Origin of the sequence: Nocardia asteroides (assembly GCA_019930625.1) — a bacterium.
Taxonomy (GTDB): domain Bacteria; phylum Actinomycetota; class Actinomycetes; order Mycobacteriales; family Mycobacteriaceae; genus Nocardia; species Nocardia sputi.
The window spans coordinates 805609-1266981 of record CP082844.1; the positions used below are offsets into that span (position 1 = coordinate 805609).

A 461373-nucleotide genomic window follows, 5' to 3' on the forward strand; every position below is an offset into this window, starting at 1 on the left:
TCATCAGCCACGGGCACCGCAGCCGTTCGGGCACGCCCGCGGGCAAGATCTACGAATCGCTGCTGGGCCCGCTGCCCGCCACCGCGCACCGCACGGTGTGGTTGGCGATCAGCTTCGACGCGGTGGCCTGCCCGGAGGCGACGGCCCGGCGCGGCGGCGGAGCCGAAGGCGCATCGCGGGCGGTCACCATCGCGACCCAGCGGATCATGCGCACACTCGAGGACGCCGGCTGCAACGCCCGCATCTTGACGGCGCCCGAGATCCGCAAGGCGGTCTTGCAGATCACCAGCGGCTACGACCCGCGCACGCTCGAACACCGCTGGCGCTACGCCGAAATCGGCAACAGTGTGAACGTCGGCAGCGCGGTGGATCCCAAGCGCCTGGACTCCGATCTGCTCGCGCAGCTGTGGGTCGCGCCGTCGCGCGGCACCACCGTGGCCGTGCGGCTGCGCCCCGGCAGTTCGGCCGAGTCGGTGAGCATCGGCGCCGCGTGGCGGCTGACCGCACGCGAGCTGCCCGAAGGGTCCGAACTGCCGGGCATGATCTCGATGAACGGACGCCACCGCGACGGACTGCTCGCCCACCTGCCGATCGCGGTTCCCGGCGTGGACGACACCGTCCCGATGATCGAGCACTTCATCGACGTGATCGATGACCTGCACCTGCCCTCGTCCGGCTGCGGCCAGCTGATCGGCTCGGACGACGAAGGCAACGGTGTCGCGGTCCGCATCGTCGGCGCCGGCATCTCGACGGTGTACGTCGCGGGTGAGCTGTACCTGGCGCAGCAGTTGGTGTTCCGCGCGCTCGCGGTCGGCGAACGGATCCTCATCCGCACCGACCGGGCGCGGGCATGGGAAAACCTGGTCACCACGATCGGGAACCCGGAGCGGCTGACCATCGCCGTCGAAATCCACCAATCCGACGCGGGATTCACCGCCACGGTGGTGGACGGCGTGCTCGCGCCCGCCCCGCACGCGGGCGTCACCACCATCTACGTCACAGGGGACCCGATGGGCTGGCCCGCCAGCCGTCCCGACCTGGCCATCCAGCAGCCCGGCGCGATCGGCAACCACGTCGTGCTGCGCACCGGCACCGCGCAGGTCGATCTGACGCTGGTGTCGATTCCCAGCGAGGCCACCTACATCGGCCACCCACGCGGCCGCCGCGCCGTTGCGGCCCAGTAGCGGCTGACCCGATGCCGACGCAGTTCGGCGGGTGGGTCCGATGTCGAGTCGGCGCAGCATGATTCAGAACCGTTGGACGAACCGGTACCAGCTGCCTTCGAGGGGCGTGTAGCCGACGTCGCCGTCGGAGCGGGGTGGGCCCTGTCTGGGTGCGCCGTGTGGGAAATAGGCGAATCCGACGGGATCGATGAGGCCTCCGTCGGTATAGAGCAGGCAGCCGTCGTCGCGTTCTACCACCGAGGTGATGGTGTAGACAGCGTCGCTACGCAACACAGGCTCACCAACAGTGTGATCACCGCGATCGACACGCGCCACCACCGGGATGCGGTCCGAGCGGGTTCACCCTGACGGCGCAGCTCGTCGTTGTGTTCGGGGGTGGTCATCGAGTCGTGCCTCCTGTGGCAGAGCGCGCGGTTCGGGTCGAGAGGCCGCGGGTGTCACCATCGACCGAACTTACCGATTCGACGTCAGGCCCACCCGCCGAACCGGGCGTCATCGCGGCTAGCCTGGGTACGGGTCGGCGCTTCTGGCGGCTCGCAACGTGCGGGCCCACCAGGCCAATTGGCGCAACATGCGGTCCGCCGCATCGATCGCGGCGCCGTCGCGAGTGTCCCCCGCCTCGTCGAACCGCTTCTTGGCCTGGTGAAAGCTGACCGTCTCGCGGACCGACACCATGTGGATCTCGGCGACGACCTGACGCAGCTGCTCCACCGCCCGCAAGCCACCGGACAGGCCCCCGTAGGAGACGAAAGCGATGGGTTTTGCGCGCCACTCGTGTTTCGCGGTGTCGAACGCCGTCTTCAGCGATGCCGGATAGCCGTGGTTGTACTCGGAGGTGACGACGACGAACGCGTCGGCGTCGCGCAGTCGCGCGCGATAGGCCGTGGTGTGCTCGTTCTCGGTGAGCTCGACCGGCAACGGTGTGTGTGCGAGATCGATGACGCCCGTGTCTAATTCGGGGCGAGCGCGCACCGTACGCAGGAACCAATCCGCGACCACCGGCGCGAACCGCTCCGGACGCACACTGGCCACGATGACCTCGAGCCGCAACGGGGTATCCACCGCGCGAGCCTAACTCGCGACCCGACCGCCCCAGCCCCCGGCGCGCTCGGATACTCCCCGTGAACTCTGCTCCCGTCGGCAACGGGCACCCACCCGAAGCCACCGACTCCGTCGGGTCGACCGAACGCCGAGCACGAGCTGTCTTCCCGCCATTGACGAGCGAGTGCGGACCGACGAGCCTGCCGAATATCCTATGGTCGACAGGCCCATCTCCTCGCGGCGCCGCGAGCGCCACGGGACGAAACCAGTGCCTATGAGCGCAATGGAGCGCAACTGAGACGGACGGGCAGTCGATCGAACACGGAGACAGGATGATTCTGGTAACCGGCGCCACCGGGAATGTCGGTGCGGAACTGGTGCGGACTCTGAGCGAAGCGGGTGAGCAGGTGCGAGCGCTGGTGCGCGATCCCGCCAAGGCCGCGCTCGTGCCGGGCGCCGAGGCCGTGACCGGCGATCTCAACCGACCGGAGACGTTGGCCGACGCCCTCGACGGCGTGGACGGCATGTTCCTGCTCCCCGGCTACGACGACCTGCCGGATCTGCTGGATCGCGCGCACAAGGCCGGAGTACGCCGGGTCGTGCTGCTGTCCGGGGGTTCGGCCGCGCTGCGGGACATGGACAATGCCGTGTCCCGCTACATGGCGCTGTCCGAGGACGCGGTGCGAGCATCCGAACTGACGTGGACTCTGCTGCGACCGCGGCAGTTCATGTCGAACGCGCTGCGCTGGCTGCCGCAATTGGCCTCGGGCGACGTTGTCCGCGTCCAGTTCCCGGGTATCCGGGCAGGAGTGATCGACCCCGCCGATATCGCGGCGGCCGCGGCCGCGGCGCTCACCAGGGACGGGTTGGAAGGACAGGCGCTCGAGCTCACCGGCCCGCAGGCGCTGCGACCGGCCGAGCAGGTCGCGGTGCTCGGCGCGGTGCTCAACCGGCCGCTGGTGGCGCGCGAACTCGACGACGAGGAGACCGAAGCCGAGTTGGCCGCCACCATGCCGAGGGAGTACGTCGACGCGTTTCTCAGCTTCTTCGTCGGGGGGACGCTGGACGAGGAGACGCTCTGTCCGACCGTCGAGCAGGTGACCGGCCGGTCGCCGCGCACTTTCGAGCAGTGGGCGACTGCTCACGCAGAAGAATTCGCGACGGCGCCGAGCTGACCGACCACGCGCGGCCGTCCGGGTGACGTATCACTCGGCGGCCGCGAACTCGGCCAGGCCCTCTGCGGCCGCCACCCGCCTCGGTCACTCGATGTCGCGCGGCGAGCAGCGCCCGGCGCAGGTGCCCGCCGGGCGTCCCGGCCGCCTCGTGACCAGCACCCGCGCGCTCAGGGCAGTTCGAACGGCAATGACACTCCCGCGTGGACGCGGCACCGGTCACAAGTGCCCGTGCCGTCCACCGCGGCCACCGCGCGGCGGATGAGTTCCTTGAACGGTGCGAGGTTGCGTTTGAACTCGGCGAAGACGTCGACCGCGTGCACTCCATCGCCCTCCTCCAGGCCGGCGTCCAGATCGGTCACGAGAGCGACTGCGGCATAGCACATTTCGAGTTCCCGGGCGAGCACCGCCTCCGGGTGACCGGTCATGTTCACCAGTTCCCAGCCCTGCGCGGCGAACCACCGGCTCTCGGCGCGGGTGGAGAAGCGCGGTCCCTCGACCACGACCATGGTCGCCTCGTGCATCATGCGCAGCGCGTCGGACTGGGCCTTGATGGCGGCGGCGCGCAGTTCCTCGCAGTAGGGGTCGGCGAAGGACACGTGGATGCCGCCGCCGCCGAAGTACGTCTGCGGGCGGCCGGAAGTCCGGTCGACCAGTTGGTCCGGGACCGCGACCGTGCCGGGGCCCCAGTCCGCCCGCAGGCTGCCGACCGCGCAAGGCGCGAAGATCCGGCGCACGCCCAGCGAGCGCAGTGCCCACAGGTTCGCCCGGTAGGGCAGGGTGTGCGGTGCGAATTCGTGGTTCTTGCCGTGCCGCGGCAGGAATGCCACCGGCCTGCCCTCGACTTCTCCGACCGCGATACCCGCGCTCGGGGCGCCATAAGGTGTCTCGACCTCGACGGTGGTCGCCTCGTTGTCGAAGAAATCGTAGAAGCCGCTGCCGCCGATGACGGCGAGCGCGGGCCGGGGGTGCGAACTCATACCCCGATTGTCTCGTCCCGTGGTGTCCGTCGCGCGCCGGGATCGGCGTTACGCTGCTCGCGTGGCGGTACCGGACCGGTCCTCCGACTGGTCCAGCCGGTCGCGAGCCTGCCGCGCCGTGCGGTCGGCGCGGCGCCGGACCTGACAATCCCGGCAGGAAACTGTACCCTAGGGGGGTATTGATCCCGCTTCGCGGGACCGACAGGCAGCGAGGAGACATCGGTGGCGGATTCCCCGCACGACCACACGGCGACCGACCACTCGGCGCACGGCTACATCACCGCGAAGGACGACTACCTGAAGCGGCTGCGCCGGATCGAGGGCCAAGCGCGCGGTCTGCAGCGGATGGTCGAGGAGGAGAAGTACTGCATCGACATCCTCACCCAGGTGTCCGCCATGACCAAAGCCTTGCAAGCCGTGGCGATGGGCCTGCTCGAGGACCACATCAGCCACTGCGTGGTGGACGCGGCCGTCGCGGGCGGGCCGGAGGCCGAAGCCAAGATCAAGGAAGCCACCGACGCCATCGCGCGCCTGGTCCGATCCTGAGCGGGCTATCCGTGCCAGCGGCGGTAGACCGCGGCCGCGCCGGGGTGCAGCGGGATCGGCCCGGTGCTGATCAGCGACCGGCCGTCGAGGAACTGGGTGCCCGCCGCCTCGGTGGGGACCAGCGCGTCGGCGTGCCACACCAGCAGTTCGACGATCGCGGCGGCCACGTCTTCGGGCATGGTGTCGGCGGCGAGCAATAGGTTCGCCACCCCGATGGTGTGCACCGAGACCCCGCCGGGGTAGGCGTCCGCGGGGATCGCGACCCGGTCGTACACCGGGCCGAACCACTCCCGCATCGGCGCGGCCAGCTCGCCCATGTCCACCAGCCGCATCCGGCTGGGCACCGCCAGCAGTGCGGTCGGCACGCCACCCGCCCACAACAGCGCGTCCGCCTCGCCCGCGGTCAGGGCGGCCACCGCCTCCGGCAGCGGGCGATGCGAAATCGCCACGTCGGCGGCCGGGTCCAGTCCCGCGACGCGCAGGATCCGTGCACCGGTCAGCGCCGCGCCCGACCCCGCCGCGCCCAGGCTCACCCGGGCGCCGCGCAGGTCCGCGACCGAGCCGATCGAGCTGTCCGAGCGCACGACCAACTGCAGATAGTTCTCGTAGACCCGCCCCAGCGCCGACACTCGATCGGCGCTGTCGGGCACCGAGTCCACGAGCGCGAGCGCGGCGTCGACCTCGCCGCGGGCGAGCAACGCCAGGTTGGCTTGCGATCCCGAGGTGGTGACCCGCTCGATCCGCACGTCCGCGGCCGCCGCGGCGGCCAGGCCGAGCAACCCGGCGAAGGCGTGATAGAAGCCGCCCACCTCGCCGGAAGCCAGCCGCACCGTCGCGCCGGCGCCGCGCGGTGCGCAACCCGCGACACCCGCCGCGACGGCAAGCGCGAGGAACCCGCGACGACCGAAGCCGCGACGGACGATCGTTTCCCGGCTCATCGGGCCTCCCCCGCGGGCAAACGCACCCGCACCGCGAGACCGTGCGGACGCACCGCCGCCACGGTCAGGACGCCACCGCGGGCCTGCGCCAACGCCGCGGCGATCGGCAGGCCGAGCCCCGAGCCGCCTGCTCGTGCCGCGGAACCGCGGAAGAAACGCGTGGTGAGCTTGTCGATCTCGTCGGGGCGAACACCGGCTCCGTCGTCGCGGACGCTCACCGTGACCCAGCCCGGCTCGGTCTCGACCACCAGATCGGTGTGCGCGCCCGCCTCCGCGTAGCGGGTGGCGTTGCTCAGCGGTACGTCGAGTATCTGAGCGAGCACGTCGGCCGGGACCGCGACGTCGGCGCGCTCTACCGTCGGCGCGACGCGCAGGTGCTGCCCGGCCGCGTCGAACGCCGAGCACCAGGCATCGAATCGGTCGGCGACCACCTGCACGGCGTCACACCGGTCCTCGTCCTCGGCGGTGCGAGCGAGGTCGAACGCCGCGGGCGTCTCGGCGACGGCCAGACTGAGCAGGCCGTCGAGCAGCGCGGTCAGGCGGTCGACCTCGGCGCCGGCGCCGCGAAAGGTGCTCGTCGCGCTCGCCGGGATCGCGGGCTCCAGGGAATCGAGCCGGATGGTCAGGGCGGCCAGTGGGTTGCGCATCGCATGGGCGGTGTCGGCGACCAGTTGGCGCTGGGCGTCCACCGAATCGGCGACGGCCGCGGCCATGGCGTCGAAGGACTCCGCCAGCGCCCGCATCTCCGGCGGCCCGCCATACCGGCCCGCGATCGACACCGGCGCGACGGTGCCTGCGCGTGGCTTGGGCAGCGTCGCGGTCAACTCCGCCACACCGTGCGAGAGCGCCGCGAGCGGCCGCAGCACCCAGCGGCCGATGGTCACCGCCAGCAGCACGAACAGCGCCATCGCGACGACGCCGCCGAGCACGATCACCGCCCAGGCCCGCGCGATGTCGCCACGGGCGCGCGCGGTCGACGCCTCGATCACCACGGCTCCGTTCACCTGCACGCCGGTGCCGACCGGCCGCGCCACCAGCATGGTCGGCGCGCCCCACGGTGTCAGCTTGTCCACCGAGTGCGGGCGCTGATTGCGGCGCGCGGCCGCCACCGCCGCGAGGATGCCGGGGGCGTTCACGTCGGCGCCCGCGTTCACCGTCGTCGCGCCCCTGGCGTCGACCACCAGCACGTTCTCGCCGTAGAGCTCGTGATAGCGCAGCACCTCGTCGGCCAGCGCGCGGCTGTCCCCGGCGGTGACGGCGTTGTCGGCGAGGGTGGCGAACCGGTCGGCGTCGCCCGACCGTGCCAGCACCAAGGCCTGGGTGCGGCTGGTCGCGATGGTCAGCGACAGCGGCACCGCGAACGCCAGCACCGCGATGGCGGCGAACACCGTCAGCGCGACGAGCAGGCGACGCCGCATGACCTACCTCCGCACCGCCGGACCACGCTCACTCCCCCCACCGGTACCCGTATCCGCGGATGGTGGTGATGAGGCCGGGCCGATTCAGCTTCGCCCGCAAACCGGTCATGTGCACGTCCAGCGAGCGCGAGACCGCGACGAACGCGTCGCCCCAGATGCGATCCATCAACTGCTGCCTGCTCACCGCCGCGCCCGGTCGTTCCACCAGCGCCTCGACCAGTTCGAACTCCTTCTGCGTCAGCGGCACCGGTGCACCCGCGACCTCGACCACGCGTGCGCCGAGGTCGACCCGCACATCACCGGTGACGACCACCGTCTGCGCCTGCTGCGCCGCGGCGGCCGCCCGCCTGGTCACCGTCTCCAACCGCGCGACCAACTCGGCGATCCGCGGCGGCTTCACCAGATAGTCGTCGGCGCCGCCACGCAGGCCGCGCACGATCGACCGTTCGTCGCTGCGCGCGGTCAGGATGACCACCGGCACCGAGCTCACCTCGCGCAGTCGGCGCAGCACCTGCAAACCGTCGCCGTCGGGCAGGCCCAGATCGAGGATGACCGCGTCGTAGTCGCGATGCGCGATCAGCAGGTCCGCGCCGCGTCGCTTGCGTTCGGCGCGGTAACCGCGGGCGTTGAGCGCCTCGACCAGCGCGTCTCCCACGCCGTCGTCGTCCTCGACCACCGCAAGCCGCACGCGCCGATCCTTCCACAGAGGATGGACCGGCGCGTGTGCCGGGCGGTCAGTCACGCACGGTGACCAACGGAGGTCCCGGCTCGGCCGCCGCGGCGCCGGACCCGGTGTCGGCGGTCGCGGTGGGCTCGGGCGCGTCGATCGTCGACGAGGTCGAGGTCTCCCGCATGAAGTAGTAGGTGACCAGCGAGATGGCGATGCAGCCCGCGACGTACCAGAAGTACAGCGACTCGTGACCGCCCTTCTTCAATGCCAGCGCGATCGTCTCCGCGGTGCCGCCGAAGATGGCGACGGTCAGGGCATAGGGCAGCCCGACGCCGAGCGCGCGGATCTTCGTCGGGAACAGCTCGGCCTTCACGATCGCGTTGATCGAGGTGTATCCGGTGATGATCAGCAGGGCCACCATCATCAGGCCCCACGCGGCGACCGGATCGGTGGTGCGCGCGAGCACGGTCATGATCGGCACGGTCAGCAGGCTGCCCGCCACACCGAAGAAGATCAGCAGTTTGCGGCGGCCCACCCGGTCCGACAGCGCGCCCGCCAGCGGCTGCAGCACCACGAAGACCAGCAGCGCGACGAAATTGATCCACGCGACGGTCGACTTGGAGATGCCGGAGGTGTTGATCATGAACTTCTGCATGTAGGTCGTGTAGGTGTAGAACGCGACGGTTCCGCCCAGGGTCAACCCGACGACCAGCAGGCACTCGCGCGGGTACTGCAACAGGATGCGCAGCGAACCACGCGACTGTCCTCCACCCGCCGCGCCCTGCTCCGCTGCCCGCCCGGATTCCGCGCGGAACTGCTCGGACTCGTCCATGCCGCGCCGCAGCCACATCACGATCAGCGCCCCGGCGGCGCCGATCACGAACGGAATCCGCCAGCCCCAGTCGTTCATCTGGTCGGCGTCGAGGAACTGCTGCAGCACGATCTGCACTCCCAGCGCGACGAGCTGGCCGGCCACCAGGGTCACGTATTGGAAGCTCGAGTAGAACCCGCGCCTGCCCGCCGAAGCCACCTCGGACAGATACGTCGCACTGGTGGCGTACTCGCCGCCGACCGAAAGGCCTTGCAGCAGCCGGGCCACCAGCAGCAGGGCTGGAGCGGCGAGACCGATGGTCTGGTAACCGGGGGTCAGGGCGATCATCAGCGAACCGGCCGCCATCACGGTCACCGACAGGGTCAGCGCCGAGCGCCTGCCGAACCGGTCGGCGTACCGGCCCAGTGCCCAGCCGCCGATCGGGCGCATCAGGAAGCCGACCGCGAACACGGCGGCGGTGGACAACAGCTGCGCCGTCGGGTCGTCCTTGGGAAAGAACGTCTTCGCGAAGTACACGCTGAACGCGGCGTAGACATACCAGTCGTACCACTCGACGAGGTTGCCGATGGATCCGCGCAAAACGTTCGCGACCACCCGGCGCTCGCCCACGGGCTGTGTCTGTGTCTGTGGCTGTGGCGTAGTCACAAGATCTCCTTCTTCGACGCCTCATCGCGTCGTCGCAGATCAGTGTGTCGGCAGTCACAAGCTCTCGGAACGGCTCTCGACGCTTCCTAACAGTCCCTTAGGACGATCGCCGCGGCGGCGAAACATCGCCGGCCCCCGGCGGGAAGCCGGGGGCCGGGTTGGCTCGAATCGGAATGCTCAGGAACGCGCGGTGAGCAGCGGAGCGAGAGTACGCAGCGCGGGTAGGTAGTTGTCGCCGAGGATCTGCACCGCGACATGGTCGGCGCCGGCCCGCAGGTGCCCCGACAGCCGGTCGGCGATCTGCTCGGGCGTGCCGTGCGCGACGACGGCGTCGAACACCCGGTCGCCGGGCGGGACGGCGAGGTCGGCGTCGGTGAAACCGAACCGGCGCAGGTTGGACACATAGTTGGTCAGGCCCAGGTAGAACCCGACGGTCTCGTCGGCGACGGCATGCGCCGCCCGGACGTCATCGGTCAGCACCACCTTGTGCTCGGTCGCCAGCACCGCGTCCGGGCCGATGATCTCGCGAGCCTTCGCGGTGTGCGCCGTCGGCACGAAGTAGGGCAGCGGGCCCACCGACCGCTCGGCGGCCAGCTTCAACACCCGCGGGCCCAGCGCTGCCACCGCGCGACGTTCGGCGGGCACGCCCGCCGCGTCGAGTTCGTCGAGATACTCGACCAGCGCGTCGTACGGCTTGCGGTATTCGCCGGTGTGCTCCGGATGTCCCGCGCCGACGCCGAGCAGGAAGCGGCCGGGGAAGCGCGCCTCGATCCGGTGATAGGAGTCGGCAACCTCCTTCGCCGGGGCCGCCCAGATGTTCACGATGCTGGTGGCCACGGTGATCGTTTCGGTCGCCTCCAGCAGTGGTTCGACCACTGGCAGATCCGCCGGGGGCGAGGCCCCCAACCACAGCGCGCCGTATCCCAGCTGCTCCAATTCCCGCGCGTCCTCCGGGCTGAACCCGTTGTACGCCCGCCACACTCCGAACCGCCCGAGACTGTCGAATGCCATGTCCGGACCCAACATGTGCTCGCGGGCGGCTATTCCGCGCGGACGGATCCCGGGCTTCTCACCCCCGTCGGATCTGTGCCGCGCCGCTCCAAGAGGGCTACTGTGGCAATTGCACAGCTATCGGCGCCCGCCGCCGTGGCAGGCGTCACCACTACGAAATGGAGGTGATCGCTGTGCTCAGATTCGATCCATTCCATGACATCGACACCGTCACCCGCCAACTGCTCGGTGAGAGCGCCGGAACCGCTCGAGCACCCCGATTCATGCCGATGGATCTGTTCAAGGCGGGAGATCACTACGTCTTGAACGCGGACCTGCCCGGCGTCGATCCCGGTTCGATCGATGTCAGCGTCGACAACGGCACGCTCACCTTGCGGGCGCAACGCACCGTGCCGAGCGAGGAAGGCGTCCAGTGGATCGCCTCGGAACGCTTCGCGGGCGCCTTCATGCGCCAGCTGTCCCTCGGCGAGAACGTCGACGTCGACAACATCGGCGCGACCTATAACAACGGCGTGCTGTCGGTGACGATCCCGATCGCGGAGCGCGCGAAGCCGCGTCGCATCCAGATCTCCGGGGCATCCCAAGAGCCGAGGACGATCGAAGCGCAGACGAGGCAGACCGAACAACTGTCGCCGACGCAGCGCGAACAATCCCAGCAGTCCGAACAGTCCCAGCAGCAATACCCCGGGTCATCCAAGTGACCGGGTCGCTACCCGCACCCGCGCACGGGTGCGGGTGCGGGTAGCCCCCATTCTCAATCGCCGCAACAACCCGCGTCCGGGACCGGGACCGGGACCGACCGCATCTCGCGGGTCTGCGCGTTGCGGGCGGCGAGTTCCCCGTCGGCCGGATAGTCGACGCCGATCAGGCTCAGACCGTGGGCGGGAGCGACGGTCACCGAGCTGGAACGCTCCCGCTCACGCAAGAGCTCGGCGACCCATTCCGGAGTGCGGCGACCTTCGCCGACCGCGAGGACCGCGCCGACCAGGCTGCGGACCATCGACCAGCAGAACGCGTCCGCGCTGACATAGGCGACCAGCAGATCGCCGTCGCGCACCCAATCGAAGCGCTGCAACTCGCGGACGGTCGTCGCGCCCTCCCTACGCCGGCAGAACGCGGCGAAATCGTGCAGCCCCAGCAGCTTCCGCGATGCCACGCGCATGGCTGGGACGTCGACGCCGGATCGGCAGGCGACCACGCCGCGGGCGTGCAGCGGTTCCGCGCCGTACGGTGCGGTGGTCAATCGATAGGCGTAGTGGCGGCGGACGGCGGAGAACCGGGCGTCGAACTCGGGCGCGGCCAGGCGCGCGTCCTTGATCCGCACGTCCTTCGGCAGGAATCGCGCCATCCGGTGCACCAGCTTGCCCGCATCCAGTTCGCCGGAGGTGTCGAAGTGCGCGACCTGTCCCTCCGCATGCACGCCCGCGTCGGTGCGGCCCGCCACCGTCAGCTGGATCGGCTCGCGGAACACCTTGCTCAGCGAGTCCTCCAGCACGCCCTGCACGGTGCGCAGACCCGGCTGACGCGCCCAGCCGACGAAATCCGTGCCGTCGTAGGCGATGTCCAGCCGGACCCGGGACAGGCCGGTCACGGGCTCGCCGGGCGTGTCCTCGCGCGGCCGGTCCGACATCGATCCCACCGATTCCTCCACGGTCACATGATCCTCCGGTCGAAACGAACGAGCCCGCCGACCCAGTGCGGGTGGCGGGCTCGTACGTGAACTCCGACGCTCAGCGTCAGGCGTCCTTCTTCTCCTCGGCGGCCTGCTCCTCGGCGGCCTCCTCGGCAGCCGGAGCCTCGGCCTCGGCGGTCTCGGTGGCGGCCTCGTCGGCCTGCGCCTCGACGACCTCGGCGGCCGGAGCCTCCTCCGCCTGCTTCGACGCCGCGACGCGACGGGCGCGATCGGCCTCGTTGGTCACGGTCTTCTCCCGGACCAGCTCGATGATCGCCATCGGCGCGTTGTCACCCTTGCGCGGCAGCGTCTTGGTGATGCGGGTGTAGCCACCCTCGCGCCCCTCGAACGACGGGCCGATCTCGGCGAAGAGTTCGTGCACGACGGTCTTGTTGCGGATCACCTTCAGCACCTCGCGACGGTCGGCAAGGGTGCCGGCCTTCGCCTTGGTGATCAGCTTCTCCGCGTAGGGGCGCACGGCCTTGGCTTTGGCCTCGGTGGTGGTGATCCGGCCGTGCTCGAAGAGCGCCGTCGCCAGATTGGCGAAGATCGCCTTCTGGTGCGACGCCGACCCGCCGAAGCGGGCACCCTTCTTGGGCTTGGGCATTGTGATGTTCTCCTGTGTCTTTTCTCGGCGCTCCCGGGCGCGTCGCTTACGCCGCGGGCGCGAGGCCGGGCCGGGGCGCCTCCCCCGGCGGCCTAGAGCTGTTCGGTCTCGGCGTAGTCCTGCTCGCCGCCATCGGTGTCACTGAACGTGCCGCTGTCGCTCCACGTGCCGGTGCTCGCGTCGTAGCCGACCACGCTGGACGGATCGAACGACGCCGGGCTGTCCTTGAGCGAGAGGCCCAGCGCGTGCAGCTTGACCTTGACCTCGTCGATGGACTTCTGGCCGAAGTTGCGAATGTCCAGCAGATCCGACTCGGTGCGGGCGACCAGCTCGCCCACGGTGTGCACACCCTCGCGCTTGAGGCAGTTGTAGGACCGGACGGTGAGGTCCAGGTCCTCGATCGGCAGTCCGAACGAGGCGATGTGGTCCGCCTCGGCCGGCGAGGGGCCGATCTCGATGCCCTCGGCTTCGACGTTCAGCTCACGAGCCAGGCCGAAGAGTTCGACCAGGGTCTTGCCCGCCGAAGCGAGCGCGTCCCGTGCGCTGATGGAGTTCTTGGTCTCCACGTCGAGGATGAGACGGTCGAAGTCGGTGCGCTGCTCGACGCGGGTGGCCTCGACCTTGTAGGTCACCTTGAGCACAGGCGAGTAGATCGAATCCACCGGGATCCGGCCGATTTCCGCACCGGAGGCCTTGTTCTGCACGGCGGGGACGTAGCCGCGACCGCGCTCGACGACGAGCTCGATCTCCAGCTTGCCCTTGTCGTTCAGGGTCGCGATGTGCATGTCCGGGTTGTGCACCACGACACCGCTCGGCGGGACGATGTCACCGGCGGTGACGGTGCCCGGGCCCTGCTTGCGCACGTACATCGTGACCGGCTCGTCCTCCTCCGAGGACACGACCAGGCCCTTGAGGTTCAGGATGATGTCGGTGACATCCTCCTTCACGCCGGGAACGGTGGTGAACTCGTGCAGGACGCCGTCGATGCGGATGCTCGTGACCGCGGCCCCCGGAATCGAGGACAGCAGGGTACGCCGCAGCGAGTTGCCGAGGGTGTAACCGAAGCCCGGCTCGAGCGGTTCGATGGTGAACTTCGACCGGTTCTCGGCGACGACCTCTTCGGTCAGCGTCGGACGCTGTGAGATCAGCATGGGGATCATCCTCCTTTTTGGGCGCCCGCTATTTGACGCCTCGTCTCAGGGGTTGTGCGTGGCCGCCCATGTCGGGCGACCACGCACCAGCAGCACAGTGCTGTACTCGTCGAAGTATTACTTCGAGTAGTACTCGACGATCAGCTGTTCCTGCAGCGGCACATCGATCTGGGCGCGCTCGGGCAACTGGTGGACCAGAATCCGCAGTCGGCCCGGGATCACCTGCAGCCAGCCCGGAACCGGGCGGTCGCCGACGGTCTCACGCGCCACCTGGAACGGCAGGGTGCCCAGCGACTTCTCCTTGACATCGATGATGTCGTACTGGGTGACCTGGAAGCTGGGAACGTCGACCTTCTTGTTGTTCACCAGGAAGTGGCCGTGAGAGACCAGCTGGCGAGCCTGACGGCGGGTACGGGCCAGACCGGCGCGGTACACCACGTTGTCCAGCCGGGTCTCGAGCAGACGCAGCAGGTTGTCACCGGTCTTGCCCTTGAGGCGGTTGGCCTCCTTGTAGTACCGGCTGAACTGCTTCTCCATGATGCCGTAGGTGAAGCGGGCCTTCTGCTTCTCCTGCAGCTGGAGCAGGTACTCGCTCTCCTTGATCCGCGCGCGGCCGTGCTGGCCGGGCGGGTAGGGGCGACGCTCGAACGCCTGGTCGCCTCCGACGAGGTCGACGCGCAGACGACGCGACTTGCGGGTGATGGGGCCTGTGTAACGAGCCATTGTTCGCTGTTCCTTTCCCGCTAGACGCGACGCCGCTTGGGCGGACGGCAGCCGTTGTGCGGCTGCGGGGTGACATCGGAGATCGTGCCCACCTCGAGGCCCGCGGCCTGCAGCGAGCGGATCGCGGTCTCACGGCCCGAACCGGGGCCCTTCACGAACACGTCGACCTTCTTGACGCCGTGTTCCTGCGCCTTGCGGGCGGCGTTCTCGGCGGCGAGCTGCGCGGCGAACGGGGTCGACTTGCGCGAGCCCTTGAAGCCGACGTGACCCGACGACGCCCAGGAGATGACGTTGCCGTTCGGGTCGGTGATCGACACGATCGTGTTGTTGAACGTGCTCTTGATGTGTGCGTTGCCGTGCGGGACGTTCTTCTTGTCCCTGCGACGCGACTTCTGGGTCTTCTTCGGGCCCGCGGCCCGACTCTTCGGAGGCATCGGTTATCCCTACTTCTTCTTGCCGGCGACGGTGCGCTTCGGGCCCTTGCGGGTGCGCGCGTTGGTCTTGGTGCGCTGGCCACGGACGGGCAGGCCACGACGGTGGCGCAGACCCTGGTAGCAGCCGATCTCGATCTTGCGGCGAATATCGGCCTGCACCTCGCGGCGCAGGTCACCCTCGACCTTGAACTCGGAAGCCTCGATGTAGTCACGCAGCTTCGTCAGATCGTCGTCGCTGAGATCCTTCGAACGCAGGTCCGGGCTGACGCCGGTGGCCTCGAGGATCTCCTTGGAGCGGGTACGGCCAATGCCGAAAATGTAGGTCAGTGCGATCTCCATGCGCTTCTCGCGCGGGAGGTCGACGCCCATGAGACGTGCCATCTGGCAGCTTCCTTAATCGTTGCGGAGGTCTGCTCCCTGTCCGTCCCCTCGTCTTGTGGGGCACCGGCCTCCGAACCGGTGGTAGGCGCGCACGCCCCAGGGCGAACCCTGATATCCGCAGCGTGCGGCTGGTGCTGGGAGTTCTTCTTGCCAATCCGAACTGCGGTTCGGTGCTTGGCTGGTGTTGCGTCGAGCGGCGCCGTCGGCATGCCTCCGGCGGATGAAGCGAGGTCTCCCTCGCCTCCGCTCAGCCCTGGCGCTGCTTGTGGCGCAGGTTGTCGCAGATCACCATGACCCGGCCGTGACGGCGGATCACCTTGCACTTCTCGCAGATCTTCTTGACGCTCGGCTGAACCTTCACGTCCGTCCAATCTGTTGTGGTTCACACGGGTGTGAACACAGTTTTTCCCCAGTCGGCGACTGGGGAAGCTCTGTGGTGAGTCGTTCGACTCGGTCCCGGCGTACGCCGGGACAACCGGCCGCGCCGGGCGCGATCACTTGTAGCGGTAAACGATCCGGCCACGCGACAGGTCGTAGGGCGAGAGCTCGACGACCACACGGTCCTCGGGGAGGATGCGAATGTAGTGCTGCCGCATCTTCCCGCTGATGTGCGCGAGAACCTTGTGCCCGTTCTCGAGCTCGATCCGGAACATCGCATTGGGCAGCGGCTCGACAACCCGACCCTCGACCTCGATGGCCCCGTCTTTCTTCGCCATGTCCTCCGCGATCCCGGTTACACTCAACCTGGTTTGTTTGCCTGGTCCTGCTCGGATGGACCGGTCGCCTGAGCGGACCGCTCGCACACAAACAGGCGGCGCATAGGTGCACCGCCGCTCCAGCTTACCGACCCGTTCCCGTTCGGGCAAAAATGCCTCCCTGTATACCCGTGTCGCCTGCCGTTTCGCAGCCGCCTTCCCACCGGTGGCGGGCGTCTGGTCCTGCGCCGCGACGGGACCGGGTTGTCGCGTAAACTGGCCGCTGTCCAGGTATTTGGGTCGAGCAGATCGAGGGGGATGCGTGAGCCGGCGCAGCGAGCGAGGCACCGGCGGAGGCGCCCTCGGTCTGGGCCGAGCGAGCGGCAGGGAGGCGAGGCCGTGTGAGTAAGCGTAGCGAGCGAGTCACCGGCAGTGCGCCCCTGGCCACGACCGAGCCGAGCAGCAGCGAGGGAAGTCGTGAGTGAACGCAGCGAGCGAGTCATCGGCACACCGAGCCGCAGCGAGGCGCAGCCGTGAGCCGTAGCAATGACGGCCTTCCCATGCTGCCGCCGTGGCTGTCGGAAAGCGACGTCACACAGAGCGGCTACGAAGCGCCGGTGCAGAACCTCCCGCACGAGGAACTCATCGAGGAATCCCTCGGCCGCAGACGCGGACGTTTCAAGAATCGCGCACCCGAGGCGGAACGCCCGGAGGCCGCGCGGCCGGAGAAGCGCCGCAAGGGCTGGCGCCGCGACAAGCACGACGGACCCTCCGACGAGCAACCGCGGCAGAGCGAGCCGGACCGCGCGCCGATGCCTGCGCCGGTCGAGCCCGTACCGGGTCAGATGCCATCCACCGGCTACGACCGGATACCGCCGGAGCAGGAGAACACGTGGCAGGCGCCACCCCCGCGCGACAATTCGCCGCAGCGCGGCCTGCCCACCCGTAACCCCTCGCAGCCCTCTCCCGGATTCCAGCCGCTGGGCAGCAGGCCCGCGGACGCGTCCGTGCGGAACGATCAGCCCGCGCCTCCGCAGGCCCGCAGGCCGGATCTCCCGCCCCCGCCGCCACTGCCCGACCCGCCGCGGCAGCCGGACGGTGAGAGGTCCGCTCCGATGCCGACCGACGAGCAGGCCCAGCCGCCCCGCGGCGAGAGCGCGCCCGGCCAGGACGCGGGCACCACCCGCCCTCCGCTCGCGCCGCAGAACGGCGGATGGCCATCCACCGGCAACCCTCGGCTCGATGCCGCGCTGTCGGCCGTGCTGCCGAACCATTGGCCTGCGGCCGCGCCGCCAAACAACCAGTCCGCGCCCAGCAGCCAATCCGCGTCGCCCAGCAGCCAACCCGCGTCGCCCAGCAGCCAATCCGCGTCGCCCAGCAGCCAATCCGCGTCGCCGAGCAACCACCCCTTCGCACCACCGGTGGGCACGGACACGACCAGGAACACCGCGGCAGCGCCGGTTGCCGAGCAGCGGGAGATCCCGCCGAGCGGTCCGAATCAGACGTGGCCGACCGGCAACCAGCCGCCGACTCCGTCCAGCGGCCACACGCCCACTGCGCCGGTAGACGGCGGACACCCCGCAGTGCCATCGTCCGCAGCCGACCACCCGAGGTCGGCGGCTGCGGAATCCGGAGAGCGCCCCGCAGCCGATACGATCGGCGCCACATCCACGATGGATGCCGGACGGACGCCCGTGGCAGAGCGCCCCGCAGATCCCGGCCCGGTAACGTCGTCCGCCGAAGACGATCCCGCAGTGGCGCAGCATGTGCCATCCGCACGGCCGTCCGCAGGTGGCATTCCCGCGCCCGCAACGCAGGCCGGCCCATCCGGTCCCACCGTCGCGGATTCCGGCGGTCCGCCGCCCTGGCTCGCGGCGCCGCGGCCCGAGCAGAACGAGGCACCCGCGACGGACCCGCCTCGGCGTCTCCCGCCGCTACCCGATCCGCCCGCGCCGCACGAGCGGGCACATGTCGCGCCGACCGACGACGAGCACCGCCCGCCGCCGCGCAGCGCGGACGGTCCGCCGCCCTGGCTCGGTCACACCGCACCGGAGCAAACCGGTCAGCCGGGCCGACCCGGACTTCCGCCTGTGCCGAACGAAGTCGCCGCACAGAGCGGCCGAGTGCCCGTCGAGCATTCGGGGCAGGCACCGCGGCTGCCCGCCGACCGCGGACCGGCGTCGGACCCGCAGCCCGCGGATCTCGGTGCCGCGCAACCGGCCGCGTCCGTGCCCCCTCCGCACACCGAACAGGGTGCGGTCGGTCCGGTGCTGCCCGCCCCCGATAGCGCCTCCGCGACCGGCGCTCCGGTTACACCGGATATCGCCGCGCAGCCGACCACGTTCACCGCTCGACCGGAGACGGCCGGGTCGGCGGATCCGGTTCCCGTGCAACCTGGCCCGGTTCCCCCACCACCTGGCCCGGTCCCCGCGCAACCTGGTCCTGTGAACCTGGTCGGCCCTGTCGGCCCTCCGCCCGCGCAACCTGGTCCGGTTACCGCGCAACCTGCTCCGGTTCTCCCGCAGCCTGATCCGGGTTTCGCGGCGCCGAGTTGGACGAGCACGGCCGGAGCCGATTCCGCGTCGGCGCGCCCAGTGGGCGGCGGACGACACCGGCTGCCTGCCGAGACGAGCGCCTCCTCTGCTGCGCAGGCGCCGATCGCACCGGCGCCTGACTTCGACCAGCAGCCGGTACCTCAGCACCGGCCGGGCCCCGCCTACGCGGGCGATCCGCAGCCGGCACCACACGCGCCGATCGGTGAACACGCCAGTCACCCGCCACAGTTCGCGGGTGGGCAGCTGCCGGGTACCGCCCCGCAGGCCCCCGCCGATCAGTGGCGCAACGCCGCCGAACCGGTCGCCGCGCCCGAATCCGCTCCGGTGGCGCCGTATTCCGCGCCTCCGCAGTACCAGCCCGATCAGCAGCCCCACGCCCAGCCCGCCCCGCACGCAAGCCCGCAGTGGGGCACGCCGCAGGGCTACGCGCAACCGCAGGCCCAGCAGCCGGGCGTGCCGTTCCAGCCTTCGCTGGACAACGTGCCGCTGCGGCGGGCCAAGAAGGCGCCGGGTTCCGGGTGGCGCAAGGCGGTGCATCACGTGTCCGGCGGCGCGATCAACCCCGGCATGTCCGCCGAGGAACGCAGGCTGCAAGAACTGGTCGCGCGGATCAGGCAGCCGGTCCGCGGCGATTACCGGATCGCGGTGCTCTCGCTCAAGGGTGGTGTCGGAAAGACCACCACCACAATGGGTATCGGCTCCATCTTCGCCTCCATCCGGGGCGACCGGGTGATCGCGGTGGACGCCAATCCCGATTTCGGCACGCTGTCGCAGCGGGTGCCGCTACAGACCAGGTCCACCGTGCGCGACCTGCTCCTCGACTCGTCCATCCAGCGCTATTCGGATGTGCGCAGGCACACCTCACAGGCGACGAGCCGCCTGGAAGTGCTGGCCAGCGAACGCGATCCGGCCGCGTCGGAGGCGTTCAGCGAGGAGGAGTACCGCGCTGTCGCCCGAATTCTGCAGCGGTTCTACAACATCATCCTCACCGACTGCGGTACCGGACTCATGCACTCGGCCATGTCCGGGGTATTGGACCTGGCGCACTCGCTGGTGCTGATCTCCTCCCCCGCGATCGACGGAGCCCGCAGCGCCGCCGCGACGTTGGACTGGTTGTCGCTGCACGGTCACGACCACTTGGTGCGCAATGCGGTGGTGGTGATCAACTCTCCGCGCGCCGGATCGCCGAATGTCGGTATCCAGCAACTACGGGAGTACTTCCTGTCCCGGTGCCGCGCCGTGCACATCATCCCGTTCGACCCGCACATGTCCGAGGGCGCCGAAATCGATCTGCACCGGCTGCACAAGCAGACCAAGCGCGCCTACGTCGAGCTGGCGGCGACCGTCGCGGACGACTTCGCCACCGATCACCGCCGTTATCACCCGTGATACCCGCCGGGGCCGTGGCCCGGCGGGCAAGAAGGGCGAGCGGATCAGCCGCTCACCACTCGGGCAGACGCCGCCTGCCCGCCATGACGTCGCGCACCAGATCGTCGTAGGCGTCGGCGAGTTCGGCGAGATGATGCCACGCGTTGTGCAGCAGCTCGTCGTGCGCGTTCAGCGTCATCAACGCGTGGTGCGCGCGCACCGAGGACTCGGCCAGGCGATCGATCACCGCGCCCACCGTTTCGGTGTGCAGAGTGGCGCCGAGCCGATGCTGCGGCACACTGCGCATCACCCAGTCGTCGATGGCCATCACCAATTCGACTCTGCGACGCTCGATTTCGCGAACCACCGCCACGGCGGTATCCACCGAACCACCACGGCCGACCAGGCGACGCTCGTGTAGCACTGCCAGATCGCGAGCGAACCACAGGAGCGGACCACCGACCACACGGTGCCCGCGACACGCCCGGACCAATAGGTCGGACGTGGGAAGCAATCCCGGCGCCGAAGAGCGCACCGAGGGATCGACACACCTCGGTGTGCCGGGAAGGGCCATTACGACCGTTGTATCCGAACCTGCCACGTTGCCTCGCCGTCATCGCCGCACAACACCGGATCAGGACGTTCATTACAATAAACCTCTGAAGGCCCCTGTCAAGCGTTACCCGGCCGTAGGGAGTCACGAAGAGTACACTTCGTTACCTGCACGACCAACCGAGGAGCAAGATGGCGGACGGTCCGACGTATCACCGGATCGCAGACCTCCTCCGCGAGGAGATCCGCGCAGCCAAGTGGAAGCCGGGCGATCGACTGCCCAGTCACTCCGAGCTTGCCGATCAGATGCAGGTCTCGATAACCACCGCCCGCAACGCGATCCAGGTGCTGGTGACCGAGAATTTGGTCTACACAGCAACTTCCCGCGGGACGATCGTTCGAAACCAAGAGGTTCTCGAATCCGTTGTCACCGATTCCATTCGCCCCGACCGGCCGCAGACCCCGCACGACATCTTCGAGGAGATCGCGCGGGCCGCGAGCCGGGAGCCGTCGAAGGAGTTCAGCGCGAGAATGGAGCCGGCCAGTCCCGAGGTCGCGTCGTGGCTGGGCATACCGCCGGATTCCTGGGTACTGGCCAGGACCGTGGTCCAGTATCTCGATCACGAACCGTGGTCATGGGAGGTCAGCTTCTATCCCCGAGACCTGGCCGAGGCCACGGGAATCGACTCCCCGCACGACATTCCGGAGGGAACCACTCGCCGCCTCGCCGACCGCGGCCATGCCGAGACCGCGCACCGCGACACTCTGGTCGCTCGTCCGGCCAGTGCGGAGGAGGCCTCGGTGCTCGGCGTCGCCACCGGCACCATCCTGCTCGACCATCTGCGCATCGGAGCCACGCACGAGCGCGTCACCCGTGCCACCCGGCATCGTTCGCTGGCCACCGGCAATCGGCTCGCCTACGAACTCGGCGATGCCCAAGGCACCGCGATAATTCGGGCGACGCTTGCCAACTCCCACGGGTCCGGTCCGGCCTAGCCCATGACGATCGCGCTGCGCCAGGCTACGGGGGGCGATCTCGGCCTGATCTGCCGCCTGCGTGTGCAGCGCACGGCGTGGCTGACCGCGCGCGGCTCCGATCAGTGGACGGTCGCCGGGCGCGGCCTGCCCATCGAGATCTTCGCCCGTGCCGTCGGACGTTCGCTGGACGCGGGCGAGACCTGGATCGCGGAGGTCTCGGGCGAGCCCGCGGGCACCATCACGGTCAACGACCGCGCCGATGCGGGTCTGTGGTCGCAATGGGAACTCGATGACTCGGTGATCGTCCATTTCATGATCGTCGATCTGCGTTTCGCGGGGCGGCGCGTCGGTCACCGGATGCTCGCCCACGCGGGGATGCTCGCCCGCCGACAGCAACGCGGATGGGTCCGGCTGGATGCTTGGACCACCAATTCCGACCTGCACGACTACTACCGGTCCGCCGGTTTCCGTTTGGTTCGCATCGCAGGGCCGCTCGCGGTGGGACCGTCGCGCGCGCTGTTCGAGCGACGAGCCGACAGCTGGGATTACGCACTGCCCGTGCCGGTCACGGCGGTCACACGATCGGCTACGTCGGCGATTCTGCGATCCCCCCGGTCGAACAACTGACCGGTACGCCACAGCGCGGGCAGGTGACCCTTGCGGATCGCGTCCGCCCGAGCGGCCACACGGGCCGGGCGAGTTGGACCATGCTTCGCCGCCCGCCTCGTCGTGGCTACCCGACCACAGTTGGTCAGACCGGTGGCAGGTGCGCGATGTGCACCATCTCGATGCCTCTGCTGCGCGAGACCAGGGTTCCGCGTCCGGGAGGCAATTTGCTCGGTCGCACGTCGCCGATCAGCTTGCCCTCGTCGCGCGATCCGCTCATGATCAAAGTCTCGACCGACAGGTTCTTCATGGTGCCCAATATCGGGTCGTACAGCGCGCGGGACACGCCGCCGCTGCGGCGAGTGACCACGAGGTGCATGCCGATGTCGCGGGCTTGGGGCAGGTACTCCAGTAGCGGCGCGAACGGATTGATACTGCCCGTGGCCACCATGTCGTAGTCGTCGACGACGATGTAGATCTCCGGGCCGCTCCACCAGCTGCGTTCCCGCAGTTGCTGCGGGGTGATGTCCGAACCGGGGATTCGTTTGGCCAGATATCCGGCCACCTCCTGGATCATCGGACCGCAGGTCTGCGACGAGGTGGAGTACCCGGCCAGGTGGTCACCCTCGACCACGCCCAGCATTGTGCGGCGGTAGTCGACCATGATGATCCTGGCCTGCTCGGTGGTCGACTGCTCGACCACACCCATCACGATATTGCGCAGCAGGGTGGTCTTGCCGCATTCCACGTCAGCGAAAGCCATGAAATGCGGTTCGACACCGAAATCCAGGACCAATGGCTGCAATTCGGACTCGCCGAGACCCACGACCACCCGAGTGGGGCTCAGCTCGATCCCCTGGGCCCTCGCCGAGGCCAGCAGCTCGTCCCGGCCGAACCGCAGGGGCAGCATGCGCACTTCGGGCGCGCGGCGGCTCGGGTAGAGCTGCTCGAGTTCGGTCCGCGCTCGCGCGACGCCCTCGGCGACACTGCCCGGACCGGAGTCGGAATCCAGGCGTGGCAGCGCGATCAACATGTGCAGCTGGTCGGGGGTGAGGCCGCGGCCGGGGCGGCCGACCGGAACCTGGTGCGCGGTGCGCCTGCTCATCTCCGAGTCCGAGGGATCGCCGAGCCGCAACTCGAGACGGGTGCCGATCTGGTCCTTGACCACCGGACGGATCTCGGCCCACCGCGAGGCGGCGATGATCAGGTGGATGCCGAACGACAAGCCCTGCGCGGCAATGGCGTTGATCTGCGGTTCCAGCACGTCGAACTCTTCACGGACCGCGGCCCAGCCGTCGATCACCAGGAACACGTCACCGAACTTGTCCTCGGCCAACGGGCCGGCGGGCCCAGCCGTGCCGTCCGGGACGCGCTGCCCGTCGGCGAACTTGCGGCGGCGGAACTCGGCCATCGATTCGATGCCCAGCGCGGCGAACCGCTCCTCGCGCTGACGCATCAGCGTGGTGAGTTCGGCGACGGTGCGACGCACGCGGTCACCGTCGAGGCGACCTGCCACCGAACCCACGTGCGGCACGCCGGACAGGCCCGCCATGCTGCCGCCGCCGAAGTCCAGGCAGTAGAACTGCGCCTGTTCGGGGGTGTGCGTGGCGGCGGTCGCCATGACGATGGTGCGCAGGGTGGTCGACTTGCCCGACTGCGGGCCGCCGACGACCGCGACATTGCCCTGCGCGCCGGACAGATTGATGGTGAGCACATCGCGCCGCTGCTCGTACGGCTTGTCGATGACGCCGATCGGCATCCACAACTGACCGTGCCGGTTGACCGGCGAACGCCAGTCCGGGTCCGGCAGCAGCATGTCCACGGTCGGAGATTCCTCCAGCGGCGGCAACCACACCTCGTGCGCCGGGCGGCCGTGCCCGGTGAGCCGCTTGACGACGATGTCGAGCAACGTGTCCGGGATGCCGTCGTCGGCGCCGGGCACGGCCGCGACGGCCGAAGGCGGCGGCGGCAGCTCCAGCAGTGGATTCGACGGCGCCGCCGACTCCGCGTCGGCCTCGATCGTCTCGGGCAGTTCCACCGGCGCGGCGGTGAACAACGCGGGCCGCACTCCGGCGACCGGGCTGCCGTCCGCACCGGTCACCGCTCCTTGCGGCGCGACGTACGGTCCGGACACGTAACTCGCGTTGAACCGCAACGGATCCGACGCGTCGCTCTTCAAATACCCCGAACCGGGCACGCTCGGCAGGTGGTAGGCGTCGGTGATGCCGAGCACCGCGCGCGATTCGTTCGCCGAGAACGTACGCAGGCCGATGCGATAGGACAGATGCGATTCCAGGCCGCGCAGTTTGTTCTCCTCCAGGCGCTGCGAGGCCAGCAGCAGATGCACGTGCAGCGATCGGCCGAGGCGTCCGATCATTACGAACAGTTCCGCGAAATCCGGCTTCTGCGACAGCAATTCGGAAAACTCGTCGACCACGATGAACAGCGCGGGCAGCGGATCGAGCGGCACGCCCGCGGCACGCGCCTTCTCGTAGTCGGTGACGTTGGCGTAGTTGCCCGCCGAGCGCAGCAGTTCCTGGCGGCGGTTCATCTCACCGGCGAGCGCGTCTTTCATGCGGTCGACCAGCGCGAGTTCCTCTTCCAGATTGGTGATCACCGCGGCGACGTGCGGCAGCGAGTCGAGGCCGAGGAAGGTCGCGCCGCCCTTGAAGTCGACCAGCACCAGGTTGAGCGCGTCCGGTGAATGCGTGGTGACCAGCGAAAGCACCAGTGTGCGCAGGAATTCCGACTTTCCGGATCCGGTGGCGCCGATGCACAGCCCGTGTGGACCCATGCCGTTCTCCGCCGACTCCTTGATGTCGATCTCCACCGGAGTGCCGTCGGGTGTGATGCCGATCGGCACCCGCAGGCGCTCGCGGCCGGTGCGCGGACGCCACACCCTCGCCGGATCGATCTGGGCCGCGTCCGGGATCTTCAGCAGTGCCATCAGTCCCGGATCGGTCGCGGTTCCCTCACCGAGACTGACGATCTGCGCCGCCGTGGCGAGCCGGTATCTGCCCAGCGAACGAGCGAAGGACTCGGCCTCGGCCGTGCTCACCCGGTCGGCGGTGGCGAACTTCTCCACTCCGGCGGCACTGCGTGCCGCCACCTCGCCGTCGGTGGCGACCAGTTGCAGTCCGCGCCGCGCCGCGAGCCCGCCCTCCGGTGCGGTGAGGTCGAGCACCGTCACCGAATCCAAGCCCGACTCGCTGACCAGCCGTTCGCTGCCGCTGACGTAGCCGTCGTCGATGACGACCACCAGGTGCAGCCGTCCCTGGGTCGGCTGCGGGTTGCGCATGAACCGGCCGCGCTCGAGCAGCTCCGCCGCCAGCGTCGTCTCCAGCTCGCCGAGCGAGTGGTACATCATCCGCGCCGACCCCATGCCGTCGCGCAGCGTCGGATGTTGCAACTGCGGCAGCCATTTCGCCCAGGACCAGGCGGGACCATCCGGGTCGGCGCAGACGATCGCGATCGCGAGATGGTCGGGACCGTGGAAGGAGGCCAGCTCCATCAGCATCGCCCGCACCAGCATGTGCGCGTCCTCGCTCGAACCGCTGATGTTGATCGCGGGAAAAGCGCGCAGCGACACCGCCGTCGGCAAACGGTGCACCACCGAGTGGGTGCGCACGAAGCGGCGCAGCGCCACGGTGGACACCGGTTCCAGGTCCTCCAGCGGCCCCGTCTCCGGGCGCGCCAGTTTGGTTGCCAACCGGTGGCTACCGACGCCCACGCGCACGTGCCCGAAGTCCGGGTCGTTCGGCCTGCGCTCCCACATCCGCCTTGTCCCGATCAGGGAGGGCAGGTCGGCCGGCTTGGGATGACTCCACCGCAGAGTCTCCAATTGCCTGCCGCCGGTGCGGCGCACGTCCTTACGGACCTGGTCGAGGTAGCGGAAGTAGTCCTTGCGTTCCTCGTTGAGCTCGACCGCGCGTTTGGGACCGCCGCCACGGTAGCCCGCCATCATGCCGACCATCGACATGAGCATCATCATCGGGAACATCATCATGAACGGATTGGCCAGCAGGTTGCGGCCCATCATCGCCATCATCGCGATCATGCCGACCACCGCGAACACCATGACGACGGGCATCAGCTTCATCATCAGCGGCGCGGGCAGTGCGCGCGGAATCTCCGGCGGAGCCGTCAGCGCCACCTCGCCGCCGGGTGCCCGGGGCGGTGCAATGCGGGGGCGGCGCACAAAGCCTTCGGTAACCATGGTTCCTTCGTTCGGTCGGCGACGAGCGGTCGAGACGTCGCCCGCGCTACGGATCGAATTCCGCGTTCAGGTCCTGCCCGGAGCGGCGGAAGGGGATCGCCAGCGCCGCGCCGATCGCGAGGCAGGCCAGGCAGACGATGGCGCCGATGACAGCGATCCGGCGCGGCCGCGGGTCCGGGCCGGGGGGAATCACCGGCGCGGCGACGACTCGCGAAGTGTCGGCCCCGGCGCTCACCGGCTTCTCCGGCAGTTGCGCGGTGAGCGCGGCGAGCGGGTCGATCAGGCCGTGGCCGATCCGGTCGTCGCGTCCGGTGCCCGGTCCGTGGGCGGTGCGGACGATACGGTCCATCACCTGCTGCGCGGTGAGTTCCGGAAAACGCGCCCGCACCAGCGCCGCCAGCCCGGTCACGTAGGGCGCTGCGAAGCTGGTGCCCTCGACGGACCTGATTCCCTCGGTGGTCTGCACGCCGTCGACCAGCCCCGTGCCACCCGGCTTGCTGTCCAGCGACACGATATTGCGGCCGATCGCCGAGACGGCCACCCATGGGCCGTGCAGCGACAGTTCGGACACCTGGCCGGTCGAGTCCACCGAGCCCACCGAGAGCACGTAGGGCGTGAACCAGGCCGGACTCGCCACCGTGACCACCGAGCCCCACCCCGAGCCCTCGTTCTGCTTCGAGCACGCGCCGTCGGGCTGGAGGTTGCCCGCGGCCGCGACCACGACGACATTGCGGTCGTAGGCATACTTCACCGCCGCACCGAGCGAGGCGTCGGCCGTGTCGGAACCTGCTGCGGTGCAGGCGACTTCGGAGATATTGATGACGGTGGCGCCGAGATCGACGGCCCGGACGACAGCCGCCGCCAGCGTGAGCACACTGCCGTAACCGTCGCTGCTGATCTTGCCCGGCGGGTCGCCTTGCCCGCCCCGGTCCTTCGGCTCGTAGGCCAGGCTCAGCTGCCGGATGGTGAGCAGATCCGCATCGGGCGCGACGCCGGCGAAGGCGTCGCGCGGACTCGGTTGCGCCGCGATGATTCCGGCGACCAGCGTGCCGTGTCCGTCGCAGTCGACCGTTCCGTCGCTGTCGGAGACGAAGTCACCGCCCGGTTGCAGCGAGCGCAGTCGCGGATGCGGATTCACCCCCGTATCGATGACGGCCACCTTCTGTCCGGCGCCGCGGCTGAACTGCCACGCGGACGGGAGATCGAGTACCCGTTGCGCCATCGGGGGCTCGCTGGGTGGCGCGCCGGTGAGCACGGGTTCGGCGCAGACGGCGCGCTGTTCGGTCGGTTCCAGCGGCGCCGGGCGCACGCTCAGACCCTGCGCGGCGCCGAGCGCGCCGGGATCGATCGCCGGCGGCGCGATCGCCTGGGCACTCGGCCAGGGCACGCCGATCCCGGCGCCGATGACCGTTGCGGCGCAGACCATCCGCAAGAGTCTCCGGCGCAAGGCGCTGCCGGTCATATGTTCCGGGCCATCGAGTAGACGTTCATGACCCACAGCACCAGCGGGATCACCGACACGATCAGCAGATACTCGAAGATCTCGATCATCCGCCTGGTCACCGGCGTGACCTCGATGTGCGGACCGATCACCCCGAAGCCGACCACACCGGTCGCGAACGCGAGCAGCACGCCCGCCGCGAACAGGGTGTATTCGGAGTCGCCCACGGCGAAACCGACGGTCATGGCGAGGGCGGCCAGGCACCCGCCTCCGATCATCGTCGCGGCCTGGGTGAGGTCGGCGAACGAGCGACCGCGCAACGCGAGGATGATCGCGGTCACGATCGCCAGCGTGACCCCTTGCCAGCGTGCCGAACCCAGCGGATCGGCTACGCCGAACGCGCCGACGACCGCGCTCGCGGCGCATGCCGCGATCAGACCGGATTGGAACTGGTTGGCCGCACGGGCGCGTACCCCGAGCCCCGCCGCCGAGGGCAGCGCGCTGGCGCCGATGGCGCCGATGCCCTCGATGGTCGGTCGCGGTTCGTGGTCGGCCGGGTCGATCGCGCCGCCCGCGGTCGGGACCGGCGGGATCGGCAGCCGCGCGAGCACGGCCGCCAGTCGCGGCACCGCCGAGATGATCGCGATTCCGGCCACCAGCAGACCGGCCGACAGTTTCGGCAGGCCCGGGTGCCAGATCAAGTAGACGGCCGCGGCGACGCCCGCTATCACGGCGAGCGTTGCGGCGCAGCAGAACAGCGTGGCGCCGGTGCCGGTCGTCCGGTATCCCACCACCGCCGCGACCAGCAGCACCGAGCAACCCAGCAGCAGATGAGGACTGCCGAGGGGCCCCGGGACGAGCAGCGCGGCGCCGCCGAACAGCAGCAGCAGTCCGTCCAGCGACAACCACGTGGCGGTCACCAAGTCGGTGTATCGGCGCGCCGCGATACCCGCCGCGACGAATGCCGCGATGCCGCCGCCGATCAGGGCGAAGGCGGGCGCGAGCGGATCGCCGTGCCCGCGAGAGACCACCAGCACGGCCAGCGTGGTCAGCACGCTCAGTACCGAGACGATCAGACCCATCCAGCGGGCGGCCACACCGGACCAGCTCTGGAATTCCTCTGCGGTCAGCCGGGATACGGCGTCGATGACGTCGTCGAACAGCGCGGGCGCTTCCTTCGCGGTCACCGACCGCAGGACCAGCAGCTCACCGTCGTAGACCTCGGCCTCGGTGAGCGTACGGCTCGGCGCGATCGCCTCCCGGCCGAGCCGAGCCAAGGTCCAGTGCCGCGCCTCCAGCGGCGCCGCCTCCTCCTCCGCGTCCGGCCGCTCGGGGTTGCGCGATTCGATCAGCGCCACCAGTTCGCCGATGAACGTGGCGATCGGCACGGTGGCGGGCAACCCGACATCGACTTGAGTATTGCCACCGATCACCGAAACACGACTCAAAACGGGCTCGGTGGTACGTGTACCGCTCGCCGACTCGATCAACGGCAATCTTCCCCCGCCCTCATCCGGAACAACGATTCACGACCCGCCGACGACATTTGCCCGACACGTCCAGAGTGAACGATTTCAACACTCGTCAAGCACTTTCACACATAGACGACTCTTGCGTTGCGACCTCCCGGCAGCTGAACCTAATGTAACGGACGCACCGGGCCACGCGCGATCGGTAGTCTGGTATCCAGATGAACGTCTCTACTACGAGAAACGAAGATTTCGGGGTTCGACAGCAATGACCGGCAACCGCCAAGCACAACGCGCATTCGATGCCGGAATCCTGTCGCTCGGATTGTCCATCGAGGGGCAAGAATCCGCACGTGATCTCGACTATGCGAAACTGGCTTTTCAACGCGCCACGGAGTGGGATCCCACGATGTGCGACGCGTGGCTCGGCCGCGCCGCCGCGGGCGAACTGACCAAGGACGTTCTGTTCAATCTGCACAAGACCAGTGCGAGCACGCTCTATCGCGAGCAGCGCAGGCTCGGTCTGCGCCCGCGTGAGCTCGCGGGCCGGTTCCTGCCCGGCCTGTACATCGACTACCCGCTGGCCAACCACACCGAGATCACGCTGGCCTGGGCGGCGCACCTGATCGCCGACAAGGAGTACGACGAAGCCGAGCGGGTGCTCGACGACCTCGACGAATTCCGCCGGGGCCAGCTGAGCAATCCCGACGCCGAGATCGACAACCGCATCTGCGCGTATGTCCGTGGCGTACTGCACTACAACACCCAGCGCTGGCCCGACGTGATGACGGTGCTCGCCGGTTCGGCCGACTGGGAGGATCCGTATCTGGCGGCAGGCGCGCACGTGATGGTGGGCACCGCGTGTGCCCAGCTCGGCTTGTTCGGCGAGGCGATCCGGCGGATGCAGCAGGCGGAGACGGGCCCGATCCCGGCGGCTCGTTCCACCGCGATGTTCTGCCGCGGCCTGTGCCTGCGGGAATCGGGCAATGAAGAGGAAGCCCAAGCGCTGTTCGAGAAGGTGTACTCGCAGGCACCGGATTTCGAGGCCAACGCGGCCGCGATGCGCGACCGCACCTACCGCATCACCGTCACCAGCCGCGAGGTGATCGATGCGCGGACCGACAAGTGGGATCCGGCCTCTTCGCCGTCCATGGAGCAGATGGAGCAGGCCGAGAGCCAGGACCGGGCGAAGAAGATCCTCACCGAGGCCCGGGCCGAACTGGACTCGCAAATCGGCCTCGCCTCGGTGAAAACCCAGGTGGCCAAGCTCCAGTCGTCCGCGCAGCTGGCGAAGATCCGGTCCGAGAAGGGTTTGTCGAGCCAACCGCGCGGCCAGCACCTGGCCTTCACCGGGCCGCCCGGCACCGGTAAGACCACCATCGCCAGGGTGGTCGCGAAGATCTACTGCGGCGTCGGGCTGTTGAAGACCGACAAGGTGGTCGAGGCCAAACGCGTCGACTTCGTCAGCCAGAACCTCGGCGGCACCGCGATCAAGACCGAGAAGCTGATCGACACCGCCATGGACGGCGTGCTGTTCATCGACGAGGCGTACACGCTGATCCAGACCGGTCTGCAAGGTGGCGACGCGTTCGGCCGCGAGGCAGTGGACACGCTTCTGGCGCGGATGGAGAACGACCGTGATCGCCTCGTCGTGATCATCGCGGGCTACGACGGCGAGATCGACCGGCTGCTGGCCGCCAACGACGGTTTGGCGTCGCGCTTTTCCAAGCGGCTTCAGTTCCCGTCCTACACCGCCGAGGAATTGGGGCAGATCGGCCAGGTCATCGCGAAGAAGCGGGACTCGGACCTGTCCGAAGGGGCGCTCGAGCAGCTGGTACAGGCCTGCGAGCGCCTGTACGCGATGCAGAGCACCGACCAGAGCGGTCAGCCGCGCCGCGGCGTGGACCTCGCGGGCAACGGGCGATTCGTCCGCAACGTGATCGAGGCGGCCGAGGAAGAGCGCGAATTCCGGTTGGCCAACGACGAATCGCTGGACCTGACCGACATCGATGAGGCGGTGCTGCGCCGCATCGAGGCGTCGGATATGAAGTTGGCCCTGTCCGGCCTGCTCAGCTCGCTGAACGTCGGTTGGACCGACTGAGGCCGACCAAACCCGCTACACCGTCGGTGGACCGGATCACCGGTCCACCGAACGTCATTGCGTGGGCAGCGAATCGTGGGCGACCAGCGCTTCTCGCGCCGACAGCGTGGGCCCGGGGACCATCTGGCCGATGATCGCCCATGGCGCGAGGCGCGGACTGCTCCCGAGCCCGAGTACGTTCGCGGTGGCCGCGTCCGGGATGCCATAGCGGACACCGGTGTCGGCGACGTAGAACAGGCTGCCCCGGCGCGGACTGCCCGGCTCCATGCCGGTCACCTGGACGAACTCACCCGAGCCTGGCGACAAGTAGACCGCGTCGACCCGGTCGCCCGCGCCGTCGGAGGTGGACAGATCGACGGGTTTCGCGGATGGGGCGATCGGCAGGCGGGTGCCGACGAGCAGACTGACCATGGCGCGTTCGCCGGGTCCGTCGCCGGCCTCGGCCTCGCGCTGCGCCGGAGCGGTGCCCGGCGACTTCGCCCAGGCTACACAGGTGACGGGCGCGTCCTCGGCGGGCAGGATCCTCGGGGTGCGCACCGGAAAGTCGTCGATGGGCAACTGGTGGACCACCGCCACCCGCTCGAGTACGTCGGGTGGCATGGTCGCGATCTCCCGCATGCCGTGCGAATCGGCGTACCTGATCACCTGCGCGGCGAACGGCGACACCGGCTGCACACCGTCGGCGAGCACGACATACAGCGAGGAGTCGCCCTCCGGCCCCACGCCGGACACCGAGATGACGCCGCCGATCGGGAGATCCGACAGCGGGCCGGGCCCCCGCTCACCCGCCCGCGGGATCTGCGGCGGGGCAATCGCGGGCACCTGCGTCGTCGCGCCGAGGAATCCGGTACCGACCGGCCGGGGCCTATGTGCGGTCAGGTTCAACGCCCTGGTCAACACCGAATCGGCCAGGTCGAGTTCAGCGCGCTTACCGTCGTAGACCAAGTAGGTCTTGTTGTCGCGGCGGACCAGCAGCGCCTCGTCCTGACCGGAGGTCCTGATCCGGTCGGTGAGCGCGGGGCGGCCCGCGATCACCGTCGTCGTCGCACCCGAGGAGGAGGCGGCGCTACCGCCCTCCGACAGCGTAATCGTCTCGCACAGCGACCACTCCGAGCTGCCGCCCTGCTCGGATCCGGGCAACGCACCCGGCGCGCCCGGAATGCCGAGCAGCGGTCCGCGCGGCAGATCGTTCAGCTTGTCGTCCTTCACCGCGTGCGGCTCGGCGTCGGCCCCGGTGATCAACCGCGCGGACGCCAGATTCAGCACCGGGTGCAGGGTCTTGCCGCCGTCCTGGCGCTGCACCACCACGTACAACGCGCCGCTCTGCTTGCCCGACACGATCAGGGCGTCGCCGATCGCACCCTGCGGACGCAGGAAGGCCAGGATCGCCGCGCCCGCCACCACGAGAACGCCGAGCACCGCGCCGACGAGCAGTGAGCGAATCTGGGAACGCATCGGATCGTGCAACATGCGGACGTCGCGGCGAACCAGTGCGTGATCGAGCCTGCGCAACAGGAATCGGTATCCGTTGACCTGGGCGCGGGTTGTCAGCTGTGCCGGCACATGGTCTCCATCGAGCAATCGATCGCCATCTCTTTCGACACGGTACCGTAATTCTCCGACGGCTCTGAACCGATGGAAATCCGAAGCCGATCAACGGCGGTCGCACGCAGGCGAGGCAGGAATAAACAACTGTGGACGAGACGATGAACGGCGGGCCAACCGACAGCGAAATATCGGAGGCGTCGCGGGCGGTAAATCGACGCCGGTCGGCCTATGACACATTGCGTGATCCGGAATTCTGGTTGTTTCGCATTTTTCCGCTTCGCGTGATCGTGCCCGTCATGTTGCTGGCCGCGACCGTCGCGTGGATTGTTCTCGCGGTCTGCGATTCGATCTGGGGGGCTTGCGCCGCGGGCGTGGTGATCGCGCTGGCCGGTCTCACGCCGATCCGTGGTCACACTCCCGCCGCGCGCATCGGTAGCGCGATCAGCCGCAAGCGTCCCGGCCTGCGTCCCGCCGAACGCCTCGCGCAGGCGCCCGCCCTCGACGTGCCGCTCACCGAGGGGGGTGGTTACGGCGTGCGCTGGGACGGCGATCTGCTGCTCACCATGCTCCGGATCGATCCACCGCCGGACACGCTGACCCTGCTCGATCGCGGTTCACTCAGCACCGACCAGCTGCTCCCGCTCCCCGAAATCGCCCGCTGCCTCGATCAATTCGATCTGACCCTGGCCGGCATCGACGTGGTGAGCACCGGCGCGCGCACCGCGGGCATCGGTGTCGCGGCACAGCTGTACGACCGCATCCTCGGCCCACTGCCCGCCATAGCCCATCGCACCTGCTGGCTGGTGCTGCGGATGGATCCGCTGGCCAACGCCGAGGCGGTGGACAACCGGGGCGGTGGTGGCGCGGGTGCGCTGCGCACCGCGATCATCGCCACCCGCCGGGTCGCCAACCGGCTCGCCGCCCACGACATCGCCGCCTCCGTGCTGACCGCCACCGAGATGAACACCGCGGTGCGCCAGCTCACCCACGGCTTCGATGTCGACCAGCTCGTCGAGTCGCCGAAATCGCTGGAGTACCAGGGCCGCTTCCTCACGCAGTACCAGATCGCGGCCGACATGATCGGACCGCGCGGACTGGCCGGCATCTGGGCGGTGCCCAGCTTGTCCACCACGGTGACGTTGCGTCTACGGCCGGGAGCCGGCCGCCACGATCGACACACCGATCTCGCCGACACGGTGGTGCTCAATGCTGTGGTCCGCTTCGACACCGTCACCGCGCCCGAGGAGCCGCCGCTGCCCGGGCTGCGTGAACTGGTGGGCAACCAGCTGCGAATCCTGCTGGACACCCTGCCCATCGGCTACGCGGGCCGGTGGGGCAGCGACATCGCCTACCGCGGCACCTTGGCCGCCCTCACCGGATTCGCGGTGCCCACAGCGGGCTGCGGCCAGCTCATCGGCGCGGACGAGCGCGGCCAGGGCATCGCGGTGCCGTTGATCGGCGAGGGCACCCGCCACCTCGAAGTCATCGGCAACCTGGACCTGGCCCAGCAGGTGATCCTGCGCGCCACCGCGCTCGGCGCACATGTCATCGTGCACACCGCCCGGCCCGAGGCATGGCACACCATGGTGGCGAAGCTCGCTGCGCCGCAGGTGCTTTCCATCGCTCCGCGCGCCGCGGGCGCCAGCTGTCATCCGCCCGCTCCCCCGCCACCGCCCGCCGCTCCGTATCCGAGCACGACCGTGCTGGTCTTCGACGGCATCCCGCCGACCGCACACGCGGGCGGCGCGACGATCGTGCACGTGCGGCGGCCGGAGGACCCCGTCGGGTCGGTGGACGCGGACGTGACGCTGGTCCAGGATCCCCAGGCCCCCAACCGGATCACGGTGCGCACGGCCGCGCGCAGCGCGACCGTGCTGATGGTGACCACGCCGGACGAGATGCACTACATCGGTGAGTCGCTCGCGGCGCGATAACTCGCGCACACGAAAACGGCCGGCTGGAACCCTTACCGTTCCAGCCGGCCGTTGGTCGTCGCTCCGCGCGATCAGAAGGCGGCGAAGCCGTCGCCCACCTTGCCGTCGGCCTCGATGGCGCGATTGAGCGCGTTCTCGACCTTGACGCCGAGGTTGTCGAGCTTCTGGAGGGTGTCCTCCAGCTCGGAAGTCAGGTTCCGGTGTGCGGTGTCGAAGTTCGAGACCGCCTGCTCACCCTGCAGGTTGTCGCGGAACGCGGCGGCGGCGCTGTTGAGCTCGTCGATCTGCGCCTTCATGGTGGAACCGTACTGGCTGAGGTCACTGACCATCTCGGTGATGGCCGGCGAGTTGTACATGATCGTCATTGCTGTTTCCTTCTGGTGAGAGATTGGCGATCCGACTGGACGGCGACGCCGTCGAGGGTTACGCCAGGCCTGCCTGGTCGGAGCCGACGATGGTGTTCTTACCCGAGGTCACGGCCTGCGAGAGTCGGTCCAGCTTGCCGTTGAGCGCAGTGACCTCGTCGTGCCACTCGGCGGCCGCGGTGTTGAATTCGCGGTGGGCGTCACCCTGCCAGCCGCGCGCGACGGCCTGCACCGACTCGTCGATCTGGTTGATCGAGGTGCGCAGCGTCGAGATCGAGTCCTCCATGCGGCTGACGACGCTGTCGATGCCGCCCTCCTCGACACCGTAGGTCTGCCCCGAGCCACCGCCGAGAGTTGTGTAAGACATTTCGTTTCCTTCCGTCAGAATTCGTGTTGATAGGGAGATCCGGGCGATCTCACCGAGCAGGGGGTTACCGGGCCTGGCGACCCGAGAGCTACGGTGGCAGCCACCTCCCCCCGGGTAGCCCTTCCAGCAACGTGGCGACCGCCTGGGTCACCCGGTGGTCGGTGCCCGTCGTGACCGTCGACCAGATCTGTTGATCCGGCGAGACCATGGGAGCGACGACGATGCGCCCGCGGCCGGTGTCGTACACCGCCACCGCGCCGGGCGCCCGGCTGGTCAGCCCGTCCTGGTGGCTGTAGGCGACGATCTCGGCGTAGGCGCGGCAGGAGCCGAACGCCAGCCCGAGCACGGCGGCGTCGCGTTCGCCGACGCCCAGCGCGTACATCGCGTCGGCGTAGCCGCTGGAGTCCTCCGCCGCGTCCAGCCGGTCGGCCAGATCAGCGGCGAGCGCGCTGAATCCGGCGATCTCGGCGGGTTCGCACGAGCCGAGCGCGGCCAGCAGCGGACCGGCCAGCGTCACGTCCGAGCCGTCGGCCCAGATCGAGCGCACTTCGAAACACTCGCCCGAGCGCACGGCGAGCGCGTGCTGTTCGCCGCGGCGCGCCAGACAGAAGCGGCGAGGACCGTCCTCGGTGTAGATGCGCGCGACCAGCTCACGGTCCGGCTGCGCCAGGACGAACAGCGCTGCGGCCAGTTCTGATTCGACTTCGCCCTCGGCGTCGAGCAGGCCGTCACCGATCAATCCGGCGAGCGCGTGTTCCTGGGCGGCCAGGTACTCGTCGATCGAATCCTGTTGTGGCGCAACCGAGAGCGCCAAGGGGAGAGTTTGCACTCCCAGCCGTTCGGTTACGACGAGCAACGCGTCGTTCGTCAGTGACGTCACGCCGCACCCCCCGTCTCGGGCCTGGTCTCCGTCGGCGCGACGGCGTGCGGTGCGGGCTCCGCGCCACCGAGTACCGCGGGCGCCGCTTGGATGCCACCCTCGAACCCGATCTGCTCACCTGCTTCCGTGGGAAGGGCGGCGCGCGGGAACCTAGCCGTATCCTGTGCCGGACCGGCCTGGCCGACCGCACCGGGCACGAGCGGTGCGGGCTGTCCGCTCGCGCTCACCGTAGCGGCGGGCGTAGCACGCGGAACGACTTCGGCTGTGGCGGCAGACTGCGCGTACACCGGTGCGCGGTAGGCGGTGGGCACCCGGGGCATCGCCGGGACGGGCACCGTCCCGATCCGCACCGCACCGTACGGTGCTGCGGTCGTTTTCGGGACCTCGGCCCGCGCGGCGGTCTGTTCGGCGGTCAGCGCCTGCTCCGGCGCCACCACGGGCGGCTCCTGCTGCTGCCACGGCGCGGCCAGGGGTTCGGTGGCCATTTCGTAGTTCTGCATGACCCGCGAGGCCACCGCCTTCGCCACGTCCTGCTCGGCGTCGGTCTCGGCCGCGACCGCACGGATCGGCGCACCGACCATCCCGCCCATCGACTCCAACATCCGCTGTACCTGCTGGATGGCCTCGAGGTCGGCGGTGTTGGGCATCGCGAGCCGGGCGATCTCGTACGCGGTCACCTGGGCCTGGAACCGGGCGGCGTTGGCCGCCGCCGCGCCGGCCGCGTCAACCAGCCAGTCCCGCAAGGTCGTGACGCGTTGCACGACTTCGTCGCTGCGCCCCGACTGCCAGGCGCCGCGCATGTCCACGAGCACCTTCTCGTACTCGACCACAGCGGCGCCGAACGACGCGGCCAGGCGCGACCACGCGGCGACGGCCTCGGCCATCGGCACGGCGCCCGGCCCCGCGGTGAGGTCACGCGCGAGCCGCTCGGGCGGTCGCGCGGTCCACACCACGCCGGTGAAACCTGGCTGCGGTGGTTCGATCATTGCAGGGGAGGACCTTTCGGTTGCTCGAGGACGCGAAGACCGGTCAGGCGGGCCTGTCGCCCGTGCTGTCGAAGTCCGCCGTGTTGGCCGATTCCATGCCGTCGAACTGGTTGGAGTGCAGCCGCAACGCGGCCGCCAGCTTGCGCATCTCGTGCACGCCGGCCTGCGCGCTCGCCAGATACGACGACGCCACGTCGTTCGCGGTCTGCGCGGCCCGGCCGGAAACCTCGTCGGCGCCCGCGGGGACGATGGTCAGCGCTTCCTCGGCGGAGCGCAGGTCCGAGGTCAACCGATCGGCCAGCGCGTCCAGTCCGGATGACGCCTTGCCCGCGGTGACCGAGTCGAATCGCACGCTGTCGTACACCTCACCCCTCCCGTCACTCATGAGACCCTCCTGTGTGCTGTTCGGCACTCGCGTCAGAGCGTGAGTTCCTTATCGGGCGGTGGTTCCGATGTCGTGTCGGCCGCGCCGACCACCGGCAGCGAGACCCCTTCGATCCGGCCGACCACTTCGTCGCCGTGCCGGCCGGTGATCATCTGGCCGCGCAGCGCGTCGGTGGTCGATTCGCCCTCGCGGGCCAGTCCCGCGCCACCCATGGCCCCGCCGCCCATCGGCATGTATCCGCCACCGGTTCCGGTCCCCGTCGCAGCGGTGCCTGCCGCTGTAGTGGACATCGCCGACGACGTTCCCGGGCCGGTACCGGGCGCTCCCACGCCGATGCCGCCCAACGAGCCGCCGGCCACTCGGGTTCCCGGCCAAGGGTTCAGCGGTGCGGCGGCGGCGATCGCGCTGCCGATACCACCGCCGATGCCACCCACGCCGCCCGGGCCGCCGACGGCCGAGTTCTTCTTGCCGTCCTCGCCTTCCGCGGGCTCGCCTGTGCCCTCGTGCCCGCCAGGGGCGCTGATGGGTTTCGGCGCGAGCAGTGACGGATTCGCCGCCGCCAGCTGCCCCAGCGATTGAACGACCTGTCCGGCCGTACCGATCAGCGGCGTGATCATGCTCATGAGCTGGGTCAGCTGTTCAGCCGACTGCACGCCCGTCGGCGCGTTGGTGATCGGAACCTTCTGCCCGGCTTGCGTCATGCTCGCGCTGTGCCCGACCATCTCCGCCTTCGTCTTGGCGGTGATCGCCAGCGCCTCGGTCATCGCCTCGATCGCGGAGGCGACCAGGAAACCCTGTCCGCCAGGAGAAGCTGCCAGCAGCGGCGCGAAGGCCATGGTGGTGGAGAACTTCGCCATCACCGCCGTCATCAGGCCCGCGCCCGTGAAGACGCTGCCTGCGGCGTCGACGAGCACCGACTTCTCCTGCGCGCTCTGCGCCGCCAGCTTGTCGGCGTCGGTGCGCGCCTCACCGGCCTTCTTCGCGGCCTCCATCGCCGCCATGCCCTGCCAGACCGTCATCAAGGTCTGCACCAGGGACGAGCCGACCTGCATCACGGTCTGCATCACGGTGGACACGTTCTGCAGCAACTGAGTCGGGTCGACCGGCGGCGGGGGTGGCGCCGCGGCGGTGTCACCGGCCTGCGCGGGCGGAGGTGGCGCGCCGAGCTGACCGGTGCCGAACGCGGAGGCGAGATCGGCGAGCGGACGCATGAGCGCGTCGAGATCGATCGTCGGCAGCGGCGGCATGTCCGGCAACTGCACGAAGGCCGGAATGTCCGGCAGCTGCGGTAAACCCATGCTGTGCAGGACATCGTTCACCGGCATGTCCAGCATGGGCGCAAGAGCGCTGCCCCGCAGCAATTCCAGGATCGTCGGATCCAGCGGATCGGCGCCGGGCGGCGGAGTGGCTCCTGGCGTGGTCATGACTGCGTGCGGACCGCTCCGATGGCCGCCCCCGAACCGCTGTCGGCGCCCTCGTAGGTGGCGGCGGCCTGGTGCGCCGTCAGCGCCGTACCCGCGTGCACCGCCGCCAGTTGCGCCACCGACGACAAGTGGTTGGCCTGCGCGAAAGCATACGAGACGAGGAACTCTTGGCCGATCAACCCGAACACCGGCACCACCGCGGCGACGGTCGCGGCTTGGTCGGCCGCCGCGATCGCTCCCACGCCGGCAGCCATGGCCGCCGATTCACTTCCGTAGACACGCAGCGCATCCGGGACTACTGCAATGTGGCTCATGATCATCTTCCGATCCCGAAACATCCCCCGACGTTTCGTATTCAACTTTACCTAGCGAAGACCGCATATCACGATCCCGACGTGGTTAACATCCGGTGACTACCCGGTGGCCTCCTCATTGAATGTGGTGATGAGTTCACCACGCTCCGAGAAAGCCCTGTGCGCGGCCGCCCGCGCGGTGTCCACAACCGTTTTCTCGAACTCGTCCGGCGAAAGTTTTGATATCGCGGCGGAAAAGCTCAGTCCCACCAACGCGGCGTTACCGTCCACTTCCGCGGTCACCGCGCCGTCGGGCGATGTCTCACTCACCCGGATACCCTTCATGGCATCGTTGAGATCGGTGAGCCGGTAGAGCTGATTGCGCACCCGAGCGATGAGCTCGTCCATTGTTTCGACCATGACAACCTCGCGAATTCTGCTGTTGCTCAGACGGATCGGAGCCAGCTCTGTGGTTCGGTGTCGTACTCCTGTTCCTCGATGATCTCCTGCCTCGCCACCTGCTGTTCGGTGGGCAATCCGGTCAGCGCGAGCATCTCCGAGGTCCATCCCCACTGCTGCAACTGCGCTCGCCGAGCTAGAGCGGCACGGTTCGCCGCCTGTTTGCACAACCGCAGGATCTCGCCGGCCAGCGCGTCCGGATCGCGGCGCAATTGATCGGCGTCGATTTCGATGCCCAACGGCAGGCCCATTTCGTTGGTGCGCACCGAAATCGAGCCGGTGAGCGAATTCGCCGTGAATTCCGCCGGGAAATCACCCGGCTGTCCGGGCTGCGATGCGGTCATCGGAATTCCACCCCCTCTATCCTCGTTCGTCTTTGATCGCGCGGACGACTTCGGCAATGCGCGCGTTGATCACCGAGACAACACGGCGTTTATCGGCCGCCATCGCGACCGGAGGATGCCCGTCATCGATCACATAACGGCCGTCGTCCACGAGATCCCGCCATTTCAGGCGATGCCGGGTCATGCCGCGCGGGCCGAAGATCGAGTGCGCTTGGAGGACGTCGATGAATCCGAAACGCTCGGCCGGAGCCGACCGGAACTCGGCCGAGCGATCGTGCACGGACGCCTCGAACGAATCCCGCACCGACGAGGAGCCGTAGTCGTAATCCAGATCCAAGCCCTCGTTCTCGTCGGCGAGCACGATATCGGCCCGCTTGCCCGGGTCGGCTTCCGGCAGCGCACGCACGACCACGTCGGCCAACTCCACCGCCGCGCACTCGGTGACAGTGAATCCGCCGCTGTGGCCGACGGTTTCACCCGGCAACTGGGTGACCAGATACCCGCGATCGGCACGACGTGCCGCCATCAGCCGCACGTTGTTCGCCACGTTGGTGTAATCCCTTCCGTCGAAACCCAGTACCCGGACGCGAATGTCCGGGCGATACAGGTCCGCCAGCATCTCCCGCATCGCCGGAGTCGAGGAGGCGCGCAGAGCGGCACGCACCTCCGCTTTTTCGTTGCGGTAGTCGTCCAACAAGGGTGTGCGGCTGGTGAAGGAAAACGGCCTGGGCGGGCCGGGCTCGCCGAAATCCTCCCAGAGCACGACGAACTCCAGGTCGGTGAACCGCCATGTGTGCGTCATGAGCCCGGCCGTCATTTCTCGACCACCGGTTTCGCCACGACCGGAGCCTCACCGATCGCCTCCTCGAGATGCTCGGTGGAGTCGAGGTAGTCGGCGCGCTTGTGCTCCTTCTGCTGTCCGCCCGCGGCGGCGCCGGGGCCACCCATCGGCATGCCGCCCATCGGCGCGCCGGGCATTCCCGCTCCCTGCGCGAGACCCGCGCGCACACCAGCCGCCGTGGCGGCGATGTCCGCCGTCGCTCGGGGAAAGAGTTTGGAAGCTCGCTCGAGGTTCTGCCCGGCCGGTGGGTTGGCACTGCCGATGCCCGGCCCGGGGCCGCCCGTCGCCCCCTTCCCCGCCGCACCCATCTTCTTGGCGGCGTCCTGAATGTCTTTCAAACCTGGTGGCAGACCGGGCAACCCGGCGAGCGCGCTCTGCTGCGCGATTTGCTGGGCGGCTTGTTGCGCCGCCTGCTGCGCGGCCCCTGCCAATTGCTGCCCGAGCTGCTGCGCCTGCTGTGCGGCTTGCTGTGCGGCCTGCTGAACCGCCTGTTGGGCGGCTTGCTGGGCCTGCTGCTGCTGTTGCGCGGCGGCGCGCTGCTGGTCCTGCTGCTCGGCCGTGCGGCGCGCCTGCTCCAGCGCTCTCTGTTGCTGCTCCAGTGCCTGCCGCTGCTGATCGGACTGCTGTTGCGCGGACCGCAGAGCCGCCAACTGTTGCTGCGACGCTCCCGGGGCGGCCGTGCCGGGTGAAGCCGTGCCCGGCGGGCCGGGCGGGCCGGGCGGCGCTGGAGCCTGCGCGGGCCGCACCGTTGGGGCCGGAAGGACCGGAATCGCCGAGTTCGTGTGCTTGATCCCCTCCGCGTACCAGTTCTCGAAGCCCCTCCGGTGCCACAGCGTGAGGCAGCTGTCTTCCTGGATTTCGCGGTCGACGTATCCGCCCCGGTCCCGCGTCTCACCGGGCATGAACCTCTTGGTCTCGGCCAGCCAGCCCGCGGTGTAAGTCAGATTCTGACTCATCACCCGCATGCTGTTGGTCAGCGCGGTGGCCTGGGACCGATACGTGTTCGCGGCCGCGATCGCCGCGTTGATACCGCCCTGGCCCTGCGGGGATTCCCACGAACCGTCGAGCGGGAACCGAGCCAGGCGGTTGTTCAGATCATCGAACGTTCCGTCGAGCTCGACGGCCATCCATTCCCAGACTCGAGCGTCCTGGATGACCGCCATGGAATCGATGCCGGTTTCGAAGGATTCGAAGAACGGGTGGTCCTTCTCGTGCGGGTTCTCGACTTCGATCGGAGTCGAATCGCGCCCTTCCCGCGCGCCGGAGAATTCCTCCATCGCCCGGAACTCGTCGCCGCGGCCGTTGTTGTCGGCATCCTTCGGGGCCGGCGCCTTGGTGTTGTAATACTGCCGATCGGTCATGAAGCCCGGGATGTCGTTCTCTATGGCCGTGGGAGGCGTCGCGGGATTGCCCCCTTGGTTCACATCCCCTCGCCGAGGCGTGTTGTCCCGGATTCTGCGGAACTCGGCGCCCGAATCGGTCTCGGTCTCGTTGTACTTCTTGCCCGCCGCCAGGAAGGTCTCGCCCATGGCGTTCAAGATCTCCAGGAACCGCCGGAGGATGTCGTCCAGATCTCCGGCCGCCTTCGCGAACTTCGCCTGCAGGAGGTAACTCGACTGAGCGGCGCCGAAACCCCTGGGATTCTGGACATCTGCCACATGGCGCTTGACCAGCTCCACGGCGTTCGCCGCCGCGGCGGCGAGTGCGGCCGCTTCCCCGGCCGCGCTGTCGCTGAGCTTCAGTGTTCCATTGTGGGCCTGCTCCTTCAGGCGGGTCCACGGGTTGTCGGTCTCAGGCCTCGGGGGCGGCATGGGTCACGCTCCTGACCAGGTACTCGAAGATCCCGAAACAGCGAAGGCAGACCACCACTGCTGGGAATAGCTCCTGGACAGCGGCACAGCGAACGGCGATATGATGCCGAGGTCCGACCCTGGAGACACAGACTCCGACCCGCACAACTGAATCCACCCCCCACGTGGGCGTCGGCTATGCGCGCGCCACGGCACGCGGTCCCGTCCGCCTCCGCGCACGGGATCACCCTTCTGCGCCCGGCAACTCATACGCTGATGACCCTCCTCATCGCTGCGCGCCGCGACCGGCGGTGCGCCACACGTCAATATGGCAGCCGGTTCTTACGGCAGACCGAATATTGTCTTAAGACGCACCAACGATTCTATGGGTACTCGGGGCGACCCCGCATGTACAGACCCGAATCTCGGTAGCCGCATGCGCGACTCACCACGCCGGATCAGCGGGTTCGTACTTCGCTCCGCAAGAAACGCGGGATCCGCCGGCACAGGGCGCGCCTCCGGATGACCGGCGGTGAGCAAAACGGTGAGGTTATGGGTTCGACCGATTGCGGCTCAACGCTTTTCGCTGTTCGACCACGACGCTCCCACCGGACCGTGCCGGTCCCGGAACCGGCGCTCGAACTCGGCGATGTATACCGATGGCGCCACCGAGGACGAAGACCGTTCCAGCACACCGTCGTCCGCGACGTAGTAGATCGCCCGGCCGATCGCGATCTCGCCCGGTTGGACCGGGACGTACACCATCCAGCCGACGCTGATCCGATCGGCGCGCAAGTCCTCCAGCGCATAGTTCGCGGTGTCGGCGCCGCTGCTCCGGATGAATCGCTCGACCCGGGCCATCGCATCCTCCCGCGCCATCGGCCCCGGTGCTGTCATGGTCACCCCGGCCATGGTGAGCTGGAAGAAAGCGGCGTCGACGTCGAACTCGCCGTCGTCACCGAACACCTCCGCGAGGATGTCCCGTGTGACGACACCCGCCTCGGCCGCGGACACGAGGCCGGCGACGGCGACGCGCTGCTCGGCGGTCGAGTCGTCGCCGAGCAGGCCGCTCACGATGTCCACAACCGTGTCCGAGGTCCACACGCCCGGTACCGCTTCCACGAACCGGTCCGGCCCCGGTGACTCGCCGCGGTGCCAGCGGCCCTTCTCCCACCAGTAGCAGAACGACAGCAAGCCGCCGGCGGCGCGGTGGTTCACCACCTGACTCGCCACCCACTCCGGCGCGCCCGCGTACAGGTCGGGCAACCGGACACCGCCGTTGTACGCCGCCGCCAGTTCCGGCGCGTTCCACACTCCGCCCGAGAGGACGGCCCGCCCACCGGGCAGCGCGTACAGCGAACAGCCGCTGCGCTTGCTGCCCTCGAACCAGCTCAGAGACGGCAGCAGACGTGGGCCCCACTGCGACCCGGCCGCCACGAACGCCGCGGCGAGCACCGCCCACCGGGCGGCCATCAACGGGAACGCGGGCAGGTCGTCCTCGCACGGCACGGCGCGCACACCCGCCTCCCGGTCCGCCCGCGCCTGCGCCGCGGCGATCTGCGGAGGCCGCAACTGACGGTCGTCGTGACCTAGGTAGGCACCGAGCCACACGGGCAGCGAATTCCGGGGATACGCCACCAGATCCGCGAGGTAGACCTCGGGCGGGAACAGCTGATCATCCGGGAACGGCTCGTCGCCGTAGTCGTAGTCGACTTCCATCCGGCCCGTACCGGTCAGCGTGAACAGCAAACGCCACCAAGGCCCGTCGCCCATCCCGGCCGACAACTGCCGGTGCTCCCGGACCAGCGCCATGATCTCCGGCTCGGGGGTCACCCGTACGACGCGTTCCTGATCGGCGGAGTAGACGGCCAACGCCACCTCGGCGGCCACCGTCAGCGCGAACACCGCATCCACCCGCTGCCAGCCCGGCGGACCGCCCGCCCCCAGCTCGCGAGCGAGTTGATGCATGAGCGCCTCGGCTCGCTCGGCGGCATCCGCCACGGGCGGGGCTTCGGAGAGAGTGAAGCCCACATCGGGCTCTTCCCCCGACTCGGCGTCTTCCCCCGACTCGGCGTCTTCCGCCGACGGGTCGGCCGGACCGGTGGCTACCACTTCGGCCGACCGCTTCTCGCCTGCGGGCGGTGTCGCGGAAGTTGTCGCGGAAGTATCGGCGGGATCGTCGTGGTCCGGAGCCGACGCGGCGCGGGGCTCGTCACCGGATGCCTCGCCGCCTGATCTGGTCACGTCGCGGAAATCCCCTCATCTACCGCATCGGAGCAGGCGCGCACGCCACGATGCCTGAGCTGTGTTCGTCGTTCATCCTGGTTCGTCGTTCATCCTGGCACAGCGCCGGTTCGCGCGCGGCGCGCGTCAGGGCTCCTGCCGCAGGCCCAACAGCGGCAGGTCCAGCTTGCGATTTTCCAAGCGTTCATTCCATGCGGTGTAGGCCAGGGCGCTGGGCGCTCGGATACCGAACCCGTCGCGCAACCCGGTGACGACCATCTCGGCCAGCCGCCGGTAATCGGCCGAGGAACTCGGCCAGGGCAGCTCGGCCCACCAGTTGCTGTGGCCGGCATCGCGTGCCCGCCAACCCGAATCGGCGATCAGCGCGCGTCCCGTGGCACCGGCGCGCAAGGCGGGGTCGAGCCATTCGTCATCGACCAACTCGGCCGAGAGCGCGTCGTCGAGCTGTAGGAATTGGGCGTATCGCCGCCGCGCCCCAGTCTCTGTTTCAACCAGCTTGACGATGGAACCCGCGCGCAGGGAGGCGAGTTCCGCGGCCAGGCCTGCGGCAAGGTCTCCCCACCCGCTCAACTCTGTTCCTGCCCCTCCAACTCGACTGCCTGATCGTGCAGCTTCAGCCAATAGTTGGCCACCAGGGACAGCTGGACCGATCGTCCCAGATCCTCCAGCACCAAAGTCGCTTCCGGACCCGCCCACCGGACCTCGGCGGTGGGGCCGGGGATCCGAGCGGTCGGTTCACCGAGAGCGCCGGTCAAGGCCGCGACCATCGCCACGAATGCGTCCCTCGAACGGGCCTGCCCCTCCGCGTCGTTCGGGGCGAAATCGGTGACGCGCAACTTGATGTCGGCGATCGAGCCCGAACGCCCATGAATCTTGCCGCTGGCCATCCCGAATCCGGCGTCCAGCATCGCCCGGTCCGGATGGACGGTCAGCACTTTCCAGCCGAAAGACCCCGCCAGGCGCGGTATCGCGTCCATCGGCTGGGAGGCGTCCAGCGCCCGCAGGCCGACGGCCAGGTCGACGATTTCACTGTCTGTCAACGCGCGCCATTCGGTCATGGGCCCACCTTAGGTCGTGACATCGGTGACCACCGGCCGATCACCGCGCCTGCCGACGCCGGTTGAGCTCCTCGATCTTGCGGGCCAGCGCCTCCTTGCGCTCGCGGGCATTCGAGCCGTCGAGCTGGCCGGCGAAGGCCGCGCGCGCCGTGTCGACCAGCGCGTCCGGCACGTCGGGATACGCGCGGGCGATCGCCCACAGCGCGTCCTCGGTCTTCATGTCGAGACCGGTCTCCGTGCGGATGCCACCGCCGGTCAGTACGGAGCGGAGCATTTCGTCGAAATTCTCCCGCAGTTCGTCATCGGTCGGATGGTCGATACGCATCATTCCTCCTCACGTCGATGGTTACGTTTCCGCATCGTCGGCTTCCGGTCATCCGGCGAAGAGCTCGGTGCGTCGCAAGGGGTCGGCCACCACGGCTCGGACCAGCGCGCCGATGTCCATCTCTTCCGGCACCGAGCGATAGGTCAGCTCGCAGAAGACGACACCACCGACGACCACCGCGAAGCGGGTGGTCCGCCACCCGACGGTGCCCCATTCGACCTCGACGGGCCCGTCGAGGTCGACAGTGCGATCACCGACGCGCAGCGCGAGCTTGCCGCCGTGCCGATAGAACACCACCGAGACCCCGCCGAGTTCACCGTAGACGCCGCTGTGCCCGCTCGCCTCGGACGGGTTGGCACGCAACGCGCCGGTCGTCGGGTCGAACTCGGCGAGCACACCGAAGCCCGCGAACGGGCGGACGAAGAGAGCCCGTGCCGAATCCTGGCTGTGCCCGTTTCCGTGCGGCCCGCGGCCGTTGGTCCGTCGGCTACCGCCCGCTGGTGTCGGCGGCATGCCGGGCGGGATCGGGGGCACCGGCATATCCGGTGGCATCGGCGGGACCGTGCCGTCGGGATGATACGGGCCGTTCGAGTGACCGGGCCAACCCGGGAGCGACGGCGGATACGGCGGTGCGGATGGTCCTGGATAGGGCGGAACGGATGGCTCCGGAGCCGGCATCGACGGGTACGAGGGCGGTGCCGACGGGTACGAGGGCGGTGACTCTGGCGGCACCGACGGGTACGGCGGTAGAGGTCCTGGCGGCACCGGTGGGTACGGCGAGGTCGGCTGGCCAGGTGTAGGCGGGCCGGGAGGTGCCGGTGGGACCGGAGGCGTCGGTGGGACCGGAGGCGTCGGCGGCTCCGGCGGTGTCGGCGGCTCCGGTGGCGTCGGCGGCTCCGGCGGAACCGGCGGAACCGGCGGGACGGGAGGTGTCGGCGGGACCGGCGGTACCGGCGACGTCGGCGAAACCGGCGGCTGCGGCGGGACCGGCGACGTCGGCGAAACCGGCGGCTGCGGTGGCGGAACCGGCGGCTGCGGTGGCGGAACCGGCGGGGTCGGCGGAACCGGCGGCTGAGAAGGCACCTGTGGTGTCGGCGGCTGCGGTGGCACTGGCGGCGTCGGCGGCTGGGGCGGCCTCGGAGGTTGCGGCGGCTGCGGCATCGGGACAGGCCACGGCTCCACCTCGTTGTGGAAGGGGCCCGGCATCTCGAACTCGTAGTCCTTCGGCGGATGCGGAATGTGTGAGCGCAGTGCCCAATTCGGCGGCATCCAGTGGGGGCGCGCCGTAGCCGGACCCGATGAATCCTCGGGCGGCTCCGAATCACCGTCTCGGCTCGACCGAGCCCTACCCTCCGGCGAGTGCTGGTCACCGTCACGGCTCGCGCGAACCCCACCCTCGGGCGGGTCCTGGTCGCCCTCGCTCTCCGGACGCGGCATCTCTACATCCGGTTCCCCGCCATCTCGGCGCGCCCGCGAGCCCGCCTGCCCTTCCTGTGCCGAACGTTGCACAGACCTTGTCCGATCAGCCTCGCGCACCGCGTCTTCAGCCCGCGCGAGCTCGTCCTCGGCATCGAAAACCTGACGCGCGGCACGCTCCAACTCCGCAATCCGCCGCTGCCACGGCCGCTGCTCATCCACCCGCATCGTGCGCCCACGCAAACCGGCCAGCGCGTCATCCAACGCATCCCGCGCCAAATCCTCGTCATTCACCGGCACACCGCGCCGAGCCGCAGCCAAGTCAGCTTGCGCTTCGGTCAACGCTCGCGCCGCCGCGTCCCGTTGGGCGATCGAGCGTCCCAGCTCGGCATCGGCTTCGGCATACGCCGACTCCCCGACCTCACCACCCGCTCCACGCGAAACCGCTGTGCCGCTCCGATCGTTCGAAAGTAGCCCCGTTGCGTGATCAGCCCGACGCACCGCGTCTTCAGCCCGGGCGAGTTCGTCCTCGGCATCGAAGACCCGCCGTGCCGCACGCTCCAGCTCCGCAACCCGCTGCTGCCACGGCCCTTGTTCATCGACCCGCATCGTGCGCCCACGCAAACCGGCCAGCGCGTCATCCAACGCATCCCGCGCCAAATCCTCGTCGTCGACCGGCAAACCCCGCCGAGCCGCAACCAAGTCAGTTTGGGCATCGGTCAACGCTCGCGCCGCGGCATCCCGCTGGGCGGACAGGCGCTCCTGTTCGGCATCGGCGCGGGGCGACTCCTCGGCATCCGCCGGGCTCGAAATAGGTTCTCCGCCTGTGGCGTCCGAGGCGTGCCGGGCCGACTCGGCGGATCGAGCGTGGCGCACGGCGTCTTCGGCCCGGACGAGTTCGTCCTCGGCATCGAAGACCCGCCGCGCGGCACGCTCCAGCTCCGCAACCCGCTCCTGCCATTGCTGCTGCTCGTCGACCCGCATCGTGCGCCCGCGTAAATCGTCGAGCGCGTCATCAAACGCATCCCGCGTCAAATCCGCATCGTTCACCACCAGACCACGCCGAGCCTCCGCGAGATTCGCCTGCGCATCAGCCAACTCCCGCGCTGCCGAACCCCGTTGCCTGGACAGGCGATCGACGTCTCTTCCTGCACGCGCCGATTCCTCGGTACCGCGAACCGCTGTCGGCGACGCCGGGTCCCCGACGCGCGTACCCGCGCCGGGGTGCCCGGCCGTAAGTGGCCGCGACGGCGCGGGTGGTGCGTCGAGATCGACCGGGTCGGGAGTGGATGATCCGGCGAGTTCGCGTTCGAGTCCGGCGAGCCGGTCCATGGCGCGGCGGTGGATCTCGTCCAGCTCGGCTATCAGGCGCTCGTGCAAATCGTCCAGCGCCTGCGCCTCGGAAGAGGGGTGGGCCGCATCGTCCGTTCCGGCGGCGAGCTGGTCGAGCCGGGAGACGGCGGCGTCGAAGCGCTGATCGAGATCCGCCGCGACCCCGTCGAGCTGGGCGAGCGTGTCGCGGAGCAGCTCGTCGAACTGTCGGTCGGTGCGGCGGGCCGCTTCATCGAACTGCGTGCGGATGCGCTCGAGCGCCGCCTCGGCCCGGTCATCCGGCTCCGCGCCGAGGCGAGCCGCGGGTGATCCGAGCGGCGGCGCTGAGCCTTCGGACGCGGCCTGGTCCGGGCGCAGCCGCGCGGACAGCTCGTCGAACCGTTCGGTGACCTCGGCTTCGATGTCGGCGAGACGGTCCAGAGCGCGCTGCTGCATCCGGTCCAGGTCGGAACTCGCCCGGCGCAGCAGATCATCGAGCTGCTGGTCGATGCGACGGTGTAGCGCGTCGAGCTCGGCGAGTACCCGGTGGGCATCGTCTCGCGCGGAAGACGACGGCGGGAACCCGGGCTCGTCCGGACGCGCGATGCCAGGCGGCAGCTCCGGCAGACGCTCGCGGCCCCCGGACTCCTCCGGCACGGCCTGCTCGCCGTCGCCGGAGTCGTCGGGCTCGTCCTGACGCCGCGCGGCTGGCGGGTCCTCCGGTGGTTTCCGCGCGCCGCCGTCTGCACTCGGCTGCGGCGCCGAGGACTCGGCCTCCTCCCGCGGACGCGACGGCTCCTCCCGCGGGCGGCCGCCGCCACCTCCGGGACCTTCCACGGGGCCACCGGTCGGCCCCTGCGGCCGCGGCGCGCCCAGCGCACCCGGCGCGGGCGGCAGGTAACCCGGGTTCGGCTGAAGAGGAGCCGGAGCGTACGGGATGCCCGCGCGCCATCCGGTCAGCGGCGGGCGGTCGGCGTCCCAGTGGAACCCGAGCGCGATCGCGTGGGCATTGGCTTGCTGCCAGGTCGCCCCGGGATTGTCGGCGAGGAAACGCGCCTCGGCCAGCATGTCGTTGAGCAGCACGAAGTCCTGGGGCAGCGGAGCCCCGTCGATCAGGCGGTTCCACGCCTCGGCGACATCGGCGAGGCGATCCATCCTCGTGCGCACATACCGGCCGTGCGGGTCGGCGTGGTCGCGAACCCGGTGCTCGTCGGCCATCAGGTGGTTCTTGATCCGCGCCAGTTCCTCGCGCGTGAACGTCGGCACGTCGTCGCGCATGTGCTCGGCGAGCGCGGCCGCGAGCTGTTGGGGATCGCTACCGCCGGCGAGCAGTTCGCGGATGTCCTCGATCGTGTCGCGGACGGCCTCGGGATCCTCGGCGGCGAACCGGTCCGCGACTTCGCCCGCCACTCGGTCGATCTCGTCTTGGATGCGCGACAGCTGGGCGTTCACGTCGCCGAGCGGGTCGATGCCCGGCTGCCGCAGGACCAGCTGCCGCGCGACGATGTCGACCACCTCGCGTGCCCGCGTTTCCTGCTCGGCGCGCCGATGTCTGTCGATGCCATCTGCGATCCCGTCGAGGTCGCTGTCGTCGGCGAGGAACCGCTGGTATTCCGCGTCCGCCCAGTCCTGTACCCGCTGCCAGGCCGCGATGTCGCGGTCCCACTCGCGCTGCAAGCCCGCCGGGATGTCGACCCGGTCACCCGGCGGCACATGGTCGGCCGCGATCCACGGCCGGTGCATCGGCTGAATGTTGCGCCGCGGCGGGGCGAACCACGCGTAGTCGCGGAACACCGTGCCGAACGGCGGCAGGTGCTGTAGCCACGGCCGCGCCCGCACCCACTCGCCGATCTCCGGATGACGCTGGATCCACGCCTTCACCGCCGGATGCTTCGGCACCTGGGCCGCCATCAACAGCAGGCGCACCACGTTGTACGAATCCGCGCCCCAGTGCTGGCCGAACAGGTCGTTCGGGTCGACGCCCGAGGTGTCGTACTGTGACGGCGCCTGCGGCATGTGCACCGGCAGAGTGCTTTCCGGGACTTTGCCCGCCGGGACGTCGTCGGTCGGCAGCGTGATGTCGTTGACGACATCTTCCATCGCCCACCCGCTGACACCGTCCGGCGGATCCTTCGGCGTGAACTTCTTGGGCAGCTCGGACCGCTCGCGCCCGAACTCCCAGTCCGGACGGGTCGGATCGACGTGGTGCCACACGCCGTCGGCGTCGCGCCAGGAGGTGATGTCCAGGCGGCGGCCACCGACCCAACCGGTGCTCAACCGTTCGATCTCGGGCGGGTCCATCTCCTCCGCCCGCACGTTGTCCTCGCGGTCGGCGAGCACCCGCCGGTATTCGACCGTGGTCTCCGGCCGCACGATCGCCTGCGCCACATCAGAGCTGCGGCGCAGGGCGGCGGCCAGGGCGGCGTCGTGGTCGGCGCGCGGCGCGTCCGGGTCGGGCCGGGGACCGAACACGATGACGCGAGGTCGCTCACCGTCGACGATGCCGACTCGATCCGTCACCATCCGGCCGCCGCTGCGCTCGACGAGGTCGCGGTACGCGCCCGCCACCCTGGCCATGTCGTCCTGGATGCGGCCGATCGCGTTGTGCGCGGTGTTCACCTCCCGCGCGACGGCGTCGAGTGCGGCGATGTCCCGGCGGCGGGCGGCGGCATCCTCGCCGGACAGCGTTCCGTCGGCGACCCCGTCCCGCACCGCCGCGCGCAGGTCGGCCACGGTCCGGTCCAGCCGGTCCGGCTCACCGGCCGTTTGGTCGACCCGTCCCTGCTCGTCCAGCAGGCCGAGACGGGCGGCGAGGTCGTCGCGCTCGTGCCTGCGCGGCTTGATCTCGCGCAGCGCGTCGGCCCTGGCCTGCGCCAGTTCTTCCAGCGCGTCGATCACGTCCTGCGGGCGAGACCGTTCCGTTCCGACGCCGGCCTGGCGCAGATCGGCGATCTGCTGGTCTACCTGCTCGATCTGCTCGTCGAGCTGGTTGACCCGCTCGGCGGCGGCCGCGAGCTTCCCGATCACCTGCCTGCGGTGCTCGGCCTCCAGCGGCGGCGCCGCGACCCGGTCGGTGTGCGGCGCGTCGTCGAGGCCGCCCAGGTCGTCGATGGTCCGGACGTTGGCCGCCTCGTACAGCTGGAGGATCGTGGTTTCCAGTTGATCACCGCGCAGCGCCGAGTCCTCCAAGCGGACGTTTTCGCCCCAGCGGTCGCAGCGCGCGGCCCTGTCGTCGCGCTTGGCGCGCCAGAATTCGCGTTCGCGAGTCAGTGTCTGGCGCTGCTGGACGAGCTGGTCGTATCGGGCCAGCGGCGTGGTGGACAGCTCCAGGTTCGCCAGTTCCATCTCCAGGCGGGCGGCTTCGGCGTCGGCCTCGGCGAAGTCCCGCGCGGCCTGTTCCAGCTCGTCGATCCGGGCGAGCCGCTCCGGCATCTCGGTGACCGGCATGGTCCGGCCGCGCAGGTCCTCCAGCGTCCGGTCCAGTCCGTCGGGTGCGGGTCGTAGGGCCGCCCAGTCGTCGGCGTCATCGATCGGGAACCGGGACGCGAGGTCGTCGCGACGCTGCCGCAGTTCGGCTCGCCGCGCTTGTGCCTGCTCGAGTTCGGCCGCGAGCCGGTCGTATTCCGCACGGATCTCGGGCGACATCCGGTCGCGCGGGTCCTCGGCCGCATCGACGTCGCCGGTGCGCGACTCGTCCGCCGCGCGCGGCGTTGCGCCCGCTTCCGGTGCGACGGCGGGTGCGTCGGCCGAGGACACGGAACCGGGACGCGCCGGCGAACCGGAGTCCGGTGTGCCCACCCCCGAATCGTCTTGTGACGCGGTCCCGATAGGCGTGTAGAGCCTGCGCAGCCACTGTGCCCGGTCCTCCGCCATCCGGGCGTTCCACTCCGCCTGTTGCGCGCGGAGTTCGGCCCACGGATCGTCACGGTCGGCGTCGGCGGCGCGCCGCAACCGATCCGCCTCGACGGCGGCGGACCATGTGTCGTTCTCGGCCTCCTCCAGCCGCAGCCAGGCCGCGCGATCGGCGGCCATGCGGGCATTCCATTCCGCCTGTTCGGCGCGCAATCGCGACCACGGGTCGTCTGGGCGGGCGTCGGCCAGCTCGCGCAGCCAGGCGGCATGGTCGGCCGCCATGTCCGCCTCCCAGTCGGCCTGTTCGATCCGCATCCGGAAGTACCAGTCCGACCGCGGGCCCGGCTCGTCACCGGGCTCGTCTGCCGAAGGCGGTGTGGCGGGGGGCTTCCCGGCGCCGCCGTCACCGGAGACGGGTTGCGCGGTGTCAGCGTCGCCCGGCTCGTCCGTGCCCTCGGGCCGATGCCCAGCCGTAGCGTGCTCCGGAGCGATCGGGGTGGTGTCGTTCGCCGCCGCCTCCTCGTCGCGGTCGTCACCGCCGTCATTCGGTTCGTCCGGGGTACGGGCGGGCGGATCGGCGGGTGGCTTGTTCGCCCCGCCATCGGCCGTCCCGGTTTCCGGAGGCTCGGGGCTGTCGTCCGGGCCGTCGCGGTCCAGCGACGCCACTTTTCGATCACCCGGCTCCGGCACACCGTCCGAACCGTCCGGTGGTCTCTTCGCCCCACCGCGCGCCGGGGATTCATCCCCCGGCGGACCCAGGTGGTCGGGTTCCAGCGATAGGGGCGTCTCGGCGGTGTCCGGCGGGTTGGCGGCCAGCTGGGTCAGCAGGTCGTTGAGCGCACGCGCCGGGGCGCTGAGCGGGTCGGCATCGTCGTCGTCACGACGCAGCACCTCGTGGGCGAACGCCTCTGGCAGCGCCTCTTCCGGCCGCAGGTTGCCGTCGCGGTCGAAGCTGTGACCGCTGAGCTGGTCGAGCCAGTCCTCGAAACCGAGACCGGGGATGCGGGTGTCGTCGTCCAGATAGCGCTCGTACAGGAATTCCTCGGCTCGATGCCGCGCACTCTGCTGACTCGCGTAGTCCAGGGCGTGACCGTACTCGTGCGCTACGACGGCCCGCACCGGACGGCGCAACACTTCCGAGGAGAACCGGCCGTTGTCGACACCGGCCTGCATCCGATCCCGGAAGGTCTGCGCGCTGGTCGCGTGGTCGTAACTGAGAACGATCGAGTCGGTGACCATGCGCCCCGAGGCATCCAGCCGCGGTTGCGCCATGCCGATCACCTTGGGCGGCAGCCCGCCGATGCCGACACTGCGCAGGTCCACGGTGGGGTACCGGTCGAACAGATCGACCATCGCCCTGGCGTACTCCCGCACCACCTCGGGATCGAGACCGGGCAGGTCGAACCCGAAGACCTCGAATCTGGGATCGTCCATCGCGTCGCGCAGGTGCTCCCGCAGCCGCTCGCCGACCTCCTCCGGACTCAGGGGCGACCATTCGTCCTCGCCCGGCACGCCGAGCAGCTGCCGAGCGGACGCGGCATCACCGTTGTCGCTTTGCGGCGGAAGCGCCGAGTCGTCGGCAGCGCGTGCCGGTGCGTCGGCGGGTGTCGCCTGATCCGGTGTTCGCACCAGCGCGGGCGATTCGATCCCGCCGATGACGTCGATGCGCACCAGCACACCGTCACGTTCGAGATTGAACTGGCTGGCGGTGACGTGCCCGTTCTTGGAGACGTGCACGAGGTGGTATTCCACCTCGAGCGCCCCGTCCCGGTGCGCCTGGAGCAGTTGCTCACGTGCCCGCAGCAGGGCGCGGCCCGCCGCACTGTCCGGATCGACACCGCGCGCGGCCATCTCCTCGGGCGTCTCGGTCAGGATCCGCCGCAGATTCTTATCGATCGCGGCCGTGCGGCGCAGATACTCCGGCGAACCCTGCTGCGCTTCGGCCGTTTTGGAGCCACCGAGCTGCGAACCGACGCCCTTGGCCTCGATCACCACCAGCCTCGGCGGCCCGCCGTCCGCACCAGGGACCAGCACCGCGATGTCGACGGTGTCCGCACCATCGATCGCGCCCTCGAAGGGGGCCAGCAGCACCGCACCCGGCCGCTGATCCGCATCGAGCGCGAATGCCCTGCCGCCCAGTTCGCCGAGTGTCTTCGACGCCTTCACCAGCGGCGGACCCAGCCGGTTGAACTCCGCGGCGTTGCGCTCCATCGCGCCGAGACGATCCAGTTTCGCTTGCTTCTCGTCGTCGGAGAGTTCCGACTCCAGGATCTCGATCTCGAGACTCTCCACCCGCTTGGCGAGTTGGTTCTCGGCGAGGTCGCTGATCTCTTCGATCCCGAACTCCGCCATATGACGCTTGACCGCGGCATTGGCCGCGTCGCGTTGCGCCTGCAACGTCTTGCGCTCGGTGACCGCCTTCGCGATCTGCTCGGCGATCACCTCGTCGACCACCGGGTACGCACGCTCGGGGCCGGGATCGGCCAGGAACCGGTACGGCCGCTTCGTCAGATGATCGGAGATGTACTCATTGTTCTGCGCGTTGCGCAACCGGAAGCTGTCGTCGCGGTAGGTGCCCGGACCGTCGTCCTCGTGGTGCCACGTGCCGTCCGGATCACGGTAGGAGTCGGGACGATCGCCGAACTTGTGCAGCAGCCCGTCGGCGTCGCGGAACATGCCGGCCGGAACATCGTCGTCCGCTCCGCGCTCCAATCGCTCCTCGACGTCGTCGGATTCACCGAGGAAATCCGGCGTCTCGTCGGGTGTGCGGTCGTGCGAGGGCTGTGCCGCGTCATCGTGCTGCGCACCGTCGCGGGCCGGTGGCGCCACCCTCCGATCCTCCGGCGCCGGCGCTGCGTCGTCCGCGTCGCGCGGCGGGGTCGTCGGATCGGATGGCCGCCGAGCCTCGTCCTCGGCGTCCGGACCGCGATCGCCCCGCGGAATCCGTGCCGGGTCCGATGGGTTCGAACCGACGCGAGAAGGTTCCGAAGCCGGCGCAGGGTCCGCAGGCGAACGCGGCGGTATCGGGGCATCGTCCGGGGGTCTGCCGCCCGCGACCCGCCACCACGTGTCGGCGTTCTTGCGGAACTCGCGGGCACGCCATTCCGCCTGCGCGGCCCTGACCCGCAGCGACCGCCTCGACACTCCTTCCGGTAGATCCGCGTCGTCGATGCGGTCCAGCAGGTCGCGCAGGCGCCGCGCGCGCTCGGCCTCTCCTCGGGCGCGCATGTCGGCCATCTCGGCCCGCATCCGCGCCTGGAACCGCTTCGGCGATTCGTCGCCGCGCCGACCGGCGATTTCGCCCTCGGGGTTGTAGATCGGGCGGTCGTCGGTCGGACGCACTCGCGGGTCGGATCCGCTGGGCCGCACCGCGTTTCCCGCACCGTCGAACAGGATCGCCGACACCGTGCGGACGTCCATCGGCAGGTCGGGCGGGAACCCTCTGCGGCTTCCCGCCGCCGGATCGGACACCTCGATGTGGAATTCGCCGGTGTCCGGATCCATGCGCACGGTCAGGGTATAGGCATGGGCGCCGACCCCGTGCTCGTCCACCGGGCCGACGTATTCGTCCACCACCAGGGCGCGCGGCCCACGGCCTTCGGCGACATCGCGCGGATCCATCCCAGCGGCCATTCGCAGCAGTTCGTCGGCGATGCCTTGGTGGCGAGGCTGGTCGGGCCCGCCGTCCGGGTAGTCCCACAGGCGGCCGCCCGCAGCCTGCTGGATGTCACGCAGCGACATGCCGCGCTCGCCGACCGGCTCGTCCGGTGGCCGGATGGTATTGCTTCCGGTGGCCTGCTGGATCTCCTCGAGTGAGAGCCGGGCGCACTCCCCGCGGTTCCTCGAATCTTGTCGCGGAGCATCGGATTCCAGATCGTTCCGGGAGGTGTCGTCCGAGTTCCTGCGAGCCGGACCATCGGTGTCGGGACCCGGTCGGCGCGCGGTTCTGGACTCGCCGGTATCACCGGCGAGCGGCAGCACGAGTGGTTCGGCGCTGTCGCGTCGGCCGGCGTCGGATTCCGGAGTGGCGCGGGATCGCGAAGTCTCGTCCTCGGGTCGGTCCGCACCCGCCTGGCGCGTCCCACCGTCGCTGCGCGTATCCCCTTCCCGACGCGTCTGCCCGTCCTGGCGGGACTCACCCTCGGCGCGCGGCGCCTCGGAGTCGGCCTTGCCCGCCCGCACGGCGGGCTCGTCGCCGCCCGAACGTGAGCCGCGATCCGCGACCCCGGCCCGGACCCTGTCGGAGGGCGCCTTGCGACCCGCGTCGCTGTCCGGCGTGGCGGCCTGGCCGCGCGGATCCGCGGCCGGCGCGGGCCGCGCGTCGCTCGATCCGGGCGAAGCGGGTGACGCCGCCGTTCCCGGCGCCACATTGCTGGACGGTGGCACGCTCGCAGTGGTCGGCCCGGCGGGCGGTGTGGCCGCCGGGCCGGTCAGCGGGGCGCCCGCGACCGGCGTCGCGCTCGGCGTCGGCGCGTCCGACAGCGACCGTGTCTCCGGGCTCTGCACGCCATCGACGGTGCCGCGCTGCGTACCCGCCGGATCCCCCGACACGGCGCTGTTCTGTTGTCCCGCAGCAATATTGGATTCCTCAGAACGATCGGCGCCTGCCCCGCGGTCTTGCTTTCCTTCGTCGGCGAGTCCCGCCCCGGTGTCGGACGTGGACCGCTCCCCGGACGAGGACTGCTCCCCCGATGTGGACCGCTCCCCCGAGGAGGACTGCTCACTCGACGAGGACTGCTCGCCTGACGATGTTCGCTCCCCCGACGACGCACGCTCGCCGGAGGAACCCTGATCACCGGATGTCGATGTCGCCGTGGTGGACCCACCGTCGCGCCCGGCCTGATTGCCGTCCTGCCGCGCCCCATTGGAGTCGGCGCTCGACACCTGGTCTCCACCAGTGGCAGCGGTATCGTCGGCTGCGCCGGAGCGTGACGTATCCGAGTTCGCGGGGCTCGTCGCTGTGTTGCTGCTGTTCCCGGCGGCGGGCATCCCGGCGCGCGGCGCACCCGCACCGTTCGATCCCCCCGGATTGTTCGACCCACCCGCGAGGTCGGGTGTCCCAGCACCGGGAGCCAGGCCGCTGCCGTCACCCGCTCCGGGCGTTCCCGCGCCATCGGGCCGGTAACCCACGCGTGGCCCCACGTCGGCGAAGAGACTGTCCAGCCGGGTTCCCAGGTCGGGACGACTCATCGTGGTCGGCATCAGCTTGTTCCACATCTGAGCGGAACCGACCTTGGTCACGCTGGTCATGGCGCCGTTGGAGGCGCCGGCGGTGAACATCCGCCAGTCGACCGGCGTGTTCCCCAGGTTCTGCAGCGCCTTGTCCAACCCGTCCGTGGCCACGTCGAACCCGAACTGAGTCGCGGTCGCGGCCACGAAACCCGCTCCGGCCCCCGCCAATCCCGCCGTCGTCCCGGTGATCGCGCCGTGCAGATACGGATTGAATTCCGGGCCGAACTTCCGGGTCAGCGCGTTGCCGACCCGTTCGGCCAGCGGTCCGGCCGCCGCACCGCCCGCCGCGGAGCTGACGGCGGTCACGATGACCTGTTCGACGTTGATGTTCTTGCGGTGCCCCTGCTCCACCTGGTAGGCCTGCACCCCCAGTTCCTGCATGGTGCCGAGGATCGTGTCGATCGCGACATGCCGGAGCAGGAAGTTCACGAACCGGTTCGCGACGATCCGCCCGACCCGCTGGATCACCGCCTGCACCAACCGCTGACCGATGATGCGGACCGCGATCCTGGTGAGCGCGATCGCCGCCGCGTCCACCGCGGGCTTGAACGGGCCGGAGAAGAACGAGGCCGCCAGCTCGGCCGCGAGCAACGCCAGCGAGGACCAGTACATCAACTTGCCGTACTCGATCTCGGTGCCGACGTCGTAGGCCGAGTCACCGATCTCCTTGAAGTAGTCGGCCAGCCTCGCCAGCGTCTGGTCGTCTTGCGGGTTGCTTCCGCTGAATTGCAGGAAGCTGTCGAAGGCCTTGACCATTTCCTCGTAACCGTCACCTGACGGATACGCGGTCGTCGAGGCGCTCTTGGCCGCCTCGATGTCGGGGATCACCGAGCGCAACTCGCTCGCGGCGGTACGCCAGTCACCGCCCAAGGCCCACATCTGGTCCTCGTTGCCCTCGGGCCACTCCATGCCGACGATCGGCTCGAGGTACTTCAGTGCCGCGGGCAGCTCGATAGCCATGGCCGGTTACCTCGATCGCCCGGTGCGGCTACCGAGTTCACCAGCTCGAATCGGTGACCGATCCACCACGATCGCGTTCTACGGTCTCGGTGTCGGTGAAACGCATGCCGCTGCCGTCCGAGAAATCCCTGCGTTCACGGGCGTTCGGCGGCGCCGTCGGGGCGGGGACCGGTTCCGGTGCCCGCAGGTCGGGCATGCCCTCGACCAGATCGGACAACTTCGGCATTCGTGCGCGGTGAGTATCGAGGGGCGCCATGAGGTCTCGTGTCTTGCGGGCCACATCGGCGCTGGCTTGCTGCGCGGCCTCGGTGATCGCCTTGGCGATCTCGGCATAGCTCAGGTCCTCGATGTTCGCGCCGAACTGCGTATCGATGACCGTGTTGTCGGCGTTCACGACCACCGTCACCCGCTTGCCGCGCACCGTCGCGCGGCCGGTGAGTTCGGCGCGCTCCTGCTGCAACCGGGCGATGATCCGCATCTGTTCCTGGACACCGTCGAGGATCTCGGCCAAGTCCGACTTGGCTTGCTCGTTCGTCATCGGGGGCCCCGCATCACCGCACGCCGTCGCGGTTGCCCTGCTCCATGTCCCGCAGCAGGTCGGCCGTCTTCGTCTGCCCTTCGCTGAAGTTGCCGAATGTCCCAGCCACGTTGCGCCCGCCCTTGATCAGGTTGTCGCGGGCGGTGGTGTAGCCGCCTTGGCCGTCAGGACCGTTGGCGAAGTTGCGGCCGATGGTGTCGTTGCCCCAGCAGTTTCCGCGCGAGGCGATCGACGTGCTCAACCTGTCGATGATGCCGGTCACCCGGTCCTGGACATGCCCCGTCTTCTGGGCCGCCTTGCGGAACAGATGCTCATCGAATTCGACATTGTCCGCCATCGCGTCCGCTCCTCCACCCTCGATTCCTTCCCACCCACGGTAACACCGGATGACTAATCACCGGTGACGTCAACGTGAACGGGATCTTCCTCGGCGTTTGCGGACAGACTGCGTTCCCGGTCGACCGCGGCGCAGGTCATCGGATCCAGCCGCTGCCAACGATTTCCGGTAGCGACCGCTCACATCTCCAGCATGAGGGTGACCGGGCCATCGTTCACCAAGTCGATGTGCATGTGCGCACCGAACCGTCCGGTGGCGACCGTCGCTCCGAGTTCGCGCAACGTGTGTGCGAAGAGGTCGACCAGGGGTTCGGCGATCACCGCGGGGGCGGCCGCCGACCAGGACGGGCGCCTCCCCTTGCTGGTGTCTGCGTACAGCGTGAACTGGCTGACCACCAGAATCGGCGCGCGCAGATCCGCCGCCGATCGCTCGCCGTCGAGGATGCGCAGCCGCCACACTTTGTCGGCCAACGCCTTCGCGGTCTCCTCGGTGTCGGAGTGCGTCACGCCGACCAGGGCGGCCAAGCCGTGCGGGACCCCGTCGGCCGCCGGGTCGATACGGCCGACGACCTGGCCGCCGACGGTTACCCGCGCCGAACTGACGCGCTGTAATAGGGCTCGCACAACCCTCGATCATGCCTTCTCGTCCGGCACGGGCCGACCCGTGGGTGGCCGCCCGCCGCACGGCCCTGTCTGCCTGGCCGGATACAGGTGCGCGCGGGCGGCAACCATGACAAACTCGGTGCGCAGACGGTTGCGTTGCGCGGTTGCCGCGCGTTGGCGGAGGATCATGCTGGAAACGAGGAGCGCGATGGATCTGGACGCGATGGAGCGTCAGATCGCTGCGGATCGGTATGCGGCGCTCGACCGTACGGTCGAGTCCGAATTGCGCTTGGCCACCTCCCTCGGCGAACTCGCCAAGGGATTGATCGCCACCAAGACCAACGGCTCCACGCGCGACCGCACGAGGGAGGCGCTGGCGCCCGCCGAAGAAGCGGTGGCGATCCGCCTGCGCCTGCTGTCCCGGGGCCAAGTGCTGACCGCCCGTCTCGCCGGCGAGTTGAACGACGCGCTGCGCTCGTTCGAGCAGGCGGCACGGCACAGCGGCCGCAGAGAGCTGGCGACCACGACGATCCGGCGCGCCTGTGACGTCTACCGTCAAGTGGCGCGAGCGCATCCCGAGGTCGCGGGCCCGTGCGCCGACGGATTGTCCAAATGCGGGGTTTGGCTGGGCAGGCTGGATCAGGACGCCGCGGTCGCCGCGACCGAGGAGGCGGCCCGCATCCGCGCTTCCCTGGCCGCGGCGAACCCGGAGCTGTCCGGCAAATACCTGGCCAGCCTGAGCACGCTGCTGCGGACGCTCATGGTCGGCCGTTCGCGCAAGCAGGCCATCGCCATGTACCGGGAGCGGTACGCCGCGTTGACCTCGACCACCATGTCGATCCGGTTGCGCGCGTGCGGCATCCAGGACCTGGACCTCACCCCGAAGTCGCACCGAGCGTTGCTCGAACTGGGCTGCCGCACGCTGGAACAGGCGGGTCGCCTCACCCAGCAGCAGGTCATGTTCAAGTCCTCCGGCGACCTGTCGACCGTCGAGGAGATCAACTGGAAGCTGGCCCTGGTCGGCCTGCGGCCGCTCGCGCCGGGCGCCGAGCAGGATCAGCCCGCGATGCCCGTGCAGATCGGCTCCACCTTCGGCGCGCTGAGCGTGTATCTACCGGAACGCGACGCCATCGCCCAGGTGCGCGCCGCGATCATCGCCGCCTATGCCGTCGATGACGCCTACCCGCTCGATCGCGAGAGCTACTTCGGCACCCACGAGTCGAACTGGAAGACCCGCGAACCCGAACTGAACACCTCGACCACCCTGGGCGACGACATCGTGCTGATCGACCAGCCCTACGGCGGCTGGGTGACGGTCCTGAGCCTGAACTGGGAGCTGACGCCGGTTGCGAAGAATCCCCTGGCGCTGCGACTCTCCCAGGACTGGCCGGTCGCGGCTATCACGGTCACGGAGAACGTCGCCTACGAACTGTGCTGGTACGAGCACGGCGCGGCCACCCAGTACGCCGCGCTCGGACGTCCGGCCGGGCAGGCTCCCCTCGACAAACCGCTCGCACCACTGAACTTCGAGATGCTGGCCCTCTACAACCCCGACCGGGCGACCGAATCCAAACTGCGCGCGGCCTTCGGCAACACGAAGGTGTTCGCCAACCTCACCTATCTGCCGGACAGCGGGCTGCGCCAGATCAGTGTGCACACGCCACTGTCCGAGCACGGCGACCGAGTGCTGTTCTTCCGCACCACGCCCTGAGCCGCGGTAGGGATGTCCCTGGCGCGGGATCGATTTGCGGCAAGGTAGCGCCCATGGTCGCGGTGGCGGTGAACAAAATGCCCGAGGTTTCCGCTCTCGCATCCGCATAGGTCATTTGACCAGGAAATATGTACGCCGAAGTGAACGCGTGGCCGCGCACCGGACCACGCTGGTTACCGCACCCACCGGTAACCAGCGGGCGAACGAATTTCTCGAGAACTAATTGAACGGAATGTTTGATTTGTTCCATGGAGTGCTCTACTGAGACAACGCCCGCACGGTGCTCCGGATCACAGCATCACTGCCGCAGCGCCGACCGGGCGGCTTGTAAACAATCACACGAAGCTACCCGAGGGCCTCATGGACCAACTGGCGTTGGCGGACACCCCGACCGCCCGATGCGCCTACTATCGACACACCTGCGACCTGCCCGCCGGAGTTAATCCGGATATCGGCCGTATCGTCCTGCGCGCCGGCTTCGTCGGCGCGATCACGATGCCCGCCGCGCTGGGGCAGCAAGTTCGCGACGACCTCACCCATCGCCGAATCGATATGGGTCCGATCATCTCTCACGTGCGTTCCAAACGGTGGACCTTCTTGACCCGCCCGGATCTACCCGACGACGTGCGGCTGTTCGCGGAGCTGTTCCGCTTGAACGTCTCGATCGTGCCCAGCGGCGGCGAGATCGCCTTGCCCTCACCCGCCGATGCCGATGCGGGCTATCGACACTGGATCATCGCTCCGCGCAGCCGTTTCCGTCCTTCCGGCTCGTCCATCATCGACACCGTCCGGTCCTGCACGAGAACGGTTCGGCGATGACGACCAGCGCCGCCCTGCCCGCGAAACATCAAGTATTGCAAGCCTGCCGAGGCGAATTGCACGAAAGCAACCCACTGCTGCGCAGTGCGCACGAACTGACCACGCTGCACGAGCGCAGACTCAGCGCGGGTTGCGAATCGCTCGACGAGATAGATGCGTTGCGAGCGAGCCTGATTCGCGACATCGACCGCTGGATCACTGTGCAACTGCCGCCCGCGCACGGCGCCGCGCACGTGCACACCGAGACCGTCGGCGCCGTGATCGACCGCCTCGCCCAGTTCACCGCGAACGCCTACGCGGCTCTGGCCAGCGCCTCGGAGTGGGATCTGTGGGATGCCTGGCAGCGCTTGGCGGAACTGGCCGTCGGCTACGACGACCTTGCCGCCGAGGTCTGCGCGGGCGTGCGGAGACTTCCCGGCGCGTCGTAAGTTTCGCCCCGGCTCCCCATCCGCATGGTGGGTGGCTGGGGAGTCCGGACGGTCCCCAGCCACCCAGCGGACGAGTAGCTCTCCCCCAGCCATCCGCTGTTCCGGGAGCATGAGTTCGAACGCTGCTGTTCCCGCATCTGCATCGGCGCACCGCCGAGCCTTCGACGGCCACACCCCGATCGCACACACCGGTGATATTGCCCGAGGAACGGGTCGTTTAAGCCGTATCAAGGGTTGTCCGCGCTATCGCCCGGAGACAGCCGAAGGCGGATTTTATCTGTCGATCGTCACTTCGACGCCGCGCGCCGCGGACCGAGCGGACTACCTACGCACACGAAACACCCAGGTCACAGGTGTCGCCGTCACCGTCGCAGAGTCAGCCGGCCGACCCGATCACATCGAACTGCGGCGCGTGCCAAGCGAATTCGAGTAGCGGCCTACTCACGTCGCCGCCACTTGCCCGGCCATACGCTGACGGCATCGTTCAGAACAGTATCGAACCAAGGAGGAGTAACCCTTCCACCCCGCACGGGCACCGCCCCGAGCGCACCGCTTCGGCTCGACACGCAGGACGCGGGTGCAAGGAACGACGTCACCGATCCGGTGAAAGCCGGGTATCGACCGGTGGCCGTGTCGGCGAATGGTGCCGGCACGCGGCCACGTGGCGAGATCGACCAGGAATCCTGGCGTCGGTGCGGCTCGTTTCCTCGCCGCGCAGTGTCGCCGAGTCGGGCCGCCCGACGGCCGTGCTACTCCGGACGCAGCGTGAGGATCCGGGGTCCGTCCTCGGTAACGGCGACTGTGTGCTCCCAATGTGCCGCACGGCTGCCGTCCACGGTGACCACGGTCCAGTCGTCGCCGAGCACCTTGGTCTGGGTGGTGCCGAGGGTGAGCATCGGCTCTATCGCGAGCACCGACCCCACCACGAGTTTCGGCCCCTTCCCCGGTTCTCCCTCGTTGGCGAGGAAGGGATCGAGGTGCATCTCTCGTCCGATGGCATGACCACCGTAGCCGTCGACGATGCCGTAGGCGCGCCCGTGTTCCTTCTCGGCGGCCCGGGTGCCCTGCTCGATGGCGTGCGAGACGTCGGTCAGCCGGTTGCCGGGCACCATCGCCGCGATGCCCGCTTCCATCGAAGACTTGGTCGCCTCGCTGAGCAGCCGGTCGGCCTCGATGATCGTGCCGACGCCGAAGGTCCAAGCCGAATCACCGTGCCAGCCGTCGAGGATCGCCCCGCAGTCGATGGACACCAGATCGCCCTCGACCAGGATCTCCTCGGCGGTCGGGATCCCGTGCACCACGCGATCGTTCACCGACGCGCAGATGGACGCGGGGAAGCCGTGGTAGCCCTTGAAGGACGGCACCGCGCCCGCCTCCCGGATCACCTGCTCGGCGACCTCGTCCAGCTCCAGGGTGGACACCCCGGGTTTGGCTGCCGCGCGCACGGCCACCAGAGCGTGGCCGACGATCGCGCCGGCAGCCGCCATGGCATCCAGCTCACCTGCCGTGCGGAACGGCACGACCTTCTTCTTGCGATTGAAGACCATCCGGCCTCAGTGCTCCATCACGAGCCGGCTCAGTGGCCCAGCGCGCGAAGTGCCCGCGCGTTGACGTCGTCGACCTCGCCGACACCGTCGACCGAGACGACCAAGCCGTCGTAGTGATCCAGCAGCGGCTCGGTCTCCTCGCGGTACACCCGGAGCCGGTTGCGGATGACGTTCTCGTTGTCGTCGGCGCGACCGCGCGAGAGCATCCGCGCCACGACGGTGTCCTCCGGCACGACGAAGCGCAGGACCGCGTCGAGCTTGGTGTTCATGTCCTCGAGGATCTTCTCCAGCGCGTCGGCCTGGTCCACCGTGCGCGGGTATCCGTCCAGTACGAACCCGTTGGCGGCGTCGGGCTCGTTGACCCGCGCCTCCACCATCCGGTTGGTCACGTCGCTGGGCACCAGGTCGCCCGCGTCCATGTACTTCTGCGCTTCACGACCGAGCGGGGTCTGCTGGCTGATGTTCGCACGGAACAGGTCCCCGGTGGAGATGTGCGGAACGCCCAGCTTCTCCGACAGCAGGACGGCCTGGGTGCCTTTACCGGCGCCCGGCGGACCGAGCAGTACAACTCTCACTTGAGGAACCCTTCGTAATTTCGATTCATCAGCTGGCTCTCGATCTGCTTCACCGTGTCCAAACCGACGCTCACCATGATCAGCACCGCGGTACCGCCGAACGGAAGGTTCTGGACACCACCGGAGGAACCGATGTCGAGGAACAGGTTCGGCAGCACGGCGACCAGACCGAGATAGATCGAGCCGGGGAGGGTGATACGGCTCAGGACGTAGTTGAGGTAGTCGGCGGTCGGCTTGCCGGGCCGGTAGCCCGGGATGAAGCCACCGAACTTCTTCATCTCGTCGGCGCGCTCCTCCGGGTTGAAGGTGATCGCGACGTAGAAGTAGGTGAAGAACACGATCAGACCGAAGTAGATCGCGATGTAGACCGGGTTGCTCGGATTCACCAGGTATTTCTGGATGACTTCCTGCCACCAGCTCGGATCCTGGTTGTTCTGCGATCCCGTCAGCTGCGCGACCAGGTTCGGCAGGTACAGCAGCGACGAGGCGAAGATGACGGGGATGACACCCGCCTGGTTCACCTTCAGCGGCAGATAGGTCGAGGAGCCGCCGTACATCTTCCGGCCGACCACGCGCTTGGCGTACTGCACCGGGATCCGGCGCTGCGCCTGCTCGACGTAGACCACGACGGCGATGACGGCCAGCGCGGCGACGCACACCAGGGTGAATACCAAGCCGCCCCGGCTGTCGAGGATCGCCTTGCCCTCGGTCGGGATGCGAGCGGCGATGCCCGCGAAGATCAGCAGCGACATGCCGTTACCGATGCCGCGCTCGGTGATCTGCTCGCCGAACCACATCACCAGCGCCGCGCCCGCGGTCATCACGAGCACGATGATGATCATGCCGAAGATGCTGGTGTCGGCCAGGATGTCCTGCTGGCAGCCCTGCAGCAGCTGGCCGCGGGCCGCCAGGGCGACCAAGCCCGTTGCCTGCAGGATGGCCAGCGCGATCGACAGGTATCTGGTGTACTGCGTCATCTTGGTCTGGCCGGCTTGGCCTTCCTTGCGCAGTTCCTCGAACCGCGGGATGACGACCGTGAGCAGCTGGATGATGATGCTCGCGGTGATGTAGGGCATGATGCCGATCGCGAAGACCGACAGCTGCAGCAGCGCACCACCGGAGAACAGGTTGATCAGCTGGTAGATTCCGGCGGACTCACCGCCGGAGACCAAGTCGATGCACTCCTGGACCGCCTTGTAGTCGACGCCGGGGGACGGCAGCGCGGCACCGACGCGGTACAACGCGACCAACCCCAGCGTGAAGAGAATCTTCCGCCGTAAGTCCGGAGTCCGGAAGGCCGATACGAAGGCGGAAAGCACTGATCCTCCTGGCGAACGACATGGTCATGACATGGATGTTCAGCGATGTCCCTGCTCGACACAGAAGGGACGCCGAAAACCACGACGAGGCTGGCAGACAACTTACTGAACTCTAACAGTGGCACCGGACGAGCCTTCACTCGTCCGATGCCGCTGTCATGCAGAGTACCGTCAGCCCAGCTCGGTGACGGTGCCACCGGCGGCGGTGATCTTCTCCTTCGCCGAACCGGTGACCTTGTCCACGGTCACCTGGACCGCGACGCCGATCTCGCCATCGCCGAGGACCTTGACCAGCTGGTTCTTGCGAACCGCGCCGACCGCCACGAGCTCGGCCTTGCCGACCTCGCCACCCTCGGGGAACAGCTTCGCGATCGCGCCGACGTTCACGACCTGGTATTCCGTGCGGAACGGGTTCGTGAAGCCCTTGAGCTTGGGCAGCCGCATGTGCAGCGGCATCTGCCCACCCTCGAAGGCGGCAGGCACGTTCTTGCGCGCCTTGGTGCCCTTGGTACCACGGCCCGCGGTCTTGCCCTTGGAGCCCTCACCGCGACCCACGCGGGTCTTCGCGGTCTTGGATCCGGGAGCCGGACGCAGGTGATGCAACTTGATGGTCATGTCAGACCTCCTCAACGGTCACGAGGTGGCGCACGACGTTGATCAGCCCGCGGTTCTGGGCGTTGTCCTCGCGGACCACGGTCTTGCGGATACCGCGCAGACCGAGGGTCCTGAGGCTGTCCCGCTGATTCTTCTTGGCGCCGATCGAACTCTTGATCTGGGTCACCTTGAGATCTGCCATTACTTGACACCTCCGGCAGCCTGAGCGCGCGCACGCAGCATGCCCGCAGGAGCGACGTCCTCGAGCGGCAGGCCACGGCGAGCCGCGACCTCTTCGGGACGCTGCAGCTGCTTGAGGGCAGTGACAGTCGCGTGCACGACGTTGATGGCGTTGTCGCTGCCGAGCGACTTCGCCAGAATGTCGTGGATACCGGCGCATTCCAGCACGGCACGAGCCGCGCCGCCGGCGATCACACCGGTACCCGGCGAGGCCGGACGCAGCATGACCACACCGGCGGCCGCCTCACCCTGAACCGGGTGCGTGATGGTGGAGCCGATCATCGGGACGCGGAAGAAGTTCTTGCGAGCCTCCTCGACGCCCTTCTGGATGGCCGCGGGAACTTCCTTGGCCTTGCCGTAGCCGACGCCGACCAGACCGTTGCCGTCACCGACGATCACGAGGGCGGTGAAGCTGAAACGCCGACCACCCTTCACGACCTTGGAGACGCGGTTGATCGCGACGACCCGCTCGAGCTGGTTCTTCTCGGCGGCGCTGTCGCGGCGGTCACCGCCACCCCGGCGGTCGCCGCCACCGCGACGGTCGCCGCGGCCGCCCTCGGGGGCGCTGCCATTCTGTCCGGCGGGTCCGCTTCCGCCGTCACGCCTCTGACGTCCCGGCATCAGACGTTCCTTCCGTTCATGATCAGCTGAACGCTCAGCTGTGTTTCCTGGATGCTCCGCAGGTTACGCATCAGAATTTCAACCCACCTTCGCGAGCGGCATCGGCCAGTGCGGCGATCCGGCCGTGGTAGTCGTGCCCACCACGGTCGAACACGACGGCCTCGACACCGGCGGCCTTGGCACGCTCGGCCAGCAGGGCGCCGACCTTCTTGCTCTTGGCCGACTTGTCGCCGTCCAGCGCGCGCACGTCGGCCTCGATGGTCGAGGCGGCGGCGATGGTCTTGCCGACCGAGTCGTCGACCAGCTGCGCGTGCAGATGACGCGAGGAGCGGTTGACCACCAGGCGCGGACGCTCGGTGGTCCCTTCCACCTTCTTGCGCAGGCGGAAGTGACGGCGCGTCTTCGACAGGCGACGCTGCGTCGACACGTCCTTGCCCAGGGGGATGCGCTTGGCCTTCTGGTTTGCGGTTTGCGCCATGATCACTTACCCGTCTTTCCGACCTTGCGGCGAACGACCTCGCCGGCGTAGCGGATGCCCTTGCCCTTGTACGGGTCGGGCTTGCGCAGGCCGTGGATGACCGCCGAAATCTGGCCGACCTTCTGCTTGTCGATTCCGGACACGGAGAACTTGGTGGGCGATTCCACCGCGAAAGTGATGCCCTCGGGCGCCTCGATCGGCACCGGGTGGCTGTAGCCGAGGGCGAACTCGAGGTTCTGGCCCTTCAGCGCGACGCGGTAACCGACGCCGAAGATTTCCATCTTCTTCTCGTAGCCCTGGGTCACACCGACGATCATGTTCGACACGAGGGTGCGGGTCAGTCCGTGCAGCGCGCGGCTGCGGCGCTCGTCGTCCGGACGGACGACCTCGAGCTGGCCGTCCTCGCCCTTGGCGACGGTGATCGGCTCGGCGACGGTGAGCGAGAGGGAGCCCTTGGGCCCCTTCACCGAGATGTCCTGGCCGTCGATGGCGACATCGACGCCGGCCGGAATGGCGATGGGCTTCTTACCAATACGCGACATTGTCCTGACCTCCCTTACCAGACGTAGGCGAGGACTTCGCCGCCCACGCCCTGCTTGGCCGCCTGCTTATCGGTCAGCAGGCCGGAGGACGTGGAGATGATCGCCACGCCGAGGCCGCCGAGCACCTTGGGCAGGTTGGTGGATTTCGCGTACACGCGCAGACCGGGCTTGGAGACACGGCGCACGCCGGCGAGGCTGCGCTCGCGGCTCGGGCCGTACTTGAGGTCGACGATGAGCGTCTTGCCCACCTGAGCGTCCTCGGTCCGGTAATCGGCGATGTAGCCCTCGCGCTTGAGGATCTCGGCGATATTCGCCTTGAGCTTCGAGTGCGGAGCCTTCACCTGATCGTGGTACGCCGAGTTGGCGTTGCGCAGACGTGTCAGGAAGTCTGCGATCGGATCAGTCATGGTCATGGTTCGACCTAGACACCTTTCTCGCCGCGGTTCCCATACAACGCCGCCGTGCGCATCGGCACGTCCGGCGGTGGGCCTACGACAATTCGGATGGTCCGGCCGACACTTGCCGACCGGAGGAGGTTCGATCGCCCGAGCGCACGCATGCGGGCATGGAGGTGCCCAGGCAACCGCTCTAGTGTAGGCAAGGGGTTCAGCGGGACAAAATCGGGGTCGGTGAGGGGGCCGAGTCGCTGGACTCATGACCAGCGGAAACAGCCCGTGACCGGGCTAACATGAAGCCATGGCAAGTCCGCGCGGCGAACGTCCCGACCTCCCGGAGTACATGACCTGGGAGGAACTCGAACAACTGCCCGAAGACATCGCCGGGCAGATCGAACTGTGGGACGGGCGTGTCGTATGGCTACGCCGGGGACCTGCCGAGCATCAAGAATTCACCAATCTGTTGTGGAGTGGATTGCGTCGGTGTGCCCGCGAAAACATGACGGTGGACCCGCGGCACTGTTGGCGGGTTCACACGGAAACCAACATCTTCTTCGGCGAATCAGGAAAGTCGGACTTCGTCACGCCGGACTTTCTGATACAGCGCTGCCTCCCGAACCCCTATCAGGATGTTCGCGCTGCCGATGTTCTCTTGGTCGGCGAGGTCCTCTCTCCGTCGAACACTCAGACCGACATGTACGCCAAGCAAGCGCGCTATGCCAGGGCAGGCATCCCCATGTACTGGGAGGTGACGCTGGAACGCGAGAGGAGCGCCATCGAGATGGTCCGCGCCTTCGCACTGGAGACGACCCACGGCAAGCTGCTTCCACCAGGCGTACACCCCCTTCGCCCAGCCAACTACCTCGTCACCGGCGAGTGGTCGCCGAAGAATTCCGACGCCATCACCATCGACTTCCCCTTCCCGATCCACATCCCGTGGTCGGACCTCGAGTTCTGAGTCGGCGAAGGCAACTGACAACATTCCGCAAGACCGAGGACCCCCAGTCCCCACTGGAACTCGACACGCGGGCCTTACCCGTTCGACACCCGTCGAGCATGAGACCGCAACGCGCGGCCTGAAACATCACGACCCCGCGGGTCAACCGAACTCGGGGGAGCCCCGTGGCACGGAAGTGTTGGCACGAAATATTGCTGGACAGTACGCTTCTCGAAGTAGCAGTAGCTGTTCGGTGGCCGAAGCACAGTTGCGCGGATGACCGCGTCCCAGCACACACGACTATCTGGAGTTCCATTTTTGAGTACGACGCAGTCCCGACCGGACACTCCGACCTGTCCGGTCGTCCACGGCTCGCCGATGGCTTCCGAAGGTCCGAGGGTGCCGCTGTACTCATCGGAATTCTCCTCGGATCCGCACCGTGCCTACGACGAAATGCGGAGACAGTACGGCTCTTTGGCTCCGGTCGAGCTGGCGCCGGGCGTGCCGGCCACGTTGGTGGTCGGGTATGACACCGCGCTGCGGATCCTCAACGATCCCGAGCACTTCCCCGCCGATCCACGCACCTGGCAGCAGAGCATCCCGGCCGACTGCCCGGTCCGGCCGCTTATGGAGTGGCGTCCCAACGGGACTCGAAACGACGGAGCGGTCCTCCATCGCTACCGGCAGGCAATCACCACGAGTATCAACGAGGTGGATCTATACGGTCTCGATGCGACCGTGGAGGAGATCGCCATCCCGCTGGTCAACGCCTTTTGCCAGGCCGGTGCAGCCGATCTGATCAGTCAATACGCGCTCCCGCTTGCATTCGCGATCATCGACTCCCTGCTCGGCTGCCCGCCGGAGATCGGACAGCGGGTCGCCGCAGGCATGGCCGCGATGCTCGAGGGGATCGATGCCGAGAACGGCAACAAGATGATCGCCGAGGCGCTGCTGGAACTGGTAGCCCTCAAACGGACCCACCCTGGCAACGACATCACCTCGCGACTGCTGCGGCATCCGGCCGAACTCGATGACCTGGAGATGATCCACCAGCTGACGAGCTTTTACGGCGCCGGGATCGAACTGGAACAGAACCTGATCGGCAATACCCTGCTGCTGATCCTCTCCGACCAGCGCTTCGGCGGAAGTGTCGTCGGCGGGACCCTGTCCACTCGCGACGCACTGGACAAGGTCTTGTTCGACAACCCGCCGCTGGCAAATCTCCTCACCACCTATCCCCGTCAGCCGATCCTCATCGACGACGTCTGGCTGCCCGCGCATCAGCCGGTCCTCATCAGCATGGCCGGCTGCAACAACGACCCCGCGATCCGGACCGAGAATCACACAGGCAATCGCTCGCATCTGGCGTGGGGCATCGGACCACACGCCTGCCCCGCGCAGTCGCTCGCCTACCTGATCGCTCAGGGCGCGATCGATCAGCTTCTCGATGCGCTGCCCGAGATTCAGCTGGCAATACCGGTCGACGCACCGACCTGGCGGCCTGGTCCCTTCCATCGGGCATTGACGGCTCTGCCGGTCACTTTTCCCCCCACTGCTCCGTTGAACGAGTAGTGATGATCTCGCAATCTCCCACACGCGCGACTGTAGAACACCATCTCCAGCCCGGCGGTCAGAGTCGCGTAGGTGTGTGCCGTGAACTGAGCCATCCGGTCGACGATGTGACCCACGGTCTCGGATGAGTCGTCGACGACCCACTGACATCGCCTACTACCTGTGCTTCCACCCCGCCACCGTGACCCGCGAGCAGATCGTGCCCGTCGCCGGAGCGGATGGGCAATCAGGAATCACAGTCGCCGAAATCCGCGGTCTCCTGGCGATGGCGCCCCACCAGCCCGCACCCTCACCCACGCACTCGCCACCGCGCAATGGCGACGACACCACCAACCCGCGTCCGACAGATCCGAAACCAATGACCGGCTCGCAGTCTCGCTGACTATTATGGGAACTTCCGCTGACGCTGCACAATTGAAGGAAACCGCACGATGAGCGCAATCCGGAGCACCCTCGACATGCCGACTACGGCAATGGATCGGACGCTACGCGGTTTGGACTCTCCGGAAAATCAGCTGAATATCGGCGCAGTTCTACATTTCGACGGACAACCGCCCCACCTCGGTGACATCCAGGACTACGTCGCTTCCCGGCTGGCTGCTCTGCCAGCATTGGCTGTATGGATGCCCCAGGGAGCCCGGCATTGGACGGTGACCGACGAGGTGGACCTGACCAGCCATGTTGTCGAGCATGTTGTGCCCGCCCAGGGAAATCTGGAGCAGGTCGTTGTCGAGCTGGCGAAAACTACGCTGCCGGAAAGCGCCCCACACTGGCGGATGTGGTTGCTGCGCGGTTACGCACCGGATCGATACGCCCTGTTGTATCTGGTGCACCACTGCGTGCAAGACGGCGCGGGAATGCTTCGAACACTGGAGTCGCTGTTCGCACCTGGTGTCCCCGAGAGTGAATCGTCGGCGGCATATCACGGTTTCGCCCAATACCCCCGCGCGTCTGCCCGCACGCGAGTGCATTGCGCCTCGAACGATCTTCGGAGCCTTCGGAGCCTGGGTGCCTGGGACCTGCCCGGGTGTCGGCCCACAGATGAGATCGGATTCGCGTGGGGCCGCGTGCCCGCCAGCACCCTCACCTCCGTCGCCCGCGCTTTCGGCTGCACCCGCAATGACGTGTACATCGCGGCGCTCGCCCACGCGCTCACCCGCTGGCAGAGCGAGATCCGCGGGAGTGCCGACTTGCCCGACATACCGTTACTGGTGGCGGCCAATGTCCGCCGCCCGGACGAGGTCGCCCTGGCGGGCAACAGAACGGCCATACCCTACCTCAGACTGCCGGGAGCGCCGCTCCCCTTCGACCAACGGCTGACCAGCACCATCCGCGCCACCGTGCCATTGAAGTCAGCAACTATCCGGGCAGCGTTGCGCAGCAACTTCGACAGCGCGCCCGCATGGCTCATGCGCACCACATTTTCCGCTATCTCGACGCCACGACGCGCTCCGTCCGCAGTGTCGAATGTCGTTTTGCGTCATCCCCTCGCGCTGCACGGCGATCCCGTCACCGCGATCGATCCGATCACAACCACCCTCGGAGGCATTCCGCTGAGCGTGCTTCTCCTCGTCAATGGAGACAGCGCCAGCGCATGCTTCAGAACGAACGCCGGATTCTCCGGCCTCGACCAAATACACCGCAATTGGGAACAGACCCTGCTCTCATGGCAGAGCAACGCGGCCACTCCGAGTCGATCCATGTCCTGAGCCCATACATCGACACACCCACGCGACGTCCGCTGATGGCACACCACTGCGCCATCGACCGAGTAACCCTCTCGATGGTGTGCCACTGGCGGCCCCATCACCCGGGGTTTCGCACTCGAGGATTCGACAGCATCTAGTGATGCGTGTCCTCACGGTTGCAAGTAGAGGCGCTCGCACGGTAAACGCGGCAGCCCGGTGGTATCGCCCGGGGCAACGATGAGGTCGGCAGCGGCGCGCACAGCGCGCCATTCCTGAATGAACCGCATGGCTGCGGTGTGGCAGGCGGCGAAGTCCAGACTCATGCCGTCGAGCAGAACGCGCAGGTGGACATCGGGCTCCTCCGGACGCGGAGTGGTCACGCCCTCTCCTGCGGCTCGGCAGCCGAAGACGCGTGCCGCGCACTGTGCGGAATCTTCGGTCGCACTCTCCCGGCGGCCACCGCGTCCACCATGGCGTTTGAACCCATCCCAATGCCGCACGTGGTGAAGAAGTTGATCCTCGGTGATTCCGCCGGGTTGCCGTTCCTCTCGACGGCAGCACACGAAATCCGCGGTGAGCAGGCTGACCATCTCGCCGTATGAGTAATGCATCTCCCGGGCGTCCGAAGCAGGCCGATAACCCTCTCGGCCAGCCGTTTCGAGCATCTCTTCCACATATCGGTCGATCGCCCAAATATGCAGGTCCATCAGATAGGCAAGCCGTTGGCCCATCGGACGTCCAGGCTTGCGGCTCTCGTAATGCCGGACCCATACGCCGAGCAGCCCTACGGCCGACATCATCAGCGCGTCCGTCGGCTCGGTGCGGGCGTTGAAGATGTCGAAGAATGCACGGGTGCCGGGCAGGCACAGCGGAGGCAAACGGTTTCCGCACGGTTGCATACGCGGGTCGGCTGTCACTGAATTCCCCTCGCGGGCGCGGAGAGTCCGGCGTTACCGAGCGCGGACAGGTCGATCGCTCGCGGCGGAAGACGCCGGCTGATCGCAGTGACAACCACCATTGCCGAGGGCCGGAACCCGTCCCGAGGCGGCTCGACCCAATGCCGCACCGCCGGAGGACGGTCGGCCGGAGACGGCAATGCGATCACCCTGCCGTGACCGTAAACCGCGATACCCGCCCGATACAGCTGGGCGGACATCGTGGTCGAGTCCGGTAGATCAGGACGGACCAGGAAGACCCAGCTTCGCGACCTCGGGTACGACACGATCGGCCCGGTAGCGCTTCCTCGCCGCCGAAGTTCCTCGCGGACCTCGTAACCGAGATACGCCGCCATCCCCAATCCCCAAACGCCGCCAGCCGGGACCGTGATGCGTCCGGTGTGCGGGTCCACGCCCGCGGCAAGCCCGCCGATACGTCGGTAGAACACGCATCTGGTGGTGGGAGTGTCTCGAAAAGAACCTTCCTGCATGGTGATCCCCCTGCCATCGAGTCAGTCGGAAGTGCGCCCTATCGCGGAATGCTGGCCGCTTCGAAAGCAACAAAGCCCTGTTCGGCGGCCCGGCGCACGCACAGCACACCAGCCGGACACCGCCCACTCCGCCCTGATTCGCGTCTTCCCGACAACTTCTCCGAAAGTCCTGGAGAGCATCGAATTCTGGGGTATCAATGGATGCAATTCAGTCCGTGTGCTGGATTCATTCACCTGGGGGAAAGCCGATGACCGACATCGAGTCGCCGACGCTGCTGCGCCGCCAGCTCGGTCGATTTCTGCGCGAGGCGCGCGAGGGCTGCGGATTGACGATCGCCGTCGCCGCGAAGGAAGTTCAACTCAGCTTCAACGGGTTACAACGGCTGGAAACCGGACGGGCGGTGAAGCCCCGCCGCCAGGACGTGCGCGAGCTGTGCATGCTGTACGAGGTGCAGGCCGAGCAGACCGAGCAAGCGGTGGGGCTCGCGTCGCGTGCGGCGACAGCGCGAGATGAGGACGGTGTCACTCCGCTCGGCGGACTGTTCTCGGATGCGTTCAACATGTATGTCGGTATGGAGCGGTCCGCTCAGCGGCTGACGTCCTACGCGGTGCAGGTGCCTGGATTGCTGCAAACCGCCGACTACGCCCGCGCGCTGATCGGCGCTTTCCTGCACGACGGCCCCAACGAAGAGATCGAGCAACGAGTACGTCTTCGCCTCAACCGGCAGGTGGCCGTCACCCGCAAGACCCGCCCGGTGGACCTCCAGGTCCTTCTCGACGAATCAGCGCTCTACCGAGTCGTTGGTAGCCCGAAGGTGATGTCCACGCAACACCGGTACCTGGCCGATGTCAGCACACGGCCGAACGTCACTCTTCGCATCCACCCGTACTCGGCCGGTCACGCGCCCGAACTTGCCTTTATCCTCGACGACTCGACCTCCGCGCCGTTCGAGACCGTCCTCCGAACTACCGAATCGCCCTGGGAGCGCAGTTCCCAACATTGTTCATGCCTACGACAGCCCTCCGGATCCTCTCATCGCCCCATGACTTCGTGCAGATCTTTCAGACCGCGTCGCGCATTGGGTGATATATCCGATTCAGCAATGAATGATGCGGTCTCCAGAACCGGAAACTCCCCCAAATTGTCCAGATCACTGAGTCTGTATGCTATGTAATCGACATCACCGTCGTCTCGCCGACCCAGTTCTTCTAGAACCGACAGCAGGCCCTCCTGTCCGCCATAGCGCACCAGAGCCTCGGCGGCTTCAATTTGCATCGTGACCACGTCATCGTCCAGCATCTCCACAAGGCGGCTGCGCGCCTGAGCATCGAACATCAGGGCGCTCAACTCGGAGATGGCGCGAAGTCTCACCAGTCCCTCGTCGCTTCGGGAATGCTCCAGAGCTGCCCGCAGACCGACTTGCTCATCTGCCGTGTTCACTATGGGATCTCCTCAGGTAGAGCGGGCCTGACACTGTCATTGATGGTACGCGCGAAAATCCGACCTGTGGCGGGGTCGATATTTTTCTGAATTTCTACAACGTGCGGTGTCGGAAGATATTGCCCTGTCGTTTTGTCCATGTGCGGTTTTCCGACAACATCTACTCGACTGGTCGCCACCCCATCAGCATCGAAATACGAGTAATGCGTGATGTTTCCCTGAGCATCCCGTTTGACCAGGTATCCGTTCGGGGGACCGCCCTGAGTTGGCAAGTTTCTCCCGGTCCATGTCTGGGCATTGTCCAACTCTTCCTTGAGAGATCTTTTCGGTGGCTTAGGGGAGTCGCCGACTTTCTTGCGCAGTCGATCACGTAGATCGGTGACGACTTTCCTGGCCTTGACAGCGGCATCCTTCGTCTCCTGTCGGATGCCTGCGATCTGAAGCGCCTTGCGCGCTCGCCAAGCGATGATGCCGTCTTTGATCTTCCCGGCCCATCTTCGCACCGTGTCCAGGGCCTTGGCGGCGGTGACCGCCCCTGCGCCGAAGCTGATCAGCGAAAGGCCGACCGTGATCGCGGCGTCGATGGCGAGATCCTGCGCTAGGGACTTCAGGAAGCCCTTGATCTCGTCGCGGAGTTCCGTCAGCGCGTCCTTATACGCGATGCAGGACTGGCTGATCTGCGTGCAGGCGGTCAGCAGTTGATCAATCGAGTTCGCGAGAGATTTGAGATCGTCTCGGATGTAGCCCGCATCGTCGGCAGTGACGCTGTCGAACAAACTCGCCGCGATCGTGATCTTGTCGCGGGCATTCGTGTTCTGGTAGATCGTGCCGAGACGGTCCCACGCGTCGGCCGCCTTGGCGAGTTTCCCGGTATCGCCGTCGGGCACAGGTATGCCGATGTGGCTGATGATATTGATGCCTTTGTCCACGATGCCCTGGCCAGGTCCGCCCGCGGAGGCGGGGACCGAAAAGGGTCCGAAAACCGGCATGCCCGGGTCTGTGGGCCGGTCTGGTTGCGGCGTGCCCTTCACGGTGGCGTCGGCTCGAGCATGAGTGAAGCCGATGTCGTTGAGGGCGCTGCCATATGCGTACAGGGTGGAGTGGACATCCTGGAAGAAACCCACGGCCTCGTAGGCCGAGGTGTTGTACGAACGCGCCCACTCCTGGCCGTTCTCGTCCACGCCCGCCATCGATCCACATGCGGACAGCTCCGCGAAGATGTACAGAAAACTGTCGCGAAGCGCTGACGCGGCGTCGAAGCAGTTGGTGGCCGCTTGATAGTAGGCCCTCGGATCGACAGCCAGAGCCGTCATACGCCGAGAATCCGCAGGCCCTCGGCTACAGCGCCGGTGTAGCCCTCATGGGCGAGCTTCACGGCCTCTTCCAACGCGGTGAGCCCTTCTCGAATATCCGTAGCACCCGCTAGCCATTCGTCGTGCGCCTCGCGGTAGGCCCCCATCACGGCCCCGGCCGACGCGGCGTCGACCTCCTTGGCTTTCTGATCGATTGCCGCCAACTGATCGGACAGCAGCCCGGCGAAGCCGCGGATGCGGGCAGCCAAGTTGTCGAGTTTGGTGAGATCCACCGAGAAGGCCTGTGCGTCGGACATGCGGTGCCCCACCTTTCAGGGAAGGTCCAACGAGCTGACGCCGGTGGCGAAAGCCTGGTCGGTCTCACGAACGGTGTCGGCAGTGACACCGAGCTTCTCCGCCAGCTCGAACAGCGCATCCCACACCTGCACCGCCCCCTGGTGGAACTCCTCCCACCCGACCGTGAAAGCGCCGGAATTGTTCCCCGTCCAACTCTCCAACATGTCTCGCACGTCGGTCTCCAGCGCGGAGTACCCGTCCCGGCATTGAGTGGCAACATCGAATGCCAAGCGTCCCAATGCTTTGACCTCAGCGGTGTCGATCGACAGTGATGGCTGTTCCCCCGCCACGCCTCTGTCCCCCTCTACCAGCGGATGATTCAGACGAATGTACCCCAGTCGCACATCCGCCGTCACTCATCGGATCTGGCTTCCGTCCGCACGAGGCGATTGTCGCGCGCCTCTGCAATGTGCCGTCGCCGCAACGTGCGAAACCGACGCAGGCCTTGCTGTGGCAGTGTCCGCCGTCATGCCCCCCAACTCCGCTGTGGCCCTCGGTCAGCGGCCGGGCGGCATATTCTTCGACGGCACCGGACGTGCTGGGTCGGATGTTTGCGTGTCTCCACCCGGGCTGGCGAGACGCCGTTCCAGGGCGGTGAAAGCACTGATCGCCTCGGGTGACTCGAAGGCCCTGTTGCGGCGACCCACGCTGAGCTGGCGGAGAATTCCGGCTTCGGCCAAACGCTGCACGGCGGCGTTTGTAGCGGGAAAACTGCGTCCGATGAGTGCCGCCGCAGTACCGACGGTGAGGACCGGAGCTCCGACCAGTTTGCCGAGCAGCAGGTCCAGCGCGGAGTTCGCTCGCACCGGCGCCACTCGATCCCGCCACGACCTTTGCAACTCCGCAGCCTTCATCTCGAAAGCGGTAGCATCCTGCGCCGCACGAGTGCATGCGGCGGCGAAACGCGCCACCCAAATGTTCAGATCGTCGGTAGCTTGATCGGAATCGGGCACACCCACGTGCCGAAAGCGAGTCAGACCGTCGATGTAGCTGTCGCTCCAGGTGGCGAGAATCAGCGACACAGGTGCGACGACGCGTTCCGCCACGCCGCGGCGGCGCAGTATCAGGTGGATCAACGCGCGACCGGTTCGGCCATTGCCGTCGATGAACGGGTGGATCGTCTCGAACTGTGCGTGCGCGATGGCGGCCTGCGCGACAGCGGGCAGATCGTCGCTATTGCAGAACGAGATCAAGTCCTCCATCAACTCGGGTACGAGTTCCGGCGGTGGCGGAACGAAGGCGGCCGAGCAGGGATTGAAGGAGCTGCCACCGATCCAGTTCTGTACGTCTCGTAAACATCCGCCATGCTGTGCGAGCTTGGTACCCGCGAGCAACCGTCGATGAATCTCGAGCAGAACATCCTCGGTGATCGACTCGCCGGGGCCAACCGCATCGGCGGCCACAGCCATGGCATCGATATTCGCCAGCACCTCGGCGGCCGTCACATCCGATGATTCTCCTTCGAGCTGACGCGCCGCCTCCGCGCGTAGCAGTCGACGCGCGCCGACTACCAACCCCTCGATCCGTGACGATGCGATGGCCTCGGCGCGCAGCAGCAACCCAGACAACGCTTCTGTCTCGACGAGCGCCACCGCCTCCGTATCGAGACGGGTGATCGCCACCTCCGCATCGACGACGTCGGCGGCGGTTTCGCTGGTCAAAACGATGCGGCGACCAGCCAACGAATCGGGCAGATACACGTGGTAAGTGCCGGAGCCACGATCTCGTCGAGACAGGCCACCGCCATCCGAGTTGCCAGCCCACCGCCGCTGCGCAAACTTAGCCATGCCACCTCCTTATTAAAGGTTAACAGATAACCTTTAATAAGTACGTCGGAGTTCTATTCAGGCCACACGCGGGCGCTGACCGCGGGGGACCGACTCCCGACGCCCCCGACAAAGAGGGGGCATCGAGCCGCCGCTCGCCCCCGCGGTCACCGGCCGACTTGTCGACTTCGCGCCGCCCACCTCCGCACCGCGCCGTGCCGGCGACGTTCCGCCATATCCACTGATCAGTGGTCCGGTCGGATATCGAATTGCCGCACCACGCCGAAACGCACGGGTAGACCGGGACGCACTGAACGATGTCGACCTGCTCGTCCGTTGCAGCGCGTCTGAACAGCGCCGAACAAGAGCTTTGCGGCAATCGCCCGATGCGGCGGCGGGGCCGGCGACCGTTCGCTTTTGGTTTGCCGAACCTCATAATGAAGGATGCCGTCTCCAAAACCGGAAACTTCCCCAAATTGTCCAGATCGCTGAGTCGATATGCGATGTAATCGACATCACCGTCATCTCGCCGACCCAGTTCTTCAAGAGCCGATAGCAGGCCCTCCTGTCCGCCATATCGCACCAGAGCCTCGGCGGCTTCGATTTGCATCGTGACCACGTCATCGTCCAACATCTCCACAAGACGTCTGCGCGCCTGAGCATCGAAGATCAGCGCACTCAACTCGGAGATGGCGCGAAGCCTTATCAATCCTTCGCCGCTGCGGGAATGCTCCAGAGCTTCCCGCAGACCAACTTGCCCATCTGCTGTGTTCACTATGGGCTCTACTCCTATAGATCGGGTCTGGCACTGCAGGCATTAGGGACGTAACTGCTCGTAAACGTGCTGGATGCAGCACAAATCGCATCGTATTCACTCTCTGGGACCAAGTAACCGAAAAGCTGCTCGATTTGATATATTCCTTCGCTCACCTCATGCGAGGGCGACCGAATCGATATTTCACGAGCATTCTGCAGGATCGGTACGCGATCGTTGATTTGCAACTCTTGCAGGCGGTAGGCGATATAGTCGGAATCGGGATCGTCAAGACGTTTTCCCAACTCTCCCAGGATGGCCACGAGTCCGGCTCGGCCACCGAAACGAGCCAAAACCTCGGTCGCCTCCAGTTCTACCGCCATATCATCGTCACCGAGAAGTTCGGCCAGTCGTTCGATCACTTGCTCCGACGGCAGCATTCTGCCCAGTTCGGTAGCCGCACACGCACGAACCTTCCAGTCCGCCGAGTACGAATCAGCCTGCACACACGCTAATTCCATGCTGCCCCTATCACAGAATCTCGGCCGGTGTCGCAGGGCCCGGGCCAGCTTCATTAATTTCTCGCACGTACACTGCGCCATCCCGCGCAAAATGACGGACTATCTCGACTAACCACGCATGAATCCCTCTTGTCAATTATTCAATAGCTTGCGCAGGTTACTCAGGCCCGTTTTAGCGTCGAGCGACAATCTGGACTGATCGATAGCCAGAGCATTGCGAAGGACCGGAAACTCCCCGAAGTTTTCTAGCTCGCTCAGCATATACGCGGTGTAGTCGATATCAGGATCGTTTCGGCGCCGACCGAGTTCAGTCAAAACCGCCAGCAATCCTTCTTCCCCGCCGGTGCGTACGAGTTGCTCAGCCGCATCGACTCGCATGGTCACGATCTCGTCATTGATCATCATCTCTTGCAGTCGTTCCCGCGCACTACTGAAGTGTATTTTTCGCCCGAGGTCGGGAATCGCTTCGATCCTTATAGCGTTAATACTACTCCGGGAGCGCGCCAGTATCGACGACAGCTCCGCATCGGCTTCACCGGTGTCCACTATGGAATCTCCTCAGGTAGCGCAGCCCGGACATTATTTCGATCAGTGCGAGCGAAGATCTCGCCGGTCTCCGGTTTCACATATTTTTGAATTTCTACGACATGGGGCGTTGGAATCGTTTGCCCCGTCGCCTTATTGTAATGTGAATCGCCAGTCAAATCGACCCGCTTCGTAGCGACCCCGTCACTATCATAGTACGAATAGTTCGTTATATTACCTTGGGGGTCGCGCTTTACCAGGTATCCATTCGGCGGCCCATTCTGGGTGGGTAGATTTCCACCAGTCCATGTCTGCGCATTGTCCAGTTCGTTCTTGAGCGACTTCACCGGAGGCTTCTTTACGTCGTCACTCTTCCCCCGCAATCGATCGCGCAGGTCGGTAACCACTTTTCGAGCCTTGACAGCGGCGTCTTTCGCCTCTTGGCGGATACCCGCGATCTGCAGCGCCTTGCGGGCTCGCCAAGCGATGATGCCATCTTTGATCTTTCCGGCCCATTTCTGCACCGTGATCAGCGCCTTGCCTGCGGTGACCGCGCCTGCGCCGAAGCTGATCAGCGCGAGGCCGATGGTGATGGCGGCGTCGATCGCGAGATCGGCGGCGAGAGACTTCAAGAAGCCCTCGATCTCGCCACGGAGTTCCGTCAACGCGTCTCTGTAGGCCAGGCATGACTGGCTGATCTGGGTGCAGGCGGTCAGCAGGTGGTCGATGGCGTTCGCGAGGGATTTGAGGTCGTCTCGGATGTAGCCCGCGTCGTCGGCGGTGATGTTGTCGAACAATCCCGCCGCGATCGTGATCTTGTCGCGGGCGTTCGTGTTCTGGTAGATCGTGCCGAGTCGGTCCCAGGCGTCGGCTGCCTTGGCGAGTTTGCCGGTGTCGCCGTCGGGGACCGGTATGCCGATATGACTGACGATATTGATGCCCTTGTCGACGATGCCCTGCCCGGGACCGCCCGCCGAGGCCGGGACCGAGAAGGGTCCGAACACGGGCATGTCCGGATTCGTCGGCCGCTCCGGCTGCGGCGCGCCCTTCATGGTGGCGTTGGCTTGGGCATGCAAGAAGCCGATGTCGTTGAGTGCGCTGCCATATGCGTGCAACGTGGAGTGGACGTCCTGGAAAAAGCCCACCGCCTCGTACGCGGACGCGTTGTAGGAGCGTGCCCACTCCTGGCCGTTCTCGTCCACACCGGCCATCGATCCGCATCCGGACAGTTCCGCGAAGATGTACAGAAAGCTGTCACGCAGCGCGGAGGCGGCGTCGAAACAGTTGGTGGCCGCTTGGTAGTAAGCCCTCGGCTCGACAGCCAGGGCCGTCATATACCCAGAATCCGCAGGCCCTCGGCGACAGCGCCAGTGTAACCCGTATGGGCCAGCCGCACCGCCTCTTCCAAAGCCGTGAGTCCTTCCCGGACATCTGTGACGCCGGACATCCACTCGTCGTGCGCTTCGCGATAGGCCGCCATCACCGCCCCGGCCGACGCGGCATCGACTTCTTTCGCTTTCTGATCGATGGCAGCCAACTGATCGGAGAGCAATCCAGCGAATCCCCGGATCCGGGCAGCCAGATTATCGAGTTTGTCGAGATCGACCGAGAAGGCTTCGGCGTCTGCTGACATGATGTGGCCATCCTTTCTCAGGGCAGATCGAGCGAGCTGACCTCGACGGCGAAATTTTGATCGGTGCCACGAACGGTGTCGGCAGTGATCCCCAGCTTCTCCGCCAACTCGAACAGGGCATCCCACACCTGCACCGCCCCTTGGTGGAACTCCTCCCAGCCGACCGAGAACGCTCCGGAGTTGCTGCCGGTCCAGCTCTCCAACATGTCTCGCACATCGGTTTCCAGCGCCGAGTACCCTTCCCGGCACTGAGTGGCGACATCGAACGCCAAACGCCCCAACGCTTCGACTTCGTCGGTGTCGACCGACAGTGATGGCCCTTCCCCCGCCAAGTCTCTGCCCCCTATCAGCGAACGTCCAAGCGCCAAGGTACCCCAGGCGCGGTGACGGCGGAAGTCACAGCCGCACACTCGGACCCGGACGCGACCCGCTTCCAGATCGACGGTAGTGAAATGGCGGCTCATGCGGTCGGGGCAACCACCAATCGACTACCGCCGATCATGGATGCGCGAAATACCTTGCTGCTCAATCGGTTCCCCATTGTGGACAATGTCACAAGGTTTGCCTCGACGGGCGTGCAGTCGCTACCAATAGTGCGTTCAATACACACGATGCGACGTTCGATTCGTCCACATCGGGGGGGTATCGGGGGTCGGGAGGGAGAATGAATTCAATGTTCTATCGCGCTGCAATGCAGATCGGTCGTAAGGCGCTTATCGGTGCGCTGCCGCTGGCCGTGGCGACTACGTTCGCCGGTGCCGGAGCCGCATCGGCCACCAACTACGCCGAACAGCAGGCGCAGTTGGCCCAGGCGATTTCGGCGACGGGCACGTCCGCGGACATCGGCTACCACGCCACGGTCGCGCCGGACCTGAGCACCGTCTCCACAACGCTGGATGCCGGCACGTTCCAGCTCGGCGAGACCTCGATCAAGGTCGTCAACAAGGCGGGCGCGGCGGTCACCGAGCTTCCGCGCACGTTGGCCACGCCGTCGGGAACCACCATCGCCCTGGATGCCAAGGTGTCCGAGGACGGCCGGACGCTGTCGGTGACGACACCCGAGGTCTCGGCAGCGACGGGCGCGGAACTGAAGGACATCGCGACGAATCCGGGGGCGCAGTACCCGGATCCGGTCATGAACGGTGCGGCCGCGGGTGCGGGCGTCGGTGCGGTCGCCGCCCTCATCACCTGCATTCCGACCCTGGCGATCTTCGTCGTCGGTTACGCGCTGTGCGCCGTGGTCGGCGTGGTGACCACCGCCATCCTGGGTGCCGTGATCGGCGCGGTCGTGGGTACGGTCGCGCCCGATGTCATTCCGCAGGTGCTGCCCTGACAATCAGCGATTGATTCGCTGAGCTGAAGTCGCGAAAGGCGCTGCGGCGGAGCTGATCCGCCGCAGCGCCTTTCTTCGGGGCGTCTGCGATTCGCTACTCGGCGCAGGCTCGGTGGTCACACCGTCGCCGCGCGAGAGGCGGCGGGAAGATCACATCGGGTACACCGGGTGCTTGCGCGGATTGAACTCCGGCTTGACCGGCGGCTTGTCCCGCAACAGGCGCAGCGCGCTCCGGATCTCCAGACGGGTCCGCGCCGGTTCGATGACCGCGTCGATGTAGCCGCGTTCGGCGGCGATCCACGGGGTGGCGATCGTCTCGTTGTACTGGTTGATCATGAACTCGCGCGCCGCTGCCCGATGCTCCTCCGGCACCGCCGCCAATTGCCGCTTGCCGATGAGGTCGACCGCGCTGTCGGCGCCGATCACCGCGATCCGGGCCGTCGGCCAGGCGAAACTGATATCGGCACCTACCTGTCGGGCCGCCATCATGCCGTAGGCGCCACCGTAAGACTTGCGCACGACCAGGTTGATGATCGGGACCGTCGCCTCGATGATCGCACGCGGGACCCGCCCGCCGCGGATGATCACGCCGTTGGCTTCCTGCTCGAGGCCCGGCAGCACGCCCGGGGTGTCCGCGACGAACACCAGCGGGATATTGAACGCGTCGCAGAGCCGGATGAAGTAGGTCGACTTGTCCGAGCAGGCGGCGTCGATGGAACCACCCAGCACCAGCGGCTGGTTGGCGATCACACCGACCGGAGAGCCGTCGACCCTGGCGAACCCGGTGATCAGATTCGGGGCGAACGCGGCGCGGATTTCGTGGAATTCACCATCGTCGAAGATCCGCAGCAGGATTTCGTGCATGTCGTAACCGGCGCGATCGGAATCCGGGATGATCGTGTCGAGCTCCCGATCGGTAGCAGTGATCTCCGGCTCCAGGCCGGGGTTCACGATCGGCGGCTGCTCGAGACAGCTCGTCGGCATGTAGCTCAGGTAATTGCGCGCCCACTCGTAGGCTTCCTGCTCGGTGTCGGCCACGTGATGCAGGGTGCCGCGTCTGGCCTGTACCTCGGCGCCACCGAGCTCCTCGGCGGTGACGTCCTCACCGTTGACGGCTTTGATCACCTCCGGCCCGGTGACGAACATGTAGGAATCCCTGGTGCCGATGAGCACGTCGGTGTTGATCGGCCCGTACACCGAACCCGCCGCACACTTGCCGAGAATGATCGACACCTGTGGCACATATCCGGACAGTTTCTCCAACACCCGGGAAATATCACCGAACGAAGCGATCGAACCCACCGCGTCCTGGATACGCGCGCCGCCGGAATCATTGATCGTCACCACCGGGCATGCGTTGTCGAACGCGAGTTGCAGGGCCCGCATGAATTTGCGGGCGGACGTGATACCGACCGACCCGCCGTACACGGTCTGATCGTGGGCGATCACCACCACCGGACGCCCCCCGATCAGGCCGCGACCGGTGACCAGCCCGTCACCGTAGAGAGCATCCGGTCGGTCGGGCTGACGAGCCAACGCACCGGTCTCGATGAACGTCCCGCGGTCGAGCAGCATGTCCACACGCTGGCGAACGCTCGGAACGCCTTTCTTCTCCCGCTTGGCGGCACCGGCCTCACCCGCCGGTTCCGCAGCGATCGTCAGGATCTCGAGCAGTTCATCGAGCTTCGCCTCGGTACCTGTCACGCTCGCCGCCACCTTTCGAACCAACTGTTGCGCCTCCGCGACGTTAAGCGCTATCGACACAGAACGGTTCATCGAACCAGATATCCTGGACAAATCACAGCCGAGGCCGGCCGCACATCAGATGCTCGAGAGTCCGAGCACAGTCAGAGGACGGAAAAGCGCCTCTAATGAAGGCGAGGACACCGACGGGATTGCTGCACGAGTTGGTGACATCTGATCTGCGGTGCCGTAGGGCACTGCTGGAAGGATGGACACCGCGCCCAAGCCCTATCCCAAGGAGTTCCGCGACGACGTCGTGCGGGTCGCTCGCAATCGAGAGCCGGGCCAGAAGCTCGAGCAGATCACGGCCGACTTCAGCATCAGCGAGTCCTGCCTGGCCAACTGGATGAAGACCGCTGATATCGAGGACGGCATTTCCGCCGGAACGACCGCGGCGGATAACGCTGAGCTGCGGCAAGCGCGGAAGGGGAGAATGCATTCAATGTTTATCGCGCTGCAACACAAATCGGTCGTAAGGCGCTCATCGGTGCGCTGCCGGTGGTCGTGGCGACTACCTTCGCCGGTGCCGGAGCCGCATCGGCCACCAACTACGCCGACCGGCAAGCGCAATTGGCCCAGGTGATTTCTGCGGCGCGCACGTCCGGGGACATCGGTTACCACACCACGGTGGCGCCCGACCTGAGCACGGTCTCCGCCACGCTGGACGCGGGCACGTTCCAACTCGGCGAGACTTCGATCAGAATCGTGAACCAGGCGGGCGCGGCGGTCACCGAGCTTCCGCGCACGCTGGCGACGCCGTCCGGTACCACCATTGCCCTGGATGCCGAGGTATCCGAGGACGGCCGCACGCTGTCGGTGACTACACCTGAGGTTTCGGCCGAGACCGGCGCGGAGCTGAAGGACATCGCGACCAACCCGGGGGCGCAGTACCCGGATCCGGTCATGAACGGTGCAGCCGCGGGCGCGGGCGTCGGCGCGATCGCCGCCCTCATCACCTGCATTCCGACCCTGGCGGCCTTCGTCGTCGGTTACGCGCTGTGCGCCGTGGTCGGCGTGGTGACCACCGCCATCCTGGGTGCCGTGATCGGCGCGATCGTGGGTACGGTCGCGCCGGATGTCATTCCGCAGGTGCTGCCCTGACAATCAGCGATTGACCTGCTGAGCTGAAACGCGAAGACGCTGCGGCGGAGACGATCCGCCGCAGCGCCCTCCGGGTATCAACGTCGTGGCACATCTCGCTCCAATATTCGTTCTTCTGCGTCGCACTTTCGTTGAGAGGCAGCAATTCTCGGATCCGGTGGTTCGGTGCGTCGCTGCGGCCGACACTGGGCGGCACACGTCCGCCGTATCCGTGTGACCGAACGCACCATGGGAGACATCATGACCGAGCCCGTCGCTCAGCTGCCTACCGCTGGCGAGTTGGTTTTCGATACCTTCGATAGGATCCGGCGGAGTGGACCGATCGTTCCGATCGAGCTGCCCGGCAATGTCGTGGCCTGGTTCGCCGTCAGCCACGAAGCGGTGAGCGAAGTCCTCGCCGGAGATGGCACCGTCTTGAGCAAGAATCCGCGCAACTGTCCTGCGCTGCAGGACGGCACGATTCCAGCCGACTGGCCCTTGCGCGCGCTCACCGATATCGACCACATGATCAACATGGACGGTGCGGATCATCGACGGCTGCGGAGAACGGTCAGCCAGGCGTTCACCCCACGCAGGGTCGCCGCGCTCGAGCCCCGAATCCAGCAGATCGCCGCCGAGCTCCTCGACAAGATTCCCGACCACAAGACCGAAATCGATCTCGCCTCCAGCTACACCACCCCCCTGCCGGTGCGAGTGATCGGCGAACTGTTCGGCGTACCGGCGTCCGAACAACAAGAATTCCGCATTTGGGCGTCCACGGTCATGTCGTATCTGAGCACCGGCGACGAGATTCAGGCCGCGATGGCGGATATGCTCGGCTACCTCGCCGAACTCCTGCACCGCAAACGGCGCGCACCCGGCGACGACCTCACCTCCGCTCTGCTGGAGGCCAATGAATCGAACGGTTTGACCGACGACGAACTGGTCAACATGTTGTGGTTGGTGCTCATGGCCGGACACGAAACCACCGTGCATCTGCTCGGCAACGCGGTGGTCACGCTGTGCACCCATCCCGAGCAGCTCGCCAAAGCCCAGGCCGAAGACCGGTGGAGGGACGTCGTGGAGGAGATGCTGCGCTTCCGCTCTTCGGTGGCCGCTATTCTCCCCACTCGGTATGCGATGCAGGACATCACCATCGCCGGCGTGGACATTCCCGCCGGAGCCATGGTGGGGTGGTATGGCGGCGTCGGGCGGGACCCGGAGCGCTATCCGGACGCCGGTACTTTCGACATCGACCGCGATCACCGAGACCAGCTGGCCTTCGGCCGGGGACCGCATGTCTGCCTCGGCGCTCATCTGGCCCGGCTGGAAAGCCACATCGCGTTGTCCACGCTGTTCAACCGGTTCCCGCGATTGAACCTGGCTGGTGACGCCACCCAGATCTACGGCCCGAATTTCATCACCTGCGGCCCCCTCACACTTCCCGTGCTGCTCGAGCCCAGCGCGTAGTGCGGAGTGAATTCGGCACCGCCGGGAACATTATCGAAACTCGATGCGTCCGTAGCCGACGCAGTGACGCCCGTGACCGACGCTGAGATCGAGCGTCGGTCACGCCGATCGTTCGCAGCGTTTCCCGCTGATCCCTTCCCACAGCGGGATATGCCGGACAGCTACAGACTTTCTCAGTGATGTTGAATTGTAAGTCCCGCATAACACATCGGCCAAGGCGTCATCATGATGTACACCGAGCTTGTTACGAAAGACATCGACGAGTGGGAAGCACTCAGCGACAGCTTTCTGCCGTCCGAGTCCCGGTATCGTGATCCGCGCAACTGGTGGATCCGTGCCACCGTTCAGGACACTGTTGCTCACACTCTCCTGTGCTTCGACCAACGTAGCGAGCGTCTGGCCTGGCGGACCCCGTCACACACCCGGCAGGGCGGCAAAGACTATTGGTTGGTCGTACCGCAGCGGGCTGTGGGGGGAGCCAACATCTTTGAAATGAATGACACGGTAATGCGCGTAACTCCCGGTAGCGCAATGCTATTGAGCCCAGATCAGCCGTTTCGGTACTACATGCCACGCATGGTGACGAACGCGGTTCGCATACCGCGTGCTGATATCGACAATCGACTGTCGTCCGCCAGACCACCGCAAATGACGCTCGACATGGAATCGGGCCTGGGCCGGATCGTGCAGAGCATGATCCGCGCAACGCATGCCGGGCGATCCGACCTCGCAGACTGGGAATTCAACGCCGTCTGCGATCGAATCACTGAGCTGATCTGCTTGATGCTGCTCGGCGATATGGGCCCGCAACAACCCCATCTGGCTGAAACGGCCGCAGCCGTTCGACAGTACGTGCGGGAGCACGTCGGTGTCGGGGACTTGCGTCTGCCTGCGGTGGCATCGGCGCTGGGCTGGTCGCCCCGGCAGTTGCGGCTCGCCCTCCAGCAGAGCGGAACTACCTATCGGGACCTGCGGCAGGACGAGGCGTTGCGCGCCGCGCGCGACCTGCTCTCCCAACCGGGAAAGAACACGAGTGTCAGTGAAGTGGCTGCACGTTGCGGTTTTACGCAAACGTGGTTCTCCCAGGCGTTCAAGGCACGCTACGGCGAAACACCCCGAGATTTCCAGAGGCGCCGATGGAGGGAACTGATGTCGGGCCTCGACGGACCTCATCCAGCTGCGCACGAAACGCACCACGCAGCCGGGGTTCCACCGGCGACCGGGCGCCGTTATGCCACGATGCCGCCGCCCGCGTGCTCTCCGACATGGTCGGATCGGGTGGGCACCGCATTGACGGCCGCGCTCACCGATGGTACGCTCTCGCTGGCGGAGGCCGCCCGACTCCTCGAAGTCGGGCCACGGACGCTCCAACGCCGGTTGGCCGACGAAGGAACAACGTGGAGCCGCGAACTGCACCAGGCACGCCGGCGGTACCTCGACAACACCAAGGCATAGGTCTCCCTGGGGACGCGCGCCCCTCAGCTGTGCGGGGACGAGCGGGCGCGCCGCGAGCGCGGCCGCGATGAGAGAGCAGAGAAACTCTCAGAGACAGCGAGGGCACGGACTCGGTGGAGTCCGTGCCCTCGCTATTCGGTTATCCGGGTGCGCTCACCAGGAGCGTCAGCTCACCAGGAGCTCTTGTGCACGCCCGGCAGCTCGCCCCGGTGCGCCATCTCGCGCAGGCAGACGCGGCAGAGGCCGAACTTGCGGTAGACCGCGTGCGGGCGACCGCACCGCTGGCAGCGGGTGTAGGCGCGGACCGCAAACTTGGGCTTGGCGTTGGCCTTGTTGACCAGTGCTTTCTTTGCCATGTGCTCAGTTCTCCTTGAACGGGAAGCCGAGGTGCTTGAGCAGGGCACGGCCTTCTTCGTTGTTGGTCGCGGTGGTCACCACGGTGATGTCCATACCACGCGGACGGTCGATGCGGTCCACGTCGATCTCGTGGAACATCGACTGCTCGCTCAGGCCGAACGTGTAGTTGCCGTTACCGTCGAACTGCTTCGGCGACAGGCCGCGGAAGTCGCGGATACGGGGCAGCGCGATGGAGACCAGGCGGTCGAGGAACTCCCACATCCGGTCGCCGCGCAGGGTGACCTTGGCGCCGATCGGCATGCCCTCACGCAGCTTGAACTGCGCGATGGACTTGGTCGCCTTGCGGATCTGCGGCTTCTGGCCGGTGATCAGGGCCAGGTCCTCGACGGCGCCGTTGATCAGCTTCGCGTCGCGGGCGGCGTCGCCGACACCCATGTTGACGACGACCTTCACCACGCCCGGGATCTGCATCACGTTGGCGTAGCCGAATTCCTTGTTCAGCGCGTCCTTGATCTCTTCGCGGTAGCGCTGCTTCAGCCGGGGCTGCACTTTTTCCGTCGTGGTCATATCAGATGTCCTTCCCGTTCTTACGGGAGATCCGGACCCGCTTGCCGCTCTCCTCGTCGGTCCGGTAGCCGATACGGGCCGGCTTGCCGTCGGAGTCGACGACCATCACGTTCGAGACGTGGATGGGGGCTTCCTGGGTCACGATGCCGCCCGAGGAGGCGCCGCGCTGGTTGGCGGAGTTCGCGACGTGCTTCTTGATCCGGTTCACGCCCTCGACGAGGACCCGGTTCTCCTTGGGGTAGGCCTGGATGACCTTGCCCTTGGCGCCCTTGTCCTTGCCCGAGATGACGAGCACGGTGTCACCCTTGTGCACCTTCATGTCAGAGCACCTCCGGAGCCAGCGACACGATCTTCATGAACTTCTTGTCGCGCAGTTCGCGGCCGACCGGGCCGAAGATGCGAGTGCCGCGCGGGTCGTTGTCCGCCTTGATGAGCACGGCCGCGTTCTCGTCGAACTTGATGTAGGAACCATCCGGACGACGGCGCTCCTTGGTGGTGCGCACGACGACGGCCTTGACGACGTCACCCCGCTTCACGTTGCCGCCGGGGATGGCGTCCTTCACGGTAGCGACGATGATGTCGCCGATACCGGCATAGCGACGCGACGAACCGCCGAGAACGCGGATGCAGAGAATCTCCTTCGCACCCGTGTTGTCGGCGACGCGCAGTCGCGACTCCTGCTGAATCACTTCAGCGTCCTCCTTGACCTGGACGTATGTGCACGCCGGATTGCCGACCCGACGGGCATGGTCGGTTGCCCTCCGGACGCGCGCCTGCCAGCGGTTTTCTCGGTTCGAGCAAGAAACGCGGAACCAACCACTGGGGGTTCACTGCCGGATTGCGGGCACAGCTCCCGCAGGCAACCGGTCTAGTGTATGGGAATCCGCAGGTCGTTCCCAAATCGGGGGCGCGACCGGGCAGCCCGCGGGCCACACACACACACAACGGCGCCCGTGCCCGAATCCGGGCTGGACCGGCGCCGCGCCGGTAGCCTCGTGTCCTGCAAGGCTGCCTTCGTACATCTGCGGCAACGCCGCGTCGGGGAGAGGATTCTCGTGACATCTACCGGTCGTCCAGGGAAGCTGGATCGTCGTGCCTTCCTGATCGCACTCGGAGCGGTGCCCGCCGCCGCCGCGCTGGTCGCGTGCTCGAACGAGGCCGAGCCCGCGAGCCGGACGCTCACCGGCGTCGATCTCGCCGGAGCGGACGAGACGATCCGGCCGCAGGACGACCTGTACCGGCACGTCAACGGGAAGTGGCTGCGGGAATACCAGCTGCCGCCGGACAAGGTCGCCTTCGGCTCCACGAGCGAGGCGGCCGAGCGCACACAGCAGCAGCTGCGGGAGATCATCGACGGTATCCGGGATCCGGAGCCCGGCTCGGAAGCGCAGCAGATCAAGGACCTCTACGACGCGCGCCTGGACTGGGACGAGATCGAACGGCTCGGCGTCACCCCGCTGGCGGCGTTGTTCGCCAAGATCGACGGAGCCGCCACCAAGCCGGACCTGGCGAAGGTGATGGCCGAATTGCCGATCGGCGGTCTGATCGGGCTCGGCATCGGCGTCGACCGGAAGAATTCCGACGCCTACATCCCCTCCGTCGGCCAATCCGGCCTCGGACTCGGCGAGCAGTACTACCGGAAGCCGGAGTACGGCGAGGTGCTCGCGCAGTACCGAACCTTCCTCGAGCGCATCGCGGCGGGCGCGGGGTGGGCCGATCCGGCCGGAATCGCCCAGCGGGTGTTCGACCTGGAGAAGCGGATCGCATCCGCGCACTGGGACAACGTGCGCAACCGCGACACCGACGCGACCTACAACTTGTACAGCTGGGCCGATATGACCGCGCTCGCCCCGGGCTTCGACTGGGATCCGTGGCTGGCCGGGAACACCGACCGCCCGCGCGAGCTGTTCGCGACGATGGTGGTCAACCAGCCGTCCTTCATCACGGCGGCGGGCCAGTTGTGGACCGAGGTAGATATCGCGACGTGGCGGGACTACCTCCGGCTGTACGTGCTGCGGGAGTTTGCCCCCTACCTTCCCAAGGCCATCAACGACGCCAACTTCGATTTCAAAGGAAAGGTGCTCAACGGGCAGGACGAGCGCCCGGAACGCTGGAAGTACGGCGTCGGGATCGTCGACGACAAGCTCGGCGAGCAGCTCGGGAAACTGTACGTGGCCGAGCACTTCCCGCCCGACGCCAAGGAACGGGCCAAGGAGATGCTGGCCGACGTGATCGCCGCCTATCGGGAGAACTTCACCAATTCGACCTGGATGTCGCCCGCGACCAGGACGGCGTCGCTGGAGAAGCTGGACAAGATCGATCCCAAGATCGGCTACCCGGACAAGTGGGTCGACTACTCCAAGCTGAAGATCACCAAGGGCAAGCTGATCGAGTCCTTGCTCGCCATCAACGATTTCGAGGTCAAGCGAGCGTTCGCGCGCCTTGGCACCCCGGTCGACAAGACCGAATGGGGCATGTCGCCGCAAACGGTGAACGCGTACTACTCGGCGACCTCCAATCAGATCGTCTTCCCGGCCGCCTATCTCCAGCCGCCCTTCTTCGACAAAGACGCCCTGCCCGCGGTCAATTTCGGCGCTGTCGGGTCGACCATCGGACACGAGATCGGTCACGGCTTCGACGACCAGGGTTCCAAGTACGACGGGGACGGCAATCGCCGCGACTGGTGGACACCCGAGGACCGCGCCGCGTTCGACGCCAAGGCCAAGCAACTGGTCGAGCAGTACAACGTGCTGGTGCCGGAGGGCCTCGAGCCGAGTCAGCACGTCAACGGCGAGCTCACCGTCGGGGAGAACCTCGCCGATGTCCGTGGGCTGCAGATCACGCTGGCCGCCTTCCGCATCGCGGAGAAACGCCGCGGTATCGACAACCCCGACTACCGCACCATGTTCCTGTCCTGGGCCCGCAGCTGGCGGGAGAAGCAGACCAAGGAACTGACGGTCCGCTACCTCGCCGCCGACACCCACTCCCCCGCGGAATTCCGCTGCAACCAGGTCGTCCGGAACCTCGCGGAGTTCTACGAGACTTTTGAGGTGAAGGAAGGCGACAAGCTGTTCCTGCCGGCCGATCAGCGCGTCACCTTCTGATTCAAAGGCGTGGCAGCCGCGGGCGCGGGGCGAACCCGCGCCCAGCGGGATGCCGGCCGGCGGCCCGGACGAATTCGCGGCGCCCACGGCTCTGGACCGACGTCCGGAACCCGGGCCGTCGGAACCGGTTCTCGGTCCCCGGCGCGCATGAGCTCGAGCGTCGGTCCAGCGGACCACCCGACGTCGGCCGACATGCCGCGTGCGGCGGTCGCGATCAATTCGGCTGCCTGCCGTCGACCACGCCGACCCACGTGCTTGTCGAGTTCGACGGCTAGCGCGGCGGGTGGGATTCCCCTGCGCAGCGCCGCGTGCAGCGTTGCCAGCGCGTCCATCCGGGGCAGTGTGCGAGCGAGGTCGACGGCGGTACGGACGGCGTTGGTGGCGACGGTCCCGCGCACCAGTTCCAATTCCGCCGGATCGACTCGCTCGCGATGCACGACGAGCCGACGCGAGCGCGAGGCCCGTATGCCCAGCACGTCGGTCGGCCGATCGTCCAAGACGGCGAACCCGTGCAGCTCGGCGGCGGTGTGGTAGGCGGCAACCAGGGATTCCAGCCCCAAGGACAACCGCGCGGCCTCGACCCGCAGGCCGGGTGACGCCGGGGTAGCCGCCTCGCGGTACACCCCACGGAATACCCGCACCCACTCACCACTATCGATCCGGGCGCGCAGTTCGGCGCGGCTGTACTCGAGCTGTATCTGCATCGCGGTGAACACCCCGAACTGCTTGTCCCGCAATTGCTCCAAGCCTGGTCGCATACGCCGAGCATGCCTCGCGGCTCAACCACGAGATCGTGGCCCACCAGCTGATTTCCCAACCCTGTGCACAACCGTCACAGGTGTGGACAACTCGGTGAACGCAGCGGAACGGTGGACCCATAGGGAACTCGGATGAGCCGTCCGAGGTCATGTCCATCGGCCTGCGCCACGACACCCGCCAGGAGCCCGTCGCGGCGGGCGATCCTGCCGCCGCGGTTCCCGCCAGGCGAGGCGTGGCGGGACGGGTCCGCCGCGGGCCGATCAGCGCGACGTCCGATTACCGCCGGTCATGCTCGCGCCGAACCACCAGACTGACCGCATGACCACGACCGACCCGATGACCGTGCTGACGGGGATGTACGCGGCCGAAGCGGAGTACCTGGCGGCAGGAGGACCGGGCAGCGCCTCATTCGCGCTGCTCGTTCCCTTCTTCCACCCTTCGGTGGTGCTGCATCAGGCCGAGAGCCTGCCGTATGGCGGAACCTGGCGCGGCCACGACGGCATGGAGCGGTTCTTCCGCGCGATGAGTGCGACCTGGGAGGTTTTCGACCTGCTCGCGCAACGATTCCTGGCGACCGGCGAAACCGCCGTGGTACACACCGAGATACGCGCACGGGCACGCGCGACGGGCCGAGAGATCAACTTCCCGATCCTGCAGACGATCGGGTTCACGGACGGCCGCATCGCCGAGGTGCGTCCCTTCTATTGGGATACCACCGCCGTCGCAGCCGCTTGTGACGAATCCGCACCATAGCCGACCACCGCTACAGGCTTCGGCCATTGGCGAGCGCCTATCACGCTGTTCGGTGCGGAAGCGTTCGGTGGAGAAACGTTCGGACCTTTCGGTGACCGCGCCATCCGCCGAACAGTCGCCCGTGCTGCCCGTCGCCATCCGATGGGTGAACCGAACCGTCCCGCTCACCCGCCGGATCGACGCCGCGCGGCCAGCGGCGCGCAAGGTCCAGCAGGTAACGGAGCTGGTCCGCGTGATCGCCGGGGGCCGCGGGCGCGATCGCGCCGCACTGTTGCAGACGCGCCGCGGAGGCGACGCGAATGGCTTGCCGACGGTCGGCCGCCACCTGCTGGTTGACCGATGTCGGCGCATACTGCCGGAGCAGAATCAGCGCGTCCTGGATCTCGACGGTCATCCGGTACAAGCGTGATGCCGACTCGAAATGGCGCTGCGGCAGAACGACTTCGGGAACCGCCGTAGTGAGATCACGCCACAGGGGCTGCAATCGGCGGCAATAGCGAGCGTCCCGATCCAAGCCGGCGCGCATCATCAGCGCCTCCAGCAGTGGAATCGATACGAGGGCCGCGAGGAAGCCGAACGCGACGATCGAGGCAACAGCCCATCCGAGGCCGGGAGAGCCCGGTACAGCACCCCCCGCGACCTGGACGATCCCACCCGTCGTGGACAGCAGGCAGTAGAGCCCGAATACGAGCAGCGCCGAGTACGTCAGTCGCTCCCGCAGGACCGGCGTCCCCAGCCGGAGTTCCCGGACGCATACGCGAGCCAGCAGCACACCGATACAGCCGGTGAACAAACACGACACCGACCACAGCAACCCTTCCCAGTCGAGGATCGAGCGCAGGTCGGCGCCGAGCCGCTCCGACACCGCGCATACCCAAGTGACCAGTGCGAATATCGCCGCGATCGCGTTGTATCGGCGTTGCCGCGCGCCGACGCCCTCTGGGCTGGCACCGTCCAGCAGCCTGGCGAAGCCATAGGAATAGGCCAACGCGAAAACGCCGAGACTCATGAACAGCTGCTGCCCCAGCGCCGCCTCACCCCCGACCGTAGCCACCAGGTAGCCGATCAGCACGGCTGCGACGTCCCATCTCAGTGCGCGATTGATCAGCTGGTCCGCTACGGCGTCGTTGACCAGCAACCAGCGTCCGATGGACACGAGGACCACGAGGACCATCGTCGCGGCGAACACAGCGGGCGGTGTTGATGTCATCGTGGTGCACAGTAGAACCCCACACCCAAGGCGGCCAATCGAGCCGCGCTTCGCGCGCATGGATCAATCCGAGTCACTCGGTCAACCGATGCTCGAGCGCATGCCTCCGGTGTCTGTCGAGCCTGGTGCAGGCGAACAGGTGGATGAGGTCAGCCGCTCGGACCGCCTTCTCAGGCACCCGGAAGATAGGTTAGCCTTGGCTGAATTCGGCTCTGTACGCCGAGTTGGGGAGGTTCCCCGATGAAGGAGGTTCAACGATGAAGCGTGTTCGAGCACCCCGCGTTTGGGCGAGGGCGGCGGTAGCCGTGCTGGCCGGCGCACTCACACTCGGCGTCACCGCGTGCGGCTCGTCGGACGACGAATCCGCTTCCGGTGATCGGATCACCATTACCCACGCGCGTGGAGAAACCACCATCGAGGGAACCCCGAAGAAGATCGTTGCCCTCGGCAACCAGTGGCTGGATGCCACGCTGGCGCTGGGCGTGAACCCGGTCGGCTACGTCGACACCATCGCCATGGTCTCCCAGAGCGCACCCCCGTGGGAGCCGAAGTCACTGGAATCCGCGAAGGTTCTCAACCCGATGGGCAATATCGCAGAGCAGGTCGCCGCGCTGGAGCCTGATCTCATTCTCGCCGACACGTTTCTCGCCGATCAGAAGAACTATGACGAGCTCACCAAGGTCGCGCCCACTCTGCCCGGCCTTACCAAAGACACCGTCACCCCGTGGCAGGACCAGGTGACCACGCTGGGCAAGGTGCTGCGCAAGCAGGATGAGGCGAGTGCGGTGATCTCGAACGTGGACAAGAAGATCGAGGGGATCATCGCGACCAACCCAGGACTGAAAGGCAAGACCTTCGCCAGCACCTGGCTTAGCGGGCCTACCCAGCTGATGGTGCTCACCGACCAGAACGACGGCTCTGCCAAGGTCTTCGCCCAGCTCGGTCTCACCATCCCGAAGAATCTCACCGAGCAGCCCTCCAGCCAGGGTCGTCTGGCACTGTCGCCGGAGCGCGCCGACGAACTCACCGCTGATCTGTTGTTGGCCGGCTACTCCCCCGGCATGGATGAGGCCTATCGCAACCTGCCGGGATACGCCGAGCTGCCCGCCGTGAAAAAGGGCTCGGTCGTGTTCCTGACCACCCAGGAGATCAGCGCCGTGAACCAGCCGACCGCGCTCTCGGTGCCCTACATCCTGGACAAGATCTCGCCCGCGTTCGCCGCGGCCTCGAAATAGGCAGCGCACCGATCGAATTGGTTCGACAAGCGGAGGTTAGCGGTTTGCCCGCCGTCAGATATCCCGACCAGACCAGGTTCGCCTTGCGGGAGGACGCCACCTGCCTGACGATGCCCACGGGCGCGATTCTGCTGAATCCGCCGCGCAACGAGAAGCTGACCGGCCTCCCCGCCGGCCAGCTCCAAGCGCTGAAGGCGCTCAACCGCGGCCCCGCGACAGTGTCGGAGATGTCCACGGCAGCGGGCGGAGCTGAGGTCACGGACCTGATGGACCGGCTCGCCAGCGGTGGCTGGTTGACTGTCACGGTGCGCGACAGCGGGCGCGACCTCTACACCATCCGTCCGTTCGCACTGCCCGGCCCACGACCGGCAGCGCCGGTCTGTGAACGGGTGACGCTGTCGAAGTTCGCCGTGCTGCACCGGGACTCGAACGGCTTCGTACTGGAACACCCGCTGGCGTGGTGCGACCTGCGCATCCACGATCTACGCCTGCTTACACTGCTCGATCACCCTGCCGCGGCCGATATCGATCTGCCGATCGCGCTCATCTCGCGGTTCACCGAAGATCTGCACTGGTGCGGCTTCCTGGTCACGGATTCGGACGCTGAGGACCAGGAGTTCACCACACGCAGCTGGAACCCGCCGGATCTGTGGTTCCATCGCCGCAGCACCCTGGGTGACCGCACCATCACCTGGGAGAACTTCGGCCCCACCAAGTGGGCGAAGGGCAGGTTCGCGCAGCCACCGGCACGCAAGGCGAACTATCCCGGCGAGCCGGTCGCGTTGACCGTCCCCGATCTGGCGGCCGCAAGGGTCGATGACCCGACCTTGACGACGGTGCTCGAGGACCGAGTTTCGACCAGAGCTTTCGATGACGCGCGGCCGATCACCAGCGATCAGCTGGCCGAATTGCTTTACCGAACGGCCCGGACCCGCAGTACGCGCCCGGCAGGCGAGGGGGAGGAACTGGTATCACGCCCCTACCCCTCGGGCGGCAGCGTCTACGAACTGGAGATCTATCCGATCGTGCGCAATGTCGCCGGTCTTGCACCCGGGATGTACCACTACGACTCGTTCGACCATGTGCTGCGGCCGGTCGCGGCGGCGGATTCGCCCGCGGTAGTCCGGCTTTTGAAGTCCACGTCCGCGACGTTGACCAACGGCGCCGAACCTCAGGTTCTCCTCGTCATGGCGGCACGGTCCGGCCGGGTGATGTGGACCTACGAGCAGGTCGCCTACGCCGTTATTCTCAAACATGTCGGCGTCCTGATGCAGACGCTCTATCTGGCGGCGACCGCCATGGGCCTCGGCGCATGCGCCCAAGGGTTCGGCGACACCGCCGCTTTCGTCGCGGCGGCGGGGGTCGATGAATTGGAGGAGTGCAGCGTCGGCAGCATGATCGTCGGTTCGGCGCCACCGCGCTGACTCGCTCGCTCGCGAACGATCCCTGTCCAGGCACAACATAATACGAGGTCCCAGCGCCGAAAAGCGCTGGGACCTCGTCTTTCGGTAACGCGGGCGGTCAGCCTCGCGCCGACCAGGATTCGCGCAATGCCCGCAGCGCGTCGTCATCGAGGCCGGAAACCGACATCGGGGCGTGATGGCGATCCTCCTTTTCCGGCTCGGAGGACTCGGCGGTGGGCGGATTCGCGATGGCGTCGTCCACCGCGGCGGCCAGCTCCGCGATGGTGAAATACTCGAACACCATCTGTGGCGCCAGCGGTAGCCCTGCCTCGCCGGCCCTGGCGGCCCATTGGATCGCGATGACACTGTCGCCGCCGAGTGCGAAGAAGCCGTCTTCACGACCGATATCGGTGATGTCGAGAAGCTGTTCGAGAATCGAAGCCAGGGTGCGCTCGGTATCGGTTTCCAGCGATGCGGCCGCGGTTTCGACCCGATGATCGGACGCCACCGCGGTCGATGCCTGATGTACGACAGATCTGGTGGCATCCCAGCCATCCGGCAGGATATCCAGTTCACCGAGCGCTCGATCGGGCTGCTCGGTGAAGGCTTCGATCACCTTCACCAGCACATCAGCGAAGATCTCGCCGGTCGTCGCGTCATAGAGATCCGAATTGACCACGACCCGCGCCGTCAGGTCACCGTTGGCCTCCGCGGTGTAGTCGAGGTGGAAGTCCATGAACGAGACTTCGTAGTACTTGGCGATACTGGTCACGACCGTCGCGCCGTCCTCGGTGAGGTCGGTCGGCTGCACGCGGCTGCGGAAGTGCATCACCACCTGGAACAGCGGATTGCGAGACAGCGACCGGGGCGGGTTGAGCGTTTCGACCAACCGCTCGAAGGGCACGCCCTGCCTGGTGATGGCGTCCAGCGCCGAGTCACGCACCCTGCCGAGCACCACGCGCGGCGTCGGGTCACCGGATAGGTCGTTGCGCAGTACCACCATATTGGCGAACAGCCCGATCATGTCCTCGGTCACCGCGTCGAGACGATTCGCTACGGCGACGCCGATCGGCAGGTCCTCGCCCCCACCGAGCGCGTGCACGGTCGCGGCACTCACCGCCTGGCACAGCATGAAGTCGGTCGCGCCGGCCGCCTCGGCATGCGCCTTGGCGATCTGCCAGGTGGCCGCGGGGACGACTCTGGTGGTACTCAGGCCGTTGTGTCCGAGCACCGGTGGACGCGGCCGGTCGTGGGCGACGGCGATCTCGTCCGGCATTCCGGCCAGCGCCTCGCGCCAATCATCGAGCAACGCCTGCCCGTACGCGCTGACCTCGCCGCGCCCCGGCCCTCGGTCGAAGACCTCGCGCTCCCACATCGCGAAATCGGCGAACTGGATGCCGAGTTCCGGCCAGTCCGGCGATTCGCCGCGCAACCGGGCGCGATAAGCCCGCGTGAGATCGGCGACGAAGATCTGGCATGAGCGCCGGTCGGCGATGATGTGGTGCATCAGGATCGATAGCACATGCGTCTGCGGATCGAGGATGAACAGGCGAAGTCGCAACAGCGGTTCGCCTTGCAGATCGAAGACGTAAGCCGCGTCCTGTGCCAGCTCCCCCTCGAGTTCGGCGGCGGCATCGAGCGCCCCACCGCCGAGTTCGATGGTGGGCACCGGCACCGGGCCGGCCGGGTGCACCTGCTGGTACGGCGTTCCTTCGTGCTCCGGGAACGTGGTGCGCAGCGACTCGTGGCGGGCCACGACGTCATCGATGGCGCTACGGAGGGCTTCGAGGTCGAGCGGACCGTCGAAACGGAGCGGATAAGCGACGTTCTCGCCGTCGATCGCGCCCTCGAGCCGCCGCTGCAACCAGTACACCCGTTGCGAGTAGGACAGCGGGATATGTTCCGGCCGCGGCCGTCGCACCAGATCCGGCCGGGCGGATATCCGAGCCTCGGCAACGGTCTCGGTCTCCCCGGCCGGTTCACCGCCCGGCTCGTCGAATGCGGCGACCTCATCGATGTCGACGCCGAACTCGTCGAGGAACTGGGCGACAAGATGCGCGCTCAGCCCGGTGACGGTCGGGGTGTCGAACGGAACCCGCATGTCGATCTCGATACCGAACTCCGCACGGATCATCGAGATCAGCCGCGCCGCCAGCAGCGAGTGGCCACCGAGTTCGAAGAAGGAGTCGTCGGCACCGATCCGGTCGCGGTCGAACAGCTTGCGGTAGAGGTCGGCCACCCGGATCTCGGTCGGCGTCCGTGGCTCCCGGTAGGTGCGCGCCAGCGTCGGTGCGGGTGTCGGCAGCGCGCGCTTGTCGAGTTTCCCGTGCGCGGTGAGCGGGATTTCGTCGATCACCGTGAATGCCATCGGGACCATGTACTCGGGCAATGTTGCCGCGATATGCGCGCGGACCGCGTCGATGTCGAGGTCGGCGGCCGGCACGGGCACGAGGTAGGCCGCGAGAATGGGACCGAGCGACTCGTGCTCGGTGACCACCACGACGGCGTGTGCGACATCGTTGTGGTCGGTGAGCGCGGCTTCCACCTCGCCTAGCTCGATCCGATATCCGCGCACCTTGACCTGTTCGTCCGCGCGGCCGACGAATTCGAGCTCGCCGGCGGCGTTGCGGCGGGCGAGGTCTCCGGTGCGGTACAGCCGTCCGCCCGGCAGGAACGGATCGGCGACGAAGCGTTCCGCGGTCAGGCCGGGGCGATGCAGATAGCCGCGGGCCAGCTGGCGACCGCCGAGGTAGATCTCGCCGACCACGCCGTTGGGCACCAATTGCAAGGCATCATCGAGAAGGTAGACGTAGACGTTGCGATTCGGAACGCCGATCGGCACGATCCCGGTACCCTGCGGTCCCTCGACCGCCATGTGCGTGGAGCACACAACCGCTTCGGTGGGCCCGTAATGGTTGCGCAACTCGGCGTCGAAGAGCGAGGTGAACCGGTCGGCAACTTCGCCAGGCAACGCCTCGCCGCCCACCGGGACGTGCCGGAGTGTCCGCCAGTCATTGACGTCGGGGAGCATCAGAAAGGTCGCCAGCATCGAGGGCACCATGTGCAGCACTGATATCTCGTGGCGGGTTACCAGGTCCGCGACGTAGGGAATATCGCGGTAGGCGTGCGGTTTCGGGATGACCACCCGTGCGCCCGCCACCAAGGTGAGGAAGATGTCCGCCACCGATGCGTCGAAACTCACCGAGGTCGATTGCAATACCCGGTCCTGCGCGGTGAGGTCCCACTGCGCGACGAAGCTCGTCAGATGCTCGGCGATCGCCTCGTGTGGAACGCAGACACCTTTCGGCCTGCCGGTGGAACCAGAGGTGTAGATCACGTACGCGGTGTTCGACGGTCGCAACGGAGCAACCCGTTGCGAATCGAGCGGATTCGTGTCGGGCAGCGCCGCCGCGGCCCCTTCCGCCGCAGCGAATGCCTCGGCATCGAGGGTGAGTCTCGGCCTGGCGTCGCCGAGCAGATAGTCGATCCGCTCCTCCGGGTAGGCGGGATCGATCGGCAGATAGGCCGCGCCTGCCTTGAGCGTGGCCACGGTCCCGACGACGAATTCGACGGAGGTCGCCATTCTCAGCGCGACGATATCCTCGGCGCCGATACCGTGGCTGATCAGCCAGTGCGCCAGCCGATTCGCACGCTGGTTCAGCGTGTGGAAGCTGAGTTCGACCTCGTCCGAAGCCACCGCGACACGTTCGGGCATCGCGGCGACCTGGTCCTCCAGCAGGGCGACCACCGTGGTCGGGCGCTCGGGGACGAGCGTGCCATGCGAGGCTTCGAGGACGTCGGCACGATCGGCGCCGAGCATGTCGATGTCGTGCAGGCGCCGGTTCGGCTCGCGCAGTGCGCTGTCGAGCAGCTGGATGTAGTGGTCGAGGAACTGCTCGATGAGGCGCTCGTCCAGTTCGTCGATCAGATAGGTGGCCTCGACGCGAGGCTCCGCGTCATCGAGAATCACCATCAGGCCCAGTTCCTCTTGGGCGACCGCGCTGCCCAGCGCCAATTCGGTGCACTCGATTCCGGGGAGTCGGAACCCATTGGCGGCGCTGCGCGTGGTGAAACTCAGCTGGACGAGCTGTGCCAAGCCGTCTCGTCCGGCCACTCGTTCGGGGCTCACCGCGTGGATCACCTGATCTACGCCGGCACGCTGGTGTGCGAATGCGTCGAGGGAGGTGGCTTTGGTCGCATCGAGAAGGGTGGCGAAGGTCTCGTCACCATCGGGGGTAGCGCGGATCAGCACCGTGTTACCGAAGTAGCCGATGAGGGCCTCGGCGCCGCGGCCGGTGCGGTTGGTCACCGGTACCGATACGAGGAAATCCGTCGCCGCCGTGTAGCGATGCACCACTGCCTCGAAAGCCGTCAGCAGGACGGTGAACGGGCTCGCCGAGTGCTCCCGCCCGATGGCGGCGACCCTGCTCAGAAGCTCCGGCGCCAGTCGTCGCACACAACGGCCCGCGTTCTTCGACCGCGCGCTTCCCGCGTGTTTGCCTGGCAGCTCTAGTCGCTCGGGCAGAGGAATCAACTCGGCGCGCCAATAATCCAGATCGGCGGCGACGATTTCCCCGTCCTGCCCGGCAGCGTCGACATCCACGTATTGCGCGCGGATCTCCGGCAGCACGGCATCGCGATAGCCCGCGTTCATCTCGGCGAAGAACACCGGCCAGGAATCGTCGTCCCAGCTGATGTGATGGACGACCAAGATGAGGACGTGCTCGGCCGCGCCGGTACGCACCAGCGTCGCACGCAGTGGCGAATCGGAGGACAGGTCGAAGGGACGAGCGAACTCCCGGCGCGCGAGTACTTCGATCCGCCGGCTCCGGCCGCTTTCCGGCAGTTCGGTGAGGTCATGCTCCTGCCAGGAGAACTCGGCCTCGGCGCGAGAGACCTGATACGGCTCGCCGGACTTGTCGACGTGGTAGGTGGTACGCAGGATCTCGTGCCGGGCCACCACGGTGGCGCACGCCGCACGGAGCCGTTCGGGCTCCAGCTCACCGTCCAAGCGGTAAGCGACGCACACGTTCAGCGTGGTGTCGCCGGGATCGAGCTGCTGCACGAACCACATGCGGCGCTGCGCGGCCGAAAGCGGGCTCGGCTCGCCACCGCTTCGGGCAGGCACGGTTGTCGGTGTAGGCGCCTGCAGGTTCTGCGCACGCAGTCGCTGCTGCAGTAGTTGCTTCCGACGCTCGAGAATATCTTCTGACATGGTCGTCCTTCAATCGACGGGGGAGCTTGCGGGCCGGCGGATCACAGGTCGGAAACCGCTGTGCGGTCGACCGAGATCGGCGACAACGCGCGTTCGAGCGATGCGACGGCGGCGCGCCATATTCCGGCGAACCGATGCACGTCGGCTTCGGTGAACACGGCGTCGCTCCAGCGCAGCAGAGTGACCAACTGCGGGCCCGCCGGGGTCGCGTGCACGGCCGCGATCACGTCGATCGCGTGCCGAAGCGGGAATGCGGGTTCGGGTGACATCGGAAGTCGCTCGAGCAGGTCGGTATCGGTCACCGGCGTCCACGGCTTGTTCGCACCGACGAGATCGAGGCGCCCGAGATAGTCGAACAGCACCTGCGGCTCCGGTGCACCGACGAGTTCGGGTACTTCCTCGAGATAGCGAAGCACGCCGTAATCCAGACCCCGATTCGGGATCTCGGCCAGCTGTGCGGCGATGGCATCGATCAGTGCCCTCGCGCTGGCCGGTTCGTCCTGTGCCGCGACAATATCCACGTAATCCGTACCCGCCCCGAAGCGCGCCGGGAATATGCTGGTGAACCAACCGACCGTGCGCGACGTATCGATATCTTCGCCGAGCAACGCGTCTTCTCGACCGTGGCCTTCCATCGCGACATATGCCCCGCCGGTCGGATCCTGGCCACGCGAGACGCGCCAAGTCGCCAAAGTCATGGTGAGCGCGGCGAGAAGGAACTCGCGGACGCCGAGCTCGCCGACGAGGCCATCGAGAATCGCGGCCGTAGTCTCGACCGGGACCAGCACGGGGTGGACGTGACACGAGGACAGCGTGTCGGTCTTCGGATCGGGACGCCTAGCACCGAGCACCGGATCCGGTCCGGCGGACTGGCGCAGCCAGTATTCGCGCTGGGCGGCAACGTCCGGCGCGCCGGCGCGCGCCCGGATCCGCTCCGCCCACAAGCGGTATCCGGTGTACTCGCCCGGTGTATCCAAGGCCGGGATCCGCGCGGCGGCGGTATGGTCCTGCGGGGTGAACCGGGCCCAGCTCTCAGCTAGATCGGCGCAGATGATGTACCAGGAAACCGGGTCGACCGCGACGTGATGAATCGAAAGCAGGAGCAGGTCGGGAGCCTCGGATCGGGTGAACCAGACCGCGCGCACCAGGTCACCGGCGAGCGGGTCGATCTGCGCCGCGGCGCTGCGCGCGTGGGTCGCGAGGGTCTCCCGGAAGTCCGCGCCCTCCTCCACCCGAGTCAGGATCTCGGCCGCGCGGACACAACCCGGCTCGCGGGTGTGCAGGTCGTATCCGGTGGCGGTCTCGCTGAAGCGGGACCGCAACAGGTCGTGACCGTCCAGGACGGACTGCAGGGCGGCCGCCAGTGTCGGCTGGTCGACTTCCTGGGGAAGCTCCAGCAGGGTGCACAGCGACAATCTGCGATATCCGCCGTGCTCGTGCATCCACGACAGGATGGGGACTCGGCCGACGGCGCCGTAGTCCTCCGCCGTGGCCGCGCGGCTCGGTGTCGCTCCGGAATCGATCCGCGCGGCCAGTTCCCGGATCGTGCCCGCGGTGAGCACCATCCGCGGGCTGGTCGATATTCCCCTCCCGCGCAGGGCGTTCACCAATGAGATGGCGACGATACTGTCGAGGCCGAACTCGACCAGATCGTCCTCGACACCGGGCTTCGCGCCCCCGGTCAGTTCGGCGACCACAGTGCAGAGGCTCCGTTCGGTCTCGGTCTTCGGGGCTTCTGCCCCTGCGCCGGACAGCGCTTCCCGCGCTATCGCCTCCAGTTGCCGGGCGTCGAGCTTGCCGTTGGCGGTCACCGGGAGGGCGTCGAGGGCCAGAATGCGCTGCGGAATCATGTATGCGGGCAAGCGCTCGGCGAGGTCCGCGCGCACCTGCGTGGTCGTGCAGTCCGCGCCGACCACGAACCCAACCAGGGTCGGCCCGCTCGGGCGACGTACCGCGATCACCGCGGCCGCACGCACCCGCGGAGACGACAGCAGCGCGGTTTCGATGTCACCGATCTCGATGCGGTAGCCGCGAATCTTCACTTGGCCGTCCGCGCGTCCGAGATACGCCAGAGCACCGGAGGACAACCGCCGGACCAGATCTCCGGTGCGATACATCCGCTCACCGGGGCGGAAAGGGTCCGCGACGAATCGTTCCGCGGTGACACCCGACTTCCCCACGTAGCCGCGGGCCAGCTGCGCGCCGGACAGGTAGAGCTCACCGACGACACCGTCCGGGACCGCCCGAAGCCCCGAATCGAGGACGTATCCGGTCATGCCCGCGGTCGGAGCGCCGATCGCCGGCGTCGCGGCGGCGTCGGCCACGGAGGCGACCACGGCCTCGACCGTCGTCTCGGTAGGCCCGTAGCAGTTGTACACCGCGGTGTTCGGCAGCGCACACAGCTGTTTCCACAACGGCACCCCGATGGCCTCGCCACCCAACGCCAGGACCGCAGGTCCGGTGGTGCCACGATCATCGATCAACCCGGCTGCCGCCAACTGAGCGAACATCGAAGGGGTCGTGTCGATCATGTCCACTCGGTGCAGGTTCATGCCGTCGACGAGCCGTTGCGCGTCCCGCATGTCCTCGGCATCGAACAGGTGGATCGTATGGCCGTCGAGCAACCCGATCAGCGGCTGCCAGGAGGCGTCGAAACTCAACGACCAGGCGTGCGCGATCCGCAACGGCCGACCCAATCGGGCCACCGCAGGCCGGTAGACCCGGTCGCGGTGGTCGGCGAAGTAGCTCACCAGCGCCGCGTGGGTACCCATCACGCCCTTGGGCTCTCCTGTCGAACCGGACGTGAAGATCAAGTAGGCACACTGCGCGGGCTCGAACGCTGGTGAGGCCGTCGCCGGACCTGGCGTGTCGAGCGCGTCGCTCACTGCGAGCACTGGGGGAAGGCCGGCGACTTCCGCCAGTGCGGCGGCGCCCCCGCCGTTTACCAGCGCCAGGCACGGCTTGGATTGGCGCACAATGGATTCGATGCGCGAAGAAGGGAGGTCGATGTCGACCGGAACGTACGCGGCCCCGGTGGCGAGCACCCCCAGGATCGCTACGATCGACCGCGCGGATCGCGGCAAGGCAAGTGCGACGACGTCTTCGGCGCCGATCCCGCGCTGTGTCAACGCAGTCGCCAAGCGGGACGCGGACTCGGACAACTCGCGGTAGGTGTACCGCTCGTTTTCGGTGGTCAGCGCGAGAGCGTCCGGCGTCGCCGCGACCTGACGGGCGAACAGCTCCGGCACCGTCGCGCCGAGTACGTCCTGCGCCGTTCGCTCCGGAGGACTTGGACGTTCGTGCGGCAACAGCACATCCAACGCACCCCGATCCGCCTCGCCGAGGGTTGGCAGCCGACGCAGGACGGAGACGAGCCGGGCGACCAGATCCGAGACCGACAGCTGGCCGAGCAACGCGGGGACGGCCTCGACTCCCACCGACAACTCGCCGTTCAGCAGATACGACACCACCGCCAGCGGGTAGTGAGTGAGGCCTTGCGATACCGACATTTGAAATCGGGCGCCATCGGTCGTGGTGATCGTCCCGAACACGTCGGCGACCGGGGCGTTCTCGAAGACGAAAAGGGTGTCGAAGAGCGCGCCTCGGCCTACCGCGCGCTGGATGGTCGACAAGCTCAAGTAACCGATGTCCCGCATCGCCGCCGCCTCGCGCTGCAGCTGCGCGCAGGTTCCGGCGACCCGGTCGGCATCGAATTCTCCCGTGCCCAGCTGGATTCGCACGGGGATGGTGTTGATGAACAGCCCGATCATCGTCTCTACGCCGGACAGTTCATCGGGTCGTCCCGAGACGGTGGTGCCGAACACCACTTCGCGACGGTCGGTGAGCCTGCCCAGCACGAGAGCCCAGGCGAACTGCACCACGGTGTTCATGGTCAGTCCGTGCGCGCCCGCCCAGCGCCGTACCCGGTCGGTGTCGACCGCGTCGAGCGTCAGCTTGTGAACTTCCGGCACGATCGTGTTGACGATCGATGATGAGCGGTCACCGAGGATGAGCGGCTCGACATCGCCGAGGTACTCGGCCCACAGGCGCAGGTCGGCGTCGCTGTCGCGGGCCGAAAGCCAGCCGATGTAGTCGCGGTAGGGCCGGGGCGCGGGCAGCGCGGCGGCTGACCCACCCGCCTGATACACCGCGAAGACCTCGCGGAAGAACACGCCGAGTGACCATCCGTCCATCAGGATGTGATGCGCGGTCAGAATCATCCTGCGCGACCCGTCGGGCAGCGTCGCGAGCACGACCCGCAAGGCCGGGCCGCGCTCCAAGTCGAAACCGCGACGCGCTTCCGATTCCGCGATGGCGGCGAATCCCCGTGCGTCAGCCGCACGTTCGAACCACGGCAGCTCGATGGAGCGCGGCACGATCTGCACCGGCCTGGGCAGATCCCGGTCCCAGAACACCGCACGCAGGTTGGCGTGCCGCCGCACGATCGCCTCGACGCTGCGGCGCAACAGCGCCACATCGACCGGACCGGTGATCTCGATCTCGATCTGCATGATGTAGAGATCGTCCGCGCCGGCCAATTCGGCCAGGGAGAACAGGCCCTCCTGCAACGGGCTCAACGCGAGCACGTCCTCGATTTCCGGCAGCGCCGCCGAATCACGCGCGGCCACGGGCGCTTGTGTCTTCTCCGACATGAAGCCGACTCCTCAGCGGTTGTTCTCGGACATCAGCAACACAACGACAGTGCGGATCGAACTCACCTACCTGTTGCCTTGCACCTGATATCCCTCAGGCCCGCTCAACCTAGCGACTTAGGTTAGCCTACACAATATTGCCCCGCCAGGCGGTCCGCGTCCGACCAGGTCCGGCGGCGACCCGATGCCCGCCGGAACGCGGAGATCCATGGCCCGCAACGCAATACCCGCGCAGACACGTACAGTCGTCCAAGTTATGATAGCCTTACCTATCATTCGGCTCGAGGCTCGCCACAGCGGACCGTATGCAGGAGGGCACGGGATTTCGATTCCGGCGCTCGATGTGCGGCCATCCTGGTGCGGATCGTCGAGCGAGAGCGATCGAGATGTGGAGTAGTACATGCAGCGCAGACCGAGTTGGATCAGGCAGTTCCACAAGCCGAATTCAGCTGAACTCCTCCCACTCTTGATCTTTCCGCATGCGGGCGCCGGCGCATCCTCCTACCGCGTCTTCTCTCAGGCATTGAGCAGGAATTTCGACGTCATCGTCTTCCAATACCCGGGGCGCCAGGATCGAGCGACAGAGCAAGCGTTGGCCACCCTCCCGGAAATCGCCGCAGGGGCCTTCGCCGAATTCCGGCAATCGGAATACAACCGCGGTGTGCCGATCATCACATTCGGCCACAGCATGGGAGCGCTGATCTCGTTCGAGTTCGTCCGGCTTGCCGAAGCCGCCGGTGTCGACGTGCGACAACTCACGATCTCGGCGGCGGTCGCGCCCTGCCACGCCGCGGACAAACCACCGCATCCGACCGATGACCAGGAAATACTCGATCACCTCGGCATGTTGGAAGGCACCAGCGCCGATGTCTTCGCCAACCGGGAGGTCATGAAGATGGCGCTGCCGGTCATCAAACGCGACTACCAGGCATTCGATGCCTATTCCTGCGCCGAAACCGTCAAGGTGACAACGCGCATCCACGCGATCTGCGGTGACCAGGATCCGGTCGTCACGATGCGAGATCTCTACGGCTGGGCCAAACACGCCGAGGAAATAGAGGTCACGATGTTCGACGGGGGACACTTCTATCTGAACGACCACGCCGGCGCTATCGCGGATTTGTTGGCGCCGTGCGCGCAACCCGAGCGGACAGCGTGAGTAACGGGGATCTGTCATGACAACAGCGACGGCCGAGAGCCGTGAAGGAATAGTCATTTCCGGAATGGCCGTCGAGGCGCCGGGCGGAATCGACAGCCCTCGTTCGTTCTGGTCCGCGCTTGCCGAATCGAGGGAACTGGTCGGCCCGTTCCCGCGCGACCGGGGTTGGCCGCTCGATGATCTGCTGTCCGTTTCCCGCATCGACGGATGGGGACAGGTCCGCGACGCGGGCGGATTCCTCGACGGCGCAGCGGCCTTCGATCCCTCCTTCTTCGGCATCACGCAACGGGAAGCCATTGCGATGGACCCACAGCAGCGGGTCGGCATGCGGGTTGCGTGGAAGGCACTGGAAAACGCCGGAATCAATCCCGGCGCGCTCGACGGCGAGGACGGCGGCTGCTTCATCGGCGCATCTCCGATGGAATACGGCCCGCGAGCCGCGGAGGTCAACGCCTACAGCGGACATCGGATCGTCGGCTTCGGACAACTGGGCGTCGCGGGCCGGATCTCACACTGCCTGGGTCTGGGCGGACCGTCGATGTGTATCGACTCCGCCTGCGCGTCGTCATTGACCGCATTGCATCTTGCGGCCGCGGCAGTACGAGCGGGAGAATGCGAATGGGCGCTCGCCGGCGCCGTCTGCGTGATGGGATCGCCGGTGGCGTTCTACGAATTCGCGAAGAACAACGCCCTTTCGGCTGATGGGCATTGCCGGTCGTACGCTGACGACGCCACCGGCACTCTGTGGAGTGAAGGCGCGGGTGTGGTGCTCGTCGAGCCCGAGGCGCGCGCCCGTCGGCTGGGACACCGTATCTACGGTCGCATCCTGGCCACCGCTACCAACCACAATGGCAAAGGGAAGCCCATCCTGGTTCCTCGCGCGCATGCCCAGGAACGGCTGATCCGTAAAACTATCGATATCGCGGGGATCGACCCCGCCGAAGTCGGAATGATCGAGGGGCACGGCACCGCTACTCGCGCCGGCGACCCGGTCGAGTTGACCGCACTGCAGAATACCTACGGCTGCGCGGGAGCCGATGTGCTGTTGGGTTCGGTGAAATCGAACGCCGGACACGCGCAGGCCGCAGCGGGAATGCTCGGATTGATCAAGCTGCTGCTGGCCGGCGAGCACGGTCATATCCCGCCGAGCCTGTTCTCGGAGAACCCGACTACGAAAGTGGATTGGGATCGGTCGAGCCTGCGGCTGGCCACGAAACTGCTGCCGTGGGAGCCGACGAACGGCGCGCGCTACGGCGCCGTGTCCTCGTTCGGCGCAGGCGGAGCCAATGCGCACGCAATCATTGCGATGCCCGTTCGTGAGGAGCGCGACGATTTCTGACTATCGACTGCCCGACGGCACCATTCCGGTTCTCCTGTCGGCGGATACGCCTGACCTGCTACGAGACGAGGCCGCGGCCATCCTCTCCTACGTCACGGATCGTCCCGAGGCATCACCACGCCGCGTCGCGGAGATGCTGTTCCGCACCCGGGTCGCGCGCCGACACAGAGCCGTGGCTATGGTCACCGGCCGAGACGACCTCGCCACCACGCTGCGGGCCGTCGCGGAGGGCACTGCGCACCCTGCGGTAGTCCGTAACGACGGTCCCGCCACGCCCCGCCGGCGCGCGTTCGTATTCCCGGGGCAAGGCGGTCAGCGCCCCGGAATGGGCAGGCTCTACTACGAAGGCTCCCCCGCGTTCCGTGCCGAAGCCGACCGCTGTGACGAGATCTTCCACGAACTCTTCGGCGCGTCGCCGCTGACCTACGTTCTCGATGAGGATTTCCCGGCCGACGACAGCGCGGGAATCGTGCAACCTGCGCTGTTCCTGCAGATGGCCGCGCTCGCCGCGATGTGGCGGGCCGTGGGCATCGAACCCGACGTCACGATCGGGCACAGCCAGGGCGAGATCGCGGCGGCGTATGTGTCGGGCAAGATGACGCTGGCCGATGCGATCCTCATCGTCGGCACGCGGGCACACGCCGTGGACGGGATCGCCTCCGATGACTACGCGATGGCGGTCGTCGCCGCCGACCGCGACGAATGCGAGGACTTGCTCGCGCGCCGCTCGGGATGGGCGCAGTTGTCGGTGATCAATTCTCCGCACATGGTCGGCATATCGGGTGACCGCGGCACAGTGCAGGACGTCGTGGATACGCTCACCGAGCGTGGCACCTTCGCCCGGGTGATCCGCGTCCGGTACCCCGCGCATACCAGTTCGATCAACCAGCTCGGCGACGACGTCCGGGATGCGGTGAAGAGCAGGCTGAGCAGCCATTACTTCAGCGAGACGAAGATCGAGTGCATCGGGGCCACGCTCGGCGGCCCGATCACCTCCGACCTGCCCGTCGACGAGTACTGGTTCTGGAATCTGCGCAACATCGTCCGATTCGACAAGGCGGTCGCCGCGGCGGTCGCACGACAGGTGGACACCTTCGTCGAACTCGCCGAACATCCGACGTTGCAGCTGTCGATCCAGGAGAATCTGAGCGTTGTCGCGGCCGAGCACAGCGCCACGGTGACCGGTACGTCCAGTCGTACCGCCACCGATCTGAGCGAATTCGCGCGAAATCTGGCGGTTCTGGCGATCAGCGACGTGGACTACTCGTGGGACCGGCTGCGCACCGAATCCGAGAAAACGATTCCGCTGCCGTTGCCCGACTTCCCGAATGTGCGGATGAACGAGCTGCGGTTGTGGTTGCCATACAACTCCCCCTCGGCCGCATCGGCCGGGCCGGTTACCCCACCGGCCGAGCACGCCGCCGCGTCATCGGTCACCGAGCAGGTCACCGGCAACCCGGAGAATGCCGCCGCGACACCCGCACAACTGCTGGTCGAGGATTGGGTGCGGTTGGTGCAACGCTCACTGGTCCCGCCACGCAAACTCGGCCTCATCGATCACACCGGCGCCTGTGCGGAACTCGCTTCGGCGCTGTGCGCCGAAGCGGAGAACTACGGCGCCACGGCGCGCATGATCGACATCGAGAACGACGGCGACAGCGGTGATGTCGACACAGTCGTGGTGTTGCTCGCCAACCCCGGGCCGCTGGACGACCACAGCGCCGTGGCGCGAACCGCCGAATTCTTCGGACTGCGATCGTGGTGGCCAGGATTGGGTGGCGAAGTGACCGATTGCTGGCTGCTGACGGCCGGCGGAGAAACTGTGGTGGCCGAGGACGCGCCGCCGCACCCGGTGCACGCCGCGGCCAGTGCGGGATTCCGGTGCATCGGCGCCGAATACCCCGGCGTCGCCTTCCGCCATCTGGATCTGTTGCCCGAACAGACGCGACCGGATTCCGCCGGCGCGATCATCGCGGCGATACACACCGCAGGTGAACCGGAACTGGCGGTGCGTGGCGACAGCTTGTACGCCAAGCGACTCGTCGATGCGGAACGGATGACTCCGGATGCGCTCGGCGCGCGGCCGGAGAACGTCGTCATCATCGGTGGCACAGGCAACCTCGGACTGGAGTTCTGCGCTCACTTCGCCCGCAACGGCGCGCGCCGCGTCACGCTGGTGGGCAGATCAGGTGAGACCCCGGCGATCGCCGACCAGTTGGCCCGCATTCGCCGGACGGGTACGGCCGAAATCCGCACCATACGCTGCGATGTACGCGACAAGTCCGCTGTCTCGCGATTGGCGGAAGAACATTGCGATACGCCCGCGGACCTGATCATTCATGCCGCGGTCGACTATGCGGATGTCGAGCTGGCGCAGATCACCAGCGAGAAGGTCGACCAGGCGTTGCGGACGAAGGTCATCGGCATCTCGCAGGTGCTGGAGGTACTCCCCCGCGCACAGAACTGCCGCGTGCTGCTGTGCTCGTCGATGGCGGCGACGATCGGTGGACGCGGACAAGTCGTCTACGCGGCCGCCAACCGGATGCTCGATGCGATGGCGCACCGGCTGCGGGCCGAGGGACTCGATTGCGTTTCGGTGCAGTGGGGGCAATGGACGGTACATCTCGATCTCGGCGCCGCGGGCGCGGCGAAGCTCGCTGGAGCGGGCGTCGTTCCGATGAATCCCGCTGACGCGATCGCACTCGGATCGAATGGACTCCACACGAATGCAATCGTCGCGGCGTTCGATTGGAGCCGCGCGCATTCCGCTCTCGAGGCATACGGATACGGGCCCCTGCTGTCGCAGCTGGCTGCACCGGCCGCCGCGGACCATGCACCCGGTGCCGGGGAGGACTTGCCGCGACGCATGGTGAAGCTGCTGGCAGAGGTCATCGGTGTGGATCGCGTCGCTACCATCGACACCTCCGTTCCGATGGTCGCGATCGGTCTGGATTCTCTGCAGGCGTTGGAATTCCGTCGACGAGTCAACGGGGAGTTCGGTCACGACCTGCCCGTCGCGCAGCTTCTCGGCGGAGCGTCCGTCGATGACGTCGTGGGGCTGGTCCGTTCGCACGCGCCGATTCCGGCGAGGACGGGCACACCGGCACGCCCTGTATCCTCCGAACAGCCCGACGTTCCCGCGGAATCGGTGCGCCCGGCGCGAGCAGTGCACGCCACGAAGCCCGTGGACATCGCCGAGCGTGCGCGGCTGGCAGCGGCGCACGCAGTGCCAGCCGATCTGGATCCCGACCGAATGCGCTCCGCACGCGCGGATCTGGACACCTTCGGGCTGCGAGCGATGATGGAGACCCTGGATCCGGTACTGCGGGATGGCGCCGTCCACACCGTGGACGAGATCGCCACGCGTCTGGAATTCGCACCGCGACATCGGTGGTTGCTACAGCGCTGGCTCGACGAGCTCACGACACACGGTTGTCTCGAGCACGTCCCGGCGCACGGCTATCGCGCCGTGGGTCCGGTACCGGCGCCGGCTCGTCCCGACTTGTTCGCAGTGTGTGCCGACCTGGGCTACTCGCCCGAGTTCGCGACCTTCCTGCAGCGGTCCGATGAGCACCTGACCGAACTCGCGCAGGACCGCGTTCGCGTCCAGGAGTTGTTGTTCCCCGACGGCGACATGCTCACCGCCGAAGCCGCATATCGGGACAACATCATCAGTAGCTATCTCAATACCGCCGCCCGCGAGATCGTCGCGGGCATAGCCGAGCGACTGGAACGCGACCGATCACCGATCCGGATACTCGAATTGGGGGCCGGTATCGGAGGAACAACCAATGATGTCCTGGCCGGACTGTCGGGACTGTCCGTGGACTACCACTTCACCGACCTGTCGACCTTCTTCCTCGCCGCGGCGCAGAAGCGGTTCTCCGAATATCCGTGGATGCGATACGGAATCATGGACCTCAATACCGACCTCGGGGAGCAGCCGCCCTACGACATCGTGCTCGCGGCCAATGTCGTGCACAATGCCCACCACATCGGCGAAACTCTCCGCCAGCTACACGACCTGCTCAACCCCGGTGGCGCGGTTGTCTTCATCGAGGCGTGCCGGGCGAACTTCCAGCTGCTGACATCCATGAAATTCCTGATGTCGGCAGGCCCCGGTCAACCGCACCCCGGCAGTTCCGACATCCGAGCCGGGGCGCGGATTTTCCTCACCGAAGACGAGTGGCGTGATCAGCTCACCAGTTCAGGGTTCACTCCCATGCTGGTGCTGCCCGACGCCGATCATCCGATGCACATGCTCGACCAGCGGATCTTCGCCGCGATCCGCGACTGAGAGCAAGGAGCCCGAGCGGGCTGTACTCGGCTGCAACGCGGCGGTGGCCCAGCCGATCATGATCGGCTGGGCCACCGCGATCACGCCGCCTCATCAGAAACGGCAAGCGCGGCAAGCGCATTCCAGTGAGCCGTCCGTGGTCCAGCCTGCACGATCGCCGGTTCGAAACAATCGGCCTTCCGGCAGGAACGGATCGTCCACGAAACGGTTGCGGGCGTACGGATTCCCACCCTCGGCGCCGAGCGCGGCGCCACCCACGTAGACCTCGCCGATCACTCCGGGCGGGACCGGTTGCCGAAACTCGTCCAAGACCAGCACTCTGGCGCCTGGGATCGGCCTCGTGTGTCCGGTTCCGTCCAGCGAGCCGCGCGTCACCGCACCGGCGTAGGCGGGCACCGTATAACCGAACGTGGCGATCGATTCCGTCGACCGTGTGACGAGTCGGCCGGAAAGCAGTGGCGCAGGGCAGACCCCGGTAACATCCCAGCGCCGTACCGTCGGAAGCTCGGCGCCCGTGGCAGCGATACGTTCGACCGTAGCCACGTCGGCGGTAACGTGGGTTACCGCGGATGTCGCAATGAGTTCGACCACCGCGTTCGGGTCGCTCCACTGCGGCTGCGTGGCGACGACCGACGTCGCACCGTCCGCGAGGGCGGCCAGCAGCTCGACGGCGACCTGAGCGTCGCTCCACCCTGCGGAGAGCAGCCGCACGTCGGCGGAACCCCACACGCAATCTGGTTTTCGATACCGACGTTCGGCGGCGATCGTACGGCGGTCCTCGACAGCCACTTCCAGTGCCGAACCGGGCAGCACAGCGATCTCCGGCGCCCCGCCGGCGACGGCCATGGCTCCATCGCCGAGCATGGCCACCAGGTCGAACCAAGCGGTCGACCGACGCGTTCACCGACACTCTGTCCACCGCGGGCATATCCAGCCATGCGAAGAAATCGCTATAGGTGAGAGTCACTGTTTCGCAGCGGATAGCGGTACGAATGCCGGGGATGATCCGTGCCCGGCGAACCAGGTCGGCGATGCCGGGCGCCTCAGGCAATTCCACACCGGTGGCCCACTCGTCGAGCACCCGCCGTCGCTCGTCAGCGGTCAGCCCATCCGACCCGCCGAGATCGGCGTCGGCCGAACCGGCGAGATCTCGAACCGCGAGAGTGTTCACGCGAACTCCCGCGTCGATACCGGCACGGGGCTCGGCTCGCACCGGGCGCACCGGCGAGTTGTCAGATGGCGCGCGGCCAGCGCCCGGCTTCGAAAGCATGCGGCTTCCTCACAAGCATCTCGGCGTAGCGCCGGCTCCCGCAGCACGGGTATCGGCTGGAACAGTCGTTGCGGTCCGGACCGACGTATGCGCTTCGATTCCCGGTCGATCCGAGCAACCACCCGAAGCGTCCTTAGCATAGGGTAACCTTACCAACAACCCGAGACCCAGTGCTGCGGCCGAACGTGACCGCGACGACCGAGGAGCCGCCGAACGATGAATCCGACTGGAACGCCGTACGTTCTCAAGCGAGAACTGACCGATATCCCCGACGATGTCCGCGCCGCCCCAGCACCTGTGATTCCCGATTTCCCCGAGCCGTTCGCTCTTCGGGTGGCCGATCCCGACAGCGACGATCCCGCGACGATCGCCGAATGGATGAGCCTCCCCCACCTGGCTCGGACTTGGGAACAACCGTGGCCCCCGGAGCGCAGACGGGCCGACATCGCCGCACAGCTCGCCGGAACTTACTCACGACCATGCATCGTCAGTTTCGACTTCGCAGCCATCGACTTGCCAGAACTCGGCCGACGCGAAGTCGCCTACGTAGAGCTGTACCGGCCGGCGAAGGACGAGTGCGCGCGGTTCTACCACGCCGACCCACGGGACATGGCTTTCCATATCGCGACCGCGGACCAGAACGTGATCGGCCGAGGCGTCATGTCGAAGTGGATCGGCCTCCTGGCCGAGGGCATCTGGGCCGCTGAACCGGAATGCCGCCGCCTGATGGGCGATCCGGATCACCAGAACATCTCGGTACGCAGAGCTTTGGCCAAGAACGGCTGGCTCGAACTGGGCGAGTTCGATGTGCGGCCCGGCCGCCGGATCGCTCTGTGCACATTGCCGCGTGAGCCGCAGGACGTACCGGCGATCCGGCGCTGACCGCCCGCGTCTAGCGACCGGCCGAACCTCCCTGAGCGCGCACGGCTACCGAGCGCGCACGGGTCGGAGCCGCCTGCAGCACCCGATCCGAAAGTTCCCCCAGGCAGCTCAGATTCGGGAATCCGGGGCCCTGCGCCAGACCAGCGAGATTCGGCAGGTAGAGCTTTGCATCGAGGCCGGTCACCGCCAGGTCGTGGCCGATCGCCGCCTCGATCCGCGGCTGCGTGATCGGGCCGCCGATCGCGAGTTCCACCAGATCTGCGGCGTCGACATCGAACATCTCCAGGAACCACAGCGGCTGACCGCCGGTCGCGTCCACCACCAGATCGAAGACATGCACCCGATCCGGGCGCCCCTCGTTGCGCAACGTCAGCGCGACGCCATCGCCTTGCTCCGCCACCCGCACGACACGCCCCTGCAAATGATGAACCCGATTGTCGCCCAACAGGTTTTCCTGCACGCGCACCGAGAACACACCGCGGTCGGTGCGCCGCACGACGTCCCGGCGTTCTTCTATGCTCAACCCCCGCCACTTGGCGGGATCGCTGTACAGCGAATTCTCGAAGTAGCTCTCGCCGCGGGTGTAGATCGTGGCGGCGGGCGAGATCACCGAGACGGTCAGTACATCGTGACGGACCAACTCGTCCATCGCGGAGCCCGCGGTCTCACCGCCGCCGATCACCGCCGCTCGCGACGAAACCGGCAACCGGCGGCGGCCGACCAGATCCCAGAAGTCGGCGATGCTCAACACTTTCGGATGAGCGGCCAGCGCACGCCTGCTGTCGCCCGGCCCGGTGATCATCAGCCGGTCCGCATCGATCTCGGACGCAACGCCGTCCGCGTCGACCACCGAGACCAGCCAGCCGTCGGCCGCCGCGGAGATCTTGCGCACCGCCCCTGGCACGATCTCGACCTCGGCCTTCTTCGCGACCCACTGCAGATATTTGGCCCAGACATGATGATGCGGATTGGGGCGGCCGCGGTCGACCCATTCGGCGTACGTGCCGCGTTCGACGAGGAACGACGTCCAACTGAACGCCATCATCGCCTCGTTGATCTCGCGGTTGTGCCCGCGTGCCCAGGTGGAGTGGTACGGAAATCCCACATCCTTTTCGGGGCTGGTGCCCAGCCGGTGCTGGCCGTCGGTCCAGCCACCGTTCGGCAACCAATTGCCACCCACCGCATGCGGTTCCGCCACAACTACCTGCGGCGCGGGCAGGCCGAGTTCACGCAGGACGTATGCCTTCGCCGCGACGGCCATGGCTTTCGGACCCGCGCCGACCACCAGAAGTCTGTCCACCGGTTCTCCCATCTTCATCCCAGCCACCGGATCGGCGCCCGGCCGCGAAGCGGATCGTCTGTGCCGCCGCCGATAGAACGGCGAACAAGACTTCCAAGTATACTTAGGCTAACCTTAATCACATGGGTAAAGGAACCAACGGCGTCATGTTGAAGCTGTGGCGTGCCGACGACTATCGACTGCGCGTCACCTCCACCGAGAGCATCACCGACAAATATGTGCGGATCGGCTTCGCCGCGGGCGGTCTGCTCGCCGACCATCCGGTCCACCCAACCCAGTTCATCCGGTTGTGGATCCCCGATGCGGTCACCGACAAGTTGCACCATCGTGCGTACACCCTGGTGGATCAAGACCCCGCGGCCGACCACTTCTACATCGAATTCGCTTTGCACGGCGGTCCGGCCAGCGCGTGGGCACAGCGAGCGGCGGTCGGCGAGGAAATCGAGGCGTCCGTGCTGGGCTCGAAGTTTCAGCTGCCCGACACCGTACCGACCGAGTACGTCATTTTCGGTGACACCGCCTCGCTGCCGGCGATCAATTCGCTGCTCGACGCGATCGGCGACGCGCCCGCGAGGGTCTGGCTGGAATGGCAGTACGAATCCGACACCTCGCTTCCGGTGCGCAACAAGCCGCACCACCAGGTGACCTGGGTGCAGCGCATCGATGACGGAAGGCTGCTGCGCGAACAAGCACATGAGTTGGACTGCTCCAAGGACGTTTTCGCGTGGGCCGGCTGCGACGGTCACACGACCCGCACGATCGTCAAGGCTCTGAAGACAACCCACCAGTTGCCGAAGACTTCGATCAAGTACCAGGCCTACTGGAAGTAGTTCGGTAGCGCCTCGCCCTGATGCGAGGCGCTCCTCTCCCCGGCCTCAGGCCATACTCTGAGTCTGCGACAGCACCTCGTCGTCGCTCATCGCGGATACCTCCAGGTACATCTTGGCCACCTGCGCCAGCCGGTCGGCATGTGGATCCCTGCTCTGAAGTCGTTGCGCGAGTCCCGCGACGGTGCGGGACGCGAACATGTCGGCAACCAGCGCGTGCTCGGTGTCCAGCCAGTCGCGCACGCGCGCGATGACGGTGGTGGCCAGCACCGAATCTCCGCCGAGCTGGAAGAAGTCGTCGTGCACGCCGACGCTGTCGACGCCGAGCACCCCGGCGACGATATCCGCGAGCGCGGCTTCCACATCAGTGCGTGGCCGACCGTCCGACCCATCCCCGGCGCTCGGTTCGAGCAGGGCAACCACGGCGCGGCGGTCCAGCTTTCCGTTCGCGGTCAACGGCATGCGATCGAGTACCTCGATGCGAGTCGGAATCATATAGCTGGGCAACAGCTCCGATACCGCATCGGTGATATCCGCGGCACATCCGGTGGGCCCGGACACCGCCGCGACCAGTTTCGGCGAGCTGTCGCCCACGACCGCGGCAACGGCATGGCGGACGCCGTCCACCGCCCGTAACGCGGTCTCGACCTCGCCGAGTTCCACACGGTAGCCACGGATCTGCACTTGATGGTCGGCACGACCCAAGAACTCGATGGTGCCGTCCGGCCAGTACCGGGCCAGATCACCGGTGCGATACCAGCGCATCCCCTCGTGTTCGACAAACCGCTCCGCCGTCCGCTCCGGATCGTTGCGGTAGCCGGCCGCCACGCCGGCGCCGCCGACCCAGAACTCACCCGGCACCCAATCGGGGCAATCACGGCCGGCCTGCGAGACGACCCGGCAGCGCACATTGCGCAGGGGCACGCCAAAGGGCACCGTCGCCCAGTGCTCGGGAGGATCGGCGACCTCACAGATGGTGTTGTGGATGGCCGTCTCGGTCGCACCACCCAGTCCCGAGAACCGGCAACCGGGGACCTGGCGCGCGAGTCGGCGTGCCAAGTCGGCGCCGACCCAGTCGCCGCCCAGTGTCACCGCACGCAGTGAGCCACCCAGTTCCCCACCGCCGACTTCCAGGATCATGTCCAGCATGGCGGGGACGCAATTGAGAATGGAAACCCGGTGACGGCGAAGGAGTTCGACCCAGGAGGTGGCCTCGGCGCGTTGTTCCGCGTCGAGCGCGACCACCGCTGCGCCGACCGAGAACATCCCGAAGATGTCATAGACCGAGGCGTCGAACTCCAGGGCGGACAGGCCGAGCACCCGGTCGGTGGAACCGACCTCGAACCAGTCGTTCACCGCGTCTATGGTGTTCATCGCCGCGCAGTGTGGGACGTCGACACCCTTCGGCACACCTGTGGAGCCCGAGGTGAAGATGACGTAGGCGATGCTGCGCGTGTCCGGGAGCACCGGCTCCCGCAACGGGTTCACATGCCGCCTGGCCGCGGTCATCGGCACACAGCGGACCTGTTCGCCCATGTCGGCGCCCTCGACGGTAAGGGCAACGGCCACCGCACCCGTCCGCAGGATCTCCGCACGCCGGGCTACGGGTTGATCGAATCCGATGGGCACGTAGGCGGCACCTGCCGCGAGAATGCCCAGCACGGCCACGATTTGGTCCGGCCCCTTGGGCAACTGCACCGCCACGGCGTCACCGGACTCGACACCGTTGTCGCGCAACGCGCCCGCGACGGCCAGCGCCTGCGCCGCCAACTCACGGTAGGTCCACACACCGTCCGCACCGTCGCGGCTCCACACCACGGCGGGCGCATCGGGTTTCGTCCGGGCGTGCTCGAACAGTCCTTGGTGCAGGCAACGCCCACTGACCGGCCCGTCGGTGGCGTTGATCTGCGCGCGCACCGCGGCCTGTGCCACCGGTAGCCGAACCGGCGCCTCGGCATCCCAGCCCGCCGACCCCTCGGCGAGCCGCGCGACCGCCTCGATGTAGCGGGCGAACATGGTGTCGATCATCCCCGCCGGAAACGCGGATTGCCGGACATCCCAGTTGAGCAGCAGTCCGCCACGGATCTCGGTGACCTGCGCGTCCAGCAGCACCTGCGGCCCCTGCGAGATGATCCATACCGGTTCGCCGAAGGTGCCGGTGACCGACTCGGCGAATAGTTCGCCGAGATTGAGCGCACTCGTGTAGACGATCGGCGCCAATACCGGCTCACCTCGGTATCGGCCGAGGTCACGCAGCACCTCCAGCCCGGAATAGGCGGTGTGCGCACCACTTTCGTGCATGCTGCGCTGCAGCGATCTGGCTCGCTCGGCGACGGTCACGTTCTCGGTGACGTCCACGTCCAGCATGATCGACGAGGTGAAGTCGCCGACCACCCGGTCGATGCCGGGGTCCACCGGCTCCCGGTGAAAAAGCGGCACATTCAGCAGGAACCGGCTCTGGGCCGACCAGCCGCCGATGGTCTCGGCGAATACCGCCGCCAATGCCATGGCGGGGGTGATCCCGCGCTCGTGCGCGGCCGCCGACAACCGCTCCTTCGCTTCCGGAGCCAGCCAGTGGTCGTAGCGAACCGTGCGATGCGGTTCGACGCGCTCCCCGACGGGAACGGTGGGCAGCTCCGGGGCGCCCGGCAGGTCCGGCAGCCGCTGCTGCCACCACTGGCGGTCACGCTCGCGGGCGGCGGTGTCCACCTTCCGCTCGGTCCGATATTGACGGTAGCTATAAGATTGCTCCGACAGCTGGGCTCCGTGATACAGCTCGGAGAGATCCGCGACCAGTACCCGATAACTCATCGCATCCCCAGCCAGCATGTCGACGTCAAGGTGTAGCCGGGTACGCCCCTCCGCGAGCAGGGTGAGTGTGACGTCGAAGACCTGTCCGTCCGCGATGTCCAAACGCTGATGGGTTTTTTGGTCGCGCAGTCGTGTCAAAGCCGCCTCGGCGGCGTCGTGCGCGTGCTCACGCAGGTCAACGACGCTGAACACCGTGCGTCCCGGCGCGTCCATCGTCTGTTGGGTACCGTCCGGCAGGAATCTGGTGCGCAGCATCGGATGCGCCGCCGCCAGGTCGGCCACCGCGCGCTCCAGTCGCGCGGGATCAACCTGGCTGCCGTCGAATTCGACGTACAGGTGCGCCGCCACGCCCCCGAGTTCCTGCTCGTCGGAACGTCCGATCCAGTATGCGTGCTGCATGGTTGCGAGCGGGAACGGGGCGAACTCGTCCGCCCGCTGCGCCGAATCTTCCGCCGTTCCGCCGGTCCGGTCCCCTACCTGCCGCCCGCTGCCGACGACGGCGCTTTCGGACGCCGCGGGTCGCGCGCCCGACGCGAGGATCCGGTGCCAGTCCGCCACTGTCGGCGCAGCGGCCAGTTCGGCGAAGTTGACGTCGTAGCCGCGCTTTCGCCAGGCGCCGGCCAACTTCATGGTGCGGATGGAATCGAGGCCCAGCTGGATCAGGTCGTCACGGTCGGTGATCGTGTCCGCGGCGACGCCCAGTTGCGCGGCCACCGCCTCGCGTACTTCGTCGGTGTCCATCGCCGCCGCCGCAACCGACTCCGCCCCGGTCCCCTGCCCTGACTCCATCACTGCCGTCACTCCTCTGTCTCGCGGGATGCCCGCACCGGTCCGGGCTGTAGGAACGCTTCGAAGTCCCAGCCGTTCCGGAGGTATCGCGCCGACCGCCCGGTCAGGCATCTCGGCAAGCAGCATATCGCAACAAATAGGGTTGCCTAACCTACATCTTGTTGTGCTCGGCGACTATCCCCAGGACGAACCCCGGCGCGCCTCCGCTCCCGCGTTTTGCATTCGCCGAGCACCTTCAGCGACCGGTTCCCCTCTTCGCCACCGGCGGCGCGAATTACACCGGCATCCGTCCGCGTCTCCCAACCCTCCGGCCTCAGCTCGCCGACATCCGCCAGCGTCCCAACATGGAAGACCGAGCCGACTTTCTGAGATGTGATCAGGGAGGGGCCGTGCGCAGGCACGGGAACAGCGGAGCACACCGTCCGCACCGCCGCGCCGCGATCGGCTCCCACCCCGAAGTTGTCCTCCCCGCCTTGTTACGTCAATGCGCGAAAACTGTTCCAGACCCGCGGTTTGCGTACTCCTGACGCGCCGGGGAAACCTCCGTAAACGGCGGTACATCCTGGTCCGATAGCTCGTGCACATCGCCAATTTCGAGCGACAGCGGAACTAGCGGAGCACAGGAGCATCGGATATGTATGGCATGGAGTTGTTCTCGGTTCTGTCGAGTTGCGCGCGTGACCCCGGCGAACTGAGTGCGGGCCAGGCGCACCGGGCCATGCAGGTGCACCTGGATTGCAGCGTGGAACTGTGCCGGGTCCGCCGCCGCGCGCGCAGGACGCTGGTCGAGGCGCGCTTGATGGTGCTGGATGAGCGGGCCACGCCGTAATGGCGGCCGCCGCGGGTCGGGCGGAATCGCCCCGGGTGCCGCGGTGTTGTTCCTGCCATGACCTCCACGGCATCCGATCGATCCGCCCCTGTCGTCGACACCGACACCGAATTCGGCGCGAAAGTCGCCGAACGACTGAACCGCGAGTCCGTCCTCTGGCTGACCACCGTCGGCCCCACCGGCACACCGCAGCCGAATCCCGTCTGGTTCCAGTGGCGCGACGGCGAATTCCTGATCTTCAGCCAGCCCGGCAAGCCGAAGGTGCGCAACATCGAGCGCAACCCCCGGGTCGCCTTGAACCTCAACAGCACCGAGACCGGCGGCGACGTGGTCGTGTTCACCGGTACGGCGCGCGTTGTCGAGCAGCGGCCCGGCGCCGATGAGATCGCGGCCTTCACGACGAAGTACGCCGATGGACTGCGCTCCATCGAGATGACCGACGAGCAGTTCTACGCCGAGTACTCGGTCGTGCTGCGTATCACCCCCGATCGCCTGCGCGGATTCTGACCCGATGATGTTCGCGCCGCCACCACCCACCGCCGCGTGGCGGCATCGGACCGCACGCGAGGGCTTCGAGGTGGCCTATTTCCGGGTCACCGAGCAAGGCGTGCTGATCGACGGCTGCACGACGGCCGTCGAGGACGGCACGGCCTGGGTGGTGGACTACCGGATAGCGCTGGATCCCGAATGGCGTACGCGCCGGGCCCAGGTCGCCGTGCGCAAACCCGGTGGCTGGAACACGCTGGTGCTGGAATCGGACGGTGCCGGGTCCTGGCTGCTGAACAGCATGCCAGCGCCGCTGCTCGACGGCTGCCTCGACGTCGACCTGGAGTCCTCGGCGCTGACCAACGCGCTTCCGGTGCATCGGTCGGCGCAGGAGGTCGGCGATGCCGCTCACGCGCCCGCGGCCTACGTGTACGCCTCCGGCGCTGCGGTGGGGCGGCTGGAACAGCGTTACGCCCGCATCGCCGACGGCGAGCACGGCCCTCGGTTCGACTACGCCGCCCCCGACGTCGACTTCACCTGCTGCCTCGAGTACGACAAGTCCGGCTTGGTGCTCGATTACCCGGGCATCGCGGTTCGCGCCCACTGAGGCGGCCTCGGACCTCCCGCAACCAGCCTGCGGCTAGGGTCGACACCGATGAGAAGGCGGCAACAACCGCCGTTGCCGAAACGGCACGGCTTGGACCCGGCTCGGCTGCGATTGCCGGAGCAGGGCGACTGGGCGACCATCCGGGACCACCTGGTGGAGCGCCTGCCCAGGGTGCCCGCGACGCGCATAGACGAACTGCTGCACGCGGGCGGCATCGTCGACCTGGACGGGCCGATCGCTCCCGACGCACCGTACGTTCCGGGCGGCGCGGTCTGGTTCCATCGCGATCTGCCCGAGGAGACGGTGGTCCCGTTCGACATCCCCGTCGTGCATCGCGACGACGACCTGCTGGTCGTGGACAAGCCGCACTTCCTGGCCACGATCCCGCGCGGTCGGCATATCCTGCAGACCGCGCTGGTGCGATTGCGCCGGGAGCTCGACCTCCCCGATCTGGTCCCGGCGCACCGGCTCGACCGCGTCACGGCGGGCTTGGTGCTGTTCGTGATCAATCCGGCCCGTCGCGGTGCGTACCAGACCATGTTCCACCAGCGCACCGTGCGCAAGGAGTACGAGGCGATCGCCCGGTTCGATCCCGGCCTCACGCTGCCCCGCGTGGTGCGCAGCCGGATCATCAAGGAGAAGCAGGTGCTCGCGGCCCAACAGGTGCCGGGCGAGCCCAACGCGGAAACCGAGATCGAACTGCTCGAGCACCGCGACGGCCTCGGCCGCTACCGGCTGCGCCCGCACACCGGCCGGACCCACCAGTTGCGCCTGCACATGAACAGCCTCGGCATTCCTATTCTCGGCGACGACTTCTATCCGGTGCTCACCGAGAAACCCGTCGACGACTTCACCAGACCGCTCCAGTTGCTGGCCGCCGTGCTCGAGTTCACAGACCCGATCACCCGCGAGCCGCGCCGCTTCGAGACCACTCGCACGTTGCGGGCGTGGACCGATCCGCACGGGTGGGCGGGCTGAGGGAAGCGGTCCGCACGCCAGGGAGAAGTGGCCTATTCATCAGTGGGGCGGGGGCGCGTAGCGAACCTGTTCCAGATCCGTACACTGGTCCGGGATGCCTGAGCCAGACCTAGCAGCAACAGTCCAGCAACGACGCAAGGTGCACGCATACATCGACGTCGCCGTCGTGGTGCTGGTCTTGGCGGGCACCAATCTGATCGCGCACTTCACCACCGCGTGGGCGAGCATCGTCACGGTGCCGGTGGCGGCGATCGCGCTGCTCGCATTGGTGCGCAGGCGCGGCCTCGGCTGGTCCGAGCTCGGGCTTTCCCCTCGGCACTGGCGGCGCGGCTCGCTCTACGCGCTCGGCGCGGCGGCGCTGGTCCTCGCCGTCGTCGCGATCGGGGCGGCGCTCCCGCTGACCCGGCCGTTCTTCCTGGCCGATCGCTACGCCACCATCTCGGGCGCGTTGATCGCCTCGATGATCGTCATCCCCCTGCAAACGGTGATCCCCGAGGAACTGGCATTCCGAGGTGTGCTGCACGGCACACTGCTGCGCGCGTACGGCGCGCGCGGCGTCTTCGCGGCGGGTTCCCTGCTGTTCGGTCTCTGGCACATCGCCTCCTCCTTCGGCCTCACCGCGGGCAACCGCGGCCTGAGCGGAGTCATCGGCGGGGGCGTCGCCGGACAGGTCATCGGAATCCTGCTCGCCGTGGTCGCGACGGCCGCCGCAGGTGCGGTGTTCACCTGGCTGCGCCACCGCAGCGGCAGCCTGCTCGCCCCGATCGCACTGCACTGGTCGGTCAACGGCGCGGGCGCCTTGGCGGCCGCTATCGTCTGGCACACCACGCTGAGCTGATCCCGCCCCCCGGGCAACCCCGCGGCGGTGAAAAAGCCGCTCCGGACGGGATGTGAATTCGAACTGAGTTTCGACACGCAGGTGGGCTACGAAATGGCCGCTCATCCGGATAATCGAGCCGCATCGTGAATTTCGGCAGTTCGGCGTGTCGCCGTCGGCCCGGATTCGGCCACGTTGACCACGAGCAGAGGGCGGTTTAGTCTCACTGGCGATCACACATATGTTCGAGCACTCATGTCTCCACCACCCGGCATGACATCTGCTCTTGGGAAGGCTCGCGATGCCCGACGAACTGTCGAACGGTAGTTCCGAGATCGCCGCGCTGGCGCAGCAAGTCGAGACCGCGCGCGGCAAATTGCCCCTGCAGCTGGACCCGGCGTTGCTGCAAGTGCTGTCCGAACGCGAGATCAGCGCGGAGCGCGAACTCGCGGAATGGATCCGCGCGCAGCGACGCAAGCAGCGGCGACTGGAGATCGAGGAAGAGCTGGCCGCACAGCGGCGTGACCGGAAGTCCGCGGCCGCGTTGCGCCGGTCGGAGGAGGCCGACGCCCGCTGGCACCGGCGCGCGCTGGCGGCGCGGCGGCGGGTGTCCAGCGAGGACGCGCGATTGGCGCAGCTCTACCGGCGGGCGGAGTGGTCGTCGCGTGCGTTGATCGCCGTCGTCGTGCTCGGCATGGTGTGGGCAGGGGTCAACGTGCAGCACAATCTCGTGCCCAGCGGCGACATGTCCGATCCGCTGTACTGGTTGAGCTACGGCATCGAGGCGATGATCTCGATTCCGATCATCACCATCATGGTGGCGGCGACGACCGTGGCACGGTGGGGCCGGGAGCTGGCGCGCGGCAAAGTGATCTTCTTCGAGGCGGCTCTGCTCGGTACGACCGTGGCGCTCAATACCGGACCGCATCTCGCCGCGGGGGACCTCGGCCGCGCCGCCGAGTACGCGATCGCTCCGGTGATGGTCGGCGTGGTGATCTGGTTGCACGCCTGGGTTTCCGCGCGGTACGCGGTGCTGATCGACGGCGCGCCGGTGATCGAGCGCGAACCGCAGCCGGTTCGGATCGACGCGGAGCGTATTCCTGGCCTCTCGGATAGTGATCGTCTTCGCCCGCTCGACGGCGTGAATTCGGCTCACAGCGAATTCGGGTGGGACACAGCGGCCCATCGGCACGAGGACTTCGATCCGGGACGCGGTGCGGAATCCGACAGGCGCATCAGTCAGCCGGACGGCGTGCACGTCCCACGGGCCGGACTTGATACCGCTGCCCACCGTTCGGCGGACACGGCGGTTGTCGACCGCTCCGATTCCCCGCGCGGCAAATCAGCCACAACGAACACACCGGTCACGTCATCGTCTGATGGCCACACCACCGACTCGGCGAACAGAGGCAACGTCAACGCGGAGCCGGCGCACAGCCACGCGGTCGCCTCCACCGCGAACGGCCACGCATTCCCCCACGTCACGAACAGCCGCAGGGCCGAGACCACGGTGAACGGTCACATCCTTCCGAATGGCCACGCTGCCCTGCCGATCGAAGGCGAGAGCGCCGACGGCAACGCCGCCGAGCTTCGCCTCGATGAGCGCCGCGTCCGTCCGGCTTCCAACGGCCACACCGTCGAGAACTCCACCACCGGCGCTGCCCATGACGTGCGGACCAACGGACACAGCGTCCGTCCGATCACCAATGGATACACAGCCGAGAACTCCCCCACCGGACGCACGCACGGTGACGAATCCACCTTTCGTCCGACCACGAACGGATACAGCGCCGAGAGCGTCACGGACGCGGCACATCACGCGCAGAGCAACGGACACGGCAGTCCTGCGAACACAAACGGCCACGCCGCCGGGATCTCACCCGGCCTCCGCGGTCGGGACCTGCGGGTCAACGGACACACCCCTCCCCTTGCCACCAACGGCCATACGGGCAGCCTCACGCCCGACGAAAGCACACATTCCTCCACCGCCAACGGCGAGGACGTGACAGCCCCGCCTGCGGATCATTCGGCCTCCGCTGTCGCCGATTACGTCTTCCATCTCCCCACCCACGAGCCCACGACCCGAGCGGCTGACGCCCCTGCGCCCACTTCCGAAGCGGACGCGGAACGTGGACAACCGAGCCAGGCAGGCGCTCCTTCGTCGGTCGACGCGGGCGGCACGATCGCGGACCCGGCGGATACCACCACGCAGAAGACGCGTCCCGAACCCACGCAGACGTCTCAGCAGATCTCGCTCGACGACCTGCACGATGGACTCGAATTACGGGAGCGTCGCCTCGTACCGCCGAACCGCGAGCACGGCACCGCCGTTGCGGCATCGCCGCATCCGCATGTCGATCACGGCGGTCATCCGGATCGCGCGCCTCGCGGAAACGACCCCGTTCGGCACCCGAGCGCCGGCGCCGCCGAACCCGGGCGCACACCGGCCTCGGCCACCACGGACGCCGCCACGCAGGTGCATCCGAACGCCACCGCTGCGCGTGCGGCGAAACGCGGAAAGTCGCTGTCCGGCGAGCAGAACGATCGCTCCGCCGAACCGGAGGGCGAACAACTCGCCCTCGAGCAATCCCCGGAACCACCGCGCCCGGAACCTTTGCCGATTCTGGATGCCGACGACGACGAGGGCGGCGAACTCCCCGCCGAGCCGGAAGAGGCCGACACCGACGACGACGAGATCTCGGCGATCGCGCGGGCCATCACCACCCGGCGCCTGTCCAGCTTGCCGATCGAGGAGGTCAGGGAAATCCTCACGCTCGCCGACCAAGGGGGCTCGACTCCCGCCATCGCGAACGAACTCGGTGTCTCCCGCGCGGCGGTCACCCGAGTTCTGGACTCGGCCATCAAAGTCCATCGCCCGTACGCGGTCATCGGCTGACACAGCCGGTCAGCGGCGTTCCGAGGTGGCCAGAACAGCCAACGGCTGATGCTCCGAGGCGACGACGCGAGCGAGGTTGCTCGATCGAGCCGCGGAATGTCCGCACCCTGCGCCACCGACGCCAGCCGGTTCGTATCGGAAAGGGCTGTGCACCGGGCGGATTCCCGGTGCACAGCCCTTTGCTCTGTTGGCGGCGTCAGAGCGCGCGCGTTCGACTATCCACCTCGGGCCCGCTCTTGGTGACCGAAACCTTCTCGGCAGCCTGGTCGCCGTGTCCGGGCCACCATGCTTTGTGCCCGATCAGCGCCGTGACCGCGGGCGTGAAGAACATCGCCATGACGAACGCGGCGATCGCGATGCCCACCGAGATGGCGAAGCCCATCTGGGCGAGGACATTGTTGCCCGCCAGCATCATCGACGCGAACGTTCCCGCCAGGATCACCCCGGCCGCGGCGATGGTCGGTCCGGTGTGCCGCAGGGCCAGCGCCGCGGCTTGTTTCGGCTCGTTGCCCTCGCGGGCCTCTTCCCGCAACCGGGCGACCATGAGGATGTTGTAGTCGGTGCCGAGCGCCACCACGAACAGATACATGATCACCGGCAGCGTGAAGATCAGCCCGGACTCGCCCTGGAACTGCTGGAAGACCAGCACCGCGGCGCCGAGCGTTGCGGCGAATCCGAGAAACACCGACGCCATCAGGTACCAGGGCGCCACCAGACTGCGCAACAGCAATCCCAGCACGATCATGATCAGGATCGCCGCCACCGGGAACACGATCGCGTAGTCGCGCGCCATCGCGTCCTGGAAGTCGACGAAGACGGAGGTCAGACCGCCGACCGCGGCCGTGGCACCGACGGGAGCCGCCGAGTGCGCCACATCGCGCAGCGGTCCCTTGACGGTCTCCAGCGCGGCATCGGACTCCGGCACGGCATCGAGCGTCACCGCGAAGTCGGCGATCGTCTTGTCCGCGGACAACTGCGGCTCGGCTACCTGTCCCACACCGGATACGGCGGCGAGCGCGGCCCGGTAGGCGGTGAGCTGATCGGCGGTCAATTCGCCGCCGCCGGACCGCAACAGAACGTCCGACGGCTGCGTAGTACCGGCAGGCATGCCCTTGACCAGTTCCTTGCTGTAGACCACGGATTCGGACGCCTCGGAGGTCTGCCCGGAGCTGAGGTCGAACGTCGGGTGGAAGCCCAAGGCGAAGATCCCCAGCGCGACCAGTACCCCGCCGGAGACCGCGGCGAAAGCACCGGGTCGTCGGCCGAGTGCGTTGCCGACCGCCGTGAACCGAGCTCCCTTCGGCTCGGTCCGCCACGCTTTCGAGGGCCAGAAGACTTTGGTGCCCAACAGGGAGACCACCGCGGGGACCAGCGTCAACCCTGCCGCGAGCGCGATCGCCACCGCGATCGCCAGTGCCGGGCCCATGGCGCGGAACATGCCGAGGGTGGACAGCACCAGCGCCATGAACGCGATGATCACCGCGCCCGCCGCGGACGTGATCGCCTCACCGACCCGGCTGACGGCGCTGACCATGGCGGTCTTGGCATCCTCACCCGCGCGCAACCGCTCGCGGTAACGGAACATCAGGAACAGGATGTAGTCGGTGCCGACACCGAACAGCACGACCACCAGGATGGCGTTGATCGATGCGTCGATCTGCAGGTCGAAGGCTCTGGCGACCATGGCGATCAATCCGCCGACCATGCTGGAGATCGCGCCGATCACGACGATCGGCAACAACGCGATCACCGGGCTGCGGAAGATGATCAGCAGTAGCACCAGGATCAGCACGATGGTGGCGACGCCGACGATGGCCAGGCCCTTCTCGCTGGATTCCTGCTGGTCGAGCACCTGCGCCGCCTGGCCGGTGATGCCCGCCTTCAGGTCGGTGTCCGCGACGCTCTCCTTCAGCCGCGTGCGCAGCGCCTTGACCGCGTCGCCCTGCGTGGTGTCGCTCGGATCGGTCACCTTGGTCATCTGCACCGCGATGATCTGGATCAGCCGGTTCTCCGAGGGTGGGGCCGGTTGGATCGCGGTGACGTCCTTGACCTTCGCGCCGCGCAGATCAGCGGCGACCGCTACCACCGAAGCCGAGTCCGCCTCGGTCAGCGGCGCACCATCCTTCCGGGCGAACACGATGATCGCCGCGGTAGCGGAGCTTTCCGGAAAAGCCCTCTGCTGCAATTCCAGCGCCTGAATCGACTCGTAATGCGAAGGCAGGAAGGCGGATTGGTCGGTCGTTGATTTCAGTTCCGGCGCCGTAGCCACCACCGCGATGGCGAGCAGCACCCACAGGCCGATCACCTTCCACGGATTGTGGACGACCACGGCCCCCAGTCGTGCGAACATCTGCTGTGAAATCCTTTCCGGATTCGGGAAAAGCTTCGGTCTCTCAGATCTGGAGGTCCTGCGAGGTGGGGTTCTCGGCCACATCGACGACGGTCCGATAGATGTGCTCCGGAATCCGCCCCAGCAGTTCGGCGGGCGAGTCCACGATCTCGACCGTGTAATCGCCCCACTCGCGGCCGCCGGACCGGAGCAGGTCCCGCCAGGTCTTCCATTCGGTCCAGTCGATCGCGACGGACATTCCGCGCCATGACGATTCCCGCCGGTGCACCACGAACTTGCCTTTACGGCTCACATAGACCCGCACCACATCCATCCCGGCTTTGGTGTACTCCCGGGACTCGCCGAGCAGTCTGCCGAAGAACCGCTGTCTGCGCCCGCCGCCGGGGCCGACCCGCAACACGATCTCCCGAAGATCCTCCACCCCGCCCCGCTCGCCGGAATCCTTCAGGAAGGTGACGCCGCCGGCTTGCTCGTCGGCGGTGGCCACACCGGCCGGATTATTCGGATCGGTGGTCATGGCAAATCCCCATTTCATGGATGAATGCACACCCGAGCGTGCGCCTACCGTCAGCCGGCCCGTGCCGAATCCGCTGTGGAGGTGCGAGTTCGATGTTTCCAGGAAGGCCGAGCTGCCATGTCACTATAAGTAGATGTATACGTATAACGCAAGCGCTGACTTACCGCAGGGCACGCCGGGCCGCCGCTCGGCTAATCACCCCGCCCGACCGGACGGCCATGTTCGAGATACCGGGGGCAGCCGTCGATGTGCGCGAGATGTGCTTGCCGCACCCGCCGAGCGAGACGCGGTATCAGGTAGTCATCGAGAGCGCCGACCGAAACCCACTGCCAGGCGTCGAGTTCCGACTCCTGCAATCGGATGGTCCGCTCCTCGGCGCCGAGTTCACCGCAATCGAATACGTAGAGCGCCTTGTCCCCCTCCTCGGGACTCGGAGCCCAGTCGTGCACGAGCAGCCGACGAACGAACCGGTCGATCCCCAACTCCTCACCGAGTTCCCGCCGACAAGCCGCGGCGGGCGCCTCCCCCGGCTCCACATACCCACCCGGCAGATCCCAGCCATTGCCATAGGTCTTGTGCACAAGCAACACTTCGTCGCCGCGAACGAACAACGCCCCCGCAGCCAACCGCGCTCGCCCGAACTCCGCCACCACCCCACCCAACCACGGAAGACACCGTTAGGGCCGCAACGCCGAGCCGAGGCTCGAGCTGCCGATACGCGGCCTACCTAGGACGTGGGGCGCAAGTCGTCCGGCAGGATGCGAAATGCGGAGTAGCGACCGAGAGGCCGCAAAGTTCGGAAGTCACGTCGGTCGAGCGTCAGGATGGTGTCGGTATCGAATTCGTCGGCCAGAGCCACACACACCGCGTCCACCAAATCGAGGTTCAGGGTGCCGTACTTCCCCCGGATGTCGACCGCAGTGCGCAACTGCGCCGCATCGACGTTCGAGATGACGATCCGCGTCGACGCGACTCGCTCCGCGATCAGAGTGAGAATGCCGTCGGCGACCGCACGTCCGGCCCGGACACTCGCAACATGATGCACCTCGGTGAGCACCAGCGGACTGACGACGATCGCGCCCGCCGAATCGGCTGCTCGACGCACCGCGAAGTGCTCGGGGCCCGAACGATTGAATAGCGCCAGAATTCCAGAAGTGTCGGCCACGACGATCATGCGGGTCGGTTCATCGCATTGCGGATGTCGTCCTTGGCGATCGGCCCACCCAGATCGAACGTCTCGTCATCGCCGAGCAGGGGCGTCTCCCATTTGCGGTGCCGCATGAGATAAGCCCGGACCGCGTCACGAGTGATCTCGTGCTTGGAGCGCCCCTCGGCGTCCGCTTGCGCGTTGAGCGCCGCCTCTTCGTCGTCCGGCAATCGCATGGTCCAAGCCATACATAATGGTATCAGAGGTGATACCGCAGTTCTGTGCCCTTCCGTCCGCGAGCTATCTCGCCCGACCTCGCTGATCCGGACTCATACGCGGTGACAAGATCGAGTGGTGCGCGTTCTCGTCACCGGAGCGAATGGTTATCTCGGTCGGGCGGTCGTGGATCTGCTGGGTAGAGCAGGCCATGTGCCGATCGCGATGGTTCGCGGGGGCACTTCGGCCATGCGGGAGACCACTCGGGTCGCCGACCTCCTCGACGAGAGCGGGCTCCGCGACGCACTGCGCGGAGTACAGGTGGTCTGCCACCTCGCCGGGCTGACTCGGGCGCGAGAGTCCACGGTCGATCCGCTCCGGTACTTTCGCGTCAACACGGGCGGGACCGTCGCCTTACTGGACGCGATGGCCGCTGCCGGGGTCGCGCGGATCGTCTTCGCCTCGACCGGCTCGATCTACGGGACGCCTGAGCGCCAACCGATGACAGAGCGCCTGCCCGACGCACCGCCGCACCCGTACGCCGCGAGCAAACTGGCCGCCGAGTCCGCGATCTCGGCACAGGCGCGAACCGGCCGCTTGTCGGCCACCGTGCTGCGCTTGACGAACGTGGCCGGTGGCGCGGACCGCGACCCCACGCGCTTGATTCCCCGGGCGTTCGCCGCCGCGGTGAATGCTTCGGCATTGGAGGTCAATGGCGACGGCAGCGCGGTTCGCGATTACCTGCACGTCGTCGACGCCGCCGCGGCTTTCGTCGCTTGCGTCGACAACCCGCCGCCGGACAGGTTCCGCCGGTACATCATCGGCAGCGGCCACGGCAGCAGCGTCCTCGACGTCGTAGCCGCCGTCGAGCGGCGGACCGGCCGCCGGATCCAGCTGATCCATCGGCCACCGGCATCCGAACCCGCCACGCTGATCAGCGATCCCACCCGGGCGATAACCGAACTACCCTGGTATCCGTCCTATTCCGAGCTCGACACCATCGTTCGGGATACCTGGGCGGCCGGGGGGCACTCGCCCGGACCCGGTTGATTCACCCACCGAGCCCCGCACGGTCGAGCAGATAGGTGGTCAGCGGCCGGTAGTACTCCGGGTGCACCCCGTCATCGAGCGGAACCGTGACGGCGATCTTGCCCTCGACCTGCCCGGCGAACAGTGCGGGGTCGTTGGAGTCGGCGAATCCGACGGTTTCGATGCCCGCTTCGCCCGCGGCGCCTGCCCAGCCGTGATCGGCGATGACCAGGTCGGGCCAGTGGCCGGCCCCGGCGTCGCGCAGTTCCCGCAGGACCGCCCGCATCGGGTGCGGATCGTGCGTGTGCTTCAGCCGCCCGTCGTCGCCGAGCGCCGCGACCCCCGAGGTGTAGACGATTTCGCGATTCTGCGACCCGATGCGAGCGGTGACCCGGTAGGACCACCCGGCGGCAGGCGTCAGCACCACGCATCCCGCCGCGCGCAACGCATCCTCGACAGCTCGATAGACATCCATGAGCGTTTCCGGATGCCCGGTCGCCAGGATCACGGTCTCCCGGCGGCGAGCCGCGAGCCCGATCCGCGTCCCCATCGCATCCAGCGCGTCGAGAGTCAGGTCCGCATCGATGGTGTCGGGGCCCCGCAGATGACGCGGATCTGGGCTGACCCCGCACAGTCGCGCCATCATCGCCAAGGTCTCGTCGAAGGTCCAATCCCTCAGTGTCAGCCCGAACTGGTACCTCGGCTCCTTCTCCACCATCTTGCGATAGTGCGAGAGATTCCCCTCCCGGGGCGTCGCGACGTGCCCCGCTATCCGTGTCTCCAGGAGGTGCTTTCGAAGCAGCTCGCGGTCATCGGATCGACCGGGTCGAGTCGCATATCCCACCGCTCATACCTCCACATGGGCCGTCGGTGCAACCGATCACCGTTCCGGTCACCGAGACGCCGCGGCCGGTTGCTGCCGCAACACGAACACGACAGTACCTATCGGCGGCCCAGCTATCGGGCACTGCCCGGATACGGCGAAGGCCCGCTCTCCGGGACGGGGAGCGGGCCTTGCGGTTTCACGCCGTGGAAGAGGCTTACTTGGCCTTCTCCAGGACCTCGACCAGACGCCAGCGCTTGGTGGCCGACAGCGGACGGGTCTCCATCAGCTGAACGCGGTCACCGATACCGGCGATCTCGTTCTCGTCGTGCGCCTTCACCTTCGAGGTGGTGCGAATGATCTTGCCGTAGAGCGGGTGCCGGTTACGGTCTTCCAGCTCGACGACGATCGTCTTGTTCATCTTGTCGGAGACAACGTAACCGACACGCACTTTACGGGTGCCGCGCTGCCCTTCTACTTTGTCGCTCATGCAGCATCTCCCTTGCCAGCGGGTCCGGTGGCCAGACCGAGCTCGCGCTCACGCATGACCGTGTAGATGCGCGCGATCTCGTGACGGACGACGCGCAGACGACGGTTGTTGTCCAGCTGACCCGTCGCCATCTGGAAGCGCAGGTTGAACAGCTCTTCCTTGGAGTCGCGCAGCTTGGCCACCAACTCCTCTTCGGTGAGCTCGCGGAGCTCTGCGGCCGGTGTTCCGGTAGCCATCAGAACTGCTCCTCCCTGGTCACGATCCTGCACTTCATCGGGAGCTTGTGCATCGCGCGGCGCAGCGCCTCACGAGCGGTCTCCTCATTCGGGTAGCTCATCTCGAACATCACGCGACCGGGCTTGACGTTCGCGACCCACCACTCCGGCGAACCCTTACCCGAACCCATGCGGGTCTCGGCGGGCTTCTTGGTCAGCGGGCGATCCGGGTAGATGTTGATCCAGATCTTGCCGCCACGGCGGATGTGGCGAGTCATCGCGATACGCGCCGACTCGATCTGCCGGTTGGTGACGTACGCCGGCTCCAGCGCCTGGATGCCGAACTCGCCGAACGCCACCGAAGTGCCGCCCTTGGCCATGCCCGAACGGCCCGGGTGATGCTGCTTGCGGTGCTTCACCTTGCGAGGCATCAGCATGCGTCAGCCCTCCTGTGTCTCTGCCGGAGCGTCGGCCACCGCGGTGGCGGCGCGCCCGGCCTCGGTGCTGGTCGCCGTGGTGCCGGTGGAACCGGACCGACGCGGGCGGCTCGGCCGCTCCCGGCGCGGACGCTCGGGCGCGGCGGCAGCGGCGGCCAGCTCACGCTTGCCACCGACGATGTCGCCCTTGTAGATCCAGACCTTCACGCCGATGCGACCGAAGGTGGTCTTGGCCTCGTAGAGGCCGTAGTCGATGTCGGCGCGCAGCGTGTGCAGCGGCACCCGACCCTCGCGGTAGAACTCCGAGCGCGACATCTCGGCGCCACCGAGGCGGCCCGAGCACTGCACGCGGATGCCCTTGACGTTCGGCGAACGCATGGCCGACTGGATGGCCTTGCGCATCGCGCGACGGAACGCCACACGGTTGGACAGCTGCTCGGCGACGGCCTGGGCGACCAGCTGCGCATCCGACTCGGGGTTCTTCACCTCGAGGATGTTCAGCTGCACCTGCTTGCCGGTGAGCTTCTCCAGCTCGGCGCGGATGCGATCGGCCTCGGCGCCGCGGCGGCCGATCACGATGCCCGGACGCGCGGTGTGGATGTCCACCCGCACGCGATCACGGGTGCGCTCGATCTCGACCTTGGAGATGCCCGCCCGCTCCATGCCGGTGGCCAGGAGCTTGCGGATCGCGACGTCTTCCTTCACGTAGTCCGCGTACTGCTTGTCCGCGTACCAACGCGACTTCCAGTCGGTGGTGATACCGAGGCGGAAGCCATGGGGGTTGATTTTCTGTCCCATTTACTTTGCCCCTCCCTTCCGGCGGTTACGAGTGGCTCCACCGGCGGTGGGGATGCTCTCGACCTCGATGGTGATGTGGCTGGTGCGCTTGCGGATGCGGAACGCACGCCCCTGGGCACGCGGCTGGAACCGCTTCATGGTCGCACCCTCGTCGACGTAGGCCGTCGAGATGACCAGCGTGGCCGGGTTCAGGCCGAGGTTGTTCTCGGCGTTGGCCGCGGCGCTGGCGACGACCTTGGCGACCGGCTCGCTCGCGGCCTGGGGCGCGAACTTCAGCAGGGCGAGGGCGTCCTCGACACGCTTGCCGCGGACCAGGTCCACGACACGGCGTGCCTTCATCGGCGTGACGCGAACGTGCTTGGCGGTCGCGCGCGCAGTCGGGTTCGACGGAGTCGTCAGCAGTGTCTGATTGCTCTTCGCTTCGCTCATCGCCGCTTGCTCTTCCGGTCTTCCTTGACGTGGCTCTTGAACGTCCTGGTCGGCGCGAACTCACCGAGCTTGTGCCCGACCATGGACTCCGAGACGAACACCGGCACGTGCTTGCGGCCGTCGTGCACCGAGAACGTGTGCCCGATGAAATCGGGGATGATGGTCGAACGACGCGACCAGGTCTTGATGACCTGCTTGGTGCCCTTCTCGTTCTGCACGTCCACCTTCTTCAGGAGGTGGTCGTCGACAAACGGGCCTTTCTTGAGGCTGCGTGGCATTTCTTACCTCCTCCTTCAGCGCTTCTTGCCGGTCTTGCGGCGGCGGACGATGAGCTTGTCGCTCGGACGGTTGGGCTTGCGGGTGCGGCCTTCCGGCTGGCCCCACGGCGAGACCGGGTGGCGACCACCGGAAGTCTTGCCCTCACCACCACCATGCGGGTGGTCGACCGGGTTCATGACGACACCACGGACGGTGGGGCGGCGGCCCTTCCAGCGCATGCGGCCGGCCTTACCCCAGTTGATGTTCGACTGCTCGGCGTTGCCGACCTCGCCGACGGTGGCGCGGCAGCGCACGTCGACGCGACGGATCTCGCCGGAGGGCATACGCAGGGTGGCGTAGGGGCCTTCCTTACCGAGCAGCTGGATGCTCATGCCCGCCGAACGGGCCAGCTTGGCGCCGCCGCCCGGACGCAGCTCCACCGCGTGGATGGTGGTACCGGTCGGGATGTTGCGCAGCGGCAGGTTGTTGCCCGGCTTGATGTCGGCCGTGGGGCCGGACTCGATGCGGGTGCCCTGCGTCACGCCCTTGGGGGCGATGATGTAGCGCTTCTCGCCGTCCACGAAGTGCAGCAGCGCGATGTTCGCGGTCCGGTTCGGGTCGTACTCGATGTGGGCGACCTTGGCCGGGATGCCGTCCTTGTCCAGGCGACGGAAGTCGATCAGCCGGTAGGCGCGCTTGTGACCGCCACCGCGGTGGCGGGTGGTGATCCGGCCGTGCGCGTTGCGGCCGCCGGACTTGGTCAGCGGGCGCAGCAGCGACTTCTCCGGTTCCGACCGGGTGATCTCGGCGAAGTCCGAGACGCTGGCGCCACGACGGCCCGGCGTTGTCGGCTTGTACTTACGGATTGCCATGAGTTCTTCTCTGCTTTCTGGATTCCCGGGCGCTTAGGCGACCGGGCCTCCGAAGATCTCGATGGGCTTGCTGTCGGCCGAGATGGTCACGAGCGCGCGCTTGGTGTTCTTGCGCTTGCCGTAACCGAAGCGGGTCCGCTTGCGCTTGCCCTGACGGTTGGCGGTGTTGACGCTGGTCACCTTCACACCGAAGACCTTCTCCACGGCGATCTTGATCTGCGTCTTGTTCGAGTCCGGGTGCACCAGGAAGGTGTAGGTGCCTTCCTCGATCAGTCCGTAGGACTTCTCGGAGATGACCGGCGCCAGCAGAATGTCGCGGGGGTCGGCGATGGTGGTCACTTGCTCTCCTCCTGTGCAATCGCCGCGTTGTCCTGCGCGGACTCCGCGGGGCCGTGCACGAACGCGTTGAGCGCCTCGACGCTGAACACCACGTCGTCGCTGTTGAGCACGTCGTAGGTGTTGAGCTGGTCGGGAGCGATCGGGTGCACGTTCTGCAGGTTCGCCACGCTCTTCCACGCGGCGAGGTCCTCGCGGCCGACGACGACCAGGAACTTCTTGCGGTCCGACAGCTCGGCCAGGAAGCTCTTCGCGGTCTTGGTGGACGGGGTCTGGCCGGCCACCAGTTCGGTGATCACGTGGATGCGCTCGTTGCGAGCCCGGTCGGACAGGGCGCCACGCAGGGCGGCGGCCTTCATCTTCTTGGGCAGGCGCTGGGTGTAGTCGCGCGGCTGGGGGCCGTGCACGGTGCCACCGCCGGCGAACTGGGGCGCGCGGGTCGAACCCTGACGGGCGCGACCGGTGCCCTTCTGCCGGTACGGCTTCTTGCCGCCGCCGCGCACCTGACCACGGGTCTTGGTCGCGTGCGTGCCCTGGCGGGCCGCGGCCTGCTGGGCCACGACGACCTGGTGCATCAGCGCGAGGTTGGCGGTCACGTCGAAGATCTCCGCGGGGAGATCGACGGTGCCGTTGGTCTTGCCACCGATCTCCTTGACCGGCAGCGTGAGATTTGCAGACTTCTTCTCTGTGTTCACAGCAGAGCTCGTCATGCGTGCGCACCACCCTTCACGGCGCTCTTGACGATCACGACGCCGCCCTTGCGACCCGGGATCGCTCCCTTGATCAGCAGCAGGCCGTTCTCGGCGTCGACCTTGTGCACCGAGAGGTTCTGCGTGGTGACCCGGTCGTTACCCATCCGGCCCGACATGCGCATGCCCTTGAACACGCGGCCGGGGGTGGCGCAGCCACCGATCGAACCCGGGCGACGGTGCACGGCCTGCGCACCGTGCGAGGCACCCTGACCACGGAAGCCGTGGCGCTTCATGGTGCCCGCGAAGCCCTTGCCCTTGCTGGTGCCGGTGACGTCGACGTAGCTGCCCTCTTCGAAGACGTCGGCGCTGATCTCCTGGCCGACCTCGAAGGTGGAGGCGTCCGCGACGCGGATCTCGACGACGTGGCGGCGCGGGGTGACGCCCGCCTTGGCGAACTGGCCGGAGACCGGCTTGTTCACCTTACGCGGGTCGATGGCGCCGAAAGCGACCTGGACGGCGCTGTAGCCGTCGCGCTCCACGGTGCGGATCTGGGTGACGACGTTCGGCCCCGCCTTGATGACGGTGACCGGAACCACGCGGTTCTTGTCGTCGAAGACCTGGGTCATGCCGAGCTTGGTGCCCAGGATGCCCGCGGCCGGCCTGTTCTTGTTGTCAGTCATGTCTCGAGTCCCCGTCACTGAATGTTGACGTCGACGCTGGCCGGCAGGTCGATGCGCATGAGCGCGTCCACCGTCTTCGGCGTCGGGTCGAGGATGTCGATGAGGCGCTTGTGCGTACGCATCTCGAAGTGCTCGCGCGAGTCCTTGTACTTGTGCGGCGAACGGATGACGCAGTACACGTTCTTTTCGGTCGGCAACGGCACCGGGCCGACGACGCGTGCCCCGGTGCGGGTCACCGTCTCCACGATCTTGCGCGCCGATGCGTCGATCGCCTCGTGGTCATAGGCCTTGAGCCTGATGCGGATCTTTTGTCCCGCCACGCTAAGTGTCCTTTTCTCCGCTTTCCTTCGTGGCCCGGAAGCCGGCTGTGCCGACCTTCTGGACCACCCTCATTTGCACAGCCCGAACACACGAAGACGTCCCAGCCCGATCGGTCGAGCCCGGAGGAGGCAGCCTGCGATTCACGCAGGGCCCTCGGTCGAGCCAGATCCGACACAGTGGAGACCACGACCGGGCACGCCCGATCCTCGCCGCTGTTCATCTGTCATGGTTCTCCGGTACACGCGGTCGGGCGTGTCGCTCTCCCGCTTATTCCTCGGCCTCGGATCGCAAAGCATCTCAGGCCTGGAACGCTGTCCCGGACGTACCCACACCGGAAACCCGGTGAGGTACACGATGGGGTACTGCTCGCCCCGCCCGACCACCCGTTTCACGAGGAAACAGACATGGCCCGGTGCAGGGCAACCCGAACAGTATGCACGACGCCGTCGAGCCACTTCAAATCGGTGGGGTGACAGCGGGGTCGCACCCGAACCCCATGGTCGGCGCACACGCAACTTACTTTCGAGTAATATACGCGCATGACGAAAGAGACCGTGACCTATCGCGGCTGGAAGAAGCTGCCGGACAACCGGCTGGGGCATGCGCTGTTTTCGCTCGGGATGGTGGCCAGGGTGCCGTACTTCGGCACCGTGCTGCCGAATGTGGTGCGGCTCGAGCCGGGGTTGTGCGAGGTGACTTCACCGAAGTGGTTCGGCATCCACAACCATCTGGGCACCTTCCACGCCATCGCGGCGTGCAATCTGGCCGAGGTCGCGATGGGCATGCTGAGTGAGGCGACGGTGCCCGCCACTCATCGGTGGATCCCCAAGGCGATGAACGTGCAATACCTGGCCAAGGCCGAGACCGGTCTGCGGGCGGTCGCGAAGCTGCCCGAGATTCCCGATTTCGCGACCGTCACCGAGGGCCTCGAACTGGTGGTGCCGGTGTCGATCTACGACAAGCACGGCCTGGAGGTGGTGCACGCCGATATCACCACCTGGGTCACCCCGAAGTAGTCGCGGTCGCCCGGGAGTCGGTGCTCGGCCTCACAGCCCACGGCTGCCGACGACTCGACCGTGATCGAGGTGCACGGATTCCTGCGCGCATCCGGCGAGCCCATCCGTCCCGAGGGCCGAGACGACAATGGTCATGTTCTGTCTCGCGAAGTCTCGCAACAATTCGGAGAGGTAGCCGCGACCCTCGTCATCCAAGTCCGCCATGGGGTTGTCCAGCACGAGCACCGCGGGGGCGGAGACGAGCGCTCTGGCCAGGCTCAACCACTTCTTCGTACTCCGCGAAAGATGCAGAACGGGTTCGGCGGAATATTTCCGCAAACGCGCGAGATCCAATGCCCGCTCGACGAGTTCGGCGGATCGGCTCCCGTTGTGTCCTGCGATGCTCGCCGAATAATGGAGCACCTCCGCGATGGACCACGTCTCGCTGCTCTCGTAGACGTCGGGCACCCAGCCGACCTGGGAGCGGACCACCCATGGTTCGACAGCCGGATCCGTCTGCCCCACACGGATATACCCTTTGTGAGGTCGCAATTGGCCCGCGAGCATCAACAGCAGAGTCGTCTTCCCCGCGCCGTTCGGACCGACTACGGCGGTGACTCGCCCCGCAGGGGCCTGGAACGTCACATCATCGACCACGGCGACTCCCGCGAATTCACGGCGCAGCCCGCTACAAGTAATGCCGAGACCCACCGAGGTTCTCCGTTTCGTCTCCAATGATCTTGTCCGGCTGCGGTGCGATCAGCAGGGCAGCGCCCGCAGATCTCCGGCGAGCGCCGAGACAACGGCGGCGGCGGCGCGCGGGTCCTCGAGCATGCCGCTGTGGTCGGCGGTGTTGCCGGGGCATCCGTCCTGGAGCCAGAAATTGCGGTCGGTGGCGGACGGAGCGGTGAGCAGGGCGGTGTCCTGCGGCGTGATCACCAGGTCGGCGCGGGAGGCGATGGCCGTGTACCGCGGACCGGGCACGGTCTCGCCTCCCGCGTTCAGCCGGTTCAGCAGCGGTGACCCGACCACCTGCTGCTGTCCCGGAGCTCCGAAGACCTGGGCCGCGATCTGCGCGTTGCCCAGGCCGAGTGCGGCCAGGTCCGGGTAGCCCGCGCGCAACCCGTCCCAGGTCGTGCCGCGATACGGCGTGCCGAGCGTCACCACCTGCGACACCGCGCCGGCGCCGCCGTCCCCCAGGTACTGCCGGATCACGGTGCCGCCGGTGGAGTGGCCGACCAGCGCAACCCGGCTCGCACCGGTCGTTTCCCGCACGGACCGCACCACTTCGGCGAGTTCGCCCGCCATCCGCTCGATGTCGGCCACCCCGTACAGCACTCGCCCCGCCAGGGCGGCGCCGATCGGGCCGATACCGATCGAACTGGACCCGGACTGCCCGCTCACCGCGTCGATGACGCCCGGCGCGGCACCGAGATTCGCGGCGAACACGCAATGGCCCTCGGCGCGCACGGCGGGGGCGAGCACGGAGAAGCTGCGGCCGATATCGGTACCCGAACCGTGGACCAGCACAACCGGTTCCGGTCGTGCCCGGGTGGGACGGCAGGACCAGTCGTTGGCGCCGTCGAGCGCCGGAGTCGGTGGGGCGGCGGTCGCGCCGGGCGTGTGCAAGAGCGCCGCACAGGCCGCGGCCATCAGCAGGCCCGCGACTCGCGCGGCACGGAAGACAACAGGCATCTCGAATTCCTGACCGATCAGATTCCCAATGGAGCGGCGAGTGTCGGCCACGAGTCCTTCAGCGCGTCCTCCCAATAACCCCACGAATGGGTTCCTTCGGGCCGGAAGTTGTATCGCGCGGGGATGCCGAGGCTGTCCAACCGGGCTTTCATGTTGTGTGAGCAATAATTGGTGGCCGCTTCGATGACCCCGCCCACCACGAGTTGATTCGCGAAACCCCACGGGCCGTTCAGGGAGTATTTGCCGCCGTACTGGTCGTAGACGCCGGGGAGGCCATTCCCACTGGCGATGTAGACGGACTTCCCACGCAGACCCTCCGCGTGCACGTACGGGTCGTTGGCCTTCCACTGCGGGTCGTCCGCGGGCCCCCACATGTTGTCGAGTTCGGCCAGACCCCATTCCTCGACGGTGAGCCGGACGAACTCGCGGCCGATCGGATCACTGGTCTGCGCGCAACCGCTGTAGGCGGCGACACTGGAGAACAGGTCGCCGGTGGTCGCGGCGAGCGCGAGCGTCGTCGTCGCCGACATGGAGAAACCCGCGACGCCATTGCGCCCGCTGGTACCGAGATAGGTGTCGATCAGCGGCGGCAGTTCGCTGCTCAGAAAGGTCTTCCACTTCTGGCGCCCGAGTCTGGGATCGTCCTTCTGCCAGTCCGCGTAGTAACTGAACATCCCGCCGATCGGCGTGACCGCGTGGACGTTCTTGTCCGCGAGGAACTGCATCGCGTCGGTCTTCGTGGCCCACGTCGAGCCGTCGATGCCACCGGCCGCGCCGAGCAGCAGATACAGCACCGGACGCGGCACGCTGGTATCCGCGGCGCGCTGCACTTCGACCGGAATATCGAGATCCATGGCGGCGGAACGCACCGTCAAGGTCACGTTGCGCGCGTCGTGCTCCCGCACGGAGACGATGGAAGACTCCGTGGGCGCCGCATGTGCCCGCACCGACACGACCGCCGATGCGGTGGCGGCAACGATCGCCGCCGACAGCACCAGCCGGCGGAGGTGGCTTCCTCTCATGACTCCCCTTATCCCGAATCCCGGAACGCCTCGCGTTCCGAGCTCAGGCTATGGTGCGGCCCAACCCATTTCACGACTGAAGTTGCTGGGCCACTGATTCTGGGGGCACGCGCGAAAACGGAATTCTCGCCGTATCGTGTTTCGTCTGATTTCGATTTCGCGAGACCCGAATTCCTTGGGCTCGCACGCTGCGAATAGTTGCGCGTACATCGGCGGAGCGGATTGAATGCCTCTATGGGTGTCAGCGCGGGCCGGGAAGTCGATGTGTGCGTGGTCGGGCTCGGCCCCACCGGTCGGGCGCTCGCTCACCGCGCGATGCGCGCCGGGCTGTCGGTGACCGCGATCGACCCGCGCCCCGACCGGCTGTGGCCGCCCACGTTCTCCTGCTGGGTGGACGAGCTGCCGCAGTGGCTGCCGTCCACCGCCATCGCGACCACCATCCCGATGCCCACGGTCTGGACGAAAACCGAACACCGGATCGACCGGCCCTACTGTGTGCTGTCCAAACCCGGCCTGCGCGCGGCCCTGCCGCTCGACGACGCCACCGTCGTAGCGGGCCGCGCCGTCCGGGTGGACGCGCGAGAAGTCGAACTCACCGACGGCACGGTGCACCGGGCGGCGGCGGTGTTCGACACCCGCGGGCTGCCGTCACTCGGACGCCGCAGGGCGGCGAGCGCGCACGGCATCTTCGTCGACGCCGAGACGGCGGCGCCGATGATCGTCGAAGGCTCGGGCTTGCTACTTGACTGGCGACCGGAGAACGGCGCAGGCCCGGACGAGCCGCCGTCGTTCCTCTACGCGGTGCCCCTCGGCGACGGCACGGTGATCTTCGAAGAGACCAGCCTGGGCCTGCGGGGCGGCATGCCGCAGCACGAACTGCGCAAGCGCACCCTCCACCGCCTCGCCGCGCACGGCATCCGGCTCACCGGCGACGAGTCGAGCGAGGCGGCGCACTATCCACTCGACCAGCCGCCGCCCCGAAAGGGTACGGCGCGCGCGATCCCGTTCGGTTCGCGCGGCGGCATGATGCACCCGTGCACGGGGTACAGCGTCGCCGACTCGCTGGCGCTGGTCGACACCGCGCTCACCGCGCTGCGGCAGGGCCGCGACCCGGTCGCCGACTTGTGGCCGCCGCGGGCGCGCCTGGTGTATTGGATGCGGATGCGCGGCCTCTACGGACTCGGCAGGCTCACCACCGCGCAGTCCATCGCCATGTTCGACGCGTTCTTCAGTGCCTCACCCCGCGGCCAGCGCGCCCTGCTGTCCGCGCACGACGACTACACCGCCCTGGGCGCCGTGCTGTGGAATACCGTGGCGCACACCTGGCCGTTCCGGTGGCGCTACGACTTGGTCGGCTGGACCAACCGGGACCGCTGGCTGGACTACGACTTCGCGCCATCGCGCGAATCGGCCGGACGCCAGGTCCGGTGACCAGGGCCTGCGGACGGCCCTGGCCGCGACGGCGCGGTGGCTAGGGGCCGGTCTCCGCGGCCCGCCGGTATCCCCTGACCGCGGGGTAGGCGCAGACCACGATCATGCCGATCGTCCAGGCGAGCGTCTTGATCAGCGGCTCGGCCACCGGACCGCCGTAGGACAATCCGCGCATCGCATCGATCGCGCAGCTCATCGGCTGATTCGCCACCACGTCCTGCAACCAGACCGGATAGGCGAAGACCGGAACGAAACCGGAGTTGAAGAACATCAGCAGGGTGTTGACGATGCCGATGATGTTCACCAGCATCACGCCCTCGGAGACGGTGGCCAGCGCGGTGACCAGCACGGCGAACGCGACGCCGAACAGGACCGGGATGCCGATCAACGCCAGCGCCGCGAGCGGGCCCTGACCGAACCGGAATCCGAGCAGCAGCCCCACCGCCACGACGAACAACGTGGTCACCAGGACACGGACCGCCTCCGCGAGCAGCCGACCGGTGAACCCGGCCGCGCGATGCACCGGCATGGTCCAGAACCGGCCCAGCAGTCCGGTCATCTTCTCGGTCTTGAAGCCGAGCGCGCTCACCACCGCACCGGACATCGCGGCGACCAACGTCAACAGCGGGACGGTGCCGTACACGGCGGGCATACCGGTGGCACCGGAGACCGAGTTGTTCAGGACGATGTAGAACATCAACAAGGTCAGCGCCGGATACACCAGCGTCTGGATGGTCGTCGCCGGATCCCGCGCCCAGATCAGCAGCAGCCTCTTGCACTGGATCAGGCTCTGCACCGCCCAGGTGACCAGCGAACCTTCCGGCCTCGCCCGGACGACCGGGAGGGGTTCGCTCGCGCGCGCCCGCTCTTCGTCCGCCCGCGGGGAGGTGCGCTCCACGGTTGATTCCACCGAACTCATGACCGCCTCACACTCGCCCAGATCGCCACCGGGATGAACACCACCGACAGCCCGATCAACCACAGCAGCGGCACCCACAGCACTTGCCAGGTCACGCCGTCGGCCGTCATGTCGCGCAGGGCGAAGGAGAACTGCGATATCGGCTGGTTGCGCACGAACGGACGAATCCATTCCGGGAAGCTGCGTTCGGGCACGAACCCGCAGGAGAGCATGCCGAAGATCAGTGTCGGCAGCGTCAGCGCCTGACTCAGCGACTCCGGGCTCTTGGTCAGGCTGCCGAGCGCGTCGGCGCCGATCGCGAGCACCGTGCCGACGGCGAGGGAGAACAGGCAGAACAGCACGGCTTGACCGAAGCCCGCGACGAAGCGGAAGCCGATCAGGTGGCCGAACGCCACCGCCGCGGCGAGGGAGGTGATCGAGCGGACCAGCCCGGCGCAGATGCGTGAGGTGAACGGCACCAGCGCCCCGATCGGCATCGTCTGCAAGCGGGTGCTCAGGCCGGTCAGCGCCTCGAACGCGGCCAGCTGCGCGTTCGACATCATCGTGAAGGCCATGGTCTGCAACACGATGATCGGCATGACGTACTGGGCGTAGTCGATGCCCTGGAACTTCATCACGTAGCGCAGCGGCAGGTAGAAGCCGAGCGTGAAGACCAGCGGCGTGACCATCGCAACGATCAGCTCGCCCTTGGTCGCCATGGTGCGGATGATGCGGCCGGTCAGCGCGCGCCACTGCGCGAACGACGACAACCGTGCCACGGGCAGCTCGGCGAACAGCGTCGCCTCGGCGTGGGTGTGCTCCGGGGCGGTCGCAGCGGTCACGCGTGCCCGCCCGAGTGGCCGGTGATGGACAGGAACACGTCGTCCAGCGAGGGGCGGCGCAGCGCGATGTCGGCCAGGTCGACACCGGCGCTGTCGAGCCTGCGCAGTGCCTCGGTCAGCGTGGCGGCGCCCTCCGGCGCCGGGATGGAAAGCCGGTCGCCGCCGTTCATGTCGGCCAACACCGCGGACGGCACCAGGTCGCCGAGCGCGTACGCGGCGGTGCGCAGTTTCTTCGGATCCAGCGGAACGACCTCGCAGTAGCTGCCGCCGGTCTTCTCCTTGAGCTCGTCCGCGGTGCCCTCGGCGATCACCGTGCCCTTGTCGATCACGATGATGTTGTCGCTGAGCACGTCGGCTTCCTCCAGGTACTGCGTGGTGAGCAGCACCGTGATGCCCTGCGTCTTGAGCGCGGTCACCAGATCCCAGACGCCCTGGCGACTACGCGGGTCCAGACCGGTGGTCGGCTCGTCGAGGAACACCACCTCGGGACGCACCACCAGGCCGCAGGCGATGTCGACGCGGCGGCGCATGCCACCCGAGTAGTGGCGCACGGCGCGGCGGCCCGCGCTGACCAGATCGAATTCCTCCAGCAGCGTGTCGGCGCGCTTGCGTGCCGCGGACTTCGCCAAGCCCATCAGCCTGCCGAACAGCTCCAGGTTCTCGCGGCCGGAGAGGTTTTCGTCCAGCGCCGCGTACTGACCGGTCATCATGATCGATCGGCGCACGCCCGCCGGGTCCTGCACCACGTCGTGGCCCGCGACGACGGCGGTGCCGGAATCGGGGCGCAGCAGGGTGGAGAGGACCTTCACCATCGTTGTCTTGCCCGCGCCGTTGGGCCCGAGGATGCCGAGGACGGAGGCGCGGTCGGCGACGAAGCTGACGCCCCGCAGTGCATGCACGTCGCCGAACGACTTGCGGACGTCCGCTACCCGGACCGCTGGCTCACCCGCATGCGAATCTGCTTGATTGGAACTCGGCATCAACTCTCCACTATCGGCCGGTACGGCGACCAGGTCGCCCGAGCGCAGCGCACGCTCGGATTGGTGATCCGTCGCGCTCGGCGTGATGTTACCGGCCCGATCGAACCGGCTTTCGCTTCGCGCACGGTAGGCGCACCGGCATGCACCCTGTGTGTCCTTACTCACATTTCCCGCGGTCCATGCGCCGAGCAAGGGATCGACGCTGGTGAGCGCGATCCGGCACGGGCGGGAGCGGGCGACCGAGCCTTGTCGGCCCACTGCGCCAGACCATAGTCTGCTTCGCGGGGGACCACACTCACTCGTCCGCGGCTGCGCTCCGCTCAGCGGTCCGCACGCCGTTTCCGACACTGCGAGAGGTGATCATGGCCGAGTCCGCGCAGCCACGGTTGGCGGCGCGTCCGGGAGGAACGGGCCGAACGAACGTGCTGACGTCCTACGATCCGCGCACCGGCGAGGTCGTCGGCAACTACGCCGTGATGAGCGCCGGCGAACTCGATCGCGCGGTCCGCGCGGCCCGCTCCGCCGAAAAATGGTGGGCGGAGCTGGGATTCAGCAGCCGTAAACGGTGGTTGCTGGACTGGAAACGCGAGATCGCCCGGCGCTCGGGCGAATTGGTCTCCCTGCTGTGCGAGGAGACCGGGAAACCGCAAGCGGACGCCGCGATCGAGGTGATGCTCGCGGTGGAGGACCTGGACTGGGCCGCGCGCAACGCCGGCCGCGCGCTGGACCGACGGCGCATCGGTTCCAACTGGCTCAGCCGCAATCAGCGCGCCTCGGTCGGCTACCTGCCGCTGGGGGTCGTCGGAGTGCTCGGGCCGTGGAACAACCCGGTGTTCACCCCGATGGGCTCGATCGCGTACGCGATGGCAGCGGGCAACGCCGTGGTGTTCAAGCCGCACGAGCTGACCACCGGCGTCGGAGTGTGGCTGGCCGACAGCTGGGCCCGGCTCGCGCCGAACCAACCGGTGTTGCAGGTGGTCACGGGAGACCAGACCACCGGAACCGCGCTGTGCCGGGCGAAGGTCGACAAGATCGCTTACGCCGGTTCCGAGGCGGGCGCGCGCGAGGTGATCTCGGTGTGCGCGCAGACCATGACGCCGGTCGTCGTGGAGCGCAGCGGCAAGGGCAGCATGGTCGTGCACGTCGACGCCAAGCTGGACGACGCCGCCGAGGCCGCCGTGTTCGGCGCGATGGCCAACGCCGGACAGAACGCCACCGGCATCCAGCGCGCGTACGTCGCCCAGTCGGTGTACGACCGCTTTCTCGACCTGGTCGTGGAGCAGGCCCGCAGGCTGCGGCCGGGCGCCGACCGGAAGGCGTCCTACGGGCCGATGATCATGGAGTCGCAGGTCGACGTGGTGCGCAGGCAGGTACGCGACGCGGTGGCCCGCGGCGGCCGCGCGGTGGTCGGCGGGCTGGACTCGATCCGCGAGCCCTACATCGAGCCGATCGTGCTGGCCGAGGTGCCGGAGGAGAGCATCGCGATCACCGGTGAGGGCATCGGCCCGGTGCTCATCGTGAACAAGGTGGCGAGCATGGACGAAGCCGCCGAGCGGATCAACGCGGTCGGCACCGACGTCGCGGTATCGGTGTTCACCAGGGACGTGCACGAGATCGAGGCGTTCGCCGAACAACTGCGAGTCGGCGTGGTGACGATCAACTCCTCGACCGCCTACGCGGGCATTCCCGCGCTGCCCTTCGGCGGTGTGGGCGAATACGGCCAGGGCCACAGCCACGGCGACCAGGGGCTGCGCGAGTTCAGCAGGACTTTGGCCATCACGCGCAAGCGGTACCAGGCGCCGGTGAACCTCTCCACGTTCGATCGGCACCCGCGCCACCTCCGCGTGGCCAGGACGATCTTCCGGATCCGGCACGGCCGCCGCCCCTGACCGGCGCGAGGCTCAATCGAGCAGCACCGCGTCCATGAGGGCGGTGACCCGGGCCACTTGCGGTGGCCGGGAATCGAATCGGATCAACCTGCCCACATCGATCACCTGGCTGATGGCGGCGTGCACCCGGAAGCGCGCCTCCACCGGGTCCCCGTCGAGCAGGTTGGCCCACTCCAGCACGTTCTGCCGTTGAATGGCGCGCAATTTGTGCTGCTCGGCCTGCGGCAGGTTGCTGAACTCGGCGTAATAGACCGGCATGATCTCCGGCATGGCGAAACTCAATCTCGCGTAGCGGTCGGCCACGCGGCGCGCGGCGTCCTCCCGGCTGGCCGCCTCGGCCAACGCCTCGGTGATCGCGATGGCCAGCCGGTCCCCGGTGCGGTAGAAGGCCGCGGCGAGCAGGTCGGCTTTGCTCGCGAAGTACCGGTACACGCTGGAGGCGTTGATGCCGACGGCGGCGCCGATCTCCTCGATGCTCGCCTCGTGGTAGCCCTGCCTGCCGAAGATCCGGATGGCCTCGGTGAGCAACTGTTCCCGCTTCGAGGTCACCGGAATGCCGCGCAGGGGCGGGCCGGGGTCGGGTTCGTCCGGCGCGGGGGGCAGCTCGGTGCGCAGGATGGCCCAGGCCATCTCGTGCAGCAGCGGAAGCAGCCGGGCGCTCGACAGCGCGGTGCGGTGCGCCGCGATGCTGGCGATCGCGCTGAGCACGCCCGCGGCGAGCATCGCCACGTCGGCGGGTGGCGCGTCGGGTCGCAGCAGTGCGATCGGCGCGGCGAGGGTGTTGTTCAGGTCGTCGTAGATCTTCCTGATCCGAACCCGGTCGTCGCGCTCGAGATATCGCCGTTCCCAGCGGTAGAGCCCGGCCTCGCGGCGGATCTCCACGGTGTGCTCGCTGATCGCGCGGATGAGCGCGTCCAAGCGCTGCCCGGGGTCGAGCCGGGTGTCGTCAGCGGCCTCGGCGACGGTCAGCAGGTGCCGCGCGCCCTCCTCGGCGGCCGCGACCAGCAGCGCGTACTTGTTCGTGAAATGCCGGTAGAGGGCGGGGCCGGAGATGCCCACCTCGGCGGCGATCTCGTCCACCCCGACCGGGTAGTACCCGCGTTCGCTGAACGCGCGCGCGGCCGCCCGGATGATCTGGACCTTGCGGTCCTTCGGACGGCGTCGCACCGACGGCGCACCCGCCCGCTTGCCCGGTTCGGGCCGCGCGGGAGCGAGGCCGACCTCGCTGCGATCCGCGACCATGCACCTCTCCGTTCTCCGGCCGCGCTGGTTGACAGCGCCCGACAATGGAACCTAAGTTAACCACAATTCGCAAAGTTAACCATCATTCACAGCCCGCCGTCCGCCGAATTGCAGCTTAGGAGCGAACATGAGCACCAACGATTCCGTGGCCCCGGCCGCCCCCGCGACCCGGTTCACGGCGGTCCAGGACGGCAAGGTGCTCCGGGTCACGATCACCAACCCCAAGCGGAAGAACGCGATCGACTACGACACCATGGTCGCCCTCGGGGATACCTTCCTCGCGGCCGCCGAGAACCGCGCGGTGCGGGCGATCGTGCTGGCCGGCGAAGGCAGTGATTTCTGCACCGGGGCCGATCTGTCGTCGAGTGCGGACGAGGCGCGCCGCGGCATCACCTCGGACATGGTCATGGACGCGGCCAATCGGCTGGTGCGCGCCATCGTCGACGCGCCGGTCCCGGTGATCGTCCGGATCCGGGGCGCCGCGGCTGGCGTCGGCGTCGGCATCGCCTTGGCCGCCGATCTGGTGTACGCGAGCGAGGACTCCTACCTGCTGCTGGCGTTCATCAACATCGGCTTGATGCCCGACGGCGGGGCGGCCGCGCTGGTCGCCGCGGCGGCGGGCCGGCCCCTGGCGGCTCGGATGGCACTGCTGGGCGAGCGACTGCCCGCCCGCGAAGCCGCGGCAGCGGGCCTGTTCACCGCGGTCGTGCCCGGCGACGAACTCGATGCCGCGGTCGAGGCCGGCGTCGAGAAGATCGCGACCGGGCCGCGCCGCGCGCTGGAACTCACCAAGCGGGCGCTGAACCAGGCCACGCTGACCTCCCTCGACGCCGCATTGGCCGCCGAGAAGGCGGGGCAGACCGAGCTGCTGCGCTCCCCTGATTTCATCGAGGGCGCCACCGCCATGCTCACCAAGCGCAAGGCCGTCTTCGCCGACTGATCAGCCCGCCGGAACGTACCGACCGGCAGGCGACTATGTTCATCGGCTATGACTTACCTGGTTACCGGGGCAACTGGGTTCATCGGTCGGTTCCTCATCCCCGAGCTCCTGAAACGCGAGGGTGCCATCCACGTCCTGGTGCGGCCGGGCGACGCCTCGGCCGACCGGTTCGCCTGCTGCGCGCAGGAATGGGCGGGCGGCGACCGCGTCCGTCCGGTACGCGGCGATCTGGGCGCCCCGGGGCTGGGCATCGACCCGAGCTGGCTGACCCGGCACCGCGGCGAGATCGAGCACGTCTTCCACTTGGCCGCCGGCTACGACCTCACCGAACGCGGCGGTGGGACCAGGCACTTGGTCGATGTCGCCGAGGAATTGGGTGTCGATCTGCTGCACCACGTCTCGACGGTGGAGGTGGCCGGGTCCAGCGAGGGCCTGTTCACCGAGGACATGTTCGATCACGGCCAGACACTGGCCACCCCGGTGCAACGGGTGAAGTTCGAGGCCGAGCGGATCGTCCGGGAATCGTCGCTGCGCTGGCGGATCTACCGGCCGTCCATCGTGATCGGGCATTCCAGGACAGGTGAGATCGATCGGATCGACGGCCCGTACTACTTCTTCCGCCTGCTGCGCATGGGCGCGCAACTGCCCAGGCTGCTGCCGGTCCTGGTGCCCAAGCTGGGCGAGACCAACATGGTCCCGGTCGATTTCGTCGCCCGTGCCCTCGACCACATCGCGCACCGCCCCGGTTCGGACAAGATCACCTACCACCTGGTGGATCCGCGCAGGCAGAGCGCGGTCGACGCGCTCAACCTGTTCGCCGACGAGGCGGGCGCGCCCCACCTGGTCGAGGTGGTGCCCAAGCGCACCCTGGACATGATGTTGCGCGTCCCCGGCGCCAACTGGCTGCTGCCCCGGGTCGGCGTACCGCTGGACGTTCTGGAGCACAGCGAATTCGCCTGCTGGTTCGATTGCAGGCACACCAGCGCGGCCCTGGCCGGCACCGACATCAGGGTCCCGCCGCTGGAGGCGTACGCGCCGCGGATCTGGAAGTACTGGATCGAGAACTGGGTCTGATCACACGCACCGGGTGACGCGTGAAAGACCGACCGCCTGGTTGCGCGGTTCGCAACCAGGCGGTCGATGGAGGTCAGCCGGATATCCCGGCCGTATGCACCGGCTACGCGGCGATCAGAGACCGAGGCCCTTCGCCAGCACGGGCCACGACACCTGGAATTCGTCACGCCAGTAGCCCCACGAGTGGGTGCCCGTGTTGCGGAAGTTGTAGGTGGCCGGGATTCCCAGCTGCTCCAGTTTGTTCTTGAGGTTGTTCGTGCAGTAGTTGGTGCCCGCCTCGATCACTCCACCGATGACGATCTGATTGGCCAGGCCGTAGGGGCCGGGAAGGGTGTACGGGCCGTTGAGCGTGTCGTACTGGCCGGGCAGGCCGTTGCCGGTGGAGATATAGAGGTCGAGGCCGCGCAGCCCCTCGGCGTTCACGTACGGGTCGTTGGCCACCCAGTCCGGCGAGCCCTCCGGACCCCACATGTTGTCGGTATTGCCGCCGCCCCAGGTCTCGACCGTCAGCTTCACGAACTGGGAGCCGACCGGGTCACTGGTCTGCGCACAGCCGCTGTAGGCCGCGGCGGCCTTGTACAGGCCCGGCTTGGCGATCGGCAGCGCCAGCACGGTGGTGCCCGAGGTGGACAGGCCCGCGATGGCGTTCACGCCGTTGGTGCCCAGCGCGCCGTCGATGAGCGGGGGCAGCTCCTCGGTGAAGAAGGTCTTCCACTTGTTGCGGCCCAGTACCGGGTCGTCCTTGATCCAGTCGGTGTAGTAGCTCCACTTGCCGCCGATCGGCTGGATCACGTTCACGTTCTTGTCCGACAAGAACTCCAGCGCGTCGGTCTTCGCCTGCCACGAGGCGTCGTCCTCGCCGCCGCCCGCCCCGTTGAGCAGGTACAGCGTGGGACGCGGCACGGACGCGTCGGCCGGGCGCTGGACGTCGATGATGACCTTCTCGTCCATCGCCGCCGAGTACACGTACAACCGGATGCTGCGCTCGTCCTTGTACTCGGCTTTGGTGATACGCGAACCGTCCGGGGCGACCGGGTTGCCCAGCAGGGTCTTGGAATCGATGATCGGGTCAGCTGTCGCGCTGGACGCGCCGAGACCGGTCATCACTCCCGCGAGCACCGCGGTTGCCGCGATCGCGGCCGCAGCCCGCAGGCCGCCGCGCCGGGTCTGTCGACGTATCAATTTTCGCACCTTCGCTTCGTCTCGAGATTCACTCTGCATGCCCCACGCGCCGGGGGATGCCCTGGACACCACGCCCGACCATACGGCCTATGTAGTCGTCACAACAGAGGACTTCGTTACCGCACCGTTGCCCTATCATGCCGGAACGGTCGCGGGTCGATCACGACCGCCCCGGGTTCCGTGTCATTTCCCAGCCGGGGGGATCCAGCAGTTCGGACAATCGCGGCCCGATCTGCGCCAGCGCTTCCGGCGAAGTCATCTGGTCGTGCGGGACGCCGACGGGATGATCGTCGACCCGGCCCTCGACGTAGGGTTGCCAGCCCGCGGCCGCGGTGTCGTGACCGGCCGCGCTGAAGTAGTCCAATCGTCCACGGAAAACGTCCGGGCGGTGCTCGGCGATCAACTCGGCCGAGCGCACCGCGCTGCGGTAGATCCGGCGGACCCGGTCGGGAGTGAGCACCGCCATGTCCGGGGGGATGGTGGCGTGCAGCGCGGCGAGAGCGTCCTCGCTCAGATCGTGGATGTCCCCGTCGCCGGGCAGCAGGGCGTCCGCGCCGATACCGAGTTCGGCCAGCGCCTCGCGGATCGCCGCCCGGAAATCCGTGACGTCGATGTCCGGGTGACTGTCGAGCATGGCGAGCAGGCCGATGTCCTCACCCGCGGCCTGCAACGCGGTCGCCACCGCGTGCGCCAGCACACCGCCGAGCGACCAGCCGAGCAGCCGGTAAGGCCCGTGCGGCTGCACCGCGCGGATCTCGGCCACGTAGCGGTGCGCCATCTCGGTCAACGACCGCGGCAGGTAGCCCTCTTCGGTCAACGCGGGCGACTGCAGGCCGAAGATCGGGGTGCTCGCGGGCACATAGCGCGCGAGGCCTGCGTAGCACCAGGACAATCCATACATCGGATGCAGGCAGAACAGCGGCCCCGCGGCGGCGACGTCGTGCGGCACCATGGTCCGGATCGGCAGCAGCACACCGAGCGCCGCGTTCGAGTCCTGGTCGTAGTCGTGGTCGTCGGCCAGCGCGGCGAGGATCCGGGCCGCCAGCGCCGCCGGGGTGGGATCGGTGAAGAACCACTGCACCCGCACCTGGGCGCCGGTGAGCGTGCGCAACCTGCTCACCGCGCGGGTGGCGACCAGCGAGTTGCCACCCAGGTCGAAGAAGTCGTCGTCCATGCCGACCCGTTGTCCGGCACCGAGCTCGAGCACCTCGTCGAACACCTCCAGCACGGTCCGCTCCAACGGCGTGCCCGGCGCGCGGTACGGACGGGCGGCCGGTCGCGGTGCCGGCAGCGCCTTGCGGTCGAGTTTGCCGCTGGCGTTGAGCGGCAGTTCGGTGAGCGCGACAACAGCCGAGGGCACCATGTAGGACGGCAGCGCGGCGCGGGCGTGCAGCAGCAGGGCAGCCTCGTCGACGGTCACTCCCGGCGCGGCGGCCACATAGGCGACCAGCCGGTCCCCGGTGGCGCTGCGCACCACAGAGACCGCCGCTTGCCGGATCTTGGCATGGCGCGCGAGCACGGCCTCGATCTCTCCGAGTTCCACCCGCTGGCCGCGCAGCTTGACCTGGAAGTCACTGCGGCCCAGGTATTCCAGCGCTCCGTTGCGCCAGCGCACGATGTCACCGGTGCGGTAGAGCCGGGCGCCGCCGGCATGGGCGACGAATCGCTCGGCGGTGAGGGCCGCGGCGCCGAGATAGCCGCGGGCCAACTGCACTCCGGCGACGTACAGTTCGCCCGCCGCGCCCGGCGGCACCGGGCGCAGCTGCCGGTCGAGCACGTGCACGCGGGTGTTGGCCACCGGTACGCCGATCGGTACCGCCGCCGCCGCGGTGTCGCGCACCGGGTGATCGGTGACCACGGTGGCCTCGGCGGGTCCGTACCAGTTGACCAGCGCGGCGCCGGGTGCGGTGGCGGCGAAGGCCGCCGCGGTCTCCCCGGACAACGCTTCCCCCGCGGCGAACACCCGCCGCAGCGACGGGTACCGCGCGGTGGGGTCGGCGACCGGGTCGAGGAACGCCTCCAGCATCGACGGCACGAAATGCACCGTGGTGATGGCGTTGTCGACGATGAGTCGAGCCAGGTAGGCCGGATCGCGATGTCCGTCGGGCGCGGCGATCACGATCGACGCACCGGTTTGCAGCGGCCACAACAGCTCCCAGGTGGAGATGTCGAAGGTGATCGGCGTCTTGTGCAGCACCACGTCACCGCCGTCGTGCGGGTAGGCCGACTGCGCCCAGCGGAACTGGTTGACCATCTGCCGGTGCGTGATCATCACGCCTTTGGGGCGACCGGTCGAGCCCGAGGTGTAGACGACGTAGGCGACGGTGTCCGGATAAACGTGATCCTGGGGCCGAAGGCCCTGGTAGGGAGGCAGGTACAGCGTATCGACCGCGACCACCGGGACACCGGTCGCGGTGTCGAAGGCGTCCGCGGTGGTGGTCAGGACGCAGATCGGCGCGGCGCTGTCGAGGACGTACTCGCTGCGCTCGGCCGGATGGTCCGGATCGATCGGGACATAGCCGCCACCGGCGCGCAACACCGCGTAGATCGCGACGACGAGGTCGATGCCGCGCCGCATGGCCACGGCGACCAGCGTCTCCGGGCCGACGCCCCACCCCATCAGCTCGACGGCCAGGGACCGGACGCGCGAGTCGAGTTCGGCGTAGCTGAGCGTGGTGTCGCCGAAGCGCACCGCCGGCGCGTCCGGCGTGCGCGCCACTTGCGCGTCGAACAGCGACAGCAGCGTCGCCTCGTCGAGCAGTTCCGGCACGTCGGTGGCGTTGCGCGCGGCCAGCTCGGCGCGCTCGTCGTCCAGCAGCGCGTCGATGTCGCCGACGCGCGCCTGCGGGGTGGTCATGAAGCGACCGATCAGCATCGAGAGCCGCTGCGCGAGCGCCGTCGCAGCCGGTTCTCCGGTCAGGTCGCGCAGGTACTTCACCGAGACCCGCAGCTGACTGTCCAGCACCACCATCACCGTGAACGGGTAATGGGTGCCGTTGGCCGCGCCGACGCCGATGACGTTCATTCCGTCGATGGCGCCGGCCTGGTCCAGGCCCTCCCGGTCCACCGGGAACGACTCGAACACGACGAGCGAGTCGAACAGGCCCTCCACGCCAACAGCTTCCTGGATGTCGCTCAGTCCCAGATAGTGGTGCTCCAGCAGTGCGGCCTGCTCGGCCTGCAACTGGCGCAGCAGCCCGCCCAGGGTGCCGGTCGGGTCGAGCCGCACCCGCACGGGGATCGCGTTCAGGAACAGGCCGACCATCGATTCGACGCCGTCCAGCTGGGGTGGGCGACCCGATACGGTGGCGCCGAAGACCACGTCGTCGCGGTCGACGGTGCGGCCGATCAGCAGACCCCAGGCCGCCTGCACAACGGTGTTCACCGTGACGCCGAGACCCGACGCGAGCCTGGTCAGCGCGGTGGTGTCGGCAGGGGACCACTCGAAACCCACCTCGCCGACGCCTGCGGAGATCTCGCGGCCGGGATCGACCGGAGCCAGCGGCGTCGGTTCGGTGATACCGGCCAGCGCGGCGCGCCACGCGGCGCGGGCCGCCTCCGCGTCCTGCGCCACCAGCCACGCCAAGTAGTCGCGGTAGGACGGCACCGCGGGTAGGTGCCGGGAGTTGGCGCCCAACGCGTACAGGGTGAGCAGGTCCTTCATCAGCAGCGGCATGGACCAGCCGTCGATGAGGATGTGGTGGCTGGTCACGACCAGGTGGTACCGGGCGGCGGCGGAACGGATGAGCGCGAACCGCAGCAGCGGCGCGGTCCGCATGTCGAAGTGCTCGGCCAGGTCGGCCGCCTTGATCCGCTCCACCTCGGCCGCGGCCGCGGCCGGTTCCAGCTGGCACAGATCGATCAGCCGCCACGGCGCCTCGAGCGAATCCTGCACGATCTGCACGGGATTGCCCTCGCTGTCGTCGGCGAAGGCGACGCGCAGGTTGTCGTGCCGGTCCAGCACGGCCTGCGCGGCGGCCCGCATCCGGCGGGGGTCCACCGCGCCGCCGAGATCGAGCACGAATTGGGTGGTGTAGACGTCCACCGAATTCTCGGCGAGCAGGGCGTGGAACAGCATGCCCGATTGCAGCGGGGTGAGCGGCCAGGCGTCGGACAGGTCCGGGTAGGCGCGGGCGAAGCGATCGATATCGGGCTGCTTCAGCCGCACCAGCGGGAAGTCCGACGGGGTGTAGCCGCCCGCGTCCGGACGCAGGCCGTGTTCGGCGAGGCCGCCCAGGGCGCGAATCCAGTGCTCGGCGAAGGTTTTCGCGTCCTCGCCGCGGAACGCGGCGGAGGCGAAGTCGAATCGGGCCAGCAGGCCGTCGTCGGTGGCGTCGACGGTCAGCACCAGCAGCAGCTCGTCGGAGGGGATGTCGGTGTGCACCCGCGCCGGGCGCAGATCCCGGTAGCGCAGCGCGAACCGGCCGTGGCCGAGGCCGCGCAGTTCGGCGGCGGTCTCGGCATCGAGGTGGCGCAACAGGCCGTAGCCGACACCGCGCGAGGGCACCGACCGCCGCAGCTCCTTGATCTGCGCGATCGCCGTGCCCGCCGCCGGGCCGCCGATCAGGGCGTCATCGAGGTCGATCCTGGTCAGCCGCAGTGGAAGCGGATACTCGGTGAGGAAGCCGCCCACCATGCTCTGGGCGTCGGCATGGGTGGCCGTCCGACCGTCGGCGGGCAGCCGGACGACCGAACCGATCGCGCGCGTGACGGTCTCCCCCGCCGAGGTCTGCAGGGCCAGCGCCAGCGCGGTGAGCAGGATGTCGTCCACCCCGGCGTGGTAGGCCTCGGCGGCAGCGGCGACGGCCGCCGCGCCCTCCGCCGTGATGGTGAGCGATACCCGGCTGCGGGCGCGCAGATCACGTCCATCGGTTCCCGCGCCCTCCGGGACGGAGCCGAGCGCCCGTCGCCACCAATCCATTTCGGCGAGGGTGGCGGGATCGTGCGCCTTGGCCGACAGCGCACGGATGAGCGTGCCGAGGCCGGTTTCCGGGGTCGCGGGCGCGGCATGGCGCGCCCGGTTCCATCGCGCGCTGAGCTGGTCGACGACGGTCCGCCAGGAGACGTCGTCGACCACGAGGCTGCTGGCCACGACGATGAGCGTCGAGCGGGCTCCGGGATCGCCGGTGAGCACGAAGTAGATGTTGCGGCCCTCTTCGGGATCCAGCGCGGCCGCGGCCGCCTGCACCACGTCGTCGATGGGCAGCGAGGTCTCGCCGCGCTGCGGATCCAGCCGGCGGAACGCCTCACCGGTGCGCTCGGCGGCAGCCGGGATGCGCAACACGGGCCTGCCCTTGTCGTCGTTGCGCACCCGCACCCACAACATCGGGTGCTGGTCGAGCACGGCGGCCACCGCGGCGCGCACCGTGTCGACGGAGCAGGTCTCGGGAACGTCGAGGGCGATGGCCCGCACCTCGATGCCCTCGTCCACCGTCCGGGCCGCGTTGGGCGTGAGCGGTAGTTCGCCCGCCTCGTCGCCGGATCCGCCCTCTACCGCGGCCGCGCGGGCCAAAGCGGCCACCGTACGGCATTCGAAGACGTCACGCGGGGAGAAAATGACGCCGCGGGCGCGCGAGCGCGAGACCACCTGAATGGACATGATGCTGTCGCCGCCGAGGGCGAAGAAGTCGTCGTCCAGGCCGACTTGGTCGACGCCGAGCACCGCGCCGATCACCTCGGCGATCACCAGTTCGGCCGGGGTCCGCGGCGCACGGTAGGCGCGGGCGTCCATTTCCGGCTCGGGCAGCGCCTTGCGGTCCAGCTTGCCCACCGGCGTCAGCGGGATCGCGTCGAGCCCGACGATCGCCGTCGGCACCATATACTCCGGCAGCGTGCGCCCGATCCGCTCGGTCAGCGCGGCCGGGTCGACGCTGGCGCCCTTGGCAGGCAGCACATAGGAGACGAGCATCGTCGCACCGGAACGGCTTTCGCGTCCCAGCGTGACGGCGAAGCCGACTTCGGGCTGAGCCGCGAGCGCGGCGTCGATCTCGCCGAGTTCGATGCGGAAGCCGCGCACTTTCACCTGGAAGTCGTTGCGGCCCACGTACTCCAGAACCGGAGCAGCACCGGACCGACGCCAGCGCACCAGGTCGCCCGTGCGGTACAGGCGCTCGCCCGGCGCGGCGTACGGGTCGGCCACGAACCGAGCGGCGGTGAGACCGGGCCGGGCGTGGTAGCCGCGCGCCAGCTGGATGCCGCCCAGATACAGTTCGCCCGTGACGCCTTCCGGCACCGGACGCAGCCTGCTGTCGAGCACCAGCGACCGCATGCCGCGGATGGGACCGCCGATCGTGACCGGTTCGCCGGGCTGTAGCGGGTCGCTGATATTGGTCATGATGGTGGTCTCGGTCGGCCCGTAACCGTTGTGGAAGGCGCGCTCCGGCGCACCCGTCCACTCGGCCGCCAGATCGACGGGCACCGCTTCGCCGCCCGCCACGATGGCCCGCATCCCCGACAGCGCGTCCGGGTCGAGCGAGGCGAGCACGGACGGAGTGAGGAAGGCGTGCGTGACGCCCTCGACGCGGATCAGCTCGGCCAGTTCTTCACCGCCGAAGGTCAGTGGCGGCGCCACCACCAGCCCACCCGCCGAACCGAGCGCGAGTAACAGTTCCAGCATCGATGCGTCGAACGATGGCGAGGCGAACGCCAAGGCCCGCGTCGATCGGTCGAGCCGGTAACGCTCCACCTGTTCGGCGCTGAAGTTCGCCAGGCCTGCGTGGGTGACCACGACGCCCTTGGGCGTTCCCGTGGAGCCGGAGGTGTAGATGACGTACGCGGCGTTGCCCGCACGCAACGTCCCGCGCAGTTCGCCGGGTCGCAGCGGCTGGTCCGAGCGCACGGCGACGTCCAGGGTGAAGTCCTGGTCGTCCAACGCGACCCAGGCGCCACCGGTGAGGACGGGCAGGTTGCCCAGCTCGGCGGTGAGCGTCACGCCGAGGGTCACTCCGGAATCCGCGACCATGTGGGCGATGCGGTCGGCAGGATAGGTCGGGTCGACCGGGACGAAGGCCGCACCGGTCTTGGCCACCGCCCACAGCGCCAGCACGGATTCCACCGAACGACGGATCGCGATGGCGACCAGCACGTCCGGTCCCGCCCCGCGGTCGATCAGGGCGCGCGCCAATTGCGCGGAGGCCGCGTCCAGTTCGGCGTAACTGAAGGTGCGGCCGTCGGCGACCACGGCGATTCCGGCCGGGTTCGCGGCGACGGCGGCGGCCATCAGCTCCGGTAGCGTGCGCGGCGGCAGGGCCGGTGCGCCGGCACGGGCGATCAGGGCGGCGCGCTCGGAGTCGTCCAGGATCTCCAGATCACCGACGGCGGTGGCGGGATGCCGGACCACGGCGGCCAGGACGCGACGGAACCTGCGGCCGAACTCGACCACGGTCTGCTCGTCGAACAGGTCGCGGGCGTAGGTGAACTCGGCGGCGAGACCGGCTTCCGCGCCGGACTCGGTGCGCTGCTCGCGCATGGTCAGCAGCAGATCGAACTTCGCGGTGTCGGCGGCCGGGTCGAGGGCGGTGAAACTCAGGCCGGGTAGTCGGAAGCTGGTGGCGGCTAGATTCTCGAACGACAACGCCACCTGGAACAGCGGATGGCGGCCTGCCGAGCGCTCGGGGCCGAGCGCATCGACCAGCCGCTCGAACGGGATGTCGGCGTTGGCGAAGGCGCGCAGATCGGTTTCCCGGGTGGCGGTAAGCAGTTCGGTGAAGCCGAGACCGGGCGCGACTCGGGTGCGCAGTACCAATGTGTTGACGAACATGCCGACCAGGTCGTCGATTTCGGCTTCGCCGCGGCCCGCGACGGGCGTGCCGATGGCGATGTCGTCGGCGCCCGACAAACGGGACAGGAACACGGCGAACGCGGTGTGCACGACCATGAACAACGTGGCGTTGTGCTGCCGCGCGAGACCCGCCAGCGCGGCGTGCACGTCGGCGTCGACGACGAAACCGGTCTTGCCGCCCACGAAGGACTGGGCGGACGGGCGCGGGCGGTCCGCGGGCAGGTTCAGCTCGTCGGGCAGGTCTGCGAGTTCGGCCGTCCAGTAGGCCAATTGTGTGCCCGCGAGTGACTCGGGATCGTCGTCGGCGCCGAGCACCTCGCGCTGCCACAGCGCGTAATCGGCGTACTGGACGGGCAGCGGCGCCCAGGACGGCTCCCGTCCTCCGCTGCGCGCCACGTAGGCCAGCATCAGGTCCCTGGTCAGCGGGCCCATCGACCAGCCGTCGGCGCTGATGTGGTGCGCGACGAAAACCAGTACGTACTCGGGGCCCTCTAGCTGGAACAGCTCTGTGCGGAACGGCACCTCGGTGGTCACGTCGAAGCCGGACGCGACGACCCGCTGCACTTCGCCCGCGACGTGCTCGTCGCCGATCTGCGCGGGAGCCAGCTCCACCGGCACTTCGTGCGGCGCGAGGATCCGCTGTATCGGGCCGTCCGGCGTCTGCGGGTAGATGGTGCGCAGGATCTCGTGTCGCGCCACGATGTCGGCGACGGCCTGCTGCAATGCGGCCACGTCCAGGTCGCCGGACAGGCGGATCGCCGCGGGGATGGTGTAGACCGAGGCCGAGGTGTCGAACTGGTTGAGGAACCACATGCGCTGCTGCGCGAACGACAGGGGGATGCGGTCGGGGCGCGGCCCGGCGACCAGCGGCGTACGCTCGCGGCCTGCGCCTCGTTCGGCCTTGATCGCCAGCCCGGCGACGGTGGAGGCTTCGAACAGCACCCGCACCGGAACACGCGCATCCAACGCCGCGCCGATACGCGCCGCGACCTGCGTCGCCAACAACGAGTTACCACCCAAAGCGAAGAAATCATCATCCGCACCGACACGCTCGACACCCAGCACCTCGGCGAACACCCGCGCCACGATCTCCTCGATCGGCGTCGAGGCCGCACGGAACGCTTGAACCTCGAACTCCGGCTCCGGCAACGCCTTACGATCCAACTTGCCGTTCACATTCAACGGCAAAGCATCCAAAACCACGAACACCGACGGCACCATGTACGACGGCAAACCCGCCGACAGTTCCGACCTCACCCGCGCCACATCCACACCGGCACCGCCATCGGCATCGGCATCGGCATCGCTCGGCACGAGATAGGCCACCAAACGGTCACCGGTCTTCGGATCCGACTTCGCGATCACCGCTGTCTGCGCGATTTCGGGCAGCGCCAACAGTGCGGCTTCGATCTCACCCAACTCGATACGGAAACCACGAATCTTCACCTGGAAATCCGTACGACCCCGATACTCGAGCTCACCACTACCGTTCCACGCAACCAGATCACCCGTGCGATACATCCGCGCTCCAGCCTGGAACGGATTCGCCACGAAACGATCCGCCGACAGATCCGCGCGACCGAAATACCCACGCGCCAACTGCGCACCCGCCAAATACAACTCACCGGAAACACCGTCCGGCACCGGCCGCAAGCGGCCGTCGAGGACATACACCCGACTGTTCCACTCCGGCGCACCGATCGACACCGACACCTCATCAGCACGGCTCACCCGATGACTGGTGATCGACACCGCCGCCTCGGTCGGACCATACAAGTTGAACAACTCAGTACGCGGGTTCTCCCGCAGGAACCGCTGCGCCACCGAACCCGGCAACGCCTCACCGATCGCCAACACCCGCCGTGGCGACCAATTCACCGCCTCCGCGGTTGCTCGGTGTACCAGTAGCGCGTCGAGCATCGACGGCACCACATGCAGTGTGGTGACCGACTCCCGCGCCATCAGGTCGTTCAGATACGCGGGATCCTGGTGGCCCTCCGGGGCGGCGATCACCAGCCGGCCACCGCACACGGCGGCAGACCAGAACTCCCACACCGACAAGTCGAACGTCGCCGCCGTCTTCAGCAGCACCGAGTCGTCCTCGGTCAGCTCGAATTCGGCTACTTTCCACAGCAACTGGTTCACGATGGCCGCGTGCGGCACCGCGACGCCTTTCGGGCGGCCAGTCGATCCCGAGGTGAAGATGACGTATGCCGTGTTCTCCGGCCGCAGCGGTACGACCCGCTCGGATGCGGTGAGCGGCGCGTTCGCGACCGCGGTCAGTTCCAAGTCCTCCAGCCGCACCACCGGCGCGACGTCGGTGTCGAACTCCGCCTCCGCGTTGCTCAACACACACACCGGAGCGGCCGTCGCCAGGATGTAGTTCGTGCGCTCGGCAGCCTGATCCGGATCCACCGGCACATACGCACCACCGGCCTCGGCCACCGCGTACATCGCCACGACCAGATCGACCGATCGGCGGAAAGCGAGCGCGACCCGGGATTCGGGGCCGACGCCCACCGAGACCAGGTAGCGGGCGAGGCGGTTGACCCGGGCAGCCAGCTCGGCGTAGGTCAGTTCGGCGCGTGCACCATCGGGCAGGTCGGCGACCAGCGCGACCGCTGCCGGCGCCGCCGCGACGGCCCGGCGCAACAACGATCCCAGCGTCGCGGCGGGTTCCACCGGGTGGGTCGTGTCGTTCCATACGGTGAGCACGTCGGTGCGCTCGGTGTCGGCGAGGATGTCGATATCGCCGACCGCGACGTTCGCATCCGCGACCACAGCCGCGAGGATCCGCGAGAACCGCGCCGCGAAACCCTCCACCGTCGCCCGATCGAACAAATCCGTCGCATACGTCAAAAACCCACCAATACCCGCAGCCGCACCCGACTCCTCATACCCATCACCAACAATCAAATGCAGATCGAACTGCGACACATCCAAATCCGCATCCACACCAGCCACCGACAAACCCGGCAACTCCAACACCGCACGCCCGACATTCTGAAACGACAACCCCACCTGGAACAACGGATGACGCGCCGTCGACCGCGGCGGATTCAACACCTCCACCAACCGCTCGAACGGCACATCCGCATGCGCGAACGCCGCCAAATCCCACTCACGCTGACGCGCAAGCAAACCCGCGAACGACTCACCACCATCAACCCGCGACCGGAACACCACGGTATTGACAAACATACCGATCAAATCATCCAATTCACGCTCACCACGGCCCGCCACCGGACTACCGACAGCGACATCCGAACTACCCGACAACCGAGCCAACAACACCGCAAACGCCGCATGCACCACCATGAACAACGTCGCACCATGCGCACGCGCCAACTCCACCAGACCCGCATGCGTCGCCGCATCAACCGCAACATCCACCCGCGCACCAGCCGACGACGCCACCACAGGACGCGGCCGATCCGCGGGCAACTCCAACAAATCCGGCAACCCGGCAAGCTGCTCCCGCCAGAATCTGATCTGCTGGGCGGCGATGGATTCCGGGTCCGATTCCTCCCCCAACACCGCCCGCTGCCACAACGCGTAATCCGCGTACTGCACACCCAACGGCGACCACCCCGGCACGTCACCCGCAGTGCGCGCCGCATAGGCGATCATCACATCCCGCACCAACGGACCCATCGACGACGCATCAGCCGCAATATGATGCACCACAACCACCAGCACGAACTCCGACGGCGCGGCCTGTAGCAATCGCACTCGTACGGGCACTTCGGCGGTCACATCGAAGGGAGCCGAGGCGAGTTCGTACACCTCGCCTGCGATGTCGGCCGCACCGATCGGGTGCACGGCCACGTCCAGCGCCACCTGCGCGGCGGGCAACACCACCTGCACCGGACCGTCCGGAGTCTCCGGATACACCGTGCGCAGCACCTCGTGCCGCGCGACGACATCGTGCAGCGCCGCCCCAAGCGCGGCCACGTCGAGCTCGCCGGTCAACCGCAACGCGAACGGCAGGTTGTAGGCCGCCGAAGCGGTGGCCGCGGCAGGGTTGTCCGCATGGTCGAAGCGGTTGAGGAACCACATCCGCTGCTGCGCCGGCGACAACGGCAGACGTTCCGGCCGCGCGATACCGCCGAGCTCTACAGCGCGCTCACCATGCGTATCCGATTCGATCGCCGCCGCCAACGCCGCGACGGTCGGCGACTCGAACAGTGCCCGCACCGGCACCCGCGCACCGACCGCCGCACCGACCCGCGCCACGACCTGGGTAGCGACCAACGAGTTTCCGCCGAGCGCGAAGAAATCGTCGTCCGCGCCGACCCGCCCCGCACCGAGTACTTCACCGAACACCCCGGCCACGATCTCCTCGATCGCGGTCACGGGCGCACGGAAATGCTTGGCCTCGAAGGTGGGCTCCGGCAGCGCCTTACGATCCAGCTTGCCACTGGGGTTCAGGGGAAACGCGTCCAGCGCGACAATCGTGGCCGGAACCATATAGGCGGGCAGCGTTTCACCGATCGCCGCGAGCAATTCGGCCTGTTCGATCGTTCGTCCCGGTGTGGGCACGACGTAGGCGACGAGCTGGTCGCCCAGCGCGGACGGCGCGACGAGAGCCACGGCCTGGCTCACGGACGGTTGAGCCAGCAGCGCCGTCTCGATCTCACCCAGCTCGATCCGCTGACCGCGGAACTTCACCTGGAAGTCGGTCCGGCCGAGATAGTCGAGCCGATGCGGCAGTATTTCGGTCGGGGCGCGCCAGGCCACCAGGTCACCGGTGCGATACATCCGCTCGCCGATACCGAACGGGTTGGCCACGAAGCGGTCCGCGGTGAGATCGGGACGACGCACATATCCACGGGCCAGCTGATCACCGGCGAGATAGAGCTCGCCCGGAACACCCGCGGGCACCGGTTGCAGACGCGAATCCAGCACGTACACCTGGGTGTTCCACTGCGGCACGCCGATCGGCACGGAACGCTCGTCAGCGGCGGTCGCGGGCCAGTAGGTCACCGACACGGCCGCCTCGGTCGGGCCGTACAGGTTGTGCACAGCCGCGTCGGTCACCGCACGAACCGCGGCGACGGTCTCCGGCGGCAGCGCCTCGCCGATCACGAAGATGTCGCGCAGGGTGGGACACGAGCCGGGGGCGGTGTGCGCGGCGAAGACCGTCAGCATGGACGGCACGAAATCCGTTACCGTCACGCCCTGCGCGGCGATGGTCTCCGCGACGTACACCGGATCCCGATGGCCGTCGTGCGTTGCGACGACGAGTTTCGCCCCCGCCCGCAACGGCATGAAGTATCCCCACAGCGAGACGTCGAACGTCGTCGCCGTCTTCTGCAAGTACACGTCGTCGGCATCGAGCGGATACGCCGCGAGCATCCAGCTGATCTGGTTCTGGATCGCGAAGTGCGAGATCGCGACGCCCTTCGGCCTGCCGGTCGACCCCGACGTGAAGATCACGTACGCCGGATGGTGCGGCAGCACCGGGCGCACCAACTCCTCGGCACGGACCGGGGCGTCGTCGAAACGGTTCGGATCCAGGGCGTCCAGCAGCAGTACCGCGGTGCCTTCGGGCACGTCGACCGCGTCGGCGGAGGTCGTGAGCACACAGATCGGTTGCGCCGTCTCGAGGATGTGCGCGATGCGTTCGGCCGGATGATCCGGATCCAACGGCACATACGCCCCACCCGCCGCCACGATCGCATACATCCCCACCACAAGATCCAACGACCGCCGAACCGCCAAACCCACCAACGACTCCGCACCCACACCCTGCGAAATCAACAACCGCGCCAAACGATTCACCCGCGCATCGAACGCCCGATACGACAGCTCGACACCCTCGTAAACGATCGCGACCTCATCGGCGTACGCCTGCGCCGCACGCCGGTAACCGTCCAGCAGCAACTCGGCGGGCACCGGATACCGGGTGTCGTTCCACTCGAGCAGGATGCGTTCGCGCTCTAGGGGAGCGAGCAGATCGATCGTCCCGATCGGCCGGTCGGGTTCGGCGACGGCGGCGGCCAACAGCCGCTCCAACCGCCAGGCGAACTCCGCGATCGTCCGCTCGTCGAACAGGTCGGTGGCGTAGGTGAACATCGCCGTGAAGCCCGTCGGCTCGCCCTCGGCGTCGGGCACCACGGTCAGTTGCAGGTCGAATTTCGCGATCGCGCCGTCCAGCTCGAGCACCCGGGCGGACAAGCCGGGCAGGACCACCTCGGGCCTGCTCATGTTCTGGAAGAACAGCGCCACCTGGAACAGCGGATGATGCGCCTGCGAACGCACCGGGTCCAGCACCTCGACCAGCCGCTCGAACGGCAAGTCGGCATGCGAGAACGCACCCAGATCCGTTTCTTTCGTCTGGGCAAGCAGCGCACGGAACGACGCGCCGAGGTCGATCCGGGAGCGCAGCACCAGCGTGTTGACGAACATGCCGATCAGCGCGTCGAGCTCCCGCTCGCCACGGCCCGCCACGGGCGTGCCGATGGTGATGTCGTCGGTGCCGGTGAGCCGAGCGAGCAGCAGCGCAAGCGCGCTGTGCACCACCATGAATTCCGAGGCGCCCGCGCTGTGCGCCAGTGCGGCCAGACCCTGGTGCACCGAGGCGTCCACCGCGAAGGTGTACTCCGCGCCGCGGCCGGAGGCGACGGGTGGGCGCGGCCGGTCGGAGGGCAGGTCGATCCGGTCCGGGATGCCCGCCAAGGCACGACGCCAGTAGGCGATCTGCGCGGCGGCCACCGAATCCGGATCGTCCTCGTCGCCGAGCATCGCCCGCTGCCACAGCGTGTAGTCGGCGTACTGCACCGGCAGCGGCTCCCAGGACGGTCTGGCCCCGTTGCGCCGGGAGAGGAACGCGCCGAGCAGATCCCGCAGGAACGGCGCGACCGATGCGCCGTCGGCGGCGATGTGATGCACCACGACGACGACCACGTGATCGTCGGGGGCGATCTCGGCCAGAGCGATGCGTAGCGGCACTTCCGCCGCGACATCGAAACCGGTCAGCGCGAAGCCACGCAGCCAGTCCAGCAGTTCGTGCTCGGCGACGGGCTTGGGCGCGAGGTCGGGGACGGCTCGGGCCGCGGGCACGACGACCTGGTACCCGGTCCCGTCCACCGCCGGATACAGCGTCCGCAACGTCTCATGACGCTCCACCACATCCGCGACCGCCGCCTGCAACGCCGCCACATCCAACACACCCGACAACCGCACCGCGAACGGAATATTGTTCGCCGCCGAACCAGTATCGAACTGATTCAAAAACCACATCCGCCGCTGCGCCAACGACAACGGCACCCGCTCCGGACGCTCCACCGCCACCAACGCCCGCCGGTCCCCCGCGCCCTTCATCGGCTCCAGCCGCGCGGCCATCGCGGCGACGGTAGGGCTCTCGAAGATCAGCCGCGCGGGCACCCGCGCCGCGATGGCGGCGCCCACACGGGCCGCGGCTTGCGTGGCGATCAGCGAATTGCCGCCCAGTTCGAAGAAATCGTCGTCCGCGCCGACCGGCGCACCCGGGCCGAGCAGTTCGGCGAATACCTCGCTGACGAGCTCTTCCAGGGGACCGACGGGCGCGCGGAACGCCTTGGTTTGCAACCGCGGCGCGGGCAGGGCCCCGCGGTCCAGCTTGCCCACCGGGGTCAGCGGGATCTCCTCCAGCACCATGACAACCGTCGGCACCATGTGCGCGGGCAGGCTCTGCTCGGCGAAAGCGGCAAGTTCGGCCGCGTCGGCGACCATGCCGGGCGCGGCGTGCACGTAGGCGACGAGAATGGTGGCGCCGCTGTCGAGCTGATGCCCGACGGTGACCGCGAAATCGACCGTCTCGTGTGCGGCCAGCACCGCATCGATCTCACCCAGCTCGATCCGGAAACCACGAATCTTCACCTGGAAATCGTTGCGACCCAGATACTCCAACTCACCATTCGGCGTCCACCGCACCAAGTCACCGGTGCGATAGAGCCGTGAACCGTGGGCGTCGAACGGGTTCGCCACGAAACGGGACGCGGTCAGCCCGCGCCGTTCGTGGTAGCCGCGGGCCAGGTGCGCACCGGTGATGTACAGCTCGCCGACCACACCGCTGAGCACGGGGACCAATCGTTCGTCCAGCACGTACTCGGTGACGGCCCGGATCGGCGCGCCGATCGTCACCGGCTCCCCCGGCACGAGCGGCGCGCTGATATTGGTCATGATCGTGGTCTCGGTCGGGCCGTACCCGTTGAAGAATTCACGGGTCCGCCCGCCGGAAACCGGCAGCACCCAGCGCCGCACCAATTCCGGCTGGCACACTTCGCCACCGGCCACCACCACGCGCAACTCGTCCAGGCCTGCCGGGTCCACCGAGGCGAGCGCGGCGGGCGTCACGAACGCGTGGGTCACGGCCTCCCTGCGCACCAGGGACGCGAACTCCTCGCCGCCGAACACCGTAGGGGCCGCGACGACCATGGTGGCCGCGCCGCCCAACGCCAGCAACAACTCCAGCACCGAGGCGTCGAACGACGGCGAAGCGAAATGCAACGTCCGCGACGCACTCGTCACCCGATACCGTTCACACTGCTCAGCGCAGAAACTCGCCAACCCCGCCTGTGTGACCACCACGCCCTTCGGCTTGCCGGTGGAGCCGGAGGTGTAGATGACGTAGGCGGGATGCTCCCCGCGCAGCGGGCGAACCCGTTCCGTGTAGGTCACCGGGTCGGCGGGGAACTCCTCGAGTCGCCGCGCGCACTCGACGGTATCTATGGACAGCCATTCGACCCGGTCCGGCAGGTCGCCACGGACCTCGTCGACGGTCAGCCCGAAGACCGCGCCCGAGTCGGCGATCATGTGCTCGACGCGATCGGCCGGATAGTTCGGGTCGACCGGAACGAACCCCGCACCGGTCTTGGCCACCGCCCACACCGCCACCACCGACTCGATCGACCGCGGCACACCCACCGCGACCAAATCCTCCGGACCCACCCCACGATCGATCAGCAGACGCGCCAACCGCGTGGACCGTTCATCCAGCTCCGCATAGCTCAGCTGCGCCAGCGTGCTGGTCGCGTCGGCGAACACCAAGGCGGCGCCGCTCGGGTTGGCCTCGACGGCCGTGGCCATCAACTGCGGCAGGGTGGTGACTCGGGGGCGGCGGGTACGGGTCGGGCGCACACGGGCTGGGCGGGTCATGCGCGCACCGCTTCCGCAGTCTCGTCACACCGCTGCCCGACCGCCCGAACCATCGTGCTGCCTCACCCTGTCTGTCGTCGCCACACGCACGTCACCATGCCCCCCCGCATCATGATCATCGAACGCGCGCATGCCGATCGTTACCTAACCGTCGGCGCACGCCGAGCGCCGTCGGCCACGACCGGTGGACTACCGGGCCGCGGAACGGACGCGCGTGACGAGTGCCGGAGATGATTATTCCCTGCCGACGCGCGATTCGGGCCACGGCGTCGGCCGGAACGATCAACGGCGGACGTCGAGCAGGGCGGCCAGCTGCGGGCCGATCACCGCCAACGCTTCCGGTGCGGCCATTCGAGCATGCGTGACCTCGACCGGCCGGTCGACGACCATGCCGTGGACGTATGGCCACCAGTCCGCCGCGGCGGCGCGCAACTTGTCGGCGGGGTCGGCGACGGCCGCGCTGAAGTACTGCACGGTGCCGCGGAATACTCCCGGCCGGTGCGCCGCGATCAGCTCCGCCGACCGGACCGCGCTGCGATAGATCCGGCGCAGTCGCTGTGGCGTCACGGCCACCAGATCCGCCGGGATCATGGCGTGCAGTGTGGCCAACGCCTCGTCGTCGAGTTCGTAGACATCATCGGCGTCGGCAGCCGCCGTACCGAGGCCGAGTTCGGCCAAGGCGCCGCGCACCGCGGCGCGGAACCCGACGATGTCCGGGTTCGGATGGCTGTCCATCATGGCCAGCAACCCCACCTGCTCGCCCGCGTCCTGCAACTTGGTGGCGATGGTGTGGGCGAGCACACCGCCGAGCGACCACCCGAGCAACCGGTACGGGCCGTGCGGTTGCACCGCCCTGATCTCCGACAGGTAGCGCTCGGCCAGCTCGTCCAGCGATCCGGGCAGCTCGCCGTCCTCCGACAGCGCGGGCGATTGCAGACCGAAGATCGGCTGCTCCGCGGGCAGGAACTGGGCCAGGCCCGCATACGACCAGGCCAAGCCGTACATCGGATGCAGGCAGAACAGCGGGGCCGCCGAACCGCTCGCACGGATCGGCAGCAGCACCTCCAACGCCGCGTTGGCATCGGCGTCGCCCGCATCCATGCGCGCGGCCAGGCCCGAGACGGTGGCGTCGGTGAAGAACCATTGCACGCGCACCGTCGCTCCGGTGGCGTCCCGGAGCCGTCCGACGACCTGTGCCGCGAGCAGCGAGTTGCCGCCCAACGCGAAGAAGTCGTCGTCGAGCCCGACCCGGTCGGCGCCGAGCAGGTCGGCGAACGCCTCGGCGATGGCGTGTTCGGTGGCGGTGCGCGGCGCGCGGTAGGCGACCCCGCTGACGAACTCCGGGGCAGGCAGCGCTTTACGGTCCAGTTTCCCGTTCGGGGTCAGCGGCAGCGCGTCCAGCACCACCACAGCATCCGGCACCATGTAGCCGGTCAAGAACCCAGCCACTTCCGCGCGGATCCGCACCGGGTCGACCTGCGCGCCGGTGTCGGCCACCACGTATCCGATCAGCCGCTGTCCGGACTGGTCGTCGGAGCGGACCGACGCGACCGCCTGCCCGATGCCCTCGCACCGCAGCAGCGCCGCCTCGATCTCGCCCAGCTCGATGCGGAACCCCCGCAACTGCACCTGCTGATCACCACGCCCGGCGTACTCGAGAGCCGCGGTGTCGGCGTCCACGCGCCATCGGCCGATATCGCCGCTGCGATACATCCGCGAACCCGGCGCACCGAACGGATCGGCCACGAACCGTGTCGCGGTCAACCCCGGCCTGCCCAGATAGCCACGCGAGAGCTGAGCGCCGACGACGTGGATCTCCCCGGGCACACCGACCGGTGCCGGACGCAGCCGCGAATCCAGCACGAACGCATCCAGACCCGCAATCGCGCGTCCGATCACACTGGCCGCGCTGCCGGTCATCCGCTGATCCAACGCCAGGAACGACACATGCACCGTGGTCTCGGTGATGCCGTACATGTTCACCAGCCGGGTCCCGCCACCGTGGCGCTCATACCAACGGCCCAGCTTACGCAGATCCAGCGCCTCACCACCGAACACCACATACCGCAACGCCAGCTCACCCGCATCCGCCGCCCGATCGGCCTCCACCAGCTGATAGAACGCCGAGGGGGTCTGATTGAGCACGGTGACCCGTTCCCGGATCAGCAACTCACGCAACTGCTCCGGCGACCGCGAGGTCAGATAGTCGACCACCACCACCGTGCCGCCGTGCGCCAACGCGCACCACAACTCCCACACCGAGAAATCGAACGCGAACGAATGGAACAACGTCCACACATCCTCGCGACCGAACCCGAACAACGGCTGGGTATTGGCGAACAACTCCACCACATTGCGATGCGCCACCCCGACACCCTTGGGCACACCGGTGGAACCGGAGGTGTAGATGACATACGCCAAGTTGTCCGGACGCAACCGCGCCCGTCGCTGGCCATCACCCACCGGCGCATCGGAGAAGGATTCCGCCTCCCCGAGCAACACCACAGGCAGATCACCCGCCGGCAGCGCTTGCTGTTCCTGCGTGGTGGTCAGGATGCATACCGGTGCGGCGTCCTCGAGCATGAACTCCAACCGTTGCACCGGATAGGTGGTATCGATCGGCAGATACGCCGCCCCCGCGGTCAGCACACCCAGCAAAGCCACCGGCAATTCCTCGGTACGCGCCACCGCCACCGCCACCACCGACTCCGGACCCGCACCACGGGCGATCAACGCCCGCGCCACCCGATTCGCCCGCCGCTGCAACTCACCAAAGGTCAAGATGGTGTCCCCGAAACGGATCGCGACCGCATCCGGGTGTGACCACGCCTGCTGGGCGATCACATCCGGCAATGTCGCTCCGGGAACCCAGGCCCCCGGCTCATTCCATGCGCTGAGGACTTGATCGCGCTCCCCGGGCGCGAGGACATCGATGTCGCCAACCACAGTGGTGGCGTCGTCCGTGACGGCCGCGAGGACACGGCGGAACCGGCTCGCGAAGTCGCGCACGGTCGATTCGTCGAACAGGTCGGTCGCGTAGCCGATCACCACCGAAAGGCCCTGTGCGCCGGGCTGCTCGGCGAGGGTGATCTGCAGGTCGAACTTCGCGGGCGACACCTGCGGATCGATCCCGGACACCGTGAGGCCGGGCAGCTCCAGCGAAGCCTGCGCGAGGTTCTGCAGCACCAGCATCACCTGGAACAGCGGATGCCGCGCCGCCGAGCGGACCGGGTCGAGCAATTCGACCAGCCGCTCGAAAGGCAGGTCGGCGTGGCCGAACGCCGCGACATCGGTGCTGCGCACCTCGGCGAGCAACGCGTCGAACGGCGTACCCGGCTCGACCTCGGTGCGCAGCACCAGGGTGTTGACGAACATGCCGATCAGGTGGTCGAGCTCGGCCTCGCCCCGGCCCGCCACCGGAGTGCCGATGGCGATGTCCGAGGTGCCCGACAGCCGGGCCAGCAGCACCGCGAGCGCGGCGTGCACCACCATGAACAGTGTCGAATTATGTTGCTGGGCGGTGCGTTCGAGCGCGGCGTGCAGCTGGGCGTCGATGTCGAAGGCGTAGGTGGCTCCGCGATAGGAAGCCTGCGCGGGACGGGGCCGATCGGTCGGCAGCGGCAGTTCCTCCGGCAGAGCGGCGAGCGTGTCGCGCCAGTACTCGGCCTGCTGCGAGATCAGGCTCTTCGGATCGGTCTCGGAACCGAGGACCTCACGCTGCCAGAGGCTGTAATCGGCGTACTGGACCGGCAGCGGGGCCATGGCCGGGGCCACACCTCTGCTACGCGCTTCGTAGGCCATGACCAGATCCCGGGTGAGCGGTCCGAGCGACCAGCCGTCGGAGCTGATGTGGTGGGCGACGAACGCCAGCACATGCTCGGTGGGGTCCTCGGCGCTCGCGGACGCGACCTCGAACAGTGCGACCCGGAACGGGACCTCGGTGGTGACCTCGAATCCCGCGGTGACAACCGCAGTCACCGCCGCGACCAGGTCGGCCGCGTCGACTCGGGTGGGTGCGAGGCCGATCGATACCTCGTCCGTCGTGAGCACTCGCTGTATCGGGCCGTCCGGCGTCTGCGGGTAGATGGTGCGCAGGATCTCGTGCCGCGCCACCAAGTCGGCGACCGCCTGTTGCAGCGCGGCGACGTCCAGGTCGCCGGTGAGGCGGATGGCGGCCGGGATGTTGTAGACCGACGACGCCGGATCGAATTGGTTGAGGAACCACATGCGCTGCTGGGCCAGCGACAACGGAATCCGCTCCGGACGCGGGCCCGCGACCAGCTCGCGACGGCCACCAGCACCCGCGTGCTGCTCGACCTTCGCCGCCAATCCAGCCACAGTCGAAGCCTCGAACAGCACCCGCACCGGAACACGCGCATCCAGCGCCGCGCCGATACGCGCCGCGACCTGCGTCGCCAACAACGAGTTACCACCCAAAGCGAAGAAATCATCATCCGCACCGACACGCTCGACACCCAGCACCTCGGCGAACACCCGCGCCACGATCTCCTCGATCGGCGTCGAGGCCGCACGGAACGCTTGAACCTCGAACTCCGGCTCCGGCAACGCCTTACGATCCAACTTGCCGTTCACATTCAACGGCAAAGCATCCAAAACCACGAACACCGACGGCACCATGTACGACGGCAAACCCGCCGACAGTTCCGACCTCACCCGCGCCACATCCACACCGGCACCGCCATCGGCATCGGCATCGGCATCGCTCGGCACGAGATAGGCCACCAAACGGTCACCGGTCTTCGGATCCGACTTCGCGATCACCACCGCCTGCGCGATTGCAGGCAGCGCCAACAGTGCGGCTTCGATCTCACCCAACTCGATACGGAAACCACGAATCTTCACCTGGAAATCCGTACGACCCCGATACTCGAGCTCACCACTACCGTTCCAGGCGACCAGATCACCCGTGCGATACATCCGCGCTCCAGCCTGGAACGGATTCGCCACAAACCGATCCGCCGACAGATCCGCGCGACCGAAATACCCGCGCGCCAACTGCGCACCCGCCAAATACAGCTCACCGGAAACACCGTCCGGCACCGGCCGCAAGCGGCCGTCGAGGACGTACACCTGGCTGTTCCACTCCGGCGCACCGATCGACACCGACGTCTCGTCGGCGCGGGTGACCCGGTGGCTGGTGATCGACACCGCCGCCTCGGTCGGACCATACAAGTTGAACAACTCAGTACGCGGGTTCTCCCGCAGGAACCGCTGCGCCACCGAACCCGGCAACGCCTCACCGATCGCCAACACCCGCCACAACGAATCCGGCAAACCAGCGCTCAGCAACGCATCCAGCATCGACGGCACCACATGCAACGTGGTCACCCACTCACGCGCCATCAACTCGTTCAAATACGCCGGATCCCGATGACCATCCGGTGAAGCGATCACCAAACGGCCACCACACACCGCCGCCGACCAGAACTCCCACACCGACAAGTCGAACGTCGCCGCCGTCTTCAGCAGGATCGCATCAGCGGCGTCCAGGCCGAATTCGACGTTCTTCCACTGCAACTGGTTCGCGATCGCACCATGCGAAACAGCCACACCCTTCGGACGACCCGTCGAACCGGAGGTGAAGATCACATACGCCGTGTTCTCCGGACGCAACGACCCCACCCGATCAGCATCCCTCACCGTGGAAGCGTCCACCTCGGACAAATCCAGCTCATCGATCCGCACCACCGGCGCGACATCGGTCTCGAACTCCGCCTCCGCATTCGACAACACACACACCGGAGCCGCCGTCTCCAGAATGTAACTCGTACGCTCGGCAGCCTGATCCGGATCCACCGGCACATACACACCACCGGACTTCGCCACCGCATACATCGCCACAACCAAATCCACCGAACGACGCAACGCCAACGCCACCCGCGACTCCGGACCCACACCCAACGAAACCAAATGCCGCGCAAGACGATTCACCCGGACATCGAGTTCGGCATAGCTCAGCTCGACCCGGTCGCCGTCGATCGCTTCGGCGACAAGCGCCGTAGAGCGCGGGCCGGCCGCGACGCTGGCGTCGAGCAGCGAGACCAATGTCGCGTTCTCGTCGACGCGCTGATCGGTGGCGTTCCAGCGCTCCAGCACATCGTGCCGCTCCGCAGCGGCGAGCAATTCGATATCGCCGACCGCGACGTTCGCATCCGCGACCACAGCCGCGAGGATCCGCGAGAACCGCGCCGCGAAACCCTCCACCGTCGCCCGATCGAACAAATCCGTCGCATACGTCAAAAACCCACCAATACCCGCAGCCGCACCCGACTCCTCATACCCATCACCAACAATCAAATGCAGATCGAACTGCGACACATCCAAATCCGCATCCACACCAGCCACCGACAAACCCGGCAACTCCAACACCGCACGCCCGACATTCTGAAACGACAACCCCACCTGGAACAACGGATGACGCGCCGTCGACCGCGGCGGATTCAACACCTCCACCAACCGCTCGAACGGCACATCCGCATGCGCGAACGCCGCGAGATCCGACTCACGCTGCTTACCCAGCAGGCCGACGAACGACTCATCCGGCTCGAATCGCGTCCGGAACACCAAAGTGTTGACGAACATGCCGATCAGATCGTCGAGCTCACGCTCACCACGACCCGCGACCGGCGTTCCGATGGCGATATCCGCAGTGCCGGACAAGCGAGCGAGCAAAACCGCGAAAGCCGTGTGCACGACCATGAACAGCGTCGCGCCGTGCGCACGCGCCAAGTCCACGAGACCCGCGTGAGTCGCCGCATCGATCTCGATGTCCACGCGCGCACCCGCTAGCGACGCCACCGCGGGGCGCGGCCGGTCGGTCGGCAATTCCAGCAGGTCGGGCAGGTCGGCCAGCTCGGCGCGCCAGAACGCGATCTGCCGTGCGGCGAGCGATTCCGGATCGGACTCCTCCCCCAGTACCGCACGCTGCCACAACGCGTAATCCGCATACTGCACCCGCAGCGGCGACCATCCCGGAGCGTCGCCCGAGGTACGGGCCGCGTAGGCGATCATCACATCGCGCACCAGCGGCCGCATCGACGACGCGTCCGCCGCGATGTGATGCACCACCACCGCGAGCACATACGTCTCGGGCGCTCCATCGACCTGAAGGAGCACGGCCCGCAGCGGGACCTCGGTCGTCACGTCGAACGGCGTCGCCGCCAACGCGTACACGCTGCTCGCCACATCGGACTCGGTCAGCACCCGCGGATCCAGATCCACCGAGACCTGCGCGGCGGGCAACACCACCTGCACCGGACCGTCCGGAGTCTCCGGATACACCGTGCGCAGCACCTCGTGCCGCGCGACGACATCGTGCAGCGCCGCCCCAAGCGCGGCCACGTCGAGCTCGCCGGTCAACCGCAACGCGAACGGCAGGTTGTAGGCCGCCGAACCGATCTGCTCCCCCGCGTCGTCGGTCTGGTCGAAGCGGTTGAGGAACCACATCCGCCGCTGCGCCAGCGACAACGGCAACTGGTCGGGTCGGGCGATGCTGCCCAACTCCACACCGCGCTCACCATGCGTGCGTGACTCGATCGCCGCCGCCAACGCCGCGACGGTCGGCGACTCGAACAGTGTCCGCACCGGTACCCGCGCACCGACCGCCGCACCGACCCGCGCCACGACCTGGGTGGCGACCAGCGAGTTTCCGCCGAGCGCGAAGAAATCGTCGTCCGCGCCGACTCGCCCCAATTCGAGTACTTCGCCGAAGACCCCGGCCACGATCTCCTCGATCGCGGTCACGGGCGCACGGAATTGCTTGGTCTCGAAGGTGGGCTCCGGCAGCGCCTTACGATCCAGCTTGCCACTGGAGTTCAACGGGAACTCATCCAGCGCGACGATCGCGGCCGGAACCATGTACGCGGGCAAGGTGTCGCCGATCGCGGCGGACCGCAATGCCACCGGGTCGATCCGGTCGCCCGGTGTGGGGACGACGTAGGCGACGAGCTGGTCGCCCAGCGCGGACGGCGCGACGAGAGCCACGGCCTGGCTCACGGACGGTTGAGCCAGCAGCGCCGTCTCGATCTCACCCAGCTCGATCCGCTGACCGCGGAACTTCACCTGGAAGTCGGTCCGGCCGAGATAGTCGAGCACCGCGTCATCCGCGTCTTTACGCCACACGACGAGGTCGCCGGTCCGGTACATCCGCTCGCCGGTCGCGAACGGATTGGCCACGAATCGGTCCGCGGTGAGATCGGGACGACGCACATAACCGCGCGCCAGCTGATCACCCGCGAGATACAGTTCCCCGGGAACGCCCACCGGGACGGGCCGCAACCACGAATCGAGCACGTAGACCCGAGTGTTCCACTGCGGCAGGCCGATCGGCACCGTGCGCTCGCCCGCCGCCGCGGGCCAGTAGGTCACCGACACGGCCGCCTCGGTCGGGCCGTACAGGTTGTGCACAGCGGCATCGGACACCGCCTGCACAGCGTCAACGGTCTCCGGCGGCAACGCCTCGCCGATCACGAAGACGTGCTCGAGCGTCGGGCAGCTTCCGGGTGCGGTGTGCGCGGCGAAGACCGTCAGCATGGACGGCACGAAATCCGTTACCGTCACGCCCTGCGCGGCAATGGTCTCCGCGACGTAAGCAGGGTCGCGATGGCCGTCGTGCGTGGCGACGACCAGTTTCGCCCCCGCCCGCAACGGCATGAAGTATCCCCACAGCGAGACATCGAACGTCGTCGCCGTCTTCTGCAAATACACGTCGTCCGGGCCCAGCGGGTACTCCGCGAGCATCCACGCGATCTGGTTGTTGATCGCGGCGTGGGACACCGCGACGCCCTTCGGCCTGCCGGTCGATCCCGACGTGAAGATCACGTACGCCGGATGGTCCGGCAGCACCGGGCGCACCAACTCCTCGGCACGCACCGGGGCGTCGTCGAACCCGTCGAGTTCCAGCGTGTCCAGGGCCAGGGTCGGGACCTCGCCGGGCAGAGCCGTCGCGTCCGCGCTGGTCGTCACGACGCAGAGGGGACGAGCTGTGTCCAGGATGTGCGCTATGCGTTCGGCCGGATGATCCGGATCCAACGGCACATACGCCCCACCCGCCGCCACGATCGCATACATCCCCACCACAAGATCCAACGACCGCCGAACCGCCAAACCCACCAACGACTCCGCACCCACACCCTGCGAAATCAACAACCGCGCCAAACGATTCACCCGCGCATCGAACGCCCGATACGACAGCTCGACACCCTCGTGAACCAGCGCGACCCGTTCCGGGTGCGCCTCGACGGCACGGCGGTAACCGTCCAGCAGCAACTCGGGACGGACCGGGTAGCGGGTGTCGTTCCACTCGTGCAGGATGCGATCCCGCTCGACCACGTTGAGCAGGTCGATTCCGCCCAGCGCGCGATCGGGGTCGGCGGCGATCGCGCGCAGCAACCGGCTCAGGCGCGCCGCGAACTCGGCCACCGATCGCTCGTCGAACAGATCGGTGGCATAGGTGAACATGCCTGCCAGGCCCGCGTCCGGGCCCTCCTGCGGCGTCATGGTCAGCTGGAGGTCGAATTTGGCCACCGCGCCGTCGAATTCCACCGCGGCGACCGACAGGCCCGGCAGCTCGAGCTGCGCCTGATCCATGTTCTGGAAGAACAGCGCCACCTGGAACAGCGGATGATGCGCCTGCGAGCGCACCGGGTCCAGCACCTCGACCAAGCGCTCGAACGGCAACTCGGCATGCGAGAAGGCCGCGAGGTCGCGTTCCTTGGTCGCCTCCAGCAGTTGGGTGAACGAGGCCGCCGGATCGACCACGGTCCGCAGCACCAGCGTGTTGACGAACATGCCGACCAGATCATCGAGTTCCGCTTCGCCGCGGCCTGCCACCGGCGTGCCGATGGTGATGTCGGTGGAGCCGGACAACCGGGCGAGCAACGCCGCGAAGGCAGTGTGCACCACCATGAACAGCGAAGCGCCACGGGCGTGCGCGAGGTCGTCGAGCCGGGCGCGGGTCGTCGCGTCGATGCTGAAGGTGAAGACGCCGCCGCGCCCGGAGGCCGTGGCCGGACGCGGCCGATCCGTCGGAAGATCGAGCCGATCGGGAATGCCCGCGAGGGCCTCACGCCAGAATGCGATCTGTGTCGCGGCCACGGAGCGCGAGTCGTTCTCGTCGCCGAGCACGGCATGCTGCCACAGCGTGTAGTCCGCGTACTGCACCGGAAGCGGCTCCCAACCGGGCGCGGTGCCCGCGCTACGGGCTACATAGGCGGTCATCAGGTCGCGCACCAGCGGGGCTATCGACGTGCCGTCGGCCGCGATGTGATGCACGACGACGGCGAGGACGTAGTCGTCGGAGCCGATCTGCGCGAGCGAAAGCCGCAGCGGCACCTCGGCCGCGACGTCGAAACCGGCGGAGGCGAAGATACGCAGCCAGTCCGGGAGCTCGCCGGCGGCCAGGCTGTGCGGCGTCAGATCCGGGATCGCCTGGACGGTAGGCAGGACGACCTGGTACCCGGTCCCGTCCACCGCCGGATACACCGTCCGCAACGTCTCATGACGCTCCACCACATCCGCGACCGCCGCCTGCAACGCCGCCACATCCAACACACCCGACAACCGCACCGCGAACGGAATATTGTTCGCCGCCGAACCAGTATCGAACTGATTCAAAAACCACATCCGCCGCTGCGCCAACGACAACGGCACCCGCTCCGGACGCTGCAGCGCCACCAACGCGGGACGAGCCGCGCCGGTGTCGAATTCGGCCAGCCGGGCGGCCAGCAACGCGACCGTCGGCGCTTCGAACACGGTCCGCGCGGGCACCCGCGCGCCGATCGACGCTCCGAGCCGGGCCGCGACCTGCGTCGCGATCAGCGAATTGCCACCCAGCTCGAAGAAATCGTCGTCCGCGCCGATCTCGTCGCCCGCGCTGAGCAGGTCGCCGAAAACGCCCGCGACCAACTGCTCGAACGGACCCGACGGGGCACGGAACTCCTTGACCTGCAACCGCGGCGCGGGCAGGGCACGGCGATCCAGCTTGCCCACCGGGGTCAGCGGGATCTCCTCCAGCACGGTGAGCGAGGTCGGCACCATGTGCACCGGCAGGCTGCGCTCGGCATGCGCGATCAGCTCGTCGGTGTCGATCGAGCGACCGCCGGCCGCATGCACATAGGACGCGAGAATGGTGGCGCCGCTGTCGAGCTGGTGGCCGACGGTGACCGCGAAATCGACCGTCTCGTGCGCGGCCAGCACCGCATCGATCTCACCCAGCTCGATCCGGAAACCACGAATCTTCACCTGGAAATCGTTGCGACCCAGATACTCCAACTCACCATTCGGCGTCCACCGCACCAAGTCACCGGTGCGATAGAGCCGAGAGTGGTTCGGGTCGAACGGATTCGGTACGAAACGCACGGCCGTGAGGCCGGGACGCAGCTGGTAGCCGCGAGCCAGTTGCGGTCCGCCGATGTACAACTCACCGACCACGCCGATCGGTACCGGCACCAAACGCTCGTCCAGCACGTACTCGGTGGTCGCCTGGATCGGCGCCCCGATCGTCACCGGCTCCCTCGGCACCAACGGCGCGCTGATATTGGTCATGATCGTGGTCTCGGTCGGGCCGTACCCGTTGTAGAACTCGCGCCGGCCGTCGGCGATGGGACGAACCCAGCGCCGCACCAATTCCGGCGGGCACGCCTCCCCACCGGCCACCACCACGCGCAACTCGTCCAGACCCTCGGGGTCCACCGAAGCGAGCGCGGCCGGGGTGATGAACGCGTGGGTGACGGCTTCCCGGCGCAACAGAGCCGCCAGCTCGTCGCCGCCGTAGACCGTCGGCTTGACCACGACCATGGTGGCCGCGCCGCCCAACGCCAGCAACAACTCCAGCACCGAGGCGTCGAACGACGGCGAAGCGAAATGCAACGTCCGCGACGCACTCGTCACCCGATACCGATCACGCTGCTCAGCGCAGAAACTCGCCAACCCCGCCTGAGTGACCACCACACCCTTCGGCATGCCCGTCGACCCGGAGGTGTAGATGACATAGGCGGGATGCTCGGCGCGCAGCTGCCGCAGCCGATCCGCGTAGGTGACCGGTTCGGTCGGGTAGTGCTCCAGTTGCCGGGCGCAGGTGTCCGAATCGATGACCAGCCATTCGATCTCGGTGGGCAAGTCCGCCACGACGCGCGCGACGGCGAGCCCGAGCACGGCGCCGGAGTCCTTCACCATGTGCTCGACGCGATCGGCCGGATAGTTCGGGTCGACCGGAACGAACCCCGCACCGGTCTTGGCCACCGCCCACACCGCCACCACCGACTCGATCGACCGCGGCACACCCACCGCGACCAAATCCTCCGGACCCACCCCACGATCGATCAGCAGACGCGCCAACCGCGTGGACCGTTCATCCAGCTCCGCATAGGTCAGGTGTCCGCGTGAGTCGACCGCGTCGGCGAAGACAACCGCGGTGCCGGTCGGATTCGCCTCGACCGCGGTTGCCATCAGTTGCGGGAGGGTGGTGACCCTGGGTCGCCGGGTGCGCGTGGGCCGCACCCGCGCGGGCCGCGTCACGCGAGCCCCGCTTCGTGTTTCCTGGTTCCCCACCCAGAGGCCGGCAGACTATTCCCCGACAAGCGAAACATGAAAACTGTGCACATCCTGCCTGTTCGAACACGTCCCTGACACATTTCCAGCGGACGCCCTGATACAGCAAACCAACCAGCTGTGTGCATAGTCACACAGCTGGGGGCTTGCGTCTGACTGTGATTCGCTTCACTCGCTGTCGAACAGCTCGGTGAACTCGACGATAGCGGCCACATTCGTCCAGGGTCCCGCGGGCACGGCGCCGACACCATTGTCGAGCACCACAGCGTGCAAATCCTCCAACGCCGTCGGGTCGAGCCTGTCCAGCCCGGTCCGATCAGTCACCAGATGACTTACCCATTCGTCGGCGAGCGACTCGGTCAGCGCGCCGTCCGCGTCGACGACCAGCACCACCGACGCGCCCACCGACCCGGCGGCGACCACCTCGACCAGCGCGGCCGCCGACTGCGGGCTGCCGTGCTGGAAGGTGCGCGACTCGAAGGTCAGCTCGGTGCGCGCACGCAGCCGTCCCGCCGCCGTGGCCAGGTCGTCGTAGCTGAACGCCTGCGCGCCGACGAACGCCGGGTCGTTGCCGCGCAATGCGCGCGTGCGGTGCGCGTAGGTGACCGGTCGCGGTGATTCGGCCGCGATCTCGGCGACGACGGTGGCATCGTCCAGTGCCAGCCAATCGACCGCACCGATCGAGCGGGAACCGCCGACCGTCAAGCCGACCTTGATTTCGAGGTGGTCCGGCAGTGACGTGTCGAGTGCGTCGACCGGGACCAGGGCTGCGCCGGTTTTGAGTACGGCCCAGGTGGCGATGACGGCTTCGAGGCCGCGGTCCAGCCGGACCGCGACGCCCGCGCCGGGTCCGCAACCCCGCGCGATGAGCACCCGCGCCAACCGCGACGAGCGCGCGTCGAGGTCCTGGTAGGACAGGGCGTTCTCACCGGAGACCACCGCGGGGCCGTCCGGGTCGTCCTCGACCGCCGCTGCCAGCGCCTGGGTCAGCGCCGTGCCCGCGGTCGCTGTGAGCGGTTCGACGCTCACCGGCTCGGCCGCGGCCGTGATTCGTTCTCGTTCGGTGTGGTCGAGGATGTCGATGTCGCCGATGGGGGTGTGGGGGTTGGTGGCGATGGTGGTGAGGATGCGGTGGAGTCGGTGGCCGAGGGTGTGGATGGTGGGTTGGTCGAATAGGTCGGTGGCGTAGGTGAGGATGGTGTCGAGGTGGGCGGGGGTGCCGTCGGGGTGGTGGTGGGGGGTGACGTTGACTTGGAGGTCGAATTTGGCGGCGACGGTGCCGGGGTCGAGGGCGGTGACGGTGAGGCCGGGGAGTTGGAGGGTGGGTTGTTCGTTGTTCTGGAATGACAGCACGACGCCGAAGAGGGGGTTGTGGGTGGTGGCGCGGGCGGGGGCGACGGTTTCGGCGACGCGTTCGAAGGGGATGTCGGCGTTGGCGAAGGCGGCGAGGTCGGTGTCGCGGGTGTGGTGGATGAGTTGGGTGAAGCTCATGGCGGGTTCGATGTGGGTGCGCAGGGTGAGGGTGTTGACGAACATGCCGACGAGGTCGTCGAGGGCGCGTTGGCCGCGTCCGGCGATGGGGGTGCCGATGGCGATGTCGTGGTGGCCGGACAGGCGGGCCAGCAGGACGGCCAGGGCGGCGTGTACGACCATGAACAGGGTGCTGTGGTGTTCGCGGGCCAGGGCGGTGAGCGCGGTGTGGGTTTGCGGTGCCAGGGTGAGGGTGGTGTTGGCGCCTTGCATGCTGGGCACGGTGGGGCGGGGGCGGTCGAGGGGGAGGTCGGGTTGGGTGGTGAGGCCGTCGAGGTGGGTGCGCCAGTAGGACAGTTGGCGGGCGGCGATGGAGTCGGGGTCGGTGTCGGTGCCGATGACGGTGCGTTGCCAGATGGCGTAGTCGGCGTATTGCACTTCCAGGGGCGCCCAGCGGGGGGAGTTGCCGCCGATGCGGGCGAGGTAGGCGGTCATCAGGTCGCGGGCCAGGGGGGCCATGGAGGCGCCGTCGGCGGCGATGTGGTGGGCGACGAACGCCAGGAGGTGTTCCTCGGGCCCGGTTTCGGCCAGCAGGGCGCGGACGGGGACTTCTTCGGTGACGTCGAAGCCGGTGTGCATCAACTCGGTGATCGCTGTGAGGGGGTCGTCGGTGACGGTGAGTTCCAGCCCGCCGGGTAGTGCTTGGTCCACGGTGAGGATTTGCTGGTAGGGGGTGGCGCCGGGTCCGTCGGCGGGGTAGCGGGTGCGCAGGGATTCGTGGCGTTCGAGGACGTCGGCCAGGGCGTGCCGTAACGCGGAGACATCCAGCGCGCCGCGTAGCTGGATGGCCAGGGGGATGTTGTAGGCGGGGGAGGCGGGGTCGAACTGGTTGAGTACCCACATCCGTTGCTGGGCCAGTGACAGCGGGATCGGTTCGGTGCGCGGACGGCGTTCGAGTACCGGGCGCGCGCCGCCGCCGGCGCCGGGGATCACCCGTGCGGCCAGGCCGGCGACGGTGGGTGCTTCGAACAACTCCCGTACTGCCACATCCGCGTCCAGGGCCTCGTTGATCCGGGCGATCACCCGGGTGGCCAGCAGCGAGTTGCCGCCCAACGCGAAGAAGTCGTCATCCAAACCGACCCGCTCGGCGCCGAGCAGCCCGGCGAACACCTCGGCGACGGCCTGCTGGACCGGGGAACTCGGCGCCCGGAACACCGCACCGGAGCTGAACTGCGGGGCAGGCAGCGCTTTACGGTCCAGTTTCCCGTTCGGGGTCAGCGGCAGCGCGTCCAGCACCACCACAGCATCCGGCACCATGTAGCCGGTCAAGAACCCAGCCACTTCCGCGCGGATCCGCACCGGGTCGACCTGCGCGCCGGTGTCGGCCACCACGTATCCGATCAGCCGCTGTCCGGACTGGTCGTCGGAGCGGACCGACGCGACCGCCTGCCCGATGCCCTCGCACCGCAGCAGCGCCGCCTCGATCTCGCCCAACTCGATGCGGAACCCCCGCAACTGCACCTGCTGATCACCACGCCCGGCGTACTCGAGAGCCGCGGTGTCGGCGTCCACGCGCCATCGGCCGATATCGCCGCTGCGATACATCCGCGAACCCGGCGCACCGAACGGATCGGCCACGAACCGTGTCGCGGTCAACCCCGGCCTGCCCAGATAGCCACGCGAGAGCTGAGCGCCGACGACGTGGATCTCCCCGGGCACACCGACCGGTGCCGGACGCAGCCGCGAATCCAGCACGAACGCATCCAGACCCGCAATCGCGCGTCCGATCACACTGGCCGCGCTGGCGGTCATCCGCTGATCCAACGCCAGGAACGACACATGCACCGTGGTCTCGGTGATGCCGTACATGTTCACCAGCCGGGTCCCGCCACCGTGGCGCTCATACCAGCGGCCCAGCTTACGCAGATCCAGCGCCTCACCACCGAACACCACATACCGCAACGCCAGCTCACCCGCATCCGCCGCCCGATCGGCCTCCACCAGCTGATAGAACGCCGAGGGGGTCTGATTGAGCACGGTGACCCGTTCCCGGATCAGCAACTCACGCAACTGCTCCGGCGACCGCGAGGTCAGATAGTCGACCACCACCACCGTGCCGCCGTGCGCCAACGCGCACCACAACTCCCACACCGAGAAATCGAACGCGAACGAATGGAACAACGTCCACACATCCTCGCGACCGAACCCGAACAACGGCTGGGTATTGGCGAACAACTCCACCACATTGCGATGCGCCACCCCGACACCCTTGGGCACACCGGTGGAACCGGAGGTGTAGATGACATACGCCAGGTGGTCGGGGCGCAGCCGCGCCACTCGCTCGTGGTTGCGGACCCGCGCGTCGTCGTAGCCGCTGGTCTCCTCGAGCAGGATCACCGGAATATCGCCGACCGGCAGCGCTTCTTGCTCCTGCGTGGTGGTCAGGATGCATACCGGTGCGGCGTCCTCGAGCATGAACTCCAACCGTTGCACCGGATAGGTGGTATCGATCGGCAGATACGCCGCCCCCGCGGTCAGCACACCCAGCAAAGCCACCGGCAATTCCTCGGTACGCGCCACCGCCACCGCCACCACCGACTCCGGACCCGCACCACGGGCGATCAACGCCCGCGCCACCCGATTCGCCCGCCGCTGCAACTCACCAAAGGTCAAGGTGGTGTCCCCGAAACGGATCGCGACCGCATCCGGGCGGTTACGCGCCTGGCTGGTGATCACATCCACCAACGTCACCTCCGGCACCAGCGCACCCGGCGTCGACCACTCGTGCAACACCAGATCCCGCTCACCGGGCGCCAGCACATCGATATCCCCCACCACCACCGACGCATCCGCCGCGACCGCGGCCAGGATCCGGGTGAACCGATCCGCGAAATCACGCACCGTCGCCTCATCGAACAAATCGGTGGCATAAGTGAACGCCGCCGACAAACCCCCCACCCCACCGTCACGATCGAACCTCTCCGCCACCGCCAACTGCAGATCGAACTTCGCCACCCCCACCGCCGAATCCACCCCCGACACCGACAACCCCGGCAACTCCAACTCCGGCACCACCAAATTCTGGAACGTCAACATCACCTGGAACAACGGATGCCGCGCGGGCGAACGCGGCGGATCCAGCAACTCCACCAACCGCTCGAACGGCACATCCGCATGCCCGAACGCCTCCACATCCACCGACCGCACCCCAGCCAGCAACCCCGAAAACGACACAGCGGGATCGATCTCGGTCCGCAACACCAACGTATTGACGAACATCCCGATCACATCATCCAAAACCGCCTCACCACGCCCGGCCACCGGCGTCCCCACCGCGATATCCCGCGTCCCCGACAACCGCGCCAACAACACCGCCAACGCCGCATGCACCACCATGAACAACGTCACATCATGCGCACGCGCCACCCGCGCCAACCCCGCGGCCACCCCCGCATCCACCTCGAACCCCACCGTCGCCCCCCGATACGACGACACCGCCGCACGCGCCCGATCCGCCGGCAACTCCAACTGCTCGGGCAACCCCGCCAAACCCGCCCGCCAAAACGCGATCTGCCCCGCCAGCACCGACTCCGGATCATCCTCCGAACCCAAAACCTCCCGCTGCCACAACGCGAAATCCGCATACTGCACCGCCAACGGCGCCCACACCGGCCCCTCACCCCCCAACCGCCGCACATACGCAGCCATCAAATCCCGCGTCAACGGCCCCATCGAAAAACCATCACCCGCGATGTGATGCACCACACACACCAGCACATGCTCGAACTCACCCACCCGCAACAACCGCACCCGCACCGGCGGCGCCACCGTCACATCGAAACCCTCACCCACCACCGCAGCCACCCGACCAGCCACCCCCGCAGCCTCCACCGACTCCACCACCACCGCCGGCACCGCCCGCGCGTCCCCCACCGGCAATACCACCTGAAAACCCTCCCCATCCACAGCCGGATACACCGTCCGCAACACCTCATGCCGCTCCACCACATCCCCCACCGCAGCCCGCAACGCCCCCACATCCAACCGCCCCGACAACCGCACCGCGACCGGAATATTGTTCACCCCACTACCCGGATCGAACCGGTTCAAAAACCACATCCGCTGCTGCGCATACGACAACGGCACCCGCTCCGGCCGCACACCCGCAACCAACGCCCGACCCGCCACCGACCCCGCAAGCCGCTCCACCCCAACAGCCAACCCCGCAACCGTCGACACCTCGAACAACAACTGCACCGGCACCCGCACACCCAACGCCGCACCCACCCGCGCCGCAGCCTGCGCCGCCAACAACGAATTACCACCCAACTCGAAGAAATCATCATCCACACCCACACGACCACCCCCGTCCGCCACCAACAACGCAGCGAACACCTCCGCCACAACCTCCTCCGTCGGAGTCGACGGCGCACGGAAAGCACGAGCGGCGAACACCGGCTCCGGCAAAGCCGCCCGATCCAGCTTGCCCACCGGCGTCAACGGAATCTCGTCCAGCGTCATGATCGAAGCCGGAATCATATAGGCGGGCAGCGACTCCCCGAGGTAGTCGGCGAGCGCGCCGGTGTCCACATCGGCTCCCGGCCGCGGCAGCACGTAGGCCACCAGCGCGGTCGCACCCGACGGCAAGGTCTTGCCGAGGGTGGCCGCGAAGTCGATGTCCGGGTGGCTGGTGAGGGCGTTGTCGATTTCGCCCAGTTCGATGCGGAAACCGCGGATCTTCACCTGGAAGTCGGACCGGCCCAGGTATTCGATGACGCCGCCGTCCTGGCCCACGGATTCACTGCGGCGCACCAGGTCGCCAGTGCGATAGAGCCGCGCGCCGGGGTTGCCGGTGTCGGCGCCGAACGGGCTGGCGACGAACCGCTCCGCGGTCAGGCCCGGCCGGTTGAGGTAGCCCTGCGCCAGCGCGGGCCCGGACAGATAGAGCTCGCCGACCACCCCGGCGGGCACCGGCCGCAGCCGCGAGTCCAGCACGAAAGCCCCGACTCCCGGAATGGCCGTACCGATCGTGATGGGCTCGCCGGGCGTCATGGCTGGCGTACTGGTGGCGAGAATCGTCGCCTCGGTGGGCCCGTAGCCGTTGTAGAACTCGCGCTCGTCCGCCCAGCGGGCGAGCAGTTCCGGGCCGAACTTGTCACCGGCCACCACCACGGCCTGGAGGTCGTCCAGCCCTGCGGGATCCACCGATTCCAGTGCGCCCGGCGTAATGAGCATGTGGGTGACGCGCTCGCGGCGCAGCAGATCCGCCAGCTCGAAACCGCCGAAGACGGTCGGCGGCGCGATCACCAGCGTCGCGCCGGAGGAGAAGGCCAGCAGCAGTTCCAGCACCGAAACGTCGAAGTTCGGGGAGCAGACGTGCAGTACGCGCGACTCCTCCGTCACCCCGTAGTGCTCGCGCTCCGCGGCCACCAGCCCGGCCAGACCGCTGTGCGAGACGACGACGCCCTTGGGCTTGCCGGTCGAACCGGAGGTGTAGATGACGTACGCCGGGTGCCGCTCGTCCAGCGGACGGACCCGGTCGGTGTAGGAGATGGGATGCTCCGGGCGCGCCGCGATGCGCGCGGACTGCACCGGGTCGTCCAGCTCGATCCAGTACACGCCGGTGCCGAGCACCGCGCGGTGCGCCGAGGTTGTCAGGCCCACCGTCGCGCCGGAATCGGCGACGATGTGGTTGATCCGGTCGGTCGGATACGTCGGATCCACCGGCACGTAGGCCGCGCCGGTCTTGGCGATGGCCCAGACCGCGAGTACCGACTCCACGCTGCGCGAGATCCCGATGGCGACCACGTCGCCGGGCCCGACGCCACGCTCGATGAGTTCCCTGGCCAGCCGCGAGGACGCCGCGTCCAGCTCGGCGTAGGTGAGCTCCCGGTCATCGGCCGGATCTCCGGTCGGGTTGTACCGGATCGCGACCTCGGTAGCGGCGGACTCGACCGCGGCGGTGAGCAGTTGCGCGAAGAGCGGACTGCCCGACCTGCGGCGACGGTTACCGCGAGCGGAACGACGGGCGGTTTCCATTCGAGTGCATTCACCTCTCGCATCGAGCCAGGACCCGGACCATACCCTGCTCAGGGCTTGTAAACCGGGGCCAGCGCGGACCGAGCAATCATATAAGGGAGTGACCGCTGAACCCGCGCGCTGTATTGGATTGCCGCGGCTTCCGTCCGTACGGACCGCGCCCCCTTCTTCGGTTTCGTCCTCTCGTCGGACACCGTCCCCTCCCCCTGGAATCGGTGTCTTGCCTGATGCCTGCCGTTATATCGGCGCAGGGCCCGTCTTGTTGCAGGAGTACCCGAATCGGTGAACTTGCTCACAGCCAGCCGCGCCGGGTGGCCTGCACCCCCGCCTGGAATCTCGTGCTCGCGCCGAGCCGCTCCAGCAGCCGTGCGGTGCGGCGGACCACCGTGCGCCGGGACATCCCGAGTCTGCGCGCGATGGTGTCGTCGGTCGCGCCGAGTCCCATCAGGGTCAGGATCGCGCGGTCGCGTTCGTCCAACGCCTCCGCGGCCGGATTGACCGAAATGGGCGCGGCCATCGCCCACAGCACGTCGAAGGTCTTGATCAACAGCTCGAGCGTGGGCGAGCCGGTGATGCGCAGCCCCATCGGGTCGGGCCTGCGTTCGTCGCCGTGCAGCACCAGGCTGGCCCGCTCGTCGTCGCTGATGATCAGCTTGAACGGCGGCTCGGGCAGCGTTCTGGCCTGCGCACCGCTGGCATTCGTCGACAGCGCGTGCCGCAGCCGGTCGGGATCCTGGTAAACGGTGTCCTGGTACAAGGTCTGATAGCGAATGCCTTCGCCGAGCCTGGCCCGTTTGAGCTCGAACAATTGACGTTCGCGTTCCGGATCGCTGAGATACGGGCCGCGCTCGACCAGCTTGACGCAGCTGCGCGCCCCGGTCTGCAGTTCCTCGAAATCCGCCAGCATCTCCAGCCGCTCGTACACCGGCACCACCGCGCCGTTGCCGCGTGGCGAGCGACGCACCGAACGGAACGTCTCGCTCAGCCGCGCTGCGGCAGTGTGCATCTGGTTGATCTCCTGCTGCCTGCGCCGAGCCTCGGCTTCGGACAACGATTCCGGCGCGTGCGCGTCCCACAGCGGTTCGCCGTCGGGCGACTCGATGCGGACCGCGGCGCGCAATTCACACAACACATCCAACGAGTCCGCGGCGAGGTCTTCCGAAACGCCCAGGTACTGCGCGATATCGGCGAGACTCGACCGCGGATGGTGCACCAGCACGGCGTACGCGCGGCCGTGCGGTGACCCAGGCTCGAAGATGTCGCCCAGATCGATCACGGCCCGAGCCTAGCGACCGATCGGTGCCCTTGGGGCGGCTCTGCGAGAGCCGGAGGCAAACCGTTTGCCGCGTCACCCGGACGCGAGGAGCTTCGCCGCGCGCAACCGAGCGCTGATCGGAATAGCAAGTTGGATAGGGAAAGTCAGTGCGAAGACGGGCCCCACTGCATGGGCACCCCCTTGGCGGCCAGGTACGGCAGCGGGTCGATCTTGGTGCCGGCCTGATCCCAGATCTCCAGGTGCAGGTGTGGACCGGTGGATTGACCCCGGTTGCCGACGGTGGCGATCACGTCGCCCGCGTTCACCCGCTGGCCCTCGTGCACGAACATCTCGTTCACGTGGCCGTAGACGGCGGTGGTGCCGTCGTCCTGCAGCACGCGCACCCACAAGCCGAAGCCGGAGGCCGGCCCCGCCTCGATCACGGTGCCGTTGCTGACCGAGTGGATCGGCGCGCCGAGCGCGTCGGCGAAGTCGACGCCGTAGTGCATGGCGCCCCAGCGGCTGCCGAACCCGGAGCTGATCGCGCCGGCCACCGGGCGCACCGCGGGCGCCGGGGCGACCTGCTGCTGCACGCCCTTCAGGACCTCTTCGGCGTGGGCCAAGGGCGCGGCGATCTCCGGAGGAAGATTGGGAATCCCGAACGGGGCGGCGACCGGGGCCGCGATCTGGCCCGCGACGGTGGCGGGCGCCGGCGCGACCTCGGCGACCGGCTCGGCGGCGGCCTTCGCCTCGGCGACCGGCAGTATGCTCGAGCCCTTCACGGTGGTGGGCGCGGCCTGCTTCTCGTCGGCGTCGTGTGAACCGGGCAGCAGCGGCGATGCGTAGGCCAGCGCGGGAGCGACCTGGCTCGCGGCGCCGATCAGCGCGCCCGCGGCGACTGCCGCCGTGGCGGCGGCCTTCACCCGTTCGGTGGCGGACGGCTCGGCGCGGTGCCGCGTCGGCCGACCCTTTTCGCCGCCCTCGCCCAGGAGGCTGTGGACGGTAATGGAACTGGGGCCTACACGGTGCTGCGACAAAGCTGAGTCCTTGGTCGAAGAACAGGGTCCGGGATGCCGGAGCCCGAGCCGAACCGGTTCTATAACGATCCGGTGAAGTCGAGCGATAACGGTTTGGCATCCGTTGTGATGGGAACTCTACCTCGTCGTGACCATTCCGCAACCTTCCTGCCGAAAAAGGCTGGTGAGGTCCGGGTCACACGTCCAGATGAGCGAGACTCGATCCGTGACGGAGACTCGAAGCGTGATCCTGGACCATCTGGACGTTCCGATCGCGCTGGCCCCGATGGCGGGCGGCCCTTCCACTCCCGAGCTGACCGCCGCCGTGGCCGAGGCGGGCGGTTTCGGCCAGCTGGCCGCCGGTTATCTGAGCGCCGCCGACACCGCCGCGCGGATCGCGGCGACCCGCGCCGCCACCGGCAAGCCGTTCGGTGTGAATCTCTTCGTCCCCGGCCCCGCCACTCCCGCCGCCGACTTGGCGGACTACCTCGCCGAACTCGGCGCCCACCACCGACTCGGAGACCCGCGATTCGACACCGATGACTGGGACGCCAAACTCGACCTGCTCGTCGCCGACCCGGTCGCGGCCGTGTCCTTCACCTTCGGCTGCCCGAGCGCTGCGGAGGTCGCACGGCTGCACGCCGCCGGTTCCGAGGTCTGGGTGACCGTCACTTCCGTCGGAGAGGCGCGCCTGGCGGTCGAGGCGGGCGCCGACGTGCTCATCGCCCAGGGGGCCGAGGCGGGCGGACACCGGGCCACGTTCGTGGATCGCCCCGCCGACGACGCGACCGACCCACTCGGCCTGCTGGCGCTGCTGCAACTGCTCACCGCCGCTGTCGACCGCCCGCTGGTGGCAACCGGGGGCATCGCGACCGGTGCTGGCATCGCCGCGGCGCTCGCGGCGGGCGCCGCCGCCGCGCAGCTGGGCACCGTGTTCCTGCGCTGCCCCGAGGCCGGGACCAATCCGGTACACCGCGCCGCGTTGGCCGGGGATACCCCGACGATGCTCACCCGCGCGTTCACCGGACGCAGGGCGCGCGGGTTGCGTAACCGATTCCTGGTGGAACACACCGCAACCGCACCGGCGGGATACCCTGAGATCCACTACGCCACCGCACCGTTGCGCGCCGAAGCACGCGCGGCGAGCAATCCTGACGAGGTCAACCTCTGGGCTGGCCAGACCCACGCGCTGACACCGGAGTTACCCGCGGGCGAACTGGTCGGGGCACTGGCCGCGGACACGAAAAGCGCACTGGAAAAGGCGCTTTCACGCCGAATCCGGCATTGATGACAACGACTTTCGATTAGACTCGGGCATCGCATCGACGTCCAGCACTGGAGGAGAGCGCCATGTCCCTTGATGTCCCCACCGCACTACTCGAACGCGCCGAGCGCGGCGAGGTCGACGACGCCGATTTCGTCGAGGTCGTGCGCAACTCGCTGCCCTACGCCTGGGAAGTAGTCAGCCGGGTCGCCGGTGAACTGCGTTCGGGCACCGCGGAATACGCCGACAACGTGGTTCCGCCGCCGGACGAGGTGGCTCGTGGACAACTGCTGCGCGCCATGGCCAGCGACGCCATTCGCGGTGGACTGGAACGGCACTTCGGCGTGAAGCTCGCCTTCCAGAACTGCCACCGGGTCGCGGCGTTCCCGCTCTCCGCGGTCGGCGGCGAGACCTACACCACGTTCATCGGCACCCGGGCCCAACTGCTCAACCAGAACCCCGAACTGCGCAACTGCTGATCGGCGCGAACCGAACACCCGGCGCGGGCAAACTGTTTGCCCGTGCCGGGTGTTTTCGCGTGTGAGGTGGCGCGTCGCCGCCGTCCCCCACGGCCGCCTGCGCGTAGGGTGAACCGCCATGAGCAGCAACGATCTTCGAGAAGAGGTCGAAGCCCGGCTCGCACCGTGGCAGCAACAGCTCGGGGCGGACCGCGCCGCCTACACCAATCACGTGCTGCGCGTCCTAGCGCTGTGCGACCTGCTCGCCACAGATCGGCAACCGCCACCGAGCGCCCGCGAGGAGTTCCTGACCGCGGCCGCCCTGCACGACATCGGCATCTGGTCGGCGGGCAGCTTCGATTACCTCTCCCCCTCCTGCGACCAGGCACGCGCCTGGCTGGCGAGCATCGATCGCGACGACCTGACCGGGCTGGTGGTGTCCATGATCGACCAGCATCACAAGCTGCGCCCCGCGGGCCCGCCGCACGACCCGGTCGAGATCTTCCGGCGCGCCGACGCGATCGACGTCGAGCTGGGTCTGCTCGGCCGGTTCGGCATCTCCCGCGGTACCTACCGCGAACTGGCGAAGCGCTATCCCAACCACGGCTTCCACCGCAGGCTCGTGTCGCTGGCCGCGCGGCGGATGCGCAGCCACCCCGCGTCACCACTGCCGATGCTGAAGTGGTGACGCGGGGGCAGCGGGTCTAGCCGAGCGTGGTGACTTCCAGATCGCCGTCGGCGTACTGGCCGCGCAACCGCTTCTTGTCGAACTTGCCCACGCTGGTCTTCGGGACCTCCGCGATGAACGTCCAGCGTTCCGGTAACTGCCATTTGGCGAACTTGTCGGCCAGGAAGTCGCGCAGCTCCTCCGGCCGGGCCTCGGCGCCCTCGGCGAGCACGACCGCCACCAGCGGGCGCTCGTCCCACTTCTCGTCCGGCACACCGATCACCGCCGCCTCGGCGACCGCCGGGTGCCCGATCACGGCGTTCTCCAGATCCACCGACGAGATCCACTCGCCGCCGGACTTGATCACGTCCTTGGAGCGGTCCACCAGCGTGAGGTAACCGTCCTGGCTGATCTTGCCCACGTCGCCGGTGCGCAGCCAGCCGTCGTCGAACTTCTCCGGGTCGACCGCCGTGCCGTCGGGTGAGTAGTAGGAGCCGGTGATCCACGGACCGCGCACTTCCAGCTCGCCCAGCGACACACCGTCGTTGGGCACCACGCTGCCGTCGTCGGCGACCAGGCGGGCCTGGACACCGGCCGGGAAGCGGCCCTGGGTCACCCGGTAGGCCCACTTGTCCTCGTCGGTGAGCGCGGTGGCCGGCGGATGCGCGACGCTGCCCAGCGGCGAGGTCTCGGTCATGCCCCACGCGTGCAGCACTCGCACGCCGTGCTTGTCCTCGAAGGTGCGCATCATCGAGGGCGGGACGGCCGAACCGCCCACCACGACCGCGCGCAGGTGCGTGATGTCCTGCGGGTTGGCCGCCAGCCCGGCCAGCACGCCGCCCCAGATGGTAGGCACGGCGGCAGCGAAGGACGGCTTCTGCGCGGCCATGCACTCGAGCAGCGGGCCCGGCTGCAGGAACCGGTCCGGCATCAGCAGATTCGCCCCGGACATCAGCGCCGCGTACGGCAGGCCCCAGGCGTTCGCGTGGAACAGCGGGACGATGGCCAGAATGGTGTCGGTGCCGAGCAGACCCATCCCGTTGTTCGCGCCGACCTGCATCGCGTGCAGCCAGTTGGAGCGGTGCGAATACACCACGCCTTTCGGGTCGCCCGTGGTGCCGGAGGTGTAGCACATCGCCGCGGCGGAGCGCTCGTCGATCACCGGGAAGTCGTAGGTATCCGGCTGCGCACCGAGCAACTCGGTGTAGGAGTGCACCTGAACGCCTTCGGGCGCGATGAGTGTCGCCGCGTCGCCGTTGACCACGATGACGTGGCGGACGGTCGCCAGGTGCGGCAGGATCTGGCCGAACAGCGGCACCAGCGTGCCGTCCACCAGAACCACCTGGTCCTCGGCGTGATTGGCCACGTAGACGACCTGATCGGGGAACAACCGGATGTTCAGCGCGTGCAGCACCGCGCCCATCGCGGGCACCGCGATGTAGGCGACCAGATGCTCGTTGTTGTTCCACATGAACGTGCCGACCCGGTCGCCGACCCCGATGCCCAACCCGCGCAGCGCGTTCGCCAAACGAGCCGATTCGGCGCCGACCTCGCGGTAGGTCATGGTGCGCACGCCGGTACCGGTCCAGGTGGACACGGTCGAATCGCCGGCGAACGTCGATGCGTAGCGCAGCAACGTGGCCAGCGACAACGGCTCGTCCTGCATGGTGCTCAACATCGGAACTCCTTTTTCTTCGGTGACTTCCCGTCAGAAAGCCAAGTCGGTTTCGGCCACCTTCGGGGTCTGCGACGTGACCCCGTAGAGCGATCCCACCCAACGAATCACTTCGGGATACGGAGTCGGTTCGCCGCTGGTGAGCACCGCGCGAGACAACGCGCGCTCGGGATGGGCTCCTGCGACGGCCTCGGCGGCTGGCTCCCCACGGACCGGCGCGCGACTGTCCGCCCGATCGTGATGAATTCCGCCCCCAGGCAGGCATGTTCGGGAATGTGGCGGCCGATCGACTCGTCCCGCTCCAGCAGTCCACGCGCTATGCGCGAATGCGTGTTCGGTGCCGTCGCACTTCTGGACGCGGAGTAGGCGGCGAACGAAGGTTTCACGCCGACCGGGACCCTCGGCACGGCATGGCCGTCGCCGCGCGCCCGGTCGAAGACGACTCGCCCATGCCCGCACGGACCTACCCGGATGGCGGGACGCTCATCCCCCGCGTCGATGTTTCCCGGGATGTGACTGCTTCGTAGCAGGTCAGGCAGCTTCGAAAGGGTCGATACACGCGCCGGCATGGTTCAGCACGCACCGACCATGAGCCACGTCACACGGCGATGCTACCCAACGGTAGGCCGCCTCGGGCAAGCCCGGCGGGAATGCCGCACGGCACCCATCCGATGGCGGACGCCCTCAGTTCCAGCCGGTCAATTCGGCGCCGCTACCTCGGTGTGTGCCGGATAGGCGTGCACCACCGCGGTGTCCAACTTGGGCATGACATGGGTGAGGGAGTGCTGGGCCTCGTGCGCGATGCGATGCGCGTCCGCGAGCGTGATCGTCGGGGCGACGTCCAGTTCGACGTCGGCGTGCAGACGATGACCGATCCACCGCATCCGCAGGCTGCGCACGCCTCGCACGCCCGGTTCGGCGGCCAGCGCCCGCTCGGCCGCCGTGACCAATCCGGGTTCGACGGCGTCCATCAACCGGCGCAGCACGTCGCGCGCCGCGGTGCGCAGCACCGCGAGAATCGCCAGGGTGATGAGCAGGCCGACGATGGGGTCGGCGAGGGGGAAGCCCAGCGCTACTCCGCCCGCGCCGAGCAGGACGGCCAGTGACGTGAACCCGTCGGTGCGCGCGTGCAGGCCGTCGGCGACCAAGGCCGCCGAGCCGATCCGCCGCCCCACCCGGATCCGGTACAGCGCGACCGTCTCGTTGCCGAGGAACCCGGCCAACCCGGCTGCGGCGACCCAGCCCAGATGCTCGAGCGGCACCGGATCGAGCAATCTACGCACCGCCTCGTATCCGGCGATCAGCGCCGACAGGGCGATCATCGCGACGACGAAGAGGCCGGCCAGGTCCTCGGCCCGGCCGAATCCGTAGGTATAGCGCCGCGTCGCGGCCTTACGGCCGAGAGCGAACGCGATCCACAGCGGAACGGCGGTCAGCGCGTCGGAGAAGTTGTGCACGGTGTCCGCGGCCAAGGCCACCGAGCCGGACGCGGCGACGATCACCAATTGCAGCACCGCGGTGCACCCGAGCACCACCAGGCTGATCTTGACCGCGCGGATGCCGACCGCGCTGGCTTCCAGTGCGTCGTCCACGCTGTCAGCGGCGTCATGGCTGTGCGGGACGAAGATTTCCCGCAAGACACCGACTGGCCCCGACCGGTGCCGGTGCTGATGCAGCGCATGGGAGTGATGGTCGTGCCGGTGGGTCATGACGCGCTCGCCTCGTCTCGGCCGGGAAGCTCGCGCACCGCGCCGGCGCCGCGGTGATGCGCCGGAACACCAGGTCCAGCGTGCTCGGCGTTGTACACCGCGTCCACGACCAACTGCCGGACGTGCTCGTTCTCCAGCCGATAGAAGATCGTCGTCCCCGATCGGCGGGTGCTCACCAACCGCGCCATCCGCAGTTTGGCCAGATGCTGCGAGACCGAAGGCGCGGGCTTGCCGACTTGTCCCGCCAAGTCGTTCACCGATAGTTCCCGGTCGACCAGCGCCCAGAGCACTTGGACCCGAGTCGGGTCGGCGAGCATGCGGAACACCTCGACAACCAGTCCGACCTGATCCTGCGCCAGCAGTGGCCGCGATTCCTGGTTATCTGCATTCATATGCAGATAGTAGAACGGACGAGGGCCCGGTACCAGTGGGCTCCGGGCCAGTGTGGCGGCGGCACCCCCTGCGTCGCCGCCGACACACCGGTCGACCCCGTATCCCAACAGCCTTCTGTCTTAGTCGAGTGTGGCGTCAGTGCGCCAGACGATCGAGCGAATATCACCTGAATGAGACAGAGCAATATTGCAGGCGCACGCACGATTTCGGCTTACCCGCGACAAACCCACGGTGACCAGCACGAATGAGTCGACGCCGCAGACACGTTCACGCGCACCTGTACACACAGCTGCACGTGCAGCCCGCCGCTCCCCCGAGTGCCGCAACTCGCCCTCCAGCGGCGGAGGGCCGCTACACCGCTTCGATCGGGTCATTCTGCACTGAAATGTGGCCACTCGCGAGGATCTCTTCCGGACCGTGATGTTCGGCTGGGCCATCCCCTGCGGATTCGTGTCGCGATCGCCAGGGCCGGAGACCGTCTGCGGTATGCCAGGACGAGCCGGTGACCTTCGCACAGCGCCCGGCTACTGTGAATCACGAGAACGCACCGAGCGACCCGCGGAGTAGACGACATGCCAGTGGACCGAATGCTGCCCACCCCCGAGGCCAGGGATCTGCTGGAGCTCACTCGCGACATCGCCGACAAGGTGCTCGAACCCCGCGTCGCCGAGTGCGAGAAGACCGGGATCTTCCCCGACGGCGTCTTCCCCGCGCTGGGCGCCGCCGGACTGCTCAGCCTGCCGTACCCGGAGGAATACGGCGGCGGCGCGCAGCCCTACGAGGTGTACCTCCAGGTTCTCGAGGAACTCGCCGCCCGCTGGGCCGCCGTCGCGGTCGCGGTCAGCGTGCACAGCCTGTCCTGTCATCCGCTGTTCGTCTTCGGCACCGAGGAGCAGAAGCAACGCTGGCTGGCCGGAATGCTCTCCGGTGAGACCATCGGCGCCTACAGTCTGTCCGAGCCGCACGCGGGCTCCGACGCGGCCGCGCTGCGCTGCCGCGCCACCCCGGTCGAGGGCGGATACCGGATCACCGGGGCCAAAGCCTGGATCACCAACGGCGGACGCGCCGACTTCTACACCCTGTTCGCGCGCACCGGGGAGGGCTCCCGCGGCATCTCCTGCTTCCTGGTCCCCCACGACACCGAGGGCCTCAGTTTCGGCAAGCCCGAGGAGAAAATGGGCTTGCGCGCCGTGCCCACCACGACCGCCGCCTACGACGATGCGTTCCTGCCCGCCGAACGTCGGGTGGGCGCCGAGGGCCAAGGGCTCTCGATCGCCTTCAGCGCCTTGGACTCCGGCCGTCTCGGCATCGCCGCGGTCGCCACCGGCCTGGCGCAGCGCGCCCTCGACGAAGCCGTCGCGTACGCCAAGGAGCGAGAGGCGTTCGGCCGCCACATCATCGACCATCAGGGGCTCGGTTTCGTCCTCGCCGACATGGCCGCCGCCGTCGACTCCGCCCGCGCCACCTACCTCGACGCCGCCCGCCGCCGCGACGCGGGGCTGCCGTACTCGCGCCAGGCCAGCGTGGCCAAGCTCGTCGCCACCGACGCCGCCATGAAGGTCACCACCGACGCGGTCCAAGTCTTCGGCGGCTACGGCTACACCCAGGACTTCCCCGTCGAGCGCTACATGCGCGAGGCCAAGGTGATGCAGATCTTCGAGGGCACCAACCAGATCCAGCGTTTGGTTATCGCGCGCCAGCTCGCCGGGAACTGACCAGCACCGCATGGCCGGAAATGCCGATTGATTGACCGCGGATGTCTTCGGACCTGCGGATACTCTTCCGTACGCTCGGAGTATGACGACGCCGTCCATCATCATCATCGGAGCCGGATTCGGCGGGCTCGGCATGGCGCTGGAGCTGCGGCGGGCCGGGCTGGACACCTTCACCATCCTGGAGCGCGCCACCGATCTCGGCGGCGTGTGGCGGGAGAACACCTACCCCGGCGCGGCCTGTGACGTGCCCTCCCCGCTGTACTCCTGGTCCTACGAACCCAGAGCCGATTGGCCGCGGCGCTTCTCCGAACAGCGCGACATCCACGAGTACATGCAAGACGTCGCCGACAAGCACGGCCTGCGGCGCTTCATCCGCTTCGGCACCGAGGTGATCGACGCGGAGTTCGACGAGTGCACCGGCCGATGGACCGTCCGTACGGCCGACGGCGCGCAGCTGACCGCCGACATCCTCATCCCGGCGGTCGGCCAGCTCTCCCGCCCCGCCATGCCGAACATCCCCGGCATCGAGACCTTCACCGGTCCCGCGTTCCACTCCGCCGAGTGGAACCACGACGTCGACCTGACCGGCAAGCGCATCGCCTGCATCGGTACCGGGGCCAGCGCGATCCAGTACATCCCGCGCATTCAGCCGGGCGCTGCCCACCTCACGTTGTTCCAGCGCTCGGCCGCGTGGGTGCTGCCCAAGGCCGATGTCGAGTACAGCGCCCTGCACCATGCGCTGTTCAAGTACCTCCCGCCCACCCGCCTCGCCGAGCGCTTCGCCATCTGGTCGGTCTTCGAAGCGCTGGCCCTCGGGTTGACCGACATCCCGGCCATCAAGACCCCGGTGATCGCGCTGGCCGACCGGCACCGGCAAAAGCAGGTTCCCGACGACGAACTGCGCGCGAAACTGACGCCCGACTACGCGGCGGGATGCAAGCGCGGACTGTTCTCCAACGAGTACTTCCCCGCGCTGGCGCAGCCGAACGTCACCGTGGAGACCACCGCCATCGAGGCGATCACGCCGACCGGAGTCCGCACCGCCGACGGCGTCGAGCACGAAGTGGACGTCATCGTCTACGGCACCGGCTTCAAGGGCACCGAGTTCCTCGCGCCGATGAACATCTACGGCCTCGGCGGGCGCAAGCTGGCCGACGTCTGGGGCGACGAAGGCGCCCGCGCCTACCTCGGCCTATCCGTGCCCCAGTTCCCGAACCTGTTCATGATGTACGGCCCGAACACCAACGTCGGCGCCGGCTCCATCATCTACATGCTCGAATCCCAGGCTCGCTACATCCGCCAGGTCGTGCAATACCTCACCGACCGCCCCGGCCGCTACCTCGCCGCCCGCCCCGCCGCCGAGCAACGCTGGGACGACTGGCTGCAGAAACGGTTGAAGGACACCCCCTGGAATTTCTGCTCCAGCTGGTACCGAAACGCCTCCGGCCGGATCACCAACAACTGGCCCGGCGCAACCGTGCTCTATCGCTGGAAGACAAGAACTTTCGACCCCGCCGACTATGACGAGGCACAGGCTCCCGCGCCGCACTGAGACCGCGCCCGCGCCCTCCCCACCCCGCGGCACACCCGGCTGTCCAGGCCCTTCGGGAAGCAATGCAGCCCCCGGACCCTCGACCCGGTAGACTGCGGGACGTCCCTGGTGGGCCCCGAGCCCACCATGCCTTCGTAGCTCAGGGGATAGAGCACCGCTCTCCTAAAGCGGGTGTCGCAGGTTCGAATCCTGCCGGGGGCACGAAGAACATGGGCAACCGTAGTAGCGGTTTCCCATGGCGTGCCGGGTTGCCCCGTACCGCCGCCCCTGTGGGCTGGTGGCGGTACGGGCCCCGTTTCGGGGGTCGTAGCAGGGGTCAGCGGCGCGGCGGCCATGGCGGCATCTGGGAGTGTTTCTTCGGTCAGGGTGGCGTAGATGGTCACGTGCTTACCGGTGTGGTCGTAAACGATCTTGATCCCGAATGCCTCGTACAAGTCACGTTGCAGGACATCGGGGGCCCGGGTGAGATGCAGCGTCAGCCGGGGCAGGTGGTCCAGGAGAGCGGGTTCGTCGGGGCGTTGCCGGGCGACCTGTTCACGCAGCGTCTCCAGCTCGGCATTCTTGGTCCGGCGTTCCTTTTCGAGTTCTGTGTAGCGGCGTCTCAGCCGTTCGGCCCAGGCTTGGGACAACTCGTCGTCGCCGGTGATGGGACGCGATTCCAGCTCGGCGAGCACGTTGTCCTGTCGTCGGGTGATGTCGGTGAGGGTCTTCTCGATCGCGGCGGCCCGCTGTTCGATGTCGTGGCCCTTGCTCGAGGACTGCCCGCGTAGCTGGTGGCGCAGCAGGGTCGCGCGGTCGGGGCCGAAGATGCGTTCGTTGAAGAACGTCTCGACGCAGGCGAGGAGCTTGTCTTCGCGCACGTACACCGCGCGGGGGTGGTCGGCGTATTCCTCGGGTTTGCCGACGAGGTCGAGTTTGGGTTGGCAGGTGTAGTAGCCGTAGCCCTTGCGGGTCTTGCCGAACATCCGTTTGTTGCACTGCTGGTGGTGCACGAACGAGCGCAGTACGTAGGTGCGGTGGGTGTCGGGGTGGGTGTTCTTCACGCTCATCCGCGACCCTTGGCGGGTGGTGCGGTTCTTCTGGACCGCGTCCCACACCGCGCGGGTGACGAGGGGTTCGTGGGTGGGCTGCGGTGACCATACCCATTTCTCGGGCGGGACGAGCGCGCCGCCTTTCTTGCTGGCGCGCCGGTTCCACACCATGTGCCCGGTATATTTTGGGTTGATCAGGATTTCGCGGACCGAGGAACCTGACCAGCGGCCCCGGGCGCGTTTGCCGCTGTTGGGTTGCGGGGGCGGGTAGCGGTCGGGGTCGGCGTTGAGCCGGTCGGCGATCACCTGGTAGGCGAGGTTCTCGTCGTGGCGCAGCTGGAAGATCCGCACCACCGCCGGTGCGCGTTCTGGGTCCACGAGGAGCCGGGACTTGGTGCGGCCTTCCTCTCGTTTCGCCGCGACCGGGTGCGGCACTTTCTCGTTGAGGTAGCCGTGGCAGGCTTTGCCGATGTTCCAGCCTTGAAAGGTGTGTTCGCGGAACCCTTCCCAGGATTGTTCGAGGGTGTGGCGCAAGAACCATTCGGCGACACCTTGTTTCATGCGGCGCACGAGGATCTGGGTGGCGCGTTTCTCCGACAGCGAGATCGGGCCCTCGTCGGCGGCGAACAGCGGCACCCCGACTTTCTCCAGCTCGTGTTCGAGCTGGGTGGACTGGTGGGTCCAGCGGGCGGCGCGTTCGATCTCCTCGACCACGACCGCCTCGAAGCGGCGGTTGGGGTGGCGGGCTTCGGCCATCAGGTCGGCCAAACCGCCGTCACGCGGGATCGGGATGTCGAATGCCTCGTGCGCGCTGCCCAGACCACGCATCTCGAGATCCTTGCGGGAGGACTCGACGTCGTAGAAGAACGCGACGATCACGAACCCGTTAGGCAGCACCTTGCGGCAGTTGTCGAGCTGGCGCGGCAGCGACAACGTGGGGTCCTGCAAATCCCGGGTCGAGGTGCGCAGGAACACCGCCACCGGGACCGGGGACGACCCACCCATCCCGAGCAGATCAGGGCTGTCGGGTCCGGCGAATGCGGGCAGGCTCATGCCGCCTCCTGTTCGTCGGCGGTGGTGATGGCGTCGAGATCGACCAGCTCGGCTGTGGCTGGGTCGTGGCTGTCGAGCCAGCGCAGCAGCGCCGAGATCGCGCGGGCTTGCCGTTCGGCGACGCGTTTGGCTTCGGCTCCGGTGACATAGCGGATCTGGAACGACGTGGTCATCTCGCCCACTCGAGCATCGACATGCATCGGCGAATCGGCGCGGGCCCGCCAGGGGCGCAACGGGATCACCACGGCGTCGTCGGAAAATTCCTCGTCCATGATTTCCTCTCATGTCCTGCCACGTCGGCCCGATAGGTGGCGGAGGTGGCTGTTTCGTGGGTGGGTCGAACTGCGCGGGAACCGGGCTGGGTCCGTGCAGCGGGGTCCATGAACGCTCCGTAGCGGCCGAGGCGTCAAATGTCTTCTCGTGCAGCATTTCTGCCGAACCGGTCACCCGCGACCAACCCGGGGTGCCGATCGGCCGGAATACGGCGGCCTGCGCCGTTCTGGCGGGTCGAACGGGCGGGTCTGCGGTGTGACCGTTGCACGCCGGAACCCGATCCCGATGCGGTGGTTCGGACAGCGGCGTCCAGGGTCACCCCGCCCACCTGCCGTCGGCTGTTGCGGTTGAGCCGATGTCGACTTCGGTGTCGCGGTCGTCGGCGATGGCGGCCAGGAACTCCGGCGAAGTGGTGATGAGCGCGTTCTCGGTGGGCGAGGCCAAAGACCCGAACACCGCGCGGTCGGTGCCGCCGACCGCGAGCAGCCCCGAACCGCGAGCCGCGGAGAGCAGGAATTGTTGCTCGCCGTCAGAGAGGTGGAAGGCGGTAGCGACCTCGTCGATGGCCTGGGGTGCTTGGCGGAGCAAGATCTGAGTGGCGGCGTTGGAGATGATCGCTCGCCCGAGTTCGGTCGAGCAGACATCCGCGCAGTCCTGGGTAGCGACGGTGAGTCCGGCCCAGTGCTTGCGGAAGCTCTTCGCGGCCCGGAACAGGAACGCCGCCCCGGCGGGCTCGCGCAGCAGCAGCCATGCCTCGTCCACGGTGATCATGCGGGGCCGCCGATGACCGGGGTTCGACACTTTCCGCCACGTCGCGTCCAAAACCAGCAGCGTGCCGATGGTTTTCATTTCATCGGGCAGCTCCCGTAGCGAGAACACGATCATCGCGCCCTCGGGTTCGGTGGTGGTGGGTCCGTCGATCAGCCCGGCATAGGCTCCCTCGCCGGTGTAGGGGTGCAGCCCGGCAGCCAACTCGACGGCAGCGGGCACGGCGAGCTGGTCGAGCTGGTCTCGCAGGTCGCTCAGGGTGGGCGCGGGCCGGGTCCAGGTGGCGGGGTCGTCGGTGATCCCGGCGGCGGTGTAAGCAGCGGCGAGAGCAGCGTCCAGCGCCGACCGTTGCGCGGCGGTTTGGTCCCCCAACAGCACCTGGATCAGGGTGTGGCAGAACAGTTTGCGCCGAGTGAGCGCATCGGTCGGGGCGCTGCGGCTCCCGTCGGGTCGGGTGTGGATTTCCAGGTCGAACGGGTTGAGCCGAACTCCGGGTGCACCGAGGCGGATGTTGGTGCCGCCCACGGCCTCGCTCAGGCGCCGGTATTCGTCTTCGGGGTCGATGATGACCTGTTCGACCCCGCGATACAGCGCTCGCAGGATCTCGGTTTTCACCAGGTAGGACTTGCCTGCACCGGAGCGGCCGAGAACGACGAGGTTGTGGTTGTGGGCCTCGGGACCGAACCGGTCCACGAACAACAACCCCGACGCGGCGTCGCGGCCATAGAGAACACCCTGGGGCCGGTCGGCCTGGGCGGGTTCGGCGGCGGGGAGCTGGGGTGAGTCGAAGGGGAACGCCGCGGCGAGGGCAGTGGTATCGAAGGTCCGCTGGACCCGGATCAGGTCCAACCCGAGCGGCAGAGTCGTCACCCACGCCTGAGCTGCCCGGTAGGACAGGGTGCAGGTGTCCACGAGCAGACTCGCCGCCAACGCGCGAACGGCGGCCAACTCGTCGGCCAGCTCGGATTCCGAGGCGGCATGGACGGTGAGATACACCCCGACGCGGAACAGCCTGGCTTCGGCCCGCGCGACGCGCGCGGACAGGTCGGCGGCGTCCTCGACGGCGACGTCGACCTGCGGGTCGGTCAGACGGCCTCGGCCGAGGTCCTGCCTGCGGGCGGATTCGAGGCGGGCTTGCTGGCGGCGCAGCCGGGTCGCGGCGGTGGCCGGGTCGACCGGCTCGACGTGCACCGCGACCTCGACTCTGCCCGGGTGAGACAGCAGAGGCGCGAGCCAGCCGGCCGTCACCTCGCGCGGGTAGCCGGTTACCGCGAGGGTCGCACTCCAATCCGAGCCGATCTCGAGGTGCCGGGTGCCGATGGTCAGAGATTCCGGGGCGAACCGGTCGAGCCCGTCCCCGGCGAACGGATCCGGTAATCGGGTATTGGGGTCGGTGCTGACGACCGTGTCGGCGGCGGTGATGTCGGCGGCGGCAGAGACGAGGCTTTCGGGGTCGGTGCAACTGGCCAGCACGGCGGTCGCGGCGTCGTGGGCGAGGGCGGTCACCGAGATCCCCAGCGGGGACAGCACATCGGCGGCCTCGTTCATCCGGCGCAGCAGCCTGGACTCGGCCGCCCGGCGCGCACCGCCCGATAGGGTGCGCCGGGCTCGGCGCTGCCCAGGGAGACGGGCACGCAGCCCGCTGGTCGCCACGGCCTCGGTGTGTTCACGCCAGACGAGCAGCACCTGTCGGTGGACGGGGTCTTCGCGGGCGGCCAGCGCGGTGAGGTGGTCGGCGTGGTCGAGGGCTGCCGCGGCGAGGTCGGCCGACATCTGCGCGGCGGCCGTTTGCAGGCCGGTGATGTGCTCGGTCAAGTCCAGCCGCGCCGAACGGATCAGGATCTGGACGGGTTGACGCAGGGTGTGCAGCCAGCCCGCGAGCTGGCCGACCAAGCTGTCCTGTTCGGTCGGGGTCCGCAGCGACAGGTTGAGGGTTCCGGCGACGGCGATGGCGGCGAGGCCGTCGGCGCCGAGGTCGATCACCCCGACCTCGCCGCTGCCACTGCTCGCCACCGACTCGGGCAACCGCGCCTGATCTGCCGATAGTTCCGAGGGCACCGGCGACCGAGGACGTCGTCCTGTGGTGCGCGTCGTGATCCAGTGCGGAGCCCGGGTGGCACCATGTGATCGGATGAGGTGGCGTGGACGCAGGCGGTGATGAACGGCCGCGACGAGCAGCAGGTCGGCCGACAGGCCCTCGCGGCGTGTCAGGACCGCGACTGCCACGAACACGAACATCAGGGCAGCGGTGACCGCGAATACGGGCAGCGGTAGCAGGGTTCGCGTTGCAGCCCAGGCCGCGTACAGCAGTGCCGCGGTCGTGGCCAGGACAGCGAGCTGGCGCGCGGTGAACGGCCCCAGCAGCCGATCGGAGCGGTCGACGTCGGCGGGGATGCGCACGATGGTATTCATTTCAGGGTTCCGCCTCTCGGGGCGCGGGGCGCTCGGCGGCGCACGGGCAGATCCGGCATGGGCAGATGCAGCTGCCGCCCCGCCGGACGCGCCGGGGCCGCTGCGGGTGGTTGTAGCGGGTTCGGCGGCGGTGCAACGGGCTTGACCCGGGCGACCGGGAACGGCAGCGGGTACTGGCCGCTACGGTTCGGGCGCACACGCGCGTACGGGTCGGGCGGGGTGGGTTCGGTGAAGTCGAAGGCGAGCTGTTGCGGTGTCGCGCGGCGACCGGGCCGCTGCGGCGGCGGCTCGGGTGGCGGGGGTGTTGGACGGACACGGCGCACCGGGATCGGGAGCGGGTACTGTCCCCCAGCCCCGGCGCGGATGCCCCGATACGGGTCCGGTGGAGTGAAGTCGAACGCGAGCTGGCGTCCCCTCGCCGACCGGTTCGAGCGCGGTGGTGGGGTGCCGGTCGCTTGGGCCGGTGCCGGGTTGGGTTGCCGAGGAACGCGGCGCACTCCTTCCAAGGGCAGCATGAGCTGCCCGTCGCGGCTCGAACGCACCCGCGCGTACGGATCGGGCGGTCCACTGCTGGAGGCGGCGCGGGGTGCTCGTGAGGCACGGACGGGTCGCGCACTCCGCCGTGCGGATGCCGCCGAGGCTGTGGTGCGGGCGCTGCTCGCAGTGGCGCCTTTGAGCATGCCGAGGGTTTTGTAGGCGATGAATCCGCGCACGATCGAGCCGAGGAAGCTGCGGCCTTGCCCGATCTTGAGCACCGACAGCAGCCACATCGGTGTCTTGATCAACACGAACATCAACGCCAAAGCGACAGTGAGGTCGGCGATCTCGTTGGCATCGGGCCCGAACACGTACCAGCCACCGGGACGGAGCATGACCCGCAGCACGGTCACCAACGTCAGTGATTGCACCACCTGGACTGCGAGGCAGGCGGCGAAGCTGCGCCACCACCAGCGGGCGACACCGTCGAGGCCGGGCAGCCCATGACACATCAAAGCCAGGGGTGCGCCCACGATCAGCAAGATCGTGATCGTCACCCGCACGAGGTAGCTGATGATCAGCACGAGCAGCATCACCGACAGCGCCAGCTGCAACAGAACGAGGACACCGAGGCTCTGGGTACTGGTGAACGCCAACTCGGCCAGCGCGTCGGCGGCCGAGCCCGAGTCGACACCATCTCCAGCGAGAGCACCGGCGAGGGCGTTGGCGAAACCGATTCCGGCGGTGGCGATCATCATGCTCAACCCCCCAGTCGCGAATCCGACGACCAGGCGGGGTGCGAGTTCGCGGATCGACCATTGGGTTTGGACGGTCTCACGCATCATCAACAGCACCCCGGCAGCCATCACGACCAGCACGTAGAGGGCGAGCACGATCTGCCACGACTGGTTCCACAAGACCCCGATCTCGGGAATCTGCCCGGGTTCGGGTGTGGTGAGCAGGGTTTGCGACAACAGTTCCAGCAACGGGTTGAGCGAGGTCTCCACGATGCGCCGGAAGAACCCGTCGACCGCGTTCTCCACACACCCGTTGATGTTGGTCACCCCGCACTCGGCCGAGCCCGACCCGGATCCAGGTGCCGGTGCTGGCGCTGTTGTGCCGGGCGCGGTTGTCGTCGGTGGGGCGGTGGTCGAGGGTGGTGTCACCCACCGGCGCGGTGTCGTGGTCGGTGGACTGGTGGTCGGCGCGGGTGTCGCCGGTGCCGTGGTCACCGGCGGAACCGGCGTCGGAGTGGCGGGTTGGGCGGCGGCCCCGCCGGAACCGGTGAGCACGATCAGGACGGCGGCGAGGACCGCTGCTGCGCTAATGGCAGCGAGGCGCGCGGCCGGTGTGAACCGGGTGGGGGTGGGTGGTGCCTGGGCCGAGGTGCTCACGGTCAGGCTCCGATGATGGACTTGAGCACGGCGACGATGACCGGTGCCAGCATCGCCAGCGCGTAGCCGATGCACGCGGCGCGGAAGGCGGTCTTGGCCTTCTCGATCTCGCTGGGATCACCGCCCCCGAGCAGATAGCGGGCTCCTGCGATGGTCAGGAACAGTGTCGCCAGCCCGGCCAGGATGCCGACCAGCCAGTTGCGGGCGTTGTCGATCACCTCGCCCAGCGACGAGGCGATGGCCAGCACCTCGGTGTGCGGTGGCGCCGCCGAGGCGGATCCGGCCGCGACCACCGACACCACCACGGCGGCGACCGCGATAGCGAGGCGCCGGGGCCAGCGTCGTGCGCGGCCAGCCGAGTCCTGTACGGCCCCATCGAGAGCGTTCGTGTGCGGGTTCATGCGGCCACCCGCCCGGACTCGATGCGTGCCGGTGCCGGAGCTGACGAGAGCCGTTTCGGCCGGCGGCCTCGCCGCGGTGAGGAGACCCTCGGCGCGAGCGTGGTCACCGTCGCGGTCTCGACCGGGCCGTTGCGGACCGGGTCGAGGTCGCGGGTGCGGTCGGCCAGCCATACCAGTAGGGCACGTTCGGCACGGGACCGCTGCTTGCGCAGTCGGCCCACAGGGACACCGCGCTCGGCGGCCAGACCGGGCAGCAGCCGGTCTTCCCACCGGGACGCGGCGATGAGTTCTGCGGCGTCGGCGGAGATCACCCCGGCACCCACGGCAGCAGCGAGCACCGTCTCGGGGTGACCCGACTCGGCTCCGAGTACCTGCGCCCGCTGCCCCCATTCGGTGAGGCCAGCTCCGAGGTCGCCGACCACCGTGAAATTGGTTCGCTGCTCGATTGCTGTTTTACGGTCAGCGCGGAAGGCAGCCCACCGTAGGCGATTCCATACGTGCGGCTGGTCAACATCGATGCACGGGAGGTGGAGCAGGAACTCAGCCAGCGCTTCGGACTCGGCATCGTGGCGCTCCGGGCTTCCCGGTGCCGTGTGCTCGCCGGTGATACGGGCCAGCATCGGCACGGCCAGCGCCGCGCTCACGAGCATTGCGGACTCGCAGCGCTGCCGGACCCGTTCGATGAGCCACACCCAGATCGCATCGACCTCGGTCATCGGCGTGCCTGGATCCCACAGCCGCTCACGCAACTCTCCCCACGTCCGGATCCGACCGCAACCGGCCTCCGACACCGGGACCGGACGGGGGATGGTCGGCAGGTAGTGTCCGGCGATCCGGTCGAAACCCCTGTTCACCGCAGCCAGTGGCGAGGGCCGTTTGCCGATCTGTCCCGGAATGGTTTCGTCATGCGTGTTCGTCACCACGATCTCCTTGTTCGGTCGATAGTTTTCCGACCACATCAGGACACCTCGCGGATCTATCCGAAACCTATCCAAACCCTATCCGCAACATATCCAAACACTATCTGAAACATATCCAAGTCATATCTTGCGCAGATCAGCATCCCCTCCGCTACTACGACACACCCACCCGTCGGGGGCACGGCATATCCGCGCGGATATACCCATCTACCAGCACATGTGAAGCGCAGGATAGCGCCAGGATATGACTTGGATATGTTTCAGATAGGTTCCGGATAGGCATCCGAGCACGCTGGCAAACCGTGGTGAAAATTCTTCAAAAAAATTCCCGGGACATCTCATCGATGCACCCGTTTTCTAGGTCCGGATATCGGGCTCAGGAAATTCTCAGAGAGCGGAGTTCGGAAATTACGTCCCGTTTTCGGCTTTTTGGCGGCAGTTAATGAGTAGAAGCACTCTCTCGTTCAGGAGGCCCCTCATGACTGCCCCTTCCCGCCGCCCGCGCTCTGGCACCAATGCCGTGCAGATCCCCTCGACCTTGTGGCCGCTGGGACCCGACCCGCTCGATCCCGCCGATCGCTGGCCCGACCGGGCTCTGGTCCACACGATCACCGAATTCTCCGCGCCGGGCGCGCGGGTGATGCTGCTGGGCTGGCCCGCCCCCACCGCGCGGGGGACGCTGCGGATCATCGAGTCCGACACCGCCGCCGCACTGTCGACGATCGGGGATCTGGGCCGCCACGGACTCGACGCACCCGCCGGCCGGACGTGGACAGGCGCGCCGGTGGATCTGGTCGTCGCGAGCCTGCTCGCCGATCAGCTCGACCCGATCGCCGCCGCCGAACACATCACTGCGCTCGCGACCGACGTCCTCGCGATGGGCGGGTTGCTGGTCGTTTTCTCCCGTTGCCGACACAGCGACTCCGGAACCTTGTTCGACCCGGCCGGTTCGGTCGTGGCCGCCGCGCAGTCCGCCGATCTGCTCTACCTCCAGCACATCATCGCCGCCCCGATCTCCGGGCACCGGATCACCGCGCCCGCCTCGCCGACGCCCTCGAGCACCGCGCGCCACACGGTCGCGCACACCGACGTCTTCGTCTTCCTCCAGCCCGCCCATGGCTGAACCCACACGCCCTGTACCCGACCGGAACTCTCACGTGAAGGACGCCCGAATGTCGCTCGAACCGACCACCCCCGCCTCCGCCGACAGCGCCTCCGGCAGCCCCGCACAGACCGCCCCGGCCGTCGCGCCGGTGTCGGTGTGGGCCACCGCGCAGACCGCGCCCACCGCCCAGCGGCGGGGCCGCTACCACCCCGACAGCACCGCCCACCCGGCGAAGATGTTCCCCGCCATCGTCGCCCACGCCGTGAACACCTACACCCAGCCCGGGGACCTCGTCCTGGACCCGATGTGTGGAATCGGCACCACCCTGGTCGAGTCCCTGCATTTGGGTCGCCGCGCGGTCGGGGTGGAGTACGAGAGCCGGTGGGCGGAGCTGGCGCGCACCAACATCGAGCTCGCCCGCGAGGCCGGGATCGATCTCGCCGCGGACGTCTTCCACGGCGACGCCCGCAAGCTGGGAGAGCTGATCCCGGCCGAGCTACGCGGCCAGGCGAAGTTGGTCATCACTTCCCCGCCCTACGGCGATTCTCTGCACGGGCATGTGCGCGCCAACCGCAAAGACCCGGTAGTAAAGAAGAACCACCGCTATGGCCAGCTACTGGACCGAGGCAATTTGGCCAACGTCGGCCTCGGCCGCCTGCTGTCGGGATTCACGAAGATCCTGGCCGGGGCCGCCGACTACCTCGCTCCCGGCGGGTATGTGGTGATCACCGCCCGGCCGTGGCGTCAGCACGCCGAACTCGTGCCGCTGCCCGCCCACCTCTACACCTGCGGCGAGCTGGCCGGGCTGGTGCCGGTGGAGCGGTGCGTGGCGCTGCTCGGGCGTCTCACCGAGGGCGAACTCGTCGCCCGGTCGAGCTTCTTCCAGCGCGACTTCATCGTCAAGCAGCGCGCGGCAGGGCTGCCGATGCACCTCATCGCCCACGAGGACGTCATCATCCTGCGCAAGCCCGAAGCCACCGAGGCGACCGAACGCCGCCGCGCGGCAGGCCGGTTCCCGTTCGGCAGCGCGGCGACACTGCCGAGTGCCGATAGCACCGGCTCGGGATCGGTGGCCGCGTGAATCCCGAGCAGGGATGGCTGGGCCGGGCGCTTCTCGCGCCCGGCCGGGCCGTGGCCGACCTCCGCGAATCCCTCGAACACGCCCTCGTGTCCACCGATGCCCTGTTCCTGGTGGTGGCTGGTGTCGCGGTGCTCGCCGCGGTCGGGCTCGTGGGCCGGTGGCGGCGAGGCCGGCTGAGTGCGCGTGCCCGTCAGATCACCGTGCTCACCCCACCGGAGGTCGATGCCAAAGGCGCACTCTCCTTCTGGGCCCACCTCATCGGCCAGCTCCGCCCCGCGTGGGCGAGGACGCTGTTGGGGCAGCCGCATCTGGGGTTCGAGTACACCGTCACCCCCGAAGAGGGCGCGGCGATCCGGTTGTGGGTGCCCGGCGCGATCCCACCCGGGCTGATCGAGCGGGCCGTCGCCTCGGCGTGGCCCGGCGCGCACACCGACACCCTTGAGCCCGCTCGTCCGCCACTGCCGAACCCGGTCAAGGGAATCCGGCGGGTCGTGGCCGGAGGCGAGCTGCGTCTCGGGCGCCACGAGGGGCTCCCGTTGAGCACCGAGCATTCCGGTGATCTGGTGCGCAACCTGATCACCGCCGCCGACGATCTGGGCCCCGGCCACGCCGTGTGTGTGCAGATCCTCGCCCGCCCGGTCACCGGCCGCCGCGTCGCCCGAGCCACCCGCTCCGCGGCGAGCACGGGTACCCGGGCCGGTGTCGCGGCCGGACTACTGTGCCAGGCCCTCGACCTCCTCACACCCGGCTCGAACAGCGCTCGCACCTCCCGCGCTACCGCCGGGGCAGGAACCGGCCGGGCCAGCGACCGGCAGACCTCCCTCGAATACAGCGCCGCCGCCCGCGCGGCGGCGGCCAAAGCGCGAGGGGCGCACTGGGAAACGGTCGTGCGCTATGCCGCCTCGATCCCGGTCTCCACCGACCCCGCCGAGATCGACTCGACAGCGGCAGCGCGGGCGGTGGCGCGCGGGCGCGCCGATGCGCTCGCCACGACATTCGGGGCGTGCACCGATCACAACTACTACCGGCGTCGCCGTCGCCCTTTGCGCCTTCAGCGGTTGATCCGGGAGCGGCGTCTCGGGCGTGGGGATGTGTTGTCGGTGCCGGAGCTGGCCACGATCGCCCATCTGCCCACCGAAGACGGGCTACCGGGACTGCAGCGTGCCGGAGCCCGCGCTCTGTCCCCGGCCCCGGAGATCCCCGTCGGTGGGGAACACACGAAGCCGTTGGGGATGTCGGACACCGGCACTCGCCGCCCGGTCGCGGTCAAAGTCAGCGACGCCCGCCACCACCTGCACATTCTCGGTCCCACCGGCGTCGGCAAATCCACGCTGCTGGCGCGCACGATCCTCGATGACGCCGAGGCCGGGCGCGGGGTGATCGTCATCGACCCGAAGGGCGACCTGGTCACCGATGTCTTGTCGCGGCTGCCGTCGCGCATGGGTGAGCGGGTAGTGCTCTTCGACGCCGACGCTTCCAGTGCTCCGCCGTGTGTGAATCCGCTCGACATCGGCCGGATCGGGCGCGCCGGAATGGATCTCGCGGTCGACAACCTGACCACGGTGTTCCGCCGGATCTTTCACCAGTGGTGGGGGCCGCGCACCGACGACATCATGCGCGCGAGCCTGCTGACGTTATGCGCCCAACCCGGCACCGCCACCCTGGCCGACCTGCCCCGTCTGCTCACCGAGTCCGCCTTCCGTTCCCGGGTCACCCGCACCACCACCGATCCGGTCCTGCGCGGGTTCTGGGACTCCTATGAACAGCTCTCCGACACCGGGCGTGCCCAGCTCACCGGCCCGCTACTGAACAAACTGCGCGCCTTTTTGCTGCGCCCGTTCGTCCGCGCGGCCATCGCCGGTGGCCCGTCGACCGTGGACTTCGGCGATGTCCTCGACCACGGCGGCATCTGCCTCGCGCGGTTGCCGAAGGGCTCACTCGGCGAGGAAACCTCACGGCTGGTCGGGTCACTGCTGGTCGCCCGGACCTGGCAGGCGGTGACCGCCAGGGCCCGGGTGCCCGCCGCCGACCGGCCTGACGCCGCGCTCGTGCTCGACGAGGCACAGAACTTCCTCAACCTGAGCACGCCGATCGAGGACATGCTCGCCGAAGCCCGCGGACTCCGGCTCTCTCTGCTGCTGGCGCATCAGAACTTGGGTCAGCTCTCGCGCGAACTGCGCGACGGTATCTCGGCGAATGCGCGCAACAAGATCGTCTTCGCCGTGTCCCCCGATGACGCGCGCGATCTGGCCCGGCATACCGACCCGTGGCTGTCCGAGCACGACCTGTCCCATCTCGACGCCTTTCACGCTGCCGCGCGGCTGTTGGTCGACGGCCGCAACGCCCGCCCCTTCACCCTCACCACCCGCCCCCTGGACCCACCGATCCCCGGACGCGCCCGCGAGATCTCCGCCGCCGCACGCGCCCACATCACCGCACCCGGCCCCTGACCGCGACGAGTGACCCGGTCACGCATAGCGCGCCTCACCAACTACCACCGCCCGTCTTCTTTTCATCCTGAGAAAGGTTGTGCCACCGATGCTTTCCCGCCCCGCCCAGCAGGCCGACAACCGCCGACCCCGCCCCGACAACCGGACCAGGCCCCGCCCCCTCGATCCCACCGCGCTCGTCTCCCGGCTGACCGAGCGCGACCGCTGGATCCTGCGCATGCTCTACGAACACCGCGTCTTGACCACCAACCAGCTCACCGACCTGGCCTTCCCCACCCAGCCCATCGCCCTGCGACGGCTCAACCTGCTCCACCGCTACGGCGTCCTCGAACGGTTCCGCCCCTGGCGCGCCCGAGGCAGCGCGCCAATGCACTGGGTGCTCGCACCGGCCGGAGCCGGCGTCCTCGCCGCCGAAGCCGGAATCACGGTGCGCGAGCTTGGCTACCAGTACCAGCGCGCGCTCGCCATCGGGCACAGCCTGCACCTGACCCACACCCTCGGCGTTGTCGAGTGGTTCACCGCCCTGATCGCCCACCCCGCCCTCGATCAGCGTGGCGACCCCGCCCAAGTCCTGGCGTGGTGGTCCCAGACCCGCTGCGAGCGCCTGTGGGGAGACCTCGCCCGTCCCGACGCTTGGGGCCGCTACCGCCACGCCGAAGCCGTGCTCGACTTCTACCTCGAATACGACCTCGAATCCACCACGGCGCTGTCGCGGGTCGCGGCCAAGCTCACCGGCTACGCCGAGCTGGCGCGCACCACCGGCGTCGTCGCCCCCGTCCTGCTGTGGGTGCCTAGTAGCGCCCGCGAGACCAAAGCCCGTGCCGCGCTGCACCGAACATGGGAACGGCTGCCCGACCCCGAGGCAGTGCCGGTGGCCACCGCCGCCGCCGAACTCCTGGCCCCCACCCACGAGGCGAGCCCCGCCGACCAGGTCTGGCTACCACTGGAGACCGACACCGACCGCAGGTCGCATCTGCACCAGCTGGCCACCATGTGGCCCCGGCGCACCCCGCCCGCCGCCGACAGCGAACTCGACCCCGGCTGGGTATCCCAGAGCGGCGTCGTCGCCTTGCCCCCACCCGCACCCCGGCCACCGACCTACGAGTCCTGGTGAGCTGACGATGCTGGTCAAGGCACTCGGGGCAGGATTCGCCGGGTTCGTGTTCCTCACCGTCGTCATCGCGACCGTGGTCACCACGGTCATCGTGTTCGACCAAGCGCTCACAGCACCCGCCCCGGGAGCTTCGACCGGCACCGGCTCCACCCCGAGCCCCGAAGCACAGCAAGACATCCCAGCCGAGACGCTCGTGCTCTACCAGGACGCCGCCGGGGACTGCCCCGGCCTGAACTGGTCGGTGCTCGCCGCGATCGGCAAGATCGAAACCGACCACGGCCGCTCCACCCTGCCCGGCGTGTCCTCCGGCGAGAACAGCTCCGGGGCCGGTGGGCCGATGCAATTCCTGGCTCCCACCTTCGACTCCGTTGTCTCGCGACACCCGTTGCCCGCCGGTGGAGCGAACCCGCCCTCACGCTACAACCCCTCCGACGCCATCCACGCCGCCGCGTTCTACCTGTGCGACTCCGGCGCACCCGATGACCTGCGCGCCGCGATCTGGGCTTACAACCACGCCGACTGGTACGTCGACCAGGTCCTCGACCAGGCCGCCCGCTACCGCGCCACCGACACCTCAGGCGGCGACTGCCAGACCGCCTCGCCGCCGACCCCTGCTGCTGCACAGGTGGTCTCGTTCGCTTGTGCCCAGCTCGGCTTGCCCTACGTGTGGGGCGGCAACGGGCCTGAGGTGAATGGCGGCTGGGACTGCTCGGGACTGACCCAGGCCGCCTACCGCGCCGCCGGGATCTCGATCCCGCGCACTACCTACGACCAGGTCCACACCGGCACGCCGGTATCCGAAGACCAGCTCGCCCCCGGCGACCTCGTCTTCTACGGCACCGCCGCCGACGTCCACCACGTCGGGATCTACCTCGGCGCAGGCCAGATGGTGCACGCACCCACCTTCAACGAACGCGTCCAAGTCTCGCCCTACCGGTGGAAAAGCGACGACTTCTACGCCGCTAGGAGACCCACACCCACCCACGACGATGGTGTAGGTTCGCATGTTAGCTGACATCTTCTCAATCATTTGGCATCGACCTGGCGAATGCGTCAGATCGGTGAGAATTCCGTGCGGCGTGTCGGCCGATTGCTTCTGCTGGACAGCGGGAGTGTGGTCGGCATGAATGAAACACGTTATATACCAACCGGTTTCGGCGCTTCTCGGTCGGATGATGTGCTGGTTCGGTACCGGAATTCTGATGGTCGTTTCGTGGACGCGACTATGGCTCAATTGCCGGTCGAGGATGTGCTGGCCGGTCTGCCGGTGCGCGAGTTCCGTTCGTATAAGGGGCGTCGGCATTATTCGGGCTGGTATTGGTCATCGACTACCGGGACGCATCTTGTGTACGAGAGCCGTCTGGAATTGGCGAGACTGCTTGTAGCGGATCAGGATTCGACGGTCGTTGCGATCGCGGCTCAGCCGTTTCTGCTGGAGGGGTCCGATGGCGTGCGGGTCCGGCGGCATGTGCCGGACCTGTTGCTGGCCCGTGCGGACGGCACGGTGACGGTGGTCGATGTGAAGGCGCCTTCGCGTGTGGCCGATCCGAAGGTGGCGGCGCAGTTCGCGTGGACCGAGAAGCTTTGTGCTTTGCGAGGTTTCGGTTTCGAGGTGTGGACCGGAATGGATGCCGTCGAGCTGGAGAACCTGCGATTCCTGGCCGGATATCGCCGCGAGTCGACGGTATGTCGGGAGTTGATCGCGCCGGTGCTGGAATCGGCGGCCGAACCGGTGAGCCTTGCGGTGTTGGAGCGCGGCCTGGCGGGGCTGGCCGTTTCGTCGTTGGTGCGGCCGGTCGCGCTGCACTTGCTGTGGCGGTCGCGGATGCGGGCGGATCTGAGGTGTCCGCTTGATGCCGACACCGTCGTTTCGGTGGGAGCGGCGGCATGAGCGCGCGCACGGTCACGATCGCGGTGGGGATGACGTTGCTGTTCGACGGGGAATCGGTGCGGATCGTCGAGTTCGACGGTCGCCGAGTCACTCTGCGTCACAGTGACGATCGGTTCAGCAGTGTTGCGGTGTCGGAGTTCGTCACTCGCGCCCGCGGCACCGAGATCGCCGAGGCCGGCGCGGATGTCGATCCCGGCCTGGTGCTGGCCGGGTTGTCGCAGGCCGAGCGTGAGAGGGTCGCCGAGCGCGCCGGGCATGTGCGCGAGGTGTTGACCGGCTATCGGGCCGGTCACCGTGACGCTGCGGCCGATGGTGAGCCCCGTGCCGAGTACGCGCAGACGGTGGCGCTGATCGAGCGCTATCGGGCCAAGGCCGCCGAACTCGGCATCGGGTTGCGCACGATCCAGCGGTGGGCTGCGGCCTATCGCGCCTGCGGCGAGGCCGGGCTGGTCGACGACCGCTCCCGCAAGGGGCGTTGGACTTCGGTGGATCCACGTTGGGACGCGGCACTGCGGGCGGAAATCGTCGAGGGCGTGGCCAAGTCGACTCCTTCGCGCGCTGCGCTGTTGATGCGGGTCACGCAGCGGATCGAACGCGAACACGGCGCCGGTGTGGTGCCGATGCCGTCGACGGCGACCGCGTATCGACGGCTGGAGGTGCTGGCCAAAGGCACCAATGCGGTCAATGGATCAGCGCGGGGACGTCGCTCGATCGCCGATCGCCCGCACGGGGTTTACGGTCGGCTGCGCGCGACGCGGCCGGGCGAGTATGTGGTGCTCGATACCCAGGATCTGGATGTGTTCGCGATGGAGCCGGTTACCTGCCGGTGGTTGAGAGCACAGTTGACCGTCGCGCAGGACCTGTTCGACCGCCAGATCGTGGGGTTGAAGGTCACGGCCGTGTCGACGAAGTCCGTCGATGTCGCGGGAGTGTTGTTCGAGGCGGTCACCGGGCAGAGTTCGGGACGGCCGGCGCTGGGGTCGGTGCACGGGTTGCCGGATCGGCTGGTGTTCACCGAGTTCGGTGAACACACCTTGCAGTCGTGGTGCCCGCCGGAAACGTTGGTGGTCGATCACGGGAAGGCGTTCCTGTCGGCCCATGTGATCGGGGTGTGTTCGCGCCTGGGTATCTCGATTCAGCCCGCGCAGCCACGCAAGCCCACCGACAAACCGACGGTCGAGCGGTTCTTCCGGTCTCTGCGCGAAGGGCTGATCCAGCATCTTCCCGCCTACAAGGGCCCGGACCTGCACAGCCGCGGCGAGGCAGTGGCCGAGCAAGCGTTCTTGTTCCTGCATGAGCTCGAGGACATCATCCGGGACTGGGTCACCACGGTCTATCACCGGTGCGCCCATGACGGACTGGTGGTGGCGCAGTGGCCGGATCTGGCGCTCTCGCCCAATGACATGTTCGCGCTCGGTCTGGCCAAGGCCGGGGTGTTGCGTATTCCGGCCTCCCCGGATCTGGTGCTCGAGTTCTTGCGAGTCGAGTGGCGCACGATTCAGCACTACGGGGTCGAGATCGAGGGCCGCCGCTACAACGGTGCCGCGTTGGACCCCTACCGCAACGCACGCAGCCCCTACGGCGGAGTCGCTGCGGGCAAGTGGCCCTTGCGCGTCAACGACGACGACGTCCGCGTGGTGTTCTTCCAGGATCCCGAGGATTCGACCTGGCACCGACTGGTCTGGGAACACGCCCCGATGCTGGGCACCCCGTTCTCCTCCGAAGCCGCCCGCTACGCGCGCGTCCTGGCAACACGCGATGACCGGTTCGCAGACCCCGTGCAGGCGTTGAGCGAGGTGCTGGGCCGGTGGAACGCCGGGGAGGTGATCGATCGGCGCGAGCGGCGCATGGCCGCACGGCTGTCGGCCGAACGCAGCGGCGTCCAGGCGATCGCCGATCTCGGTGAAACCGTCGCCGGAGCATCGCTGGGCGCGGTCGAGCCGAGCGCGGAGATCCGCGGCGACGACGACACCGACGAACTCGATGAGAGCTACTGGGCGGATGCGTTGGAGGTGCTGGAATGAGCAGCGCCTACAGCTTGTCTCGCAAGCAGGGGTGGCGTCGATTCGTCGACACCAAACCCCGAACCCGTCCCGACGCTCTCACCGCGGAGGCGCTGGCGCGCCTCGGTGAAGACGCGTTGTTGGACTACAACGATGCCCGTTGTGACTGGCACGCGAACTTCGGCACGATCGCCACACCTCAGCTGACCGCGGTCCGCGACGAGCTCGAGCTGATCGTGGCGTCGAATCGCCAAGATCCCGACCGGGTGCGCGGGGCGGCGGTGCTCGACGGCTACCCCGGCCTGGGCAAGACGACGATCGTGAATCTGTTCGGCCGCGACTTCCACCGCTCGGCGATCCACCGGGTCGGGGATCTGACCGGTGAAGGCCACGAACACATTCCGGTGTTCCGGGTCGGCCTGACCTCCAACACCACCTTGCGCACGTTGAACAAGATGATCTGCCAGTTCTACGGCCATCCGGCCGCCGACCGTGGCAGCGCCGCGCAGCTGGCCACCTACGCGCTCGATTGCGTGCTCTCGTGTGAGACGCGGGTCGGGATCATCGACGACATCCACTTCATCCGTCACGACTCTCGCGACGGGCTGGCAGTCAGCAACCACCTGAAATGGCTGGCCAACGAGCTGCCCGTGACGTTCATCTACGCGGGAGTGGGACTGGGCGAGCGCCGGTTCTTCGAGGAAGGACTCACCGGCCGCCATGCCGCGTTCGCTCAGAGCGGCCGACGTTGGACCCGCTTGAGTGTCGAGTTGTTCGACCGCGACGAACACTGGCGCGCGCTGGTCAAGGCCGTCGATCGCCAGGTCGTATTGGCTCGATCGCGTCCAGGCCAGCTGAGCAGGCAGGCCGACTACCTGTTCAGCCGAACCGGCGGGCACATCGGTTCGCTGATGACCCTGATCAACAGGGGCTGCTTCAAGGCTATCCGGACAGGCACCGAGGCCCTGTCCAGGGACCTTCTGGACAGCGTCCGCATCGACGAGACCGCCGAAAAAAGCTCGCGCCGAACAATATCGGCATCGGTCAAGGCGGTGACTCGATGAGCGCGGCCATGACCCTGCCGCTGCGGGTCGCGATCGGCGAGGGCGAGGCAGTCGACTCCTGGATCGAGGCGCTGGCCCGCCGCAACGGCACCTCCCCACTGGCGGTGCTGCAAGCCCTCGGCGCCCGCCCCGGTCTGCGCAACACTCGACAGCTACTGGGAACCACCGCCGACGAAGCGATCCTGCGACGCCTCGAACATGCCGCGGGCCTGCCCGAGAACAGACTCGACGCGGCAGCGGCACGCGAATGTGACTGGGCGACACAGCTGTTGGTTTCGGGCCGGTCCCGTTTCTGCCCACAGTGCTTGGCCGAGGGCGGTGGCCGCTGGCCGCTGATCTGGCGGTGGAAGTGGCAGCTCGTCTGCGGTGAGCACAACCTCTTGCTACACGACAGCTGCCCGGTCTGCGCCGACACCCCACGTCGGCTCCTACTCGGCGGGCGAGACCCTATCCCGCCCGCGGCCTGCGGCTACGGTCCCTCACGCGGAAACCGCTGCGGCAACGACCTGACCGCGGGATCGACGCGGCGAGCACCCCGAGAAGTGCTCGACACCCAACAGTGGATCCACGACCACAACACCGAGAACCCCGCGACCACAGCCTCCACCGGGTCGCCGCGGGAGTCCGAATTGACGCTGGTCTCGGACTGGCTGCGGGGCATCGACCTCGACAGCGTGACCGCCGAAGCACACGCGATCAATCCCGACCGCGAACCGACGACCTATCACCCCGACGGCAACCCGCGATATCTCGATGCCGCTCTGACCGCCGCGCTACTGGGCCGCGCGAAGAACATCCTCGGCACCCACGACGAACCCGCGATCGCCTTCATCGGCGACATTCACGCGAAAAACCCCGCACCGAACCGGTTCCCACCCCGACGGATCGAGTTGAGGCGATGGCAGAACGCATCCGGGCGCTTTCCCAACAGATATGTGCGCGCGATCGATCCCGATCTGGGCGCGTTGACCCGCCTGCGGCTCAAGAGCCCGACAGCGACTGCGATCCACGTCGGCGGCCAGACCACCGCCCGGCAGCGGGCGCTACCGCAACTGCTCTGGCCGGAATGGTCGGCCCGACTGCTGCCCGCGAGCGGATTCCACGCCGAACGGTTCCGCGCCACATTAGCCACACTGCTACTGGTCCCCGGCAGCGCTGTCGGCCGCGCTCACCGCACAACGCTGAATCCGAGAGTCAACCCGGGCAACTGCACCGCTCTGCTGCAAGGCATGGCGAAACTACCCGGCGGGTCAGCGGTCACCGACGTGATCACCGTGCTCTGCCGAATCGCGGACTACCTCGACAGCGCCACCGTCCCGATCGACTACCAGCGCCGCCGTGAGGTGGTTCCGGCCGAAGCGATCACCTGGCAACGATGGCGGGACCTGGCCTGCGAGATCGGAGCCCACCCGGGCGAACAAGGCAAAGGCCTGGGGCGCATCCACGTCGTCCAACGCCACCTACACGAAATACTCACCGGCGCAGATCTATCCGACCCAAATCACCCGCTGGTATTCCGCAGCCCGCAAGACCGCGGCACCTACACGACCGCCCTGGGACAGTTCACCCCCCACTTGCGCCGCGCCCTGCGCGACTACGGCCAGCAGTTGCTCGCCGAACTCGGCATCGAGGAGCCGATCATCTGGTCGCCACCGGCCGAGCTCGCCGACGGGCTGACCCTGCCGGGCATCGACCCCACCGACCTCGACACCGACAAGATCCGCCGACTCGTCCTCGACGAGAAGCGCGCCCCGAGCGCGGTCGCCGACCTTCTCGGGGTTCACATCGAACACGTTCGCCTCGCGCTGGAAGGACTCGACCGGCCTGTCCGGCAATGGTCCAAACACACCGCTCCGGTCTCCTGGAAACTCGACCGCGACGCCGAACGGACGCTGACCCGGGAATTCTTCGAGCGCGAGTACATCCAGAACAAACGCACCCTCGCCGACATCGGTGAGGCAACAGGATTCGGCAAACCACGCGTCAGCCGCATCGCCAAAGGACTGGGCGTCACGTTGCGCAAAGGCGCAGACGCTCACCCGATCGACCAGGCATGGCTTCGACAGCAATATTGCGACAAGCTGCGCTCCACGGCAGACATCGCCGCCGAACTCGATGTCGATCAGATGGTCGTCAACAACGCGCTTCACCGTTTCGCCATCCCCACCCGGCCGCAAGGAGTTTTCAGCCGAACCGAATTCCTCGCCTCCCTTCCGGACATGGTGCCCACACGAGTCCGCACCACCGTCGAAGGTCGGCTACACGGATGGCTGCGTCTGCACCGGTTCCGGATCGCGATGCAATTCCCCAACCTGCTCACCGCCCAGAAATACCTCGGCCGATCCGTCGCCTTGATCACCCAACTCCAGCAACTGGAGAAACATATCGGCGGCCCTCTCTTCGACCGATCCGAACTCGGCAGGCACCAACACCCCACCGCTCTCGGCCGGGCGTTGCTCGAGGATCTGGAAGACGACAACGTTGCACAGCTGATGATCCAAGCACTCGGCGCCAAGGCCCTGCCAATGCCCGATGCCGAGACCATCGCAGCAGCTGAGGCAGCGGTCTCCAAACTCGCACGGCAAACAGACCCCACATCACCACAGAGCCGATCAGCAGCAGAACTCGCGAGACAGACCGCACAACAACGCAAAAGCGACTACCAGCAGATCTTCGCCGACCTCCAAGTCGAACCGGTGTCCATCAGAGCCGAAAGCAGCCTGATCATCCTCCAGGACCTGCTCGGCGCTGCCAGCGATGAATCGCACGGACTCGCAGTCCTGCAACGCACAGGATTCACCGAGGGCCCCGTCTATCAGGCCCTCAACAGATTCCGCAAAGCGGGCTGGCTGACCGTTCATCTCGAAACCCACGCAGCCCGCCGCGCCCGCATGGGCGGCTCCACCCAAACATCCCGGCGCAGAACCTTCTTCCGCCTCACCCGAGACGGCCGCAAAGCCGCCGAACGAGTACTGGCAAACGCCCAACTCCGAGAAAACGTCAAACCAGTGAGAAGAAAACCCCGCCAAACACATGAGACACAACAGCATTCGAGCCGGTCATGAGGAGCAGCGATGCCAGCTATCACGCGAACCTACAACAACCACAACTCCCCCGCCGCGCCCTGAACACCACCACCTTCGAACGGAGAAACTCCATGCGCCACCACCACTCTCGAACCATCCGCGTCGCGCTGTGCGCGGCCGTCGCCGCGACCACCATGACCGCCGGTGTCGCCGCCGCAGAACCCACACCCGACCGCACCGGTACCCAGTGCCCGCGTTGGACCGCGCTGCTGGCATTGGGCACCTACGAAACAACCACCAACGGACAGACCACACCGGGGGAAATCCTCACCCAGCTCGGGGAATCGCTCACCGCCCGCTACGGCACCGATATCGAGGTCCGCACGCTCGCGCCCACCGCTGGTGCGGGGTCGGTGAGCAGAGCCGACCTCACCGCGGCGGTGAAAGGGCTGTGCTCGGACACCCGAGCCGTTTTGGCCGGCTACGGCCAAGGCGCCGAGGTCACCGGCGACCTCGCCACCACCCTCGGCAACAAAGGCGGCCCGATCCCGGCCTCCCGCGTCATCGCCGTCGCGCTCGTCTCGGACCCGCGCCGCGATGCGACCACCGCCCAGCTCGGCACCCCGGTCTCCGGGCAGGGCGTCACCGGGCCACGCGCGCAGGGCTTCGGCGAACTGACCGACCGGGTCCGCACCCTGTGCCTCGACGGAGACAGCTACTGCTCGACCACCGCCGAGTCCTCGCCTGTCCTCGCCGCGGTGAGCCGCGCCCTCACCACCGCCACCACGACCACTCCGGCTCCTACCAGCACCACCGCGCCCACCACCACGACGAAAGCCCCGACCACGACGACGAGCACACCGACCATCAGCATCGGGTCGGGCTCAACCGGGCAGATCAGCGTGTCCCAGGTCCTCGCCCAGGTCGTCACCGTCCTCAGCGGGCTCGCCAGTTTCACTGCGAACGTGCCCGCGATCGTGGCCGACCTCGCCCAGCTGCCCGGGCTGGTCACCGCTGGAGACGTGCGCGGCGTGCACCGCGTCTCCGGGGACCTGAACAACCAGTTCGCCCCGCTGATCGAGCTTGCCGATGGACTCGACCTGCGCCTGGTAGCGCGGGCGCTGGCGTTGGCCGCGCCGCTGGACACCACCGGGGTCGCCACGATCGCCGCCGAGATCGTCGGTGTCCTGGCCGGACTCGACATCTCCCGCATCGCCACCGATGTCGGCCGGGCACAGGAGATCGCCTGGACCGCCGTGGAATTCCTCGCCGATGGCGACCCGGTCGCGGCGGTGCTGACGCTGACCGGGCTGGCACCGGTCGCCGCCGATCTCGTCTCGGCCACCGCCGCAGCGTTCACCGGCGGGCAGTTCCCCACCCTGACCAACACCTACACCGCCACCACCGGCGGCACGGACACGACGGGCAGCGCCACCGGCACGGATGCCGGTGTTCCGGCTGCCCAGGACGGCCACACGGCCACGTTCGACGCCACCGGCTACAACACCGCCGCGCCCATGCTGACCGACTGGATCGCCCAGGCCATCGACCGCAGCAAGTAGCCCGAGCCCGCCTGCACAGCGCATATAAGACGGCCCGTGGTGCCGAGCGGAATGCTCGGCACCACGGGCCGTTTCAGCGGGCAGGCGGGTCAGGAGATGAGTGGCGGCACCGCGCGCAGACCCGGCGCGGCCGGGCCCCTGTCGTGGCGGAACCGCCACGACGGCAACGCCCTGTACATGGTCACGGTCTGCTCGTCACCGTCATTGCCGCTGCCACTGCCGCCGTCGCTGGTGTCCCCGCTGTCCTGTTCGGGCAGCTGGTCCAGGGTTGCCACGACCACCTCGCGGGCGGCTGTTTCGAGGTCGCCGTACAGGGTTCCGGTCAACGGGCCGGTCATGACACGCACCGCACCGCTGTGTGGGAAGAACTCACCGTCGGTGGTCACCTGCTCGTAGCGCAACGCGATCGGCACCCACGGCACCAACGAGGCCAGCACGGGCATCTGCAGCTCCCGCACAGCCGTCTCGGCGATGGCGATCCACAGCTCGAGGCTGTCGGGGGCGTGGCTGGAGTCGGCGTACACCTGGTACAGGGCCGAGGCGAGGACCTTGGGGGTTGGGGTGGAGTACATAGTCGAGCACCTTTCTCAGGGGGTTAGATTGAGAGGGCGGTGTCGGACTCCCCGGAGATACGAGCTCCGGGGATTCCGGCATCGCCCAGTTTCAGGACGCGAGGGTGAATTTCTTGGGGGCCGTGCTGGTCTGGCGCGCGGTCCCGCCATCGGTCAACTTGACCAGGGCGTTGTGGACCGCGCCGCTGGAGCGGGCCAGGGCTTTGCCGATCTGGTGTGGGGTGAACTCCTTTCCGGGGTTTTCGTGCAGGAAGTCCTCGACCTGTCCCCGCAGCGCACCGGCGGGCAGGCGTTCGACCGTCGACTCCGCGTCGCCCGCAGCGCCGTTGTGGGCCGCCGCCGGGGGTTCCGGGGCCACGGTGGCGGGATCGTCCCCTGTGGGGGCGGCTACCGCCGTCTCCGGCGTGGTGTCGGGCGCGGGGTCGGCCGGGGCCGCCTGTTCGGCGGGGGTGGCCGGTTCGGGCCCGGTGGGTTCGGCCACAACGGGTTCCGGGGTCACGGGGTCGGCCGGTGCGGACTCCGGTTCGGCGGGTGTGGTGGCCACCGCTTCCGGCGCGGCCGGGGCCGGGGCCGGTTCGGGTTTCGCTCCGGCGGTCCAGCTCTTCCCGGCCCGAGGCTTGCCCGGATCGGTGGCCGCCCACACGGCCCCGGCGAGTTCCCATTCCGTCAGCAGATGCCGCGCCGCAATGGTCCCGATGGCCGCAATTTCCGCCAGATCGGCGGTGGTGCTGCCGGGGTGGGTTTCCAGCGCCTTCCACAGTGCCCGAGCTTCGGCGCTGTGCAACGCGGGCACCCCCGCCGCCGACACCGTCGCGGATTCGGTTGCAGGCTCGCCGGTTTCGGGCGTCGATCCGACCGGTTCGGCCGTCTCAGGAGACACCGCGCCCGGATCGGTGGGTTCGGCCGGGCACGGATCGGCGGGCGTGGTGGGGGCCGGGTCCGGTTCGATGGTGGCGGGTGTGCCCGTGCCCTGGGTCCAGGTCTTGGCCGCGCGGGGGGATGCGGGGTCGGTGTGCGACTTTGCGCACCCGGCGGTTTCCCACTGGGTCAGCAGACGCCGCGCGGTGGACTGGCCGATCCCGGCGATGTCGGCCAGTGCGGCGGTGGTGTTGTCAGGGTGGGCGCGCAGCGCCGCCCACAACGCCCGGGTGTTGTCTCGGCGCGGCACCGGCACCGACCGCGAACCGTTTTCCGGGGTGGGTGCGGCCGTTTCCGTGGCCACGGCGGCGTTCTTGGTTTTCGACATGGGGGTTCCTTCCAACAAATGGGTGTGGTGAATTCGGTGATGTCCCCGGGTGGGGGACGGAATGCGCACCGATCGGGGCAAATTCCCCGGGCGGTCGGTGCCGTTCCGGTTTCCATGACCGCTCGATAGGGCCTGTGATGTCAAGCGGAATGTGGAAATTGAATCCGGTCGCGAATTCCTCTCGTCTCATTCCGTAATAGCCTCGGCGCGAGCGGAATTCGAGTCGCCAGTGTTGACTCGGGGATGGCGAGGCGCCTCACGCCGGCGGCCTCGCCGCGGGCGCGTGGCACGCGAGCCGCGGACTCGACGTACGACCCGGTCACGGGTGCGCCGGTGACGAGTCGGCCGTGTCGGTGCCGGGCTCGCCGGAGTCGGCCTCAGCAGGTTCTGTGTTGCCGGTGGCGGGTTGGGTGTCGAGGGCCTCGCGAAGTCGTCGCCCGCCGCCGGTCAGCTCGTAGTCCACATGGTGGTCGAGTTCCCAGCTTTCAGCGCACTCGACGCAGATGGTGCAGCCGTGCGCGCAGCGCCACGTCCTGCCTACCAACAGGATTCGGCCGGGCGGGTCGTCGCTGTCGCGCAGCCTCACCACGACGTAGGCGTTGCCGCTGAGTTTGGCTCCCGGTTTGATGACACCGTCCTCGTCGTGGGTGCGAGTGTCTTTCACGGAGTGCTCCTGTTCGGGTTCGGTTGGGGCGCTGGCGGGTTCACCGGGCGAGGCGGGTGTGCAGGGGGCCGGTGGTGCGGTCGAGCCACACCGTCGCCGCGTGCCCGTGCGAGCCCCGACGCAACCTCTCGGCGGCCCCGGCGGCGTAGGCGGCGATGTCGTCGGGGTGCACGAGGTGGATACGCGGGGCGGCATAGCCGCCCGTGCCGCCGGTCACGTGCGCGACGGTGAACATGCCGCGCTCGTCGTGCGTGCCCGAGGCGTAGATGACGAACTGGTCGCCGGTGACGGCGTTGGCGATCACGTAGATCGCGTCGAGTGCGGTTGTGGTGGGAATGGCGGGATCGGTCACGGTGTCTCCTTGGTTGCCGCCCCGGGTGCGGGGCGGGGTGGGTGGGTGATGGTTGGGCCGAACCGGTGGCCGATGTCGGCCCGGTCCGGGTACCCCTGGGCGTGCTGCACACCCGGGGCACCCGGTGTTCAGGCGGCGGGTTCGAGTGGACTCAGCGGGTCGACTCGCCCGCGCTTGTGCCATCCGTCAACCTCTGACCGGTTCAGTCAAAGGCGAGGTACTGCCGGATTTCCGGGGCTGAGAGCCGACCGCTGTCGATGAGGTGCTGCCGGGTTTCGGCGAGGTGCCCGAGACCGTCATCGATGTCGGTTCCCTCGTGCTCGATGGGGTCCTCGGCGTCAGGGTCGCGGAAACGGCCCGCGCGCAGCATGGCCGCGATCTCGGTCAGGCGCTGGGCGAGGGTTTCCGCCGTTTCGGCGGTTCTTCCTGGTCGCTGCGCAGCTGGGCGAGTGCTTCGTCGCGTTTGGCATCCCGGTAGGCGCGCATCCGGTCGAGCCACTGTGCCGAGGGGTCCTGGTGTGCGGGAACGAGCAGCCACGGGGCGGCGAAACCTCGCCCGCCGGTAGCGGTTTCGATCACGCACTCGGGAACGTGGTGGTCGAACACCTGGAGCACGACGCCGCGCCAGGTGCGGTTGTGGAGGCCGGTGACCTCGTCGCCGACCTCGATCGGGCAAACCACCTCGCCGCGGGTGTCGGTGTCGGCGGGGGTCTGGTCGATAGCGGTGGTGTCGGTCATGGTGAGTGTCTCCTGTCGTTGCCGCCCCGGGCCGGGGCGGGTGGGGTGTTGGTGGGTGATGGCAGGGCCGCGCCGGTGACCGGTAGCGGCCCGGTCCCGGGCGCGGTGTGCGCCCGGGGCCCGGGGGCTAGGCGGCGCGCACGGCGGCAGTGATGGCGCGGGCGATCGCGGTGGCGGTGGTGGCCGGGTCGGTCACCACGTGCACGGTCGCCCCGTTCAGCGGAGTCGGGGCCCCGGGCCGACCGGGGCGTCTGCCCGTGTTCGGGGCCAGCCACAGCACCGCGCACCCGGCCGCGCGTACGGCGTCGAGTCGGCGCTGGGCGGCGGCGCGTTCGTGGGGTCGGTAGATGCCGTCGGAGATGATGACCAGCAGCCGCGTCGCGCCGGGCCGTGACAGGCCGAGGGCCCCGTCGAGGGCGACCGTCGCGGCAGCGAGGGCGTGGTATTTGTCCGGGCAACCGAACTCGGCGACCTGGGCGGGGGCGGTGCCCGGGTAGGTGACCGGGGTGACCTTCGCGCCGAAGGTCACGGTCGCGGTGGTGGCGGGCATCGCGGCCAGCTCGGCGGCGCGGGCGATGATCCACGCGGCCGAGGACACCGGCGCGGCGAACGCACTCATCGAAGAGGACACGTCGCACGCGATGCCGACCTGCAGCGGCGGGTACGGGCTCGTTCTGCGGGAGGTGCGGGTGAACGGTTCGGCGGTCGGGATGGCACCGGCCGCGAGCTGGGCTTGCCGGGCCAGCACACCCCGCATCCGCACCCGCCCCGGCGGGACCACCGAGGTCGTTTTCACCGTGGAGCGTTCGCGGGCGGCGGCGGTGTCCAGCGCGCGGGCCAGCACCCGCGCGGCGGTCTGTTCCGTGGTTAGCGGGGTACGGGTGCGGGCTACGGTGCGCGAGCGCCCCGGTGTCTCACCGTCGCCGAACACGTGCTCGGCCATCAGCTGTGCCTGTTCGGCAGTGGCGGCGGCGGCCTCGCGCGCGGCGGCGGCGGACTCGGCCGGGTCGGCGGGCACCGGGTTCGCCGCGACCTCGGCAGCGATGGCGGCGGCGGTGGCCTCGATGGCCGCGCCCAACAGCGAGGCCGGTATCGGTGTGGCGTGCGGTTCGGGGCCCACGATGTCGAACCAGCGCCGCCCGAGTTCGAGCATGGCGGCGGTGTCGATATCGGCCACGGTGTGGGCCTCGCGCCATATCGCACGCAACTTGGTGAGGGTGTCGGTGCCGAGGATGGACTCGATCTCGCGCACCAGCGGCGCGCATTCGGACTCGGTCAGTACCCCGGCGTCGATCCGGCCGAGCACGAGGGCGGCGTTGTGGGCGGCGGCGTAGGCGGTGCGTGGGAGGTGGGCGGCGGCGGTTTGGCCGCCGTTGTCGCCGATCACGATCTCGGTGGCGCTGGCGCGCAACCAATGCCGGTCATCGGGGCGGCGGCGAATCTGGGCGGCCTCGATGCGCGACTCTTCCAGCAGTTTCGCCGCCTTCACCACCTCCGGGTGTGCCAGCAGCGGGGCCCGCCACACCGAGTGTTTGGCGTGCGCGCACTCGTGCACCAACGCACCCCACACCGCCGGGTAGTTGTTGCGGTCACTGTTGCGGGCCGGGCGCGCGGCGGCCGGGTCGATCTTGAGTCGGGACCCGTCGAGTTCGATGGCGGCCAGCGCTGGCACGAACACCGCCGGGTGACCGAACGCGGCACCGGGCGCGATGCTCACCGTCAGGTCGTCACGGTCGGCGATCGGCGGAACCTCGGCGGTCATGGCGGCCGACAGGGTGGCCCATCCCCCGGTCACCGGCACAGACGTCGGGGCGGAGGTGGCAGGCGTGGCGGCGGGGGCCGCCCCCGCCCCGGCGGCGGCCGGGGCGGAAGCGGTGCCGGTGCCCGGGGTGGCGGGCGCGGCGGGGCTAGCGGGGGCAGGGGCGGCGATCACGTGGCCGGTCATGGCAGGCAATACCTTTCGGGCGTGCGGGCGGCGGGTAGTAGTTAGAGGCGGGGGCCGAGGGCGAGCGGGGTGTGGGTGGTGCCGCACACGGTTTTCATCACGGCGGCCACCACGTCGCGGTCCTCTTCGGGGGCGGCCCCGAGGAGGTTGGCCATCGCGGTGTCGGGGTCGGTGGCGGCGGCGATCTTGCGGAACGCCAGCAGCTCGCGCAGTTGCGGGGCCCACCCGACCTCGCCCTTGGCCTGCCGGGCGGCCAGCTCGCGCGCCACTTTCACCGCGCGTCGTTCCACCCCGAGCTGGGCGGCGAGGTCGAGGTCGGACACCACGCGCACCTGGAACGCGAACCGGGAACTCAGCGCGTCGGACAGGATGGCCCCGTGCACGCCGGGGTTGTGCCCGGCCACCACGAAGAACCCGGGCTCGGCCTTCACCACCGTGCCGGTTGCTTTGACCACCAGCTCTTTTCGCCCGTCCATCGCCGGATACACCGCCGCCAGCACGGTCGGCGAGATCAGGGTCGCGTCGTCGATGAACAGCACCCGGCCCTCTTTCATCGCCCGAACGAGGGGCCCGTCCACGAAAATGAAACGGCCGTCGGGGGTTTGGGTGTACTCGCCCACGAAATCGGCGACCGTAGTGTCCCCGTCGCCCTGCACCGTCAACAGGTCGCCGTAGGCGGCCTCGATGAGCGAGGTCTTCCCGGTGCCGGGCGGACCGTACAGCAGCACCGGAACCTCGGCCGCGCGCATGGTCTGCAACACCTCCACATCGGCGCGCCCGGCGAGCTGGCGCAGGTGGTAGTCCTGCCCGTTCGGCCGGGCCACCGTGTTACCCGTGCGGGCCGGGGCCGCCGGGGCGGCGGGCGCGGCCGGGGCCGGGGTGGCGGATTTCTTGGTGCGGCGGGCCGGTTTCGGCTTGCTGGGGGCCGGGGCCGCCGGGGTGGCAGGCGCGGCCGGGGCCGGGGCGGTAGCGGCCGGGGCGGCCGGGGTGGCGGCGGTAGTCGTGGTGGCGGTGGCGCGGTAGCGGCGGGGCGCGGCCGAGGTGCGTTCGGCGTGCCCGGCGGCGGTCAACGCCTCGAGAGCGTTGCCGACCGCGCCGGAAGACCGGCCGAGCCCCGTGGCGATTTCGCGGGGCGACTGTTCGCGGACGGGGTCGGCGGCCAGCGCAGCGGCCACCATGCGGCGCAGTTCACCGTTGGGCAGGCGACCGGCGGCCGGTGCAGCGGTAGCGGCGGGGGCGGGTGTGGTGGGCATTGCGACTCCTGCAATTCCGGTTCCGAATTCGTGGCCGTTTTCGGCATACGTGCGGCGTGGCCGCCATTCGGATTTCTGCGAATTTCCCGGCGAATTCCGGGAACGTGGTCGACGCTAGCTCGACCTCGAACAGCCTCACAACCCCGAAAACAGCTCAATTTTCCGGAATTTTTCCGGACAACCGCGAGCCCGACTACGCAATTCCGGAATGCGCCATGCAAGCAGCCTCACCAGCGCACACCACACCTCGGCCGACAAAGACCCAAAAAAGACAATAAAATTACAAATTGGAGGAGCGGGGAAGATCGCGGAAGATGGAGATACAGCAGCGGGAAGCGAGTCATTCGAGAGCACGGCCAACCACGCGAGAGAGCCCGCACGAGCATGTCTATCCATCTTTGTGGATAGACAATCCCCGATGATATCCGCGCGGATATCCGCCGCCCGACCTGCCTATATGACTCGCAGAGGGTGCGTCGTTCCAATCTTCGCACCGAATCGCGCATCGAAACCCACCATGGAACGACGCACCGATCTTTTTTCATCGAGCCACTCAGGCTCACCGCAGCTACACCCACAGCCGAGCACGGAGTGTTCAGCGGCGAGGAAACCGTCCCGAATACAATTCGATTAGACATTCCACTACCCCTGGCACGCATTTTCAGTCAGTGCCAGAACAACCGGAATTCCGGCTTCTACATTAATTGACATGCCGCGCGAGCGGTAATGGACGCCAGCATTCAACTCTATTTCTGGGCGCTGCGGAGCTGTTCGAGGAGTTGGCGGGTTTCTGGACTCGGACGCTGCCCAATCTCGGAAAGCCGCCGGGTCAGGAGTCGGTAGGTGCGGGTGAGTGCGGCGGTTTCCCCGCGACGGGCGTGCAGGCGTAGGAGGTCGTGCCAGACCGCCTCGTTGTAGGGGTCGTTTTCCACGGCGGTCTCGAGCATTCCCAAGGTCGCGTCGAGGTCGGTGCTGCTACGGGTCGCCAGCCAGCTCAAGGCGTTGAGCGAGGTCCGCCGGGCCGATTCGCGCAGGGATTGAACCCAGGTGTCGGTGAGGTCGCTGGCCAGCTCGCTTGTGGCCAGCGCCGCGATACAGCGGGCGGCATCCGCCTGCTCGGAGTCGCTGCGCGCGTGGCGACGTTGAGCCACCGCTGCGTTGAAGTCCCAGTAGTCCACCCCCACCTGGCTCGACAGCCGGACCTGGGTGCGGTCCTCGGCGAGTACTTCGCTGACCTGTCCGCCGGTGGCGGTGCCCAGCGCGGCACGCAAGCGGCTCAGGGTGTTCGCCAAGGCGCTGCTGCCCCGGGTGCCGGGCCGCTCACCCCACAGCCGCTCGATCAGCTGCTGGCGTGGCAAACCCTCGGGATGCAGGGCGAGCACAGCCACCAGTTCGCGGGCACGCGGTTGTAGTTGGGTGGTGATTTCCACGCTCTCACCGGTTTCGGCGTCGTTCCAGAAGATGCGGGTGGGCCCGAACACCCGCACTGCCAGCGCGGGCGCGCCGTCGGCCGGTGTCGGCCCCGGTGCAGGCTCAGTGGTCTCGAGGTGCGGGCTCGGCTCGGGCACCGCGGCGAGGTCACCTTCTGCGGGTTGGCCGGCATCCTCGGCCGCCACCGCGAGCACCGGTTCAGAGGCCGGTGTTTCGGTGGTATCGACCACGACGGGCTCACGCGGGCGAAGGCGCGGCGTCGGCACGGTGGCGGGGTCGATGGCATAGATCCTGGGCGCGTCCTCGCCGCGGCGAGTGCGCCGCACCGGACGGCCTTGGTGGCGGGCAGATTGTCCGATGTGGGGTGGGTCGAACTGGCCGGTGCGTTCGTAGCGGCGCAGTTCGATCTCGACGGCGGTGATGGTGCCGCGTGCGGGCGGGATGAGGTGCTGGCGGGAGCGGCGGCCGGTCAGCAGGGCACGGGCACCGGAGCGGGAGACCGGCAGCTCGCCGACGACGGGGAATCCGATCGCGTCGATGTAAGCGCGGCTGCCGCCGATCACCACTAGGCCCCGGGGGCGCCGACGGCGGGTGAGGTCGAGGACCCGCTGGGCGGCGGTCTCGGGGTCGATGTGCTCGGCGCGGACCACGAACAGGGCGGAGTCGGCGGCAGCGATGACCGGGTGCGCGGGCGCACCCGGCTCGGGGACACCGCAATCGGCGAACACCACCGCGCCGAACCCACGCCAACCCCGGTCCAGATCCGTCAGTAGCGCAGCAGCCGGGACCGGGTCGTCGGGGGCATGCCCGGGCGGGGCTGCCAGGAACGCCTGCCCGCCAGGCAGATACTGCACGTGCTGGCCCAGCAGCTCCCCTGTCATGGGCACACCGAGGGCGGTTCGGCGGGCCAGGCTCGCCGAACCCAGATAGGGGTCCGCGCCGACCATGTCGGCGAGCTGGCCGCCTGCGGGGTCGGCCTCGACGATGAGGGCGGTTTCGGGTCCGGGCCAGGTGTGGGCGAGCGCGACGGTGGTCGTGGTGGTTCCCGCGCGCGAGCTCAGTCCTGCGACGGCGATCAGGTAGGGCGCCTGCGGCCTCATCGGTGGGCTCCTATCCCTGCTTCTGGACGTTGGAGATCAGCAACGCGCCCCCGCTGTCGGCGGGTCGGGTGTTGATCAGTTGGAGGTAGTCGGTCCGGGTGCGGTCCGGGCGGATCTCGGCGATGTGAACGTTGGCGGTGGTCGGGGCGATCGGGGTGATCGCGACGCAGTGGCGGGTACCGGGCGGGATCGAGGCGATTCCCGCGGCGAGTCCCTCGAAGGTGATGCCGCTCTCGGGCGCGAGCAACGGCATCGCCTTCCCGGCGTCGCGGTGGATGTAGTAGGCGGCCTCGAAGGAGGCGATCACCCCGGCCAAGGTCGTCGGGTCACCGGCCTGCTCGGTGACCACCTCGCCGGTGAGCCCGGTGCACGGGCCCTGCACTGGCGTGGTCGAGGTGGGTGGTGCGGCCGTGGCCGGTACTTGCGCTCCGCTGTCGCCGGTCTTCCCGGGCGATGCGAGCAGCACCCCGGCCAGGACGGCGATCGTGGCCGCCAGCGCGGCCCAGGCTCCGCGCGGCAGCCGCTCCCCTAGCCCGGTCCCCCAACGGGGAATCCCGGGGGTGTCGGCCGCGCTGGGAGTGTCGCGTATCCGGTGGTACCAGAACTGCTCCGGCAGGAGCGGCTCGTCGGGCTCACCGAGATCATGGTCGGTGCCGGTGTCGGCGACGAGGCGCAGGTCCACAACAGCCGGGGGCAGCTCGACCCAGGCGTCGACCTCGTCGTCCTCGTTCTCAGGTGGGTTGCGCGGGTACCTCGGCATTCATCTCGCCTCGACTCGGATCAGTGGTGTCTCCGGGGGCCTGCCCGCACCCCGGTGGTGGGGGAAGTGGGGTGCCCGGGTGCGGGCAGGTTCCCCCGGAGGGGTTCAGGGGCGGCTCACGCGCCTCGCCTCGCCTCGGCCTCGTCTTGAGCCGGGATCGGCTGGGACACCGGACCGTTGGCGATGTCGGTGGTGAGCCGGGCCAGGACATCGGAGATCGCCCAGTGCGCGGTGGAGCGGTGGTCGCCGTCGTATTCGCGCCAGTCAACGTTCGTGCCGCGCTGCCGGTAGGCGATCATGGCGCGCCGCCCTGATCGCACCGGCACGACCAGGTCCAGCTCGCCGTGGTAGAGGTGCAGCGGCACAGACGATTTCACGTGTGCCAGCGACTCCAGTGCGAGGACTCGTCGCCACCAGTGGTCGTTCCACGGGTCACGGTCGCGGCACCAGTGCGCCAAGGGTTGAGGGAAGCGTTGCAGCAGTTCGACGACGGTGAGGTGACGGGCCTCGGCGGCGGCGGCGAGCCCGTCCTCGTTGAGCACGTGCCGCAGCGGGAGCTGGTTGTAGGCGTGAGACAACCCGATCAGCCCGGCGAACGCCAACCCCGCGATACCTCTGCGGGTGCCCCGGCTGATCAACGGGGCCAGGACCGCCAGATCGGAGAAGACCGCTCCGGCGGCGACACCGCGCAGGTCGATCTCGGGCGCGTACCACGGTTGCAACTCGCCCGCGACGGCCGCGACCCGACCGCCGTCGGCGTACCCCCAGGCAACTACCGGGGCGACGGGCAGGTCCAGATCCGAGGCGCGGTAGACCGCGCGGGCCAGGTCGAGGACCGGTTTGGCACCGGCGGCGCGGGCGGCGAGGAAGGTGTGCGGGCCGGTGCCCGCGCCGAGTCCTTGCCCGTCAGGGATGGCGACGACCCAGCCTCGCTTGAGAGTGGATTCGATGCCGGCGAGGTCGTACTCGGCGCCGGTCGCGAGCAGTTGCGAGGGCGCGCAATGCCCGCCGAGTCCGCGGAAAGGTGGGCAGTAGAGCAGGATCGCACCGGTCCCTGGTTTCGGCTTGGTCTCAGGGATGAGGACGATCGCCGAGGCCGCGATCGGCTGGGAGCGGGAATCGCTGGAGACGTAGACGAGTTGCCACGCCCCGGCCGCGTCCGCCAGCTGCGGGACGAAAACCGGTCGCAGGCGCACGATGTCGCCCGGACGCGCCCCTTCGGGGAGAACGGGGGTGGTGTAGAAGTCGCTGATGGTCATTGGTTGCCTCCGGCGAGGTCGTGGGCAGCGGCGGTCAGCCACGCGGCCCCGCTGGCGATGTGCCCTGACGCGGCATAGCCGGTGTGGCGGGCAGGAATGTCGGTGTAGCGCAACAACACCGCAGGATTGACCAAGTCGGCGTTGTCGGAGACGAGCTGGCCCCACGCCGCCGACAGTCCCGCCGTCAGCGGCGGCAGCGTGGCCAACGGGTTGGCGGCGACCGTGGCCGTGATCTCGGCCCACCGCGCGGTCGCGGCGGCGGTCTCGTCCGGGCCCGGTGCCGGGGTACGCGAGTCTGCGGCCTCGGTGAGACGCTCGGCCAGACTCGCCGCGGGCACGTAAGCCACCGTGCTGGGCCCGACATGGAAGTCGTTGAGCACCACCGTGGTCCAGGCATCCCCGATTGCACCTGACAACAACGACTGGATCGAGCCGACTGCGGCGATTGGGTCACGCAGGTCGGCCTGGGCGGCGATCTGCGCGGCGACCCGCAGCAAGGCGGCCCGGTCGGGTGCCGCGCAGCTGAGGTCACCCTCGACACAGATGTTGGCAACCCGGCCCGTCAACTCGCCGTAGTCGACCCCGGACGTGGTGGCGATCCCGCCACCGGAAGCGACAGCCGAACTCAAGCTCACCCGCGACACCGCCGCCCCGCTCGTCCCGGGGGGCGCGTCCGGAATCGTCTGCCCGGGGCGTCCCGCGATGACCGGTGAACCGGGGGCACGGTCGGGGTCGGAGTACAGGATCACCGCGGCGACTCGCGCAGGCGCCACAGGGCCTTCCCCGGCCCCGACCATCTGCGCGAACCCGGACACGACTTGTGCGCCTTGGGAATAACCGACAATGGCCTGCGAGGTCCCCGGGCAGATCCCCGCAACACGCTCGGACTCGGCCAGCAGCGTGTTCAGTCCCGCGCTGGCCGAGGCCGCATACGGATCGGTGCCACCACCGGTGCCCGGTGCGCCACCGAACGATGCCGGATAGCTGATGTAGGAACGTGCGATCAGACTCGGATCGGCGGCGGCCACCGGGCCGAGCAGGTGACCCAGCATCCCCGAGTCCGCGGTCGTCGAAGCGCTCGGCGAAGACTCTGAGGTCCCCTGCACACCGAGGACCCACAGAGCCGGGCAGCCTTGGCCGGCGACCTCGGGCTGCGCACTCGCAGGGCCCGCGCTCGTGGGGCCGAGGACAGCGGCGACGGTCGCGGCGGCGACGGTCGCGGTGGTGAGCAGGCGTAGCCCGGTCATGGCTGCCCGACCCCCACCCCGGCACCGAACCCCGCACCGACCGTGCCACCGACCAACGCCCCTAGCGCGGCGGCAGGCACACCAGCGACGGCGGCCCCGGCTGCTGCCCCGGCCGCCGCTCCCAACGCGGTACCGGCGACACCGGAGGTGACGGTGCCGATCACCGGGATCGCGATCACGGTGCCGATGGCGGCTCCGGCGATTCCGCCGATCGTGCCTCCCGCGAGCCCTCCCACGACAGCACCGACCGCTGCCGCCGGGGCACCGGTGAGCGCGCCGCCGATCGCGCCACCCGCTCCGGCTCCGGCGACGGTGGCACCGGCGACGCGGTCCGAGCGCCCGGCAGGCAGCCCGACCGAGTCGAGGAACGTCGCGGCCTGGGCTTCCAGGTCGGCGCTGACGGTGTTGATCGTGTCGCCGACCTCCGGGGGCAACCATTCGGGGTCGGGGAACACCGCCGTCCCGATCCGGATCGTGTCCGGGGGCGGTTCGATCGGCGCGACCGGCTCCACCGGTTCCGGCGAGTGCAGTTCCATCAGATACACCGGCGGGGCGGGCGCGGGTGAGGGTTCCGGGCGCGGTTCCGGTCCGTTGCGGATCTCGGGCGGCTGTTCGACATACACCGGCGGTTCCGGTTCGACGGGGGCCGGAGGCGGTGCGGGAGTATCGGTTCCGGGTTGGGCCGGGGCGGTGACGCCGGGCTGGTCCGCGATCGGGGCCAACGGCGCCATCGCACTCGCGGGCTGGGCGGCCAACACCATCAGCACAGGCACCGCACCCGCAGCGACCGCACGGCCACCCCACAGCATCCAGCCCTCATGGCCTCGGCGAATGCACCGGCCTCCGGCACCGTAGAGCGGCCCGACGGACACGACCGTTGACGATGTAGCACCGTTTTTGGACATGACAAATGACTCCTTTCAGGTAAAGGAAGGAATGAAGGAATGAAGCAGAGAAGCAATAGGAAGTTTTGAGGCGAATGAAGCCGCCGGTCCCCGCCGGGAGATTCCCGGCTCCCGGCGGGGATCGCAGCCGGGAGGCTTAGCTGATCATCTTTTGAGTAGTCAAAAAATGATCAGCCTAGATCAGAAGAACGGCAGCACCTGCGTGGCGATTGCCAGCACGTTCGAGACCAGTGACGCACCGGCGCTGAGAACCGACAGGATAGTGTAGAGGTCCATGACTTCCCTTTCAGAGGAGGAGCGATTGCCTCACCATCACAACCCCGAAAACCACTGGTGCGCCACCCTTTTGACGGGGACAAAAATCGGTACCATTTTCCGTCCCCCCATGCACACACACGGTGGCCTGCAACGATCAGCGAAACAGGTACAAAAAGTGTCACCAAAGAAATTTTCCGGCGGGTGTCCCGCACCGGGGAAAGGGTGCCCTGAACACTCCGCGCGCCCCGCGCGGAGGTCCGTAGCTAATTGTCAGCCAGGTCACAGTGAATGATCGGTGGCCGGGCTGTTCCCTTTCTGGTAGAAGTTAATCAACTCGGGGGAGTTAACCCTTCAACCTATCGCGTGGTGAAGGGGCGACGGAAGACTCAAATAGGAGGGGCTTGACACATGAACCGGCGGACCGGCTCGACCCGGCGACCGCGGCGAGGCAAGGCCCGCCGCCCCACATCCGAGCTACCCGACCTGCGCCGATGGGTCCGACAAGTCCGCGAGGCCCGCGGCCTGACCCGAGCCGAGGCCGCCGGCCGACTCCAGATCAGCGAGGACCTGATCAAGAAGATCGAACGCGGCGAACGTTCGGCCTCGCCGACAGTGCTCGAGCAGTTCATCACCGGGCTCGGCATGAACGAGTCCCAGGCCCGCTACACCCGCGAACTCGCCGGGCCACCGCTACCGCTGCCCTCGATCGAGGAGCTACGAGCCCGCCCCGTCGCCTGCGAGCACCACACGACGTTGCGCCGTCTCGATGAGCGAGGTTTGGTCGGTGCGTATCTCGACCCTTTGTGGAACGTGGTCTACGCCAGCGAGCGCTTCCGCAGCGAGCTGCCTGAGCTTGCCGACTACGACGACAACCTCAGCCAGTGGTTCTTCCACCCCGGCAGCACCGCACCCACGGCCGAGCCTCTCCTTGTGCACTGGGACGCCGCCGCGACTTACATGGTCGCGTCTCTGCGCGCGAAGTTCGGCATCTACCGCCACAGTCCCCGCGCACGAACGCTGCACGAGAAACTCAGCGCGGCAACCACTTTCCGGCAGTTGTGGACCGACAGCATCGAGGTCGCCTACGGCCACAAAACCGTGCACCCGCTGCAGGTACGTGATCCCGACACCGGCGAGAAACGCACCATCCGCATACACCTCGGCGTCGGAGCAGAAGGCCCTCCCGACCTGCGATTCTGCTTCGTCTACCCCGACCCGTGCAAGCCGCCGAGCAGCGGCACCTGACCCTCCACCGCCCCACGACCACCCGGAAGCCCCGGGCGGAGACATCCGAACGAAGGAGCCCGACCATGACCAGCAATCCCCAGCACACCCGCCATCGCGGAGCCAATCCCGACGTCGCCAACCAGCCACCGGCACCGCGTGCTGCGCTCGCCGTCGACATCGTCCTCATCCCGCCGCAGAAGCGAGACCACTGACATGCCCCTCGTGCTCTCCGGGATGCCCGACTTCCACGACACCCTGGAATTCCTGCGCCACAAGCGCCAGCTATCCCGCGAATCCACCGCCAACAAAGCAGGATTCGGCATCTCCCGCCTCAACCAGATCATTCAGACCCGCACCAAACCAGGACCCAAGGTACAGAAGGGTCTGTTCACCTTCTTCGACGACCTCACCCCCGACCAACAGCGACACCTGCACGAACTGCTGCACCCCGCCCCCGAGCTAGCCCCGATCACCGGCCTACGCCGCTACCTCACCAACGACGGCGTCCACCACCACCTCGACTACCTCGACCGCTGCGAGGTCATGGGCGCCTACCTCGACCCACTCCAGAACGTCCTGCACGGCAACAAGGTCTTCTACCGGATCATGCCCGGCCTCGATGACGCCGACCACAACATCGTGCGATGGATGTTCACACCCACCGCCCGCGACCTCATCGAGGACTGGCACGAACACCTGCCCTACAACATCCGCAACCTACGCGCCGCGCTCGGCCGCTACCGCGACGCGCCCCGAGCACAAGCACTGTTCCGGACGCTGCGCGACAACCCCGGGTTCCAGCAAGCATGGGACACCACACCCCTGCAGGTCAGCTACAACTGGCACCGCGCGATCCCACTCCGACTCCACCCACCCGGCAACGCGCACCCGATCCAACTGAACCTCGAAATCGACCAGTACGGAGCATGTTTCGAGATCTTGTCCGTCCACGGCCTCTACAACACAAACGCCATCGCCTGCTGAGGTTCACCTCGACCGTTCCAACAAACCGACACCGCCGGTGAGGCCCCTCGGTTCTGGGCCCCGCCGCGCGGTGGGACATGTCGTTTGCAATCTCGCGGCGTGTCCGTGTTAGGCGATCGGGTGCCATCCCGACCACGGTCGTGGGCCATAGGTGCCGCGTAGGCAGTCAACTCGATGTTGCGCTTGAGCAGCGTGGTTAGCCTTCGTTCCTGCTGCTTGGGCCGCCATACAGGTCATCCGCAGCTCGCGAATGTCTCTCAACAGTGAGAAGCCCTCCCAAGTCGTGACGTCGTGGCCGTATGCGTCACAGAAGGCACGGTAGCGTTCGGCCGAGATCCAGCCGAAGGAGCTTTGTTTGATCGCGGTAGAGACGAGGTCCCACTCGGGTGGGCCGACCGAGGCTCGCTCGAGGTCGAGGAACGTGGTCACTCCGGCGTCGGTGGTGACCACGTTGCCTTCCCAGGCGTCGCCGTGGATCGGTGACCACGGCATGCCGGTGGGCAAATTTTCCCAGCCTGCGCGCAGGTCCGCGAGCCGCTGGTACAGCCACTGCCGATCTGCGTGGCTCAGCGATGACGCGCTGTCGATGCGCTGCTCGAGCCGGACGAACGGTTGGACTTCGGGCAGGAACGGCGGCGCGGCCAGCTGGTGCAAGGCGCGCAGCGCCCTCCCGATCTCGTGCTCGCTGCCGTTGTGGTGCGGCGGCAGCTCTTTCCACAGAGTCACCGGCCGCGAGTCGATCACCGCAAAGTCGGCGCGAGTGCCCATCGGCTGCACAGCCGAAATATGCTGTTCTCGAAGCCATTCCGCGATATCCACCTCGCGGCGTGCAGCTTCGGTCTGGCCCGCCCGCGCAACGCGGATGACCATGTGTTGATCAGGTACTCGGAAGATCGCATTCTCCGCGAGTTTGATCGGGACCATCCCGTCTGGGTCGACGCCAGCATCTGCGCATGCCGTGCGAGCGATACGTTCGACCTGCGAGGTGTTCATGTGGTGGTAGCAGGAGTCGGTATCTGAACTTTGGCGCGGTGGGCGTAGCGGCGTAGTTCGGCGATGTCCTCGTTCGCGCGCTGGGACTTGAGGTCACGCGCGCGGCCGAGGGCTTGGTTCGCGATGGTGGTTGCCTCGTCCGGGTCACCGGTGGCCATGACCAGCGATGCGAGTTTGATGGTCGACATCGTCCGGGACCGTGCGGCGGTGTCGGCGTGGCCGTCGACGGCTGCGGTCAGCCGGTCGCGTGCCTCACCGATGAAGCTGCCGTGCACGGCGATGTCGAACAGGGCGTGGCCGGTGTCACCCGCGTGCTGCGCGCTGTCGTAGTACCGCATCCACGCTGGGTCGTTGCCGGGTACACACCTGCTGAAGTCACGGTCGGCGTTGGCGACGGACGTCAGCGTTGCGGGAACGTCACCCAGCTTGGCGTGCACGCGCGCTTCGGTGGTGTGCAGCATTGCGCGTTCGGTGGCGGTGAGCTTGTCTGCCTCGGTGAACGCCCTGCGGACGTATCCGAGTCCGTCGTGGTTGCGGCCGGTCCAGATCGCGTGGCGTGCCATCGACGACAGGATCTTTGCTCGCAGGTTCACCGCCCCGGACTCTTCGGCGCAGTCGAGGGCCAGTGCAAACATCGAGTTCGCGTCGTCGTGTGCGCAGGCGTCGAAGGCCATGAACGCCGCCGTGTGCGCGAGTGACCCGACAGCCATCTGCAGGGCCGCGCGGTCGCGCGCGGAACAGTTGGCTTTCAGGTAGGCGACCGCGACTCGTAGTTGCGCGACAACGACATCGCGGACCAGGCCGCCGCCATAGGTGGCGTCCCACCGGGCGAATAGCTGGGCGGCTTCGTGAATCTGTTTGATCTCCACTGCGCCCACTCGCGTCGGGTTGACGGTGGTGCGGGCTTGGCTGAGCATCTGGGTGAGGCGGTCCGGTGACACGATGACCGTCGCAGCGGTAGCTGCGGCCACACGCAGGAATCCTTGTCGGTCCACGGGCTCCACGGTAGCCACGTTCGGCAGCTTGAACCACAGTAGATCCGGCGGGATGCGCAGGACGGTTGCCCACTTGACCAGCTTGGAGAGCGTCTCGGGCGCCGGACCGTTCTCGATCCTGCTCAGCTGTGCCTGGCTCAGATCCAGCCACTGCCCTACCTGGATCTGGCTCAATGGCTGCCCGTGAGCGGGGTGGTTGCGGTATGCCTCGATGACCGCGCCTATATGCCAGTTCGCCAGCCCCTCACGCAGTGGGCCGTGATCCCAGAACTCGGCTGGCATCTCGGGCGGCCCGTCCGCCGAGGCGATGGGCGAGCAGTTCGCACACCACGGTCCGATGTTGAATCGACTCAACGCGCTCCCACACGTCGCGCATGTGCGCCCATTGCCGGCGCTTTCCGCCATCGCTTCGCTCCCGTCGCTCCGACCCCACACAACGCGAATATTTCGACGCTATCACCAGCTCACGCGACTGGCATACGTCCGGCGCATATCGGTTATGCCTTGTGCGCGTTGCCCATAACCCGCGGGGGAGCGACTGTCAGTTAGTCCGAATTAGCACCGATACGGACTCCGCGACTACTGGCAAAGCCGACCGAGGTGACCAATGACCACCACCCTCGAAAACGATGTGTTCGCCGTCCCCGAGCCCGGGGAACCGATGACCGTAGAGACGATCGCGCACGACCTGAGGGTGGCGCGGTGGACCGTGGCACGAGCATTCAACGCGCTACGTCACAACGGCGATGCCTTCCGGAACCGGAACGCGCAGTCGCAGATTTCGGCGGACAAGCGCCGCCCGGCTCGACAGGCGACCCGATGAGTGGCCACGCCCTGCCGGACCCGACGTCTCCGCCGACCTGGGAAGAGCTGCACACGACCCTGGAAGCGATGCGCACCGACGGGTGGCTCACGAGCATAGCCGCTTCTTCGAACTCGGTCGGAACTTCTACTGATGACCGGACCGAGCCACTACCGCGAGGGACACGATGACCTCGACCATCCCAGCCACGCTGGCTTTCTCCGAGACGCCGCGCTCCCGGTGCGAGTTCTACCGGCGGGTGTGTTCGCTGCCCACCGTGGTCGAACCCACCACTGGGCGAATCACGATGCAGACCAGACAAGTCGGCGCGATCATGATGCCCACCAACCTCGCCCGTCAGGTGAAGTCCAGCCTCGACGCGCGAGGTGTCGCGCCGTTGTCGATCATCGGCCACCCACGCGCCGATATGTGGACCTTCCTCGTGCGTTCGGACATGCGCCCCATCGGCGACCCCACCGTCATCGCGCAACTCTGGCGCGCGCGGGTCGTGGTGATCCGCGAGGGCGACAATGCCTTACCCTCCCCCGCACCCGACCCGCTGATGGTTCGCACCTGGGTCTCACCGGCTACCGGGACATTCCGCCCCTCCGGCGCAGTGGTCATCGAGTGCGCCCGGGCGTGCCTATCGCAGCAGGCCGGGCGATGAACAACGACAGTAGGCAGTCACCGTGTCCTGACGAGTCCGACGTTTGTCTCTCGGTCCTGATTTCCAGCGTTCGAATGGAATTCGCTTCCTGCGTTACCGCCGCGCTGGTTTTCGTTTGTGACGTGGCCGCCCGGCGCCCCGGAACTGTCGCCGTCTACCCCGGCCAATGCACCGGCCTGCCCCGCCTGCCCAACGAACGGCTCTACCTTCTGCCCTGATCACACCCTTGCGCCTCCGGGAGCGCTCCCCCACGCCCAGCGACCACACCCGGTGGATCCCCACCAGATTCTTCAACCGCCGAAATTGGATGAAAGGTTAGATTATGTCCTACTCCAGCTGGTACGCCGTGGCCGATGGCGGCCTGGAGACGTTGCAGCGCAGCCTGATCGACATCGAGTCCACGACCAAGCATCAGCGCGGCTACAGTCCCGAAATCCTGCCTGGCCTCGTCCAGACCCTCGACTACGCCCGCGCGATCCTGTCCAGGTGCACGACCGTGCTCGGCGTGCCTGACGACAGCGAGGCGACCGCGGCGGTGCGGATGCAGCGCCAGGCCGTGCTTGACGCCCCCGGGCACCGCTTCCACCTGCTGATCGGTGAAGCCGCATTGCGGCGCACCGTGGGCAGTCACGCGATCATGGCCGCACAGATCCGCCGGCTCGGTGACATCCTCACCCAACGCGACAACGTCGATATCGGCGTCATCCCTCTCGATGCCGAGTTCATCGGCCAGGCTGAGAATTTCGTCATCCGCGACGAGTCCGGCGTCGATATCGAGACCGTCGCCGGCTCGGTCGAAACCAGCGGCGCCGACGAGATTGCCCTCGCGCTGCGCACTTTCGACCTGCTCGCCGGCCAGGCCCGCTACGGCGAGCACGCCCGAGCCCTTCTCGACCGCGCGCTGGCCGAGCATGTCGGCCCCGGCATCTGAAACTACCCGCCCCCTGCCCGGGCCCGACCTGTCTTCCGTTAGGCCGTACCCCTCGTCACGGCCGGGACGGGTCGGGTCCCGGCAGCCCCTTCTCATCACGGGAGTTGTTCGACATGGCCGATCACGACCTCGCGCTGCGACACGACGTGCCCAACAGCGCCCGCGTGGTCAACAAGCTGCTCGGCGGCAAGGACAACTACGAGATCGATGCACTCGTCGCCGCGGCAGCGGGCAGGAAGTTCGTCGCCTCGCTGCGCGAGGCGCGACGGTTCCTGCTGCGCGCAGTCAACGTCCTCAGCACTGAGCACGGCGTGCACCAGTACGTCGACCTCGGGTGCGGGCTCCCGCTGTCCCCGGACGTGGGTGATGCAACCGCGGACCGCGGCGAGACTGGGCGCGTTCTCTACCTCGACCATGACATCTTGGTCGCCGCGCACGCCCGCGCCCTGCTCGAAAACAGCCCGAACCGCCGCTTCGCCCTGGTCGATATCACCGACACCGCCGACGTCCTCAACCAGATCAGCGGGTTTCTCGACCTCGGCCAACCCGTCGCATTCTGCCTGTCCGGCACCGCCGAACTACTCCCCGACGCCACCACAATGCTCGCGGAACTGACCACCGGTCTGCCGCTCGGGTGCTGGATCATCTTCAGCCACATCACCGACGACGTCTTCAGCGAGGACATCCGTGAGACAGCGGCGCAACTCGAGTCTCACTCCATCACCTACCGGCCCCGCGAGCGCACAACCGTGACCAACATGCTCGCCCCGTACCGGCTGCTGCAACCCGGTCTCGTCGCTCCCCATCAATGGCGGCCCGAAATCGGCAGCCGCGTCTATCGCGGCCTCCATCCCGTCGAATTGGTGTTGAGCGCCTATGCCGCCGTGGGCCACCTCCCCCGCTGAAGGAATCGACCGACGACCAACGCTTCTCGCGAAAGCGCTTCAGCGAACTCACCCGAGCTCAGGTAGCAGCGATCTGTGCGTTGGCCGCCATCCCGAAGAACGCCCGCCAGATCACAGGAGGACACCTGGTGGGACCAGTCACAGCCACGCTGCGGCGCGCGCGCCGGGACCGCAAACCTACTCAGTTTCCCCCAGCCCATTCTCTCCAAATGTTCTCTTATGAAAGGTGATTCACCATGATCGATTCGACTGACCCTCAGTTCGTCGCTACCTGTGCCCGCGAGGGCATCGGCGTCGAGGAGGCCGCTGCTGCGGTCGCCAACGGCACGATGGTGTTCTTGCGGTCCTACGATTCCCGCTCCCAGGACGGCTACAGCCCGATCCTCGTCGGTGCCGGGACGCGCCGGAAGGTGACCGCGCTGATCGGTCTCGGCCCGCGCGACACTGACCGCGCAGCGATCGTCGACAGCATGGCGGTGATCAACGCCGCCGGACCCGACGCCGTCATCGACCTGACCACCAACCCCGAAGGGATCGCGCTGCGCCGCGAACTCAAGGACGTCGTGGGCGTGCCGCTGGGGTGCTGCCTGACCTATGACCTGTTCGCCCAGCCCCGCACGAAGCTCGGCCGCGAGGAGTTCCTCGAGCGCTTCGAACTCGGCCTCGACTCCGGCGTGGATTTCGTGCTGATCCACGCCGGAATCAACCCCGAGTTGGCGCGGCTGAGTGAGAAATCGGACCGGATCATGCCGACGACCTCGCGCGGTGGTGGCTTGATCGCCCGCTACATGCGCATGCACAACACCGAATCCCCACTGCACGAGCATTTCGACGGGATTCTCGAAATCTGCCGCCGCCGTGGAGTTGTGCTCGACCTGGGCGACATCTTCCGTCCCGGCGCGACCGCCGATGCCGGAGACGAGCTGAAATGGCGGGAGATCGAACTGCTCGCCGGACTGCGCAAGCATGCCCTCGACGCGGGAGTGCAGGTGCTGTGTGAGACCGGCGGACACATCCCGCTGCACCGCATTCCCGAACTCATCCCCGCCTACAAACAAGCGCTCGGAGGCGCACCCTTGTGGCTGGCCGGGCCGATGGTCGTCGACAACGCAGTCACCCTGGACTCGATCGTCAACACGATCGGCGTCGCCACCGCGGGTGCGCACGGTGGCGACATGTTCGCCTCCATCACCCAGGTCGAGCACTACCTGATGCCGACCGGCATCGACACCGCCGAAGCTGTGCGCAACGTCAAGGTCGCCATCACCGCCTTGGAACTCGGCCGGGGAAACACCACCGAAGCCGCACGCCAGCGCGCCATCTCGGTGGCCCGGCGAGCCAACGACTGGGAAGTCCAAGCCACCCACGCGCTCTACCCCGGACTGGCCACCAACGCCTTCATCAACGCCGGACTCAAAACCGGTGCACCCTGCACGATCTGCGGATCATTGTGCCCGCACCTGACCGCGAAGAAGGACCGCGAGGAAACCCCAGTCCCGGCCACCGCCATCCCCCTCCCACTCACCATCGCGGAGAGCTGAACCATGACCACCACAGTGGATACCAACCACGCCGCCACCCTCGCAGACGCAATCACCCGACGGCTGCCCGATGCCCAAGATCTCGCAGCACCTGCGCACAGAATCGCCGACGATCTGGTCGCCCTCGGACGCCTGGTCCCCGCCGAGGACTGGTTGATTCTGGGTGGGTCGATGGCCCGCGGCGAGCCCACCTTGATCCACCACCACGGTGGCCGAGTGCTCATCAGCGACGTCGATCTGCTCTACGTCCATTCCGCGCCCGAGCCCGCCAAACCCCTCGACCAGCTGAAAGCGATGGCCGAAAGGTGCTTTCCCTCAGTTGACATCATGGTTCTGCCGGAACACCAGTACCGCCACCTGCACACCTCGCTGGGCTACGACTTTAAAAACCTCGGACTCGATCTGGCCGGCCACGGACTGCCCGAACACACTCCGGTGCGGCTCGATGACCGCGACGCCTACGAAATCCTGCTGTACTACGTGCAAGCCCACTACTGGCACGACCTCAACACCAAATGGCTCGCCGGTTGCGACACCGCTCAATTCCACCTGCTCGTCAACCGCCTGTGCATCAAAGTCCTGCGCGCCACCGCGATGCTGGACGGTGCTTATGCCCACCACGACTTCGCCAGCATGGCCCCGCACCTGTCCGAACAGATGCGCGCCGAGCTGCGATGGCGCACCGACCCCACACAACCACCCCTGGACCCAGGCAGATTCTGGCACTACCTGCATGACGCGTTCCGCCGCTTCGACTACGTATTCGGCGGCCCCCGCCCCGACGCCGTGCGGCTGAGCCGCTACGCGGTCACCAACAGCGGCCAAGTCATCGCCCGCCACCACCGCATCGCCCACGACCTCGCCCGCCAAGTCGCCGCAGCCTGGGTAGCGAAACCGGACCTCGGTGAACTCGCTACGGTGGAGGCCGCGATCTGGTCGCGCGTCACCGGCTGGGCCGGGACCAAACCCGCGCCCGGCCCCTCGGCCTACTTCGCCGCGCACCAACGAGAAATTCATGATCACCTCCTCGCGATGAAAGTGCAGACCACATGAAGATCCTCGTCACCGGTGGCGCTGGCTACGTCGGTGCCACCGTGACCCGGCTCCTGCTCGACGCCGGGCACCACGTCGAGGTCGTCGACGATCTTTCACGCAACGACGACCAGCAAATCCCCGCCGAAGCAACGTTCCACCAGTTACGCGTGCACGACATCGCCCAAGTACTCACCTCGGACGCGGGCTTCGACGCCGTTCTTCACTTCGCCGGGCTCATCGCGGCCGGCGAGTCCATGGCGCACCCACAATGGCACTGGGACAACAACACCGCCGCGTCACTGGCACTCCTCGACGCGATCCAACAGGCCGCGGTGCCTCGTCTGGTGTTCTCCTCCACCGCCGCCGTCTACGGCGAACCCGACCAAGTCCCCATCCTCGAAACCGCCGCGACCAACCCGGTCAACACCTACGGCGACACCAAACTGGCCGTCGACAAAGCGATCGCCTCGATCACCCGCGCCAGCGAGCTCGGCGCGATCAGCCTGCGCTACTTCAACGTCGCGGGCGCACACACCTGCGCAGACGGAACGATGATCGGCGAACGCCACACCCCCGAAACCCATCTGATCCCCCTCGCACTCGACGCCGCCGCAGGACTACGCGACAAATTCTCACTGTTCGGCGACGACTACCCGACGCCGGACGGCACCTGCATCCGCGACTACATCCACGTCACCGACCTCGCCCAAGCCCACCTGCTCGCACTCGACGCGATCCAGCCCGGCGAACACCGGATCTACAACCTGGGCAACGGCATCGGGTTCTCCAACCGCGAGGTACTCGACGCAGTCCGGAAAGTCACCGGTGCGACCTTCGAGACCGAGATAGCGTCCCGCCGCCCTGGAGACCCGGCAGTCCTCTACGCCTCCTCCGAACTCGCACAAAACGAACTCGGCTGGCGACCCACGCACCCTGATATCGTCGAAATCGTTTCCCACGCATGGAAATTCCATCAGCGCTTCACTGGCCGACGGTCAGCGGCGGGCTAGACGAAGACACTCGCAGCGCTGACGGACCTTCTACCGCAACTCTCCACCACCGCGGCGACTCTGACTCGCGATGTCCTGGAAGCTGTCATCGCTTCCCCTTTGATGCCGCTACCCACCGCGCGTCTAGCGGGAACGATCGTCGGCGCACTGACCCTGGTCATGTACACGATTTCCACCGGACTGCGAGCACGCATCGAAGATGTCGTCGTCGACCGAGCAGCGCGAGGTCACGGCATCGGACAAGCCCTGACCAACACCGCGCTCGTCATCGCAAAAGACCACGGAGCACGCTCGATCGACCTCACCTCGACCCCGAAGAGGTCCCCGCGAATCAGCTCTACCAGCAGCTCGGATTCACACCACGCGAGTCCACGACCTACCGCTTGACTCTTTGACCGCACTCGACCAGCCGCTGCGACAACGCCGGCCCCGACCCAAGGACACTGAATGGACACCGCTCAACCGACAGCCGAGGGCCAGATCCGCCAATATGCCATCGCGCTGGCCGCCCTGGCGCACAACGGTCTCGTCTTTTCCACCGATGTCTTCGACCGGCAACGCTACGAACAGGCCAAACAGATCGCTGCGGACCTGCTCGCTCTCATCAGCAACGACACCGTCGAGGACCTGCAGAAGAACGTGTACCTCGAACAGGGGTACATGACGCCCAAAGTCGACGTTCGAGGAGGAGTGTTCGATGAGCAGGCCCGCATCCTGCTCATCCGTGACCGCAGCGACGAGAAATGGACCCTGCCGGGCGGCTGGTGCGATGTGCTGGAACCGCCCTCACTCGCTGTCGAACGCGAAGTCGAAGAGGAATCCGGCCTCGCAGTGCGCGCCAGCAAGCTCGTGGCCCTGCACGACCGGGATGTGCAAGGCCACCAGCCCGCCTTCCCGTATCACGTGTACAAGCTGTTTTTCCTGTGCGAGATCGTCTCGCACGGTCAACCCAGCCCCGTAGAGACCATGGAAGTCGGCTGGTTCGATGTCGAGGCCCTCCCCGAACTGTCATCCACCCGGGTGCTCGATACCCAAATCCGCCTCCTCCACCAGCATTGGAACAAGCCCGACCTGCCAACCATGTTCGACTGACCACTCTCGATGCTCGGACCGCGGTCCCAGAGCTCGTTCACCCACCACAGGCCCGGTTCAAAGCGTGCCGCTCCTGGTCCCAGCAGCCGGTCCCCAGCCCGAAGTCATCTCGTGCTCTCCGGCGTTCCCTGTGGTTCTGCCCCGACCCTGGCTGATCAATTCGAAGGGCTCCACTACCAGGCTGAATGGATCATGGACATGCTGGGGTACGAGCAGCCCCGACCGCCGAGGCCGATGTCGCGGCTGGCCGTGAACGAGCGGATCGTGATCACCGGCTGCGGCGGCAGCGGCAAACTCACCTCACCTCACCTCGCCTCACCAACCAGCTCGCCGACCTGCACGCGCTACCGCTGACACACCTCTGCCGTCTACTACGACACCGACTTGGAACCCGCGCCCACCCGAAGAGTTCCAGGCCATCCGACAGCGCCTCGCCGCCGGGATCACGCCGGCTGATCAAGGCAACTACGCGGGCACCGTGGAACCTGGGCAGAATCATCGCCCGACTCGTCCTTCTGCTGCGGCCTGCCGAATACGTAGCCCGAACGGTGTGAGGCCGCGGGGCTTGAAGACCGCCAGGATCATCGCAGCAGCCAGAACGATAGAAGCGGCTGCACCGTGGACAATGAAAGTCGGCGCCCGCAATTCGAGCAGAGTCGAGTCTGGGCGCGAGGCGACAGCCGCATAGTGGTCGACCGTACTGGTGTAGAGGATCAAGATCGCCGTTGCGACCACGTTGAGCACGAGTTTGATCAGCACCCAGTAATGGCGGATGAGACCCCATGGTGTGCCGAGGGATTGAACGATGCCTGTCACTAGCGTGCCCACCGACAGTGGCACCAGCACCCACCATGCCAGTGGTCGGGCGACGAGGTCGACCGCACGCACCAGCTGCACGTCGGAACTGGTGACCCCGACGACGGCCAAGGCCAGGAAAGCGACGACGGCGCCGAGCCAGCCGACCGAGATGCTGACGTGCGCGGCGAGGGCGAGTTTGCGCCCGCGCGGGCTCAGCATCGCACGAACTGAGCGCTGGCTGGCGCCGCAGCCGACTGACTGTGCCGCCCTGGCCCGTGCTGGCCTCCGCTGACGAGCAGTCCGATGACGAGCACCGCCGCCAAGAGCGCGACGACGACTCCGGTCACTTTCACCCAGCGGGGCGTATTCGGGCCGTGGGGGCGTTGCGGGGAGTTGTTTGCCATCTGGAGTCCTTCGGTCAGCGCACCATAGTTTGCAAGACAGTATGTCTCTATCAATTACGATCTGTCTATGCCCATGGCAGGCTGTATCCTGGTTGGGTGCCGAAGCTGTGGAGCGAGACGATCGACACGCACCGCCGCACGGTGCGCGACTCGATCCTCGACACTGCCGCGCGGTTGGCGATCGAGCACGGGGTCGCCTCGATGACGATGTCGGGGATCGCCGAGCAGGCCGGGATCGGGCGGGCGACGCTGTACAAGTACTTCCCCGATGTAAGCGCGATCCTTGCCGCCTGGCACGAGCGCCAAGTCGGTCACCACCTGGAGCAACTGGTGGCGGTGAGTGATACAGAATCCGATCCGTCCCGACGACTGGATGCCCTGTTGGGCGCCTATGCGCGGATTCTTCGCGAGTCCAGGCACCGTCACGACAGCGATCTCGGCGCGATGGTGCACCACAGCGGCCCGCACGTCGACCACGCCGAACAACGACTTCGCCAGTTGGTGACCGAGGCGGTGGCCGCCGCCGCCGCGACCGGGACGGTGAGGACGGATACCCCTGCCGATGAGCTGGCAATCTATTGCCTACATGCGTTGGATGCCGCCGTCGCGGCATCATCCGACGCTGCGGTAGCCCGGCTGATCACAGTGATCCGGGCTGGATTGGGACCCGCCTGAACATCCGCCGAGCAGCAGCAGGCGCGGCGAATATTTCCAGCGGTCGAGGGTAATCGCGCCTTGTGGGGGTGTGCGCGAGGAGGTGAACAGTGATGCCCGGGATGTGCATGCAGATGATGAACATGCTGCGCGACATGTGGAACATGATGTTCCCGTCCATGCCGATGTGAACGACGCCAAAAGGGTTAGGCTGTGCTGCACTGTCCGTCGGGAGCCACCGATATCTGCGCGGCCCTGCGTGGGTCCCGCGCGGGCCGCTGGTTTGTGTTTCGACGAGAAGATCATGTCCCACTCCTGAGGAGTTCACATGTCTCGACGTTCCATCATCGCTCGAAGGCTCGTTCCGTGTATCGGATTGGTCGCGCTGGTCGTTGCCGGCTGCGGGAATGACGACGATTCGGCACCGGTCCACCATTCCTCAACGACACCCGCCGTCTCGACGAGTGCGGCTACCGGCACCGCCCAGGCCGGCACCTTCAATGACGCCGACGTAACGTTTCTGCAGATGATGTACCCGCACCACGAGCAGGCCGTGCAGATGGCCGAGCTGGTCCCTTCACGATCCCAGGACCAGCAGGTCATCGACCTCGCGGCCGGGATCAAGGCAGCCCAGCAGCCTGAGATGACCCAGATTCAATCGCTGCTGGCCAGCGCTGGGAAGCCCGACCCCGCCGGTGGGGCGATGAACCATGACATGCCCGGAATGATGTCGCCGGAGCAGATGTCCTCGCTCGAGGCGATGTCGGGGCCGGAGTTCGACAAGATGTGGTTGCAGATGATGATCGACCATCACCGCGGGGCGGTGGAGATGGCCCAAACCGAAATCGCCTCCGGAACCAACTCCCAGGCCAAACAAATGGCAGAGACCATCGTGGCCACACAGCAGCAAGAGATCACGCAGATGGAAACTCTTCTGGGACAAAAGTAAGCGTGGTCCGGCCCCCTCGAAGCCCTGTGGCCTGCGCCGCCCTGCGGTTCTACGGGCCGGTGGATTCGAAGCGGCGCTGAGGCTTGACAGGCTGGCCCGCGAGCGCGACGCGGAGGGCTTCGGCGCCGCAAGCCAGAACGCACGCCGCGGCGGTTCGGGCGGCGGGATGGCGGGCAATCCGCAGGATCACCGCTGTGAAGGTGTGCATCGTTGCCTCCGCTTTCAGGAAAGGGTGGGGCCTCACTTGGTTGTGCAGCCCCACCCTCTTTTCTCGATCACATGCTCAGAGCCTGGTTATGTGATGTCGATGGATCCTCTTTCGGCTATCCGACGAGGACTGGTTCGCGTGCTTCGCGCGGCCAACGCCGGTGTGCGTCGTCGATGACGAACGGGTGGGTGTGCTGGTAGATGCGGTCGCTGATGCGGATCGCGTCGGCGAGGCGGGCGGGGTCGATGGTGCCGACCTCGTGCAGGTGGGTGATCTCGGCGGGTTCGTTGCGTGGCCAGTTCCGTACCGCGACGGTGGCGCCGAGCCCTGCCAGGCCGATCAGCACCACCCAGGTGGTGGTGAATCCGGCGGCGCTGGTCAGCCATCCCGCGATCGGGTAGGTGAGCAGCCAGGCCAGGTGCGACAGCGAGAACTGGGCGGCGAACAGTGCCGCGCGATCGGCCGGCTGCGAGGAGCGCCGCAGGATCGCGCCGGTGGGGGTGAGCACGCCGGCGGTGCCGGCGCCGATGAGTGCCCATACCGCGCTCGCGGCGGCCCACCGCCACTGGCCGGCGTCGGCGGTCGAGAGGGCGATGGCCGACCCGAGCCCGAGGATCAGGGTCGCGGCGCCGGCCAGCATCACTGGGCGGGCACCGGTGCGGTCGAGTACTCGCGGCAGCGACAGCGCGATGATCATCGTTCCGAAGCCGTTGGCGGCCAACAGCATCGCGACGCCGGTCTGTGATCCGCCGAGGGTGTCGCGGACGTAGTTGACGGTGTTGACCATGATCACCGAGCCTGCCGCGGCGACGACCAGGTTCAGCCCCAGCAGCCCGCGCAGCCGTGGTGTGGCGGCGAAGATCCGCATGCCCACCGCGATCCGCTTCGCGAAGCTGCCCTGGGTCGTTGCTCCGGCGTCAGGGATGCGGGTCGAGACCACCAGGGCGGCCGAGACGGCGAAGCCGATGGCGGTGCCGACGAACAGCCAGTGGAAGCTGATCAGGGTCAACGCGGCCGCGGCCAGCATGGGGCTGAGCAGCGTTTCCATGGTCGCGGCGAGCTGAGCGGCCGACAGCGCGCGGGTGTAGTCACGTTCGTCGGGCAGGATGTCGGGAATCACGGCCTGGTAGGTCGGAGTGAACGCGGCCGAGGCGGTTTGCAGGATCGCGATCAGGACATAGATCTGCCAGATCTGGTCGATGAAGGGCAACGCCAGCACGACCCCGCCACGGATCATGTTGAGCGCGACCAGGAACAGCCTTCGCGGGAAACGGTCGGCATAGGCGGCCACGATCGGGGCAACGGTGACGTAGACGAGCATCTTGATCGTCAGTGCGGTGCCGAGCACCGCGCCGGCGTCGGCGCCGGCGAGTTCGTAGGCGAGCAGTCCGAGCGCGACGGTGGTCAAGCCGGTACCGAACAGCGCGGTCATCTGCGCGGTGAACAACCGCAGGTAGTCGCGGTGGGCGAACAACGAGGTCATCGGGGGTGTCCTTCTGGTCCTGTGTCGGTGCGGGGCACCGGGTCTAGCTGAGGGTGGCGACCGTCATGGGACGCTGCGGGCCCCCGATTCCCGGTCGTCGTGTCACGCGGGGACACGACGACCGGCCGGGGTCAGCTCTGGACGAGTTCGTAGCCGAGGTTTTCGACGGTGGCCTGGATCAGTGCGGCGTCTGCGGCGCTGGCGCCGGTGACGGTGACCGCGCCGCTGGTCAGATCGATGTCGACGTCGTCGATGCCGGAGAGCTTTTCGAGTCCGGCGCTGACCTTGCCGACGCAGCTGCCACAGGACATGCCCGAAACGACATAGGTGCTCGTGGTGGTTGTGGTGCTCATGGCCGGGCCTCCTTGTGTGGCGTTGCTTTCCGAGGAGAGACGCTACGACATCATCTCGTGAATGTAAACCCCTAGGGGGTATAGGTATCACGCCATTTACCCATATACCTAGTGGGGGTATATTGGTGACGTGGGTCACCGGGACTCGCATCGAACCGGAAAGGGGCCTGGCCGTGGTGAAAACGCAATGGAGTGATCGCGCCGGCATCGAGGCGCGAACCGCCGACAGCACCCGAGGCGAGGACCTCGCCATGGCCGCCACGAGCGTCTGGATCGTCGTGGCCGTACACCTGGACGGGCGTGCGCACTACCTGGATCTACCGGACTCGTTCTTCACCTGGTGGCATCTTCTGTTGTATTCCGGCGTCGGCGCAGCGGCTGCCCTGCTGTTGGCGATGGGCGTGCGGCGCCGCAACGCAGGTCGATCGCTGATGTCGGCAGCGGTGTCGATGCCCCGGGGGTACGGTTGGTCACTGGCCGGGGTCGGCGTTTTCTCCGCCGCCGGGGCCGCGGACATGGCGTGGCATCTGAGGTTCGGGGTCGAATCCGGGCTCGACGCGTTGGTTAGCCCGACTCACCTACTCCTGTTCACCGGGGCCGTGCTGCTGTTCTCCGGCCCACTGCGCGCGATCCAGATCAAACAGCCCTCAGCACCGGCCTGGGCCCCGCCCGCTGTCATTGCCGCCGCCGCGATCACCGGGATCATCGGCTTCGCCCTCAGCTACGTCTCCGCGTTCACCACCGACGCGCCACTGCGCGCGGTCGAGGACTTTCCCGAGGGCACCCCCGAGCACTACGCCACCGAGATCCCGGCCCAGGCCGGGCTCGGCGCCTACCTGATCACCACCGTGCTGGTCGTGGTGCCGATCGCACTGCTGCTGAAGCGTCGGCGATTGCCCGTCGGTGCGATCACCGCCATCGTCACCGGGTTGGCCGTCCTCGCCCAGACCGTGCAGAACTTCACCCGGCCCTCGGTCGTGGTGGCCGCCGTCATCGCCGGGCTGATCATCGAAGGACTCGTCGCGGTATCCACAGCCTGGGTGCCCCGGGTGCCAACAGCAGCCATGGTCGCGGTCGTGCTCCCGGCGGCGCTGTGGTCGGTGCAGTTCGTGGCCTTGCAACTCGGCCCGGGAGTCGCGTGGTCGGCAGAACTCACCGCCGGGACGGTCGTGCTGTCCGCCTTGGTGTCGGTGGCGCTCGTCTCTGCCCTGGGCGCCCGAAAGGCGTGAGGGAACCTAAGCCTGCGGAGGAGAGATCCCGGCGCGCTTACCGGGCAAAGCCGACGGTTTCTACGATTTTCCTACGTAGCTTCGCTCTCGGGTGCCCGCCATCGACGTGAACATGATTCATTTCCGCATACCTGCGCCGTGGTGGCGGCGCCGGATATGCGGCTCGACTGCCCGGGCGCGCCGAGTCGGTGTTCAGCCGAGAGCTGCGATCAATTCCCGGCACGCCGCTTCACAGCGCCGACATGCCTGCGCGCAGACACGGCAGTGTTCGTGGGCGGTATGGCGTTCGCATTCATCCGCGCAGCTCGCGCACGCCGTCGCGCACGCTTCGAGAACCGCTCGGGTCAAGTTCGCGTCGTAGCCGGTGTGACGCGACAACACTCTTCCCGTGGTGTCACAGATGTCGGCGCAGTCGAGATCGGATCTGATGCACTTGACCATTTCGGCCACTCCCCGCTCGCTCAAGCAGGCATCCGCGCACGCGGTACAAGCCTGTGCGCATTCGAAACATCGTTCGATGCACGTGGCAAGCACGTTCCGGTCGACCTGGCCGAGATCGGCCGGATACGAGTCGAGCAGTTCAGCGACGGTACCCATGAAATTCCTCCTCGACGACAAGTTTCAGCTGGTCGTCGGTGCATTACCCGGCCACCGGGCTGCGAAACCGCAGCGCACCGGCGGACTCGACCGGTCACGGGGCGATCGTCTCGCAGTCTCAGGACCCGGCACCCAGCAGTACATGGCGCGCGCCACACCTCGGATCGGTTGCTACACACCGAGCCCGTATCTACTGTCTAACTACGTAGATACTCGTATCCGTTCGACACGAACTCATCGTCGAACCCAGCACAGAGGAGTACCCCACAGTGAGCCAAGCAGGCCGTCCTGTAGTTCTGATCGCCGACAAGCTCGCCCAGTCGACCGTCGACGCGCTCGGTGACGGTGTCGAGGTTCGCTGGGTCGACGGCCCCGACCGCCCGGCCCTGCTCGCCGCGGTGCCCGAGGCCGACGCGCTGCTCGTGCGTTCCGCGACCACCGTCGACGCCGAGGTGCTCGAGGCGGGCAAGAAGCTCCAGATCGTCGCCCGTGCCGGCGTCGGCCTCGACAACGTCGACGTGCCCGCCGCCACCGAGCGTGGCGTGATGGTCGTCAACGCCCCGACCTCCAACATCCACACCGCCGCCGAGCACGCCGTCACCCTGCTGCTCGCCGCCGCGCGCCAGATCCCGGCCGCCGACGCGACCCTGCGCGAGAAGACCTGGAAGCGCAGCAAGTTCAACGGTGTCGAGATCCTCGGCAAGACCGTCGGCGTCATCGGCCTCGGCCGCATCGGCCAGCTGTTCGCGCAGCGTCTCGCCGCGTTCGAGACCAAGATCGTCGCCTACGACCCCTACACCTCGCCCGCGCGCGCCGCCCAGCTGGGCATCGAACTGCTGAGCCTGGAAGAGGTGCTCGAGCGCGCCGACTTCATCTCCATCCACCTGCCCAAGACCCCCGAGACCAAGGGCATGCTCAACGCCGAGACCCTGGCCAAGACCAAGCCGGGCGTCATCATCGTCAACGCCGCGCGCGGTGGCCTGATCGACGAGCAGGCGCTGGCCGACGCGATCAAGTCCGGTCACGTGCGTGCCGCCGGTCTGGACGTGTTCGAGACCGAGCCGTGCACCGACAGCCCGCTGTTCGAGCTGCCCGAGGTCGTCGTGACCCCGCACCTGGGCGCCTCCACCGCCGAGGCCCAGGACCGCGCGGGCACCGATGTCGCCAAGTCGGTGCTGCTGGCGCTGGCCGGTGAGTTCGTGCCGGGCGCGGTGAACGTCACCGGTGGCGCCGTCAACGACGTCGTCGCGCCGTGGCTCGACGTGGTCCGCAAGCAGGGCGCGCTGCTGGGCGCCATCGCCAACGAGCTGCCCGTCAGCGTCGAGGTGCAGGTCCGCGGCGAGCTGGCCTCGCAGGACGTGGCCGTGCTGGAGCTGTCCGCGCTGCGCGGGGTGTTCTCGGCGCTGGTCGAGGACCAGGTCACCTTCGTCAACGCCCCGGCGCTGGCCAAGGAGCGCGGCATCACCGCCGAGGTCACCACCGCTACCGAGAGCCCGAACCACCGCAGCGTCGTCGACCTGCGCGCCGTGTTCGGCGACGGCTCGACCCTGAACGTGGCCGGCACGCTGACCGAGCCGAACCTGGTCGAGAAGATCGTCAACATCAACGGCCGCAACTACGACATGCGCGCCGAGGGCCTGAACCTGGCCATCCTCAACTACGAGGACCGCCCAGGTCAATTGGGTTACATCGGAACGGTTCTCGGCCAGGCCGGAGTCGACATCAAGGCTGCCCAGTTGGCACAGGATGTCGATGCCGCAGGCGCCACCGTTGTCCTCCGGGTCGACAAGGAGGTCTCCGCGGAAACGAAAGCGTGGATCGAGAAGGTAGTCGGCGCCGCCAAGGTCGTCTTGGTCGATCTGGCCTGATCGCACCGACAATCCACCGGTACCAGCAATGACGTGACGCGCCTGGCGACAAAGCCTTCACCGGAACTACGGAGACGAGGCGTAGCGTGACGCGCAGTTTCGCATCCCCAGCGACCTGTCCCCGTTGCACACAATGGGGACAGGTCAGTGTCGGTACCGGCACGACGTGTCAGGGGCAGAGGGTCGCGTGAACGCCTGGATGCCGGGTATGCGGCTCGCAGGGAACACTGACTGAGGAGGCATACCAATGATTGCTCAGCTCACTCGACTCGCCGCATCCGCGGCCCTGGCGTCCGCAGCGATAGCCGCGAGTGCTGGAGCGGCCGCCGCTGACCCAGGCTCGGTCTCGATCGACGGCAATATGCAAGTAGCAGGCATGAACGTGCTCCACATCGACGCCCAAGGCACCGGCGATGGACCGGCGACGGGCACCTACGTCGCGAGCGGCCGGTTGGGGAATATGCCGCTACCGGTACGCGTGACCGGCCCGGTGACCTGTCTGACGATCAACGGAAACACCGTCTCGCTGATCTATCCGATCACAACCGCCGAACCGGTCATGATGTTCGCACCGGACTCGATGGCCATCCAGATCACTGTCACCAAGGGCGTCAACGGGGAACCGAGCCGGATCGGCTACGGAGTCCCGATGCCGACGAACAGCTTCCGGGGATGCCAGCCGGGCGCGACGCCATTGATCTTCGACGGGACAATCGACATCAACTGATTGCGTATATCGCGGCCCGACAGCCACGCCAGCTCGCTGCGCAGCGCTGTACGGCGTGGCGTCAGAGCGGCATTCGCCCGTCAGCTGTTGCTGGAGCGGAAGCCTCGCAAACGCAGACTGTTGCTCACCACGAACACCGACGAGAACGCCATCGCCGCACCGGCGAGCATGGGGTTGAGCAGACCTGCCATCGCCAGCGGCAAGGCGGCAACGTTGTAGGCGAACGCCCAGAACAGGTTGCCCTTGATGGTGCCGAGCGTCTTGCGCGACAACCGGATCGCGTCCGCCGCGGCCCGCAGATCGCCTCGGACCAGAGCCAGGTCACTGGCCTCGATCGCCACGTCGGTGCCGGTTCCCATGGCCAGACCGAGGTCGGCCTGGGCCAGAGCCGCCGCGTCGTTGACGCCGTCTCCGACCATCGCGACGACCTTGCCCTGGGCTTGCAGCTTCGTGATGACATCGACCTTCTCGCGCGGCAGCACCTCCGCAATCACCTCCTCGATGCCGACCTCCTCGCCGATGGCCCGCGCCGCGGCCGCGTTGTCGCCGGTCAGCAAGATCGGTGTCAGCCCCAGCGCACGCAGTTGGGTTGTCGCGTCGGCGGAGGTCGGTTTCACCGTATCGGCGACGACCAGGACACCGCGCGCCTTCCCGTCCCAGGCCGCCACGACGGCCGTTTTCCCCTCGGATTCGGCGACGGCCATGACTCGTTCCAAGTCCGAGTCCAGGCTTTGCGCTCGCTGCGCCAGCATTCGGCGACGCCCGACGACAACCCTGCGGTCATCGACTACGCCCTCCACACCCAGGCCCTCGACGTTGGCAAAGCCCTGCACCGGCGCGAGGTCGCCGAGCTTGTCCCGGGCGGCCTTGGCGATCGCCTGCGCGATCGGGTGCTCGGAGGAATCCTCGAGCGCTCCGGCCAGCTCCAGGATCTGCAACTCGTCCTCGCCGTCGGCGGCATACACCTTGAGCAGGCTCATCTTGCCGGTGGTGACGGTCCCGGTCTTGTCCAGCACCACGGTGTCGACCCGCCGGGTCGATTCCAGCACCTCCGGGCCCTTGATCAGGACACCCATCTGGGCACCGCGGCCGGTACCGACCATCAGCGCGGTGGGCGTGGCCAGGCCGAGGGCGCAGGGGCAGGCGATGATCAGCACGGCGACCGCGGCGGTGAAGGCCGCGGCGACCGAACCTCCGGTGCCGAGCCAGAACCCCAGGGCCACCACCGACAGGGCGATCACGATGGGGACGAAGATGCCGGCGATCTTGTCGGTCAGCCGCTGCGCCTGGGCTTTGCCGTTCTGAGCTTCCTCCACCAGCTTGGCCATCTGGGCCAGCTGAGTGTCAGAGCCGACACGGCTGGTACGCACCACGATCCGGCCGCCGACGTTGACGGTGGCGCCGACCACCGCGTCGTCGACGCTGACCTCGACGGGCACCGATTCCCCGGTCAGCATCGAGGCGTCGACCGCCGAGGAGCCTTCCATCACGACGCCGTCGGAGGCGATCTTCTCGCCGGGGCGCACGACGAACAGGTCGCCCACGGCGAGCTGCTCGGCGGGTATGCGCTGTTCCTTACCGTCGCGCAGCACCGATACGTCTTTGGCGCCGAGCTCCAGCAACGCTCGCAGCGCGGCACCGGCCTGCCGCTTGGATCGGGCCTCGAAGTAACGTCCGGCGAGAATGAAGGTGGTGACTCCGGCCGCCACCTCTAGATAGATGTTCCCGGCCCCACCTTCGCGGGCGATGGTCAGTTCGAACGGGTGCGTCATGCCCGGCATACCGGCAGTGCCCCAGAACAGTGCATACAGCGACCAGCCGAGCGCGGCGAGCGTGCCGATGGAGATGAGGGTGTCCATCGTGGCGGTGGCGTGGCGCAAGTTGGTCCAGGCCGCCCTGTGGAAGGGCAAGGCACCCCAGATCACCACCGGCGCGGCCAGTGTCAGCGACAGCCACTGCCAGTTGGTGAACTGCAGTGCCGGAATCATCGCCATGGCGATCACCGGCACTGTCAGGACCAGCGAGACGAGCAGACGTTGCCGTAATGAGGCCGTCGGGTCGTCGCCTCCGGAAGCGGCTGATGACGCGTCCGGTTTCCCGGCCTTCGAGGTCGGGAGCGCGGCGGTGTAACCGGCTTCCTCGACCGTGGCCACCAGGTCCTCGGGCGTGAGGACGCCGGAGTATTCCACGCGCGCCTTCTCCGTGGCGTAGTTGACCGTGGCGGTGACCCCGTCGAGCTTGTTCAGTTTCTTCTCGATCCGATTGGCGCACGACGCACACGTCATGCCACCGATCGCCAACTCGATCCGGGTGGAGGATTGCGTCGTGGTGCCCATTGCAGGCTCCGTTCCGTACTGGGGAAATCTGGCTAGAGGTAGTGACAGGTTCGATCAGTCGGCAAGCTGATAGCCGGCCTCGCTGACAGCAGCGGCGATGACGCTTCGCTCGACGGTGTCCGTCGCGTCGATGGTCACGCGCCCGCTGGCGAAGTCGGCCTCCACCGCAGTGACACCCGCAATCTTGCCGACTACTTTGTTCACCGAATTCGCGCAGCAGCCGCAGGTCATTCCGGTCACGGTCACAGTTGTGGTGGTCATCGCTGATCATCTCCTAGCTCTGCGGTGCCTCCGACCGCATGACGACCATCATACCCCCCACGGGTATTGCGCGCTGCTGCTCTTCGGTGACCACTCAGGCCGCGTCGATTCCCTCGCACCCGGAGCCGACACACGGGAGGCGAAGTGCGATGCGCGCGACAGTGGACCGACATCTGCTGGCCTGAGAAGGCGCCGGCCGAACTGCATCACGCACGCGGCAGCCCCGTCGCGAACAGGCAGCTGCCGGAGAAGGGCGGGGGTGACGCCCCGACCTCGTCACCTACCGCTTTTTCGATGACGGGGACGGAGGCGAGATGAAGGAAATCGCACGCCTCCGCCCCAGCCGACACCCCAGGTTCTGGGGGGTGTCCCTGTGCCGGGATCACCATTTCGGCACAAGTACTATTCTACTCAGTAGAACGGTAGTCAGGGCTGCCGAGGAATGCAACAGCTCGGCGTCCCCTGGCACAGGCCCATCGGCCGATCTGGGCCCGCGCGGCCCCCGTTCGGCGATCCACATTCGGACGCGGACGTTGCGATCACTGTCGGCATTCGCCGGGCAGTTCGACCAACCGCAGCGATCCACGATCGCAGCGCTGCAACGACTCCGGCTGCTCCAGCGCCATGCGGTGAGAGGCATCGCCGCCGCTTGCGCGTCCATAGACCCTCGCCGGTCAAGAGAGTAATCTGTGGAATTGGCGACAAGCTCGGTCTATGTGGACATCAGGGAGACGCCATGACGCCCAGACGAGGCGGGTGGACGAAATGCCGGGCGTTTACGACACTGGCCGCGCTGTCGGCACTGACGTTGGCGGCATGTAGCTCTGGGGGCGGGGATCCCGGCGCCGCTCGAGAATCCGGCCTCACATCGACCTCGGCCAACTCGACACAGATCGCGGTCAACGAGAACGAATTCTCCATCAACATATCCAACCCTCCATCGACGGCGGGCGCGTACACGTTCGTCGTCGAAAACTCGGGATCGGTCTCCCACGATCTCGTGATCGAGGGCCCAGGCGTGGAGTCGCGACGCACACCGCGGATCGAAAAGGGCGGATCCGGCGAGCTGGCCGTCGATCTGGAGCCCGGCACCTACACGCTATGGTGCTCGGTGGGAAACCATCGAGAACTCGGCATGAGCACCGAAATCACCGTCAGCTGACCGGAACCCAGGATGCGGCACCACTTTCGGCGACAGGGCCATGGCGGGAAACTCGGCCCGTGTTCGCCGTGGGCGGCGATACGGCGGACGGCTCGGGCGGCCTTTGCCGATAGAACGCTGGTAGAACAAAAGTGAGGGCGACGCCACGAGTCGTCGCCCTCACTCCCGAAGGCCGGCCCCGAGCGCGCGAGATGAGGGGATCGCGCGCCGAGGGCCGTGGCCAACACCCCTGGCTCTTAGGGGCGCCCGCGCCGAGAACGGCGCAAGTACTATCTACGTCAGTAGATAGTAGATAGTAGGCTCGTGGAATGCAAGCTCCCGGCGGAGGACCAGCACCGGCGCCGCAGCAGCGCAATCATCGGTCGCCCTCGGGGGCCGATAGTATGGCGGCGAGCCGCAAACGCTGTGGGCAACGCCCGTATCTTGATCCGGCAGAGGAGCCAATCGGTGCCATCGATGTCTGTGCGTACGGTCGCGATCGTTGAAACCGATTCGCTGCGGGCGCTCTCATGAGTGTGGCGCTGTGCCTACTGGCCTACACCGTGGTCGTGGCGGTGCTGGCGCCGCCACTGTTGCTGCGCACGGCCGGCGACGGGCAACATCCCCGCTTGGGCCTCGTAGCCTGGCTCAGCGCGATCGTCTCGGTCCTGTTGTCCTGGGCGGTCGTGGTTGCCTTCCTCGGCGTCGATGTCGTTCGCGATCTGCTCGCAGATCAACATCTGGATCTCGGACGTTGTTTCAGGCAACTACACGACGCCGCGGCCGGCTCGTACGGAACCGCTGTCCAGATCGGCTTGTGGACGCTGGCAGGACTGGCGGTGCTCGCGGCTTTCGTCGCGGCGTGGCGGCTGTGCCGTTCGCTGGTCCGGGCTCGATCGGTGACTCACCAGCATGCGCAGGCGGCACGGATGGTCGGTCGCCGTCATGACCGCCACGACGCGGTGGTGCTCGATCATCCCGAACCGGCGGCCTATTCGGTGGCAGGCAACCCGAACACCATCGTGTTGACCCAGGGCATCGTCGCCACCCTCGACGAGGAACAACTGGCCGCGGTCATGGCCCACGAACGCGCTCACCTGCGTGGACGCCACCACCTGCTACTCGCCTTCACCCGAGCACTCGCCTCGGTGTTCCCCCGCATCGAGTTGTTCGCCACCGGCGCCGCGCAGGTGGCGCGCCTGACCGAGATGATCGCCGACGACGCCGCCGCCGACATCTACGGACCCATCACTGTCTGCGAGGCGCTGGTGACCTTGGCAGACAATCACGGCACGGCCCCGGTCGCGGCCACCGAAGTGGGGCTGGTCGATCGGGTCCGCCGCCTCGCGGATCCCCCGGCACCCACCCGGATCAGTCGTGTCGCCGCCTCGGCCGCTATCGCCGCGGTCGTCCTGGGACCGATGATGGCGACCCTGGCCGCGGCAGGTGGGATCGGTGTCTGCGCGCTGGGCACCTGAACCCGGCAAGGGCCCGCCGGTCGCGGGGCAAGCTCGGCTCAGCGTCCGGCGATCGCGCTGGCGGTTGTTCGGCGTCTTGTGAACTACTGTTTTGTATCCAGGAAGGTGAAGGAGTCGATGATGGCAGGCCGGTCCTTGGTCCCCGACGCCGCCCGCTGGCCCGGTGGTGACCGTTTGCAGTGGCTGACGCTGTCCGCTCTCGTATTCCTCGGCGGCGCCGCGGCGCTGCGGGTTGTCGGTGTCCCATCGGTTGATCTGCACGGGCCGACGCATTTCCTCGGGCTCATGGACCCTTTCTGCGGCGGAACCCGGGCCACCTACCTGCTGCTGACCGGCGAAGTGTCGGAGTCTCTTCGCTACAATCCCGGCGTCCTTGTCCTCGCCGTCGTCGCCCTGCTTGCCCTGGCGCGCGGCGCGGTCGGGGTGCTCACCGGCCGCTGGTTACAGATCGCGCTGCGTCCAGGAATGGGGCGCGTGTTGCGGATCGTCGCCGTGGTCGCGGTGCTGGGGTTGTGGGTGCGCCAGCAGATCAACGCCGACCTGCTGACCCAACCCTGGCCGGTCCCGTAACTATCGAGTGACCGCCGCGGTGTAGCCCAACTCGGTGATCGCGGCGATCACGTCCTCGACGGTGGTGACCGCGACATCGAGCTCCACGGTGCTGCGGCCCTTCTTCATCGAAGTCTGCGTGCCGGCCACGCCGGGCAGGTCTTCGAGGGTGTCGTCGATGAGCAGTGCGCAGCTGCCGCAGTGCATGCCCTCGATCCGGAAAATGTGGGTGGTCATGCGGAGTTGTCCCTTCAGAGGATGGTGATCATGCCCGAGTACATGCCCATACCGCAGGTGTAGTCCAAGCGGCCGGGCTGCAAAGTGCCGACGTCGATGCGGGTTTCGCCGCTGGTCGGCAGCATCGCGGTGATGCCGAGGCTCGGGACGACCATCGACCGGATACATCCTTGTGTTCGGTTGGTCTTGACGACGAGCGTGGTCGGGATGCCCGAGACGGCTTCGATATTCTTGGGACCGTAGGAGCCGGTCTTGGCGGTGATTGTCAGGGTCTGCACACCGTCGGCGACGACAGCGGCCGAGGCGTCTGCTGCTGGGGGTTCGAATCCGATCGACTCGGTGATCCGGCTGGCCGCCAGCGGCGAACCGGCGAGCTCGAGGCCGCCGTTGAGTGTGTAGAAGCCCATCGCGAGCACCACGACACCGGTGGCCAGGGCCAGTCTGCCCCGCCACACCGTGGCCGCGACCCGGGCGGCGTATCCGAGGATCGCGAACAGCGGGCTGGTACCAAGCACGAAGACCGCCATGATCGCCGCACCCCACCACGGTGAGCCCGAGGCCAAGGCCAGCGCCTCCACCGACAGCGTCACCCCGCACGGGATCAGGACCGTCGAGACACCTAGCACCGCCGGAGCAAGCGCGGCCTGCGATCGTGCCCGCTTGCGCAGTACCCGCATCCAGGACGCGGGTGGTTCGACCACGATGCCCCGGAACCCCGGCACGCCCAGCTGCGCGAGACCGAAGACGATGATCAACAGCCCGGCCCCGATCTGCAGCCAGGTCCGGGCACCGGTCGACAACTGCACGGCACCTCCGACGGCACCCAGGACCGCGCCGAGTACGGTGTGCGACAACAGTTTCCCGGCAAGGAACCCGCCGACCGGGGCGAGATCATCGACGACCCGTTGGCCCCAACGCGGCTGGCCCGTCGTTGTCCCAGCGGCACTGTCGGAGGCCGATGCAGCGCCGATACCCGCCGCGGTGGCGGCGCGCTGACGGGTGATCAGACCGGTGAGCAGACCGCCTTGCACGGCAGCACACGACACACCGCCGGCGAACAAGCCGGTCACCAGAACAGGAAAAAGATTCACGAAGACTCCTGCGAGGAAAGGAAAGACAACGGCATGACAGATCGCGCCGACGACAGAGTCGGCGGCGCGAGACCCGAGACGGTCACAACATCGGACACATCCCGGGCGCCCGCTCCTATGTCCGCAACACGCAGAGTTCGACCAAGGTCGGTGCACGCGGCAGGACCGCCCGCACCCGTATCATCGCGACATCCGGGGCTCGGCGAAGCACAGTGGCAACGACGTCGCGCCGCGGAAAGGCGAGTGTCGCCAGCATCGCCAGGAATGCCGCCAAACACGCCATCACCAGACCCACCGGCGGGGCAGGCACGGCATCGTCGGCCACCGTCAACGGCGTATCGGCAGCCTGGACGCCCACCCTGGAATCAGGGCCGTGGTCATGCTCGTGGAAACCGGCATCACCGACCTGCGCACCACCACACTGACCCGCCACACCACCGACCATGGCGGCCGAGTGCGCCATCATCCCCATCGGCATGCCGGTCTGGCACTGCGCCCCGTGCACGAGGGCGATCGCGACGAACGCCGACAGCGCCACCGCAAGCCGCAGCAGCGCGACTCGTCGTGCAGTCATCGGCGCGAAGATCACGCCGTGATCCTACTAAGCGAGCCAGTAGGAAGCGCAGCCCACCCGCGATCACTACGGTCGTGTTCGATTGCCCTCGACGCCACCACCGCTAGCGGCCTCAACTCAGGCTGAGACTTCACAGTCCGGCACTCCGGGCTCCACTGAGCTCGGTGAGCGCGGCGCTGCCCGGGGCGAAGGCATGGCGGCATCGCAAAGCCGACAACGTGCTGCCCGATTCTCGGCGAATGCCGCCACGACCCCGAACAGTGCCATGCGTGGCCCCTGACCAGGCCAGTGAGTGCTAGCGCGGTGGTTTTCTGCATCTGCACCCACTGGCCGCTCAGCGACTATCGAGAGGTGCGGCGGGTGCGTGCCAGTGCGGCCACCGCGGCGGCCGCGGCGATCACGCCCAAGCCCAGCCCGCCCGCAGCCATCCAGCGAGTCGCCGAATCAGTGCCGGTCTCGGAATCGTGCTCGTCCTGGGCCGCCGGGGCGGCGGCGTGGGAGTGCCCGTGTCCGTCACCGGCGGGAGCGGGTGCCAGAGCCAGGACCGGCAGCGGGAACTCCGGTTCGGGTGCGCCCTCGGCGCTGGGCTGGTCCCAGGTGACGACCTTGCCGTCGCTGTAGGTCTGCACGGCCCGGAAGGCGACGGAGTCCTTGGTGGGCAGCGGCCCGGCGTAGAGATCGAAACGCTGGAACTGGCCCGGGCCGACACCGGAACCTGGATCCGCGGTCCAGGTGACCGAGGTCGCCATCTTGGCCGCATCCCGGTTCACCGTGGCCGTCCACCCGGGCAGAGGTTCGGTACGCGCGGTTTTGAGACCGGGCAGCTCGACGGTCAACGCGGTGGTCGAGGCCTGCTCGGATTCATTGGAGATGCGGAAGGTCAATACCGCGGAGGTGTTTTGCTTGGCGCCGGGGGCTTCGACACCCAGGTGCGCCGAGGCGATACCGCCGGCGAACACGGTGGCGGCCGCAGCGGCACCGAAGGTGACGGCCAGGCGCCGCAGAACTGTGGTCATGTCATATTTCCTTGAGTAGGTGGTGAGCAACGATCGGGAGCCGGGACCCGATGGGAGGGCCCCGGCGCTCGACGACATCACCGGCCTGGCTGTGGAACCAGGCGGGCCTCACCGCCTGGTTTCCGGTCCGGTGGCGGGATAACGCGAGCGCCGGTCCTCGGCAGAGGGGTGTGTGCGGGGCGGCGGTGGTAGGACCCGGCGGTGTCCGCGTCGCTCGGGCTCCGAACCCGGCCACGGGCGCGGCGCGCCGTTCGGGATGCGAGGCCCGGGGCCGAGGCGGTCTTCACCGGCTGCTGGCCGAGGCCGTGGCGGTAGGGGCTGTCGGCGGTAGGTGCGCTGGTCGGACTCGGCCGTCGGTCGGAGCTTGGTCGCTGTACCGAGCCGATTCATCGGTTCGACGCCGTGCCCGGGTCGGCGGCGCAGTGGGGTGGTTACCGGATCCGAGCCCGCAAAGGCGGGTTCGGTGAGCCGGTGGCGTCCGCTGGGCAGTCGATGACGTCCGGTGACGTGCTGCTCGGGCGTGGTCGCGGTGCGGTCTGAGCGTTCCAGCCGGGCCAAGGCGTAGGCGGCGATGACGCCGATCGCGGTCAAGCCCGCCCAGACGACCCAGTCCAGTCCGGCGTCGCGCGCGGCGCCGACGAGGGTACCGGTGGCCAGGTTGCCGACCAGGATGCCGACGCCGACGACGGTGTTGTAGAAGCCGTAGTGGGTGGCGACCAGCTTGTTTCCCGACAGCGAGACCACGGTGTCCATCTCGAACGGGAACACCGCCGCCGTGCCGATCGCCAGCAGCGTGGTGGTGACCAGCAGCGCGGTCACCGCGGCCACGGTGCCGAAAAGCCCCGTGGTGGGCACGATGATCAAGGGGATGAACGCCGCAGCGAGCACGGCCATGCCGGCGACCAGGCTCTTGCCCGGCCCCCAGCGGGCACGCAACCACGCGGTGATGCGCAGCTGACCGGCGACAGCGACGACGCCGGAAACCACGAACAAGGCCGAGACCAGGGTTTGCGAGCGTGCCCCGGCGATGAATTCCGCTTGCAATGGCAAGGCCAGATACACCTGGAACGACAAGACATACGAGCCGATCATCGCTACCGAGAACGCCAGGAACCGCCGGTTGGACATGACCCGGCGCCAGTCGTCGAGCACCGAGGTCTTCTCGGCCGGGGCTTCACCGCGGCGGGCGGGCAGGGCGAACAGCTGAGCGATGGTCAACGCGGCGAACACCGCCGCCGCGACCCCGGCGGTGACGCGGAAGTCGACCGCCATCAACGCCAGCCCGACCAGCGGTCCGGCGAGGATGCCCGCTTGATAGAACATGTTGAAGACCGCGAACGCCTCGACGCGGCGCTCGCCGGTGTCAGCGGCCAGATAGGCGCGCACGGCCGGATTGAACAACGCGCCCGCGAAGCCGGTCGCCGCGGAAGCGATCAACACCGCGGGCAGGGATTCGGCGAAGACCAGCAGCGCGAAGCCGCCGGTACGCAGCAAGCATCCGGCCACGATCAACGGTTTGTAGCCGAGCCGATCAGCCAGGGTGCCGCCGATGAGGAACATGCCCTGCTGGGAAAAGTTGCGTACACCCAGGACCAGTCCGACCGCCCACGCCGCGAGCCCCAGTGGGCCGGCCAGGTATCCGGCCAGGTACGGCATCAGCATGTAGAAGCCGAGGTTGATGCCGAACTGGTTGATCATCAACAGCTGCGCGGGCCGGTCGAAACTGGCGAATTTGGTGACCACGGTCACGAGGCGAGTTCTCCTTCTGCCATTGCCGTCGGCGAGACCACCGTGGTGCAGCGGGTCCAGCGCTGCACGACCCGTTCACCGGGGTGGCTGATCGCTTCGGGCGCGATCGGCGGGGTGGTGTCGAGGAGCCCGTGCTCGGCGCAGTAGGCGTCGTTGTAGATGGTGTCGAAGTAGCGGTGTGGCCCGTCGGGGAACACCGCGGCGATTCGGGTCGACGGCGCGGCGACGCGGGCGGCCCATCCGGCGACCAGCGCGACCGCGCCCACGCTCCACCCGCCGGTGGCGTGGTGTGTCGCTGCCAGTGTGCGGCACGCCCACACCGATTCCGCCGGGGCGACCCAGTGGACTTCGTCGAAGGCCGCGTAGTCGACGTTGGCGGGGTAGATGCTCGAACCCAGGCCGCGCATCAGCCGCGGCCCGGCCGGTTGGCCGAAGATCGTCGAGGAGATCGTGTCGACGCCGACCAGTTTCATCTCCGGGTTGTAGCGGCGCAGCACGCGCGCGACTCCGGCCGAGTGTCCGCCGGTGCCGACCGCGCACACCAGGACATCGACGGTGCCCAGCTGCTCGATCAGTTCCAAAGCCAGGGATTCGTAGCCCTCGACGTTGTCGGGATTGCTGTACTGATCCGGGCACCAGGCGTCGTCCTCGGCGGCCAGCAGCTCGGCGACCCGGTCGCGCCGCGCCTGCTGCCAGCCACCGACCGGGTGCGGTTCGGTGACCAGGTCGACCGTGGCGCCGTAGGCGGCCAGCATCTGGGCGACGATCGGTTCCAGCCCCGGGTCGGTGACCACGGTCACCGGGTGCTGGTACACCATCCCGGCCAGCGCCAACCCCAGGCCCAGCGTGCCGCTGGTCGATTCGACGATGCGCGCGCCAGGCGCCAGATCGCCGCGTTCGCGCGCCTTCTGCACCATGTGCAGCGCGGGACGGTCCTTCATCCCGCCAGGGTTGAATCCTTCCAGCTTGGCCCAGAACCCGCGATCGGCGCCGGCCAGAGGTTCTCCGATCCGCAGCACCGGGGTGTTGCCGACCAGACCGCGGGGTGCATCGATGGCATCTGGGGCGCCCAGCATGCGACGGGTGTGGGCGAGTTCGAGGGTGGGGAAGGTCGAGGTGTTGTTCACGGTTGCTGTCTCTTCTCTGCACAGGCGACCGCTTTCGCGGTACGCCACGACGATGGGCAGCGAGCACCGGCCGGACACGACGGATCGGCCTGGCGCTGACCGATCAGCGTCGGGAAATACAGAACAGAGTCAGTACAGTGCGCCCATCAGGCGAACGCGGCGCAGTAGGCGGCCCACGAATACCACCAGCGCGGGAGTCCGGTGTCGACGCCGGCGTCCAGACCGCGGTGAAAGCGGCGAGCACCAGAGCGGCCAGCGTCAGCGACACGATGCCCGGCGGCAGCGCCTTGTCCGGGCAGTGCCCGGCGTGCGCGATGCACAGCTGGGTCGCGTCGACGGTAGGGAGGGCGTGGTCGTGGCCGGTCGCGGCGTCGAAATCGGCGTGGTCGTGGTCAGTCGCGCTGACGGGCGCGGCAGCGGTGAGCGCGTGATGGACACGTGAGCCGGTCTGATCATTGAAGAGCAGGCAATCGGCGGCAGGAACGATCACCAGGGCGGCCAGCAGCAGAACTGCCAACCAGCTACCCCTGCGCATCCGACCGAGAGAATTCACGATGCCGCGACAATAACGAACACATAACGGCGAACGCAATGGCGCCGCCGCCACATCCACAGCGTCGCGATGGGATCGTGTGCCCGTCTTCGTGTCGTAGACCGGCGCGGAGAGCCCCCACGCTGCCTTGCTGCGCAAACTCCACCTCCCGAACTCGATCACGCTGGGCACCAATACTTTTGGCGGTTCCTACCCTATCCGCAAGCGGAGGGTTGGTTGACAACCACAGCGATCAATCTACTATCTCGGTACGTAAATAGTTTGTGTTGTGTGATCAGGCGCACGCCTCGGCGTGTCGGACCACAAGACCTTGCGCGAGTCACATCCGTGACATGCCCCGGTGACGAGCACGTGACGAGCACCGTTTGTTCGTCCGAATGCGGCTAACCCGCCGCCCGCCGGCGGTAAACCGCACCGGCAACGATGAAAGGGACCATCATGACCACCACCGCCCGACCCCAGCGACATCGCCTTCCCGCCCGCCTGCTGGCTGCCACATCGATCGCCGCGGCTGCGACCTTTCTGGTCGCTGTTCCCGCGACCGCGGCACCGTCGGCCTCGGGGACCAGCGGCCGACCCGCGGGCGCCGATGACGGCCGGGGCACCGCCTGGCATGGCAACTCTCGCGTCGACAACGGCCACAGCACCGATGGTGGTCCACGCGGGCACGGACACGATCGCGCCGACGCCGGTCGCCACGACCCGTCCGACGACGGCGGCCACTGCACACCTCGCGTGTGCTCCGGACCCCGCTAGCCGCTGGAGTCGGGGTGATCGATCCCTCGCGGCCGCTGCCGCAGCGCCTCACGCAACCGCTGCGATTGCGCGGGGGTCATCCTCTCGATGAACCGGGCCAGCACGTCTTCAGCGCGGCCGCCCGCATCGAGCGCGGCGCGCATCAGTCCGGCGCTGTACTGCTCGCGAGTCAGAGTGGGCCAGTAGAGGTAGGCCTTGCCGTGACGTTCGCGGTCGAGCCAGCCCTTGCGGTGCAGGTTGTCCATGGTGGTCATCACCGTGGTGTAGGCGATCTCACGCCCGCCGGCGATCACCTCGCGCACCTGGCGAACACTGACCGGCTCGCCGGCCGACCACACCGTGTCCATGACCACCGTTTCCAGCTCGCCGAACCCGCCGCCTGCCACCCGAACCTCCTCACCTTCCGGCTTACCCGCACCGAGCGGGCCGCGCAGATCTCGGCGACGAGACGCGCGCGACAGCCTGGCCGTGATCGTAGGACGAATTCGTTTCACTCGCGCGGCAACGAGGTGAACAACCAACACGCCCGCTCACGTGCCTCTCCCCACACACGAGCGCCCTAGCATGCGACGAGAAATCCTCTTCACCTGCACAAACCCAGTCATTCACCGGCCAGTCGATCACCGGTATCGACACGACGAAGGAGACGCCCATGTCGTCACCACCCAACCTCGGCATGCTCAGAACCCGGCGCAACTTTCTGGCGCTGAGCGCCGGTGCGGGCACAGCCGCACTGCTGGCGGCATGCGGGAATTCCACCTCGCCTCAGCGTTCTCCGGTCGGCCCCGATTCCGAAGCGGTCCGATCCGCCGAGGACACCCGGCGATCGGCCACCGCGGCGGTGCGCGAGGTATCGCTGCGTCCCGCGCCGAGCACGGTCGATCTCGGCGGGGTCCAGGTCCAGACCTGGACCTACGACGGCTCCCTGCCCGGGCGTGAGATCCGGTTGCGCCGCGGGGAGGTGCTGCGTGCCGAACTGAGTAATGCTTTGCCCGCGCCGACGACGGTGCATTGGCACGGCATCGCCTTGCGCAACGACATGGACGGCGTTCCCGAGATCACCCAGGACCCGATCGCCGCGGGCGCGAACTTCCGCTACGAATTCACCGTTCCCGATGCGGGCACCTACTTCTTCCACCCGCACGTCGGTGTCCAGCTCGACCGCGGCCTCTACGCCCCGCTGATCATCGAGGACCCTGACGAGGGATCCGACTACGACACCGAAGCCGTCATCGTGCTCGACGACTGGCTCGACGGTGTCGACGGCCGCGACCCGGACAAGGAGCTGGCGAGGCTGCGTGAGCAGGGCATGGCCGGAATGGACATGGGAGGGCAATCCGGCGGCATGGACCACGGCGGAATGTCGATGAGCGGCTCGGCGCCGATGTCGGCACCCAGTGACCCGGCGATGCCGTTGGGCACCGACACCGGCGACGTGCAATACCCCTACTACCTGATCAACGGGCGCCTGGGCACCGACCCCGTGGTCCTGCAGGGCCGCCCGGGACAGCGGATGCGGCTGCGCATCATCAACGCTGCCTCCGACACCGCCTTCCGCGTCGCCCTCGGTGGTCACCAGCTACGGGTCACCCACACCGACGGCTTCCCCGTGGATCCGGTGTCGACCGCCAACATCCTCATCGGGATGGGCGAACGCTACGACGCCGTGGTCGAACTCGGCGACGGGGTGTTCCCGCTGGTCGCCTCCGCCGAAGGCAAGACCGGTCAGGGCTTCGCGCTCATCCGAACCGGATCCGGCACTCCACCACCGCCGGATGCTCGCCCCACCGAACTGGCCGCGATCCCGCTGTCAGCGGACAGGCTGAGCGCGGCCGAGGCCGTCCGGCTGCCCGACCGCAAACCTGATCAGATCCTCGATGTGGTCCTGGAAGCCGACGTGAACAAATACATCTGGACGATCAACGGCAAAGCCTTCCCCGACCATGCCCCGCTGGATGTGACTGCCGGGCAACGGGTCCGGCTGCGGTTCAACAACAAGACGATGATGTGGCACCCGATGCACCTGCACGGCCACACCTTCCAGGTCGTCACCGGCTCCGGGGCCGGGCCACGCAAGGACACCTTGATCGTGGTGCCCAACCAGACCGTCGAAGTCGACTTCGACACCGACAACCCCGGCCAGTGGATGCTGCACTGCCACAACGTCTACCACGGTGAAGCCGGGATGATGGCCGTCGTCTCCTACGAGCAATAACCCCAGGCCGAGTGCCGCTGCCCCATGCCGCGGTTTCCACCGCGCGTCAGTGCGCGTACCGCCCACCGATACCTGATGCCCGCCACCGATGCGAAAGGAGGTGACCGACCGATGAACCCGATGAAGATGTTGTGCGACTGGATGTGCTCGATGATGGCCTCGTGCTGTCAAATGTGACCCCCAACGGGTCACGTGGGTCGGCCGTCGAGTCGCCAGTCGGCCGACCCACGAAATTCCACCAGGGCGACGTGACAAGCAAACTACTATCTGCGTACGTAGATAGTAGTTCTACGAGATAGGCCACTATGAACACCAAATCCTCACCGCAGAGCACGCGCCGGATCGCCACTAGCGTCGGCCTTGCGATCTTCACCGTCGCCGCCACTGCCACGCTCGCCTCTCCGGCGCTCGCCGACGCCGGCACCACCGCATCGGCCACCGAGGTCTCCGCCGCACACGACAACCGCCACCGTGACCACCACCCGGGCAGTCGCCACGGCAACCACCGCAACCATCAGGCCCCGCTGCTCAACAACTACCGGCCCGGATTCCCGCTTCCGCGCACCGGCAGCTGGTAACACAGGCCTGGTCAGATGAGGGTCGATCCCACGATGGCGATCGACCCTCATCTGCACTTCGACCAGGTCGAAGTGACAGAACATCACCGAACAACCTACGATATTGCTACGTAGATTTAAGGTTCCTGTCAGGAGGTTGGTCGTGGCACACCGATTCGGCGATCTCGAAGCCGTCGTGATGGAGCGCGTGTGGGCGGCCGAAGACGACCTCACCGTCCGTGACGTCTACGAAAGTTTGCTGCTCGAACGCGAGATCGCCTACACCACGGTGATGTCCACCATGGACAACCTGCACCGCAAGGGCTGGCTCGACCGCGAACGCCATGGCAAGGCATACCTGTACTGGCCCACCCTCACCCGCGAGGAATACAGCGCACAGCTCATGCGTGATGCCCTCGAAGGCACGCGCTCCGATCTCGTGCTGGCGCATTTCGTCGACCAGATCAGCGAGGATGAATCCGAGGCCTTGCGCGCCCTGCTCCGCCGCGGAAAATCCAACCGATCCAAAAGCTGAGCCATCCCGTTCGCCCTGGTCGCGGCGAGTTCGGCCGCGGCTGCGCCCCTGCCGTCGACCCAAAGGAACGTCAGCGCATGTCCAGCGATCACCTACGCTCCGACGCCGACCCAGCGACCGCCCACACTCACGAACACGGCGGAAGCCGTGGCCCTGACCACAACGAGGCCTCGCACCCGAGACCCGAACATCACGAGCACACCGCCACCTCCGGCCACGATCACGGTGCGCCTGCACCCGACCACGGCACCCACGACGATCACGCCGGGCACACAGGCCACGGCGGGCACGCGGGCCACGGCGATCACGTCGCGATGTTCCGGCGCCTGTTCTGGGTGATGCTCGCCCTGGCCGTGCCGGTCGTCGCCGCGGACATGATGTTCGCCGACCTCATCGGCTACACCGTGCCCACCGGGTTGCAGTGGGTGTCCCCTGCGCTGGGCACCGTGATGTTCTTCTGGGGCGGACGGCCCTTCCTGACAGGGGCGGTCAGCGAGATCCGTTCCCGTCAGCCAGGGATGATGCTGCTGATCGCGCTGGCGATCACCGTGGCCTTCGCCGCCTCCTGGGGCTCGACACTGGGCCTGCTGGCCCACGAGCTCGACTTCTGGTGGGAACTGGCACTGCTCATTGTGATCATGCTGCTGGGCCATTGGATCGAGATGCGTTCGCTCGGCCAAGCCTCCAGCGCGCTGGAATCGCTGGCCGCGTTGCTGCCCGACGAAGCCGAACGTCTCGGAGAGGACGGCACCACCGCCACCGTGCCGGTCACTGACCTGCGCACCGGCGACCTGGTCGTCGTCCGCCCGGGCGGACGAGTCCCTGCCGACGGCAGCGTCGAGACCGGCAGCGCCGACGTCGACGAATCCATGATCACCGGCGAATCCCGCCCGGTCCACCGTGGCCCCGGCGACCGGGTTGTCGCCGGAACCGTCACCACCGACTCCGCTCTACGGGTCCGGATCACCGCAGTCGGTTCCGACACCGCGCTGGCCGGAATCCAGCGCCTGGTCGCCGAAGCGCAGAACTCGACCTCACGCGCCCAGGTGCTGGCCGACCGCGCCGCGGCATGGTTGTTCTGGTTCGCTTCCGGCGCAGCGGTCATCACCGCGATCACCTGGCTGCTGCTCGGGCAGCCCGAATCCGCGGTCACCCGCACCATCACCGTGCTCGTCATCGCCTGCCCCCACGCCCTGGGACTGGCGATCCCGCTTGTGGTCTCGATCGCGACCGAACGAGCTGCCAAAGCCGGTGTGCTGATCACCGATCGCCGCGCTCTCGAAAGAATGCGCACCGTCGATGCGATCCTGTTCGACAAGACCGGCACCCTCACCCGCGGCGAACCCGCCGTCGTCGCCACCACCTCGACCCAACCCGGCATCGGTGACGACGAAGTCCTGGCCTTGGCCGCAGCCGCAGAGTCCGACAGCGAACACCCCTTGGGTCGCGCCATCGTCAACACTGCTACCGAACGCGGCATCAGCATTCCCACCGCGACAGATTTCACCGCCCAGAACGGTGTCGGAGTCACCGCCACAATCAACGGCACAAAGATCAGCGTCGGTGGGCCCGCGATGCTCGACCAGCACAACCTCGACCCAGCACCCGCTGCGGCCGAGTGGTCCGCGCAGGGATCGACCGTGCTGCACGTCCTGCGCGACGGGAAGCTCATCGGGGCACTAGCTCTGGCCGACGAGATCCGCCCCGAATCCGCCCAGACCATCAAGGCCCTGCACGCTCGCGGCATCCACGTGGCCATGATCACCGGCGATGCCGAGCCCGTCGCCCGCACTGTCGCTGCCCAACTCGGCATCGACGAAGTCTTCGCCGGAGTCCTGCCCCAGGACAAAGGCGCCAAAGTCCAAGCCCTCCAAGACGCCGGGCACACCGTGGCGATGGTCGGCGACGGCGTCAACGACGCCCCCGCCCTCGCCCGTGCCGACGTCGGCATCGCCATCGGCGCCGGCACCGACGTCGCTATCGCTTCCGCCGGTGTCGTGCTGGCCTCCGACGACCCCCGCGCTGTCTTATCGGTGATCAAACTGTCGCACGCCACCTACCGCAAGATGATCCAGAACCTGGTCTGGGCAGCCGGATACAACATCATCGCCGTGCCCCTGGCCGCGGGCGTGCTCTCGCACTGGGGCATCACACTTCCGATGGAAGTCGGTGCCCTGCTGATGTCGGCCTCTACCGTCGTCGTCGCGGTCAATGCCCAACTGCTCCGCCGCCTGGACCTGAGTCCGGACGCGGTGCTAGCTGACTAAGCCGAGTCGCGTCCGCTCGAGCCATCCTTTGCGGTGCAGGTTGTCCACCGTCGTCATGACGGTGGACAACCTGCACCGTCGTCATGACGGTCGTGTAGGCGATCTCTCGGTCACGAAGCAAGTCGCCGTACACCTGCCGGACCGTGATGGTGTCGTCGGCCGACCAGGCACGGTCCATCACAACCGCTCCCCAGTTCCCCGAAACGATGCCCCATCGCCGCTCTCCCGGCCCGACGTGCCGACGGCTCGCGGACCGGCAGCACGCAAGATGCACCTACTATGTCTCTACGTATTAGACGCCGAAAACTGGACTGCCCGGTCTCACAACTCGGCCGACGGATACCGCTCCCAAGACTGAGCGGAGACAGCCCAGAGATCGTGATCGCGGCGCCTACCACCGACGCTGAGATAGCTGACCATCGTGCCTTCACGCACCAACCCGATCCGGCGAACCAATCGACTCGAGTTGACATTGTCCACATCTATCGGCGCAGTGACGCGCGCGAGATCCAGTTCATCGAAGGCATACCCGACGATCAGACGCCCCGCCGCCGCACCGATGCCGCGCCCGGACAGTCGAGAGTCGACCCAGATACTGAGTTCGCCACGCTTGTCGTGAGGCTGTATCCACAGGTCGCATTGTCCCGCGAATCGGCCACCGACCTCGATGACCGTGCGCACGATACGGTCGGCCTTCGCCTCCGCTCTCGACCATAGCCACTCGTGAATCCACACCCGCTCGCGGTGGCGCGATTCCCAGCTCCGCTCGTCGGTCAGCCAGAACGGCTCGATCGCCGAACGGTCGGCGATTCGGATCGCGCGCCAGGTAGACGCGTCGGACAGTCGCGGAGGGCGCAGAATCACCGGCTCACCACTGGAGGTTCGGCCGACAAGAATGACACGACGCGGAGTGCGTAGCGAGGTGACCACGAGACGGAGTACACGCGATGCGCAATAGCGCGCCACCGCGACCACCATCACCAACGCCGGTCTACACCTCGACACGACGCTCCGACGAAGGCTGCCCGCGCGCACTCCCGTTTGAGCTGGCAACCCGTCGGAAGTTGCAGATGCGGGACGCCGATTCACGCGAACGGGGCTGCTGCAAGATCGGGTGACAGTGGTTAAGCAGCCTGTCGGGCTGCTGGGGACATGATGGTTTCGAATTCGATCGGGGTCAACCGGCCGAGCCGAGCTTGTCGGCGCCGACGGTGATAGGTGCGTTCGATCCAGGTGACGATGGCGATCCGGAGCTGATCGTGGGTTTCCCCAGCGCTGCCGGTCCAACACGTTGCGTTGCAGCAGGCTGAAGAAGCTTTCCATGGCGGCGTTGTCGCCGGCCGCGCCGACGCGCCCCATCGATCCGACCATACGGTGACGGTTGAGCGTGTGCACGAATCTCCTTGACCTGAACTGAGATCCGCGATCGGTGTGCAGAATGCAACCGGCCACATCACCTCGCCGGGCGACAGCATTGTTCACCGCGGTCACCGCCAGCCGGGACTTCATTCGTGAATCGATCGAATAGCCGATGATCCGGTTGGAGAACACGTCTTTGACCGCACACAAATACAGCTTGCCTTCACCGGTGCGATGTTCGGTGATGTCGCTGAGCCACAAACGATTTGGTGCGTCGCTGCGGAAGTTCCGCTGCACCAGATCATCGTGGACAGGCGGCCCTGGTTTGGCGTTCTTGCCGCGCCGGGACTTGCCGAACGCGCTCCACCACCGATTGCTCGAGCAGATCCGCCACGCGGTCCGCTCGGCCATCGTCTCACCGGCTTCGTGGGCCTCGTCGGCGAGAAACCGGTAGCCGAATTCGGGGTCGTCGCGGTGCGCATCGAACAACGCATTGGCTCGATACGCCTCGGCGACCTCGGCGGCGGTCACCGGATCGGCCAGCCACCGATAGTAGGGCTGGCGAGCGAGCTGCAGCACCCGGCACGTCACCGCCACGGGGATCCCGTCGGCGGCAAGCTCTTTCACGAGCGGGTAGAGCCTTTTCCCGGTATCTGAGCCTGGGACAAATAGGCAGCCGCGCGCCGCAGGACCTCGTTCTCCTGCTCCAGCAACCGGATCCGGCGGCGGGCATCACGCAATTCGGCGGACTCGCTGCGAGTGGTTCCCGGCTTGTTCCCGTCGTCGACGTCGGCTTGGCGCATCCACTTCGACAACGTCATCGGATGGACGCCGAAATCGGCCGCGATCTGGTCGAGGGTCACCCCGTCGTCGCGGTTGCGGGCGACCCTGACCACGTCGTCGCGGAACTCTTTCGGATACGGCTTGGGCACTGTGACATCCTCTCAGGCCCGCCTCCCGGCAAGCCATCTCGATTGTCACCTACACCTGCAGCAGCCCCGAACCTATCCCGGGTCACGCGTGACTGCATCTTCGTTGTGCCTCACCCGCAGGCACAACGTAGATGGGAGCGCGATAGGATAGGTCGCGGCCGGACAGCATCGCTAGATCGGGTAGGAATCCGCGATGACCAGGCGTTTTCCGGTTGCCCATGTTTTGTGTGTCCTGCCGGGGGCGCCAACCTGCGCATCATTTGCGCAGGTCAGGGCCGTTTGGACGAGATCGAGATGCTAGAGAGCGAGGAAAACCCCAGGTGACGGGTCGCAGGTTGGCGCCCTAGGGGGGTTAGCTGACAGCTAACGACACGCCGACGGAATCCGGCGACACGCCGGAGGTCCGATTTGTCAGACGGCAGCGTAGATCGGTGGCACAACATGAGAATGACCGAGAACACAGCGCCACCCGATCCGAACGCCTCCAACGAATCCCGACAGCGGCGTCCGCCACTCGAAGCGGTCTGCGAGATACTGATTGCCAAAGACCGAGACAGCGAGCAGTTAGCACGGCAGCAGGCTGAAGCTCTCCTCGACGTCCTGCGATGGCATGCCACACAACGCCCATCATCTCCGTAATCCGCTGGCCGACATCCGCATATTCGCTGCGCACCGACAAGCGAGATTCGGTTGAGATCTCGCTGAGCGGCCGCATACGAACCGAGTCAGTGTGACGAACGACTTGTCGGCCGACACTACGCTCGCCCGAATCACCTGACGTCAGCGTCATCGTCACGATGGGCCTGCGATTCCGTGGACATGCTTGTGTGCTGGGACTTCTCCGGTTCCGGGCCCACCGGCGGGGCCGCCGGTTTCGCTACCCGGGCACCAACAGCCGATCACGTGGATACCGTTGTCTACGTGCGTGATCTGCTCGGTGGTTCGGCGACGGCGGTCGCGCTCGCGCTGGGCTGTTACGGTGCCGGATCAATGGTGGTGGCCTGACGCTCGTGCGCCTCACCCAAGAAACACGGCCTAGCGGCCAGCTACGCCTCGCACGGGCGCTGCTCCGTCTGCGCAGGTGAGTGCGCCTGCGATGTCGAAATAGCGTGGGCTGATCCGTCGAGCTCGCTGGCGCGCGTGATCGATGCGATCACTTCGTCGGCGGCCAGTTTGGTGTCGCCGTCAGTTCGAGCCTCGCGCCCTGGTTGTCGTGGCGCGAGGCTCGATTGGGTTGACCGTGTGCGGGGCCTTGTCAGGCGCGCGTCGGCAGCAGCTCGGCGACGAGGGCTTCGACGCGGGTCTTGATCTCGTCGCGGATCGGCCGCACGGACTCGACTCCCTTGCCTGCGGGGTCTTCCAGGACCCAGTCCCGGTAGCTGACGCCCGGGAAGGCCGGGCAGGTGTCGCCGCACCCCATTGTGATCACGACGTCGGAGGTTTCTACCGCGTCGTAGGTGAGGATCTTCGGGGTCTGGTCGGAGATGTCGATACCGAGTTCGGCCATCGCCTCCACTGCGGACGGGTTGATCGTCTCGGCAGGGGCGCTCCCGGCGGAGCGGACTTCGATCGAGTCGCCGGCGAGGTGGGTGAGGAATCCGGCGGCCATCTGGGAGCGTCCGGCGTTGTGGACGCAGACGAACAACACGCTGGGCTGGGTGCTCATGTGGGGCAATGCCTTTCAGTTGGCGGGGAGGTCGAGTTCGGTGAGCAGGAGCCGGACGCGGGTTTCGATCTCGTCCCGGATGGGTCGGATGGCGGTGATGTCGAGTTCGGCGGGGTCGTCGAGGTCCCATTCCTCGTAGCGGCGTCCGGGGTAGAGCGGGCAGGCGTCGCCGCAGCCCATAGTGATGACGACGTCGGCGGCTTGGATGATTTCCTCGGTCCACGGTTTGGGGAACTCGGCGGTGATGTCGATGCCGACCTCGGCCATCGCGGCGATGGCGGCGGGGTTGATCTCGTCACCGGGTTCACTGCCGCCGGACCAGGCCACCGCCCGGTCCCCGGCGAGATGGGTGAAGAACCCGAGGGCCATTTGGGAGCGTCCGGCGTTGTGGGTGCACAGGAACAGCACTGTGGGAGTGCCGGTGTGGGCTTTGCCTTCGACGCGGGCCAGGGCGTGCAGGCGTTGGCGGGCGAAGCGTTCGGCCAGCAGCGGCAGAAAGTTGATGACGGTCGCGCGTCCGGCGAACTGGTCGTAGGAGGAGTGCAGGAACCGTTCGATGGTCTCGACGCCGAAGGTGCCGTCGAACTCGCGCTGCAGGTGCGTGGCGGCGGTTTTCAGGGCGAGTTGCTGGTCGATGGTCAGGTCGTGGCGGGTGTGGGTGGGCGCGAGTGGGCTGTCGCTCATGATGTGGTCCGTTGCTCGGCGGGTGTGGTGAGTTCGGTGAGCAGGTTGTTGACGCGGGCGGCGATGTCGTCGCGGACCAAGCGCATGCGCTCGATGCCGTCGATGCCGCGTTGGGAGGGTTCGTCGGTGTCCCAGTTGACGAGCCGCACCCCGTCGACCGGGTCGATGTGTGCTTCCCGCCCGAGCGTGACGACCACGTCGACTGAGCGCAGTAGGGCCGGGTCGATCGGTTTCGGGATCTCGGCGCTGATGTCGACACCGACTTCGCGCAGCGTTTCGGCGGAGAGTGCGTTGATGGTGGTGCCGGGTGCGGTTCCGGCGGAATGGACCTGCACGCGGTCACCGGCGACGGCTCGCATCAGCCCGGCCGCCATTTGCGATTTGCCGCCGTTCTTCACACAGACGAACAGCACGGACGGGGTGGTGCTCACCGCGGTGTCACCTCATCGGTTGTCGCGGCGCCGGTGCGCTGGGTTGGCTGGAATCGTTTCCGCAGGGCGAGGGACACATAGACCAGCGCCACGAGGACGGGGACCTCGATGAGCGGGCCGACGACTCCGGCCAGGGCTTGGCCGGAGGTGGCGCCGTAGGTGGCGATAGCGACGGCGATGGCGAGTTCGAAGTTGTTGCCCGCAGCGGTGAACGCAAGGGTGGTGGTGCGTTCGTAGCCCAGGCCCAGGGCCGCGCCCATCGCGTAGCCGCCGCCCCACATGATCGCGAAGTAGGCCAACAGGGGGATCGCGATGCGGATGACGTCGAGGGGGTGGGAGGTGATCTGCTCACCTTGCAGGGCGAACAGGATCACGATGGTGAACAGCAGCCCGTAGAGCGCCCACGGCCCGATCTTGGGCAGGAAGCTGGATTCGTACCATTCGCGGCCCTTGGCACGTTCACCGAAGCGGCGGGTAAGGAACCCAGCCAGCAGCGGGATACCGAGGAAGATCAGCACCGATTTCGCGATCTGCCACGGTGAGGTGTCGATGGTTGTCTGTTCCAGGCCGAGCCAGCCCGGCAGGACCGAGAGGTAGAACCAGCCCAGGACGGCGAACATGATCACCTGGAACACCGAGTTCAACGCGACCAGCACGGCAGCGGCCTCACGGTCACCGCAGGCGAGGTCGTTCCAGATGATGACCATCGCGATGCAACGGGCCAGCCCGACGATGATCAGTCCGGTCCGGTACTCGGGCAGAGCCGGCAGCAACAGCCACGCCAGGGCGAACATCAAGGCCGGGCCGAGGATCCAGTTCAGCACCAGGGAGCTGATCAGGAGTTTGCGGTCGCCGGTGACGGTGTCGAGTCGGTCGTAGCGGACCTTCGCCAGGACCGGGTACATCATGATGAGCAGGCCGATTGCGATCGGTAGCGAGATGCCGTCGATCTCCACGGCCGAGAGGGCGTCGCCGAGACCGGGAATCATCCGGCCCAGCAACAGCCCGGCGATCATGGCGACGCCGATCCAGACCGGCAGGAACCGGTCGAGAGTCGACAGCTTGCCGACGACGGCGGGGTGCTCGGTGGTGGTCGTGCTCATGCGGTGACTCCGATCGCGGTGCCGCTTTCGACGAGCAGAACTTCCGACAGTCGTTGCAGGGCTTCGGGGACGACCCGGTAGTACACCCAGGAGGCGCGGCGTTCGCTGTCGAGCAGACCGGCTTCGCGCAGCACCTTGAGGTGATGGGAGATCGTGGGCTGGGTCAACTCGATCCCGGCCGACAGGTCGCACACGCAGGCTTCCTGGCCTTCACGGGAGGCGATGGTGCTCAGCAGGCGCAGCCGGACCGGATCCGACAGTGCTTTGAACACGCTCGCCAGCTCGACGGCGTGAGGCTCGGACAGGGGCTCACGCACCAGTGGCGCGGCGGAGCACGCCTGCACAGGCGTCACCACCAACTTCGACTTCGACATACGCCAATATTGACCGATATCAATATGGTGAGGCAAGCAAACAGCCGGTGAACGCCAGGGACGAGCCCTACCGCATAGGCGAGCGGCGCTCGAGCAGGACGGTGTCGTGCCAGACGCCGTCGCGTTGGGCGATGCGTTCGCGGACGCCGACGGTGCGGTATCCGGCGCTGTGGTGCAGGGCCAGTGAGGCGCGGTTGTCGGTGAAGATCGAGGTCTGCAACGTCCACAAGCCGTCGTCGTCGGCGGCGAGGACCTGCTTGTGCAGCAGTGCCTTGCCCACGCCGCGTCCACGGTGAGAGTTCGCGACGTAGACCGAGGTCTCGGCGACACCGGCGTAGCAGTCGCGGCTCGATACCGGGGTGGCGGCGGTCCAGCCGACGATCCGTCCGTCGATCTCGGCGACCCATCGGTGGGCGGGCAGCCAGTGCTTGTCGAGGTGGGCGCGGGTGGGGACTTCGGTCTCGAAGGTGGCGATGCCGGTGGCGATCCCCTCACCGTAGATGCGCCGCACGTCAGCCCAATCCCTGGGCTCCAGGGCGCGGATGGTGACGTCGACGGGCAGGTCGGCGGGGCAGCACGGACGCGGGGCGAGCAGGCCCATCACCGCGTCGGCGGCGTGCGGCAGTCCGGCGCAGCATGCCTCGTTGACGGTGACGATGGTCGCGGCACCTTCCTTGTGCAGGCGCACGAATCCCACGTCGGCGAGCTTGCGGACGTGATGGGAGGTCGTGGACTGACTCGTGCCCAGGATCTCGGTCAACGCGCCGACCGTGATCCCTTTCGGGGTCGTGGCCACCGCGTGAAGTAGTCGCACCCGCACCGGTTCGGCCAGGCAGGCGAACCACTCGGCGTAGGTGGTGGCTTCGCCGGTCGGCAGGACCTGGGCTTGGGGCAGAGCGATGGGCATGCGGCCAGTATATCGACGTAGATCGATGGTTGCTTTCATCGATGCCAGTCGATACTCTCGGCCGTAGTTAATCGATCTGTATCGATGAAAGAAGGTTCGTCATGAACTCCCTGCCCGTAGTTGTCGTCGGAGCTGGGCCGGTCGGTCTGGCTGCCGCTGCCGAGCTGTCCCGCCGTGAGCTGCCGTTTTTGCTGCTCGAACGCGGTGAGCACGCCGGTGCCGCTGTCGCGCAGTGGCATCACGTGCGGGTGTTCTCGCGCTGGGCCGAGCTGATCGCCCCGGCCGCACGCCCGCTGCTCGACGGTGCGGGCTGGTCCGAACCCGACCTCGAGGGCTACCCGACCGGCGCGGAGTGGGTCGAGCACTACCTGCGCCCGCTCGGCGCAGCACTCGGCGATTCGGTCCGGTTCAACACCGAGGTGACCGGTGTCGCGCGTCGAGGCCGCGACCGGGTCGTGGACGCCGGACGCGACAGCGAACCGTTGACCGTGCACGTGCGTAGCGCGCACGGGCGCGAGGAACGAATCATCGCCCGCGCGGTTATCGACACCTCCGGCACCTGGACGACACCGAACCCGCTCGGCGGAGACGGGCTGCCCGCCATCGGCGAAGCCGCTGCGGCACAATGTATTTCCTACCGTGTGCCCGACCTCACCGACCCTGATATCGCGGCCCGCCACGCAGGCCGTCACGTGGTCGTCGCCGGAAGTGGGCACTCCGCGCTCACGGCGTTGATCGTGCTCGCCGAACTGGCCGGCGAGCACCCGGGGACTCGCATCACGTGGCTGCTGCGTCGGGGCACGATCGGATCGACCTTCGGTGGCGGACAAGCCGACGAACTGCCCGCTCGCGGCGCCCTCGGGTTGCGCGCTCAGGCAGCGGTCGAGGCCGGACACATCAACGTGGTCACCGGATTCCGCACCGAGACCGTCGAACACGCCGACCAGGGCCAGCTCACGCTCATCCCCGCCGAAGGCGACCCCGTCACCGATGTCGACGAAGTGATCGTGCTGACCGGGTTCCGCCCGGACCTGTCCTGGCTGTCGGAAATCCGTCTCGACCTCGACGCCACGTTGCAGGCTCCGACGAAGCTGGCGCCGTTGATCGACCCGAACGCGCATTCCTGTGGCACGGTCTACCCGCACGGAGTCACCGAACTGTCCCACCCCGAACCCGGCGTGTTCCTGGCCGGGATGAAGAGCTACGGCCGCGCGCCGACGTTCTTGGCGATGACCGGATACGAGCAGGTCCGCTCCATCGTCGCCGCCCTCGCCGGAGACCACGAAGCCGCGCAGCGAGTCGAACTCACCCTGCCCGACACCGGGGTCTGCGGCGGATCCGGCTTGTTCGACGCCCCCGCCGAAGAATCCACGGGCGGATGCTGCGGGGCCCCGACCGCAGTGCAGGAGCTGACCCTCAGCGTCCCGACCGCGATCCAGGAACTGCCCCTGACCTCTTCGCCTGCGCGCTGATCCACTGCGATGCAGGTTGTTTCGATATCAGCGGCACCCGCCGCGACCGGGTTGCGGCGGGTGCTGGTGGTCTTGTGCGTCACCGAGATCACCAGCTGGGGAATCCTGTTCTACGCCTTCCCGGTCCTGCTCGGAGCCATCGCCACCGACACCGGTTGGTCGGCCACCGCGCTGACAGCGGTGTTCTCGGCCGGACAACTCCTCACCGCGCTCACCGGCATCCTCGTCGGCCGTCGCCTGGACCGCCACGGACCCCGCATTGTGATGACCGCAGGCTCGGCGCTCGCGGTCACGGCACTGATCGTCGTGGCCACCGCGCAAACCCTGACAGCGTTTCTGCTGGGCTGGGCGCTGGCCGGGATCTCGATGGGTGCGGTGCTGTATCCCCCGGCGTTCGCGGCGCTGACCCGCTGGTACGGGCCCGACCGGGTGAAAGCGCTGACCGTGCTGACCCTCGCAGGTGGGCTGGCCTCCACCGTCTTCGCACCCTTGACCGCAGCCCTGGCAACCAGGTTCGACTGGCGCGCAACCTATCTGATCCTCGCCGCGATCCTCGCGGTCGTGACGATCCCGGGCCATTGGTTCGGATTGCGATTGGTCTGGCCGACCCGGCCCGAAGAAGGCACCGAACACGCCCACCTGGGCAACCCCGGCAGCATCGCGCGCAGCCGGGCATTCATCACCCTGGCGATCGCGTTGAGCGTCACCGGATTCGCGTCCTTCGCGGTCGTGGTCACCCTCGTGCCGTTGATGACCGAGCGCGGGATCTCCACCACCACCGCAGCACTCGCTCTCGGACTGGGCGGACTCGGGCAGGTCGTGAGCCGGATCGGCTACAGCGCCTTCGCCGACCGAACCAGTGTGCGCACCCGCACCGCAATCATCCTGATCGCGATCGCCGCCACCACGATGCTGCTCGGAATCTTCACCACCGCAGCAGCACTGACCGTCGCCGCGATCCTGTCGGGTATGGCACGCGGGGTGTTCACCCTGCTGCAAGCCACCGCGATCACCGATCGGTGGGGTTCGGCCCACTACGGGCAACTCACTGGGCTCGTCTCCGCACCGATGACCATCACCATCGCCTCAGCACCGTTCGTGGCCACCGCCCTGGCCGCGAACCTGGGCGGCTATCCCGCCACGTTCCTGATCCTGGGCACAGCCGCCGCCCTCGCCGCGGCACTGTCGCTGACCACCATCCCGAAACACTCACCGAAAGAACAACACTCATGATCGACGCAATCGTCATCGGCGCAGGACAATCCGGACTCACCGCCGCCCGCGCGCTCACCGACCACCACCTGACCCCAGTCGTGCTCGAGGCCGGGCCCGACCCCGTCGGGTCCTGGTCGCACTACTACGACAGCCTCACCCTGTTCTCACCCGCCCAACACTCCAGCATGCCCGGTCTGGGCTTCCCCGCCGAGCCCGACCACTACCCGCATCGTGACGAGGTCGTCGACTACCTGCGCCGCTACGCGAAAACCCTCGACGCCGACATCCGCACCAACACCACCGTCACCACCGTCGAGTCCCACCCCGACCAAGGATTCGTCGTCCACACCGGCGACGGCCAACAACTCCACACCGCCGGAATCGTTTCCGCCACAGGCTCCTTCGGTAACCCCTATGTGCCCGAACTGCCCGGAGGAGACAAATTCCAAGGCACCGTCCTGCACGCCGCCGACTACCGGCGCCCCGAGCACTACTCGGGTCAACGCGTCATCGTCGTCGGCGCGGGCAACTCCGCCGTGCAAATCGCCTACGAACTCGCCGACCACGCCACCGTCACCCTCGCCACCCACAACCCGATCAACTTCTTGCCCCAACACCGCGACGGACACGACATCCACCACTGGCTCGTCTCTACCGGATTCGACCAACTCCCACCCGAATGGCTCATCCGCTACGTCGGCGGCACCCTCGTCATGGACACCGGCGACTACCAACACGCCCTCACAACCGGGCGCATGGACCGCCGACCCATGTTCACCAGCTTCGACACCGACGCCATCGTCTGGGCTGACGGCACTCGCGAACCGGTCGACACAGTGCTCTTCGCCACCGGTTACCGACCCAACCTCGGCTACCTCACCGAGCTCGGCGCCCTCGCTGACGGATACCCACTCCACAACGCCGGTATATCCACCACACACCCCGGCCTCGCCTACGTCGGGCTCGAGTTCCAGCGGACGTTCTCCTCCAACACGCTGCGCGGCGTCCACCGCGACGCCGAACACGTCACCACCGCGCTGGCCGCTCACATCAACCGGGCACCGGCGAAAGTCGGTCTGTAAGCCTCCCAGCGCTAGGCGTCCGGGTGTCGCCTACCAGCAACACCCGGGCTATAGTCGAACATGTGTGCGAATCCACGCGACCATACGTGAGGCTCGGTGTCTGGACAGAGCCCTCGCCGCGGTTCTGCCCCAACGGCCACCGCCTCGGCGCAGGACGAGCAGTCGTCGCCGCAATGCCGTGTCGGCGCGTCGGCGGCCACCACCGCGCACACACCTGCCTCGCCTGCGGCGCGACCACCTACAGTCCGCCCGCGCACACCGACTGCGAACACTGACCGCCTCACGCCAGAAGTTCTACTGACGGACGGTTCGGCACCACGGCGACCGGGCGCATCATGGCGACCAGGACGACAGACAGCCCGCAGGCGGCTCACGGGCAGCGCCGCTAAGGCTCCCTACTTGGCGGGCCAGACGCAGTTCCACTAACCGCACGGCGTGGTGATGGTCGAACATGGATTCGATCGAGCAGTGTGTGGCACTGGATAGCGTCGATGCAAACGTTCTTCGCAAGTGGGGTTCAGCTTGGCTTGACTTCACTCACGCCGACTCGGTTCTGCTAGCACGCCGCAGTATCCCAGCGACTGCTCCGAACCTCTTCTTGCGCCGAGTCCTGTGCGAGTCGGCAGTAGTCAGCTACCGCCGGGTCGGGCAAGGCCAACAGCGACGATAGACCGACCTCAGCGCGCTGTTTGCCGAGTGACGACTGAACTGTCCGGACAGAGCGGGCCGATCGACACCGGAACCGTCCAGAGTCGATCGGCCCGCCGTGATTGCGGGAGCCGTCCTGCTGTCACATGGGACAGCAAGGGCCCATCATGCTGCACATCCAGTCACAGATCATCTTCAGCGGGTTCACGTAAATCACCTCCCTGGGTTGCGTGTTCGGACTCGTCGGCCGCGCGATCGGTGGATTGATACGGTGCCGTCGTCGTGGTTCCCAGAGCTGCCAAGACAATCTCGGCTGACCGGTGGACCACAGCGATGCTAAACGTTCCATTAGGATGGAAGGTCAAGTCGTGCAAGCGGCTGGCGATCGGTTGATCGGGCTATTGGGTGCCGACGGATTGGTGCTTGCCAGGGCGGCGCCGGTTGCGCCGTGCTGGCTTGGAATTGGGCGAATGTAATGAGGCCAGGGTCGTCACGAGTCGACCGTTGCGGTGTAGCCGAGTTCGGCGATGGCTGCGATGACATCGCCGGGGGTGGCGTAGTCGAGGTCGACGGTGGTGCGGTTGTGCCTCCGGGAAGTGCGGGTCTCGCGCACACCAGGCAGGTCTTGCAGGGTGTCGTCGATGAGCAATGCGCAGCTGCCGCAGTGCATGCCGTCGACCCGGAAGGTGTGTGTGCCCATAGGTTTTCGATCCCTTCTCAAGCAATGGTGAGGGTGCCGGAGTACATGCCCATGCCGCAGGTGTAGTCCAGGCGGCCGGGTCGAAGAATCCCGAGGTCGATACGGGTCTCGCCGGTGGTCGGCAGGACTTTCTGGATGTCGAGGCTCGGTATGACCAGCGACCGGATGCAGCCCTGGGTGCCGTTGGTCTTGACCACCAGGGTGGTCGGTACACCGGGCTTCGCTGCGACGTTGTCCGGTGTGTAGGCGCCGGTGCGGGCGGTGATCGTCACGACCTGCGCGCCGTCTGCGACGGTAGCGGCGGAGGCATCGGCCACCGGCTGGCTCGCGCCGAACGCCTCGGCGATACGCCCAGCGGCCAACGGTGAACCGGCGAGTTCGAGTCCACCGTTGAGGGTGTAGAACCCCATCCCGAGCACCACCAGTCCGGTCGCTACCGCCAGCCCGGCATCACCGAGAAACAGCGCGTACAGCGACCAACCGAACGCGGCCAGCACGCCCACCGAGATGAGAGTGTCCATGGTCGCGGCGGCGTGACGCAGGTTCGTCCACGCCGCTTGGTGGAACGGCCAGGCGCCCCACACGACTATCGGCGCCGCCAGGGTGAGCGGCAGCCACTGCCCAGTTGGTGAACTGCAACGGTGGCACCATTGCCATCGCTACCACCGGCACCGCCAACGCCAACGCCACCGACACTCGCATTCGCTGGCGCAGTGAGCGAGTGTCGGTGTCGTATGTCTCGGTCTCATAGGAGGTTTCGCTATCAGGACCTCGCACCGGGTGTGGAATTCGTGCGGTGTACCCGGTGGCTTCGATCACCTCGATCACGTCGGCGTCTGCGGTGTCGGAATCGATCTCGACACGGGCCTTCTCGGTGGCGAAGTTGACGGTGGCCACGACACTGTCCATCGTATTGAGCCGCCGCTCGATTCTGGTCGCGCACGACGCGCACGTCATCCCGCCGATAGCGACTTCCAACCGCCGCGGCGCGGCAGCCGCGTCCTCGGCCGGTAGGGGTCCGCTCGACGCGGGCATCACCGGCACCGCGACGAGCACCAGCACGTCATCCCGCATACTGCACACTCGAGCTCGTTCACGCCGACCTCCATCCATCCACACGCCTCCCGCTTGGCAATCCCATCCTGAACCTTCCAGTAAGATGGAATGTCAAGGGGCCGGATCCGAGGGAGTATGCGATGAAGATCGGTGAACTGGCTGCAGCGGGCGGAGTCACGACAAAAACGATCCGGTTCTACGAGGGCGAGGGCTTGATGCCTGAACCGGGCCGCACTCCTACCGGCTACCGCGACTACAGCTCCGAGCACCTGGCCCGGTTGCAGTTCATCCGCCGGGCGCAAGCGGCGGGGCTGAGTCTGCGCGAAGCCGGTCAGATCCTGTCTGTCCACGACCGCGGCGAACAACCCTGCGGCCATGTCCAAGCGATCCTCAGCGAGCGCCTCGACCAGGTCCGGGCCCAAATCGCCGAACTCATCACCCTCGAAGCCCACCTGCAAACACTGCTGGACACTTCCCGTACCGACCAGCCCACCAGCCACGACGACTCCACAGTCTGCTGGATCATCGAATCCAACGTCTCGGTGTCGAACGACCAACCGCTCGATGCCGACCCGTTCGGTCATGTGAGCGAAGCGGGCTCAACTCCTCCAGGTGGTGGAGTTGGCAGGTGAGTTGTTCTCGCTCATCGAAGTTGGCCACCAGACGGCGTGCGGGCAGTCGGTGGCTCGCCACTGAGTCGCCGCGGCGTCATATCGGCAGCACGACCGCGGTGACGAATTCGTTGCGCAGCCAGCCGATGAACACCGCCCACACACCGCTGACCAGCGCCGCACCCACCAGGATCAGCATGACACCACCGGCGATTTGAATAGTCCTGGAATGTCGGCGCAACCAACCGACACCGCGCAAGGCCTTCGCGGAGCCGAAGCCGAGAACGATGAACGGTGATCCGAGTCCGACGCAGTAGGCAACGATCAGCGCCACGCCGCGCGCGGCGGTCGTGCCTTCGGTTCCGGCGGCGACCGAGAGGACTCCCGCAAGAGTCGGCCCCAGACAGGGCGTCCACCCCAACCCGAACACTCCCCCGAGCAAGGGCGCTCCGGCAAGCGAGGATATCCGCAACGGGGCGAAGCGGGTGTCCTTCTGCAGCGCCGGGATGAGCCCGACAAAGGTCAGACCCATCACTATCGTGACCACACCACCGATGCGCTGGAGCAGATCCTCGTTGATCCGCAACGCTCCGATCACCCCGAACACCGACGCGGTGGCAAGGACGAACACCACGGTGAATCCGGCGACGAACAACGCCGCCGCACCGGCCACCCGCCAGCGGTCTGCGCCCGAGCCCGGCTCATCGGCACCGCCGGGTGAGGTGCTGGCGCCGGAAACACCAGCGAGGTAAGACAGATACCCGGGCACCAGCGGGACAACACACGGCGACGCGAACGAGACCAGCCCGGCGAGTATGCAGGCGGCGAGCGCGAGCAGCAGTGGCCCGGTCGCGGCGGCGGTCTGAAAACTGGTGCCTATCCCCTGGGCGAGCGCCGTCATCGTCGCGCCGCCACACGCTCGATCACCGGTTGCAGATCCTCTGCCAGCAGGGCACGCAGGAACACGGCCGCTACCCGGTGCTGCCGATCCAGAATCAAAGTGGACGGGATGACGCTGGTGGGATAGCTGCCGCCGAGCGCGATCAGCGTCCGCATCGAGGGGTCATAAATCGACGGATAGCCGACTTTGTAGTCGATGACGAAATCCTGGGCTTTGTCACGCTGCGGATCACGGACATTTATCCCCAGAAACTGCACTCCCATGTCCTTGGTGGCCGCATATACGCGTTCGAGGTCGTCGGCTTCAGCACGGCACGGCCCACACCATTGACCCCACAGGTTGATCACCACCACCTGCCCGGCGTAGTCGGCCACGGACACAACCTTGTCTTCGGCCATGAGGTCGGGCCCCGACAGGGCCCCGATCTGCCCGCGAGCCTCCGGCGGATCGTAGAAGATGTCTGTCTGCCCGCCCGGTGAAACGAAGTCGAACGTGCCACCACCAGTCGCGACCGAATCGGAGCCCGCAGCGCAACCGGTCACGGCGATCACCGAGCAGATGCCAAGGGCGAGCACGGCGATAAACTGGGATCGCCGAACGTGTGTTGGGGTGGGTCGTGCGGTCGTTCGCGTGCCTTGTCGCTGGATCATCGGGTCATCTCACTGATCGCGGCCCGAATCTGGGCGGGGTTGTCGAATACAGCGGGTGTAGTGATGCGCGCGACCGAACCATCCTGCTGGACAAGGAAACTCAGCGGCAGCACCGGGGGCGCGGACAATGCCCCGCGCACGTCGCCGGAATCGACGAATGACGGATAGTCGGTGCCCAGGGCTGTCAGTAGATCCAGGGCAGCGACGGGGTTGTCTTGCACGTTGATCCCCACGACGCGAACCGAACCGGGCTCGTTCGCGTACGCATCGAGCACGGGAATCTCTTCCCGACACGGCCCGCACCAAGATGCCCAGAGATTGATCAAGGTCGGCTCGCCGGTCAGCGCGGCGCCGAGGTCGACGGTGTCGGTCGACCCGAGACACCGCGCCGAGACACCGCGCAAGTCGGCGTCGGCCTGCGGCGCTACGGCGGTAGTCGGGCAACGCCGCAGCTGTGCCAAGCCCGCGTGACCCACCTCGGGAGCGTTTGCGGCGGAGCCGGTGACTGCATCCGCCGAAACACCCGGTTGCCCGGATCGGGTCTGCGACGAAGTCGATCGCGGCCAGATCGCCACGATCAACGCGACAATTACCAACAGGCCAACGACCACCCCACGAGCACCCGGCTGCACGCGCGACAACTTCTCCATCACCACCACCTGTCTACTATGCATCGTAGTAGACAGGTGGGTGGCACGGACCGGCGCCCACGTTCACAACAGCGTGCTCCAGTAGCTCCAGAAGCGGATGCCGATCAACGACACGATCGTGAGAGACCAGACGGTGACAACGACGCCGTGGTAATCGGCCGTGACGTCGGCCAGTCGCCGGCCAGCGGCGGGGACAGGCAGATCACCCACCACGAGGTTGCGCAGGGTGACGTAGCCGAAGATCGGGATCGTCACTGCCCACACCACCATGCAGTACGGGCACAGGGCCCCGATGCTGTATAGCGTGTGGTAGATCAACCAGTGCACGAACACGACACCGAAGCTGACACCGGCCTGTAGTCCCAGCCAGAACCAGCGCTGGAACCGTGCTCCGGACAGCAGCCCGGCACCCACAGTGGTGACCACCGCGAACCCGGCGATCCCCAGCACAGAATTGGGGAGACCGAACGCCGCCGCCTGCGGGCTGTCCATGACCGACCCGCAGGACACGATGGGGTTCAGACTGCAGCTCGGCACATAGGCGGGATCCCGCAGTCGCGCCATCTTCTCCACTGTGAGCACACTCGCAGCCACCGTGCCGAGGAGACCACCGATCAGCAACAGCCAGGGCAGCAGCCGCGGGAACGGGTCCCGATAGTCCCTTCTCCGAGTCGGCGTGGCGATGCTTGCCTCACTTGGCGAGTGCGGCATCGATGGCCTCGATGAAGTCTTCGGCGGAGCGCGGTTGGAGTTTGACACCGTCGAGGAAGAAGGTGGGCGTTCCCTGCACACCGAGGGTTCGGCCGTCGGCGACGTCGTCCTTGATTCGTTGCAGGGTGGCAGGATCGCTGTAGGCGGAGTCCCATTGCGTCATGTTCAACCCGAGCTCGCTGGCGAAGCCACGGAAGACGTCGTCCTTCGGAACGCGCTGCTCGGCCCACTCGGACTGTGTTTCATACATCTTCTTGTACATCGCCTCGAACGCACCCTGCCCGGCGGCGGCCTCCACTGCACGTGCCGCGCGTTCGGCGTTGAAGTGCGACGGGATCGGGAAGTAGCGCACGACGAATGTCACTCGCCCGCTGTAGGTTTCGCGAAGTTGCTCGACGAAGGGAAACGCTGCGCCGCAGGCCTCGCATTCGAAGTCGAGAAATTCCACCAGCGTGACCTTGCCGTCGCCGACGGGACCGACCCGATGACTGTTGTCGCGGACGAGCACGCTCTGAATGTCGGCCCCCGCGTCGGGCTGGTCCTTCTCGGAGCCGGAGTTGATCGCGACGATCACGGCGGCCACCGCGACGAAGACGGCAACGATCACTGCCGAGATCATCAAGTTTCGCGTTCGGCGAGAGGCTCGTTTGTCCGGGGTTGACGTGTTCATACGCTGGGCCTCGCCAGCCTTGCTCTGCCTTTGCGGCATGTCGGTTCCTTACTGTTTTCCGAAAGCGGGAATGTCGGACGGGTCTCGGTGCGCGCGGTTTCCCGCCATAGAGGGCGCATCCGATGCCGACGACAGAGGCCGCTCGCTATGGATGACGGTGATGGGCAGTTTGCCGTGCGTCGAACACGACACGGCCGCGTCAAGCAGTTGCCCCGAATGGTGCGTCGGCGGTGCCGACTGCGGATGCCGACAACACGCGGACGCACCGAGAGAAGGCCTGCTCCTATGTGCGCAACACGCAGAGCATGGCCAAGCTGTGCGCGTGGCAGCGCCGCTGAATGTTGCGCGGGCGCGGCCCCGCGCGTGCCGGTACAACAAGGATCGGACGGGCGCGGGCCTGCCGAGCCACGGCGAACAACACGCTCAGGAGCAGAATCACACACAGCCCGAGCACTCCGACCGGAGCCTCCGGCCCCAACACGGCGCCGGCGAGAAGATCAGCGCCAGCGTCGAGGTCGCCCGCCACTTCCGACGCTGACGGCGCAGAAGTGCCCTCATCGCTGACAGCAGCTGACGACACATTGATGGTCGCGCACCGCATGTCATGACCGAAGGCGCGAACCTCATCCGCGCACGGTGAAGTCTGCATCATCGCCAGTCCCATCAGAGCTGCCAACACCGCGGTCAACCGCGCGAGTCCCACTCGCACAGCTACACCGCGACGCCTGCTCTGCACTCCGCCAGGGTAATAGATGATCCGAAACCGCCCAGACGACCGGGCCGACGACTACTCGCGACAGACGACTGCTCAATCAGCGGGCTTTTGCGCCAGAACCCGGAAGGTGACCCCACCGCGGCCGGTGCGACGTGATTCGGAAATCACGAATCCGGCGGCTTCCAGGTAGGGAATCGGGTCACGCAGCAGATGGTCGGCCCCGAACCTGACGCTGATCGGCTCGATCAAGCGCATGAAGAGCCGAGCCGGTGCTGAGGTGGATGGTCCGTGCTCAGCGAGCACGAAAACCCCACCCGGGACCAGCGCCCGGTACGCCTGCGCACAGGCACGTCCCGGGTCGGGAATGGTGCAGAAAGTGTAGGTCGATACCACCGTATCGACGCTCGAGTCAGCAACATCGAGGTCCTGCACGTCACCCAGACGGAGCTGCACCGCGAGATCCTGGCGGTGCGGACGCTGTCGAGCGATATCGAGGACACCTTGGGAGACGTCGACGCCGATGACCCGTTCCACCTCGCTGCCATAGCGGGGCAAGTTCAACCCAGTGCCTACGGCAAGTTCAAGGACCCGTCCCCTGGCATGCCCCACGGCCCAACCACGCGCGCCACCGAGCATAAATCGCTCGAACGCGCCGATCTGGCGGTCGTAACGTGTGGCGTTTCTGTCGAAAACCGCAGCGATGCGGTCGATGCTCGGCTGCTGCATGATGCCTCTGTTCGGTGGTCCGTCGGGTGAGTCCCAGTCTGCGCTGCATCTCCAACAGTCACTATCGGGAAAACCCCTGAACTCTCTAGGTAGCGGCTTGGTGCCGCCAGCGCGTCCAGGTCCCGCGGGGTCGGCGTGGGGCTGATCTGGTCACAGACCCGAGTCCGTCGGTCGGGTTGCGGCGAACACTCGGCCCAGGCGGCGTGAGCGCTCAATGATCGGCGTCCACGTCGTCGCTTTCGTTGAGCACGGTCGTGCATAAGTGCCGCAGTCGCACCGTATGCGGGCCGTCGTAGGCAGCAGCGAGCAGCAACCAGCAGGGCACCCACGCGAACGGGCACGCCGGATCAAGATGCAGGTCGATTTCGGCAGCGATACAGCCCAGTCCCCGGCGGTGGCTCGCATGAACTCGACGATGCCCATGAGGCTGCAGTTGGTTGCCGCGAGTAGGGGGCGGGATGCGCCCGCCAATACCCCCTCGGGTATCTTCGTCTCGACACGAGGTATACCCCCTAGGGTATTTACGAAAGGTGGAATGGTGGACACGAAACTCGCTGTCACCGAACCCGCTCACCACGGCACCGGGCACTCCGGTGCGCTGGGCCGGTGGGGTGCGTTCATGGCTGGCCACACCAAGGCGGTGATCGGGGTGTGGTTGCTGGTGCTGATCGCACTCGGAGCCGCCGCGCCTAGCGTGTTCACCTCTCTGGCCGGGGCGGGATGGCAGGCCAACGGCTCGGAATCGGTACGCGCACGCGAACTGGCCCAGCGACACTTCGGCGGCAATTCCTCGGCCGCGGTGCAGGTGGTGATCCATTCCGAGGCCGCCAGGATCGGCGATCCGGCGATGACCCGTACGGTCGAGCAGGTCACCGCGGTGTTCGCCGGTGACAAGCGGATCGCGCAGGTGATCGCCCCGCAGCCCGGATTCACGATCAGCCCTGATGAGCACACCGGAATCGTGATCGCGGGCGCAAACGCCTCCACCGACGACATGGTCAAGGCCGTCGACGAACACAAGGACGCGTTGAGCGCGCTGTCCCAGGACGGGATCGAGGTCTACCCGACCGGGGCCTCGGCGTTGTGGAGCGATTTCAACGTCGCCAACCACGACGCGATGATCAAGGCCGAGATGTACTCGTGGCCGGTCACTTTGGCGATCATGGTGCTCGCGTTCGGGTCACTGGTCGCTGCCGGGCTGCCGTTGCTGCTGACCCTGGCGGGCCTGGTCGCCTCCGCGGGTGGGCTGGTGTTGCTGAACCAGATCACCCCGATCTCGGTGTGGGCGATGAACTTCGCCATGATGTTCGCCCTGGCCCTGGGCATCGACTACGCGTTGTTCCTGGTGGCTCGCTTCCGCGACGCCCTGGCCCGCACGGGCGATCCCCGCGCCGCGGTCGCCGAGACCATGGACACCGCCGGCAAGGCGGTCCTGCTCTCGGGGTTGACGGTTCTGGTGAGCTTGTCGGCGGTGCTGATCGTGCCCGCCCCCGCGGTGCGGACCATGGCCGTGGGGATCATGCTCGCGGTGGTGTTCGTGCTGGCCGCGACCCTGACCCTGCTGCCCGCCGCGCTCGGAGCGCTCGGTGGCAAGGTCAACGCTGCGGCGTTGCCGTACGCGCGCCGTCAGCAGCACCGCTCCCCGGTGTTCGCACGCTGGGGTCAGATCCTGCACAAGCACCCGTGGCCCCTCGCTGCGGTGGCGCTGACCATCCTGATCGGGTTGGCGATACCGATGTTCGGGCTCAAGACCGCGATGCCCTCGATCACGGTGGTGCCCGCCGAGGCCCCCGTGCGCCAAGGCTATGAACTGATTCAGCAGCAGTTCGGACCTGGAGCCCCGGGCATGCTCTCGATCATCGCTCCCGCCGCCGAGGCCGAGACCACCGCGACCATCGCGCGCGCCAGCGACGGCATCCTCATGCTCACCCCACCCCAGCCCGCCGCCGACGGCGCCGACCTGGTGATGATGCAGGCGATGCCCGCGGTGGATCCGTCCGCACCGCAGATGGCCCAGATCCTGGACCGTCTGCGCGCCGATCTACCCGAGAACGCCGTCGTTGGTGGTGCGGCGGCGGAGAACCTCGACCTGCAACAAGCCCTGAACGACTACCTGCCCATCGTGGTGGCGGTCATCCTGATCCTGGGGTTCGTGCTGTTGCTGATCGCGTTGCGGGCTCCGCTGATCGCGGCCCTGGGCACCCTGGTCAGCTTGCTCTCGACCGCGGCCGCGTTCGGGGTGGCCAAGCTGATCTTCCAGGACGGGCACGGTGCCGGGCTGCTCGGTTTCACCCCGCAAGGGTTCCTGGACGGGTGGGGGCCGGTGTTCTTCTTCGCGATGATCTTCGCCATAGCCATGGACTACACGGTGTTCCTGTTGGCTACCGCCAAGGAGCATTACGAACGCACCGGCGACCCACACGCCGCGCACCTGGACGGGCTGGCGCATTCCGGGCGGGTCATTTTCGCCGCCGCGGCGGTGATGGTGGCGGTGTTCTTCACCTTCGCCCTGGCCGAGCCGCTGCCGCCGAAGGAGATGGGCATCATCCTGGGTGTGGCGGTGCTGCTCGACGCGCTGCTGGTTCGACTGGTATTGCTGCCGGTGATCCTGCGCCTGACCGGGCACGCGGCCTGGTGGAGCCCGGCGTGGTTGCACCGGGTTCTGCCCGCCATCAGCTTCGCCCACCACTGACCCAGCGACACCGACCCCTCTCCCGGATCCTCACTTCAGATACCCCTGGGGGTATTGTGGGGTGAGGATCCGAGAAAGGGACACATCATGATCGGCAACGACGACGAAATCGCGCAGGTCCTCAACCGGCTGCGCCGCGCGCAAGGCCAACTGGCCGGGGTGATCGCCATGATCGAGGCCGGGCGCGACTGCAAGGACGTGGTCACCCAACTCGCCGCGGTCTCCAAAGCCCTCGACCGCGCCGGATTCAAGATCGTCGCCACCGGTCTGCGCGAATGCCTCACCGAAACCCCCGACGGTGAGCGCGCACCCCTCAGCATCGAGGAACTGGAAAAACTCTTCCTCGCCCTGGCCTGACCCCCAACACACGCCCGGGGTCTGGCACTCACCGAAAGGACTCCCGCCGATGGCACTGCCACCGCGACCGCGCGAATGGACCATCACCCGCCTCGTCCCGGCCCTGGCCGGAACCCTGGTCCTGCTCAGCGCACTGCTGAGCACGACCCTGTCGCCCTGGTGGTTGATCCTGACCGCCTTGGTCGGGGCGAATCTGCTGCTCTACAGCGCGATGGGCTGGTGCCCGGCCACCCTGGTGATGCGCCGGTTCGGCCTCGCCGACACGTCCTGCCCAACCCCTACCGCCTGACCACTCGTCTCGGATCGGAGCACATGATGGACCTAGCCCTCTCGACGAGCCTGCACACCACCTTCGACGACGCAATCGAACGCACCCGAACCGCGCTGGCCGAGCAAGGATTCGGCATCCTCACCGAGATCGACATGCAAGCCACCCTCAAAGCCAAACTCGGCCACGACATGGAGGACTACCGCATCCTCGGCGCCTGCAACCCGCCCCTGGCCCACCGCGCGGTCGAGACCAACCGCCAGATCGGACTCCTGCTGCCCTGCAACGTGGTGGTCCGCCGCGACCGGACCGACCCCGACACCATCATCGTCGAAGCCATGAACCCTCAACTGATGGTCCAGGTGACCGACCAACCCGCCTTCGACACCGTCGCCGACGAGGCCACCACCCGGCTGCACGCAGCACTGGCCGCGCTGGACTCGACCCGGACCTGACACCTCGCCCAACCCACCGCGGCCAAACGAGTCGCCCGTATCGAGACACCGCCTGACCGGGTGGCTACCGGATCAGCTCGACTCCAGCAACGCGGCGAGATCAGGCGGAGTGGTCATGGTTTGGCGCAATCCGACATCGGCACGGCCGGTGTTGCCTTCCGGGGCGAGCCCGGCCAGCGACCCTGGTGCGGCGAGGATGATCCGGATGACCTGCCCGAAGGCTTCGCGCCGGTCGCGTTGACGTACCGCCAGGGCGAACATGGCGACGTGGTTGGCGGTGTGCAGCCAGGGATCGGGTTGGGACAGGATGTGGGCGCGTTCGAGATGGCTCCAGCGTCGTGCCAGGTCGGTCGTGGTGTTCGCGGCCTGCATCTCTTCGTGGTAGCGGGCACGGGCAGCGTCGGGAATCTTCGCCATGGGGGTGCTCCTTCGTGTTGAGCTGAGCGTCAGGCTTTCTTCGCCTGTTCGGCGGCGCCGAGCACAGCCGTCGCCTCCGGGCTGGGCTGGACGGTGCCGTGACGGGTGAAGGGTTCGGCGAGTTGGGCGAGGTAGCCACTGGGGTAGTCGGGTTTGGCTGCCATGCCGAGGTCTGCGCTGGAGAACCGTCGGTGCGGGTCGTAGCTGTAGGTGCGCAGCAGGTGATCCCAGATCAGGGTGAACAACCCGAAGTTGACGTCACCGATACCTGCCCATTTGAGGTGGTGGAAACGGTGGCCTTCGTTGAGCGCCAGAACGTATCTGAGCGGGCCGACGCGATAGTCGGCGTTGGAGTGTTGCAGCAACAGTTGCACCGCCACCGCTAGCGATAATGCCGCCGCGACCGGGACCGGGATCCCGACCAGCAGGAGCGGTGTGACTCCGGCGGTCATCTCGACGGTTTGGTGCAGCGGGTGTTTCATGAGGCCGTTGAGGCCGTAGAACCGTTGCACGCTGTGGTGTACGGCGTGGAATCGCCACAGGATCGCGATCTTGTGGCTGGCGTAGTGAGCCAGGGTGATACCGAAGTCGGCGACGAGTATCGCGATCAGCACCTGGACAATGAAAGGCCAACTGCCAGGCCAGATCCCGTCACCAGGAATCAGCGCGGCCAGTGCGGGGATGGCGGCGACGCTGCCCAGGATGAGGGTTTCGTTGACGAAGCCGTGTGCGGTGTCGCGGCCGGTATCACCGTGGGAGGTGTTCCAGTCCGCCCGGTACGGCAGAAGCGCTTCGGCGGTGAACGACACCGCCACCGCGATCCCGAGTAAGGCGAGCAGCCACAGTTTGTTGGCACCGGCGGCGGCCAGGGCGACACCGGCACCGTTGATGCCGAGCAGCATCAACGGCGCATAGCCGAAGCGGACGAGGGCAGAGATGAGCGTGGACACGGATTCAGCTTCGCGCCCAGGCAGTAGGTCGGGCTTGAAGAAATCAGCTGACTCTCCGCGCCGGTGACGTCTCATCGATCAAGCGGATGCCCCGGGTGTCGCACCGAAGTATGGCTACACCCTGGCTACAGTCTCAAGTAACACTTCATTCTTTGAGGTGGCTGTGGCTGGTGTGATCGATGGTGCCGGTTCGGACGCATGATCCGGGCCCGCCATCGTGGTTTCTACTGACGTAGGAGTATTCGTGCCGAACTACACCCGCAAACGAAGCTATGTGCTTCCCCTGGTCGCGGTCGCTGTGGTCGCGGCGCCGGTCGCGGCCGGTTTCCTCGGTGGTGACGGACAGTACCGGTTCTCCAACGACAGTGAAACCGATCGGCTCCGGCCTACTGCGACGACCCAGGTCGGGTTGGCTGGGGCGCCGAGGGTCGTGTTGCCGTTGCGCGAGCTGGCCGGCATGCAGTTACCGGACCTGAAGGTCGCGGATCTTCGGCTCGTGCCCGGCGCCCCGCCGTTGCCGGAGGGTTCCCGGGTCGGGCCGATCGGGTTCGTCACCGACGAGGGGGCTGCGCCGATCTCGGCGCGGACTCCGGCGTTGGATCCAGGTGTGGTGCCCGAGCACTTGGCAGATCGGGTCGGTGCTCAGGTCACCGAGCTCACCAACGGGAGTCATTTCAGCATGGTCGGGTTGACCGCGCCGGATCTCGCGGGTGTCACCACGATGGTGCGGGCCCGCCAACTCGACAGTTCCTGGGGTCCGTGGTTCGAGGCCGGGACCGACGACAGTGTTTCGGCTCGCCGCCCCGGTCCGGGGCGCATGCAGGGTAGCGAACCGGTCTATGTCGGTGACACCGACGCGGTGCAAATCCTGAGCACGCGCAAGCTAACCGACACAGCGGAGCCCGGATCACGGGGACCGGCCCCGGTCGCGGGCCCGGACCATCTCGGTCCCGCAGTCCCGCAGATGAGCGCGGTGTTGCTCGATCCCGGCCGTAGTGAGGAGAACCTGTCGGCGATCGCGGCACCGCTGGCTGGTGGCGGGCCACGGGTGATCAGCCGCGCGCAGTGGGGCGCCGACGAATCGATCCGGTGTGAGGATCCGACCTACGACGACGGCCTGGGCGGGATCGTGGTGCATCACACCGCGGGCCGCAACGACTACAGCAAGGCCGAGTCCGCGGCGATCGTGCGCGGGATCTACGCCTACCACGCCGAAACGTTGGGCTGGTGCGATATCGGCTACCACGCACTGGTGGACAAATACGGCCAGATCTTCGAAGGCCATTTCGGCGGTTTGGACGAGCCAGTGCAGGGCGCGCACACCGGTGGTTTCAACGAAAACACCGCTGGAGTGGCGTTCATGGGCAATCACGAATCCGAGGACCCGACCCAGGCGGCGATCACCGCGATGGGTCAGTTCGTCGGATGGCGTGCTCGCGTCGCGGGTTTGGATCCGCGGGGGACCACCACGATGATCTCCGAGGGCACCGAGTTCACTCCGTATGGCGAGGGTGAACAGGTGCAGTTACCGGTGGTGTTCTCTCATCGCGATGTCGGTAACACCACCTGCGCCGGGGATGCCGCCTATGCGCTGATGGACCGTATCCGTTCGATCGCTGCGGGTGTGGGTTCGGGTGCGGGGCCGAGACAGGCTTCGGTGCCGGTGCCCGCGCAACCCGATCCTGATGTTGATGCCGACGTGTCGGCGCTGGCGGCGTTGACGGGCAAGCTGTTGGATCTGGTCGACCACAATATGTTGGCTCGGCGTTGGGTCGATGCCGGTGGACCGCAGGGGCGGCTGGGGTTGGCCGCCTCGGAGCCGGTGCCCACCGCCGAGGGCGGGCAGTATGCCAGGTTCGTCAACGGTTACCTGTTCCAAGCCCCCGACGGTCAGGTCTATGAAGTCGCCGGGCGCATCGGGCAACGGTTCGCCCAGCTCGGCGGGGACAACGGCGTGCTGGGCACGCCGCGCAGCAACGAGTACCCGGTCCCGGGTGGCGTGCGGGTCGATTTCGGTCGCGGGTCGTTGGTGTTCAACGAGGCGACCGGTGTCGTCACCACACTGGGGCTGCCCCAGCCAGGTTCCGATCATCCGAGGCCGCCGGCCACTCCCACGCCGGCAACAGCAGACACTCCACCAGCACCTGCACCGCTACCGGCAGAGCCCGCACAGGTTCCGGCTCCGGCGCTGGCTGATACGCCAGAAGTTGGGCCCGGCGAGGTGCCGGCGGCCGGACCGTGAGGTAGTTCGCGCGCTGCCATCAGCGTGATTCGGTGGTGACTCGCTCGCGTGGGGGTGGTGGCCGCCATCCGGTGGCGACGAGTGCTTCGGTCGGAGAGATGCCGATCAGATCGCGGCAGGTGCGAGTGAGGTGGGCGCTGTCGGCGAACCCCGCTGTGTGCGCGGCTTCGGTGAGGGAACCGCCTTCACGCACGACAGCGAATCCGAGCTGCAGGCGTACCCACCGCCGCCACGCCACATACGGCAATCCCACCTGCGCGGTGAAAATATGGGAGAGGCGGCTCGCCGAAATCCCGATGTCGGCGGCGAGTTCGCCCAGCGAGGGTGGACCTCCCACCCAGCAGGTCGCCCGGCGCAGCGCCTCGGCCACGACAGGGTGCGAGGCCCGGCGCACCGATCTGGTGACCGGACCGCCGCCCGGCGGAGCCGGTAGGGGCGCAGCGACGCTGACCCAGCTGGTGACTGCGTGGCGCGGTTGCCCGCCCAGTCGGGCCAGTGCCGCGTGGGCGGTCACGCTGTCGGGATCGAGGAACGCGAGGAATCCGCTGGTGCCCGGTTCGGTACTGACCTGGTGGACTACACCGGGTGGGATAATCGCGGCGAGCGCGGGCGTGGTGTGTCCGGCCGCGTCGGCGAGGGTCAGTCTCCCTCGTGCGACGAAGAGCACCTGCACGGCGGCGTGCGCGTGGGCAGCTGCGTCGCCGATCTCGCCGGTGAATGTCATGAGCCCGGGAGTCAACGAAACCCCGCCGGACCATCGGTGCTCGGGAGCGCTCACCTCCGCACGCGCCATGTCCGGTCGTTCCCGGACAGCAATCGACAACACGAGCACGGGCACAGACAGGTCACCTCGCGTCCTCCCTCTTGGTGATCTCGTGTGTAAACAGGGTGGTGGGCGGTCAGAGGCCGAACGCGCCGCCGCTGACGAGGATGACAATTCCGAGAACGACCAGAACGAGCGGAAAGAGTATGTGTTCCCACCGCTCCAAGATCTCGGCAATGCCCTTGCGGGTGGTGAGGAACTTCGCGGCGAGCACCAACACCCCGACCAACAGCAGGAACACGACCGAGTAGGCGAAAATCGCCGCCGTTCCCACGGTGGCGAAGACAGGGACATAGACGCCGATGTTGTCGCCTCCGTTGGCGAAGGTCACCGCGGCAACCGTCCACACCGCCACCTTCTTGCCCTCGACCCGATCGTCGTCGTCGTGGTTTCGCCACGCTCGCCATGCGGCGAGCAAACCGAGCAGCAGCGGTATCAGCCCGAAGTAGGCGATAGCGTGTTCCGGCAGCAACGCGGTCACACCGAGCGCGACGAGGATGGACGCGGCGAGGATCGCGCCGAAACCGAGATATTGCCCCGTTGCGATGGCGAGGGTGGTTCCGCGAGTCCCCGCGCCGCGGGCGAAGAACAGGGACAGCACGATGATGTCGTCGATGTTGGTCACCAGGAAGAGCCCGATGGCCTGCAAGATCGTGGTAACCATTGGCGTGGAGGCCTTTCTCGGGGAGCACACAGTGATTGGGCGGACGTGCGTTGTCGGGCTGCACCCTCGCGGCTGGCTACCGACTGTCTACCTCATCGCGGGCTGGGCGCCGGTGATGTTCGCCCCGGCGAGGGTGTCTGTTTGGGGAGCTTGGCGGCGATGGCCGCGGCGAGCAGGGCGCTGACAGCGGCGCTGGCCAGGAACACCGCAGATATAGCTTCGGTGTAGGCGTGGGCGCTGGTGGCGGTAAGGTCGGCACCAGCTGGGTCAGGAAGCCCGGTCGCGACCAGTTGTGCTCCAGCGATGTTGTCGCGTGCCGCGCCGACCACGGCCTCGGGTAGCCCGTTCAGGTGGGGGTCGAGGTCGCGGGTGTAGACGACGGTGAGCAGGGTGCCCAGGATGGCGACGCTGAACGCGGCCCCGACCTGTCGGATGGCCATCAGCAAACCGGCTCCCGCGGCGCTGCGGTGTTCGGGCAAGCTCGCCATGACCGCGTCGACCGCCGGTGCCAACGCCAGCCCTGCGCCCAAGCCGATAACCGCGAGGCACGTCGCCACATAGCCGTAGCCGGTGTCAACGGTGATACGGGACGCGAGCACGAAACCAGCTGACGCGATTACCATTCCGGTGACGATCGGGACTTTCGCGCCGACGCGGGTGACGATCTTGTCGACCGCGGCCGCGGCGACGATGATCGCCAGCACCAACGGAACCAAGCGCAGTCCGGTGCCGAAGGCGTCGTGATGGCGCAGGATCTGCAAGTATTGCGGCAGCACGAACAGCACTCCGACAAGGGTGAAGGTCCCCGCAGTAGCGGCCAGGGTGGGCCAGGTGAAGGCGGGATCGGCGAACAGTGCCAGATCGACCAGAGGGTGGCGGGCCCGCCGTTCCCACATCACAAATCCCACGATCAGCACCACACCGGCTGTGAGAGTGGCGAGCACGATGGGGTCGGCCCACCCGTACTCGGGTGCTTGGATGACGGCGAACACCACCGCCGCCGTACCGGGCACGGCGGTGACGATCCCGAGCCAGTCCAGCGGCGGTGCGTCCGGATCGGCCGACTCGGGCACCAACACCATGCAGGCAACCACAGCGGCGACACCGACCGGGACGTTGATGAGAAACACCGAGCCCCACCAGAAGTGCTGCAAAAGCCAGCCTCCGACGATCGGGCCCAGCGGCAAACCGACGCCCAGTGCGCCCACCCACACCGCGATCGCGCGACGACGCTGGTCTGGACCGAACAGCGTCGGCAGGATCCCGAGTGAAAGCGGCACGATGATCGCGGCTCCGATGCCCATGACCGCGCGGGCGGCGATCAGCGAACCGGTGGACCCGCTGTAGGCGGCCCATGCCGACGCGGCGACAAAGGCGACCAGACCTACCAGCAGCAGCCGTTTGCGGCCGTAGCGGTCGCCGAAGCCACCGGCGGGCAGCATCAGCGCGGCGAAGACCAGCGTGTAGGCGTTGACGATCCACTGCAGCTGGGTGGTGCTCGCGCCCAGGTCTTGCGCCAGGGTAGGCAGGGCGACGTTGAGGACCATCAGGTCCAGCCCCACGGTGAGCAGGGCCACGACCAGCGCCGCCAACCCTGCCCACCGACGCGATGGGCTCGGTTCAGTCCCGATTGCCGGTGTGGCGATCGGGTGAGAGTTGTTCTCGCTCATCGGAGTTTCCGATCAGGGTGGTGATGATCAGGGCGGTCGCGCCGAGCACGATGAAGGTGTCGGCCAGGTTGAAGGTGGGCCACCAGCCGGTATGCAGATAGTCGGTGACCAGCCCGTCGGGGGCTCGGTCAATGACATTGGCAGCGGCACCACCCAAAATTGCGGCGAGTGCGACCCGGGTGAACAAGTTCGCGCGCGGTGCGACAACCCATCCGGCCACCGCGACCGCCGTGGTGATCACCGTGGTGATCGACAGCATCACCCAGGTCGGTGCGTCGGCGGCGATCGAGAACGCGGCGCCGGGGTTGAACGCCAACCGCAGATCCACCGGCCCCGCCTCGATCGGCGACCCGTCCAGCGCGGTCTGCGCCCATGCTTTGAGCGCGAGGTCGATCCCGGCGAACACGGCTGCGGCTGCGGCCCACCGCAGTCGCCGCCCCCACCGCGAAACGGTGGGAGCAGACGACGAGGTGGCGATCACGCGGAGGCTCCGGCCAGCGCCGGGGCGGGCTTTGCCGTCGAATCGGGCAGCGAGGCCAGGGACTTCGTGCGTCCTGCGCGGACACCGTTGGCGATCACGACGATCTCGGCGAGCTCGTGGACCAGCACCACCGCCGCCAATCCGAGGATTCCGAACAGTGCCAGCGGGATCAGGATCGTGATCAGCCCCAGCGACAAGCCGACGTTCTGCAACATGATCCGCCGGGCCCGGCGGGCGTGCTCGAGCGCGCGCGGCAGGTGCCGCAGGTCCTCCCCCATCAGCGCCACGTCGGCGGTCTCGATGGCGACGTCGGTGCCCATCGCGCCCATCGCCACACCGAGGTCGGCGGTGGCCAGGGCGGGGGCGTCGTTGACGCCGTCGCCGACCATCGCGGTGAACCGGTCGGTACGCAGTTCGGCCACGATGCGGGCCTTGTCTTCCGGGCGCAGGTCCGCGTGCACGTCTTCGATCCCGGCCTCGGCGGCCAGCGCGGCGGCAGTGCGCGCGTTGTCGCCGGTGAGCATCGACACGCGAATACCCAGGGCATGCAACCGGTCGATGACCTCACCCGCCTCTGGACGCAGTTCATCGCGCACAGCGATCGCACCGATCACCTGGCCGTCGAGCTCGATCAGCACCGCAGTCGCCCCCGCGTGCTGCATCCGCTCCACATCGGCAGCCAGCGCACCGGGTTCTATCCAGCCCGGGCGGCCCAGTCGTGCCGCCCGGCCGTCGACCAGACCGGTCAACCCGGCGCCGGTGACGGCCTCGACGTCGGTCGCGGGAGCGAAGGTGTCGACGGCGGCGAGGATGGCACGAGCGAGGGGATGCTCACTGCGCGATTCCAGCGCCGCGGCGACACCGAGCACAGTTTCCTGATCGACGCCGGTGACCGTCGAGATCTCGACGACAGCGGGCTTGTTCGCGGTCAGCGTGCCGGTCTTATCGAGCGCGACCTCACGCACCCGACCCATCGCCTCGAGCGCGGCGCCGCCCTTGACCAGCACACCCAACTTGCTCGCAGCACCGATCGCGGCCACCACGGTGACCGGTACCGAGATCGCGAGCGCACACGGTGACGCCGCGACCAAGACGACCAGCGCGCGTTCGATCCAGGTGACCGGATCGCCGAAGAGCGCACCGATCACCGCGATCGCGGCGGCCGCGATCATGATGCCGGGCACCAGCGGTTTGGCGATCTTGTCCGCCAAGCGTTGGGCGTCACCCTTGCGGGCCTGCTCGGCCTCCACGATCCGTACGATCCGCGCCAAAGAGTTGTCCTCAGCGGTCGTGGTGACCTCGACGGTCAGCACGCCGGTGCCGTTGATAGACCCCGCGAACACCTCCGCACCCGGCCCTGCCTCCACCGGTACCGATTCGCCGGTGATCGCCGAAACATCCAGCGCGCTACGGCCTTCGACGATCACGCCGTCGGTGGCGACACGCTCGCCGGGGCGAACCAGCATCCGGTCCCCCACCCGCAGCTCCGCCGGGCTGATCACGGTTTCAGTGCCGTCACGCAGCACGGTGGCCCGGTCGGGGACCAGGTTCAGCAGCGCGCGCAGACCGCGGCGAGTGCGGGCGACCGCGTACTCCTCGAGGCCCTCGCTGATGGAGAACAGGAACGCCAGCATCGCGGCTTCGCCGACCTCGCCCAGGATCACCGCACCGATCGCGGCGATCGTCATCAGCGTGCCGACCCCGATCTTGCCCTTGGCCAACCGTTTGAACGTCGACGGGACAAAGGTGTAGGCACCGACCAGCAGTGCGGCGATCTCCAAACCCAACTCCACGGGGCGTGGGCCGCCGGTCCAGCCAACGATCAGTGCCGCCACCAGCAGCACACCGGCAACTGCGGCAGCGCGCAGTTCACTGACCTCCCAGAGCTTTTCGGGTTCCCGCTCCTCGGTCTCGCCGTCTGCGGTGGGTTCGTCGTGGCCGCAGCCGCACGCGTCGCTCACGCTCGCACCTCCGCAGTGGTCTCCGTCGTCGGGGAGGTGGCGTCGGTGCCGTAGTTCGGGCACAACGCCACCGCGTTACCGGTCGCCGCGAGCAGGGTCTCCGCCGAGGCGAGCAGATCCATCAGCTCAGGACGGGCCAGACTGTAGAACACCTGCCTGCCCTGCGGACGACCCACCACCAGCCCACAGTCACGCAGGCACGCCACATGCGCCGACACCGTCGACTGCGCCAGACCGAGCCCGGCCATCAGATCCGCGACCCGCGCTTCCCTGGACGCCAACCGCTGGACAATCGCCAACCGCGTCCCATCCGAGAGGCTGTGGAACAACGCCACCGCCGGATCCAAGCCCTGCGTCTCGACGAGGCAACCCTCGCCCTCATTAATCGCCATACGACGATGATAGCGGCAGAGGGTATTGATATCGACCGCTTGCGTGATTAATCTCATTTCAACGATCACATCGTCATTTGACGATCAATGGTGATCGGTTACGGAGGGAGAACACGTGAACCAGCAGCGGATCACCGTCACCGAGAGGTCGCGGCAGAAACCACTGCCACCTGGCTCGCCAGGGCTGCTGTATCGGTGGGGCGTTCTCATGGCCCGACGCAGACGCGCGGTCTTGGCGATCTGGGCGCTACTACTGGCGGTGTGTGCGGTGGCCTACCCACTACTCGAAAACCGGCTCGGTGCCATGGACTTCGGCGTCGAAGGCTCCGAGTCCACCGGGGTCGATCGTCTTGTTGCCCAGCACTTTCCACAGTTCGGCGCCGAGCAGGCGGTCATTGTGCTGAGATCCTTTGCCCTCACCGCCGACGACTCCGACTTCCGTGCAGCGGTGACTCACACAGTCACCGCGGCCAAGGAGGTGCCGGGCGTGGTCGATGTCATCGGCCCCTACGACGGGCCGCCCGGATCCCAGATCTCGGCTGATGGGCACGTCGCGATCGCGCTGGTCGGTATCGGCGGCGACATGGCAGAACGCGCGAGGGTCGCCCGCGACCTGCAGGGCGCTATCGCCACCACGGGCGACGACTCCGTCGAGGTGGGACTGACCGGATATTCGGCGGTGCAGAACGCGGCCACCGAACTACAGAACGCCGACCTGGCCCGCGCCGAGGCGATCGGCATCCCGGTCGCCCTGATCCTGCTCGTCCTCGCGCTCGGCGCTCTCGCCGCCGCGGCGGTCCCGATCGGAGTAGCCATCGCGGGATTGCTGACCACTGTCGGGGTGTTGTTCGGTCTCACCACGGTGACCGTGTTCGATTCGCTGACCGTGGCCATGGCCACCATGGTCGGCCTGGGCGTCGGTATCGACTACGCGATGTTCATCGTCAGCCGCTTCCGCGAAGAACTCGCCCATCCCGTGGTCGCCGACCACGCCGCGATCGCGGCCGCGGTCGGCCGCTCACTGGCCACAGCAGGCAAGACGATTCTGGTCTCGGGCCTGGTGGTGATGATCTCGCTCTGCGCATTGATCATCATCCAGGCACCGATCTTCCGTGGCATTGCCATCGGCGTCGCCACCGCTGTCATCAGCATGCTCATCGTCGCCGTCACCCTGCTTCCCGCCCTGCTCGCAGTCCTGGGCCCTGCTGTCAACCGCGGCGCACTCCCGGCCCGCTGGCGCCCCGCCGACAGCGTCACCGACCTTCCTGGTGCCAGCCCGGGTCGCTGGGCGCGCTGGGCGTATCTAGTCATGCGCCGACCGGTCCTGTTCGGCACGGCCGCAGTAGCGGTGCTCGTCATCGCTGCATTCCCGGTATTCGGGATCCGCTACGGCCTCGATATGGGCACCAGCGCCCTCGACGACACCCCCACCGGACGCGCCACCACCGCACTGACCACCAACTTCCCGGCCGGAGCACTCTCACCAGTCGAAATCATCGCCACCGGCCCTGGCGACACCCCACTCAGCGGCGACGCGCCCGAACGGGTCAACCGATTCCTGACCGAGATCGCCGGCGACGAACGCATCGCCACCGTTCTCCCCACCCAACTCAACGACGGACGAGTACTGGCAATGGCGATCCCGTCAGTCGCGTTCGACTCCATGGAGGCCACCAACCTCATTCGCGACCTTCGCACCGCAGCGGCTGACGCGGCCGGAGTCGAGGTCCGCATCGGTGGCAGCACCGCCGAATTCGTCGACCTCTCCGACGAAATGACCACCAAACTGCCGCTCGTCGTCGCCCTCGTGCTGACTGCCTCACTGATTTTCCTCATCGCCGCGTTCCGCAGCATCGCCCTGCCGGTCAAGGCCATCGCGATGAACCTGCTCGCCACCGGCGCCGCCCTCGGCATCACCGTCGCGGTATTCCAATGGGGCCTCGGCGAAAACCTCCTCGACTTCACCAGTCCCGGCTTCGTCCAGGTCTACCTGCCCACCGTCGTGTTCGCCCTGCTGTTCGGCCTCTCGATGGACTACGAGGTCTTCCTCATCCGCCGCATGCGCGAATACTGGGATGCCACCGGCAACAACCAGCACGCAGTCGCTGCCGGACTCACCCACACCGCCCGCCCCATCACCGCGGCCGCCGCGATCATGATCGCCATCTTCGCCAGCTTCCTCACCGCCGACATCCTCGAACTCAAACAACTCGGCCTCGCCCTCGCTGTCGCGGTCTTACTCGACGCCGTCCTGATCCGCCTCGTCCTCGTCCCCGCCCTCATGCGCCTGCTCGGAGACTGGAACTGGTGGCTACCGACCCGGCACCGGATCCGATCCGACACAAGCGCACCCGAAACGTCGGCCGCCGCTGATTAGCACGGCGATCACGACAGGTTGGTGTCTTCGCGTTTGCTGACCGACAGCCGGGCGCGCACGGCCCAATGATCGTCCTCAGCGCCAACGGTCAGTGCGCCACCCGCGAGTTCAGCACGTTCCCGCATTCCGACGAGGCCGTGCCCATGGGGCACCCCATGGGCACGGCCACCGTTGAGCACGACCATCGCGATACCGCCCTCATCACTGCTGATCCGAAACATCACCGGAACGTCGCGATCCGCGTGCTTCATCACATTAGTGAGCGATTCCTGCACCAACCGCAGCAGCGTCAGACGATTGATCGCGTCGAGCCCGCCGAGCTCGGCGTCGATCTGCGCGTCGACGGTGAATCCAGCGCTACGGACGCGGGTAATGGCCGCGGCGATCTCGGTGGCCACCGCATCGCTGTCAACCAAGGCCACCACACCCAGCGCTGGATCGCGTAACCCGGTCAGGAGCCTGCGGATATCGGACAGCGCGTCGGCGGCGGTTGCCCGTACATCGTCGAGCACCCCGACGATGCGCGAATCCGCCCCACGAACAACATGTCCGGCGACCGAGATCCGCAAAATGATCGAAGCCATGTGATGAGCGACCACGTCGTGCAGTTCTCTGGCCATGGCTGCGCGCTCATCGATGCGCGTGCGCGCCTCGGCGTCGGCGGCCTGCCTGCGCAAGTTGTCGGCAAGATCGCGTTGACCACGCAGATACAAGCCCAACAACAACGGAACTCCTGCATAGGCAGCTACTTCGACTGCGATATAGGCACGCCCGATGGAAGTCTCATGCAAACCAACCCGCCCGAGCACGATCGCAGCCGCCCAACCCGCAGCTGCGACCACCACCGTCGCCCATCGATGCGTCCTGGCGATGACGACCACCAGCGCAACCGCACCAAGATAGGGCACCAGCCCCGACACACCCCACGCTGGTGCACGCAGCATCGGCACCGCCAACGACGACAGCACAACCGAGACCACCAACGGCCACCGCGCGACCGCCACGAACACCACTGCGGCGGCCAACGCCAGCAGCCAATAGTAGGTCGGCACCCGGTACTGGCCCGGATACGTGCTGGCCAACAACAGTATCGGGATCAACATCAACGGTAGCCACCGCAACAAACGCTGCAGGTCGCGGCGTGCACGCAAGTCGATCACACGCTCACCGTAGGCGAAGCGCTGCCGAGCAGCTGACAGCGCCGGAGCGACACACTGTTGTCAGCTCTTAACTCACCGCGCGATATGATCGGCACAGGCGGACCGGGGTCGCTAGACCGTGTAGGAATCCACGATGACCAGGCGTTTTCCGGTTGCCCATGTTTTGTGTGTCCTGCCGAGGGCACATCGAACGTCAGGTCTGGGAGGCTTCTTGGCCTCCCCATCCATTTTCGTCCATTGCTCTCTTCGGCTCCACCAGGGAGCGCAGGAGATGAGTAGGAATCAGGTGGCTTTAGACATCGTTGTACAGGACATCAACCATGCCGAGATACACCGCTTCGGTGACGATGCGGACGAGACGCTGTTCGGGCTGTGCGCCGCGCAACCAGACACCAGTCTATTACGGGGTATCTACCGGTACGGCGACACCATGTTCAACCGGTACCAACTCGGCTTGATCCTCGATCAGATCGAGCGGATCGAGGTACGGACCGATGCCGAGCGGCAGGCTGTCGACCTGCTGAGGCGGGTATCGTCGATCGCACTCCGCGCCAACGGATATCTCCTGTTCATCGGCGACTGACGGGTAGGACCGGTCGAATATCGGGCGAGCATGCCGCGTGGGTGACGGATCGCATTACGCCAGCAGCAGGCGACATACCCAAGATTTGTGGGACGTGGTCAGCCCGACCAGACATCATCATCGCCCACTCATAACTGATAACCCGCTTCGATCACCCATTGTCCACCCGAAGACCGCAGGTCGCCCGCGTTATCACGCTCACCACGCCACTCAGGACGCAATGGAGCTGGGAACCGGTGGACCAACTTCCGCAGAGCATGGCAATCCCTCAGGCAGCATACGTACCCGCGATGACAGGGCGTTTCCCAGTTGCCCATGTTTCGCGTGCCCTGCCGAGGGCACCAATCTGCAACACGTTTCCGCAGTTCAGCCACCTTTCCTGATCAATGGATTGTTCTGTTGCCAACGGGTGGTATCCGCCGCGCCTTCTTCGCCGAGGCGTCGAGTGTCTCCGACACTGCTCGATCCTTCCCGCCGAACCGTCAGGTCCGGCCAGTCAGACCAAGGTCGAATCCGCTGTTGTTCCGTCAGTCCCGGCAACGGACAACGGCACCACCACCGGAGGCGGCGACGTCATCACACTGGACCTGGCGCGGGGGGCGCTATTCCCCGGCGCATCACCCAGGCTGCCACCGCGCTGCGGCGGACGCGGCCGCGTGTCACTGCGAAGAAGGGTTCCTGATGGTCAGCTCGGACCCACCCGTTACCGGCCCGTGCGCGACACCCTGTTCTGAGTACAGGGCACGGACGTCGCGCGGCTCGTCAGTGACGTAGCCGGGCGGCTGCGGCCAGAATCGGGGTGCTCACGGCGGTGGCTGCGGCGCCGAGTGTGGTGTCGGTGGCCAGGATCCACCGGACGGTCTTCATGGCCAGGGTGAGGACTTCTCCGCCACGCTGCCGCATGTCGGCTTCGAAATGTTCCACGGCGTCGGTGAGGGTCGCGGTGCCTGCGGCGGCGGCGTTCACGTGCTCAAGCAGGCTGGCGGCGTCGCGGATGGCCGCGCCCGCTCCCATTCCCGCGGTGGGCGGTGTGGCGTGGACAGCGTCGCCGAGCGCGGTGATTCGACCCGCAGGCCAGGGCGCGAGATCGTCCGCGCGGGTGGAGGCGGCGTTGAAGCGGAACCCGGCCACGCTGCGCGGGTCGGCCTGGGCGATGACCTCGAGCGTGTGCTCGGCCCAGCCCCGTTTGCGAAACCGGCCCAGCAGCGCGGCCTGCAGCGCACCGCCGCGCAGGTCACGCAGGGAGTCGGTGCCGGCGGATTCGGGGAACATCGCGCCCCAAATGTAGGTGGGTCCGGTGGTGATCGACGTCCGCAGCTCGGGAGCGTCGAGCGCGGCGTTGCCGACCGGGTCGAGGAAGCCGATATAGAGCGCTGCCCCGTGCGGGCCGATCGCCAGCCCCGATCGTGGCCTCAGTCGCTGCTGCTCGCCGGGGCTGAGGTCTCGCACGAGGGTGCGGCCGGAGAACCCGATGATGCCCGCCGGTCTGTTGGTCGGGCCTCCCGCCAGGTGGCGGGCTACCACCGAGTGGGTGCCGTCCGCGCCCACCACCAGATCCGCCGAGACCGGCGCCCGATCGGTGAACAGCACCTGGGGCGCGCCGTGGTCATCATGGCCGACGCCGGACGCGCTGCATCCCAGGTGCAGGGCATCACCCACCGCTTCGGCCAACAACATCCGCAGGGTGATCCGATCCACGTCGACACTGCCGCTGCCGCTGAGGTCCGGCCCGTGGCCGAGCAGCCGGCCGCGGCGGTCCCAGAACGCGTCACGCTCGCGCAGCCGCAGCGCCGACCCCGATGCCAGCAACCGCTGCATGATCTTCGGTTCCACTAAATCTTTCAGCGCCGACTGCGCCCGCTCGTCCAGGGTGATGTGGTAACCGCCTGTCGCCGCCACGTCGGTGTCGCGGTCGAATACCGCCACCTCGAATCCCCGGCGCCGCAGCCCTGCACCCAGGGCGAGCCCGCCGATCCCGCCGCCGACCACAACCACCCGCATACCCAACCGTCCTCTCTGCCAATGCTCGCTGAACAGAACCCACCCTGACATCGGTAGAGGACACCGAGTGACCACTACCGGTCATGATGAGACGATGGCGAACACCTCGCACCGGGCGTTGCGACTGCTGTCTCTGCTCGGGTCAGGACGGCAGTGGCCGCTGCGCGAGCTGGCCACCCGGCTGGAAGTCAGCGAACGCACCGTTCGCCGCGACATAGAAACACTGCGCCGGCTCGACTACCCGATCACCACCATCCACGGCCCCGACGGCGGCTATCGGCTCGGCGCCGGGCACACCCTGCCGCCGCTGCTGTTCGACCACGACCAGGCCCTCGCGGTCGCGGTGGCCCTGCAGACCGCACCCAGCACGATGTTCGGCCTCGGCGACGACGCGGCGCGGGCACTGGCCACTCTGCACCAGGTCATGCCGCCTGCGCTGCGGGCATCCATGGAATCCCTGCGCCTGACCCGGCTGCAGAACTACTGGGAATTCCCCGCACCTCCCATTGACCCGGCCGCTCTCACCGCCGTCGGAACCGCGGTACGCCACCGCCGCCTACTCCTCACCGAGACACTGCGTCCGGACGGCACACGCCCCGAACCCGGGGATCCCGATTTCCTGCCCGCACACCGCATCGAGCCGCATCACCTGGTGGTCTGGGCCGCCCGGTGGTACCTGGTCGCCTACGACCTCACCGACCACGAATGGCGAGTGCACCGCGTCGATCGACTGAACTCCCGCCCCACCACGCAACACTTCTCCGCCCGCGCGCTTCCCGACGACGACCTCGCCCACTTCGTGATGAGCACCCACAACCGCGGCGACACCCCCGCCGACTGGCAATGCACCGGCACCGCACGGCTCAACCTGCCCGCTCACATCGTGGCCCGCTGGGCGCCAGGCGGCTCCGTCGTGGAACACCTCGACACCGAACACTGCCGGCTCACGCTCGGCGCCTGGTCCTGGGCCGGTGTCGCCGGCATCCTCGCCACCTTCGACACCGAACTCACCGACCTTCACCCAACCCAGCTCGTCCACGCATGCCGCCGGCTCACCCGCCGATGGGCCACTATCGCCGACACATGAGTTCGTTGTGCGCGCTCAGCTTCCGCTCGGCTGGTTCGGCAGTGAACGCATCACCGCTGAACTCGGCGCCGTTCGTGCGCGGCTTATTCTGCTGAGCCGACATCACGGCTGCTCATCGAACGGCCGTGCCGCCTCCGCCTGACAGGCTGCTGATCGCGCAGACCAGCGCCACGAACGGGTCGGTGATACCCCCACAGCTCCCTGCGACCGACACGGCCGGTGCGGGCGCCTGCGGTTCGAGCGGCAACGGCGCCGCGGCGGCCGCCCCAGCACCGGTCAGGGTTGCGGCACCGATCACGGCGGCGGCAAATCCACGTACTGCGAACATTCCAACTCCTCGTGTATCGGGTAGACGGCCGAACCTGATCGGCAAGCCCTCACCACGCATGACCCGAATTGTGTTGTCCTCGAATCGGGGGGTGCAGAACTCAGTGATTGGTCGAAGGCAGGTCGCGGCAGCCTCGAGATCCGCCTTGCCGGTTCCCGGGCAGCGGCCGGACCATGAGTTTGTTCGCCAAGCTTTCGGTGATGACGCCGTAGCCCGCGATATCGGTGCGCCAGTGCATGGCGAACTTGGGCCACAGCTCGCCGCGCCACACGAAGGTGAGGGACGTTTCCTCGTCGGCCTGGATCTGGATCGGCTCGACGAGCCGCACCAGAGTCCAGATGTCGTCTTCGGACTCTTCGACAGCGATCGCCAGGCGATGTGGTGGCTCGGCACCGCGATAAAGATCGACTCGGAGTTGCTGCATCTCGATGTAGTACTGGCATTTCGTTTCGACGCCGAACACGAACCGGTCCGGACCCACTTGGTAGCCGTGCACTTCGAGGAACGGCACCGAATCGACGGTCCAGTTGGTGGCGATCAGCGCCGCCAGTTGTCGAATGCCTTTGTCGGAGTAACGGCGTACGTGACGTTGCTCGTAGCCGCGCTCTCCCCCGAAGTCGTCGAGCCTGCCGAGAACGGTTTGTTTGTCGCTGGTCAGGCCGAGTGAGCTGGTTGCCGCTTCCAAGCCCGTATCCCGCTCCGCGCTCAGTATCAGGTGCTCGAGGGTGTTGTAGGCGATCTGTGGATCGCCCGCGCCGAGCAAGCCGCGAATGACGGGGCTGCGGGCGACCGCGGCGGGTGTCAGTCCCTCGCTGGCCTTACGGATGGCAAGCAGCTCGGCTCTCACCTGGTCTTCGAGGCTCAACGGGTTGTCCGTGAGCACCGGAACGCCGGGATTCGCTCGGTCATGGCATTTCCTCTGCCGCCTCGCTATGGAGGCGGCCCAGTTCGGCGGCGAGTTCGGCAAGGGCGTCGATGTCGTCGCCGTCGTGGTACAGCGCCAGGCCGGTCGCGCCGCGGGTCGAACTGCTCATCTCGATGACCTCCGCGGGGAAGCCGATCGTCCGGGTCACGATGGTGGGCTGCATTTCTCCGAGCCAGATCAGCTGAAGGTGGACCGGGAATCCGACGTCGACCTCGATGGCGTTCTGCGGCTGGAACTTGTCCTGGCCGACGGCTTCCATGTCCTCGCGCGCGAAGACATGGACGGCGTGCGTTTCGGCGCCGACGACGATCAGCATCGGGTCGTTCATGACGTAGCCGTGCATGTGGTAGATCGTCGGAAGCACGATCAGGACGGTGCCCTCGCGGCGGAGAACGTCGAGATGCAAGGTGGGTGGCTCGATGCCGGACGCCTGCACGATGAGGTCGGCAAGGATTCGTTGGCCGGACATCGACCACCGCCGGACGCTGCGGCTGGATGGCTGGTCTTTTCCTTTGGGCTCTCGGTCATGTTGTTCGGCCGCGAACTGATCAAGCGATCCTCGGTGTTGCCGGCGTAGCCGAACCCACCGAGATGGGCGAACGCCGCGCCCACGTCCTGGCTCGTGCTGCGCTTGCGGATGCCGTCGAGTACCAGGTACGCCTGCCCGGTACCGAAGTCGGTGTGCGCCGGGAAGATCGGCTCACTCGCGAGGGCTACTGTGTGCTGTATGCGGTGGGCGGTGCTCGTGGGCTTGGTGATGATGTCGTGTGCGTGTTCGCATAACACCATCGGGCACCCACAGCCGGCGAGGGAACCGGGTTCGTCGCAACCCAGCACGTCGGCGGGTGCGCCCGAGGGCGAGTTCCGGGATCGCGTCGACTGGGTTCGGCGAGGGTCGCCGATTGATCTCGGGCCGTATCACTCGGTCCGAGTCGAGGGCGGGCCGGTGACCGATCTGGCGGCCGATATCGCGTTCGTCAGCCCTACGCGCAAGATCAGCTGCATTACCGGGACCGCGTTGGGTATGGACGGATTCGACTGCGTGGTCGAACTGAAAGTTCCGGCGCCCGCACCCGGAGAAGGCTTCGGGAGCTGGTTCGGCGGATACGTCACCTACTCGGGCCAACGCCTGACCGTCGGCCAATTCCGCGGTGATCCAGGGCTTTTCATCCATGGTGAGGGACAGACGCTGCCGTACGACAGCACGCTCACCTTCGGCGACTACGCTTGCCGCCTCGCGACTACCGGCCTCACGTGCGTTGATACCGAGACGGGCAGTGGCGTGCAGATGAGCAGCGACGGCGTCGTCCCGCTCGGCTGCCTGCACGAGGTCCCGGAGGCCGATCGGGAACCGGCCGTCGGCCGCGCTTACGCCTGCTGAGCAGAAGCGGCTGCCGTCGGCTCCATTGGACGAAGCTGCGTGCCGGCGAGGCGCACTCGCATGTGAAACGCGAACGGCGCCGCTCCCGAAGGAGCGGCGCCGTTGTCAGCGATTCAGCGAATCACTTGATGATCTTCGTGACGCGACCGGCGCCGACGGTGCGGCCACCCTCGCGGATCGCGAAGCGCAGACCCTCGTCCATGGCGACCGGCTGGATCAGCTTGACGGTCATCTCGGTGTTGTCACCGGGCATAACCATCTCGGTGCCCTCGGGCAGGGTCACAACGCCCGTCACGTCAGTGGTGCGGAAGTAGAACTGCGGACGGTAGTTGTTGAAGAACGGGGTGTGGCGGCCGCCCTCGTCCTTCGACAGGATGTACGCCTGGCCCTCGAACTCGGTGTGCGGGGTGGTGGTGCCCGGCTTCACGACGACCTGGCCGCGCTCCACGTCCTCGCGCTTGATACCACGAACCAGCAGACCGACGTTGTCGCCCGCCTGGCCCTGGTCGAGCAGCTTGCGGAACATCTCGATACCGGTGACCGTGGTCTTGGTCTTGTCCGGACGGATGCCGACGATCTCGACTTCCTCGTTCACGTTGATCACGCCACGCTCGACGCGACCGGTGACGACGGTGCCGCGACCGGTGATGGTGAACACGTCCTCGACCGGCATCAGGAACGGCTTGTCGGTCTCACGAACCGGGTCCGGGATGGACTCGTCGACCGCGGCCATGAGCTCCAGCACCGACTCCGACCACTTCGGGTCGCCCTCGAGCGCCTTCAGACCGGAGACCCGCACGACCGGCGCGTCCTCGTCGAACTCCTGGGAGGCCAGCAGCTCGCGGACCTCCATCTCGACGAGCTCGAGGATTTCCTCGTCGTCGACCATGTCGGCCTTGTTCAGCGCGACCAGGATGTAGGGCACGCCGACCTGACGGGCGAGCAGCACGTGCTCACGGGTCTGCGGCATCGGGCCGTCGGTGGCGGCGACCACGAGGATGGCACCGTCCATCTGCGCCGCACCGGTGATCATGTTCTTGATGTAGTCGGCGTGACCCGGCGCGTCGACGTGCGCGTAGTGGCGCTTCTCCGTCTGGTATTCGACGTGGGAGATGTTGATCGTGATACCACGAGCCTTCTCCTCCGGCGCCTTGTCGATCTGATCGAACGCGAAGCTCTCGTTCAGATCCGGGTACTTGTCAGCCAGCACCTTGGTGATCGCTGCGGTCAGCGTGGTCTTGCCGTGGTCGACGTGACCGATGGTGCCGATGTTGACGTGCGGCTTCGTCCGCTCGAACTTCGCCTTCGCCACTGTTTGTCCTCCTGGACTTGTTGGTGCGTGCAGTTGCAGCAGTGCGGGGGTCATCCCCGCGGACACGGGGAAAGGGGTATTACAAACGCCCGGGAGCCATTTACTCGCCGGTCGCCTTGGCGATGATCTCCTTCGACACGTTGGCCGGAACCTCCGCGTACGAGTCGAACACCATGGAGTAGTTCGCCCGGCCCTGGGTCTTCGACCGCAGGTCACCGATGTAACCGAACATCTCCGAGAGCGGAACCAGCGCCTTGACGACACGGGCACCACTGCGTTCCTCCATGGCCTGGATCTGACCACGGCGGGAGTTCAGGTCGCCGATCACATCGCCCATGTAGTCCTCGGGCGTGGTGACCTCGACCGCCATCATCGGCTCGAGGATCACCGGACCGGCCTTGCGGGCCGCTTCCTTGAGCGCTTGCGCACCCGCGATCTTGAACGCCATCTCCGACGAGTCGACGTCGTGGTAGGCGCCGTCGAGCAGCGTGACCTTCAGGTTCACCAGCGGGTAGCCGGCGAGCACGCCGTACTGCATGGCGTCCTGGGCGCCCGCGTCCACCGAAGGGATGTATTCCCTCGGCACGCGGCCACCGGTGACCTTGTTCTCGAACTCGTAGTGCGCGCCGTCCTCGCCGACGAACGGCTCCAGCGCGATGATCACCTTCGCGAACTGGCCGGAACCACCGGTCTGCTTCTTGTGCGTGAACTCGAGCTTCTCGACCCGCTTGGTGATCGTCTCGCGGTAGGCCACCTGCGGCTTGCCGACGTTCGCCTCGACCTTGAACTCGCGCTTCATACGGTCGACCAGGATGTCGAGGTGGAGCTCGCCCATACCGCCGATGACGGTCTGGCCGGTCTCGGCGTCCAGCTTGACCGAGAAGGTCGGGTCCTCTTCGGAGAGACGCTGGATCGCGGTGCCCAGCTTCTCCTGGTCGGACTTGGTCTTCGGCTCGATGGAGACCTCGATGACCGGGTCCGGGAAGGTCATGGACTCGAGCACGATCTGGTTCTGCGGGTCGCACAAGGTGTCACCGGTGGTGGTGTCCTTGAGGCCGATGACCGCGTAGATGTGGCCCGCCGAGGCCACGCCGACCGGGTTCTCCTTGTTGGAGTGCATCTGGAACAGCTTGCCCAGACGCTCCTTCTTGCCCTTGGTCGAGTTGATGACCTGGGCGCCGGAGTCGACCTTGCCGGAGTACACGCGGACGTAGGTCAGCTTGCCGAAGAAGGGGTGCACCGCGATCTTGAACGCCAGGGCCGCGAACGGCTCCTCGGCGCTCGGCTTGCGGGTGAGCAGCTGGTCTTCCTTGCCGGGGACATGGCCGGTGGTGGCCTCCACGTCCAGCGGCGAGGGCAGGTAGTCGATGACCGCGTCGAGCATGGGCTGCACGCCCTTGTTCTTGAACGCCGAGCCGCACAGCACCGGGTAGAGCTCGGAGGTCACCGTCAGCTTGCGGATGGCACCCTTGATCTCCTCGACGGTCAGCTCTTCGCCGCCGAAGAACTTCTCCAGCAGCGCTTCGTCCGACTCGGCGACGGTCTCGAGCAGCTCTTGGCGGTACTGCTCGGCCTTCTCCTTCAGGTCGTCCGGGATCTCGACGACCTCGTACTGCTCACCGAGCTTGGTCTCGCCGCGCCAGACCTTGGCGTTGTTCTCGACCAGGTCGACGATGCCCTCGAAGGTGTCCTCCGCGCCGATCGGCAGCTGGATGACCAGCGGCTTGGCGCCGAGGCGGTCCTTGATGGTCTGCACGGTGAAGTAGAAGTCCGCACCGAGCTTGTCCATCTTGTTGACGAAGCAGATCCGCGGCACGTCGTACTTGTCGGCCTGACGCCACACCTGCTCGGACTGCGGCTCGACGCCCTCCTTGCCGTCGAACACCGCGACGGCGCCGTCGAGCACGCGCAGCGACCGCTCGACCTCCACGGTGAAGTCGACGTGCCCGGGGGTGTCGATGATGTTGATCTGGTTGTCTTTCCAGAAGCACGTGGTAGCCGCGGAGGTGATGGTGATACCACGCTCCTGCTCCTGCTCCATCCAGTCCATCGTGGCGGCGCCGTCGTGGACCTCACCGATCTTGTAGGTGATGCCGGTGTAGAAGAGGATGCGTTCAGTTGTGGTCGTCTTGCCCGCGTCGATGTGGGCCATGATGCCGATGTTGCGGACCTTGTTCAGGTCGGTGAGCACGTCCTGTGCCACGGAAATCTTCCCCGCTCGTAGCTAGTTGGGATTATCGGGGACGACCCTGTGGTCGCCTCTATGTCAACGCCGGAAGCGGCCGGTGAGTGCCGCGCTCCGGCTGTGCCTCCCCGACCCAGACGACGGGCCGGGCAGACGTCACCAGCGGTAGTGCGCGAAGGCCCGGTTGGACTCGGCCATCTTGTGGGTGTCCTCGCGGCGCTTGACCGAGGCGCCGAGGCCGTTGCTGGCGTCGAGCAGTTCGTTGGCCAGACGCTCGACCATGGTCTTCTCCCGGCGCGCACGCGAGAAGTTGACCAGCCAGCGCAGGGCGAGGGTGTTGGCGCGGCCCGGACGGACCTCGACCGGAACCTGGTAGGTGGCGCCACCGACTCGGCGGGGCTTGACCTCCAGCGACGGCTTGACGTTGTCCAGCGCGCGCTTGAGGGTGACCACCGGATCGGTGCCGGTCTTCTCCCGCGCCTGCTCCAGCGCACCGTAGACGATGCGCTCGGCCGTGGACTTCTTGCCGTCCAGCAGGATCTTGTTGACCAGCTGAGTAACCAGCGGCGAACCGTAGACCGGGTCGTTGATCAGCGGACGCTTGGGTGCGGGGCCCTTGCGTGGCATATCAGCTCTTCTCCTTCTTGGCGCCGTAACGGCTGCGGGCCTGCTTGCGGTTCTTCACACCCTGGGTGTCGAGCGAGCCGCGAATGATCTTGTAGCGGACACCGGGGAGGTCCTTCACACGGCCGCCGCGCACGAGCACCATCGAGTGCTCCTGCAGGTTGTGACCCTCGCCCGGAATGTAGGCCGTGACCTCGACCGCGCTGGTCAGGCGAACACGCGCGACCTTGCGCAGCGCGGAGTTCGGCTTCTTCGGGGTCGTGGTGTACACGCGGGTGCACACGCCACGACGCTGCGGGCTCCCCTTGAGGGCCGCGGTCTTCGTCTTGGCGACCTTGTCGCGGCGACCCTTGCGGACCAGCTGGTTGATGGTTGGCATAGACCGGCTTTCCTTATTAGTTAACGCGGTGTGTGGACTTCATGTCTGTTTTGAGTTCGCGGCGTTCCCGGGGCCCTTGGTGGAGGCAAGCTTCCACTTCCGGGCCCGTCGTTCACGCCGCTGTCATCGAGCTTTCACTCGCACGTCCGGCCACGTTTCTCGCGTCCCGAGGTCGGGCGTGTCGCGCGCGGCGCGGAGCCCGGATTCCGGGCACGCTGGAGTCGTCGGCCGCTCTCGCTGGCCTACGGTCACGCACGAACTTGCCCGCATGCTTCCGGGCACAGCGGTCCACGATACCCGTGGCCGGGACACAGGGTCAAAGCGGGTCGGCCCGGCGCCGGTCTACCTGGCCAGGTTCAAGGTCATTTCCATCAGCTTCCCGGCCGCGTCGCACGGATCGGGGTGCGCCGAGCCCGGCCGGTAGTTGATCCACCAGCCGATGACGCCGTTGTCCGGCGCGCTCGCCGTCACCCCACAGGAGTCCGGATCGTTCGGCCTGCGGATCTGCAGCGCGAGGGCGCTCTGCACGGTGATGTTGGTGGTGGTGTAGCCCAGCTTGTTGTTCGTCTGCTTCTCGTTGCTCAGCGTGCCGTTCTCGTACCAGTTGAGCGTCGCCATGCCGTTGCCGCCGGGCGCGCCGACCAGGTCCCACATGCAGACCGCTCCGAAGAACGACTCGCTGACCTGGATGCTCTCGCCGATGGCCTTCCCGATCTGCTCTTTGGAGAGGATCTCGCACTCCCGGAGCAACTTGTCCAGCTTGGTGTTGATCGACTGACTTCCGCCCACCGGATGCGCGGACCCGGACACCACGCGGCTGCAGCCGCCCACGGACAACGCCAGGGCCGCGGCCACGACGACGGCCGCGCCACGCCGGTACAGACCTCGTCGGACGTTCATGCTCTCCCCCTACTGCAATCGCTGCAGAGTCAGCTCGGCGAGGGCACGGCTGCGGTCGCACGGATTCCCGAGGTTATCGGAGAAGAACCCGAAGGACGTCGACCACTCGAAGAAGTCGTCGCCCAGCTGCACCGCCAGATCGCAGATCTGTCCGCCCGGATCCAAGGCTGCGAAACCGTCCCGGCCGGCCACCTTGATCGGATCGGGAGCGCGGCCGTTGACGGTCACCCACGCCCGCTCCCGCTCGATGGGGCTGCCCCGGTAGGAAGCGAATGTGATACTCGGAGAACCGATTCCCGCCGACTGCCAGTTGCATCCGACGGCGTTGCGGAACACTCCGGAGATCTGGCCGAGGCCACCGAGAGTGCGCACCTCGTCATCGGTCACGTGCCCGCACTCCCCGACGAACGGGCCCAGTGCCACCACCTTCGGCGCGGGACGCGACGGACCGGAGTCCTGCGACTGCTCGCCCGAACCGCAGGCCGTCAGCGCGAGCAGCAAGGCTGTCGCGATGACGACCGCCGACTTGATCCGCATGGGAAGAACTCTACCGATTCCGCGACGAGGTGACCGTCCGACGAAGGCGGCCGCGTGCGGCGCCTCACAAATTGCCGCGAGCCGCTTGTTCGCGTTCGATCGCCTGGAACAGCGCCTTGAAGTTCCCTTTGCCGAAGCCGAGAGAGCCATGGCGCTCGATCAACTCGAAGAAGACGGTGGGCCGGTCGGTGAGCGGCCTGGTGAAGATCTGCAACAAGTAGCCGTCCTCGTCCCGGTCGACCAGAATGCCGCGGCGCCGGAGTTCCTCGACCGGGACGCGGACCCGGCCGATGCGAGCCCGCAATTCCGGGTCTTCGTAGTAGGCGGCCGGAGTCTCCAGGAACTCGACGCCCTCCCTGCGTAAGGCGTCCACGCAGGCGAGGATGTCACCGGTGGCCAGCGCGATGTGCTGGACGCCGGGTCCGCGATAGAACTCCAGGTACTCATCGATCTGCGAGCGTTTCTTGCCCGCGGCGGGCTCGTTGAGCGGGAACTTCACCCGGTGGTTTCCATTGGCGACGACCTTGCTCATCAGCGCGGAGTACTCGGTGGCGATGTCGTCGCCGACGAACTCGGCCATGTTCGTGAAACCCATGACCCGCCGGTAGAACTCGACCCACTCATCCATCCGCCCGAGTTCCACATTGCCCACGACGTGGTCGATCGCCTGGAACAGGCGGTTGGGCGCGCCGTCGCGCCGCTGATAGTTGGAGCGGCGGGCGACATAGCCGGGCAGGTAGGGCCCCCGGTAGCCGGAACGGTCGACCAACGTGTGCCTGGTCTCGCCATAGGTGGCCAGCGCCGCCGAACGGACAGTGCCGAAGTCGTCGGTGTCGTCGTGCGGCTCGACCAGGACGGTGGCGCCGTGTGCGCGCGCCCACGCCACGCAGCGGTCCACGTCGGGCACTTCGAGCGCGATGTCGACTACGCCGTCGCCGTGCCGATCGTGATGGGCGACGAGTGGACTGTCCGGGTCCACCGCGCCGGTGATCACGAAGCGCGCCGCGCCGCTGCGCAGGACGAAAGCCTTGTGATCCCGATTGCCGGTCTCCGGGCCGGAGTAAGCCTCCAGCCGCATCCCGAAGGCGGATTCCAGGAAGTGCGCGGTCTGGGTGGCGTTGCCGACCACCCAGACCAGGGCGTCCCACCCGATGACCGGGAACGGGTCACCGCTGTCGTCGTGGTCGACCAACCCCACGAGCGTGCGTAACTCGCCGTCGCTGGGAACGGCGGCGGGCCGGGCGTTCGGCAGGTGCTCGATGGTCATCTTCCAAGGAAATCGCCGGGTCAGCCGAGTAGGCAACAGGGTCGATTCTCGATAGGCAGTGTGGCGAATTCGGCTAGCAACCGGCAGGTGATGCTGGACAATTTGAATAGCTTCGATGGGTCGGGCAGCGAGCCCGCCCCGGCGCTCGAACGGAGGCCGCCATGATGCGCACACCGGCGAAGCTCGACGAACTCGATCTCGCCATCCTCACCGCGATGCACGAGTACCAGAAAGCGGGCATTCTCGAACTGTCCAGGCGGACCAAAGTCGCCAGGGCAACGGTGCAATCCCGGATCTCGCGCATGGAGGAGTCCGGCGTGATCGCCTCCTACGACCCGCAGATCGATGTCACCGCGGCGGGGTTCGACGTGCAGGCGTTCGTCACGCTGGAGATCGCCCAGGGCGCGCTGGACACGGTGGCGGCCGAACTCGACGCCATCCCCGGCGTGCTGGAGGCTTACGCCACCACCGGCTCCGGCGACGTGCTGTGCCGGATCGGAGCGGACTCGCACGCCGGATTGCAGGCCGTGCTGCTGAGCATCGACCGGACCTCCTCCGTGGTGCGCTCGCACAGCGTCATCGTGCTGTCCACCGTGGTGTCGCGCCGGGCGCTGCCCCTGTTGCGCACGCTGAGCCCCACCGGAACCACCAAGGCCCCCGCATACCGCGCGGCCCGCGAGCCGTAGCGGAGTTCAGGGGCGCAGGTCGGCGTGCACGTCGAGGATTTCGACACTCCCCTGCTTGCCCGCCTCCAGGAAGGCGAGCAGAGCGTGCGCCTCCGCCTCCACCTCGGCGCGCTCGGCGTTCGTCCAGGTCCGGGTCGGACTGATGCGCAGCCGCGCGGACTCGGCGGTCACGAAGACCTTGTACAGACCGGAGAGGAACCCGTCGATCAGCACCGGGGAGACCTGAGCGGCGAAGGAGCGCAGCGGAGGGGCCGTGCCGTCGGGCACGATCCGCGTTCGGTCCTGGTGCGACAGCAGGGCGTTGTCGTACCAGCCGAGCAGCCGCACCGGAGCGGGCGCGTCCGGATCGGCCAATTCGGCGTCGGCCACGTCGTAGAGCGTGCGGCCGCGCTCGTCGGTGTAGGTGCGCACCCGATCCCCGAGTTGCGCCACCGCCCGCTTCATGCCGAGCAGCCTCGACCAGGTCTGCATGTCCATCGTGCTGGCCGGGCCGAAGGCACGCAGATAGCGGAAGAGCAACTCGGCCAAGGGATAGGTGGGATCCAGGGGTGCGCCGAGCCAGGGCTCGACCCGCGACCAGATCGGCCTGCTGTTGTCTTTCCACTTCCCGCGCGGCGGCGTCTGCAACACCGGCAGTTGATACAGCCAGGTCTGCAACACCGCGCCGGGGTCGCGGTCGGGATACAGCTCGGCGGCGCGGGCACGCAGGTCCGCGGCGGACATCGGCTCGTCGCCGAGCACCGCCTCGCCGTTGCTGCGCACCTCATCCGGATCCAATCCGACCATGGCGCCGTAGTTGAAGCCCTTGCGGAAGGGCGCTTTCTCCAGTTCCGGCTGCACGTGCGGTGCGATCCGCAACGCGTCCGGCGGGGTGACCATATGGATGGTCCCCCGCATCAGAGTGATCCGGACCAGGGAACGGTCCTCCAGCGCGTCCGACACCGTCGCCGGATCGAAGGCCGCGACGCGGCTCCACAATCCGACGAACGGCGGCGGCGAATCCTGCGCCTGTAATCCGACGAGGTGCTCGCACATCTCGTGCACACTCAGCCGTGAGCGCTCGAGCAGATGCTGGCGAGCCAGCAGGGTCCGGTTCAGGACCCGATTGGACAATTTCATGACGCGGGCTTGTCGAGACGTCTCAGCGCAGCGTGACCACGACCTTGCCGGTGGCCGTCCGGTTCTCCAGCGAGGCGACGGCCTCGGCGGCCTTGTCCAGCGGGTACAGCACCGGCTCCGGCGGCGCGATCTTGCCGGAAGCCAGCAGCGGCTCCACCTCGGCCCATTGCTCCTGCAGGTAGCCCGGGTGCGACATCACCCATTCGCCCCAGGCCGCGCCGGTCACCTCGACGTTCTTCAGCAGCAACCGGTTGACCTTGACGGTGGGGATCTCCCCCGCGGTGAAGCCGACGACAAGCAATCGGCCCGCCGAAGCGAGCGAACGAACGCTGTCGGTGAAACGGTCGCCGCCGACCGGGTCGAGCACGATGTCGACGCCGCGACCGCCGGTCAGTTCCTTCACCGCCGCGAGCCAGCCGTCGGTGAGCACCACGTCGGTGGCGCCGTTGGCGCGCGCGACCTCGGCCTTCTCCTCGGTGCTCACCACGGCGACCACCCGGCCCGCCCCGAGCGCGGCCGCCATCCGCAGCGTCGAGGTGCCGATGCCGCCCGCGGCGCCGTGCACCAGCACCGTCTCGCCCTCCGCCAGCCTGCCTCGCGTGCGCAGGCAGAAGTGCACGGTCAGGTCGTTGAACAGGATGCCGGCGCCCGCCTCCAGGGAGACGTTGCCGGGCAGCCGGAAGACCATCTGCGCGGGCGTGACGGCCGTCTCGGCCATGGCGTTGCCGAGCATGGTCAGCGCGACGACCCGGTCACCGGGGCGCACGTGCGCGTCCTCGGGAGCTTCCCGGACGATGCCCGCGACCTCGCCGCCGACGACGAACGGCAACTCCGGCTTCATCTGGTAGAGGCCGCGCGTCATGAGCACGTCCGGAAAGGCCACGCCCGCCGCGTGCACGTCGATCACGACGCCCCCCGGGTAGGACGCAGGCTCCGGAATCTCCACGATCCGAACCGCTTGCGGTCCTTCCAGCTTGTCGACCTGGGCTGCGCGCATGTGCTGACCTCTCTGTCCTCGCACCGGCACGATCCACGCCGGCGCCACACCGACAACATAACGGGCGCCGCCCGAGGACGCCCGGCCCGACACCCGATTTTGCTATGCTGGCCGCGACCTCGCGGTCGGGAGGGAAGGGGGATTAATGGTCGAGCAAAACCAGCCGCAAGCTGCGACGATGCAAGTCGATCCCACGGCGCTGCGCTCGTTCGCGCAGACGCTGCGCACGGAGGCGACGTCGGTCGCGGACCTCGGCGCCGGGGAGGACCTCGCCGCCGTCGTCGGGGCGCTGCCCGGCACCGATTTCGGCCCGGTGGCCCAGCGCGCGAACGACGCCGTGCACCGGTGCCTGGAGCGGATCGGGTCCCGGCTCACCACGATCGCGGACAACCTGCACAACGCGGCGGGCAATTACGAGCTGGCGGAGGACGACTTCGCGGCCGAGCTTCGCACCATCGGACTCCAGCTGCCATGACGCTCACCATCCCCGATGTCGAGAACTGGCAGCCGGAGCGCCTTTCGGCGGCGGGCGGGCTGGCCGAACGCATCTCGCAGGGGCTGGACACCGCGGTCGGCAAGGGCGCGGATGACACCAAAGCCCTGGCCGACGCGAAAAAGTGGTCCGGCACAGCGGGCGACGCCGCGAACGCCAGGATGCAGACCGAGAAGACCCGCGCGTCGGCCGTGAGCGCAGCTTTGCTCGAACTGAAGACCGCGCTCACCACCCAGGTGCAGAACCTCGCCGACGCCAAAGCCAAGGTATTGAGCCTGCGGGACGACGCGCTGAACCAGACACCGCCCTTCGATGTCGCGCCCGACGGCACCGTGGGTGCCAAGACGCGAATCGACTACCTCCGCGCGCACGCGGACAAGGCCGACATCGACGGGCTGGTGTTCCAGGAAGCGCTGCAAGCGGCCTCTCGCACGTGGGAGCTGACCAACGCTCTCAAGACCGCCGAGGACGTGGCCGCCCAGGCCAGAACCCAGGTCGAGGGGGCGGCCGGGAAGTTGGAGGCGGCGTTCGCCGGGCTCGGCGAACCGAGCGCGAACGTACCCACGGCCCCCACGACGCCCGCCGCCACCGCACCGGCCGCGACCTCGGGCGCCCCGGTCGCCGCCCCTTCGTCGGACCGGCCGAGCCGGCTGATGTCCGGGCACAACGACTCCGGGTCGTCGTACGGCACATCGTCGGGCACGCCGTACCAAGGTGGGCCGAGTTCGTCCGCGCCGACCGGTCCGCTGCCCAGCGGTGACGTCGCGCGGTGGATCGCCGAGGCGAAGCAGAAGCTCATCGCGATGGGATACGACCCAGCGACCATCGACGAGCGTGCCATCGCGCTGATCATCCAGCACGAATCCGCGGGCAATCCGTACGCGGAGAACCGCTGGGACAGCAACTGGGTGGCCGGACATCCGTCGAAGGGGCTGATGCAGACCATCGACAGCACGTTCAACGCTTACAAGGCGCCCGGACACGACGACATCTGGAACCCGGTCGACAACATCATCGCCGGAGTGCGGTACTCGATCGACCGTTACGGGTCGCTGGGCAACGTGCCCGGTGTCGCCGCCGTGAACTCGGGCGGGGCATACCAGGGGTACTGAGCCGTTCACCGCGATGACCTGCGGCCGCCGAGCCGGCGCTCCCGCCGACCGACCGACTCGTCCCGGGATGCTGAACGCAAGACCCGATTGTTGCTGGCCCAGGTCCCGGTGGGCGGACTATTAAGGAGGTACGGACGGCTCGACGCGAGGGTGTGACGTACGCCCCGTAAAGTCGTCACAACAGCACCGCATGAAGAAACGCGGCACACCGTGCAGCGCGAGGAGCACAAGTGTCACTCGATCAGCCACTCGCCCCGCTTCCCCAGGAGGGCATGGGCTTTGCTTCGGCGTGGCCCGTCCGGGCTGGCGATGTGGATCCCTACGACCGGTTGCGGTTCGATGCCGTCGCCCGCTACCTGCAAGATATCGCCTGGGAAAACCTGCATAAGACCTTCTTCCACCGAACCGACCCGAACTGGATCGTCCGCCGGACGGTCATCGATGTCATCCGGCCGATCCTGTGGCCCGACGAGGTGCGGCTGCTGCGCTGGTGCTCGGCGATGTCGACCCGGTGGACGAATATGCGCGTCCGGATCACCAGCGGAAACGGCGGCCTGATCGAGACCGAGGGTTTCTGGATCAATATCAGCGAGTCCACCGGCATGCCCGCGCGAATCAGCGACGAGGGCCTCGCCTATCTCGCGCGCACTTCCAGCGAACACCGCCTGCGGTGGCGGCCGTACCTGACCGACGCCACGCCGCCGGAGTCGGACACCGACCTGCCGTTCCCCGTGCGCGCCACCGATATCGACCAGTACAACCACGTCAACAACGCTTGTTACTGGCAGGCGGTGGAACAGTTCCTCGTCGAATATCCCAAGCTGCTCGCGGGCCCGCACCGCGCGGTGATCGAATACGTGGCGCCGGTGCTGGCACGCCAGCACGTGAGCGTGCGCAGCCGGTACGAGCCCGGTGACCGGACCGGGCAGCCGGTGCTACGGCTGTGGTTCGTGGTCGGCGGAACCACCACGACGGTGGTCCGCATCATGCCGCTGCCCGGCTCCCCCGCCACTGCGAATTTCTAGGCTCGCCCGCCTCTGGCGAGTCTTCGGGCCGTACTGGTGGGCGTCGTCAGACGGCGGCCCGGCCGGATCTCGGACGATCCGACCGGACGTCCGATCGTCAGCCGCGCGCGGCTTTGAGCAGGTCTTCGCGGGTGGTGAACTTGACCCGGGGGCGGCCTGCGGGCTTGCCCGCGGACTTCTCCGCCTGGTCGATCGCTCGCCAGCCCGCCCGGTCCACCAGATCGGCCTGGCGTTCGGCCAGCAGCGCCCGCAACGCGGCGCGGTCGGCTTGCGGCGGCGCCAGTTTGCCGGCGGTGAAGTCGGCGAGCAGCAACTCCACCGTCTCCTCGGAGTCGATCCGGTTCGAACCGATGACCCCGCGTGGCCCCCGCTTGATCCACCCGCTGACATACACTCCGGTCAGCGGCATACCGTCGTCGCCGACGACCCGGCCGTGCTCGTTCGGCACGACGCCGCGCCGCTCGTCGAACGGCAGCTCGCCGACCCGCTCGCCGCGGTAGCCGATGGACCGCAGCACCAGCGATGCGTCGATGCTCTCGGTGCGTCCGGTCGCCCGCGCGACGAGCTGACCGCCCTCCTCGAACAGTTCGTTGTGCGCGATCTCGACCGACTCGACCCGCTCGGCGCCGGTGAGCGCGACGGGCGAGGTCAGGTAACGGAACACGATCCGCTTGTTCCCCTCCGCCCTGCGACCGCCGGCGTACTCCTTGGCCAGGGTGTACTTCAACGCCAGCGACGGCTCGATCTCCGGGTCGTCCACGATCGCCTGGCTGGCATGGTCCAGCGCCAGGTCGTCCTCGTCCACGACGACGTCGACGCCCGTCAGATGCGCGAGCGCGAGGAACTCCGGCGAGGTGTAGGCCGCCTGGAGCGGGCCGCGCCTGCCGAGCACGACGACTTCGCGAATATTGCTCTGGCGCAGTGCGTCCAGCGCGTGATCGGCGATGTCGGTCTTGGCGAGTTCGTCCGGGTCGACGGTCAGCACGCGCGCCACGTCCAGCGCGACGTTGCCGTTGCCGACGATCACGGCCCGTTCGCCGGACAGATCGAAGGTCCGGTCGGCGAAGTCGGGGTGGCCGTTGTACCAAGCGACGAACTCGGTGGCGGAATGGCTGCCCGGCAGATCCTCCCCCGGGATGCCCATTCTGCGGTCGCTCGAAGCGCCGACCGCGTAGATCACGGCATGATGGTGGCGCAGCAGTTCCTCGTGTGAGATGTGCGTGCCAACTTCGACGTTGAGGTAGTACTGCAGCGTGTCGCGGCGGAAGGCGGACTCGAACATGCTCGAGACCGTCTTGGTGCCGGGGTGGTCGGGAGCCACGCCCGCCCGGACCAGGCCCCACGGCGTCGGCAGCCGGTCGAACATCTCGATCTCCACGTCGGCCCTGCGCAGCAGCTCGTCGGCCGCGTAGCAGGCCGCGGGCCCCGCGCCGACGATCGCGACGCGCAGGGTGCCCAGCTCCTTCGGCGGACGCGAGGGCGTGACGATCGGATCGAAGTTCGATTCCAGTGGATGCCGTTGGAAGTAGGCGGCATTGATGTCGCGGAATCGCGCCAGCGAAGCGGTCAGGTCGTCCTCGGAGAAGATGGCCTCCACCGGGCACGCGTCGACACAGGCTCCGCAGTCGATACAGGTGTCGGGGTCGATGTAGAGCATCTCGGTCGTCGCGAACTCCGGCTGGTCCGGGGTGGGACGGATGCAGTCGACCGGGCACTCGGAGACGCAGCTGGCGTCGTTGCAACAACGCTGCGTGATTACGTAGGCCATATTGTGCTGATCCTCGAAGAAGTACGTGGGCCGTGGCCACCCATGGGGTTGTGGTGGACAGATGAGCGGCGTCCGTCACGTCCACCGCGAGGGTCGCCCGCAGCCGCCCGTGATGTGATGCCGCTTTCAGTTTGCCTCGAGTGTGGTCGAGACCTCTCGCCCGGAGGCCTTACCGTATCTCCATGGCGCGGACTCTGATCCTCATGCGGCACGGCAAATCGGCGTATCCGGAGGGCGTCGACGACCACGAGCGACCGCTCGCGCCGCGCGGCGTGCGCGAAGCCGGGCTGGCGGGTCGATGGTTGCGTGAGACCCAGCCGCCGATCGACGCCGTGCGCTGTTCCACCGCCGTCAGGACCAGACAGACGTTGGCCGCAACGGGTGTCACCGCGCCGGTCGTCTTCGAAGCCGGGATCTACGAGGCCACGCCGGAGACTCTGATCGAGCTGGTCCGGCTCGGCGACGACGACGTGGCGACGCTGCTGGTGATCGGGCACGCTCCCGGCATGCCGTGGACGGCTTGGGAATTGGCGAGCAATCGCGACGCGCCGCCCGCCGTCGAACTCAGCCGCAAGTTCCCGACCTCGGCGCTCGCCGTGCTGCGCTTCGACCGCCCTTGGACGGGTGTCGACCCGGGAACCGGGGAACTGGCGCATTTCCACATTCCGCGCTGACCACGCGGTACAGAACGCGCGGTCAGCGCAGAAATTTGCCGCCGACCACGACGACCGCACCGAGGACGAGCAGTAGCGCGAACGCGGCCAGACCACCGAACAACCACCACACCACACCGAGCGCGACGGCGAACGGCGCGATCGCGACGGCGGCGATCACGGGGCTTTCCTTGACCGTCGCCCAGGCTGAACGAGCCCTGATCCGGTCTATGTCCTTTCCAGGCATGTTCCCAGCGTAGGCCGGAATCCGGGACTTTGTCGGCGCAGGGTGGAATGCTCGGCGGATGGATTGGAAAATCGAGCTCGTCGCCATCCCGGTAACCGATGTCGACCGCGCCAAGGACTTCTACACCAAGATCGGTTTCCAGGCCGATCACGACCACAGGGTCGATGAGAACATGCGCTTCGTGCAGCTGACCCCACCCGGCTCCGGTTGTTCCATCTGCCTCGGCGAGGGCATCACCGAGGCAGCGCCCGGCAGCGTGCAGGGCATGCAGATGGTGGTCTCCAGCGCCGAGGACGCCTACCAGCAGCTGATCGCCGCCGGTGTGGACGCCACTCCGGTCCAGGACCTCGGCTGGGGCCTGTTCACCTTCTTCGCCGATCCGGACGGCAACAAATGGGCGGTCCAGCAGCTGCCCACCTACGACAGCTGACGGACGATCCCTCCGCCCCGAATCCCCGACCGCGCAGCGCTGGGGTGCCGGGGCTGGAAAACCGACACACCTCTTGCTTGGAGTGCACTCCAGGTGACTAGCGTCGTCGTTGTTCAACGGGAAGGGCGAGTGCAGTGAGCGAGCGTCGGCGAGTGGACCGGGAACACAGCGCGTCGTCGCGCACGACGGAGCCGAGCGACGGCGAGGTGCGGTCGTGAGCGAGACGGCATCGCACACGAGTGTGAGCGAGGACAGGGAACAGCCGCGGTATTCGATCGGCGAGGTGTCCGAGCGCTCGGGGCTGAGCCGGGACACGCTGCGCTGGTACGAGCGGATCGGGCTGATGGACTACATCGGCCGGGACCACACCGGCAAGCGGCGGTTCAGCGACCGGGATCTGGAGTGGCTGGCGCTGATAGGGCGGCTGCGCACGACCGGCATGTCGGTGGCGGACATGGTGCGCTACGCCGAGCTGGTACGGGCCGGAGACGTCACGCTCCCGCAGCGGCTGGAGATGTTCCGGGACACCCGCGCCGAAGTGCTCGCCAAGATCGATGAACTTCGTCAGACCCTGGCCGTGCTGGACTACAAGATCACCCTGTACGAGGGCAAACTCGAGCACGTCCCGCAGGCCACGGTCACCGCGCACGACAGCGAAGGGATCACGCTATGACGACGGCCGACAGGCTTCCCACCACTACGCTGGGCCCCGGCGGCATCCCGGTGGGGACGCAGGGCCTGGGTTGCATGGGCATGAGCGAGTTCTACGGACCCAGCGATCTCACCGAGTCCCGAGCGACCCTGGATCGCGCGCTGGAGCTGGGTGTCACGCTGTTCGATACCGCCGATGTGTACGGCTTCGGCCACAACGAGGAATTCCTGAGCGATTTCGTGAACGCCGAGCGCGACCGGGTCGTGCTCGCCACCAAGTTCGGCATCGTCCGCAAGCCCGAGGATCCGTCCTACCGGGGCTTCGACAACTCCCCCGCCTACATCCGCGGCGCGGTGGAGGCCAGCCTGCGCAGGCTCGGCATCGACACCATCGATCTGTATTACATGCATCGCAAGGATCCCGGCGTGCCGATCGAGGACACCGTCGGGGCGATGGCGGAATTGGTGCGGGCGGGCAAGGTACGGGCCCTGGGTCTGTCCGAGGTGACCGGAGCCGAACTGCGTGCGGCGCACGCCGTGCATCCGATCGCCGCCGTGCAGTCGGAGTGGTCGCTGTTCTCCCGGGACGTGGAGCGCACGGTGGTGCCCGCGGCCGCGGAGCTGGGCGTGGCGTTCGTGCCGTACTCACCGCTGGGTCGCGGTTTGCTCACCGGATCGTTCACCGGTTCCACCGACGCGCGGGATTTCCGGTCCTCCATGCCCCGCTTCTCCGGCGAGAACGCGGCACGCAACGCCGAGCTGCTCGGCCCGCTGCGGGATATCGCCGAAGCCCGCGGCATCACGTTGGCGCAGGTGGCGCTGGCGTGGGTGCACGCGCAGGCGAAGGTGCGCGATCTCGCGGTGGTCCCGATCCCCGGCACCCGCAGCCGGACCAGGCTCGCGGCGAACGTCGCGGCCGCGACCATCGCGCTGACCCCCGACGAGCTGGCGACGCTGGAGCCGATCGCGAGCCGCGTGGCCGGGAACCGGTACGCGGACATGTCGTTCACCTCGGCAGGCCGGGAATAGCACTCGAGATAGGAGACGCCCATGTCGACGTTGACGCTCAACGTCCGCTTCACCGCCAAGCCCGGTCGCGGAGCTGAACTGAAGGATCTGCTGCAGGGGGTGATCGAACCGACGCTGGCGGAGGAAGGCTGCCTCGGTTACGAGCTCTACCTGCATCCCACCGACCCGAGCCGGATGGTGCTGCTGGAGGAGTGGACCGACGCGGACGCCCTGGCGGCGCACTTCCAGACGCCGCACCTGAAGGCTCTGGCCGCCGCGTTGCAGGACGTCCTGGTCGAACCGTTCCAACTGCGGCGGTTCGCCGAGATCACCTGAGGGTGCGGCGGCGGCCGGGTACGGTGTGCGCCGACCGCCGCCGGAGCGCGGGCCGCGAGCGGCGACACGAGCCGCTGGGGGTGATCCGGCACGAACCGCTCACCGGACCGAAGTCCGCTTCTTCACCGGCCCGGTCGGCGCCGTTCACCGGCGAGGACTAACATCCCACGAATATGAAGCCCGATGAGCCCCGCGATCGCGTCTGGATCGACAAGCAGACGCCGGCCGCGTTCCGCGCGCTCAACAGCGTCGCGAGCCAGGTCAGGGCCGCCGGGGCGGCGGTGGGGCTGGACCGCCGGATCATCGAACTGATCAATCTGCGCGTCTCCCAGCTCAACGGCTGCGCGTATTGCCTCGACGTGCACTACCGGGCCGCGCTGGCCGCCGGGGCCACCGAGCAGGAGATCGCGGTGCTGCCCGGCTGGCGGCGCGGGGGCACGTACACCCCGTTCGAGCAGGCCGTGCTCGCGATCGCGGAAGTCACGGCGACGCTTCCGGACGAGAACGTCATCGAGCGTGCGTACGCTTCCGCCCGCCGGTATCTGACGGATGATCAGCTGTCCGTCGTCATCTGGGTGGCCACCACCATCGGCGCGTTCAACCGGGTCTCGATTCTCAGCGGGCATCCGGTACGCGCACGGAAGGAGAAGGGAACCATGAGCGAATCGGCTTCGGAGTCCAAGGTCGTCCGCAACGACGAACGGCACCGCTACGAGGTATTCCACGGCGAAGAGCTGGCGGGCTTCGCCGACTACGAGGAACGCGGCGACGAGACGGTGTTCACGCACACCGAGATCGACGGCGCGTTCTCCGGCAAAGGGCTCGGCTCCGTCCTGGCGAAGAACGCCATCGAAGACGTCGTCGAGCGCGAGCGCGTGATCCGGCCGCTGTGCCCGTTCATCAAGGCGTACCTGGACAAGCACCCGCAGTACGACGCGCACGTGATCGGCAAAGGCGTCACCCGGTGAGCGACCTGGACCCACGCCCGGCCGAGACGCTCTGCGAACCCGCGCCGGGGCCCGGTCCGGTCGCGGAGCGTTATCCGGCCCGGGAGGTGCCGCTCGGCGGCGTGCGCGGCGTCTTCGTCGAACGCGTGCTGCCGCAGCGCGACCTGCCGACCGTCGGCGCGTGGTGCTTCCTGGACCGCTTCGGCTCACCGACGGTCACCAACACCGGTGCGCCGCCGGACATCGATCCGCACCCGCACATCGGCCTGCAAACGGTGACCTGGCCGTTCGAGGGACGCATCCGGCATCGCGACTCGGTCGGCTCGGACGTGGAGATCGAACCCGGTCAGCTGAACCTGATGACCTCAGGGCGCGGTATCGCCCATTCCGAATACGCCGTGCCGGGCGCGCACGCCGGGCACGGTTTGCAGCTGTGGATCGCCCTGCCGGGTGACCGCACCGGCATCGCCCCGCACTTCGAGCAGCACCGGGAACTGCCGGTCGTCGAGGCGCCCGGCCTCCGGGCGATCGTGCTGATCGGCTCGCTGGCCGGGGCGACCTCGCCCGCGATCGCCTACACACCGATCGTCGGCGCCGACGTGCGGCTCGAGCCGGGATCCGATGTGACTTTGCCGCTGAACCCTCGTTTCGAGCACGCGGTGCTGGCCATCGAGGGCGATGTCACGGTCGCGGACGCCGAACTCTCGCCGGGGCCGCTGCTGTATCTCGGCACCGAGCGCGACGAACTCCGGCTGCGCAGTGCCGGTGGCGCCCACTTCGCGTTGATCGGCGGCGAGCCGTTCGGCGAGGAGCTGGTGATGTGGTGGAACTTCGTCGGCCGCAGTCACGAGGACATCGTCGGCGCCCGGGCCGATTGGGAAAATCACGACGTCACCCGATTCGCCGACATCGCCGGGCATACGCCGCGGCAGCGCATACCCGCACCGCCGCTGCCCGGACTGCATCTGAAGCCGCGCAAGCGCCGGATCGGCCCGGCCCGGGGCTGATCGCGCACGATGCGATCAGCCCGCTCACCGAGGCAGCGAGCGCGTTTCGGCCTAGCCGCGCGCGAGCAGGGCGTCCAGCGCGCGGTAGCTCTCGTTGAGCCCGGTCTCCATGCCGGACTGCAGCATCCCGTCGCGCTCCTGCGGCGTGTGGAACTGACTGTCGGTGACCACCTTGGTGCGGCCGTCGCCGAGATCGACGAAGTTGACGCTGTCGATCGCCACGTGGGCGGGCATGCCGTCCCATTCGAAGGAATACACGATGCGCTCCTGCGGGGTGACCTCGCGGAAACGGCCCTCGAAGCCATCGGTTCCCTCGTCGGAGTGCTCGACGAAGCGCCAGTGCCCGCCCGGACGGAACTCCCAGCGCTCGATGTCCAGCCGGTTGCCGCGCCCCCACCACTGGGAGAGCAGTTCGATCCGGCTGTAGGCCTCCCACACGCGTTCACGCGGGGCGTCGAAGATCCGCTCGATGTGGATCGTGCGGTCGGTGTCGGTCGTGACGACGGCGTCGTTCGTGGTTGTGCTCATCGGTCCTGCTCCGTTCGCTCGAGGAATTCGCCGAGACGGTCCAGTCGCGCTTCCACCATCCGCCGGTAGCCCTGCATCCAAGCCACTTCGCGGTCGAAGACGTTCTCACCGAGGCGGCAGTACCGCACCCGGCCGCGTTTCTCCGTGACCACCATGCCCGCGGCCTCCAGCAGGTGGATGTGCTTCTTGACGCCGGTGAGCGTCATCTCGAAGCGCTCCGCCAACTCGCTCACGGTCGCGGGCCCACGGCCGAGGCGTTCCAGGATCCCACGCCGGGTGGGATCCGCGAGCGCCCCGAAGGAGGCATCCAGAAAGTCATACTGAACCATCTAGTTCAGTGTTGCTCCTGCCGGCGCGGACGTCAAGAGGGAATGCGCGCTTTTCCGCACAGCCGGAAACGGCGCCTCGAATGCCCGGTCATCGGCGACCCGGCCGGGCAGCGCGAAAAACTCTGTGACTCAACCCCTTCTGATCGGGTCCACCGAGCGGTATCTTTTCGGACGAACCGGACACGGGGGCGGCACATGGAAAGAGCACGATGAAGATCTCTCGCTTCACCGCGACGACAATGGCCGCGCTGGCGGCCACCGCGATCACCACGAGCGCCGCGCACGCGCAGCCCGCGCCCGACGACGCGCCACTCGACCTGCACGGATCGTTCCATCAGATCGCCTACGAGGTCGCCGCCACCGAGGACCGGCGCGCAGCCGTGGCGACCATCCAGGACGGCACGTTCGCCTCGGTTCACGACGGCCGGATCGTGACGGTCTCCGACCGCGACGGCGAGGTGGTGGCCGCGCTGCCGATGACGCTGCGCATCGGCGAGCACCGCGTGGCCCTGCGCCCCGTGCTCGAGGACGCGGGCCGCCGGCTCACCGTCGCACCGATCGCGATGGCCGAAACACCGGTGCGCGACGTCGCCGCCCAGGAGCGCTTCTACGCCGAGGCCGAGAAGGCCATGCCGAGCATCCTCGCGGGCGCGGGCATCGGCGCCGCCATCGGTTTCGTCGTCGGATTCCCGCTCGGGCTGTTCGTGTTGGACTTCATCACCGTGCCCGCCGCCGCGGTCGCGGGCGCCGCGATCGGCGCGCTGGCCGGATATGTCGTCGGCGGCGGGCAGCCCGCGGTCGACGCGGCGCTCGAATACGTGACCGCCCCCTAGTGGGGCTGGTCGGCGGACGCCAGCCGCTGGGTGCCGATCACCCGCAGCAGGTCCAGCTTCTCGGCCGCGTCCGTCCAGGGTGAGAACCTGAACCGGAATCTCGAACTGGTCCGCGCGCTGGACGAGATCGCGGCGCGCAAGGACGCCTCGGTGGCGCAACTGGCCATCGCCTGGGTGCTGACTCGTGGAGCGGACATCGTGCCGGTCATCGGCACGCGCCGACGCCGGCGCTGGGCGGAAGCCGTGAACGCTCTCGATATCTCGCTCACCGAGGAGGAGCTGTCCACAATCGAGGCGGCGGTCCCCGCCGACCGGGTCGCGGGCGAACGCTACGCCACCGCGCAGATGGCGATGCTCGACAGCGAGCGGTGAGGTCGGCCGGAGCGCGGATGCCCCAGCCGCGCTCCGGAGGAGCGGAGGCCGGTCCGGCGGATCGCACCGACGATTCGGACCGGCCCCTCGCTGTGTCCCGAGTCCGAAGACCCGACACCAGGTGCGCCTAGGCAACGGTGCGATTCGAATGCCACAGGCTAGAGCTGCGCTAGTGCGAGCAGGTACCCGCCAGGCGATCAGGCCCTGCGGGGACGGAGCACGGCGGTGAATAACGCTGTGGCCACGGTCTTTCCGGTGTCGTCGGTGATGTCTACCGGCACGTCGAGTTCCAGCGGCACTTGGGCCTCGATGTCCGCTCGCATCTTCGCGAGGGTCTCCGCGGAGAACGCGGAAGTAGCGCGGAACGGTCCCGCATCCCCCTTCGCACGGGCTTTGTACTCGATCCGCCCGTCCTTGGCGACGATGAACGTATCCCCCATCAGGTCCACGATCCCCGACACCGAAGCCCCCATGGCGGCGGTCTCCGCCATCCCGAACAACACCGCGGCATGCAGATCTCCGTTGTGGTTCAGATGCTCCGCTCGCGGCACCATCGACACCACATTCCGCCCCGCCGCGAACTCTTCCCACTCGACCCCCGCGTACTGGATGAACCCCAGCTTCCGGAAGCCCGCCACCACCAGATCCCCCACCGCCGCGCCGTCCACCGCCACCTCCCGGACCCAGAAACTGCAACCTGTTCTAATTTTCTACTCGGTGCCGCGTCAGTTGTCCACTGGAATACAGTCGCCGACGAAGTCGGACTCTCCACCCGCTGATCGCTAGGTAATGTGTTCGCTGCACAAGGAGGGGAGTCTCGAACCATGGATGGTGTCAGCGCGCGTGCGCTCGAAATCAAGCAGATCAACGAGCAACTCGCGGCAGTGCGCGGCTCGGCCCGGTCCGCGGACGGCAGCGTCTTCGTCGAAACCGACGTCAACGGCCGCATCACCGATCTCTACCTCGCCGATTACGCGATGGAGAACGGCCCCGATCGTCTGGCCGCGCTGATCACCGATCGTCATCGCACAGCGTTGGACAACGCCAACGCGGAAGCGAGGCGAATCTTCGAAGCGCCCCGCAACACTCCCGCGCGTGAGGAGCCGACCCTGGAGTGGATCCCGACCCACCTCAGGCGGGACGACATCCAGCGGGGGAACGAGTGGCGCGAGCCATCCGACTGGGAACGAGGGCGTTGATGTTCGAAGTCGATCCTGCCAGGATGCGTGACCTGGCAAAGGATGTGCGCACGAACGCAGACGCGCTGGCGGCCAAGGCGCCGATCGCGCTGGACAGCCGCAGGCAGGTGCGACCGAAGATGAAGAACTCCAACCTCGCCACCAAGATCGAAGAAGTCCTGCAGGCGATGGACGCGGTGGTCGGTTACCACGCTGGTCGGTTGCGCGATTGCTGTGATGAAATCGAGCGGCAGGCATCCGCCTACGAGAGCGTCGACAACCATCGCGCCGCGGATTTGAACGGGCAGGGGCGATGAGCGTCGAGCTGCTGACCATCACAGAAGTGCTCTCCTGGAATCTTCAAGCCGCCAAGGAAACTGCGGCAAAGGTGCTTTCCGCAGCCCAGAGCATCGATCAGGAGGCCACCGCTGCGGAGGGCAAGATCGGCCGCTCCCAGGACTACTTCGACAGCGCGGCGGGAGACGCAGCGCGCGTACGCGGTCGTAAGGATCGCGACGAAACCTTCGGCACCGCAGACGTGCTCGAGGAGATGGGCACGATGATCCGCGCGCTAAGCGATGACATCGAGGCCAATATCAGAACTATTCGAGAGAAGATGGAGGAAGTCGAGGATTCCCGCTGGAACCTGTTCGTACAGGAAGACGGCGAGGTGTTGTCCCATGACTCCAACTGGGAGACTTCCAATAAGTACTTTCCGTTCGGCGGTCCCGCCGTCGCCGCGAAGGAGTTGGCGATCACCCTCCTGAGCAGTGCCATACAGGGCGCGCTGCGCAATATTCAGCGTGACGATCAAGAGGGCGCTGAGAAATTCGTCCGGCTGATCGAAAAGCTGCCCGACGCGGTAAAGCAGGGCGTCGCTCTGGTGCCGGCGGATCCCGAACTCGCCAAGATACTCACCGACTATCAAACGGATGTGTCGAAAGGCGCACCCCAGCTGTGGCCGCTCGGACTGGAACTCGAAATAATGCGCCAGTTCAAACCCGATTTCAATCCGTCCCTGATGACGTCCGAAGAGATCGACGCGATGAAGAAGCTGTTCTTCAGCGGCCCTACGGGCCCAGCGGCCGTCTTCGAGCACGCGGAGCTCACGCAAGACGCGAAAGATACTGCGGAACAGGTCTTCCCGGCTTCAGTTGACGATGGCAAAGGCGATGCCTTCCGGCACGCGTATTGGAACGCGTTGATGACTCAGAAGTACGGCGAAGACTGGACGAAAGAGTTCGCCACAGCACACGAGAAGAGCGGTGGTAACACACCGCAGCGTGAGGCTATGGACCTGTACAACAACGAACTCGGCCGCAAAGTCGCCCTCGCCCATCCCGACGCCTCCCCGGAGGAGATGAAGGAGCTGATCCGTAACGAGATCAACAACGGCAACGCGATCGTCATCGAGAACAAAGAACTAGACGGCACCACCACCAAGCCTGCACAGATCACGTGGAGTAACGCCGTCAGTGAAGCTCAGACCGGTCCGCCGCCAGGCGTCGGAGTCCCGCTACCAGGAAAGAAGTGACAGCCGATGATCACAGCGCGGCGAATGATATCGGTTCTGTTGGCTATTGCGGCCATGTCGGCCAGCGCGGGTTGCGGATTTCTCCTTCGATCGAACGAACCCGAATCCGAATCACAATGCGCGAACGTCTTCAGTATGGCCTCGAGCGCGGAACCACTGGGTTCCACGAGCGGATTCACCCGCGCCGCGATGAACGCCGCGACAGGCACCGAACCCGTCTCGCTGGCTGATATCGCACGCGCCGCAGGGTGGAACGACGGCTGGGACCGAATGGTCGACGTGCCGGAGGAGATCACCGCAGAAGAACTCAACCGGAGAGCCAACACCCCGGCCAACTGCTGGAAGAGTCTTCCCCGACCATTCAACAGCGACGGAGAAGGCCCACCCCACGGCTACTACCTGTTCCTCCTGGGTGACAAACCCGTGCAGACGGTGAACTGGTACTACGGCAACGATCAGGCGTTCGATCTCCGGGGCCAAGACGCGATCTACCCGACTACCATCCTGACTCCCCGGGCAGGTCAACTCCGTCCGAGCCCCTGATCCGTCACTTGCGCCCCTGACCTCGGTTCGACAAATCGCAAATCACTTCGGCCCAGCCTCGTCGATGGCCGATACCCACCGCTCGGCAGGCACGATTCAAGCTGCAATCCGGCTGCCGTGCACCAGACAATGGCAGCGCAATTCCTTACCGCATCGCGCGACCATCGGCTGACGAATAACAAACGGCCCCCGCTCCGGAAAGGAGCGGGGGCCGAATGTTCTTACGGCTGACCGGATCAGCGGTAGTCGCTGAAGCCGTAGTCGTCCAGCGGGACAGCCGCGCCGGTGGTCTGACCGAAGCTGTCCGGGCTGTAGTAGGTGTCGTCGTAGGACGGCACCGCGTACGCGGCGGCACGGGCTTCCTCGGTCGGCTGCACCTGGATGTTGCGGTAGCGGTTGATACCGGTACCGGCAGGGATCAGCTTACCGATGATCACGTTCTCCTTGAGACCGATGAGCTTGTCGGAGCGGCAGTTGATCGCCGCGTCCGTCAGGACTCGGGTGGTCTCCTGGAAGGACGCCGCCGACAGCCACGAATCGGTGGCCAGCGACGCCTTGGTGATACCCATCAGCACCGGGCGACCCGCCGCGGGCTCGTTGCCCTCGGCGACGACGCGGCGGTTGGCGGCCTCGAACTCGGCACGCTCGGTGAGCGAGCCGGGCAGGAACTCCGTCGCACCCGAGTCGATGATGGTCACGCGACGCAGCATCTGGCGCACGATCACCTCGATGTGCTTGTCGTGGATCGACACACCCTGCGAGCGGTAGACCTCCTGGACCTCGTGGACCAGGTGGACCTGCACCTGACGGGGGCCCATGATGCGCAGCACCTCGTGCGGATCCGCCGCGCCTTCCAGCAACTGCTGGCCGACCTCGACGTGGTCACCGTCCGAGAGCAGACGCTCGGTGCCGTCGTCGTGCTTGAACACACGCAGACGCTGCCGCTTCGAGAGCTTGTCGTAGACAACCTCTTCGCCACCGTCATCCGGGATGATGGTGATCTTGTAGAAGCGATCGTCGTCCTCCAGCCGCACGCGACCGGAGACCTCGGCGATGGGCGCCTTGCCCTTGGGCACGCGCGCCTCGAACAGCTCCTGCACGCGGGGCAGACCGCCGGTGATGTCGTCACCCGCGACACCACCCTGGTGGAAGGTACGCATGGTCAACTGGGTACCGGGCTCACCGATGGACTGCGCGGCGACGATACCGACGGCCTCACCGATGTCGACCAGCTTGCCGGTCGCCATCGAGCGGCCGTAGCAAGTGGCGCACACGCCGGTGCCGGTGGTGCAGGTCAGCACGGAGCGGACCTTCACCTCGGTGATACCGGTCTCCAGCAGCGCCTCCAGCGCCGGATCGCCGAGGTCGGCGCCCTTCGCCACGATGACGTTGCCCTGCGCGTCGAGCGCGTCGGCCGCGAGGGTGCGCGCATAGGTGGAGGTCTCCACGTGCGCGTCGCGGATGATCGAGCCGTCGAGCTGCTTCTCCGCGATCGGCACCACGATGCCGCGCTCGGTGCCACAGTCGTGCTCGCGCACGATGACGTCCTGCGAGACGTCCACCAGACGACGGGTCAGGTAACCCGAGTCGGCGGTGCGCAGCGCGGTGTCGGCCAGACCCTTACGAGCGCCGTGGGTGTTGATGAAGTACTCCAGAACCGTCAGGCCCTCACGGAAGGAGGACTTGATCGGCCGCGGGATGAACTCACCCTTCGGGTTCGTCACCAGGCCCTTCATACCGGCGAGGGTACGGGTCTGGGTGAAGTTACCCGTGGCGCCCGAGTCGACGATCGTGATGATCGGGTTGTCGGCCGGGTAGTGCGCGCGCAGCGCCTTACCGACCTCCTCGGTCGCCTCCTGCCAGATCTTGACCAGGGCGTTGTTACGCTCCTGGTGATCGAGCGCACCACGCTGGTACTTCTTCTCGATCTGATCCGACTGCGCCTCGTAGCGCTCCATGATCTCGGCCTTCTCCGGCGGCACGAGCACGTCGGACATCGAGACCGTTACGCCCGAACGCGTGGCCCAGTAGAAGCCTGCGTCCTTGAGCTTGTCGACGGTCTGCGCGACCACGATCATCGGGTAGCGCTCGGCGAGATCGTTGATGATCGTCGCCTGACGCTTCTTCGGCATCTGCTCGTTGATGAACGCGTAGTCCGCGGGCAGCAACTCGTTGAACAGCACCCGGCCCAGCGTGGTCTCGGTGGTCCACGCGTCGCCGCGACGCCAGCCCTCCGGGAACAGCTGCGCTTCGACGTCCTTCGGCGGACGCTGGTCGGTCAGCCGGACCTTGATCAGCGAACGCACGGTGAGCTCACCGCGGTCCACCGCCATCTGCGCCTCGGCGGGCGAGGAGTACACGCCCTGCTCCGGACCGTCCTTGGTGGCCGGTTGGTAGGAGCCCTTCGCGCCTTCTTCCAGACGGGTCAGGTAGTACAGGCCGGTCACCATGTCCAGACGCGGCATGGCCAGCGGCCGGCCCGACGCGGGCGACAGGATGTTGTTCGACGACAGCATCAGGATGCGCGCCTCGGCCTGCGCCTCCGCCGACAGCGGCAGGTGCACGGCCATCTGGTCACCGTCGAAGTCGGCGTTGAACGCCTCACAGACCAGCGGGTGCAGCTGGATGGCCTTGCCTTCCACCAGCTGCGGCTCGAAGGCCTGGATACCGAGGCGGTGCAGGGTGGGCGCGCGGTTGAGCAGCACGGGGTGTTCGGCGATGACCTCTTCGAGGACGTCCCACACCTGCGGCCGCTGCCGCTCCACCATCCGCTTGGCCGACTTGATGTTCTGCGCGTGGTTCAGGTCGACCAGGCGCTTCATCACGAACGGCTTGAACAGCTCCAGCGCCATCAGCTTGGGCAGACCGCACTGGTGCAGCTTCAGCTGCGGACCGACGACGATGACCGAACGGCCCGAGTAGTCGACGCGCTTACCGAGCAGGTTCTGCCGGAAGCGGCCCTGCTTGCCCTTGAGCAGGTCCGACAGCGACTTGAGCGGACGGTTGCCCGGTCCGGTGACCGGACGGCCGCGGCGGCCGTTGTCGAACAGGGCGTCGACGGACTCCTGCAGCATCCGCTTCTCGTTGTTGACGATGATCTCGGGCGCGCCGAGGTCGATCAGTCGCTTGAGGCGGTTGTTGCGGTTGATCACGCGACGGTACAGGTCGTTCAGGTCGGAGGTGGCGAAGCGGCCACCGTCGAGCTGAACCATCGGGCGCAGCTCCGGCGGGATCACCGGAACGGCGTCGAGCACCATGCCCATCGGCGAGTTGCCGTTGGACTGGAAGGCCGCGACGACCTTGAGCCGCTTGAGCGCGCGCAGCTTCTTCTGGCCCTTGCCGGTGCGGATGGTCTCGCGCAGCGACTCGGCCTCGGCCTCGATGTCGAAGCTCTCCATCAGCTTCTGGATGGACTCCGCGCCCATCGCGCCGGTGAAGTACTCGCCGTAGCGGTCGACCAGCTCGCGGTAGAGCACCTCGTCGACGATGAGCTGCTTGGGCGCCAGCTTGGTGAAGGTGTTCCAGATCTCCTCGAGCCGGTCCAGCTCACGCTGGGCGCGGTCGCGCAGCTGGCGCATCTCCCGCTCGCCGCCGTCCTTGACCTTGCGGCGGACGTCGGACTTGGCGCCTTCGGCCTCCAGCTCGGCCAGGTCGGCCTCGAGCTTCTGGGCACGGGCCTCGAGGTCGGCGTCACGCTGGTCTGCGACCGCCTTCTTCTCGACCTCCATCTCGGCCTCGAGCGTGGACAGCTCGTTGTGCCGCAGCTCCTCGTCGACAGCCACGATGACGTAGGCGGCGAAGTAGATGATCTTCTCGAGATCCTTCGGCGCCAGGTCGAGCAGGTAGCCCAGGCGCGAGGGCACGCCCTTGAAGTACCAGATGTGGGTGACCGGAGCGGCCAGCTCGATGTGGCCCATACGCTCGCGGCGCACCTTGGCGCGAGTCACCTCGACGCCACAGCGCTCACAGATGATGCCCTTGAATCGGACGCGCTTGTACTTGCCGCAGTAGCACTCCCAGTCCCGGGTGGGACCGAAGATCTTCTCGCAGAACAGGCCGTCCTTTTCCGGCTTGAGCGTGCGGTAGTTGATGGTCTCCGGCTTCTTCACCTCGCCGTAGGACCACTGACGGATGTCGTCGGCGGTGGCGAGGCCGATCCGGAGTTCATCGAAGAAGTTGACGTCTAGCACGTAACTTCCTTTCCCCTGTGCGGGTCGAATTCGAGCAAAAGTTCACTAGTGGGGTAATCCACGGTGGGAGGCCGGATGCCGCCGTGGCGGCATCCGGCCGGCCGCCTAGTTCGCCAGATCGTCGACGGTGGCCGCTTCGTTCCTCGACAGGTTGATGCCGAGGTTGGCCGCCGCGCGCTCCAAGTCCTCGTCGTCGCCGTCGCGCATCTCGATCGCGGCGCCGTCGGACGACAGCACCTCCACGTTCAAGCACAGCGACTGCAGTTCCTTGAGCAAGACCTTGAACGACTCCGGAATGCCCGGCTCCGGAATGTTCTCGCCCTTGACGATCGCCTCGTAGACCTTCACACGACCGACCACATCGTCGGACTTGATGGTCAGCAATTCCTGCAGCGTGTACGCCGCACCATAGGCCTGCATGGCCCAGCACTCCATCTCACCGAAACGCTGACCACCGAACTGCGCCTTACCACCCAACGGCTGCTGAGTGATCATCGAGTACGGACCGGTCGAACGCGCGTGGATCTTGTCGTCGACCAGGTGGTGCAGCTTCAGGATGTACATGTAACCGACCGCCACCGGATACGGGAACGGCTCACCGGAACGCCCGTCGAACAACGTCGCCTTACCGTCGTCATCGACCATCCGCTCACCGTCACGGTTGGGCAACGTCGAGGCCAGCAGCCCGGTCAACTCCTCCTCGCGCGCGCCGTCGAAGACGGGCGTGGCGATGTTCGAGTCGGACGGAGCGCCCAGCATCTCCTCCGGCAGCGCCCGCGCCCAATCGGGACGGGTGCCGTCGGTGGCGACGTCGACCTGCCAGCCCGCTTTGCCGATCCACCCCAGATGGGTCTCCAGGATCTGGCCGATGTTCATACGACGCGGCACACCATGAGTGTTCAAGATGATGTCCACCGGCGTGCCGTCCGGAAGGAACGGCATGTCCTCGGTCGCCAGGATCTTGCCGATCACACCCTTGTTCCCGTGCCGGCCCGCGAGCTTGTCACCGTCCTGGATCTTGCGCTTCTGCGCCACATACACCCGGACCAGCTCGTTCACACCCGGAGGCAGATCGTCGTCGTCCTCCCGCGAGAACACCCGGATACCGATCACCTTGCCCGACTCACCATGAGGCACCTTCAGCGACGTATCACGCACCTCACGCGCCTTCTCACCGAAGATCGCCCGCAACAGCCGCTCCTCCGGAGTCAGCTCCGTCTCACCCTTCGGGGTCACCTTCCCCACCAGGATGTCGCCGTCACGAACCTCCGCACCGATCCGCACGATGCCACGCTCATCCAGATCCGCCAGCACCTCATCGGAGACATTCGGGATATCCCGCGTGATCTCCTCCGCACCCAGCTTCGTATCCCGCGCGTCGATCTCGTGCTCCTCGATATGAATCGAGGTCAGCACGTCCTCCTCCACCAGACGCTGCGACAGGATGATCGCGTCCTCGTAGTTGTGACCCTCCCACGGCATGATCGCCACCAGCAGGTTCTTACCCAGGGCCATCTCACCGTTCTCGGTGCACGGACCATCGGCCAGAACCTGACCACGCTCCACCCGCTGCCCCTCGTCCACGATCGGACGCTGATTGGCACACGTGCCCTGATTCGACCGAGCGAACTTACGCATCCGATAGGACTTACGCGTCCCGTCATCAGCCATCACCGTGACGTAGTCGGCGGAAACCTCCTCCACCACACCGGCCTTCTCGTTCACCACGACATCACCGGCGTCCACGGCAGCGCGCAGCTCCATACCGGTGCCGACGATCGGCGCCTCGGAACGGATCAGCGGCACGGCCTGACGCTGCATGTTCGCGCCCATCAGGGCGCGGTTGGCGTCGTCGTGCTCGAGGAACGGGATCATCGCCGTCGCGACCGACACCATCTGACGCGGCGACACGTCCATGTAGTCGACCTCGGTGGCCGCGACGAGCTCGTTCTCCTCGTTGCCCCGGCGGCACAGCACCCGGTCCTCGAGGAAGCGGCCGTCGGCGTCGACCGGCGAGTTGGCCTGGGCACGAACGTGCCTGTCCTCCTCGTCGGCGGTCAGGTAACGGACCTCGTCGGTCACCCGGCCCTCGACCACCTTGCGGTACGGCGTCTCGATGAAGCCGAACGGGTTGACCCGCGCGTACACCGACAGCGAGCCGATCAGGCCGATGTTCGGGCCTTCCGGGGTCTCGATCGGGCACATGCGGCCGTAGTGCGACGGGTGGACGTCACGTACTTCCAGGCCGGCGCGCTCACGGGACAGACCACCCGGGCCCAGCGCCGAGAGGCGGCGCTTGTGGGTCAGGCCCGACAGCGGGTTGTTCTGGTCCATGAACTGCGACAGCTGGGACGTTCCGAAGAACTCCTTGATCGCGGCGACGACCGGGCGGATGTTGATCAGGGTCTGCGGCGTGATCGCCTCGACGTCCTGAGTCGTCATGCGCTCGCGGACCACGCGCTCCATGCGGGAGAGACCGACCCGGATCTGGTTCTGGATCAGCTCGCCGACGGTGCGCAGGCGACGGTTGCCGAAGTGGTCGATGTCATCCACTTCCACCGGAACCTCGACGCCACCGGGGGCGGTCATGGTCTTGTCGCCCGAGTGCAGCCGCACCAGGTACTCGATGGTGTTGACGATGTCTTCCCTCGTCAGCACCGAACCGACGACCTGCTCGCCCACGTGGATGCCGAGCTTCTTGTTGATCTTGTACCGGCCGACGCGCGCCAGGTCGTAGCGCTTCTCCTTGAAGAACAGGTTCTCCAGCAGAGTCTGCGCGGACTCCTTGGTCGGCGGCTCGCCCGGACGCAGCTTGCGGTAGATGTCCAACAGCGCCTCGTCCTGACCGGCGGTGTTGTCCTTCTCCAGGGTCGACATCATGATCTCGGAGAAGCCGAAGCGCTCGACGATCTCCTCGGTGGTCCACCCCAGCGCCTTGAGCAGCACGGTGACCGGCTGACGGCGCTTGCGGTCGATGCGAACGCCCACGGTGTCGCGCTTGTCCACGTCGAATTCCAGCCACGCGCCGCGGCTGGGGATGACGCGCACGCTGTGCAGGTCCTTCTCCGTGCCCTTGTCGACGCTGTGGTCGAAGTAGACACCCGGCGAACGCACCAGCTGCGAGACGACGACGCGCTCGGTGCCGTTGATGATGAACGTGCCCTTGTCGGTCATCATCGGGAAGTCACCCATGAAGACCGTCTGGCTCTTGATCTCACCGGTGTTGTTGTTGATGAACTCCGCTGTCACGAACAGCGGAGCCGCATAGGTCATGTCCTTGTCTTTGCACTCATCGATCGAGGCCTTGACCTCTTCGAAGCGCGGGTCGGAGAACGACAGCGACATGGAGCCGGAGAAGTCCTCGATCGGAGAGAGCTCCTCGAGCACCTCCTCGAGGCCACCGACTAGGCCGACATCGCCGCGAGCGGCCGCGCGCTCGCGCCATTCCGGCGAACCGATCAACCAGGCGAACGATTCCGTTTGTAGATCGAGAAGTCCGGGCACCTCCAAGGGTTCACGGATCTTCGCGAAAGACACCCGCAACGGGGCTCCGGGGATTCCGGCAACTGCCTTGGTCTGGGTGGAGACTGCCAAGATGCGTCCTTCCAGCACCTCACGCGCGTCGCGTGGTGGTCCGCGACCGTCGCTTGTCTGCTACGAATTCCGCTGGTTACTACCCGAACGAAACTCGAACAGGCAACCACGGAAGTAACACCGGAAGGGTGAACTTACGTGTGCAAATCGAGGTATGGACAGGAGGCAGCCAGCGCAACGTCCAAACCTACACCCAAGTACACGGGAGTGTCAAAGTACCACCCGTGTGATCGTCCGCATGGCTGCCGCGCCGCGTCGAAGTCGCTGGCTGCGTCCTTCAGGTGCGGTGCGCTGGAAGCCACTGTGACAGCTGCCGCTGTTGTGAATAGCGTGACGGTTCGGGCGAAACTCGTCAAGTGGCAGGCCCGGCCGGGGAGCCGGTGAGATCGCCTGCCGCGCTGCGTCATCCCCGCCGATACGGCGGGGGTTACTGGTCCACGATGTCGCTGGCCAGCCAGCGACCATCCACCTTCTGCATGTGCAGGACCACCGGTCCCGCGACACTCTGCTGCGCTACGCCGTCCTTGGTGGCGCTCACCACCAAGTTGACGATCAGCTCGGCGCGATCATCGGTGAGCAACGTCACAGCAATCGGATCGGCTTTCGCGTCGGCGCTGGTCTGCGCCTGCTTGACCGCCGAAATCGTCGTGTCGGCGTACTTGTCCAAATCGGCGAGCATCTTCCCGGTGAGCACCTGCTTGGCGGTGTCCCGGTAGCCGTTGATGTTCTGTACGTCGTAGGCGTAGACGGTGCGCAGGGCGTGGTCGGCGGCCGCGCGCACTTCTTGGGTGGCCTCGTTGTCCACATACGCCCGGTTCGAGGTGTCCACCCCGGGCCGCTGGGCGGCCAGCCATGCGAAACCACCCAGCAGGGTAGCGGCGATCAGCATGCCGGCGACGAGTCCCCGTCGGGGGCGCCCGCCGTCGCCGCGCGACGGACGACTCGGCTTCCGCGACAGGATCCCACGCCACCGCGACGACCCGCCCGCGTCCGCACGGGGCTCTTCGCCGCGAACGGCACCCGATTGCCCGCCGGGCCGGGAAATGCCCGTCACGCGCGGTTTACGGCCGGTTGCGGGCCGCTCGGTACGCGCGGAGGCGGTACGCGCGGAAGACTCCGTGGCGGGCCTGCGCTTGGAGGTGACCCGGTTGACCGGTCGGCGAGACGTCATGGGTGTTCCTCCTACGATCCCGGCTTGGGCGCTGCGGGCGGCTGGTCGGCCGCCGGGGCGGGCGCCTGTTGAGCGGGGCCGCCGCTCAACAGCACCGGCTGGCTGAGCGAGGAGATCTGCTCGGCCTTCCAGATGTCGCCGTCCTTGGCCAGGTCGACGGTCCAGGTATAGCGGTAGTCGGCGGACGGGGAGTCCTTGCCCTTTTCGGTGACCTGTAGCACGACCAGCGCCGACGCCTTGTCCTGTTCGCTGTTGAGCGAGGTGAGCGCCGCGCCGAGCACCTTCGAGGTCATCCCGATCCCGCTCTGCTGGGCCAGCTTCTCGGCCTGGTCCTTGTTCTTCGTGGCCGAGTCCAGCAGCGCGCCGGTCATCGAGGACCTGGCCAGCGCCAGCGAGCCGGGCACGTCGTCCAAGTTCATCGAGGTCATGTTGAGCGCGGCCTGCCGGGCGGCGTCCAGCGCGGTGTCGCGGGCGTCGGCGCGCGGTCCGTCGGTCAGCGCGGCCCGCACCCAACCCGCTCCGAACCATGCTGCGCAGCTCAACGCGATCACCAGCAGCGCGGCGGAGCAGACCACAACCGCCCGGCCCAGCGCGGACCCGCCGCCCGGACGCACGGAGTCGCTCCGGTCGGCGGCCTTCTGATCGCCCGCGTCGCCCGGCTTCGCGGGCGGGGCGGGCGTGTCCGCCGTCGCGGTGTCCGGCGCGTCCTGCGACACCGCATCGGACTGCTTGGCCAGGTCGGCGGTCACGGCAGCGCCTCGCCGTCGCTCGGCTCGGTCGCGCTCCAGGACAGCATGCCCGTGGTTCGCTCGCTCCAGTCACTCACGCTCGACACCCTAACGTCATTGCTCCTGGTCACCGCTTCGGTGTGACCCCCAGCAGGGTCGACAACTGCACGGCGACCGGAGTCAGGTTCAGCTTCTCCGGATCGGTTTTGGGGTTGGAGTCCCAGGGCTGGACGATGGCCGGATCGGCGAATTCGGCTCGGTCGCCACCCCGGACGGCGGTCGGATTACCGAAGGGGACAAGACATCTGGCGTCTTTGTTGAACGGGAACTCGTCGCGCGTGTCGTCGAAGTCCGGGTTCTGCGCCTTCATCTGTTCCAGAATCCGATGCGTGCCCTCGTAGCCCACGGTACAGGCGGGTGGGTTGTTGGTTTCCAGCACGAGGCCGAAGTGGCTGGTCCCATCGCCGGGCGCGGTGGAGGACCCGCCGATCGACAGCTGCGGGATCATCTGCAACAAGGGCTTGATCGCGTAGAACTTCGGCGAGATCGCCTGCAACAACAGCCGCAAGTTGGCCAGGTCCTGGGTGAGCGCGCCGCCGCTCTCGTCGATCAGCGCGCCGATCTGCTCCCCCGCGTCGGTTCCGGTGCCGATGAGCCTGCGCACGTCGGGGTCGCTGGAGCGCAGCTGGGCGGTGAGCCGGTCGAGGCCGTCGCTGAATTCGCGGATCGCGGCGGACTGGTCGGCTTGCGTGCCGAGCGCGACACGGCCGTCGCGGACCAGCTGGATGGTCTGCGGGAGCGTCGCGTGGAAGGTCTCGGTGAACTTGTTCAGCGAATCGATCAGTACTCGCAGATCGTCGCCTTTGCCGTCGAACGCCTTGCCGAGTTCGCGCACCGTCGTGTTGAGCGCGTTCAGGTCCACCGAGCCCGCGAAGGAGTCCACGCTGGAGATCAGCTCCTCCACCGGCACCGGCAGGGTCGCCGAGGTGATCACCGAGTTGTCCCGCAGGTACGGGCCGGCGTCCGAGTCCGGCTGCAGGTCGACGTACTGCTCACCGATCGCCGAACGGTTGGCCACCACGGCTTTCGCCGACGCCGGGATCTTCGGCGAACTCGAGTCGATGACGAGGTTCATCACCACGCCCTCGCCGGTGAGTTCCAGCTCACCGACCCGCCCGACCGGGACGCCGCGGTAGGTCACTTCGGCGCCCTTGTAGATGCCGCCGGTCTGCGCCGCACGCAGCTTCACCGTGTACTCGTTGAGCCCCACCATGTGGTCGAGGCGGATGTACTTGCCGCCGACGTACACGACGCCGAGCACCGCGATCACCAGGAACGCGATGAGCTGCCATCGGACCAGACGTGTCACCGCGGACCACTCCCCACACCGAGTTGCTCGAGGATCGCCCCGGCCGGGTTCGGCGGCACACCCGGCGCGGGCGGCTGCGCCATCAGCGGCGGCAGCGGCAGGATCGATACCGTCGGCCAGCCCGGACGCGGGCCGTTGCCGTTGTAGTACGGATTGGTCGGGTCCACCGGCACCGGGGGGCCGACCGGCGGGATGTACACCGGATCGGGCTTGCCCACGCCGAGGTTGCCGAGGGTGACGCCGATCTGCTGGTCCACCGACAACCACGTGTTCACGCTGCCGCCGAAGGTGCTCTCCAGCGCCGAGTCGGGGAACGGGTAGGTCGGGATCAGGGGAACCGCGGCGACCAGATCCGGCGCCGCACGGCCCAGTTCCTGCAATGTCGGCCGCAGCGCGGTGAGGTCGCGGATCAGGTCGTCCTTCGAGGTGTTCAGCACGTCGAAGCCCACCTCGCCGAGCCGGTCCAGCTGCGCGAGCAGGCCGACCAGCTGCGGGCGCTGTTCTTCCAGGATCTTGATGCCCTGCGGCAGCTCGTCGAGGATCTTGCCGATCTGGTCGGTCTGCCTGCTGACCCGGCTGCTGAGCACATCGAGACCGTCGAGCGCGCGGGTGATGTCGTCCACCTGCTGGTTCAGGCCGCCGATCAGCGTGTTCGCCTGCTCGATCAGCGAGCGCACCCGGTCTTCCCGGCCGCCGAGTGTCTTGTTCAGCTCCGTGACGATCGGCTGCAACTGCGCGACGCCACCGCCGTTGAGCAGCAGCGACAGCGCACCGAGCACCTGCTCGACCTCGGTGGCGTGCCGGGTGCGGTCGAGCGGGATGACCGACCCGTCGGTGAGCCGGTAGGGATCGGGATCGGCGGCGGGCCGGGAGAGCTCGATGAACTTCTCGCCGAGCAGATTCGACTGCCGCACCTCTGCGCGCGCGTTCGCGGGCAGGTCCACCGAGGAGTTGACCAGAGTACGCACGGTGGCGGTCCACTGGTCTTCGCCGAGGCTGATCTTCTCGACCCGGCCGACCGGCACGCCCTCGACCTTGACCGCCGACTGCGGAACCAGGTCGAGAACGTCGTCGAACTGGATATCGATGTGCATCGGGCGCTCGCCCACGTCGGCGCCGCCGGGCAGCGGCACGCTGTAGATGCCGTCGGCGGCGCACGAACTGACCAGGGCGGCGGACAGACCCAGCGCCAGGGCCGCGCCGAAACCGCGTGCGACCGAACGGATCCGAGTGCTCATCGCTCACCTTCCTGCGACGGCGGAAGCCGGTCCGACGGCGTGCCGGGCACCGTGCCCGGCACCGGGTCACGCTGCTGGTTCTCGCCGCTGAGGATGCCGAACGGCAGGATCAGCGTCGGGGTCTGCACCCCGGCGGTGATCTGGTCGGTGATCTCCTTGCAGTGATCGAGAACCGGCCGCATCTGTCTGCCGAGGGCCTCGAACTTGGGATCGCCCGGCATCAGTTTGGACAGGTCGAGCATCTTGCACACCACACCGAACGGGTCCTGCAATTCGGGGAAGTTGGCACGCATGTCGAGGGTGCCCGATTCGGCGTTGTGCACGTTGATCAGGTTGCTCAACGCCACCGGCAGGACCGGCAGCAAGGCGGCCACGTCGTCGCGCTGGTCGGACAGCGTCTTGGTGAGCGTGATCAAACCTTCGGCGTTGCTGGCGATCAGGTCTCGATTGTCGTCGATGAAGCGGGCGACGTCGCCGAGCGCGACAGAGAGCAGATGCAACGCGGCGCCGAGGTCCTCGCGTTCGTCGGCCAGGAACGTCGACAGGTCGGCCAGCTGGGTGTTGAACTGCCGTACCTGCTGGTCGTTCTGGGCCAGCATGGTGATGAAAGCCTGCAAATTCTTGACCGTGTCGAAGATGTCGCCGCGCGCGTCGGACAAGTAGCGGGCCGCCCTGGACAGCTGGGTCAGGCTGTTGGCAAGCGCCTCACCGTTGCCCGCCAGATTCGCCGCGCCGGTGCGCACCAGGTCGTTCACCGCGCCCTCGGCATTGGCGCCGTTGGGGCCCAACGCGTCCGACAGTTCGGTGATGCTCTTGTACAACTGGTCGACTTCGACCGGCGTCGCCGTGCGCTCGCGCGGAATCGTCGCGTCGCGCGGCATCTTCGGGCCGCCGGTGTAGACCGGGGTCAGCTGGATGTAGCGGTCGGAGACGATGGACGGTGTGATCTGGGCGGCCCGCGCGCCCGCGGGCACGTCGAACTCGCGGTTCACGCTCATCACGACCTTGACCTGGTCGCCCTGCGGCTCGACCTTGTCCACCGAGCCGACCGGCACGCCGAGAATCCGCACGTCCGAGCCCTCGTAGATGCCGACCGACCGATCGAAGTACGCGGTGATTCTGGTGGTGGTCAGCCGGTTGAACAGCCACCACAGCACCACCCCCACCAGCACGGCGAGGACGACTACCAGCGCGATGCCCACCTTGGCGCCGCGGCTGGAACCGCGCACCGCGCCGACGGGATCGTTACGCCAGTTCTCCGCCACGTCAGTTACCTCCCAGGGTGCGGATCGGCTGACGGTAGCCGGGGATTTCGGGTAGCGCGGGCGGCAGCACGTTGACGATCACCGCGTCGAACCAGCGGCCGGTCCCCAGCACGTTGGCGTAGAGGTTGTAGAACGGGGCCGCGAGTTCCAATGTCTTGGAGATGTTCTGCTGGTTGGCGTTGAGCAGATCGATGGAGGCGCGCAGATTCGTCAGCGCGGGGCCGATCTGCTCCTCGTTGTCGTGCACGAGCGCGCTCAGCTCCGCCGAAACCGTCTTGGCGCCGGACAACAACTGCTTGATGGACTGCTGCCGGATGTTCAGTTCGGCCAGCAGCTGGCCGCCGGAGGCCAGCAGCCGCTCGAACTCGGCGTTGCGGTCGGCGAGTACCTGCGTGGTCTGCCTGGTCGCGGCGAACAGCTTCTTCAGCTCCTGGTCGCGTTTGGCCAGCGTCTCCGACAGCCGCGCGACCCCGTCGATGGAGCCGCGGATCTCCGGCGGCGTCGTCTCGAACGCCTCCGACAGCACTTGCATGCTCTTGGCCAGCTGTGAGGTGTCGATCTGATCGATCGTGCGCGCGGCATCGGTGAACGCGTCCACCACGTCGTACGGAGAGACGGTGCGGGACAGCGGAATTCGCGTACTCGGATCGGCAGGCTTCGAGCCCCTCGGGTCGAGCGCGAGGTACTTCTGTCCGAGCAGCGTCTTGATCTGGATGGACGCGGTGGTGTCGTTGCCGATCCAGGTGTCCTTGGTGCGGAAGTCCACGAGCACGCGGTCACCGGCGAGCCGCACATTGGACACCGAACCGACCTTGACGCCCGCGACGCGGACTTCGTTGCCCTTCTTCAGGCCCGCCGCCTCGGTGAATTCGGCGGTGTACTTGGTCCCCGCGCCGATGATCGGCAACTGATCCAGGGAGAACGCCGACACCGTCACCAGCAGCACCATGGCGAGGCCGAGTACGCCCATGAACGCCGGGCTGCGCTTACCGAGCAGAGTCCGGTCGTCCATCAGCGAGCCTTCCCATGGCAGCGCGGCGCCGCGTTGGTGTACAGCGGCTGGTTGATCGTCGGCAGGCCCGCGGGCAGGTTGAGCTGCGGCGCGTCGACCGCGCCCGGTCCGACGACGATGTCGATGCCGCACAGGTAGAACTGGAACCAGGAGCCGTAGCTGGCGGCGCGGCCGAGCTTCTCCATCTTCAGCGGCAGGTTGTACAGCGCTTCGTTCACCTCGTCCTGACGCTCGTCGAGCGTGCCGGTCAGCTGGCTCAGGCCCGCGATCGAGCCTTGCAGCGTCGGACGCACCGGGACGAGCAGGTCCGATGTCGCCGAGGTCAGGTTGGCCAGCGAGGTCACCGAGCGCCCGATCGTGTCGCGGTCGGCATTGAGGCCGCTGATCAGCGCCTCGGTGTTCACGATCAACTGGTCGAACTGGTCGTCGCGCTGGTTGACCGCGTCCAGTACGGCGGTCAGGTTGCGGGTCAGCTCACCGATCACGGCGTCCTTGTCCGCGATCTTGTTGGTCAGGTTCGCTGTGGTCGCGACCAGATCGCGGATCGTGCCCTGCTCGCCCTGGAAGACCTGGATGATCTCGAAGGACAACTTGTTCACGTCGTCGGCGGTCAGCGTGCGGAACAGCGGCCGGAAGCCGTTGAACAGCGTGGTCAGGTTCAGCGCGGGCCTGGTGCGCTCCAGCGGGATGGTGCCGCCCTTGTTCAGTTTGCGGCCCTGTTCCCCCGTGCCCTGCTCCAGCGCGATGTAGCGCTGGCCGACGAGGTTGCGGTACTTGATCGTGGCCGTGGTCGAGGCGGGCAGCCAATCCCGGTCGAGCAGATCGAACCGGACCTCGGCCAGCCGCTTGTCCACGATCGAGACATCGGTGACCTTGCCGACGCGGACGCCGGCGATGCGGACCTCGTCGCCCGGGTTGAGGGCGGTGACGTCGGTGAACCTGGCCTTGAACCCGGTGCCGCGACCGCTGTAGTTGGCGATCGACAGCCCGAGCATGGTCGTCACGAACAGGGTCACCACGACGAAGACGACCAGCTTGGTCAGCGGCCCGCCCAGGCCGCGCAGCTGCTGTTTCATCGCACGCTCACCTCGCTTCCGCGGAACGCGGGCGCGCCGGCCCGGGTCACCCAGCCCGGCACCTGATCCGGGGCGACACCGTTGGCCGCGCCGTAGATCGCGCCGAGCGACTGCTGCTCCATGGGAGAACCGGCGATGGTCGGCATCTTGCTCGCCGGGTAGACGCCGAACTGCGGCGGCTCCAGATGGCCGATCTCCTGGTCACCGGGGTTGCGGCTGGGGACAGCGTAGGAGCCGTCGTTGTTCGGGCCGCCGGTGTACTGGCCGGGGTCGACGCCCAACGGCATCTCGGGGATGCACCACGGCCCCCTCGTGTCCAGCCAGCGCGGTTCGTCCTGGTTGGGCAGGTACTTGCCGCGGGTGTTGGTGAGTTCGATGGTCACCCGGGAGCCGGGCGTATCGGTGCCCTTGCCGAAGATCCGGTCGATACGCGGCTTCAGCTGCGCGAAGTTCGCCAGCGAGCAGGCGTAGTTGGGCGAGTAGTAGGCCAGTTGCTCCAGCGCGGGGCGGGAGTCGGCGGCGACGTCGATGATGTTGTCGCGGTTGGCGATCAAGAACTCGGTGGTGGTGGCGGAGGTCGGCGTCAGCGTCGCGTACAGGACGTCGATATCGGTGCGTCGCTGCACGATCGTGGCGTTGGTCGTGCGTAGGTTGTCCAAGGCTTGGATCAGCTGCGGCGCCGCATCGGAGTAGGTGGCCGCCACCTCGGCGAAACTGCGTAGGTCGGCTTGCAGGTCCGGAAGCACGACGTTGACCTGACGGAAGATGTCGTCCAGCTTGTCCACGCTCTGGCCGAGCGCCAGTCCTTGCCCGGCCAGCGCCTGGGACAGCGCGCCCAGGGTGGCCGCGAGATCCTGCGGCGGGATGGCCTGCAGCAGCGGTAGCAGGTCGTCGAGCAGTTTGCTCAGCTCGATCGCGTTGCCGCTGACGTCCTGGTGCAGCGTCAAGCCATCGGTCAGGTGCTGTGGGCTGGGATTCTGCGGAATCACCAGGTCCACGTAGCGCTCACCGAACAGCGTCTTGGGTAGCAGGCGCGCGGTCGCGTTGGCGGGGATCTGGCGCGCCTTCTCCGGATCGATGGCCAGGTTCAAGGTCACCTCGCCACCCTCGGAGCGGCTCGACCGCACCGTGCCGACATTGATGCCGCGCACCTTCACGTCCGCGTTGCGGGTCAGCGCGTTGCCCACGCTGTCGGTGATCAGGTCGACGTCGACGGTCCGCACGAACTGCTTGTTGTAGATCGCGACGGTGGTCCACAGGAACAACGCGACCACGACGAAGAACGCGATGCCCAGCACTCGAATGCGCAGTCTCTCCGTCGAGCGCCAGGTCTGTGTGCGGCTCATCCGGCCACCCGCACCGTGGTGGTGGTGCCCCAGATCGCGAGGCTGAGGAAGAAGTCGAGCACGTTCACCAGGACGATGGCGGCGCGGACCGCGCGGCCGACCGCGACGCCGACGCCCGCGGGCCCGCCGGTGGCGTGGAACCCGTAGTAGCAGTGCACCATGATGATCACGAACGCGAAGACAAGCACCTTGAGGAACGAATAGAGCACGTCCTCCGGTGGCAGGAACAGACTGAAATAGTGGTCGTAGGACCCGCTGGACTGCCCGTTGAACCAGATGCTGATCGTCCGCGATGCCAGGAACGTGCCCAGCAGCCCGACGATGTAGAGCGGGATCACCGCGAGGAACCCGGCGATCACCCGGCTGGTCACCAGGAACGGCACGCCGGGCACCGCCATCACCTCGAGCGCGTCGATCTCCTCGGAGATCCGCATGGCGCCCAGCTGCGCGGTGAAACCACAACCGACCGTTGCCGAGAGCGCGAGCGCGGCGACCAGCGGCGCGATCTCGCGGGTGTTGATATAGGCGGTGAGGAAGCCGGTGAGCACCGAGCTGCCGAGCGCATCGAGGGCCTTGAATCCCTGCAGTCCGACGACGACGCCGACCGAGCCGGACATGAACACGATGACGCCGATGGTGCCACCGATCACCGCGAGCGCGCCGCTGCCGAAGGTGACCTCGGCGAGCAGCCGCATGACTTCCTTGCGGTAGTGCACCGCGGTGCGCGGAATCCACGCGATGGCCCGCAGGTAGAACGACATCTGTTCGCCCGCGCGGTCGATGACGCCCAGCGGCATACGAGCGATCTCACCCACCCGGCGCATGGACTTGGCGACCGGGGTTCGGTATGACGTGGCCATCCGTCAGGCGCCCTTGGCCGGGACGACCTGTAGGTACACCAGGGTCAGAATGAGGTTCACGAAGAACAGCACCATGAATGTGATCACCACGGATTGGTTCACCGCGTCACCGACTCCTTTCGGACCCCCTTTGGGATGCAGACCCTTGTACGCGGCGATCACACCGGCGATCAGGCCGAACACCGCTGCCTTGATCTCGCCGATCCACAGGTCCGGCAGCTGGGCCAGGGCGGAGAACGACGCCAGGTAGGCGCCCGGGGTACCGCCCTGCAGCAGGACGTTGAAGAAATACCCGCCCGCGATGCCGACCACCGAGACCAAACCGTTGAGCAGCAGCGCGACCAGCATCATGCCGATCACGCGCGGCACCACCAGCTTTCGCACCGGATCGACGCCGAGCACTTCCAGCGCGTCGATCTCCTCGCGGATGGTGCGCGAGCCCAGATCGGCGGCCACCGCCGACCCGGCCGCGCCCGCGATGATCAGGGCCGTGACGACGGGAGCCGCCTGCTGGACTGTTGCCAGGACGCTGGTCGCACCGGTGAAGGATTCCGCGCCCAGCTGCTTGATCAACGAGCCGGTCTGCAGTGCGACGACCGCGCCGAACGGAATCGCGACCAACGCGCTGGGCAGGATCGAGACGCTCGCAATGAACCACGACTGCTCGATGAACTCCCGCCACTCGAAGGGACGACGAAAGGTCTTGCGTAGAACGTCGATGAACAGCGCAAATATGTTGCCGGCCTGGGCAAACCCCGACTCCAGTGGAGTTCGCAATCGCGCCAGGGTCGAATTCACGATCGCAGATGTTACCCGTTAGTTGTGTTGTGTCGCACGGTGGTGTCGTACGCGCCGCCCGGATAATTAGCCAGGTCGCCGCTGTTGTACGCCATCACCTGCGTGTCGTCGCTCTCCGCAAGTGATTCACGGATCGCCACCTGGGCGGCGTGCGGCAGGGTGTGCATGATCTCGCGAACGCGTTCCTTGCGCCGCAGCACCGCCTGACGCACCGGCATGCCCGGGGTCGCACGCATCTGCGGGATGATCCCCTCCACCTCTTCGGCGCCGCCGTGGTGGTGACCGGCGTCCACCAGCGCCTGCTCGCGCGCCATCTGCGCCTCGTCCTTCTCCTCGGACATGCCGATCGGGCCGAGCATGCGGCCGTTGAGGAACTGCTTGACCACGGGCTCCTCGGAGGTCAGCAGCACCTCGCGCGGGCCGAACATGACCAGCTGACGACGGAAGAGCATGCCGATGTTGTCCGGCACGGTGCGCGCGAGGTTGATGTTGTGCGTGACGATCAGGATCGTGGCGTCGATCTGGGCGTTGATATCGATCAGCAACTGCGACAGGTACGAGGTGCGCACCGGGTCCAAGCCCGAGTCGGGCTCGTCGACGAGGATGATCTGCGGATCCAGCACCAGGGCGCGCGCCAGCCCCGCTCGCTTGCGCATACCGCCGGAGATCTCGCCGGGCAGCTTGCCCTCGGCCCCGAGCAGACCGGTGAGCTCCAGCTTCTCCATGACGATCTTCTTGATCTCGGATTCGCTCTTCTTGGTGTGCTCGCGCAGTGGGAAGGCCACGTTGTCGAATAGATTCATCGACCCGAACAGCGCGCCGTCCTGGAACAGGACGCCGAAGAGCTTGCGGATCTCGTACAGCTGCTTGTTGGAGCAGGTGGTGATATCGGTGCCGTCGACGTAGATCGAGCCGCGCTCCGGGCGCAGCAGTCCGATCAGCGACTTCAGGAACACCGACTTACCGGTGCCCGACGGGCCCAGGAGGGCGCTGACCTCGCCCGAGGGCAACGTCAGAGAGACGTCCTGCCAAATCCGCTGCGAACCGAAAGACTTGGTTACACTCTCGGTCCTGACCTCGACGCCCACGCCAACCTCCACAATTCTCAGCGAGCTGCCCACCGGCGAACCGCGCGCTCGGACATCGCGGTGCGTCACGTCACAGTGGGTTCGGTCACTGTAACCCATGAGAGAGACGGGGCACACCCCGAGCTGACTGAAGAGTAACCCCGCGATCCTTTCGCCATTTGTAATTGCGGCAAGTTTGCCGAAAAACAGCAAACGGGCGGCCCCACAAAGGGGACCGCCCGTTCGGCGTGTTTCGGTCCGGAATTACTTGACCGAGACCTTGGCGCCGGCCTCTTCCAGCTTCGCCTTGGCAGCCTCGGCGGCATCCTTCGCGACCTTCTCCAGGATCGGCTTCGGAGCGCTCTCGACGAGGTCCTTGGCCTCCTTCAGGCCCAGGCCGGAGACGATCTCGCGGACCACCTTGATGACCTGGATCTTCTTGTCGCCCGCGCCCTCGAGCACGACGTCGAACTCGTCCTGCTCCTCGACGGCCTCGGCCGGAGCAGCGGCACCGCCGACGGCGGCGACGGCGACCGGAGCAGCCGCGGTGACCTCGAACTTCTCCTCGAACTTCTTCACGAAGTCCGACAGCTCGAGCAGGGTCATGTTGCCGAAGGTCTCGAGCAGTTCGTCAACGTTGGCCATTGTTGTTTTCCTTTCGGTAGGTGATGTCTATGCGGGCGTGTCGTGCCGCACGGGTCTTACTCGGCGGCAGTCGCGCCTTCTTCGGCCTGCTTCTTCTCCTGCAGCGCGGCGGCCAAGCGGGCCACCTGCGAAGCGGGAGCGTTGAACAGACCAGCGGCCTTGGCGAGGTTGCCCTTCAGCGCGCCGGCCAGCTTGGCCAGCAGCACCTCGCGGGTCTCCAGGTCGGCGATCCGCTCGACCTCGGACACGGACAGCGGAGCGCCGTCCATGTAGCCGCCCTTGATGATGAGCGCCTTGTTGTCCTTCGCGAAGGTCTTCAGGGCCTTGGCCGCGTTGACCGGCTCACCGGTGATGAAGGTGATCGCGGTCGGTCCGACGAACAGCTCGTCGAGGCCTTCCACGCCCGCCTCGGCGGCGGCACGCTTGACCAGGGTGTTCTTGGCGACGGAGTACGTGGCGTCGGCGCCGAGCGCGCGCCGCAGCTCGGTGAGCTTGCCGACCGACAGGCCACGGTATTCCGTGACGACGGTGGCCGTCGAGCTCTTGAACTGCTCCGCGATCTCCTCGACCGCGGTGACCTTCTCGGGTTTTGCCATACTTCGCCTCCTCTCTGATTGGTCGGTTCGTATACGCGAACTACCGATCAGGGGCCGGCGACAAAACAAACGCCCCGAACGCAGAGCGTTCCGGGGCGCAACAGAAAACCGATCCGAGATGTACCCGGATCAATTCCCAGCCTCGGCTCTCCCTGCGTGGGCCGCCGGCAATGTCGCCGGACCTTCGACCGAACCATGCGGGATCGGCGACCAACGGTCTTCGGTAGAACGGATTGGGTAGCGATCGAACTCGTCGATAACTGATGTCCAATGTACCTGTAGGGGTTCTTTCTGCCAAAACGACCCCTCACAGAACACCCGATCAAACGTGCCGCCTCTACCGTGTTGTGGTGCGGGACACATGGCCGGGGCGGCGAGGGCGAGTGCGAACGGCGATGAATGCACGGTAGGTCAATGATTCGCCGCTCGACTGGAAGCGCCGAGCCGGGTTGCTGAGCTGTGATATCAGTCAGCCGAGCCGAAGGGCGCTGGTTCGACTCGGCTGACGCTCTTCACCTTGTCGATACCTTTGCCGAAGGAGGCGACACTCGATCCAGGATCGGCCTCCGCGAGCGCGACCAGATAGGCGTCGGCGAAGGACAACCGTAACGCCGCAACGGCGGGAACGCGAATGCGTCCCCGCCGTTGCGGTCAGCTCAGCTGCTGCTTACGCGTCCTCGTCGAGGAGGTTGCGGGTGCGGTTCGGGTCCACCGGGATGCCCGGTCCGGTGTTCGTCGAGACCGTCACCTTCTTGACGTAACGCCCCTTGGCGGTCGACGGCTTCGCACGCAGGATCTCGTCCAGCGCGGCGCCGTAGTTCTCCACCAGCTTCGCGTCGTCGAAGGACGCCTTGCCGATGACGAAGTGCAGGTTGGCCTGCTTGTCGACGCGGAAGTTGATCTTGCCGCCCTTGATGTCGTTGACAGCCTTGGTCACATCGGTGGTGACCGTGCCCGTCTTCGGGTTCGGCATCAGGCCGCGCGGGCCCAGGACGCGCGCGATCCGGCCGACCTTGGCCATCTGGTCCGGGGTGGCGATCGCGGCGTCGAAGTCCAGCCAGCCGCCCTGGATCCGCTCGATCAGGTCCTCGGCGCCGACGGCGTCGGCTCCGGCGGCCTCGGCCTCGGCGGCCTTCTCGCCCGCCGCGAACACGATGACGCGGGCGGTCTTACCGGTGCCGTGCGGCAGGTTGACCGTGCCGCGGACCATCTGGTCCGCCTTCCGGGGATCCACACCGAGACGTACGGCGACCTCGACGGTCGCGTCGGTCTTGGTGGTGGCGGTCTCCTTCGCCAGGCGCGCGGCGGCCAGCGGGGAGTAGAGCTTGGTGCGATCGACCTTCTCGGCCGCGGCGAGGTACGCCTTGCTTCGTTTTGCCATGATTCTCTGTCCTGTTCGATCCGCGGCGCTCCCGGGCTCTCCGTGGTCACGCAGGCTTCCGCCTCCGAGCCCGTCGCTGGCGCCGCTGTGTTGGTAGTTCAGACGTGGTTATCGGGCCTGGCCGGCCCTCCCACCAGGGAGCGATTCCGCTCAGCCTTCGACGGTGATGCCCATCGAACGCGCGGTACCCGCGATGATCTTGGCCGCCTGATCGATGTCGTTGGCGTTCAGATCTTCCTGCTTGGTCTTGGCGATCTCGCGCACCTGGTCCATGGTCACCTTGGCGACCTTGTTGCGGTGCGGCTCCGCCGAGCCCTTCTGCACGCCTGCGGCCTTGAGCAGCAGCTTGGCGGCGGGCGGGGTCTTCAGCTTGAAGTCGAACGACCGATCCTCGTACACCGAGATCTCGACCGGAATGACGTTGCCACGCTGCGACTCGGTCGCGGCGTTGTACGCCTTGCAGAACTCCATGATGTTGACGCCGTGCTGACCGAGCGCGGGGCCGACCGGAGGGGCCGGGTTCGCCTGGCCGGCCTGGATCTGAAGCTTGATGATCCCGGCGAGCTTCTTCTTCTTGGGGGGCATCTTTCTTTCCTAGGTGTTTGGTGTCCTTGCTCTTTGCAAGTCTGGTGTCGCGATCCTCGACCGGGCGGATTCACCCGACCGCTGACAGCGGTCTAGATCTTCGCGACCTGGGTGAACGCCAGCTCGACCGGGGTCTCGCGGCCGAAGATCGACACGAGCACCTTGAGTTTCTGCTGCTCGGCGTTGACCTCGGAGATGCTGGCGGGCAGCGTCGCGAACGGACCGTCCATGACCGTCACCGACTCGCCGACCTCGAAGTCGACCTCGATGACCGGCTTCGGCGCGACCTCGCCGCCCGCGGCCTCGGCGCTCGACGCCGCGGCCGCCGCGGCGGGCTTCTTCTGCTGCTGCGCGGCCGGGACGAGGAACTTCACCACGTCATCGATGGACAGCGGCGACGGACGCGAGGTGGCGCCGACGAAACCGGTGACACCGGGGGTGTTGCGCACCGCGCCCCACGACTCGTCGTTGAGCTCCATCCGGACCAGGATGTAGCCGGGCAGCACCTTGCGGTTGACGTGCTTGCGCTGCCCGTTCTTGATCTCGGTGACCTCTTCGGTGGGCACCTCGACCTGGAAGATGTAATCCTCCAGGTCCAGGTTCTGCACGCGGGTCTCGAGGTTGGCCTTCACTTTGTTCTCGTAGCCGGCGTAGGAGTGGATGACGTACCACTCACCGGGGGCGCGCCGCAGCGCTGCCTTCATCTCGGCGACGGGATCGGCGGGCTCGGCATCCACAGCGGCGGCAGGGGCGGACTCAGCGGGCTCCGATTCCTCGAGCGCGGGCCCGTCGGTCGCGAACTCCTCGACGGAGTCGGTGGGCTCGGCCACCGCGTCGTCGGCCGGGAACTTGTCGGGTGTGTCGTTCTCCGGGGTGCTCACTGGGGCACTCGCTTCCTGTGTCGTCACGTACATCCTCTGCGTGCCGGGCCGGGCGCGCGGCGAAATCACTGCCACCCGTGTCCGCCCGGGATCGGCTACCGGCGTCGGCGTCGTTCAGCTAGCCGAACAGCCAGTTGACACCCTTGATGAACGCCAGATCCAACCCGCTGATGAACGCGACCATGAAAATCACGAACACCAGAACAACGCTCGTATAGGTGACCATCTGCTTCCGGTTGGGCCAGATCACCTTGCGCAGTTCCGCGATGACCTCACGCAGGAACTTGATCAAACGCTTGAGCGGATTACCCGGCTTCTTGCGTTCGGCCCGATCGGTCGTCTTGGTTGCCTTACGCGACGGGCGGTCGAGCGTGGCGATCGAGCCCGTGTCGACCTGGGAGGAAGCACTGCGGGACCGCCGGGCGGACCGCTTTCCGCTCGGCCGTGTCGCTGCGGCGGTGCCATCGCCTTCGTCGGCGGCATGTGCGCCGCGGCGAGTGTCCCGCTCGTCGCTCACGCCTTCTCCTCGCTGCGCTCGGTGCCGCCGTGCGCGATGCGCGCTGTGCCAATGGCTCGCTCGCTACGCTCGCTCACGTCGGTCCTCTCTCGTCGCTGGCATCCAGGGCAGGGGCGACAGGACTTGAACCTGCAACCTGCGGTTTTGGAGACCGCTGCTCTGCCAGTTGAGCTACGCCCCTTCGGTCGGACGGTATCGGCTGTCCGACCACTGTTCGATATTCAGTTGTGCTCCGGTGTCACACAACACGCGCGCTACTCCGGCAGTTGCCGGCCCCGTCGACGATCCTCGCGGACCGCTTGGAACCAGCCCCACAGAGCAGCGCGCAGCGGCTGGCGACCCCAGAAACCTGAGTGTACGTTACCGTGCGCGCCATTAGCCAATCAGGGTCGCTGTAGCTGGTCAGGCCAGCTGCACCGTGGCGGTGGCGCGGCCGAAGATCTTCTTTCCCGCCGCCTTCGCCACGATGGCGACGACCGCGGTTTTCGACTCCGGATCGACCGATTTCACCTTACCGGTGTACTCGACCTCGGCGGCCTCGTCGGTGCCCACGTAGACCGGGCTGGTGAAGCGGACGTTGTACTCCTTGATCGCGCCGGGATCACCGAGCCAAGAGGTGACGAACCCGCCACCGAGACCCATGGTGAGCATGCCGTGCGCGACGACGTTGTCCAAGCCGACCAGCTTCACGACCTCGTCGCTCCAGTGGATCGGGTTGGCGTCGCCGGAGACGCCGGCGTAGTTCACCAGATCGCCGCGAGTGAGCCGGACGATACGCGCCGGCAGCTCGTCGCCGACCGAGACGTCCTCGAAGCGGATGGCGTGCTTGGTGCGCACCGCCTCCGGCACTTGCGCGACCGGCGAGGGCGCCTGGGTCACGACGGGCGTGCTGCGCGGGCTGTGTCCCGGCGCTTCCTCACCGATGCCGTGCATGAGCACGTTGCGGACCGCCGCGTTGAGGTTGGGGTCGATATCGGCGCCGCTGCGGCCGACCAGGGTGGTGTAGGTGGTGAGTACCAGCTCGTCGTTCTGCGCGGTGACGATGTTCTTGGTGACCATGATGTCGCCGCCGAAAGCCTGGCGGAACGAATGCAGGTAGACGTCGCAGGTGAGCTGGTCGCCGACCTTGATCGGGCGATGGAACTCGAGGATCTGGTCGGTCTGCATGATCTGGCTGAGGTCGTAACCGGTGACGACCTGCTCGAACAGCTTGCGCTGGGCCAGGATCCCGACCAGGGAGATGAAGGTGACCGGCGCGAGCAGGTTGTCGTACCCGTACTCCTGCGCCACGTCCTCGTCCCAGTGCACCGGGTGGTAGTCCTGCACGGCGCGGGCGTATTCACGCACCTTCTCGCGGCCGACCTCGTAGTAGTCGTCGACGCGATAGTGGTGACCGACCATCGCCGCGGCGTTCGCCGCGGGGTCGAGCGCCGCGCCCGTCTGGACCGCTTCGTCTGTACCGGTGTTGATTGTCACGGGAGGACTGTACCTATCTGACCCCGTCGCCCGGAGTCGGCGGAGCGCTCACCACCGCACCCGCACCGTGAAAATGCGTCAGGGCCGGACAACTGTCCGGCCCTCGCGGTGCCACGGCCCGAGATACCGGGATGCGACTCCCGGCGCTACACCACGCGGTAGTTCACGCGCGGAGGACTAGCGGGATTCGCGGTGCGCCCGGTGTGTGCCACAGTTCGGGCAGAACTTCTTCAGCTCCAGACGATCCGGGTCGTTGCGCCGGTTCTTCTTGGTGATGTAGTTGCGGTGCTTGCACTGCTCGCAGGCCAAGGTGATCTTTGGCCGGACATCGGTGGACTTCGCGGCCACGATATGCCTTCTTTCCGGTACCTGATGGGCTTGTATCGGTTGTGGTAGCGATGGCCGGACTTGAACCGGCGACACAACGATTATGAGTCGTTTGCTCTACCGACTGAGCTACACCGCCACGGCGTCGCATTGCCATGGTGCCGAGCCCGCACTACGGGAGCGATGCCGAGTCGGTCACCACCGGCAATCCGGCGAGCCCCCTAACGGAATCGAACCGTTGACCTTTTCCTTACCATGGAAACGCTCTGCCGACTGAGCTAAGGGGGCATGACTACTTCCGCACCGAGCCCCGAACACTCGACCTCAGCGCGGTGAAGTCTTGAACGAGGTTACACACTCCCAGCTCCCACCACCAAACCGCGTGGTCAGAGGGGTGTTTTACGCGCGGATTCCACCGTCCAGGGCCCGTTTGCGGCTCCCATTCGGGCACGAAAGCGCTCGTAGAAGTCGCGCCACGCGAGGCGACGATAGCGGACGGTTCCATCAGGTCGAGCGAGTGAGGGCGGCAAATACCCGCGCTTAATTGCCACGTCCACGTAGACCCGCTCGAGGGCAAGCGCCGACAACCTGCCGATCCGGCGGTGGGCGCGTTGTCCCGGATCATGTCGAGCGACGGAACGCAGAGCCGTGAAGTGGAGCGAGACCAACGTCGATCAGATCTCCTGGAGCACGGACCGAAGGCTCCGATCCCCGGAGCACGAAATCACTCCGTTGTCAGCTTCCCCACAAACCGCACACCCCCCAACGCAACCACGACAAGGGGGTCCGGGGGGCGAAGCCCCGCCGGGCGGGGCGTGGGGGTTGCACCTTCACAAGACATTACGAAGCGAGCCCTGTACGCGCTTTCTGCGTACAGGGCTCGCCCAGTGAGCGGAGTGGCAGGTGTAGGATTCGAACCTACGTAGGCTTTCACCGACAGATTTACAGTCTGCTCCCATTGGCCGCTCGGGCAACCTGCCGTTCGCGCATTCTTTCGCGCGCTGAGCAGAATACATCGAACCCGCACCCTGAATGCAAACCGGCTGGCTATCGGCCGTGCGACACGACTACCCTCGGGTCTCCGGGTAGAACTGACGGTGGCTGGAAGCAGAGGGTTCAGCTCACCCGTCGGACCGTCAGAACAGGAGCGCAGCGTGGCTGATTCGTCTTTCGATGTTGTGAGCAAGGTCGACCGGCAGGAGGTCGACAACGCCCTGCATCAGGCGGAGAAGGAACTCAACACCCGCTACGACTTCCGCGGCACCGGCGCGTCGATCGAATGGTCGGGCGAGGACAAGATCGTGCTCACCGCGGAGGCGGAAGAACGCGTCAAGGCCGCGCTGGAGGTGTTCAAGGAGAAGCTGATCCGCCGCGACATCTCGCTGAAGGCGTTCGACGCGGGCGAGCCGGTCTCCTCCGGCAAGGTGTACAAGATCACAGGTTCGCTGGTGCAGGGCATCGACTCCGAGCACGCGAAGAAGATCTCCAAGAAGATCCGGGACGAGGGCCCCAAGGGCGTGAAGGCGCAGATCCAGGGCGACGAGCTGCGGGTGAGCAGCAAGAAGCGCGACGATCTGCAGGCCGTGATCACCCTGCTGAAGAGCGAGGATTTCGGGATCGCGCTGCAGTTCGTCAACTACCGCTGACCGCCGGACCGGAGCGCGGCCGGGTCGGTCGCGTCGAGCGTGTCCACGAGGGTGTCCTCCTCGTAGGTGAAGTGGGTTTCCAGTTCCGTCGCGAGGCGTTCGAATTCCGCACGCAGCCGCGCGGGGGCGCCCAGGTGCGGCGGGTCGAGAAGGGTCCGTAGTTCGGTCAGCGCGGTGGCGACCACGCCGTGTTCGTGGCTCAGCCGGTCGACCACCGGCGCGAGTTCGGGATGCAGCCGGACTCGCTGGCGCCCCGGCACCTGTCGCTGCTGGCCAACCTGGTGTTCGACGGCCCGACCACGGTGACGGATCTGGCCGCCCGCCTGGAAGTGGCTCCGACGACGGTGAGCCTGATGGTCGGCGAACTCAGCAAGCAGGGTGTGCTCGACCGCGGCGCGGACCCGGACGATCGGAGGCGCACCATCGTCGCCATCGCGCCCGCCCACGAGCAATCCGTGCGGGAATGGCTCGGTCGCAGCGCCCGGGCCTGGCGTACGGTGCTCGAGCCCCTGACGGCGGAGCAGCGGAAATTGTTCGTCGACACGTTCCGCGCTTACGAGGACCAGCTGGCCTCGGACGATTGAGTCCGCCGGGACTCAGTACCGGCGCGGGCCGCCCGCCATCTCCTCCAGCCGGGCAATGCGCTCGTTCATCGACGGGTGTGTGGAGAACCAGCGGGCGACCTTCTCGCCCGGACGGAACGGGTTGGCGATCATCAGGTGCGACTGCGCCGCCAGCCGTGGCTCGGGCGGAAGCGGAGCGGTGTGCACGCCACGCTCGATCTTCCGCAGCGCCGACGCGAGAGCCAGCGGGTCGCCGGTGAGTTCGGCGCCGGACTGGTCGGCCTGGAATTCGCGCGAGCGCGAGACCGCGAGCTTGATCAACGTCGCGGCGATCGGGCCGAGCAGCGACACCAGCAGCACGGCAAGCAGGTTCGGGCCCTCCCCGTTGCGGTTGCCGCCGAACATCGACAAATAGAAGGCCAGATTGGCCACGCCCGAGATGACCGCGGCAAGCGCGCCCGCGATGGAGGAGATCAGGATGTCGCGGTTGTAGACGTGCGAAAGTTCGTGACCGAGCACGGCCCGCAATTCCCGCTCCTCGAGAATCTGCAGGATGCCGCTGGTGCAACAGACAGCGGCATGGCGGGGACTGCGTCCGGTGGCGAAGGCGTTGGGCGCGTTCGTCGGGCTGATGTACAGCCTCGGCATCGGCTGGCGCGCGGTGGTGGCCAGTTCACGCACGATCCGGTACATGACCGGAGCCTCCAGCTCGCTGACCGGCTGGGCGTGCATTGTCTTCAACGCGATCTTGTCGCTGTTGAAGTACGCGTAGGCGTTCATGCCCACCGCGAGCAGGATGGCGATGACCAGGATCGTCGGATTGCGGAACAGCGCGCCGATGAACACGATCATGGCCGACAGGCCCACCATCAGCCCGAAGGTCTTCAGCCCGTTCGCAAGCCCGTGTCCGTGCATGTGTCTCCCTTGCCCGCTCCCCCGTTCACCGAGTCGCCTGACAGCAGGTCAACGATAGAAGCCGCAGGCAAAGTTCCGGTGAATCCCCCACCGCGCCGAAACCAGCCCGAGGAAATCACTCCGCGCCCGCATGGGACCGTTCTTCGACGCGCGGATCACCCCACGCGTTCGATGGTGTACCGGACCAGCCGCTCGAGGGCGTCGTTGGCGGGGCCGTCCGGGAGCGCGGACAGCTCGGCATAGGCGAGATCGGCGTAGCCCTGCAGCTTCTCCTTCGCCAGCACCATGCCGCGGGAATCGGCCAGCAGATCGAGCGCCTCCGCGACCTCCTCGTCGGTTTCCAGCGGACGGGCCAGCAGTTTGCGCAGGCGGTCGCCCGCGGCGCCGTCTTCGCGCAGCGCGTACAGCACCGGCAGGGTGTGCACGCCTTCGCGCAGGTCGGTGCCCGGGGTCTTGCCGGACTGCTCGGAGGCGGAGGAGATGTCGATGATGTCGTCGGAGATCTGGAAAGCGGTGCCGACCGCGTCGCCGAGGCGGGCCAGCCGCTCGACGTGCTCGGGGTCCGCGCCGGAGAAGGTGCCGCCGAATCGGCCCGCGGCGGCGATGAGCGAACCGGTCTTCTCCCACACCACACGCAAGTAGTGCTCGACCGGATCCTGGGATCCGCGTGCGCCCACGGTCTCGCGCATCTGACCGGTGACGAGTTCGGCGAAGGTCTCGGCGATGATGCGCACCGCGTCGGGGCCGAGGGTGGAGGTGAGCCGGGACGCGTGCGCGAACAAGTAGTCGCCCGCGAGGATGGCGATGTTGTTCCCCCACCGCGAGTTGACGCTCGGAGCGCCGCGGCGCATCGGGGCCTCGTCCATCACGTCGTCGTGGTACAGCGTGGCCAGGTGGACGAGTTCGACGACGGTGCCCGCGGTGATCAGAGCGGGATCGGTGGGGCGCGGGCCGAGCTGGCCGGTGAGGATGGTGAAGAGCGGACGGAAACGTTTACCGCCGGCCTTGGCCAGGTGCAGCGCGGCCTCCTGGAGGAATTCCGCACCGTCGGAGAGCTCGTCGACCAGGAGCTTCTCCACGTCGGCAAGGCCGTCGCGCACCGTGTCCGCGAGCCGGGGGTCACCGAGGTCGACCCCGGCCACGACCGTGCTCACGTCGCTCCCGGCTTCGCTGTGCCCGCCGTGCGCCGTGCCCATGATTCGCTCGCTGCGCTCGCTCATGGCCGATGTGCTCATTTCTTCTCCCAGCGATGCGTCCGACCCCACGGTAGAGAACCTAGCGTGTCCCCGTCGGATGGCCCATGAACACCGTCACTCTGTGGTGGATCGGCCACCGCCGCACCGCGTCGCTCGTGACCGTCCACGACGCGAGCGCGACCGCCGTCGACACGGAAGAGACGGCCCTGCGAGTATGGACCGCATGGGTTCACCGGAAGCGAGTCCCGCGAGCGACGAGGACGCGTTGCCCAGCCGGGCCGAGGTGCTGGTCGTCGGCGCGGGCCCGGCCGGATCGGCGTCGGCGGCATGGGCGGCGCGGGCGGGACGGGACGTGGTGCTCGTCGATTCCGCCGTTTTTCCCAGGGACAAGACCTGCGGTGACGGGCTCACCCCGCGCGCGACCGCCGAACTGGAGCAACTCGGTCTCGGCGAGTGGGTGCGCGCACACATCGTCAACCACGGCCTCCGGATGACCGGCTTCGGCCGCGAGGAGCTGCTGAGCTGGCCGGGCGGTTCCTTCCCGACGTACGGCAGCGCGGTCCCCCGTACCGAACTCGACGACAAGCTGCGCGAGACGGCGGTGAAGTCCGGCGCGCGCATGGTGGACGGGACGAAAGTGGTCGACATCACCCGCGACGGCGACCGGGTCACCGGTGTGACAGTGCGCACGGCCGATGGCACTCGGACGATCGCTTGCCGGACGCTGGTGGTCGCCGACGGAGTCCGTTCGCCGATCGGGCGGCTGCTCGGGCGCACCTGGCATCGGCAGTACGCGTACGGCACCGCGGCGCGCGCCTACATCAAGTCCGGCCGCAGCGACGACCAATGGATCACTTCGCATCTGGAGTTGCGCGACGCCGCGGGCGAGCTGGTTCCCGGCTACGGCTGGGTGTTCCCGCTCGGCAACGGTGAGGTGAACATCGGCGTCGGGTCGCTGGCCACGGAGCGGCGGCCCTCGCACATCGCGTTGAAACCGCTGCTGGGGCACTACACCGCGCTGCGCAGCGAGGAATGGCAGTTCGAGGGCTCGCTGCGCGCGGTGGCGTCGGCCTTGCTTCCGATGGGTGGCGCGGTCTCGAACGTGGCCGGACGCAACTGGGTCCTGATCGGTGACGCCGCCGGCTGCGTGAACCCGCTCAACGGCGAGGGTATCGATTACGGCTTGGAGGGCGGTCACATGCTGGCCGACCTGCTGGACGAGCCCGACTTCACCGCGGTCTGGCCGCAGGTGCTGCGCGCCCGCTACGGACGCACGTTCTCCGTGGCCCGGCGGATCGCCGGACTGGCCACCCACCCGCGCATGGTGCCGCTGGGTGGTCCCCCCGTGATGCGCTCGAAGTATTTGCAGCGCACGGCCGTCCGGGTGATGGGCAACCTGGTGACCGACGAGGACGTGGACCTGACCGCGCGGGCCTGGCGGATGGCGGGCCGGGCGTCGCTGCGCTTCGACGAACGCCAGCCGTTCGGATAGGGACGGTGGCCGGCGCGATGGGCGAACAACGAGCCCGCGGATTGCCCGCGCTGTCTCTGCTCCCGCATCTGCGCCGAGCCAGGGACCTGGCGGACCGGCGTTACGCCGACCCGCTCGATCTGGACGAGCTGGCGGCGGCCGCCGGGGTGTCGAAATACCACTTCCTGCGCGCGTTCGCCGCGGTCTACGGCCTCACCCCCGCCGCCTACCTGGCCGAGCGGCGCATCGAACGCGCGCAGGATCTGCTCCGGGCGACCAACCTCACGGTCACCGAGGTGTGCATGGTGGTCGGTTACAGCAGTCTCGGCTCGTTCAGCAGCAAGTTCCGCCAGCTGGTCGGGGTCACGCCATCGGAGTATCAAGCGAAGTTCGCCGACGGCGCTCCGCGCATCCCCGGTTGTTTCGTCTTCATGCACGGGCTGTCGGACCGCAAGCGGACCGGCTGAGCAAACGGCGCAATTTCGGAGAAGCCCGCGGCGAGGCGCGCGCCATAGCCTGGGCCGCATGACGACGATTACGAACGTTTCCCTGGTCACGGTGTATGTCACGGACCAGGACGCAGCAAAACAGTGGTATGTCGACAAGCTCGGCTTCGTCGAGACCAGCGATGTCACGATGGGCGACAACGGTTTCCGCTGGGTCACCGTCGCGCATCCCGCGCACCCGGAGCTGGAGATCACGCTGATGCTCCCGGGCCCGCCGCTGGACGAGCACTACGCCGACGCCGTCCGGCGCGCGCTCGCCAACGGTACGCACGGTTCGCTCGGCTTGCGGACCGAGAACTGCCAGAAGACCTTCGAAGAACTCACCGCCAAGGGTGTGGAGTTCGTTCAGCCGCCCGCCGAGCGGCCCTACGGGACCGAGGCGATCATCCGGGACAACTCCGGGAACTGGCTGGTGCTGATGGAGCCGAAGGAGTACTCGCCACAGGACTTCGCCTAGAGGTGCCTGGGGCGAAGGGAAGTTGCCCCGGCGCACGCCGGGGCAACTCGCACGCTCAGGCGGTCGGCTTCGCGGACAGCCATTCCTCGATGAATTTGCGCTCGCTGTTGAGCACCCGGTGGTGCAACTGTTCGGCGAGCGGCTCGATCGCGCCGCCGACCAGTGGCACCTTCACCTGAACGGTGCCAACGACCTCGATCTCGGAACCTTCCGCTGTGGAGCGGATCTCGTAGGTGCCGGACATCACGGTATTGATGCCGCCGGTGCTGGCCTCGAAGGCGCCCTTGGCCATCTCGCCGACCAGCGGCTGCCAGTTGTCGGTGCGATCGAAGGTGAGCTCGCTCTTGAGGACCTTGCGCACCAGCGCCGGTACCTTGTCCTGCGCGGCCTTCTCGGTCATGTGGATGCGGATGGTGCCCGCCCCGTCCGGATGCGACAGCTCCAACGTCGCGGTCGGGGCGTCGGCGAAGCGAGCCCGCCAGACGTCATCGGTGGTGAGTGCCCGGTGGAGATCTTCGACCGGGACGGTGTAAGGCACGGTGAAGCTGAATTTTCGGGACATGGCCGTCACCGTAGCCGAACCGCTCGGTAGCCTGTGGCGGTGTCGGAAACCAGTCGGTCCAGTGGGCGGCCGATCCGCCTGCGGCGGGCCAGGATCGGGGTGCTGATCGCCGCGACGGCGGTGAGCGTGCTCGTCGGGCTGCTGGTGCTGGCCGCTTGGCGCAACGACTACCTGATCAGCTCCGACAAGGGCAGCACCACGGCCGAGGTGCTCTCGGCGGGGCGGCTGCGCTCGGCGGTCATGTATGTCACACCCGATGGAGAGACGCATAATCCGAAGGTCGGCGTCCTGTATCCGACCAACCTGACCGCGGGTGAGCGGATTCGCGTGGAATACAGCCGCAGCGACCCCGACTTGGTGCGCGTGGAAGGCCGTGACGTGCGCGTCGCCATTCCGCCCGCGCTGTCGGTCATCGTGGTGGTGTGGCTGCTCGCACTCCCCGCGCTGTGGTTGCTCACCCGCACGGGCAGGCGTGGTCCCGCTCCGGTGACCTGATCCGAGCGTGCCACCGCCCCCGCAGCGTCGCGGCCCCGACAGTTCGCCGGATCTTTCCGTGTCCTTCACTTCGGTGTGGCGGCGCGGCGCGGTGCACCCGTCACGCTGAGAAGGTGCGTGTAGCGATCGTCGCGGAGTCGTTCCTGCCGAATATGAACGGCGTCGTCAACTCCGTGCTGCGGGTGCTGGATCACTTGGACCGGCACGGGCACGATGCGCTGATCATCGCGCCGGACACCCCGCGCGGGCAGCCCACCGCACCGCGGCGCTATCAACGTTTCCCGGTACATCGGGTGCCCGCGGTCATGGTGCCGAAGATCAGCTCGCTGCCGGTCGGGTTGCCGCAGCCGGGCATCGTCTCGGCCATCGACGACTTCGACGCCGACGTGGTTCACCTGGCCTCGCCGTTCCTGCTCGGCGCGGGCGGACTGGGCGCGGCGCTGCGGCTGGACCTGCCGACCGTCGCGGTGTACCAGACCGACGTCGCGGGCTTTGCCAAGAGCTACGGGCTCGGCCTGGCGAGCCGGGCCGCCTGGAGCTGGACGCGGCGCATCCACGAAGGTGCCACCCGCACGCTCGCCCCGTCCCGGGCGGCCGCGGAGGACCTGGTCCGGCACGGTATCCCGCGCGTGCACCGGTGGGGCCGGGGTGTCGACATCGCGCGGTTCACGCCGAGCGCCCGCTCCGCCGAGGTGCGCGACTCCTGGCTGGGCGGCCGGGACCGCCTGCTGGTGGGCTTCGTGGGGCGGCTCGCCCCGGAGAAGCACGTCGAACGCCTCGCGGTGCTCGACGCCGACCCCGACATCCAGCTGGTGATCGTCGGCGACGGGCCGGAACGCCAGCGGCTGGCCCGTCTCATGCCGACCGCGGTGTTCACCGGCGAGCTCGGCGGTGACGAGCTGGCACAGGCGTACGCCAGCTTGGACGTGATGGCGCACGCGGGCGAGCACGAGACCTTCTGCCAGGGCGTACAGGAGGCGCTGGCGTCGGGAATCCCGGTGATCGGCCCCGACGCGGGCGGTCCGCGCGACCTGATCGCCCACTGCCGTAACGGCTACCTGCTGCCGGTGGACCGGTTCTGCGAGTTGTTGCCCAGCGCCGTCGCAGCGCTGCACGATCCGCGGCTGCGGAGCCGGTTCGCCGGAGCGGCCAGGAAGTCGGTGCTGTCGCGGACCTGGCCCGCCATCTGCACCCAGCTGATGGGCCACTACGCCGAGGTGACCGGTACCCGGATTCGGTTGCCGCATACGGCCTGAGAGCCGGCTCGGCGTGACGGAAGTATCCCCGTGCCACGCTCGGTTCGGAACAGACCGCGAGTTAGGGTCTTGGCGTGGCGAAAACGCAATCGAACCGGGCCTCGTTGGACAAGCAGCCGCGCGAAGTCGCGTCGATGTTCGACGGCGTCGCCCGTCGCTACGACCTGACCAATACGGTGATCTCCGGGGGGCAGGACCGCTACTGGCGCTGGGCGACCCGCAAGGCACTGGCGCCGCGGCCGGGCGAGCGATTGCTCGATCTGGCCGCCGGAACCGGTGTGTCCACCCTGGAGCTGCAGAAATCCGGAGCCTGGTGCCTGGCGGCCGACTTCTCCAAGGGCATGCTCAGCGCGGGCCGGTTCCGCGATGTGCCGATGGTGGCGGCCGACGCGATGGCGCTGCCGTTCGCCGACGACTCCTTCGACGCGGTGACCATCTCGTTCGGGCTGCGCAATGTGGCCGACACCGACCTCGCCTTGCGCGAGATGCTGCGCGTCACCAAACCCGGCGGCAGGTTGGTCGTCTGTGAGTTCTCCGCACCGGTTCTCCCGCTGTTCCGCACGATCTACCTGGAATACCTGATGAAGGCGCTACCCAAAGTGGCGCGCGTGGTGAGCAGCAATCCCGACGCGTACATCTACCTCGCCGAATCCATCCCGGACTGGCCGAATCAGCGCAGGCTGGCGATGCGGATCGCGGCGAACGGGTGGTCGTCGGTGAAGTGGCGCAACCTTACCGGAGGAGTGGTCGCCCTGCACCGGGCGTACAAGCTCGGCTGAGCCCGGAGATCCTGATCACACCTCACCGCCGGATTCGTGTGCGGTGAGGTGGAATGTCACCTGGCGATAACGCGAGGTAAATCCCGCGCAATCGGCGGTCCGCATGATCGAAGGCATGTCTGACGCAGTGACCGGCCGCAGCGACGGCACCGCCCGAACGGCGTGCTCGTACTGCGGCGTGGGCTGTGGAATCACGGTGCGGACCGCTTCGAACGACGCGGGGCAGCCGGTGATCGCCAAGGTCAGCGGCGACAAGTTGCACCCGGCGAACGCGGGCAGGCTGTGCACCAAAGGCGCGACCCATGCCGAGCTGATGCGCACCCCCGGGCGGATGGAAACCGCCTACCGGCGCTTCGAGCGCGGCCAGGTCCCGGTGCCGTTCCCCGTCGACGAGGCCGTGCACGAGGCCGCCACCCGGCTGCGGGCGATCCTGGACGAGCACGGTCCGGACGCGATCGCGCTGTATGTCTCCGGGCAGATGTCGCTGGAAGCGCAGTACCTCGCCACCAAGCTCGCCAAGGGCTATCTGCGCACGGTGCACATCGAGGCGAACTCGCGGCTGTGCATGGCCAGTGCGGGCACCGGGTACAAACAGTCGCTCGGTGCGGACGGGCCGCCCGGCTCCTACGACGACTTCGAGCACGCGGACCTGTTCTTCGTGATCGGCGCGAACATGGCCGACTGCCATCCGATCCTGTTCCTGCGGATGGCCGACCGGCTCAAGGCGGGCGCAAAGCTGATCGTGGTCGATCCGCGGCGCACCGAGACCGCCGAGCGCGCCGACCTCTTCCTGCAGATCGCGCCCGGCACGGATCTGGCGCTGCTGAACGGACTGCTGCACCTGCTGGTCGCCGACGGTGACATCGACGCGGAGTTCATCGCCGAGCACACCGAAGGCTGGGAGGCGATGCCGGAGTTCCTGGCCGACTATCCGCCGCAGCGGGTGGCCGAGATCACCGGACTGTCCGAGGCCGACATCCGGACCGCCGCCCGGTGGATCGGCGCGGCGGGCGAGTGGATGTCGCTGTGGACGATGGGCCTCAACCAGTCCACGCACGGCACCTGGAACACCAACGCGCTGTGCAACCTGCACCTGGCCACGGGGGCCATCTGCCGTCCCGGCAGCGGGCCGTTCTCGCTGACCGGGCAGCCGAACGCGATGGGCGGGCGGGAGATGGGCTACATGGGCCCAGGGCTGCCCGGCCAGCGCAGTCTGCTCTCCGCCGAGGACCGCGCGTTCGTGGAGACCGCGTGGCAGCTCGAGCCCGGCGCGCTACGCGCCGAAGCCGGGCCCGGCACGGTGGAGATGTTCCGCGGACTGGCCGAAGGGGAGATCAAAGCGGCCTGGATCATCTGCACCAATCCCGTGGCCACCGTGCCGAACCGCAAGACGGTGATCGCGGGACTCGAGGCGGCCGAACTGGTGATCGCCCAGGACGCCTACACCGAAACCGCGACCAACGCCTACGCCGACCTCCTGCTCCCGGCCACGCTGTGGGCGGAAGCCGACGCGGTGATGGTGAATTCCGAACGAAATCTCACCCTGCTGCAACAGTCGGTCCCGCCCGTCGGCGACGCGCGGCCGGACTGGCGGATCATCGCCGATATCGCCACCGCGATGGGGTTCCCCGGCTTCGACTTCGCCTCCAGCGCCGAGGTGTTCGACGAGATCAAGCGGTTCGCCAACCCCGCGACCGGCTACGACCTGCGCGGCGTCAGCTACGAGGCGCTGCGCGACGGTCCGATGCAGTGGCCGTGCGCGCGGCCGGAGCAGCGGCGCAATCCGATCCGCTACCGCAACGACGGCGTCAGCCAGACGCTGTTCGTCGACGAGAACGGGCACCGGCCCCGGCTGGCCTTCGCCACGCCGAGCCGCCGCGCGGTGTTCTGGCCGCGGCCGCACATGCTGCCGGAGGAGATGCCGGACGACGACTACCCGTTCCTGCTGAACACCGGCCGCCTACAGCACCAGTGGCACACCATGACCAAGACCGGCAAGATCGACAAGCTGACCAAGCTGAACGGACAGCCGTTCGCCGAGGTGCACCCGGCCGATGCCGAGCGTCTCGGGTTGCGCGAGGGCGACCAGCTCGAGATCGCCTCCCGCAGGGGCCGGGCCGTGCTGCCGGTGCAGGTCAGCGACCGAGTGCGCCAGGGAGATTGCTTCGTGCCGTTCCATTGGAACGACGAGCAAGGCGAATACCTGACCATCAACGCGGTCACCAACGACGCGGTCGACCCGGCCTCGCTGCAACCGGAGTTCAAGGCGTGCGCGATAGCGCTGCGCCGGGTGGCCGCCGTGCCGCGACCGAAAGCGCCCGACGCCCTGCCCGCGACGGAGTCGGCGCACCCGCTGGCGGCCGTGCTCGGTCTCGACAGCGGCACCGCGCCCACGCTCAGCGAAACCGAGCGGATCTATCTGAGCGGTTATCTGGCCGCGCTGCAATCGCTTCCGGTGACGGGTCAGCCGGTGCTCCCGGAGTCGGCGCCGATGTCCGCGCACAGCAGGTTGTGGGTCGACGGTCTGCTGGCAGGCATCTACTCGCGTGCGGCGGCGGGCTCGGCGCCCGCGACGGACGCGGGTGACACCGGGCACGCGATCACCGTCCTGTGGGCCTCGCAGACCGGCACCGCCGAGGAATTCGCCGCCACGGTCGCGGCGCACCTCGCCGAGCACGGCTTCGCGCCCCGCCTGCTGGACCTGGATTCCTGCGAGCTGAGCGCGATCCAGGGTGACGTGCTGGTGGTCAGCAGCACCTTCGGCGACGGCGGGCCGCCGGACAACGGAGCCGATTTCTGGGATCGGCTGGCCGACGGCGCCGTGCGGCTGACCGGCGTGCGGTACGCGGTGTTCGCCCTCGGCGACTCCTCCTATGACGACTTCTGCGGCTACGGCCGCAAACTCGACGAGAGATTCGCCGCACTGGGCGCTACCCGGCTGCTCCCGCGCGTCGACAGCGAACCCGACTACGAAGACGCGGCCCAGCGCTGGCTCGACGACGTGCTCGCCGCGTTCGGCGACGGCCCGGCCGAGGCCCCGGACTTCCCCACCGCACTTCCGGCGCACGGTGCGACCGACTCGAGGCGGTCCGCCCCCCGTGGCGGTGGAGTCGCGACCATGGAGTTGCCGACCGCCGCACCAGCGCTCGGCCGCCCCCGTGGCGCACCCACACCATTCACTCGCACGGCGCCCGTGCGTGCTCCACTCGTGCGCAACGAGTTGCTGTCGACCGCGGAGTCGTCGAAAGAGGTGCGCCGCTTCGGGTTCGATCTGCGCGGTCTGAACGCGGCCTACGAGGTGGGCGATTCGCTGGGCGTGTGGCCGGTGAATTCCACCTCGCTGGTCACCGAATGGCTGGCCGCGACCGGGTTGGACGGCCGTCGCGTCGTCGAGGTCGACCAACGCGAACTCCCCTTGGCCGAGGCGCTGCGCACGCATTACGACATCACGAAGGTCGGGCAGGATCTGCTCGGCTTCCTCGCCGAGCGCAACCACAACGGCAAGCTCGCCAAACTGCTGCGCCGGGACAATCGCAACGAGCTGGCGAGCTACCTGTGGGACCGGCAGGCCGTGGACGTGCTGCGCGACTTCCCGGTGCGGGCCGATCTGGTGGAGTGGCTCGGCACGCTGAAGAAACTACAGCCGCGCCAGTATTCGATCTCGTCGAGTCCGCTGGTCAGCCCGGACGAGGTGGAGCTGACCGTCGGCATCGTGCGTTACGGCGATCCCGCTGCCACCGGTTCGGCGGCGCGGCGCGGCGGAGTGTGCTCGACCTTCCTCGCCGACCGGGCGCACGCCGACCGCACCGACCCTGCGGTGCCGATCTTCCTGCAGCGCGCACCGCATTTCCGTCCGCCCGCCGACCCGACCGCACCGATGATCATGGTCGGCCCCGGCACGGGTATCGCGCCCTTCCGCGGGTTCCTGCACGAGCGCAGGGCCCTCGGCTGCACCGGCCGCAACTGGTTGTTCTTCGGCGATCAGCATGCGGCGCAGAACTTCTACTACCGCGCCGAGCTGGAGGACATGTTCCGTTCCGGCTTCCTCACCCGCCTCGACCTGGCCTTCTCCCGCGACCAGCGCGAGCGGATCTACGTGCAGCACCGCATGATCGAGCACGGCGCCGAGCTGTGGTCCTGGCTGCGCGAGGGCGCCCATTTCTACGTCTGCGGCGACGCCAGCCGCATGGCCAAAGACGTCGACGAGGCGCTGCTGCGCATCGCGCGCGTCCACGGCAAGCTCGACGAGGACGGCGCACTGGCCTTCAAGAAGCAACTCGTCGCCGAAAAACGTTACGTCCGCGACGTCTACTGATGTTTCAGTTCGCCAGTACCACCTGAGACGGAGGAAAGGCTTGCCGTGGATGAGCCGACATACGACGAGTTGACGGACTCCATCGTTCGCGCCGGGAACTGGGAGGGTTTGAAAATCTCGGTTCGGGAAGGCATTCCGTACCTCGTCGAACGCGCTGGCGTGGCGCTGGCTCCTCCCGTCGCCATGCGATTCACCCCGGACACGCTGCGGGACTACTACCGGAAGGTTGCGGAGGACGCTCTGCGTGGCAGGCCTGAATCCCCCTGGGACTGGTGGATGGACTTGATGTCCACCCACCTCGGCGAGGCGATGTACGACATGGACCGCTTAGGCGGTCCAGTCGTGATCACGATCGGTGAGTTCGGCTTCACCGCGACCCCGGTCGGAGCGGATTGACGATCCTTCCCCCGCGTTCACACCGCGGGCGGGTTCAGGCGGCTGAAGTCCGGGAGACGGTAGTACGGGTAGTAAGGGTAGGGCGGGGTGGTGGCGCTGGCTTTGTCCAGGCGGGCGACCTGGTCGGGGGTGAGTTCCCAGCCGACGGCGCCGAGATTCTGGCGCAGCTGCTCCTCGTTGCGGGCGCCCACGATGACGGTCGAGACGGTGGGGCGGCGCAGTAGCCAATTGAGGGCGATCTGCGGGACCGTCTTGCCGGTCTCGGCGGCCAACTCGTCGAGGACGTCGACCACGTCGTAGAGCTTCTCCTCGTCCACCGGCGGGCCCGCCTCGGCGGTCCGGTGCAAGCGGCTGCCTTCCGGGAGTGGCCGTCCGCGACGAATCTTGCCGGTGAGCCTTCCCCAACCCAGCGGACTCCATACCACCGCGCCGACACCCTGGTCGCGGCCCAGCGGCATGAGTTCCCACTCGTAGTCGCGCCCGACCAGCGAATAGTAGACCTGGTGAGCGACGTACCTGGTCAGGCCGTTGCGATCCGCCGTGGCAAGGGATTTCATCAACTGCCAACCCGCGAAGTTGGACGCGCCGACATAGCGGATCTTGCCCGCGCGCACCAGATCGTCCAGTGCCGCGACGACTTCCTCCACCGGCGTGCCCGCGTCGAAAGCGTGCAGCTGGAACAGATCGATGTAGTCGGTACGGAGCCTGCGCAGCGACCCCTCCACCGCACCGATCAACCTGGCCCGGCCGGACCCGGCGTCCAGCGGACCCGGGCCGGTCGGCAGTGTCGCCTTGGTGGACAGCAGCACCCGATCACGCCTGCCCTTGACCGCGGCGCCCAGCACCTCCTCGGAGGCGCCGTCGGAGTAGACGTCGGCGGTGTCGAACATGCTGACACCGGCGTCCAGACTGATGTCGACCAGCCGTCGCGCCTGCTCGGCGTCGGTGTCGCCCCACGCGCCGAACAATTCGCCCCGACCGCCGAAGGTGCCCGCCCCGAAGCTCAGGGCCGGCACGTGCAGGCCCGATGAGCCGAGCCGCCGGTACTCCATCTGCGTGTCCACCGTCTGATCGTTCACTGGAGCACCCTCCTAAAGGGTCTATAGTTCCGTTAACGATTCGAACGATACACCCGTCCACGCTTAAATGAAACTGGAGTGCCGTTATGGAGCTTGAAGACACCACACCCGGCTCGGTTCGACCCGGTGGACGGACCGCGCGGGTCCGCGCGGCCGTCCTCCAGGCGGCGGGCGATTTGCTGGCCGAACGCGGCTTCGCCCATCTGGACCTCGCCGAGGTCGCGGCTCGCGCCGAAGTAGGCAAGACCACCGTCTACCGCCGCTGGCGCACGCCCCCCGGCCTGATCGCCGACCTGCTGGTCGGCATGGCCGAACAGTCGCTGCCACGCGTGGACACCGGCTCGCTACTCGGCGATCTCACCGCCAACGCCCGCCTGGTCGCGAAGACACTCTCCGACCCCCGCCAAGGCAGGCTCTTCCGCGCCGTGATCGCGGCCGCCACGTGCGACGAGTCGGCCGCGTCCGCCCTGCGCCGCTTCTACGACGTCCGGCTCACCGAATGGTCCGCCTGTGTGGATGCCGCCATCGCGCGAGGTGAAGCGCCCGAGCACACCGACGCACGCGCGGTGCTTTCCGCCGTGTCGGCCCCGCTCTACTACCGGCTGCTCGCCAGCGGCGACCCGATCGATGACGCCGCGGCGGACATGGCCGCCCAGGCCGCCGTCGACGCCGTCACCGCGGGCACCTTCGTGACCACCGGTGGACGGCACTGCGCCGACTCCGGCTAGTCGAGCACCGCTGCCCTGGTCTCGGCAGTCCAGTCGGCGCGGCGGCCGGTGAACGCGAGGACCCGCTCCCAGTCGGACGCCGCCGCCGCGACCGGCACCACCGGCCCGAACAAGCCCGGCACGCCCTCGGCGGGAGTGTCGCGCAGCATGTCCAAGAGAATCGCGCCGGACCGGGCATCACACGTGAACGGCTGGCCGGTGGCCTTCGCCAGATCCCAGCCGTGCACGACCACCTCGTCCAGCGCGAACCTGGCCATCACCGGGGCGGGCTGGCTCACCCCACCCGCCTCCGTCACGCCGTCCCAGGCCGCGGGCTCCCGCCACGCTGCCACCAGGGCATCGAGCCGGGCAGGGATGCGCGAGCGCCAGCCTTCCGGCAGGGCGCGCTCGGCAGGGGAATCCGGCGCGACGGACCTGCCGACGGCCTCCTTGGTGGCCGACTGACGAAACGCCTCGGTCAGATCGTCGACGTGCGCGAGCAGAGCACCGACCGTGATGTCCGCGCAGGGTGTCGGCGCCGCGAGCTGGTCGTCGGTGATGCGGCCGATCACTGTCGCCAGCGCGGTAGCGGCCGGTTCGAAATCGAATTCCGGATTCATCGGATCTCCTGAGCCGGGGATATGTCCAACCATGTAGACACAACCGCCGCGCGGAATTCATCGGTCCGGAGGGAACGCGCCGAGCCAGCGCCGCCGCCGCGTGAGCGCTCCGGTCAGCCGTCCGACGCGATGCGGTCGGTTTGTCCGCGATGGACGGCGAGCGCGGTATGCAGGAAGTCCAGGATCAGCGAAAGCTGGGCGGCGTCGTAGCGATCGAGAGCCTGCGCACCCGCCCGGCCGACGGGTTCGAAGATCCGCTCCGCCACCTCTCGCGCAGCGGTGGTGGCGGTTACCAGCACGCGCCGCCGATTGGACGGATCCTGACCGCGCACGACGAATCCGGCACGTTCCAGTCGATCGATCGCCGCGGTGGTGGCCGCGGGGCTGAGTTTCACCGCGGCACTCAGCTCGCCCGCAGGCAGCGGGCCACGGCCGAGCACCACATCCAAGCACCGCATATCGGTGCGGTTCACGCCGAGGTGTGCGGCGACCGCCTCGTCGAAGACGTCGAAGCTCTGCTGAAGCAGCCGCAACTGCATGCCGATTTCGCCGATGAGCCTATCTTTCGACATTCGAAACTTTCTGTTATCGTAACTTTTGTTGATCGAAATCATAGCACGGAGGGGCACCGCCATGACCGACACCCGCGACCGCACCGACGACGACGCCCGGATCCGGGCGCTGTTCGGAGACCTCATGCAGGCGTGGACCGACAACGACGCCGAGGCCTACGCCGGATATTTCACCGACGACTCCGACTACGTGTCCTATGACGGCACCCGCGCCATCGGCCGCGCCCAGCACCAGCACAATCACGACAAGCTCTTCCGAGGCGTGCTGGCAGGCTCCGCACTGGTCGGCGACGTGGAGTCGATCCGCTTCCTCACCTCCGACGTGGCGATCCTGCACGGCACGGCGTCGGTACTGATGCCATGGCGCTCCCGGCTGCCCGAGCGCAGGCTGTCGCGCCAGACACTGGTGCTGGTACGCACGTCCGAAGGCTGGCGTGTTACCGCGATTCACAACGGCCGGGTCCGCCCGGTCGCGATCCCCGAACCGGATTCCTTTCCGGCCGAGATGTCGCGCCTCATTGCCCGCCTCGCGCGCAAGCTCGGACTCGGATCGCGCCGGCCCGCTCCGTGATCGGCACCACCGAGACCGAACCGTCCCGACCGGCTCGCCACACCGCCGTTACCTACTCGTAGCGGCGAAATGCGCTGGAAAAGCGGACAATTGGTAGATGAAGGGTGATCGGGTGGAGATCGTCGTCGACGTGGGCGACGGGTCTCGCAGTTACGAGATCGCGGCTACCCGGGCGGGGCGGCGGGTCGAGGTACGGATCGCGCGCGGCGTGGTCGAAGTCAGCGAAGTGACGCGATCGGGGACGGCGGTGCGGACCGCTCGATTCATGGCCGGGCGCACCCTCGCACTCGTCGAGCACCCCGCCGACGCGACGGCGCCGCAGATCGGCGAAGAACGACAACGTTGACGGGGAGATGCTTGCCGTACGGCCTTGCCGCGGGCATCCTCGATGCAGCCGAAGTTGAACGTCCGCCTCGATTGCGGCGCGCCACGACGGGTATGCCGATCGAGAGGCCTACATGGAGAGGAGCGCACGATGTCAGATCCCCTTGCCGACGCGGTCCCGGAGGCCGATCTCGCCGAGCAGTCCGTTCCGGCGTATCCGGAGGAGCCGGTGCTCGCCGACGACCTGCCGGAAGAGGACGTCGTCGAGCGGGCGATCCTGGAGCGCGACAGCTTGGAGGCGAACCCCGCGGACGTGATCGAACAGTCCATCGCGGTTCCGATCGATGACGATCCCGAGGAGGACCTCGACTACTGACCGCCCCGGCCCGCGCTCAGGGCTGAATCTTCGCCCGCACCGTCGTGTGCAGTTCGCGCAGGCTCGACCGCTCGGTGGCCACCTCCAGCACGCGCACGCCGTGGGCGTGCCCGGTCAGCTCGGTGGCCAGTTGCTGCGGGTCCACCTGCCGGTGCGGGATGCGGTAGGCGGCGCACAGTGCGGCGAGATCCATGCCGTGCGGGGTGCCGAAGACCCGCTCGAACACGCCCGCGTACTGCGGGTCGCCCTGTTCGAGCAGCTCGAAGATGCCGCCGCCGTCGTCGTTGGCGACCACGATGGTCAGATCGGCCGGCCGCGGTTCGCCGGGTCCGATGAGCAGGCCGGACGCGTCGTGCAAGAACGTCAGGTCACCGATCAGCGCGATGGTGCGCCCCTCGTGATGCAGAGCGGCGCCGACGGCCGTGGACACCGTGCCGTCGATACCGGCCACGCCGCGATTCGACAGCACTTCGATCCCCGGCCGCGGATGCGACACCAGCGCGGCGTCACGCACCGGGTTAGAGGCGCCGAGCAAGAGTTGGTCACCTTCGCGCAGCGCGTCCATAACGACAGCGGCGACGTGCAGCCCGGTGGGTTTCGGGTGCCGGGCCAGTTCGGCCCGCACCACTTGCTCGGCTTTGGCGTTCAGTTCGCGGCAGTGCTCCAGCCATTGCGCTCTGGGCGTGCCGGTGATGACAGCACGCGTGCCGGTTCCCACCACATTGCCGGACACGTCGGGCCATCGCGGCCCGGTGGTCAGCGCGTAGACCCGCACGTCGGGATCCGCGAGCACCTTCGAGACCTGCCGGTGCAAAGTGGGGCGGCCGGTGATGATCGCCTGCTTCGGCCGCAGCAGCGGCAGCGCCAACGGATGCAGCGCCGGACCGTGCATGGGGGCGGTGGGCTCCGCGACGGTCGGCAGATGCGCCAGCTCAGGGCGCAACCCGGCGCCGTGTCCGGAGATGACGACGGTGTCCGGGGTGAGGTCCAGTTCGAGCGGCACGTCGAGCGTCGCGTACTGGGTCTCGGTCCAGGCGCACTCGCCCGCGCGACCGGCGGGAGCCGACTCGCCGGGCGCGAGGTCGGGGACCAGCGGCTCGCGCAGCGGCACATCGAAGTGCACCGGGCCCGCATTGCCGGAGCGGGTGCCGCGCGCCGCCGCGAGCACCCGGCAGACCGCTGAGCGCCACTGGCTGTTCTGGTGGCCGTACGGCTGGTGATCGCCGTCGCCCGCCTCCTCCTCTGCCAGACCCAGCGAGATGGCGGCGCGTACCTGGCTGCCGAACAGGCCGAACTGCTCGACGGTCTGGTTGGCGCCGGAGCCGAGCATCTCGTAGGGCCGGTTGGCGCTGAGCACCACCAGCGGGACCCTGGCGTAGTTCGCCTCCAGCACGGCAGGCCCGAGGTTGGCCACCGCGGTGCCCGAGGTCATCACGACGGGGACGGGGAGCCGGCTGGCGATCGCGAGCCCGACGGCGAGGAATCCGGCCGTCCGCTCATCGATCCGCATGTGCAGCCGCAGGCGCCCGGCCGCGTCGGCAGCCTGCAGGGCGAAGGCCAGCGGAGCGTTCCGGGAGCCGGGGCACAGGACGACATCCCGCACGCCCCCGCGCACGAGTTCGTCGACGACGACCTGCGCTTGTGCTGTAGACGGGTTCACGCCTCCAGACTGGCAGACAGTCAACTAGAAGTCGCCGCCGGGAGGCTCGCAATCACACTGTGTCATCGCACACCCTGCGGCTTCGCGCAGTGGCTCGCCCATGAATCACCCGCACCGCCGCCATCGACCGGAGCGTGATCCGGTATCCCGCGTCGCGCCCTCGTGCGTCGGCTCCCTCGCCGTCTCCATAGGGGGTCGGCCTCGAGGCTCATCAATCGCTGCGTGACCCCACCGGTTCGGCCAAGCCTTTCGAGCGAAGCGAGACCGAGCATCGGCCGTTCACGGCCCGGCTCGTGTCCGTGTGGCCGTCGCGTAGGCGACGAACGAGCAAGCGGCGGCCGCTGGGGTCGCGAACCTTGATGGGGCCGCGAACACGCCGCGTGGAAGGCGCGGCAAAACGAACAAGCCCGCCAGTCACCGGGTGCCGCGAACCCTAGCGACCAAGCGCCGGCAAAACCGAACAGCCGAGAGCACCCAGCATGGAAGGCGCTGGGAACAAACGCAGCTCGCGTCCGAGCGACCGACCCGTCCGCGACGAAGTCGTCGGCGGTGGCCGCTCGGACGCGAGCCGTACAGGGGCGCGAACTCGCGCTGCCCGACGCGCTGTGCACAAGCACAGCGCTAGGAGATCACTTGGCGTGCTTCTCGATCAGGTCGCCGACCCGCGGGAGCGCCTCGATGACGTTCTTCTTCGCCGAGGAGCGCATCGAGGAGTAGACCTTCTTCAGGGCGGGGCGAGTGGAGGACTCGGCCCGGGCGTCGGTGACGGCGAGCAACGCCTCGGCGACCTCGTCGGACTTGGCGACGAGCAGATCGGCGAACTTGCCGGAGCCCGACGCGGCGTATTCCTGCCAGAACGGCTCCAGCTGCGCGACGAGCTTGGGCGCCAACGACTCCAGCGCATCGGGCACGATGGACGGGCTGATCTTCTTGACCGCCGCGTAGCCACCCTTCACAGCCAGGCCGGACGCACCACCCTTGTCCGAGACCTCGGCGTCGAGAACCTCGACGGCGTCGGCAAGGAAAGCCGGGCGCTTCGCGTCGTCGAGCAGGGATTCAGACAGTGCTGCAACCACTTTCAGGTTCCTCCGGATCGGTATCGATGAACGAGCGAGGGCAACTATACGCACCCGCGCCAGCATTCACCCGGCTATGGCTGCCAGGGCAGCAACTCCACCATAAGTCCTTCGCAGTCCGCGAGCAGATCGCCCTGCTCATCGCGCAATTCGGCGGTGATGAAAGTCTTGCGCCCTTCGATCCGGTCGACCCGCCCGCGAACCGTCAGCGGTGCTTCCAGCGGAGTGATCTTGCGGTAGTTCACGTGCAGGTACGCGGTGCGACTGATCGGCCGTCCGGCGTAGTGCACGATCATGCCGAGCAGGTCGTCGAACAGCAGCGGCAGTACTCCGCCGTGCGCGGCCCCGTTTCCGCCGAGATGGAAGCGGCGGAACACACCGGTCATCTCGATGCCGTCCGGCCCCGCCTCGACCACCTGCCACGGCAGCAGCAGAAGGTTTCCCCGCCCGGGCAATTCGACGGCGCGGCCCGCCGGGCCCTGCAACTCCGGCGCGCGGTGGGGCTCCAGCAGCTCGATCAGTTCGCGGGCTTTGGCCTGCGCGGCCCCGAAGACGTCGTCCGGCGCGTCCGCCGACACCGCCAGATCCTGCAACGTCCGCATCGCTTCCACGAACCCGCCGAAGTTCGGTCCCACCCGCGCAGGCGTGACCTTCGGAAATCCCCCGTGCTTCTCGTACCGGGAGGCATCCACCGCAGTCCGGTCGATAACCGGTTTCACTCGCTCGCTCATACTTGCACGGTAACGCGTAGTTTTACACCGTCAAATCGAAGTCCGGCGCACACGGCGGCAAGCCAGTCGCCGGCACCCGTCCGAGCACCGCCACGAACCGTGCTGTCCGAGACACTCATAGAGCCCGACGGACTCATGAGTCGCATCCCGACGCCACCACACCGGCTCGACCACCGGTTTCGAGCGAAGCGCGACCGAGCATCCGCCGTTCGTGGCCCGGCTCGCGTCCGAGTGGCCGCCGCGTAGGCGACGAAGGCGCTGCGAATCGGACACAGCGATAATCACAAGGTGACGTTCAATCCGAAGCTGTGGCGTCCCGTTCCGGGATTCGAGAACCTGACCGACATCACCTATCACCGGCACATCGAACAGGGCACGGTACGTGTCGCATTCGACCGGCCGGAGGTGCGCAATGCGTTTCGCCCGCATACGGTCGACGAACTCTATCGGGCCCTCGACCACGCCCGGATGACGCCGGACGTCGGCGCGGTTCTGCTCACCGGCAACGGCCCCAGCCCCAAGGACGGTGGCTGGGCCTTCTGTTCCGGCGGTGACCAGCGGATTCGCGGTCGCAGCGGATACCAGTACGCCAGCGGCGACACCGCGGACACGGTCGACCAGGCTCGCGCGGGCCGGCTGCACATTCTGGAGGTGCAGCGGCTGATCCGCTTCATGCCGAAGGTAGTGATCGCGCTGGTGAACGGCTGGGCCGCGGGGGGAGGGCACAGCCTGCACGTGGTCTGCGACCTCACCCTGGCCAGCCGCGAGCACGCCCGCTTCAAGCAGACCGACGCCGACGTGGGCAGCTTCGACGGCGGCTACGGCAGCGCGTACCTGGCCAAGATGGTCGGCCAGAAGTTCGCCCGCGAGATCTTCTTCCTCGGCCGCCCTTACACCGCCGAGGAAATGCATCAGATGGGCGCGGTGAACAAGGTGGTCGACCACGCCGAGCTGGAGGACGTCGCGCTGGAGTGGACCGCCGACATCAACGGCAAATCGCCGCAGGCTCAGCGCATGCTGAAGTACGCGTTCAATTTGCTGGACGACGGGCTGGTCGGCCAGCAACTGTTCGCGGGTGAGGCGACGCGGATGGCCTACATGACCGATGAGGCCGTCGAAGGCCGTGACGCGTTCCTGCAGAAACGCCAGCCGGACTGGACCCCCTACCCCTGGTACTTCTGACATGGACATTCTCAGCAGCCGGGTCATCCTGCGGCCCGCCGACTACGAGGTCACCCTCGCGTTCTACCGGGACGGGCTCGGCCTGGCGATCGCGCGGGAGTATCCCGGCGGCACGGTCTTCTTCGCCGGCCAGTCGCTGATCGAGGTGGCCGCGCACGGCGGATCGGGCCGGGCGTCATCGTTCGAGGGCGCCATCTGGCTCCAGGTGCGTGAACTGTCCGACGCGGCCGCGGAGTTGGCGCTGAAGGGCATCCCGATCGACCGCGCCCCGGTCGAAGAGCCGTGGGGTTTGCACGAGATGTGGGTGCACGACCCGGACGGGGTGCCGATCGTGCTCGTGGAAGTCCCGCCGTCCCATCCGATCAGACGGGATTCTCGCTGGTCACCGTCGTAGCGATGATTCCGTTCGGTAGCTCGGCGGGCAACACCGAGTTGCCAACGCGACAACCGGCGAGGACGATAACGCTCGGATGGCCACCCGACCGCCGACGTCCGGGCCGGCTGCGTCCGTGTCCCGTCCGACGAGTGAATCGCAGTCTCGATGTCTGTCGTACTTGAGCCCCGATCCGACCGGGTGGCCGCGCCGCGGGTGCGCCACTCCGGCATACCGACCCGTTCCGCGTGCGGCGACGCGGGCATGACACGATCCCTACCGTGAGGGAGTGCAGCGAGCGAGCCGTGGGTACAGCGGCTCTGAGCACGACCGCGCCTGGTGAGCGGCGAGGCACGGTATGAGTAAGACACTGCGAACCTTGCCGATGCCCACCGGGTCCGGTCTCGGCGACGTCATGCCGCACCTGCGGGAGGCGCTGGAAGGTAGCGGGTCCGCCTGGCTGCCTATTCCCACCAGCGACCGGCGTGAGGCCAGACGCCTGAGCGACGCCCTGTCGCCGGGCGAGCCGATCGATGACGAGATCGCTCTGGTGGTGACCACCTCCGGCACCACGGGCGTGCCGAAGGGCGCGATGCTCGGCACGGCGGCTCTGCGCGCGAGCGGCACCGCGACACACGACCGGCTCGGCGGCCCCGGCAACTGGTTGCTGGCCCTGCCGACCCATCACATCGCCGGTATCCAGGTGCTGCTGCGCAGCATCCTGGCGGGGACCGAACCCACCGTGCTGGACGTGTCCGGCGGATTCCTGCCCGAGGCCCTGGCGGGCGCCATTTCGGGGATGCGCGGGGAACGCCGCTACACGGCCCTGGTGCCCACCCAGTTGATCAAGGCGCTCGAATCGCCGGTCGCCGCTGCCGCGCTGGCCGAACTCGACGGCGTGCTCGTCGGCGGCGCGGCCACTCCGTTGCCGGTCTACGAGCGCGCGCGAGCGGCCGGCATCCCCGTGGTCCGCACCTACGGTATGAGCGAGACCTGTGGCGGCTGCGTGTACGACGGCGTGCCGTTGGACGGCGCGAAGGTGCGTATCGAGGACGGCAGGGTCGTCCTCGGCGGCGCGATGCTCGCCTCGGGGTACCGCAATCAGCCCGACCATCCCGCGTTCGCCGAGCCGGGTTGGTTCCGCACCGAGGACGAGGGCACCTTCGACAACGGCGTGCTCAGCATCACCGGACGGCTCGACGAGGCGATCACGACCGGCGGCCTGCTGGTGATCCCGCAGGTGGTCGAGGCCGTGCTGATCAACCACCCGGCGATCAGCGAAGTGGTGGTGCTCGGCCTACCGGACGAACGACTCGGCCAGCGCGTCGCCGTAGCGGTGATCCCCGCCCCCGGCGCGGCTCCCAGCCTGGCCGAACTGCGCGAATACGTGGTCGCCGAACTGGACGCCATCGCCGCTCCCCGCGAACTCGCCGTCCTCGACGAGTTCCCGCTCCGCGGCCCGGGCAAGCCCGACCGCGCCAAGCTGCGCGAATACCTGTTGGCCGAATCGTCGCACTAGCGGTCGTCTGCGGCACTCGCGACGCGGCAGGATCCCGCTGCCGCGGAACCGAGCAATCGCGGCGCGCGGCTACGGCGAAGCGGCTGTGGGCCGCTCGGACCCGAGCCGTCAGAGGGTCGCGAACACACGACACCGAGAAGACAGAGCTGTGCAAGCGCGGTGCAAGCGCAGGTGGCCACAGTAGTCCGCATGACTTCTTTCGCACCAACTTCAGCGCTCGCCGTCGAGGCGGACGGCCTGGTCAAGGTGTTCGGGGAACAGCGAGCCGTGGACGGGGTGAGCTTGGCGGTGCCGCGGGGCTCGGTGTACGGCGTGCTCGGACCGAACGGCGCGGGCAAGACCACGACCATCCGCATGCTCGCGACCCTGTTGCGACCGGACGGCGGCAGCGGGCGCATCTTCGGCCGTGACGTGGTCGCCGAGCCGACGGCGGTCCGCTCGCTCATCGGCGTCACCGGGCAGTACGCCTCGGTCGACGAGGACCTGACCGCCACCGAGAACCTGATCGTCTTCTCCCGCCTGCTCGGCCTGAGCCGAATCGACGCCCGGCGCAAAGCGACCGAACTGCTGGAGGAGTTCGACCTCACCGAGGCGGCGAACAAGCCGCTGCGGAACTTCTCCGGCGGCATGCGGCGCAGGCTCGACCTGGCGGCCAGCTTGATCGCGACGCCGCCGCTGCTGTTCTTGGACGAACCGACCACCGGCCTCGACCCGCGCACCCGCGCCCAGATGTGGGAGACCATCCGCCGCCTCGTTCGCGACGGGGCGACGGTGCTGCTCACCACGCAGTATCTGGACGAGGCCGATCAGCTGGCCGACCGGATCGCGGTGATCGACCGCGGAAAGGTGATCGCCGATGGCACGGCCGACGAACTGAAGGCCTCGGTGGGTGGTTCCTCACTGCACTTGACCCTGGTCGATCGCGGGCAGCTGGAGGAAGCGCGCCGTATCATCGGCGACTTCCTCGGCGCCGAGGCGCAGATCACCCCGGAAGCCGGGCGGCTCACTGCCCCGCTGACCGACGCCGGTGTCACCGCTGACCTGCTGATCCGCCTGCGCGAGTGGGAGATCGGCGTCGACGAGATCACCGTGAACAAGCCCAGCCTGGACGAGGTCTTCCTCACCATTACCGGCCACCCGGTCGAAGACACCACCGACGAGTCCGAAAGGAGCGCGGCATGAGCGTCAGGCCCGGAGGCGGCAGCGTGCGTAACCACGAAGGGCCCGCGCATGCCGACAACGAACACAGCATGAGCGTCAGGCCCGGAGGCGGCAGCGTGCGTAACCACGAAGGGCCCGCGCATGCCGACAACGAACACAGCATGAGCGTCATCGCGACCGACACCGTCGCACACCATGCGGCACCGACCGCGATTCCCGAAGTGAGCAACCGCGTTCCGCTGGGTCGAGCGGTGACCAGTTCGCTCACCATGGCCTACCGCGGCCTGTTGAAGATCAAGCACAAGCCCGAGCAGCTGTTCGACGTGACGGTGCAGCCGATCCTGTTCACCGCCTTGTTCGCCTACATCTTCGGTGGCGCCATCGGCGGCAGCGTGCAGGACTACCTGCCGGTTCTGGTCCCCGGCATCCTGGTGCAGACCGTGGTGCTCACGTCGGTCGTCACCGGTACCCAGTTGCGCGAGGACATGGACAAAGGTGTCTTCGACCGGTTCAAATCCCTGCCGATCGCGCGTATCTCGGCGCTCGCGGGCGCGCTGTTGGCGGACATGGTGCGCTATGTCATCGCCACCGTGCTGACCATCGTCGTCGGCCTGGTGATCGGCTACCGCCCGGAGGGCGGCGTGCTGGGCGTCGTCGCGGCGGGTCTGGTCATCGTGGCCTGCTCGTTCGCGATCAGCTGGATCTGGGCGCTGGTCGGGGTCACCGGCAAGAGCGCGGCGGGCGTGCAGGGCATCTCGATGATGATCATGTTCCCCCTGACCTTCATGTCCGGCGCCTTCGCCTTGGTGAGCACGATGCCGGGCTGGATGCAGGGGCTCAATCACGTCAACCCGGTGTACTACATGGTGAACGCGTGCCGCGGGCTGATGAACGGCGCCGGCTTCGGCGGCGACCTGGCGTGGTCGCTGATCGGGTCGCTGGTCGTCATCGCGATCTTCGCCCCGCTGACCGTCAAGGCGTACATGCGCCGGGCGTGAGACGCGCGCACGCGAGACGGCGGCACGCCGGGGGTGACGACCAGTCCACCGGCGTGCCGCCGTCGTGCTCGCGATTCCGCTCAGCCGACACGGCGCCGCGGGAGTGTCAGCGGGCGGCGTCCAATTCTCGTAGCGCTCGCAGGATACGAGCGGCGGATTCCCTCCTCCCCAAATGACCCGAGCGGCGACGCGCCTGGTCAACCCGTTCGGAGCCCAGCTTCACGACGGCGGCGTCCAGGTGCCGGTCCCAGCGCAGGGAAGGGAAATCCTGGCGGCAGGACACCTTCGGAGCCAGCATCAGCAGCTCGAGACCGCGGTCGATCTCACGGTCGACCGCGATGAGATACGAGCCGATCGCACAGGCGACGGTGCCGATCTGCGGAAGGTCCTGATACTGCGCCATCATCGGCACCGTGAGCTGCGCCAGTTGAGCGCACAGCGTCGCGGCGGCGCCGACGGCGCCGTGCAGCACCTGGGCGGCGAGTGCGGCCCCGGCGAGCATCAGTGCGCCCGGCCCCGGGCCGAGCGCGCTGTCCGGCCAGCCGAACCGTTCCAGCGCGCGCTCGTAGCGAGCCAGACCGCCCGCGATGTCGCCCACGGCGAAAGCCAGCTCGGCGGAACTCTGCAGCACGGTGGACAGCAGTCGATTCTGTCCGGCGGCCGAGAAGTCCAGATCCGATGTGCCGAAGGCGAGGTCGAGTTCCCGTCGGGCCTGCTCCAATTCGCCGATCCCGACCAGTGAAGCCACCAGCACGCTGCGGATCTCCACGATCTCCTCGTAGGCCCCGAACTCTTGCAGCAGGTCGAGCGAGCGGCGGTAATAGGTCACCGATTCGGCGTACCGGGCGATCTGGCCGCAGGCCTGTCCCAGGTGCCTGCACACCATGGCTACGCTCCAGACGTTCTCTTCCCCCAGGATCTCCAGCGCCTTGGTCGCGTCGAGGGTGGAGCCGCGCACATCGCCGAAGTTCTCCCTGATGTTGGCCCGCAACAACAGCGCCGTGGCCTTGGTCTCCGGATCGGCCGAACGCGCCGCATCGGCGAGCAACCTGCCGAGGCCACGCCCGTCAGCCCTGGTGAGCAGGACTCGGCCGACGAAACGGTTGTTCTCGCTGAGTTCGGCGGGGTTGCGCAGCAGTCGGCGCACGCGCAGGCGCAGCTCGGCCATCCTGCGGGCGTCGCTGTTGGTGTAGGCGAGATGCAGGAACATCATTTCGTAGGTGACGAGCACCAGGTCCGGACGCGGTGCCCTGGGGCCGAGGTCGACCGCCTCCAGCTCGATGACCCGCTCGGCCCAGGCGACCACCTCGAGGTGCGATCCGCGGATCACCCACAGCGTCGCGACGACGGGAAACACCGTGTAGGCCGTCGCGCTGTCCTGCCGGTCGATCGCGCAGCGCAGGGCAGCGACCAGGTTGTCCAACTCCGCCGCCACGGAGAGCGCGAGGCGGATCTGATCCCCGGTCAGGTACCGGCTCGCCACGTCCTCGGCGTAGTCCTCGGCCCATCGCATCATTCGGGTGTCGACCTGGTCCGGCTCGCCCGCGACGGCAGCCAGCTGTTCTTCACCGAACTCCCGCACCGTCTCCAGCATGCGGTAGCGGGTACCGAGTACCTCGTCGTCCAGCACGGTGAGCAGTGATTGGTTGACCAGGCCGTCGATAGCCGCGGCGACATCGCTCACGTCGGTTCCACCCGCGACCGCCTCGGCGGCCACCGCGGTGAATCCGGCCGGGAATCGGCACAACCGGCGCAGCGCCGCCCGCTGGTCGGTGTCGAGCAGATTCCAGCTCCAGTCGATCACCGCGTGCAGGGTGCGGTGCCGTTGGGGCGAGCTGCGATCGCCGTGCCGCAGCAGCGCGAACCGATCGGCGAGCCGCTCGGTGATCTCCTCGACGCTCATCACGCGCGCTCGGGCGGCGGCCAGCTCGATGGCCAGTGGCAGCCCGTCGAGGGTGCGGCACAGCTGGGCGACGACGTCCGGGTCCAGCCGGACCGCCGGTCGCACCGCCCTGGCGCGCGCGGCGAACAGCTCGGTGGCCGGTGAACCCGCCGGGTCGATGGTCAGCGGCGGTAGGGGATACACGGTCTCGGCGGTGATCGTCAGCGGCGAACGGCTCGTGGTGAGCACGGTCAGCCGGGGCGCGACGCCGATCAGGTCGGCGACCACCACTGCGACGGCGTCGATCAGATGCTCGCAGTTGTCCAGGATCAGCAGCATCGAGCGCGCCGACACCGCGTCACGCAGCCGCCCGCGCATATCGACGGTCTGCCCGGCACGCAACGTCGCCGTGTCGAAGGTGACCTCGCTGAGGCCGAGCACCGCGGCGATCGCCGCCTCGATCTCGACCCTGGCGTCGTCGTCATCGGCGCGCACCGACGCCAGCTCGACCAGCGCCACGAACCGGGTGGCCGCCGCCCGCGCACCGATCTCGTTGACGACTCTGGTCTTTCCGGCACCGCCGGGGCCGAGCACGGTGACCACCCGGCAGTCCCGGAGCAGATCGGTCAACGCGGTGAGATCGGCGGCCCGGCCGAGCAGTGCGTTGGGCGCAGCGCGCAGGCCTATCGCCGCATGCTGCGGTCCCAGCGCGAAGTCACCGGGCGAAAGGATGGCATCCGCCGCGAACCCGCTGTGGGGAACGCCGTTCGCCGCCGGCGTCACGACGCCGGCGGAGCGAGGGGGCGCGATGCGTGCTACCGGCTCTCCGCGCAGGATCGCGGTGTGCATCTCGGCGAGCGCCGGTCCGGGATCGGTGCCGAGTTCCTCCGCCAGCCGGGAGCGGAATGCCGCGAACGATTCCAGCGCCTCGTTGGCCCGTCCCGCAGCGGCGAGCAGCCGCATCAAGGTCTGCTGCGCGGGCTCGTGGAACGGGTCGGCGGCGGCGCGCACACGGGCCAAGCTCAACGCGCCGTCGAGGTCGCCGCCGTCCTCGCGTGCGGTGAGTTCGAGCTCGTCGAGTTCGGCGAGGCGCTGCTCGGCGGCGGCACGCAGGTCTTCGGCGAGATCGCCCGGCGGCAGATCGGCGCCGGGGTCGCCGCGCCACAGCGCCCGTGCCCGCTCGATCTCCGCCAGACACCCGGGAAGGTCACCCGCGGCGCGGCGCCCGCGCGCCCGTGCCAGTCGCTCGCCTACCGAGGACAAGTCGATTTGTTCGGCGCCGAGCGTCAAGCGGTAGCCCGCCGGGCCGATTTCCAGCGCGCCTTCCGGCAGCGCCGAGCGCAACCGGGAGACCTGGGTATGCAGCGCGTTCATCGGCGATCGCGGGGGCTGTTCCCCCCAGACCTCCTCGATCAGGGCGTGCGCACCGCGGCTGCGTCCTGGCCGCAGCGCGAGGGCGGTGAGCAGGAGCCGGGAGCGCGCGCCGGGCAACGGCGTCAGCGCACCGTCACGACGCAGCGCCACCTCGCCCAGCAAGGCCACCACGACCGATTCGCCTGCGGGCGGCATCACTGCTCGACTGTGGCCGTGCGGGCCGCTGTGCTCCGGAAACATCCCGCGGTCATCGTAGGCGAGCAGGCCGGACCGGCCGACACGAATTCTTTGCCGCTGATGCGAACGCCGTCTCGCATAGGGTGACCCCCATGGCTGAGTTCGAGGTGGTCCGATCGGCTGTCATCACGGCCGATCCCGCGCGCGTGCACGGGCTGATCGACGATTTCCACGAATGGGTCAGATGGTCGCCATGGGAGGACCTCGACCCGCAGCTCCAGCGCAGCTACTCCGGCGCGGAATCCGGCGTCGGCGCGAAGTACGCCTGGAGCGGCAACCGCAAAGCGGGGGCGGGCAGCATGGAGATCATCGGCAGCGCCGACCGGGAGATCGCGGTGCGCCTGGAGTTCCTGAAACCGATGAAGGCCACCAATATGGTGACCTTCACCCTGGACCCGGTCGAGACCGGCACCGAAGTGACCTGGCGGATGACCGGCCAGCAGACCGGCCTCATGGGCTGGATCGGCAAGCTCATCCCGATGGACAAATTCGTCGGCCGGGATTTCGAGAAGGGACTGGCGCGGTTGCAGCAGGCTGTGACGGACGAAACGACCTGATCGACCCGCGCGCACCAGGCGTACCTGCGCCTTCGCTCCGGCCGTGCGCGGGCTGAGGACGGACTGCGTCCGACTGCGCCCATTATGCTGCGGACATGGCTACTGCAGCGCAATGGATCGAGGGCGCGCGACCCCGTACTTTGCCGAACGCGATCGCCCCGGTGCTCGCCGGGACGGGCGCCGCGGCGTCGGTCGACGGTGCGGTGTGGTGGAAAGCGATTCTGGCGCTGCTCGTTTCGCTGGCGCTGATCATCGGCGTGAACTACGCCAACGACTACTCCGACGGCATCCGCGGCACCGATGACGTCCGCGTCGGCCCGTTGCGTCTGGTCGGGCAGAAACTGGCCTCGCCCGCCGCGGTGAAGAACGCCGCGGTCGTCAGTCTCGTCATCGGGGCAGCGCTCGGTCTGGTGCTGGTGTTCACCAGCGCGTGGTGGTTGCTGCTCGTCGGCGCGGCCTGCCTGGCCGGGGCCTGGTTCTACACCGGGGGCAGCAAGCCGTACGGCTACAGCGGATTCGGCGAAGTGGCGGTGTTCGTCTTCTTCGGGCTGGTGGCGGTGCTCGGCACCCAGTTCGTGCAGGCGGGCCGGATCGACTGGGTGGGCGCGCTGCTCGCGGTCGCGGTGGGCGCGTTCTCCAGCGCCGTGCTCGTCGCGAACAACTTGCGCGACATTCCCACCGACACCGAGTCCGGGAAGGTCACCCTCGCGGTCAAACTCGGCGACCCGCGCACCCGCACGCTGCATCTCGCGCTGCTCACGGTGCCGTTCCTGGCGACGCTCGTGCTGGTCGCGCGCACGCCGTGGGCACTGCTCGCGCTGATCGCGGCGCCGCTCGCCGTGCGGGCCAACGCGCCGGTGCGCGGCGGCAAGGGCGGCCTGGAACTGATCCCCGCCCTGCGGGATTCCGGCCTGGCCCTGCTGGTCTGGTCGGCGGTCACCGCGCTGGCGGTCGGGCTGGGTTAGCGGCGCCGAGGATCAGTCTCCGTCGGGGACCAGGATGCCGAGCACCCAGTTCACGATCGAGACGATGATGCCACCGAGCACCGCGGCCCAGAAACCTTCGACGCGCAAACCGTAATCGGTGAACGCATCGGTGATCTCGGCGGTCAGCCACAACATGAGCGCGTTGACCAGAAGCAGGAACAGCCCGAGCGTCACGATCACCAACGGCAGCGACAGCAGCTTCACGATCGGCTTGACCAGCGCGTTCACCGCAGTGAATACCGCGGCCACCGCGAGGACGACGGCGATCTTGGCGCCCGTGCCGCCTTCGGGGGCGAGAATGTCGATGTTGTCCACCCAGAACGCGGCCAGCCAGATGGCCGCCGCGTTGATGATCAACCGAATCACAAGCTGCATGGGCCAATGCTAGGCCCCGGGTGGGGACATGCGCCGTGGGACAGCGGGAACCGGCACAGCGCATGTCCGCTCACTCACGCCGCACGGTCGAGCAGGGCGTGCACTTCGGGGCGCAAGGCGTGGACCGCGTCGGCTCCCCCGAACAGCCGCTGGGTGGTCGGGTTGGGCGCCCGCAGGATGCCGAGCAGGACGTGCCCGGATTCGATCGTCTTGTCCTTGCGGGCGAGCGCCTCGCGCAGGGCGAGTTCGAGCACCTTCTTCGCGTCTCTGGTGAACGGGATGTGCCGGTAGTCCCCGGCGCGGCCCCAGCCGAACAGCCCGCGCCGCGGCTCGGGCGCCGCACGCTCCAGTGCGTCTTCGCCGAAATGAGCTTCCAGCGAATCCCGCACGGCGTCGAGATCGATGCCGATGGATCGCAGCGCCTCGGCGTCTTCCGCGCCGAGCGGGTCGCCCTTGCCCTGGTCCGACAGCGTGCGGATGACGCCTTCATGGGTGAGCCCCGCGTCGGCGAGCAACGCCGTGAGCTCCGGCTCGCCCTGCGCGAGCAACCCGAGCAGCACGTGCTCCACATCGATATTCGATGCGCGCAATGCGCGCGCGTCCTCCTGCGCGACCACGATCGCCGTGCGTGCCGACCTGGTGAATCGTTCGAACATCAGCGGCTCCTGTCTCTCCGGTTGTACTTCTGGTGGACCGCCTGCTTGCTGACCTCGAGCGCCTCCGCGATGGCCTGCCAGGACCAGCCCTGAGCACGGGCATTGGCCACCTGGATCGCTTCGAGACGTTCGAGCAGCCTGCGTAGCGCGAGTACCGCGCGCAGCCCGACCTTGGGATCGGGGCTGCCCGCGGCGGCCGCCAGAGTGGTTGCTTCGGTCATGACGTCAATTTTGATTGACGAGAGCGCACGGTGTCAACAAAAATTGACGATCGGCGACGTGGCAGCGCTCGATTCCACTTTCGGCGAACATCCGGAGGCCGCGCCCCGCGCGAGGCGGGAACCGCTCAGTCGTCCCAGACTCCGGTCGCGAAGAACTTCTCCAAGACGGCGGTGGGCTCCGCGAGATCCAGCCCCTGGGACGCGACCCACGCGTCATCGAAATAGGTTCCGGCATAGCGATCCCCGCCGTCGCACAGCAGAGTGACCACACTGCCACCGCACCCTTCGGAGATCATCTCCGCGATCAGCGCGAATACGCCCCACAGGTTGGTCCCGGTCGATCCACCCACCCGGCGGCCGAGGCGCGCGCTCGCGAACCTCGCCGTCGCGATGGACGCCGCGTCGGGCACCTCGAACATGCGGTCGACCACTTGTCCGACGAACGACGGCTCCACCCGCGGACGGCCGATGCCCTCGATCCGGGAGGGCATTCCGGTCTGGTAAGCCGAGTCACCCGTTTCGTAACCGCCGTAGAAGGCGGAGTTCTCCGGATCGACCACGGCCAGCTTCGTCGCGTGCCTGCGATACCGGATATAGCGACCGATCGTGGCGCTGGTTCCGCCCGTGCCCGCGCCGACAACGATCCATTCCGGCACCGGATAAGCCTCCAATGCCATCTGCTGGAAGATCGATTCGGCGATGTTGTTGTTGCCGCGCCAGTCGGTGGCGCGCTCGGCGTGGGTGAACTGGTCCATGTAGTGACCGCCGCATTCGGCCGCCAACCGCGCCGCCTCGGTGTACATGTCCGGCGGGCGGCGCACGAAATGGCAACGACCGCCCTGCGCCTCGATCAACGCGATCTTCTGCGGCGAGGTGCTCGCCGGCATCACCGCGACGAAATCCAAGCCGAGCAGCTTCGCGAAATAGGCCTCGCTGATCGCGGTCGAACCGGAGGACGCCTCCACCACGGTCGTTCCCTCGGTGACCCAGCCGTTGCAGATCGCGTACAGGAACAGCGAGCGGGCCAGGCGGTGCTTGAGGCTGCCGGTGATGTGGGTGGACTCGTCCTTGAGGTACAGCTGGACGTTCCACTCGACGGGCAGGGGGTAGCGCAGCAGGTGGGTATCCGCGCTGCGCTGGGCATCGGCGTCGATCAGCCGCACCGCGTTGTCGACCCAGTCGCGCGGGGCGGTGCGACCACAGGACTTCACGAAGACGTCCCCGCCTCCGGCGGATCGCGTGGCTCGTCGCCGCGTAACCGCGCCCGCAGCTCGGCCTTGTCGCGGCGCCTGCGCTCGTCGACCAGGGCGATGTCCTCGTTGACCTTGGCCCGCAGCCGCTTGAACAGGGTCAGTGACAGCGGCATCGCGATGATCAGCGCGAACAGGGCCGCGACCACCACGGGGATGTCCACCGACACCAGCCGCGCGGCCAGCATGATCACCGCGGTGAGCACTACCACGAGACCCAGGCGGGCGACCGTGTAGAGGGCTAGATTGCGGGCCAGCCTGCGACCTGCGCCAGCAGTTTGCTGTCCGGAAGCACCTTTTCGTGGAGTTGCGTCACGCACATCCATCAGCCTATGCGAAGCTGTTGCCCGCCCCCGGTGCACGCCCATAGCCGAGGGTGGGCGCACATCCGATTTGTCTATTACCTCCCCTTTACCAACTGTAGGTGGTTCGAGTACCTAGGGGTTTCGGTGCGACGATGGCGCCATCTGATGAGGGAACTGTCGAGAACGGAGAGGTTTGCTATGACTGCGATCACCGTCGGCGGCCAGGACACCCTGCTGACTCCGGGCCAGGTTGCTGCCCTGTTCCACGTCGACCCCAAGACCGTGACGCGCTGGGCTCATGCCGGGCGCCTCGGGTCACTGCGCACACCGGGCGGACATCGCCGGTTTCGCGAATCGGAAGTACTCCAGCTGCTCAAGTCGCTGACCACGGAGGCGACGGCACGCTGATCGCAGGGCGCGCGGACTCGTCGTGCTCGGGTCCGCGCTCGCCCACAACTCATTTTCGCGTCTGCGGTGTGCAGCGGTCACGTCCGCGGCTACCCTCGTAAGCAGGAGGTGAGCGACGTGACGTACCTGTTGGCACTCATCGCGGTGGTGGCGATAGCGGTGTTGTGCTGGAAGGCGTTCGGCCCCGAGCGGACTGGACCCACTGCCCCGCAAACGCGTTCACCACAGCGCAAGCGCGTAATCGGACCCGACGACGACCCGGAGTTCCTCTGGCGACTATCTCGCCAGCACCGCGACGGCGAGTCCGGTTCCGCCGAGCGCTGATCTTCGGCACGACCCGCGCGATAGCACGCGCCCAGCGGTATTCGGCGTTCGCGCGTTTCCTTGCTCAGTACATCAGCCGTGGCGCCGTCCGGCCGGGGGCGAGCTCGTTCCCCGCGCCGGGCGGTACGGCGATCGGCGACAACCCGGTCCGGGTGGGGCAGGTCCTTGCTCAGTACATCAGCCGTGGCGCCGTCCGGCCGGGGGCGAGCTCGTTCCCCGCGCCGGGCGGTACGGCGATCGGCGACAACCCGGTCCGGGTGGGGCAGGCGCGCTGCGGTGCGCCTGCCCCACCCCGATCCGTGCGTCACCGATCAGGGTTCTCCGTTGACGACCGCCATCAGCGCGTCGGTGAACGGCTGCCCACCCTGGATGGCTCCGCCCGCGACCGCGCCGACGACCAAGCCGATCGGGCCGGTGATGATGCTGAAGAAGCCCAGACCGATCAGGGCTCCGAGCAGGCCGCCGAGCAGCGCGCCCGCGACCACGCCCACGACGTTCTTGTTCAGTTCGGCGATGAGCCGGTTCATCGAGCTGATCGGCTGCATCTCGCCGATCTCCTTGGCGCCCGCCACCGGGGTGAGCGCGAGCCGCCGTCCGCTGTCGCTGATTTCGTGCGCGACCGACAGCTTGCTGCCGGAAACCTCGAAGCTCAGCGGCACTTCGGCCACCACGGCTCCGGTGTCGGAGGTCAGCTTGATCTTGGTGCCGTCGTCCACCACGGCGAAGGTGCCGTGCTCGACGGCGGTGGTGATGGCTCCCGTCTCGCGGGAAACCGTGGTGCGGTAGTCGACGCCCTCCTCGACACCGGTTGTCGCGATCTCTCGATCTGGCTCTACGGGTTGCGCGTTCGCGGCCCCCGCGGTGATGCCCAGTGCGGCAACCGCACCGAGCGTTATGGCGGCAATAGTGCCGAACTTCATTGTGGAATTCCTTCTCACCGAGACACCCGGCTCCGGAGGCCGGATGGCGTGTGACTGTACAGCGCCCGTGACTTGTTTCCAGATCTGGCTGTCGGCACACGCAATCGTGATCGTTCGTTATCGGATTGTGATCACTTCGCCAACGATGAGGCCACGCAGGTGGATTCCCGGGGCGGATCACTGGTTATGGGAAGGAAAACTCGACGCGGACGTGCCGCGTAGTGTATGCATGGCGTGGTCTTCAATCCGCAAGATTCACAACTTCGGGTCGCTAGGTGGGTTCGAAGGGTTTACAGCTCTGGAGGACGTGACGTGTCGCGCCAACGTGTCCGTGCCGGTATCACCCTGGCCGCCTTCATGGTCGGGACCGGGTTGGCGGCCGCCCTCGTGGTCTTCGCCGCCGTCTCGATGACCGGCCCCGCCGAGGAGCCGGCCAACGCCGCCCAGACCGCCTCGGCGCCGACTACATCGGCGCCGCCGCCCACCACCGAGGAGCCGCTGCCGACCAGCACGGAGGCGCCGCCGACCACGTCGGCGATGCGCGGCGCGTCGAACAAGAGCGCCACGAGCCTGCAGGTGAACATCGGCGACTGCGTGCACCTCGGCGGCGCGGGCGGGATCGACAAAACCGCCTGTGGCAGTGCCAACTCCACTTACAAGGTCATCGAGAAGGCGCCGGCGAACGCCGCGTGTCCCACCGACGCCGACCGCACCTACCACGAAACCCTGCACGGCGCCGCGCAGGCCGCGCTTTGCCTGGACATCGACTGGGTGGTCGGCGGGTGCATGGAACTGACCCCGGACAACCCCAAGCGACTGGACTGCGCCACACCCGCACCGGGCGCCGTCCAGGTGATCGACATCAAACAGAACACCGTCGACGTCAACGCCTGCGGCTCGGCCGACAGCGGAATCGTCTACCAGCAGCGCCATTTCGTCGTGTGCGTGGCACGGCTCTAGAACGTCCGCCGCGGCCGTCGTAGCACGCTGCCGCCTCCGCAACCCGGCCACGTGCGCGGTCTTATCAATAGACATGCGAAGTCTCGTGTCCCATTGGACAGTGGGCCCCGAAGCGTTATTGGTTCGGGCAGTTGATATTTCGTGTGTTGCCAACTCGCGCTTTGCGACCCTTGGTCACTGACCTCAGAGACCGAAGTCGGACTCGCGCAATTTCCGCCCACATTGTGAAAACGTTTTCATCCAGATTTCTGGCGCAAACGATTCAATAAACCGACTATTTCGGTGAGTAGCGCTTCGGGCATGCACCCATCAGACTGCGTCGTCGAGTGGCAGACCCATGAGCACCGCATCCCACAGCTCGCCCCCGCGGCGTCGGTAATGCCCTCGCAACACGCCTTCGACTTCGAAACCGGCCCGGTCGTACAGCGCCATCGCGGGCTGATTGTGTGGCCATACCTGCAGAGTCACCTTGTGAGCACCCTGGTCCCGGGACCAACCGATGACTCGGTCGAGCAGCGCCGTTCCGATTCCACATCCTCGTCGACCCGTCGCGACCATCATGGCGAAAACTGTGACGCCAGGCGTGGTGAAGTAAACCGTCGCCGTGCCCGCGAGGCTTCCGTCGATCTCCGCCACGAAGACACCGCAGCCATCATCGCCGAGATTCGATCGCACGTGGCGGGCAGCGTCTTCCGTATCGAACGGCGCCTCGGCACCGATCCATTTGCCCTCCGCCGCGACCGCGACGCGCAATTGGACGATCCCGTCGACGTCCGCCGGTATCGCAGCACGGACGATCGGCGCGCCACACAGCGATCGCGGACTCTTCGATCCGGTCGGCGCCAGCCGCGCGTACATGTACATGTCGCGACGGCTTTCGCCGACTTGCTGCCACCCACGCAGGAGCCCTTCGCGCCGGAAGCCCGCCCGCTCGTCGGTCCGGACGGACGCCGTGTTCCACGGTTCCACGTAGAGCTGCAACCGGGGAGCGCAGAGCTGCTCGAACGACCAGGCGGTAACTGTCCGCAGTGCGTGCGCGGCAATGCCCTGTCCCCGAGCGGACCTCACCAACCAGTAGCCGATCGACGCTCGGCCCTCCCGGAGATCTCTCACCCACACTCCGATACTGCCGAGCGGCTTACCGTCCACAGCTCGCTCGATCACGAAGGGGTACCCGCTCCCGCTCGAGACCCGCTCCCACTGACGCTCGATGAACCTCGTCGCCTCCTCGGCGGAGTAAACCGACGGCACGCTGGTGATCAACGGGATCAGATCGTCGTCGGCCGCTTCCCGCACCAACTCGGAATCCGCAGAAGACATCGACCACCGTCGGAGCACCAACTCCCCTGCCGCCGCGGTCAATTCCGGCACTCGACGTTCCCCGGCCGTACCCCAGTTCTCCCGCATCACACGATGATCACCGAGCGGGATCACGACCGCCAATGGTTTCGGCCGCGATGCCGACCCGTCAGTATTCGAGTTCGGTCCACGGGATGCTGATCGGGAACGGGAAATCGAACTCGATGCCATCCGGGTTCTGGTGGGACCACTCGGCGGCGAGGATGTAGTTGGCGGTGCGGAGCGGGTGGACCCCGTCCGGGAGCTGAGCGTGGCCGATATCGAGGCCGTAAGCGCGAACGGTGGCGATGACGCTGCTCTCACGGGCCAGTGTCACCTCCCAATACCACGGGATCCCGGCGCCGGCGTAGCGTCCCTTCTTGGCTTCTACGTCGGTCTGCGTGTTGCCGGGCGACAAGACTTCGCCGACCAGGATGACGTCGCTGCCGCGCACGTCCTGATAGGGGGCTCCGAGACAACGGTGGACCAGGAAATCCGGTGTCAGGAAGTCGGACTTGCCCGTGCGACCCAAAAAGACGTTCGTCTCGGTGGTGACACGCCAGCACTGTTCGGGATTCTCCGACATGATTTTTCGTGCACAGCGTTCCAGCGTGGCCCAGAGCCGGTTGGAGAAAGTCTGATGCTCGGCCGGGCCGCGGCGCAACCAGACCACATGACCGTCCCACAACTCGATCTGCTGCGCGATCTCCTCGGGGAGTCGCTCCAATTCCTCCCACGTCATCGACTCTGGAAGGTCCGGCCGCTCGATGTGTGGCACCGACATGCCGCAATGGTAATGCCAGGTGCGAGGAGTACCGCCGGCCTCAGTTCAGTCCGGCGTACGAGTGCAGCCCGCTGATCACCATGTTGATGATGAACACCCTTCTCGGCGTTTGCTGGCGCTGGCGAGTACTGGTCGCAACACAAACAGGCTGGTAGATACGATGCTGGCGTTGGTGTCAGTCGGCGCTGATGGACTGCGCTGCGTACCCGGTGCGTACTCGCATCTCCTCCATGGAGTGAAGAGGCCGTGTCCCGTGCCAGAGGCGGCAGGCTGCCCGCGACACGCCACCGCCAATCACACGAAATCCGACTCGGTGCGATTACGCTCATCGTGCTACTCGACTCGACAGCGAGCGTAATCGCGCCGACATTGCAAGGTCAGCATTTCAGCAGCTCAGAGGCTCCGAGAGCCCTTTAGATCGCTCGCAACTTGTCGACCTTGTCAGGTTTGTCACCCGCAATCGGCGGGATCACCTCGTACCCCAGCTCTCTTAAGACCCGGGCCGCCGTAGCTGGCGCATCACGCACTGACGTCGCGATTTGAAGACGTCGCCAATGCTCTCGACGCTCTGCGAGTTGGCGGTACGTTGTAGCAACCGGCCCTCCCTGCGGGGTGATCCCAAACTCTTCGATCACCATCTGCATGACGTCCTCCAAGCAGGGCCGGAAACGAGTCCCACCGACAGGAAAATGCAGGTCGGTCAGCAGCGACTTCGTTTTCCCTCGGCGCCGGCGCTTCGCCCGTGCGGTGCTTTCACCACACGCACGCATGGCCGCCTCCAGCTCGCTGTGCTCACCATGGAAGTGAATGTGCGCCGAGGGCAGGGCGTCAGTCGTCCTCCGGTCGAACTCGTAGCGGAACAGAGGTTGGCGGCCATTGGGCTCGACGAAGACATGGATCTTGGACCGATCGACAGCCAGGTACCGCTCGTAGCCGTCCCATGTGCACATGTACTCGACCGTCAGGCGTAGAAGCGGGCCGGTCTCGTCGCAAAGCACGACGCCAGATTCAGGCACTTGCGCGACTCGGAACATGTTCAGTTCCGGAACTGCCGTCGCAGCGAATCCGGGGGTTTCCGGCCCCGCTACGAACTGCACCGTCTCCGTCAGCTGCTCTGCGAACTCCTGCGCCTGATGTTCAAGCTCGATCAACGCGCATCGCGCGCGAGGAAGTACTCCAAGCTCAGGATCTCGGCTAGTAGTGCGCGATCGTCAGAGTCGAGGTCCCAGCGCTCGCCTCGTTCCTTGAACTCGGCAAGGCTACAGTTCCGCCGCTCAACTTCACGGGTGAGTCGGACCAGCTCTGCACGCACCTCGTCCAGAGTTAGCACACGTACCCGCCCGGCTGCTGCTGGCATTACCGCAGTCATAGTCCTACCTCCTTCTCGCACGCTCCAACGGAGGTACCCCTATGGTTACAGGGTAGGCGCCCCATGTGACAAATAGGCCACGAAGTGGGATTCTCCCCCAAACTCGGTGGCCCCGCCGCACGGTAGGCCAGCGGTGCGCGTGTCGCACGCCCGGCGCAGCCCTTGTCAGGTCGCCGCCGTCTCGTACCGCTGTGAAGACCCTGCCTACTCGCTCCGTGCACACCCGCTCGCCCAGCCTGCAGTTCTTCTGCCCCTGGGTGGCGGCGCTTGCGCCTCCATCCCGGGCAGGCCACCGGCCTGCCCCTTAGCGCCTGCTCTTCTCGCGTAGAGGCTCCAAGGTCAAGGGTGGCCGCAGGCCATCGGCGCAGCCGACGCGAAGCGCCCTTGAGGTTGGAGGGGCGCGGGAACACAATGCAGGCGCCACCACCCAGGGGCACGCGGCCGCAGGCCGCGCACGGCGCGCCGCGCCGCAATCGGCAAGTACGGCGACCAGTGCCAAGAATCTTAAGAAGCAGTTACGTTACCTTAGGAAGCTCACGCTATGCTGCACTAGCAAATCGAACGCTGTTTTGGCTGCCCCGCCTTGCGGATCGTTAACATAGGGATTGGGAATTACTCCTGCTCGGAACAGTTCGTAGAATAGTATCCATTTTCTATCAATGTCGTACCCGATTAAAGATTTCGCCAGAAGCCCTTTCGCGTAACTCTCGACGGCGGCCACGGAGCTACCCTGCCCAAGGTGATGCAATAGCAGAATAGGGATACAGTCCGCCGAATCAACCACGGCCTGAATTGCTGACTTTTCTATTCTTACTCCTTCTGCTCGCATAATATGAAGCACCCACGACATGCCGTCCGATCGCCTAAATCGAGCATGTCTTTTCAGAAGCGTATTTAATTCGTCAGTATACTCCACACCATTTGCATTGCTGATATCGAATATGTGACTGACCTCCGGAAGCAAACCCGGGTTGTGAAAGCAGATTGTAAACAAGCAAGGAAGTATCTCATCTGCACGATTGTCGATATCTTTCGCTCGCAATACTGCGTCAATTGCGAATTTTAGGACACTGCCATCGGGTGATGATTTAGCCAGCTCAAGCGCCTCCTCAAGATATGGTTCCAATCGAGAAAAATGAGTAGGCCGCGGAATCTGCGGTATGAGAGTACGCATCCAGTCAGGCTTGTCAGGAAGAGGGAGGGGCTCAACCTGCGTCTTCCTTCCGTTGAGTTTCAACCCGAAGGATGATAACGCCTTTGAAAGATCAAGTATGAACGCTTCAGCTTCTTCTCGACTTCTGGCATAGAATTCATAGTCGTCTACAAAACGAATGTACTTGTAGCCCAATGACTTCAAGTCGTCATCGACAGCACTCAAGACTATTTCAGCCCCCAGGGCGGAAGTGCCGGGGCCTACATGAAGTCCCAACGTCTCCCCACGACTACAGTCGCGGAACCGCTTATCCAGCTCGTTGTACCAGATCTGTGACTGCCGGTTCTGTTTGGCCACCTGATGTCCGACGAGTGCCCATGGTATCGAGTGTGTATAAAATCCCGGGTAGAAGTTTGCCACATCGGCCGAAACTCGATACTCGGCCCCGAAGCGTATCCATCGCTAATATAAATTATTCTGCGATTGTTGACGTCCGTAGTTCATTGCAAATAAGCGCCCATCACCATGGTTAGCAGGGCGAAATTGACTGAAGCTATTTCGGGCCAGGAATTTCAATGACGACCAATTTTGAGCGATTGTGCCAACCAGACGCACGTAAGGCAGAGGATGTGGTATGGCGAGCTGCCTGGCTACCAAATTGAACCTGGTGGCTTCATAAAATACTGCGTCAAAGTCGTTCCGTACGTTTCTTCCAGTTGCGCAGTGTGATATCAAATCGCGAGCTATGTTTACAGTTAGCGCTGTCGAATCTAGAGATGGCGGAACTTCGTCGCGACGTTTTCCCATAGCTGGAAAGTAATTATGGCGCAGCAGGCTAGCATGTACTTGTGTCGATGTCGGTGAGCGGAATCGCAAACCGCCGATTTTTGCCATTAGTCTCTCAAATCCCTCTCAGATGGATAGCACACTCCACGCTTTGAGTCTTCGACTATAGTGCAGTCTCGATGATCCCATCGACTCTTTTGCATATGGGTACTGCACCCTCACTTGTATGTCTCCGACCGTCAGTAAGCGACAGTAATGTGATGTCCACTATTCCGATGGGGGCAGACGAATACATTTCTCGACGGTTCTCATTCACCTGCTGCGCTTCACCATTTCAACCCGACACCCCCACACCCACTCACCCACCTGGCAGCCGAATCGAGTCACACCAGCCGCGTGCAGTAGATAGATACCTCCGCACACGACGCCACCAACCGGCGGCCGTCTCACATCGCAACCCACCCGCAAACCGCCGATGCCCACCCACCGCAACCACTTCTCCTTCTCTCAACCACCATCCCATCCCTCCCTTTCTGATCTTTTGATTTCTGATTACTCCCCACCCCCACCCCAGTACGACATCTCGTGCACACGAAGTGGGTATGAGATGTCGTACTGGGGTGGGGGTGGGGGTGGGGAGTGAGCAGAAATCCCGCCCTTTCCCCAGCTCAGCGGACGGTTGGGGTGAGTGGGCACCGTGGCAAACGACGTCACAAGATGTGACGCTTTTTGCCGGGAAAGTGACAGGGTTTTGACACCCCGAATCACCCAAGAACGGCATCCGGTCTGCCGGTCACAGAGACCCGTAAACACGAGAGAAGCCCTTCCTCGGCCGGATAGCCTGAGCCCGGCCCGGCGATCGTTCAAGGGCGCTCCTACGTCGCGTCGGCTTCGCCGATAGCCTGGCGGCCACCCTTGAGCAATCACCGATCCGTGCTCAAAATGCCTTCGGAGGAAGGGCCAGGGGAAGGTTCAGGGGGAACAGCCGAGCGCTGTCATCAGCTCAATCGCACCACGGCGACTGTCTTGTCGTCGTGGCGTTTTGCCCCCGGGCGTTCAACGCCATTCGGATCCACTTCGGCTTCCCACATGTGGCATCGGAACAGGAGCTCCGCAAGCTCGGCGTTGTCAGCGGCGGCAAGATCCGGCCAGCGGGCACCGACGGCTTCGATGCAATCGGCTGCGCCGTCAGTCGCCAGGACTAACCAGTCCGTAGCCCTCGTCGCCCTGGTCGCAGTGACGGCATGCCGAGCCGCGGTGGGGTCGGTCGATGCAATCCAGTACCCCCCAGGTCGATTGCGTCGACGCTGCTGGGCGCGCTGTAACTCCGCCAAGATCTTCCGATGGGCCTCGTCGTAGCCAGCGCCGCTCAGCAACCGTGACTTGTACTGATCAACCTCCGGAAGGCCGAGCACTTGAAGTCTGGCGTCGGTGATGAACTCCGTGGTTCCATCCGAGTTGCCCACAGCGATAGTCGAATCCCCCAGAAGCAACAGGTCAAGCCGGTCACTAGGGCGAGTGCGGACCAGTGCCACCGTGCAGGAGGGAGCCTCTCGGACGCCTCGCTCGAGCCGCAGCGCCGCGATGGTCCGATCGATCGCACCTTCGAGAATCGTTACGAGCGGTGTCAGCTCGCTTTCCCGGTCAAGAGCCTCCGCGAGGGCGTTGCCGAGTTTCTCGGCGTACTGCCCACCTGTTGGCCCATTTACGGATCGATGCGAGGTTGCGCCGTCGAGGACTACAACACCGGACCGGGTTACGAACAGGTGATCCTCATCCGACTCCGCTGTGCATATGCGCGGTGCGGCCATCATCTCACCAGACGTAGGGGCCAGCGACGAGACGGCTGGACTCGATCGCGAACTGGTCATCGAACTCGCATTGGACGACTCCGCTCACCGAGTTGTTCTCGTTGCCCGAGAAGAGCATCGGTAGATTCTGGTCCAACCAGTGGATGACGCCGAGCGATCCCACGCTGGTCACTCCCGCAACGTGAACGATCACCCTCGTCCGCGACACATGCCGGGCGAAGTAGCCGACGTCCGACCGGATGGGGTCAACGCGACGATATGGAGAGTCGAACCAGAGGTGGCCGGCGTCTGTGTCGCCCCTGATCCACCATCGACCGCCGCCATCCTGCACAAAGCTCAAAACGGGATCGGCGGCAAGTAATGTCCGCGCTACAGGCGCGGACTTCGGACCACAAATTACGACTGCGTCCCCCTCCGGCACCGTCTCGGCCGTGGGCTCGATCGCTTGCTGAGACGATGCGATCGACCAGGCGGTTCAGGATGCCTTCGACCGTCGTTTGCGAAACCATATCGACCGCGTCGAAGAAGGGGCGTTCGCGTCCTTCCTCCACCCCGTACCTGCGCGGTATCCCGATCGACACAGAGCCGCGAAGTCGATGTCTTCGACGCGGAGCCCTGCCGCCTCCGAGATCCGTAGTCCGACGAAAGCGCCGAGGAGAATCGCAACCCGCACATGACCACGGCGTCGTCTATCCGCAACGCCAATGGCCGGACCGGCCACTGAAGACAAAGGGCCAGCGACACACCGGTGCCAATCCCTGCCGAACTCGTTCAGCTGTTGAAGGAATCGACGCAGGAGTACAGCGGAGAGCACGTGGTGTGCGACGAGCTGGGCAACGCGGCGTCACCATGGGTGATCGGCTGGAACCTGCGCGGAGTGAAGGAGCAGATTGCTGGTCTCCCTGACGGCTTCAGCTTCCAAGACCTGCGGCACTGCATCCACGACGGCCGGTTCCTCACCGCACTACGCCTCGCTCCTGATCCGCCAGGGCGCCGACATCAAGACCGTGCAGGCTCGTGTCCGACACGGCAGCGTGGTGACCACCTTGCGCTACTACGCCCACCTGTGGCCGGATGCCGACGAGACGACGCGGGCAGCGGTCGGCGGCGTACTCAAGGACAGACTCGGCACTACTGCGTACTCACTGCGTACCGACGCCGCGAGCGACCATGCCGAGTAGCGCACTAAACGCACGAAAGCGCTGGTCAAGCCCTATCAGTTCAACCCCGCATACGAATGCAGCCCGCTGATCACCATGTTGATAATGAACAGGTTGAACAGCATGGCGACGAAGGCGGCGATGTTGATCCAGGCGGCCTTGGTGTCGCGCCAGCCGGAGGTGGCGCGGGCGTGCAAGTAGGCGGCGTAGAGGACCCAGGCGATGAAGGAGCAGGTTTCCTTCGGGTCCCAGCCCCAGAAGCGGCCCCAAGCGGCCTCGGCCCAGATGGCGCCCAGGATGACACCCGCGCCGAACAGCGGGAAGCCGATGATGGTGGTTTTGTAGGCCAGCCGGTCCAGGGTGCGGGCGTCGGGCAGGCGGCGGGCGATCGCGCCCAGAATGTTGTTCGACTCCTGGCCCTGGGGCTGGCGCAGGCGGTACAGGAAGAGCATGCTCGCCACGCCCGCGAACAGGAACACGCCGCTGCCGATGGCGACGATGGTGACGTGCAGCGGCAGCCAGAACGACCGCAGGGCGGGCACCACGGGCGCGGCGTCGGCGTAGAGCACGGTGCCCGCGAGGAACAGCAGGAGCAGCACCGGCACCAGCACGAAAGCCCAGATACCGCGGTAGCGCTGATCGCGCAGGAACACCAGACCCACCACAACGGCGGCGGCGGTCGCCATCGTGACGAACTCGTACATGTTGCCCAGCGGGAAACGGTGGGTCGAGAAGCCGCGCAACGCGATCGCGCCCACGTGCAGGGCGATGGCGACCATCAGCACCGAGAACGCCATGTTGCCCAGCCGCTCCGACAGCGGCCGCCGCGCGGGCTCGGTGATTCGGCCCGGCCCCTGCGGTATCGATCCGCCGCCCACCGTCACCAGCTCGCGCTCGGCGACCTGGCGGCTGCGCGCCGTCGCGTACTGCCAGATCAGCAGCACCAGCACCAGCGCGTACACCACGATCGCCGTCTTGAAGGCGAAATCGCTGTACCTGGCGATGGTCTCGTCGATCGGCATGTTCACTCTCCCGTGGTCTCGGCGCCCCGCGCCACAGTGGTCTCGGCGCCCCGCGCCACAGTGGTCTCGGCGCCCCGCGCCACAGTGGTCTCGGCGCCCCGCGCCACAGTGGTCTCGGCGCCCCGCGCCACAGTGGTCTCGGCGCCCGTGTCGAGCAGGCGGGCGCGCAGCCGGTCGAACTCGCCGCCCCAGCCCGCCTGGTCGGTCCTGGCGAGCCCGCCCATTTCTACTACAGTGCGTCGTTGACCAACGGTACCGGCTGGGTCCTCGGCCGGATAGACCCGCACCCAGATCCGCCTGCGTTTGATCAGCAGTGAAGCCAGCAGGCCCGCCATCATCAACAGCGCGCTCACCAGCACCCACTGCTGAGCGGGGTCGTGCGAGACCTGGATATTCACGAACTCGTGCGCACCGTCGAAGCTGACCTTGGTGCCGTTCGGCAGTGTGGTCGACTCGCCAGGACGCAGATTGACCCTGGCCTCCTTGGTCAGCCGGCCCTGTTTGACCTGTTCGGGGTCCAGGGCGAACAACGACTGCGGCTTCCCGGTGTCCAGGCCGGTGTCACCGCGATAGATGTCGACCGCGACGGCCGGATCGTTCATCGCGGGGAACGCCGAGGTCAGCAGTGACCCGTGGAACATCGCGGTGGGCGCGAACAGCCCCTCGATCGCGATCTGGTTCTTCCGGCGCTCCTCGTCGGTGGCATACATGCCACCGGGCGGGTCGATCCGCAGCACGCCGCTGGACAGGAACGTCGAGGCGTCGTCGGGACGCCACTGGATGGACTCGGTGCGGGTCTGGCCGTTGGGGAAGGTGACGGTGAAAGTCGGTGCGTAACCGTGCCCCTGCAGGTAGAGCCGGTCGCCCGCGACGCGCAACGGATGGTTGACCTGCACCCGGGTGTCGCGCCAGGTGTGCGTCCGCAGGTCCTCGCCCGCCTGGTAGGCGAGGTTGGCCGTGAACATCTCGGCTTGCCCGTTGGTCAGGTAATCGGCCTTGAAATCCTTCACCCGTACGCAGATCGGGGTCATGCCGGTGCCGTCGTTGACGTTGCCCGCTTTGAAGGAGTCGAACACCGCGGGCGAGGTGGTGCAGAAGCCAGGGCCGTTGTTCGCCAGCACGATGACGCTGCCCTCGCACCCGAACAGCTTGCCCACCGCGATGGCGACCAGCAGCCCGACCAGCGCGAGATGGAACACCAGGTTGCCGAGCTCGCGGGAGTAGCCCTTCTCCGCCGACAGCGCCAGTTCGCCCTCGCGGGGACCGGGGCGGACCTCGGTGCGCCAGCCGCGCAGCTGGGCGCGGGCGTGGTCGACGAGTTCCCGGGGCGACTGCTCGACGCGTTCCGAGTGATGGTGCGGCAGCCTGGTCAGGTTGCGCGGCGCCCGCACCGGTGGTGTGCGCAGAGCGCGGTAGTGGTCGAGCGTACGCGGCAAGATGCAACCGACGAGCGAGATGAACAGCAATACGTAGACGGCGGTGAACCAGAAACTGGAGAACACGTCGAACAGCTCGAACCGGTCCATCCACGGGCCGAGCGTGGGCCGGTCGGCGATGTACTGCTCGACCTTCTGCTCGTTGAGGTTCCGCTGCGGCAGCAGCGCACCGGGGATCGCGGCCAAGGCCAGCAGGAACAGCAGCACCAAGGCGGTGCGCATGCTGGTGAGTCCGCGCCAGGTGTTGCGCAGGAACGCCCACGCCCTTCCGGCCGGGGATCGGTGCGGTGGGCGTACGGGAGTTTCGCTCGTCGGCTGGCCGGTCACGGTCATATCGGCAAGGTCACCTCGGAGACGAACGCGTCGCGCACCCAGGCGACGAACTGGTCCCACGCGCCGGTGACCAGTGCGACACCGACCGCGACGAGCAGCATGCCCCCGATGATCTGGATGGTGCGGGAATTACGACGCAACCAGCCGACCCCCCGCAACGCGCTCGCCGACCCGAACGCGAGCACCACGAACGGCAGACCGAGGCCGAGACAGTAGGCGACGATGAGGGCCACCCCGCGCACGGCCGTCGTGCCGTCGGTGCCCGCGGCCACCGCCATGACGCCCGACAGCGTGGGGCCCAGACACGGCGTCCAACCCAGCGCGAACACCCCGCCCAGCAGCGGCGCGCCCATGATGCTGGTGAGCCTGCGCGGCTCCATCCGCGTGTCACGCTGCAACGCGGGCACCAGACCTATGAAGACCAAGCCCATCAGGATCGTCACCACGCCACCGATGCGTTGCAGCAGTTCCCGATTCACGTTCAAGGTCTGGATGACGCCGAAAACGGTCGCGGTGGCGAGCACGAAGACCACGGTGAAACCGGCGACGAACAAACCGGCCGCACCGGCGACCCGCATCCGTCCCGAGCGAAGGGGCTGCGCGACGGCCGCCGAACCCGGTCCGGCCGCGCGGGTCCCGGCCGCCTGCGCGACCGTGGCGGGCGGCGCTTCCGCACCGACCAGGCCGGCCAGGTAGGACAGGTACCCCGGCACGAGGGGAACCACACACGGCGAGGCGAACGACACCAGACCCGCGAGCAGGCACGCGCCGAGCGCCAGCAGCAGCGGCCCGGAGGCCGCCGTCTGCTGGAACGAATCACCGACTCCGGCGAGCACCGTCACAGGTCCTCCCCGGCACGGGGCGCGTTGCGCTCGGGTGTCACACCGATTCCTCCCGCGTGTCCTGCGAGCGTCCGGCGGCGCGGCGCGGCGAAACCTTCCGCTCTGTGGCGGCGGGTTCCTCGGCCCCGTCGAACACCGCGAAGTCCAGCAAGGACTCGGCGGCGACGCTCCGCGGCACGGTGGCGATACCCGCCCACCGGTCGTCGACGGCCCATCCGCCGCCGATGCGTCGAGCGCCCTGCCGGGGCCGGCAGGCGCGCAGGTGGCGGGTGCGACGGTCGCGATTCACTGTTTTTCCTCCGAGGCGATGCGTTCGACAATTGGCTGCAGATCCTCGGCCAGCAGGGACCGCAGGAAGACCGCGGCGACCCGATGTTGCCGGTCGAGGACCAGAGTGGTGGGGATGACACTGGTAGGGAAGTTCCCGCCGAGCGCGAGCAAGGTGCGCATCGACGGGTCGTAGATGGACGCGTAGCCGACTTTGTTGTCGACCATGAAGTCCTGGGCCTTGTCCTGTTGCGGATCGCGGACGTTGATGCCGAGGAAGGCGACGCCCTTGTCCTTGGTCGCCTCGTAGACCTTCTCCAGGGCGGGCGCCTCCGCGCGGCACGGCCCGCACCACTGGCCCCACAGGTTGAGCACCACGACCTTGCCCGCGTAGTCCTCCACCGCGATGGTCTTGCCCGCTGTCATCAGGTCCGGGCCGGCCAGTTCACCGATGGTGCCGCGCGAGGCGGGCGGGTCGTAGAGAATGTCGGTCTTGCCGCCGGGCGAGACGAATTCGAAGGTGCCACCCGAGGCCACCGCGTCCGAACCGGTCGAACAACCCGCGAGCGCGGCGATCAGCGCCACGCATGCGAGCAGCACCGGCAGCACCCGTCCGGGGCGTGCCGAGGGCGGAGTGGGGAACGCGGTGGAGCGAGTCATGCGCCGTGTACCGAGGGGTCCGAACCGCCTGCGGGCTCGGAGTAGACGATGTCGACGAGCGTGTCGCCGTGATAGACCAGCGAGGTCAGCGACGCGAGTGAGCATTGCCGCTGGCGCGGATCGTGCCAGAGGCGCTGCCCCTGGAGGAATCGCCGCAGCGTCCACACCGGTAGCTGGTGGGACACCAGCACCGCCTCGCGCCCGGCCGCTTCGACTCGGGCTTTGTTCACCGCGGCCAGCATCCGGTGCGCGATCTGCAGATAGGGCTCGCCCCAGGACGGGGTGAATGGGTCGCGCAGCTTCCACCAGTGCCGCGGCTTGCGCAGTGCGCCGTCACCGACCGAGACGCGCAGGCCCTCGAAGGTGTTGCCCGCCTCGATGAGGTTCTCGTCGGTGCGCACGATGACGTCGTGCTGGGCGGCGATCGGCTCGGCGGTCTCCTGGGCGCGCTGCAGCGGGGAGGCGATGACCAGCGCGATGTCGTGATCGGCCAGAGTCCGCGCGACGGCGGCGGCCTGCGCTCGCCCCGCCACCGAGAGGCTGAAACCGGGCAGGCGGCCGTAGAGGATGCCGTTCGGGTTGTGCACCTCGCCGTGCCGCAACACGTGCACGATGGTCTCGATCGGGGCGGCGCCGCCGTCGTGCGCCCGTTCGGCCGCGCCGGTCCGGCTGTCGGCGCGCTCGGTCCCGGCCTCGTTCTCGGCCGGGGCTGCCTCGTCCCCTTCGCGCGCCGCGCCGACCGGGGCGTTCGACCCGGCGGCCGCCGCGAAGTGAGCACCCGCGTCGATCACTGTGGCTTCCGCGGCGGAAGCGGCGGCAGGCGCCGCGGCGACCGCACCGTTCGTCGCGGACACATCAAGCTCGGCGGACGGCTTGGTTAGATCGCGCCGGTCGGCATCGGGCTGATCGAGATCGGAGCTCACGCGCGGGATCCTTCGGGGGTGGCGGCCGCCGCCGCGTGCGCGGCGGCGGGCAGGGCGGCAGCGATACGGTCGAACGCGTCCTCGTCGAGCGCCGCGGAGACGAACCACGCTTCGAACGCGCTCGGCGGCGCGTACACGCCGCCGTCGAGCAGGGCGTGGAAGAACGCGGGGTAGCGCCAGGTCTGACTCGCCTTGGCGGCGGCGTAGTCGGTGACCGGGCGTTCGGCGAAGAACACGCTCACCATATTGCCCGCGAACTGGACTCGGTGCCCGACCCCTGCGGCCGTCAGCGCCGATGTGAACAGATCGCCGAGCCGCTGCGCGTTGCGGTCCAGCGCGGCATAGACCGCGTCGTCGGCCGCCCGCAGCGTGGCGAGGCCCGCGGCCACCGCCACCGGGTTACCGGACAACGTGCCCGCCTGGTAGACCGGCCCGAGCGGCGCGAGGTGATTCATGATCTCGGCGCGCCCGCCGAACGCGGCCGCGGGCAGCCCACCGCTCATCACCTTGCCGAAGGTGTAGAGGTCGCCCGCGACGCCTTCCCTGCCGAACCAGCCCGCGCGGCTGACCCGGAAGCCCGTCATCACCTCGTCCATGACCAACAGCGCACCGTGCTCGGTGGCGAGCGTGCGCAGACCGGCGTTGAAGCCGGGCAGCGGCGCGACCGCGCCCATATTCCCCGCCGCCGCCTCGGTGATCACGCAGGCGATCTCGCCGGGATTCGCGGCGAACGCGTCCGCGACGGCCTCGAGGTCGTTGTAGGGCAGCACGATGGTGTCGGCCGCCTGCGCGCCCGTCACGCCCGGCGAGGTGGGCAGTCCGAGCGTGGCGACACCGGAGCCCGCGTCGGCCAGCAGCGCGTCGACGTGGCCGTGATAGCAACCGGCGAATTTGATGATCTTGGTGCGGCCGGTGTAGCCGCGGGCCAGCCGGACCGCGCTCATGGTGGCCTCGGTGCCGGAGTTCACCAGTCGCACCCGTTCCACCGGCGCGACCCGCTGCACGATCGCCTCGGCGAGTTCGATCTCGGCCTCGGTGGGCGCCCCGAAGGACAGGCCGCCGCCCGCTGCCCTGCGCACCGCCTCGACGACCGCGGGGTGCGCGTGGCCGAGGATCATCGGCCCCCACGAGCAGACCAGGTCCACGTACTCGTTGCCGTCGGCGTCGACGAGCGTGCAGCCGTCGGCCGAGGCGATGAATCGCGGTGTGCCGCCGACGGATCGAAATGCCCGTACCGGAGAGTTGACGCCACCCGGAATCACCGAACTCGCCCGGTCGAAGAGCTGAGCGGAAACCGGCACCGCTGCACTGGTCACGCGCGGAGAAGAACTCACGCTTTCCAGTCTCTCAGCACCGGAAAATCGGTTCGACGACAGGGTGTAGTGCAGTGATGCAGGCCGCAGCCGCCCGGCAACACGCCGAGGTGATGTTCGCGCGAATTTTGATCGCTGAACGGTTGCCGGTGCGTAGTCTCAGCTCACATTCGTCCACCGCCAGGGAGGGTCTGCATGCGGATTGCCATCGTCAGCGTGGGTGTGCTCGCCGTCGTCGCGGGGGCCATCGTGGCCCTCGGCGCCGGGTCCGCCGCCGCGCAGCCGCTGGATCAACTCGACCAAGCGCGACTGGCCATCCCCCTGGACCACACGGCTACCGCCGCTCTGGCCGCCGGACCCATTCCAGCGCTGGTCACCATGGTCGTCCCGCCGAACCGGATCGGCGCCGGGCTGAAAAGCGACTCCGCGATCCACCGGGACGAGCGCGGCGCGGTGCACGCCACGCTTCGCCAAGTGGTCCTGGAGGCGGCCGGCCATCCGGACGGGACGGTCACCGTGTATCTGAACGCTCCCGGCGCCCGCAACGGCCGCGTGCTGGACGTCTACCAGCACTGGAACTGAGCGGGCGCCCGCGCCTCCGCCGTCAGGCGTACATGCAGGGGACTTGCGCCGACATGGTGTGCAGGAAGCACATGAACCCGTTGTAGGGGCCCGCCGAACCGGAGTCCGGCACGAGGATCGGCGCGTCGACCGGGCTCGCGTCCTCCAGGGGCAGTCCCGGGTCGGCGCCCGCGGGCGCGGCCCCGATCCCGAGGGCGGCGGCCACGGCAAACGCGGCACAGATCTTCACGGCGAACCGGTTCATCAAGCACTTTCCTTCATCGACGCACGTTCGAACTACGGCCGAAATACTAACGGCCACAGGGGCACTCCGGCCAAAGTGCGGCCGGGTGGGCGTCGGGCACCCGACAGCGCGCGGTCACACGGTAACTCGTCGCGCCGTGCGCAACGCTTCGCTGGGCAACCTGCGGCTACGTCAGGCCCAGGCAGAACTTGGCGAACCCGGTGGTCACCAGGCAGGCCAGCGGCGTGGGCAAGGCGTGCAGCAACGGCGCGGGCGGAGTGGCCGCGAATACCGGTGTCGCCGGAACAGGCGGCGCCGGAACGGTTTCGGCGGACGCGGTGGCGGGCACGGCCGCGGCGATCACACCGGTCGCCACCGCGCCGAAAAGTGTTCGCTGGACGATTGGTTTCATGGAGTTGGCGTTCCCGTGCTCCCCCACGTCAAACGGCGGCAAGCGTATTCGCGCCGATCAGCGCCCGGCGCGCAGACCGCGCACGATCCGGGCCGCGGCGTCGATGGCGAGCACGCCTGCCACCGCGACGAGCGCGGCGGCCAACAGCCACCAAGGTCCGGCGTAGCGGGTCGCGGTGAAAGCCGGGGCGTCGCCCGCCGGCGCGAAGTCGGTGGTGCGCACGCCGGTGCGCGCGCTCAGCACCGCCCCCAGCAGGGCTAGTACGAACAGGTCCAGTTCCACGAGCACCGCGACTATCCAGCGCCTCATCGGTCCGCTCCATCCGCACTGCGCTCCACGGCTTCGGTCAACGCCGTGCGCAACGTCTTGTGGTCTCTGGCCCAGGCCTGCACCAAGCCGCCGTCGGCCAGCCGCAATCCGATGCCGGTGCGGCGGCGCGGCACGCCGGTCAGCTCACCGAGCGCTCGTGCCGATTCCCACTCTTGCTCGTCCCAGGAGTCCTCGTCCCGCTCGGGAAGGACTTCCGCGATCGAGCACAGCGGCAGCGATTCGGTGCCCGCACGCAGCGTCTCCGTGGTGAGCTCCACGCTGACGTGCCGCTTGCCCGCGACCACCTGCAACGCCACGAAGCCCGCGATCAGCGCGGCACAGAAAACGAGGGCGAACCAGTGCACGGCGCCACCGGTGACGATTTCCAGGACGAGAACCGCGAGGCACAGGATCGGCCCGTAGGCCACCGCGCGCCAGCGAGCGCCCGGCTCGACGAACAGGACTGTCGCGGCGGTCACGCCAGGCCCATCACGGCAGCGCGCGCCGACGCGACGAAAAGCGGAATCAGCGAGTCAGGCCGGGCAGCAACAGCACGGCGACGGTCAGCACGGCGAACAGAATCAGCAGGCTCAAGACGGCCAGATCCCGCCGAATGCTGTGCGGCTGCTGGATCACCACTCGCATCGATGCCTCCGATCCTCCGGAGCCGTCTGCCGAGATCACGCACGTAATGCGAGTCAACGCACGACAAAAGACCACCGGTTCCCACGTCCACTGTGACAACCCTCACCATACATGCCGGACTGTCTCGGACAAATTGGGAACGTGTTCCATCCAGGCGCTCAGCGCCTGCCCAGTTGGAAGTACGTGGTGGATTCGGGCCGGTGGGACAGATAGATCGCACCGGCGGCGAGCACGGCCTGCACGATCGAAGCGCCGCCCGCGACGAGCGAGGCCGTCCCGGTCACCGCCTCGATCGCCAGCAACGCGCCGACGCCGATCACGACCACCCACGCGCCGAGCACCGTCAGCATGGTGCGCGCCCACAGCTTGCCGCGCCCGAACTGGTACACGATCACCGAAGCCAGCGCCGCGACGCCCAGGCCGAGCAGGACGACGAACACGTAGACCAGCGACACCATCAGTTCGGCGCTGGCCAACGTGACCTGCGGATCCTGCACCCTGGCTTGCTCGAACACCTCTTCGGCGAAAGTGCGCCGACGATCCAGCGCGGCGACGATCGAGGCGATCAACTGCACCACGCCGAAGCCGATGACACCCCACCACAGCTGCCGCGCGGTACCGACATCCTCCGGCATCGGGGGACGGACCGGGCCCGCGGCGAACGGTCCCGCCATATTCGTCACGACAGCCAGTGCGCGGCCTCGGTCGCCCAGTAGGTGAGCACGATGTCCGCACCGGCCCGGCGAATGCCCAACAACGACTCGAGGACGGCGCCGCGGCGGTCGATCCAGCCGCGCTCGGCGGCGGCGGTGATCATCGCGTACTCACCGGAGATCTGGTAGGCAGCGACCGGGACCGTCGAGCGATCGGCGACCTCGCGCAGGATGTCCAGATACGACATCGCAGGCTTGACCATCACGATGTCCGCGCCCTCGGCCAAGTCCAGCTCCAGCTCACGGATGGCTTCGCGGCGGTTGGCCGGGTCCTGCTGGTAGGTGCGCCGGTCGCCTTCCAGCGAGGAACCGACGGCCTCCCGGAAGGGGCCGTAGAACGCCGAGGCGTATTTCGCGGAATAGGCCAGGATGCCGGTGTCGATGCGCCCCGCAGCGTCCAGGCCCCGCCGGATCGCGCCGACCTGGCCGTCCATCATGCCGCTGGTACCGAGCAGGTCGGCCCCGGCCTCGGCCTGGGCGAGGGCCATCTCGACGTACCGCTCCAGCGTCGCGTCGTTGTCGACCGTGCCTTCGGCGGTGAGCACACCGCAGTGGCCGTGGTCGGTGAACTCGTCCAGGCAGGTGTCGGCCATGACCACGGTCGAGCCCCCCACCTCGTCTGCGAGCACGCGCAGTCCGCGGTTGAGGATGCCCTGCGGATCACTGGCCGCGCTGCCGACGGCGTCCTTGTCCTCCGGACGCGGCACACCGAACAGCATGATGCCGCCGACACCCGCCGTGACCGCCTCGACAGCCGTCTTGCGCAGCGAGTCCAGCGAGTGCTGCACCACGCCCGGCATGGAGCTGATCGAGCGCGGCTCCGCCAAGCCGTCGGCCACGAACATCGGCAGTACCAATTGCCGTGGTTCCAGTGTGGTTTCGGCCACGAGACGGCGCAAAGCCGGGGTACGGCGCAACCGCCGCGGGCGGTCCATTCCGGTCATGAATCGCACGATACGCCCGGTGCGATCCGCTGTCGCGAGCACCCGTGGGCGGCGCCGGACCCTCGTCCCGGCTCTCTGGGACAGCCGCCGCGCGCGACCCGCCGACAAGACACGTCATCCGACTGATAACGGTGTGTGAAATCTCACCTCCACCCCCGCGCGAAGGCGCATACTCCGACTAGGCGAGACCCGCTGGGGGACAGGATGACCGATCCGCACATCGACATCTCGCTGGCCAGAGCCGCCGACTTCGAGTCGTGGGTGGCGGTGCTGCTGTCGGACTGGTGGCCGGTGCTCACCGACGGCCTGCCCACGCCCGCGGCCGCGTTGCGGATCTGGTACGACGCCGACGGCGGCTGGGAAAACATCAGCGTGGAGTTCGTCGCACGGCAGGCGGCCGAGCCGCAGGTTATGCCCTGCGCGCACGTTGCCTTTGCCACCCTCGGCATCTATCCCGACGAGCCCGAATGGGCGCGCAGCCGGGGCACCCACCTGGTCGGCGGCACCGAGGACGTCCTCGTCCAGCTGCGTTTCTCCGACACCCGCACCGTCTTCGTCGGCCTGCGCAGCAGGCCGTGTCCAGTCGCTCCGGAGGCGGGCCGACGGCTGCTGGCCGCGGCCGAGGCGACCTTGCCGTTCCCGAACACCTCCACCGGACCGTTGGACGTGCGGGTGGCCCGCAACAGCGCGCGGCATGCCCTCGCCGAGCACAGCGCGCGAATTTCCACCCCGGCCGATCCGTTGCAGCTGGGACCGCCGCAGCGAGTCGCCGACATCGGCTGGGCCTTCATCTTCCCTTGGTCGACCACGTCCTGGTACACCGAGGGCGCCGTCCCCACGTTCCCGCCGGGCACCCGAGGGCCGATCGTGGTCGTCAAGGACACTGGACACACCTGGCTGCTGGACAGCCTGCGCAACTACGACGCGCAGCTGGCCGCGTACGCGCGCGAGCACGGGTACCGTGCCCCGGTCGAGCAGGCGCGATGATGGGGAGCGTGATTGTCGCGGAGTGTCGCGAGGCGAGGGTGCTGAGATGACCGAGCCGCCGAGTGAGGTCGAACTGCTCGCCATGCAACGGCGCGCCGAGGCGCTGTGGGACGCGGGCGACGCCGCGGGCGCCGAGCATTGGCTGCGCCGGGCCGCCGCGGGCGGCAGCGTGCCCGCGATGGGGATGCTGGGCGCGCTGCTGGGAGCCGACGGCCGGCTCGGCGAGGGGATCCGCTGGCTGGAGGACGCCGCCGCGCGCGGCAACGAGCCCGCGGGGGTGCAGCTGGGCCTGCTGCACGTGGAACGTGGAAATCTCGATGAAGCCGAGCGCTGGCTGCGTCCCGCCGCCGATCGGGGATTGCCCGAAGCGCTCTGCAACATGGGCGTTCTCGCCAATCGGCGCGGCCGGGACGACGAGGCCGAGCAGTGGTACGAACGCGCGGTCCGTGCCGGAAACCCTACGGCCATGCGCAGTCTCGGCCTGCACCTGGCGCGCCGCGGCGAAACCGACCGCGCGATGGAACTGCTCACCGAGGCCGCGCGCCGCGGAAGAACCGACGCGTTGGCGGTGCTGGGTGCCCTGCATCTGGACCGGGGAGAACGGATCGAGGGTGAGCGCTGGCTGCGCAAGGGCGCCGAAGCGGGCGACCCGGACTCGATGTTCCACCTCGCACTATTGCTGCGCGCGTCGAATACGCCGTATCTGGCAGGTGATCTCACCGATCCCGAGGTGCTGCGAACCGCCGCCGCCATCGCGACCGGCCGCACGCCCGCGCAGCGGGAAGCACGGCAGTGGCTCGAACGTGCCGCCGCACTGGGACATCCACAGTCGCTGCGGTTGCTGCACGATCTGTGAACCCACCCGCTGCGGCTCGAAAACCTTTGTGGCCAGCGAAGTTTGTCGGTACCCGAAGGTAGAATCGAAGGTACGTTCGAGGGGGCTCGCCTGCCCCCGATCGCCACGGGAGGGATGCCAATGCGCACACCGCAAACCGTTCTCATCGATCGCCCCTACGCACCGCTGCAGAAGCGCCCGCTGCCCGCGGGCCGCCCCCGGGCGTGGTACGTGATGCACAACCGGCGGCTGAAGGCGATGCGCCTGGCGATCGCGCTGCTGGACTCGGGCGTCTACGCACCGAGTTACGCCACGAACAAGCGGATCCGGCACACCGCCGAAGTGATCGGCATCAGACCGCCCTCCGACGCCACCTGTTCCATGGTTCGCACCCTGATGCGTAAGCGGTACTGAGACCGGATAGGTGACGCTGCCCGCCGCGCGCCGATCCGATATGCCCGGGCCGAGCACACTTCGGCCGGGATCGGCCGGCCGGCCGTGCTGAATCGCCGTAGCAGTGAGGGAGCGGCGCGCGGGCAAGGGAAACCGCCGACCTGACCGGCTCTCGACGGATTGCTGGCAACCGTGCGGGGTGTTCACGAACGAACTCCCCGGCCCAGCTCGAGCCGTGATCGGCACGACCGCGCCCAACGCGCGGAGGTGCGGCCGACCATCGGCTCTGCAGCCTCCGCCACGGTAGGGCGGTGCGCCCTCCTCTACTCCAGGCCGAGTGACGCGGCAGCACGCATATCCGCCTGGCGACCAGGCCACAACGGCCGCCCCTGACCTCAGCACACTGACCAAGCTCCGGGGTCGAGCGAAGCGAAACCGAGCATGCGCTGTTCACGATAGGAGCTGCCAGGACCGACCCGGTTACCGGCTGCGGCGGCTCTTCTTGCGCGGCGGCGGCAACAGCCCCTCCGCACGCAGCCGGGCCGCGTGCTCGGCCAGCGCTTCGACCAGCGGACCGACCTGGGCCACCTCGGGCTGCACGTCCACGCGCAGGCCGAATTCGATGGCGGTTTCGGCGGTCTTGGGGCCGATGCACGCCACGATGGTGCGCGCGTGCGGCTTGCCCGCGATGCCGACCAGATTGCGCACCGTGGAGGACGAGGTGAACAGGACGGCGTCGAAGCCGCCGGTCTTGATCATCTCGCGGGTCTCCGCGGGCGGCGGCGAGGCGCGCACCGTGCGGTAGGCGGTGACGTCGTCGATCTCCCAGCCGCGGTCGCGCAGCCCTTCGGCCAGCGTCTCGGTGGCGATGTCGGCGCGCGGCAGCAGTACCCGGTTCACCGGGTCGAACACGTCGTCGTAGGGCGGGAAGTCGGCCAGCAGGCCTTCGGAGGACTGCTCACCGCTGGGCACCAGCTCGGGGTTGATGCCGAACGAGCGCACCTTGTCCGCGGTGGCCTCGCCGACGCAGGCGATCTTCACGCCGGAGAACGCCCGCGCGTCGAGACCGAACTCGGCGAACTTCTCCCAGACCGCGCGCACCGCGTTGGTGGAGGTGAACACCACCCACTGGTAGCGCCCGTCGACCAACCCCTTGACCGCGCGCTCCATCTGGGCGGGGCTGCGCGGGGGCTCGACCGCGATGGTCGGCACCTCCATCGGGATGGCGCCGTGCGTGACGAGCCGCTCGCTCATCTCCGCGGCCTGATCCTTGGTGCGCGGCACGAGCACGGTCCAGCCGTACAGCGCGCGTGACTCCCACCAGGACATCTTCGAGCGGTGCGCGACCACCTTGCCGATGGTCACCACCAAGGGGCCGACCAGCTCGGAGGCCGCGCTGTTCAGCGTGGCCAGGGTGGCCTCGATGGTGCGCTGCTGGCGGGTGGTGCCCCGTACCGTCACCGCGACCGGGGTCTGCGGAGCCATGCCGTGCTCGACCAGGGCGCTCGCCGTCTCGGCGAGATGCCCGGAGGTCGCGTGGAGCACGAGCGGGCCGGGTGCGGCCGCCAGCGCGGCCCAATCGACCTCGCCGCGCACGTCGGCCTCGGTGTGCCCGGACCCGAGCGCGATGCCCGCGTAGCTGGGGACCGCGGAGCCGTTGGGCAGGCCGGGCAGCACCTCGAAGACCATGTGCGACCGCGTGACGGCGTTGACCTCGGCGATCACCGAGTCGGTGGTCAGCGGGTCGCCCGCGACGACGCGCACCACGTCGTGGCCGCCGCGCGCTTCGGCGATCAGCGTCTTGGCCACCTCGGCGGGCTCGCCGAGCGCGGGCCGCACGTCGACGGGACGCTCCCCGTCGGGCCCTGGTTCGACCGCGGTGCCGATGAGGGCGAGCACGCCCTTGTCGACGTCCGGGTCGGTGAACGCCAGCGTCGCCCGTCCGATCACCTCACGGGCTCGTACCGTGAGCAGCGCCGGGTCACCCGGGCCCGATCCGACGAAAAGGATCCGACCGGGGTGCTTCTTCGTCGCTCGGCTCATGCCAGCACCTCGCTTTCGCTCGGCTCCGGCATGCCCGAGGGCTCGGTGCCTATGTTTCGCTCACTCATGACTCCGCCTCGCTGTCGCTCGGCTCCGTCACGAGCGAGAGCTCGGCTGTGCCTGTTGTTCGCTCGCTGGCACTCGCTCATCGGCTGTTCTCCATTGGGCTGGGGTTGGGCAAGTCTGTGGTGGGCGAACTCACCGCCCGGGTGGGGGAACCGTCGTCCGGTTCGACGGCGAGCAACTCGCGCGCGCCCATGTCGAGCAACTCGCGGGCAAGCGCACGGCCGAGCTCCTCGGCGTCGGCCGGGTCGCCGACCACCGACGCGCGCAGCACGTCGGATCCGTCGACCGCCGCCGCGCACGCGCGCAGCGAGAGCTCGTCCACGATCCGCCCTTCGTCGTCGAGCGATTCGACGACCTCGGCGAGCGCGCCGATCGGCGCGGTGCAGCCCGCCTCCAGTTCGGCGAGCAACGACCGCTCGGCGACGACCGACGCGCGGGTGGCCGCGTCGTCCAAGCCGGACAGGATCTCCACCAGGGCGGCGTGGTCGCTGCGGCATTCCACCGCGAGCGCGCCCTGGGCGGGGGCGGAGAGCATCTGCACCGGCTCCAGCGCCTCGGTGACCGCGTCCAGCCGGTCGATGCGGGCAAGTCCGGCTCTGGCCACCACGACGGCGTCCAGCTCGCCCTCGCTCACCTTGCGCAGCCGGGTGTCCAGGTTGCCGCGGAGCGGGACGATGTCCAGGCCCAGCCCGAGCGCCCGCAGCTGGGCGGCGCGGCGCGGCGCGGACGTGCCGACCTTGGCGCCGGCGGGCAGCTCGCCGAGTACCAGCCCGTCGCGGGCGACCAGCGCGTCGCGCGGGTCCTCCCTGGGCGGAATGGCGGCGATGGTGAAGCGGGGGTCCTGCGCGGTCGGCAGATCCTTGTAGGAGTGCACGGCGATGTCGATCGCACCCGCCGCCAGTTCGTCGCGTAGCGCGGAGGTGAACACGCCGACGCCGATCTTCTGCACCGGGTCCGACGAGAGGTCACCGGCGGTCTTGATCACGACCAGCTCGGCGGGCTGCCCCGCGGCGATCAGGGCGTCACGCACCGTGCCCGCCTGGGTGAGCGCGAGCAGGCTGCCCCGGGTGCCGATCCGCCACGGCGTACGGGTGCCCTCCGTGGTCGCGCTGCCTTCTCGGTGCACCATGGTCATGCCGTCTGCCCCTGTTCCTCGCCGCGATGGCCCGCGGTGAAGTCGTCGGCCAGCGCGATATCCCCGTCGGCCAATGTGATTTCGGCGCCATCGCCGGTGACTGCGGTGATCTCCATCGGCGCGGCGACCGCCTGCGCCGCACCGGGCTTGAGTTCGAACAATTCGCGCAGCGCCTCGGCGTAGCTGTCGCCGCCCGGCGTGGACGCGAGCTGCTTGACCCGCACGGTCGGCGCGTGCAGCAGTTTGTCGACGACCCGGCGCACCGTGCGCGCGACCTCGTCGCGCTCCGGGTCGGCCAGGCCGGGCAGCCGCGAATCCAGGCGGAGCAGTTCGGCCTCGACCACCTCCGCGGCGCGCTGGCGCAACGCGGCCACCGTCGGGGTGACCTCGGCCATCCGCTGTCCGGCGAGGTATTTGGCGAGTTCGTCGGCGACGATCGAGCGGGCGGCCGCGGTGTCGTCGGCGGCGGCGCCTGCGGCCGGCTCGCGCTGCAAGCTCTCGATGTCGATGAGCGTGACGCCGGGCAGCCCCGCCACGGCGTGCTCGACATCGCGCGGCAAGCCGAGATCGCAGAACACCAACGGCCGCTCCACCGTGGCGAATTCCTCGCCGCGCTCGCGTTCGGTGAGCGCACGGTGGGTGTCGGCGAGGGTCACGACCGCGCCGACCGCGCCGGTACAGGTGACCACCACATCGGAGGCCGACATCGCCTCGGTGAGCCGCGACAGCTCCACGGCATCGGCCTCGACACCGTGCGTTCGCGCGGTCTCCGCGAGTCTGCGCGCCCGCCCGAGAGTGCGGTTCACCACGATGATCCGGCCGATTCCGGCGCGCGAGAGGTGCGCGACCGCCAGACCCCCCATCGCGCCCGCACCGACGACCGCGGCGGTGCGGCCCGCCAGCGGGCCGAGCACCTGCTGCGCACGATCCAGCGCGACCGACACCACCGACGCGCCCGCGCGGTCGATGCCGGTTTCCGCGTGCACCCGCTTGCCGACCCGCAGCGCGTGCTGCGCCAATTCGTGCAGTGTCCGCCCGACCGCCTGCTGCGCGTCGGCGGAGGCGTAGGCGCCGCGAATCTGGCTGAGTACCTGCTGCTCGCCGACCACCATCGAGTCCAGGCCGCTGGCCACCGCGAACAGATGCTCGGCGGCGGCCTCGGAATAGCGAACGTAGGCGTGCTTGGTCAGATCGGGCATCGGCAGCCCGGAGTGCTTGGTCAGCAGGTCGCCGATTTCGGCAAGACCGCCGTGGAAGGCGTCGACCACCGCGTAGACCTCCACCCGGTTGCAGGTGGAGACGATCATCGCCTCGGACACGTGACTGGATGCGAGTAGACGGTCGATCAGCTTCGGCCGGTCGGCATCGGTGACGGCCACCTTCTCCAGCACCGGAACCGGCGCGCTGCGGTGCGAGATGCCGACGAGGAGAACACTCATGGTGTGACCACCGATCCCTTGCTGTTTGGCTCCGTTGCCGTATGCGAGGTTGTCGTATGCGAGGTTGCCGAGTGCTGGAGCGCCGGGTGCGCGGGCGCCGCGTGCGGCGACGGCAGCCGATGCGCGATGCGCCCCGATCCGGCGTGCGCCACCTCCGGCAGTGGGGTCTGCTCCGCGTTGCGTACCCGCTCGAACGACAGCATCTGCATCTCCACGGCCAAGTCGACGCGACGGACCTCGACCGTCGCCGGTGCGACCAGCTCGCGGGGGGCGAAGCTCAGGATCGACTGCAGTCCGGCCGCGACGAGCCGGTCGCACACGTCCTGGGCGGCGTCGTCGGGAACAGTGATGACCGCGATCGTCGGCTCCAGCTCGGCGACCGCGCTTGCCAGCTCGGCGACATCGCGCACCACCAGACCGGCGACCGACATGCCGATCACCTCGGGATGGCTGTCGAAGATGCCGACCACGGTGAAACCGCGCCGCCGGAACCCGCCGTAGCCGACCAGCGCCCGGCCCAGGTTGCCCGCGCCGACCAGGACGACACGGTGGCCCTTCGACAGCCCCAGCACGTCTTCGATCCGGGAGCGGAGCTTGGCCACGTCGTAGCCCACGCCGCGAACGCCGTTGGGGCCGAGGAAGGAGAGATCCTTGCGCAATTTGGCCGAATTGACACCCGCCGCGACAGCCAGTTCCTCACTCGATACGATGGCAACACCGTCGTCGGCCAACATGGCGAGAACCCGAAGGTAGGTAGCCAGCCGCGCGACGGTGGCCTGCGGGATGTCCTTCTGCAGAGCCCTGCCGGAGACGCCGCCTGGCGCCTCATGCTGCTCTGTCACGTCGTCGGCTCCTCGTACCGGGCTCGGGCACCGGTTCGTCGCTCGACCCCTCTGACCCGGGGGCGGTCCGGTGCCATGGTGTCGAAGTTTCGGATTTCGGGGCGGCTCCGCAGCCTCGGCATGCGGGTCGCGTGCCACCACCGTAACTGCTTGTGAAGCCCTGCACAAAGTCGGTGAAATTGGCCTCATTTTCCGCTGCGACCAGCACAGCGGCCGAATCGGACCGAAAACGGGCGCCTCAGCGCTTCAGGTCCGCCCGCAATCGGGTCTCGTCGACATCGAAATAGCTGTGCTCGCGGCCGTCGAGCAGGACGACGGGAAGCCGGTCGCCGTACTCCGCGCGCAGGCCAGGGTCGGTGCCGGCGGCTTCGTCGACGTCCACGGTCCCCGGTTCGATGCCGAATTCGGCGCAGATCGCGCGCAGCTGTTCCAGTGCGGTCGCGCACAGCCCGCAGCCCGCGCGGGTCAGCAATGTCACCGAATGTGTGGGATTGGTCATGCGGGTATTTAATCCGCCACGCGATTGTGTCGCACGCCGCCTTCCGCCGTCACTGTCAGCCGATCCGGCTACTGTTGACATGGTTCGCGCGACGGGCGGAGGTACTGGTGCCGGAACGATCGAAGGTGGCGAGGGCCGGATTCATCGCGGGACGATTCGGTGAGTTTCCGGCGCGGTGGAATCTGAGCCAGATGGGCCAAGGCCTGCAGGGTCTGCAGGACCAGCTCGCCCGCATCTCGCGCAGCCCTTTCGGCCCCAGCGAAGAGGAATTGCGGGCCAATCTGGCCGGTGAGGCCAGCGCCGACGCCGCGCTGACCCTGCACGACGCGGACCTCGCCGCGGGCGAGGCTCAGCCCCCGGAGGCGCCGCGCGATCTGACGGCGGCGGCGTTCTTCGACGTCGACAACACCATGGTGCAGGGCGCGTCGATCGTGCATTTCGCCCGCGGCCTGGCGGCGCGCAAGTACTTCAAGACCTCCGATCTGGTGGACGTCGCCTGGAAGCAGGTGAAATTCCGGGTCACCGGCAAGGAGAGCAGCACCGACATGGCCAGCGGCAAAGAGAAGGCGCTGGCGTTCATCGCCGGGCGCTCGACCGCCGAACTGGCCGAGCTGGGCGAGGAGATCTACGACGAGATCATCGCCGACAAGATCTGGCCCGGCACCCGCGCGCTCGCGCAGATGCACCTGGACGCGGGCCAGCAGGTGTGGCTGGTGACCGCGACCCCGGTGGAGCTGGCGCAGGTGATCGCGAAACGGCTCGGGCTCACCGGAGCGCTGGGCACCGTGGCCGAGAGCGTCGACGGGAAGTTCACCGGGCGACTGGTCGGCGACATCCTGCACGGCCTCGGCAAAGCGCACGCGGTCCGCACGCTGGCGATCCGCGAGGGCTTGAACCTCAAGCGGTGCACCGCGTACTCCGACAGCCACAACGACGTGCCGATGCTCTCGCTGGTCGGCACCGCGGTGGCGATCAATCCGGACTCCGATCTCCGCGAAGTCGCGAAGAACCGCGGCTGGGAGATCCGCGACTTCCGGACCGGTCGCAAGGCCGCCAAGATCGGCGTGCCGACGGCGCTGGCCCTGGGCGCGGCAGGCGGAGCCGTCGCCGCGGCGGTCACCCGCCGCCGCGACGGTCAGTAACCGTCTTTACCCCGTGAAGACGTTGCGGCGCTTGGTGAGCAGCTTGTAGAGCGTCTGCTGGATGGTCTCGCGTACCTGGTCGGTGACCTCGAACATGGTCATCGGGTCGTCGGCGGCTTCCGGCTCGTACGGCGTGGTCGAGACGGGGGTGCCGAATTCGATGTACCACTTGGATGGCAGCGGCACCGCGCCGAGCACGCCGAGGTGCGGGAACAGCGGCGTCACCGGGAAGTACGGGAGGCCGAGCAGCCGGGCCAGCGGCTTGAGATCGGCCAGCTTCGGGTAGATCTCCTCGGAGCCGACGATGGAGCAGGGGATGATCGGCACGCCGGTGCGCACCGCCGCGGCCACGAAGCCGCCCCGGCCGAAGCGCTGCAGCTTGTAGCGATCGGAGTACTGCTTGCCGACGCCCTTGAACCCTTCCGGAAACACACCGGTCAGCTCGCCGGAGCGCAGCAGCCGTTCGGCGTCCTCCCGGCAGGCCAGGGTGTGGCCCGCCCGGCGCGCCAGCACACCGAGCACCGGCGTCTCGAAGATCAGATCGGCCGCGAGCAGGCGCAACGCGCGCTGCTTGGGATGCCGGTCGTGCACGGCCAGCTGCAGCATCAGGCCGTCGAGCGGGATGGTGCCCGCGTGATTGGCCACGATCAGCGCGCCACCGGCCTCCGGGAGGTTGTCCATCCCGCTGACCTCCACCCGGAACCACAGGTCCGCCAGCGGCCGCAGGGCGGGCAGGATGACCGATTCGAGCAGGTGCTCGTCGAAGCCGAACTCGTCGACCTGATAGTCGCCGGTGAGCCTGCGCCGGGCGAAATCGGCGGTCTTGGTGATCTGCTTGCCGAGCGCGCCACGCAGCATTCCCGACAGCGACTCGGGCGCGGGAGGCACCGCCGCCGCTCGCCGCTCGCTCAGCGATGTCACCGGGCTCGGAGCGGCCAGGCGCCGTGGCGCCGGCCGCTGACGAGTCTCGATCTGAAGATCGTGGAGTTGGATGACTTTCGCTACGTCGTTCATTGGTGTGCTCCCGTACCGGCCCCGAGCAGGCCGAGCAGTTTGTGTTCTGCGGCGTCGATCCACGCTGGATCGACCACGGGCCGCAACGCTGCGCCCCCTATGAAGTCGTCGAACGCCTGCACCGTCGTCCAGCGCGGCACGAACCCGAGTTCGGTCCGCATGCGCGTGGTGTTCAGGCCACAACCGAAGTGGAAATAGTCGAGCTGTTCGGCGGAGAACTCCCGCATCACCGGGCCCATGAGCAAGCGACCCGCCGTGCGGAACACCGTGAAGGGCACCGGCAGCTCGATCCGGCCCGCCCGCCGGACCGCCTGCGACAACGACAGCGAGCCGTCACCCGCGATGTTGTACGTCCCGCTCGCCGCGGTGCGCGCCGCGAGCGTCAGCGCGGCCACCGCGTCCTCCTCGTGCAGCAGCTGCATCCTGGCGTCCCGGCCGAATACGGTAGGTGTCACCGGCGAACGCAAGTATTGCACGCCGCGGGCGGCCAGCCGCGGGCCCACGATCGGAGCGAATCGCAGAATTGACGTGGCGATATCGGGGCGTCGGCGGGCGAGCCCGCGAACATAACCCTCTATATCGATCATGTCGCGCGCAAACTCGCCTCGCGGCGGTGTGCGCGCGCTCATTTCCTCGCTGAATTTCGCAGGGTCCTTCGCACTGCAACCGTACACCGCCGAGGACGAGCGCAGCACCACCCGGCGCACCGAAGACGCCTTCTGGCACACCGCGAACAGCTGCATCGCGCCGAGGACGTTGTGATCCTTCATGACCGCGCGCCCGCCGCCCGCGGGCGGGCGCGTCAGCAAGGCGGTGTGCACGACGGTGTCCACCTCGCCACCATCGATCACCTTACGGATCAACGGGTTTCGGATGTCCGCGCGCACGAACTCGGCGCGGCCCATGCGCCGCTGCAGCTCTCGGCCGGGCGTCATCGTGTCGACCGCGAGAATGCGTTCGATCCCGGCGTCCTGGGCGAGCCGGGCGACGACCGTGCCACCGAAGAACCGGCTGGCCCCGGTGACCAGCACGACCTTCGGTGTGTGTCCTTCCCGACCCTCAGAACCCACCGGCACCCGCTTCCTCTGCCAGTCGCCGTTGTGATTATTCCCAGCACCTAGCGTAGCGGGTCGTTACCCGCCCACCGAGAGTATTAACCAGGATCTAACGATGACTTCAGTCACGCGATACAAATGATAATTCCAAAATTTGAAATTTCAAACGAAAAGGCCCGTCACCTATTGGTGACGGGCCCCCGCAGCTATCACGCAGCGATGCCTTACTTGCCGAGTTTGCGCCGCTGGACACGCGTACGGCGAAGCAGCTTGCGGTGCTTCTTCTTCGACATGCGCTTGCGGCGCTTCTTGATCACAGAACCCATAGGGTTGTCCTCGCGTTCTCTCTACTCGGCGCGCACGCTGCCCGTGCGCGATTGCCGGACGCCCGTCCGCCGGGACCCCGGCCCACGGGGGCCAGGGTCGCTCGGCAAGCCTCACGCCCCGTGTTCGCGCCGCCGGATACCACGAGGCAACCAACAGCGATGCCACCGGCGGGCGAACACGAACCGAGGAGCTATCGTACCGGCACGCCCGGCCGGTCCCGAAACCGCCTCATCCGGCGTCGAAATAGGACGTTTCCAGATAGTCGTGTACCGCCTTGGCGTGTACCCGGAACGATCGGCCGACGCGCACGGCGGGCAACTCGCCCGAGTGCACGAGCCGGTAGACCGTCATCTTGGACACCCGCATCAGACTCGCCACTTCGGCGACGGTGAGAAACTGGGTGCCGCCGCCGAGCACGGGTTGCCCCTGCGTCGCGGCCTCACGCTGTGGACGGGCGTTCCCCCGACCGCCCGCGGGACCGGAGCCGCCGGACGCTCCGGAATTCGCAGACATCTTGTTCGCAGACATCATTGCACCATTGACCTCCGGCACGTCCGCGCCGCCGGCTTCCCCACCGGCGGAACAGACACGCACGTGCTCCTTGAAGCTTAGCGGGACCAGTGGTGTTACTGCGACGGGTGTGAGAAATCGGGTTTTCCGAATTCAAACAGACCGGTCACTCCGCTGATGCGCCTTGTTCGGCCGACCTTTGCTTGGCCGCGAAAAGGGCCTCCAGGAATGCCGAGCGTAGTCCTCCGCGCTCGAGTTCGCGGATGGCGGCCGCCGTCGTGCCCGCGGGCGAGGTGACCGCGGCGCGCAGTTCCGCGGCGGACTGGCTGGAGCCGTCCAGGAGAGCGGCCGAACCGACCATGGTCTGCACGACGAGCTGAGTGGCCACGTCCCTGGTGAGCCCGAGCCCGACGCCCGCGTCCACCATGGCCTCGACGACCAGGAAGAAGTAGGCGGGCCCCGAACCGGACACCGCGGTGACCGCGTCCATCTGGCTCTCCGCCACCGCGACGACCTTGCCGACCGCGCCGAGCACCTCGGTCACCAGTTCCAGATGCTGCTCGCGCGCGTATCGACCCGGCGCGATGACGCTCATCCCCTGCCCGACCAACATCGGCGTGTTCGGCATGACCCGCACCACCGGGAAACCGGCGGGCAACTTGCCCTCCAGCCGCGCGGTCGGCACACCGGCCGCGAGCGAGACCAGCACCTGATCGCGATCACTGCCGATCTCCGCCTTGCCCAGCGGCGCGAGTACCGCGTCCACATCGCTCGGTTTCACCGCGATCACCAGCAAATCCGCGCCGACGGCGGCATCGGCCACATCGTCGGTGACCCGGATACCGAAGCGATCAGCGATCTGATGGGCCCGCTCCCGATGGGTCTCGACGACGACCAAGTCCTTGGTCAGCCGCCCGGACTCCAGCAACCCCGCGACCAAGGCCTCCCCGATGCGCCCGCCACCGATCACCGCAATTCTCGTCATGGGGCTCAAGGCTAGACGGCGCGCGCGGAGACTCAGCGCTGGGGAACGAGCGCCAGCTGACGACTCTGCGCGACGACCGCACCGGTCGAGTCGAGGACCAGTTGATCTTCGTCGAACATGCGCTTGCCCACCTCGTGCGTGGTGGCGATGATCCGCAGCCAGCCCGGCGCGGGCCTGCGACGCAGGTAGGTGGTCATCTGCACGGTGGGGGCCCAGCCGAAATGGCCCAGGTTGGTCGGCACCGGCGGGCTCATGTCGGCGCTCATCATGGCGAAGTACATCGCGACCTCGGGATCCTGCTCGTCACCCTGGCGTGGGCGCATCCACAGCCGCAGGCGCGGTTCGCCCTTCGCGCCTTCGAGGAACCGCGCCCACTCGCGGTCGAGATAGATCTCCGCGCCCTGGCCCACGTGCACGATCTCGCCCATCGGCGAACCGGGCTCGTAGCCGATCGCGTCGGCAGGCGGCTGGGCGGGCATGTCGGCATGCTCCGGCGCGTAGATCGGGTCGGTGTCGTCGAGGCGGCTGAACGTCAGCGCCGTACGCACCAGGACGCGGCCGTCTTGGACGAGGTCGGCGTCGGCCAGGCAGATCTGGCGGCCGATCTTGCGGACGCGCACCTCGTATTCGACCTCGCCGGGATTGGGGGCGCCGAGGAAATCGGAGCTGGCGGCGATCGGGGCCATGTCCACCAGGGCGGGATCGGACGCGCGCAGCCAATTGGCGGCTGCCGCGGCGCTGGCCGCGACCATCGTCCCGCCGTGGACCTTCGGGCCGATGGTCCAGATGTCGTCGATGACGCCGAGATAGCGCCCGGTCCCCGGCGTGGCCGGTGGCGCCTCGGTCAGCGCGCACACCTGGCTGAACGGCGCGTCGGTCGTGGCCACCGGGCCGAAGTCGGCCGTCAGCTCCGTCGTCATCCTCACTCCTGTCCTCCGTCGACCGCACCCGATGGCGTCGTTCGCGGCGTCGTAGCCCGCACTGTCGCCGAGCGGCGTTCGTACAGCGTACAACGAGGCGCGGGCCGCACCGCATCTCTCCGTGCGGGGGTAGCGACGAGCGTCACACCGGCGGTTCGGGCGACCCACGTCGGGCGCCGGTGGGTGTGGGCGCGGCAGTCAGATGCGCGCGGGCGAAGGCCAGGGTGCGGTGCAACATGGCGGCCCGCTCCTTGGTGGTGCGCGCGTTCTGGGTGTTGATCTCGGCGACGACTTGGCCGGAGAAGCCGGTGCGGACCAAGCTCTCACACACCTCCACGCACGGTTGCGTGCCCTCGCCGGGAACGAGATGTTCGTCGTGTGCGGCGCCCCGGCCGTCGGCCAAGTGCAGGTGAGCCAGACCCGGACCCATGCGGGCCGCCAAGGCCAACGGATCGGTTCCGGCGGTCGCGGTGTGCGACAGGTCCAGGGTGTAGTGACGGAACCCGGTATCGGTCGGGTCGTAGGAGGGGCTGAACGCGGTGAGCGCCGGCCCCGGGCCACCGCGCCGCTCCAGCCGTTTCACCGCGCCCTCACGTCGGCCGAACAGCGTGTCCGCGCGCATCGGGAACATGTTCTCCACCGCGACGATCACCGGGCTGTTCTCTTCCAGCTCGGCCACCTGCGCTGCGAACCCCGCCGCGTAGCGGCGCTGCCAGCGGAACGGCGGGTGCACGACGACCGTGCTCGCACCGAGCGCCTCGGCCGTGTGCACACTGCGCTCGAGTTTGGCCACCGGGTCCGAGCCCCACACCCGCTGCGAGATCAACAGGCACGGCGCGTGCACGGCGAGCACGGGGACACCGTATTCGCGGGAGTAGGCCTGCGCGGTGGCGATGCTCTGGCTGGCGGGCTCGGCCCAGACCATCAATTCGACGCCGTCGTACCCGAGCTCGGCGGCATATCGGAACGCGGCCTCCGTGTTCTGCGGGTATACCGAGGCGGTCGACAGGCCGACCTGGATCGGCTTCGGCCGGGACGCGCCATCGAGGTCACCCGGCGAACCGGCGCCCGTGCGCGACCCCGCCTCGGGCGCGGGCCGCACCCCGGTCTCGTTCGCCTGTCCGATATTCCCCACGACGGCTCCCTACTCAGTTCGTACTGAGAAGAAAGGCTAGCGGGCCCAGCGTGACGAAGATGCCGACGACCACGGCGATCACGGTACTGAGGATGTCGTCGGTCTTGCGCAGAATCCGCACGAGCGCCACCAAGCCGAGAATCACGATCATCGCCAGAGCCAGCGCCACCCAGGGAAGCATCTCCCACATGCGCTCGAAGCCCTTGAACAGCAACATGCCCGCGACGGCGGCGCCGGTGCTCTGACCGCCGAGGATCATCCACTGGCGGCGATTCGCGTCGTACTCCGCCTTCTTCGCCGCCCTGGACCGGCGCGGCGAGGTGGTCCGGGCGGCGCGAGGCTCGTCGGCGATGTCGTCCTCGTCGTCTTCGTCTTCGTCCACCGTGATCGGCTCGTAGACGTCGGTGACGCCGTCCATCTCCGCGGGGTCGACGGCGGCACGCCCACCGCGCCCATTGCGCCTGCCGCGTTCCGCGGCGCCGCGCTCGGCCCGGTCGACCCCGTCGCGCAGCAGGTCGCCCGCGACCGTCTGGCCGGAGATCAGCTGCTGGTCCTGGCTGGCCAGCGACCAGGCGGCGGTGGGGATGCCGGCGGATGCCGGCGGCGGATCGGCTTGCGGCTTGTGCCGCCGGGCCGACCAGGCCGGGAGACCGTTCTCCCCCGCGCCGTTGCGCCGACTCGGTCTGCGCTGCCCCTCCGGCTGCGGCTCGGGCGGAACCGGTCTACCTGGCTTCGGTCGCGGATCCGGCGGCGGCGGGAGGGGTAGCGGTTCCGATTCGGGGGCGAAGCCGCCGGTGGACGGAGACCACGCCGCGGTGGACGGACCGAGGTCCTCGGCCGCTTCCGCGGCTTCCGCCGCCCTGCGCCGGGCCGCGCGCCCGCCCCCGGCGCCATTGCGCTCGGGAAGATGCGCCCGGCCGAAATCTGGCTCGCCGGGTTCGGCGTAGCCGCCGCCGAAGCCCGGTTCGGCGACGCCCCGGTCGGGCGGCGCGGCCAGGCCGAACGACTCGGACGGCGTCTCTTGCCAGGACCGTACCTCGGTGGCCGATTCGTCCGGTTCCTCACGCCTGCGCCTGCGACCCGAACGCGGGGACGTCTCGGGCACGCCGCCCGGCGGATCGGGGACGTACGGGCCGGGGGCGGCTGAGAACAGATCGGATACGGGGGTATCCGGCGAGAGCGGATCGAACGACGTGCTGTGCCGCGACGAGGGCATCTCCCGGCCGGGCATGACGCGGCTGGATCGCCCCGGCGGCGGATCGGCCTGTGGCGAGTCGGGCTGCGCGTAACCGGCCAGCGGGTCGTACATCGAAATCGGGCCCGACATGGGCGAATACGACGACGGGTCCGGCTGCGGCTCCGGGGGGTGGGAAACCGGCTCGGGCGCGGACGGTTCGAACGAGGGCGGCGCGTAGGCCTGCTCCTGGGCGCCCGACTCGGGCGCGGCGTGCGCGGAATGACCGCCCTCCCGGATGACCGGCAGGTCACCGGTCAGTTCCGCGACGGAGATGCCCCGGCCACCGCGGCGGCGTCTGCCACCACCCGACGAGGCGCCCTGCTGGCCGTTACGCGCCAGCAGTTCCGCGACCGACAGCTGTTTGGAGTCCTCGCTCATGACGACACCGTCCCGATCGAGCCCGGCAGCGGCGCGCCACCGTCGGACGCCGGTCGGCCGTCTCCGGCCGCCGAGCCCGCTGAGTACGTTGCTTCGGGTCCACCATTCATATCGGTATCCAGTTTGCGCAGGATGAGCCCTTCACGCAGCGCCCACGGACAAATCTCCAAGGAATCCAGCGAAAGTGCCCGCATACTCGCCTCCGCGACCAATGCGCCGGCCACCAATTGTTGTGACCGATCGGAACTTACGCCTTCCAATTCTGCACGGTCCGACGCCGTCATCCGCGAGATGAACGCGATCAGCTGGCGCAGAGCCGAGCTCGTGAGTGTACGACGCACCCGCGGACCCGCCGCGGACGGCGCCGCTCCGGTGAGCCGGGCCAGGGAGCGGAACGTCTTCGACGTGCCGACGGCCAGATCGGGCTTGCCCGGTTCGATCAGCTTCTTCGCCGGGACCACCAACTCGGCGTCGAGCCAGTCGCGCAGCACGGCCACCCGGCGCTTGCCCGGCGGATCCTCCCGCAGCCATTCCCTGGTCAACCGGCCCGCGCCCAGCTGCAAGGACAACGCGACATCGGGCTCCTCGTCGCCGCCGTTGGTCATCTCCAAGGAGCCGCCGCCGATGTCCAGATCGAGAATGCGCCCGGCGCTCCAGCCGTACCAACGGCGCACCGCGAGGAAGGTCAGCCGCGCCTCGTCGACGCCGGACAGCACTCGCAGCTCGACGCCGGTCGCCGCGCGCACCCGGCCGAGGACCTCTTCGGAGTTGGCCGCCTCGCGCAGCGCGGAGGTGGCGAACGGCATCAGCTCGACGCACTTGGAGGTCTCGGCGATGCTGGCGAATTCGGCGACGGTGTCGATCAGCCGCTGCGCGCCCGCCTCGGTGATGCAGCCTGCCTCGTCGATGTTCTCCGCGAGCCGCAAGGTGGCCTTCGTCGAGCTCATCGGCAGGGGATGACCGCCACGATGCGCGTCCACCACGAGCAGGTGAACGGTATTGCTTCCGACATCGAGTACCCCAAGCCGCACATGAACACGGTACTGGGTGGTGCGGCACTTCAGCCCAGGCGACTGAACTGTTAGCGTCCTATTTCGTGACGGTAGGCGCATCCCCGAGCAGCCCGACCCGGCCCCGACCAGCGGGGAAGATCGACCCGGCCCCCGAGGTCGACCCCGACTTTCCCCGTGAGTGGATCGAGTTCGTCGATCCGGCAAACGACGAGCATTTGATCGTCGCGGACCTCACCTGGCTGCTGTCGAGCTGGACGTGCGTGTTCGGCACGCCCGCCTGTCAGGGCATCCTCTCCGACCGGCCGGATGACGGCTGCTGCTCGCACGGCGCGTTCCTCGCCGACGACGACGACCGCAAACGCCTGGGCCGCGCTGTGAAACTGCTCACACCGCAGGACTGGCAGTTGCTGCCCGAAGCCGCCAACGCGCAGGGCAAGGTCACCAAGAGCGGCTATCTGGAACTCGACGAGCTCGACGACGAGCCCGCGCTGCGCACACGCCGGTTCGAGGGCGCGTGCATCTTCCTCAACCGTCCCGGCTTCGCGGGCGGCATCGGGTGCGCGCTGCACAGCATGGCGCTGCGGCGCGGCATCGAGCCGCTGGAGGTCAAGCCGGACGTGTGCTGGCAGCTGCCGATCCGCCGCACCCAGGACTGGGTCGACCGGCCCGACGGGGTGCAGATCCTGCGGACCGTGATCACCGAATACGACCGCCGCGGTTGGGGACCCGGCGGCGCCGACCTGGACTGGTACTGCTCCGGCTCCCCCGACGCCCACGTCGGCGCGAAGCCGGTCTGGCAGTCCTACGCTCCGGAGCTCACCGAGCTGATCGGCGCGCCCGCCTACGCCGAGCTGGCCCGGCACTGCAAACGCCGCGAGGGCCTCGGGCTGATCGCCGTTCATCCGGCGACGGTGCACGCCGAGCGGATGCGGGACTGCGTGGATCCGCTCCCCTGATCGCGATCGTTTGCCGAACGAGCGCTCGGTATGGTCGCCGCGCGCCGTGTGATCCAGCGCGGGGTTCACCCCGTCGCCATGCGAGCTTCACCCGGATCGGGTTTGATGTGCCGTTATGTCCAAGAAAGTTCTCACCGTGGCGACCATCGCTCTGGGTGCCGCCCTCTCGCTGACCGGAGTAGCCCACGCGGAGCCGAACGGCGACCCGCACAAGTTCTACGACTTCACCTCGGAGTTCGTGGCGGCCACCGACCCCGCCGCGATCAATGCCAAGGCCGCGGGCAAGCTCCTGATCGCGAGCCCGTACGGCACCTCGCACACCATCGCCTGCCGTGGCACCAACACCGCGGACCTCTACGACTGCATGCAGGAAGACGACCTCGGCTGGATCACCCTGCAGAAGACCGAGACCCCGCTCGGCACCACCTGGATCTACTTCCCCTGACCACCCCGCCTCGCCGGGTCTTCAGGCCGTAATGGTCAGGTCTCGCGGGATTCGCGTTCAGATCCCGCGTCGCGATGCCACTCGTGTTCTGGGCATACCCGGTGAGTTACCCATGTGCTCACGAAGACGGAGGTTCCGTTTCGTGAGCACATGGGTTTTCGGCCGAGCCGGATGAGTTCGCTCTCTATGCTTCGAGTTTGTAGCCCAAGCCGCGCACGGTGACCAGGTGTTCCGGCTTGGCCGGGTCCGCCTCGATCTTCGAGCGCAGCCGCTTGACGTGCACGTCCAGGGTCTTGGTGTCGCCGACGTAGTCCGCACCCCACACCCGGTCGATCAGCTGACCGCGGGTGAGCACCCGCCCGGAATTGCGCAGCAGGTATTCGAGCAGGTCGAATTCCTTGAGCGGCAATGTGACCGGCTTGCCGTTCACCATCACGGTGTGCCGGTCGACGTCCATCCGGACCGGGCCTGCTTCCAGGACGCCGCTCTCGTTGGATCCCTCCAGCTCGTCGCCCGCCCCGCGGCGCAGGACGGCGCGGATGCGCGCGATGAGCTCACGAGCGGAATACGGCTTGGTGACGTAGTCGTCGGCGCCCAGTTCGAGGCCGACCACTTTGTCGATCTCGCTGTCGCGCGCGGTGACCATGATCACCGGCACACCGCTGCGGGTGCGCAACTGCTTGCACACGTCGGTGCCGCTCATGCCGGGCAGCATGAGATCGAGCAGGACGATGTCCGCCCCGGACCGGTCGAACTCGGCGAGCGCGGACGGCCCGTCACCGACCACGGTGACCTCGAAACCCTCCTTGCGCAGCAGGAACGCGAGCGGATCGGCCAGCGACTCCTCATCCTCGACGATCAGAACACTCGTCATCTGCGTGCCTCCACACCATTCGGTCGGCCCGGTCCGGTGGGACGCGGGCTTGTTTCTTTCGTGCTCACCACGGCGCCGTCGTGGTCTTCGTCCGCGCCTGCTTCGTGGTGGGCGGGTATGCGCAAGGTGAACGTCGATCCGGTGCCCAACTTGCTCCACAGGGTGATTTCCCCGTTGTGGTTGGCGGCCACGTGTTTGACGATAGCCAAGCCCAGCCCGGTGCCGCCGGTGGCGCGAGACCGCGCCTTGTCGGACCGGAAGAATCGCTCGAACACTCGCTCCTGGTCTTCCTTGGCGATGCCGATGCCTCGGTCGGTGACCGCCATCGCCACGTGATCGCCGCGCAGCGAGCGGCTCACCGATACGTGCGAACCGGCCGGCGAGTAGGCGATCGCGTTCTCCACCAGATTGGAAAGGGCGGTGACCAGCAAGGTCTCGTCGCCGAGCACCTCCAGCCCGCTGGGTCGGTCGGTGCTGACCGTGATCCCGGCGGCCTCGGCGGCGGTGCGGGACCGATCGACCGCCTGCATCACCACCGTGTCCACGTCCACCACCTCGAGTTCGGGCAGTTTCTCCGCGCCCTGCAGGCGGGAGAGCGCGATGAGTTCGGTCACCATCTTGCCGAGGCGGCGGGATTCACCGAGCACGCGCTGACCGAAGTGTCGCACGGCCTCCGGGTCCTCGGCGGATTCCAGCAAAGCTTCGGCCAAGAGGCTCATCGCGCCGACCGGGGTCTTGAGCTCGTGGCTGACGTTGGCGACGAAGTCGCGCCGGGTGGCCTCCATGCGGGCCTGTTCGGAATCGTCGTCGGCGAACAGCACGGTGAAGGTGGTCTCTTCGCGCGACAGTTGCCTGGCGACGCCGCGCACGGCGATGCGGCCGCGGCCGGGGACCGGATTCTTCGCGGTCAGGTCGAACTCGGCGGATTCGCCGGTGGCCAGCACTTTCTCCACCGCGGCCCAGGCGCGCTCGTCGAGCAGGCGGTTGCGGACCAGTCCGAGTTCCTCCGCGCGCGGGTTGACCAGCACGACGTCGCGGTACTCGTCGACCACCGCGATACCGCTCTCGGAGGCGAGCACGATCAGGTCGAGGACTTGGGACATGGTGAGACCGGACTCGGCCTGCCTGCGCGCGGCCTGCCTGGCATTCACATACGGGATCAATAGCCCGCCGACTGCCAGGCCGACGACAGCCGCCAAGATGGCCAGCAGCACGGCCTGGGGAACACTCACACTTGAATCGTACGGTCGCCGACCGGTCGGCCGACGCCGGGTACATGAAGTTTCGCGCAGGTCATAGGCCCTTCCGGCCCCGTTAGCCGCATGTTTACGCACTGTTCGAAGTGGCGTATCCCAGCGTATTCGCCGGCCGGTCAGTCCGCTTCGTCGTCGGCTCCGGCGACCGCCTCGTTCACGGCGTGGCCGTGCTTGTCCACCCAGTCGCCGAGTGCGTAGATCGGGACGAGCAGGTCCGCGCCCGCGGCGGTCAGTTCGTATTCGACCCGCGGCGGGGCCTCCGCGTAACGGTGACGGCGCACCAGCGTCATCCGCTCCATCCGCCGCAGGGTCTGCGTCAGCATCTTCTGGCTGATTCCACCGATGGCCGCGCGCAGCTCGCCGGGACGCATCGGTCCTTCGCGCAGCATATAGACGATCACCGGCAACCAGGAGTTGCCGAAGATGTCCACACCCATCCGGGCCGGGCAGTCGGATTCGTAGTCGCCGTAGGGCGCGAATTCCACTCGCTCGGCGCTGACCGGTTCGCTCGGTGCCGCGCTCACTGTTCCAGCTTGCCAGTGCCGTCGCGCACCTCCGGGTGCGTATCGGAATTCCTAGCGTCGTATCGGAACACTTTTCGAGTCAGGAGTTGGGATGCGAATCGGAATCATCGGAGCAGGCGCGATGGCGCGGGCACTCGCCGGCGGCTGGAGTGCGGCGGGTCACGAAGTGCTCGTCGGCGCACGGTCCCCCGCAGCGGCGGCGGAACTGGCGGCCGCGATCGGGGGGCGGGCCGGAACGATCTACGACGCCGCGGTTTTCGGCGATGTCGTGCTGCTCGCGTTACCCGTCCCGGCGTTGCCGGAGGTGCTGCGCGCCGTCGCGGAGCCGCTGGCAGGCCGCACGGTCGTCGATTGCACCAACGCCTTCGCCCCCGATACGGCGGCGCCCGAGGGAGCCACCGCGTTCGTGCTCGCGCAAGACGCTGTCGCGGAGGCGATCGCGGCGCAGGCGCCCGGGGCGCACGTGGTGAAGGCGTTCAACCTGTGTGCCGCCGAGGTATGGGAGGCGAAGGCGCGCGTCTTCGACGATCGCCGTTTGGCAGTGCCGATCTGCGGCGACGACGCGGCCGCCGTGGCGGCGGTCGCGTCGCTGGCCGGAGACCTCGGCTTGCGGGCGATCCCCGCAGGCGGACTGCACCGGGCCCGGTACCTGGAGGCCCTGTCGGTATTCACTGTCGGTCTCTGGTTCGCCGGACACGATGCCCGCGCGATGTTCCCGCCGTTGGAGGCCGCGTTCGCCGTCGCCGACTGACAGGCCGCACGGGTCAAGCGGGATCTACCGAGCCGAGATCGGCGAGCTTACGCGCGAGCACCGCCCGTTCGCGCTGGTTGCCGCACAACCCGCTGGCACGCTCCAGTTCGATGCGCGCCTCCTGCGTGCGTCCCAGCCGGACGAGCAGTTCCCCGCGAACACTGGGCAGCAGATGCGAATGCGCCAGCGTTTCGGCGGCTGCCAACCTGTCCACGATCGGCAGCGCCGCGGCGGGTCCCTGGGCCATGGAGACCGCCACCGCGCGGTTGAGGTCGACCACCGGCGACGGCGCGAGCCGGCCGAGCGCCTCGTAGAGGAGCACGATCCGCTCCCAGTTCGTCGCGTCCACCGATGCCGCGATGGCATGGCACTCGGCGATCGCCGCCTGCAAGCCGTAGGCGCCCAGGCCCCGGCCGACCCGCTCGGCCCGGGCCAGGGCGGCTTGTCCCCGGCGAATCGCCGAGCGGTCCCAGCGGCGGCGGTCCTGGTGCTCCAAGAGCACCGGCTCGCCGTCCGGCCCGATGCGGGCGGGGAAGCGCGCCGCGGTCAGCTCGAGCAGCGCCAGCAGGCCGTGGACCTCGGGCTCATCCGGCACCAGCCGGGTGAGCACCCGCGCCAGGCGCAGTGCCCCGCTCGCGAGGTCGAGCCGGATCAGATCCGCCCCCGAGCTGGCCGAAGATCCTTCGGTGAAGATCAGGTAGACCACGCTGAGCACCGAGCCCAGGCGCTTGGTCCGCTCCCCGGCCGATGGCAGCTCGAACGGCACCCGGGCCGCCGCGAGGGTCTTCTTCGCCCGGGTGATGCGAGCCTGCACGGTGGCAGCCGGAACGAGGAACGCCTTGGCGATCTCGTCGCTGGTCAGACCGCCGATCACTCGCAAGGTGAGCGCGACTCGCGCCTCCCGCGACAACACGGGATGACAGGAGATGAACATCAGCGCGAGCAGGTCGTCATCGATCCGGTCCGGGTCCCACAGCACATCCTCGGCGTCCCGGGCCGGATCGGCCGGCGAGCCGCCCGAGACGGCGCCGCCCTCGCCCAGATCCCGGGCGAGCGCGGCGTACCTCTCGTCGAGGGCGGAGCGCCGACGGAACGCGTCGATCGCGCGACGGCGGCCGACGGTGAGCAACCACCCCGCCGGGTTGCGTGGCACACCGTCACGCGGCCACGTCACGAGCGCCTCGGCCAGCGCCTCCTGCGCCAGGTCCTCGGCCAGCGCGAAATCGCCGGTATACCGCGCGAGCGCTCCGACGATCCGCGCGGACTCGATCCGCCAGACCGCGGCGACGGCTGCGCGGCCGGTGTGGTCGGCCATCGCCCCTCGATCCGCTCAGAGCTGGCCGGTGGCCTCGCGCCACGCCCGCTCTTTCTGGATCCACTCGTTGTCCTGCGGGAACTCATCGATCGTCGGGACCCGGCGGATCTCGGTCTTGAACCCCGGGCCGGTCATCGGCATCCGCTTCGCCCACTCGATCGCTTCTTCCTTCGACGCCACGTTGAGGATGTAGAAGCCGCCGAACAGCTCCTTCGTCTCGCCGTAAGGGCCGTCGGTGACGACGGGAGTCTCGGAGGAGTAGTCGACGACCACGCCCTCGGCGGCGTCTTCCAACCCCTCCGCGGCCAGCAGCACGCCCGCCCGGATCAGCTCGTCGTTGAACTTGCCCACGGTGTCGAGCATCTGCTCGAAGTCGGTGTTCGCCATCCCCGCGAAGGCCTCGTCGGTAGCGCGCATGATGAGCATGTACTTCATGGTTGTCTCCCTGACTGTTCGGGTCCCTCTCTGGACCCTCTCACCCATAGGTCGAACGGGGGAACTCGGAGATCGACACACGCGCCGAAATTTTTTTCACCTGGTTCGAACACGCCGATCGAAGCGTGCACCCTCGCCCATACCCCGCAGCGTGAAACATGATGCGCGACGGGTGCACGCTCGGACCGCGCCCCAGCTCTACCAGCCCGGATTCCCGCGGACCGGGATGTTGACGAAGCTCGGACGGTCGGGATCCAGGTCCAGATGCTGTGGCCGCAGGCCGGTGTCGATCAGCATCGGCATGATCGGCAGGCCCTTGGGGAAGTTGCCCGCGTACACGTCGACGCGCAGACGGTGACCCGGCTGCAGAAGCGCCTCCGTGGCGGGCAGCGCGATGTCCAGCGTGGTCACTTCGCCGGGGACCGTCATCTGCCGCTGCTCCAACGAGGTGAACGGCCGCGGGTCGGTGTAATCGCCGTTGGCGGACTTGCTGCTGTTCGCCTCATCGATCGCCCGCAACGACGCCATCAGCTGCCCTGACGACAGCACGCTGGACTGCCCGTCCGGCGCAACGTCGTTCACCGTGACCACCCAGTAGCCGTCGGCGGCGTCCTGCACGGTGTTGAGCCGCACCGCGATCCGTCCGGAGATCGAAGTAGGCTCGGCGACCGGCGCGCTGGTGAAGGTCAGCCCGTTCGACTCCTGAATCCTGGAGTCCTTCGCACAGCCGTCGATGACCGACAGCGCACCCGCGGTGGCTTGGGCGGCGTCGTTGGAGCACAGGCTGGTCAGGCCGGGCGCCACGGTCAGGCGCGCGGGCTCGCCGGTGCCCTCGGGGCTGAGCGAACCGTCGTAGAGACTGTCGGCGGTGCCGCTGGGCGCGGCGGTCAGGTACATCCTGCGGTGCGACGCCTGCTGCGAACCCTCCGCACCGGTGGACGCGGCGAACGAGTCGGTGGTGATCCAGCCGCCGCCCTGCTGGCGCAGGGTGATCGGACCGTACTGGTCGATGCCGTTGTCGATGTCCTTGAGCCACTTGTCGAACCAGGCGCGCTGCAACACGTCCAGCCGCGGCGGCAGGCCCGGCTTGCCGTACTCGTTGCCCGAGTTGATGTGATAGGTGTCGCCCATCAGCAATTGCTTGTGGCCCGGCGGCAGCGGAATCTCGTTGTAGATCTTGGATTCCGAGTAGGTGAACAGGTCGTGCCAACCGCCGGTCACGAAGGTCGGCGTCCGGATCTCGCCCGGATCACCCAGCCAGTCCCGCCTCGGCCCGGAATCGTCGGTCAGCAGTTCCTTCGCGCGCGGGTCGAGGTCCTCTATGCGCGCGGTGGTGTAGGCGTTGAGCAGGACGTCCATGAAGGTCAACGGATCTCGGGCGCGATCGGCCAGCCACCTGGTGTCCAGTTGCCCGTTGAGCACCGACGCCAGGTCGGGAAGGAGCTTGAGGCCGTTGATGGCGGTCAGCCACAGCGGGATGAAGTTGAAGCCGAATCCGCCGCCGGGCGCCAGCACGTCGTTGACCAGGTCGCTGCCCGGCACGACCGGGAAGATCGCCCGCAAGGCGGGCGGGCGCTGCTGGGCGGCCTGCACCTGGTTGATCCCCGAGTAGGAAATGCCGTTCATGCCGATCCGCCCGTTGGACCAAGGCTGCCGTGACGCCCAGTCGATCACCTCGAGCGTGTCCTGCTGTTCGCGCCCGCGCAGCATGTCCCAGACGCCCTGGGAGAAACCGGTGCCGCGCACGTCGACGACCACCTGCGAGTAGCCGCTCTTGATCAACTGCCGGTCGACGGTGAAGTTGCGCAGTTCGCCGCCGCCGAACGCCTTGGTCAGGTCGGTGACGCCGGACAGCGGGGTGCCGCTCATGTCGATCTGCCGGAAGAACTCGATCAGCGCGTCGGACAGCCCGGGAATCGACTGGGCGTGGTCGGCCAGATTCGAGACCAGCTTGGTGTAGGGCGTCAGGTTGACGACCGTCGGCGTGGGGAGGTCGATCGGCCGGCCGGAGGCGTCCGCGGGACGGTAGACGTTGCCCTTCAGGACGGTTCCGTCACTCATCGTGATGGGGACGTCCCACTGGATGTGGATGTTCGGGTACTGCTGTGGTCCGTCTTGGGTGGCCGCCCATGCCGCTCCGGCGGCGCCGCCGTCCGGGCCGGTCGGCGGCTCGACGGCGTCGGCGAGGAAGGGAACGAGCATCGTGACGGCTATCGCCGCCACCGTGGCCCGGAGCGCGCACTTCATCGAACGTGATCCACCTCTCGGCTGGTCGAACGACCGAAGTGTACCTACCTACTTGTCGGTAAAAACAGTGGGTAACTTAATCCGCCGTTCGAACGGTAGCCGCCCGCCGCGCCGACCGGCACTCGATCCTCCGGCGTGTCGCAAGGCAGCGGACCTGCTCGCGAACAGACGAACGCGCTGCCACCCGAGCGGGTGA

The 461373-nt window shown here is 67.6% G+C and carries 405 protein-coding genes, 5 tRNA genes and 5 pseudogenes (1 of these 415 only partly in view); 148 read left to right on the forward strand and 267 right to left on the reverse strand.

Features of this window, described 5'->3' with window-relative positions; translation table 11 throughout:
* Nucleotides 1–1184, forward strand: partial view of a type VII secretion protein EccE gene (gene eccE / locus K8O92_03785; protein ID UAK33129.1) — the 3' portion only. Its footprint begins 460 nt before the window's first position; only the last 1184 of its 1644 coding nucleotides appear in the window; its start codon lies beyond the left edge, outside the window; it ends in the stop codon at nucleotides 1182–1184.
* 63 nt (nucleotides 1185–1247) lie between these two features.
* Here the strand turns inward: eccE (K8O92_03785) and K8O92_03790 are convergent, their stop codons facing one another.
* A complete protein-coding gene (locus K8O92_03790; GenBank protein UAK33130.1) occupies nucleotides 1248–1454 on the reverse strand; it encodes a hypothetical protein in 207 nt (68 codons plus the stop codon).
* A 231-nt stretch (nucleotides 1455–1685) separates the two neighbouring features.
* Nucleotides 1686–2246 (reverse strand): NAD(P)H-dependent oxidoreductase, encoded by a 561-nt coding sequence (locus tag K8O92_03795; GenBank protein ID UAK33131.1) that lies wholly within the window; start codon nucleotides 2244–2246, stop codon nucleotides 1686–1688.
* Nucleotides 2247–2557: 311 nt separating this feature from the next.
* Here K8O92_03795 and K8O92_03800 point away from each other — a divergent pair, with 311 nt between their 5' ends.
* Nucleotides 2558–3400 carry an NAD(P)H-binding protein gene (locus tag K8O92_03800; GenBank protein UAK33132.1) on the forward strand — a complete coding sequence of 281 codons (843 nt, stop codon included), beginning with the start codon at nucleotides 2558–2560 and terminating at the stop codon, nucleotides 3398–3400.
* Nucleotides 3401–3567: 167 nt separating this feature from the next.
* On the opposite strand, the gene K8O92_03805 is transcribed toward K8O92_03800, so the two are convergent.
* A complete protein-coding gene (locus K8O92_03805) occupies nucleotides 3568–4377 on the reverse strand; it encodes an S-methyl-5'-thioadenosine phosphorylase (GenBank protein ID UAK33133.1) in 810 nt (269 codons plus the stop codon).
* A gap of 222 nt (nucleotides 4378–4599) precedes the next feature.
* On the opposite strand from K8O92_03805, the gene K8O92_03810 reads away from it, so the two are divergent.
* Entirely contained in the window at nucleotides 4600–4923 is a 324-nt protein-coding gene (locus K8O92_03810; protein UAK33134.1) for a metal-sensitive transcriptional regulator, read from the forward strand.
* A gap of 5 nt (nucleotides 4924–4928) precedes the next feature.
* On the opposite strand, the gene K8O92_03815 is transcribed toward K8O92_03810, so the two are convergent.
* From K8O92_03815 to K8O92_03835, 5 genes are all read right to left on the reverse strand, one after another.
* A complete protein-coding gene (locus K8O92_03815; GenBank protein ID UAK33135.1) occupies nucleotides 4929–5861 on the reverse strand; it encodes a TAXI family TRAP transporter solute-binding subunit in 933 nt (310 codons plus the stop codon).
* A complete protein-coding gene (locus K8O92_03820; protein ID UAK33136.1) occupies nucleotides 5858–7279 on the reverse strand; it encodes a HAMP domain-containing histidine kinase in 1422 nt (473 codons plus the stop codon). Before K8O92_03820 ends, K8O92_03815 begins: the two co-directional genes overlap by 4 nt.
* A gap of 28 nt (nucleotides 7280–7307) precedes the next feature.
* Nucleotides 7308–7967 carry a response regulator transcription factor gene (locus K8O92_03825; protein ID UAK33137.1) on the reverse strand — a complete coding sequence of 220 codons (660 nt, stop codon included), beginning with the start codon at nucleotides 7965–7967 and terminating at the stop codon, nucleotides 7308–7310.
* Between the two features lie 46 nt (nucleotides 7968–8013).
* Entirely contained in the window at nucleotides 8014–9390 is a 1377-nt protein-coding gene (locus K8O92_03830; protein ID UAK35417.1) for an MFS transporter, read from the reverse strand.
* A gap of 213 nt (nucleotides 9391–9603) precedes the next feature.
* A complete protein-coding gene (locus tag K8O92_03835) occupies nucleotides 9604–10437 on the reverse strand; it encodes an LLM class F420-dependent oxidoreductase (protein UAK33138.1) in 834 nt (277 codons plus the stop codon).
* Between the two features lie 173 nt (nucleotides 10438–10610).
* Here K8O92_03835 and K8O92_03840 point away from each other — a divergent pair, with 173 nt between their 5' ends.
* Nucleotides 10611–11138, forward strand: coding sequence for an Hsp20/alpha crystallin family protein (locus K8O92_03840; protein ID UAK35418.1), 528 nt, complete (start codon nucleotides 10611–10613; stop codon nucleotides 11136–11138).
* A gap of 53 nt (nucleotides 11139–11191) precedes the next feature.
* Here K8O92_03840 and truA read toward each other — a convergent pair whose 3' ends face one another.
* The 8 genes from truA to infA all read right to left on the reverse strand — a co-directional run bounded on the left by truA (nucleotide 11192) and on the right by infA (nucleotide 16121).
* The gene (gene truA, locus K8O92_03845; protein UAK35419.1) at nucleotides 11192–12067 is read right to left on the reverse strand and encodes a tRNA pseudouridine(38-40) synthase TruA; all 876 of its coding nucleotides are present in this window, start codon (nucleotides 12065–12067) and stop codon (nucleotides 11192–11194) included.
* Nucleotides 12068–12173: 106 nt separating this feature from the next.
* Nucleotides 12174–12716 (reverse strand): 50S ribosomal protein L17, encoded by a 543-nt coding sequence (rplQ, locus tag K8O92_03850; protein ID UAK33139.1) that lies wholly within the window; start codon nucleotides 12714–12716, stop codon nucleotides 12174–12176.
* A gap of 92 nt (nucleotides 12717–12808) precedes the next feature.
* Complete coding sequence (locus K8O92_03855) at nucleotides 12809–13867, reverse strand: DNA-directed RNA polymerase subunit alpha (GenBank protein UAK33140.1); 1059 nt, start codon at nucleotides 13865–13867, stop codon at nucleotides 12809–12811.
* A 117-nt stretch (nucleotides 13868–13984) separates the two neighbouring features.
* Nucleotides 13985–14590 (reverse strand): 30S ribosomal protein S4, encoded by a 606-nt coding sequence (rpsD, locus tag K8O92_03860; protein ID UAK33141.1) that lies wholly within the window; start codon nucleotides 14588–14590, stop codon nucleotides 13985–13987.
* A 20-nt stretch (nucleotides 14591–14610) separates the two neighbouring features.
* Nucleotides 14611–15024: a 30S ribosomal protein S11 gene (gene rpsK / locus K8O92_03865; protein ID UAK33142.1), complete on the reverse strand. Its 414-nt coding sequence runs from the start codon at nucleotides 15022–15024 to the stop codon at nucleotides 14611–14613.
* A gap of 9 nt (nucleotides 15025–15033) precedes the next feature.
* Nucleotides 15034–15405: a 30S ribosomal protein S13 gene (gene rpsM, locus K8O92_03870; protein UAK33143.1), complete on the reverse strand. Its 372-nt coding sequence runs from the start codon at nucleotides 15403–15405 to the stop codon at nucleotides 15034–15036.
* Nucleotides 15406–15652: 247 nt separating this feature from the next.
* Nucleotides 15653–15766, reverse strand: a complete 114-nt coding sequence (gene rpmJ / locus K8O92_03875; protein UAK33144.1) for a 50S ribosomal protein L36 — start codon at nucleotides 15764–15766, stop codon at nucleotides 15653–15655.
* 133 nt (nucleotides 15767–15899) lie between these two features.
* A complete protein-coding gene (gene infA / locus K8O92_03880; protein ID UAK35420.1) occupies nucleotides 15900–16121 on the reverse strand; it encodes a translation initiation factor IF-1 in 222 nt (73 codons plus the stop codon).
* Nucleotides 16122–19033: 2912 nt separating this feature from the next.
* Between infA and K8O92_03885 the strand changes: the two are divergent.
* Nucleotides 19034–20044, forward strand: a pseudogene (locus K8O92_03885) (MinD/ParA family protein).
* Between the two features lie 52 nt (nucleotides 20045–20096).
* Here K8O92_03885 and K8O92_03890 read toward each other — a convergent pair.
* Nucleotides 20097–20597: a DUF4254 domain-containing protein gene (locus K8O92_03890; GenBank protein UAK33145.1), complete on the reverse strand. Its 501-nt coding sequence runs from the start codon at nucleotides 20595–20597 to the stop codon at nucleotides 20097–20099.
* A gap of 170 nt (nucleotides 20598–20767) precedes the next feature.
* Here K8O92_03890 and K8O92_03895 point away from each other — a divergent pair, with 170 nt between their 5' ends.
* Together K8O92_03895 and K8O92_03900 are read left to right on the forward strand one after the other, a co-directional pair.
* A complete protein-coding gene (locus tag K8O92_03895; protein ID UAK33146.1) occupies nucleotides 20768–21571 on the forward strand; it encodes a GntR family transcriptional regulator in 804 nt (267 codons plus the stop codon).
* Nucleotides 21572–21574: 3 nt separating this feature from the next.
* Nucleotides 21575–22180 carry a GNAT family N-acetyltransferase gene (locus tag K8O92_03900; GenBank protein UAK33147.1) on the forward strand — a complete coding sequence of 202 codons (606 nt, stop codon included), beginning with the start codon at nucleotides 21575–21577 and terminating at the stop codon, nucleotides 22178–22180.
* 124 nt (nucleotides 22181–22304) lie between these two features.
* Here the strand turns inward: K8O92_03900 and eccCa are convergent, their stop codons facing one another.
* The 3 genes from eccCa to eccD are packed head-to-tail and all read right to left on the reverse strand — an operon-like array spanning nucleotide 22305 to nucleotide 29306.
* On the reverse strand, nucleotides 22305–26375 hold the full coding sequence (eccCa, locus tag K8O92_03905) for a type VII secretion protein EccCa (GenBank protein UAK33148.1): 4071 nt from the start codon (nucleotides 26373–26375) through the stop codon (nucleotides 22305–22307).
* Nucleotides 26376–26421: 46 nt separating this feature from the next.
* Nucleotides 26422–27837 carry a type VII secretion-associated serine protease mycosin gene (gene mycP, locus K8O92_03910; protein UAK33149.1) on the reverse strand — a complete coding sequence of 472 codons (1416 nt, stop codon included), beginning with the start codon at nucleotides 27835–27837 and terminating at the stop codon, nucleotides 26422–26424.
* On the reverse strand, nucleotides 27834–29306 hold the full coding sequence (eccD, locus tag K8O92_03915; protein UAK33150.1) for a type VII secretion integral membrane protein EccD: 1473 nt from the start codon (nucleotides 29304–29306) through the stop codon (nucleotides 27834–27836). Before eccD ends, mycP begins: the two co-directional genes overlap by 4 nt.
* A gap of 247 nt (nucleotides 29307–29553) precedes the next feature.
* On the opposite strand from eccD, the gene eccA reads away from it, so the two are divergent.
* Nucleotides 29554–31386, forward strand: coding sequence for a type VII secretion AAA-ATPase EccA (gene eccA, locus K8O92_03920; GenBank protein UAK33151.1), 1833 nt, complete (start codon nucleotides 29554–29556; stop codon nucleotides 31384–31386).
* A 54-nt stretch (nucleotides 31387–31440) separates the two neighbouring features.
* On the opposite strand, the gene eccB is transcribed toward eccA, so the two are convergent.
* Entirely contained in the window at nucleotides 31441–32949 is a 1509-nt protein-coding gene (gene eccB, locus K8O92_03925; protein ID UAK33152.1) for a type VII secretion protein EccB, read from the reverse strand.
* A 143-nt stretch (nucleotides 32950–33092) separates the two neighbouring features.
* Between eccB and eccE (K8O92_03930) the strand changes: the two genes are divergently transcribed.
* Nucleotides 33093–34868, forward strand: a complete 1776-nt coding sequence (gene eccE / locus K8O92_03930; protein ID UAK33153.1) for a type VII secretion protein EccE — start codon at nucleotides 33093–33095, stop codon at nucleotides 34866–34868.
* Nucleotides 34869–34939: 71 nt separating this feature from the next.
* On the opposite strand, the gene K8O92_03935 is transcribed toward eccE (K8O92_03930), so the two are convergent.
* The 19 genes from K8O92_03935 to dtd form a co-directional block, all read right to left on the reverse strand.
* Nucleotides 34940–35233, reverse strand: coding sequence for a type VII secretion protein EsxR (locus K8O92_03935; GenBank protein UAK33154.1), 294 nt, complete (start codon nucleotides 35231–35233; stop codon nucleotides 34940–34942).
* A gap of 58 nt (nucleotides 35234–35291) precedes the next feature.
* Complete coding sequence (locus K8O92_03940) at nucleotides 35292–35600, reverse strand: WXG100 family type VII secretion target (protein ID UAK33155.1); 309 nt, start codon at nucleotides 35598–35600, stop codon at nucleotides 35292–35294.
* Nucleotides 35601–35688: 88 nt separating this feature from the next.
* Entirely contained in the window at nucleotides 35689–36480 is a 792-nt protein-coding gene (locus tag K8O92_03945) for an ESX secretion-associated protein EspG (GenBank protein UAK33156.1), read from the reverse strand.
* On the reverse strand, nucleotides 36477–37466 hold the full coding sequence (locus tag K8O92_03950; protein ID UAK33157.1) for a PPE domain-containing protein: 990 nt from the start codon (nucleotides 37464–37466) through the stop codon (nucleotides 36477–36479). Before K8O92_03950 ends, K8O92_03945 begins: the two co-directional genes overlap by 4 nt.
* 43 nt (nucleotides 37467–37509) lie before the next feature.
* Nucleotides 37510–37851: a PE family protein gene (locus K8O92_03955; GenBank protein ID UAK33158.1), complete on the reverse strand. Its 342-nt coding sequence runs from the start codon at nucleotides 37849–37851 to the stop codon at nucleotides 37510–37512.
* 32 nt (nucleotides 37852–37883) lie between these two features.
* Nucleotides 37884–39275, reverse strand: coding sequence for a hypothetical protein (locus K8O92_03960; GenBank protein ID UAK33159.1), 1392 nt, complete (start codon nucleotides 39273–39275; stop codon nucleotides 37884–37886).
* Nucleotides 39272–39589, reverse strand: coding sequence for a hypothetical protein (locus tag K8O92_03965; GenBank protein ID UAK33160.1), 318 nt, complete (start codon nucleotides 39587–39589; stop codon nucleotides 39272–39274). Before K8O92_03965 ends, K8O92_03960 begins: the two co-directional genes overlap by 4 nt.
* A gap of 99 nt (nucleotides 39590–39688) precedes the next feature.
* Complete coding sequence (locus tag K8O92_03970; GenBank protein ID UAK33161.1) at nucleotides 39689–39988, reverse strand: YbaB/EbfC family nucleoid-associated protein; 300 nt, start codon at nucleotides 39986–39988, stop codon at nucleotides 39689–39691.
* Nucleotides 39989–40014: 26 nt separating this feature from the next.
* A complete protein-coding gene (locus tag K8O92_03975) occupies nucleotides 40015–40371 on the reverse strand; it encodes a hypothetical protein (GenBank protein UAK33162.1) in 357 nt (118 codons plus the stop codon).
* 16 nt (nucleotides 40372–40387) lie between these two features.
* Nucleotides 40388–41173 (reverse strand): ESX secretion-associated protein EspG, encoded by a 786-nt coding sequence (locus K8O92_03980; protein ID UAK33163.1) that lies wholly within the window; start codon nucleotides 41171–41173, stop codon nucleotides 40388–40390.
* An 11-nt stretch (nucleotides 41174–41184) separates the two neighbouring features.
* Nucleotides 41185–43023, reverse strand: a complete 1839-nt coding sequence (locus tag K8O92_03985) for a hypothetical protein (protein UAK33164.1) — start codon at nucleotides 43021–43023, stop codon at nucleotides 41185–41187.
* 552 nt (nucleotides 43024–43575) lie between these two features.
* A complete protein-coding gene (locus K8O92_03990; protein UAK33165.1) occupies nucleotides 43576–45246 on the reverse strand; it encodes a hypothetical protein in 1671 nt (556 codons plus the stop codon).
* A 126-nt stretch (nucleotides 45247–45372) separates the two neighbouring features.
* Nucleotides 45373–45816 carry a hypothetical protein gene (locus K8O92_03995; GenBank protein UAK33166.1) on the reverse strand — a complete coding sequence of 148 codons (444 nt, stop codon included), beginning with the start codon at nucleotides 45814–45816 and terminating at the stop codon, nucleotides 45373–45375.
* On the reverse strand, nucleotides 45813–46304 hold the full coding sequence (locus K8O92_04000) for a DUF6301 family protein (protein ID UAK33167.1): 492 nt from the start codon (nucleotides 46302–46304) through the stop codon (nucleotides 45813–45815). Before K8O92_04000 ends, K8O92_03995 begins: the two co-directional genes overlap by 4 nt.
* A gap of 40 nt (nucleotides 46305–46344) precedes the next feature.
* Entirely contained in the window at nucleotides 46345–46629 is a 285-nt protein-coding gene (locus K8O92_04005) for a hypothetical protein (GenBank protein UAK35421.1), read from the reverse strand.
* Between the two features lie 48 nt (nucleotides 46630–46677).
* The gene (locus tag K8O92_04010) at nucleotides 46678–59400 is read right to left on the reverse strand and encodes a hypothetical protein (protein UAK33168.1); all 12723 of its coding nucleotides are present in this window, start codon (nucleotides 59398–59400) and stop codon (nucleotides 46678–46680) included.
* Nucleotides 59401–59437: 37 nt separating this feature from the next.
* The gene (locus K8O92_04015; protein UAK33169.1) at nucleotides 59438–59938 is read right to left on the reverse strand and encodes a YbaB/EbfC family nucleoid-associated protein; all 501 of its coding nucleotides are present in this window, start codon (nucleotides 59936–59938) and stop codon (nucleotides 59438–59440) included.
* A gap of 13 nt (nucleotides 59939–59951) precedes the next feature.
* A complete protein-coding gene (locus tag K8O92_04020; protein ID UAK33170.1) occupies nucleotides 59952–60275 on the reverse strand; it encodes a hypothetical protein in 324 nt (107 codons plus the stop codon).
* A gap of 179 nt (nucleotides 60276–60454) precedes the next feature.
* The gene (gene dtd, locus K8O92_04025; protein UAK33171.1) at nucleotides 60455–60898 is read right to left on the reverse strand and encodes a D-tyrosyl-tRNA(Tyr) deacylase; all 444 of its coding nucleotides are present in this window, start codon (nucleotides 60896–60898) and stop codon (nucleotides 60455–60457) included.
* Nucleotides 60899–61085: 187 nt separating this feature from the next.
* Between dtd and K8O92_04030 the strand changes: the two genes are divergently transcribed.
* The 3 genes from K8O92_04030 to K8O92_04040 all read left to right on the forward strand — a co-directional run bounded on the left by K8O92_04030 (nucleotide 61086) and on the right by K8O92_04040 (nucleotide 63835).
* Nucleotides 61086–62588: a hypothetical protein gene (locus K8O92_04030; protein ID UAK35422.1), complete on the forward strand. Its 1503-nt coding sequence runs from the start codon at nucleotides 61086–61088 to the stop codon at nucleotides 62586–62588.
* Nucleotides 62589–62948: 360 nt separating this feature from the next.
* Nucleotides 62949–63407, forward strand: coding sequence for a DNA-directed RNA polymerase subunit beta (locus K8O92_04035; protein UAK33172.1), 459 nt, complete (start codon nucleotides 62949–62951; stop codon nucleotides 63405–63407).
* A complete protein-coding gene (locus tag K8O92_04040) occupies nucleotides 63404–63835 on the forward strand; it encodes a DUF4254 domain-containing protein (GenBank protein ID UAK33173.1) in 432 nt (143 codons plus the stop codon). Before K8O92_04035 ends, K8O92_04040 begins: the two co-directional genes overlap by 4 nt.
* A gap of 749 nt (nucleotides 63836–64584) precedes the next feature.
* Here K8O92_04040 and map read toward each other — a convergent pair.
* The 9 genes from map to rpsH form a co-directional block, all read right to left on the reverse strand.
* The gene (map, locus tag K8O92_04045; GenBank protein UAK33174.1) at nucleotides 64585–65382 is read right to left on the reverse strand and encodes a type I methionyl aminopeptidase; all 798 of its coding nucleotides are present in this window, start codon (nucleotides 65380–65382) and stop codon (nucleotides 64585–64587) included.
* Nucleotides 65383–65411: 29 nt separating this feature from the next.
* Nucleotides 65412–65957, reverse strand: a complete 546-nt coding sequence (locus tag K8O92_04050) for an adenylate kinase (GenBank protein ID UAK33175.1) — start codon at nucleotides 65955–65957, stop codon at nucleotides 65412–65414.
* Nucleotides 65954–67276 carry a preprotein translocase subunit SecY gene (gene secY / locus K8O92_04055; protein UAK33176.1) on the reverse strand — a complete coding sequence of 441 codons (1323 nt, stop codon included), beginning with the start codon at nucleotides 67274–67276 and terminating at the stop codon, nucleotides 65954–65956. The genes K8O92_04050 and secY overlap by 4 nt, the downstream gene beginning before the upstream one ends.
* A gap of 171 nt (nucleotides 67277–67447) precedes the next feature.
* A complete protein-coding gene (gene rplO / locus K8O92_04060) occupies nucleotides 67448–67891 on the reverse strand; it encodes a 50S ribosomal protein L15 (GenBank protein ID UAK33177.1) in 444 nt (147 codons plus the stop codon).
* A 1-nt stretch (nucleotide 67892) separates the two neighbouring features.
* Nucleotides 67893–68072 (reverse strand): 50S ribosomal protein L30, encoded by a 180-nt coding sequence (rpmD, locus tag K8O92_04065; GenBank protein UAK33178.1) that lies wholly within the window; start codon nucleotides 68070–68072, stop codon nucleotides 67893–67895.
* Nucleotides 68072–68731: a 30S ribosomal protein S5 gene (gene rpsE / locus K8O92_04070; GenBank protein UAK33179.1), complete on the reverse strand. Its 660-nt coding sequence runs from the start codon at nucleotides 68729–68731 to the stop codon at nucleotides 68072–68074. Before rpsE ends, rpmD begins: the two co-directional genes overlap by 1 nt.
* A gap of 70 nt (nucleotides 68732–68801) precedes the next feature.
* Entirely contained in the window at nucleotides 68802–69158 is a 357-nt protein-coding gene (gene rplR / locus K8O92_04075; protein UAK35423.1) for a 50S ribosomal protein L18, read from the reverse strand.
* 53 nt (nucleotides 69159–69211) lie between these two features.
* A complete protein-coding gene (gene rplF / locus K8O92_04080; protein UAK33180.1) occupies nucleotides 69212–69751 on the reverse strand; it encodes a 50S ribosomal protein L6 in 540 nt (179 codons plus the stop codon).
* Nucleotides 69752–69765: 14 nt separating this feature from the next.
* Nucleotides 69766–70164 (reverse strand): 30S ribosomal protein S8, encoded by a 399-nt coding sequence (gene rpsH / locus K8O92_04085; protein UAK33181.1) that lies wholly within the window; start codon nucleotides 70162–70164, stop codon nucleotides 69766–69768.
* A 325-nt stretch (nucleotides 70165–70489) separates the two neighbouring features.
* On the opposite strand from rpsH, the gene K8O92_04090 reads away from it, so the two are divergent.
* From K8O92_04090 to K8O92_04100, 3 genes are all read left to right on the forward strand, one after another.
* Nucleotides 70490–71104 carry a Uma2 family endonuclease gene (locus K8O92_04090; GenBank protein UAK33182.1) on the forward strand — a complete coding sequence of 205 codons (615 nt, stop codon included), beginning with the start codon at nucleotides 70490–70492 and terminating at the stop codon, nucleotides 71102–71104.
* Nucleotides 71105–71461: 357 nt separating this feature from the next.
* Nucleotides 71462–72655, forward strand: coding sequence for a cytochrome P450 (locus K8O92_04095; protein UAK33183.1), 1194 nt, complete (start codon nucleotides 71462–71464; stop codon nucleotides 72653–72655).
* 431 nt (nucleotides 72656–73086) lie between these two features.
* On the forward strand, nucleotides 73087–74364 hold the full coding sequence (locus K8O92_04100; GenBank protein UAK33184.1) for a wax ester/triacylglycerol synthase family O-acyltransferase: 1278 nt from the start codon (nucleotides 73087–73089) through the stop codon (nucleotides 74362–74364).
* 149 nt (nucleotides 74365–74513) lie between these two features.
* Here the strand turns inward: K8O92_04100 and K8O92_04105 are convergent, their stop codons facing one another.
* Together K8O92_04105 and K8O92_04110 are read right to left on the reverse strand one after the other, a co-directional pair.
* Nucleotides 74514–75260, reverse strand: a complete 747-nt coding sequence (locus tag K8O92_04105; protein ID UAK33185.1) for a hypothetical protein — start codon at nucleotides 75258–75260, stop codon at nucleotides 74514–74516.
* Nucleotides 75257–75727 carry a DNA-directed RNA polymerase subunit beta gene (locus K8O92_04110; GenBank protein UAK33186.1) on the reverse strand — a complete coding sequence of 157 codons (471 nt, stop codon included), beginning with the start codon at nucleotides 75725–75727 and terminating at the stop codon, nucleotides 75257–75259. Before K8O92_04110 ends, K8O92_04105 begins: the two co-directional genes overlap by 4 nt.
* Nucleotides 75728–76017: 290 nt before the next feature.
* On the opposite strand from K8O92_04110, the gene K8O92_04115 reads away from it, so the two are divergent.
* Nucleotides 76018–76944, forward strand: coding sequence for a helix-turn-helix domain-containing protein (locus K8O92_04115; protein ID UAK33187.1), 927 nt, complete (start codon nucleotides 76018–76020; stop codon nucleotides 76942–76944).
* A 265-nt stretch (nucleotides 76945–77209) separates the two neighbouring features.
* Here K8O92_04115 and K8O92_04120 read toward each other — a convergent pair whose 3' ends face one another.
* From K8O92_04120 to K8O92_04165, 10 genes are all read right to left on the reverse strand, one after another.
* A complete protein-coding gene (locus K8O92_04120; GenBank protein ID UAK33188.1) occupies nucleotides 77210–78523 on the reverse strand; it encodes a hypothetical protein in 1314 nt (437 codons plus the stop codon).
* Nucleotides 78520–78819 (reverse strand): WXG100 family type VII secretion target, encoded by a 300-nt coding sequence (locus K8O92_04125; protein ID UAK33189.1) that lies wholly within the window; start codon nucleotides 78817–78819, stop codon nucleotides 78520–78522. The genes K8O92_04120 and K8O92_04125 overlap by 4 nt, the downstream gene beginning before the upstream one ends.
* A 15-nt stretch (nucleotides 78820–78834) precedes the next feature.
* Nucleotides 78835–79149 (reverse strand): WXG100 family type VII secretion target, encoded by a 315-nt coding sequence (locus K8O92_04130; protein ID UAK33190.1) that lies wholly within the window; start codon nucleotides 79147–79149, stop codon nucleotides 78835–78837.
* A 207-nt stretch (nucleotides 79150–79356) separates the two neighbouring features.
* On the reverse strand, nucleotides 79357–80646 hold the full coding sequence (locus tag K8O92_04135; protein ID UAK33191.1) for a Fic family protein: 1290 nt from the start codon (nucleotides 80644–80646) through the stop codon (nucleotides 79357–79359).
* A 19-nt stretch (nucleotides 80647–80665) separates the two neighbouring features.
* Nucleotides 80666–81400: a HEAT repeat domain-containing protein gene (locus tag K8O92_04140; protein UAK33192.1), complete on the reverse strand. Its 735-nt coding sequence runs from the start codon at nucleotides 81398–81400 to the stop codon at nucleotides 80666–80668.
* 14 nt (nucleotides 81401–81414) lie between these two features.
* Entirely contained in the window at nucleotides 81415–81885 is a 471-nt protein-coding gene (locus K8O92_04145; GenBank protein UAK33193.1) for a HEAT repeat domain-containing protein, read from the reverse strand.
* Between the two features lie 147 nt (nucleotides 81886–82032).
* Nucleotides 82033–82446 carry a hypothetical protein gene (locus K8O92_04150; GenBank protein UAK33194.1) on the reverse strand — a complete coding sequence of 138 codons (414 nt, stop codon included), beginning with the start codon at nucleotides 82444–82446 and terminating at the stop codon, nucleotides 82033–82035.
* Entirely contained in the window at nucleotides 82446–83759 is a 1314-nt protein-coding gene (locus K8O92_04155; GenBank protein UAK33195.1) for a hypothetical protein, read from the reverse strand. The genes K8O92_04150 and K8O92_04155 overlap by 1 nt, the downstream gene beginning before the upstream one ends.
* Complete coding sequence (locus K8O92_04160) at nucleotides 83756–84058, reverse strand: WXG100 family type VII secretion target (protein UAK33196.1); 303 nt, start codon at nucleotides 84056–84058, stop codon at nucleotides 83756–83758. Before K8O92_04160 ends, K8O92_04155 begins: the two co-directional genes overlap by 4 nt.
* Before the next feature lie 17 nt (nucleotides 84059–84075).
* A complete protein-coding gene (locus tag K8O92_04165) occupies nucleotides 84076–84390 on the reverse strand; it encodes a WXG100 family type VII secretion target (GenBank protein ID UAK33197.1) in 315 nt (104 codons plus the stop codon).
* Between the two features lie 341 nt (nucleotides 84391–84731).
* Between K8O92_04165 and K8O92_04170 the strand changes: the two genes are divergently transcribed.
* Complete coding sequence (locus K8O92_04170; GenBank protein ID UAK33198.1) at nucleotides 84732–85391, forward strand: hypothetical protein; 660 nt, start codon at nucleotides 84732–84734, stop codon at nucleotides 85389–85391.
* A gap of 150 nt (nucleotides 85392–85541) precedes the next feature.
* Here the strand turns inward: K8O92_04170 and K8O92_04175 are convergent, their stop codons facing one another.
* The gene (locus tag K8O92_04175; protein ID UAK35424.1) at nucleotides 85542–87095 is read right to left on the reverse strand and encodes an acyl-CoA carboxylase subunit beta; all 1554 of its coding nucleotides are present in this window, start codon (nucleotides 87093–87095) and stop codon (nucleotides 85542–85544) included.
* Between the two features lie 247 nt (nucleotides 87096–87342).
* Between K8O92_04175 and K8O92_04180 the strand changes: the two genes are divergently transcribed.
* From K8O92_04180 to K8O92_04195, 4 genes are all read left to right on the forward strand, one after another.
* On the forward strand, nucleotides 87343–87717 hold the full coding sequence (locus K8O92_04180) for a hypothetical protein (protein ID UAK33199.1): 375 nt from the start codon (nucleotides 87343–87345) through the stop codon (nucleotides 87715–87717).
* The gene (locus K8O92_04185; protein UAK33200.1) at nucleotides 87633–88235 is read left to right on the forward strand and encodes a hypothetical protein; all 603 of its coding nucleotides are present in this window, start codon (nucleotides 87633–87635) and stop codon (nucleotides 88233–88235) included. The genes K8O92_04180 and K8O92_04185 overlap by 85 nt, the downstream gene beginning before the upstream one ends.
* Nucleotides 88236–88475: 240 nt before the next feature.
* Nucleotides 88476–89684 (forward strand): cytochrome P450, encoded by a 1209-nt coding sequence (locus tag K8O92_04190; protein UAK33201.1) that lies wholly within the window; start codon nucleotides 88476–88478, stop codon nucleotides 89682–89684.
* Nucleotides 89685–89909: 225 nt separating this feature from the next.
* Nucleotides 89910–91139 carry a helix-turn-helix transcriptional regulator gene (locus K8O92_04195; GenBank protein ID UAK33202.1) on the forward strand — a complete coding sequence of 410 codons (1230 nt, stop codon included), beginning with the start codon at nucleotides 89910–89912 and terminating at the stop codon, nucleotides 91137–91139.
* A gap of 170 nt (nucleotides 91140–91309) precedes the next feature.
* Here the strand turns inward: K8O92_04195 and K8O92_04200 are convergent, their stop codons facing one another.
* Genes K8O92_04200 through rplN form a run of 4 tightly spaced genes read right to left on the reverse strand, consistent with a single transcriptional unit; the run spans nucleotide 91310 to nucleotide 92752 of the window.
* Nucleotides 91310–91495 carry a type Z 30S ribosomal protein S14 gene (locus K8O92_04200; GenBank protein UAK33203.1) on the reverse strand — a complete coding sequence of 62 codons (186 nt, stop codon included), beginning with the start codon at nucleotides 91493–91495 and terminating at the stop codon, nucleotides 91310–91312.
* Nucleotides 91496–91499: 4 nt separating this feature from the next.
* Nucleotides 91500–92063 carry a 50S ribosomal protein L5 gene (gene rplE / locus K8O92_04205; GenBank protein ID UAK33204.1) on the reverse strand — a complete coding sequence of 188 codons (564 nt, stop codon included), beginning with the start codon at nucleotides 92061–92063 and terminating at the stop codon, nucleotides 91500–91502.
* Between the two features lies 1 nt (nucleotide 92064).
* The gene (gene rplX / locus K8O92_04210) at nucleotides 92065–92382 is read right to left on the reverse strand and encodes a 50S ribosomal protein L24 (GenBank protein UAK33205.1); all 318 of its coding nucleotides are present in this window, start codon (nucleotides 92380–92382) and stop codon (nucleotides 92065–92067) included.
* Nucleotide 92383: 1 nt separating this feature from the next.
* Nucleotides 92384–92752, reverse strand: coding sequence for a 50S ribosomal protein L14 (rplN, locus tag K8O92_04215; GenBank protein UAK33206.1), 369 nt, complete (start codon nucleotides 92750–92752; stop codon nucleotides 92384–92386).
* A 393-nt stretch (nucleotides 92753–93145) separates the two neighbouring features.
* On the opposite strand from rplN, the gene K8O92_04220 reads away from it, so the two are divergent.
* Complete coding sequence (locus tag K8O92_04220; protein ID UAK35425.1) at nucleotides 93146–95167, forward strand: M13 family metallopeptidase; 2022 nt, start codon at nucleotides 93146–93148, stop codon at nucleotides 95165–95167.
* Here the strand turns inward: K8O92_04220 and K8O92_04225 are convergent.
* Entirely contained in the window at nucleotides 95149–95925 is a 777-nt protein-coding gene (locus tag K8O92_04225; GenBank protein UAK33207.1) for a type IV toxin-antitoxin system AbiEi family antitoxin domain-containing protein, read from the reverse strand. The two genes, K8O92_04220 and K8O92_04225, sit on opposite strands and share 19 nt — an antisense overlap.
* A gap of 289 nt (nucleotides 95926–96214) precedes the next feature.
* Here K8O92_04225 and K8O92_04230 point away from each other — a divergent pair, with 289 nt between their 5' ends.
* Nucleotides 96215–96679, forward strand: coding sequence for a nuclear transport factor 2 family protein (locus tag K8O92_04230; GenBank protein ID UAK33208.1), 465 nt, complete (start codon nucleotides 96215–96217; stop codon nucleotides 96677–96679).
* Between the two features lie 40 nt (nucleotides 96680–96719).
* Here K8O92_04230 and K8O92_04235 read toward each other — a convergent pair whose 3' ends face one another.
* Complete coding sequence (locus K8O92_04235) at nucleotides 96720–97889, reverse strand: hypothetical protein (protein ID UAK33209.1); 1170 nt, start codon at nucleotides 97887–97889, stop codon at nucleotides 96720–96722.
* Between the two features lie 257 nt (nucleotides 97890–98146).
* Between K8O92_04235 and K8O92_04240 the strand changes: the two genes are divergently transcribed.
* Together K8O92_04240 and K8O92_04245 are read left to right on the forward strand one after the other, a co-directional pair.
* The gene (locus K8O92_04240; protein UAK33210.1) at nucleotides 98147–99124 is read left to right on the forward strand and encodes an ABC transporter substrate-binding protein; all 978 of its coding nucleotides are present in this window, start codon (nucleotides 98147–98149) and stop codon (nucleotides 99122–99124) included.
* A gap of 110 nt (nucleotides 99125–99234) precedes the next feature.
* A complete protein-coding gene (locus K8O92_04245) occupies nucleotides 99235–100548 on the forward strand; it encodes a SagB family peptide dehydrogenase (protein ID UAK35426.1) in 1314 nt (437 codons plus the stop codon).
* A gap of 97 nt (nucleotides 100549–100645) precedes the next feature.
* Here the strand turns inward: K8O92_04245 and K8O92_04250 are convergent, their stop codons facing one another.
* Together K8O92_04250 and K8O92_04255 are read right to left on the reverse strand one after the other, a co-directional pair.
* Nucleotides 100646–105742, reverse strand: coding sequence for an amino acid adenylation domain-containing protein (locus K8O92_04250; GenBank protein UAK33211.1), 5097 nt, complete (start codon nucleotides 105740–105742; stop codon nucleotides 100646–100648).
* Between the two features lie 41 nt (nucleotides 105743–105783).
* On the reverse strand, nucleotides 105784–110394 hold the full coding sequence (locus K8O92_04255; GenBank protein UAK33212.1) for an amino acid adenylation domain-containing protein: 4611 nt from the start codon (nucleotides 110392–110394) through the stop codon (nucleotides 105784–105786).
* Nucleotides 110395–110794: 400 nt separating this feature from the next.
* Between K8O92_04255 and K8O92_04260 the strand changes: the two genes are divergently transcribed.
* The 3 genes from K8O92_04260 to nbtC are packed head-to-tail and all read left to right on the forward strand — an operon-like array spanning nucleotide 110795 to nucleotide 117189.
* Nucleotides 110795–111553, forward strand: coding sequence for an alpha/beta fold hydrolase (locus K8O92_04260; protein UAK33213.1), 759 nt, complete (start codon nucleotides 110795–110797; stop codon nucleotides 111551–111553).
* Between the two features lie 16 nt (nucleotides 111554–111569).
* Nucleotides 111570–112892 carry a polyketide synthase gene (locus K8O92_04265; GenBank protein ID UAK33214.1) on the forward strand — a complete coding sequence of 441 codons (1323 nt, stop codon included), beginning with the start codon at nucleotides 111570–111572 and terminating at the stop codon, nucleotides 112890–112892.
* Nucleotides 112840–117189, forward strand: a complete 4350-nt coding sequence (nbtC, locus tag K8O92_04270) for a nocobactin polyketide synthase NbtC (protein ID UAK33215.1) — start codon at nucleotides 112840–112842, stop codon at nucleotides 117187–117189. The genes K8O92_04265 and nbtC overlap by 53 nt, the downstream gene beginning before the upstream one ends.
* Before the next feature lie 93 nt (nucleotides 117190–117282).
* Here the strand turns inward: nbtC and K8O92_04275 are convergent, their stop codons facing one another.
* Nucleotides 117283–118035 (reverse strand): AMP-binding protein, encoded by a 753-nt coding sequence (locus K8O92_04275; protein UAK33216.1) that lies wholly within the window; start codon nucleotides 118033–118035, stop codon nucleotides 117283–117285.
* A gap of 640 nt (nucleotides 118036–118675) precedes the next feature.
* Between K8O92_04275 and K8O92_04280 the strand changes: the two genes are divergently transcribed.
* The gene (locus K8O92_04280; protein ID UAK33217.1) at nucleotides 118676–119341 is read left to right on the forward strand and encodes an acetyltransferase; all 666 of its coding nucleotides are present in this window, start codon (nucleotides 118676–118678) and stop codon (nucleotides 119339–119341) included.
* 10 nt (nucleotides 119342–119351) lie between these two features.
* On the opposite strand, the gene K8O92_04285 is transcribed toward K8O92_04280, so the two are convergent.
* Nucleotides 119352–120653: a lysine N(6)-hydroxylase/L-ornithine N(5)-oxygenase family protein gene (locus tag K8O92_04285; protein ID UAK35427.1), complete on the reverse strand. Its 1302-nt coding sequence runs from the start codon at nucleotides 120651–120653 to the stop codon at nucleotides 119352–119354.
* A 110-nt stretch (nucleotides 120654–120763) separates the two neighbouring features.
* Here K8O92_04285 and K8O92_04290 point away from each other — a divergent pair, with 110 nt between their 5' ends.
* Nucleotides 120764–121471, forward strand: coding sequence for a siderophore-interacting protein (locus K8O92_04290; protein ID UAK33218.1), 708 nt, complete (start codon nucleotides 120764–120766; stop codon nucleotides 121469–121471).
* Between the two features lie 45 nt (nucleotides 121472–121516).
* On the opposite strand, the gene K8O92_04295 is transcribed toward K8O92_04290, so the two are convergent.
* The gene (locus tag K8O92_04295) at nucleotides 121517–125068 is read right to left on the reverse strand and encodes an amino acid adenylation domain-containing protein (protein UAK33219.1); all 3552 of its coding nucleotides are present in this window, start codon (nucleotides 125066–125068) and stop codon (nucleotides 121517–121519) included.
* A gap of 634 nt (nucleotides 125069–125702) precedes the next feature.
* Between K8O92_04295 and K8O92_04300 the strand changes: the two genes are divergently transcribed.
* The 6 genes from K8O92_04300 (at nucleotide 125703) to K8O92_04325 (ending at nucleotide 131681) form a co-directional block, all read left to right on the forward strand.
* Nucleotides 125703–125897, forward strand: coding sequence for a hypothetical protein (locus K8O92_04300; GenBank protein ID UAK36113.1), 195 nt, complete (start codon nucleotides 125703–125705; stop codon nucleotides 125895–125897).
* 57 nt (nucleotides 125898–125954) lie between these two features.
* Nucleotides 125955–126404, forward strand: coding sequence for a TIGR03667 family PPOX class F420-dependent oxidoreductase (locus K8O92_04305; protein ID UAK33220.1), 450 nt, complete (start codon nucleotides 125955–125957; stop codon nucleotides 126402–126404).
* Nucleotides 126405–126408: 4 nt separating this feature from the next.
* On the forward strand, nucleotides 126409–126990 hold the full coding sequence (locus K8O92_04310) for a putative glycolipid-binding domain-containing protein (protein UAK33221.1): 582 nt from the start codon (nucleotides 126409–126411) through the stop codon (nucleotides 126988–126990).
* Nucleotides 126991–127038: 48 nt separating this feature from the next.
* Complete coding sequence (locus K8O92_04315; GenBank protein ID UAK33222.1) at nucleotides 127039–127968, forward strand: RluA family pseudouridine synthase; 930 nt, start codon at nucleotides 127039–127041, stop codon at nucleotides 127966–127968.
* Nucleotides 127969–128062: 94 nt separating this feature from the next.
* Nucleotides 128063–128806: a CPBP family intramembrane metalloprotease gene (locus K8O92_04320; protein ID UAK33223.1), complete on the forward strand. Its 744-nt coding sequence runs from the start codon at nucleotides 128063–128065 to the stop codon at nucleotides 128804–128806.
* 280 nt (nucleotides 128807–129086) lie between these two features.
* Nucleotides 129087–131681 (forward strand): hypothetical protein, encoded by a 2595-nt coding sequence (locus tag K8O92_04325; GenBank protein UAK33224.1) that lies wholly within the window; start codon nucleotides 129087–129089, stop codon nucleotides 131679–131681.
* Nucleotides 131682–131877: 196 nt separating this feature from the next.
* On the opposite strand, the gene K8O92_04330 is transcribed toward K8O92_04325, so the two are convergent.
* The 5 genes from K8O92_04330 to K8O92_04350 form a co-directional block, all read right to left on the reverse strand.
* Nucleotides 131878–134031, reverse strand: coding sequence for an MMPL family transporter (locus tag K8O92_04330; GenBank protein UAK33225.1), 2154 nt, complete (start codon nucleotides 134029–134031; stop codon nucleotides 131878–131880).
* 43 nt (nucleotides 134032–134074) lie between these two features.
* A complete protein-coding gene (locus K8O92_04335; protein ID UAK33226.1) occupies nucleotides 134075–134548 on the reverse strand; it encodes an EXLDI protein in 474 nt (157 codons plus the stop codon).
* A gap of 191 nt (nucleotides 134549–134739) precedes the next feature.
* Entirely contained in the window at nucleotides 134740–135198 is a 459-nt protein-coding gene (locus K8O92_04340; GenBank protein ID UAK33227.1) for an NUDIX hydrolase, read from the reverse strand.
* Nucleotides 135199–135275: 77 nt separating this feature from the next.
* The gene (locus K8O92_04345) at nucleotides 135276–135722 is read right to left on the reverse strand and encodes a PIN domain-containing protein (GenBank protein ID UAK33228.1); all 447 of its coding nucleotides are present in this window, start codon (nucleotides 135720–135722) and stop codon (nucleotides 135276–135278) included.
* A complete protein-coding gene (locus tag K8O92_04350; protein ID UAK33229.1) occupies nucleotides 135719–135943 on the reverse strand; it encodes a ribbon-helix-helix domain-containing protein in 225 nt (74 codons plus the stop codon). The genes K8O92_04345 and K8O92_04350 overlap by 4 nt, the downstream gene beginning before the upstream one ends.
* 106 nt (nucleotides 135944–136049) lie before the next feature.
* On the opposite strand from K8O92_04350, the gene K8O92_04355 reads away from it, so the two are divergent.
* A complete protein-coding gene (locus K8O92_04355; protein UAK33230.1) occupies nucleotides 136050–136961 on the forward strand; it encodes an NAD-dependent epimerase/dehydratase family protein in 912 nt (303 codons plus the stop codon).
* Between the two features lies 1 nt (nucleotide 136962).
* On the opposite strand, the gene K8O92_04360 is transcribed toward K8O92_04355, so the two are convergent.
* From K8O92_04360 to rpsJ, 12 genes are all read right to left on the reverse strand, one after another.
* Entirely contained in the window at nucleotides 136963–137784 is an 822-nt protein-coding gene (locus K8O92_04360) for a phosphatase (protein ID UAK33231.1), read from the reverse strand.
* Nucleotides 137785–137980: 196 nt separating this feature from the next.
* Entirely contained in the window at nucleotides 137981–138253 is a 273-nt protein-coding gene (gene rpsQ / locus K8O92_04365; GenBank protein UAK33232.1) for a 30S ribosomal protein S17, read from the reverse strand.
* A complete protein-coding gene (gene rpmC / locus K8O92_04370; protein UAK33233.1) occupies nucleotides 138250–138489 on the reverse strand; it encodes a 50S ribosomal protein L29 in 240 nt (79 codons plus the stop codon). Before rpmC ends, rpsQ begins: the two co-directional genes overlap by 4 nt.
* Nucleotides 138489–138905, reverse strand: a complete 417-nt coding sequence (rplP, locus tag K8O92_04375) for a 50S ribosomal protein L16 (protein UAK33234.1) — start codon at nucleotides 138903–138905, stop codon at nucleotides 138489–138491. Before rplP ends, rpmC begins: the two co-directional genes overlap by 1 nt.
* Nucleotides 138906–138908: 3 nt before the next feature.
* The gene (rpsC, locus tag K8O92_04380) at nucleotides 138909–139703 is read right to left on the reverse strand and encodes a 30S ribosomal protein S3 (protein UAK33235.1); all 795 of its coding nucleotides are present in this window, start codon (nucleotides 139701–139703) and stop codon (nucleotides 138909–138911) included.
* Nucleotides 139704–140132, reverse strand: coding sequence for a 50S ribosomal protein L22 (gene rplV, locus K8O92_04385; GenBank protein UAK33236.1), 429 nt, complete (start codon nucleotides 140130–140132; stop codon nucleotides 139704–139706).
* Entirely contained in the window at nucleotides 140129–140410 is a 282-nt protein-coding gene (rpsS, locus tag K8O92_04390) for a 30S ribosomal protein S19 (GenBank protein UAK33237.1), read from the reverse strand. Before rpsS ends, rplV begins: the two co-directional genes overlap by 4 nt.
* Before the next feature lie 15 nt (nucleotides 140411–140425).
* Nucleotides 140426–141262: a 50S ribosomal protein L2 gene (gene rplB / locus K8O92_04395; GenBank protein ID UAK33238.1), complete on the reverse strand. Its 837-nt coding sequence runs from the start codon at nucleotides 141260–141262 to the stop codon at nucleotides 140426–140428.
* Nucleotides 141263–141295: 33 nt separating this feature from the next.
* Entirely contained in the window at nucleotides 141296–141601 is a 306-nt protein-coding gene (gene rplW / locus K8O92_04400; protein ID UAK33239.1) for a 50S ribosomal protein L23, read from the reverse strand.
* Nucleotides 141598–142308 carry a 50S ribosomal protein L4 gene (gene rplD / locus K8O92_04405; protein ID UAK33240.1) on the reverse strand — a complete coding sequence of 237 codons (711 nt, stop codon included), beginning with the start codon at nucleotides 142306–142308 and terminating at the stop codon, nucleotides 141598–141600. Before rplD ends, rplW begins: the two co-directional genes overlap by 4 nt.
* Nucleotides 142305–142970: a 50S ribosomal protein L3 gene (rplC, locus tag K8O92_04410; GenBank protein ID UAK33241.1), complete on the reverse strand. Its 666-nt coding sequence runs from the start codon at nucleotides 142968–142970 to the stop codon at nucleotides 142305–142307. Before rplC ends, rplD begins: the two co-directional genes overlap by 4 nt.
* Before the next feature lie 14 nt (nucleotides 142971–142984).
* Nucleotides 142985–143290, reverse strand: coding sequence for a 30S ribosomal protein S10 (gene rpsJ / locus K8O92_04415; protein ID UAK33242.1), 306 nt, complete (start codon nucleotides 143288–143290; stop codon nucleotides 142985–142987).
* A 540-nt stretch (nucleotides 143291–143830) separates the two neighbouring features.
* On the opposite strand from rpsJ, the gene K8O92_04420 reads away from it, so the two are divergent.
* Nucleotides 143831–144307 carry a DUF4442 domain-containing protein gene (locus K8O92_04420; GenBank protein UAK33243.1) on the forward strand — a complete coding sequence of 159 codons (477 nt, stop codon included), beginning with the start codon at nucleotides 143831–143833 and terminating at the stop codon, nucleotides 144305–144307.
* Between the two features lie 30 nt (nucleotides 144308–144337).
* Here K8O92_04420 and K8O92_04425 read toward each other — a convergent pair whose 3' ends face one another.
* Genes K8O92_04425 through K8O92_04435 form a run of 3 tightly spaced genes read right to left on the reverse strand, consistent with a single transcriptional unit; the run spans nucleotide 144338 to nucleotide 147003 of the window.
* A complete protein-coding gene (locus K8O92_04425) occupies nucleotides 144338–144997 on the reverse strand; it encodes an ABC transporter ATP-binding protein (protein ID UAK33244.1) in 660 nt (219 codons plus the stop codon).
* Between the two features lie 48 nt (nucleotides 144998–145045).
* Complete coding sequence (locus tag K8O92_04430; GenBank protein ID UAK35428.1) at nucleotides 145046–145939, reverse strand: triacylglycerol lipase; 894 nt, start codon at nucleotides 145937–145939, stop codon at nucleotides 145046–145048.
* Between the two features lie 59 nt (nucleotides 145940–145998).
* Complete coding sequence (locus K8O92_04435; protein UAK33245.1) at nucleotides 145999–147003, reverse strand: esterase family protein; 1005 nt, start codon at nucleotides 147001–147003, stop codon at nucleotides 145999–146001.
* Between the two features lie 234 nt (nucleotides 147004–147237).
* Between K8O92_04435 and K8O92_04440 the strand changes: the two genes are divergently transcribed.
* Nucleotides 147238–148434, forward strand: coding sequence for a lycopene cyclase (locus tag K8O92_04440; GenBank protein UAK33246.1), 1197 nt, complete (start codon nucleotides 147238–147240; stop codon nucleotides 148432–148434).
* Nucleotides 148435–148474: 40 nt separating this feature from the next.
* On the opposite strand, the gene K8O92_04445 is transcribed toward K8O92_04440, so the two are convergent.
* Genes K8O92_04445 through K8O92_04455 form a run of 3 tightly spaced genes read right to left on the reverse strand, consistent with a single transcriptional unit; the run spans nucleotide 148475 to nucleotide 151154 of the window.
* Complete coding sequence (locus K8O92_04445; GenBank protein UAK33247.1) at nucleotides 148475–149353, reverse strand: ABC transporter permease; 879 nt, start codon at nucleotides 149351–149353, stop codon at nucleotides 148475–148477.
* Nucleotides 149350–150174 (reverse strand): ABC transporter permease, encoded by an 825-nt coding sequence (locus tag K8O92_04450; protein UAK33248.1) that lies wholly within the window; start codon nucleotides 150172–150174, stop codon nucleotides 149350–149352. The genes K8O92_04445 and K8O92_04450 overlap by 4 nt, the downstream gene beginning before the upstream one ends.
* Complete coding sequence (locus K8O92_04455; GenBank protein UAK33249.1) at nucleotides 150171–151154, reverse strand: ATP-binding cassette domain-containing protein; 984 nt, start codon at nucleotides 151152–151154, stop codon at nucleotides 150171–150173. The genes K8O92_04450 and K8O92_04455 overlap by 4 nt, the downstream gene beginning before the upstream one ends.
* A 362-nt stretch (nucleotides 151155–151516) precedes the next feature.
* Between K8O92_04455 and K8O92_04460 the strand changes: the two genes are divergently transcribed.
* Nucleotides 151517–153043, forward strand: coding sequence for an aldehyde dehydrogenase family protein (locus K8O92_04460; GenBank protein ID UAK35429.1), 1527 nt, complete (start codon nucleotides 151517–151519; stop codon nucleotides 153041–153043).
* Nucleotides 153044–153055: 12 nt separating this feature from the next.
* Here the strand turns inward: K8O92_04460 and K8O92_04465 are convergent, their stop codons facing one another.
* Nucleotides 153056–154285: a TetR/AcrR family transcriptional regulator gene (locus tag K8O92_04465; protein ID UAK33250.1), complete on the reverse strand. Its 1230-nt coding sequence runs from the start codon at nucleotides 154283–154285 to the stop codon at nucleotides 153056–153058.
* A 127-nt stretch (nucleotides 154286–154412) separates the two neighbouring features.
* Between K8O92_04465 and K8O92_04470 the strand changes: the two genes are divergently transcribed.
* Both K8O92_04470 and K8O92_04475 read left to right on the forward strand, forming a co-directional pair.
* Entirely contained in the window at nucleotides 154413–155225 is an 813-nt protein-coding gene (locus K8O92_04470; protein ID UAK33251.1) for an enoyl-CoA hydratase, read from the forward strand.
* A 48-nt stretch (nucleotides 155226–155273) separates the two neighbouring features.
* Nucleotides 155274–156299, forward strand: coding sequence for an SDR family oxidoreductase (locus tag K8O92_04475; GenBank protein UAK33252.1), 1026 nt, complete (start codon nucleotides 155274–155276; stop codon nucleotides 156297–156299).
* A gap of 114 nt (nucleotides 156300–156413) precedes the next feature.
* Here K8O92_04475 and K8O92_04480 read toward each other — a convergent pair whose 3' ends face one another.
* The 6 genes from K8O92_04480 to K8O92_04505 all read right to left on the reverse strand — a co-directional run bounded on the left by K8O92_04480 (nucleotide 156414) and on the right by K8O92_04505 (nucleotide 196773).
* A complete protein-coding gene (locus K8O92_04480; GenBank protein UAK35430.1) occupies nucleotides 156414–157403 on the reverse strand; it encodes an esterase family protein in 990 nt (329 codons plus the stop codon).
* Between the two features lie 238 nt (nucleotides 157404–157641).
* Entirely contained in the window at nucleotides 157642–174402 is a 16761-nt protein-coding gene (locus K8O92_04485) for a non-ribosomal peptide synthase/polyketide synthase (GenBank protein UAK33253.1), read from the reverse strand.
* 282 nt (nucleotides 174403–174684) lie between these two features.
* Nucleotides 174685–186870, reverse strand: coding sequence for an amino acid adenylation domain-containing protein (locus tag K8O92_04490; protein ID UAK33254.1), 12186 nt, complete (start codon nucleotides 186868–186870; stop codon nucleotides 174685–174687).
* Nucleotides 186871–187140: 270 nt separating this feature from the next.
* Complete coding sequence (locus tag K8O92_04495; protein ID UAK33255.1) at nucleotides 187141–194481, reverse strand: amino acid adenylation domain-containing protein; 7341 nt, start codon at nucleotides 194479–194481, stop codon at nucleotides 187141–187143.
* A gap of 292 nt (nucleotides 194482–194773) precedes the next feature.
* Nucleotides 194774–195757, reverse strand: a complete 984-nt coding sequence (locus tag K8O92_04500) for a LuxR C-terminal-related transcriptional regulator (protein ID UAK33256.1) — start codon at nucleotides 195755–195757, stop codon at nucleotides 194774–194776.
* 143 nt (nucleotides 195758–195900) lie between these two features.
* Nucleotides 195901–196773 (reverse strand): M23 family metallopeptidase, encoded by an 873-nt coding sequence (locus tag K8O92_04505; protein UAK33257.1) that lies wholly within the window; start codon nucleotides 196771–196773, stop codon nucleotides 195901–195903.
* Nucleotides 196774–196996: 223 nt separating this feature from the next.
* Between K8O92_04505 and K8O92_04510 the strand changes: the two genes are divergently transcribed.
* The 3 genes from K8O92_04510 to K8O92_04520 all read left to right on the forward strand — a co-directional run bounded on the left by K8O92_04510 (nucleotide 196997) and on the right by K8O92_04520 (nucleotide 199162).
* The gene (locus K8O92_04510; protein ID UAK35431.1) at nucleotides 196997–198040 is read left to right on the forward strand and encodes a nitronate monooxygenase; all 1044 of its coding nucleotides are present in this window, start codon (nucleotides 196997–196999) and stop codon (nucleotides 198038–198040) included.
* 62 nt (nucleotides 198041–198102) lie between these two features.
* Nucleotides 198103–198495, forward strand: coding sequence for an SCO5389 family protein (locus K8O92_04515; protein ID UAK33258.1), 393 nt, complete (start codon nucleotides 198103–198105; stop codon nucleotides 198493–198495).
* Nucleotides 198496–198613: 118 nt separating this feature from the next.
* Nucleotides 198614–199162 (forward strand): HD domain-containing protein, encoded by a 549-nt coding sequence (locus K8O92_04520; GenBank protein ID UAK33259.1) that lies wholly within the window; start codon nucleotides 198614–198616, stop codon nucleotides 199160–199162.
* Between the two features lie 16 nt (nucleotides 199163–199178).
* Here K8O92_04520 and K8O92_04525 read toward each other — a convergent pair whose 3' ends face one another.
* The 3 genes from K8O92_04525 to K8O92_04535 all read right to left on the reverse strand — a co-directional run bounded on the left by K8O92_04525 (nucleotide 199179) and on the right by K8O92_04535 (nucleotide 202917).
* Entirely contained in the window at nucleotides 199179–200819 is a 1641-nt protein-coding gene (locus tag K8O92_04525; protein UAK33260.1) for a long-chain fatty acid--CoA ligase, read from the reverse strand.
* 695 nt (nucleotides 200820–201514) lie between these two features.
* A complete protein-coding gene (locus K8O92_04530; GenBank protein ID UAK33261.1) occupies nucleotides 201515–202525 on the reverse strand; it encodes a cation diffusion facilitator family transporter in 1011 nt (336 codons plus the stop codon).
* Nucleotides 202522–202917: a metalloregulator ArsR/SmtB family transcription factor gene (locus K8O92_04535; protein UAK33262.1), complete on the reverse strand. Its 396-nt coding sequence runs from the start codon at nucleotides 202915–202917 to the stop codon at nucleotides 202522–202524. Before K8O92_04535 ends, K8O92_04530 begins: the two co-directional genes overlap by 4 nt.
* 573 nt (nucleotides 202918–203490) lie before the next feature.
* On the opposite strand from K8O92_04535, the gene K8O92_04540 reads away from it, so the two are divergent.
* The 5 genes from K8O92_04540 to K8O92_04560 all read left to right on the forward strand — a co-directional run bounded on the left by K8O92_04540 (nucleotide 203491) and on the right by K8O92_04560 (nucleotide 207321).
* Nucleotides 203491–204633, forward strand: a complete 1143-nt coding sequence (locus tag K8O92_04540) for an acyl-CoA dehydrogenase family protein (protein UAK33263.1) — start codon at nucleotides 203491–203493, stop codon at nucleotides 204631–204633.
* 82 nt (nucleotides 204634–204715) lie between these two features.
* On the forward strand, nucleotides 204716–206185 hold the full coding sequence (locus tag K8O92_04545) for an NAD(P)/FAD-dependent oxidoreductase (GenBank protein ID UAK33264.1): 1470 nt from the start codon (nucleotides 204716–204718) through the stop codon (nucleotides 206183–206185).
* A 128-nt stretch (nucleotides 206186–206313) separates the two neighbouring features.
* Nucleotides 206314–206386 (forward strand) — tRNA-Arg (locus K8O92_04550).
* A gap of 182 nt (nucleotides 206387–206568) precedes the next feature.
* Nucleotides 206569–206955 carry a hypothetical protein gene (locus tag K8O92_04555; protein UAK33265.1) on the forward strand — a complete coding sequence of 129 codons (387 nt, stop codon included), beginning with the start codon at nucleotides 206569–206571 and terminating at the stop codon, nucleotides 206953–206955.
* Nucleotides 206956–206958: 3 nt separating this feature from the next.
* Nucleotides 206959–207321 (forward strand): hypothetical protein, encoded by a 363-nt coding sequence (locus K8O92_04560; protein ID UAK33266.1) that lies wholly within the window; start codon nucleotides 206959–206961, stop codon nucleotides 207319–207321.
* Here K8O92_04560 and K8O92_04565 read toward each other — a convergent pair.
* From K8O92_04565 to K8O92_04580, 4 genes and pseudogenes are all read right to left on the reverse strand, one after another.
* Nucleotides 207250–207777, reverse strand: a pseudogene (locus tag K8O92_04565) (recombinase family protein). The gene K8O92_04560 and the pseudogene K8O92_04565 sit on opposite strands and share 72 nt — an antisense overlap.
* A 488-nt stretch (nucleotides 207778–208265) precedes the next feature.
* Complete coding sequence (locus tag K8O92_04570; GenBank protein ID UAK33267.1) at nucleotides 208266–208541, reverse strand: hypothetical protein; 276 nt, start codon at nucleotides 208539–208541, stop codon at nucleotides 208266–208268.
* 316 nt (nucleotides 208542–208857) lie between these two features.
* Complete coding sequence (locus tag K8O92_04575; GenBank protein ID UAK33268.1) at nucleotides 208858–211722, reverse strand: PrgI family protein; 2865 nt, start codon at nucleotides 211720–211722, stop codon at nucleotides 208858–208860.
* Nucleotides 211719–213263 carry a hypothetical protein gene (locus K8O92_04580; GenBank protein ID UAK33269.1) on the reverse strand — a complete coding sequence of 515 codons (1545 nt, stop codon included), beginning with the start codon at nucleotides 213261–213263 and terminating at the stop codon, nucleotides 211719–211721. The genes K8O92_04575 and K8O92_04580 overlap by 4 nt, the downstream gene beginning before the upstream one ends.
* Here K8O92_04580 and K8O92_04585 point away from each other — a divergent pair.
* On the forward strand, nucleotides 213253–213609 hold the full coding sequence (locus K8O92_04585; protein ID UAK33270.1) for a hypothetical protein: 357 nt from the start codon (nucleotides 213253–213255) through the stop codon (nucleotides 213607–213609). The genes K8O92_04580 and K8O92_04585 overlap by 11 nt on opposite strands.
* Here K8O92_04585 and K8O92_04590 read toward each other — a convergent pair.
* Together K8O92_04590 and K8O92_04595 are read right to left on the reverse strand one after the other, a co-directional pair.
* Nucleotides 213596–213994, reverse strand: a complete 399-nt coding sequence (locus K8O92_04590) for a pilin (protein ID UAK33271.1) — start codon at nucleotides 213992–213994, stop codon at nucleotides 213596–213598. The genes K8O92_04585 and K8O92_04590 overlap by 14 nt on opposite strands.
* Nucleotides 213991–214914, reverse strand: coding sequence for a hypothetical protein (locus K8O92_04595; protein ID UAK33272.1), 924 nt, complete (start codon nucleotides 214912–214914; stop codon nucleotides 213991–213993). Before K8O92_04595 ends, K8O92_04590 begins: the two co-directional genes overlap by 4 nt.
* Before the next feature lie 478 nt (nucleotides 214915–215392).
* Here K8O92_04595 and K8O92_04600 point away from each other — a divergent pair, with 478 nt between their 5' ends.
* The 10 genes from K8O92_04600 (at nucleotide 215393) to K8O92_04645 (ending at nucleotide 230210) form a co-directional block, all read left to right on the forward strand.
* Nucleotides 215393–216037 (forward strand): hypothetical protein, encoded by a 645-nt coding sequence (locus K8O92_04600; GenBank protein UAK33273.1) that lies wholly within the window; start codon nucleotides 215393–215395, stop codon nucleotides 216035–216037.
* 49 nt (nucleotides 216038–216086) lie between these two features.
* Nucleotides 216087–217100, forward strand: coding sequence for a site-specific DNA-methyltransferase (locus K8O92_04605; protein UAK33274.1), 1014 nt, complete (start codon nucleotides 216087–216089; stop codon nucleotides 217098–217100).
* Nucleotides 217097–219550 (forward strand): DUF87 domain-containing protein, encoded by a 2454-nt coding sequence (locus K8O92_04610; protein UAK33275.1) that lies wholly within the window; start codon nucleotides 217097–217099, stop codon nucleotides 219548–219550. Before K8O92_04605 ends, K8O92_04610 begins: the two co-directional genes overlap by 4 nt.
* Before the next feature lie 88 nt (nucleotides 219551–219638).
* A complete protein-coding gene (locus K8O92_04615) occupies nucleotides 219639–220664 on the forward strand; it encodes a replication-relaxation family protein (GenBank protein ID UAK33276.1) in 1026 nt (341 codons plus the stop codon).
* A gap of 7 nt (nucleotides 220665–220671) precedes the next feature.
* Nucleotides 220672–221679 carry a bifunctional lytic transglycosylase/C40 family peptidase gene (locus K8O92_04620; protein UAK33277.1) on the forward strand — a complete coding sequence of 336 codons (1008 nt, stop codon included), beginning with the start codon at nucleotides 220672–220674 and terminating at the stop codon, nucleotides 221677–221679.
* Between the two features lie 162 nt (nucleotides 221680–221841).
* On the forward strand, nucleotides 221842–222555 hold the full coding sequence (locus tag K8O92_04625; GenBank protein ID UAK35432.1) for a TnsA-like heteromeric transposase endonuclease subunit: 714 nt from the start codon (nucleotides 221842–221844) through the stop codon (nucleotides 222553–222555).
* Nucleotides 222552–224579 carry a transposase gene (locus K8O92_04630; GenBank protein ID UAK33278.1) on the forward strand — a complete coding sequence of 676 codons (2028 nt, stop codon included), beginning with the start codon at nucleotides 222552–222554 and terminating at the stop codon, nucleotides 224577–224579. The genes K8O92_04625 and K8O92_04630 overlap by 4 nt, the downstream gene beginning before the upstream one ends.
* Nucleotides 224576–225622, forward strand: coding sequence for a TniB family NTP-binding protein (locus K8O92_04635; protein ID UAK33279.1), 1047 nt, complete (start codon nucleotides 224576–224578; stop codon nucleotides 225620–225622). The genes K8O92_04630 and K8O92_04635 overlap by 4 nt, the downstream gene beginning before the upstream one ends.
* Nucleotides 225619–228687: a TniQ family protein gene (locus tag K8O92_04640; protein ID UAK33280.1), complete on the forward strand. Its 3069-nt coding sequence runs from the start codon at nucleotides 225619–225621 to the stop codon at nucleotides 228685–228687. The genes K8O92_04635 and K8O92_04640 overlap by 4 nt, the downstream gene beginning before the upstream one ends.
* Nucleotides 228684–230210: a cutinase family protein gene (locus tag K8O92_04645; GenBank protein UAK33281.1), complete on the forward strand. Its 1527-nt coding sequence runs from the start codon at nucleotides 228684–228686 to the stop codon at nucleotides 230208–230210. Before K8O92_04640 ends, K8O92_04645 begins: the two co-directional genes overlap by 4 nt.
* Before the next feature lie 89 nt (nucleotides 230211–230299).
* On the opposite strand, the gene K8O92_04650 is transcribed toward K8O92_04645, so the two are convergent.
* From K8O92_04650 to K8O92_04710, 13 genes are all read right to left on the reverse strand, one after another.
* Nucleotides 230300–230782 carry a hypothetical protein gene (locus tag K8O92_04650; protein UAK33282.1) on the reverse strand — a complete coding sequence of 161 codons (483 nt, stop codon included), beginning with the start codon at nucleotides 230780–230782 and terminating at the stop codon, nucleotides 230300–230302.
* Between the two features lie 91 nt (nucleotides 230783–230873).
* Nucleotides 230874–232028, reverse strand: a complete 1155-nt coding sequence (locus K8O92_04655; protein UAK33283.1) for a hypothetical protein — start codon at nucleotides 232026–232028, stop codon at nucleotides 230874–230876.
* A 319-nt stretch (nucleotides 232029–232347) separates the two neighbouring features.
* A complete protein-coding gene (locus tag K8O92_04660; GenBank protein ID UAK33284.1) occupies nucleotides 232348–232692 on the reverse strand; it encodes a hypothetical protein in 345 nt (114 codons plus the stop codon).
* 40 nt (nucleotides 232693–232732) lie between these two features.
* On the reverse strand, nucleotides 232733–233044 hold the full coding sequence (locus K8O92_04665) for a hypothetical protein (GenBank protein ID UAK33285.1): 312 nt from the start codon (nucleotides 233042–233044) through the stop codon (nucleotides 232733–232735).
* 202 nt (nucleotides 233045–233246) lie between these two features.
* Nucleotides 233247–233414: a hypothetical protein gene (locus tag K8O92_04670; protein UAK33286.1), complete on the reverse strand. Its 168-nt coding sequence runs from the start codon at nucleotides 233412–233414 to the stop codon at nucleotides 233247–233249.
* A 14-nt stretch (nucleotides 233415–233428) separates the two neighbouring features.
* On the reverse strand, nucleotides 233429–233782 hold the full coding sequence (locus tag K8O92_04675; GenBank protein UAK33287.1) for a hypothetical protein: 354 nt from the start codon (nucleotides 233780–233782) through the stop codon (nucleotides 233429–233431).
* Between the two features lie 127 nt (nucleotides 233783–233909).
* On the reverse strand, nucleotides 233910–235544 hold the full coding sequence (locus tag K8O92_04680; protein ID UAK35433.1) for a VWA domain-containing protein: 1635 nt from the start codon (nucleotides 235542–235544) through the stop codon (nucleotides 233910–233912).
* A 224-nt stretch (nucleotides 235545–235768) separates the two neighbouring features.
* The gene (locus K8O92_04685; protein ID UAK33288.1) at nucleotides 235769–236980 is read right to left on the reverse strand and encodes an AAA family ATPase; all 1212 of its coding nucleotides are present in this window, start codon (nucleotides 236978–236980) and stop codon (nucleotides 235769–235771) included.
* A 746-nt stretch (nucleotides 236981–237726) separates the two neighbouring features.
* Nucleotides 237727–239511: a hypothetical protein gene (locus tag K8O92_04690; GenBank protein ID UAK33289.1), complete on the reverse strand. Its 1785-nt coding sequence runs from the start codon at nucleotides 239509–239511 to the stop codon at nucleotides 237727–237729.
* Between the two features lie 10 nt (nucleotides 239512–239521).
* Nucleotides 239522–240271: a hypothetical protein gene (locus K8O92_04695; protein ID UAK33290.1), complete on the reverse strand. Its 750-nt coding sequence runs from the start codon at nucleotides 240269–240271 to the stop codon at nucleotides 239522–239524.
* 116 nt (nucleotides 240272–240387) lie between these two features.
* Nucleotides 240388–241530: a lipase family protein gene (locus K8O92_04700; protein ID UAK33291.1), complete on the reverse strand. Its 1143-nt coding sequence runs from the start codon at nucleotides 241528–241530 to the stop codon at nucleotides 240388–240390.
* Entirely contained in the window at nucleotides 241527–242777 is a 1251-nt protein-coding gene (locus K8O92_04705) for a cutinase family protein (protein UAK33292.1), read from the reverse strand. The genes K8O92_04700 and K8O92_04705 overlap by 4 nt, the downstream gene beginning before the upstream one ends.
* Complete coding sequence (locus tag K8O92_04710) at nucleotides 242774–243586, reverse strand: hypothetical protein (GenBank protein UAK33293.1); 813 nt, start codon at nucleotides 243584–243586, stop codon at nucleotides 242774–242776. The genes K8O92_04705 and K8O92_04710 overlap by 4 nt, the downstream gene beginning before the upstream one ends.
* Nucleotides 243587–244348: 762 nt before the next feature.
* On the opposite strand from K8O92_04710, the gene K8O92_04715 reads away from it, so the two are divergent.
* Together K8O92_04715 and K8O92_04720 are read left to right on the forward strand one after the other, a co-directional pair.
* The gene (locus K8O92_04715) at nucleotides 244349–245185 is read left to right on the forward strand and encodes a helix-turn-helix domain-containing protein (GenBank protein UAK33294.1); all 837 of its coding nucleotides are present in this window, start codon (nucleotides 244349–244351) and stop codon (nucleotides 245183–245185) included.
* Nucleotides 245186–245380: 195 nt separating this feature from the next.
* Nucleotides 245381–246151 (forward strand): hypothetical protein, encoded by a 771-nt coding sequence (locus K8O92_04720; GenBank protein ID UAK33295.1) that lies wholly within the window; start codon nucleotides 245381–245383, stop codon nucleotides 246149–246151.
* Between the two features lie 108 nt (nucleotides 246152–246259).
* On the opposite strand, the gene K8O92_04725 is transcribed toward K8O92_04720, so the two are convergent.
* Both K8O92_04725 and K8O92_04730 read right to left on the reverse strand, forming a co-directional pair.
* Complete coding sequence (locus tag K8O92_04725) at nucleotides 246260–247144, reverse strand: aminoglycoside phosphotransferase family protein (GenBank protein UAK33296.1); 885 nt, start codon at nucleotides 247142–247144, stop codon at nucleotides 246260–246262.
* Complete coding sequence (locus K8O92_04730) at nucleotides 247141–248493, reverse strand: helix-turn-helix transcriptional regulator (protein UAK33297.1); 1353 nt, start codon at nucleotides 248491–248493, stop codon at nucleotides 247141–247143. The genes K8O92_04725 and K8O92_04730 overlap by 4 nt, the downstream gene beginning before the upstream one ends.
* Nucleotides 248494–248746: 253 nt before the next feature.
* On the opposite strand from K8O92_04730, the gene K8O92_04735 reads away from it, so the two are divergent.
* The 10 genes and pseudogenes from K8O92_04735 to K8O92_04780 all read left to right on the forward strand — a co-directional run bounded on the left by K8O92_04735 (nucleotide 248747) and on the right by K8O92_04780 (nucleotide 256476).
* The gene (locus tag K8O92_04735; GenBank protein ID UAK33298.1) at nucleotides 248747–248962 is read left to right on the forward strand and encodes a hypothetical protein; all 216 of its coding nucleotides are present in this window, start codon (nucleotides 248747–248749) and stop codon (nucleotides 248960–248962) included.
* 166 nt (nucleotides 248963–249128) lie between these two features.
* Complete coding sequence (locus tag K8O92_04740; GenBank protein ID UAK33299.1) at nucleotides 249129–249608, forward strand: DNA-directed RNA polymerase subunit beta; 480 nt, start codon at nucleotides 249129–249131, stop codon at nucleotides 249606–249608.
* A 346-nt stretch (nucleotides 249609–249954) separates the two neighbouring features.
* A complete protein-coding gene (locus K8O92_04745; protein ID UAK33300.1) occupies nucleotides 249955–250539 on the forward strand; it encodes a DUF5753 domain-containing protein in 585 nt (194 codons plus the stop codon).
* 113 nt (nucleotides 250540–250652) lie between these two features.
* Nucleotides 250653–251444 (forward strand): SAM-dependent methyltransferase, encoded by a 792-nt coding sequence (locus K8O92_04750; protein ID UAK33301.1) that lies wholly within the window; start codon nucleotides 250653–250655, stop codon nucleotides 251442–251444.
* A 236-nt stretch (nucleotides 251445–251680) separates the two neighbouring features.
* Nucleotides 251681–252985: a phosphomethylpyrimidine synthase ThiC gene (locus tag K8O92_04755; protein ID UAK33302.1), complete on the forward strand. Its 1305-nt coding sequence runs from the start codon at nucleotides 251681–251683 to the stop codon at nucleotides 252983–252985.
* A 3-nt stretch (nucleotides 252986–252988) separates the two neighbouring features.
* Entirely contained in the window at nucleotides 252989–254038 is a 1050-nt protein-coding gene (locus tag K8O92_04760; protein ID UAK33303.1) for a nucleotidyltransferase domain-containing protein, read from the forward strand.
* Nucleotides 254035–255030 (forward strand): UDP-glucose 4-epimerase GalE, encoded by a 996-nt coding sequence (galE, locus tag K8O92_04765; protein ID UAK33304.1) that lies wholly within the window; start codon nucleotides 254035–254037, stop codon nucleotides 255028–255030. Before K8O92_04760 ends, galE begins: the two co-directional genes overlap by 4 nt.
* An 18-nt stretch (nucleotides 255031–255048) precedes the next feature.
* Nucleotides 255049–255425: pseudogene (locus tag K8O92_04770) on the forward strand (GNAT family N-acetyltransferase).
* Nucleotides 255426–255477: 52 nt separating this feature from the next.
* Nucleotides 255478–256122, forward strand: coding sequence for an NUDIX hydrolase (locus tag K8O92_04775; protein UAK33305.1), 645 nt, complete (start codon nucleotides 255478–255480; stop codon nucleotides 256120–256122).
* 198 nt (nucleotides 256123–256320) lie between these two features.
* A complete protein-coding gene (locus K8O92_04780) occupies nucleotides 256321–256476 on the forward strand; it encodes a hypothetical protein (protein ID UAK33306.1) in 156 nt (51 codons plus the stop codon).
* A gap of 141 nt (nucleotides 256477–256617) precedes the next feature.
* On the opposite strand, the gene K8O92_04785 is transcribed toward K8O92_04780, so the two are convergent.
* Nucleotides 256618–257139 carry a DUF2269 domain-containing protein gene (locus K8O92_04785; protein ID UAK33307.1) on the reverse strand — a complete coding sequence of 174 codons (522 nt, stop codon included), beginning with the start codon at nucleotides 257137–257139 and terminating at the stop codon, nucleotides 256618–256620.
* Nucleotides 257140–257420: 281 nt separating this feature from the next.
* Between K8O92_04785 and K8O92_04790 the strand changes: the two genes are divergently transcribed.
* Nucleotides 257421–257999: a TetR/AcrR family transcriptional regulator gene (locus K8O92_04790; protein ID UAK35434.1), complete on the forward strand. Its 579-nt coding sequence runs from the start codon at nucleotides 257421–257423 to the stop codon at nucleotides 257997–257999.
* Between the two features lie 307 nt (nucleotides 258000–258306).
* Nucleotides 258307–258927, forward strand: a complete 621-nt coding sequence (locus tag K8O92_04795) for a DUF305 domain-containing protein (protein UAK33308.1) — start codon at nucleotides 258307–258309, stop codon at nucleotides 258925–258927.
* A 49-nt stretch (nucleotides 258928–258976) separates the two neighbouring features.
* On the opposite strand, the gene K8O92_04800 is transcribed toward K8O92_04795, so the two are convergent.
* The 3 genes from K8O92_04800 to K8O92_04810 all read right to left on the reverse strand — a co-directional run bounded on the left by K8O92_04800 (nucleotide 258977) and on the right by K8O92_04810 (nucleotide 260971).
* Nucleotides 258977–259135 (reverse strand): hypothetical protein, encoded by a 159-nt coding sequence (locus K8O92_04800; GenBank protein ID UAK33309.1) that lies wholly within the window; start codon nucleotides 259133–259135, stop codon nucleotides 258977–258979.
* 115 nt (nucleotides 259136–259250) lie between these two features.
* On the reverse strand, nucleotides 259251–260618 hold the full coding sequence (locus tag K8O92_04805) for an MFS transporter (protein ID UAK33310.1): 1368 nt from the start codon (nucleotides 260616–260618) through the stop codon (nucleotides 259251–259253).
* Between the two features lie 131 nt (nucleotides 260619–260749).
* Nucleotides 260750–260971, reverse strand: a complete 222-nt coding sequence (locus K8O92_04810) for a heavy-metal-associated domain-containing protein (GenBank protein UAK33311.1) — start codon at nucleotides 260969–260971, stop codon at nucleotides 260750–260752.
* 173 nt (nucleotides 260972–261144) lie between these two features.
* On the opposite strand from K8O92_04810, the gene K8O92_04815 reads away from it, so the two are divergent.
* The gene (locus K8O92_04815) at nucleotides 261145–262200 is read left to right on the forward strand and encodes a hypothetical protein (protein UAK33312.1); all 1056 of its coding nucleotides are present in this window, start codon (nucleotides 261145–261147) and stop codon (nucleotides 262198–262200) included.
* A 192-nt stretch (nucleotides 262201–262392) separates the two neighbouring features.
* Here the strand turns inward: K8O92_04815 and K8O92_04820 are convergent, their stop codons facing one another.
* On the reverse strand, nucleotides 262393–262797 hold the full coding sequence (locus K8O92_04820; GenBank protein ID UAK33313.1) for a four-helix bundle copper-binding protein: 405 nt from the start codon (nucleotides 262795–262797) through the stop codon (nucleotides 262393–262395).
* A 269-nt stretch (nucleotides 262798–263066) separates the two neighbouring features.
* Between K8O92_04820 and serA the strand changes: the two genes are divergently transcribed.
* Nucleotides 263067–264665 carry a phosphoglycerate dehydrogenase gene (gene serA / locus K8O92_04825; GenBank protein ID UAK33314.1) on the forward strand — a complete coding sequence of 533 codons (1599 nt, stop codon included), beginning with the start codon at nucleotides 263067–263069 and terminating at the stop codon, nucleotides 264663–264665.
* A 247-nt stretch (nucleotides 264666–264912) separates the two neighbouring features.
* Complete coding sequence (locus tag K8O92_04830; GenBank protein ID UAK33315.1) at nucleotides 264913–265392, forward strand: hypothetical protein; 480 nt, start codon at nucleotides 264913–264915, stop codon at nucleotides 265390–265392.
* Nucleotides 265393–265472: 80 nt separating this feature from the next.
* Here the strand turns inward: K8O92_04830 and K8O92_04835 are convergent, their stop codons facing one another.
* Nucleotides 265473–267728, reverse strand: a complete 2256-nt coding sequence (locus tag K8O92_04835) for a heavy metal translocating P-type ATPase (protein ID UAK33316.1) — start codon at nucleotides 267726–267728, stop codon at nucleotides 265473–265475.
* A gap of 54 nt (nucleotides 267729–267782) precedes the next feature.
* Entirely contained in the window at nucleotides 267783–267989 is a 207-nt protein-coding gene (locus K8O92_04840) for a heavy-metal-associated domain-containing protein (GenBank protein UAK33317.1), read from the reverse strand.
* 736 nt (nucleotides 267990–268725) lie between these two features.
* On the opposite strand from K8O92_04840, the gene K8O92_04845 reads away from it, so the two are divergent.
* The 3 genes from K8O92_04845 (at nucleotide 268726) to K8O92_04855 (ending at nucleotide 271178) form a co-directional block, all read left to right on the forward strand.
* Entirely contained in the window at nucleotides 268726–269151 is a 426-nt protein-coding gene (locus K8O92_04845; GenBank protein ID UAK33318.1) for a hypothetical protein, read from the forward strand.
* Nucleotides 269152–269660: 509 nt separating this feature from the next.
* Complete coding sequence (locus K8O92_04850; GenBank protein UAK33319.1) at nucleotides 269661–270608, forward strand: M56 family metallopeptidase; 948 nt, start codon at nucleotides 269661–269663, stop codon at nucleotides 270606–270608.
* A gap of 117 nt (nucleotides 270609–270725) precedes the next feature.
* A complete protein-coding gene (locus K8O92_04855) occupies nucleotides 270726–271178 on the forward strand; it encodes a DUF2752 domain-containing protein (GenBank protein ID UAK33320.1) in 453 nt (150 codons plus the stop codon).
* On the opposite strand, the gene K8O92_04860 is transcribed toward K8O92_04855, so the two are convergent.
* The 8 genes from K8O92_04860 to K8O92_04895 all read right to left on the reverse strand — a co-directional run bounded on the left by K8O92_04860 (nucleotide 271179) and on the right by K8O92_04895 (nucleotide 278646).
* Complete coding sequence (locus K8O92_04860) at nucleotides 271179–271364, reverse strand: cation transporter (protein ID UAK35435.1); 186 nt, start codon at nucleotides 271362–271364, stop codon at nucleotides 271179–271181.
* Nucleotides 271365–271408: 44 nt separating this feature from the next.
* Nucleotides 271409–272464, reverse strand: coding sequence for a sulfite exporter TauE/SafE family protein (locus K8O92_04865; GenBank protein ID UAK35436.1), 1056 nt, complete (start codon nucleotides 272462–272464; stop codon nucleotides 271409–271411).
* A 136-nt stretch (nucleotides 272465–272600) separates the two neighbouring features.
* Entirely contained in the window at nucleotides 272601–273059 is a 459-nt protein-coding gene (locus K8O92_04870; protein UAK33321.1) for a hypothetical protein, read from the reverse strand.
* Between the two features lie 341 nt (nucleotides 273060–273400).
* Nucleotides 273401–274075 carry a YcnI family protein gene (locus tag K8O92_04875; GenBank protein ID UAK33322.1) on the reverse strand — a complete coding sequence of 225 codons (675 nt, stop codon included), beginning with the start codon at nucleotides 274073–274075 and terminating at the stop codon, nucleotides 273401–273403.
* 108 nt (nucleotides 274076–274183) lie between these two features.
* A complete protein-coding gene (locus K8O92_04880) occupies nucleotides 274184–275824 on the reverse strand; it encodes an MFS transporter (GenBank protein ID UAK33323.1) in 1641 nt (546 codons plus the stop codon).
* The gene (locus K8O92_04885) at nucleotides 275821–276900 is read right to left on the reverse strand and encodes a PLP-dependent cysteine synthase family protein (GenBank protein UAK35437.1); all 1080 of its coding nucleotides are present in this window, start codon (nucleotides 276898–276900) and stop codon (nucleotides 275821–275823) included. Before K8O92_04885 ends, K8O92_04880 begins: the two co-directional genes overlap by 4 nt.
* A 154-nt stretch (nucleotides 276901–277054) precedes the next feature.
* Nucleotides 277055–277666 (reverse strand): hypothetical protein, encoded by a 612-nt coding sequence (locus K8O92_04890; GenBank protein UAK33324.1) that lies wholly within the window; start codon nucleotides 277664–277666, stop codon nucleotides 277055–277057.
* A 590-nt stretch (nucleotides 277667–278256) separates the two neighbouring features.
* Nucleotides 278257–278646 carry a BlaI/MecI/CopY family transcriptional regulator gene (locus tag K8O92_04895; GenBank protein ID UAK33325.1) on the reverse strand — a complete coding sequence of 130 codons (390 nt, stop codon included), beginning with the start codon at nucleotides 278644–278646 and terminating at the stop codon, nucleotides 278257–278259.
* A 266-nt stretch (nucleotides 278647–278912) separates the two neighbouring features.
* Between K8O92_04895 and K8O92_04900 the strand changes: the two genes are divergently transcribed.
* The 4 genes from K8O92_04900 to K8O92_04915 all read left to right on the forward strand — a co-directional run bounded on the left by K8O92_04900 (nucleotide 278913) and on the right by K8O92_04915 (nucleotide 283834).
* Nucleotides 278913–280475, forward strand: a complete 1563-nt coding sequence (locus K8O92_04900) for a multicopper oxidase family protein (GenBank protein ID UAK33326.1) — start codon at nucleotides 278913–278915, stop codon at nucleotides 280473–280475.
* 305 nt (nucleotides 280476–280780) lie between these two features.
* Nucleotides 280781–281053, forward strand: a complete 273-nt coding sequence (locus K8O92_04905; protein ID UAK33327.1) for a hypothetical protein — start codon at nucleotides 280781–280783, stop codon at nucleotides 281051–281053.
* 142 nt (nucleotides 281054–281195) lie between these two features.
* Nucleotides 281196–281567 (forward strand): BlaI/MecI/CopY family transcriptional regulator, encoded by a 372-nt coding sequence (locus K8O92_04910; GenBank protein ID UAK33328.1) that lies wholly within the window; start codon nucleotides 281196–281198, stop codon nucleotides 281565–281567.
* Between the two features lie 314 nt (nucleotides 281568–281881).
* Complete coding sequence (locus tag K8O92_04915) at nucleotides 281882–283834, forward strand: heavy metal translocating P-type ATPase (protein ID UAK35438.1); 1953 nt, start codon at nucleotides 281882–281884, stop codon at nucleotides 283832–283834.
* A gap of 321 nt (nucleotides 283835–284155) precedes the next feature.
* Here the strand turns inward: K8O92_04915 and K8O92_04920 are convergent, their stop codons facing one another.
* The 8 genes and pseudogenes from K8O92_04920 to K8O92_04955 all read right to left on the reverse strand — a co-directional run bounded on the left by K8O92_04920 (nucleotide 284156) and on the right by K8O92_04955 (nucleotide 291329).
* A complete protein-coding gene (locus K8O92_04920; GenBank protein UAK35439.1) occupies nucleotides 284156–284812 on the reverse strand; it encodes a GNAT family N-acetyltransferase in 657 nt (218 codons plus the stop codon).
* Nucleotides 284813–284958: 146 nt separating this feature from the next.
* Nucleotides 284959–286125, reverse strand: a pseudogene (locus tag K8O92_04925) (IS3 family transposase).
* A gap of 1255 nt (nucleotides 286126–287380) precedes the next feature.
* A complete protein-coding gene (locus tag K8O92_04930) occupies nucleotides 287381–287791 on the reverse strand; it encodes an arsenate reductase ArsC (GenBank protein UAK33329.1) in 411 nt (136 codons plus the stop codon).
* 15 nt (nucleotides 287792–287806) lie between these two features.
* Nucleotides 287807–288475 (reverse strand): arsenate reductase ArsC, encoded by a 669-nt coding sequence (locus K8O92_04935; protein ID UAK33330.1) that lies wholly within the window; start codon nucleotides 288473–288475, stop codon nucleotides 287807–287809.
* A complete protein-coding gene (locus tag K8O92_04940) occupies nucleotides 288472–288906 on the reverse strand; it encodes a low molecular weight phosphatase family protein (protein ID UAK33331.1) in 435 nt (144 codons plus the stop codon). The genes K8O92_04935 and K8O92_04940 overlap by 4 nt, the downstream gene beginning before the upstream one ends.
* On the reverse strand, nucleotides 288903–290009 hold the full coding sequence (gene arsB, locus K8O92_04945) for an ACR3 family arsenite efflux transporter (GenBank protein ID UAK33332.1): 1107 nt from the start codon (nucleotides 290007–290009) through the stop codon (nucleotides 288903–288905). The genes K8O92_04940 and arsB overlap by 4 nt, the downstream gene beginning before the upstream one ends.
* Complete coding sequence (locus K8O92_04950) at nucleotides 290006–290383, reverse strand: metalloregulator ArsR/SmtB family transcription factor (GenBank protein ID UAK33333.1); 378 nt, start codon at nucleotides 290381–290383, stop codon at nucleotides 290006–290008. Before K8O92_04950 ends, arsB begins: the two co-directional genes overlap by 4 nt.
* Nucleotides 290384–290450: 67 nt before the next feature.
* Entirely contained in the window at nucleotides 290451–291329 is an 879-nt protein-coding gene (locus K8O92_04955) for a GNAT family N-acetyltransferase (protein UAK33334.1), read from the reverse strand.
* A 62-nt stretch (nucleotides 291330–291391) separates the two neighbouring features.
* On the opposite strand from K8O92_04955, the gene K8O92_04960 reads away from it, so the two are divergent.
* Genes K8O92_04960 through K8O92_04970 form a run of 3 tightly spaced genes read left to right on the forward strand, consistent with a single transcriptional unit; the run spans nucleotide 291392 to nucleotide 295059 of the window.
* Entirely contained in the window at nucleotides 291392–292762 is a 1371-nt protein-coding gene (locus K8O92_04960; GenBank protein ID UAK33335.1) for an NAD(P)-binding domain-containing protein, read from the forward strand.
* A gap of 9 nt (nucleotides 292763–292771) precedes the next feature.
* A complete protein-coding gene (locus K8O92_04965) occupies nucleotides 292772–293995 on the forward strand; it encodes an MFS transporter (protein ID UAK33336.1) in 1224 nt (407 codons plus the stop codon).
* On the forward strand, nucleotides 293992–295059 hold the full coding sequence (locus K8O92_04970; GenBank protein ID UAK33337.1) for an NAD(P)/FAD-dependent oxidoreductase: 1068 nt from the start codon (nucleotides 293992–293994) through the stop codon (nucleotides 295057–295059). Before K8O92_04965 ends, K8O92_04970 begins: the two co-directional genes overlap by 4 nt.
* A 1138-nt stretch (nucleotides 295060–296197) precedes the next feature.
* On the opposite strand, the gene K8O92_04975 is transcribed toward K8O92_04970, so the two are convergent.
* Nucleotides 296198–296407: a heavy-metal-associated domain-containing protein gene (locus tag K8O92_04975; protein ID UAK33338.1), complete on the reverse strand. Its 210-nt coding sequence runs from the start codon at nucleotides 296405–296407 to the stop codon at nucleotides 296198–296200.
* 17 nt (nucleotides 296408–296424) lie between these two features.
* A pseudogene (locus K8O92_04980) lies at nucleotides 296425–297442 on the reverse strand (cupredoxin domain-containing protein).
* Between the two features lie 161 nt (nucleotides 297443–297603).
* On the opposite strand from K8O92_04980, the gene K8O92_04985 reads away from it, so the two are divergent.
* Nucleotides 297604–298095: a heavy metal-responsive transcriptional regulator gene (locus tag K8O92_04985; protein UAK33339.1), complete on the forward strand. Its 492-nt coding sequence runs from the start codon at nucleotides 297604–297606 to the stop codon at nucleotides 298093–298095.
* Between the two features lie 76 nt (nucleotides 298096–298171).
* Here the strand turns inward: K8O92_04985 and K8O92_04990 are convergent, their stop codons facing one another.
* The 6 genes from K8O92_04990 to K8O92_05015 form a co-directional block, all read right to left on the reverse strand.
* Nucleotides 298172–298975: a cytochrome c biogenesis CcdA family protein gene (locus K8O92_04990; GenBank protein UAK33340.1), complete on the reverse strand. Its 804-nt coding sequence runs from the start codon at nucleotides 298973–298975 to the stop codon at nucleotides 298172–298174.
* A complete protein-coding gene (locus K8O92_04995) occupies nucleotides 298972–299625 on the reverse strand; it encodes a TlpA family protein disulfide reductase (GenBank protein ID UAK33341.1) in 654 nt (217 codons plus the stop codon). The genes K8O92_04990 and K8O92_04995 overlap by 4 nt, the downstream gene beginning before the upstream one ends.
* Nucleotides 299622–300275 carry a TlpA family protein disulfide reductase gene (locus K8O92_05000; protein UAK35440.1) on the reverse strand — a complete coding sequence of 218 codons (654 nt, stop codon included), beginning with the start codon at nucleotides 300273–300275 and terminating at the stop codon, nucleotides 299622–299624. The genes K8O92_04995 and K8O92_05000 overlap by 4 nt, the downstream gene beginning before the upstream one ends.
* Before the next feature lie 63 nt (nucleotides 300276–300338).
* Complete coding sequence (locus tag K8O92_05005; protein ID UAK33342.1) at nucleotides 300339–300986, reverse strand: vitamin K epoxide reductase family protein; 648 nt, start codon at nucleotides 300984–300986, stop codon at nucleotides 300339–300341.
* A complete protein-coding gene (locus K8O92_05010; protein UAK33343.1) occupies nucleotides 300967–301605 on the reverse strand; it encodes a DsbA family protein in 639 nt (212 codons plus the stop codon). Before K8O92_05010 ends, K8O92_05005 begins: the two co-directional genes overlap by 20 nt.
* Before the next feature lie 859 nt (nucleotides 301606–302464).
* On the reverse strand, nucleotides 302465–303097 hold the full coding sequence (locus tag K8O92_05015) for a methyltransferase domain-containing protein (GenBank protein UAK33344.1): 633 nt from the start codon (nucleotides 303095–303097) through the stop codon (nucleotides 302465–302467).
* Between the two features lie 535 nt (nucleotides 303098–303632).
* On the opposite strand from K8O92_05015, the gene K8O92_05020 reads away from it, so the two are divergent.
* The 4 genes from K8O92_05020 (at nucleotide 303633) to K8O92_05035 (ending at nucleotide 306869) form a co-directional block, all read left to right on the forward strand.
* Nucleotides 303633–305789: an MMPL family transporter gene (locus tag K8O92_05020; protein ID UAK33345.1), complete on the forward strand. Its 2157-nt coding sequence runs from the start codon at nucleotides 303633–303635 to the stop codon at nucleotides 305787–305789.
* Between the two features lie 87 nt (nucleotides 305790–305876).
* A complete protein-coding gene (locus tag K8O92_05025; GenBank protein ID UAK33346.1) occupies nucleotides 305877–306146 on the forward strand; it encodes a metal-sensitive transcriptional regulator in 270 nt (89 codons plus the stop codon).
* Between the two features lie 49 nt (nucleotides 306147–306195).
* Nucleotides 306196–306435 (forward strand): DUF2892 domain-containing protein, encoded by a 240-nt coding sequence (locus tag K8O92_05030; GenBank protein UAK33347.1) that lies wholly within the window; start codon nucleotides 306196–306198, stop codon nucleotides 306433–306435.
* 26 nt (nucleotides 306436–306461) lie between these two features.
* Nucleotides 306462–306869 carry a DUF302 domain-containing protein gene (locus K8O92_05035; GenBank protein ID UAK35441.1) on the forward strand — a complete coding sequence of 136 codons (408 nt, stop codon included), beginning with the start codon at nucleotides 306462–306464 and terminating at the stop codon, nucleotides 306867–306869.
* Between the two features lie 72 nt (nucleotides 306870–306941).
* On the opposite strand, the gene K8O92_05040 is transcribed toward K8O92_05035, so the two are convergent.
* Together K8O92_05040 and K8O92_05045 are read right to left on the reverse strand one after the other, a co-directional pair.
* A complete protein-coding gene (locus K8O92_05040; protein ID UAK33348.1) occupies nucleotides 306942–307286 on the reverse strand; it encodes a DUF3703 domain-containing protein in 345 nt (114 codons plus the stop codon).
* 29 nt (nucleotides 307287–307315) lie between these two features.
* Nucleotides 307316–308311: a sterol desaturase family protein gene (locus K8O92_05045; GenBank protein ID UAK33349.1), complete on the reverse strand. Its 996-nt coding sequence runs from the start codon at nucleotides 308309–308311 to the stop codon at nucleotides 307316–307318.
* A gap of 889 nt (nucleotides 308312–309200) precedes the next feature.
* Here K8O92_05045 and K8O92_05050 point away from each other — a divergent pair.
* Nucleotides 309201–310478, forward strand: coding sequence for an N-acetylmuramoyl-L-alanine amidase (locus tag K8O92_05050; GenBank protein ID UAK35442.1), 1278 nt, complete (start codon nucleotides 309201–309203; stop codon nucleotides 310476–310478).
* A 19-nt stretch (nucleotides 310479–310497) separates the two neighbouring features.
* Here K8O92_05050 and K8O92_05055 read toward each other — a convergent pair whose 3' ends face one another.
* From K8O92_05055 to K8O92_05080, 6 genes are all read right to left on the reverse strand, one after another.
* The gene (locus tag K8O92_05055; protein ID UAK35443.1) at nucleotides 310498–311271 is read right to left on the reverse strand and encodes an AraC family transcriptional regulator; all 774 of its coding nucleotides are present in this window, start codon (nucleotides 311269–311271) and stop codon (nucleotides 310498–310500) included.
* 106 nt (nucleotides 311272–311377) lie between these two features.
* Nucleotides 311378–311965 carry a cadmium resistance transporter gene (locus K8O92_05060; protein ID UAK33350.1) on the reverse strand — a complete coding sequence of 196 codons (588 nt, stop codon included), beginning with the start codon at nucleotides 311963–311965 and terminating at the stop codon, nucleotides 311378–311380.
* Between the two features lie 92 nt (nucleotides 311966–312057).
* Nucleotides 312058–313635 (reverse strand): MFS transporter, encoded by a 1578-nt coding sequence (locus K8O92_05065; protein UAK33351.1) that lies wholly within the window; start codon nucleotides 313633–313635, stop codon nucleotides 312058–312060.
* Entirely contained in the window at nucleotides 313586–314116 is a 531-nt protein-coding gene (lspA, locus tag K8O92_05070; protein UAK33352.1) for a signal peptidase II, read from the reverse strand. Before lspA ends, K8O92_05065 begins: the two co-directional genes overlap by 50 nt.
* Entirely contained in the window at nucleotides 314113–316077 is a 1965-nt protein-coding gene (gene cadA / locus K8O92_05075) for a cadmium-translocating P-type ATPase (protein UAK33353.1), read from the reverse strand. The genes lspA and cadA overlap by 4 nt, the downstream gene beginning before the upstream one ends.
* Entirely contained in the window at nucleotides 316074–316469 is a 396-nt protein-coding gene (locus K8O92_05080) for a metalloregulator ArsR/SmtB family transcription factor (protein ID UAK33354.1), read from the reverse strand. The genes cadA and K8O92_05080 overlap by 4 nt, the downstream gene beginning before the upstream one ends.
* Nucleotides 316470–316584: 115 nt before the next feature.
* On the opposite strand from K8O92_05080, the gene K8O92_05085 reads away from it, so the two are divergent.
* A complete protein-coding gene (locus K8O92_05085) occupies nucleotides 316585–318846 on the forward strand; it encodes an MMPL family transporter (protein ID UAK33355.1) in 2262 nt (753 codons plus the stop codon).
* Between the two features lie 8 nt (nucleotides 318847–318854).
* Here the strand turns inward: K8O92_05085 and K8O92_05090 are convergent, their stop codons facing one another.
* The gene (locus tag K8O92_05090) at nucleotides 318855–320006 is read right to left on the reverse strand and encodes a two-component sensor histidine kinase (protein ID UAK33356.1); all 1152 of its coding nucleotides are present in this window, start codon (nucleotides 320004–320006) and stop codon (nucleotides 318855–318857) included.
* Between the two features lie 271 nt (nucleotides 320007–320277).
* Between K8O92_05090 and K8O92_05095 the strand changes: the two genes are divergently transcribed.
* Nucleotides 320278–320589 carry a hypothetical protein gene (locus tag K8O92_05095; protein UAK33357.1) on the forward strand — a complete coding sequence of 104 codons (312 nt, stop codon included), beginning with the start codon at nucleotides 320278–320280 and terminating at the stop codon, nucleotides 320587–320589.
* A 762-nt stretch (nucleotides 320590–321351) separates the two neighbouring features.
* Here the strand turns inward: K8O92_05095 and K8O92_05100 are convergent.
* A complete protein-coding gene (locus tag K8O92_05100) occupies nucleotides 321352–322590 on the reverse strand; it encodes an FAD-dependent monooxygenase (protein ID UAK35444.1) in 1239 nt (412 codons plus the stop codon).
* A gap of 94 nt (nucleotides 322591–322684) precedes the next feature.
* Between K8O92_05100 and K8O92_05105 the strand changes: the two genes are divergently transcribed.
* Nucleotides 322685–323677 (forward strand): WYL domain-containing protein, encoded by a 993-nt coding sequence (locus K8O92_05105; GenBank protein ID UAK33358.1) that lies wholly within the window; start codon nucleotides 322685–322687, stop codon nucleotides 323675–323677.
* Nucleotides 323678–323789: 112 nt separating this feature from the next.
* Here K8O92_05105 and K8O92_05110 read toward each other — a convergent pair whose 3' ends face one another.
* The 3 genes from K8O92_05110 to K8O92_05120 all read right to left on the reverse strand — a co-directional run bounded on the left by K8O92_05110 (nucleotide 323790) and on the right by K8O92_05120 (nucleotide 325399).
* A complete protein-coding gene (locus K8O92_05110; protein UAK33359.1) occupies nucleotides 323790–324005 on the reverse strand; it encodes a hypothetical protein in 216 nt (71 codons plus the stop codon).
* 100 nt (nucleotides 324006–324105) lie between these two features.
* The gene (locus K8O92_05115; protein ID UAK33360.1) at nucleotides 324106–324870 is read right to left on the reverse strand and encodes a hypothetical protein; all 765 of its coding nucleotides are present in this window, start codon (nucleotides 324868–324870) and stop codon (nucleotides 324106–324108) included.
* Nucleotides 324871–324910: 40 nt separating this feature from the next.
* On the reverse strand, nucleotides 324911–325399 hold the full coding sequence (locus tag K8O92_05120) for a hypothetical protein (GenBank protein UAK33361.1): 489 nt from the start codon (nucleotides 325397–325399) through the stop codon (nucleotides 324911–324913).
* A 477-nt stretch (nucleotides 325400–325876) separates the two neighbouring features.
* Here K8O92_05120 and K8O92_05125 point away from each other — a divergent pair, with 477 nt between their 5' ends.
* Nucleotides 325877–326311, forward strand: coding sequence for a hypothetical protein (locus tag K8O92_05125; GenBank protein UAK33362.1), 435 nt, complete (start codon nucleotides 325877–325879; stop codon nucleotides 326309–326311).
* A 121-nt stretch (nucleotides 326312–326432) separates the two neighbouring features.
* Here K8O92_05125 and tuf read toward each other — a convergent pair whose 3' ends face one another.
* The 7 genes from tuf to hppD all read right to left on the reverse strand — a co-directional run bounded on the left by tuf (nucleotide 326433) and on the right by hppD (nucleotide 333515).
* On the reverse strand, nucleotides 326433–327623 hold the full coding sequence (tuf, locus tag K8O92_05130) for an elongation factor Tu (protein ID UAK35445.1): 1191 nt from the start codon (nucleotides 327621–327623) through the stop codon (nucleotides 326433–326435).
* A 100-nt stretch (nucleotides 327624–327723) separates the two neighbouring features.
* The gene (fusA, locus tag K8O92_05135) at nucleotides 327724–329826 is read right to left on the reverse strand and encodes an elongation factor G (GenBank protein UAK33363.1); all 2103 of its coding nucleotides are present in this window, start codon (nucleotides 329824–329826) and stop codon (nucleotides 327724–327726) included.
* A 138-nt stretch (nucleotides 329827–329964) separates the two neighbouring features.
* The gene (gene rpsG, locus K8O92_05140; protein ID UAK33364.1) at nucleotides 329965–330435 is read right to left on the reverse strand and encodes a 30S ribosomal protein S7; all 471 of its coding nucleotides are present in this window, start codon (nucleotides 330433–330435) and stop codon (nucleotides 329965–329967) included.
* 1 nt (nucleotide 330436) lies between these two features.
* A complete protein-coding gene (rpsL, locus tag K8O92_05145; protein UAK33365.1) occupies nucleotides 330437–330811 on the reverse strand; it encodes a 30S ribosomal protein S12 in 375 nt (124 codons plus the stop codon).
* Between the two features lie 342 nt (nucleotides 330812–331153).
* Complete coding sequence (locus K8O92_05150; protein ID UAK33366.1) at nucleotides 331154–331711, reverse strand: DUF3558 domain-containing protein; 558 nt, start codon at nucleotides 331709–331711, stop codon at nucleotides 331154–331156.
* A gap of 9 nt (nucleotides 331712–331720) precedes the next feature.
* On the reverse strand, nucleotides 331721–332248 hold the full coding sequence (locus tag K8O92_05155) for a DUF3558 domain-containing protein (GenBank protein UAK33367.1): 528 nt from the start codon (nucleotides 332246–332248) through the stop codon (nucleotides 331721–331723).
* Between the two features lie 64 nt (nucleotides 332249–332312).
* A complete protein-coding gene (hppD, locus tag K8O92_05160) occupies nucleotides 332313–333515 on the reverse strand; it encodes a 4-hydroxyphenylpyruvate dioxygenase (GenBank protein UAK33368.1) in 1203 nt (400 codons plus the stop codon).
* A gap of 164 nt (nucleotides 333516–333679) precedes the next feature.
* On the opposite strand from hppD, the gene K8O92_05165 reads away from it, so the two are divergent.
* Entirely contained in the window at nucleotides 333680–334201 is a 522-nt protein-coding gene (locus tag K8O92_05165; GenBank protein UAK35446.1) for an Lrp/AsnC family transcriptional regulator, read from the forward strand.
* A gap of 6 nt (nucleotides 334202–334207) precedes the next feature.
* Here K8O92_05165 and K8O92_05170 read toward each other — a convergent pair whose 3' ends face one another.
* Both K8O92_05170 and K8O92_05175 read right to left on the reverse strand, forming a co-directional pair.
* Nucleotides 334208–335320: a winged helix DNA-binding domain-containing protein gene (locus K8O92_05170; protein ID UAK33369.1), complete on the reverse strand. Its 1113-nt coding sequence runs from the start codon at nucleotides 335318–335320 to the stop codon at nucleotides 334208–334210.
* Between the two features lie 22 nt (nucleotides 335321–335342).
* A complete protein-coding gene (locus tag K8O92_05175) occupies nucleotides 335343–336317 on the reverse strand; it encodes an NADPH:quinone oxidoreductase family protein (GenBank protein UAK33370.1) in 975 nt (324 codons plus the stop codon).
* Nucleotides 336318–336462: 145 nt separating this feature from the next.
* On the opposite strand from K8O92_05175, the gene K8O92_05180 reads away from it, so the two are divergent.
* From K8O92_05180 to K8O92_05190, 3 genes are all read left to right on the forward strand, one after another.
* Nucleotides 336463–336792: an ESX-1 secretion-associated protein gene (locus tag K8O92_05180; protein ID UAK33371.1), complete on the forward strand. Its 330-nt coding sequence runs from the start codon at nucleotides 336463–336465 to the stop codon at nucleotides 336790–336792.
* Nucleotides 336789–337922, forward strand: a complete 1134-nt coding sequence (locus tag K8O92_05185; GenBank protein UAK33372.1) for a transglycosylase SLT domain-containing protein — start codon at nucleotides 336789–336791, stop codon at nucleotides 337920–337922. The genes K8O92_05180 and K8O92_05185 overlap by 4 nt, the downstream gene beginning before the upstream one ends.
* Nucleotides 337923–338152: 230 nt before the next feature.
* On the forward strand, nucleotides 338153–338947 hold the full coding sequence (locus tag K8O92_05190; GenBank protein UAK33373.1) for a hypothetical protein: 795 nt from the start codon (nucleotides 338153–338155) through the stop codon (nucleotides 338945–338947).
* 97 nt (nucleotides 338948–339044) lie between these two features.
* Here K8O92_05190 and K8O92_05195 read toward each other — a convergent pair whose 3' ends face one another.
* Nucleotides 339045–340715 (reverse strand): FAD-dependent oxidoreductase, encoded by a 1671-nt coding sequence (locus K8O92_05195; protein UAK33374.1) that lies wholly within the window; start codon nucleotides 340713–340715, stop codon nucleotides 339045–339047.
* Nucleotides 340716–340897: 182 nt separating this feature from the next.
* Here K8O92_05195 and K8O92_05200 point away from each other — a divergent pair, with 182 nt between their 5' ends.
* Nucleotides 340898–341389 carry a histidine phosphatase family protein gene (locus K8O92_05200; protein UAK33375.1) on the forward strand — a complete coding sequence of 164 codons (492 nt, stop codon included), beginning with the start codon at nucleotides 340898–340900 and terminating at the stop codon, nucleotides 341387–341389.
* 22 nt (nucleotides 341390–341411) lie between these two features.
* Here the strand turns inward: K8O92_05200 and K8O92_05205 are convergent, their stop codons facing one another.
* Nucleotides 341412–341615: a hypothetical protein gene (locus tag K8O92_05205; protein ID UAK33376.1), complete on the reverse strand. Its 204-nt coding sequence runs from the start codon at nucleotides 341613–341615 to the stop codon at nucleotides 341412–341414.
* Between the two features lie 58 nt (nucleotides 341616–341673).
* Here K8O92_05205 and K8O92_05210 point away from each other — a divergent pair, with 58 nt between their 5' ends.
* The 6 genes from K8O92_05210 to K8O92_05235 all read left to right on the forward strand — a co-directional run bounded on the left by K8O92_05210 (nucleotide 341674) and on the right by K8O92_05235 (nucleotide 345994).
* On the forward strand, nucleotides 341674–342045 hold the full coding sequence (locus K8O92_05210) for a VOC family protein (GenBank protein UAK33377.1): 372 nt from the start codon (nucleotides 341674–341676) through the stop codon (nucleotides 342043–342045).
* A gap of 214 nt (nucleotides 342046–342259) precedes the next feature.
* Complete coding sequence (locus tag K8O92_05215) at nucleotides 342260–342718, forward strand: MerR family transcriptional regulator (protein UAK33378.1); 459 nt, start codon at nucleotides 342260–342262, stop codon at nucleotides 342716–342718.
* A complete protein-coding gene (locus tag K8O92_05220) occupies nucleotides 342715–343725 on the forward strand; it encodes an aldo/keto reductase (GenBank protein UAK33379.1) in 1011 nt (336 codons plus the stop codon). The genes K8O92_05215 and K8O92_05220 overlap by 4 nt, the downstream gene beginning before the upstream one ends.
* Nucleotides 343726–343746: 21 nt before the next feature.
* The gene (locus tag K8O92_05225) at nucleotides 343747–344040 is read left to right on the forward strand and encodes an antibiotic biosynthesis monooxygenase (protein UAK33380.1); all 294 of its coding nucleotides are present in this window, start codon (nucleotides 343747–343749) and stop codon (nucleotides 344038–344040) included.
* Nucleotides 344041–344213: 173 nt separating this feature from the next.
* Nucleotides 344214–345008: an N-acetyltransferase gene (locus K8O92_05230; protein ID UAK33381.1), complete on the forward strand. Its 795-nt coding sequence runs from the start codon at nucleotides 344214–344216 to the stop codon at nucleotides 345006–345008.
* Nucleotides 345005–345994: a pirin family protein gene (locus K8O92_05235; GenBank protein ID UAK33382.1), complete on the forward strand. Its 990-nt coding sequence runs from the start codon at nucleotides 345005–345007 to the stop codon at nucleotides 345992–345994. The genes K8O92_05230 and K8O92_05235 overlap by 4 nt, the downstream gene beginning before the upstream one ends.
* Before the next feature lie 51 nt (nucleotides 345995–346045).
* Here K8O92_05235 and K8O92_05240 read toward each other — a convergent pair whose 3' ends face one another.
* Both K8O92_05240 and K8O92_05245 read right to left on the reverse strand, forming a co-directional pair.
* Nucleotides 346046–346522, reverse strand: a complete 477-nt coding sequence (locus tag K8O92_05240) for an SRPBCC family protein (protein UAK33383.1) — start codon at nucleotides 346520–346522, stop codon at nucleotides 346046–346048.
* Complete coding sequence (locus K8O92_05245; protein ID UAK33384.1) at nucleotides 346519–346851, reverse strand: metalloregulator ArsR/SmtB family transcription factor; 333 nt, start codon at nucleotides 346849–346851, stop codon at nucleotides 346519–346521. Before K8O92_05245 ends, K8O92_05240 begins: the two co-directional genes overlap by 4 nt.
* A 209-nt stretch (nucleotides 346852–347060) precedes the next feature.
* Between K8O92_05245 and K8O92_05250 the strand changes: the two genes are divergently transcribed.
* Together K8O92_05250 and K8O92_05255 are read left to right on the forward strand one after the other, a co-directional pair.
* Nucleotides 347061–347684, forward strand: a complete 624-nt coding sequence (locus K8O92_05250; protein UAK33385.1) for a hypothetical protein — start codon at nucleotides 347061–347063, stop codon at nucleotides 347682–347684.
* Nucleotides 347685–347714: 30 nt separating this feature from the next.
* Entirely contained in the window at nucleotides 347715–348056 is a 342-nt protein-coding gene (locus K8O92_05255; protein ID UAK33386.1) for an aldo/keto reductase, read from the forward strand.
* A gap of 197 nt (nucleotides 348057–348253) precedes the next feature.
* Here the strand turns inward: K8O92_05255 and K8O92_05260 are convergent, their stop codons facing one another.
* Nucleotides 348254–348724, reverse strand: a complete 471-nt coding sequence (locus tag K8O92_05260) for a DUF4442 domain-containing protein (protein UAK35447.1) — start codon at nucleotides 348722–348724, stop codon at nucleotides 348254–348256.
* 156 nt (nucleotides 348725–348880) lie between these two features.
* On the opposite strand from K8O92_05260, the gene K8O92_05265 reads away from it, so the two are divergent.
* The 4 genes from K8O92_05265 to K8O92_05280 all read left to right on the forward strand — a co-directional run bounded on the left by K8O92_05265 (nucleotide 348881) and on the right by K8O92_05280 (nucleotide 351311).
* Entirely contained in the window at nucleotides 348881–349255 is a 375-nt protein-coding gene (locus K8O92_05265; GenBank protein UAK33387.1) for a YbaB/EbfC family nucleoid-associated protein, read from the forward strand.
* A 23-nt stretch (nucleotides 349256–349278) separates the two neighbouring features.
* Entirely contained in the window at nucleotides 349279–349551 is a 273-nt protein-coding gene (locus K8O92_05270; GenBank protein UAK33388.1) for a hypothetical protein, read from the forward strand.
* Nucleotides 349548–350768, forward strand: a complete 1221-nt coding sequence (locus K8O92_05275) for a wnt family protein (GenBank protein ID UAK33389.1) — start codon at nucleotides 349548–349550, stop codon at nucleotides 350766–350768. Before K8O92_05270 ends, K8O92_05275 begins: the two co-directional genes overlap by 4 nt.
* A 135-nt stretch (nucleotides 350769–350903) precedes the next feature.
* Nucleotides 350904–351311 carry a hypothetical protein gene (locus K8O92_05280; GenBank protein ID UAK33390.1) on the forward strand — a complete coding sequence of 136 codons (408 nt, stop codon included), beginning with the start codon at nucleotides 350904–350906 and terminating at the stop codon, nucleotides 351309–351311.
* 236 nt (nucleotides 351312–351547) lie between these two features.
* On the opposite strand, the gene K8O92_05285 is transcribed toward K8O92_05280, so the two are convergent.
* From K8O92_05285 to K8O92_05405, 25 genes are all read right to left on the reverse strand, one after another.
* Entirely contained in the window at nucleotides 351548–355501 is a 3954-nt protein-coding gene (locus K8O92_05285) for a DNA-directed RNA polymerase subunit beta' (protein UAK33391.1), read from the reverse strand.
* Nucleotides 355502–355606: 105 nt separating this feature from the next.
* Nucleotides 355607–359113 carry a DNA-directed RNA polymerase subunit beta gene (locus K8O92_05290; protein UAK33392.1) on the reverse strand — a complete coding sequence of 1169 codons (3507 nt, stop codon included), beginning with the start codon at nucleotides 359111–359113 and terminating at the stop codon, nucleotides 355607–355609.
* A 409-nt stretch (nucleotides 359114–359522) separates the two neighbouring features.
* On the reverse strand, nucleotides 359523–360266 hold the full coding sequence (locus K8O92_05295; protein ID UAK33393.1) for a hypothetical protein: 744 nt from the start codon (nucleotides 360264–360266) through the stop codon (nucleotides 359523–359525).
* Nucleotides 360267–360277: 11 nt separating this feature from the next.
* Nucleotides 360278–361015: a hypothetical protein gene (locus tag K8O92_05300; GenBank protein ID UAK33394.1), complete on the reverse strand. Its 738-nt coding sequence runs from the start codon at nucleotides 361013–361015 to the stop codon at nucleotides 360278–360280.
* Nucleotides 361016–361121: 106 nt separating this feature from the next.
* Nucleotides 361122–362363: an MCE family protein gene (locus K8O92_05305; protein UAK33395.1), complete on the reverse strand. Its 1242-nt coding sequence runs from the start codon at nucleotides 362361–362363 to the stop codon at nucleotides 361122–361124.
* Complete coding sequence (locus K8O92_05310) at nucleotides 362360–363601, reverse strand: MCE family protein (GenBank protein UAK33396.1); 1242 nt, start codon at nucleotides 363599–363601, stop codon at nucleotides 362360–362362. Before K8O92_05310 ends, K8O92_05305 begins: the two co-directional genes overlap by 4 nt.
* On the reverse strand, nucleotides 363598–364830 hold the full coding sequence (locus tag K8O92_05315; GenBank protein ID UAK35448.1) for an MCE family protein: 1233 nt from the start codon (nucleotides 364828–364830) through the stop codon (nucleotides 363598–363600). The genes K8O92_05310 and K8O92_05315 overlap by 4 nt, the downstream gene beginning before the upstream one ends.
* Before the next feature lie 37 nt (nucleotides 364831–364867).
* Nucleotides 364868–365863: an MCE family protein gene (locus tag K8O92_05320; protein UAK35449.1), complete on the reverse strand. Its 996-nt coding sequence runs from the start codon at nucleotides 365861–365863 to the stop codon at nucleotides 364868–364870.
* Nucleotides 365864–365877: 14 nt separating this feature from the next.
* Nucleotides 365878–366954, reverse strand: coding sequence for an MCE family protein (locus K8O92_05325; protein UAK33397.1), 1077 nt, complete (start codon nucleotides 366952–366954; stop codon nucleotides 365878–365880).
* On the reverse strand, nucleotides 366951–368300 hold the full coding sequence (locus K8O92_05330; protein ID UAK33398.1) for an MCE family protein: 1350 nt from the start codon (nucleotides 368298–368300) through the stop codon (nucleotides 366951–366953). The genes K8O92_05325 and K8O92_05330 overlap by 4 nt, the downstream gene beginning before the upstream one ends.
* On the reverse strand, nucleotides 368297–369160 hold the full coding sequence (locus K8O92_05335) for an ABC transporter permease (GenBank protein UAK33399.1): 864 nt from the start codon (nucleotides 369158–369160) through the stop codon (nucleotides 368297–368299). The genes K8O92_05330 and K8O92_05335 overlap by 4 nt, the downstream gene beginning before the upstream one ends.
* 3 nt (nucleotides 369161–369163) lie before the next feature.
* A complete protein-coding gene (locus tag K8O92_05340; GenBank protein UAK33400.1) occupies nucleotides 369164–369958 on the reverse strand; it encodes an ABC transporter permease in 795 nt (264 codons plus the stop codon).
* Nucleotides 369959–369969: 11 nt separating this feature from the next.
* Nucleotides 369970–371046, reverse strand: coding sequence for an ABC transporter ATP-binding protein (locus K8O92_05345; GenBank protein UAK35450.1), 1077 nt, complete (start codon nucleotides 371044–371046; stop codon nucleotides 369970–369972).
* 243 nt (nucleotides 371047–371289) lie between these two features.
* Nucleotides 371290–371670 carry a 50S ribosomal protein L7/L12 gene (gene rplL / locus K8O92_05350; protein UAK33401.1) on the reverse strand — a complete coding sequence of 127 codons (381 nt, stop codon included), beginning with the start codon at nucleotides 371668–371670 and terminating at the stop codon, nucleotides 371290–371292.
* A gap of 56 nt (nucleotides 371671–371726) precedes the next feature.
* Complete coding sequence (gene rplJ / locus K8O92_05355; protein ID UAK33402.1) at nucleotides 371727–372266, reverse strand: 50S ribosomal protein L10; 540 nt, start codon at nucleotides 372264–372266, stop codon at nucleotides 371727–371729.
* Between the two features lie 667 nt (nucleotides 372267–372933).
* Entirely contained in the window at nucleotides 372934–373647 is a 714-nt protein-coding gene (gene rplA / locus K8O92_05360; protein ID UAK33403.1) for a 50S ribosomal protein L1, read from the reverse strand.
* 150 nt (nucleotides 373648–373797) lie between these two features.
* Nucleotides 373798–374232 carry a 50S ribosomal protein L11 gene (gene rplK, locus K8O92_05365; protein UAK33404.1) on the reverse strand — a complete coding sequence of 145 codons (435 nt, stop codon included), beginning with the start codon at nucleotides 374230–374232 and terminating at the stop codon, nucleotides 373798–373800.
* A gap of 92 nt (nucleotides 374233–374324) precedes the next feature.
* Nucleotides 374325–375113, reverse strand: a complete 789-nt coding sequence (gene nusG / locus K8O92_05370; GenBank protein UAK35451.1) for a transcription termination/antitermination protein NusG — start codon at nucleotides 375111–375113, stop codon at nucleotides 374325–374327.
* A 118-nt stretch (nucleotides 375114–375231) separates the two neighbouring features.
* Nucleotides 375232–375630, reverse strand: coding sequence for a preprotein translocase subunit SecE (secE, locus tag K8O92_05375; GenBank protein UAK33405.1), 399 nt, complete (start codon nucleotides 375628–375630; stop codon nucleotides 375232–375234).
* Between the two features lie 108 nt (nucleotides 375631–375738).
* Nucleotides 375739–375811 (reverse strand) — tRNA-Trp (locus tag K8O92_05380).
* 221 nt (nucleotides 375812–376032) lie between these two features.
* Nucleotides 376033–377100 (reverse strand): (3R)-hydroxyacyl-ACP dehydratase subunit HadB, encoded by a 1068-nt coding sequence (hadB, locus tag K8O92_05385; GenBank protein UAK35452.1) that lies wholly within the window; start codon nucleotides 377098–377100, stop codon nucleotides 376033–376035.
* A 183-nt stretch (nucleotides 377101–377283) separates the two neighbouring features.
* Nucleotides 377284–377454: a 50S ribosomal protein L33 gene (gene rpmG, locus K8O92_05390; GenBank protein ID UAK33406.1), complete on the reverse strand. Its 171-nt coding sequence runs from the start codon at nucleotides 377452–377454 to the stop codon at nucleotides 377284–377286.
* 42 nt (nucleotides 377455–377496) lie between these two features.
* Nucleotides 377497–377572, reverse strand: a tRNA-Met gene (locus tag K8O92_05395).
* 76 nt (nucleotides 377573–377648) lie between these two features.
* Nucleotides 377649–377721: transfer RNA gene (locus tag K8O92_05400), tRNA-Thr, on the reverse strand.
* Nucleotides 377722–378330: 609 nt separating this feature from the next.
* A tRNA-Tyr gene (locus K8O92_05405) sits at nucleotides 378331–378413 on the reverse strand.
* A 174-nt stretch (nucleotides 378414–378587) separates the two neighbouring features.
* On the opposite strand from K8O92_05405, the gene K8O92_05410 reads away from it, so the two are divergent.
* Nucleotides 378588–379079, forward strand: coding sequence for a YajQ family cyclic di-GMP-binding protein (locus K8O92_05410; protein UAK33407.1), 492 nt, complete (start codon nucleotides 378588–378590; stop codon nucleotides 379077–379079).
* On the opposite strand, the gene K8O92_05415 is transcribed toward K8O92_05410, so the two are convergent.
* Nucleotides 379070–379294 (reverse strand): hemerythrin domain-containing protein, encoded by a 225-nt coding sequence (locus tag K8O92_05415; GenBank protein ID UAK33408.1) that lies wholly within the window; start codon nucleotides 379292–379294, stop codon nucleotides 379070–379072. The genes K8O92_05410 and K8O92_05415 overlap by 10 nt on opposite strands.
* Nucleotides 379295–379309: 15 nt before the next feature.
* Here K8O92_05415 and K8O92_05420 point away from each other — a divergent pair, with 15 nt between their 5' ends.
* Complete coding sequence (locus tag K8O92_05420) at nucleotides 379310–379663, forward strand: MarR family winged helix-turn-helix transcriptional regulator (GenBank protein UAK35453.1); 354 nt, start codon at nucleotides 379310–379312, stop codon at nucleotides 379661–379663.
* Nucleotides 379664–379675: 12 nt separating this feature from the next.
* On the opposite strand, the gene htpX is transcribed toward K8O92_05420, so the two are convergent.
* Together htpX and K8O92_05430 are read right to left on the reverse strand one after the other, a co-directional pair.
* A complete protein-coding gene (gene htpX / locus K8O92_05425; GenBank protein ID UAK33409.1) occupies nucleotides 379676–380557 on the reverse strand; it encodes a zinc metalloprotease HtpX in 882 nt (293 codons plus the stop codon).
* 155 nt (nucleotides 380558–380712) lie between these two features.
* Entirely contained in the window at nucleotides 380713–381753 is a 1041-nt protein-coding gene (locus tag K8O92_05430) for a polyprenyl synthetase family protein (protein ID UAK35454.1), read from the reverse strand.
* A gap of 223 nt (nucleotides 381754–381976) precedes the next feature.
* On the opposite strand from K8O92_05430, the gene K8O92_05435 reads away from it, so the two are divergent.
* Genes K8O92_05435 through K8O92_05445 form a run of 3 tightly spaced genes read left to right on the forward strand, consistent with a single transcriptional unit; the run spans nucleotide 381977 to nucleotide 384187 of the window.
* Nucleotides 381977–383245: a geranylgeranyl reductase family protein gene (locus tag K8O92_05435; protein ID UAK33410.1), complete on the forward strand. Its 1269-nt coding sequence runs from the start codon at nucleotides 381977–381979 to the stop codon at nucleotides 383243–383245.
* A 17-nt stretch (nucleotides 383246–383262) separates the two neighbouring features.
* Nucleotides 383263–383691, forward strand: a complete 429-nt coding sequence (locus K8O92_05440) for a helix-turn-helix transcriptional regulator (GenBank protein UAK33411.1) — start codon at nucleotides 383263–383265, stop codon at nucleotides 383689–383691.
* A gap of 58 nt (nucleotides 383692–383749) precedes the next feature.
* A complete protein-coding gene (locus K8O92_05445; protein UAK33412.1) occupies nucleotides 383750–384187 on the forward strand; it encodes a VOC family protein in 438 nt (145 codons plus the stop codon).
* Nucleotides 384188–384242: 55 nt separating this feature from the next.
* On the opposite strand, the gene K8O92_05450 is transcribed toward K8O92_05445, so the two are convergent.
* Nucleotides 384243–384749, reverse strand: a complete 507-nt coding sequence (locus K8O92_05450; protein UAK33413.1) for a DUF2505 domain-containing protein — start codon at nucleotides 384747–384749, stop codon at nucleotides 384243–384245.
* 39 nt (nucleotides 384750–384788) lie between these two features.
* Between K8O92_05450 and K8O92_05455 the strand changes: the two genes are divergently transcribed.
* The 5 genes from K8O92_05455 to K8O92_05475 all read left to right on the forward strand — a co-directional run bounded on the left by K8O92_05455 (nucleotide 384789) and on the right by K8O92_05475 (nucleotide 391990).
* On the forward strand, nucleotides 384789–385244 hold the full coding sequence (locus K8O92_05455; GenBank protein UAK33414.1) for a DUF3592 domain-containing protein: 456 nt from the start codon (nucleotides 384789–384791) through the stop codon (nucleotides 385242–385244).
* Nucleotides 385245–385357: 113 nt separating this feature from the next.
* Nucleotides 385358–386500, forward strand: coding sequence for a glycosyltransferase family 1 protein (locus K8O92_05460; protein ID UAK33415.1), 1143 nt, complete (start codon nucleotides 385358–385360; stop codon nucleotides 386498–386500).
* 74 nt (nucleotides 386501–386574) lie between these two features.
* Nucleotides 386575–387279 (forward strand): demethylmenaquinone methyltransferase, encoded by a 705-nt coding sequence (locus K8O92_05465; GenBank protein ID UAK33416.1) that lies wholly within the window; start codon nucleotides 386575–386577, stop codon nucleotides 387277–387279.
* 115 nt (nucleotides 387280–387394) lie between these two features.
* Nucleotides 387395–391594 (forward strand): bifunctional nitrate reductase/sulfite reductase flavoprotein subunit alpha, encoded by a 4200-nt coding sequence (locus K8O92_05470; protein UAK33417.1) that lies wholly within the window; start codon nucleotides 387395–387397, stop codon nucleotides 391592–391594.
* Between the two features lie 45 nt (nucleotides 391595–391639).
* Nucleotides 391640–391990 (forward strand): hypothetical protein, encoded by a 351-nt coding sequence (locus tag K8O92_05475; GenBank protein ID UAK33418.1) that lies wholly within the window; start codon nucleotides 391640–391642, stop codon nucleotides 391988–391990.
* A 17-nt stretch (nucleotides 391991–392007) separates the two neighbouring features.
* On the opposite strand, the gene K8O92_05480 is transcribed toward K8O92_05475, so the two are convergent.
* Complete coding sequence (locus tag K8O92_05480) at nucleotides 392008–393042, reverse strand: aldo/keto reductase (protein ID UAK35455.1); 1035 nt, start codon at nucleotides 393040–393042, stop codon at nucleotides 392008–392010.
* 113 nt (nucleotides 393043–393155) lie between these two features.
* Here K8O92_05480 and K8O92_05485 point away from each other — a divergent pair, with 113 nt between their 5' ends.
* A complete protein-coding gene (locus K8O92_05485; GenBank protein ID UAK33419.1) occupies nucleotides 393156–393797 on the forward strand; it encodes a TetR/AcrR family transcriptional regulator in 642 nt (213 codons plus the stop codon).
* Here the strand turns inward: K8O92_05485 and K8O92_05490 are convergent.
* Both K8O92_05490 and K8O92_05495 read right to left on the reverse strand, forming a co-directional pair.
* Entirely contained in the window at nucleotides 393794–394396 is a 603-nt protein-coding gene (locus tag K8O92_05490) for a TIGR03086 family protein (protein ID UAK33420.1), read from the reverse strand. The genes K8O92_05485 and K8O92_05490 overlap by 4 nt on opposite strands.
* A 113-nt stretch (nucleotides 394397–394509) precedes the next feature.
* On the reverse strand, nucleotides 394510–394968 hold the full coding sequence (locus tag K8O92_05495; GenBank protein ID UAK33421.1) for a MarR family transcriptional regulator: 459 nt from the start codon (nucleotides 394966–394968) through the stop codon (nucleotides 394510–394512).
* Nucleotides 394969–395029: 61 nt separating this feature from the next.
* On the opposite strand from K8O92_05495, the gene K8O92_05500 reads away from it, so the two are divergent.
* From K8O92_05500 to K8O92_05510, 3 genes are all read left to right on the forward strand, one after another.
* Nucleotides 395030–395539: an SgcJ/EcaC family oxidoreductase gene (locus tag K8O92_05500; GenBank protein UAK33422.1), complete on the forward strand. Its 510-nt coding sequence runs from the start codon at nucleotides 395030–395032 to the stop codon at nucleotides 395537–395539.
* Between the two features lie 97 nt (nucleotides 395540–395636).
* Nucleotides 395637–395885 (forward strand): hypothetical protein, encoded by a 249-nt coding sequence (locus tag K8O92_05505; protein ID UAK33423.1) that lies wholly within the window; start codon nucleotides 395637–395639, stop codon nucleotides 395883–395885.
* A gap of 129 nt (nucleotides 395886–396014) precedes the next feature.
* A complete protein-coding gene (locus tag K8O92_05510; GenBank protein UAK33424.1) occupies nucleotides 396015–396239 on the forward strand; it encodes a hypothetical protein in 225 nt (74 codons plus the stop codon).
* Nucleotides 396240–396255: 16 nt separating this feature from the next.
* Here K8O92_05510 and menD read toward each other — a convergent pair whose 3' ends face one another.
* The 3 genes from menD to K8O92_05525 form a co-directional block, all read right to left on the reverse strand.
* The gene (menD, locus tag K8O92_05515; GenBank protein UAK33425.1) at nucleotides 396256–397899 is read right to left on the reverse strand and encodes a 2-succinyl-5-enolpyruvyl-6-hydroxy-3-cyclohexene-1-carboxylic-acid synthase; all 1644 of its coding nucleotides are present in this window, start codon (nucleotides 397897–397899) and stop codon (nucleotides 396256–396258) included.
* A 629-nt stretch (nucleotides 397900–398528) separates the two neighbouring features.
* On the reverse strand, nucleotides 398529–398975 hold the full coding sequence (locus K8O92_05520) for a hypothetical protein (GenBank protein UAK33426.1): 447 nt from the start codon (nucleotides 398973–398975) through the stop codon (nucleotides 398529–398531).
* 74 nt (nucleotides 398976–399049) lie between these two features.
* Nucleotides 399050–399706 carry a PaaI family thioesterase gene (locus tag K8O92_05525; protein UAK33427.1) on the reverse strand — a complete coding sequence of 219 codons (657 nt, stop codon included), beginning with the start codon at nucleotides 399704–399706 and terminating at the stop codon, nucleotides 399050–399052.
* A 288-nt stretch (nucleotides 399707–399994) separates the two neighbouring features.
* On the opposite strand from K8O92_05525, the gene K8O92_05530 reads away from it, so the two are divergent.
* From K8O92_05530 to K8O92_05550, 5 genes are all read left to right on the forward strand, one after another.
* Entirely contained in the window at nucleotides 399995–400888 is an 894-nt protein-coding gene (locus K8O92_05530) for a 1,4-dihydroxy-2-naphthoyl-CoA synthase (GenBank protein ID UAK33428.1), read from the forward strand.
* Between the two features lies 1 nt (nucleotide 400889).
* Nucleotides 400890–401282, forward strand: a complete 393-nt coding sequence (locus K8O92_05535) for a VOC family protein (GenBank protein ID UAK33429.1) — start codon at nucleotides 400890–400892, stop codon at nucleotides 401280–401282.
* A 337-nt stretch (nucleotides 401283–401619) separates the two neighbouring features.
* Complete coding sequence (gene menE / locus K8O92_05540) at nucleotides 401620–402780, forward strand: o-succinylbenzoate--CoA ligase (protein UAK33430.1); 1161 nt, start codon at nucleotides 401620–401622, stop codon at nucleotides 402778–402780.
* A gap of 189 nt (nucleotides 402781–402969) precedes the next feature.
* Entirely contained in the window at nucleotides 402970–403962 is a 993-nt protein-coding gene (locus tag K8O92_05545) for an ATP-binding cassette domain-containing protein (protein UAK33431.1), read from the forward strand.
* 140 nt (nucleotides 403963–404102) lie between these two features.
* The gene (locus K8O92_05550) at nucleotides 404103–404939 is read left to right on the forward strand and encodes an ABC transporter permease (protein ID UAK35456.1); all 837 of its coding nucleotides are present in this window, start codon (nucleotides 404103–404105) and stop codon (nucleotides 404937–404939) included.
* Between the two features lie 106 nt (nucleotides 404940–405045).
* On the opposite strand, the gene K8O92_05555 is transcribed toward K8O92_05550, so the two are convergent.
* Nucleotides 405046–408435: a winged helix-turn-helix domain-containing protein gene (locus tag K8O92_05555; protein ID UAK33432.1), complete on the reverse strand. Its 3390-nt coding sequence runs from the start codon at nucleotides 408433–408435 to the stop codon at nucleotides 405046–405048.
* A gap of 89 nt (nucleotides 408436–408524) precedes the next feature.
* Between K8O92_05555 and K8O92_05560 the strand changes: the two genes are divergently transcribed.
* Both K8O92_05560 and K8O92_05565 read left to right on the forward strand, forming a co-directional pair.
* Nucleotides 408525–408989 (forward strand): SRPBCC family protein, encoded by a 465-nt coding sequence (locus K8O92_05560; GenBank protein ID UAK33433.1) that lies wholly within the window; start codon nucleotides 408525–408527, stop codon nucleotides 408987–408989.
* A gap of 95 nt (nucleotides 408990–409084) precedes the next feature.
* Complete coding sequence (locus tag K8O92_05565) at nucleotides 409085–409954, forward strand: 1,4-dihydroxy-2-naphthoate polyprenyltransferase (protein UAK33434.1); 870 nt, start codon at nucleotides 409085–409087, stop codon at nucleotides 409952–409954.
* Nucleotides 409955–409966: 12 nt separating this feature from the next.
* Here K8O92_05565 and K8O92_05570 read toward each other — a convergent pair whose 3' ends face one another.
* From K8O92_05570 to K8O92_05590, 5 genes are all read right to left on the reverse strand, one after another.
* Nucleotides 409967–410350 carry a phage holin family protein gene (locus K8O92_05570; protein ID UAK33435.1) on the reverse strand — a complete coding sequence of 128 codons (384 nt, stop codon included), beginning with the start codon at nucleotides 410348–410350 and terminating at the stop codon, nucleotides 409967–409969.
* A 74-nt stretch (nucleotides 410351–410424) separates the two neighbouring features.
* Entirely contained in the window at nucleotides 410425–411006 is a 582-nt protein-coding gene (locus K8O92_05575) for a Clp protease (GenBank protein UAK33436.1), read from the reverse strand.
* Entirely contained in the window at nucleotides 411006–411227 is a 222-nt protein-coding gene (locus tag K8O92_05580; GenBank protein UAK33437.1) for a helix-turn-helix domain-containing protein, read from the reverse strand. The genes K8O92_05575 and K8O92_05580 overlap by 1 nt, the downstream gene beginning before the upstream one ends.
* Before the next feature lie 125 nt (nucleotides 411228–411352).
* A complete protein-coding gene (locus K8O92_05585; GenBank protein ID UAK33438.1) occupies nucleotides 411353–412438 on the reverse strand; it encodes a PLP-dependent cysteine synthase family protein in 1086 nt (361 codons plus the stop codon).
* The gene (locus K8O92_05590) at nucleotides 412435–412803 is read right to left on the reverse strand and encodes a DUF4229 domain-containing protein (GenBank protein ID UAK33439.1); all 369 of its coding nucleotides are present in this window, start codon (nucleotides 412801–412803) and stop codon (nucleotides 412435–412437) included. Before K8O92_05590 ends, K8O92_05585 begins: the two co-directional genes overlap by 4 nt.
* A gap of 177 nt (nucleotides 412804–412980) precedes the next feature.
* On the opposite strand from K8O92_05590, the gene K8O92_05595 reads away from it, so the two are divergent.
* Both K8O92_05595 and K8O92_05600 read left to right on the forward strand, forming a co-directional pair.
* Nucleotides 412981–413190 (forward strand): BldC family transcriptional regulator, encoded by a 210-nt coding sequence (locus K8O92_05595; GenBank protein ID UAK33440.1) that lies wholly within the window; start codon nucleotides 412981–412983, stop codon nucleotides 413188–413190.
* A gap of 117 nt (nucleotides 413191–413307) precedes the next feature.
* Nucleotides 413308–413514, forward strand: coding sequence for a hypothetical protein (locus tag K8O92_05600; protein UAK33441.1), 207 nt, complete (start codon nucleotides 413308–413310; stop codon nucleotides 413512–413514).
* Nucleotides 413515–413825: 311 nt separating this feature from the next.
* On the opposite strand, the gene K8O92_05605 is transcribed toward K8O92_05600, so the two are convergent.
* Nucleotides 413826–414434, reverse strand: coding sequence for a hypothetical protein (locus K8O92_05605; protein UAK33442.1), 609 nt, complete (start codon nucleotides 414432–414434; stop codon nucleotides 413826–413828).
* Between the two features lie 357 nt (nucleotides 414435–414791).
* Between K8O92_05605 and K8O92_05610 the strand changes: the two genes are divergently transcribed.
* A complete protein-coding gene (locus tag K8O92_05610; protein ID UAK35457.1) occupies nucleotides 414792–415394 on the forward strand; it encodes a hypothetical protein in 603 nt (200 codons plus the stop codon).
* Nucleotides 415395–415703: 309 nt separating this feature from the next.
* Here the strand turns inward: K8O92_05610 and K8O92_05615 are convergent, their stop codons facing one another.
* From K8O92_05615 to K8O92_05645, 7 genes are all read right to left on the reverse strand, one after another.
* Nucleotides 415704–416801 carry a GNAT family N-acetyltransferase gene (locus K8O92_05615; GenBank protein ID UAK33443.1) on the reverse strand — a complete coding sequence of 366 codons (1098 nt, stop codon included), beginning with the start codon at nucleotides 416799–416801 and terminating at the stop codon, nucleotides 415704–415706.
* Nucleotides 416802–416862: 61 nt separating this feature from the next.
* Nucleotides 416863–417474, reverse strand: a complete 612-nt coding sequence (locus tag K8O92_05620; GenBank protein UAK35458.1) for a Uma2 family endonuclease — start codon at nucleotides 417472–417474, stop codon at nucleotides 416863–416865.
* 455 nt (nucleotides 417475–417929) lie between these two features.
* Nucleotides 417930–418667: a hypothetical protein gene (locus tag K8O92_05625; protein ID UAK33444.1), complete on the reverse strand. Its 738-nt coding sequence runs from the start codon at nucleotides 418665–418667 to the stop codon at nucleotides 417930–417932.
* On the reverse strand, nucleotides 418664–418885 hold the full coding sequence (locus K8O92_05630; protein ID UAK33445.1) for a hypothetical protein: 222 nt from the start codon (nucleotides 418883–418885) through the stop codon (nucleotides 418664–418666). Before K8O92_05630 ends, K8O92_05625 begins: the two co-directional genes overlap by 4 nt.
* A 520-nt stretch (nucleotides 418886–419405) precedes the next feature.
* On the reverse strand, nucleotides 419406–420395 hold the full coding sequence (locus K8O92_05635; protein ID UAK33446.1) for an RNA-directed DNA polymerase: 990 nt from the start codon (nucleotides 420393–420395) through the stop codon (nucleotides 419406–419408).
* Nucleotides 420396–421822: 1427 nt separating this feature from the next.
* Nucleotides 421823–422638, reverse strand: a complete 816-nt coding sequence (locus tag K8O92_05640) for a protein phosphatase 2C domain-containing protein (GenBank protein ID UAK33447.1) — start codon at nucleotides 422636–422638, stop codon at nucleotides 421823–421825.
* A gap of 1 nt (nucleotide 422639) precedes the next feature.
* On the reverse strand, nucleotides 422640–422807 hold the full coding sequence (locus tag K8O92_05645) for a hypothetical protein (protein ID UAK33448.1): 168 nt from the start codon (nucleotides 422805–422807) through the stop codon (nucleotides 422640–422642).
* 718 nt (nucleotides 422808–423525) lie between these two features.
* Here K8O92_05645 and K8O92_05650 point away from each other — a divergent pair.
* The gene (locus K8O92_05650; GenBank protein UAK33449.1) at nucleotides 423526–423816 is read left to right on the forward strand and encodes a hypothetical protein; all 291 of its coding nucleotides are present in this window, start codon (nucleotides 423526–423528) and stop codon (nucleotides 423814–423816) included.
* Nucleotides 423817–423851: 35 nt separating this feature from the next.
* On the opposite strand, the gene ccsB is transcribed toward K8O92_05650, so the two are convergent.
* The 7 genes from ccsB to hemL form a co-directional block, all read right to left on the reverse strand.
* Complete coding sequence (ccsB, locus tag K8O92_05655) at nucleotides 423852–424817, reverse strand: c-type cytochrome biogenesis protein CcsB (protein ID UAK33450.1); 966 nt, start codon at nucleotides 424815–424817, stop codon at nucleotides 423852–423854.
* 2 nt (nucleotides 424818–424819) lie between these two features.
* Entirely contained in the window at nucleotides 424820–426586 is a 1767-nt protein-coding gene (locus K8O92_05660; protein UAK33451.1) for a cytochrome c biogenesis protein ResB, read from the reverse strand.
* Nucleotides 426583–427428 carry a cytochrome c biogenesis CcdA family protein gene (locus K8O92_05665; protein ID UAK33452.1) on the reverse strand — a complete coding sequence of 282 codons (846 nt, stop codon included), beginning with the start codon at nucleotides 427426–427428 and terminating at the stop codon, nucleotides 426583–426585. The genes K8O92_05660 and K8O92_05665 overlap by 4 nt, the downstream gene beginning before the upstream one ends.
* 37 nt (nucleotides 427429–427465) lie before the next feature.
* Nucleotides 427466–427717: a hypothetical protein gene (locus K8O92_05670; protein ID UAK33453.1), complete on the reverse strand. Its 252-nt coding sequence runs from the start codon at nucleotides 427715–427717 to the stop codon at nucleotides 427466–427468.
* Nucleotides 427714–428355 carry a TlpA family protein disulfide reductase gene (locus K8O92_05675; GenBank protein ID UAK33454.1) on the reverse strand — a complete coding sequence of 214 codons (642 nt, stop codon included), beginning with the start codon at nucleotides 428353–428355 and terminating at the stop codon, nucleotides 427714–427716. The genes K8O92_05670 and K8O92_05675 overlap by 4 nt, the downstream gene beginning before the upstream one ends.
* On the reverse strand, nucleotides 428352–428978 hold the full coding sequence (locus K8O92_05680) for a histidine phosphatase family protein (protein ID UAK35459.1): 627 nt from the start codon (nucleotides 428976–428978) through the stop codon (nucleotides 428352–428354). The genes K8O92_05675 and K8O92_05680 overlap by 4 nt, the downstream gene beginning before the upstream one ends.
* Before the next feature lie 296 nt (nucleotides 428979–429274).
* Complete coding sequence (hemL, locus tag K8O92_05685; GenBank protein ID UAK33455.1) at nucleotides 429275–430612, reverse strand: glutamate-1-semialdehyde 2,1-aminomutase; 1338 nt, start codon at nucleotides 430610–430612, stop codon at nucleotides 429275–429277.
* A 174-nt stretch (nucleotides 430613–430786) separates the two neighbouring features.
* On the opposite strand from hemL, the gene K8O92_05690 reads away from it, so the two are divergent.
* The gene (locus K8O92_05690) at nucleotides 430787–431173 is read left to right on the forward strand and encodes a hypothetical protein (protein ID UAK33456.1); all 387 of its coding nucleotides are present in this window, start codon (nucleotides 430787–430789) and stop codon (nucleotides 431171–431173) included.
* 22 nt (nucleotides 431174–431195) lie between these two features.
* Here the strand turns inward: K8O92_05690 and K8O92_05695 are convergent, their stop codons facing one another.
* The 6 genes from K8O92_05695 to hemB form a co-directional block, all read right to left on the reverse strand.
* A complete protein-coding gene (locus K8O92_05695; GenBank protein ID UAK33457.1) occupies nucleotides 431196–431417 on the reverse strand; it encodes a hypothetical protein in 222 nt (73 codons plus the stop codon).
* Between the two features lie 166 nt (nucleotides 431418–431583).
* The gene (locus K8O92_05700) at nucleotides 431584–431808 is read right to left on the reverse strand and encodes a hypothetical protein (GenBank protein UAK33458.1); all 225 of its coding nucleotides are present in this window, start codon (nucleotides 431806–431808) and stop codon (nucleotides 431584–431586) included.
* A 57-nt stretch (nucleotides 431809–431865) separates the two neighbouring features.
* Nucleotides 431866–432117, reverse strand: coding sequence for a hypothetical protein (locus tag K8O92_05705; protein ID UAK33459.1), 252 nt, complete (start codon nucleotides 432115–432117; stop codon nucleotides 431866–431868).
* Entirely contained in the window at nucleotides 432114–432596 is a 483-nt protein-coding gene (locus tag K8O92_05710; protein ID UAK33460.1) for a hypothetical protein, read from the reverse strand. The genes K8O92_05705 and K8O92_05710 overlap by 4 nt, the downstream gene beginning before the upstream one ends.
* A 324-nt stretch (nucleotides 432597–432920) precedes the next feature.
* A complete protein-coding gene (locus K8O92_05715) occupies nucleotides 432921–433436 on the reverse strand; it encodes a hypothetical protein (protein ID UAK35460.1) in 516 nt (171 codons plus the stop codon).
* A 5-nt stretch (nucleotides 433437–433441) separates the two neighbouring features.
* Nucleotides 433442–434419, reverse strand: a complete 978-nt coding sequence (gene hemB, locus K8O92_05720; protein UAK33461.1) for a porphobilinogen synthase — start codon at nucleotides 434417–434419, stop codon at nucleotides 433442–433444.
* A 204-nt stretch (nucleotides 434420–434623) separates the two neighbouring features.
* Here hemB and K8O92_05725 point away from each other — a divergent pair, with 204 nt between their 5' ends.
* The 3 genes from K8O92_05725 to K8O92_05735 all read left to right on the forward strand — a co-directional run bounded on the left by K8O92_05725 (nucleotide 434624) and on the right by K8O92_05735 (nucleotide 436655).
* Nucleotides 434624–435406 (forward strand): hypothetical protein, encoded by a 783-nt coding sequence (locus K8O92_05725; GenBank protein UAK33462.1) that lies wholly within the window; start codon nucleotides 434624–434626, stop codon nucleotides 435404–435406.
* A 46-nt stretch (nucleotides 435407–435452) separates the two neighbouring features.
* Nucleotides 435453–436262, forward strand: coding sequence for a sel1 repeat family protein (locus tag K8O92_05730; protein ID UAK33463.1), 810 nt, complete (start codon nucleotides 435453–435455; stop codon nucleotides 436260–436262).
* 120 nt (nucleotides 436263–436382) lie between these two features.
* A complete protein-coding gene (locus K8O92_05735) occupies nucleotides 436383–436655 on the forward strand; it encodes a hypothetical protein (protein UAK33464.1) in 273 nt (90 codons plus the stop codon).
* Between the two features lie 459 nt (nucleotides 436656–437114).
* Here the strand turns inward: K8O92_05735 and K8O92_05740 are convergent, their stop codons facing one another.
* From K8O92_05740 to K8O92_05760, 5 genes are all read right to left on the reverse strand, one after another.
* Nucleotides 437115–438677 (reverse strand): bifunctional uroporphyrinogen-III C-methyltransferase/uroporphyrinogen-III synthase, encoded by a 1563-nt coding sequence (locus K8O92_05740; GenBank protein ID UAK33465.1) that lies wholly within the window; start codon nucleotides 438675–438677, stop codon nucleotides 437115–437117.
* Nucleotides 438678–438822: 145 nt separating this feature from the next.
* Nucleotides 438823–439872, reverse strand: coding sequence for a hydroxymethylbilane synthase (gene hemC / locus K8O92_05745; protein UAK35461.1), 1050 nt, complete (start codon nucleotides 439870–439872; stop codon nucleotides 438823–438825).
* A 2-nt stretch (nucleotides 439873–439874) separates the two neighbouring features.
* Nucleotides 439875–441317 (reverse strand): glutamyl-tRNA reductase, encoded by a 1443-nt coding sequence (locus K8O92_05750; protein UAK33466.1) that lies wholly within the window; start codon nucleotides 441315–441317, stop codon nucleotides 439875–439877.
* Complete coding sequence (locus tag K8O92_05755; protein ID UAK33467.1) at nucleotides 441314–442159, reverse strand: redox-sensing transcriptional repressor Rex; 846 nt, start codon at nucleotides 442157–442159, stop codon at nucleotides 441314–441316. Before K8O92_05755 ends, K8O92_05750 begins: the two co-directional genes overlap by 4 nt.
* Before the next feature lie 238 nt (nucleotides 442160–442397).
* Nucleotides 442398–442658 (reverse strand): glutaredoxin family protein, encoded by a 261-nt coding sequence (locus K8O92_05760; protein ID UAK33468.1) that lies wholly within the window; start codon nucleotides 442656–442658, stop codon nucleotides 442398–442400.
* Nucleotides 442659–442783: 125 nt separating this feature from the next.
* On the opposite strand from K8O92_05760, the gene K8O92_05765 reads away from it, so the two are divergent.
* A complete protein-coding gene (locus K8O92_05765) occupies nucleotides 442784–443800 on the forward strand; it encodes an HAD-IB family hydrolase (GenBank protein ID UAK35462.1) in 1017 nt (338 codons plus the stop codon).
* Nucleotides 443801–443806: 6 nt separating this feature from the next.
* On the opposite strand, the gene K8O92_05770 is transcribed toward K8O92_05765, so the two are convergent.
* The 9 genes from K8O92_05770 to K8O92_05810 all read right to left on the reverse strand — a co-directional run bounded on the left by K8O92_05770 (nucleotide 443807) and on the right by K8O92_05810 (nucleotide 452392).
* Nucleotides 443807–444814, reverse strand: coding sequence for an acyltransferase family protein (locus K8O92_05770; GenBank protein UAK33469.1), 1008 nt, complete (start codon nucleotides 444812–444814; stop codon nucleotides 443807–443809).
* Complete coding sequence (locus K8O92_05775) at nucleotides 444811–445845, reverse strand: NAD-dependent epimerase/dehydratase family protein (GenBank protein UAK35463.1); 1035 nt, start codon at nucleotides 445843–445845, stop codon at nucleotides 444811–444813. Before K8O92_05775 ends, K8O92_05770 begins: the two co-directional genes overlap by 4 nt.
* A 248-nt stretch (nucleotides 445846–446093) precedes the next feature.
* Nucleotides 446094–446195, reverse strand: coding sequence for an AURKAIP1/COX24 domain-containing protein (locus K8O92_05780; protein ID UAK33470.1), 102 nt, complete (start codon nucleotides 446193–446195; stop codon nucleotides 446094–446096).
* 229 nt (nucleotides 446196–446424) lie between these two features.
* Nucleotides 446425–446613 carry a helix-turn-helix domain-containing protein gene (locus K8O92_05785; protein ID UAK35464.1) on the reverse strand — a complete coding sequence of 63 codons (189 nt, stop codon included), beginning with the start codon at nucleotides 446611–446613 and terminating at the stop codon, nucleotides 446425–446427.
* A gap of 259 nt (nucleotides 446614–446872) precedes the next feature.
* A complete protein-coding gene (gene proC, locus K8O92_05790; GenBank protein ID UAK33471.1) occupies nucleotides 446873–447691 on the reverse strand; it encodes a pyrroline-5-carboxylate reductase in 819 nt (272 codons plus the stop codon).
* Between the two features lie 32 nt (nucleotides 447692–447723).
* Nucleotides 447724–448611 (reverse strand): thioesterase family protein, encoded by an 888-nt coding sequence (locus K8O92_05795; protein ID UAK33472.1) that lies wholly within the window; start codon nucleotides 448609–448611, stop codon nucleotides 447724–447726.
* Between the two features lie 142 nt (nucleotides 448612–448753).
* Nucleotides 448754–449746, reverse strand: a complete 993-nt coding sequence (locus K8O92_05800) for a sugar phosphate isomerase/epimerase (protein ID UAK33473.1) — start codon at nucleotides 449744–449746, stop codon at nucleotides 448754–448756.
* Nucleotides 449747–449759: 13 nt separating this feature from the next.
* On the reverse strand, nucleotides 449760–451361 hold the full coding sequence (locus K8O92_05805) for a hypothetical protein (GenBank protein UAK36114.1): 1602 nt from the start codon (nucleotides 451359–451361) through the stop codon (nucleotides 449760–449762).
* Complete coding sequence (locus K8O92_05810) at nucleotides 451358–452392, reverse strand: Ppx/GppA family phosphatase (GenBank protein ID UAK33474.1); 1035 nt, start codon at nucleotides 452390–452392, stop codon at nucleotides 451358–451360. Before K8O92_05810 ends, K8O92_05805 begins: the two co-directional genes overlap by 4 nt.
* Nucleotides 452393–452511: 119 nt before the next feature.
* Between K8O92_05810 and K8O92_05815 the strand changes: the two genes are divergently transcribed.
* Together K8O92_05815 and K8O92_05820 are read left to right on the forward strand one after the other, a co-directional pair.
* Nucleotides 452512–453330 (forward strand): hypothetical protein, encoded by an 819-nt coding sequence (locus K8O92_05815; protein UAK35465.1) that lies wholly within the window; start codon nucleotides 452512–452514, stop codon nucleotides 453328–453330.
* 115 nt (nucleotides 453331–453445) lie between these two features.
* Nucleotides 453446–453775 (forward strand): hypothetical protein, encoded by a 330-nt coding sequence (locus K8O92_05820; GenBank protein UAK33475.1) that lies wholly within the window; start codon nucleotides 453446–453448, stop codon nucleotides 453773–453775.
* Nucleotides 453776–453959: 184 nt separating this feature from the next.
* On the opposite strand, the gene K8O92_05825 is transcribed toward K8O92_05820, so the two are convergent.
* The 3 genes from K8O92_05825 to K8O92_05835 all read right to left on the reverse strand — a co-directional run bounded on the left by K8O92_05825 (nucleotide 453960) and on the right by K8O92_05835 (nucleotide 456429).
* A complete protein-coding gene (locus K8O92_05825; GenBank protein ID UAK33476.1) occupies nucleotides 453960–454649 on the reverse strand; it encodes a response regulator transcription factor in 690 nt (229 codons plus the stop codon).
* Complete coding sequence (locus K8O92_05830; protein ID UAK33477.1) at nucleotides 454646–455881, reverse strand: sensor histidine kinase; 1236 nt, start codon at nucleotides 455879–455881, stop codon at nucleotides 454646–454648. The genes K8O92_05825 and K8O92_05830 overlap by 4 nt, the downstream gene beginning before the upstream one ends.
* 140 nt (nucleotides 455882–456021) lie before the next feature.
* On the reverse strand, nucleotides 456022–456429 hold the full coding sequence (locus tag K8O92_05835; GenBank protein ID UAK33478.1) for a helix-turn-helix transcriptional regulator: 408 nt from the start codon (nucleotides 456427–456429) through the stop codon (nucleotides 456022–456024).
* 91 nt (nucleotides 456430–456520) lie between these two features.
* Here K8O92_05835 and K8O92_05840 point away from each other — a divergent pair, with 91 nt between their 5' ends.
* Nucleotides 456521–457180 carry an NAD(P)-binding domain-containing protein gene (locus tag K8O92_05840; GenBank protein UAK33479.1) on the forward strand — a complete coding sequence of 220 codons (660 nt, stop codon included), beginning with the start codon at nucleotides 456521–456523 and terminating at the stop codon, nucleotides 457178–457180.
* A 13-nt stretch (nucleotides 457181–457193) separates the two neighbouring features.
* Here the strand turns inward: K8O92_05840 and K8O92_05845 are convergent, their stop codons facing one another.
* The 3 genes from K8O92_05845 to K8O92_05855 all read right to left on the reverse strand — a co-directional run bounded on the left by K8O92_05845 (nucleotide 457194) and on the right by K8O92_05855 (nucleotide 461177).
* On the reverse strand, nucleotides 457194–458495 hold the full coding sequence (locus K8O92_05845; GenBank protein UAK33480.1) for an RNA polymerase subunit sigma-24: 1302 nt from the start codon (nucleotides 458493–458495) through the stop codon (nucleotides 457194–457196).
* Between the two features lie 15 nt (nucleotides 458496–458510).
* A complete protein-coding gene (locus tag K8O92_05850; GenBank protein UAK33481.1) occupies nucleotides 458511–458930 on the reverse strand; it encodes a YciI family protein in 420 nt (139 codons plus the stop codon).
* 198 nt (nucleotides 458931–459128) lie between these two features.
* On the reverse strand, nucleotides 459129–461177 hold the full coding sequence (locus tag K8O92_05855) for a CocE/NonD family hydrolase (protein UAK33482.1): 2049 nt from the start codon (nucleotides 461175–461177) through the stop codon (nucleotides 459129–459131).
* Between the last annotated feature and the right edge of the window lie 196 nt (nucleotides 461178–461373).

What these genes read in the sequence shown, in the direction of transcription:
- K8O92_03800 (UAK33132.1), top strand. Translation starts at nt 2,558, where the DNA reads ATGATTCTGGTAACCGGCGCCACCGGGAATGTCGGTGCGGAACTGGTG.
- K8O92_03805 (UAK33133.1), bottom strand. Translation starts at nt 4,377, where the DNA reads ATGAGTTCGCACCCCCGGCCCGCGCTCGCCGTCATCGGCGGCAGCGGC.
- K8O92_03815 (UAK33135.1), bottom strand. Translation starts at nt 5,861, where the DNA reads ATGAGCCGGGAAACGATCGTCCGTCGCGGCTTCGGTCGTCGCGGGTTC.
- K8O92_03820 (UAK33136.1), bottom strand. Translation starts at nt 7,279, where the DNA reads ATGCGGCGTCGCCTGCTCGTCGCGCTGACGGTGTTCGCCGCCATCGCG.
- K8O92_03835 (UAK33138.1), bottom strand. Translation starts at nt 10,437, where the DNA reads ATGGCATTCGACAGTCTCGGGCGGTTCGGAGTGTGGCGGGCGTACAAC.
- truA (UAK35419.1), bottom strand. Translation starts at nt 12,067, where the DNA reads ATGTCGGACCGGCCGCGCGAGGACACGCCCGGCGAGCCCGTGACCGGC.
- rplQ (UAK33139.1), bottom strand. Translation starts at nt 12,716, where the DNA reads ATGCCCAAGCCCAAGAAGGGTGCCCGCTTCGGCGGGTCGGCGTCGCAC.
- K8O92_03855 (UAK33140.1), bottom strand. Translation starts at nt 13,867, where the DNA reads ATGCTGATCTCACAGCGTCCGACGCTGACCGAAGAGGTCGTCGCCGAG.
- rpsD (UAK33141.1), bottom strand. Translation starts at nt 14,590, where the DNA reads ATGGCTCGTTACACAGGCCCCATCACCCGCAAGTCGCGTCGTCTGCGC.
- rpsK (UAK33142.1), bottom strand. Translation starts at nt 15,024, where the DNA reads ATGCCTCCGAAGAGTCGGGCCGCGGGCCCGAAGAAGACCCAGAAGTCG.
- rpsM (UAK33143.1), bottom strand. Translation starts at nt 15,405, where the DNA reads ATGGCACGTCTCATGGGCGTCGACCTCCCGCGCGAGAAGCGCATGGAG.
- infA (UAK35420.1), bottom strand. Translation starts at nt 16,121, where the DNA reads ATGGCGAAGAAAGACGGGGCCATCGAGGTCGAGGGTCGGGTTGTCGAG.
- K8O92_03890 (UAK33145.1), bottom strand. Translation starts at nt 20,597, where the DNA reads ATGGCCCTTCCCGGCACACCGAGGTGTGTCGATCCCTCGGTGCGCTCT.
- K8O92_03895 (UAK33146.1), top strand. Translation starts at nt 20,768, where the DNA reads ATGGCGGACGGTCCGACGTATCACCGGATCGCAGACCTCCTCCGCGAG.
- K8O92_03900 (UAK33147.1), top strand. Translation starts at nt 21,575, where the DNA reads ATGACGATCGCGCTGCGCCAGGCTACGGGGGGCGATCTCGGCCTGATC.
- eccCa (UAK33148.1), bottom strand. Translation starts at nt 26,375, where the DNA reads ATGGTTACCGAAGGCTTTGTGCGCCGCCCCCGCATTGCACCGCCCCGG.
- mycP (UAK33149.1), bottom strand. Translation starts at nt 27,837, where the DNA reads ATGACCGGCAGCGCCTTGCGCCGGAGACTCTTGCGGATGGTCTGCGCC.
- eccA (UAK33151.1), top strand. Translation starts at nt 29,554, where the DNA reads ATGACCGGCAACCGCCAAGCACAACGCGCATTCGATGCCGGAATCCTG.
- eccE (UAK33153.1), top strand. Translation starts at nt 33,093, where the DNA reads ATGAACGGCGGGCCAACCGACAGCGAAATATCGGAGGCGTCGCGGGCG.
- K8O92_03935 (UAK33154.1), bottom strand. Translation starts at nt 35,233, where the DNA reads ATGACGATCATGTACAACTCGCCGGCCATCACCGAGATGGTCAGTGAC.
- K8O92_03940 (UAK33155.1), bottom strand. Translation starts at nt 35,600, where the DNA reads ATGTCTTACACAACTCTCGGCGGTGGCTCGGGGCAGACCTACGGTGTC.
- K8O92_03950 (UAK33157.1), bottom strand. Translation starts at nt 37,466, where the DNA reads ATGATCGAACCACCGCAGCCAGGTTTCACCGGCGTGGTGTGGACCGCG.
- K8O92_03955 (UAK33158.1), bottom strand. Translation starts at nt 37,851, where the DNA reads ATGAGTGACGGGAGGGGTGAGGTGTACGACAGCGTGCGATTCGACTCG.
- K8O92_03960 (UAK33159.1), bottom strand. Translation starts at nt 39,275, where the DNA reads ATGACCACGCCAGGAGCCACTCCGCCGCCCGGCGCCGATCCGCTGGAT.
- K8O92_03965 (UAK33160.1), bottom strand. Translation starts at nt 39,589, where the DNA reads ATGAGCCACATTGCAGTAGTCCCGGATGCGCTGCGTGTCTACGGAAGT.
- K8O92_03970 (UAK33161.1), bottom strand. Translation starts at nt 39,988, where the DNA reads ATGGTCGAAACAATGGACGAGCTCATCGCTCGGGTGCGCAATCAGCTC.
- K8O92_03975 (UAK33162.1), bottom strand. Translation starts at nt 40,371, where the DNA reads ATGACCGCATCGCAGCCCGGACAGCCGGGTGATTTCCCGGCGGAATTC.
- K8O92_03980 (UAK33163.1), bottom strand. Translation starts at nt 41,173, where the DNA reads ATGACGCACACATGGCGGTTCACCGACCTGGAGTTCGTCGTGCTCTGG.
- K8O92_03985 (UAK33164.1), bottom strand. Translation starts at nt 43,023, where the DNA reads ATGCCGCCCCCGAGGCCTGAGACCGACAACCCGTGGACCCGCCTGAAG.
- K8O92_04000 (UAK33167.1), bottom strand. Translation starts at nt 46,304, where the DNA reads ATGACCGAATGGCGCGCGTTGACAGACAGTGAAATCGTCGACCTGGCC.
- K8O92_04005 (UAK35421.1), bottom strand. Translation starts at nt 46,629, where the DNA reads ATGCGTATCGACCATCCGACCGATGACGAACTGCGGGAGAATTTCGAC.
- K8O92_04010 (UAK33168.1), bottom strand. Translation starts at nt 59,400, where the DNA reads ATGGCTATCGAGCTGCCCGCGGCACTGAAGTACCTCGAGCCGATCGTC.
- K8O92_04015 (UAK33169.1), bottom strand. Translation starts at nt 59,938, where the DNA reads ATGACGAACGAGCAAGCCAAGTCGGACTTGGCCGAGATCCTCGACGGT.
- K8O92_04020 (UAK33170.1), bottom strand. Translation starts at nt 60,275, where the DNA reads ATGGCGGACAATGTCGAATTCGATGAGCATCTGTTCCGCAAGGCGGCC.
- K8O92_04030 (UAK35422.1), top strand. Translation starts at nt 61,086, where the DNA reads ATGGATCTGGACGCGATGGAGCGTCAGATCGCTGCGGATCGGTATGCG.
- K8O92_04035 (UAK33172.1), top strand. Translation starts at nt 62,949, where the DNA reads ATGGACCAACTGGCGTTGGCGGACACCCCGACCGCCCGATGCGCCTAC.
- K8O92_04040 (UAK33173.1), top strand. Translation starts at nt 63,404, where the DNA reads ATGACGACCAGCGCCGCCCTGCCCGCGAAACATCAAGTATTGCAAGCC.
- map (UAK33174.1), bottom strand. Translation starts at nt 65,382, where the DNA reads ATGGTCTTCAATCGCAAGAAGAAGGTCGTGCCGTTCCGCACGGCAGGT.
- rplO (UAK33177.1), bottom strand. Translation starts at nt 67,891, where the DNA reads ATGACCATCAAGTTGCATCACCTGCGTCCGGCTCCCGGATCCAAGACC.
- rpmD (UAK33178.1), bottom strand. Translation starts at nt 68,072, where the DNA reads ATGGCAGATCTCAAGGTGACCCAGATCAAGAGTTCGATCGGCGCCAAG.
- rpsE (UAK33179.1), bottom strand. Translation starts at nt 68,731, where the DNA reads ATGCCGGGACGTCAGAGGCGTGACGGCGGAAGCGGACCCGCCGGACAG.
- rplF (UAK33180.1), bottom strand. Translation starts at nt 69,751, where the DNA reads ATGTCGCGTATTGGTAAGAAGCCCATCGCCATTCCGGCCGGCGTCGAT.
- rpsH (UAK33181.1), bottom strand. Translation starts at nt 70,164, where the DNA reads ATGACCATGACTGATCCGATCGCAGACTTCCTGACACGTCTGCGCAAC.
- K8O92_04090 (UAK33182.1), top strand. Translation starts at nt 70,490, where the DNA reads ATGACCTGGGAGGAACTCGAACAACTGCCCGAAGACATCGCCGGGCAG.
- K8O92_04095 (UAK33183.1), top strand. Translation starts at nt 71,462, where the DNA reads ATGGCTTCCGAAGGTCCGAGGGTGCCGCTGTACTCATCGGAATTCTCC.
- K8O92_04100 (UAK33184.1), top strand. Translation starts at nt 73,087, where the DNA reads ATGAGCGCAATCCGGAGCACCCTCGACATGCCGACTACGGCAATGGAT.
- K8O92_04115 (UAK33187.1), top strand. Translation starts at nt 76,018, where the DNA reads ATGACCGACATCGAGTCGCCGACGCTGCTGCGCCGCCAGCTCGGTCGA.
- K8O92_04120 (UAK33188.1), bottom strand. Translation starts at nt 78,523, where the DNA reads ATGACGGCTCTGGCTGTCGATCCGAGGGCCTACTATCAAGCGGCCACC.
- K8O92_04125 (UAK33189.1), bottom strand. Translation starts at nt 78,819, where the DNA reads ATGTCCGACGCACAGGCCTTCTCGGTGGATCTCACCAAACTCGACAAC.
- K8O92_04135 (UAK33191.1), bottom strand. Translation starts at nt 80,646, where the DNA reads ATGGCTAAGTTTGCGCAGCGGCGGTGGGCTGGCAACTCGGATGGCGGT.
- K8O92_04155 (UAK33195.1), bottom strand. Translation starts at nt 83,759, where the DNA reads ATGACGGCCCTGGCTGTCGAGCCGAGGGCTTACTACCAAGCGGCCACC.
- K8O92_04160 (UAK33196.1), bottom strand. Translation starts at nt 84,058, where the DNA reads ATGTCAGCAGACGCCGAAGCCTTCTCGGTCGATCTCGACAAACTCGAT.
- K8O92_04170 (UAK33198.1), top strand. Translation starts at nt 84,732, where the DNA reads ATGTTCTATCGCGCTGCAATGCAGATCGGTCGTAAGGCGCTTATCGGT.
- K8O92_04180 (UAK33199.1), top strand. Translation starts at nt 87,343, where the DNA reads ATGGACACCGCGCCCAAGCCCTATCCCAAGGAGTTCCGCGACGACGTC.
- K8O92_04190 (UAK33201.1), top strand. Translation starts at nt 88,476, where the DNA reads ATGACCGAGCCCGTCGCTCAGCTGCCTACCGCTGGCGAGTTGGTTTTC.
- K8O92_04195 (UAK33202.1), top strand. Translation starts at nt 89,910, where the DNA reads ATGATGTACACCGAGCTTGTTACGAAAGACATCGACGAGTGGGAAGCA.
- K8O92_04200 (UAK33203.1), bottom strand. Translation starts at nt 91,495, where the DNA reads ATGGCAAAGAAAGCACTGGTCAACAAGGCCAACGCCAAGCCCAAGTTT.
- rplE (UAK33204.1), bottom strand. Translation starts at nt 92,063, where the DNA reads ATGACCACGACGGAAAAAGTGCAGCCCCGGCTGAAGCAGCGCTACCGC.
- rplX (UAK33205.1), bottom strand. Translation starts at nt 92,382, where the DNA reads ATGAAGGTGCACAAGGGTGACACCGTGCTCGTCATCTCGGGCAAGGAC.
- K8O92_04225 (UAK33207.1), bottom strand. Translation starts at nt 95,925, where the DNA reads ATGCGACCAGGCTTGGAGCAATTGCGGGACAAGCAGTTCGGGGTGTTC.
- K8O92_04230 (UAK33208.1), top strand. Translation starts at nt 96,215, where the DNA reads ATGCTCGCGCCGAACCACCAGACTGACCGCATGACCACGACCGACCCG.
- K8O92_04235 (UAK33209.1), bottom strand. Translation starts at nt 97,889, where the DNA reads ATGACATCAACACCGCCCGCTGTGTTCGCCGCGACGATGGTCCTCGTG.
- K8O92_04240 (UAK33210.1), top strand. Translation starts at nt 98,147, where the DNA reads ATGAAGCGTGTTCGAGCACCCCGCGTTTGGGCGAGGGCGGCGGTAGCC.
- K8O92_04245 (UAK35426.1), top strand. Translation starts at nt 99,235, where the DNA reads ATGCCCACGGGCGCGATTCTGCTGAATCCGCCGCGCAACGAGAAGCTG.
- K8O92_04250 (UAK33211.1), bottom strand. Translation starts at nt 105,742, where the DNA reads ATGTCAGAAGATATTCTCGAGCGTCGGAAGCAACTACTGCAGCAGCGA.
- K8O92_04255 (UAK33212.1), bottom strand. Translation starts at nt 110,394, where the DNA reads ATGTCGGAGAAGACACAAGCGCCCGTGGCCGCGCGTGATTCGGCGGCG.
- K8O92_04260 (UAK33213.1), top strand. Translation starts at nt 110,795, where the DNA reads ATGCAGCGCAGACCGAGTTGGATCAGGCAGTTCCACAAGCCGAATTCA.
- K8O92_04265 (UAK33214.1), top strand. Translation starts at nt 111,570, where the DNA reads ATGACAACAGCGACGGCCGAGAGCCGTGAAGGAATAGTCATTTCCGGA.
- nbtC (UAK33215.1), top strand. Translation starts at nt 112,840, where the DNA reads ATGCGCACGCAATCATTGCGATGCCCGTTCGTGAGGAGCGCGACGATT.
- K8O92_04275 (UAK33216.1), bottom strand. Translation starts at nt 118,035, where the DNA reads ATGGCCGTCGCCGGCGGGGCGCCGGAGATCGCTGTGCTGCCCGGTTCG.
- K8O92_04280 (UAK33217.1), top strand. Translation starts at nt 118,676, where the DNA reads ATGAATCCGACTGGAACGCCGTACGTTCTCAAGCGAGAACTGACCGAT.
- K8O92_04285 (UAK35427.1), bottom strand. Translation starts at nt 120,653, where the DNA reads ATGGGAGAACCGGTGGACAGACTTCTGGTGGTCGGCGCGGGTCCGAAA.
- K8O92_04290 (UAK33218.1), top strand. Translation starts at nt 120,764, where the DNA reads ATGGGTAAAGGAACCAACGGCGTCATGTTGAAGCTGTGGCGTGCCGAC.
- K8O92_04295 (UAK33219.1), bottom strand. Translation starts at nt 125,068, where the DNA reads ATGGAGTCAGGGCAGGGGACCGGGGCGGAGTCGGTTGCGGCGGCGGCG.
- K8O92_04300 (UAK36113.1), top strand. Translation starts at nt 125,703, where the DNA reads ATGTATGGCATGGAGTTGTTCTCGGTTCTGTCGAGTTGCGCGCGTGAC.
- K8O92_04305 (UAK33220.1), top strand. Translation starts at nt 125,955, where the DNA reads ATGACCTCCACGGCATCCGATCGATCCGCCCCTGTCGTCGACACCGAC.
- K8O92_04310 (UAK33221.1), top strand. Translation starts at nt 126,409, where the DNA reads ATGATGTTCGCGCCGCCACCACCCACCGCCGCGTGGCGGCATCGGACC.
- K8O92_04315 (UAK33222.1), top strand. Translation starts at nt 127,039, where the DNA reads ATGAGAAGGCGGCAACAACCGCCGTTGCCGAAACGGCACGGCTTGGAC.
- K8O92_04320 (UAK33223.1), top strand. Translation starts at nt 128,063, where the DNA reads ATGCCTGAGCCAGACCTAGCAGCAACAGTCCAGCAACGACGCAAGGTG.
- K8O92_04325 (UAK33224.1), top strand. Translation starts at nt 129,087, where the DNA reads ATGCCCGACGAACTGTCGAACGGTAGTTCCGAGATCGCCGCGCTGGCG.
- K8O92_04330 (UAK33225.1), bottom strand. Translation starts at nt 134,031, where the DNA reads ATGTTCGCACGACTGGGGGCCGTGGTCGTCCACAATCCGTGGAAGGTG.
- K8O92_04335 (UAK33226.1), bottom strand. Translation starts at nt 134,548, where the DNA reads ATGACCACCGATCCGAATAATCCGGCCGGTGTGGCCACCGCCGACGAG.
- K8O92_04345 (UAK33228.1), bottom strand. Translation starts at nt 135,722, where the DNA reads ATGATCGTCGTGGCCGACACTTCTGGAATTCTGGCGCTATTCAATCGT.
- K8O92_04350 (UAK33229.1), bottom strand. Translation starts at nt 135,943, where the DNA reads ATGGCTTGGACCATGCGATTGCCGGACGACGAAGAGGCGGCGCTCAAC.
- rpsQ (UAK33232.1), bottom strand. Translation starts at nt 138,253, where the DNA reads ATGAGCGACAAAGTAGAAGGGCAGCGCGGCACCCGTAAAGTGCGTGTC.
- rpmC (UAK33233.1), bottom strand. Translation starts at nt 138,489, where the DNA reads ATGGCTACCGGAACACCGGCCGCAGAGCTCCGCGAGCTCACCGAAGAG.
- rplP (UAK33234.1), bottom strand. Translation starts at nt 138,905, where the DNA reads ATGCTGATGCCTCGCAAGGTGAAGCACCGCAAGCAGCATCACCCGGGC.
- rpsC (UAK33235.1), bottom strand. Translation starts at nt 139,703, where the DNA reads ATGGGACAGAAAATCAACCCCCATGGCTTCCGCCTCGGTATCACCACC.
- rplV (UAK33236.1), bottom strand. Translation starts at nt 140,132, where the DNA reads ATGAGCGAAGCGAAGAGCAATCAGACACTGCTGACGACTCCGTCGAAC.
- rpsS (UAK33237.1), bottom strand. Translation starts at nt 140,410, where the DNA reads ATGCCACGCAGCCTCAAGAAAGGCCCGTTTGTCGACGACCACCTCCTG.
- rplB (UAK33238.1), bottom strand. Translation starts at nt 141,262, where the DNA reads ATGGCAATCCGTAAGTACAAGCCGACAACGCCGGGCCGTCGTGGCGCC.
- rplD (UAK33240.1), bottom strand. Translation starts at nt 142,308, where the DNA reads ATGACGAGCTCTGCTGTGAACACAGAGAAGAAGTCTGCAAATCTCACG.
- rplC (UAK33241.1), bottom strand. Translation starts at nt 142,970, where the DNA reads ATGACTGACAACAAGAACAGGCCGGCCGCGGGCATCCTGGGCACCAAG.
- K8O92_04420 (UAK33243.1), top strand. Translation starts at nt 143,831, where the DNA reads ATGACGAAAGAGACCGTGACCTATCGCGGCTGGAAGAAGCTGCCGGAC.
- K8O92_04430 (UAK35428.1), bottom strand. Translation starts at nt 145,939, where the DNA reads ATGGCCGCGGCCTGTGCGGCGCTCTTGCACACGCCCGGCGCGACCGCC.
- K8O92_04435 (UAK33245.1), bottom strand. Translation starts at nt 147,003, where the DNA reads ATGAGAGGAAGCCACCTCCGCCGGCTGGTGCTGTCGGCGGCGATCGTT.
- K8O92_04440 (UAK33246.1), top strand. Translation starts at nt 147,238, where the DNA reads ATGGGTGTCAGCGCGGGCCGGGAAGTCGATGTGTGCGTGGTCGGGCTC.
- K8O92_04445 (UAK33247.1), bottom strand. Translation starts at nt 149,353, where the DNA reads ATGAGTTCGGTGGAATCAACCGTGGAGCGCACCTCCCCGCGGGCGGAC.
- K8O92_04455 (UAK33249.1), bottom strand. Translation starts at nt 151,154, where the DNA reads ATGCCGAGTTCCAATCAAGCAGATTCGCATGCGGGTGAGCCAGCGGTC.
- K8O92_04460 (UAK35429.1), top strand. Translation starts at nt 151,517, where the DNA reads ATGGCCGAGTCCGCGCAGCCACGGTTGGCGGCGCGTCCGGGAGGAACG.
- K8O92_04465 (UAK33250.1), bottom strand. Translation starts at nt 154,285, where the DNA reads ATGGTCGCGGATCGCAGCGAGGTCGGCCTCGCTCCCGCGCGGCCCGAA.
- K8O92_04470 (UAK33251.1), top strand. Translation starts at nt 154,413, where the DNA reads ATGAGCACCAACGATTCCGTGGCCCCGGCCGCCCCCGCGACCCGGTTC.
- K8O92_04475 (UAK33252.1), top strand. Translation starts at nt 155,274, where the DNA reads ATGACTTACCTGGTTACCGGGGCAACTGGGTTCATCGGTCGGTTCCTC.
- K8O92_04480 (UAK35430.1), bottom strand. Translation starts at nt 157,403, where the DNA reads ATGACCGGTCTCGGCGCGTCCAGCGCGACAGCTGACCCGATCATCGAT.
- K8O92_04485 (UAK33253.1), bottom strand. Translation starts at nt 174,402, where the DNA reads ATGACCCGCCCAGCCCGTGTGCGCCCGACCCGTACCCGCCGCCCCCGA.
- K8O92_04490 (UAK33254.1), bottom strand. Translation starts at nt 186,870, where the DNA reads ATGGCAACCGCGGTCGAGGCGAATCCGACCGGCACCGCGGTTGTCTTC.
- K8O92_04495 (UAK33255.1), bottom strand. Translation starts at nt 194,481, where the DNA reads ATGGAAACCGCCCGTCGTTCCGCTCGCGGTAACCGTCGCCGCAGGTCG.
- K8O92_04515 (UAK33258.1), top strand. Translation starts at nt 198,103, where the DNA reads ATGTCCCTTGATGTCCCCACCGCACTACTCGAACGCGCCGAGCGCGGC.
- K8O92_04520 (UAK33259.1), top strand. Translation starts at nt 198,614, where the DNA reads ATGAGCAGCAACGATCTTCGAGAAGAGGTCGAAGCCCGGCTCGCACCG.
- K8O92_04525 (UAK33260.1), bottom strand. Translation starts at nt 200,819, where the DNA reads ATGTTGAGCACCATGCAGGACGAGCCGTTGTCGCTGGCCACGTTGCTG.
- K8O92_04530 (UAK33261.1), bottom strand. Translation starts at nt 202,525, where the DNA reads ATGACCCACCGGCACGACCATCACTCCCATGCGCTGCATCAGCACCGG.
- K8O92_04535 (UAK33262.1), bottom strand. Translation starts at nt 202,917, where the DNA reads ATGAATGCAGATAACCAGGAATCGCGGCCACTGCTGGCGCAGGATCAG.
- K8O92_04540 (UAK33263.1), top strand. Translation starts at nt 203,491, where the DNA reads ATGCCAGTGGACCGAATGCTGCCCACCCCCGAGGCCAGGGATCTGCTG.
- K8O92_04545 (UAK33264.1), top strand. Translation starts at nt 204,716, where the DNA reads ATGACGACGCCGTCCATCATCATCATCGGAGCCGGATTCGGCGGGCTC.
- K8O92_04570 (UAK33267.1), bottom strand. Translation starts at nt 208,541, where the DNA reads ATGGACGAGGAATTTTCCGACGACGCCGTGGTGATCCCGTTGCGCCCC.
- K8O92_04575 (UAK33268.1), bottom strand. Translation starts at nt 211,722, where the DNA reads ATGAATACCATCGTGCGCATCCCCGCCGACGTCGACCGCTCCGATCGG.
- K8O92_04585 (UAK33270.1), top strand. Translation starts at nt 213,253, where the DNA reads ATGTTGGTCACCCCGCACTCGGCCGAGCCCGACCCGGATCCAGGTGCC.
- K8O92_04590 (UAK33271.1), bottom strand. Translation starts at nt 213,994, where the DNA reads ATGAACCCGCACACGAACGCTCTCGATGGGGCCGTACAGGACTCGGCT.
- K8O92_04600 (UAK33273.1), top strand. Translation starts at nt 215,393, where the DNA reads ATGACTGCCCCTTCCCGCCGCCCGCGCTCTGGCACCAATGCCGTGCAG.
- K8O92_04605 (UAK33274.1), top strand. Translation starts at nt 216,087, where the DNA reads ATGTCGCTCGAACCGACCACCCCCGCCTCCGCCGACAGCGCCTCCGGC.
- K8O92_04615 (UAK33276.1), top strand. Translation starts at nt 219,639, where the DNA reads ATGCTTTCCCGCCCCGCCCAGCAGGCCGACAACCGCCGACCCCGCCCC.
- K8O92_04620 (UAK33277.1), top strand. Translation starts at nt 220,672, where the DNA reads ATGCTGGTCAAGGCACTCGGGGCAGGATTCGCCGGGTTCGTGTTCCTC.
- K8O92_04630 (UAK33278.1), top strand. Translation starts at nt 222,552, where the DNA reads ATGAGCGCGCGCACGGTCACGATCGCGGTGGGGATGACGTTGCTGTTC.
- K8O92_04635 (UAK33279.1), top strand. Translation starts at nt 224,576, where the DNA reads ATGAGCAGCGCCTACAGCTTGTCTCGCAAGCAGGGGTGGCGTCGATTC.
- K8O92_04640 (UAK33280.1), top strand. Translation starts at nt 225,619, where the DNA reads ATGAGCGCGGCCATGACCCTGCCGCTGCGGGTCGCGATCGGCGAGGGC.
- K8O92_04645 (UAK33281.1), top strand. Translation starts at nt 228,684, where the DNA reads ATGAGGAGCAGCGATGCCAGCTATCACGCGAACCTACAACAACCACAA.
- K8O92_04650 (UAK33282.1), bottom strand. Translation starts at nt 230,782, where the DNA reads ATGTACTCCACCCCAACCCCCAAGGTCCTCGCCTCGGCCCTGTACCAG.
- K8O92_04655 (UAK33283.1), bottom strand. Translation starts at nt 232,028, where the DNA reads ATGTCGAAAACCAAGAACGCCGCCGTGGCCACGGAAACGGCCGCACCC.
- K8O92_04670 (UAK33286.1), bottom strand. Translation starts at nt 233,414, where the DNA reads ATGCTGCGCGCGGGCCGTTTCCGCGACCCTGACGCCGAGGACCCCATC.
- K8O92_04675 (UAK33287.1), bottom strand. Translation starts at nt 233,782, where the DNA reads ATGACCGACACCACCGCTATCGACCAGACCCCCGCCGACACCGACACC.
- K8O92_04680 (UAK35433.1), bottom strand. Translation starts at nt 235,544, where the DNA reads ATGACCGCCGAGGTTCCGCCGATCGCCGACCGTGACGACCTGACGGTG.
- K8O92_04685 (UAK33288.1), bottom strand. Translation starts at nt 236,980, where the DNA reads ATGCCCACCACACCCGCCCCCGCCGCTACCGCTGCACCGGCCGCCGGT.
- K8O92_04690 (UAK33289.1), bottom strand. Translation starts at nt 239,511, where the DNA reads ATGAGGCCGCAGGCGCCCTACCTGATCGCCGTCGCAGGACTGAGCTCG.
- K8O92_04695 (UAK33290.1), bottom strand. Translation starts at nt 240,271, where the DNA reads ATGCCGAGGTACCCGCGCAACCCACCTGAGAACGAGGACGACGAGGTC.
- K8O92_04700 (UAK33291.1), bottom strand. Translation starts at nt 241,530, where the DNA reads ATGACCATCAGCGACTTCTACACCACCCCCGTTCTCCCCGAAGGGGCG.
- K8O92_04705 (UAK33292.1), bottom strand. Translation starts at nt 242,777, where the DNA reads ATGACCGGGCTACGCCTGCTCACCACCGCGACCGTCGCCGCCGCGACC.
- K8O92_04710 (UAK33293.1), bottom strand. Translation starts at nt 243,586, where the DNA reads ATGCTGTGGGGTGGCCGTGCGGTCGCTGCGGGTGCGGTGCCTGTGCTG.
- K8O92_04715 (UAK33294.1), top strand. Translation starts at nt 244,349, where the DNA reads ATGAACCGGCGGACCGGCTCGACCCGGCGACCGCGGCGAGGCAAGGCC.
- K8O92_04720 (UAK33295.1), top strand. Translation starts at nt 245,381, where the DNA reads ATGCCCCTCGTGCTCTCCGGGATGCCCGACTTCCACGACACCCTGGAA.
- K8O92_04725 (UAK33296.1), bottom strand. Translation starts at nt 247,144, where the DNA reads ATGAACACCTCGCAGGTCGAACGTATCGCTCGCACGGCATGCGCAGAT.
- K8O92_04735 (UAK33298.1), top strand. Translation starts at nt 248,747, where the DNA reads ATGACCACCACCCTCGAAAACGATGTGTTCGCCGTCCCCGAGCCCGGG.
- K8O92_04740 (UAK33299.1), top strand. Translation starts at nt 249,129, where the DNA reads ATGACCTCGACCATCCCAGCCACGCTGGCTTTCTCCGAGACGCCGCGC.
- K8O92_04750 (UAK33301.1), top strand. Translation starts at nt 250,653, where the DNA reads ATGGCCGATCACGACCTCGCGCTGCGACACGACGTGCCCAACAGCGCC.
- K8O92_04755 (UAK33302.1), top strand. Translation starts at nt 251,681, where the DNA reads ATGATCGATTCGACTGACCCTCAGTTCGTCGCTACCTGTGCCCGCGAG.
- K8O92_04760 (UAK33303.1), top strand. Translation starts at nt 252,989, where the DNA reads ATGACCACCACAGTGGATACCAACCACGCCGCCACCCTCGCAGACGCA.
- galE (UAK33304.1), top strand. Translation starts at nt 254,035, where the DNA reads ATGAAGATCCTCGTCACCGGTGGCGCTGGCTACGTCGGTGCCACCGTG.
- K8O92_04775 (UAK33305.1), top strand. Translation starts at nt 255,478, where the DNA reads ATGGACACCGCTCAACCGACAGCCGAGGGCCAGATCCGCCAATATGCC.
- K8O92_04780 (UAK33306.1), top strand. Translation starts at nt 256,321, where the DNA reads ATGCTGGGGTACGAGCAGCCCCGACCGCCGAGGCCGATGTCGCGGCTG.
- K8O92_04785 (UAK33307.1), bottom strand. Translation starts at nt 257,139, where the DNA reads ATGCTGAGCCCGCGCGGGCGCAAACTCGCCCTCGCCGCGCACGTCAGC.
- K8O92_04795 (UAK33308.1), top strand. Translation starts at nt 258,307, where the DNA reads ATGTCTCGACGTTCCATCATCGCTCGAAGGCTCGTTCCGTGTATCGGA.
- K8O92_04800 (UAK33309.1), bottom strand. Translation starts at nt 259,135, where the DNA reads ATGCACACCTTCACAGCGGTGATCCTGCGGATTGCCCGCCATCCCGCC.
- K8O92_04805 (UAK33310.1), bottom strand. Translation starts at nt 260,618, where the DNA reads ATGACCTCGTTGTTCGCCCACCGCGACTACCTGCGGTTGTTCACCGCG.
- K8O92_04810 (UAK33311.1), bottom strand. Translation starts at nt 260,971, where the DNA reads ATGAGCACCACAACCACCACGAGCACCTATGTCGTTTCGGGCATGTCC.
- K8O92_04820 (UAK33313.1), bottom strand. Translation starts at nt 262,797, where the DNA reads ATGGGTACCGTCGCTGAACTGCTCGACTCGTATCCGGCCGATCTCGGC.
- K8O92_04830 (UAK33315.1), top strand. Translation starts at nt 264,913, where the DNA reads ATGATTGCTCAGCTCACTCGACTCGCCGCATCCGCGGCCCTGGCGTCC.
- K8O92_04835 (UAK33316.1), bottom strand. Translation starts at nt 267,728, where the DNA reads ATGGGCACCACGACGCAATCCTCCACCCGGATCGAGTTGGCGATCGGT.
- K8O92_04840 (UAK33317.1), bottom strand. Translation starts at nt 267,989, where the DNA reads ATGACCACCACAACTGTGACCGTGACCGGAATGACCTGCGGCTGCTGC.
- K8O92_04845 (UAK33318.1), top strand. Translation starts at nt 268,726, where the DNA reads ATGACGCCCAGACGAGGCGGGTGGACGAAATGCCGGGCGTTTACGACA.
- K8O92_04850 (UAK33319.1), top strand. Translation starts at nt 269,661, where the DNA reads ATGAGTGTGGCGCTGTGCCTACTGGCCTACACCGTGGTCGTGGCGGTG.
- K8O92_04855 (UAK33320.1), top strand. Translation starts at nt 270,726, where the DNA reads ATGATGGCAGGCCGGTCCTTGGTCCCCGACGCCGCCCGCTGGCCCGGT.
- K8O92_04860 (UAK35435.1), bottom strand. Translation starts at nt 271,364, where the DNA reads ATGCACTGCGGCAGCTGCGCACTGCTCATCGACGACACCCTCGAAGAC.
- K8O92_04870 (UAK33321.1), bottom strand. Translation starts at nt 273,059, where the DNA reads ATGACTGCACGACGAGTCGCGCTGCTGCGGCTTGCGGTGGCGCTGTCG.
- K8O92_04875 (UAK33322.1), bottom strand. Translation starts at nt 274,075, where the DNA reads ATGACCACAGTTCTGCGGCGCCTGGCCGTCACCTTCGGTGCCGCTGCG.
- K8O92_04885 (UAK35437.1), bottom strand. Translation starts at nt 276,900, where the DNA reads ATGCTGGGCGCCCCAGATGCCATCGATGCACCCCGCGGTCTGGTCGGC.
- K8O92_04900 (UAK33326.1), top strand. Translation starts at nt 278,913, where the DNA reads ATGTCGTCACCACCCAACCTCGGCATGCTCAGAACCCGGCGCAACTTT.
- K8O92_04905 (UAK33327.1), top strand. Translation starts at nt 280,781, where the DNA reads ATGAACACCAAATCCTCACCGCAGAGCACGCGCCGGATCGCCACTAGC.
- K8O92_04915 (UAK35438.1), top strand. Translation starts at nt 281,882, where the DNA reads ATGTTCCGGCGCCTGTTCTGGGTGATGCTCGCCCTGGCCGTGCCGGTC.
- K8O92_04920 (UAK35439.1), bottom strand. Translation starts at nt 284,812, where the DNA reads ATGGTGGTCGCGGTGGCGCGCTATTGCGCATCGCGTGTACTCCGTCTC.
- K8O92_04930 (UAK33329.1), bottom strand. Translation starts at nt 287,791, where the DNA reads ATGAGCACCCAGCCCAGCGTGTTGTTCGTCTGCGTCCACAACGCCGGA.
- K8O92_04935 (UAK33330.1), bottom strand. Translation starts at nt 288,475, where the DNA reads ATGAGCGACAGCCCACTCGCGCCCACCCACACCCGCCACGACCTGACC.
- arsB (UAK33332.1), bottom strand. Translation starts at nt 290,009, where the DNA reads ATGAGCACGACCACCACCGAGCACCCCGCCGTCGTCGGCAAGCTGTCG.
- K8O92_04950 (UAK33333.1), bottom strand. Translation starts at nt 290,383, where the DNA reads ATGTCGAAGTCGAAGTTGGTGGTGACGCCTGTGCAGGCGTGCTCCGCC.
- K8O92_04955 (UAK33334.1), bottom strand. Translation starts at nt 291,329, where the DNA reads ATGAAAGCAACCATCGATCTACGTCGATATACTGGCCGCATGCCCATC.
- K8O92_04960 (UAK33335.1), top strand. Translation starts at nt 291,392, where the DNA reads ATGAACTCCCTGCCCGTAGTTGTCGTCGGAGCTGGGCCGGTCGGTCTG.
- K8O92_04965 (UAK33336.1), top strand. Translation starts at nt 292,772, where the DNA reads ATGCAGGTTGTTTCGATATCAGCGGCACCCGCCGCGACCGGGTTGCGG.
- K8O92_04970 (UAK33337.1), top strand. Translation starts at nt 293,992, where the DNA reads ATGATCGACGCAATCGTCATCGGCGCAGGACAATCCGGACTCACCGCC.
- K8O92_04975 (UAK33338.1), bottom strand. Translation starts at nt 296,407, where the DNA reads ATGGGCACACACACCTTCCGGGTCGACGGCATGCACTGCGGCAGCTGC.
- K8O92_04985 (UAK33339.1), top strand. Translation starts at nt 297,604, where the DNA reads ATGAAGATCGGTGAACTGGCTGCAGCGGGCGGAGTCACGACAAAAACG.
- K8O92_04990 (UAK33340.1), bottom strand. Translation starts at nt 298,975, where the DNA reads ATGACGGCGCTCGCCCAGGGGATAGGCACCAGTTTTCAGACCGCCGCC.
- K8O92_04995 (UAK33341.1), bottom strand. Translation starts at nt 299,625, where the DNA reads ATGATCCAGCGACAAGGCACGCGAACGACCGCACGACCCACCCCAACA.
- K8O92_05000 (UAK35440.1), bottom strand. Translation starts at nt 300,275, where the DNA reads ATGGAGAAGTTGTCGCGCGTGCAGCCGGGTGCTCGTGGGGTGGTCGTT.
- K8O92_05005 (UAK33342.1), bottom strand. Translation starts at nt 300,986, where the DNA reads ATGCCGCACTCGCCAAGTGAGGCAAGCATCGCCACGCCGACTCGGAGA.
- K8O92_05010 (UAK33343.1), bottom strand. Translation starts at nt 301,605, where the DNA reads ATGATCTCGGCAGTGATCGTTGCCGTCTTCGTCGCGGTGGCCGCCGTG.
- K8O92_05015 (UAK33344.1), bottom strand. Translation starts at nt 303,097, where the DNA reads ATGCAGCAGCCGAGCATCGACCGCATCGCTGCGGTTTTCGACAGAAAC.
- K8O92_05020 (UAK33345.1), top strand. Translation starts at nt 303,633, where the DNA reads ATGGTGGACACGAAACTCGCTGTCACCGAACCCGCTCACCACGGCACC.
- K8O92_05025 (UAK33346.1), top strand. Translation starts at nt 305,877, where the DNA reads ATGATCGGCAACGACGACGAAATCGCGCAGGTCCTCAACCGGCTGCGC.
- K8O92_05030 (UAK33347.1), top strand. Translation starts at nt 306,196, where the DNA reads ATGGCACTGCCACCGCGACCGCGCGAATGGACCATCACCCGCCTCGTC.
- K8O92_05035 (UAK35441.1), top strand. Translation starts at nt 306,462, where the DNA reads ATGGACCTAGCCCTCTCGACGAGCCTGCACACCACCTTCGACGACGCA.
- K8O92_05040 (UAK33348.1), bottom strand. Translation starts at nt 307,286, where the DNA reads ATGGCGAAGATTCCCGACGCTGCCCGTGCCCGCTACCACGAAGAGATG.
- K8O92_05045 (UAK33349.1), bottom strand. Translation starts at nt 308,311, where the DNA reads ATGAGACGTCACCGGCGCGGAGAGTCAGCTGATTTCTTCAAGCCCGAC.
- K8O92_05050 (UAK35442.1), top strand. Translation starts at nt 309,201, where the DNA reads ATGAGCGCGGTGTTGCTCGATCCCGGCCGTAGTGAGGAGAACCTGTCG.
- K8O92_05055 (UAK35443.1), bottom strand. Translation starts at nt 311,271, where the DNA reads ATGGCGCGTGCGGAGGTGAGCGCTCCCGAGCACCGATGGTCCGGCGGG.
- K8O92_05060 (UAK33350.1), bottom strand. Translation starts at nt 311,965, where the DNA reads ATGGTTACCACGATCTTGCAGGCCATCGGGCTCTTCCTGGTGACCAAC.
- K8O92_05065 (UAK33351.1), bottom strand. Translation starts at nt 313,635, where the DNA reads ATGAGCGAGAACAACTCTCACCCGATCGCCACACCGGCAATCGGGACT.
- K8O92_05080 (UAK33354.1), bottom strand. Translation starts at nt 316,469, where the DNA reads ATGGCGATTAATGAGGGCGAGGGTTGCCTCGTCGAGACGCAGGGCTTG.
- K8O92_05095 (UAK33357.1), top strand. Translation starts at nt 320,278, where the DNA reads ATGAGTAGGAATCAGGTGGCTTTAGACATCGTTGTACAGGACATCAAC.
- K8O92_05100 (UAK35444.1), bottom strand. Translation starts at nt 322,590, where the DNA reads ATGCGGGTGGTTGTGGTCGGCGGCGGGATCGGCGGGCTCGCCCTGGGT.
- K8O92_05105 (UAK33358.1), top strand. Translation starts at nt 322,685, where the DNA reads ATGGCGAACACCTCGCACCGGGCGTTGCGACTGCTGTCTCTGCTCGGG.
- K8O92_05110 (UAK33359.1), bottom strand. Translation starts at nt 324,005, where the DNA reads ATGTTCGCAGTACGTGGATTTGCCGCCGCCGTGATCGGTGCCGCAACC.
- K8O92_05120 (UAK33361.1), bottom strand. Translation starts at nt 325,399, where the DNA reads ATGTCCGGCCAACGAATCCTTGCCGACCTCATCGTGCAGGCGTCCGGC.
- rpsG (UAK33364.1), bottom strand. Translation starts at nt 330,435, where the DNA reads ATGCCACGCAAGGGCCCCGCACCCAAGCGTCCGCTGATCAACGACCCG.
- rpsL (UAK33365.1), bottom strand. Translation starts at nt 330,811, where the DNA reads ATGCCAACCATCAACCAGCTGGTCCGCAAGGGTCGCCGCGACAAGGTC.
- K8O92_05150 (UAK33366.1), bottom strand. Translation starts at nt 331,711, where the DNA reads ATGAACGTCCGACGAGGTCTGTACCGGCGTGGCGCGGCCGTCGTCGTG.
- K8O92_05155 (UAK33367.1), bottom strand. Translation starts at nt 332,248, where the DNA reads ATGCGGATCAAGTCGGCGGTCGTCATCGCGACAGCCTTGCTGCTCGCG.
- hppD (UAK33368.1), bottom strand. Translation starts at nt 333,515, where the DNA reads ATGACCATCGAGCACCTGCCGAACGCCCGGCCCGCCGCCGTTCCCAGC.
- K8O92_05165 (UAK35446.1), top strand. Translation starts at nt 333,680, where the DNA reads ATGCGCACACCGGCGAAGCTCGACGAACTCGATCTCGCCATCCTCACC.
- K8O92_05170 (UAK33369.1), bottom strand. Translation starts at nt 335,320, where the DNA reads ATGAAATTGTCCAATCGGGTCCTGAACCGGACCCTGCTGGCTCGCCAG.
- K8O92_05175 (UAK33370.1), bottom strand. Translation starts at nt 336,317, where the DNA reads ATGCGCGCAGCCCAGGTCGACAAGCTGGAAGGACCGCAAGCGGTTCGG.
- K8O92_05180 (UAK33371.1), top strand. Translation starts at nt 336,463, where the DNA reads ATGGTCGAGCAAAACCAGCCGCAAGCTGCGACGATGCAAGTCGATCCC.
- K8O92_05185 (UAK33372.1), top strand. Translation starts at nt 336,789, where the DNA reads ATGACGCTCACCATCCCCGATGTCGAGAACTGGCAGCCGGAGCGCCTT.
- K8O92_05195 (UAK33374.1), bottom strand. Translation starts at nt 340,715, where the DNA reads ATGGCCTACGTAATCACGCAGCGTTGTTGCAACGACGCCAGCTGCGTC.
- K8O92_05200 (UAK33375.1), top strand. Translation starts at nt 340,898, where the DNA reads ATGGCGCGGACTCTGATCCTCATGCGGCACGGCAAATCGGCGTATCCG.
- K8O92_05205 (UAK33376.1), bottom strand. Translation starts at nt 341,615, where the DNA reads ATGCCTGGAAAGGACATAGACCGGATCAGGGCTCGTTCAGCCTGGGCG.
- K8O92_05210 (UAK33377.1), top strand. Translation starts at nt 341,674, where the DNA reads ATGGATTGGAAAATCGAGCTCGTCGCCATCCCGGTAACCGATGTCGAC.
- K8O92_05220 (UAK33379.1), top strand. Translation starts at nt 342,715, where the DNA reads ATGACGACGGCCGACAGGCTTCCCACCACTACGCTGGGCCCCGGCGGC.
- K8O92_05225 (UAK33380.1), top strand. Translation starts at nt 343,747, where the DNA reads ATGTCGACGTTGACGCTCAACGTCCGCTTCACCGCCAAGCCCGGTCGC.
- K8O92_05230 (UAK33381.1), top strand. Translation starts at nt 344,214, where the DNA reads ATGAAGCCCGATGAGCCCCGCGATCGCGTCTGGATCGACAAGCAGACG.
- K8O92_05240 (UAK33383.1), bottom strand. Translation starts at nt 346,522, where the DNA reads ATGAGCACAACCACGAACGACGCCGTCGTCACGACCGACACCGACCGC.
- K8O92_05245 (UAK33384.1), bottom strand. Translation starts at nt 346,851, where the DNA reads ATGGTTCAGTATGACTTTCTGGATGCCTCCTTCGGGGCGCTCGCGGAT.
- K8O92_05250 (UAK33385.1), top strand. Translation starts at nt 347,061, where the DNA reads ATGAAGATCTCTCGCTTCACCGCGACGACAATGGCCGCGCTGGCGGCC.
- K8O92_05265 (UAK33387.1), top strand. Translation starts at nt 348,881, where the DNA reads ATGGATGGTGTCAGCGCGCGTGCGCTCGAAATCAAGCAGATCAACGAG.
- K8O92_05270 (UAK33388.1), top strand. Translation starts at nt 349,279, where the DNA reads ATGCGTGACCTGGCAAAGGATGTGCGCACGAACGCAGACGCGCTGGCG.
- K8O92_05275 (UAK33389.1), top strand. Translation starts at nt 349,548, where the DNA reads ATGAGCGTCGAGCTGCTGACCATCACAGAAGTGCTCTCCTGGAATCTT.
- K8O92_05280 (UAK33390.1), top strand. Translation starts at nt 350,904, where the DNA reads ATGGCCTCGAGCGCGGAACCACTGGGTTCCACGAGCGGATTCACCCGC.
- K8O92_05295 (UAK33393.1), bottom strand. Translation starts at nt 360,266, where the DNA reads ATGACGTCTCGCCGACCGGTCAACCGGGTCACCTCCAAGCGCAGGCCC.
- K8O92_05310 (UAK33396.1), bottom strand. Translation starts at nt 363,601, where the DNA reads ATGAGCACTCGGATCCGTTCGGTCGCACGCGGTTTCGGCGCGGCCCTG.
- K8O92_05325 (UAK33397.1), bottom strand. Translation starts at nt 366,954, where the DNA reads ATGAAACAGCAGCTGCGCGGCCTGGGCGGGCCGCTGACCAAGCTGGTC.
- K8O92_05330 (UAK33398.1), bottom strand. Translation starts at nt 368,300, where the DNA reads ATGAGCCGCACACAGACCTGGCGCTCGACGGAGAGACTGCGCATTCGA.
- K8O92_05335 (UAK33399.1), bottom strand. Translation starts at nt 369,160, where the DNA reads ATGGCCACGTCATACCGAACCCCGGTCGCCAAGTCCATGCGCCGGGTG.
- rplL (UAK33401.1), bottom strand. Translation starts at nt 371,670, where the DNA reads ATGGCCAACGTTGACGAACTGCTCGAGACCTTCGGCAACATGACCCTG.
- rplJ (UAK33402.1), bottom strand. Translation starts at nt 372,266, where the DNA reads ATGGCAAAACCCGAGAAGGTCACCGCGGTCGAGGAGATCGCGGAGCAG.
- rplA (UAK33403.1), bottom strand. Translation starts at nt 373,647, where the DNA reads ATGGCAAAACGAAGCAAGGCGTACCTCGCCGCGGCCGAGAAGGTCGAT.
- rplK (UAK33404.1), bottom strand. Translation starts at nt 374,232, where the DNA reads ATGCCCCCCAAGAAGAAGAAGCTCGCCGGGATCATCAAGCTTCAGATC.
- K8O92_05420 (UAK35453.1), top strand. Translation starts at nt 379,310, where the DNA reads ATGCAGCCGGACTCGCTGGCGCCCCGGCACCTGTCGCTGCTGGCCAAC.
- htpX (UAK33409.1), bottom strand. Translation starts at nt 380,557, where the DNA reads ATGCACGGACACGGGCTTGCGAACGGGCTGAAGACCTTCGGGCTGATG.
- K8O92_05430 (UAK35454.1), bottom strand. Translation starts at nt 381,753, where the DNA reads ATGGGCACGGCGCACGGCGGGCACAGCGAAGCCGGGAGCGACGTGAGC.
- K8O92_05435 (UAK33410.1), top strand. Translation starts at nt 381,977, where the DNA reads ATGGGTTCACCGGAAGCGAGTCCCGCGAGCGACGAGGACGCGTTGCCC.
- K8O92_05440 (UAK33411.1), top strand. Translation starts at nt 383,263, where the DNA reads ATGGGCGAACAACGAGCCCGCGGATTGCCCGCGCTGTCTCTGCTCCCG.
- K8O92_05445 (UAK33412.1), top strand. Translation starts at nt 383,750, where the DNA reads ATGACGACGATTACGAACGTTTCCCTGGTCACGGTGTATGTCACGGAC.
- K8O92_05450 (UAK33413.1), bottom strand. Translation starts at nt 384,749, where the DNA reads ATGTCCCGAAAATTCAGCTTCACCGTGCCTTACACCGTCCCGGTCGAA.
- K8O92_05470 (UAK33417.1), top strand. Translation starts at nt 387,395, where the DNA reads ATGTCTGACGCAGTGACCGGCCGCAGCGACGGCACCGCCCGAACGGCG.
- K8O92_05480 (UAK35455.1), bottom strand. Translation starts at nt 393,042, where the DNA reads ATGGAGTACCGGCGGCTCGGCTCATCGGGCCTGCACGTGCCGGCCCTG.
- K8O92_05485 (UAK33419.1), top strand. Translation starts at nt 393,156, where the DNA reads ATGGAGCTTGAAGACACCACACCCGGCTCGGTTCGACCCGGTGGACGG.
- K8O92_05490 (UAK33420.1), bottom strand. Translation starts at nt 394,396, where the DNA reads ATGAATCCGGAATTCGATTTCGAACCGGCCGCTACCGCGCTGGCGACA.
- K8O92_05495 (UAK33421.1), bottom strand. Translation starts at nt 394,968, where the DNA reads ATGTCGAAAGATAGGCTCATCGGCGAAATCGGCATGCAGTTGCGGCTG.
- K8O92_05500 (UAK33422.1), top strand. Translation starts at nt 395,030, where the DNA reads ATGACCGACACCCGCGACCGCACCGACGACGACGCCCGGATCCGGGCG.
- K8O92_05505 (UAK33423.1), top strand. Translation starts at nt 395,637, where the DNA reads ATGAAGGGTGATCGGGTGGAGATCGTCGTCGACGTGGGCGACGGGTCT.
- K8O92_05510 (UAK33424.1), top strand. Translation starts at nt 396,015, where the DNA reads ATGTCAGATCCCCTTGCCGACGCGGTCCCGGAGGCCGATCTCGCCGAG.
- K8O92_05525 (UAK33427.1), bottom strand. Translation starts at nt 399,706, where the DNA reads ATGAGCGAGCGAGTGAAACCGGTTATCGACCGGACTGCGGTGGATGCC.
- K8O92_05535 (UAK33429.1), top strand. Translation starts at nt 400,890, where the DNA reads ATGGACATTCTCAGCAGCCGGGTCATCCTGCGGCCCGCCGACTACGAG.
- menE (UAK33430.1), top strand. Translation starts at nt 401,620, where the DNA reads ATGAGTAAGACACTGCGAACCTTGCCGATGCCCACCGGGTCCGGTCTC.
- K8O92_05545 (UAK33431.1), top strand. Translation starts at nt 402,970, where the DNA reads ATGACTTCTTTCGCACCAACTTCAGCGCTCGCCGTCGAGGCGGACGGC.
- K8O92_05550 (UAK35456.1), top strand. Translation starts at nt 404,103, where the DNA reads ATGAGCGTCATCGCGACCGACACCGTCGCACACCATGCGGCACCGACC.
- K8O92_05555 (UAK33432.1), bottom strand. Translation starts at nt 408,435, where the DNA reads ATGTTTCCGGAGCACAGCGGCCCGCACGGCCACAGTCGAGCAGTGATG.
- K8O92_05560 (UAK33433.1), top strand. Translation starts at nt 408,525, where the DNA reads ATGGCTGAGTTCGAGGTGGTCCGATCGGCTGTCATCACGGCCGATCCC.
- K8O92_05565 (UAK33434.1), top strand. Translation starts at nt 409,085, where the DNA reads ATGGCTACTGCAGCGCAATGGATCGAGGGCGCGCGACCCCGTACTTTG.
- K8O92_05570 (UAK33435.1), bottom strand. Translation starts at nt 410,350, where the DNA reads ATGCAGCTTGTGATTCGGTTGATCATCAACGCGGCGGCCATCTGGCTG.
- K8O92_05575 (UAK33436.1), bottom strand. Translation starts at nt 411,006, where the DNA reads ATGTTCGAACGATTCACCAGGTCGGCACGCACGGCGATCGTGGTCGCG.
- K8O92_05580 (UAK33437.1), bottom strand. Translation starts at nt 411,227, where the DNA reads ATGACCGAAGCAACCACTCTGGCGGCCGCCGCGGGCAGCCCCGATCCC.
- K8O92_05590 (UAK33439.1), bottom strand. Translation starts at nt 412,803, where the DNA reads ATGGATGTGCGTGACGCAACTCCACGAAAAGGTGCTTCCGGACAGCAA.
- K8O92_05595 (UAK33440.1), top strand. Translation starts at nt 412,981, where the DNA reads ATGACTGCGATCACCGTCGGCGGCCAGGACACCCTGCTGACTCCGGGC.
- K8O92_05605 (UAK33442.1), bottom strand. Translation starts at nt 414,434, where the DNA reads ATGAAGTTCGGCACTATTGCCGCCATAACGCTCGGTGCGGTTGCCGCA.
- K8O92_05610 (UAK35457.1), top strand. Translation starts at nt 414,792, where the DNA reads ATGGTCGGGACCGGGTTGGCGGCCGCCCTCGTGGTCTTCGCCGCCGTC.
- K8O92_05615 (UAK33443.1), bottom strand. Translation starts at nt 416,801, where the DNA reads ATGCGGGAGAACTGGGGTACGGCCGGGGAACGTCGAGTGCCGGAATTG.
- K8O92_05620 (UAK35458.1), bottom strand. Translation starts at nt 417,474, where the DNA reads ATGACGTGGGAGGAATTGGAGCGACTCCCCGAGGAGATCGCGCAGCAG.
- K8O92_05630 (UAK33445.1), bottom strand. Translation starts at nt 418,885, where the DNA reads ATGACTGCGGTAATGCCAGCAGCAGCCGGGCGGGTACGTGTGCTAACT.
- K8O92_05640 (UAK33447.1), bottom strand. Translation starts at nt 422,638, where the DNA reads ATGATGGCCGCACCGCGCATATGCACAGCGGAGTCGGATGAGGATCAC.
- ccsB (UAK33450.1), bottom strand. Translation starts at nt 424,817, where the DNA reads ATGCCGATCGACGAGACCATCGCCAGGTACAGCGATTTCGCCTTCAAG.
- K8O92_05660 (UAK33451.1), bottom strand. Translation starts at nt 426,586, where the DNA reads ATGACCGTGACCGGCCAGCCGACGAGCGAAACTCCCGTACGCCCACCG.
- K8O92_05675 (UAK33454.1), bottom strand. Translation starts at nt 428,355, where the DNA reads ATGACTCGCTCCACCGCGTTCCCCACTCCGCCCTCGGCACGCCCCGGA.
- K8O92_05690 (UAK33456.1), top strand. Translation starts at nt 430,787, where the DNA reads ATGCGGATTGCCATCGTCAGCGTGGGTGTGCTCGCCGTCGTCGCGGGG.
- K8O92_05695 (UAK33457.1), bottom strand. Translation starts at nt 431,417, where the DNA reads ATGAACCGGTTCGCCGTGAAGATCTGTGCCGCGTTTGCCGTGGCCGCC.
- K8O92_05700 (UAK33458.1), bottom strand. Translation starts at nt 431,808, where the DNA reads ATGAAACCAATCGTCCAGCGAACACTTTTCGGCGCGGTGGCGACCGGT.
- K8O92_05705 (UAK33459.1), bottom strand. Translation starts at nt 432,117, where the DNA reads ATGAGGCGCTGGATAGTCGCGGTGCTCGTGGAACTGGACCTGTTCGTA.
- K8O92_05715 (UAK35460.1), bottom strand. Translation starts at nt 433,436, where the DNA reads ATGGCGGGACCGTTCGCCGCGGGCCCGGTCCGTCCCCCGATGCCGGAG.
- hemB (UAK33461.1), bottom strand. Translation starts at nt 434,419, where the DNA reads ATGACCGGAATGGACCGCCCGCGGCGGTTGCGCCGTACCCCGGCTTTG.
- K8O92_05725 (UAK33462.1), top strand. Translation starts at nt 434,624, where the DNA reads ATGACCGATCCGCACATCGACATCTCGCTGGCCAGAGCCGCCGACTTC.
- K8O92_05730 (UAK33463.1), top strand. Translation starts at nt 435,453, where the DNA reads ATGACCGAGCCGCCGAGTGAGGTCGAACTGCTCGCCATGCAACGGCGC.
- K8O92_05735 (UAK33464.1), top strand. Translation starts at nt 436,383, where the DNA reads ATGCGCACACCGCAAACCGTTCTCATCGATCGCCCCTACGCACCGCTG.
- K8O92_05740 (UAK33465.1), bottom strand. Translation starts at nt 438,677, where the DNA reads ATGAGCCGAGCGACGAAGAAGCACCCCGGTCGGATCCTTTTCGTCGGA.
- hemC (UAK35461.1), bottom strand. Translation starts at nt 439,872, where the DNA reads ATGGTGCACCGAGAAGGCAGCGCGACCACGGAGGGCACCCGTACGCCG.
- K8O92_05750 (UAK33466.1), bottom strand. Translation starts at nt 441,317, where the DNA reads ATGAGTGTTCTCCTCGTCGGCATCTCGCACCGCAGCGCGCCGGTTCCG.
- K8O92_05760 (UAK33468.1), bottom strand. Translation starts at nt 442,658, where the DNA reads ATGACCAATCCCACACATTCGGTGACATTGCTGACCCGCGCGGGCTGC.
- K8O92_05770 (UAK33469.1), bottom strand. Translation starts at nt 444,814, where the DNA reads ATGAACGACGTAGCGAAAGTCATCCAACTCCACGATCTTCAGATCGAG.
- K8O92_05780 (UAK33470.1), bottom strand. Translation starts at nt 446,195, where the DNA reads ATGGGTTCTGTGATCAAGAAGCGCCGCAAGCGCATGTCGAAGAAGAAG.
- proC (UAK33471.1), bottom strand. Translation starts at nt 447,691, where the DNA reads ATGACGAGAATTGCGGTGATCGGTGGCGGGCGCATCGGGGAGGCCTTG.
- K8O92_05795 (UAK33472.1), bottom strand. Translation starts at nt 448,611, where the DNA reads ATGACGACGGAGCTGACGGCCGACTTCGGCCCGGTGGCCACGACCGAC.
- K8O92_05805 (UAK36114.1), bottom strand. Translation starts at nt 451,361, where the DNA reads ATGAGCGAGGACTCCAAACAGCTGTCGGTCGCGGAACTGCTGGCGCGT.
- K8O92_05820 (UAK33475.1), top strand. Translation starts at nt 453,446, where the DNA reads ATGTCCAAGAAAGTTCTCACCGTGGCGACCATCGCTCTGGGTGCCGCC.
- K8O92_05825 (UAK33476.1), bottom strand. Translation starts at nt 454,649, where the DNA reads ATGACGAGTGTTCTGATCGTCGAGGATGAGGAGTCGCTGGCCGATCCG.
- K8O92_05840 (UAK33479.1), top strand. Translation starts at nt 456,521, where the DNA reads ATGCGAATCGGAATCATCGGAGCAGGCGCGATGGCGCGGGCACTCGCC.
- K8O92_05845 (UAK33480.1), bottom strand. Translation starts at nt 458,495, where the DNA reads ATGGCCGACCACACCGGCCGCGCAGCCGTCGCCGCGGTCTGGCGGATC.
- K8O92_05850 (UAK33481.1), bottom strand. Translation starts at nt 458,930, where the DNA reads ATGAAGTACATGCTCATCATGCGCGCTACCGACGAGGCCTTCGCGGGG.
- K8O92_05855 (UAK33482.1), bottom strand. Translation starts at nt 461,177, where the DNA reads ATGAAGTGCGCGCTCCGGGCCACGGTGGCGGCGATAGCCGTCACGATG.